The organism is Massilia sp. W12 (assembly GCF_037300705.1).
GTDB lineage: Bacteria > Pseudomonadota > Gammaproteobacteria > Burkholderiales > Burkholderiaceae_D > JACPVY01.
In genome coordinates, this window is the sequence record NZ_CP147776.1 from 5,531,101 (window position 1) to 5,992,473 (window position 461,373).

380 protein-coding genes, 3 tRNA genes and 2 pseudogenes (2 of these 385 cut by a window edge) are annotated in these 461,373 nt (G+C 57.1%); 186 read left to right on the top strand and 199 right to left on the bottom strand.

From position 1 onward, the window contains the following. On the top strand, nt 1-2,069 hold the end of the coding sequence (locus tag V8J88_RS22730) for a PAS domain S-box protein (protein WP_338846549.1). It extends 2,071 nt beyond the left edge of the window; the window shows 2,069 of its 4,140 coding nt (coding positions 2,072-4,140); its start codon lies beyond the left edge, outside the window; the stop codon is at nt 2,067-2,069. 398 nt (nt 2,070-2,467) lie between these two features. On the opposite strand, the gene V8J88_RS22735 is transcribed toward V8J88_RS22730, so the two are convergent. From V8J88_RS22735 to V8J88_RS22795, 13 genes are all read right to left on the bottom strand, one after another. Next, a complete protein-coding gene (locus V8J88_RS22735; protein ID WP_338846550.1) occupies nt 2,468-3,904 on the bottom strand; it encodes a radical SAM protein in 1,437 nt (478 codons plus the stop codon). A 64-nt stretch (nt 3,905-3,968) separates the two neighbouring features. Beyond that, nucleotides 3,969-4,130 (bottom strand): hypothetical protein, encoded by a 162-nt coding sequence (locus V8J88_RS22740; protein ID WP_338846551.1) that lies wholly within the window; start codon nt 4,128-4,130, stop codon nt 3,969-3,971. Nucleotides 4,131-4,321: 191 nt separating this feature from the next. Next, nucleotides 4,322-5,287: a hypothetical protein gene (locus tag V8J88_RS22745; RefSeq protein WP_338846552.1), complete on the bottom strand. Its 966-nt coding sequence runs from the start codon at nt 5,285-5,287 to the stop codon at nt 4,322-4,324. Continuing rightward, entirely contained in the window at nt 5,284-6,672 is a 1,389-nt protein-coding gene (locus V8J88_RS22750; RefSeq protein ID WP_338846553.1) for a radical SAM protein, read from the bottom strand. Before V8J88_RS22750 ends, V8J88_RS22745 begins: the two co-directional genes overlap by 4 nt. Nucleotides 6,673-6,788: 116 nt before the next feature. After that, entirely contained in the window at nt 6,789-6,950 is a 162-nt protein-coding gene (locus tag V8J88_RS22755) for a hypothetical protein (RefSeq protein WP_338846551.1), read from the bottom strand. A gap of 1,060 nt (nt 6,951-8,010) precedes the next feature. After that, entirely contained in the window at nt 8,011-8,796 is a 786-nt protein-coding gene (locus tag V8J88_RS22760) for a hypothetical protein (protein WP_338846554.1), read from the bottom strand. 8 nt (nt 8,797-8,804) lie between these two features. Continuing rightward, on the bottom strand, nt 8,805-9,158 hold the full coding sequence (locus V8J88_RS22765) for a response regulator (protein WP_338846555.1): 354 nt from the start codon (nt 9,156-9,158) through the stop codon (nt 8,805-8,807). Nucleotides 9,159-9,163: 5 nt separating this feature from the next. Beyond that, on the bottom strand, nt 9,164-9,763 hold the full coding sequence (locus tag V8J88_RS22770) for a response regulator (RefSeq protein WP_338846556.1): 600 nt from the start codon (nt 9,761-9,763) through the stop codon (nt 9,164-9,166). 51 nt (nt 9,764-9,814) lie between these two features. Next, the gene (locus tag V8J88_RS22775; RefSeq protein WP_338846557.1) at nt 9,815-11,797 is read right to left on the bottom strand and encodes a PAS domain S-box protein; all 1,983 of its coding nucleotides are present in this window, start codon (nt 11,795-11,797) and stop codon (nt 9,815-9,817) included. Nucleotides 11,798-11,925: 128 nt separating this feature from the next. Then, complete coding sequence (locus V8J88_RS22780; RefSeq protein ID WP_338846558.1) at nt 11,926-12,819, bottom strand: DUF2167 domain-containing protein; 894 nt, start codon at nt 12,817-12,819, stop codon at nt 11,926-11,928. A gap of 130 nt (nt 12,820-12,949) precedes the next feature. Beyond that, entirely contained in the window at nt 12,950-14,503 is a 1,554-nt protein-coding gene (locus V8J88_RS22785) for a DUF6600 domain-containing protein (RefSeq protein ID WP_338846559.1), read from the bottom strand. Between the two features lie 94 nt (nt 14,504-14,597). After that, nucleotides 14,598-16,154 (bottom strand): thioredoxin fold domain-containing protein, encoded by a 1,557-nt coding sequence (locus V8J88_RS22790; RefSeq protein WP_338846560.1) that lies wholly within the window; start codon nt 16,152-16,154, stop codon nt 14,598-14,600. A gap of 122 nt (nt 16,155-16,276) precedes the next feature. Further along, a complete protein-coding gene (locus tag V8J88_RS22795) occupies nt 16,277-17,608 on the bottom strand; it encodes an HlyD family efflux transporter periplasmic adaptor subunit (protein ID WP_338846561.1) in 1,332 nt (443 codons plus the stop codon). A gap of 227 nt (nt 17,609-17,835) precedes the next feature. Between V8J88_RS22795 and V8J88_RS22800 the strand changes: the two genes are divergently transcribed. Continuing rightward, complete coding sequence (locus V8J88_RS22800; protein ID WP_338846562.1) at nt 17,836-18,186, top strand: hypothetical protein; 351 nt, start codon at nt 17,836-17,838, stop codon at nt 18,184-18,186. A 216-nt stretch (nt 18,187-18,402) separates the two neighbouring features. After that, nucleotides 18,403-19,392, top strand: coding sequence for a phosphonate ABC transporter substrate-binding protein (gene phnD / locus V8J88_RS22805; RefSeq protein ID WP_338846563.1), 990 nt, complete (start codon nt 18,403-18,405; stop codon nt 19,390-19,392). A 47-nt stretch (nt 19,393-19,439) separates the two neighbouring features. Here the strand turns inward: phnD and V8J88_RS22810 are convergent, their stop codons facing one another. Further along, nucleotides 19,440-21,119, bottom strand: a complete 1,680-nt coding sequence (locus V8J88_RS22810; protein WP_338846564.1) for a M14 family zinc carboxypeptidase — start codon at nt 21,117-21,119, stop codon at nt 19,440-19,442. Between the two features lie 100 nt (nt 21,120-21,219). On the opposite strand from V8J88_RS22810, the gene V8J88_RS22815 reads away from it, so the two are divergent. From V8J88_RS22815 to V8J88_RS22825, 3 genes are read left to right on the top strand one after another with little or no spacing between them, the layout of a single operon-like run. Beyond that, nucleotides 21,220-21,879, top strand: a complete 660-nt coding sequence (locus V8J88_RS22815) for a hypothetical protein (protein WP_338846565.1) — start codon at nt 21,220-21,222, stop codon at nt 21,877-21,879. 12 nt (nt 21,880-21,891) lie between these two features. Then, nucleotides 21,892-23,013, top strand: coding sequence for an AAA family ATPase (locus V8J88_RS22820; protein ID WP_338846566.1), 1,122 nt, complete (start codon nt 21,892-21,894; stop codon nt 23,011-23,013). Nucleotides 23,014-23,016: 3 nt separating this feature from the next. Then, on the top strand, nt 23,017-23,568 hold the full coding sequence (locus V8J88_RS22825) for a hypothetical protein (protein ID WP_338846567.1): 552 nt from the start codon (nt 23,017-23,019) through the stop codon (nt 23,566-23,568). A gap of 3 nt (nt 23,569-23,571) precedes the next feature. Here the strand turns inward: V8J88_RS22825 and kdpE are convergent, their stop codons facing one another. Then, entirely contained in the window at nt 23,572-24,267 is a 696-nt protein-coding gene (gene kdpE / locus V8J88_RS22830) for a two-component system response regulator KdpE (protein ID WP_338846568.1), read from the bottom strand. Beyond that, nucleotides 24,227-26,734 (bottom strand): ATP-binding protein, encoded by a 2,508-nt coding sequence (locus tag V8J88_RS22835; RefSeq protein WP_338846569.1) that lies wholly within the window; start codon nt 26,732-26,734, stop codon nt 24,227-24,229. Before V8J88_RS22835 ends, kdpE begins: the two co-directional genes overlap by 41 nt. A 1,028-nt stretch (nt 26,735-27,762) precedes the next feature. Here V8J88_RS22835 and V8J88_RS22840 point away from each other — a divergent pair. Further along, a complete protein-coding gene (locus V8J88_RS22840; RefSeq protein ID WP_338846570.1) occupies nt 27,763-28,269 on the top strand; it encodes a hypothetical protein in 507 nt (168 codons plus the stop codon). Between the two features lie 56 nt (nt 28,270-28,325). Here the strand turns inward: V8J88_RS22840 and phhA are convergent, their stop codons facing one another. After that, a complete protein-coding gene (gene phhA / locus V8J88_RS22845) occupies nt 28,326-29,228 on the bottom strand; it encodes a phenylalanine 4-monooxygenase (RefSeq protein ID WP_338846571.1) in 903 nt (300 codons plus the stop codon). 99 nt (nt 29,229-29,327) lie between these two features. Next, the gene (gene hppD, locus V8J88_RS22850) at nt 29,328-30,443 is read right to left on the bottom strand and encodes a 4-hydroxyphenylpyruvate dioxygenase (protein ID WP_338846572.1); all 1,116 of its coding nucleotides are present in this window, start codon (nt 30,441-30,443) and stop codon (nt 29,328-29,330) included. A 126-nt stretch (nt 30,444-30,569) separates the two neighbouring features. Here hppD and V8J88_RS22855 point away from each other — a divergent pair, with 126 nt between their 5' ends. Beyond that, nucleotides 30,570-31,061 (top strand): Lrp/AsnC family transcriptional regulator, encoded by a 492-nt coding sequence (locus tag V8J88_RS22855; RefSeq protein WP_338846573.1) that lies wholly within the window; start codon nt 30,570-30,572, stop codon nt 31,059-31,061. A 3-nt stretch (nt 31,062-31,064) separates the two neighbouring features. Here the strand turns inward: V8J88_RS22855 and V8J88_RS22860 are convergent, their stop codons facing one another. Both V8J88_RS22860 and V8J88_RS22865 read right to left on the bottom strand, forming a co-directional pair. Then, complete coding sequence (locus tag V8J88_RS22860; protein WP_338846574.1) at nt 31,065-31,871, bottom strand: PPK2 family polyphosphate kinase; 807 nt, start codon at nt 31,869-31,871, stop codon at nt 31,065-31,067. Then, nucleotides 31,868-32,332 carry a CoA-binding protein gene (locus V8J88_RS22865; RefSeq protein WP_338846575.1) on the bottom strand — a complete coding sequence of 155 codons (465 nt, stop codon included), beginning with the start codon at nt 32,330-32,332 and terminating at the stop codon, nt 31,868-31,870. The genes V8J88_RS22860 and V8J88_RS22865 overlap by 4 nt, the downstream gene beginning before the upstream one ends. 408 nt (nt 32,333-32,740) lie before the next feature. Here V8J88_RS22865 and V8J88_RS22870 point away from each other — a divergent pair, with 408 nt between their 5' ends. The 7 genes from V8J88_RS22870 (at nt 32,741) to V8J88_RS22900 (ending at nt 46,308) form a co-directional block, all read left to right on the top strand. Further along, entirely contained in the window at nt 32,741-35,536 is a 2,796-nt protein-coding gene (locus tag V8J88_RS22870; protein WP_338846576.1) for a TonB-dependent receptor, read from the top strand. A gap of 235 nt (nt 35,537-35,771) precedes the next feature. Next, nucleotides 35,772-37,355, top strand: a complete 1,584-nt coding sequence (locus V8J88_RS22875; RefSeq protein ID WP_338846577.1) for a TolC family protein — start codon at nt 35,772-35,774, stop codon at nt 37,353-37,355. Beyond that, nucleotides 37,352-38,617, top strand: a complete 1,266-nt coding sequence (locus tag V8J88_RS22880) for an NHLP bacteriocin system secretion protein (RefSeq protein ID WP_338846578.1) — start codon at nt 37,352-37,354, stop codon at nt 38,615-38,617. Before V8J88_RS22875 ends, V8J88_RS22880 begins: the two co-directional genes overlap by 4 nt. Further along, nucleotides 38,614-40,815 carry an NHLP family bacteriocin export ABC transporter peptidase/permease/ATPase subunit gene (locus tag V8J88_RS22885; RefSeq protein ID WP_338846579.1) on the top strand — a complete coding sequence of 734 codons (2,202 nt, stop codon included), beginning with the start codon at nt 38,614-38,616 and terminating at the stop codon, nt 40,813-40,815. The genes V8J88_RS22880 and V8J88_RS22885 overlap by 4 nt, the downstream gene beginning before the upstream one ends. Beyond that, on the top strand, nt 40,808-43,690 hold the full coding sequence (locus V8J88_RS22890; RefSeq protein ID WP_338846580.1) for an NHLP bacteriocin export ABC transporter permease/ATPase subunit: 2,883 nt from the start codon (nt 40,808-40,810) through the stop codon (nt 43,688-43,690). The genes V8J88_RS22885 and V8J88_RS22890 overlap by 8 nt, the downstream gene beginning before the upstream one ends. A 26-nt stretch (nt 43,691-43,716) precedes the next feature. Next, complete coding sequence (locus V8J88_RS22895) at nt 43,717-44,958, top strand: ABC transporter substrate-binding protein (RefSeq protein WP_338846581.1); 1,242 nt, start codon at nt 43,717-43,719, stop codon at nt 44,956-44,958. 102 nt (nt 44,959-45,060) lie between these two features. Further along, a complete protein-coding gene (locus V8J88_RS22900) occupies nt 45,061-46,308 on the top strand; it encodes a rhomboid family intramembrane serine protease (RefSeq protein WP_338846582.1) in 1,248 nt (415 codons plus the stop codon). An 87-nt stretch (nt 46,309-46,395) separates the two neighbouring features. On the opposite strand, the gene V8J88_RS22905 is transcribed toward V8J88_RS22900, so the two are convergent. The 6 genes from V8J88_RS22905 to soxC all read right to left on the bottom strand — a co-directional run bounded on the left by V8J88_RS22905 (nt 46,396) and on the right by soxC (nt 50,765). Further along, a complete protein-coding gene (locus V8J88_RS22905; RefSeq protein ID WP_338846583.1) occupies nt 46,396-46,776 on the bottom strand; it encodes a DUF1801 domain-containing protein in 381 nt (126 codons plus the stop codon). Nucleotides 46,777-46,795: 19 nt separating this feature from the next. Further along, nucleotides 46,796-47,185 (bottom strand): DUF4280 domain-containing protein, encoded by a 390-nt coding sequence (locus V8J88_RS22910; protein ID WP_338846584.1) that lies wholly within the window; start codon nt 47,183-47,185, stop codon nt 46,796-46,798. 97 nt (nt 47,186-47,282) lie between these two features. Further along, nucleotides 47,283-47,990, bottom strand: a complete 708-nt coding sequence (locus V8J88_RS22915; RefSeq protein ID WP_338846585.1) for a Sir2 family NAD-dependent protein deacetylase — start codon at nt 47,988-47,990, stop codon at nt 47,283-47,285. 33 nt (nt 47,991-48,023) lie between these two features. Continuing rightward, the gene (locus tag V8J88_RS22920) at nt 48,024-48,413 is read right to left on the bottom strand and encodes a hypothetical protein (RefSeq protein WP_338846586.1); all 390 of its coding nucleotides are present in this window, start codon (nt 48,411-48,413) and stop codon (nt 48,024-48,026) included. Next, entirely contained in the window at nt 48,413-49,447 is a 1,035-nt protein-coding gene (locus tag V8J88_RS22925) for a c-type cytochrome (protein ID WP_338846587.1), read from the bottom strand. Before V8J88_RS22925 ends, V8J88_RS22920 begins: the two co-directional genes overlap by 1 nt. After that, nucleotides 49,428-50,765 carry a sulfite dehydrogenase gene (gene soxC, locus V8J88_RS22930; RefSeq protein WP_338846588.1) on the bottom strand — a complete coding sequence of 446 codons (1,338 nt, stop codon included), beginning with the start codon at nt 50,763-50,765 and terminating at the stop codon, nt 49,428-49,430. Before soxC ends, V8J88_RS22925 begins: the two co-directional genes overlap by 20 nt. A gap of 201 nt (nt 50,766-50,966) precedes the next feature. Here soxC and V8J88_RS22935 point away from each other — a divergent pair, with 201 nt between their 5' ends. The 3 genes from V8J88_RS22935 to V8J88_RS22945 all read left to right on the top strand — a co-directional run bounded on the left by V8J88_RS22935 (nt 50,967) and on the right by V8J88_RS22945 (nt 54,590). Continuing rightward, a complete protein-coding gene (locus V8J88_RS22935) occupies nt 50,967-51,293 on the top strand; it encodes a c-type cytochrome (RefSeq protein WP_338846589.1) in 327 nt (108 codons plus the stop codon). After that, nucleotides 51,290-52,555, top strand: a complete 1,266-nt coding sequence (locus V8J88_RS22940) for an NAD(P)/FAD-dependent oxidoreductase (RefSeq protein ID WP_338846590.1) — start codon at nt 51,290-51,292, stop codon at nt 52,553-52,555. Before V8J88_RS22935 ends, V8J88_RS22940 begins: the two co-directional genes overlap by 4 nt. A gap of 232 nt (nt 52,556-52,787) precedes the next feature. Then, entirely contained in the window at nt 52,788-54,590 is a 1,803-nt protein-coding gene (locus V8J88_RS22945) for a chorismate-binding protein (RefSeq protein WP_338846591.1), read from the top strand. Between the two features lie 62 nt (nt 54,591-54,652). On the opposite strand, the gene V8J88_RS22950 is transcribed toward V8J88_RS22945, so the two are convergent. From V8J88_RS22950 to gspG, 12 genes are read right to left on the bottom strand one after another with little or no spacing between them, the layout of a single operon-like run. After that, nucleotides 54,653-55,330: a hypothetical protein gene (locus V8J88_RS22950; RefSeq protein ID WP_338846592.1), complete on the bottom strand. Its 678-nt coding sequence runs from the start codon at nt 55,328-55,330 to the stop codon at nt 54,653-54,655. 27 nt (nt 55,331-55,357) lie between these two features. Continuing rightward, nucleotides 55,358-56,581: a type II secretion system inner membrane protein GspF gene (gspF, locus tag V8J88_RS22955; protein WP_338846593.1), complete on the bottom strand. Its 1,224-nt coding sequence runs from the start codon at nt 56,579-56,581 to the stop codon at nt 55,358-55,360. 2 nt (nt 56,582-56,583) lie between these two features. Then, nucleotides 56,584-58,011, bottom strand: a complete 1,428-nt coding sequence (gene gspE, locus V8J88_RS22960; protein WP_338846595.1) for a type II secretion system ATPase GspE — start codon at nt 58,009-58,011, stop codon at nt 56,584-56,586. 6 nt (nt 58,012-58,017) lie between these two features. Then, entirely contained in the window at nt 58,018-60,138 is a 2,121-nt protein-coding gene (gene gspD, locus V8J88_RS22965; protein WP_338846596.1) for a type II secretion system secretin GspD, read from the bottom strand. Continuing rightward, on the bottom strand, nt 60,138-60,920 hold the full coding sequence (gspN, locus tag V8J88_RS22970; protein ID WP_338846597.1) for a type II secretion system protein N: 783 nt from the start codon (nt 60,918-60,920) through the stop codon (nt 60,138-60,140). The genes gspD and gspN overlap by 1 nt, the downstream gene beginning before the upstream one ends. Continuing rightward, on the bottom strand, nt 60,917-61,405 hold the full coding sequence (gspM, locus tag V8J88_RS22975) for a type II secretion system protein GspM (RefSeq protein ID WP_338846599.1): 489 nt from the start codon (nt 61,403-61,405) through the stop codon (nt 60,917-60,919). The genes gspN and gspM overlap by 4 nt, the downstream gene beginning before the upstream one ends. A 10-nt stretch (nt 61,406-61,415) precedes the next feature. Further along, the gene (gene gspL / locus V8J88_RS22980; RefSeq protein ID WP_338846601.1) at nt 61,416-62,636 is read right to left on the bottom strand and encodes a type II secretion system protein GspL; all 1,221 of its coding nucleotides are present in this window, start codon (nt 62,634-62,636) and stop codon (nt 61,416-61,418) included. 8 nt (nt 62,637-62,644) lie between these two features. Further along, entirely contained in the window at nt 62,645-63,775 is a 1,131-nt protein-coding gene (gene gspK / locus V8J88_RS22985; protein WP_338846603.1) for a type II secretion system minor pseudopilin GspK, read from the bottom strand. Continuing rightward, nucleotides 63,772-64,428: a prepilin-type N-terminal cleavage/methylation domain-containing protein gene (locus tag V8J88_RS22990; RefSeq protein ID WP_338846604.1), complete on the bottom strand. Its 657-nt coding sequence runs from the start codon at nt 64,426-64,428 to the stop codon at nt 63,772-63,774. The genes gspK and V8J88_RS22990 overlap by 4 nt, the downstream gene beginning before the upstream one ends. Then, nucleotides 64,421-64,813 carry a type II secretion system minor pseudopilin GspI gene (gene gspI, locus V8J88_RS22995; protein ID WP_338846605.1) on the bottom strand — a complete coding sequence of 131 codons (393 nt, stop codon included), beginning with the start codon at nt 64,811-64,813 and terminating at the stop codon, nt 64,421-64,423. Before gspI ends, V8J88_RS22990 begins: the two co-directional genes overlap by 8 nt. Continuing rightward, nucleotides 64,810-65,274, bottom strand: a complete 465-nt coding sequence (locus tag V8J88_RS23000; RefSeq protein ID WP_338846606.1) for a GspH/FimT family pseudopilin — start codon at nt 65,272-65,274, stop codon at nt 64,810-64,812. Before V8J88_RS23000 ends, gspI begins: the two co-directional genes overlap by 4 nt. Nucleotides 65,275-65,303: 29 nt before the next feature. Beyond that, nucleotides 65,304-65,744, bottom strand: a complete 441-nt coding sequence (gene gspG, locus V8J88_RS23005) for a type II secretion system major pseudopilin GspG (RefSeq protein WP_338846608.1) — start codon at nt 65,742-65,744, stop codon at nt 65,304-65,306. Nucleotides 65,745-65,829: 85 nt separating this feature from the next. On the opposite strand from gspG, the gene V8J88_RS23010 reads away from it, so the two are divergent. Beyond that, nucleotides 65,830-66,264, top strand: a complete 435-nt coding sequence (locus tag V8J88_RS23010) for a hypothetical protein (RefSeq protein ID WP_338846609.1) — start codon at nt 65,830-65,832, stop codon at nt 66,262-66,264. 174 nt (nt 66,265-66,438) lie between these two features. On the opposite strand, the gene V8J88_RS23015 is transcribed toward V8J88_RS23010, so the two are convergent. Further along, complete coding sequence (locus V8J88_RS23015; protein WP_338846610.1) at nt 66,439-66,678, bottom strand: hypothetical protein; 240 nt, start codon at nt 66,676-66,678, stop codon at nt 66,439-66,441. Between the two features lie 140 nt (nt 66,679-66,818). Between V8J88_RS23015 and ald the strand changes: the two genes are divergently transcribed. Beyond that, complete coding sequence (gene ald / locus V8J88_RS23020; protein WP_338849959.1) at nt 66,819-67,934, top strand: alanine dehydrogenase; 1,116 nt, start codon at nt 66,819-66,821, stop codon at nt 67,932-67,934. Nucleotides 67,935-68,008: 74 nt separating this feature from the next. Here the strand turns inward: ald and V8J88_RS23025 are convergent, their stop codons facing one another. The 4 genes from V8J88_RS23025 to V8J88_RS23040 all read right to left on the bottom strand — a co-directional run bounded on the left by V8J88_RS23025 (nt 68,009) and on the right by V8J88_RS23040 (nt 72,804). Continuing rightward, nucleotides 68,009-68,707, bottom strand: a complete 699-nt coding sequence (locus V8J88_RS23025) for an HNH endonuclease (protein WP_338846611.1) — start codon at nt 68,705-68,707, stop codon at nt 68,009-68,011. Continuing rightward, complete coding sequence (locus tag V8J88_RS23030) at nt 68,704-70,065, bottom strand: AAA family ATPase (protein ID WP_338846612.1); 1,362 nt, start codon at nt 70,063-70,065, stop codon at nt 68,704-68,706. The genes V8J88_RS23025 and V8J88_RS23030 overlap by 4 nt, the downstream gene beginning before the upstream one ends. A 333-nt stretch (nt 70,066-70,398) precedes the next feature. After that, nucleotides 70,399-71,673, bottom strand: coding sequence for a hypothetical protein (locus V8J88_RS23035; RefSeq protein WP_338846613.1), 1,275 nt, complete (start codon nt 71,671-71,673; stop codon nt 70,399-70,401). Nucleotides 71,674-71,682: 9 nt separating this feature from the next. After that, complete coding sequence (locus V8J88_RS23040) at nt 71,683-72,804, bottom strand: beta-ketoacyl-ACP synthase III (RefSeq protein WP_338846614.1); 1,122 nt, start codon at nt 72,802-72,804, stop codon at nt 71,683-71,685. Nucleotides 72,805-72,931: 127 nt separating this feature from the next. On the opposite strand from V8J88_RS23040, the gene V8J88_RS23045 reads away from it, so the two are divergent. Then, complete coding sequence (locus tag V8J88_RS23045; protein WP_338846615.1) at nt 72,932-75,004, top strand: M13 family metallopeptidase; 2,073 nt, start codon at nt 72,932-72,934, stop codon at nt 75,002-75,004. Between the two features lie 139 nt (nt 75,005-75,143). Here V8J88_RS23045 and V8J88_RS23050 read toward each other — a convergent pair whose 3' ends face one another. Beyond that, on the bottom strand, nt 75,144-75,953 hold the full coding sequence (locus V8J88_RS23050) for a c-type cytochrome (RefSeq protein WP_338846617.1): 810 nt from the start codon (nt 75,951-75,953) through the stop codon (nt 75,144-75,146). A 209-nt stretch (nt 75,954-76,162) separates the two neighbouring features. On the opposite strand from V8J88_RS23050, the gene V8J88_RS23055 reads away from it, so the two are divergent. After that, nucleotides 76,163-76,238, top strand: a tRNA-Arg gene (locus V8J88_RS23055). A gap of 404 nt (nt 76,239-76,642) precedes the next feature. Here the strand turns inward: V8J88_RS23055 and V8J88_RS23060 are convergent. Beyond that, on the bottom strand, nt 76,643-77,053 hold the full coding sequence (locus V8J88_RS23060) for a hypothetical protein (RefSeq protein ID WP_338846619.1): 411 nt from the start codon (nt 77,051-77,053) through the stop codon (nt 76,643-76,645). A 373-nt stretch (nt 77,054-77,426) separates the two neighbouring features. Then, nucleotides 77,427-78,449: an MBL fold metallo-hydrolase gene (locus tag V8J88_RS23065; RefSeq protein ID WP_338846620.1), complete on the bottom strand. Its 1,023-nt coding sequence runs from the start codon at nt 78,447-78,449 to the stop codon at nt 77,427-77,429. Between the two features lie 294 nt (nt 78,450-78,743). On the opposite strand from V8J88_RS23065, the gene V8J88_RS23070 reads away from it, so the two are divergent. The 6 genes from V8J88_RS23070 (at nt 78,744) to V8J88_RS23095 (ending at nt 85,373) form a co-directional block, all read left to right on the top strand. Further along, the gene (locus V8J88_RS23070) at nt 78,744-79,163 is read left to right on the top strand and encodes a MerR family DNA-binding transcriptional regulator (RefSeq protein ID WP_338846621.1); all 420 of its coding nucleotides are present in this window, start codon (nt 78,744-78,746) and stop codon (nt 79,161-79,163) included. Between the two features lie 95 nt (nt 79,164-79,258). After that, entirely contained in the window at nt 79,259-80,443 is a 1,185-nt protein-coding gene (locus V8J88_RS23075) for an isovaleryl-CoA dehydrogenase (RefSeq protein ID WP_338846624.1), read from the top strand. Between the two features lie 37 nt (nt 80,444-80,480). Next, a complete protein-coding gene (gene aceK, locus V8J88_RS23080; RefSeq protein WP_338846627.1) occupies nt 80,481-82,316 on the top strand; it encodes a bifunctional isocitrate dehydrogenase kinase/phosphatase in 1,836 nt (611 codons plus the stop codon). Next, the gene (locus V8J88_RS23085; RefSeq protein WP_338846628.1) at nt 82,313-83,509 is read left to right on the top strand and encodes an acetyl-CoA C-acetyltransferase; all 1,197 of its coding nucleotides are present in this window, start codon (nt 82,313-82,315) and stop codon (nt 83,507-83,509) included. The genes aceK and V8J88_RS23085 overlap by 4 nt, the downstream gene beginning before the upstream one ends. Nucleotides 83,510-83,554: 45 nt before the next feature. Next, the gene (locus tag V8J88_RS23090) at nt 83,555-84,229 is read left to right on the top strand and encodes an SDR family oxidoreductase (RefSeq protein ID WP_338846629.1); all 675 of its coding nucleotides are present in this window, start codon (nt 83,555-83,557) and stop codon (nt 84,227-84,229) included. Nucleotides 84,230-84,245: 16 nt separating this feature from the next. Then, nucleotides 84,246-85,373, top strand: a complete 1,128-nt coding sequence (locus tag V8J88_RS23095; protein ID WP_338846630.1) for an acyl-CoA dehydrogenase family protein — start codon at nt 84,246-84,248, stop codon at nt 85,371-85,373. A 66-nt stretch (nt 85,374-85,439) separates the two neighbouring features. Here the strand turns inward: V8J88_RS23095 and V8J88_RS23100 are convergent, their stop codons facing one another. Then, nucleotides 85,440-85,823 (bottom strand): VOC family protein, encoded by a 384-nt coding sequence (locus tag V8J88_RS23100; RefSeq protein WP_338846632.1) that lies wholly within the window; start codon nt 85,821-85,823, stop codon nt 85,440-85,442. Nucleotides 85,824-86,239: 416 nt separating this feature from the next. Between V8J88_RS23100 and V8J88_RS23105 the strand changes: the two genes are divergently transcribed. Continuing rightward, complete coding sequence (locus V8J88_RS23105; RefSeq protein ID WP_338846633.1) at nt 86,240-86,581, top strand: hypothetical protein; 342 nt, start codon at nt 86,240-86,242, stop codon at nt 86,579-86,581. Nucleotides 86,582-86,587: 6 nt separating this feature from the next. On the opposite strand, the gene V8J88_RS23110 is transcribed toward V8J88_RS23105, so the two are convergent. Further along, a complete protein-coding gene (locus V8J88_RS23110; protein WP_338846634.1) occupies nt 86,588-89,380 on the bottom strand; it encodes a heavy metal translocating P-type ATPase in 2,793 nt (930 codons plus the stop codon). Between the two features lie 85 nt (nt 89,381-89,465). Between V8J88_RS23110 and V8J88_RS23115 the strand changes: the two genes are divergently transcribed. From V8J88_RS23115 to V8J88_RS23130, 4 genes are all read left to right on the top strand, one after another. Further along, the gene (locus V8J88_RS23115) at nt 89,466-89,939 is read left to right on the top strand and encodes a MerR family DNA-binding protein (protein ID WP_338846636.1); all 474 of its coding nucleotides are present in this window, start codon (nt 89,466-89,468) and stop codon (nt 89,937-89,939) included. Nucleotides 89,940-90,065: 126 nt separating this feature from the next. Further along, nucleotides 90,066-92,099, top strand: a complete 2,034-nt coding sequence (locus V8J88_RS23120; protein WP_338846637.1) for a Cache 3/Cache 2 fusion domain-containing protein — start codon at nt 90,066-90,068, stop codon at nt 92,097-92,099. 66 nt (nt 92,100-92,165) lie between these two features. Next, nucleotides 92,166-92,396: a hypothetical protein gene (locus V8J88_RS23125; protein WP_338846638.1), complete on the top strand. Its 231-nt coding sequence runs from the start codon at nt 92,166-92,168 to the stop codon at nt 92,394-92,396. A gap of 241 nt (nt 92,397-92,637) precedes the next feature. Continuing rightward, nucleotides 92,638-93,480, top strand: coding sequence for an MBL fold metallo-hydrolase (locus tag V8J88_RS23130; RefSeq protein WP_338846639.1), 843 nt, complete (start codon nt 92,638-92,640; stop codon nt 93,478-93,480). A 9-nt stretch (nt 93,481-93,489) separates the two neighbouring features. Here the strand turns inward: V8J88_RS23130 and V8J88_RS23135 are convergent, their stop codons facing one another. The 4 genes from V8J88_RS23135 to V8J88_RS23150 form a co-directional block, all read right to left on the bottom strand. Then, on the bottom strand, nt 93,490-99,357 hold the full coding sequence (locus V8J88_RS23135; protein ID WP_338846640.1) for an AAA family ATPase: 5,868 nt from the start codon (nt 99,355-99,357) through the stop codon (nt 93,490-93,492). A 244-nt stretch (nt 99,358-99,601) separates the two neighbouring features. Further along, a complete protein-coding gene (locus tag V8J88_RS23140; RefSeq protein ID WP_338846641.1) occupies nt 99,602-101,125 on the bottom strand; it encodes a methyl-accepting chemotaxis protein in 1,524 nt (507 codons plus the stop codon). 80 nt (nt 101,126-101,205) lie between these two features. Continuing rightward, nucleotides 101,206-102,312, bottom strand: coding sequence for a patatin-like phospholipase family protein (locus V8J88_RS23145; protein WP_338846642.1), 1,107 nt, complete (start codon nt 102,310-102,312; stop codon nt 101,206-101,208). Between the two features lie 67 nt (nt 102,313-102,379). After that, complete coding sequence (locus V8J88_RS23150) at nt 102,380-102,700, bottom strand: hypothetical protein (protein ID WP_338846643.1); 321 nt, start codon at nt 102,698-102,700, stop codon at nt 102,380-102,382. A gap of 99 nt (nt 102,701-102,799) precedes the next feature. Between V8J88_RS23150 and V8J88_RS23155 the strand changes: the two genes are divergently transcribed. The 4 genes from V8J88_RS23155 to V8J88_RS23170 all read left to right on the top strand — a co-directional run bounded on the left by V8J88_RS23155 (nt 102,800) and on the right by V8J88_RS23170 (nt 107,450). Next, complete coding sequence (locus V8J88_RS23155) at nt 102,800-103,876, top strand: branched-chain amino acid ABC transporter permease (protein WP_338846644.1); 1,077 nt, start codon at nt 102,800-102,802, stop codon at nt 103,874-103,876. A gap of 43 nt (nt 103,877-103,919) precedes the next feature. Next, nucleotides 103,920-105,218: an ABC transporter substrate-binding protein gene (locus V8J88_RS23160; RefSeq protein WP_338846645.1), complete on the top strand. Its 1,299-nt coding sequence runs from the start codon at nt 103,920-103,922 to the stop codon at nt 105,216-105,218. A gap of 66 nt (nt 105,219-105,284) precedes the next feature. Continuing rightward, on the top strand, nt 105,285-106,118 hold the full coding sequence (locus V8J88_RS23165) for an ABC transporter ATP-binding protein (RefSeq protein ID WP_338846646.1): 834 nt from the start codon (nt 105,285-105,287) through the stop codon (nt 106,116-106,118). 78 nt (nt 106,119-106,196) lie between these two features. Beyond that, nucleotides 106,197-107,450 carry an AMP-binding protein gene (locus tag V8J88_RS23170; protein WP_338846647.1) on the top strand — a complete coding sequence of 418 codons (1,254 nt, stop codon included), beginning with the start codon at nt 106,197-106,199 and terminating at the stop codon, nt 107,448-107,450. Nucleotides 107,451-107,453: 3 nt separating this feature from the next. On the opposite strand, the gene V8J88_RS23175 is transcribed toward V8J88_RS23170, so the two are convergent. Beyond that, a complete protein-coding gene (locus tag V8J88_RS23175) occupies nt 107,454-107,882 on the bottom strand; it encodes a VOC family protein (protein ID WP_338846648.1) in 429 nt (142 codons plus the stop codon). Nucleotides 107,883-108,405: 523 nt separating this feature from the next. Between V8J88_RS23175 and V8J88_RS23180 the strand changes: the two genes are divergently transcribed. Both V8J88_RS23180 and V8J88_RS23185 read left to right on the top strand, forming a co-directional pair. Then, on the top strand, nt 108,406-108,873 hold the full coding sequence (locus V8J88_RS23180) for a hypothetical protein (RefSeq protein WP_338846649.1): 468 nt from the start codon (nt 108,406-108,408) through the stop codon (nt 108,871-108,873). A 7-nt stretch (nt 108,874-108,880) separates the two neighbouring features. Continuing rightward, nucleotides 108,881-109,126: a hypothetical protein gene (locus tag V8J88_RS23185; RefSeq protein ID WP_338846650.1), complete on the top strand. Its 246-nt coding sequence runs from the start codon at nt 108,881-108,883 to the stop codon at nt 109,124-109,126. Nucleotides 109,127-109,555: 429 nt separating this feature from the next. Here the strand turns inward: V8J88_RS23185 and V8J88_RS23190 are convergent, their stop codons facing one another. Beyond that, the gene (locus V8J88_RS23190) at nt 109,556-109,978 is read right to left on the bottom strand and encodes a hypothetical protein (RefSeq protein ID WP_338846651.1); all 423 of its coding nucleotides are present in this window, start codon (nt 109,976-109,978) and stop codon (nt 109,556-109,558) included. Nucleotides 109,979-110,601: 623 nt separating this feature from the next. Between V8J88_RS23190 and V8J88_RS23195 the strand changes: the two genes are divergently transcribed. Continuing rightward, nucleotides 110,602-111,960 (top strand): IS4 family transposase, encoded by a 1,359-nt coding sequence (locus V8J88_RS23195; RefSeq protein WP_338844729.1) that lies wholly within the window; start codon nt 110,602-110,604, stop codon nt 111,958-111,960. 113 nt (nt 111,961-112,073) lie between these two features. Here V8J88_RS23195 and V8J88_RS23200 read toward each other — a convergent pair whose 3' ends face one another. The 6 genes from V8J88_RS23200 to V8J88_RS23225 all read right to left on the bottom strand — a co-directional run bounded on the left by V8J88_RS23200 (nt 112,074) and on the right by V8J88_RS23225 (nt 120,644). Beyond that, entirely contained in the window at nt 112,074-113,351 is a 1,278-nt protein-coding gene (locus V8J88_RS23200; RefSeq protein ID WP_338846652.1) for a hypothetical protein, read from the bottom strand. A gap of 338 nt (nt 113,352-113,689) precedes the next feature. Beyond that, complete coding sequence (locus tag V8J88_RS23205; protein WP_338846654.1) at nt 113,690-113,992, bottom strand: hypothetical protein; 303 nt, start codon at nt 113,990-113,992, stop codon at nt 113,690-113,692. Between the two features lie 285 nt (nt 113,993-114,277). Further along, complete coding sequence (locus V8J88_RS23210) at nt 114,278-115,495, bottom strand: ribonucleotide-diphosphate reductase subunit beta (protein ID WP_338849961.1); 1,218 nt, start codon at nt 115,493-115,495, stop codon at nt 114,278-114,280. A 196-nt stretch (nt 115,496-115,691) separates the two neighbouring features. Continuing rightward, nucleotides 115,692-118,547 carry a ribonucleoside-diphosphate reductase subunit alpha gene (locus V8J88_RS23215; RefSeq protein WP_338849962.1) on the bottom strand — a complete coding sequence of 952 codons (2,856 nt, stop codon included), beginning with the start codon at nt 118,545-118,547 and terminating at the stop codon, nt 115,692-115,694. 458 nt (nt 118,548-119,005) lie between these two features. Further along, a complete protein-coding gene (locus tag V8J88_RS23220; protein WP_338846655.1) occupies nt 119,006-119,644 on the bottom strand; it encodes a CCXG family PEP-CTERM protein in 639 nt (212 codons plus the stop codon). Between the two features lie 304 nt (nt 119,645-119,948). Then, nucleotides 119,949-120,644, bottom strand: coding sequence for a hypothetical protein (locus tag V8J88_RS23225; RefSeq protein ID WP_338846656.1), 696 nt, complete (start codon nt 120,642-120,644; stop codon nt 119,949-119,951). Between the two features lie 688 nt (nt 120,645-121,332). On the opposite strand from V8J88_RS23225, the gene V8J88_RS23230 reads away from it, so the two are divergent. Continuing rightward, nucleotides 121,333-122,766 carry a hypothetical protein gene (locus tag V8J88_RS23230; RefSeq protein ID WP_338846657.1) on the top strand — a complete coding sequence of 478 codons (1,434 nt, stop codon included), beginning with the start codon at nt 121,333-121,335 and terminating at the stop codon, nt 122,764-122,766. Between the two features lie 79 nt (nt 122,767-122,845). On the opposite strand, the gene gabD is transcribed toward V8J88_RS23230, so the two are convergent. Next, nucleotides 122,846-124,300, bottom strand: a complete 1,455-nt coding sequence (gene gabD / locus V8J88_RS23235; protein ID WP_338846658.1) for an NADP-dependent succinate-semialdehyde dehydrogenase — start codon at nt 124,298-124,300, stop codon at nt 122,846-122,848. Nucleotides 124,301-124,495: 195 nt separating this feature from the next. Between gabD and V8J88_RS23240 the strand changes: the two genes are divergently transcribed. From V8J88_RS23240 to V8J88_RS23260, 5 genes are all read left to right on the top strand, one after another. After that, nucleotides 124,496-126,001 (top strand): PLP-dependent aminotransferase family protein, encoded by a 1,506-nt coding sequence (locus V8J88_RS23240; protein ID WP_338846659.1) that lies wholly within the window; start codon nt 124,496-124,498, stop codon nt 125,999-126,001. A gap of 129 nt (nt 126,002-126,130) precedes the next feature. Beyond that, nucleotides 126,131-126,730, top strand: coding sequence for a hypothetical protein (locus V8J88_RS23245; protein WP_338846660.1), 600 nt, complete (start codon nt 126,131-126,133; stop codon nt 126,728-126,730). A gap of 413 nt (nt 126,731-127,143) precedes the next feature. Beyond that, nucleotides 127,144-127,635: a PEP-CTERM sorting domain-containing protein gene (locus V8J88_RS23250; protein WP_338846661.1), complete on the top strand. Its 492-nt coding sequence runs from the start codon at nt 127,144-127,146 to the stop codon at nt 127,633-127,635. Between the two features lie 29 nt (nt 127,636-127,664). Continuing rightward, nucleotides 127,665-128,456, top strand: coding sequence for a PEP-CTERM sorting domain-containing protein (locus tag V8J88_RS23255; RefSeq protein WP_338846662.1), 792 nt, complete (start codon nt 127,665-127,667; stop codon nt 128,454-128,456). Between the two features lie 67 nt (nt 128,457-128,523). Then, complete coding sequence (locus V8J88_RS23260; RefSeq protein ID WP_338846663.1) at nt 128,524-129,387, top strand: PhzF family phenazine biosynthesis protein; 864 nt, start codon at nt 128,524-128,526, stop codon at nt 129,385-129,387. 28 nt (nt 129,388-129,415) lie between these two features. Here V8J88_RS23260 and V8J88_RS23265 read toward each other — a convergent pair whose 3' ends face one another. From V8J88_RS23265 to V8J88_RS23285, 5 genes are all read right to left on the bottom strand, one after another. After that, on the bottom strand, nt 129,416-130,024 hold the full coding sequence (locus V8J88_RS23265) for a hypothetical protein (RefSeq protein WP_338846664.1): 609 nt from the start codon (nt 130,022-130,024) through the stop codon (nt 129,416-129,418). Next, entirely contained in the window at nt 130,021-131,376 is a 1,356-nt protein-coding gene (locus V8J88_RS23270) for an AAA family ATPase (protein ID WP_338846667.1), read from the bottom strand. The genes V8J88_RS23265 and V8J88_RS23270 overlap by 4 nt, the downstream gene beginning before the upstream one ends. Nucleotides 131,377-131,415: 39 nt before the next feature. After that, nucleotides 131,416-131,691, bottom strand: coding sequence for a DUF4404 family protein (locus V8J88_RS23275; RefSeq protein ID WP_338846668.1), 276 nt, complete (start codon nt 131,689-131,691; stop codon nt 131,416-131,418). Nucleotides 131,692-131,702: 11 nt separating this feature from the next. Then, nucleotides 131,703-133,775: a M3 family metallopeptidase gene (locus tag V8J88_RS23280; RefSeq protein WP_338846669.1), complete on the bottom strand. Its 2,073-nt coding sequence runs from the start codon at nt 133,773-133,775 to the stop codon at nt 131,703-131,705. A gap of 91 nt (nt 133,776-133,866) precedes the next feature. Then, nucleotides 133,867-134,205 carry a DUF2288 domain-containing protein gene (locus V8J88_RS23285; RefSeq protein WP_338846670.1) on the bottom strand — a complete coding sequence of 113 codons (339 nt, stop codon included), beginning with the start codon at nt 134,203-134,205 and terminating at the stop codon, nt 133,867-133,869. Between the two features lie 240 nt (nt 134,206-134,445). Here V8J88_RS23285 and V8J88_RS23290 point away from each other — a divergent pair, with 240 nt between their 5' ends. Continuing rightward, a complete protein-coding gene (locus tag V8J88_RS23290) occupies nt 134,446-135,210 on the top strand; it encodes a PEP-CTERM sorting domain-containing protein (RefSeq protein ID WP_338846671.1) in 765 nt (254 codons plus the stop codon). A 100-nt stretch (nt 135,211-135,310) separates the two neighbouring features. Here V8J88_RS23290 and V8J88_RS23295 read toward each other — a convergent pair whose 3' ends face one another. The 8 genes from V8J88_RS23295 to mpl all read right to left on the bottom strand — a co-directional run bounded on the left by V8J88_RS23295 (nt 135,311) and on the right by mpl (nt 142,884). Next, on the bottom strand, nt 135,311-135,748 hold the full coding sequence (locus V8J88_RS23295; RefSeq protein WP_338846672.1) for a DUF4124 domain-containing protein: 438 nt from the start codon (nt 135,746-135,748) through the stop codon (nt 135,311-135,313). A gap of 10 nt (nt 135,749-135,758) precedes the next feature. After that, nucleotides 135,759-136,490 carry a monofunctional biosynthetic peptidoglycan transglycosylase gene (mtgA, locus tag V8J88_RS23300; protein ID WP_338846673.1) on the bottom strand — a complete coding sequence of 244 codons (732 nt, stop codon included), beginning with the start codon at nt 136,488-136,490 and terminating at the stop codon, nt 135,759-135,761. 18 nt (nt 136,491-136,508) lie between these two features. Next, complete coding sequence (gene aroE / locus V8J88_RS23305; RefSeq protein ID WP_338846674.1) at nt 136,509-137,330, bottom strand: shikimate dehydrogenase; 822 nt, start codon at nt 137,328-137,330, stop codon at nt 136,509-136,511. 9 nt (nt 137,331-137,339) lie between these two features. Continuing rightward, on the bottom strand, nt 137,340-138,230 hold the full coding sequence (locus V8J88_RS23310; RefSeq protein ID WP_338846675.1) for a TonB family protein: 891 nt from the start codon (nt 138,228-138,230) through the stop codon (nt 137,340-137,342). A gap of 76 nt (nt 138,231-138,306) precedes the next feature. Next, nucleotides 138,307-140,349: an RNB domain-containing ribonuclease gene (locus V8J88_RS23315; protein ID WP_338846676.1), complete on the bottom strand. Its 2,043-nt coding sequence runs from the start codon at nt 140,347-140,349 to the stop codon at nt 138,307-138,309. A 5-nt stretch (nt 140,350-140,354) separates the two neighbouring features. After that, entirely contained in the window at nt 140,355-140,963 is a 609-nt protein-coding gene (locus tag V8J88_RS23320) for a chorismate lyase (RefSeq protein WP_338846677.1), read from the bottom strand. Beyond that, complete coding sequence (locus tag V8J88_RS23325) at nt 140,960-141,520, bottom strand: YqiA/YcfP family alpha/beta fold hydrolase (protein WP_338846678.1); 561 nt, start codon at nt 141,518-141,520, stop codon at nt 140,960-140,962. The genes V8J88_RS23320 and V8J88_RS23325 overlap by 4 nt, the downstream gene beginning before the upstream one ends. After that, complete coding sequence (gene mpl, locus V8J88_RS23330; RefSeq protein ID WP_338846679.1) at nt 141,517-142,884, bottom strand: UDP-N-acetylmuramate:L-alanyl-gamma-D-glutamyl-meso-diaminopimelate ligase; 1,368 nt, start codon at nt 142,882-142,884, stop codon at nt 141,517-141,519. Before mpl ends, V8J88_RS23325 begins: the two co-directional genes overlap by 4 nt. A gap of 121 nt (nt 142,885-143,005) precedes the next feature. Here mpl and V8J88_RS23335 point away from each other — a divergent pair, with 121 nt between their 5' ends. The 6 genes from V8J88_RS23335 (at nt 143,006) to V8J88_RS23360 (ending at nt 147,514) form a co-directional block, all read left to right on the top strand. Beyond that, nucleotides 143,006-143,395 carry a BPSL0067 family protein gene (locus V8J88_RS23335; RefSeq protein WP_338846680.1) on the top strand — a complete coding sequence of 130 codons (390 nt, stop codon included), beginning with the start codon at nt 143,006-143,008 and terminating at the stop codon, nt 143,393-143,395. Between the two features lie 37 nt (nt 143,396-143,432). Then, nucleotides 143,433-143,849, top strand: a complete 417-nt coding sequence (locus tag V8J88_RS23340; RefSeq protein WP_338846681.1) for an STY0301 family protein — start codon at nt 143,433-143,435, stop codon at nt 143,847-143,849. 83 nt (nt 143,850-143,932) lie between these two features. Next, complete coding sequence (locus tag V8J88_RS23345) at nt 143,933-145,159, top strand: AAA family ATPase (RefSeq protein WP_338846683.1); 1,227 nt, start codon at nt 143,933-143,935, stop codon at nt 145,157-145,159. 21 nt (nt 145,160-145,180) lie between these two features. Next, the gene (locus V8J88_RS23350; protein ID WP_338846684.1) at nt 145,181-146,050 is read left to right on the top strand and encodes a hypothetical protein; all 870 of its coding nucleotides are present in this window, start codon (nt 145,181-145,183) and stop codon (nt 146,048-146,050) included. 42 nt (nt 146,051-146,092) lie between these two features. Continuing rightward, a complete protein-coding gene (locus V8J88_RS23355; RefSeq protein WP_338846685.1) occupies nt 146,093-146,602 on the top strand; it encodes an O-acetyl-ADP-ribose deacetylase in 510 nt (169 codons plus the stop codon). A 195-nt stretch (nt 146,603-146,797) separates the two neighbouring features. Beyond that, nucleotides 146,798-147,514 carry a PEP-CTERM sorting domain-containing protein gene (locus V8J88_RS23360; protein ID WP_338846686.1) on the top strand — a complete coding sequence of 239 codons (717 nt, stop codon included), beginning with the start codon at nt 146,798-146,800 and terminating at the stop codon, nt 147,512-147,514. Nucleotides 147,515-147,536: 22 nt separating this feature from the next. Here V8J88_RS23360 and V8J88_RS23365 read toward each other — a convergent pair whose 3' ends face one another. Next, on the bottom strand, nt 147,537-148,028 hold the full coding sequence (locus V8J88_RS23365; RefSeq protein ID WP_338846688.1) for an Lrp/AsnC family transcriptional regulator: 492 nt from the start codon (nt 148,026-148,028) through the stop codon (nt 147,537-147,539). 139 nt (nt 148,029-148,167) lie between these two features. On the opposite strand from V8J88_RS23365, the gene glmS reads away from it, so the two are divergent. The 7 genes from glmS to V8J88_RS23400 all read left to right on the top strand — a co-directional run bounded on the left by glmS (nt 148,168) and on the right by V8J88_RS23400 (nt 155,368). Next, the gene (glmS, locus tag V8J88_RS23370) at nt 148,168-150,000 is read left to right on the top strand and encodes a glutamine--fructose-6-phosphate transaminase (isomerizing) (RefSeq protein WP_338846689.1); all 1,833 of its coding nucleotides are present in this window, start codon (nt 148,168-148,170) and stop codon (nt 149,998-150,000) included. A 452-nt stretch (nt 150,001-150,452) separates the two neighbouring features. Further along, the gene (locus tag V8J88_RS23375) at nt 150,453-151,400 is read left to right on the top strand and encodes an MlaD family protein (protein WP_338846690.1); all 948 of its coding nucleotides are present in this window, start codon (nt 150,453-150,455) and stop codon (nt 151,398-151,400) included. Then, nucleotides 151,397-151,990, top strand: coding sequence for an ABC-type transport auxiliary lipoprotein family protein (locus V8J88_RS23380; RefSeq protein WP_338846691.1), 594 nt, complete (start codon nt 151,397-151,399; stop codon nt 151,988-151,990). Before V8J88_RS23375 ends, V8J88_RS23380 begins: the two co-directional genes overlap by 4 nt. Before the next feature lie 6 nt (nt 151,991-151,996). Next, the gene (locus tag V8J88_RS23385; RefSeq protein ID WP_338846692.1) at nt 151,997-153,157 is read left to right on the top strand and encodes a VanZ family protein; all 1,161 of its coding nucleotides are present in this window, start codon (nt 151,997-151,999) and stop codon (nt 153,155-153,157) included. Between the two features lie 118 nt (nt 153,158-153,275). Next, nucleotides 153,276-153,593: an NAD(P)H-dependent oxidoreductase subunit E gene (locus tag V8J88_RS23390; protein WP_338846693.1), complete on the top strand. Its 318-nt coding sequence runs from the start codon at nt 153,276-153,278 to the stop codon at nt 153,591-153,593. A 3-nt stretch (nt 153,594-153,596) separates the two neighbouring features. Then, nucleotides 153,597-154,223 (top strand): alpha/beta hydrolase, encoded by a 627-nt coding sequence (locus V8J88_RS23395; RefSeq protein WP_338846694.1) that lies wholly within the window; start codon nt 153,597-153,599, stop codon nt 154,221-154,223. Nucleotides 154,224-154,231: 8 nt separating this feature from the next. Next, nucleotides 154,232-155,368, top strand: a complete 1,137-nt coding sequence (locus tag V8J88_RS23400; protein ID WP_338846695.1) for a D-alanyl-D-alanine carboxypeptidase family protein — start codon at nt 154,232-154,234, stop codon at nt 155,366-155,368. 29 nt (nt 155,369-155,397) lie between these two features. Here the strand turns inward: V8J88_RS23400 and V8J88_RS23405 are convergent, their stop codons facing one another. From V8J88_RS23405 to V8J88_RS23415, 3 genes are all read right to left on the bottom strand, one after another. Next, a complete protein-coding gene (locus V8J88_RS23405) occupies nt 155,398-156,153 on the bottom strand; it encodes a DUF2807 domain-containing protein (protein WP_338846696.1) in 756 nt (251 codons plus the stop codon). Between the two features lie 18 nt (nt 156,154-156,171). Then, entirely contained in the window at nt 156,172-156,369 is a 198-nt protein-coding gene (locus V8J88_RS23410) for a hypothetical protein (RefSeq protein ID WP_338846698.1), read from the bottom strand. 145 nt (nt 156,370-156,514) lie between these two features. Continuing rightward, a complete protein-coding gene (locus V8J88_RS23415; protein ID WP_338846699.1) occupies nt 156,515-158,764 on the bottom strand; it encodes an ATP-binding protein in 2,250 nt (749 codons plus the stop codon). A gap of 141 nt (nt 158,765-158,905) precedes the next feature. On the opposite strand from V8J88_RS23415, the gene V8J88_RS23420 reads away from it, so the two are divergent. The 6 genes from V8J88_RS23420 to V8J88_RS23445 are packed head-to-tail and all read left to right on the top strand — an operon-like array spanning nt 158,906 to nt 163,621. Then, the gene (locus V8J88_RS23420; protein ID WP_338846700.1) at nt 158,906-159,676 is read left to right on the top strand and encodes a 5'-methylthioadenosine/adenosylhomocysteine nucleosidase; all 771 of its coding nucleotides are present in this window, start codon (nt 158,906-158,908) and stop codon (nt 159,674-159,676) included. Further along, a complete protein-coding gene (locus tag V8J88_RS23425) occupies nt 159,673-160,308 on the top strand; it encodes a paraquat-inducible protein A (protein ID WP_338846701.1) in 636 nt (211 codons plus the stop codon). Before V8J88_RS23420 ends, V8J88_RS23425 begins: the two co-directional genes overlap by 4 nt. Next, nucleotides 160,296-160,904 (top strand): paraquat-inducible protein A, encoded by a 609-nt coding sequence (locus tag V8J88_RS23430; protein ID WP_338846703.1) that lies wholly within the window; start codon nt 160,296-160,298, stop codon nt 160,902-160,904. Before V8J88_RS23425 ends, V8J88_RS23430 begins: the two co-directional genes overlap by 13 nt. Then, complete coding sequence (locus tag V8J88_RS23435) at nt 160,897-162,633, top strand: MlaD family protein (RefSeq protein WP_338846705.1); 1,737 nt, start codon at nt 160,897-160,899, stop codon at nt 162,631-162,633. The genes V8J88_RS23430 and V8J88_RS23435 overlap by 8 nt, the downstream gene beginning before the upstream one ends. Continuing rightward, nucleotides 162,630-163,193, top strand: a complete 564-nt coding sequence (locus V8J88_RS23440) for a PqiC family protein (RefSeq protein WP_338846706.1) — start codon at nt 162,630-162,632, stop codon at nt 163,191-163,193. The genes V8J88_RS23435 and V8J88_RS23440 overlap by 4 nt, the downstream gene beginning before the upstream one ends. Beyond that, nucleotides 163,190-163,621: a GNAT family N-acetyltransferase gene (locus V8J88_RS23445; protein ID WP_338846707.1), complete on the top strand. Its 432-nt coding sequence runs from the start codon at nt 163,190-163,192 to the stop codon at nt 163,619-163,621. The genes V8J88_RS23440 and V8J88_RS23445 overlap by 4 nt, the downstream gene beginning before the upstream one ends. Here the strand turns inward: V8J88_RS23445 and V8J88_RS23450 are convergent, their stop codons facing one another. The 3 genes from V8J88_RS23450 to V8J88_RS23460 form a co-directional block, all read right to left on the bottom strand. After that, entirely contained in the window at nt 163,622-164,500 is an 879-nt protein-coding gene (locus V8J88_RS23450) for a methyltransferase (protein WP_338846708.1), read from the bottom strand. 114 nt (nt 164,501-164,614) lie between these two features. Then, nucleotides 164,615-166,096, bottom strand: coding sequence for a glycerol kinase GlpK (gene glpK / locus V8J88_RS23455; protein WP_338846710.1), 1,482 nt, complete (start codon nt 166,094-166,096; stop codon nt 164,615-164,617). A gap of 157 nt (nt 166,097-166,253) precedes the next feature. Further along, entirely contained in the window at nt 166,254-167,978 is a 1,725-nt protein-coding gene (locus V8J88_RS23460) for an OFA family MFS transporter (protein ID WP_338846711.1), read from the bottom strand. A gap of 1,321 nt (nt 167,979-169,299) precedes the next feature. On the opposite strand from V8J88_RS23460, the gene V8J88_RS23465 reads away from it, so the two are divergent. From V8J88_RS23465 to V8J88_RS23505, 9 genes are all read left to right on the top strand, one after another. Then, nucleotides 169,300-170,685: a hypothetical protein gene (locus tag V8J88_RS23465; protein ID WP_338846712.1), complete on the top strand. Its 1,386-nt coding sequence runs from the start codon at nt 169,300-169,302 to the stop codon at nt 170,683-170,685. Then, entirely contained in the window at nt 170,678-171,352 is a 675-nt protein-coding gene (locus tag V8J88_RS23470) for a hypothetical protein (protein ID WP_338846713.1), read from the top strand. Before V8J88_RS23465 ends, V8J88_RS23470 begins: the two co-directional genes overlap by 8 nt. Nucleotides 171,353-171,361: 9 nt before the next feature. Then, nucleotides 171,362-174,238, top strand: a complete 2,877-nt coding sequence (locus tag V8J88_RS23475) for an ATP-binding protein (RefSeq protein ID WP_338846715.1) — start codon at nt 171,362-171,364, stop codon at nt 174,236-174,238. 402 nt (nt 174,239-174,640) lie between these two features. Next, on the top strand, nt 174,641-175,810 hold the full coding sequence (locus V8J88_RS23480; protein WP_338846716.1) for an ABC transporter substrate-binding protein: 1,170 nt from the start codon (nt 174,641-174,643) through the stop codon (nt 175,808-175,810). Nucleotides 175,811-175,824: 14 nt separating this feature from the next. Beyond that, nucleotides 175,825-176,709 carry a branched-chain amino acid ABC transporter permease gene (locus V8J88_RS23485; protein WP_338846719.1) on the top strand — a complete coding sequence of 295 codons (885 nt, stop codon included), beginning with the start codon at nt 175,825-175,827 and terminating at the stop codon, nt 176,707-176,709. Next, nucleotides 176,706-177,752, top strand: coding sequence for a branched-chain amino acid ABC transporter permease (locus tag V8J88_RS23490; protein WP_338846720.1), 1,047 nt, complete (start codon nt 176,706-176,708; stop codon nt 177,750-177,752). Before V8J88_RS23485 ends, V8J88_RS23490 begins: the two co-directional genes overlap by 4 nt. Then, complete coding sequence (locus V8J88_RS23495; protein WP_338846722.1) at nt 177,749-178,498, top strand: ABC transporter ATP-binding protein; 750 nt, start codon at nt 177,749-177,751, stop codon at nt 178,496-178,498. Before V8J88_RS23490 ends, V8J88_RS23495 begins: the two co-directional genes overlap by 4 nt. Beyond that, nucleotides 178,495-179,205 (top strand): ABC transporter ATP-binding protein, encoded by a 711-nt coding sequence (locus V8J88_RS23500; RefSeq protein WP_338846723.1) that lies wholly within the window; start codon nt 178,495-178,497, stop codon nt 179,203-179,205. The genes V8J88_RS23495 and V8J88_RS23500 overlap by 4 nt, the downstream gene beginning before the upstream one ends. An 8-nt stretch (nt 179,206-179,213) precedes the next feature. Then, nucleotides 179,214-180,269, top strand: a complete 1,056-nt coding sequence (locus V8J88_RS23505; RefSeq protein ID WP_338846724.1) for a phenylacetaldoxime dehydratase family protein — start codon at nt 179,214-179,216, stop codon at nt 180,267-180,269. A gap of 49 nt (nt 180,270-180,318) precedes the next feature. Here V8J88_RS23505 and V8J88_RS23510 read toward each other — a convergent pair whose 3' ends face one another. Further along, on the bottom strand, nt 180,319-180,915 hold the full coding sequence (locus V8J88_RS23510) for a hypoxanthine-guanine phosphoribosyltransferase (RefSeq protein ID WP_338846725.1): 597 nt from the start codon (nt 180,913-180,915) through the stop codon (nt 180,319-180,321). A gap of 178 nt (nt 180,916-181,093) precedes the next feature. Between V8J88_RS23510 and V8J88_RS23515 the strand changes: the two genes are divergently transcribed. Next, nucleotides 181,094-181,867, top strand: coding sequence for a tetratricopeptide repeat protein (locus V8J88_RS23515; protein WP_338846726.1), 774 nt, complete (start codon nt 181,094-181,096; stop codon nt 181,865-181,867). A gap of 7 nt (nt 181,868-181,874) precedes the next feature. Here V8J88_RS23515 and V8J88_RS23520 read toward each other — a convergent pair whose 3' ends face one another. The 7 genes from V8J88_RS23520 to V8J88_RS23550 all read right to left on the bottom strand — a co-directional run bounded on the left by V8J88_RS23520 (nt 181,875) and on the right by V8J88_RS23550 (nt 190,480). Beyond that, nucleotides 181,875-182,369, bottom strand: coding sequence for a YbaK/EbsC family protein (locus V8J88_RS23520; protein ID WP_338846727.1), 495 nt, complete (start codon nt 182,367-182,369; stop codon nt 181,875-181,877). Nucleotides 182,370-182,378: 9 nt separating this feature from the next. Next, on the bottom strand, nt 182,379-182,861 hold the full coding sequence (locus V8J88_RS23525; RefSeq protein ID WP_338846728.1) for a hypothetical protein: 483 nt from the start codon (nt 182,859-182,861) through the stop codon (nt 182,379-182,381). Nucleotides 182,862-183,023: 162 nt separating this feature from the next. Beyond that, a complete protein-coding gene (locus V8J88_RS23530; RefSeq protein WP_338846729.1) occupies nt 183,024-185,855 on the bottom strand; it encodes an ATP-binding protein in 2,832 nt (943 codons plus the stop codon). Next, nucleotides 185,852-188,695, bottom strand: a complete 2,844-nt coding sequence (locus V8J88_RS23535; RefSeq protein ID WP_338846730.1) for an ATP-binding protein — start codon at nt 188,693-188,695, stop codon at nt 185,852-185,854. Before V8J88_RS23535 ends, V8J88_RS23530 begins: the two co-directional genes overlap by 4 nt. Before the next feature lie 144 nt (nt 188,696-188,839). Next, nucleotides 188,840-189,448, bottom strand: coding sequence for a PEP-CTERM sorting domain-containing protein (locus V8J88_RS23540; protein WP_338846731.1), 609 nt, complete (start codon nt 189,446-189,448; stop codon nt 188,840-188,842). A 273-nt stretch (nt 189,449-189,721) separates the two neighbouring features. Beyond that, nucleotides 189,722-189,901 (bottom strand): hypothetical protein, encoded by a 180-nt coding sequence (locus V8J88_RS23545; RefSeq protein WP_338846732.1) that lies wholly within the window; start codon nt 189,899-189,901, stop codon nt 189,722-189,724. A 420-nt stretch (nt 189,902-190,321) separates the two neighbouring features. Further along, nucleotides 190,322-190,480 (bottom strand): hypothetical protein, encoded by a 159-nt coding sequence (locus V8J88_RS23550; RefSeq protein ID WP_338846733.1) that lies wholly within the window; start codon nt 190,478-190,480, stop codon nt 190,322-190,324. A 227-nt stretch (nt 190,481-190,707) separates the two neighbouring features. Between V8J88_RS23550 and V8J88_RS23555 the strand changes: the two genes are divergently transcribed. After that, nucleotides 190,708-191,994, top strand: a complete 1,287-nt coding sequence (locus tag V8J88_RS23555) for an aminotransferase class I/II-fold pyridoxal phosphate-dependent enzyme (RefSeq protein WP_338849964.1) — start codon at nt 190,708-190,710, stop codon at nt 191,992-191,994. A 34-nt stretch (nt 191,995-192,028) separates the two neighbouring features. Here V8J88_RS23555 and V8J88_RS23560 read toward each other — a convergent pair whose 3' ends face one another. From V8J88_RS23560 to tyrS, 6 genes are all read right to left on the bottom strand, one after another. Further along, nucleotides 192,029-192,604 carry a putative adhesin gene (locus tag V8J88_RS23560; RefSeq protein WP_338846734.1) on the bottom strand — a complete coding sequence of 192 codons (576 nt, stop codon included), beginning with the start codon at nt 192,602-192,604 and terminating at the stop codon, nt 192,029-192,031. A gap of 77 nt (nt 192,605-192,681) precedes the next feature. After that, the gene (locus tag V8J88_RS23565; RefSeq protein WP_338846735.1) at nt 192,682-193,371 is read right to left on the bottom strand and encodes an aspartate/glutamate racemase family protein; all 690 of its coding nucleotides are present in this window, start codon (nt 193,369-193,371) and stop codon (nt 192,682-192,684) included. Then, nucleotides 193,368-194,054, bottom strand: coding sequence for a histidine phosphatase family protein (locus V8J88_RS23570; RefSeq protein ID WP_338846736.1), 687 nt, complete (start codon nt 194,052-194,054; stop codon nt 193,368-193,370). Before V8J88_RS23570 ends, V8J88_RS23565 begins: the two co-directional genes overlap by 4 nt. A 21-nt stretch (nt 194,055-194,075) precedes the next feature. Beyond that, entirely contained in the window at nt 194,076-194,729 is a 654-nt protein-coding gene (locus V8J88_RS23575) for a YbhB/YbcL family Raf kinase inhibitor-like protein (protein ID WP_338846737.1), read from the bottom strand. 15 nt (nt 194,730-194,744) lie between these two features. Further along, on the bottom strand, nt 194,745-195,200 hold the full coding sequence (gene dtd, locus V8J88_RS23580; RefSeq protein ID WP_338846738.1) for a D-aminoacyl-tRNA deacylase: 456 nt from the start codon (nt 195,198-195,200) through the stop codon (nt 194,745-194,747). 3 nt (nt 195,201-195,203) lie between these two features. Continuing rightward, on the bottom strand, nt 195,204-196,454 hold the full coding sequence (tyrS, locus tag V8J88_RS23585) for a tyrosine--tRNA ligase (protein ID WP_338846739.1): 1,251 nt from the start codon (nt 196,452-196,454) through the stop codon (nt 195,204-195,206). Nucleotides 196,455-196,601: 147 nt separating this feature from the next. Here tyrS and V8J88_RS23590 point away from each other — a divergent pair, with 147 nt between their 5' ends. From V8J88_RS23590 to V8J88_RS23620, 7 genes are all read left to right on the top strand, one after another. Then, nucleotides 196,602-197,984 (top strand): peptidoglycan DD-metalloendopeptidase family protein, encoded by a 1,383-nt coding sequence (locus tag V8J88_RS23590; RefSeq protein WP_338846740.1) that lies wholly within the window; start codon nt 196,602-196,604, stop codon nt 197,982-197,984. Nucleotides 197,985-198,178: 194 nt separating this feature from the next. Then, nucleotides 198,179-199,291 carry an anhydro-N-acetylmuramic acid kinase gene (locus V8J88_RS23595; protein WP_338846741.1) on the top strand — a complete coding sequence of 371 codons (1,113 nt, stop codon included), beginning with the start codon at nt 198,179-198,181 and terminating at the stop codon, nt 199,289-199,291. A 17-nt stretch (nt 199,292-199,308) separates the two neighbouring features. Beyond that, nucleotides 199,309-200,028, top strand: coding sequence for a hypothetical protein (locus V8J88_RS23600; RefSeq protein ID WP_338846742.1), 720 nt, complete (start codon nt 199,309-199,311; stop codon nt 200,026-200,028). Further along, on the top strand, nt 200,021-200,281 hold the full coding sequence (locus V8J88_RS23605) for a TfoX/Sxy family protein (protein WP_338846743.1): 261 nt from the start codon (nt 200,021-200,023) through the stop codon (nt 200,279-200,281). The genes V8J88_RS23600 and V8J88_RS23605 overlap by 8 nt, the downstream gene beginning before the upstream one ends. Before the next feature lie 93 nt (nt 200,282-200,374). Next, a complete protein-coding gene (locus tag V8J88_RS23610) occupies nt 200,375-200,524 on the top strand; it encodes a hypothetical protein (protein ID WP_338846744.1) in 150 nt (49 codons plus the stop codon). A 152-nt stretch (nt 200,525-200,676) separates the two neighbouring features. Beyond that, nucleotides 200,677-201,132 (top strand): hypothetical protein, encoded by a 456-nt coding sequence (locus tag V8J88_RS23615; protein ID WP_338846745.1) that lies wholly within the window; start codon nt 200,677-200,679, stop codon nt 201,130-201,132. 19 nt (nt 201,133-201,151) lie between these two features. Beyond that, entirely contained in the window at nt 201,152-201,406 is a 255-nt protein-coding gene (locus V8J88_RS23620) for a hypothetical protein (RefSeq protein ID WP_338846746.1), read from the top strand. Nucleotides 201,407-201,554: 148 nt separating this feature from the next. On the opposite strand, the gene V8J88_RS23625 is transcribed toward V8J88_RS23620, so the two are convergent. After that, nucleotides 201,555-204,374, bottom strand: coding sequence for a GAF domain-containing sensor histidine kinase (locus tag V8J88_RS23625; protein ID WP_338846747.1), 2,820 nt, complete (start codon nt 204,372-204,374; stop codon nt 201,555-201,557). 447 nt (nt 204,375-204,821) lie between these two features. On the opposite strand from V8J88_RS23625, the gene V8J88_RS23630 reads away from it, so the two are divergent. The 3 genes from V8J88_RS23630 (at nt 204,822) to V8J88_RS23640 (ending at nt 210,978) form a co-directional block, all read left to right on the top strand. Further along, nucleotides 204,822-208,565 carry a two-component regulator propeller domain-containing protein gene (locus tag V8J88_RS23630; protein WP_338846748.1) on the top strand — a complete coding sequence of 1,248 codons (3,744 nt, stop codon included), beginning with the start codon at nt 204,822-204,824 and terminating at the stop codon, nt 208,563-208,565. A gap of 83 nt (nt 208,566-208,648) precedes the next feature. Continuing rightward, on the top strand, nt 208,649-209,431 hold the full coding sequence (locus V8J88_RS23635) for a transporter substrate-binding domain-containing protein (protein ID WP_338846749.1): 783 nt from the start codon (nt 208,649-208,651) through the stop codon (nt 209,429-209,431). A 482-nt stretch (nt 209,432-209,913) separates the two neighbouring features. Beyond that, nucleotides 209,914-210,978, top strand: a complete 1,065-nt coding sequence (locus V8J88_RS23640) for a sulfotransferase (protein ID WP_338846750.1) — start codon at nt 209,914-209,916, stop codon at nt 210,976-210,978. A 32-nt stretch (nt 210,979-211,010) separates the two neighbouring features. Here the strand turns inward: V8J88_RS23640 and V8J88_RS23645 are convergent, their stop codons facing one another. Next, nucleotides 211,011-211,544, bottom strand: a complete 534-nt coding sequence (locus tag V8J88_RS23645) for a DinB family protein (RefSeq protein WP_338846751.1) — start codon at nt 211,542-211,544, stop codon at nt 211,011-211,013. A gap of 53 nt (nt 211,545-211,597) precedes the next feature. Between V8J88_RS23645 and V8J88_RS23650 the strand changes: the two genes are divergently transcribed. After that, nucleotides 211,598-211,843, top strand: a complete 246-nt coding sequence (locus V8J88_RS23650) for a hypothetical protein (protein WP_338846752.1) — start codon at nt 211,598-211,600, stop codon at nt 211,841-211,843. A gap of 136 nt (nt 211,844-211,979) precedes the next feature. Then, complete coding sequence (locus V8J88_RS23655) at nt 211,980-212,996, top strand: PDDEXK nuclease domain-containing protein (RefSeq protein WP_338846753.1); 1,017 nt, start codon at nt 211,980-211,982, stop codon at nt 212,994-212,996. A gap of 162 nt (nt 212,997-213,158) precedes the next feature. On the opposite strand, the gene V8J88_RS23660 is transcribed toward V8J88_RS23655, so the two are convergent. The 4 genes from V8J88_RS23660 to queC form a co-directional block, all read right to left on the bottom strand. Further along, nucleotides 213,159-215,183: a primosomal protein N' gene (locus V8J88_RS23660; protein WP_338846754.1), complete on the bottom strand. Its 2,025-nt coding sequence runs from the start codon at nt 215,181-215,183 to the stop codon at nt 213,159-213,161. Nucleotides 215,184-216,418: 1,235 nt separating this feature from the next. After that, nucleotides 216,419-217,504 carry a uroporphyrinogen decarboxylase gene (hemE, locus tag V8J88_RS23665; protein ID WP_338846755.1) on the bottom strand — a complete coding sequence of 362 codons (1,086 nt, stop codon included), beginning with the start codon at nt 217,502-217,504 and terminating at the stop codon, nt 216,419-216,421. 64 nt (nt 217,505-217,568) lie between these two features. Continuing rightward, a complete protein-coding gene (locus V8J88_RS23670; RefSeq protein WP_338846756.1) occupies nt 217,569-217,934 on the bottom strand; it encodes a hypothetical protein in 366 nt (121 codons plus the stop codon). Nucleotides 217,935-217,939: 5 nt separating this feature from the next. Next, the gene (queC, locus tag V8J88_RS23675; protein ID WP_338846757.1) at nt 217,940-218,680 is read right to left on the bottom strand and encodes a 7-cyano-7-deazaguanine synthase QueC; all 741 of its coding nucleotides are present in this window, start codon (nt 218,678-218,680) and stop codon (nt 217,940-217,942) included. Between the two features lie 264 nt (nt 218,681-218,944). Between queC and V8J88_RS23680 the strand changes: the two genes are divergently transcribed. Beyond that, nucleotides 218,945-220,723, top strand: coding sequence for a DUF885 domain-containing protein (locus tag V8J88_RS23680; protein WP_338846758.1), 1,779 nt, complete (start codon nt 218,945-218,947; stop codon nt 220,721-220,723). A gap of 183 nt (nt 220,724-220,906) precedes the next feature. Here V8J88_RS23680 and V8J88_RS23685 read toward each other — a convergent pair. The 6 genes and pseudogenes from V8J88_RS23685 to V8J88_RS23710 all read right to left on the bottom strand — a co-directional run bounded on the left by V8J88_RS23685 (nt 220,907) and on the right by V8J88_RS23710 (nt 229,408). Continuing rightward, nucleotides 220,907-221,976: pseudogene (locus V8J88_RS23685) on the bottom strand (PDDEXK nuclease domain-containing protein). Next, nucleotides 221,973-222,137, bottom strand: a complete 165-nt coding sequence (locus V8J88_RS23690; protein WP_338846759.1) for a hypothetical protein — start codon at nt 222,135-222,137, stop codon at nt 221,973-221,975. The pseudogene V8J88_RS23685 and the gene V8J88_RS23690 overlap by 4 nt, the downstream one beginning before the upstream one ends. 314 nt (nt 222,138-222,451) lie before the next feature. Beyond that, complete coding sequence (locus tag V8J88_RS23695) at nt 222,452-223,810, bottom strand: sigma 54-interacting transcriptional regulator (protein ID WP_338846760.1); 1,359 nt, start codon at nt 223,808-223,810, stop codon at nt 222,452-222,454. A 554-nt stretch (nt 223,811-224,364) separates the two neighbouring features. After that, entirely contained in the window at nt 224,365-225,516 is a 1,152-nt protein-coding gene (locus V8J88_RS23700; RefSeq protein ID WP_338846761.1) for an aminopeptidase, read from the bottom strand. Further along, complete coding sequence (locus V8J88_RS23705; RefSeq protein WP_338846762.1) at nt 225,488-227,215, bottom strand: hypothetical protein; 1,728 nt, start codon at nt 227,213-227,215, stop codon at nt 225,488-225,490. Before V8J88_RS23705 ends, V8J88_RS23700 begins: the two co-directional genes overlap by 29 nt. A gap of 87 nt (nt 227,216-227,302) precedes the next feature. Beyond that, nucleotides 227,303-229,408 (bottom strand): molybdopterin oxidoreductase family protein, encoded by a 2,106-nt coding sequence (locus tag V8J88_RS23710; protein ID WP_338846763.1) that lies wholly within the window; start codon nt 229,406-229,408, stop codon nt 227,303-227,305. Nucleotides 229,409-229,597: 189 nt separating this feature from the next. On the opposite strand from V8J88_RS23710, the gene V8J88_RS23715 reads away from it, so the two are divergent. From V8J88_RS23715 to V8J88_RS23735, 5 genes are all read left to right on the top strand, one after another. Further along, nucleotides 229,598-230,797 (top strand): M20 aminoacylase family protein, encoded by a 1,200-nt coding sequence (locus tag V8J88_RS23715; protein ID WP_338846764.1) that lies wholly within the window; start codon nt 229,598-229,600, stop codon nt 230,795-230,797. Beyond that, nucleotides 230,794-231,819 (top strand): DUF2891 domain-containing protein, encoded by a 1,026-nt coding sequence (locus V8J88_RS23720; RefSeq protein ID WP_338846765.1) that lies wholly within the window; start codon nt 230,794-230,796, stop codon nt 231,817-231,819. Before V8J88_RS23715 ends, V8J88_RS23720 begins: the two co-directional genes overlap by 4 nt. A 23-nt stretch (nt 231,820-231,842) precedes the next feature. After that, complete coding sequence (locus V8J88_RS23725) at nt 231,843-232,184, top strand: TfoX/Sxy family protein (protein ID WP_338846766.1); 342 nt, start codon at nt 231,843-231,845, stop codon at nt 232,182-232,184. A 1,052-nt stretch (nt 232,185-233,236) separates the two neighbouring features. Continuing rightward, entirely contained in the window at nt 233,237-238,969 is a 5,733-nt protein-coding gene (locus V8J88_RS23730; RefSeq protein WP_338846767.1) for a calcium-binding protein, read from the top strand. 462 nt (nt 238,970-239,431) lie between these two features. Then, the gene (locus V8J88_RS23735) at nt 239,432-239,803 is read left to right on the top strand and encodes a hypothetical protein (RefSeq protein ID WP_338846768.1); all 372 of its coding nucleotides are present in this window, start codon (nt 239,432-239,434) and stop codon (nt 239,801-239,803) included. Nucleotides 239,804-239,862: 59 nt separating this feature from the next. On the opposite strand, the gene V8J88_RS23740 is transcribed toward V8J88_RS23735, so the two are convergent. After that, the gene (locus tag V8J88_RS23740; RefSeq protein ID WP_338846769.1) at nt 239,863-240,756 is read right to left on the bottom strand and encodes an NAD(P)-dependent oxidoreductase; all 894 of its coding nucleotides are present in this window, start codon (nt 240,754-240,756) and stop codon (nt 239,863-239,865) included. Between the two features lie 64 nt (nt 240,757-240,820). Between V8J88_RS23740 and V8J88_RS23745 the strand changes: the two genes are divergently transcribed. Then, nucleotides 240,821-241,363, top strand: coding sequence for an acyloxyacyl hydrolase (locus V8J88_RS23745; protein ID WP_338846770.1), 543 nt, complete (start codon nt 240,821-240,823; stop codon nt 241,361-241,363). A gap of 5 nt (nt 241,364-241,368) precedes the next feature. On the opposite strand, the gene V8J88_RS23750 is transcribed toward V8J88_RS23745, so the two are convergent. Beyond that, nucleotides 241,369-241,992: a glutathione S-transferase family protein gene (locus V8J88_RS23750; protein WP_338846771.1), complete on the bottom strand. Its 624-nt coding sequence runs from the start codon at nt 241,990-241,992 to the stop codon at nt 241,369-241,371. A gap of 53 nt (nt 241,993-242,045) precedes the next feature. On the opposite strand from V8J88_RS23750, the gene V8J88_RS23755 reads away from it, so the two are divergent. Next, nucleotides 242,046-243,068, top strand: a complete 1,023-nt coding sequence (locus V8J88_RS23755) for a hypothetical protein (RefSeq protein ID WP_338846772.1) — start codon at nt 242,046-242,048, stop codon at nt 243,066-243,068. A 146-nt stretch (nt 243,069-243,214) separates the two neighbouring features. Continuing rightward, complete coding sequence (locus V8J88_RS23760; protein ID WP_338846773.1) at nt 243,215-245,029, top strand: protein kinase; 1,815 nt, start codon at nt 243,215-243,217, stop codon at nt 245,027-245,029. 21 nt (nt 245,030-245,050) lie between these two features. On the opposite strand, the gene V8J88_RS23765 is transcribed toward V8J88_RS23760, so the two are convergent. From V8J88_RS23765 to V8J88_RS23835, 15 genes are all read right to left on the bottom strand, one after another. Continuing rightward, complete coding sequence (locus V8J88_RS23765) at nt 245,051-246,637, bottom strand: VCBS repeat-containing protein (protein ID WP_338846774.1); 1,587 nt, start codon at nt 246,635-246,637, stop codon at nt 245,051-245,053. A 55-nt stretch (nt 246,638-246,692) separates the two neighbouring features. Beyond that, complete coding sequence (locus V8J88_RS23770; RefSeq protein ID WP_338846775.1) at nt 246,693-247,754, bottom strand: hypothetical protein; 1,062 nt, start codon at nt 247,752-247,754, stop codon at nt 246,693-246,695. 437 nt (nt 247,755-248,191) lie between these two features. Continuing rightward, a complete protein-coding gene (locus tag V8J88_RS23775; RefSeq protein ID WP_338846776.1) occupies nt 248,192-248,845 on the bottom strand; it encodes a hypothetical protein in 654 nt (217 codons plus the stop codon). A 262-nt stretch (nt 248,846-249,107) separates the two neighbouring features. Then, complete coding sequence (locus V8J88_RS23780) at nt 249,108-249,704, bottom strand: hypothetical protein (protein ID WP_338846777.1); 597 nt, start codon at nt 249,702-249,704, stop codon at nt 249,108-249,110. Between the two features lie 323 nt (nt 249,705-250,027). Continuing rightward, on the bottom strand, nt 250,028-252,748 hold the full coding sequence (tssH, locus tag V8J88_RS23785) for a type VI secretion system ATPase TssH (RefSeq protein WP_338846778.1): 2,721 nt from the start codon (nt 252,746-252,748) through the stop codon (nt 250,028-250,030). 30 nt (nt 252,749-252,778) lie between these two features. Further along, the gene (tssG, locus tag V8J88_RS23790) at nt 252,779-253,783 is read right to left on the bottom strand and encodes a type VI secretion system baseplate subunit TssG (protein ID WP_338846779.1); all 1,005 of its coding nucleotides are present in this window, start codon (nt 253,781-253,783) and stop codon (nt 252,779-252,781) included. Then, nucleotides 253,768-255,645 carry a type VI secretion system baseplate subunit TssF gene (gene tssF / locus V8J88_RS23795; RefSeq protein ID WP_338846780.1) on the bottom strand — a complete coding sequence of 626 codons (1,878 nt, stop codon included), beginning with the start codon at nt 255,643-255,645 and terminating at the stop codon, nt 253,768-253,770. The genes tssG and tssF overlap by 16 nt, the downstream gene beginning before the upstream one ends. A gap of 4 nt (nt 255,646-255,649) precedes the next feature. Continuing rightward, nucleotides 255,650-256,171 (bottom strand): type VI secretion system baseplate subunit TssE, encoded by a 522-nt coding sequence (tssE, locus tag V8J88_RS23800; protein ID WP_338846781.1) that lies wholly within the window; start codon nt 256,169-256,171, stop codon nt 255,650-255,652. Beyond that, complete coding sequence (locus V8J88_RS23805; RefSeq protein ID WP_338846782.1) at nt 256,164-257,015, bottom strand: type VI secretion system accessory protein TagJ; 852 nt, start codon at nt 257,013-257,015, stop codon at nt 256,164-256,166. The genes tssE and V8J88_RS23805 overlap by 8 nt, the downstream gene beginning before the upstream one ends. A 149-nt stretch (nt 257,016-257,164) precedes the next feature. Further along, nucleotides 257,165-257,656 carry a type VI secretion system tube protein Hcp gene (locus V8J88_RS23810; RefSeq protein ID WP_338846783.1) on the bottom strand — a complete coding sequence of 164 codons (492 nt, stop codon included), beginning with the start codon at nt 257,654-257,656 and terminating at the stop codon, nt 257,165-257,167. A gap of 133 nt (nt 257,657-257,789) precedes the next feature. After that, the gene (gene tssC / locus V8J88_RS23815) at nt 257,790-259,280 is read right to left on the bottom strand and encodes a type VI secretion system contractile sheath large subunit (protein WP_338846784.1); all 1,491 of its coding nucleotides are present in this window, start codon (nt 259,278-259,280) and stop codon (nt 257,790-257,792) included. Between the two features lie 22 nt (nt 259,281-259,302). Further along, nucleotides 259,303-259,803 carry a type VI secretion system contractile sheath small subunit gene (gene tssB / locus V8J88_RS23820; RefSeq protein ID WP_338846785.1) on the bottom strand — a complete coding sequence of 167 codons (501 nt, stop codon included), beginning with the start codon at nt 259,801-259,803 and terminating at the stop codon, nt 259,303-259,305. A gap of 335 nt (nt 259,804-260,138) precedes the next feature. After that, entirely contained in the window at nt 260,139-261,221 is a 1,083-nt protein-coding gene (tssA, locus tag V8J88_RS23825) for a type VI secretion system protein TssA (RefSeq protein ID WP_338846786.1), read from the bottom strand. A 335-nt stretch (nt 261,222-261,556) separates the two neighbouring features. Next, nucleotides 261,557-263,020: a type VI secretion system contractile sheath large subunit gene (locus tag V8J88_RS23830; protein ID WP_338846787.1), complete on the bottom strand. Its 1,464-nt coding sequence runs from the start codon at nt 263,018-263,020 to the stop codon at nt 261,557-261,559. Nucleotides 263,021-263,119: 99 nt separating this feature from the next. Continuing rightward, a complete protein-coding gene (locus V8J88_RS23835) occupies nt 263,120-265,015 on the bottom strand; it encodes a phosphoethanolamine transferase (protein WP_338846788.1) in 1,896 nt (631 codons plus the stop codon). A gap of 230 nt (nt 265,016-265,245) precedes the next feature. On the opposite strand from V8J88_RS23835, the gene V8J88_RS23840 reads away from it, so the two are divergent. From V8J88_RS23840 to V8J88_RS23930, 19 genes and pseudogenes are all read left to right on the top strand, one after another. Then, complete coding sequence (locus V8J88_RS23840) at nt 265,246-270,099, top strand: DUF6861 domain-containing protein (RefSeq protein WP_338846789.1); 4,854 nt, start codon at nt 265,246-265,248, stop codon at nt 270,097-270,099. Between the two features lie 34 nt (nt 270,100-270,133). Beyond that, nucleotides 270,134-270,490, top strand: coding sequence for a hypothetical protein (locus V8J88_RS23845; RefSeq protein ID WP_338846790.1), 357 nt, complete (start codon nt 270,134-270,136; stop codon nt 270,488-270,490). Nucleotides 270,491-270,709: 219 nt separating this feature from the next. Then, nucleotides 270,710-271,075, top strand: coding sequence for a hypothetical protein (locus V8J88_RS23850; protein ID WP_338846791.1), 366 nt, complete (start codon nt 270,710-270,712; stop codon nt 271,073-271,075). Beyond that, nucleotides 271,075-271,548 carry a hypothetical protein gene (locus V8J88_RS23855; protein ID WP_338846792.1) on the top strand — a complete coding sequence of 158 codons (474 nt, stop codon included), beginning with the start codon at nt 271,075-271,077 and terminating at the stop codon, nt 271,546-271,548. Before V8J88_RS23850 ends, V8J88_RS23855 begins: the two co-directional genes overlap by 1 nt. Before the next feature lie 247 nt (nt 271,549-271,795). Beyond that, nucleotides 271,796-272,482, top strand: coding sequence for an RHS repeat-associated core domain-containing protein (locus V8J88_RS23860; RefSeq protein WP_338846793.1), 687 nt, complete (start codon nt 271,796-271,798; stop codon nt 272,480-272,482). Continuing rightward, entirely contained in the window at nt 272,479-272,763 is a 285-nt protein-coding gene (locus V8J88_RS23865) for a colicin immunity domain-containing protein (RefSeq protein ID WP_338846794.1), read from the top strand. The genes V8J88_RS23860 and V8J88_RS23865 overlap by 4 nt, the downstream gene beginning before the upstream one ends. A 132-nt stretch (nt 272,764-272,895) precedes the next feature. Then, entirely contained in the window at nt 272,896-273,090 is a 195-nt protein-coding gene (locus tag V8J88_RS23870) for a hypothetical protein (RefSeq protein WP_338846795.1), read from the top strand. A 101-nt stretch (nt 273,091-273,191) separates the two neighbouring features. After that, nucleotides 273,192-273,401: a hypothetical protein gene (locus V8J88_RS23875; RefSeq protein WP_338846796.1), complete on the top strand. Its 210-nt coding sequence runs from the start codon at nt 273,192-273,194 to the stop codon at nt 273,399-273,401. A gap of 89 nt (nt 273,402-273,490) precedes the next feature. Beyond that, complete coding sequence (locus V8J88_RS23880; RefSeq protein ID WP_338846797.1) at nt 273,491-274,063, top strand: RHS repeat-associated core domain-containing protein; 573 nt, start codon at nt 273,491-273,493, stop codon at nt 274,061-274,063. Nucleotides 274,064-274,065: 2 nt separating this feature from the next. Beyond that, on the top strand, nt 274,066-274,479 hold the full coding sequence (locus tag V8J88_RS23885) for a hypothetical protein (RefSeq protein ID WP_338846798.1): 414 nt from the start codon (nt 274,066-274,068) through the stop codon (nt 274,477-274,479). A gap of 150 nt (nt 274,480-274,629) precedes the next feature. Next, the gene (locus tag V8J88_RS23890) at nt 274,630-274,878 is read left to right on the top strand and encodes a hypothetical protein (RefSeq protein ID WP_338846799.1); all 249 of its coding nucleotides are present in this window, start codon (nt 274,630-274,632) and stop codon (nt 274,876-274,878) included. A gap of 191 nt (nt 274,879-275,069) precedes the next feature. Continuing rightward, nucleotides 275,070-275,243, top strand: a complete 174-nt coding sequence (locus V8J88_RS23895; protein ID WP_338846800.1) for a hypothetical protein — start codon at nt 275,070-275,072, stop codon at nt 275,241-275,243. Nucleotides 275,244-275,760: 517 nt separating this feature from the next. Continuing rightward, the gene (locus V8J88_RS23900; RefSeq protein ID WP_338846790.1) at nt 275,761-276,117 is read left to right on the top strand and encodes a hypothetical protein; all 357 of its coding nucleotides are present in this window, start codon (nt 275,761-275,763) and stop codon (nt 276,115-276,117) included. A gap of 138 nt (nt 276,118-276,255) precedes the next feature. Then, a pseudogene (locus tag V8J88_RS23905) lies at nt 276,256-276,333 on the top strand (hypothetical protein); the annotation flags it as partial. Between the two features lie 3 nt (nt 276,334-276,336). Beyond that, on the top strand, nt 276,337-276,570 hold the full coding sequence (locus V8J88_RS23910; RefSeq protein ID WP_338846801.1) for a hypothetical protein: 234 nt from the start codon (nt 276,337-276,339) through the stop codon (nt 276,568-276,570). A gap of 61 nt (nt 276,571-276,631) precedes the next feature. Further along, a complete protein-coding gene (locus tag V8J88_RS23915; protein ID WP_338846802.1) occupies nt 276,632-277,177 on the top strand; it encodes a hypothetical protein in 546 nt (181 codons plus the stop codon). A 36-nt stretch (nt 277,178-277,213) separates the two neighbouring features. Continuing rightward, on the top strand, nt 277,214-277,498 hold the full coding sequence (locus V8J88_RS23920; protein ID WP_338846803.1) for a colicin immunity domain-containing protein: 285 nt from the start codon (nt 277,214-277,216) through the stop codon (nt 277,496-277,498). Nucleotides 277,499-277,556: 58 nt separating this feature from the next. Continuing rightward, nucleotides 277,557-278,042 (top strand): hypothetical protein, encoded by a 486-nt coding sequence (locus V8J88_RS23925; RefSeq protein ID WP_338846804.1) that lies wholly within the window; start codon nt 277,557-277,559, stop codon nt 278,040-278,042. Nucleotides 278,043-278,235: 193 nt separating this feature from the next. Next, on the top strand, nt 278,236-278,463 hold the full coding sequence (locus tag V8J88_RS23930; RefSeq protein ID WP_338846805.1) for a hypothetical protein: 228 nt from the start codon (nt 278,236-278,238) through the stop codon (nt 278,461-278,463). Nucleotides 278,464-278,572: 109 nt separating this feature from the next. Here the strand turns inward: V8J88_RS23930 and V8J88_RS23935 are convergent, their stop codons facing one another. Next, a complete protein-coding gene (locus V8J88_RS23935; RefSeq protein ID WP_338846806.1) occupies nt 278,573-278,962 on the bottom strand; it encodes a hypothetical protein in 390 nt (129 codons plus the stop codon). Nucleotides 278,963-279,507: 545 nt separating this feature from the next. On the opposite strand from V8J88_RS23935, the gene V8J88_RS23940 reads away from it, so the two are divergent. Continuing rightward, nucleotides 279,508-280,688 (top strand): IS3 family transposase gene (locus tag V8J88_RS23940; protein ID WP_338846235.1). Its coding sequence is split into 2 segments (ribosomal slippage): nt 279,508-279,760 and nt 279,760-280,688, totalling 1,182 coding nucleotides; the frame shifts between segments, so codons are not numbered across the junction. 60 nt (nt 280,689-280,748) lie between these two features. Here the strand turns inward: V8J88_RS23940 and V8J88_RS23945 are convergent. Both V8J88_RS23945 and V8J88_RS23950 read right to left on the bottom strand, forming a co-directional pair. Further along, a complete protein-coding gene (locus tag V8J88_RS23945; protein ID WP_338846807.1) occupies nt 280,749-285,227 on the bottom strand; it encodes a translocation/assembly module TamB domain-containing protein in 4,479 nt (1,492 codons plus the stop codon). Nucleotides 285,228-285,235: 8 nt separating this feature from the next. Continuing rightward, nucleotides 285,236-287,008, bottom strand: coding sequence for a BamA/TamA family outer membrane protein (locus V8J88_RS23950; RefSeq protein WP_338846808.1), 1,773 nt, complete (start codon nt 287,006-287,008; stop codon nt 285,236-285,238). A 253-nt stretch (nt 287,009-287,261) separates the two neighbouring features. Here V8J88_RS23950 and tssI (V8J88_RS23955) point away from each other — a divergent pair, with 253 nt between their 5' ends. The 4 genes from tssI (V8J88_RS23955) to V8J88_RS23970 all read left to right on the top strand — a co-directional run bounded on the left by tssI (V8J88_RS23955) (nt 287,262) and on the right by V8J88_RS23970 (nt 291,256). Further along, complete coding sequence (gene tssI / locus V8J88_RS23955; RefSeq protein WP_338846809.1) at nt 287,262-289,238, top strand: type VI secretion system tip protein TssI/VgrG; 1,977 nt, start codon at nt 287,262-287,264, stop codon at nt 289,236-289,238. Between the two features lie 10 nt (nt 289,239-289,248). Beyond that, a complete protein-coding gene (locus V8J88_RS23960) occupies nt 289,249-289,695 on the top strand; it encodes a hypothetical protein (RefSeq protein ID WP_338846810.1) in 447 nt (148 codons plus the stop codon). Further along, nucleotides 289,692-290,171 (top strand): GNAT family N-acetyltransferase, encoded by a 480-nt coding sequence (locus V8J88_RS23965; RefSeq protein WP_338846811.1) that lies wholly within the window; start codon nt 289,692-289,694, stop codon nt 290,169-290,171. The genes V8J88_RS23960 and V8J88_RS23965 overlap by 4 nt, the downstream gene beginning before the upstream one ends. A 191-nt stretch (nt 290,172-290,362) precedes the next feature. Then, complete coding sequence (locus tag V8J88_RS23970) at nt 290,363-291,256, top strand: peptidylprolyl isomerase (protein WP_338846812.1); 894 nt, start codon at nt 290,363-290,365, stop codon at nt 291,254-291,256. Between the two features lie 44 nt (nt 291,257-291,300). Here the strand turns inward: V8J88_RS23970 and V8J88_RS23975 are convergent, their stop codons facing one another. The 4 genes from V8J88_RS23975 to V8J88_RS23990 form a co-directional block, all read right to left on the bottom strand. Further along, entirely contained in the window at nt 291,301-294,525 is a 3,225-nt protein-coding gene (locus V8J88_RS23975) for a type I restriction endonuclease (RefSeq protein WP_338846813.1), read from the bottom strand. A gap of 116 nt (nt 294,526-294,641) precedes the next feature. Further along, nucleotides 294,642-295,868, bottom strand: a complete 1,227-nt coding sequence (locus V8J88_RS23980; RefSeq protein WP_338846814.1) for a restriction endonuclease subunit S — start codon at nt 295,866-295,868, stop codon at nt 294,642-294,644. After that, nucleotides 295,868-297,406: a type I restriction-modification system subunit M gene (locus V8J88_RS23985; RefSeq protein ID WP_338846815.1), complete on the bottom strand. Its 1,539-nt coding sequence runs from the start codon at nt 297,404-297,406 to the stop codon at nt 295,868-295,870. Before V8J88_RS23985 ends, V8J88_RS23980 begins: the two co-directional genes overlap by 1 nt. Before the next feature lie 14 nt (nt 297,407-297,420). After that, the gene (locus V8J88_RS23990) at nt 297,421-298,005 is read right to left on the bottom strand and encodes a restriction endonuclease subunit S (protein WP_338846816.1); all 585 of its coding nucleotides are present in this window, start codon (nt 298,003-298,005) and stop codon (nt 297,421-297,423) included. A gap of 475 nt (nt 298,006-298,480) precedes the next feature. Between V8J88_RS23990 and V8J88_RS23995 the strand changes: the two genes are divergently transcribed. The 5 genes from V8J88_RS23995 to V8J88_RS24015 all read left to right on the top strand — a co-directional run bounded on the left by V8J88_RS23995 (nt 298,481) and on the right by V8J88_RS24015 (nt 303,195). Next, nucleotides 298,481-300,208, top strand: coding sequence for a methyl-accepting chemotaxis protein (locus V8J88_RS23995; RefSeq protein WP_338846817.1), 1,728 nt, complete (start codon nt 298,481-298,483; stop codon nt 300,206-300,208). 49 nt (nt 300,209-300,257) lie between these two features. Further along, nucleotides 300,258-300,875 carry a 16S rRNA (guanine(966)-N(2))-methyltransferase RsmD gene (gene rsmD, locus V8J88_RS24000; protein ID WP_338846818.1) on the top strand — a complete coding sequence of 206 codons (618 nt, stop codon included), beginning with the start codon at nt 300,258-300,260 and terminating at the stop codon, nt 300,873-300,875. 85 nt (nt 300,876-300,960) lie between these two features. Next, complete coding sequence (coaD, locus tag V8J88_RS24005; protein WP_338846819.1) at nt 300,961-301,446, top strand: pantetheine-phosphate adenylyltransferase; 486 nt, start codon at nt 300,961-300,963, stop codon at nt 301,444-301,446. Nucleotides 301,447-301,449: 3 nt separating this feature from the next. Then, a complete protein-coding gene (locus V8J88_RS24010) occupies nt 301,450-301,707 on the top strand; it encodes a YfhL family 4Fe-4S dicluster ferredoxin (RefSeq protein ID WP_338846820.1) in 258 nt (85 codons plus the stop codon). A 753-nt stretch (nt 301,708-302,460) separates the two neighbouring features. Then, complete coding sequence (locus V8J88_RS24015) at nt 302,461-303,195, top strand: hypothetical protein (protein WP_338846821.1); 735 nt, start codon at nt 302,461-302,463, stop codon at nt 303,193-303,195. A 101-nt stretch (nt 303,196-303,296) separates the two neighbouring features. Here V8J88_RS24015 and uvrA read toward each other — a convergent pair whose 3' ends face one another. Continuing rightward, nucleotides 303,297-306,143 (bottom strand): excinuclease ABC subunit UvrA, encoded by a 2,847-nt coding sequence (gene uvrA / locus V8J88_RS24020; protein WP_338846822.1) that lies wholly within the window; start codon nt 306,141-306,143, stop codon nt 303,297-303,299. Between the two features lie 475 nt (nt 306,144-306,618). Beyond that, nucleotides 306,619-307,185: an RDD family protein gene (locus V8J88_RS24025; protein WP_338846823.1), complete on the bottom strand. Its 567-nt coding sequence runs from the start codon at nt 307,183-307,185 to the stop codon at nt 306,619-306,621. A 455-nt stretch (nt 307,186-307,640) separates the two neighbouring features. Between V8J88_RS24025 and pth the strand changes: the two genes are divergently transcribed. Together pth and V8J88_RS24035 are read left to right on the top strand one after the other, a co-directional pair. Next, entirely contained in the window at nt 307,641-308,225 is a 585-nt protein-coding gene (gene pth, locus V8J88_RS24030; protein ID WP_338846824.1) for an aminoacyl-tRNA hydrolase, read from the top strand. Then, nucleotides 308,222-309,313, top strand: coding sequence for a patatin-like phospholipase family protein (locus V8J88_RS24035; protein WP_338846825.1), 1,092 nt, complete (start codon nt 308,222-308,224; stop codon nt 309,311-309,313). Before pth ends, V8J88_RS24035 begins: the two co-directional genes overlap by 4 nt. 16 nt (nt 309,314-309,329) lie before the next feature. On the opposite strand, the gene V8J88_RS24040 is transcribed toward V8J88_RS24035, so the two are convergent. From V8J88_RS24040 to phaP, 11 genes are all read right to left on the bottom strand, one after another. Continuing rightward, nucleotides 309,330-310,049: a hypothetical protein gene (locus V8J88_RS24040; RefSeq protein WP_338846826.1), complete on the bottom strand. Its 720-nt coding sequence runs from the start codon at nt 310,047-310,049 to the stop codon at nt 309,330-309,332. 3 nt (nt 310,050-310,052) lie between these two features. Next, nucleotides 310,053-311,084: a bifunctional nicotinamide-nucleotide adenylyltransferase/Nudix hydroxylase gene (locus V8J88_RS24045; protein ID WP_338846827.1), complete on the bottom strand. Its 1,032-nt coding sequence runs from the start codon at nt 311,082-311,084 to the stop codon at nt 310,053-310,055. A gap of 12 nt (nt 311,085-311,096) precedes the next feature. Next, on the bottom strand, nt 311,097-312,794 hold the full coding sequence (locus V8J88_RS24050; RefSeq protein ID WP_338846828.1) for an NAD+ synthase: 1,698 nt from the start codon (nt 312,792-312,794) through the stop codon (nt 311,097-311,099). Nucleotides 312,795-312,804: 10 nt separating this feature from the next. Then, nucleotides 312,805-313,998 carry a nicotinate phosphoribosyltransferase gene (gene pncB, locus V8J88_RS24055; RefSeq protein WP_338846829.1) on the bottom strand — a complete coding sequence of 398 codons (1,194 nt, stop codon included), beginning with the start codon at nt 313,996-313,998 and terminating at the stop codon, nt 312,805-312,807. Nucleotides 313,999-314,017: 19 nt separating this feature from the next. Continuing rightward, the gene (locus V8J88_RS24060) at nt 314,018-314,851 is read right to left on the bottom strand and encodes a cysteine hydrolase (RefSeq protein ID WP_338846830.1); all 834 of its coding nucleotides are present in this window, start codon (nt 314,849-314,851) and stop codon (nt 314,018-314,020) included. 281 nt (nt 314,852-315,132) lie between these two features. Further along, on the bottom strand, nt 315,133-317,148 hold the full coding sequence (locus V8J88_RS24065) for a hypothetical protein (protein WP_338846831.1): 2,016 nt from the start codon (nt 317,146-317,148) through the stop codon (nt 315,133-315,135). Nucleotides 317,149-317,414: 266 nt separating this feature from the next. Next, on the bottom strand, nt 317,415-318,203 hold the full coding sequence (locus V8J88_RS24070; protein WP_338846832.1) for a CsgG/HfaB family protein: 789 nt from the start codon (nt 318,201-318,203) through the stop codon (nt 317,415-317,417). 169 nt (nt 318,204-318,372) lie between these two features. Then, complete coding sequence (locus V8J88_RS24075) at nt 318,373-320,604, bottom strand: PhoX family phosphatase (RefSeq protein WP_338846833.1); 2,232 nt, start codon at nt 320,602-320,604, stop codon at nt 318,373-318,375. Nucleotides 320,605-320,740: 136 nt separating this feature from the next. Continuing rightward, nucleotides 320,741-321,481 carry an acetoacetyl-CoA reductase gene (gene phbB, locus V8J88_RS24080; RefSeq protein WP_338846834.1) on the bottom strand — a complete coding sequence of 247 codons (741 nt, stop codon included), beginning with the start codon at nt 321,479-321,481 and terminating at the stop codon, nt 320,741-320,743. 109 nt (nt 321,482-321,590) lie between these two features. Further along, nucleotides 321,591-322,769: an acetyl-CoA C-acetyltransferase gene (locus tag V8J88_RS24085; RefSeq protein WP_338846835.1), complete on the bottom strand. Its 1,179-nt coding sequence runs from the start codon at nt 322,767-322,769 to the stop codon at nt 321,591-321,593. Nucleotides 322,770-322,877: 108 nt separating this feature from the next. Continuing rightward, nucleotides 322,878-323,462, bottom strand: coding sequence for a TIGR01841 family phasin (gene phaP, locus V8J88_RS24090; protein ID WP_338846836.1), 585 nt, complete (start codon nt 323,460-323,462; stop codon nt 322,878-322,880). Nucleotides 323,463-323,748: 286 nt separating this feature from the next. Here phaP and minC point away from each other — a divergent pair, with 286 nt between their 5' ends. From minC to minE, 3 genes are all read left to right on the top strand, one after another. Then, nucleotides 323,749-324,531 carry a septum site-determining protein MinC gene (gene minC / locus V8J88_RS24095; RefSeq protein ID WP_338846837.1) on the top strand — a complete coding sequence of 261 codons (783 nt, stop codon included), beginning with the start codon at nt 323,749-323,751 and terminating at the stop codon, nt 324,529-324,531. Between the two features lie 79 nt (nt 324,532-324,610). After that, the gene (gene minD / locus V8J88_RS24100; protein WP_338846838.1) at nt 324,611-325,429 is read left to right on the top strand and encodes a septum site-determining protein MinD; all 819 of its coding nucleotides are present in this window, start codon (nt 324,611-324,613) and stop codon (nt 325,427-325,429) included. Then, a complete protein-coding gene (gene minE, locus V8J88_RS24105) occupies nt 325,429-325,683 on the top strand; it encodes a cell division topological specificity factor MinE (RefSeq protein ID WP_338846839.1) in 255 nt (84 codons plus the stop codon). Before minD ends, minE begins: the two co-directional genes overlap by 1 nt. Before the next feature lie 9 nt (nt 325,684-325,692). Here minE and V8J88_RS24110 read toward each other — a convergent pair whose 3' ends face one another. Beyond that, nucleotides 325,693-326,211: a hypothetical protein gene (locus V8J88_RS24110; RefSeq protein ID WP_338846840.1), complete on the bottom strand. Its 519-nt coding sequence runs from the start codon at nt 326,209-326,211 to the stop codon at nt 325,693-325,695. 340 nt (nt 326,212-326,551) lie between these two features. On the opposite strand from V8J88_RS24110, the gene V8J88_RS24115 reads away from it, so the two are divergent. Beyond that, entirely contained in the window at nt 326,552-327,277 is a 726-nt protein-coding gene (locus V8J88_RS24115; RefSeq protein WP_338846841.1) for a response regulator transcription factor, read from the top strand. A 72-nt stretch (nt 327,278-327,349) separates the two neighbouring features. On the opposite strand, the gene V8J88_RS24120 is transcribed toward V8J88_RS24115, so the two are convergent. The 4 genes from V8J88_RS24120 to V8J88_RS24135 all read right to left on the bottom strand — a co-directional run bounded on the left by V8J88_RS24120 (nt 327,350) and on the right by V8J88_RS24135 (nt 333,008). After that, nucleotides 327,350-330,148 (bottom strand): pitrilysin family protein, encoded by a 2,799-nt coding sequence (locus tag V8J88_RS24120; protein ID WP_338846842.1) that lies wholly within the window; start codon nt 330,146-330,148, stop codon nt 327,350-327,352. A gap of 319 nt (nt 330,149-330,467) precedes the next feature. Continuing rightward, a tRNA-Met gene (locus tag V8J88_RS24125) sits at nt 330,468-330,544 on the bottom strand. A gap of 494 nt (nt 330,545-331,038) precedes the next feature. After that, the gene (locus V8J88_RS24130; protein ID WP_338846843.1) at nt 331,039-332,019 is read right to left on the bottom strand and encodes a DAHL domain-containing protein; all 981 of its coding nucleotides are present in this window, start codon (nt 332,017-332,019) and stop codon (nt 331,039-331,041) included. Beyond that, nucleotides 332,016-333,008: a cytochrome c peroxidase gene (locus V8J88_RS24135; protein ID WP_338846844.1), complete on the bottom strand. Its 993-nt coding sequence runs from the start codon at nt 333,006-333,008 to the stop codon at nt 332,016-332,018. The genes V8J88_RS24130 and V8J88_RS24135 overlap by 4 nt, the downstream gene beginning before the upstream one ends. A 1,638-nt stretch (nt 333,009-334,646) precedes the next feature. On the opposite strand from V8J88_RS24135, the gene V8J88_RS24140 reads away from it, so the two are divergent. Further along, nucleotides 334,647-334,772 (top strand): hypothetical protein, encoded by a 126-nt coding sequence (locus V8J88_RS24140; RefSeq protein WP_338846845.1) that lies wholly within the window; start codon nt 334,647-334,649, stop codon nt 334,770-334,772. Nucleotides 334,773-334,844: 72 nt separating this feature from the next. Here the strand turns inward: V8J88_RS24140 and V8J88_RS24145 are convergent, their stop codons facing one another. Together V8J88_RS24145 and V8J88_RS24150 are read right to left on the bottom strand one after the other, a co-directional pair. Next, complete coding sequence (locus tag V8J88_RS24145) at nt 334,845-335,093, bottom strand: hypothetical protein (protein WP_338846846.1); 249 nt, start codon at nt 335,091-335,093, stop codon at nt 334,845-334,847. Between the two features lie 300 nt (nt 335,094-335,393). Next, the gene (locus tag V8J88_RS24150) at nt 335,394-335,609 is read right to left on the bottom strand and encodes a SlyX family protein (RefSeq protein WP_338846847.1); all 216 of its coding nucleotides are present in this window, start codon (nt 335,607-335,609) and stop codon (nt 335,394-335,396) included. An 80-nt stretch (nt 335,610-335,689) separates the two neighbouring features. On the opposite strand from V8J88_RS24150, the gene V8J88_RS24155 reads away from it, so the two are divergent. Next, on the top strand, nt 335,690-337,315 hold the full coding sequence (locus V8J88_RS24155) for a SulP family inorganic anion transporter (RefSeq protein ID WP_338846848.1): 1,626 nt from the start codon (nt 335,690-335,692) through the stop codon (nt 337,313-337,315). 45 nt (nt 337,316-337,360) lie between these two features. Here V8J88_RS24155 and aspS read toward each other — a convergent pair whose 3' ends face one another. The 7 genes from aspS to V8J88_RS24190 all read right to left on the bottom strand — a co-directional run bounded on the left by aspS (nt 337,361) and on the right by V8J88_RS24190 (nt 342,396). Then, entirely contained in the window at nt 337,361-339,169 is a 1,809-nt protein-coding gene (gene aspS, locus V8J88_RS24160) for an aspartate--tRNA ligase (protein WP_338846849.1), read from the bottom strand. Nucleotides 339,170-339,213: 44 nt separating this feature from the next. Continuing rightward, nucleotides 339,214-339,813, bottom strand: a complete 600-nt coding sequence (locus tag V8J88_RS24165; RefSeq protein WP_338846850.1) for a DUF502 domain-containing protein — start codon at nt 339,811-339,813, stop codon at nt 339,214-339,216. 13 nt (nt 339,814-339,826) lie between these two features. Next, nucleotides 339,827-340,117 carry an FmdB family zinc ribbon protein gene (locus V8J88_RS24170; RefSeq protein ID WP_338846851.1) on the bottom strand — a complete coding sequence of 97 codons (291 nt, stop codon included), beginning with the start codon at nt 340,115-340,117 and terminating at the stop codon, nt 339,827-339,829. Nucleotides 340,118-340,385: 268 nt separating this feature from the next. Then, complete coding sequence (locus tag V8J88_RS24175) at nt 340,386-340,613, bottom strand: hypothetical protein (protein WP_338846852.1); 228 nt, start codon at nt 340,611-340,613, stop codon at nt 340,386-340,388. 15 nt (nt 340,614-340,628) lie between these two features. Beyond that, a complete protein-coding gene (locus tag V8J88_RS24180) occupies nt 340,629-341,081 on the bottom strand; it encodes a hypothetical protein (RefSeq protein ID WP_338846853.1) in 453 nt (150 codons plus the stop codon). Between the two features lie 65 nt (nt 341,082-341,146). Then, nucleotides 341,147-341,845 carry a 2OG-Fe(II) oxygenase gene (locus V8J88_RS24185; RefSeq protein WP_338846854.1) on the bottom strand — a complete coding sequence of 233 codons (699 nt, stop codon included), beginning with the start codon at nt 341,843-341,845 and terminating at the stop codon, nt 341,147-341,149. A 20-nt stretch (nt 341,846-341,865) separates the two neighbouring features. Next, nucleotides 341,866-342,396, bottom strand: coding sequence for an adenine phosphoribosyltransferase (locus V8J88_RS24190; protein WP_338846855.1), 531 nt, complete (start codon nt 342,394-342,396; stop codon nt 341,866-341,868). 242 nt (nt 342,397-342,638) lie between these two features. Here V8J88_RS24190 and V8J88_RS24195 point away from each other — a divergent pair, with 242 nt between their 5' ends. From V8J88_RS24195 to V8J88_RS24205, 3 genes are read left to right on the top strand one after another with little or no spacing between them, the layout of a single operon-like run. Beyond that, nucleotides 342,639-343,748 (top strand): carbohydrate kinase, encoded by a 1,110-nt coding sequence (locus V8J88_RS24195; RefSeq protein WP_338846856.1) that lies wholly within the window; start codon nt 342,639-342,641, stop codon nt 343,746-343,748. A 12-nt stretch (nt 343,749-343,760) separates the two neighbouring features. Beyond that, complete coding sequence (locus V8J88_RS24200) at nt 343,761-344,678, top strand: pseudouridine-5'-phosphate glycosidase (RefSeq protein ID WP_338846857.1); 918 nt, start codon at nt 343,761-343,763, stop codon at nt 344,676-344,678. An 18-nt stretch (nt 344,679-344,696) separates the two neighbouring features. Continuing rightward, nucleotides 344,697-345,695, top strand: coding sequence for a LacI family DNA-binding transcriptional regulator (locus V8J88_RS24205; RefSeq protein ID WP_338846858.1), 999 nt, complete (start codon nt 344,697-344,699; stop codon nt 345,693-345,695). A gap of 385 nt (nt 345,696-346,080) precedes the next feature. Here V8J88_RS24205 and V8J88_RS24210 read toward each other — a convergent pair whose 3' ends face one another. The 6 genes from V8J88_RS24210 to V8J88_RS24235 all read right to left on the bottom strand — a co-directional run bounded on the left by V8J88_RS24210 (nt 346,081) and on the right by V8J88_RS24235 (nt 351,651). Next, a complete protein-coding gene (locus V8J88_RS24210; protein WP_338846859.1) occupies nt 346,081-346,710 on the bottom strand; it encodes a 50S ribosomal protein L25/general stress protein Ctc in 630 nt (209 codons plus the stop codon). A gap of 96 nt (nt 346,711-346,806) precedes the next feature. Continuing rightward, on the bottom strand, nt 346,807-347,757 hold the full coding sequence (locus V8J88_RS24215) for a ribose-phosphate pyrophosphokinase (RefSeq protein ID WP_338846860.1): 951 nt from the start codon (nt 347,755-347,757) through the stop codon (nt 346,807-346,809). Between the two features lie 169 nt (nt 347,758-347,926). Next, nucleotides 347,927-348,003: transfer RNA gene (locus V8J88_RS24220), tRNA-Gln, on the bottom strand. 144 nt (nt 348,004-348,147) lie between these two features. Further along, nucleotides 348,148-349,014: a 4-(cytidine 5'-diphospho)-2-C-methyl-D-erythritol kinase gene (gene ispE / locus V8J88_RS24225; RefSeq protein ID WP_338846861.1), complete on the bottom strand. Its 867-nt coding sequence runs from the start codon at nt 349,012-349,014 to the stop codon at nt 348,148-348,150. Between the two features lie 196 nt (nt 349,015-349,210). Then, nucleotides 349,211-349,816, bottom strand: a complete 606-nt coding sequence (lolB, locus tag V8J88_RS24230) for a lipoprotein insertase outer membrane protein LolB (RefSeq protein WP_338846862.1) — start codon at nt 349,814-349,816, stop codon at nt 349,211-349,213. After that, nucleotides 349,813-351,651 (bottom strand): tetratricopeptide repeat protein, encoded by a 1,839-nt coding sequence (locus V8J88_RS24235; protein ID WP_338846863.1) that lies wholly within the window; start codon nt 351,649-351,651, stop codon nt 349,813-349,815. Before V8J88_RS24235 ends, lolB begins: the two co-directional genes overlap by 4 nt. Nucleotides 351,652-351,750: 99 nt before the next feature. Between V8J88_RS24235 and mutM the strand changes: the two genes are divergently transcribed. The 4 genes from mutM (at nt 351,751) to V8J88_RS24255 (ending at nt 356,511) form a co-directional block, all read left to right on the top strand. Next, complete coding sequence (gene mutM / locus V8J88_RS24240) at nt 351,751-352,587, top strand: bifunctional DNA-formamidopyrimidine glycosylase/DNA-(apurinic or apyrimidinic site) lyase (RefSeq protein WP_338846864.1); 837 nt, start codon at nt 351,751-351,753, stop codon at nt 352,585-352,587. Between the two features lie 224 nt (nt 352,588-352,811). Continuing rightward, nucleotides 352,812-354,743: a dynamin family protein gene (locus V8J88_RS24245; protein ID WP_338846865.1), complete on the top strand. Its 1,932-nt coding sequence runs from the start codon at nt 352,812-352,814 to the stop codon at nt 354,741-354,743. 41 nt (nt 354,744-354,784) lie between these two features. Next, on the top strand, nt 354,785-355,891 hold the full coding sequence (mutY, locus tag V8J88_RS24250) for an A/G-specific adenine glycosylase (RefSeq protein WP_338846866.1): 1,107 nt from the start codon (nt 354,785-354,787) through the stop codon (nt 355,889-355,891). Between the two features lie 86 nt (nt 355,892-355,977). Next, complete coding sequence (locus V8J88_RS24255) at nt 355,978-356,511, top strand: hypothetical protein (protein WP_338846867.1); 534 nt, start codon at nt 355,978-355,980, stop codon at nt 356,509-356,511. 17 nt (nt 356,512-356,528) lie between these two features. On the opposite strand, the gene rapZ is transcribed toward V8J88_RS24255, so the two are convergent. The 5 genes from rapZ to pyrE form a co-directional block, all read right to left on the bottom strand. After that, nucleotides 356,529-357,380 carry an RNase adapter RapZ gene (gene rapZ, locus V8J88_RS24260; protein WP_338846868.1) on the bottom strand — a complete coding sequence of 284 codons (852 nt, stop codon included), beginning with the start codon at nt 357,378-357,380 and terminating at the stop codon, nt 356,529-356,531. A gap of 4 nt (nt 357,381-357,384) precedes the next feature. Further along, the gene (gene hprK / locus V8J88_RS24265; RefSeq protein WP_338846869.1) at nt 357,385-358,320 is read right to left on the bottom strand and encodes an HPr(Ser) kinase/phosphatase; all 936 of its coding nucleotides are present in this window, start codon (nt 358,318-358,320) and stop codon (nt 357,385-357,387) included. Nucleotides 358,321-358,359: 39 nt separating this feature from the next. Then, nucleotides 358,360-358,839, bottom strand: coding sequence for a PTS sugar transporter subunit IIA (locus tag V8J88_RS24270; protein WP_338846870.1), 480 nt, complete (start codon nt 358,837-358,839; stop codon nt 358,360-358,362). 302 nt (nt 358,840-359,141) lie between these two features. After that, the gene (locus V8J88_RS24275; RefSeq protein ID WP_338846871.1) at nt 359,142-359,792 is read right to left on the bottom strand and encodes a DUF4124 domain-containing protein; all 651 of its coding nucleotides are present in this window, start codon (nt 359,790-359,792) and stop codon (nt 359,142-359,144) included. After that, nucleotides 359,785-360,462 (bottom strand): orotate phosphoribosyltransferase, encoded by a 678-nt coding sequence (pyrE, locus tag V8J88_RS24280; protein ID WP_338846872.1) that lies wholly within the window; start codon nt 360,460-360,462, stop codon nt 359,785-359,787. The genes V8J88_RS24275 and pyrE overlap by 8 nt, the downstream gene beginning before the upstream one ends. Before the next feature lie 156 nt (nt 360,463-360,618). On the opposite strand from pyrE, the gene V8J88_RS24285 reads away from it, so the two are divergent. Beyond that, the gene (locus V8J88_RS24285) at nt 360,619-361,398 is read left to right on the top strand and encodes an exodeoxyribonuclease III (protein ID WP_338846873.1); all 780 of its coding nucleotides are present in this window, start codon (nt 360,619-360,621) and stop codon (nt 361,396-361,398) included. Nucleotides 361,399-361,412: 14 nt separating this feature from the next. Here V8J88_RS24285 and V8J88_RS24290 read toward each other — a convergent pair whose 3' ends face one another. From V8J88_RS24290 to V8J88_RS24305, 4 genes are all read right to left on the bottom strand, one after another. Further along, entirely contained in the window at nt 361,413-361,664 is a 252-nt protein-coding gene (locus V8J88_RS24290; protein WP_338846874.1) for a hypothetical protein, read from the bottom strand. 12 nt (nt 361,665-361,676) lie between these two features. Continuing rightward, nucleotides 361,677-362,603, bottom strand: coding sequence for an alpha/beta hydrolase-fold protein (locus V8J88_RS24295; RefSeq protein WP_338846875.1), 927 nt, complete (start codon nt 362,601-362,603; stop codon nt 361,677-361,679). A 74-nt stretch (nt 362,604-362,677) separates the two neighbouring features. Next, complete coding sequence (locus V8J88_RS24300; protein WP_338846876.1) at nt 362,678-363,688, bottom strand: hypothetical protein; 1,011 nt, start codon at nt 363,686-363,688, stop codon at nt 362,678-362,680. Between the two features lie 106 nt (nt 363,689-363,794). Continuing rightward, nucleotides 363,795-366,521: an Ig-like domain-containing protein gene (locus tag V8J88_RS24305; protein WP_338846877.1), complete on the bottom strand. Its 2,727-nt coding sequence runs from the start codon at nt 366,519-366,521 to the stop codon at nt 363,795-363,797. Nucleotides 366,522-366,914: 393 nt separating this feature from the next. Here V8J88_RS24305 and V8J88_RS24310 point away from each other — a divergent pair, with 393 nt between their 5' ends. The 3 genes from V8J88_RS24310 (at nt 366,915) to V8J88_RS24320 (ending at nt 368,651) form a co-directional block, all read left to right on the top strand. After that, nucleotides 366,915-367,400, top strand: coding sequence for an aminoacyl-tRNA deacylase (locus V8J88_RS24310; protein WP_338846878.1), 486 nt, complete (start codon nt 366,915-366,917; stop codon nt 367,398-367,400). Between the two features lie 75 nt (nt 367,401-367,475). Next, nucleotides 367,476-368,123 (top strand): glycerol-3-phosphate 1-O-acyltransferase PlsY, encoded by a 648-nt coding sequence (gene plsY / locus V8J88_RS24315; RefSeq protein ID WP_338849965.1) that lies wholly within the window; start codon nt 367,476-367,478, stop codon nt 368,121-368,123. A 174-nt stretch (nt 368,124-368,297) separates the two neighbouring features. Continuing rightward, on the top strand, nt 368,298-368,651 hold the full coding sequence (locus V8J88_RS24320; protein WP_338846879.1) for a hypothetical protein: 354 nt from the start codon (nt 368,298-368,300) through the stop codon (nt 368,649-368,651). A gap of 39 nt (nt 368,652-368,690) precedes the next feature. Here the strand turns inward: V8J88_RS24320 and V8J88_RS24325 are convergent, their stop codons facing one another. Next, nucleotides 368,691-369,839: an ABC transporter substrate-binding protein gene (locus V8J88_RS24325; RefSeq protein WP_338846880.1), complete on the bottom strand. Its 1,149-nt coding sequence runs from the start codon at nt 369,837-369,839 to the stop codon at nt 368,691-368,693. Between the two features lie 360 nt (nt 369,840-370,199). On the opposite strand from V8J88_RS24325, the gene V8J88_RS24330 reads away from it, so the two are divergent. Beyond that, a complete protein-coding gene (locus V8J88_RS24330; RefSeq protein WP_338846881.1) occupies nt 370,200-370,349 on the top strand; it encodes a hypothetical protein in 150 nt (49 codons plus the stop codon). A gap of 45 nt (nt 370,350-370,394) precedes the next feature. On the opposite strand, the gene V8J88_RS24335 is transcribed toward V8J88_RS24330, so the two are convergent. After that, complete coding sequence (locus V8J88_RS24335) at nt 370,395-372,143, bottom strand: S8 family serine peptidase (protein ID WP_338846882.1); 1,749 nt, start codon at nt 372,141-372,143, stop codon at nt 370,395-370,397. A 601-nt stretch (nt 372,144-372,744) separates the two neighbouring features. Here V8J88_RS24335 and V8J88_RS24340 point away from each other — a divergent pair. The 10 genes from V8J88_RS24340 (at nt 372,745) to V8J88_RS24385 (ending at nt 382,935) form a co-directional block, all read left to right on the top strand. Next, nucleotides 372,745-373,977: a 3-methyl-2-oxobutanoate dehydrogenase (2-methylpropanoyl-transferring) subunit alpha gene (locus tag V8J88_RS24340; protein ID WP_338846883.1), complete on the top strand. Its 1,233-nt coding sequence runs from the start codon at nt 372,745-372,747 to the stop codon at nt 373,975-373,977. Nucleotides 373,978-373,980: 3 nt separating this feature from the next. Then, complete coding sequence (locus V8J88_RS24345; protein WP_338846884.1) at nt 373,981-375,009, top strand: alpha-ketoacid dehydrogenase subunit beta; 1,029 nt, start codon at nt 373,981-373,983, stop codon at nt 375,007-375,009. A 3-nt stretch (nt 375,010-375,012) separates the two neighbouring features. Beyond that, a complete protein-coding gene (locus V8J88_RS24350; protein WP_338846885.1) occupies nt 375,013-376,317 on the top strand; it encodes a dihydrolipoamide acetyltransferase family protein in 1,305 nt (434 codons plus the stop codon). Between the two features lie 3 nt (nt 376,318-376,320). Further along, nucleotides 376,321-377,724 carry a dihydrolipoyl dehydrogenase gene (lpdA, locus tag V8J88_RS24355; RefSeq protein ID WP_338846886.1) on the top strand — a complete coding sequence of 468 codons (1,404 nt, stop codon included), beginning with the start codon at nt 376,321-376,323 and terminating at the stop codon, nt 377,722-377,724. A 74-nt stretch (nt 377,725-377,798) separates the two neighbouring features. Continuing rightward, nucleotides 377,799-378,077: a hypothetical protein gene (locus V8J88_RS24360; RefSeq protein ID WP_338846887.1), complete on the top strand. Its 279-nt coding sequence runs from the start codon at nt 377,799-377,801 to the stop codon at nt 378,075-378,077. Beyond that, entirely contained in the window at nt 378,077-378,646 is a 570-nt protein-coding gene (locus V8J88_RS24365) for a PIN domain-containing protein (protein ID WP_338846888.1), read from the top strand. Before V8J88_RS24360 ends, V8J88_RS24365 begins: the two co-directional genes overlap by 1 nt. Before the next feature lie 334 nt (nt 378,647-378,980). Beyond that, nucleotides 378,981-379,160: a hypothetical protein gene (locus V8J88_RS24370; protein ID WP_338846889.1), complete on the top strand. Its 180-nt coding sequence runs from the start codon at nt 378,981-378,983 to the stop codon at nt 379,158-379,160. A 411-nt stretch (nt 379,161-379,571) separates the two neighbouring features. After that, nucleotides 379,572-380,918, top strand: a complete 1,347-nt coding sequence (locus V8J88_RS24375; protein ID WP_338846890.1) for an IS5 family transposase — start codon at nt 379,572-379,574, stop codon at nt 380,916-380,918. Nucleotides 380,919-380,961: 43 nt separating this feature from the next. Then, the gene (locus tag V8J88_RS24380) at nt 380,962-381,237 is read left to right on the top strand and encodes a hypothetical protein (RefSeq protein WP_338846891.1); all 276 of its coding nucleotides are present in this window, start codon (nt 380,962-380,964) and stop codon (nt 381,235-381,237) included. Nucleotides 381,238-381,327: 90 nt separating this feature from the next. Further along, complete coding sequence (locus V8J88_RS24385) at nt 381,328-382,935, top strand: AAA family ATPase (protein ID WP_338846892.1); 1,608 nt, start codon at nt 381,328-381,330, stop codon at nt 382,933-382,935. Between the two features lie 13 nt (nt 382,936-382,948). On the opposite strand, the gene V8J88_RS24390 is transcribed toward V8J88_RS24385, so the two are convergent. Genes V8J88_RS24390 through V8J88_RS24410 form a run of 5 tightly spaced genes read right to left on the bottom strand, consistent with a single transcriptional unit; the run spans nt 382,949 to nt 386,392 of the window. Beyond that, nucleotides 382,949-383,593 carry a hypothetical protein gene (locus V8J88_RS24390; protein WP_338846893.1) on the bottom strand — a complete coding sequence of 215 codons (645 nt, stop codon included), beginning with the start codon at nt 383,591-383,593 and terminating at the stop codon, nt 382,949-382,951. A 14-nt stretch (nt 383,594-383,607) separates the two neighbouring features. Then, complete coding sequence (locus V8J88_RS24395) at nt 383,608-384,300, bottom strand: hypothetical protein (RefSeq protein ID WP_338846894.1); 693 nt, start codon at nt 384,298-384,300, stop codon at nt 383,608-383,610. 18 nt (nt 384,301-384,318) lie between these two features. Then, a complete protein-coding gene (locus V8J88_RS24400) occupies nt 384,319-385,215 on the bottom strand; it encodes a PfkB family carbohydrate kinase (protein ID WP_338846895.1) in 897 nt (298 codons plus the stop codon). A 41-nt stretch (nt 385,216-385,256) separates the two neighbouring features. Then, complete coding sequence (locus tag V8J88_RS24405; protein WP_338849967.1) at nt 385,257-386,063, bottom strand: sulfite exporter TauE/SafE family protein; 807 nt, start codon at nt 386,061-386,063, stop codon at nt 385,257-385,259. After that, nucleotides 386,060-386,392: a metalloregulator ArsR/SmtB family transcription factor gene (locus tag V8J88_RS24410; protein ID WP_338846896.1), complete on the bottom strand. Its 333-nt coding sequence runs from the start codon at nt 386,390-386,392 to the stop codon at nt 386,060-386,062. Before V8J88_RS24410 ends, V8J88_RS24405 begins: the two co-directional genes overlap by 4 nt. 91 nt (nt 386,393-386,483) lie before the next feature. On the opposite strand from V8J88_RS24410, the gene V8J88_RS24415 reads away from it, so the two are divergent. The 4 genes from V8J88_RS24415 to V8J88_RS24430 all read left to right on the top strand — a co-directional run bounded on the left by V8J88_RS24415 (nt 386,484) and on the right by V8J88_RS24430 (nt 393,687). Continuing rightward, nucleotides 386,484-387,350 (top strand): MBL fold metallo-hydrolase, encoded by an 867-nt coding sequence (locus V8J88_RS24415; protein ID WP_338846897.1) that lies wholly within the window; start codon nt 386,484-386,486, stop codon nt 387,348-387,350. Nucleotides 387,351-387,361: 11 nt separating this feature from the next. Then, nucleotides 387,362-388,330 carry an efflux RND transporter periplasmic adaptor subunit gene (locus V8J88_RS24420; RefSeq protein WP_338846898.1) on the top strand — a complete coding sequence of 323 codons (969 nt, stop codon included), beginning with the start codon at nt 387,362-387,364 and terminating at the stop codon, nt 388,328-388,330. 11 nt (nt 388,331-388,341) lie between these two features. Next, the gene (locus V8J88_RS24425; RefSeq protein WP_338846899.1) at nt 388,342-391,530 is read left to right on the top strand and encodes an efflux RND transporter permease subunit; all 3,189 of its coding nucleotides are present in this window, start codon (nt 388,342-388,344) and stop codon (nt 391,528-391,530) included. Between the two features lie 384 nt (nt 391,531-391,914). Further along, a complete protein-coding gene (locus V8J88_RS24430; protein WP_338846900.1) occupies nt 391,915-393,687 on the top strand; it encodes a C10 family peptidase in 1,773 nt (590 codons plus the stop codon). Between the two features lie 139 nt (nt 393,688-393,826). Here V8J88_RS24430 and V8J88_RS24435 read toward each other — a convergent pair whose 3' ends face one another. Beyond that, nucleotides 393,827-398,743, bottom strand: coding sequence for a calcium-binding protein (locus V8J88_RS24435; RefSeq protein ID WP_338846901.1), 4,917 nt, complete (start codon nt 398,741-398,743; stop codon nt 393,827-393,829). Between the two features lie 286 nt (nt 398,744-399,029). Further along, entirely contained in the window at nt 399,030-403,589 is a 4,560-nt protein-coding gene (locus V8J88_RS24440) for a hypothetical protein (RefSeq protein WP_338846902.1), read from the bottom strand. A 1,085-nt stretch (nt 403,590-404,674) separates the two neighbouring features. Here V8J88_RS24440 and tssI (V8J88_RS24445) point away from each other — a divergent pair. The 6 genes from tssI (V8J88_RS24445) (at nt 404,675) to V8J88_RS24470 (ending at nt 409,807) form a co-directional block, all read left to right on the top strand. After that, nucleotides 404,675-406,564: a type VI secretion system tip protein TssI/VgrG gene (gene tssI / locus V8J88_RS24445; protein ID WP_338846904.1), complete on the top strand. Its 1,890-nt coding sequence runs from the start codon at nt 404,675-404,677 to the stop codon at nt 406,562-406,564. An 18-nt stretch (nt 406,565-406,582) separates the two neighbouring features. Further along, nucleotides 406,583-407,032 carry a DcrB-related protein gene (locus V8J88_RS24450; RefSeq protein ID WP_338846905.1) on the top strand — a complete coding sequence of 150 codons (450 nt, stop codon included), beginning with the start codon at nt 406,583-406,585 and terminating at the stop codon, nt 407,030-407,032. Beyond that, entirely contained in the window at nt 407,032-408,237 is a 1,206-nt protein-coding gene (locus tag V8J88_RS24455; protein ID WP_338846906.1) for a PAAR domain-containing protein, read from the top strand. The genes V8J88_RS24450 and V8J88_RS24455 overlap by 1 nt, the downstream gene beginning before the upstream one ends. Then, a complete protein-coding gene (locus V8J88_RS24460; protein WP_338846907.1) occupies nt 408,234-408,473 on the top strand; it encodes a hypothetical protein in 240 nt (79 codons plus the stop codon). Before V8J88_RS24455 ends, V8J88_RS24460 begins: the two co-directional genes overlap by 4 nt. Before the next feature lie 368 nt (nt 408,474-408,841). Further along, on the top strand, nt 408,842-409,252 hold the full coding sequence (locus V8J88_RS24465) for a hypothetical protein (protein ID WP_338846908.1): 411 nt from the start codon (nt 408,842-408,844) through the stop codon (nt 409,250-409,252). A gap of 234 nt (nt 409,253-409,486) precedes the next feature. Beyond that, the gene (locus V8J88_RS24470; RefSeq protein WP_338846909.1) at nt 409,487-409,807 is read left to right on the top strand and encodes a hypothetical protein; all 321 of its coding nucleotides are present in this window, start codon (nt 409,487-409,489) and stop codon (nt 409,805-409,807) included. Nucleotides 409,808-410,035: 228 nt separating this feature from the next. Here V8J88_RS24470 and murJ read toward each other — a convergent pair whose 3' ends face one another. The 8 genes from murJ to V8J88_RS24510 all read right to left on the bottom strand — a co-directional run bounded on the left by murJ (nt 410,036) and on the right by V8J88_RS24510 (nt 419,487). Beyond that, nucleotides 410,036-411,586, bottom strand: coding sequence for a murein biosynthesis integral membrane protein MurJ (gene murJ / locus V8J88_RS24475; protein WP_338846910.1), 1,551 nt, complete (start codon nt 411,584-411,586; stop codon nt 410,036-410,038). A 45-nt stretch (nt 411,587-411,631) separates the two neighbouring features. Then, entirely contained in the window at nt 411,632-413,500 is a 1,869-nt protein-coding gene (dxs, locus tag V8J88_RS24480; RefSeq protein ID WP_338846911.1) for a 1-deoxy-D-xylulose-5-phosphate synthase, read from the bottom strand. Continuing rightward, nucleotides 413,501-414,412 (bottom strand): polyprenyl synthetase family protein, encoded by a 912-nt coding sequence (locus V8J88_RS24485; RefSeq protein WP_338846912.1) that lies wholly within the window; start codon nt 414,410-414,412, stop codon nt 413,501-413,503. After that, complete coding sequence (locus tag V8J88_RS24490) at nt 414,409-414,648, bottom strand: exodeoxyribonuclease VII small subunit (protein WP_338846913.1); 240 nt, start codon at nt 414,646-414,648, stop codon at nt 414,409-414,411. The genes V8J88_RS24485 and V8J88_RS24490 overlap by 4 nt, the downstream gene beginning before the upstream one ends. Before the next feature lie 181 nt (nt 414,649-414,829). Next, on the bottom strand, nt 414,830-416,821 hold the full coding sequence (gene mrdA / locus V8J88_RS24495; RefSeq protein WP_338846914.1) for a penicillin-binding protein 2: 1,992 nt from the start codon (nt 416,819-416,821) through the stop codon (nt 414,830-414,832). 9 nt (nt 416,822-416,830) lie between these two features. Further along, on the bottom strand, nt 416,831-417,343 hold the full coding sequence (gene mreD, locus V8J88_RS24500) for a rod shape-determining protein MreD (RefSeq protein ID WP_338846915.1): 513 nt from the start codon (nt 417,341-417,343) through the stop codon (nt 416,831-416,833). Continuing rightward, complete coding sequence (gene mreC, locus V8J88_RS24505) at nt 417,340-418,359, bottom strand: rod shape-determining protein MreC (RefSeq protein WP_338846916.1); 1,020 nt, start codon at nt 418,357-418,359, stop codon at nt 417,340-417,342. Before mreC ends, mreD begins: the two co-directional genes overlap by 4 nt. Nucleotides 418,360-418,443: 84 nt before the next feature. Next, nucleotides 418,444-419,487: a rod shape-determining protein gene (locus V8J88_RS24510; RefSeq protein ID WP_338846917.1), complete on the bottom strand. Its 1,044-nt coding sequence runs from the start codon at nt 419,485-419,487 to the stop codon at nt 418,444-418,446. A gap of 310 nt (nt 419,488-419,797) precedes the next feature. Here V8J88_RS24510 and gatC point away from each other — a divergent pair, with 310 nt between their 5' ends. From gatC to V8J88_RS24585, 15 genes are all read left to right on the top strand, one after another. Continuing rightward, nucleotides 419,798-420,100 carry an Asp-tRNA(Asn)/Glu-tRNA(Gln) amidotransferase subunit GatC gene (gene gatC / locus V8J88_RS24515; RefSeq protein WP_338846918.1) on the top strand — a complete coding sequence of 101 codons (303 nt, stop codon included), beginning with the start codon at nt 419,798-419,800 and terminating at the stop codon, nt 420,098-420,100. 28 nt (nt 420,101-420,128) lie between these two features. Continuing rightward, nucleotides 420,129-421,583, top strand: coding sequence for an Asp-tRNA(Asn)/Glu-tRNA(Gln) amidotransferase subunit GatA (gatA, locus tag V8J88_RS24520; protein WP_338846919.1), 1,455 nt, complete (start codon nt 420,129-420,131; stop codon nt 421,581-421,583). After that, entirely contained in the window at nt 421,583-422,044 is a 462-nt protein-coding gene (locus tag V8J88_RS24525) for a hypothetical protein (RefSeq protein ID WP_338846920.1), read from the top strand. Before gatA ends, V8J88_RS24525 begins: the two co-directional genes overlap by 1 nt. Before the next feature lie 16 nt (nt 422,045-422,060). Next, nucleotides 422,061-423,524 carry an Asp-tRNA(Asn)/Glu-tRNA(Gln) amidotransferase subunit GatB gene (gatB, locus tag V8J88_RS24530; RefSeq protein WP_338846921.1) on the top strand — a complete coding sequence of 488 codons (1,464 nt, stop codon included), beginning with the start codon at nt 422,061-422,063 and terminating at the stop codon, nt 423,522-423,524. A 590-nt stretch (nt 423,525-424,114) separates the two neighbouring features. After that, the gene (locus tag V8J88_RS24535; protein WP_103524192.1) at nt 424,115-424,330 is read left to right on the top strand and encodes a helix-turn-helix domain-containing protein; all 216 of its coding nucleotides are present in this window, start codon (nt 424,115-424,117) and stop codon (nt 424,328-424,330) included. Then, nucleotides 424,323-426,365: an N-6 DNA methylase gene (locus tag V8J88_RS24540; protein ID WP_338846922.1), complete on the top strand. Its 2,043-nt coding sequence runs from the start codon at nt 424,323-424,325 to the stop codon at nt 426,363-426,365. Before V8J88_RS24535 ends, V8J88_RS24540 begins: the two co-directional genes overlap by 8 nt. Next, on the top strand, nt 426,362-427,699 hold the full coding sequence (locus V8J88_RS24545; RefSeq protein ID WP_338846923.1) for an AAA family ATPase: 1,338 nt from the start codon (nt 426,362-426,364) through the stop codon (nt 427,697-427,699). Before V8J88_RS24540 ends, V8J88_RS24545 begins: the two co-directional genes overlap by 4 nt. Continuing rightward, nucleotides 427,696-428,352: a hypothetical protein gene (locus V8J88_RS24550; RefSeq protein WP_338846924.1), complete on the top strand. Its 657-nt coding sequence runs from the start codon at nt 427,696-427,698 to the stop codon at nt 428,350-428,352. Before V8J88_RS24545 ends, V8J88_RS24550 begins: the two co-directional genes overlap by 4 nt. Further along, nucleotides 428,349-429,779 carry a hypothetical protein gene (locus V8J88_RS24555; protein ID WP_338846925.1) on the top strand — a complete coding sequence of 477 codons (1,431 nt, stop codon included), beginning with the start codon at nt 428,349-428,351 and terminating at the stop codon, nt 429,777-429,779. Before V8J88_RS24550 ends, V8J88_RS24555 begins: the two co-directional genes overlap by 4 nt. 1 nt (nt 429,780) lies before the next feature. Further along, on the top strand, nt 429,781-433,956 hold the full coding sequence (locus tag V8J88_RS24560; protein ID WP_338846926.1) for a protein kinase: 4,176 nt from the start codon (nt 429,781-429,783) through the stop codon (nt 433,954-433,956). Next, a complete protein-coding gene (locus tag V8J88_RS24565; protein WP_338846927.1) occupies nt 433,956-435,629 on the top strand; it encodes a hypothetical protein in 1,674 nt (557 codons plus the stop codon). Before V8J88_RS24560 ends, V8J88_RS24565 begins: the two co-directional genes overlap by 1 nt. Beyond that, the gene (locus tag V8J88_RS24570; RefSeq protein ID WP_338846928.1) at nt 435,626-439,294 is read left to right on the top strand and encodes a hypothetical protein; all 3,669 of its coding nucleotides are present in this window, start codon (nt 435,626-435,628) and stop codon (nt 439,292-439,294) included. Before V8J88_RS24565 ends, V8J88_RS24570 begins: the two co-directional genes overlap by 4 nt. A 64-nt stretch (nt 439,295-439,358) precedes the next feature. Continuing rightward, nucleotides 439,359-440,539 (top strand): IS3 family transposase gene (locus V8J88_RS24575; RefSeq protein ID WP_338846235.1). Its coding sequence is split into 2 segments (ribosomal slippage): nt 439,359-439,611 and nt 439,611-440,539, totalling 1,182 coding nucleotides; the frame shifts between segments, so codons are not numbered across the junction. A gap of 117 nt (nt 440,540-440,656) precedes the next feature. Further along, nucleotides 440,657-442,486, top strand: coding sequence for a hypothetical protein (locus V8J88_RS24580; RefSeq protein ID WP_338846929.1), 1,830 nt, complete (start codon nt 440,657-440,659; stop codon nt 442,484-442,486). 21 nt (nt 442,487-442,507) lie between these two features. Next, on the top strand, nt 442,508-442,708 hold the full coding sequence (locus V8J88_RS24585) for a hypothetical protein (RefSeq protein ID WP_338846930.1): 201 nt from the start codon (nt 442,508-442,510) through the stop codon (nt 442,706-442,708). Nucleotides 442,709-442,932: 224 nt separating this feature from the next. Here V8J88_RS24585 and V8J88_RS24590 read toward each other — a convergent pair whose 3' ends face one another. From V8J88_RS24590 to V8J88_RS24610, 5 genes are all read right to left on the bottom strand, one after another. Then, nucleotides 442,933-443,376 carry an SRPBCC family protein gene (locus tag V8J88_RS24590; RefSeq protein WP_338846931.1) on the bottom strand — a complete coding sequence of 148 codons (444 nt, stop codon included), beginning with the start codon at nt 443,374-443,376 and terminating at the stop codon, nt 442,933-442,935. A 118-nt stretch (nt 443,377-443,494) separates the two neighbouring features. Continuing rightward, nucleotides 443,495-444,040, bottom strand: a complete 546-nt coding sequence (locus tag V8J88_RS24595; protein WP_338846932.1) for a hypothetical protein — start codon at nt 444,038-444,040, stop codon at nt 443,495-443,497. A gap of 21 nt (nt 444,041-444,061) precedes the next feature. Further along, nucleotides 444,062-444,910: an NADPH-dependent 7-cyano-7-deazaguanine reductase QueF gene (gene queF, locus V8J88_RS24600; RefSeq protein ID WP_338846933.1), complete on the bottom strand. Its 849-nt coding sequence runs from the start codon at nt 444,908-444,910 to the stop codon at nt 444,062-444,064. Nucleotides 444,911-445,009: 99 nt separating this feature from the next. Beyond that, complete coding sequence (locus V8J88_RS24605; RefSeq protein WP_338846934.1) at nt 445,010-445,144, bottom strand: hypothetical protein; 135 nt, start codon at nt 445,142-445,144, stop codon at nt 445,010-445,012. 219 nt (nt 445,145-445,363) lie between these two features. Further along, on the bottom strand, nt 445,364-446,338 hold the full coding sequence (locus tag V8J88_RS24610) for a DUF4214 domain-containing protein (protein WP_338846935.1): 975 nt from the start codon (nt 446,336-446,338) through the stop codon (nt 445,364-445,366). Between the two features lie 588 nt (nt 446,339-446,926). Between V8J88_RS24610 and V8J88_RS24615 the strand changes: the two genes are divergently transcribed. Both V8J88_RS24615 and V8J88_RS24620 read left to right on the top strand, forming a co-directional pair. Continuing rightward, nucleotides 446,927-451,096 carry a two-component regulator propeller domain-containing protein gene (locus V8J88_RS24615; RefSeq protein ID WP_338846936.1) on the top strand — a complete coding sequence of 1,390 codons (4,170 nt, stop codon included), beginning with the start codon at nt 446,927-446,929 and terminating at the stop codon, nt 451,094-451,096. A 40-nt stretch (nt 451,097-451,136) separates the two neighbouring features. Next, nucleotides 451,137-455,141: a two-component regulator propeller domain-containing protein gene (locus V8J88_RS24620; RefSeq protein WP_338846937.1), complete on the top strand. Its 4,005-nt coding sequence runs from the start codon at nt 451,137-451,139 to the stop codon at nt 455,139-455,141. Between the two features lie 6 nt (nt 455,142-455,147). On the opposite strand, the gene V8J88_RS24625 is transcribed toward V8J88_RS24620, so the two are convergent. Then, entirely contained in the window at nt 455,148-455,456 is a 309-nt protein-coding gene (locus V8J88_RS24625; protein WP_338846938.1) for a hypothetical protein, read from the bottom strand. Between V8J88_RS24625 and V8J88_RS24630 the strand changes: the two genes are divergently transcribed. Continuing rightward, nucleotides 455,455-457,563 carry a M4 family metallopeptidase gene (locus V8J88_RS24630; RefSeq protein WP_338846939.1) on the top strand — a complete coding sequence of 703 codons (2,109 nt, stop codon included), beginning with the start codon at nt 455,455-455,457 and terminating at the stop codon, nt 457,561-457,563. The two genes, V8J88_RS24625 and V8J88_RS24630, sit on opposite strands and share 2 nt — an antisense overlap. Before the next feature lie 212 nt (nt 457,564-457,775). After that, entirely contained in the window at nt 457,776-458,366 is a 591-nt protein-coding gene (locus V8J88_RS24635) for a hypothetical protein (protein WP_338846940.1), read from the top strand. 477 nt (nt 458,367-458,843) lie between these two features. Here the strand turns inward: V8J88_RS24635 and V8J88_RS24640 are convergent, their stop codons facing one another. The 3 genes from V8J88_RS24640 to V8J88_RS24650 form a co-directional block, all read right to left on the bottom strand. Continuing rightward, entirely contained in the window at nt 458,844-459,827 is a 984-nt protein-coding gene (locus tag V8J88_RS24640) for a sulfite exporter TauE/SafE family protein (protein WP_338846941.1), read from the bottom strand. A gap of 153 nt (nt 459,828-459,980) precedes the next feature. After that, nucleotides 459,981-460,961 (bottom strand): PEP-CTERM sorting domain-containing protein, encoded by a 981-nt coding sequence (locus V8J88_RS24645; RefSeq protein ID WP_338846942.1) that lies wholly within the window; start codon nt 460,959-460,961, stop codon nt 459,981-459,983. A gap of 100 nt (nt 460,962-461,061) precedes the next feature. Beyond that, on the bottom strand, nt 461,062-461,373 hold the 3' portion of the coding sequence (locus V8J88_RS24650) for a GNAT family N-acetyltransferase (RefSeq protein WP_338846943.1). It continues 216 nt past the right edge of the window; the window shows 312 of its 528 coding nt (coding positions 217-528); its start codon lies beyond the right edge, outside the window — the gene reads right to left on this strand; it ends in the stop codon at nt 461,062-461,064.

Below are 461,373 nucleotides of genomic sequence, written 5' to 3' on the forward strand. Positions count from 1 at the left end.
TTGAAGTATCCTGGTCGAGTGCGATTTTTGCCGCTGACGACAGCCGTTATATTGTTGCGATTGCGCGCGATGTGACGCAAATCCGTAAGCAGGAGCAGGCCTTGCGCCATTCCCGGGAGCGCTTGGCGGCGATGTTCCGCGCCTTCCCGGAATTTCTCACCATTTCTCTGATGGAAGACGGACGCTTTTTGGAAGTGAATGACGGCTTTGAAGCGCTCACCGGCTGGCGCCGTGAGCAGGCGCTGGGCAAGACCTCGGTGCAGCTCGGCATCTGGGATGGCGATGCGCGCGACCGCATGCTGGCGGAAATGCGCAAGCAGGGCGGCGTGTTGCGCGGATTGGATGTGAATTTGCGGCGTTGCGATGGCAGCAGCGTGGCGGTGTCCTGGTCAAGCGCCATGTTTGACTTGAATGGCGAGGCGCATCTGATTTCGATGGCGCGCGATATGACCGGCATCCGCCAACAAGAGCAGGCCTTGCGCAATTCGCTGGCGCGGCAGCAGGCGGCGGAAGACGCCAACCAGATGAAGAATGAATTCCTGGCCATGATCAGCCATGAAGTGCGCACGCCGCTGGGCGGGGTGATCGGCATGTTGCGCTTTGCGCTGAAAGATGTGCGTCTGCTGGCCGATACCCGCGCCAAGCTGGAGATTGGTTTGCGCAATGCGGAAATTCTGCTGCAAATCATCAACGACATTCTGGATTATTCCAAGCTGGAAGCCGGCAAGATGGTGATCGAAAAAATTGATTTCGACTTGCCTGCTTTGGTGCGCGATGTGGAAGCGATTTTGATCGAAAGAGCCGAGGCCAAAAGCTTGCAGCTGCAGATTCAGATGCGTGCGCCGCTGGGGCGCTGGTGGCGCGGCGATCCAACCCGTGTGCGTCAGGTGCTGGTGAATCTGTTGGGGAATGCAATCAAATTCACGCATGAGGGCTGGGTCAGTTTGACGGTGCGGGAAGTGGTGGACGATGGGCTTGAATTTGTGGTGGAGGACAGCGGGATCGGCATTGATGCGGCGATTTTGCCGCGTTTGTTCCGCAAATTTGAGCAAGCCGATGTTTCCACCGCGCGCCGTTTCGGCGGCACCGGCCTGGGTCTGGCGATTTGCAAATTGATCGTTGACGCGATGGGCGGGCAGATCAATGTGGACAGTGAAGTGGGGCAGGGTACGCAATTTACCGTGTGGCTGCCGTTGTTGCATGGCAAAGAGGTGGCGCACATCAGTCAGCAGGATGGCGATGGCCGCCACCCTTGCCGCCTGCGCGTGCTGTGTGCGGAAGACGGGCCGACCAACCAAATCATCATCCGCGAACTGGTGCAGGGCATGGGGCATCAGATTGATGTGGTGGAAGATGGTTTATACGCTTTGCAGGCCTTGGCGGCGCAGGATTACGATCTGGTCTTGATGGACAGCCGCATGCCGCGCATGGATGGCTTGCAAGCGCTGCGCCATATCCGCAACGGTGAGCATGGCGTGCGCAAGCGCAAGATTCCGGTCATCGCGCTGACCGCGAATGTCGGCGCGGAAGAGCGTGCGCGTTTTATGAGCGCCGGCGCCAATGGTTTCCTCGGCAAGCCGGTGGATGAAGCCCTGTTGCATAGCGCTATCGGGCAGGAAATTGCGAATATGCTGGCGGCTGGCGTCAGCCTGTCGCCGGCTCCGCCGCCGCAGCTGGAAATTGCGGATCTGGATGCATTATTTGAAATCGACACCAGCGCGATCAGCGCTGACAGCGGTGACAATATCGCCGCCCCCGCCGTCCCGGCGGCGGATGGCTTCAGCCCGGCGGCGCGCATGCGCATGCGGCAGGCCTTTTTACAAGACGGCCCGCGCCAATTGCAACAGATGGAGCAGGCTTTGCAAGCGCAGGATTGGCCGCAATTAGCCTTGCATGCGCACAGCCTGAAAGGCAGTGCAGGCTATTTCGGCGCCCACGCATTGCAAGCGATTTGTAAAGAACTGGAAGCCGCCGCCGACGCTGGCAAGCAGGAGGCGGCGCAGGAATGGATGCAGCGTTTTGCGCCGGAACTCAGCATCGTCATACAGCGCATGCAGCAGGAAAATTGAGGCGCTTATCTTGTCTTGATTCCACAGATGTCAGGTAATCAAGTGAAGTGGAAGTGTGCAGGCGGGCCAAACAAGGATATGCCGCAGCTGTGCAACGGCGCTGCGCAGCCTTGAGCGGCGCGCTGCTGTGATCTCATTTCGCCAGAATAGTGCAGTGGAAAGGGGCAGTTGGCAGAATGATAGGCGGCGGGCATACAGCAAAAGATAAAAAATGCTCATGCGATGATCGGCGCCAAAGGAATCCGGGATTTGCTTGCATGCGCATCACGCGCTGGCCAATGTTATTGGACTTATGCAGGCGAGCAGTGAAATACATCACACATGCATAAACCCGCGTATGCACTTCTGGCGCAGGCTCGAGCTTGCATCGAGTCTGCGCCAGCGTTCAGCTGGTGCGCTTATGCGATCTCAGGCGCAAGCGTTTCAACCTTGGCGCTTGCTTTTTTAGCAGCCTCGCGCTTGTTTAAATAATCCAGAGCCAAACGATCAGTAATGTTAAGCTTGAATGAGGGGCAGGCAATACTGCCGCTATACCATTGTTTGGGACAACCGCCGCCGCATACCGGGAACAAGGGGCATTTCTTGCAGGGGCTGATGTCGGTTTTGACATCACTGTTCCAGTTGCGAGTAATTGCATTCGGATTTTGAATGGGGGGATTGGCATCCAGATGGCCCAGTTTGTAGTCTGCGCCTTCGTACTTGGGTGTATAAGGAAACTCGTAGCAGGGATAGATGTTGCCAAACGCATCATATACTTCAGCATTCGGATCAACCACCATGCAGGGTGCATAGTTGCGTTCAGGAATCATGCCGCCAAAGCGGAAGCCTTTTTCGTTGGCATACATATACCAGTCAATTTCCTGCTTGGCATACTCTTCGCGTGACAAACTTCCCTTTGATGCATCATTATCGCCCCAATCGACCACGCAGGCAAAGTCCAGAAAGACTTTCTTTTCATACAAACGATGTTGCGCCAACAGATCAATCAGTTTATAGATGCCACGCACAGTAGTTTGGTTGATATTGATCCGGATCGCGATTGAAACATCGCTGGCAATATACTCAGGCAGATTGGTGACATCGATCACATTGTCAAGAATAATATTGAAAGTCTTTTTACCTTCTTTCGTGATGCGCATCACATCATGGGTTTCTTGACCACCATCCAGAGTAATTTGGAAATGAGAGACTTGCTGCTGCAGCAGATTTAAAAAAACCGCAGGCTTGAAGCTTAAACCATTTGTGATCATATGCGAGCCATATTTAATATTGTGCTCAGCACAATATTCGCGCACTTCCTGACTGATGCGTAATATTTCGCTGTAAGCCATCAATGGCTCACCGCCATACCACTGTAATTTGAGTGATTTAAACGCGCCAGTGGAGAGTTTTTCCTTGATGCGGGCGACAATCTTATTGCTGATTTCCTGGCTGGCGTTGACTTTGGAATGTTTTTGTCCACAATAATTACAACCCAATTGACAGTTGGCGGTTGGTTGTATCACGATGGTCAGGCGGCGATAACCGGCAATAATTGCCAAGTTTTCTTCCAGTACAGTCTCAAATTCGTTCTCTTCTTGCGGCACAATGGCGTCAATCTGGATCAATTTGGCGAGTGTTTCATCACCTAACTTGTCGAAAGCGCCTTTTTTTAAGTTATCGCAAACTGACTTTTTCAATAAGAGTGAGTTTCCAGAGCGAGTCGCATACATGATGTGAAGCGCGTCATCCGATTGTTTATTTGCGACGGCAGGAGTAAAAATTAAATAATCAGATAATTTGTACATGATGCGGGTCCGATGGAAGAATGCAATAGGCAGGCGTAACGCAAGCATTACGCCTGCGGGTCATTAAGCCGGAACAGCCAAAGCTGCCGGCTTTGCCCCGGCATGAAGCTTATTAGACCTGCTTGACCGAGAAGCTGCTGCAGGACATGCTCCACCAGCAATCTTCTGCAGGCGGCTCTTCGCTCGATACGCCACCAGAGATTTGTTCCAGATCGCCGTCTTTCAGTTCTTCTTGGCTGTTTTCCAGTGCTTGGTTCAGTTTTTCATTGCTCATTGTAAATCCTCCTAAATATTAAAAGAAAATTTCTAGTTTATAGACTTCAAATTGCTCGGTCTTTGGGTAAAAACCCTTACCCGTGGGAATCGGTGTGCAGCTGCTGAATCAGGAAGTTTGCAGCTCAGGCTTATCGTGCAGGCATTTTTTGCTTCAGACCCGGCGCAACAAGGCCGGGTCTGAGCCGGAGTTCAGTGAGTGCTTGCCAGTTCAGGTTTGGGTAACCAATTTGCTTTATTCAGAATGCTGTCAATTTTGCGGAATTCCGGCAAGATGCCCAGATAGCCTTGCAGGCGTTGCCGGTTTTCACCGGCGTCAGCGCTGCGGCGCAGTATGATGCCCAGGGTGTAGGACTGCAGGCAGAAAGGCAGGGCCTTCAACTCGAAACCTGGCGGCGTCTTATCGCAGGATTCGCCATCAATCGCCTGCAACATCAAACTGAAACAGGCGCTTAAATGTGGCGCCAGACTGGCATCCTGGGCCAAGGTCTGCACGCATTCACGCAGCATCGTGGCGTTGCTGACCAGGCGATTGAAAATACAGCGGGTGAAATAATCGGCCACGCCGGCCCATTCATGTTGCGGCAGGATTTGCTGCAACATTTGATTGGGGAAGTATTGATTGCAGTCGCCGCCCAGGACATAGCTGATAATCGCGATTGCAAGCGAAGCCGCCTGGGCATGTTCACCTGCCGAGCAATACACCCGGAACAGATTCAAGCTTTGCTCCAATCTGGCGGCCAGCACATCTGACGGCGCGAGCGTGCGTAATTGATTGATGCAGGCCAGGGCTTGTTGTTGATAGTCACAGGCAGTCTGGTAGTCGCCCAGCATATAAGCCCGATTGCCCAGTAAAGGCAGATACAGCGTTTGCATCCCGAACTTGGCCTCTTCACTGTTCAGGCGTAATGGTTGGGCTTGGATTCTTTGCATCCAGTATTCGACTACCGGGCGGTTTTGACTGCGGATATGTCCAACACAGCGCTGGTACAGATTGAAATGACGCAACATATCCATTCTGCCCAACAACTCTTCATGCTGCTTGCCATACTCCAGGATCGCCATGAAAATATGTTCACGCTTAAAAGCTTGCATATGCGGCGTTTGTTCCGGCAGTTGTTGTGCAAGGATGTGCAACAAGGGTGAATTTTCCATCATGCGACCTCAATGACCTTAGTTTCGGAGTTGGTGGTGGCTTTTTTAGCTGCCTGCCGTTTGTTTAAATAATCCAGCGCCAGGCGATCAGCAATGTTCAGCTTCATTGATGGACAGGCAATTTTGCCGTTATACCATTGCTTTGGACAGCCGCCGCCGCAAACCGGGAACAAAGCACATTTCTTGCACGGACTGATATCAGTTTTGATATCACTGTTCCAGTTGCGTGTAATCGCATTCGGATTTTGAATAGGTGGATCAGCATCCAGATGGCCAAGCTTGTAGTCCGGGCTTTCGTACATCGGCGTATATGGAAACTCGTAGCAGGGATAGATGTTGCCAAACGCATCATATACTTCTGCATTCGGATTCACTACCATGCAGGGAGTATAGTGGCGCTCAGGAATCATGGCGCCAAAGTGGAAGCCTTTTTCGGTCGCGTACATATACCAGTCAATTTCCTGCTTGGCATATTCTTCGCGTGACAAACTGCCCTTTGAAGCATCATTATCGCCCCAATCAACCACGCAGGCAAAGTCCAGATAGACATTCTTCTCATGCAAACGATGTTGCGCCAGCAGATCAATCAGCTTATAGATGCCATGCACAGTGGTCTGGTTGATATTGATCCGGATCACGATAGAAACGCCGCTGGCAATATACTCAGGCAGATTGGTGACTTCGATCACATTATCAATAATGATCTTAAAGGTTTTTTTGCCTTCTTTCGTGATACGCATCAAGTCATGCGTTTCCTGACCGCCATCCAGAGTAATCTGAAAATGAGAAACATGCTGCTGCATCAAATTCAGGAACACAGAAGGCTTGAAACTTAGGCCATTTGTGATCATCTGTGACATATACTTAATATTGTGCCCGGCACAATAATCGCGCACTTCCTGACTGATACGTAAAATTTCGCTGTAAGCCATCAATGGCTCACCGCCATACCACTGCAATTTGATTGAATCGAATGCGCCAGTGGAGAGTTTTTGCTTGATGCGGGCAACGATTTTGTCGCTGATTTCCTGGCTGGCGTTGACTTTGGAATGTTTTTGACCACAGTAATTACAACCTAACTGACAGTTGGCGGTTGGTTGTATCACGATGGTCAGGCGGCGATAACCGGCGATAATCGCCAGATTCTCTTCAAGGACTGTCTCAAACTCGTTTTCTTCTTGCGGCACAATGGCGTCAAGCTGGATCAATTGGGCGAGTGTTTCATCACTTAACTTGTCGAACGCGCCTTTTTTTAAGTTCTCGCAAACTGAGTTTTTCAACAAGATGGAACTTCCAGAACGGGTCGCATACATAATACGCAGCGGATCATCCGATTGTTTATTTGCGACGGCGGAGGTAAAAACTAAATAATCAGATAATTTGTACATGATGCAGGCTCGAAGGAAGAGTGCAATTGGCAGGCGTAGCGCAAGCGTTACGCCTGCGGGTCTTAAGCAGGATCAGCCGCATGACGGCCCTCTGCTTTGCCCTGGCATGAAGCTTATTAGACCTGCTTGACCGAGAAGCTGCTGCAGGACATGCTCCACCAGCAATCTTCTGCCGGCGGCTCTTCGCTCGAAACGCCACCGGAGATTTGTTCCAGGTCGCCGTCTTTCAGTTCTTCTTGGCTGTTTTCCAGGGCCTGGTTCAGTTTTTCATTGCTCATTGTAAATCCTCCTGATATTAGAAAATAATTCCTAGTTTAAAGACTTCAAATTGTTCGGTCTTTGGGTAATACCCTTACCCGTGGGGAAACAATTAGATAATAGGAGTCCGCTCGACCGGACGGCAGTCGTCAGAAGTGTTTTAGTAATGGAAAGCCTGCTGTTAAGCTGTGAAGACAGCGAATTAACTCTGATTTCGATGTATTGAAGGCGAGTCAGTGCAGATATTTGAACTCTAACTGAGAAAAAAAAATATGTAAAGTGAGTGTGCAAAGAAAATCAAACGATTTAAGGTTTGCTTGGGAAAAATTGCAATGCGGCAATGTAGGCGATTGTAACATTATGCAAAGAGAAATTTTCTACCCATGGAGAATTGTTGCGCTGCAATGTAATGATCTCGAATGTTCTTATTGAGCAATTGCTTGATCTGGGGCAAGATTTCCGATGATAGCAATAGAGATATTAAAAATGCCATGTAAGCACTGTTAATGACAGATGTATCCCGGCATCAGTTTGTTGCTGTGCGGGAATTAAGTCAGGCGGTATGTTGAATTCAAGTTTTCTTTGATGGCAGTGGATGCGACGCTTCTTTGCTCAAATCCGGGGCAACTCTGCTCGGAGATGACGGTGCTGTTTGCGGGATGTTTTGCAAGATATCCTGCTGCAAGCCAGCTTGCCGCAAAAGCTTTAAAGATATGGGCGCAATTAACCGCAGGGTGACTATTCAACTTGATACGGTGCGCAAGGTGAGTTCTTTTACCTGTACATCATGCGCCGTCATTCCTGAATGTCTTAGTCGGGGATCCAGAAACCTCTGGGTTCCCGCTCGCGATGAAGACATTCGAGGGCAGGCTTTGCGCGGGCATGATGGTTCTCCCGTAGTGGCTCATTGTTCAGTTTCTGCACACTCAGGCTGAACAGAGAACCCCGCAGGCGCGTAGAGATTTTTTGCGCATATCAATGCAAACCCGCAGCTGTGTTTGATGAGACATGAGAATCTGTTTAGCACTCACCTGCCGTGGAGAAGCGCGTGCCGGGAAATGGCGGGATTAAGCTGCCTTGTCAAGTCGCGCTATCTGTTGGGACTGTGGCCGGTTTGCGCTTGCGCTTGATGGGCGTTTCAGGCGCGCGCGCTGGTGTTGTTTTACCTTGATTTGCTGGCGGCTGCGCTTCTGCTGCCGGCGTGCTCGCGCTTTTGCGTTTTCGCGGCGTGGCGGCTGGTTTTGCTGCGCTTTTTTGCGCCGGGCTGACCTCAGCGGGAACGGGCGCCTTGGCTTTTTTGCGACCGGCGCGCGCCACCGCCTGCGCCGCGCCAGCGGCCAGGCCGGCGGCAGAGGCGGCGCTTTGCACCACGCGCGACACTCTTTCATCCTGCGCTGCTTTGCTGATGATGGCGCCAGCGGCTTTGCTGACCGCCGCGCCAGCTTGCTGCGCCAGATCGGCCACCTGGCTGGCGCTATCGACGGCGCGTTTCACTTTGCGCGCCTTGTCTGCGGTTTGTTTGACCTTGCTCAGCAGACTGTCGTCCAGCTTGGGGTGCGGCGGCTTCTTTTCCGCGATTTGCTGCGCATGCCGTTGCGCCATGGCTTGCGCCACCAGACCGCCGGTCATCCCGATCAGGGACAGTCCGCCGATAAAATTCACGCCTGCGCCAACCGCATGCGTGACGGCTTGCTGTAATTCATTTTTGGCGCCTTCCGGATGCCCGCTTAACCAATCGCTGCCGGCGGCCTGCAGTTTTTTCAACACATCTTCAGATGCGATGATGGCGCCCAGCACCGGGGCTTTTTTGGCGAACGCTTTCGCCACCAGGGTGCGGGTGATCAGTTGCTTGATTTTGTCTTCCATGACTTGCCTCAGCTGTCCAGCAGACGGCGCACTTGTTGCACCAATTGCTGCGGGGTAAAAGGTTTTTTCAGAGTCAGCGTGACGATCGATTCGACCACGCGCAGATATTGTTCATAGCTGGAAATGGCGATGATGGGTATATTGAACTGCTGTCGCACGGCGAAAATGCCTTCCATGCCTTCGTGATCCGGCATCACCAGATCAGAAATCAGCAAAGCGGCGTTGTGGTCTTCCAGCAATTGCGGCAAATCCGCACTGTTGGCTGCCGCCACCACAATATAGCCGGCGGCTTCCAGCTCGGCGTGCAGCAATTCCCGCAGTAATTCGTCGTCGTCCAGCAAAACGATGGTTTTCTCGGCCATGGCGGTTACCGTGTGCGAAGCAGGCCGGCCAGCTCGACCGCGGTCTTGACCTGCATTTTGTCGAAAATATTGGCGCGGTGCACTTCCACCGTGCGCATGCTGATGCCGAGTTCATCGGCCACCACTTTGTTCATTTTGCCTTGCAAAATCAAATCCAGCACTTCCCGTTCACGCGGCGACAGACTGGCTAAACGCTCGGCCACCTGGGCTTCGCCGGCGGCGGCGCGGCTGGCGGCAAAAGCTTCCAGAACGCGCGCCATCAACTTATTGTCATTGAACGGTTTTTCAAAAAAATCAAAGGCGCCGCGCTTCAAGGCGTCCACCGCCATCGGCACATCGCCATGTCCGGTCAGGAAAATCACAGGGAAGCGGGTCAGCAGATTGCGCGCATTGAGGGTGTCAAACAGGCTTAAACCGCTCATGCCGGGCATACGCACATCCAGCAGCAGGCAATCGCCTTGCGCATCGAATTGCTGTTGCGGGCTGTCCAGCCAGCTCAGCCAGGCTTGCGCATTTTGATGTGCGCAGGCAGGAATGGCGCATGAGCGCGCCAGCCAGGATAAAGCATCCCTTACCTCTTCCTGATCATCGATGATATGCAGCATCAACATACTCCGCGAATTGCCGCCGGGTGCGGCCATGTACAGCGGTTTAGCTTATCCCGTTTGCGTGGCGAGCGGCAAGGAAAATCTGAAGATCGCGCCGCCTTCCGGATTGGGCAGATATTCCAGCGCGCCGCCATGAAATTCAATCGCGGTGCGGCAGATATTCAAGCCCATGCCCATGCCCTCGGCCTTGGTGGAAAAGAAGGGCGAGAACAGGCGTTCCGCCACTTCCGGTGTAATCCCGTGGCCATAATCGCAGACTGCGACGCTGATTTGCGGCGGCAGCGCATCGGCCAGCAATTGCGCCTGAATCACCAGAATCCGCCGTTCCGGCGGAGCCTCGCGCATGGCTTCGATGGCGTTGCGGGTCAGGTTCAGCAAGACTTGTTCCAGCATGGTCTTATCCGCGTGCAGCAAGGGCAGATCGCCGGGGATGCGGCATTGCACTTTGACGAAATAGCGCTGCGCTTGCAATTCGATCAGCGGCAAAATCGTATCCAGCAGGCTTTGCACGCCCACCGGGTGGCGCGCCGGTTCGCGTTTTTTGACAAATTCATGCACGCTGCGGATGATTTGCCCGGCCCGCTGCGCCTGTTGGCGCGCTTTTTCCAGCGCTTCCTTGAGCAAATCCAGATCGTGCAAATGACCTTGCTGCAAGATGTTCAAGGCCCCGGTGGCGTAGCTGGAAATCGCCGCCAGCGGCTGATTCAACTCATGCGCCAGAATCGAAGCCAGTTCGCCCATGGTCGCCAGGCGCGCGCTGGTTTGCAATTTTTCCTGCTGCTGCCGGTTTAATTCTTCGATTTGCTTACGTTCAGAAATATCGAGAATCGACCCCATCCAGCCGGTTTGCTTGCCGCTGGCGTCAAGCAAAGGCGATTCAAACACCAGCACCGGCACGCGTGCGCCGTCAGCGCGCTGGAAAATGGTTTCAAAGCCTTGCGGCGTGATGGTGCCGGCCAGCACTTGCGCAAAGCGGTCCTGATAATCTTGCATCGCTTCCGGCGCCCAGTAGGGCATGGGCGGCAATTTGCCGATCAACTCGTGTTCAGCGTAGCCGACGATTTGGCAAAACGCCGGATTGACATAGGTGACCCGGCCATCCAGATCGCGCGCGCGCATGCCTGTCACCAAAGAATTTTCCATCGCGGTGCGAAACGCCATTTGCGCGCGCAAGGCGCTTTCCGCCGCCAGCCGCCGTTCGACGTGGCGCCACAGCAGCCACAGGCTGAAAATCAGGCCAAGCGCGAGCACAATCACGCTGCCGACCAGAAAGCGCGGGGCCAGACTGGGCGCGGCGCGCAGGCTGTTGGTGTGCAGGCGCAGATTCAAGCCGGGCAATTCGACTTCGCGTTGATGGGTGTAAATGCCGCGCCCGGAGCCGAGTGCGGCGCGTTGCGCCAGCAGGGTATTGTGCTGGTCATACAGGCTGATTTGATTTTCCTGCGCAAACCACCAGGGCGTGGTGACTTCCAGTAATTTGTTCAAATCATAAATCGCCACCAGATGGCCGAGCCAGGTGGTGCCGTCATATACCGGCAAAAAGAATTCCACCAGCATCTGGCTTTCGCTTTTCAGCGCCGGATGCGGCGGCGCGAAGCGCGCCACGGTGGTGCGGCGCGCTTCCAGCGCCACTCTTTGCGCATCGGAAGACCAGGGGCTGATTTGCTCGTTGGTGGACAGCCGCATGCCATCCGCGCCCCACCACTGGACTTGCTCAAATTCATACACTCTGTGCTGCAGCTCATACAGGCGTTGCCCCAACGCCGCTTGATTATTCAGGGGCAGGGCGCCGCTGCTGATTTCCCCCGCCAGCAAGCGCATGCTGCCTTCGTTTTTCAGCAATTGAAATTGCAGACTTTGTTCCACCCAGAGCGTATCGGCAACCAATTGTTCTTGCCGCTCAACGGTTTCCAACTGCCGCAACTGCCATGGCAGCCAGACAATAATGCCCAGCACAGACAACACCAGCACCACCGGCAGCATCCAGCGCCAGCTGTTGCGTCTGAGGAAAGAGGGGAGCAGGGTTTTCATGCCGCCAGTGTAACGCGAATGGCCGGCGGCGGGCGGGTTTTAGCCGTGTGTGCAATGGGGGCGCTCAAGCTTGTTGCAGATCAGGTGCGGTGCGCGCTGTTTTCAAGCGGCGCACCGCCGGCAGATGCTTAATCCTGAGATTTGCGGCCAAACAATTTGGCAAGCCCTGCGATCAGCGCGATCAGCACACCGATTAAGACTTTCTTGAACGCCAGCACGAAGGCAAACAGCTTGCCGAACAAGCCCAATTTGCTGGCTACGCCGCCGGCCACCAGTGCGGCTAAACCATATTCCGCCACCTTATCGGTTTTTTCATTGAAATCAGCGTAACGCTGGCCTTCGATGAATTCAGAGAAAGCCAGCACTTTTTTCATTTCTTCTTTGACCGGGCCGATTTGCTTCATGCCGGCCACTGCGTTCAAGACCAGCACGCCATCACGGCCTAACACGCGCACATTGTAGTTCAGGGTGTGTTCGGGGGCTTCCGGTGAACTGAACTCTTGCGCCCAGTACATTTTGTGGGTGTTTTTGTCGTAGTAAGGATTTTCCGCCCAGCCGACCAGATTCAATTCTTGATAGCCGCTTTTCTTGCGCTCCTTGTTTTCTTCCTGTATGCCTTCCTGCATATCTTTGAGCAATTGGGCGTAATCGATTTTCTCTGCATCATCATCTTTGACATGGCCATCGTTCTGGTATGTGATCACCACGCCCCAGCTATTAGGGTCAAGCGGGCTGACATCCGCCGGGAAAATCATACCCAGCGTGGGATTGCCAGGCGGATTGCCCCAGGCTTGGGTCAGTACTTTTTCCGCATCCGCCGGACTTAGATAGCGAAATTCCGGTGGCAGATTCAAGCTTGCTTTGCCGCCTGGAAGATTGATTTTGCCGCTTTGAAATTGCAGGTTAGCGAGAAATGCTTCGGCGCTGATTTTCTTTTCCTCTTCAGCGCGCAGCGCACCGGCGCACAATAGAAGGAGGATCGCGAACAATGTGTGTAAGGGAGAAAACACAGATGGGGACATGAATGACTTCCTCAGGCAGGTATTTTTTGCTTAAAAAACAGGAAAAATTGTACCTGCAAATACCTTGATATCAAAGTATTTGTTTAGCTGAACTGAAAATCATCGCGGCCAAAAAGGACGCGCTTCAAACTCAGCGCAGCTGACTCTTGCTATCCGCTTTTTCTTCTTTTTCGTCGCGGTTGCGGCGCGGGCTGGGCGGGCTTTGCGGCGCCGGCGGATTGGCTTTGACTTCCAGCTTGGGCGCCGGCTTGGCTGTTGGTGCGGTTTGTATCGCCGGCGGCAGGGCGGCTGGCTGCGGCGTATGTTGCACCGGCGGCGCAGGCGGCGCAGCGCGGGGCGCAGCTTGCAGCGGCGCCATTTGCAGCGGCGCTGCCGGGGCCGTCACGGTATGGGCGGCGGCGGGCGGCAGGGATGCGGCGGGACTGGACAATTGCGGCGGCGCTGCCGGTGCGACAGGGGTGCTGATCACGCCGGGGTGGTGCGGCATGCGCAGCGGCGCGGGTTTGGCCGGGGCCGGCGTGGCGGCCGGCACGGCGACGGTGGCCAAGCGCGAATAATGTTGTTGCGCGCCCTGAATTTTGCGTTCGTGATGGTGGTAGCGTTCCGGCGCGCTGACTCTGCCGCGCCAGTTAGGCCCCAGCCATGCCTGATTGATGCGCTGTTGATAATTCGGGCTGGCGGCATACCAGGGCAGTAAAAATTCGCGCGGGGCCAGCGGGAACCAGGCCAAATCGCTGCCGGCCACCGGGGAGAATGTGACGCGGCCCTGATGCGTCCAGCCGACCAGGGCCGGCGACCAGGCCGGCGGCAAATGCGCCGGGCCGGGCGCCCACACCCAGCGCGCCTGATGCCAAGCCCAGCGCCCATAATGCGAGGTCACATAAGCCCAGGGCACATGATCCACCCAGACCCAGCCCCATGGCGCCATCTGTTGCCAATAACCGTCGCGGAAGGGCATGAAGTTGGCGTTATGCGGACGCCACACCGGGCCATATTCCTCGGTTTCCAGCCATTCGCCCTGGCCGGCCAAGTCTTGCTGCCCGGTCATTTCCGCCGCCACAAAGCGCAAGGGGGCCGGCGGGCGTTCCTGTTTATTGCGCAGGCGGCGCAAGATTTCATCGCTGATGGACTGGCTGTTCAGGTTGCCGCGATACAGTTCGACTTCCTGCCCCGGGCGTAACTGGCTTTGCCCGTTTTCATAGAGTAATTGCGCCTGGCCGCTGAAAACCCGCAGTTTTTGCGCGCCATCGCGCCGGTTGTAATTGAGTTGATAGTGGCCGGCTTGCAGCAGATGGAATTGCCCTTCCGGGTTTTCCAGCACCAGACCGGGCAGAATCTGCGGGTTGTGGATGTGCGCTTCCAGCCCGCCATGCAGCAGGCGCAAATGCAGCTGCACATCGTTGAGTTGCAGAATTTCCAGCTCGCTTTCGGCGTCCAGCGTAAAACTGCTGCTGCCGATTTGCAGCGTGCTGGCGGCAAAGCGGTCAGTCGCCACAATCCAGCCCGGCCCCAGACTCCAATTGCGTTCCAGCTTGACGCCGCCCATGCCGCTGCCAGCCGGGCGTAATTCAACTTCGCCATAGACCTGAGCCACGCGCAAAGCGCGCAAGGGGGGATCGCCCTCGGCCCGCGCCGCCGGCCAAACAGCCAGCAGCCACAGGCAGCAAAGTAGTAAGCGTGTCATGCCAATCTCCTGAAAAAGCAGCGCTGCGTTTGCAGCATATCAGGCAAATCCGGCGCCACGCGCAGTTTGTTTGCAATCCCTTACAAGCGCGGCCTCACATCTGCTCTTTGGCGGCGGGCAGGATCCCTTTGCAGGTGGCGCGTTCGGCGTCGTTTTTCGGCAGTTTGGCGCAAATCGCATCCACTTGCGCCTGTACTCTGGCGAAGCTTTGCGCATGTTTGCCATCCAGATTCCAGGCCAGCAGGCGGCGTCCGGTGCGCTCGATCTGGGCGCGGTTGCGGTCATAAAACGCATCAGGCATTTTGCTGAATTCGCTCAGTACGCTGGCGGCGACTTTTTCAATGCGCGCCTCATCGTCCGGGCTTAATTCCAGCAAGCCGTTGAGATAGGCGGCGCCCCATTGCAAGCGGGTGGCCGGGCCTTTGGCGGCTTGATACGCCTGCTCATACCAGCTGATGGCGGCGGCGCGATCGCCGCGTTTTTTGGCGTTGCCGGCCAGGCTCAGCATGAAGTAATACGGCGAATGCGAGCGTTTCAACTCGGCTTTGAGCAAATCATCCGATTCCTGTTGCAAGCCGGCGGCAAACAGGGTGTGCGCAGCGGCTGACACCACGGACTGGCGTTCAAAACTGTCGCTGGTGGAGGATTCGATCTGCTTCACTTTTTCTTTGATCAGGCTTTGCAGCGCGGGCGGCAAGGCGGCGTCTTTGCCAAGATCAGTTTTCACCAGTGTGCGCAGGCCATCCAGCATGCTGATGCGGTCGGCGCGCGACAGGCTGGCGTCGTCCAGCAGGGTGCGCAAGGCTTTATCGGCAGCTTGTTGCAGCGCTTGTTTTTCTTCTGCGGAAGCCTTGGCGCCAAGCAGGGCGTACAGTTCGCCGGCGCTGCTGACCAGATCCGCGTTCTCGCGCACCCAGCGCATATCCTGCAATTGTTTGAGCGTTTTGGCGCGATCCGCGCTGCTCAAAGGCAATTCTTCGCGTGCTTTTTCTTCCGTCGCCAGCCAGCCGCGCCATTGCAGGCGGAGCGCGCTGTCAGCATCGGTGCTGACTGTGGCCAGTTTCAACAGCGTGGCCGGAATGTCTTTGCCCGCCACCAGATGCTGCTCGTTGGCATACCAGGTGTAATAGCTGAGCAGCTTCCAATCATTGGCGCTCAATTTATCCGGCGTGCTGTGCGCCAGCTTTAATAAATCTTCCACAGTATGGTTGGAGCTGATGCCGGCGGTCAGCACTTGCAGATAACGGTTGGCGTCCACTTCGCCCGGCAGGCGCGTCACTTCGCTGCCATCGGGACGGAACAGAATCATGGTTGGATAGCCGCTGACCTTGAAGCGGGCGCCGATTTTTTGCGCGCTCGGGCTGTCGCCATCGACATACACCGGCACGAAAGAGCGGGTGCGCTCAATGAAATTCTGGCGGTTGAAAATCGTGGCTTTGACTTGATTGCAGGGCGGGCACCAGCTTGCGCCCCAATACAAGAACAAGGGTTTGTTGGCGGCTTTGGCGGCGGCGAAAGCGGCGTCCACATCGCCTTTGAACCAGGCAATCCCGGCTTCATGCTGTGTGCTTTGCGGCGCGGCGGCGGTGGCGGAAAAACTCAGGCTGGCGCAACCCAGCAAAACGGAGAAGGCAAGAGCGTGCAATTTCATGGCGATCCGGGCTGACAGATGAAAAGAGGAAAGAACAGATAAACCCGGCAAGCTTGTCGCAGGGGCGGCGCTTTGTCAACCTGCTAAATTTTATAAACATATGCGGCCGCCGCCGGCGGCGCTTATATGCCCAGCATGCGGCGCGCCGCCGCCAGCGGTTTGCGCAGCACATGGTAAATCAGCGGCGCATAGCCGCCATATACTTTGGCGGTGCCTTTCCAGCCTATGCGCGGCAGGGGCTGGCCCGGGGCCAGTTCGGCTTTCAGCAGATAACTCACCACGCCATCCGCCCCGCTCACCGCTTCATAACTGCTTTGCGTCAAGCGCGCGTGCAAGGTGTTGAGCGGTTGCACATTCAGGTACAGCTTGACTTCAGCGTCCGGGGCCAATTCCAGCGCGTCTTCCAGCGCCAGATGAATGCTGACTTGCACCTTGTTTGGATCGGCCAGCAATAAAATCCGCTCGCCGGTTTGCACCGGCTTGCCCAGCCAGTCATTCGGATCGGAAAACACCGCCACCCCGCCGGCGGGCGCTTGCACCTGGATGCGTTGCGCCAGCTCTTCGGCGAATGTCAGTTCCGCGCTGCGCTCATCCAGACGCGCTTTCAGGCTGGCCAGTTCGGCCTTGCTGGCCAGATCGGAAAATGATTTTTGCGTGGCGCGCAGATAATCGGCTTCCGCCACCGCACGCGCTTTTTGCGCCACCTGCTGGCGGTTGCGCACATTGGTGTCGTCCAGCGCAAACAGCGGCGCTTGCGGCGCCACCACTTGATTTGGCGTGATGAAAAATTGCGCCAGCACGCCATCCGAGGGCGCGGCGATCACCAGTGCGTCGCGTCCGGTGATTTCCGCCGGCGCCAGCGCGGACAGGCGCAGCGGCAGACAGGCGATGGCCAGCAAAACCAGGGCGCTGATCCGGCGTCGCCGGCTGATGCCGCTCAATGCGCGCCGCCACCAGGACGGCGCTTGGCGCCAGGCCCACAGCGCATGCCCATACAGTTGCGCCAGCCTTTGCAGCAAAGCCAGTTCAGCGTCATGCGGCGCGCGTTCGCAAGAAAGCCACAAGCCGCCTTGCACCTGTCCCTTGGCATTGGTCAGCGGCAGCCAGAGCGCATAGCCGGCCTGCCATTCGCGCCAGCCGTCTTGCAATTGCGGCGCCACATCGTCGATTTGCAGCACGCGCAATTCAGCTTGCGGCAAGCTGCGCCAGAGGTCGTGCAACCATTGGCGGTAGGGTGAATCCTGGCTGACATCGGCCAAGCCGGAGACCAGGCGCAAGTGCGCTGCGCCGCCCGGGCCGGGGCGCCACAGGCAAGCCTGACGATAGGGAAAAATGCGGAAACTGTCGTTCGTGATGATGAATTCCAGCGCGCTTTCAGATTCGGCTTGCCAGACATCCTGCTCGATTTGCAACAGATTGCCCAGCACTTGCAGATCGGGGTTTTGCTGCGACATCAGCTTCTCCATCCAGGGCGCGCGGCGGCGCCGACATGGGATTCTAACTGATGGCGCCGGTTTGTTTCAGAAAGCCGGGCAGGCATGCCCCTTTTCTGCTCTGAGATTTGTCCGGCGGCAAATGTTGCGCGCCTTGCAAGCTGTTACAAATCCCTTGTCAGCGCTTGCTTTTGTTTCGCGTTAAGCAGGCATGGCCTTGCCGCCAGACCGATAAATTAAGGAGACTGATGATGAAAAAGCTGTTTATTGCCGCCCTCTGCCCCTTCCTGTTCGCTTTTTCTGCACAGGCGCAAACCACCCCGCCGGCTTCCGCCAGCGCCACCCCGCATCTGGATGCGCGCCAGGCCAATCAGCAGCAACGTATCGCACAAGGCATACAAAGCGGTCAGCTGACTGCGCAGGAAGCGGCTAAACTGGAGCAGAACGCAGCCAGGCTGGAAGCCGATAAGCAGGCGGCTAAAGCCGACGGCAAGGTCAGCCGCAAGGAAAAAGCCAAATTGCATCGTGCGGCAGATCGCAACAGCCGTGCGATTTACCGTAAAAAGCACAATCGCAAGACCGCGCAATCCGCTGGTTAAGTTACAGAATAAATCACAAGAAGACCGGAATTGTCCCGCCAGCAGCAGTGTTGGCGGGATTTTTTTTGCACGGGGGAAACGGAGTGGGGGAAATACGTAACGAATGTTTCTAAAATGCAATAAAATGTCACCTCAAAAAGCGACAAAGCGCAATTGGCGTGCTAGTCTGGATAGAATAAGCCCGCCCCTCCCGGAAACTTAGATGAGGAATGAACGATGAACAAACCCCTGATGGCGATTGGCGCCTTACTGTTGGCCTCCACCATGCAATTGGCGCAAGCGGCAGATAAAATCACGATGGCATTGATTTCCACCCAACCGGCGGAAGAAACCCGGAAAGATTGGAAGCCTTTGCTGGAAGACATGGGCAAACAACTCGGCGTGCCGGTCGATGTGTTTGTTTCCACCAACTATGCGGATGTGGTGTCCGCCGTGCGCGACGGGCGCGCCCAGGTCGCCTGGTTGAGCGGCAAGCTGGCGCTGGAAGCGGTGGAAGGCGATCGCGCCCAGGTGTTCGCCCAGGTCGTCAAAAAAGACGGCTCGCAAGGCTATAAATCAGTCTTGATCACGCCCGCTTCGAGCAACCTGCGCACGCTCGATGATGTGGTGGCCAAGAAGGGTGAATACACCTTCATGAATGGCGATCCGAAATCCACTTCCGGTTTCCTGGTGCCTTCTTACTATGCGTTTTCACTGAAGAAAGTGAATCCGGACAGCCATTTCAAGAAAGTGCTCAGCGGCAATCATCAAAAGAACTTCGTCGCCGTGGCCAAAGGTGAAGTCGATCTGGCCACCAACAACACGGAAGACATGGAGCGCCTGGAAAAGGAAATGCCGGAAGATTTCAAAAAAGTGCGCGTGATCTGGACTTCGCCGCAGATTCCGAATGATCCTTTGATCTACCGCACCGACTTGCCGGAATCGATGAAAAACAAGGTGGAAAAATTCTTCCTCAGTTATGGAAAATCCGGCGCCGGCCAGCAAAAAGTGTTGGGCGAGATTCTGAAATTATCGGGTTTCCGCAAATCCAGCAATGCGCAATTGATCCCGATCGCGGATCTGGAATTGTTCTCACAGCTGCGCCGCAACCAGGACGATGAGAAAAAATCGCCGGCTGAAAAACAGAAAACCGCAGAAGCCCTGATGGCCCGCTTCGGCAGTCTGAGCGCGTTGCTGACCATGGACAGAATGCGCAGCGGCAAATAATCCGCTACATCTAAAGCCGGCGCCGCAGCGATGCGGCGCCGGTTTTTTTACGCCATCACACGCAATACCGGGTAGCGCCGCCATTCATCTTCGGCATAAGGCTGGCAGTGGTGATAAATAAAGTCCAGGGTTTGCTCCTGGCTGGCGCCGGGATGTTGCGCGCGCCAGGCTTGAAAGCGCGCCGCCAGATTCGCATCCTGCTGCAATAATTCCTGCGCCAGATCTTCAAACACATAGTCGGAATAGTGTTCTTTCTTTTCCAGAATGCTGTTGAAAAAGCCCCAGCGGAAAAAGCTGTCATGCGCCAGCGGTTCCAGGCTTTCCAGCGCGTAACGCGCGCCCGGCTGGTCCAGCGCCAGCCAATAATCGCCGGCGCGCGCCTGCATGCTGCGCGTTTCCACCGTCAGCTCCACTTCATCATGGAACATCTGTCCCTCATACGGGCCGCTGCGGCTGCTGGTGCGCACAATCCGCAACACCTCAGCCTGCACGGTTTGCGCTTGCGGCAGGCACTGCATGTGCAAGCCGTTCCATTCCAGGCGTTCAATCACGGCGCGCCATTGTTGTGGAATCAGATAGGCGCGCGGCAGGCGCACACTGTGCACGATGCGGGCGCGGTCAAAATGATCAATTTCAGCCGACCAGGCTTGCGTTCGGTCGTAGTACAGGCGTTGATAATCGCCCAGCGCGCTCGGTTTGCGGCAGGCGGCATAACCTTCAAACGGCAGGCGCGCCGGGTGTTCCATGTCGATTTGCCAAAATACCGGGCAGGGATCGGGCAGGGCGGCGCGCGCCTGCGCACGCATGGCGCGGATCTCCTCGCCATGCTCCAGCGCGATATGCAACACTTCTTCCAGCAAGATGCGGGTGGCGTCATAGCGTTGGGCAAAGCTCTTCAGCATATGCGTTTCCGGCATAAAGCCGATGCAGTGATGCAGCGCGGCGTAACCGGTCGAATAGCGCGGCGTTTCCAGGAAGTCGGCGATGCCCTGATCCGGGCTGTCCGCCACCGGGTTGACATAGGGACAGGATGGCCAGCCGCGTGCGCGCATCTGGCGGTAAATGCGCGGCAGCATGCGTTCGCGCAAAAACGCGCCCAGGGCGCCGCCGAGTTTGTCAGGCTGGCTTGGAATCAGCGTCATCACATAGGGATAATCGGCCCCGTTTGAGGTGTGGGTATCGACCATCAGATCCGGTTGCCATTGCGCAAAAAAGCGGTTGAAATGCGCCGCCGCAAGCGAGTCGCATTTCAGAAAATCGCGGTTCAAATCCAGGTGCAGGCTATTGCCGCGAAAGCCGAAGCTGTGCGGGCCATCCTGATTCACGCGGCTGCTGTTGTTGCGGTTGGCGCAGCCATCCACGTTGTAAACCGGAATGAACAAAAAGGCGGTGCGGCCGAGCAGCGCCAGCAAATCGGGACGGGTGCAGAAATCGCGCACCAGCGCCATGCAGACATCAATCCCTTCCGGCTCGCCCGGATGGATGCCATTGTTATTGAAGAAGATGGTGCGCCCGGCGGCTTGCAGCGTGGCTGCATCAAACACCCCGTCGGCGCTCACCAGTCCGGCATACATGGGCAGGCCGGCGTCACTTTCGCCGATTTGCCAAAAGCGCAGCAAGCGCGGGAAACGTTGCGCCAGCATCTGATAGAAGGCGATGCATTCTTCCAGGGTGGTGGTGTGGTTCCGGTCGCCGAGTTCATACGGCGTGCAAAGATCATGTTTCATAGGGTGGCAGGGGGCGATGATGTCCGCCGCATTCTAACATTCCACTGCGCCGGCTTGGCTTTTGTCCTACACTGACGCTTGCTTTGATGTGGGAGGACGCATGCAATCGCTATTTTGCCGTTTCTTATTGCCTGGTTTGCTGGCGCTGGCTGCGACGCCAATAAGCGCCACAGGGATAGAAGGCCAGTATCGCCTCAAGGGCGTGGATCCGGACGGTAAAAATTATCAAGCCAGAATCACCATTGCGCGCCAGGGGCAGGCCTGGCGCCTGGTGTATAACGATGGCAAACCGGTCAGCGGGGTCGGGATTGTGCGCGGCCCGCATTTGTTTGCCGCCTGGGGGCCGGGCGAAACCTGCATTCTGAGCGCGCTGGAAGTCTTGCCCAGCGGCGAGTTGAGCGGGGCCTGGGGTTATATGGACTCCACCAATTTCGGCCAGGAAAACTGGAAACGCACCGCCGGCCCCGGCCTGCCCGGCAATTACAGCGCAATGGGACGCGCCCCGGATGGCCTCAGTTACACCGGTCAGGGCAGCATTGAAGCGCGCGGCAATCTGTTTAAAACCTTTTTCCGCGATAACTCGAATGACACTTTCGACGGCGTCGGCCTGCGCCACGGCAACTTCCTGGCGATTGCCTGGGGCGGCGAAAAATGCAGCGTCTCCGCCTACAATCTGCGCCCGGATGGCGGCATGAGCGGGGTGTTTGCCGAGTATGGACACCAGACTTTCGGGCGCGAGGAGATTACGCCGGGGTGGTAATAAGGTACAGCTATGTTGAAAAAATTGGTGATAGAAAATTTTCGGGGTCTGGATCATCTTGCGTTTTGCCCTGAGCAGCCGTGCACTTTGCTGCTTGGCAAAAATGGCGCAGGCAAGAGCAGCCTGATTGCCGCCCTGGCGGTGCTGCAGGCGATTGGGCGTGGCGAAAGCCGCACCGGTGAATTGTTTGATAAATATGATTTGCCAGTGAATGATGCGGCGGCGCACATCGTGCTATTCCTGCAGTATGAGGCGCCACAGAATGGCGGCTTGCTGGAGTACTGCCTGAAGCTCAGTTTGCCGCCTTCTTTCAAGGAAGTGAAAGTTTGCCAGGAATACCTGCATATCAATGGCGCGCCTGTGTTCAATCGCAATGAGGACAGCATTGAATTGCACCAGGCTAAATTCACGTTTGATTGGCATCAAATCGCTTTGCTCTCGATTTCGCCGCGCCAAGCGCAGCCGGTGATTGAAAAATTCATCTCGTGGCTGGCGCATATGATCTTGCTGGCGCCTGCGCCGGCCTTGATCAAGAGTGAAGCGACGGAAAAGGGCAGCCGGGATAAATATCCACTGCTGGATGGCAGTAATCTGGCTGATTGGTATTCCGCACTGCAAATGGAATACAGTGAAGCGATGGAAACAATCCGGCCCTTCTTGAAACAGCGCATGCCTGACTATGACGGCATCATTGCCGAGAGAGCGGGACCGGATGTGCGTGAAATCAAGCTCAGATTCAAGGGTATGCAAGAAGCAATCAGCCTGGCCCGGCTGTCAGATGGGGAAAAATGCTTTGTTGCAGCTGCCTTGGTATTGGCGGCTTGCAAGCATTATGGGCCTTTGCTGTGTGTGTGGGACGAACCGGATAATTTCCTGGCTTATCCTGATGTGTCCCATTTTTTGCGCGCGCTGCGCGACATTTTCAATAACGGCGGCGGGCAATTTTTGGCCACAACCCATAATCTTGAGGCGATGCACCAATTCACATTAGATGAAATCCTGGTATTGCAACGGGAGTCGCACGCCTCCGGCCTGGCTTTGCGCAAGCTGGCCGATTTGGATGATGACGCCAAGCGTCTATACCGCTCTCTTCCCAGTGCTTTGAAATCAGGTTTGCTCGATGGCGAGGCTTAGGCGATGGGCGATAAATATGCACGCCGGAAGTTGATGGTTTTTGCCGAAGATGAGGCGACGGCGGATGTCTTCACCGGCTTTACCGATGCCTTAGGAAAAGGAATGAAGGTACATGCAGGTTGTCAGGACTTGCTCGAACTTGTGGTATGCCGGGGTTGGAAAGATGCCCGTGCGCAAGCTTTGGATTATGCCGGTAGCAGGCTGTTTCAAAACAGCGTGATTCATAAAAAATTCGAGTGGTATGTATTGTTGTGGATTGATGGCGATGGTTTTGCAGATCGCGGTGCGCAGATTCGGCAAGAATTCCCGCAACAGGTGCGTGAGCATGTCTTTGTGCTGTGTACGCTCAAAGAGGTGGAAGCGCTCTGCAATGAATTAGGGTTGGGACAAACCCAGGGAGCTAAAATCGGCGCCTTGCTGGCGCAAGAATGCGAGCATGCCACCCGGTTAGAGGACAGCCTGCTTTGGCGGCAGACGCAACTTGCTGCGCCTGCCGGCAACAATGAACAATTTCTCCGCTTGAATACGACTGTGCGCCCCTGGCTTTTCCCCTGACCCTCAGCCCGCCAACAACCTGTACCCCACCGCTGTTTCGGTAATCAAATACTTCGGCTGGGCTGGATCATCTTCCAGTTTTTGCCGCAAATGTCCCATATAAATGCGTAAATAATGCCCATCCTGGGCATGGCTTGGCCCCCAGACTTCGCGCAGTAATTGCGGATTGCTGACCACCCGCCCGGCATTCGCCACCAGCACTGACAGCAGGCGGTATTCGGTGCGCGTGAGGTGCACCGGCTGATTGTTTTTCATCACCAGGCGCGTGCTGGTGTTGACGCTGACATCGCCAAAGCGCACCAGCGCATCCGGGGTGTGCGCGCCGCTGCGCTGGCGGCGCAGCGTGGCGCGCACGCGCGCCAGCAATTCGCCGACGCCGAAGGGTTTGGGCAGATAATCATCGGCGCCGGCGTCCAGCGCGCCGATTTTGTCGGATTCATCGCGCCGCGCAGACAAGACGATGATGGGCACTTGCGACCATTGCCGCACATCGCGGATAAAGTCCACCCCATCGCCATCCGGCAGACCGAGATCGAGCACCACCAGATTCGGTTTGCGTGTGCCGCAGTCGATCAAGCCGCGCTTCATCAATTCGGCTTCATGCACCTGCCAGCCTTCGCCCTCCAGCGCCATGCGCACGAAACGGCGGATTTGCGGTTCATCCTCGATCAACAAGGCTATCGGCGCCGGGTCGCTCATGTTCATCCTCCTCAAAATCATCATCAGGTTCATCCGGCAGGGCCGGGGCCGGGGTCCAGGGCAGGTTGAAGACAAAGCAGGCGCCTTGCTCCACCGGCTCGGCCCAGATTCTGCCGCCATGCGCTTGCACCAGGGCGCGGCAAATCGACAAGCCCAAACCTACCCCCGGCTTGCCGGACTCTTTTTCACCACGCGCAAATTTCTCAAAAATCGCCTGTTCACGTCCGCGTGGAATGCCGGGGCCATTATCATGCACCCTGACCTCCACATGCTGCGCGCGCACTTGCGCACTGAGCCGGATGCTGCAGCCGGATGGGGTGTATTTTGCGGCGTTTTCCAGCAAATTGCACAATACACGTTCAATCAATACCGCGTCAAAACGCAAGAGCGGCAAATCAGGCGGCAGGGTGATTTGCACTTGATGTCTTTGCAATTGGCTGCGGCTGGCGCGCAGCGCCGTGCCGACGATTTCTTCCAGCGAATGCCATTCCCAATTCAAGCGGATCTGCCCCTGCTCAATGCGCGCCATATCCAGCAAATTGGAAACCAGGCTGCTCATGCGTAAAGCCTCATCGCGCAAGCCGGTCGCCAGCTCGGTTTGGTGACGGCTCATGGGCGCGCCCATCAACAGCGATTCGGACAGCCCGACCAGCGAAGTCAGCGGGGTGCGCAAATCATGCGACAAGGCCGACAACAGTGAATTGCGCAGCCGCTCGGACTCCATTTTGATCAAAGCATCCTGCGCCACTTCGCCGTAATGCACGCGCTCCAGCGCAATCGCCGCCATGGTGGCGAAGGTGTCGAGTTGATTGCGCTGATCCGGACTGAGACTATAGACTTGAATCGCGAGCACCCCGCGCGTGCGCATTTTGGCCACCAGCGGCAGATACAGCAGGCGCGCATCGCTGCTGCCATACCAGGCTGCACGCGCCTGGTCAAAGGCATGTTGTGCGGCGACGATATCTATCAGCGACAGCTGCGGCGCGCCGGCCACCGGCAGCGCCGGCAGTTGCAGCTTGCCGTCCAGATTCGGCACCAGCACGATGGCGCGCGCATGGATGCTGGTTTGAATATATTCCCGCGTGATTTCAAATACCTGTTCGTTTTGCAGCACGCTTGAGAGCGAGCGCGCATAAGCATACAGGGCGCGCATGCGCTCCTCGCGTTGCGCCGCGACCCCGGCCTGGTAGCGCAGGTCGGCAGTGAGTTTGCCGGTCAGCATGCCCACCCCCAGAATCATGCTGGTGGTCAGCACATGTTGCAAACCGGCCTGCTCTGTCGGCGGCGCCAGCCAGTACAGCGCAATCCCGCCGCTGATGCTGGCCAGGGCCGCCGGCTTGCGGCCGAAGCGCAGGGCGACGATGATCACCGTCAGCAGCAACAGCATTGAGATATTGATCAGCTCGCCATAGCGCGTAAACGGAATCGCCAGCAAGGCGCAAGCCGCCGTCAGCGCCAGCGCCAGCACATAACGGCGGGCGCGCGACATTTCACGCAACATGCCGCGCACGCGCTCCAGATTTTGCGATGTTGGCGGCGTCAGGCAGGCGCCGCCGGCTTGCAATTCGGTATCGCTGAATTCGCCGCGCCACAAAGCCCGTAGATAACAGCGCCAGGAATTGCCGGGTGTTTGCGCCAGGCCGACCAGATTGCAATTCGGCAGCAATTTGCTCAGTTTATGCAATAAGGAGCGTTGCCATGGCCAGTGGCGCCGGCTTTGCCCCAGCGCCAGATGGCTGCAACCCTGTTCCCGCGCATAACGCGCCAATGCGGTCGCCACATCGCCGGAATGCAATAAAACCGTTTGCGCGCCAGCCTGCTCCGCCACTTGCAGCCAATGCAGCGCGGCGCGCTGTTCCTGCTCGTTTTGATTCGGCCCCGCCACATGCACCGCTTGCCATGGCGTTTGCAGCTGCTGCGCCAATTTGATGCCCTGGGCAATCTGGGCTTCATTACTGTTGCTGCCCACGCATAAAATCATGCCCGCGCGCAGCCAGGCTGAGCCGCTGGAATGCAAGGCGATGCCGCGCTCAGCTGCGCGGCGTTGCGCCAATTCTTGCAAAGCCAGTAAATTCCCCGGATGCAGCCAGGGACTGTCCGCCGGCTGCCTGGCGCGTTCGCGTATGCGTTGCAACCAGGCGTCCACCGGCAAATCGACCAGCACCACCTGATAGGCTTGATCAAATAATTGATCCGGCACCTGCGCCGGCGCGGTTTGTCCGGTGATGCTGGAAACCACCTGATTCATACTCGCCAGATCTTGCACTTGCAGGCTGGCGTACACATCCAGGCCAGCCGCCAGCAACGGCGCCACCTGTTGCCAGCGCAGGCGCGGGCTGCCATCGGTGGCGGCTGCCGCCAGCGGGCCAAGCAGCACCAGATCAGCGTGTTCCGGCGCAAACGCCAGGGTATTGCCGGCCAGCGCCGCATTGCAACTGCGTGCGCCGCCCTGTACGCGCAGGCGCACGGCAGCTTGCAGCGCCGTGTTTTTGCCGAGATAAGGTCCGCCGCCAAAAAATAGATACAGCTGACCGTTTCGTTGATGGGCGCCTGGCATAGTGGGAGTGGTTGAAGTAAGTTGCTGCAAGTTTAGCCCTAAATCGCATGCAGCTGGGGAGTGTGTAAAAATCCGCCTGAGACAGCTTGTAAACAGGATGTAAACAAAATCCGCAACAGCGCTCCCGCAACAATTCCCCGCCGCAATCCCCGGTTTCCCTCTGCAGCGGAATTATTTTGCGTTTTTTCTGCCGCCAAAGCCGGTTCATTCACCCCGTTTATAGCGCGCCTGCGTTTACTTCTCATTTGCACAGCCTGAAAAAGTCTTTGCACAACTTTTATGGGCTTGGCTGATACGATTCAGTCATTGCAAATCAATGCAACTGCTTCAACAAATAAAAACAGGCGAAGCCTGAAACGGAGGAAAACATGGTGTTATTCCTGAATCAGGCAGCAAATGCGCCGCCGATACCACGGAAAAGTGGAGAAATATGGCGCCAGGCTGCAAGATACGTGACACAGATCACAAAAAAAACAGGCAGAATTCATATAAGATTTTTCTGCCCCGAGCGAGCCGCCAGCCTGTCCCGGTTGATGCGCGGGCAGCAGAGTGAGATGCCAGCTGCCGGTATCAATCTGCATGTGATCCGTATCAGTTGCTGAGACTTGATACCCCCGCCAAGGGGAACTGGCAGCCAGTGCCGCATAATTATCTTCCCGTGGCAAGCGCGGAAAACGGCCCGAAAGGGTGATATTCAACGCACACAGATCCTGCCACAATCGAAGCGGGTTGTTACAGCCCGGGTAAATAGAAGTAAATTAACTGACGATACAATTTACGACTATACCTCATTTGCGGGAATATCAGCCGGGCTTGCAGCAATCAATGCAAGTACTGCACAAAACAAATACAAGCATGCGAAATATATTTTGTGTGCATGTTATCAGCCGGAATTAAGTAATCTGGAATTCTGATAAACAGATTATGAGAGTATAAAAATGAATTATCTGTTCTACCCCTTATTGATGTTGAGTTCAGCCAGTCTGTTAATGACATTGGCATTGCATGTGATTATGTTGTTTGGCGGCCATCCCGCTGTGCCTTGGATGTCCTGGGGCTTGATGGGCAGTTTTTTGGCTGCCGGTTGTATTGTCACGCTGTGGAGCAATCCGCTGGTGCGCCATGCCCGCTTCCGCGAATATCTGACCCTGTGCCGGTTAACCTGTCCCTTGTGGGCACGCCGTGCGCTGGCCGGCCTGGCCGGCTACACCGTGTGCGCCAGTCTCTTGCATTTTTTGGCGAATGAGCAAATGGCCTGGGCCGCCACGATTGGCCCGGCCTTCCCGAGCGTGCTGGTGACATTGTTTTTCGCCACCACCAGCGTGATGTTTTACTCGGCGATTCGCCTGCCTTTGCTGTTGCGCCCGAAGCTGAAGCGTTGCCCGAATGGTCACCCGGTGTCGCCTGCCGCCAGCTTTTGCCCGCGTTGCGGGGCCGGCGTTTGATTGATTGACAGACGTAAAAAAACCCGCTGCGGCGGGTTTTTTTACGTGCTGTGGATTCACACCGGAATGTTTTGTTCGCCCGGCAGCAAGGTATTCGCCGGATGCGGCGTCAGTTTGCCGATGCGCTCATAGTAGGGAGTGAAATCCGGCGCGGTGTCATCGAACAACTGTTGGAAGCTGTCGATCACGAAATAGGTTTCCTGATACGAATCGATCTTGTACAGGGTTTGCAGCATACGTTGCACATTGAACGGCACGCGCAAAGGGGTTGGACTGTTGAGGCAGTATTCGACTTCGCCGCCGGAAGACAGGATGCCGGCGCCATAAATGCGCAAACCATCTTTGCCACGGATCAAACCGAATTCCACCGTGTACCAATACAGGCGCGCCAGCATATCCAGCCCGCCCAATTGCAAAGCTTTCAAGCCGCCCTTGCCATAGTCTTGCATGTGCTTGGCGAAAATCGGGTTGAGCAAGAGCGGCACATGGCCGAAGAAATCATGGAACACATCCGGCTCGACGATGTAATCAAACTCTTCCGGCGTGCGCAGCCAGACCGAGACCGGGAAGCGGCAGTTGGCCAGATGTTCAAAGAAAGCCTGTTCTGGAATCAAGCCCGGCACCGCCACTAATTGCCAGCCGGTGGCGGCAGCCAGTTTTTGATTGGCGATGGCAAAATCCGGGATGCCATCCGCCGCGTCCAGCTGTTTCAAGCCCTCGATGAATTCATCGCAGGCGCGGCCCGGCAGCAATTTTGCCTGGCGCTGATACAGCCGCCGCCACAATTCATGTTCCGCCTCGGTATAGGCGCTGCAATCCTGTTGCACCACGTACTGCGCATTCGCTTTGGAATAGTCGCCACGTAAAGCGCCGCTGTCGGATTTGGTCGCAACTTTGGCGAAAAAGTCATCTGTGTCGGGCGCAGCTTGCTGCGCAACATCGGTCAGGGCATCCATCATGTTCTCGTTCCAAGGGGTGTAGAAATGCGGCGCAAGCGGTCATGCCGCTTGCGCTCCTTATCATTTTATATGCGCAGGCCGGAAATGCCGACCTTAAAATCAGGCGGTGGCCGGCTCTTCTTTGAGCACGCCGCGCCGGATCTGATCGAGTTCGATCGATTCAAACAGGGCGCGGAAATTGCCTTCGCCAAAACCCTGGTCGCCCTTGCGCTGAATGATTTCAAAGAAAATCGGCCCGATCACGGTTTGCGTGAAGATTTGCAACAGCAGTTCGCGCGAGGTTTCGGTGCTCTTGCCGTCGATCAAAATGCGCAGGCGGCGCAGCTCTTCCAGATTTTCTTTGTGGCCGGGCAGGCGCTTGTCCACCAGATCGTAATAGGTGTCGATGGTGTCCTGGAACACCACGCCGGCTTTTTTCATCGATTCCACGGTGTGGTAAATGTTTTCCGTGGTCAGCGCAATGTGTTGAATGCCTTCGCCGTGGTACTGCTCCAGATATTCGGCGATTTGCGATTTGTCGTCGGAAGACTCATTGATCGGAATACGGATTTTGCCGCAAGGCGAGGTCATCGCTTTCGACTTCAAGCCGGTCATCTTGCCGTGGATGTCGAAGTAGCGGATCTCACGGAAATTGAACAGGTTTTCATAGAATTCCGCCCATTCCTTCATGCGGCCACGGTGCACATTGTGGGTCAGGTGATCAACCACGCCCAGGCCATGGCCGAGCGGCTTCGGATTGGCGCCGGGGATGGCGACGAAATCCACGTCATAAATCGAGATATCGCCAATCGCGCCTTCTGTATGGCCTTCCTTGCCGCGCCAGCGGTCCACCAGATACACCAGGGAATCGCCAACGCCCTTGATGGCGGGAATATTCAATTCCATCGGCCCGGTTTTATTATCAAAGCCCCAGGCGCCGAGTTCCAGCGCGCGTTTGTAGGCGAAGGCGGCGTCTTTCACGCGGATGCCGATGGCGCACACCGACGGCCCGTGCAGGCGGGCGAAACGTTGGGCAAATGAATCCGGTTCGGCATTGATAATGAAGTTGATATCGCCTTGGCGATACAGGGTCACATTCTTGTGGCGGTGGCGCGCAATCGCGGTGAAACCCATGGTTTCAAACAGCGTTGCAAGCGCTTGTGGATCGGGGGCGGCGTACTCGACGAATTCAAAACCGTCCGTACCCATCGGATTGTCCCAAGGTTGAAAGTCCATGTCAGGCTCCAAGTTATAGATCAGAACAGTATAGACCCTGGCGCGCAGCATATGATTGCCAATCATTCCCGAAGAACGCAATAATGCGCAATATAATTGCGTAAAATTGGCAGAAAAGGTGAAAAAATGGCGAAAGTGGAGTTGGACAAGACAGATCGCAAGATTTTGGCGATTTTGCAAATGGATGGGCGCCTGTCAAATCAGGAAATCGCCGAGCGCGTCAACCTCTCGCCCTCGCCCTGTTTGCGCCGCATCAAACGGCTGGAGGAGGCAGGCGTGATCCGCCAGTATGTGGCGCTGCTGGCGCCGGAAAAATTGGGCTTGGGTTTGCAGGCGTATATCAATGTGCGACTGGAAAAGCACAGTGATGGCGGCAGCCCGCGCCAAAACATCGGGCCGCGCGCCGCCTTTGCCGAGGCGGTTGAGCGCTGGCCGGAAGTGGTGGCCTGCTACGCCATGACCGGAGAAATGGATTATCTGCTGCGCGTGCATGTGGAAGATATGGAGCATTTTTCGCGCTTCATGATGTCCACCCTGCTCAAGCATCCGGCAGTGCTGGACGTGAAATCCAGCTTTGCCCTGCAGCGCATCAAAGACACCACCGCGCTGCCGCTGTGAGGCTTATTCCACCTTGATTTGCGCCAACTCGGGGCGGAATGCCGGCCAGGCCGGTTGCATATCGGCCAGGGTTTCGGCAATCAGGCAGCTGACCGCCAGATTGCGCTGCGGCTTATTGTCCGCCGGCACAATATGCCAGGGCGCATGTTCGGCATCGCTGGCGTGCAGCGCGTCGGCATAGGCCTGTTGATATAACTTCCATTGGCCGCGCTCGCGCAAATCGGAAGGATCAAATTTCCATTGTTTTTCCGGATCTTGCAGGCGTTCTTGCAGGCGGCGCGCCTGTTCGCGCTGGGAAATGTGGAGGAAGATTTTTAAAATCCGCGTGCCGCTCTCGGCCAGCAGCGATTCAAATGCGCGGATATGCGTATAACGCTGACGGCAGGCGGCGGCGTCCAGCTGACCATGCACACGCGGCACCAGCACATCTTCATAATGGCTGCGGTTGAAAATCCCGATCTGGCCGCAAGCCGGCGTTTCGGCATGCACGCGCCATAAAAAATCATGCGCCAATTCTTGCGGCGTGGGCGCTTTAAAGCTTTTGGCGCGCAAGCCCATCATATTGCAATAGGCAAACGAGGCGGCGATGCTGCGATCTTTGCCGGCCCCATCCATCCCTTGCAGGATCACCAGCAATTTTTGCTTTTGCTGGGCATATAACATTTGTTGCAGCTCGCCGATGCGGCGCGCCTGAGCTTCCAGCGCGGCTTTATCCTGTTGCTTGTCGCCGCTGCCGACCAGCAAACGCGCCGCATCATCATCGCAAGCTTCCCAATTCGCCGGCAGGCGTAACAGTGCGCAGGTTTTCATCGCAATCCTTTCGGCGTCAGCCGTTGTTGAGAACGCCAGTGCATATGGTCGATTTTGATACAGCGGTTCATCACTACCTGCATGCCCTGCGCCTGCGCCTGCTGCGCCGCCTGGGCATGGCTGATGCCGAGTTGCAGCCAAATACAGGGACAGGTGATGGCAATCGCCTGTTCTGTCACCGGCGGCACATCTTCGGAGCGGCGGAACACATTCACGATATCAATCCGCTGCCCCTGCGCGGCGAGCGCGCTGGCGGCGCTGGGCAGGTCGGGATAACAAGTCTCCCCCAGAATCTGCTGGCCGGCATAGGTCGGATTGACCGGAATGATGCGGTAGCCATGCTTTTGCATATAGCTGGCCACTTCATAACTGGTGCGGGTCGATTGCGCTGACAGACCGACCACCGCAATGGTGCGGCTGGCGCCCAGAATTGAAGCAATTTCAGGACTGTATTGGTTCATCGTCATGTCGGACAGGAAGCTGATCTTGCCATATTGTAAAACGGGAAGGGGCGCGGTGTCCTTGTGCCGCCGCTGCGCCACGCCAAGCCGGGCGCAGCGCCCCCTTATGCCAGTTTATGCAGGCCGTATGCGGCCTTTTCAAGCCTGTTTCACATCGCATGATTGGCGCGTTGCAAGACGGCAACTTATGCGGGTTTGCCGGTTGACAACCAGCGTGCATAATGTTCTGATGTGATTAAATATATTTAATAAATATCGTGAAAATATTCAGCCTCAAGCTGAATTGGGAGGGAGACGCGCGGCGACACGCCGCATATCTCCAGATCGCTTTGCGCCAGCAGGCGTCAGCCAGATCAGGCCGGCCTGTTCCCGTCACCACAAGCCCATGACTTTTTTTGGAACGAGAAGATGAAGAAAACGATGAACAAGACCGTGCTGGCGCAGTCGTTGGCCGCGTGTCTGGCGATGTATGGCGCCGCCTGGGCCCAGGACGCCCAAGTGCAGCGGGTTGAAGTGACAGGCTCCTCAATCAAGCGGATCGCCGGTGAAAAAGAAATTCCGGTGCTGCATTTGTCGCGCGCCGATATCGAGCGCAGCGGCGCCGCCAGCGTCGAAGGGTTGATCGCAGCGCTGCCGGCGATGCAAGGTTTCGCCACCGCCAACCAGACCATCAATGGCGGCGGCGGCGGGGTGCAGACCGCCTCGATTCACAATATCGGCGCCGCGTATACCCTGGTGTTGCTGGATGGCCACCGCTTAGCCTCATTCGGCTCGGGCAGCTCGGTGAATCTGGCCAGCATTCCCTTGTCCGCCGTTGAGCGGGTGGAAATTCTGACCGACGGCGCCTCCACCCTGTATGGCGCGGACGCGATTGCCGGCGTGGTCAACTTCATTCTGCGCAAAAACCAGACCGATGGCGCAATTGATTTTACTTACAATCAGCCGCAACACGCCGGCGGCGCCAGCCACACGATCGGCCTGTCGAAAGGCTTCGGCTCGCTCGAAAAAGACGGCTTCAATGTCTTGCTGTCCTACAGCCACGACGAGCAGAAAATGCTGAATGCGGATCAGCGCGAATTCGCCAATACCGGCGTGCGCCGTTTCAGCCATGACGGCAAAAATTACGCCACCTGGGCCTTGTCGGACAATTCCGCGCCAGCGATTGCCGAGCTGCGCTTGAAAGATGGCAGTGCGCCGGTGCTGTTTTCTCCCGCCTATCTGCAAGACAAAAAATGCGGCCCGAATACTTTCCTGGTCGGCCAGCGCTGCGCGTATGACTACGCCTCCACCGTGCAATTAATTCCGGAGTCGAAACGGGACAGCTTGTTTGCCTCGGGCCGCTTCAAACTGAATGCCGACACCACCTTGTATGCGCAAGGCGTGTTTTCCAATTTCACCCAGACCGGCCGCTATGCGCCGCCGGCGCAACCGCTGGCGCTGCCCTTGAATGGCGCGCTGTACAGCAAATATGTCGCGCCCTGGTTGACGCAACTGGGCGTGAATCCGGCGAATGTCGATTCGGCGCGCATGCGCTTGCGCATTTCTGACGCCGGGGGCCGCAATACCGCCTACAGCACCGATGCGCAGCATCTCGTGATCGGGGCTGAGGGACAGGCATTTGGCTGGGATTACAACACCAGCTGGACCCACTCAATCAGCAAGCGCAGCCGTGATTTTGCCGGCGGTTTTTTGAGCAAAGATAAGTTCTATCAAATCGTTGACAGCGGCAAATACGACCCCTTCCTGCCGCCCGGCTCCTCGCGCGAGGTGCTGGCCCCGGCGGTGTTGCATGAGAATTGGAGCCGCGCCAAAAACACCCTGGACGTGCTGGCCATCAGCGCTTCGCGTGAAGTGTTCAAACTCGGCGGCGGTGCGGCGCAACTCGGGGCCGGCCTTGATTACACCGTGCAAAAATACAATTACTACCCGACCCCGATCGGCATGGGGGCGAATGCGCTGCAGCCGAATTACACCGATTCACCGTTGGGCGACTCGCCGGGGGATTTGCCAACTGCCGCCAAGCGCCACAACTGGGGCGCGTTTGCTGAATTGCAAATGCCGCTCTCCAAGTCGCTCGACTTGACCGCTGCAATCCGCTACGACAATTACAGCGCGATCAAAAACAGCGCCAATTTTGATGAGCAGGGCAGGCCGGTCGCCGCCGCCACCCAGGGCAATAAATACGACAAATTCACCTATAAATTGTCCGGCGCCTGGCGTCCCACCAAAGCGCTGATGTTGCGCGCCTCCTGGGGCACGGGTTTCAAAGCGCCGGCCATGACCGACATCACCGCGCCGCTGCTGCACTCGGGCAATACCGGCGACACCTATGACTGCCCGGTCAAAGCGCCTGATCCGCGCGCCGTGTACTGTTCCGGCAATACGCAATACGATGTGCTGAGCGGCGGCAATCGCGACAGTGGCGCCACCGGCCTGAAACCGGAAGAGTCACGCCAGGCCAGCATCGGTTTGCGCTTCGAGCCGAATAGTATGATGTCGTTCGGCTTTGATCTGTGGGATGTGACGATGAAAAATCAAATCTCCACCCTGCCGGAAAGCACCTTGTTTGAAAATCCGCGCCAATACGACAGCCTGTTCCGCGTTTTCTATGAACCGGGACAGGGCGCCAACATCCTGGTGGGCGTGCTGCCGACCTTCAACCTGGCCAAATCGTACAACCGTGGTCTGGATTGGGATCACAGCTTCCGTTTTGACAGCGGGATCGGCAAATTGAATCTGAACTGGACCGGGACATATTTGCTGCGTTCGGATTATGAAGTGCCGGGCAGCCCGATGATTAAAAGCGTTGGCCGCTATGATGAAAACAATGCGGTCGGTTTCCGCCTGATCACGCGTCTGGCGGCTACGCTCAAAGTATCAGACCAATGGCAGCACAGCCTGAGCCTGAACTATAAGAGCGGCTACCATGACTCGGTGCAATCGGTGCGCGAAGTGAACCCGGATGGCAGTTTCGGCGCTTTCGTCAAACTGGCGCGCGAGGTCTCGCCCTACACCACGCTGGATTGGCAAACCCGCTTCAATTGGCAGAAAAATGTCATCCTGACCGCCGGTGTGCGCAATCTGTTTGACGCCAAGCCGCCGCTCTCGTTGAAAGTCGGCAATGGCGACCAGATTGGTTACGATGGCCGTTATGCCGATGCGATCGGGCGCAGCGTCTATTTGACTGCCAGCTATCGCTTCTAAGCAACCTTGCTGGAAAAAGCCTGCCGCTTGCTGCGGCAGGCTTTTTTATGTATGCGCAGCGCGATGAAAGCGGAGCGAAGCAGGGAGGGAAGATGTCGGGAATGCATTAAATGTTGCTTTTTGTAAAGAGTGTGATATTCTGTTCGCCCGGCAGAACTTGGTTTGCTGTTCACCATGCAAGCTGAAACATGTTCTTCAATTTTCCCGGTTTTCCCCTTTTCTTGGTTCGTAGCGCATGAATTGCACAATTACCAGCGCACCGCGCATGATTTGCGCATGCCTCGCATTTACTTTTCTGCCGTTGGCGCAGGCGCAGGAATTGCGTTTGGCCGAAGCCTTGCGCCTGGCTTTACAACAAAACGGCGATGTGCTGCTGCAAATTCAACAGGTCGAAAGTGCGCAGGGACAGCTTGAGCAGGCCAAGGGGGCGTTTGATTTGAGTCTGAGCGCCTCCGCGCGGCAAGAGCGCGCCGTGAATGTGAGCGCGCAAAACGGCGCCAACGGCAAGCCGCTGCAGACACGCAATCAAAGCGCCAATTTGCAGGCCGGCTTCAAAAAGCAATTAAAAAACGGCATGTCGCTTGACTACGGCATCAGCGCCAGCGCGCAGCAAAACACGGATACCGCTGGAATCACCGGACTGCAGCAAAACAAAACCACCGTCAGTTTTAATTTCAATATCCCACTGTGGCGCGGGCGGCATGAAAATGGCGACGCCTTGCGCCTGCAGTCCGCCGAGCGCGCCGCGCAAGCCAGTTTGCACACCATGCGCCAGCAGACCTCGCAGGTGTTGCAAAACGTGATGGCGGCGTATTGGGATTATCTGGCGCGCAATCAGCAATTGACGCTGGCGCAAGGCTCTGTGCAACGCGCCCGCCAATTACTCGATTCCACGCAGAAACTGGTGGATGCGAATGAGAAGCCGCGTGGCGATCTGGTGCTGTTGCAAGCGGATTTGGCCGATAAACAAAACAATTTGCTGCAAGCCGAGCTGGCATTGCAAGAGAGCAGCCGCAATCTGGCGCGTCTGCTGGGCAAAGACAGTGAAAGCGTGTTGGGCGCACCGCTGGAACGTTTTCCGCAGCCGCAAGAGCAGCTGGACAATATTCTGGAGCAGGGCGCGCGCCTGCAGCAATTGGCGCTGGCCCAGCGCCCAGATGTGCGCGCAGCGCAGGAACAATTAGAGCAGGCGCGCCTGAATGTGAAGCAAGCCGATGAGGCGCGCAAGCCGAAACTGGATTTGAATCTGGGCGTGAGCATGGCGCGCGCCTCGGAAGGCGGCTCGCGCCTGGGTTTTCCCTTTGCCGCCGGCAATACGCAAAGTGAACCGACCGTGTTTGCGCGCCTGAGTTATGAATTCGCGCCGGAAAATCATGCCGCCAGCGGCGCGGCGCGCGTGAATGCGGCGACGCTGGCGCAAAGCGAAGTGCGCTTGCGCGATTTGCGCAATCAGGCCATGTCCGCATTCAATTCCGCATTGCAAAAAACCAAAGTCACCGCGCGCCAGCTGCAGGCCGCCCGGCGCAGCCTGGAATTATATGAATTGGCGGTGCGCCAGGAAATCACCAAACAGCGCAATGGCATCGCCACCCTGATCGACGTGATTACGATTGAGGGACGCTATAACGGCGCGCAAGCGGCGCTGATCAATTTGCAAGCCGATTTCGCCAAAGCGCTGGGCAGTCTGTTGCATGAAAGCGCATGTCTGCTGCCGCCTCAAGATGCGGGGCGGGCCTATGAAATTGACCCGGTGGCGTTGTACTCGCTGCAAAACATTCAACGCCTGCTGGCGCAGTCTGCCCCTAATATGACGCCATGAAAAAAAATACGATTTTCCGTCAGGTCGCCATGGAGCGGCTGTCTTCTCCTGAACAACTCGACAGCTTGTTGCAGGTGGTCAGCCGGCGCGCCTGGCTCGCCCTCGCCGGCCTCGCTTTGTTGATCATCATGCTGCTGCTGTGGGCCTTGTTTGGCTCTGTCCCGACCAAAATCAACGCTCAGCAGTGCATTTTGGTGAAAAGCGGCGGGGTCAGCATAGTCGCCAGCGTGGCTGGCGGCAGATTGACCGATATGTCAGTCGAGCGTGGCGATATGGTGACGCGCGGGCAGATCATCGGTCGCATCGAGCAGTTAGACGCATTGCAAAAAATCAAGGGTATGGAAGCGCGCTTAAAAGAAGTGCAGGCGCAATATGCGCAAGCCTCGAAAATGGCCGCGACCGTGGTGCAACTGCGGGGAAACACCAATCGCCAGCAATTGCAAGGACTGCAGACCCGGCAACAGGCCAATGCCAATAAAATTAAATTGCTGCAAGAACGCCTGGAATCGCAAAACAATTTATTTGCCCAGGGCTTGCTGACCAAGCAAACCGTGATCGCCACCCAGCTTGATTTGAGCGCCGCGCAATTGGATGCGGAAAACATCAAGTCTGAGTTGAAACAATTGGAAGTGCGCCGTCTGGAAGAGCAAAAGCAAAGTGAAAACGAAGTCACCCAGGCCAAAAATCAACTGGAAGATGTGCAAAGGCAAATCAATCTGGCCCTGCGCGAAGCCAAAACCTCGTCCTTGGTGGTCAGCCAATACACCGGGCGCGTGCTCGAAGTGAAAGTCAGCGAAGGACAATTGGTGGATCGTGGCACGCAGCTGCTGTCGATTGAAGCCGCCGGTTCGAGTGTGAATGAGATTGAAGCCTATGTCTATTTGCCGGCGGCGGATGGCAAAAAGATCAAGCCCGGCATGCGGGTGGAAATCAGCCCCAGCACGGTCAAACGCGAAGAATACGGTTTCCTGCACGCCTTTATCGGCAGCGTGGCCGAATATCCCTCCACCGACCAGGGCTTGATGCGGATTTTCGGCAATGAAAGTCTGGTCAAACAATTGACCGGCTCCAACCCGCCGATTCAAATGGTGGCCAGCCTGAAACCATCGGCCAGCAATCCCGGCAATTATGAATGGTCAACCCGGCAAGGTCCGCCGTTTGCGATTCAAAGCGGCACTCTGTGCGCGGCTGACATTACCTTGAGCGAACAGCGCCCGATTGCGCTGGTGTTGCCGTTCTTGCGGAAAATGAGCGGGCAATGAAGGACGTCGTGAATAACTTGCTGGCGCGGTGGCAGGGACGCGACCAGGCCATGCCGCGCCCGGTGGATACCCCCACCACACTGCAAATGGATGCGTTGGAATGCGGCGCCGCCTCACTTAGCATGGTGCTGGCCTACTACGGCAAATATGTGCCGCTGGAAGAATTGCGCACCGCCTGCGGCGTGTCCCGCAACGGGAGCAAGGCGGCGAATGTGCTGATTGCGGCGCGCCAATACGGTTTGCAGGCGAAGGGCTTCAAAGTCGGTTTGGAAGCGGCCAAAAAGATGGCGGCGCCAGCGATTATTTTCTGGAACTTCAATCACTTCCTGGTGTATGAGGGGCAGACCAAAGATCATGTGCTGCTGAATGATCCGGCCAGCGGCAAGCGCCGCGTCAGCCATGATGAATTCGACAAATCCTTCACCGGCGTCTGGCTGGAAATGTCGCCGGGGCCGGATTTCAAGCCCAGCGGCCAGGCGCCCAGTTTGCGCCGCAGCCTGCAGCAAAAGCTGGCTGGTTCCGGCAACGCCTTAGCGTATCTGATTGTGCTGGGCCTGCTGCTGGTGTTGCCGGGCATGGTGATTCCGGCGTTTTCCAGCATCTTCATCGACAATATTCTGGTCAAAGAAATGACGGGTTGGCTATGGCCCTTGCTGACCGGTATGTTGTGCTGTGCGCTCTTGTTGGGCGTGCTGACCGCCATGCAACGCTATTACCTGCTCAAACTGGAAACCAAGGTCGATCTGGTCACCGCCAGCCGCTTTTTTGCGCATGTCCTGCAATTGCCGGTCGGCTTTTATTTTCAGCGCAGTGCGGGCGATATCAGTTCCCGCATCGGGATTGCAAACCGTATGGCGAAAGTGCTGTCAGAAGATATCGCCAGCGGTTTTTTGAGTTTGCTCACCGCCCTTTTTTTTGCGGCAGTCATGATGTTTTACGATTTGCGTATGACGCTGGTCACCATCATGATCGCCCTGGTGAATGTGGCGGTGTTGAAAGTATCGTCACGCCGGCGGCGTGAATTGAATCAGCGCCAGTCAATCGAAGCCGGCAAGCTGAGCGGCGCCTCGCTGAATGGTTTGACCGTGATCGAGACCTTAAAAGCCTCTGGTAATGAAAGCGATTTTTTCAGTCACTGGTCCGGCTATCACGCCAAATTGATGAATACGATGCAGGAAGTGCGCAGGCATAGCATTGTGTATGACCAGATGCCGGCCCTGTTGACGGCCTTGAATACCGCGCTGGTGCTGGGACTGGGCGGCAGCCGCGTGGTGGACGGCGATTTGACCATCGGCATGCTGGTCGGTTTTCAAAGCCTGGTGCTGAGTTTCACCGCCCCGGTGAATGCGCTGGTGGGTTTGAGCAACAAACTGCAAGCATTCCAGGGGGATATCAACCGGATCGAAGATGTAATGGGCAATCCGCGAGATCCGCTGTATGCGCCGGGCGCATACAGCGACAACGACGGCCCGGCCAAGCTGGAAGGGGCGCTCGAATTGCGCAATATCACCTTTGGCTACAGTCGGCTCGATCCGCCCTTGCTGGAAAATTTCAGTCTGAGCTTAAAGCCGGGGCAGAAAGTTGCCCTGGTTGGCGCATCCGGCTGCGGCAAATCAACGATATCCAAGCTGGTGTCCGGCTTGTATCAACCCTGGAGCGGCGAGATCCTGTTCGACGGTCAGCCACGCAGCGCATGGAGCCGGGCGCAGATATTGAATTCAGTGGCGATGGTGGATCAAGACATTTCCATGTTCTCCGGCTCCATCCGCGACAATCTTTCGATGTGGGATGACACCATTGCACTCGACACTCTGGTGCAAGCCGCGAAAGACGCCAGCATTCACGATGTGATTTCCAACCGCCCCGGCGGCTATGACAGCGAAGTCAGCGAAGGGGGGCGCAATTTTTCCGGCGGTCAGCGCCAGCGTCTGGAAATCGCGCGCGCGCTGGCGGCCAATCCACGGATTTTGATTTTGGACGAAGCCACCAGCGCACTTGATCCGCTTACCGAAAAAGAAGTGGACGCCAGTTTCCGCCGTCGCGGTTGCACCTGCCTGATTGTGGCGCACCGGCTGTCGGCGATCCGCGATTGTGATGAAATTCTGTTCCTCTCCAAAGGTCAGGTCTTGGAACGCGGCACACATGAGGAATTAGTGGCGCTGGATGGACATTATGCGAGGTTGATTGCGAATGAATAAGCCGACTCTGTTTCAAAGCTTGTTGGCGCAGGCGCAATCGATGCCAGCCAAATTGCATGTGGCTGATCTGGCGGCGCCGCAATTTCTGCTGCTGCAGTCCGGGCAAGTGGATATCTTTTTGAGCATGCTCAATGCGCAAGGCGAGGATGGCGCGCGCCACCATGTGTTGCGCATGGAAGCCGGCGACTTCATCTTGTTGCCGCAGGTCTTGCATGCGCCGGATTGGCGCATGTTGGCGGCCCCGGATGCCGGCGCGCAATGGGCTATTCTCAGCATGCAGGCCTGCCTGCCTTTGTTGCAACAAGCGCAGGATGAAGCGTGCGCCTTATTGCATAGCGCAGCGCGTTTGATTGGCGCCTGCAATCGCATCAGCCCGCCCAACGGGGCCAAGGCAATCGGGGTGGGAGAATGCAAGCCCGAACAGGATCAATATTTTTTCCCGGCGCAAGATGATCTTTGCCTGATTCTGCAGCAAGGCAATGCGCAATATCAGCATGGCGCCGGGCTGGCAGGCCCGCGCCATATGCTATTGCCGCATCCCTGCTGGATCAAACTCAGCGCAGCGGCGCAGGCCGAGGTCGTCAATCTGTCCCAACTCAGTTTGCCGCAAGTGCTGGATGGCGTGCAATTGCTGAGCGGGGAAATGCTGGAGCAGTGCGCGCAGCAGGTGCGCCGACAAGCTGCGCAGGAACAAAGCCGCTTGCAAAAAAAGCGCGCCAGTGAGCAGCAAGGCATGCAACATGCAATGAGCGAATTCGCCGGCCTGTTCGATGATCCGGCGCTGACCCGGCAGCGTTTGGGCAACGGCAATGCATTAGTGCAAACCTGCAATATGGTGGGGGCGCCGCTTGGTTTGGAATTCGTCGAACCACCCATACGTCAGCATTCGATTCGGCGCACTAATCCGGTACAGCAAATCGCCGAAGCCTCCGGCGTGCGTTTCCGTCAAGTCGCCTTGCGTGGCGCCTGGTGGGAAGGCAATTACGGGCCTTTACTGGGTTTTGACAATAAGGAAGAGGTCTGGGCCTTGATGCCGCACGCAGGCGGCTACCGCGCGCAGCACCCGGACGGGCGCGAGCACAAGGTGGATGAAGATTTCGCCGCAGAATTACGCTCTTTTGCTTTTATGTTTTACCGTGCATTGCCATGGCACAGTCTGCACTGGCGCGATCTGGTGAATTTTGTGTTGCGCGGCGTGAAGCATGATTTGTGGATGACCTTTATCGTCGGCATGTGCGCCGGTTTGCTGGGCATGGCGATTCCAATCGCTACCGGCCATTTATTCCAAAACGTCTTTCCCGCCGCCGACCGTGCGCAAATGTGGCAGGTGGTGATGATGCTGTTCATTACCAGCGCAGTCACATTGTTATTCAATATCACGCGCGCCTGGTCTTTGCTGCGCGTCGAAAGCAAGGCCGGCAGCGAGCTGCAAGCCGCAATCTGGGACAGAGTGTTGCGCTTGCCGGCGCCGTTTTTCCGTGATTATCAAGCGGGCGATCTGGCCTTGCGCATCAACAGCATTAATGAAATCCGGCGCATGTTGTCCGGTACGTTTATCGCCACGCTGTTGAGCAGCCTGTTTTCATTTTTCAATGTGTTTTTGCTGTTTTACTACAGTGTGGAGCTGGCCTGGGCCGCACTGGGCCTGGTGTTGTTTGCCACCGCAGTCAATTTCGGCATAGGCTGGAAGCAAATGCGGCATATGCGCCCGATGACAGAATTGAATGGCAAATTGGGCGCGATTACCTATGAGTTTTTGCATGGCATCGCCAAATTGCGCGTTACCGGCGCGGAATGGCGCGCCTTTGCGCGCTGGGCCAGTCGCTATGCTGAGCATAAGCGTTATGGTCTGCTGGCAGGCCGTCTGAACATTATCAGCAATGCCTTCAGCAGCGTGTTTCCGGTGTTGGCGAATATGCTGATTTTCAGCCTCATCATTTATCTGATGGAAAACAAAGTCGCAGGTGAGGAAGATTTCCGTACCGGCGATTTCATTGCCTTCAATGCCGCTTTTGCTGCATTTCTGGCTACCAGCCTGGCATTGTCGCGCAGCGTACTCGACTTGCTGGAAATGCTGCCCCTGTTTGAACGCACCAAACCCTTGCTGGAAGCCACGCCTGAAGGCGGCAGCAATAAGCCTGATCCGGGTGAATTGAATGGCGCCTTGGAAGTTTCCAATCTCAGTTTTGCTTATCGCAGCGATGGCCCGCTGATCCTGAATGATGTCTCGCTCTCGATCAAGGCCGGTGAATTTGTGGCCCTGGTCGGCTCCTCCGGCTCCGGCAAATCGACCCTGTTCCGGCTCTTGCTCGGTTTTGAAAAACCGATTTCCGGCGGTATTTATTATGATGGCCATAATCTGGATGAGGTCAATCTCGGCGCCTTGCGTCGCCAGCTCGGCGTGGTGTTGCAGGGCGGGCAATTGATGAGCGGCGATTTATTCAGCAATATCGTCGGCTCCTCCGGTTTGCGATTGGATGACGCCTGGGCTGCCGCGCGCGCCTGCGGCCTGGATAAAGATATCGAAGCGATGCCAATGGGCATGCACACCATGATAGACAGCGGCGGCGGTGCGCTGTCCGGCGGTCAGCGGCAGCGATTATTGATTGCGCGCGCCATCGTCAACCGCCCGCGCGTGATTTTCTTTGACGAAGCCACCAGCGCACTGGATAACCAAACCCAGGCCATCGTCAGTAAGAGTATTGAACAATTGCATGCGACCCGCATCGTGATTGCGCACCGCTTATCCACCATCATCAATGCTGACCGCATTTATGTTCTGGACAAAGGGCGCATCGTACAAAGCGGCAATTATGCCGAATTGATGCAGCAGGAAGGCTTGTTCGTGGAACTCGCCAAACGCCAGATCGCATGACAGCGAAAGCAGAGAAGGGGACAGAAATGAGAGGATTTTCAGGCAAACGCTGCTGGCAGTTGGGCTTTGCCCTGTGCGCAATCATGCTGCTTGGCGCTTGTGAAGAAAAATCGCCGGCGCAAACGCGCTCAGAGCAACTGGCCAGCAGCAACAATCAGGACGTGGTGTTGGGTTTGGCCTGGCCACTGAAATCGGCCAAAGGCACACTGTACAACGGCGCCCAGCTGGCGCTGGAAGAAATCAATAGCGGCAGCGGCGTATTGCAAGGTAAAAAATTGCGCATGCAGGCCAAAGACGATGAATCTTCGCTGATCCGGGGCCGGTTGGCGGCGCAGGAGTTTGCCAATGATCCGCAGATTTCCGCTGTCATCGGGCATTTGAACACCTATATCGCACAACCGGCGGCGCAAATCTATGAGCGCGCCGGCATCGTCATGCTCACCCCCGGCGCCAGCGGGCAAAAAATCACCGAGGGCGACAGCCGTCTGGTATTCCGCTCACTGCCCGGCAACCGTGACCAGGGCCGCCAGATTGGCGACTATGCCCAGGTGCAAGGTTATCGCAATGTGTTGATTTATTACATCAAGAATGATTACGGGGTCGATCTGGCCAACTTCTTTGAACAGCGCGCCAATGAACTCGGCTTACATGTCTTGGATCGCCGCTCATACAACAAAGAAGCCGACAACCACCGCGCCGTATTCAATGATTGGGCCACCTTCCTCAAATTTGACGCCATCTTTTTCGCCGGCTCGCTGCCGGAAGGCCCGCAAATCATCCAGGAAATGCGGCGCGCCGGCATCAAGGCGCCGATCTTTGCCGGGGTCGGCCTGGATTCGCCGGAATTGGTCAAGCTGGGCGGACGCGAACTCGAACGCACCGTCGTGTTTACCCTGTTCGACCCCGACAGCTTGCGGCCGGAAGTGCAAAGCTTTGTCGAACGCTACCGCAAGCGCTTCGGCGTCAAGCCGGACAGCCATGCGGCGCAAGGTTATGACGCGGTGCGTCTGTTGGCGCACGCCATCAATCAATCCGGCAGCCGTGACCCGCAACGCATCGCCCACGCCTTGCGCAGCACCCGCAACTGGCAGGGCGTGACCGGGCCGCACAGCTTCAGTGAAAAAGGCGATATGGTAGGCAAACGCCTGTTCTTGAGCGAAGTGCGCGACGGCGCTTTTGTGTTTGAAAGCCGCGCCAAAGACATTGGCCGCGCCCAGGCGCTCAGTCCGCGCCGTGACGACAGCGGCAGCGAAAACAGCCCGCTGTAAACCCGGGCAGGCGCAGGGCGGCCGTGTCCGTTTTTGCGCCCGCCGCTAAAGTGGCGCAGCGCATCAGGTACAATCGCCCTTCCCGCAACCCTGAGCGCAGCCATGAACCTCTTGCAATCGCTGTGGCGCAGAGCGCCGGTCAGCAGCAGCATCGCCCTGATTTGTATTCTGGTGTATCTGGCGATGCTGTATTCCGGCGCGCATTTCGCCAATCCCCATCATCAAGCCCTGATCGCCTGGGGCGCCAACTTCCGCCCCCTGACCGTCAGCGAACAAGGCTGGCGCTTATTCACCGCGCTGTTTGTGCACGGCGGGATTTTGCATTTGACGATGAACACGATTGCCCTGCTTGACGTGGGTTATCTGCTGGAGCGCAAAATTGGCCGGCGCATGTTGCTGGTGGTGTTTTTACTCAGCGGCCTGGGCGGCGGCTTGTGCAGCTTGAGTTTCAAGCCGCTCTCGGTCGGGGTTGGCATGTCCGGCGCCGTGATGGGCATGTCCGGCGCGCTGCTGGTCTGGCTCTTGATGCCCAAGCTGGAAAAAGATGAGGAAATTGAGCGCCTGACCCAGGTGCGCGTGTTGACCATGGGGCTGGGCTTGACCTTGCTGGTCGGCTTGTTGCTGGCGCGCATCGACAATGCCGCCCACGTCGGCGGTTTATTGATCGGCATGTTGCTGGGCCTGATGATTTATTTGCTGGATCGCCTGCAACCCGGCGCCCTGCAACGCTGGCTGGCGGCGCTGATTTTGTTCGGCGCCGGCCTGTTGCTGGTGTGGCAACAACTCAACACCCACCAAGCCGACGAATACCGCTTCCGCAAACCCTTGCCGGAAATCGCCGCCATCATTGACCACTTTTCCAATCCCGCCGTCTTATTCCGCCGCCTGGCGCAAGCGCAAGCCGCGCAAGCGGAGAGCGCAGCCGGCGCGCAGGATGCGGCCCGCGAAGAGGGACAGGAAGCCGGGGCCGGGGCGATGCCGGCCACGCCGCCGCAGCTGCGCATTCCGGCGCAGCAAATCGAGCAAGCGTTGCAAGAAGGCGTACACGCCTGGGACCGCTGCTACCAGCTGAGCCAGGGGTGGGACAAACTGCAGCTGCAGCCGGAACAAAGCAAATTGGGATCTTTGATTGTGGCTTACTGCGCCAACCGCAAACGCCAATATCAATTGCTGCGCCAGCAACTGCGCCAAGGCCAGGGCCACGAACGCGAATTGCAAGCGGTGCAAGCGCTGGCGGCGAAACAGGAACAGGAATTGCGCGGCAAACTGGGGCAGGAGTTGCAAACCGAGTGGTATATCCAGGAACAGCAAGGCATGAATATGCGCGGTCAGCGCAGGCCGGGTTTTTGAACGCGGTCTGCGAGTTCGTGCGGCGCCTGCCTGTCAGGCGGAGAAAAATGGGGAGCAGGGCCGCTATTTCGCTATTCTGCCAGGCGCTCAGGCTTGGCTTACGGCGCTATGCGCCATGCGCACAATCTCACGCAATACCGCCTGATCCACATCCGCCAGTTTTTTGATATACAAACAGCTCTTGCCCATGCTGTGTTTGCCCAGGCGCGTCAGCAAATCGTCGAGTTGCAGGGTGTGATGGCAATTTAAGTACACCACCAGGCCGCTTTTGCGCAGCGCGAAACCGATTTGGAAAATATCGCCTTCGCGCCCGCTGGCGTAGCGGTAGTGGTAATCGCCAAAACCCAGCATACTGCCCCACAGCTTGGGCGGGGCGGCGCTGATTTCCTGCATCATAAGCGCCAGCTGACGGCAATCGTCATGTGTGGCGGGCGGGCAGGCGCTCAAAAATTGTTCCAGATCGCTCATCGCAGCGCTCCTGATGGACTTACGGCACCATGGTCTTGGTGGTGGCCGGCATATTGATGGAAATCACCCCGCCCCAGTTGCACATGCACTTGGAAACATTATCCAGCGTCGGCATGCCGCCCAGCAGCACAGTGGGCGCGCCCGGAATCCAGGGCGAGGAAGTGGCGGGAATGCAGGGCATGGGGGTTAAGACGCCCATGGCGGCGGCGGTGGCGGCGGCCACCATCGGATTGGCCGGCGACTGACACATGCCGAACGGCAAAATATTCAGCATCGGAATATGGTCCATGATATTCGCGGCTGGCGGGCCTTCCGCCAATACGCGGTTTTTCGGCAGCACCATCAGAGTGGAAGGTGCGGCGCCGAACGTGCATTGCAAGGTGGCGGTGGCGGAAACCTGGGATGGCATGGCGACTCCTTTTTCTACGGCGTATGGCTTGGCGGCGGGGATGGAAATTGCTACAGATTATCGCTGATTTTTGGCGCAATGATGGCGTTCTGCTGATTCAGGCGCCTGCTTGCGCCAGCCAGGTTTGCGCCAGCGCCGGCACGATCTCACCGGCTTTGCCGCGCATAAAGGTGTAACCCCAGGGTTTTTCCATCTCATCCAGCGCCACCAGGATTTTTTGCGCATGATAGCGCGCATGTTTGACCAGGCCGGCGATGGGAAACACGGCCAGCGATGTGCCCACCACCAAGACCTTGGCGGCGCTCGCGATATGCGCTTGCGCTTCGGCATAATATTGCACTTCTTCGCCAAACCAGACGATATCCGGACGTAATTGCGTGCCATCTTCGCATAACTGCCCCAAGCTGATCGGCGCGCCGCCGATCAGGTAACGTTTCGCCTGGGCCGACTGGCCGCGCGCATACGCCAGCTCGCCATGCACATGCAAGACTTGCTTTGATCCTGCGCGTTCGTGCAAGTTATCGACATTTTGGGTGATGATCACGACTTCATACGCATCTTGCAAAGCGGCCAGCGCGAGATGCGCCGGATTCGGCTGCGCCTCCCAGGCTTGGCGCCGTCTTTCGTTATAAAACGCCAGCACCGCTTGCGGATTCTTGCGCCATCCCTCAGGACTGGCCAACTCTTGCCAGGCATGGCTTTGCCAGACCCCGTCGCTGGCGCGGAAGGTCGATAAGCCGCTTTCGGCGCTGATGCCGGCCCCGCTCAAGACCACGATTTTGTTGGGGTTGATTTCTGCTTTCATTTGCCGCTGTTGTGCGATGCCTCTGCGCTCAGCTCATATCGGCTTGCCGTTTGCATCAAATTTCCCGCTCAGCCTGCCATACACATCAAAATGCAATTGCATCCCGGCGTCGCCCGGCGGATGGGAGGTGATTTGCAAGACCCACAGCTGATCCTGACCGCCAGCGGCTTGCGGCGCCTGGCGTACGCTGATATTGCATTTGCGCGTCTGGCCATCGCATAGCGCCGCCGCATGTTGACGCGCCAATTGCATGATCTGCTGCTCGCCGAGTTTGATGGTGTGCGTCACCAGACCCGACATCATTTGGAAAATAAACGCCGTCGCGCAGGCGCCGAACAGCATGAACATCAGCACCACGCTGCGTTGCTTGGCTTGTTTGGGCTTGGCGCTGTTTGGCCCCGGCATGGCTTCTTGCAGTTCCATTATTTCGCTCCATTCAGTAACCAGTCAGCGATCTGTCCCAATTCCGCCTCGCTCAGCGTGCTTTGCGGCGGCATTGGAATCTCGCCCCAATTGCCCTGGCCGCCGCTGCGGATCTTGTCTGCAATCGCCTGCGCGGCTTGCGGCTGATTTTTCCACTTGGCGCCAATCGCGCGCCAGGCCGGCCCGACCAATTTTTGATCCAGGCTGTGGCAAGCGTTGCAATTGTGTTTTTGCAGCAGCGCCGGCGTGTCCAGTATAGCGGCTTTGGCCGCTGCCGCGCTGGCGCTGCTGGCGGCGGGCTGCGGGCGCGTGCCGATCAGCCTGTGCTGTTGCGCCAGATCGCCATGGCTGTTGGCGGCGTATTCCGGCAGACGTGAGCTGATCTTGACCTCGCGCGCGCAGTCGCGCATGCATGCCGTGTTTTTCACATCCGGCTTGCCATCGGTGCGCCACAAGCCGTGTGCGCGGCTCATGCCATTGCGGTTTGGCAATTGCACCTGGCGGATGCTGTCCTGATCCAGACTGGCGTTGGCCGGCAGGATATCGCCCAGATGCAAGATATACGCCGTCACCGCGTACACCTCGTCCACGCTCAGGCTTTTCGGCGCAGTCCATGGCATCGCGCGCCTGGTGTAGTCCCACAGCGTGGATAAGCTGGACAGCTTCATCAGCGTGGTGCGCTGCGGCTCTTTATTCGAGGCCAGCGCGGCCACCCGGCCACGCTCGATATCCTGCTTGCTTGTGCCGCCGACGATGGGCGGGAAAACTTGATTCGATTCGCCAAACACGCCATGGCAGGATGCGCATTTGGCGTCCCAGATATCCTGCCCCTGCGCCACGGTTCCGCGCCCGCGCGGCAAGCCTTGAAAATCGGGCCGCACATCAATATCCCAGGCCGCGATTTCCGCCGCGCGCGCAGGCCGCCCCAATTCGCGCCAGGGCGCATCGGCCTGGCCTGCAGCCAAGGCCGGCCAGCTCAATATGCCTGCCAGCGCGAGCACGGCGGCGCGCGTTTCAGCCATTAACTTGAACATTGCTGACCTCCCCATTTGGCGCCACCGCCCAGGATTGAATGGCGTTATTGTGATAAATCGAACGCGTCCCGCGCACCGCGCGCAATTGGGCGATCTGCGGTTGCACATAGCCGCTGGAGTCGATGGCGCGCGCTTGCAAAATCGCCGCCTGGCCGCGCCATTCCCAGGGCAGATTAAAGCGGGTCAGACATTTATCCAGCAGCGGCCCTTGCAGCTGCGCAGTTTGCCAATTGCGCCCGCCGTCAGTTGAGATATCGACGCGCTTGATTTTGCCGCGCCCCGACCAGGCCAGGCCGGTGATGCAGTGCCAGCCCTGCGCCAGCAAGCGCTGGCCGCCGGAAGGCGAGGTGATCACGGATTTGCATTCTTGCACCGAGGTGTATTGGCGGTGCGTGCCGTCCGGCATCAAATCCACATAATGCAGGGTTTCATCTTTGGCGCCGAAAGGCTGGTCGCCGACCTTGATGCGGCGCAGCCATTTGACCCAGGACACCCCCTGTACCCCGGGCACGACCAGACGCAAGGGATAGCCGTGTTCCGGGCGCAGCATTTCGCCATTCATGCCCCAGGCCACCAGCACATCATCCATGGCGCGCTCGATATCGATGGTGCGCGTCATGCTGGAGCCGTCCGCGCCTTCCGCCAGCACATAGCGCGCGCGTTTTTCGTCCAGGCCGCAGGCGCGCAGCAAGGCAGACAAGGGCACGCCGGTGAATTCGCAGCAAGACAGCATGCCGTGTGTGTATTGCACCGTCGGCACGGCCACATTGCCCCACTCGGTGGCGCTGTTGGCCCCGCATTCAATGAAATGGATGCGCGACACCGCCGGCATGCGCAGCAAATCATCCATCGTGAACACTTTTGCTTCGCGCAGCAAACCATGCAGCATCAGGCGGTGCTGGCGCGGGTCGATGTCGTGCCAGCCTTGATGGTGGCGCTCAAAATGCAAACCGCTCGGGGTGATGATGCCAAACAAGCCTTGCAGCGGCGTGAAAGAAACCGAGGCGGCGCTGACGCGGGTTAAACCGGGCGATTCGCGCCGCTGCAAATTCGCCTCATATTTGGATGGCTGGCCATATGGACGCGCCGCCACCGGCTGGCCCAGGCTGGTGCTGTGCGGCGGCAATTGCATGATGGCCGGATCATCTTGCGCCGCCGCCTGCGTGGCCCCGAGCGCCATGGCGGCGGCCAGACTGCGTTGCATCAAACGGCGGCGTTCCGGGTTGAGGCCCTCGCGCGTGATGTCCTGGCAAAGCGCGGGAGCAAGAAAGTTTTCCGGCGCGGCTTGCAGCGCGCCAAAGCGGGGATCAGGTTTCATGGTGGTTGTCAGCTCAGGCTTGAGATCAGGCGGCGGGCTTGACGATAGCACAGCGCAGCCGGCTTGCGCGGATTGTGCGCCTGCCAGTCTTGACAGGCTTGACGCATAAACAACAGTCTGAGTGCGCCGCTGACATAGAATGCAAAGCAGGTTTTGCCGAATTTCCCCCGGCCCGCCGCAGGGCTGTCATCAGGAGCGAGTATGTCAAAATGGTTTGTCCCCATCTGCGCCTGGCTGGCGCTGACACAGCTGCCGGCGGCAGCGCAATCGGGCGCGTATTTCACGCCGGGCAGCCGTCTGGCGGCGGCGTGTGCGAATTGTCATGGCACAGAAGGGCGCACCCAGGGCCAGCTGTTGCCGCGTCTGGCGGGGCAGCCGCGCAGCGATTTGGAGCGCGCCCTGCGTGAATATAAAGGCGGCCAGCGCAGCGGCACGGTGATGCCGCAAATCGCCAAGGGTTTGCAAGAAGAACAAATCATCTTGCTGGCGCAGTGGTACGCCAGCCTGCCAGCGGGAGCACAACCATGAAACGGCGTCAACTTTTACAAGCGCTGGGCGGCGCGGCCCTGCTTTCCGGTTGCGCCGGTTTCGGCCTGGGCGCGCCGGCCCCGCGTGTGGTGGTGGTTGGCGGCGGTTATGCCGGAGCGACTGCCGCGCGCTATTTGAAACACTGGGGCGGCGCGGGCGTGCATGTCAGCCTGATCGAACCCAATCCGCAGTTTATTTCCTGTCCCTTATCCAATCGCGTGCTGGGCGGCGAGATGCAGCTGGACGAGTTGCGCCGGGATTATCGCAATTTGCAGGCGCTCGGGGTGGAGTTGATCGCGGCGCGCGTAGCCGGGTTTGATCCGGCCAAGCGTCAGGTGCAATTGGAAGATGGCAGACAATTGCCGTATCAGCGCTTAATCGTCGCGCCCGGCATTGATTTGCTGTATGACAGCATCCAGGGCTTGAGCGATGGACTGCAACATGCGCACATCTTGCACGCCTGGAAAGCCGGGCCGCAAACCCTGCAGCTGCGCGCGCAACTGCAAGCCATGCGCGATGGCGGCGTGTATGTGCTGACGGTGCCGCTGGCGCCTTACCGCTGCCCGCCGGGGCCGTATGAACGGGCCTGTCAGGTGGCGCATTATTTCAAACAGCACAAACCGAAATCCAAGGTGTTGATTTTGGACGCCAACCCGGATGTCACCTCAAAAGCCGGCTTGTTCAAAAAAGTCTGGGCCACCCAATACGCCGGCATGGTGGAATATCAGCCCAAGTTCAACTTGACCGAAGTCGATGCGACGCAATTGCAAGTGCAATCGGAATTTGGCGACAAGCATAAGGCCGATGTGCTGAACGTGGTGCCGCCGCAAGCAGCTGGCAGTTTGCTGCGCAAAGCCGGTCTGGCGAATATGAACGGGCGCTGGTGTGAAGTCGATTTTCTGACGTATGAATCGAAAGTGGCGGCTGGGGTGCATGTGCTGGGCGATGCGATTCAAATCGCGCCCCTGATGCCGAAATCAGCGCATATGGCGAATCAGCACGCCAAAGTCTGCGCCGCCGCCGTGCTCGATTTGCTGGCGGAGCGCGCACCCAATCCGCAACCGCTGCTGACCAATACCTGTTACAGCTTTGTCGATGCGCAGAATGTGATTCATGTCGCCTCAGTGCATCAATACGACGCCGCCAAGAAAACCATGCTCACCGTGCCCGGTTCCGGCGGCTTGTCCACAGAGCCGAACTTGCTGGAAGGGCAATATGCGATGAACTGGGCCAATAATATCTGGGCTGACAGCCTGGGTTGACTTGCTGTGTGCGGCATGCGTGTTGCTGGCCGCCGCACCCGGCATACCGTCGCAGTGGCCCCGCCCAAAGCGCGCAGGAATGACGGCGCGCTGCTGCGGGGCGGCTGCCGCCAAGCCGGCAGGCAAGAAAGCAGCGTCCAGCGCTGGCGCAAAGCCGGGCGGCGATCATGTTACTATTCGGCATCTTCTTATCCACCCTTGGCCGGCGCCATGTTTTTAGGCTGGAATCGCTTTGTCTGCTTCGCCCTGTTTCGCCCTGCTTGATGACGCCCGCACCGGGCAGGCGCGTGTATATGACAAGCTGCACACGCAGCTGATCTGCCCGGACGCCGCCGCGCTGGGCGGCGTGCTTGACGCCATGCAAAGCCATCTGCGCCAGGGCCGTCATGCCGTGCTCTTGGCCAGCTATGAATCAGGCGCGGCGTTGCAAAATATCCCGCCCTGGCCGCAGACATCCTGCGCCGCAGCGCAAATCTTGATTTTCGACGATATGCAGCTGTTGGATGCGGCCCAATTGCAAACCTGGCTGGCGCAGGCCCCGGCAGCCCCGGCAGGCATCCTCGATTCCCATCTGCAGCCAGGTTATGAAGAATATGCCGCCAAGCTGGCGCAGATTCATGACTGGCTGGAACAGGGCCATAGCTATCAAATCAATTTCACCTGCCGCCTTGCCTGCCAGGCATATGGCGATGTGCGCCGCCTGTATGCGCGTTTGCGCGCGCGTCAGCCGGCCCCGTATGGCGCCTTGCTGGCGTTGCCGGATGGCCAGGCGCTGCTTTCACTCTCGCCGGAATTGTTTTTACGCAAACAGGGCCAGCGCTTGCTGGCGCAACCGATGAAGGGCACCGCGCCCGCCAGCGACGATGCGCAGCAGAATCAGGCGCGCGCCGCCGCCTTGGCGGCAGACCCGAAAAACCGCGCGGAAAATCTGATGATCGTCGATTTGCTGCGCAATGATCTGGGCGCGGTGGCGCGCACCGGCAGCGTATGTGTGCCGGCCCTGTTCGAGGTGGCGCGTTTTGGCGGTGTGTTGCAAATGACCTCGAATATCGAAGCCGAATTGCGGCCCGAGGTCGATTTGCGCCAACTCTTGCAAGCCCTGTTTCCCTGCGGCTCGATCACCGGCGCGCCAAAACGGCGCACCATGGAAATCATTCGCGCCCTGGAAACCGGCCCGCGCGGCTGGTACACCGGCGCGCTGGGCTGGTTTGCTCCGCATGCAGACGCGCACAAGATTGGCGATTTCTGCCTTTCAGTGCCGATCCGCACCCTGCATCTGCAAGCGCCGGATCAGCAGGGTTTGCGCGCCGGCGTGTTGGGCGTTGGTTCCGGCATCGTATATGACAGTCAGGCTGCGGATGAATATGAGGAAGTGGCCTTGAAAGCGCGCTTTTTGCAAGCCCTGCCACCTGAATTCAGCATTTTTGAAACCATGCGCGCAGGGCGCGACGGCATTCCGCTACTGGAAGCGCATCTGGCGCGCCTGCAGGCGTCTGCGCACAGCCTGGGCCTGGCGTGTGATTTGCCGGCCTTGCGCGCCGCACTGGCGGAATGCTGCGCCAGCTTCCCGGATGCGGCGTGGCGCCGTTTGAAGCTCAGTCTGGGGGCGAATGGCGTGCAGCTGGAACACGCCGTGCTGCCGCCCATGAGCAGTGCGCCCAAGCTCTTGGTCAGCGACGCGCGCTGCAGCACGCCGCATTGGCTGTTGCGCCACAAAAGCAGCGAACGCGCAGAATACGACGCCGCCTGGCGCGCCGCCGAGGCGCAAGGCGCATTTGATCAATTATTTTGCAATGCGGCCGGACATGTCACCGAAGGCGGGCGCAGCAATCTGTTTGTGCTGCTGGACGGCGTCTGGCTGACCCCGCCCCTCGCCGACGGCCTGCTGCCCGGCGTGATGCGCGCGCAACTGCTGCAAGAACTCGGCGCGCAGGAACGCAGCATTAGCCTGGCCGAGCTGCGCCGCGCAGAACAAGTCATGCTCTGCAACGCCTTGCGCGGCGCTTTTGTGGTCGGGTTGCAGTGGCTGGCGTGAGGCTGCGCGGAGAATAAAAAACGCGGGCTGCAAACCCGCGTTTTGGTGTTGGCGCTGCCGGCTTATTTACTCACCACCGGCCCATTCGGCTCAGACGGCTGGGCTGGTTTCGGGATGCTTTGCTGTGCTTCCACATTCGGCCCGCCAATCCCGCTGTTGACCATGATTTGCGGTTCGCCGATTTTCATGGTCGGCATGTTCAGGCCGGTGGCGCCGTGCATGCCTTGCAAGGGCTGGCCGTTATGCGCTTGCGGCGGTGGAGGAGGCGGTGGGGGCGGAGGCGCGCTGTTGCCGCTCATGGCTTGCACGGCCCCGGCCTGCGCCGGCAGATCCAGCCGTTTGCTGACCCCGCCTTCATTCAACATCACATATTGCGCATGCACTTCCTGCAAAACCACATGCTCGAGCGGCTTGCCGTCGGCGCTCAGCAGCGGTTTGCCGGCAGCCACCGCTTGCGGGATGCCGCCATCCGCCGACAACAGAGCATAGCCGCGCTGCGGATTGCTGGCGGCGACCACGCCTTTGAGCTGGTAATTGCTGGCGGCCTGGGCATGCACCGCTTTGCCGCCAAACAGCGTCATCGCCGCATCAATCGGCTGCTCCGCCTGCACGCTGGGGGCCGGGGCCGGCGCGGCGTCGCGCTGCTTGGGCTTGAACAGTTGCATGCCCCAGTAAGCGGCCGATGCGCATAAGGCCAGAAACAGCACAAAACTGGCCAGCAAGGGAAGGCGCTTATTCATGTCTTTCCTTTTTTCCGGTGCGCTGTTTCAGCGCACCAATTGATTGATTTCAATGATGGGCATCAGCACCGCCAACACAATCAGCAGCACCACAATGCCCATGCCCAGGATCAGGGCCGGCTCCAGCATGCCGGCAATGGTCAGCGTGCGCCGCTCCAGATCCTGTTCCTGCGCGCTGGCGGCGCGTTGCAACATCTGCGCCAGCTCGCCGGTGATTTCGCCGGCGCGGATCATGTGGATCAGCATCGGCGGGAAATGTTTTTGCGCCGACAGCGAACGCGCCAGACTCACGCCTTCGCGCACGCTGTTGGTGGCTTCGTCCACCAGATCGCGCATCGCCACATTCGAGAGCGTATCGCGGCTGGTTTGCAAGGCGCGCAAAATCGGCACCCCGGAACCGGTGGTGATCGCCAGCGTGCTGGCGAAGCGCGCGGTGTTCATGCTGCGTTCAAAACGGCCAATCAAGGGCGCGTTCAAGAGCCAGGTGTGCCAGCGCAATTTAATCGCCGGATCGCGCAGCGCCAGCCGCCAGGCGATGAAGGCCGCCACCAGCGCCAGACCGACATAAATGCCGTAATTGCGCACAAAATCAGACAAGGCCATCATGATTTGCGTCAGCAGCGGCAGCTTTTGCTTGCTGTTGGCGAACACCTGCACAATCTGCGGCACCACATAAGTCAACAGCACAATCACAATGCCGAGGGCGGCGACGGTGACGATGGCCGGATACATAAAGGCCAGCCGGACTTTATCCACCAGGGCATTGCGCCGCTCGATATAGTCAGCCAGACGCGACAGCACCCCGGCCAATTGGCCGATCTGCTCGCCGGAGCCGACCAGGGCGCGGTAAATGTCTTCAAAGTCGCGCGGGTGGCGTGACAGCGCGTTGGAGAGCGGCGAGCCGCCCACCACCTCGCCCCGGATCGAGCCGATCAGCTCGCGCACATAGGCGCGTTCGGCTTGCTCCAGCAGCGCGCTTAAAGCCTGTTCCAGCGGCAGGCCGGCTTCCAGCAGGCTGGCCAGCTGGCGGGTGAACATGGCCAGCTCGGTGCGTGAGAGTTTTTCGCCAAAACTGCTGCGCCGCACCGCCTGCCCGCTGTCATCGACTTGCGCCGCAATTTGCTCGACCGTCAGCAAGACCAGACCAAGATTGCGCAGCTCGGCGCGCGCCGCGCGTGCGCTGTCAGCGTTCAACACGCCTTTCTTGGTTTTGCCGTTGGCTTCCACGGCTTCATATCGGAAGGCCGGCATGATCAGTCCTTGGTTACGCGCAGCAATTCGGCTTCAGTGGTGATGCCGGATTCCAGCCAGCGCTGGCCGTCTTCACGCATGGTGAGCATGCCTTCGCGCTGCGCTTGCACACGGATTTCAGATTCCGGCGCGCGGTTGTGAATCATATTCCGCACTTCGTCGCTGGCGCTTAATAATTCATACACGCCGACGCGGCCAGTGTAGCCGGTGTGGTTGCAATGCTCGCAGCCGACCGCATGCCATTCGCCATGGCTGTCCTGACGCCGGCAATGGGTGCACAGCTGACGCACCAGACGTTGCGCCAACACCCCCAGCAATGAGGAGGAGAGCAGGAAGGGTTCGATGCCCATATCCAGCAAACGCGTGACCGCCGCCACCGAATCGTTGGTGTGCAAAGTCGCCAGCACCAAGTGGCCGGTGAGCGAGGCTTGCACCGCAATTTGCGCGGTTTCCAGATCGCGGATTTCACCGATCATGATCACGTCCGGGTCTTGCCGCAAAATCGAGCGCAAGGCTTTGGCGAAAGTCATGTCGATTTTGGCGTTGACCTGGGTTTGCCCGATGCCGGCCAGATCGTATTCAATCGGGTCTTCCACCGTCAGAATATTGGTGGTGCTTGAATTCAGGCGCGACAGTGCGGCATACAGCGTGGTGGTTTTACCGGAGCCGGTCGGGCCTGTCACCAGCACGATGCCGTGCGGCTGATTGATGGCGTGGTCAAAGCGCTGCATCATCGCTTCGCTCATGCCCAGATGGGCCAGGTCGAGGCGCTTGGCTTCTTTGTCCAGCAAACGCAGCACCGCGCGCTCGCCATGCCCGGTCGGCAGGGTGGAAACGCGCACATCGACCGGTTTGCCGCCCACGCGCAGGGTGATGCGGCCATCTTGCGGCAAGCGTTTTTCCGCAATGTCGAGCGCGGCCATGATCTTGATACGCGAAATCAGCGAAGCATGAATCGCTTTCTTGGGACGGATCACATCGCGCAGCGCGCCATCCACGCGAAAGCGCACCACCGAGGTTTGCTCAAACGGCTCGATATGGATATCGGAGGCGCCATCGCGCAGCGATTGGGTGAGCAGGGCGTTGATCATGCGGATCACCGGCGCGTCATCCGCCGATTCCAGCAAATCTTCAATCGCCGGCACGTCTTGCATGAGTTTGGTTAAATCCAGCTCAGCGTCGAATTCATCCGCCACTTGCGAGGCGTCGCCGCCGGACGCGGCATACGCGCGCGCAATCGCCGCATCCAACTCTTCGCGGCTGACCGCGTGCAGTTTCAGACGGCCATGGCGGCGCGCCACTTCGGCCAGCGCATGGCGTGGCGTATCCGGCGCATGCCAGACTTCGGTGACATGTTCGCCATCTTGTGCGCGCGCCAAAATGCCATGGTCGCGCGCAAAGGCGAAGGGAAGCAGGCGGGCATCCAGCATTGCGGCTTACTCCTTATCCAGGCGCGACGGGGCCGGCGGCACCGGCTTGGCCAGGTTGGCGCCTTGCGGCACGCCATCTTTTAATTCCTGCAACTGCGGTGCGCCAAAATTGGGCAGGGCGCGGTTTTGCGGTTGCGCATCGTGCTGGCGCGCGCGGATGTAGTCGTAGCGGTCATACGCCAGCGCATTGTTCTGGTCTTGCGTCTTCAGGATGATGGGGCGCAGGAATACCAGCAGATTGGTCTTATTGCGCTTGCGTTTTTGATACTTGAACAGATTGCCCAGCACCGGAATATCGCCCAGGCCCGGCACTTTCTCCATGTTTTCTGTGTTGGAGTCTTCGATCAGGCCGCCCAGCACCACGATTTGACCGTCATCGGCCAGCACATTGGTTTCAATCGAGCGTTTTTTGGTGATTACGCCGGCCTGGGTATTGTCCGCCAGCGAAGACGATTCCTGATAAATCGCCATGCGTACCGTGCCGCCTTCGGTGATTTGCGGTTTGACCTTCAGATTCAAGCCCACGTCTTTGCGGTCGATGGTCTGGAAGGGGTTGACGGTTGAGCCGCTGCTTTGGCCGTTATTGGTGTACTGGCCGGTGATGAAGGGCACATTCTGGCCGACGATCACCTTGGCTTCCTCATTGTCGAGCGTGATGACATTTGGCGTGGAGAGGATATTCACGCCGTCTTCGCTTTCCATGGCACGCGCCAGCGCGCCCAGGGTCAACTTGCCGCTGGCCGCATCTTGTTTGACGATGCCCAGCGCCAAGCCGGAACCTGTGACCGCATTCTTGCCGGCCAGCAAGGTGGTTAATGGCGTGCTGGAACTCATGCTGTTCGCCGCCCCAAGCACCCGGTAGTCGCTCTTGGAATTGCCGGACAGCGCGGCCCACTGAATGCCGAATTCGGCGGCGCGGTCGGATGTCACTTCGACAATCAGCGATTCGATATACACCTGGGCGCGGCGCTGGTCGAGCTGGTCGATCACCGCGCGCAGCGATTTATATTGCGCTTCGCTGGCGGTGATGATCAGGGTATTCGTGCTCGGGTCGGCCTGGATGAAGCCAGCCGGGCCGCCGCTGCTTAAACCGGCATTGGCGCTGCCGCTATTGGAAGATGGCGGCGGCGGCGGCGTGGAGCCGCCCACCTGGCCGGTATTCGGCTGATTCGGCGACAGACCGCTGCTGCTGGAATTGCTGCTGGCGGCAGCGGAGGTATCGCCGCTGATGATGCCGCGCAGGGTTTGCGCCAGCTTGGTGGCATCCGCATTTTTCAGATACACCACATGCACATTGTTCGGATTCTTGGTCGGCTGATCCAACTTGCCGATCAGGGTTTTGGCCATGTTCGCGCGCGCCGTGGAGGGGGCGCGCAAGAGCAGGGAATTGGTGCGCGGATCGGCCACCAGGCTGACCCGGCCCGAATCGGCGCCGGCGCCTGCCGGCTCCATCATGCGGTTGACCATGGTGGCGATATCCGCCGCCACCGCGTGCTTGACCGGGATGATGTCCACATCCACCGTGGCCGGCGCATCCAGCGCGGCGATGATCTTGCCCAAGCGGCTCAGATTGTCGGCGTAGTCGGTGATCACCAGGGTGTTATTGCCCGGGTTGGCGTTGATGGTGTTATTCGGCGAAATCAGGGGCCGCAAAATCGTCACCAGATTCATCGACGATTCGTAATTCAGGCGGAAAATCTGGGTCACGATCTGATCGCCCTTGGGCACATTGTGCGAAGGCGTGATGGTGGGCGAGTTTTGCAACTTGGCGTCGCCTTCCGGCAAAACCTTGGCGAAACCATCGCCCTGCACCACCGTCATGCCCTGCATGCGCAGGTGCGAAGCCAGCATCTGGAACAGCTGGCTTTTGCTGACCGGCTTTTCGGTGACCAGATTCATCGTGCCTTTGACGCGCGGATCGATGATAAAGGTGGTGTTGGTGAGCTGGCCCACGGTTTTGATCACGGTTTCCAGTTCGGCCCCGACCAGATTCACATTCAAATCGGCGGTTTCAGCGTGTGCCACGCCGGAACTGGCAAGCGCGGCGCACAGCAGCGCCGCAGCGGCGGTGGCGCGCCATGCCGGGCGCGAAGATTGCAGGATACGGTTTTTGGCTCTGTTTTTCATTATCTATACTCTAAAGCGATGTAATCTTTGCCGCCTTCTCTGCGGATTTGGCCAAGCAAGCGCAACAGGTTTGCCAGCTTCTCTTCTTTCCCATCCTCTGCCTGCGCCTTGCCGGAAAACTGCAAACGCGCCTGCTGTATCGCGCCCTGGCCGGACAGCAACAACGGCCCTTTCAAGGTGCGCAATTCCATTTGCGCCTGCTGGCCCTGCCAGTTGAAGCGCAAATTGTAATCGCCCAGGGGTTTGACGAATGACATGCGCGAAGCGACCTCGTTCAATGTCATTTGTATCTCACCATGCAGGTCGAGTTGCGCGCCCTGGCGCGCAAAACGCAATTCCTGCCAACGTAATTCCATGCGGCCCGACAGGCCGACGGTATTCAATGGCGCGCCCAGCGCGCTCAAACCGTCCGCCGGCAGCAGCAAATGTCCCGGCCCCAGGCGCCAGGCGTCAATCCCGCCCGTCATCTGCAGCGGCTGGCCCATGCACTCCGGGTTTTCCAGCTGCATCTCGATGCTGCCCCACAAAATCGAAGGCGACAAACGCCAGGAAAAGCGCCCCGGCAACAGCGGCGTCAGCGGATCATTCTTGCCCGGCGCGGCGCCGATATACGCGCTGCCGCGCCACAAACTGCCTTGCGGATCGCCTAAAGCCAGCTTGCCGCCACTCTGTTTTTCCAGCAACAAGCCGAGCCAGGAGGCCGGCAAAAACGCCAGCACCGTCACCCCCACTGTCAGCGCCGCCGCAGCGGCCCACAGCAGGCTTTGCTTGCCGCGCATCATTTCGGCTGATACAGACTGAGCGTGGCGACCACCATACCGGGAGCGCCCTGCGCCACGATATTTGCATCAATCACGCTGACATGCGCCGATTTTTGCAAACCGTCCAGCCACGCCACCACATTGCCGAATTGCGCTTCATTTAATTGCAGTTTGACCTGCTCGCCCAGCATGCCCACGGTTTTAGCCGACAAACCGGCTTGCGTCAGCGAGGCTTCAATCATTTCCTTGCTCAGCGGCGCGCTGCCGGCGGCGGCGCGCTGCTTGAGCGCCTGCGCTTCCTGCACCAGAGCCTGAATCTGCGCCGCCTGCATTTTGAGCTGCGGCAATTCTTTTTCCAGCTTCGGGCGGTTGCTCAGGGCCGGATCAATCGCCACCAGATACAGCAGGGCGAAGGCAGCGAAGGCGCCTAATCCTTTCAGCAGCTTTTGCTCTTGTTCGGTGCGCACCGACCAGAAATTGTCAAACGCCTGTTTCAATGCATTCATGCCCTTATCCTCATTTTTGCAACTGCACTTGCCAGCTGCGCCCGTTCGCCGTCAAATTCAAATGACGCGCCGCCAGCGCGGCTTTCATATCCGCTTCCGGCGCTTCGCCATCGTCTTTGAATTTGATGTGCAGACTGCGTTCCTTGTATTCGATGCTGGCGATGCCGGCCACCTTGCGCGAGGCGGCGACTGCGCTCAGCGCTTCGCCGAAAGCGGCGGACATGGTGGTGAAATCGTCCGGCGCGGCGATCCCGGCGGCGGCTTTGCCGGCGTCGATTTTCTTGCGCACCTGCAACACCGGGTCTTGAATCGGTTCGTTCGGGAAAGCGCTGCGGAAGGTTTGGTTGATGCTTTGGCGCAATTGCTGCGCTTCGCGCTTGGCGCGCAGATATTCGACATTCAAGCCGGCGATGTGCACCAGCGCCACCACGCCCAGCAAGGTCAGCGGCCAACGCCATTGCGCCCATTGCACCCCGGCCCCGCCGCCGCCGGCCACGCCGGCCATTAAATCGAGTTTGCAGGCGCGCGCGCCATCGATCCAGCGCTTCCAATCATCGCCCTGCACCTGCCAGCCGGCGTCACTGAGCGCGCCCTGCCAGTCTTGCAATAAACCGGACGGCAACACCACGCGCGCCTGTTGCGGCAAGAGCTGGCGCAGACTGTGTTGCACTTCTTCCAGCAGGCGCGCAGGCGAATCCGCCAGCACGCCAAAACCAAAGGCTGGCGCGCCAGCCGGAACCAGGGTCAGCTCAGCGCTGTTGGCGCCGCTGCTTTCCACCAGCGCGGCGTCAGCGCTCAAGCCGGCGCACAGTTGCGCCGGAAAAGCGCTGATGCGCTGTGCGCCGAGCGCGCGCAATTGTTGTTGCACTTGCGTCAGCCAGGTTTTATTCACCACCGCCACCAGATGCATGCCGTCAGCATCCGCCGGCCCGCTTTGCGCCAGCACGATTTGTTCTGACAAGGAGCCAAGCAATTGTTCTTCAACCAGATTCGGCAGCGCCAGCTTGAGCTTGGCCGCCGGCAGGGCCGGCAATTTGCAGCGCAGCAGGCTGACATCGGCGGCGGCTAACAGCAAAACGACGCGCTTGGCCGACTGCATCAAGCCGCCCAGATTGGCCAGTTTTTCGCTGCCCTCGCGCTGCACCGCGCCATTCTCATGCACCAGCGCAAAGGCGCAGGCGCTGTGTTCAGCATTGGCCCGGGCGGGATGGCGGATATACAGTGTAGTCATGTTCTTATTCAGAGTTCCCGAAACCAGATGATTCTGGCGCCATTCGGCAAGTGTTGCCCGCGTTCAATCAAGGTCAGGCTTTCCAGAGTGGCGCGCTGTTCCACGCTGACCTTGCCATAAACAATGAAAAAATTACTGGCCGTGGCCAATCCCGGTGTGTCCGGTATTTGAATATCCTGACGCCGCGCACGGAAGTCTGGAATATCCTTGAAATACACGCCGCGCTTCACATCTGCCGCCAGCGCTTTGGCCAACGACAAACCCAAACCCGGTATGCGCGCCGCCAACACTTCCGGCGTAGCGGTATTGACATTGATGGGGGTGATGCTATTGCCTATGCGAGGCAAAAATATCACATGTTCGCGCAATTTGGCCAAAATTTCCGGTGTATAACCCGGAATTGACAGCAAATCCTCAACGTAATTAAAGCTTACCGGCTCCTTTTCGCCCCGCTCCACGGCCTGCAAATCGCCTGCTTTCGGGCCTTTGCCATCGTCCACCCCCTTGCCTGGATCCGGCCCTTTGCCCGGCTCGGCGCCCTTGCCCGGCTCTGCGCCTTTGCCGGGGTCGCCGCCCTTGCCCGCATCCTGCCCCTTGCCGGGGTCGCCCGCCTGTTGCGGCTGGCGTTGGCTTTGCGCCACGGCTTGCGCAGTGGCGCGCGCTAAAGAGGGGTTGATTTGCAGATTTTCCAGCAGGCGCAAAAAGACTTGCAATTCGTCTTTACTGAGTTTGCCGTCAGTGGCCAGATTCGCCAGGTTGTAGCGCGCCTGGGCATCGGTCACGCGGCCTTGCAACACTGCTTCCGGCTCATCGTCGTGTTTGCTGTTTTTATCGCGCTCGTTGAAATTATTGATGCGGGTTTCCTGCAGCGTGGTGGCCCAGACTTCGCCATAGTGGTCGATGGTGGGCGAGGCTTTCAAATCCTCACGCAAAATCAGCTGCGTCCAATCCAGCGCGCCCAGCATGATCCACTTGGTTTGCAGGCGCAGACGCTGGTTTTCAATCGAGCGGATCTGCACCTGTTGTTGCCAGAACAGGCTGGAGACAATGGTGGTGGCCAGCGCCACCAGCAGCAGCGCGGTCAAAACCGCCACCCCGCGCCGTGCGCGCCGTTGTGACACAGCCTGGCGCGCGCTCATACCGCCCCCAGCATAAAATTCTTGATCATGCTGCCTTCCATGCCCTGCACCTGCAGCGCGACTTGCAAGCCGCTTGGCACATTCACCGGCGCCACCGGGCCAACGCCGCCGACCGGCGCGCCGGGATTGATCGAGATTTCGCCGCTGGTCACGCGCCAGCCGCCATCCTGATACCAGGTTTGCATCACCATCCCGCTCACGCCCTGCTGCAGCCTGACCGGTTGCGCCGGATCGGTGTCGCCGATGGTGGCGCGCCACATCATTTCCAGCTCGCGCAAATCGCGCGTGATATTCGATTCACGCCGGTACAGCACGCCATCCTTGACCCGGTAGGCCACCACTTGCAGCGCGGTGGCCTGATTATCGTATTGCACATTGCGCACCATAGTCAGGCGTTGCGGCTCAATCGCCAGCACAGCGCGCCCGCCCAGATCGTAATTCACCGCCGCATGTTCGCAATCGCTTTGCAGCTGGGCGAAACTGAGTTGCAGACCGCGTGTGATATCCAGCTCGCGAGTCAGGGTTTCGCGCGCGCGCGTGATGCCGTCCAGCGCGCGCCAGCCCAGCACCGCGATAATGCCCAGAACGGTGACGGCGACCAGCACTTCGAGCAGGGTAAAGCCAGCGGCGCGGCGCAAAGTGTGGTTAACCATTTGCCGCCACCAATTGCACCAGGGTGGTGATTTTTTGCTTCATGTCCGCGCCTTCATAAACGTGCACTTGCACTTTGCGGAAATTGGGGTTGGGCGTGAGTTCCACCTGTTCCTCACACACCAGTTTGAGTTCAGCCTGCGGGCAATCCATGCTGCGCTTGCCCACCGGCGGGTATTCATGCGCTAAGCGGATTTGCACCAGGCGGTTTTCTGCAGCCCAGGTGGCCAGCAGATTTGAGCGCAAATTCGAGCTGGTTTGCGCCAGCGAGGCAGTGGCGCGCAAGGCGCCGGCCAAGGCCACGCCGACAATAAACAAGGCCACCATCACTTCCAACAGGGTGAAGCCGGCGCGCTTGGCAGGAGAGGGTAAGGGGCGGCGCATCATTCCACCGTGAAATGGCCAATGCCATCGGCGCGGATGCTGGCCGAGACTTCGCCGGAAGCCAGCGTCAGCACAAAAGGTTTGTCCACCGGTTCGCGGCCAAAAATAATCCGGCTGCCGCCATCCGCCGGGGCCGGCTGCATACTCAGGCGGATGCCGGGGCGCTCGAATTCGCGGTCTTTCAACATATCGTCTTTGGGAATCGCCACCCACTGCCCATTTTCGCGCATGCGGAAATAATATTGCTGGCCATTCGCTTCAAACATGATTTGCCGGTTGCGCACAATCGCCTCATCGCGCGCGGTTTGCAATAACAGCGCAATGCGCTCAGCGTCGCGCTGCAAGAGCTGGCGATCGCTGGGCATGGCGTTAAACGAGACCACGCCCAGCATCAGCCCGATGATGGCCATCACGACCATCAGTTCGAGCAGTGTGAAAGCAGCTTGTTGGCGCAGGCGGGACATGGTGGCGGTGTGCTGAGGGGGCGGAGAAATTACAGATCCCAGTTGCCGATGTCGGCATCCGCGCCCGTGCCGCCCGGCTGGCCATCGCCGCCATAGGAAAACACATCGACTTCGCCCTTGGTGCCGGGCGCCAGATATTGATACGGATTGCCCCAGGGATCTTTCGGAAGACGTTCCAGATAGCCGCCTTCTTTATAGTTATTCGGGATCGGGCCGGTGGTGGGTTTGGTGATCAGCGCTTGCAAACCCTGCTCAGTGGTGGGATAGCGGCTGTTATTGAGCTTGTACATCTTTAACTGCTGCATGATGGTGGCGATTTCAGTCTTGGCGCTGGTGCGGCGCGCCTCCACCGCATTGTTTTGCAGTTTGGGCACCACCAGACCGGCCAGGATGCCAATGATGGCGATCACCACCATGATTTCAATCAGGGTGAAGGCGGCGCTGGATGCGCGTCGAATCTTGGTATTCATGGTTATTCTTTGTCTGGAATGGGAAAAAGGAAAAGTATAAGGGTGAAACCACAGATTGTTGTCAGCATTGCCAAGATTTTGTTCTTTGCAGCGCAACATCCAAAGCGTGACTGCTTTCCTATGGCAGGCGTTCAACATGCTCTGCCACAAGATTACCCTGGCAACTTGGAGACGGGCGCGGGCGCAAAGTTCCGGCCAGCTTATTGTCGCATGGCTGGCCCTGATCCGGGAGGCGCAATGGCGCTGCGGCGCGGGTTTTATCTCATGGCGGCAAGGACATAATAGGCGCGCCTTGTCGCCGCGCGCCAGCCACACAGCAGTTCAGCCCTTCGTTTTTTGCGCCATGCGCGCAGCAGCCGACAAAGCGGAGCAAGCCCGTTTGGCTGCAGCAGAGCAAGCCGAAGCGTTTGAAATAGCGAGATGGAAAGCCATTGCCCAAGCCGCAGCCAACGGCGCGAACAAGCACGCCCGCCTGTTGGCGATTGTCGAGCAGAACAAAGCCATATTGGATGCTTGGTAAGCGTTTGCGCCCGCACTTCCCGCCATTCATGAAAAGTACGGGCATCCCCGGGCGGCGGTGAATGGCGTGTTGCAGTATAAACAGCAATACAAGGCCAGCCAGGCCAAAGTCAAAACAGCAGCCTTGCGTACTGCCGGCGATGTCTGCTTGTGCAGGCAGAAAAGTTTGGCGTATTCAAATAGACGGTAAGGTCAATTCCTGCGCGACGAATGAAATTTTGCGGCTGATGTTTTCAGATTGATGCCGGGTGGACGCCATGACTGCGCCGCCATATTCCCTTCCTTTTTCTGGCTTTGCGGCAACAGCAAGCAGCTGCTTGTCGCATCGAATTTTGCCTTGATTTACAGCCGGCCAGCCGCTGCTATACCGGCTGTTTGTCCACACTTGCCAAATGTTTATGCCGGTTTTGCTCAAAAATTGTGCAAAACGGTGTTTTGGCTGCTGCGATGCACCATAAGAGGGCGCGACGCGTGAGCGGCAGATGGCTAGAATAGTCCGGTTTGGGTGCGCGCTGGCTGGCGCTGCCTGTGGTCATGTCTGTTCAGGAGAAGATGATGCTGGTAGGTTTGCCTAAGGAAATCAAGAATCATGAATATCGGGTCGGCTTGACCCCGGCCAGTGTGCGCGAATTGACAGCGCGCGGGCATCAGGTGCTGGTGCAAGCCGGAGCCGGCGCGGCGATTGGTTTGGACGATGCGCAATATCTGGCCGCTGGCGCCAGTCTGGCGGAGCATGCGTATGAAGTGTTCGCCAAGGCGGATATGATTGTCAAAGTCAAAGAGCCGCAAGCAGTGGAATGCGCGATGTTGCGCGAAAACCAGATTTTGTACACCTATTTGCATCTGGCCCCGGACCCGGAGCAAACCGCTGCGCTGGTGAAATCGGGCGCGATTTGCATCGCTTATGAAACCATTACCGGCGCCAATGGCGGTCTGCCGCTGCTGGCGCCGATGTCGGAAGTGGCGGGCCGCATGTCGATTCAAGCCGGCGCGACCTGGCTGGAAAAATCGCGCGGCGGCATGGGTTTGCTGCTGGGCGGGGTGCCGGGCGTGGCCCCGGGACATGTGGTGATTCTGGGCGCGGGCGTGGTCGGTACAAATGCCTTGCAAATGGCGGTCGGCCTGGGCGCGCGCGTGACGGTGCTGGATAAAAATGTTGATCGTCTGCGTCAACTCGATCTGGTGTACGGCAACCGCATCACCACCTTGTATTCGACTGCGCTTTCGGTGGAAGAGTCGGTATTGTCGGCGGATCTGGTGATCGGCGGCGTATTGCTGCCGGGTGCGGCGGCGCCGAAGCTGGTCACGCGCAGCATGATTTCGCGCATGAAAAAAGGCGCGGTGGTGGTGGACGTGGCGATCGACCAGGGCGGTTGCTTTGAAACCTCACGCGCCACCACTCACGCTGATCCGGTGTTTGTGGTGGATGATGTGATTCATTATTGCGTGGCGAATATGCCGGGCGCGGTGGCGCGCACCTCCACTTTCGCGCTGAATAACGCGACTATCGGCCATGCTGTGGCGCTGGCCGACTACGGCTGGCGCGATGCGCTGGCGGCGAATCCGCATTTGAAAAACGGCTTGAATGTGGCGCAAGGCAAGGTGACATACGAAGCCGTGGCGCGCGATTTGGGTTATCAATATGTGAGCGCGGACAGCTTGTTGGGCTGATTGGAATTGGCTTGTGCTGTAAAAAACCGCTGTCTGAGGGCAGCGGTTTTTTTTGCGCCCGTTTTGCGCGCTTTTCACAACAACAGCGGATCGCGTGGAATCAGTTTTACGCCATCAAAACAATTTTTTGCGCTTGATGGAAAGGCGTCAAGCAAACGTTGCTGCATGTCAGCGTCGTCGGCAAATGTGGCAAACCAAATTGAAAAACCACCTCTGGCAAGCGCAGTTTGGATAATTTGATCGCGCATGAAAGGGGAATCTGCATTGCGCAAATTTTGCCGCGAGCGCTCAGCAACACTGCGCACGATTTCACGGGTGCTCCAGCGCCGGTCTGCCTCCGTTGGCTGACGATTGGGATCAGGATTTCCTTCGTATTTGTCCAAGCCCAAAAGTTGAACTGTCTCTTCCGCCAGTGAAAATGCCGGGTGATCACGCGCCAAACCAACCTCCACCCATCCCCCAATGTATTTAAAAGCCAATAAAGTATTGTGCTCATCCGGCCAAAGGTGGGTATGCTTGGCGTGCGGCGGCCGCAGGACAGGCTTGCTGCCTTTGCTGGAGTTGCAGTTGACGCAGGCGAGCAAAAAATTGTCCCATTCCAGCGCCAAATCTTTGTGGCGGGATTTGGGCATCACATGCTCGACTGCCAAGTGGGTTTCAAGCAGACGTTCGCAAAAACTGCAGTAACGGCCAAGCCGCTGCTCCAATGGGGCGCAGGCATCCTGGTAATTTGTGAATTGCTGCGGCGCCGGCCCCTTGTCCACCGGCCTCATAATCCAGCCTCACCCAGCGCAGCCAAGCGTTCCATGCGCAAAAATGCCTGATAAGCAGGGTCGTCAGAAAACGGTTCTATTAATGCATCCAATTTTTGCTTGAGCGCAGCCAAGGTTTCAGCATCGCTTGGCCTTGCTGCACGCAACAAGGTGTAATACTGCTCTGCCGCTTTGGTCATCGCCATCCAGCGCTGGCTGCGTTGGGGCATTTCCACACCTTGAATCAATTCCACGATATCTTCGATACTGAGCTTTTCGTATTCTGTGCCGACAGCGTCCGTTTCCTCAAGCTTACCCAGCGGGATCAATTTCCCGCCATGCAAAGACTGAATCAAAAATGGTGAATGGGTGGTGCAAATAAATTGCATGCGCGGGAATATCTTGCGCAGCGAAGCAATGATTGCGCGCTGCCAGCGTGGATGCAAATGCAAATCCAGTTCATCAATCAAAACCACGCCCGGGGTCTGGGCGCAGGCATCGCCTGCCAAATGCGGGTTGAGAATGGCTGCGCGGCGCGCCAGATCGCAAAATAAGCCAAGCATGGTGCGCTGGCCATCGCTCAAATGTTCAAAGGGTACGCTGGGAGCGGCGCCATATTCCACCATCACCCGGCTGTCTTCAAAATCGAAACGCAGGCCCGTACAACCTTCCAAGGCGGCGCGGGCGGCATTCCGTATCGACTGCAAAACGGGGGTGTCGTGCTTTTTTTGCAGAGACGCCAATTCATGCTTCACCAACCATTCGCCCAAGGCGCGGTGATTGGCGCCGGTATGAAAACAATCGCGGTAGGCATCAAAACGCGAATAGCGCAGGGTTGCGCTTGTCTCTGGCGAGATTGACTCTTGCGCTTTCCAGATGCGGTCACATTCGTAAAACGCAAACAGTGGAAAAGTGAAATCATGGCCGCTGTCGATGTACTTGATTGCGTCACTTCCTAAGGTGGCGAAACTCAAGGGGTAGTTTTTGGGGAATTTTTCATAGACGATATTGGCCGCGATTTTGGTGCGTTCGCTTTCTTTGGCGCGGGAGCGTGTCCAACTGACAAAACCGTTTTTTTCTTCACCTTGCGGGTCGATAATGGATGCCTCGCCAGTCGCGGCGATCCTCACTGGCCAGACTTTTTCATAGCGTCCCTCGCGCGGCGATTCCCGCACTTCACTGTCAAGAATCTGGCGGTGATTGCGTTCATCGTCAATATATGCGTGCGCCCAGCCACCGAGCGCCACCGCCAGCGCTCGCAGCAGCGAAGTCTTGCCGCTGCCATTCGCCCCAACCACCAAATTGACATGAGGATCGAAATCAAATTCGGCTGCACTGAATAGTTGGAAATTTTCAATACGAATTGAATTGATCTTCATACACGAACTCAACAAAGGAGAACTCACAAGAAAACGCCCGCAAACAGCTTAGCGCGCAGTGACCTCATTATAACCCCCGCCCACGGTCTGCCAGCTCCCTCGGTCAGTACTGCATGCGGCCCCGGATTGATAGAACAGGCGCACTGGTGTTAGCAGGCTCAGGTGTATGGATAGGACTAATGCGTGGCGCAGGGCAAGGTGACTTACGAAGCCGTGGCGCGCGATTTGGGTTATCAATATGTGAGCGCGGACAGCTTGTTGGGCTGATTGGAATTGGCTGGTGCTGTAAAAAACCGCTGTCTGAGGGCAGCGGTTTTTTTATGCTTGCGGGAATCAAACGCCTGCCAGACGGCTATGCAGAACCAGCACGAGTTGGCGCGCTTGTTGCGGATTGCGGCGCAGCAGCGGCAATCCAACGCCTTGCACGCTGCTGTTGAGGGTGGTTTGCTCCATCCAGGCCAGAATTTGCTGTGTCCCATGCGGCAAGGTGAAGCCGCTTTGTACTGCATTGCTTTGCAAACGCCAGACTGTGCTGCCGTTGCGGGTGCTGAATTCATGAGTGGGCGCGCTGTATTCAAATTGCAGTTGCAGGCGGCTTTCTGTGTGACTGATGAATTGCGCCTGCGCTTGCACGCTCCAGCCAGCGTGCAATGTTTGATGCACACCCGCTGCGCTATCGCTGATGGTGCTGAGTTGATCGCCAAAGTGGATGCGTGCGCTTTGCTGTGCTTGCAGGCGCACTTGGCTGCGTTGCAATAAGCGGCTGTGCTGCAGGCTTTGCAGGGCTTGCAAACTCAGTTCAGGGGTTTGCAAGCGCAGCGCGCCGCTGCGCCAGTTGGGTGCGCCGGGCGTAATTTGCAGGCTGTTGGAGGCTTGCAGCCCCAGCGCAAACATGTGCGCCGCGCTCACCTCGTACAGCGCTAATTCGAGTTCAATCACCGCATCCGCTTGCTCCAGCAGATTGACGATATGTTGCGCGCTCTCCAGCGTGTCCGGGCTGGCGCGCAGGCGTAGCAGGTTGCTGCGCGCATCAAATACCGGCGCACTGCCCGGCAACAGGGTGTGCAGATGTTTGACCAGCGCCGCACCATCGCTGTGATTCACACTAAAGCTGCGCAGCAACAGCGGGACATAGCGTTTGAGCGCATCTGCGCTGGCGGGATACAGCAGCATCTCATTGGCGCTGGCGGCATGTCCCTGCAGGCCGGCGCTTTGCAAGAGCGGGGCCAGGATTTGTTCGACTGTGCTGTCGCGCACTTGCAGATACATAGGTTGGCGCGGATTGACTTCGGGTGCGAGGTGAAACCGCAGGCCGCTGGCGCGGCTGATTTGATCAAGCACGGCGCGCAAGCTTTGCCCGTCCGCCTGCAAACTCAGGCGGCTTTGCAGGCGTTCAGGCTGCAGGCGCGGCAACCACGTGTCATCCGCTTCCTGCGGCAGCGCTGGCGTGTCTGCTTGCAGGATGTGCTGTTGCGCCGGCAGCAGCCGCGCAGCGGCTTGCAATTGCGCGCGCCCGTGTTCGATGCTGATCTGGCTGCGCAAGGCGACAGGCGCACTGGCGCAAGCGCACAGCACACAGAGCAGGGCGGCGCTGCCGGCTGTGCGCATGACGGTGACTTACACCTTTTGCACCACCACGCAACCAATCGAGTACCCGGCGCCGAAGGAGCAGATCACGCCGTATTGGCCGGGTTGCAAATCCTGCTGGTATTTATGGAAGGCGATGATGGAGCCGGCGGAGGAAGTGTTGGCGTATTCGTCCAGAATCACCGGCGCTTCTTCTGCATGCGCATCGCGCCCGAGCAGAGTGCGCGCGATCAGCAGATTCATATTCAGATTGGCTTGATGCAGCCAGAAGCGGGAAATTTGTTCGACTTGCAAACCACAGTTTTGCACGGTTTCGCGGATCATTTCCGCCGCCATCGGGCACACTTCTTTGAAGACTTTGCGGCCTTGCTGGTAAAACAGTTTGTCGGCTTTGCCGATGCCGCTTTCATCCAAGCGGTTCATGAAGCCGAAGTTATTGCGGATATTGTTGGAAAAGCGGGTTTTGGCGCTTGTGCCAAGGATGGCGAAGCGGCGTGCGCCTTGCGCCAGATCTTCCGCTTCCAGCACCACGGCGGTGCAGGCGTCGCCGAAAATGAAGTGGCTGTCGCGGTCGCGCCAGTTCAGGTGCGCGCTGGTGATTTCCGGGTTCACCATCAGCACTGCGCGCGCCTGGCCGCTGGCGATCATGCTGGTGGCGGTGTGGATGCCGAAGGTGGCGGAGGAGCAGGCCACATTCATATCGTAGCCAAATCCTGCAATCCCGAGCGCGTTTTGCACTTCGACGGCAATCGCCGGGTAAGCCCGCTGCATATTGCTGGCGGCCACCAGCACGACATCAATGTCCGCTGCGCTTTTGCCGGATCTTTCCAGCGCATCGCGCGCCGCCGCCACTGAAATTTCACACATCAGCGACATTTCCTCATCGCTGCGCTCAGGAATGCGCGGCGTCATGCGCTGCGGGTCGAGAATGCCGCTTTTTTCCATCACATAGCGGGCTTTGATGCCGGAGGCTTTTTCGATGAAGCTGGTAGAGGATTCTTCCAACGCTTTGAGTTCGCCGGCGGCAATGGCGACGGCGTTTTCGCGGTTCCAGGCATTCGCCCAGGTGTTAAAACAGGCGATCAGCTCTTCATTGCTGATCGAATTTGACGGGGTAAATAAGCCGGTGCCGCTGATGACTGCTTTTTTCATAAAATCTTTATCAGGTTGGAGAGGTTGGGAACCTGCAGACTTGAATCAAGTCTGAACTGGGCACAATTTTACACAATAGGCTAACCGGCCGGTTTGCTTTTTCCTTTTTCCACATGACGGGATGCATATGAAGAAACGAGTACTTGGCGCCTTGATTTGCGCACTTTTCGCTACCCATGGCGCGCACGCTGCTGATGCGGCGCAATCAAGCCAGGCGGCAGCAGAGGCGGCTGGCGTCACCCAGCGCACCGGGATTGAATTTCATCACATGGATAAATCCGTGCGCGCGCAGGATGATTTTTTCCGCCATCTGAATGGCGCTTGGCTGCGCCACACAGAGATTCCGGCGGATCGCTCCAGCTGGGGCTCTTTCAATAAGCTGGCCGATGATGTGCAAGGCCATTTGCAAACCATTGTCGAAGGTTTGCAAAAGCAAAAAGAGTATGCGCCGGGTTCAGATGGGCAAAAATTGCTGGATTTCTACCAGAGTTATATGCAAGAGGCGCAGATCGAGCAGGCTGGTTTGAAGCCGCTCAGTCCGGTTCTGGCGCAGATCGAGGCGGCCAAGGACAAACGCGCGCTGGCCGCCGTGCTGACCAATTTGCAGCGGCAGGGGCTGGCCACCCCTTTCACACTGAATATTGAGCAGGATTTGCGCAACTCCAGCCGCTATCTGCCAAATTTGAATCAAGCCCGCCTCTCGCTGCCGGAGCGCGAGTTTTATTTGAATCAGAAAGATGAAAACATGGCGCAGATCCGCGCCAAATATCTGAGCCATATTGAGCGCATGCTGACCCTGGCCGGCATTGATGACGCCGCAGCCAAGGCCGGCCGCATCCTGGCGCTGGAAACCGCGCTGGCGCAAGGGCATTGGAGCGCAGTCGCTTTGCGCGACCCGCAAACCCAATATAACAAAATGGATCTGGCCGGTTTGCGCAAACTGGTTCCGGAATTCGATTGGGAATATTTCTGGCAGGAAGCCGGTGTGCAGGCGCACAGCGCGGAATTGAATGTCGGCCAACCTTCTTTCATGCAGCATTTCGGCAAACTGTACGCCAGCCACAGCCTGCCGGATTGGAAATTATTATTGCAATGGCAAGCGCTCAGCAGCATGGCGCCGTATCTGCCGAAAGCCCTGGCGGATGAACATTTTGCCTTCCATTCCGGGGTGATCAGCGGAGTGACGCAGCAGTTGCCGCGTTGGAAGCGCGGTATGGCGTTGTTGAACCGCCATCTGGGCGAATTGCTCGGTAAACAATATGTGGCGCAATATTTCCCGCCGGAGAGCAAGCAGCGCGCGCAAAAAATGGTGGATAACTTTATGCGCGCCTTTGCTCAGGGCATTGACCAGCTGGATTGGATGAGCGAAGCCACACGCAAGGAAGCGCACACCAAGCTGTCGAAGATGAAAACCAAGATCGGCTATCCCGACAAATGGCGCGATTACGGCCCGCTGCAAGTGCGCGCCGGCGATCTGATCGGCAATTTGCAACGCAGTGCGGCATATCGCTACAACTATGATTTGCAGCGCCTGGGCAAGCCGATTGACCGTTCCGAGTGGTATATGCCGCCGCAAACGGTGAATGCGTATTTCAATCCGACCATGAATGAAATCGTGTTCCCTGCGGCGATTTTGCAGCCGCCGTTTTTCTACGCCAAGGCGGATGAGGCGGTGAATTATGGCGCGATTGGCGCGGTGATCGGGCATGAAATCAGCCACGCTTTTGATGATGAGGGCAGCAAGTTTGACGGCGATGGCAATTTGCGCAATTGGTTTTCCGAGCAGGATTTAAAACGCTTCCATGAACGCGCCAACCGTCTGGTGGCGCAGTATGAGGCGTTCAGCCCGATTCCAGGCTATCACGTGAATGGCAAGCTGACGCTGGGGGAAAATATCGCCGACAATTCCGGTTTGGCGGTGGCGTACAAAGCCTATCAGTTATCGCTTGGCGGCAAGCCGGCCCCGGTGATTGACGGCATGAGCGGCGAGCAACGTTTTTATCTCGGCTTTGGCCAGATCTGGCGCAGCAAGATGCGGGATAAGGCGATGATGGCGTATTTGAAAACCAATTCGCATGCGCCGGGGGAAATCCGGGCCAATGGCACGCTGCGCAATCAGCACGGTTTTTATCAAGCGTTTGGCGTCAAGGAGGGCGACAAGATGTATCTGGCGCCGGAACAGCGCGTCAGTATCTGGTAAAACCTTGCCGCCGCCGCATTCGGCTGGCGGCGGCAAGCGTGAAGCATTGTTGCAGGTGAAGTTGTGTATTTGCAACATTTAGCTTGCAGGCAATAAAAAACCCGCTGCATGCAGCGGGTTTTTTGCGTGCCCGGCGGGCTTATTTGACGGCTGCAGTCATGTAATCCACTGCCGCTTTGATTTCATCATCGCTGGCGCTGGAACCGCCTTTGGCCGGCATCATGCCTGCCTTGCCTTGGAAACCTTTGATAGCGTGTTCATACAGGGCCGGGTTGCCTTGCTTGATGCGATCAGTCCAGGCGGCTTTGTCGCCAAACTTCGGCGCGCCAGCCACGCCGGCGCCATGACAGGCGACGCAGGCGGCGTCATAGACCTTCTTGCCGGCGTCAGCACTGAGCGCGGCGGCAGAGGCGCTGCCGGCTGCTGCTGCTGCGGCGGGAGCGGCGGCTTCAGGTTCTTTGAATTTGGCGCCGGATTGGTTCGCCATGAAGACAATCGCGCGGCCGATTTCAACATCATCCAGATCCGCATTGCCGCCCTTGGCCGGCATGCCATTCAAACCGGCGATTGCGGTTTTCATCAACCCTTCATAACCTTTGGCGATCCGGGCCGACCAGGCTGCAGCATCGCCCACCTTGGGAGCGCCTGCCGCGCCGCTGCCGTGACAAGCCTGGCAGCTGGCTTTATAAACTTCTTCGCCGCTTTGCAATACTTTCGGGCCGCTTGCGCCAGCCAGTTTGAAGCCTTCGTCAGCCACCGGCTGGATGCGGGATTCGACTGCGCCCGGTTCCTGGCTGTTGCTGCCGGCGCCGGTAAGTTTGTCCGAGGTCACATATTGCACCAGCAGCATGATGCCCAGGATGGGAATTAAAAAGGCAAGAATCACTACCGTGATCAGTTGTTTGGGTGTCTTGATCGCTGATTCGTGCTCGTTGTGTGCTTCGCTCATGGTTTCCTCTGTACGGTTTTTTGAAGCCGGTCGGCGGGCTGCGCCCCGGGGCCGCGCGGCGCGCGTTGAATCAATCCCCTGCCAAACCCGCGATTATAGACGGAAAGCCCCCTGTTTGGAATCAAGATTGCTGTTGTTTTCATGGACGGGATGCATAAAATTCTGTATCCTTCGTGTCTCGCGCACTTTTACGCGCAAAAACGCACTATGCGGCTGTAGCTCAGTGGATAGAGTATTGGCCTCCGAAGCCAAGGGTCGTGGGTTCGATCCCCGCCAGCCGCGCCACTTTCCTGCCCTTGCTGTGTCTTTTTACGCCCATGACGGGCTGTCCCTGCTTTGAATTGATATCGCGTCGCCCGCCCGGCTTACTGCTGAACGGGGTTCCGCAAGCGCTTTGGCGCGCGCAATGCGTTGCGCGCGCGGGGTGTGAATGATGCAAAACTGATGATGCGGCCTGAAACGGCGGGAGGGTGATCTGCCGGCCAAGCCGGCAGATCGGGCAATGTTACCGCTGAGGAAGCTCGCAGGCTGGGGGATGACGGCCGTTATGGCCGGCCGGACCAAAGTGTCAACCTGCACGTCTGCCTGTACTGCTCACGGCGCTGATTATCCAACTTGTAGCGGCACAGTACCTGGCGTTACGGTGCTGCGGACAAGCTGCTCATGCCGTGCGGGCAGCAGGCAGCGCTTTATTTCTGGTGATTCAAACGCACCAGCATACGGATGAATTCACGCGCAATATTGCGGTGCTGTTCATCCAGACGTTGCAAGTCCGCCACCAATTTCACATCGGCGGATTCAAAACGCGCAGCCGGAGTTTGACCGGTTTCGCCATTGGCGCCGCCGAGTTCGCTGCCGCCGAAGCGCAGCCAGTCAGCCGGGACACCCAGCCATTGCGCCAGCGTGCGCAATTTTTCCTGGGTTGGAATCGCTTCGCCAACGATCCACTTGCGTGCTGCATGCACGGTGATCGGGCGGCCTTCAAAACGGATGTTGAATTCCCGTGCCAGCCGGGTCGGGCTGTCCGGGGAGTAATGGGCGTTTTTCAGCGCTTGTTGCAGGCGCTCGCTGAAGCTTTCACGTTCGGTATTTGAGTTCATTGCATCACTATTCACGTTATGTCAAAAATCCAGCCATCGCATGGCGGGAGCTTCCTGTGACAATTTCCATGGGAAAATGTAACAATTGCCGTCATGAAGATTATGCCAAAATTGACTCAAAGACAAGCAAAATTCAACAAATTTTCTTGCCCATTTAAGTCAGACATAATTTTACAGGTGCGGCATGAAACGGGGCCTGTTTCGGGATTAAACATCATGCCGGACTATGCATACTTTACTCTGAAGTGTCGCCATATGTCCGTCCCTTTTATACATCCAGGCGCGGTGCAGTGTTGCTGCATGGCAATACTTGACTCTTGCGCCATTGGCATATTTTCAGACCGAAGGAATGCAGCAAAGTTCCTCTGAAAAATTACAAGGCCTGATACCGGATTATAAGGTCAGACCCATGGGTTATGGCAAGCTTTGCGTCAACATTCAGTTTGTTCAGATGCGCAATTGCTTCACCATAAGCGAAAACCAGTTGATGCACATCAAGCGCGCGCTTAAACATCAGCGGCACAATTTCCGCTGCGCTGCAGGGTTTCTCGCGGCAAGCTTGCAGCACTTCTTCCAGGCGTGACTCATGGTGGGTATGCAGCTCTGCGATGCGCGCATGCAGACCACGGAAGGGGCTGCCGTGCGAAGGCAGCACCAGGGTGTCCGCCGGCAATTGCGCCAGGCATTGCAAACCGTCCAGGTACTGCTGCAAGGGATTGCCGTGCGGCTCCAGGGCAAACACCGAGACATTGGTGGAAATACGCGGCAACACCATATCGCCGGCAATCAGCACCCCCATTTCCGCCTGATACAGGCAAACATGTTCCGGCGAATGGCCGGCGCAGCAAATAATGCGCCAGTCGTTGCCGCCGATGCGCAGTATTTGCCCATGCATTAAGCGGCGGTAACTGTGCGGCAATGCCGGGACCAGCTTGGGGTAATGACTCTTGCGTTGCTGCATTTGCTGCGCCAGTTGCGGCGGCATGCCGTGGCGGATGAAATGGGCGATCAGATCTTCATTGCTGACGCCCGCCGCATCCAGCGACAGCAGGCGCGCATACGCATATTCGGCGGCGCTGGCATGCAGTGGAACCCCGGCTTGTGCGCACAGCCAGTGAGCCAGGCCGATGTGGTCGGGGTGGCTGTGTGTGGCCAGCACGCCGCACAAGCGATGTTGCTGCATGATGCGGCTCCAATGGGTGCGCGTGTCCGGGCTGTCGATGCCGCTGTCTATCGCCAGCCATGCATCGCCATCGGCCAACAGCCACAGATTGATGTGATCCAGCGCAAACGGCAGCGGCATGCGCAACCAGTGCAGTCCGGGACGAATTGGAAGCGTGTCTCCCGCTTCGGGCAGTTGGGCGCCAAACAGATATTCCGGCGCTGAATTGTGCATGCTGGTTTTCATTTTGGCCGGCTCGTCCTAAAATGCTGGATTGACGTTAACGTAAACGTAATAAGGCCATCCTGCAAGTTTGCGGGCCGGCCATTTGGATTGTATAGGGAATCCCGGATTCCTCAGTTAAGCGCTTTGTTACTTCGATAACCGAATGATTTTATTAAAATTTTCAGCAAATTACAGCTTCTCTCCTTGGCTGAGAGCGCTGCAGGCGCGATTACTTGTTTCCCGTCCAGCCAAGAGGGCGGAAAACGGTGTGCTCCCGCCTGCCCAACTGAGGAACCCAGGATAATGCCGACATACACAATCAGCGAATTGGCGCGCGAGTTTGACATCACCGCGCGCGCCATCCGCTTTTATGAAGATCAGGGTTTGCTCAGTCCCAGCCGGGAAGGCAATGGCGGGCGCAACCGGGTCTATAGCGCGCGCGACCGCACCCGCTTAAAACTGACTTTGCGCGGCAAACGCCTCGGCCTTACACTGGCGGAAATCAAGAGTCTGGTGGATATGTATGAATCGCCCAAGGACACTGAGGCGCAAATGCGCAGCTTTATGGCGGTGCTGGCGCGCCATAAGCAAAAATTGCAGCAGCAGCGCGCTGACATCGACAGCGCTTTGCAGGAAATCGATATCTATGAAACAGAAGGAAGACGGGTGCTGGCCAGCGGCGATTATGGCGCGGCGCCCGGTCTGTTGGAGAAGGCGGATTGACGTTTACGTAAACGTCAATTCATCGTATGATGGCAGCGCATACCGAGCCACACCAGTGGCGAAACACTTCATCTCTGAAAAACAGTGAGGACAGCATGTTGCATCTCCCCGGCTTGAATTTTGATCATGGCGAAGATATCGCCGCTTTGCGTGAAGCTGTGCAGCAATTTGCGGCAGCTGAAATTGCGCCGCGCGCAGCCGAAATCGACCGCAGCGACCAGTTTCCGATGGATTTGTGGCGCAAAATGGGCGAACTGGGCGTGCTGGGCATCACCGTCAGCGAGGAATACGGCGGCGCGAATATGGGCTATCTGGCGCACATCGTGGCGATGGAAGAAATCTCGCGCGCCTCGGCTTCGGTCGGCCTGTCCTATGGCGCGCATTCCAATCTGTGCGTCAATCAAATCAAGCGCAATGGTTCGGAAGAGCAAAAACGCAAATACCTGCCGAAACTGATTTCCGGCGAATACATCGGCGCGCTGGCGATGTCCGAGCCGAACGCCGGTTCCGACGTGGTCAGCATGAAACTGCGCGCGGATTTCAAAGGCGACCGCTGGGTTTTGAACGGCACAAAAATGTGGATCACCAACGGCCCGGATGCGGATGTGATGGTGGTGTATGCCAAAAATGATCTGGAAGCCGGCCCGCGCGGCATGACTGCGTTTTTGATCGAAAAAGGCTTTAAAGGCTTTTCCGTGGCGCAAAAGCTGGACAAACTGGGCATGCGCGGCTCGCACACCGGCGAACTGGTGTTTGAAGATTGCGAAGTGCCGGTGGAAAACGTGCTGGGCGGTTTGGGCCGTGGCGTGAATGTGTTGATGTCCGGTCTGGATTTTGAACGCGCAGTGTTGTCCGGCGGCCCGCTGGGCATTATGGCGGCCTGTATGGATGTGGTGGTGCCTTATGTGCACGAGCGCAAGCAATTCGGTCAGCCTATCGGCCAATTCCAATTGATGCAAGGCAAGCTGGCGGATATGTATTCGACCATGATGGCTTGCCGTGCTTATGTGTATGCGGTGGGGCAGGCCTGCGACCGCGCACAAACCCCGGAAGCGGTGCGCGCCTTGCGCAAAGACGCCGCCAGCGCGATTTTGTACGCAGCGGAAAAAGCCACCTGGATGGCGGGCGAAGCGCTGCAAGCCTTGGGCGGCAACGGCTATATCAATGAATACCCGACCGGCCGTCTGTGGCGCGACGCCAAGCTGTACGAAATCGGCGCCGGCACCAGCGAGATCCGTCGCATGCTGATCGGACGTGAATTGTTTGACGAAACCAAATAAAGGGGTGCATGCTGTCGGCTGCACAACAGGAGGGGGTATGACACAGGTTGCATTTCCCAAGCTGCTGCGCTCGCAGATAGCATTCGATATCGCGCGCACCATTTTGGATGGCTTTGACAAGCACTATCGCGTGTTCCGTCATGCCTGCCGCGACGCCAAACGGTTTTTTGAGACGGCGGCCTGGGCGCAAGCCCAAGCCGCCGCGCGCGAGCGCATCGGCTTTTATGACAAGCGCGTGGCCGAATGTGTGGCCGCGCTGGAAGAGGAATACGAGCCGCAGGAATTGACCGATGAGGTGTGGAAAGAGCTGAAGCTGCACTACATCGGCATGCTGACCGATCATAAGCAACCGGAATTGGCGGAAACCTTTTTCAATTCGGTTTGCTGCAAGGTCTTGCACCGCGAGTATTACCACAATGATTTCATCTTTGTGCGCCCGGCGGTCTCGACCGAATACATCGAAAACGCGGAGCCGACGCCCACTTTCCGCGTGTACTACCCGAATCAGGATGGTTTGCGTTTTTCTTTAAAGCGCATCGTCACCAATTTCCAGCTGGAACGCCCGTTTGCCGATCTGGAGCGCGATATCCGCCATGTGGCGGCGCGCATGGGGCAGCTGTTTGGCGGCAACAAGGTCGAGGCGAATCATCAGATTCAAGTGCTGACCAGCCTGTTTTACCGCAACAAAGGCGCCTACATCGTCGGCAAAGGCATCAATGGGAATAATGAATACCCCTTTGTGGTGCCGATTTTGCATGATAAGCAGGGGAAGCTCTATCTGGACACGGTGATTTTCGCGCCGGAGCAGATTGCCGTGCTGTTTTCCTTCACCCGCGCTTACTTCCTGGTGGATATGGAGGTGCCGTCGGCCTATGTGCAGTTTTTGCGCAGCCTGTTGCCGAACAAGCCGCGCAGTGAGATTTACACCATTCTCGGCTTGCAAAAGCAGGGTAAGACACTGTTTTACCGCGATTATTTACACCACCTGCGCCATTCATCCGACTGTTTCCAGATTTCTCCCGGCATCAAGGGCCTGGTGATGCTGGTGTTCGATTTGCCATCCTTTCCCTATGTGTTCAAGGTGATCAAGGATGTGATTCCACCGCCCAAGGAAACCTCGCGCGAGCTGATCAAGGAAAAGTATCAGCTGGTGAAAAATCATGATCGCGTCGGGCGCATGGCCGACACGCTGGAATATTCGCAAGTGGCGTTTCCGCGCGAGCGCTTTTCCGATGAATTGCTGCAGGAAATCCGCAGTTTTGCGCCTTCGCTGCTGGAAGAGGGACGTGACAGCATTGTGCTGCGGCATTTGTATATTGAACGGCGCATGGTTCCGCTGAATATCTGGCTTTCAAACGCCGAGCAAAGCGGCCAGCATGCCCTGGTGGAGCATGGCGTGCGCGAATACGGGAATGCGATTCGCGAGCTGGTGGCGGCGAATATTTTCCCCGGCGATATGCTGTATAAAAACTTCGGCGTGACGCGTAACAATCGCGTGGTGTTCTATGACTACGATGAAATCGAATACCTCACCGATTGCAATTTCCGCAAAATTCCCGAGCCGCGCAATGAAGAGGAAGAGATGGCGGCGGAACCCTGGTACGCAATCGCCAAAAACGATGTCTTCCCGGAATCTTTCGCCACCTTTTTGCTGGGCAATCCGAATATCCGCAAATACTTTTTGCAACATCATGCAGCGCTGCTGGAGGCCTCTTTCTGGCAGCAAAAGAAAGCCAACATCCTGGCGGGACAGGTGGAAGATGTGTTTCCCTACCCGCAGGAAATCCGTTTCTGCAACCTGTACCCGGACGGCGGCAACCCCCCCGCCGCCGAACCCACGATCAACCCGGTAACTTTAGGAGAATCCAAATGAATGATCCAGTCGTCATTGTCGGCGCAGCGCGCACCCCGATGGGCGCTTTCCAGGGCGATTTCGCCAGTCTGAATGCGAGCGACCTGGGCGGCGTGGCGATCAAGGCAGCAATTGAACGCGCCGGCCTTGATCCCAAGCTGGTCGAACATGTGTATTTCGGCAACTGCCTGATGGCGGGCCAGGGCCAGGCCCCGGCGCGCCAGGCTTTGCTCAAAGCCGGCCTGCCGATGTCCACCGGCGCGGTGACGCTGTCGAAAATGTGCGGCTCGGCGATGCAAGCTGCGATTTATGCGTATGACGCCTTGATGGCCGGCAGCGCGGAAATCATCGTCGCCGGCGGCATGGAATCGATGACCAATGCGCCGTATCTGATTCCGAAGGCGCGCGGCGGTTATCGCATCGGCCATGGCATGATGTTTGACCACATGATGTATGACGGTCTGGAAGACGCTTACAGCCGCGAACCGAACGGCGGCGGGCGTTCCATGGGCACCTTTGGCGAAGATTGCGCCGCCAAATACGGCTTCACCCGCACCGAGCAGGATGCGTTTGCGATGGAATCGGTGAAACGCGCCCAGACGGCCACGAATGGCGGCCAGTTCCAATGGGAAATCGCGCCGGTCACCGTATCCGGCCGTGGCGGCGACACCGTGATCGACAAAGACGAAGGCCCGCTCAAAGCGCGTCTGGACAAAATTCCTTCGCTCAAATCCGCCTTCAAGAAAGACGGCACGATTACCGCCGCCTCCTCTTCTTCCATCAATGACGGCGCGGCTGCGCTGGTGATGATGCGCGAATCGAGCGCCAAAAAACTCGGCTTGCAACCGATTGCCCGCGTGCTGGGGCACGCCACCCACGCCCAGGAGCCGGGCTGGTTCACCACCGCGCCGATCGGCTCGATTGAAAAGCTGTACAAAAAAGTGGGCTGGAGCACCGCTGACGTGGATTTGTTTGAAATCAATGAAGCGTTTGCCGTGGTGCCGATGGCGGCCATGAAAGATTTGGCGATTCCGCATGAAAAAGTGAATGTGCATGGCGGCGCCTGCGCGCTCGGCCACCCGATCGGCGCTTCCGGCGCGCGCATCATGGTGACCCTGCTGGGTGCGCTCAAGCAACGCGGCGGCAAACGCGGCGTGGCCTCCCTGTGCATCGGCGGCGGCGAAGCCACTGCTATCGCACTGGAACTCTGCTGATCAATCCGGCGCGCCGCTCCCGGCGCGCATTCTTGAGGAGAGCATATGTCAACCGCATTGATCATCGGCGCTTCACGCGGCATCGGGCGCGAATTGGCGCGCCAATATCTGGACAAGGGCTGGCGCGTGCTGGCCACCGCGCGTAAAGAAGAAGATTTGGCCGCTTTGCGCGAGCTTGGCGCGCAGGCGTTGTCGCTGGATGTGAGCAACGCAGAATCCTGCGCCGCGCTGGCCTGGCGCCTGGATGGCGAAAGATTGGACGTGGCGATTTTGAACGCTGGCGTGGCCGGCCCCTATAGCAATGATCTGCAAACCCCGGATCAAAGCCAGTTTGACCAGGTGATGCACACCAATGTGCTGGCGGCGATGCGTTTGCTGCCGCTGCTGGCGCCGATGGTGGGCGAGGCAAAAGGCCGCTTGGTGGCGATCTCCTCAATCATGGCTTCGCTGGCTGCGCGTGACAGCAATATGATGTGGCTGTATCGCGCCAGCAAAGCGGCGCTGAATTCTGTGCTGGTGGATGTGGCGCGCGCCTATCCTGAGCACAAAGCGCTGTGCATCAGCATGCACCCGGGCTGGGTGAAAACCGATATGGGCGGGCCGGATGCGCATCTGGATGTGGCAACCAGTGTGCGCGGCATCATCGACACGCTGGCCAACACCACTGAGCAAGACAATGGCGCGTTTCTGGCCTGGGATGGCGCGCGCCTGCCCTGGTAAGGCGAGAAGGAAAATCATGATATTGACTGAAGAACAACAAATGATCCGCGACGCCTTGCGCAGTTTTGCGCAAGAGCGTCTGGCCCCGCAAGCGGCGCGCTGGGACAAGGAACACCATTTCCCGGCGGCGGAATTGAAAGAACTGGCTGCGCTGGGTGCGTATGGCGTGGCGGTGCCGGAAGAATACGGCGGCGCTGGCCTGGATTATGTGTCACTCTCGCTGGTGCTGGAAGAAATCGCCGCCGGCGATGGCGGCACGTCCACCGTGATCTCGGTGAATAACTGCCCGGTGTGCTCAATTGCCATGATGTATGCGAATGAGCAGCAAAAGCAGCAATGGCTGACGCCGCTGGCCAAGGGCGAGATGCTGGGCGCATTTTGCCTGACCGAGCCGCACACCGGCAGCGACGCCGCCGCGCTGCGCACGACTGCCGTGCGCGATGGCGACGAGTGGGTGTTGAACGGCGTCAAGCAATTCATCACCAGCGGCAAACATGCCGATGTGGCGATTGTGATGGCGGTGACAGACAAAGAAGCGGGCAAAAAAGGCATCAGCGCATTTTGGGTATCAACCAAGACGCCGGGCTATATCGTGGCGCGGCTGGAAGAAAAAATGGGCCAGCATTCTTCCGACACGGCGCAAATCCTGTTGGAAAACTGCCGCATTCCGGCCGCCAATCTGATCGGCGCCGAGGGCATGGGCTACAAGATTGCGCTCTCCGGGCTGGAAGGCGGGCGCATCGGCATCGCTTCGCAATCGGTCGGCATGGCGCGCGCCGCTTACGAAGCCGCCTTGCTGTATGCGCGCGAACGGGAAACCTTTGGCAAGCCGATTTTTGAACACCAGGCGGTGCAATTCAAGCTGGCCGATATGGCCACGCAAATCGAAGCGGCGCGCCATTTGATTCACCACGCGGCGGCAATGAAAGACGCCGGCCTGCCCTGTCTGAAAGAAGCGGCCATGGCCAAATTGTTCGCTTCAGAAATGGCGGAACGGGTGTGTTCGGATGCGATTCAAATCCACGGCGGATATGGCTATGTCAGCGATTTCCCGGTGGAGCGCATCTACCGCGATGTGCGCGTCTGCCAAATCTATGAAGGCAGCAGCGATATTCAAAAGATTTTGATTGCGCGCGGCCTGTGATGCGATGCGGGCGGTTTGCGCCGCCCGCGTTTTCAACTCAGTCAGCCCTGCCAACTCTGCACAGGCTCACTTGCCGGCTGGCGGCTGCCACAATTCGACTTTATTGCCCTCGGGATCGGTGACCCAGCCGAATTTGCCATATTCCGAATCTTCCACCTTCTCATCCACCGCACAATCGGCGGCGCGCAACTGCGCCAGCATCGCATCCAGATCCGCGACCCGGAAATTGATCATGAATTGCTTATCTTGCGGATAGTAATTGCTGTCGGCGGCAAACGGACTCCAGATGGTTGTGCCCGCGCCTTGCGGATTGGCCGGGGTCTGCCATTCAAATGCCGCCCCGCCCCAGGGTTCCAGCGGCACGCCTAAATGCTGTTGATACCATTGCCCCAATGCCTGCGGGTCACGCGCGCGGAAAAAAATACCGCCGATTCCTGTCACAGCTTGCATGCTTTTCCCTTTCTTTGAATTTGCCTGAGCCGGATCTGGCCGGGGTGCGCTTCATCATGCCTGAATGCCGGCGGCGTGGCATTGTAACCACAAGCATTTGTCCGTGTTTTTCTGACCAAGTGTTGTTTATCCGCGAAGACAATGTTCCGAAAATGCAACATTGTAGAAATTGTTCAAATTGCAGCAAAGTAAAGCTGTTAAAGGCTGGTAAATTGCTGATTGCTTCAACGGCAACCGCGAGGCAGCCAGAGATTGATGTATTGCAGATGTTGCATAAAATCCAAGGAAGAGGCCATGCGTATCCGATACGCGCGCCATCTTTCCGAGAACATGAGAGCCGCTTGACCGAGGAGTGAGACACCATGAGTCTGAAGCAGAGAAGAGAGGAAATGCGGGCAGCGATGGAACGTGCGCGAATGGCTGAGCCACCCACTTTCATACCGCATAAATTGCTCGATACCCTGATTGAGGAAATGGGTTTGCGCAACGACGCCGAATTAAGCCGCGCGCTGGGCGTGCCGCCGCCGGTAATCAGTCAAATCCGCCATCGCAAATTGGGCGTCGGCGCCACCATGCTGCTGCGCATGCATGAAGAATCGAATGTCAGCATCGCCATTCTGAAAGATTTATTGAAAGCCTCGGAAAAACTGGAAGCGCCGATTCCGCGCCGGCCGCAAAACCGTAAAGGACACGAAGAAGATGACACGCCGCCTCCCGCCGTGAATGGCGCAGCGGAAGGCCAGCGCGACAGCCTGTAAGCAGGCTTACAACTTCAAGCGCGACAAGCGCAATGCATTCATCAACACCGACAAGCTGCTTGCGCTCATTGCTGCCGAAGCCAGCATGGGCGAAAGCAGCCAGCCGGTAAAGGGATATAACAAGCCGGCGGCCAGCAGCACGCCCAACAGGTTATAGCCAAACGCAAACGCCAGATTTTGCCGGATGTTTTCCCGCATCGCAGCCGCCAGCGCGCGCGCCTGCAGCAAACCATGCAAATCGCCCCGCATTAAAACCATCTGCGCGCTGTGCAAAGCCAGCGCATTGCCTTGCGCCCCGCTGCCCAGCGGCATCCCCAGCGCGATACCCAGATCTGCGCGCGCCAAGGCCGGCGCATCATTTACCCCATCCCCGGCCATCGCCACACAATGCCCTTGCTGCTGTAATTTCTCAATCAGCGCCAATTTATCTTGCGGCAGCATGCCGCCGTGTGCTTCATCAATCCCGAGCTGTTGCGCCACCCGCTGCGCATGATGCGGCTGGTCGCCGCTGGCCAAGACAATCCGCAAGCCTTGCGCGCGCAAAGCGTCCAGACTGGCTTTGGCATTCGCCTTGAGCGCATCGGCCAGGCCGAACACCGCGCGCACACGTCCTTCCGCCGCCAGCAAGATCAGGCTGCAACCCTCATCCTGCCAGGCCGCGCATTGCGGCGGTAAGGCCGCTTGCACCCCATGTTGCTGCAATAAAGCCGCATTCCCCAGCAACCAATCGCGACCGTTGCAATGCCCGCCTATGCCCATGCCCGGATAGTGTTGAAAGGCGCTGACCGGCAAGTTTTGCAAACCCTGCTCGCGCATCGCTTGCAACAAAGCATGCGCCAGCGGATGTTCCGACCAGCCTTCCAGACTGGCGGCGATTTGCAACATCTGCGCGCTGTCCTCATCCGCATCCTGCCAGCGCTGGCGCAAGCTGGGGCGGCCTTCGGTCAGCGTGCCGGTTTTATCCAGCACCAGGGTATCGGCGCGCAACAGCGTATCCAGGCTGGCGGCCTGTTTCAGCAAAATGCCGGCGCGCGCAGCGCGTCCGATGCCGACCGTCACTGCCACCGGCGTGGCCAAACCCAGGGCGCAGGGACAGGCGATGATCAAGACGGAAATTGCGCTCAATAAAGCATGCGCATAAGCCGGGGCCGGGCCGAACAGCAGCCAAAGCACAGCGGATAAGATCGCCGTCGCCACCACCACAGGCACAAAACAGGCCGCGATTTTATCCACCAATTGCTGCACCGGCAGGCGCGAACGGCTGGCTTGATTCACCAGCGCAATAATGCCGGCCAGCACGGTTTGCGCACCGCTGTGCTGCACCTGCATCAGAAAACTGCCTTGCAGATTAATGCTGCCCGCCAGCACCTTGCCGCCCTGCTCGCGCGCCAGCGGAATCGCTTCCCCGGTCAGCATCGACTCATCCAACAAGCCTGCGCCCTGCATGATCACGCCGTCCGCCGCCAGACGCGCGCCGGGTTTGACGCGCAGTTGATCGCCGCTCTTGAGCTGCGCCAGCGGAACCTCTTCTTCCACGCCATCCGCGCGCACCCGGATCGCCTGCGCCGGCGCGGCTTGCATCAAGCTGTGCAAGGCATGCTGGGTTTTTTTATGCGCCCGCATTTCCAGGGTTTGCCCCAGCAACACCAGCGTGATGATGGTGGCGGCGGCTTCAAAATACAGGGGAACCATGCCATGTTGCATAAACGCAGCGGGAATCGCCTGCGGCGCCAGCAGTGCGAACAGGCTGAAGCCTAAGGCCGCCCATACCCCCAAACCGATCAGGCTGAACATATTCAATTGCATACTGCGCCAGGAACGCCAGGCGCGCTGCTGCAAAGGCGCGCCGGCCCACAGCGCCACCGGCAAGGTCAGGAGCGCTTGCAGCCAGCCAAAACCGGCCCCCAGGCTTTGCCGCAAACTGTGATGCAGGGCTGGCCAGAGATCGCTCATGGCCAACAGCATCAAGGGCAAGGTGAAGGCCGCCGCCCACAAGGTGCGGCTTTGCATATCGCGCAAAGCGCTGTCATCGCTGCTGGGCTGCATCGGCTCTAAAGCCATACCGCATTTGGCGCAATCGCCCGGCCCGATTTGCTCCATACCCTCGCACATCGGGCAGTAATACATGGCGTCAGGATCTTGCGCCTGTTGTTTGTGCGCGCCGCTCAGATAGTGCGCCGGATCAGCCTCGAATTTATGCAAACACACTTCCGCGCAAAAGAAATATTCCTGACCCTGATGCCGGGTATGCCAAGGCGCATCAGCCTCAACCTTCATACCGCACACCGGATCGCGCAAGCCGGATGCCGCCGCTTCAGGGTGTGCGCCCGCACAACATGAGGAGGCTTTCGGCGCCGGGGCCGGACTGCAGCAACTTTCCGCCTTCGCCGCCGCCGGGGCAGGGCTGCAGCAGCTTTCCGCCTTCACCACAGCCGGGGCAGGGCTGCAGCAGCTTTCCGCCTTCACCGCCGCCGGGGCCGGGCTGCAACAGCTTTCCGTCTTCAGCGCCGCCGCTGGACTGTCCGGGGCGGCAACCGCAAGCGCATCGCCGCAGCAAGACGCATCCGGCCCCTGCTGCAAATATTTCTGTGGATCAGCGCTGAATTTTTGCAAACAGCCATCACAGCAAAAATAAAAATTTCTTTCCTGCCAGGTAAAGCGGCGCGTGGTGTTTGGCGCCACTTGCATACCGCAAACCGGATCAATTTCGGATGGCGCCACCGTTTCTTGATGAATCTTGATGCCAAGCGGCTTGCCACGCGGGGGCGTGCGCGCTGGGATCGGCTGGTTCTGTTTCATTTGCCTTCCTTTCATGGGAGCTTGCAAACAGGATACACTCCGTAGCTTAGTACGGAGTCAAGCACAATCTGCAAGGAGATCGAATATGGAACAGGGTTTATTGATCGGGCAACTCGCGCGCGCATCCGGGGTTGGCGTGGAAACCATCCGTTATTACCAAAAACGCGGCCTGCTGCCGGAGGGCGATGAGCAACAGGGCGCAGCCTTCCGCCGCTATCCGGCGGCCTTGGCTGGACGCATCGGCTTTATCCGGCGCGCTCAAGGTTTGGGCTTCACCCTGGAAGAAATCAGCAGTCTGTTGCGTTTGCATGACGGTGGCGAACGCCGCGCGATACATGCTTTGGCGCAGGAAAAGTTGATAACCATCGAGCAAAAAATCAATGATTTACAGCAAATTGCCGCCGCATTACGTCCCTTGCTGACGGCCTGCGCCGACCTGCAACACTACCCCGAATGCCCGATTATTGCGACGCTGTACACGAATCCCGGTGAACAGCAAAAAATGGCGGATGGCAAAGATAGTGCTGTAAATTCCACTCAATGCACAAGCTGCGCCTGAATATTGCATCACCGCGCTGTTTACCGCCCCGCCAGGCTGCGGGGTATGATTTCCCTACAAGCCAATCGGCCAGGACTGCCCGTCCGCTGTGACACACGGCAGCCTGCCAGCATTCAGGAGCGACAGGTGAAGAATACGTTTTCTTTTGCATCAGATTGGAGTGTCGAAGCGAAATTGTCGGCGCTGAGTTTTACCCTGACTGCGGCAGTGTTTGCCGCTTTCACCTTCTTCATCGGCTTTTCCATCACCAATATGGTGGAACAGCAGGCGCGCGATGAGGTGAAAATCAAAATTCAGACGATCAGCGACATGCTGGAAGTGTTTGATGACAGTTTGCGCCTGGAAGCCAGCAGTTTCGCGCGTTTATTTGCCGGCGCCTTCCCGAATGGCATCACGCTGGACGCGCAAACCATGGATGTGGGCGGGCGCCAGGTTCCCACCTTAAAGCATGGCGAGGCCGTGCTCAATCTTGACTTTTCAATCCCCGACCGTTTTCTGGCGCAAAGCAATGTGGTGGCCACGGTGTTCGTGCGCGATGGCGAAGAATTTGTACGGGTCAGCACTTCGGTCAAAAAACAGGATGGGCAACGCGCCGTCGGCACCTTGCTTGACCGCAAAAGCCCGGCCTGGGCGCGCTTGAACGCCGGCGAAGCCTATCTCGGCAGCACCGAGCTGTTTGGCAAGCAATACATGACGCGTTACGACCCGCTTAAAGACAGCAGCGGAAAACTTATCGGCGCGCTCTTCATCGGTCTGGACTTCAATCAGCAAAGCCAGAAAGTGCGCGACAAAATCCGTGAAATGAAAATCGGCAAAACCGGCTATTTCTTTGTGCTCAACGCCAAAGAGGGCAAAGACTACGGCGTGGCGCTGGTGCATCCCGGCAAGCAAGGCAGCAGTCTGCTGGCGGCGAAAGATGCCTCGGGACGCGAATTCATCCGCAGCATGCTGGAGCAAAAGCAAGGCGTCATGGAGTACGAATGGCAAAACCAGGAGCTTGGCGAAACCATGCCGCGCAGCAAAATCGCGGTCTTCAACACATTCAAAGCATGGGATTGGCTGATTGGCGGCGGAACCTATATTGATGAATTGACCGAAGAAGCGCGCGCAGTGCGCAACCGCTATAGCGTAATCGGACTGCTGTTTGTGTTTTTGATGGCTGGCGTGCTGTATCCGGTGATTCACTATGTGGTCAGCCTGCCCTTGCGCACGGCGCGCGCGGCGGCGGAACAATTGGCCACCGGCGATTTGAGCGGGAATATCGACAGCGCGCGCAAAGATGAAATCGGCGACGTGATTCACGCCATCAATGGCATAGGCAAGGGCCTGGGCGGGGTGGTGGCCAAGGTGCGCAACAGCGCAGAGGCGATCAGCAGCGCCGCCTCGGAAATCGCGGCCGGCAATTCCGACTTGTCCGAACGCACCGAATCGCAAGCCAGTTCGCTGGAGCAAACCAGCTCATCCATGGAGCAGCTCACCGAAACCGTGAAACAAAACGCCGCGCACGCCGACCAAGCCAATAATATGGTGTTAATCGCCGCCTCGGTAGCGCAAAAAGGCGGGGCCACGGTGGCCCAGGTCAAAGAAATGATGGATGAAATTAAAGACAGTTCGCGCAAAGTGGTGGACATCATCGGCGTGATTGACGGCATCGCATTTCAGACCAATATCCTGGCCTTGAATGCGGCAGTGGAAGCCGCGCGCGCCGGCGAACAGGGGCGCGGCTTCGCCGTGGTGGCCAGTGAAGTGCGCAGCCTGGCCCAGCGCAGCGCCGCCGCCGCCAAGGAAATCAAGGTCTTGATCGGCGCCTCAGTGGCGCGGATTGACACCGGCAGCAAGATGACCGATGAAGCCGGGCAAACCATGGAAGAAATCGTCACATCGGTCGAGCGCGTCACCGCCATCATGCGCGACATCGCCGACGCCAGCCGCGAACAAAGCAATGGCATTGAGCAAGTCAATCAGGCGATACAACAAATGGATGAAATGACGCAGCAAAACGCCGCCCTGGTGGAGCAGGCCATGGCCGCCGCCGCCAGTCTGCAAGATCAATCTGAACAATTGGCCCAGACGATTCAGCAATTCAAACTGAGTGCGGAAATGTTGCAGCAACACGGGCACAGCGCGCAGCGGCCGGCGCCAGCGCGCTTATCCCGCTGAAGCTTGCGCTTTGGCGCGGCTGGCATATATTGCAAGAGGGGGAGTTTGACAGCAAAGGAGCGCATCATGAGGAAGGTATGCATAGCGGGAGCGGCAGTGTTGGCCCTGACGGTCTTGAGCGGTTGCGGCACAACCGGCGCCGGGGTGGCGGGCGCAGAAGCAGGGTATGACAGCAATGTCGATAAGGCGCAAGTAGCGGCGCTGGAAACAGTGGCAAAGCAACGCGGGGTGCGCATTTACTGGATGCAATACCCGACCAAGCCGGCCACAGCTGCGCCGGCGGCGACTACACAATAAAGCGCCAATCCGGCTGCTTGCAAGCGCTATCCAGGCTGTGGGCCGAATCCGGCCACAGCCGTCGTTTTGCTGTGTGCATGACAAGCGGGCTGCGCCTGTTTGCCACATCTCGCCCTCTCAGCAACGCGCTGCGTAAAAAACGCAATCACCCTTCCCGTCCGCGTCCGGTTTATCATGTGCCGCACAGCGGCGCAGCAAGCCGCAAGATCCAAAGCGCTGCCCATCATCACAAAGGAAGAATATGCAGGCAGGGAAAGGGCCGCCAGCCGGCGCACACTTGCGCATCCGGGTGTTAACTGAAAACCAGGCCATGTATCCGGGTTTTATCGCTGAAAAAGGACTATCGATCTTGCTTGACGATGGCGTCTCAAAGGTCTTGTTTGACACCGGGCAGGGCGGGGCGTTATTGGAAAATGCGGCGGCGTTCGGCGAAGATTTGCAGGATTTAACCCATATTGTGCTATCGCATGGTCATGCAGATCACGTTGGCGGTCTGCAGCGACTGGCGCAAAGCTTGCACGCCACACCGTATCCGCAACGCCCGTTGTTGGTGACGCATCCTGACAGTATTGCAGAACAGGCCCCGGATGCGCCCGCACAAATCTTGCCACGCAGCGCCGTACAAGCCGCATTCCCCTGCCAATTCACGCGCGCCCCATTCTGGTTGCATCCGCGCCTGCTGTTCCTGGGAGAAATTCCACGCGCGCCGCATGGCCCGCAAGCGCCACAAGGGATGCGGCATGCTGCGCACCACGCTGATGCGCCGCTGCTGGACGATTCAGCGCTGGCGTATTGCACACCGCAAGGACTGGTGGTGTTGGCCGGCTGCGCGCATTCCGGCATTTGCAATATCCTGGCGTATGCAATGCAAGTCAGCGGTGAATCAAGAGTACTGGCCGTGTTGGGCGGCTTCCACTTACGCAACGCCGGCAAAGCCGTGCTGCAGCGCGTCGCGCAATACTTCAATGATTTGCAAATCACCGCCGTGCATGCCTGCCACTGCAGCGGGGAGCGCGCCGCCAAACTGCTGCCGCAGCAAAGCGCGATTCATGCCGGCAGCGAATTAGTGTTTGCGCTGAGCTGAGCTTGAGCGTCAGGCCTTACTTTCTTTGCTGCTTTCAATCACTTGCAAGGGTAATTCAAGCTTAAAGGTGGTGCCGGCCCCCATCCTGCTTTCCACCGTAATTTCCCCTTTGAGCAAAGACGTGACAATATTAAAGCTGACAGACAGCCCCAGGCCGTTGCCGCCTTGCCCCAGCTTGGTGGTGAAGAAGGGGTCGAAAATCCGCTTCAGATGCGCTTCCGGAATCCCGCGCCCGTCGTCGGAAAACTCAATCCGCACCCGGCCATTTTGCGGCGGCCAGGCGCGCAACAGCATTTTGCCGCTCTTGATATCTTCAAAACCGTGCAGCAAAGCATTGTTGATGAAGTTGCTGATCACCTGACCATAAGGGCCGGGATAGCTGTTCAGGGAAATGCCTTCCGGGATATCCATGTGCAAGCTGTGACTGGTCTTTTTGACGCGCACCATCAGATTGTCGATGATTTCCTGACTGGTCTTGCGCAAATCGAAAACCCGTTTTTGCTCTGTGGTTTGATCCACCGCCACCTGCTTGAAGCTCGACACCAGATTCGCCGCACTGGTCAAACCCCGGTGAATAATGGTGGAGCAGTTTTGCGCCGAAGCCAGATAAGCGCGCAAATCGGTTTTTTGAATCGCGCCTGCGGCCATTTTGGCGTTAATCCCCTCGGTCGCCTCCAGCAACACCGAAGAAGACAGCAGGCAATTGCCGATAGGCGTGTTCAATTCGTGCGCCACGCCAGCCACCAGCGAACCCAAACCGGCCATTTTTTCCTGCGCCACCAATTGCTTTTGCGCCTCTTGCAAGCGCTGATACGCTTGCGCATTGTCGAGCGCCACAGCGGCATACGCCGCCAGGGTTTGCATCACATTCAAATGATGCGGTTGATATGCGTTCACGGCGTGACTTTGCACGCTGATCAAACCCAGCACCCGGTCTTTCAGCAGCAAAGGCACATACAAAACCGACGCCGGCAAAGGCCAATGGCCCACCGCATCGGCTGCATCAGGCAGCATCGGGGCTTCATGTTCGCCCAGCCATTGCGGCAACTCCGTCGCCACATCATTGAGCACGATCTCGCACTTTTGCAGCACACAGCACCACGCCAGCTGCTGCACTTCACGCAGCATTTGTTCGCCCCTGAGCGCCAGCCTGACTTCGTCCAGCACCGCATAGGGATAATCTATGCATTGCTTGTCTTCATCATAAAAGCCGATCGCCAGCATGGCCGCATCCATCAATTGGCCGATGTGGTCGCATAAAGCGCTGATGATATCGTCGCGCCGCAGACTGGCGGTCATTTTGCGCCCGATCTCACTCACCACCAGAATATTATTGTGAGCCAGTTCCAGATCGGTTTTTTGCTGCTCCACTTCATGATTTTTGCGCACCAGTTCCGCCGTGCGCTCCGCCACCTTGACTTCCAATTGGTCGCGATGTTGTTGCAGCGCGGCTTCAGCGCGCTTGCGCTCGACGTTTTCCTGTTGCAAGTGCGCCAGCAAATTCGCGCTGGCCAGGGAAATCGCGGCTTGTGAAGCCAGCACTTCCAACACCGCAATCCGGGCCGGCGTGAAGACCCCCGGCGTCAGGCGGTTTTCCAGATACAGCATACCGTCCAGATGCCCCTGCTTGAGCAAGGGCAGGCACAGCACGGAACGTGGCTTGGTGTGGCTCAGATACACATCGCCGGAATACGGGTTTTCGCCGGCGGCGTCGTCCAGCAACACTTTTTCATGCGTGCGCAAAACATATTGCAACAGCATTTCCGGCAAATCCTGATTGCTCACCGGGGTTTGCACAAAACTGACCTCCATGCCATCGCTGGAAGTTTGCGCGCACGCCTTGATTTGATAGCCGCCATTTTCCTCGTCCGGCAAAATCAGCAGACCGCGCTCGGCGCCGGCGTTTTCCACCACGATTTGCAGCAGGGTTTCTATCATGCCGTTCAATTCCAGCACGCTGGAAACGGCTTGCGAAGCCTTGATCACGCTGTTGACATCCAGCTGCCCGACGCTTTGTATATTGCGCTTATCCGCATTGCTGACGCGCGCAGCCAGACCCGGATGGCATTTTTCCAACTGCCGCTGCTTGGCGCTGGCGCCCCATTCGCCATACAAGCGATGCGCATCCAGCAAATATGTGCGGCCAACCCGTTCCAGGCCACGGCTTAAATAAAATTGCGCCGCCAATTCATGCGTCAGGGCTTCGAGTTGCACGAAATTATTGCGATAAGACAGATCAATCGCCTGCTCATAGTGACGCATCGCCTGCTCATAGCGCTGATGGATGCGGTCAATTTCAGCGCGCACCAATTGATAGCGGTTGGCGAAATTTTCCGGGCAGGACTGCGCCCATTGCGACAACTTGCGCAACTGGCGCTGCAGCAACTGATCATATTGCAGGCGCACATCCTCTTCCGCCTCGCCATAATCGGCGCAAATCGCCAAGGCGTAGAAGAAATGATGATTGGCCTCAATCAATGAAGACTTCACCGCATGCAAACGCTCTGCCGCCAATTGCGCGCTGGCCAGCGAACCCTTGATATCGCCAAACAAAAAGGAATTGATTTGCTTGATGATGTGATAGCGCGTGATGCCGGTGCCGAAATTGGCCTGCGTCAGCAAACTCAAGCCCTGGTGTTCGGAATAATGATCGTCATCAAAACCGCCGACTTCCCAGGTTAAGCCCTGCAGACAATAGGCAAATTGCTGATACAGGCGCAGCATTTGCATCACCACCGCGTTTTGACACTGGGCGACAAACGGCAGATATTGTTTGATCGCTTCCAGCACCTGTTCCAGCGTGTCGCCGTTTTCTATCCGGTTCCAGATTCCGATATGCGCACAATAGCAGGCGAACACCAGGTCGCCGGCTTCCTCGCAGGCGACAAAGCCCTGTTGCAAGATATCGACCCCGCCAGCCATCGGCTTGCGCCAGACATGCACATAATTGCCATGATTGAACAGTAAACGGCCACGCCGCTTACTGTCTTCAAAGCGCTGATTGAGGCGGATCGCCAATTCGGAAAATTCAAACGCGGTGTTGATATCCCCCTGCGACACCAGCAAAATCGCGTAGTAGGAATAGGCGTAGCAAGAGGTTTCGCTATTGCCATGCGCAAGGGAGTAATTCAGCGCCTTCAAGGCGTTCAGCGGGAATAACTGTGGCCGCGCCAGGTACAAGGTGACGGCGGATTGCGACAGCAATTCCAGCACAATCCGCACGCCGGTATCGGATTCTTCCGGCAAGTGCTGCAAATCACTGATGTTGCGCCCGGCCAGGGCCTGCTGCACAGCATGCTGTTCATGCTGTATCGCCTGGGCCAGCAGATCCGGTTCTTGCGGAAATTCAAAGCCGAACAGCTTCAAGGTCTGCAGCAAGGCCGCCACGGCTGCTTCCAGGCGGCCGGAAATCTGATACAGGGCGGCGCGCAAAATCGTGGTTTTGGCTTGATCCAGATCAGAATCCGCATGGGATTGAATCAGATTGAACGATTGATCCGCCGCGCCATAATTGCCCAGCAGGTATTCGCATTCAGCCAGCGCCAGGAATAAGCCGAAGCTCTCCTGGTAACATTCCTGCCAATGATTCTCCGGCAGCAGCGTGATGGCCTGGGAAAAATAGTTATGGGCTGAAGCATACGCCACCGCCAGCTTGGCTTTTTTACCGGCCAGCATATTCAACTGGCGCAGCCAGTTGCGCTCAGCCTGATCGGTAATCAGCTCGATTCCGCGATCAAAGTGATTCACCAGCGAGAACGGTTCTTCTTCAATCGCGCTTTCGGTCATGCGCGTGAGCAGGGTGCGGCCAATTTGCAGATGCAGCGCCGGGCGCGAATCTTCCGGCGTCAACATATAGGCAGCCTCCTGCACCCGGTCATGCTGGAAGCGGTAATTATTCCCCTGCCGCAACACCAGGCCGAGGCGCACCGCCGGCCATAAGTGCTCATGCGTGGCGCCGACCGCATGGCCATGCACCAGGGCCAGGGTGGCGACATCGCTTTGATTGCCCAGATAGGCGAACACTTTGAGCGCATCCAAGGTGTCCGGCGGCAAGCTTTGCAGCTTGTCTATCATCAGATCAACCACGTTTTCAGTGAAGCCCTTGGCGCGGATGCCGCTCAAATCCCAGCGCCAACGATTTGCGCTGACATCAAATGAAAGCAGTTTTTCATCCGCCAGGCGGGTCAAAAACTGAATCGTGAAAAAGGGATTGCCTGCGGTTTTGTCATACACCAATTGCGCCAGCGCCGGCAATTCCGCATCATCCTGCTGCACCGTATCGCGCAGCAAACTCACCACATCCTCTTCGGCCAGCGGATCGAGGCGTAAATTGGTCATCGGCACATGGGCGCTGCGCACTGCGCTCAAGGCCGCCAGCAAGGGATGGGCGGGCGTGATTTCATTATCGCGCCAAGCCCCGATCAAGAGGAAATACTGCAAGCTGCCATGGCTCATGATGTGCTGCAACAATTGCAGCGAAGCCGCATCTATCCACTGCATATCATCCAAAAACAGGATCAGCGGATGTTTCGGTGTGGCGCACACCCCGAGGAATTGGCGGAACACCATTTGAAAACGGTTTTGCGCCTCAATCGGCGCCAGATCGACCGGGGCCGGCTGCGGCCCGATGATGAATTTCAATTCCGGAATAATATCCAGCATCAACTTGCCATTGGCCCCCAGCGCCTGCATCAAGACGCTGCGCCATTGCGTCAACTCCTCTTCGCTTTGCGCCAAAATCTGGCGCACCAGGGTTTGGAATGCCGCCGCCAGCGTGGCATACGGAATATTGCGCTTGAATTGATCAAATTTGCCGGCGACAAAAATGGCGCGCGGTTGAATGATGGCTTTATGCAGTTCATTCACCAAGGCAGATTTACCGATGCCGGAATAACCGGAAACGCTGACCATCTCCAGGCTGCCGTTCACCACCCGCTCAACCGCTTGCAGCAGCTGGCTGCGCTGCTCCGCGCGGCCATACAATTTTTCCGGAATCAGCAGACGGCCCGACACATCATGCGTGCCGATTGCAAAATCATGAATCGCGCCATGGTTGGCAAGTTGCAGCTGACATTCGAGTAAATCGGCTTCAATCCCGGCGGCGCTCTGGTAGCGCTCTTCTGCGGTTTTCGCCAGTAATTTGGCCAGCATGGCCGCCAGCGGAGGCGGCAAATCGGGACGGAAACGGGTCGCCGGCGTCGGCTGGCGCGCAATATGGCAGTGCACCCATTCCATCACATCCTGCGCCACAAAGGGCAATTGCCCGGTCAGCATTTGATAAAAGCTCACGCCCAGGGAATATAAATCGCTGCGCGCATCGATAGAGCGGTTCATGCGCCCGGTTTGCTCCGGCGCCATATACGGCAGACTGGATGAGGCTGTTTCCAGCGTCAGCGGCGCTTGCTGTTCACGCGGAATCAACGAGGCCACGCCCAAACCGATCAACTTGGCTTCGCCGCTGTGCGGATCAATCAGAATATTCGCCGGTTTGATGTCTTTGTGCACAATGTCCTGCCGGTGCAAGTGCATCACGGCGCGCACCATGCCCAGCGCATAGTTCAGAAACACTGGAATGGCCAGGGGCATTTCTATCAGTTGATCAAGCGGTGTGCCGCCTGTGTCGGACAACACCAGGGCGGCATGATCCTCATGCTGGATCAGCGCCAAAGCTTGGGCATGGCCTGCGGAATTCAATTCTTGCCTCAACGCATATTCATGTTCCAGGCGCGCCACACTGGCCGCACTTGGCTTGTGGTTGGTGGAAATGGTCAATACCGGCTGTTTGTCACTGTTTCGATGCCCACGCCGGATGATGTACTCATCCGTTTCACGCAGGGTATGGGTCAGAGTAAATTCTTCGAGCACCGCTGTTCTCATTATGAAATCCGCCAACTCAATTGGCGATGAGTATGGGCCGAAGAACCCGGGCCCTGCCTGACCCATGCCTGCGCACAGCTTGCAAAGCGCCTGACAGCCGGCGCCACCAATGCGACCAACCCTGGCGCCGGGAAATGCAATATTGCGCATCCCCTGCAGCACAAGGCCTATCGTCCACTTTATACCGATCTTTTCCTGAATGCAATTTCAGTCCACCTGAAAAACGCCGCATGCCTGCGTCAGCTCATTGCAACAAGGCTTGATGCTGCAAGCCAAACATAAAGCCGCCCCAGTGCCGCCCATTCACATACACCGGCTTGGACACCAGCACAAAAATATCGCCGATATCGCGCACATAGGCTTGAAACAGAAATTCATTGGTATCCGTGCCGCAGCGCACCAGCATGGCGTTGCCGTTATGGAAGCGTTTATCGCGCGCATTCGCCGTGTTGTAGGCCACATCCCCGGTTTGCGGCTTGCAATATTTGCTGACATGGGTGGGCGGATAGGTTTCGCCCTCTGTCACCATGACCGCCAAATCACAGCCAGAGATGCTGGCGGCGACTTCATCAAACCAGGCTTGAAACAGCTTTTCATACGCCATGTCATAGCTGGTGTGATATTGCTGCGGATTGGTGCCCGGAATCGGCACATAATTTTTATCAAACACGTCATAGCCGGCTTTCACCAGCTGCTGCAGCCGTTTTTCGCACTCCTGCGTGCATTCCTGCAAGCGCACAATGATGTGGTCAAACGCTTCTTTACCGAGGCGGTACTCGCCCAGTTCGCGCATCGCGTCTTCAGCCGCTGCGGTCAATTGTTTCGAGGTCGAAATACAGGTCTGCATCATGCCCGACATTTCCAGCGACAATTTGCGCATCTGCCCGACATCGCCGTGAATTGCATGGTTATTCGTGGACAGCACATCGACCACGCTGCGGATGGAGTCAATTTCAGAGGAAACGCGCTCGCTGCCGCTGGTGAATTCGGCCAATTGGGTGGTGGCGCCGGCCATCACGCTGCAAGTTTTGCCGATGCTGTCTGCAATATTCGCCGCAACGCTGGTGGTGTGCTGAGAATGCGCCTGGATTTCCTGCACCTGTTCCGTCACGGCCACCGCCAGTGCGCGCGTGCGCTCCGCCAATTTGCGCACTTCCGCCGCCACCACGGCAAAACCGCGCCCGGCCTGCCCTGCGCGCGCCGCCTCAATCGAGGCATTGATCGACAGCAAATTGGTTTGCGCGGAAATTTCCTGGATTTCGCTCATGACTTCCAGGGTTTTTTGGGTGCCGGCCACCAGTTTGCCCATATTCGCATTGAAGCTTTGCATCACATCCGCCGCATGTCTGGCGTTGTCGTTGGCGCTGGAAATTTCCGCGCGCGTGGTTGACATGCCGTGCGCCAGATCATTGGCGAAGCCGGCGATCATATTGATTGAGGATTGCACCTCATTCACTTCCACGCTGGAGCGCTCGGTCAAATGGTAAATATCTTGCGTCAGTTTTTCCTGTTGCGTGGCGCGCTCGGTCGCATCCTTGATTTGCTTGCCGATTTGCGCCGCCTCCACTGACATGGAAATATTGTGGCGCCGCGTGACCCGCAGCAATGGCAGGGTGTGATGTTCTTTCCGGCTGAGCGCCAGCAGCCCCAGCCCGGCGCTGGCTGCCAGCAAATAGGCCAGCGCCCACCATGGGGCGCCATAGAAAAACATAATCAAGCTGCCGGCCAGGGCGAACAGCCAGAGCATTGCGAGCAGGCGCTTTTCCATCTTTCGTCATTCCCAAACGAAGGCTTGGACAGGCGCCGCAAAGCGCCCCCCAGGCCGGCCACCGCAGTGGCCGGATGCAATCAGGCTTCTTCCATTTCCGGCGAAGGCTTCAGATTCAGCCCCAGCTCCGCCTTATGCTTTTCACAGAATTCCAGCCCCGCCTCATAACCCAGCTTGTACAGCAATTCGACGTTGGAATTAGACCAATCCAACACATGTTTCCAATGCTGTTCCGGGATGTCTTTCATCAGCGGCACTTTGAGCAGTTTGCGCTTGGGCTTGCCGGTGACAGGATCCCGGTTATGCACCAGTTCAAACAGCTTGATATCGTCCTTGGTGTTTTGCACCAGCGGCGTGATGATGGAATTGACCCAGGCATCGTACAGATAGTCCGGCTTCTGGATCAATTTCTTATTGCCAAGGATTTCAAAAATCACAATGCTTTCGATATCGCGTTCGATACCTGGCGTTTTTTCATCGTCCGACACCAGCGCCTCAAAATTGAGCGAATCGACCGCCGCGCCTTCAATGTAGTCATTGCCGTTCATGTGATACGGCGGATAAATGAAGGGGAAGGCGAAGGCGGCTTTGACATGATCCGCAGTGATCTGGCCTTTATCCCAGATCTCCATGGCTTCTTTGTCCAGATTGTAAGAGCTGATATAAAACTGCTCTTTCATCTTTTTGACCTGGGCGAAATCCACTGCTTCATTGATGAAGGGCAGATGGGCGCACATGCCAAGTGAGAACGGCGTCAGATACATCGGGCTGAAGGTGCTGAGCCAGAAATTGACGATATCCGGCCACAGCCCGAATTGCGCATTCGGCGCAAACATATCGACATAGGGACGGGTGAAAGGATTGGCCAGCAACATATTGCGGTAGAGTTCCGCCCCCAGGCCCGGTTTTTGGAACACTTTATAGTCAATCGGGAACCAGCGGTAGATGGCGTCGGAAACGCCGGCCTTGGCCCAGGCTTGCAGCGATTTTTTCGCATCGCCGTTGCGCGGCGCTTTGTACAGCAGGCCCATCAAGGTACCGGCGCCAGAGGTGGAGATCACATCAAAGTGGACTTTCTTTTCCAAAAAAGCCACCAATGCGCCAGCGATCAGGCTGGAATTCGGCGCCCCGCCGCCGATCAACAAGGCGCGTTTGCCGCCCGGTTTTTTTTTCAACGATGTTGCCATAACTACCCCTTTTCATTGACATGATGAATCGTGGCGCAACTGTCTGTTTGCTGCGCACGGCGCATGTTCAGGCAGTTGTTACAGGCATTGCCGCCGCCGGTTTGCACTCTGCAAGCGAGTGAAACAGCGGCCCGTGGCGGTGCATCGAAACCGCCTCCGTTTGTAATATTAACCCAGTCTTTTCCATTTCTTGCCGGCATGTGTTGCGAAACTCGGGCGTTTTTGCGCGGAAATGGAATTGACGCAAGCGACCTTGGCAAGTCATGGTAAAACAGGCGATGCTTTTGTGCAAACCCTTGTCAGAATGGATATTTTTCGCGCGCAAGTTGTGGCTGGATGGCGGTTTTTCGCAACAAGCGTGCTTCACCCTTGCAACAAATGCCGCCATCCAGCTATTTCTTGATACTATGCAAAACGCTGGCGCGACAGCTGGGGCTGGGCGTCGCCGGCAAGATTCTTTGTGTGAAACCAGCGAACGGAGCGGCGCATGTTTTATCGGGAGTCCGGACAGTTTAAGACCAGTTATCAGGCGGACAGCCAGATTTTCCCTATCCGCCAGGATCGATACGGGATCACGCTGTTACTGCTGCTGGCGCTGGCGATCGGGGTGGCAGGCATGTTTGCGCCGCAAAGCGTGACGCCTTACCTGTTTTCAGCGATTCTGATCCCTTTTCTGATTTTTTCCCTGGCGGCGCTGGGGCTGAATATCCTGACCGGCTATTGCGGCCAGATTTCGCTCGGCAGCGCGGCCTTTATGGCGGTCGGCGCCTTTGCCTCGTATAACTTTGTGCTGCGTCTGCCCGGCATACCACTCCTGCTGGCCTTTGTGCTGGGCGGCTTGTGCGCCGCCGCTGTCGGCATCGTGTTCGGCCTGCCCTCCCTGCGCATACGCGGCTTTTATCTGGCGGCGGCGACCTTGGCGACACAATTCTTTGTGGTCTGGTGTCTGACCAAAGTGCCATATTTCACCAACAACTCCACCTCCGGCGTGATCACAGCGCAAAAAATGGAAATCGCCGGCTTCGTCTTTGAAACGCCGGCGGCCAAATATCTGCTGGTGCTGTTCATCGTGTCCCTGCTGGCGCTGGCGGCGAAAAATATGGTGCGCTCCAATACCGGGCGCAGCTGGATGGCGGTGCGCGATATGGACGTGGCGGCGGAAGTGATCGGGATCCGCCCGATGCCGACCAAGCTGCTGGCGTTTGCTGTCAGCTCCTTCTATTGCGGGGTGGCCGGCGCGCTCTACGCGTATGCCTATTTGGGCACAGTGGAGCCGGAAGCTTACAATCTCGACCTCTCCTTCCGCGTGCTGTTCATGATCATTATCGGTGGCGTCGGCTCCATCCTCGGCTCCTTCTTTGGCGCTGCATTTATTGTGCTGCTGCCGATCGGCTTGAATATGCTGGCCCACTTTTTCGGCCTGCCGAATAATGTCGCCTCGAATCTCGAATTGATGGTGTTTGGCGGGTTGATTATTTTCTTTTTGATCGTCGAACCGCATGGTCTGGCCCGCTTATGGCAGATCGGCAAGGAAAAATTACGTTTGTGGCCATTCCCGCATTAAGGTGCGCCACATCAAGCTGTCTGATTCAACCAGGAGAATACGTATGAAACGCAATCTACGCCTGCTGGGCGCCGGTCTGGCCCTGGCTGCCGCCTGTCTGCCGGTCGCGGCACAGCAATTTGTCCCCATCCTGTCCTACCGTGTCGGCCCGTATGCCGCCGGCGGCTCCGGCTTTTTTGGCGGTGCGATTGACTACTTCAATCTGGTCAATGCCTCGGGCGGCATCAATGGCGTCAAGCTGATGTGGGAAGAATGCGAAACGGAATACAACGCCTCGCGCGGGGTCGAATGCTATGAGCGCCTGAAAACCAAAAACGGCGGCGCCTCGCTGGCCGAGCCGCTCTCCACCGGCATCGCCTATGGCGTGCTCGATCGCGTGGGACAGGACAAAATCCCCCTCACCACCCTGGGCTATGGCCGCTCCGATGCGGCCAACGGCAAAGTGTTCCCCTATGTGTTCCCGCTGATCACCAGCTATTGGAACCAGGCGGCAGCGATGATCCGCTATCTGGGCGATAAAGAAGGCGGCATGGACAAGCTCAAGGGCAAGAAAATCGTCCATCTGTACCACGATTCCGCCTTTGGTAAAGAGCCGATGCCGGTGCTCGAAGCGCTCTCCAAACAACATGGTTTTGAATTGATCAAGATCCCGGTCGCCCATCCGGGCAATGATCAGGCTTCGCAATGGCTGCAAATCCGCCAGGCGAAACCGGATCATGTGATTCTGTGGGGTTGGGGCGTGATGAATGCGGTTGCGCTGAAAACCGCGCAGCGCAATGGTTTCCCGCGTGAAAAAATGCTCGGCGTATGGTGGGCCGGTTCGGAAGAAGACACGATTCCGGCAGGCGACTCCGCCAAGGGCTATACCTCGATGACCTTCAATACCCCGGGCAACTATCCGGTGCTGGATGAGATCCGCAAAAAAGTCTATGCCGCCGGCAAGGGCAATCTGGACGATAAGAGCCGCATCGGCTCGGTGTATCACATGCGCGGCGTGACGGCGGCGATTATGTGGACCGAAGCAATGCGCAAGGCGCAGGAAAAATTCGGCAAAGGCAAAGTCATGACCGGCGAGCAGGTGCGCTGGGGCTTGGAAAATCTGAATATCGACGAAGCGCGCCAAAAAGCGCTCGGCGCGTTTGGCATGTTCCCGACGGTGAAAACCTCCTGCGACGACCATGAAGGCTCGGGCGCGGTCAAAGTACAGCAGTGGAATGGCAGCAAATGGGTCGCGATCACCCCGAACTGGGTGGTGGGCGACAAAGCGCTGACACGCCGCCTGCTGGAGGAATCCTCCGCCAAATATGCGGCGGAAAAGAAGATCACTCCGGCCTGCCTGTAAGCCGGTTCCGGCTGGCCGCCGCTTGACTGCGGCGGCCTGTGCTCAACTTCTGTTCAGGATTTTGCGATGACATCGGCAAGCACATCCGTCAATGCCCCCGGCGAATATCTGGTCGTGAATAATGTGGAAGTGATTTACGACCATGTGATTCTGGTGCTCAAAGGGGTTTCGCTGCAGGTGCCGCAAGGCAAGATTGTGGCGTTGCTCGGCGCCAACGGCGCCGGCAAATCGACCACCCTGAAAACCATTTCCACCCTGCTGCGCGGCGAGCGCGGCGAAGTCACCAAGGGCGAAGTGCGCTTTTGCGGCGAGCGCGTGGATCAATTGACGCCGAGCGAGCTGGTGAAACGCGGTCTGTCACAAGTGATGGAAGGGCGGCATTGCTTCGGCCATTTGTCGATTGAGGAAAATCTGATGACCGGGGCGTATACCCGCACACTGTCGCGCGCCGCGATGCGGCAGGAATTGGAAAAGGTGTACGCCTATTTTCCGCGCCTCAAAGAGCGCCGCAACAGTCAGGCCGGATATACCTCGGGCGGTGAACAGCAGATGTGTGCAATCGGACGCGCGTTGATGGCCAAACCTTCCATGATTTTGCTCGACGAGCCATCGATGGGCATCGCGCCGCAGATTGTGGAAGAAATTTTTGACATCGTGCGCGACCTGAATCAAAAAGAGAAAGTTTCTTTCCTGCTGGCAGAGCAAAACACCATGGTCGCGCTGCGCTATGCGGATTTTGGCTACATCCTGGAAAACGGACGGATTGTGATGGAAGGCGCCGCCAGCGACCTGGCCAGCAATGAGGACGTGAAAGAATTTTATCTGGGCATGGCGGGCGAAGGGCGCAAGAGCTTCCGTGAAATGAAGTTTTATCGTCGCCGCAAGCGCTGGCTGGCCTGAGGCGTTTTGCAACCGGCGGTATGGTAAAGTGCTGAAAATTCTATCAATAAATTCAGCGCACACTGAGAGCAAAAACTGATGTCCGACTACTTGGATTCCCTGGAAACCCGGGACCCGCAACAACGCGAAGCGGAACTGATGGCGCGCCTGCCCGGTTTGATCGCGAAAGCGCAAAGCGTTCCGGGCTGGGCCCGTCTGCTGCAGGGCGTGGACGCGGCGCAAATCAATCACCGCAGCGCACTGGCGCAATTGCCGGTGACGCATAAATCTGATTTAGTGCGCTTGCAGCAACAGGCGCAGCCATTCGGCGGACTGAATGTCACGCCTTCACATGCGATGCGGCGCTTATTCATGTCGCCCGGCCCGATTTTTGATCCACAGGGACAGGGCGAAGACTGGTGGCGCTTTGCGCGCCCGCTGCATGCGCTGGGTTTGCGCGCCGGCCATGTGATTCAAAACTGTTTTTCCTACCATTTCACGCCCGCCGCTTTCATGATGGAAGAAGCGGCGCGCAAACTGGGCTGCGCCGTGATTCCCGCCGGCAGCGGCCAGACTGAGCAGCAGGTGCAAGCGATTGCCGCCTTGCGCCCGGACGCCTGGGTCGGCCCGCCCTCCTTTTTGCGCATCATCGTTGAGCGCGCGCGCGAACTCGGGGCCGATATTTCCAGCATCAAAATGGCCTTGTGCAGCGCAGAAGCCCTGCCGCCGCGCCTGCGGCGCTGGTTTTACGAACAGGGCATTACGCGGGTGATGCAAACGTATGGCACGGCGGATATCGGCAATATCGCGTATGAAACCGCAGTCGGTGATGAAGTCAACGAAGGCATGGTGCTGGATGAGGATTTGATTCTGGAAATCGTGCAACCCGGCGGCTCGCAGCCGGTGGCTGAAGGCGAGGTCGGCGAAGTGGTGATCACCTCGTTTAACCCGGATTACCCGATGATACGTTTCGGCACTGGCGACTTATCGCGCGTGCTGCCGGGGCCATCCGCCTGTGGCCGCAGCAATGTGCGGATTGCCGGCTGGCTGGGGCGCGCGGATCAGGCCACCAAGGTGCGCGGCATGTTTATTCACCCCTTGCAAGTGCAGGAAATCATGCGTCGCCACCCGCAAGTGCAGCGTGCGCGCATGGTGGTATCCGGCGCCATGTCGAATGACCGCATGGTCTTGCATTGCGAAGTGGCGGAAGCGCCGCCGTCGGCGGATTTGACGGCAACACTGATCAGCGCCATGCGCGACATCACCAAACTGCGCGGCGAAGTGCAATTCTGCACGCCCGGCAGCCTGCCGGATGACGGGCGCTTGATTGAGGATGTGCGCAGTTACGACTGAGCCTTATTCCGGCTGCGCCTCCAGATTCACCATCCAGGGCACGCCGAACTGGTCATTCACCACGCCAAAGCGCTCGGCCCAGAAAGTCTTTTCCAAAGGCATCACCACCGTGCCCTGCTGCGCCAGGGCATTGAAAACCCGTTCCGCCTCGGCCAACGATGACACGCTCAGATTCAAGGTGACGCCCTCAATTTTTTGCGCCGCCGGGTAATTCGGCGTGGTGTCGGACGCCATTAACACCTGGCCATTCTCCAGCGTCAGCATAGCGTGCATGACGCGTTCGTGATATTCCGGCGGCACATCGGCGGCCATGGGCGAACCGCCAAAGCGATGAAATTCAGTGATTTTGCCGCCCAGATGTTCAGCATAAAAATGCATTGCAGCTTCGGCTTGACCATCAAACGTCAGATACGGATTCATACTCAGCGCCATGGTGTTTCCCCAGAAAAGTAAGCGGCCCGCGCCGCAAAGGAAGACCAGTGTAAGCCGGTTTGCCGCATCTCCTGCATGCATTCTTACCGGAGCGCGGCGGATGCAGGGAAAAAACAACATTTCATTGCGGCATAGGAATTCGGGCGGCGGATTGATGGTAAGCGCCCAGATACATCGTTATTTTTGTTGAACCGGGTAAAGTTAGCATGGCTAAGATTGTCTCAGTGGTGAGATATGGCGGCAGAAAGTTAAAAAATTTCAAATCAATCGAGTCTGACCCCATTGATCCCATTGATCGACCCCATTGATCCAAAAAATGTTTATCTTATAATTTTTAAACTGACAACATTGACAGGACAGCCTTTTCAATGGATGGGGTAAAATCAACAATCAGGTTGCCATTGTACGATAATCTACTTTTACATCATGCATTTTATCTACTTCTCCACACCCAGCACAAGCATCTGAGCAAGATTTATTCATGCCAGTTGCCAATTCAACCAACATCGCTTCAGGATCAGCTATGACAGACGAACTTAAAAAGGTATATGAAAGTCATAAACTATTGCACAGATATTTTGACAAAGAAGTGCCAAAAGATTTATTTCGCGGCCAGCAGCCAAAAGAAGCAAAACTTGGTTTGCCAATTATTTACCCGAATCCCGGCTTCAAAAAGGCAGACGGCTCAATCAGGCCTCCAGATGTATTGATCGAAGAGCGTGATGGCATTAAATTCGTTGCCGGTTGCAGGACCATCCGTGGAAAATACCGAGGGATTTCTGTTTTTGATAAAGCCAATCCTGCACTACGCAGCTTTAAATGGTACAAGTTGCCTGCAGGCGTCAAGATTCCGGAAGCACTTGCCATTACGCAAGAAGACGATTATTCTGACCAGCCAAATCATTTCACCATTGCGCCGAAAGATGATATGCCATTGGAATTGTTTGAATCCTGGCTTAAAATCTTATGCGATCAACTTATTCCACTTTGAGGAAATAATGGTATTAACAATCACCACGCTCATGCTTGCAGTAAAAGCCATGCAACGCGATATCGCACGCAATGAAGCCTTGGCATCTGACGCCACACTTGACGACAATGATCTTGAATATTATGGGCAAATGGTCATGGACCAACTGCCGGCTTTTGCTGAATTACGTCAAGCATATGAAGAGGAACAAGCGAATAATCCGGAATTTCCTCCTTTGGATGAGTTACTTTTTCCTGAGAAGTATCAGATATAAATCTTTCCTTATGGCAGCAATGATTAATTTGCTTTTTATTGATCTATGCGCCATAACTCATTAATTCTGTATGCGCAGGCCGCCAATTCAGGGGAGCCATAGGAATGTCATTGGGGCTCCGACAAAACACTGGGGGATTAATAACTATCCCGTCTCTGTCAAGATTAATTTACCCAAGCTTCCGCCAACAACGGACAATGACATGTAATTGAACATTATACAAATTCCCAAAACAGGTGCGCAATAGTTAGCACATGAGTGCAGTGTCACGCGAGCTGGGTGATCAAACCGAGTTTAGCGCCAGCTTTGGCACAACATCCAGTCCCTCAGGATTGATCTATGCGCCAGAGTATGCAGGCATCCACTCTTTGACCCCAATCAAAGTCCATTCACAGGCAGAAAAGCCAAAGCATATCACTTTTTTAGTTGTTATTTTTTCTTTTCAAGAACTGTTCGCGTCTCCAGATCAATTTCAAATTTTTTATCCAACTCATTTTCAATAAGTATTGCATTTCCATTCTTTATTAATTTCATCTTGGTAAAAAATATCTCTTGCACATCCGTCTCTTTTGAATTATCAATATTTATTTCATATAAACGAATATTCCATAATATTTCACCAGTGCTCTTATTAGTAGCAATTAAAAATCCTCCTTTTTGCGGATATCCCAATTTATTTCCCTGGCGTAATTCTTTATAAATCACATCCCCCACAGTGATTGCAGGAAGCTCTGGTGGTAAACGGCGGCGGCGGTTGCCAATGTTGTTCATAGTGTTTTTCTCCACAGAATTGAATTCAGGTTTGTTTTGCAACTTATTCTGATCATTAATCTCCGCACTGGCGGCAGCCAAGATTGGGCACATCAGAATTATGCTTACATAAAATTTAAACATTTCTCAAATATCATCCAATGATATAATATTATGGCTCGACCAATATGCTTGATATTTTTCCTTGTATTAGCTCACCGTTAACATGGGCTGCGTAAAACCCCCAACTATCAGCATTCTCAATAGCCCGTGCAGATGGGAAACTTGCCACATTTGGCTTTAACCCTGATTCACTGTAAAAATGATCTACCGTATTTATCTCATGGTGGGAAAGCTCATGAATAATTGTGATAGTCCATTCCAATTTCGTTCCCGATCGCCCGAGCAATACTTTCTCAATATAAATAACGCTTAACTTTTCATTTCTAACCAGAGCATAAGTGTTTTCCCAGAGATTTGGCTGGGTATTTCTATCTATAATATCATCCGATAAAATAAACTTATTTGAGTTACAGACATGTAGAATTTTCCCGAAACTTGATATCAATTTATCAATAACTACATCCAGTTTGCCTCATTCCATTACACACATCTCCGCAGGACGCCCTGAACGCGGCCAGAAATCCGTTTACATTCAATGAGTTGCACGCCCGCTTGTAAACTTACCGGATTTCGCGTTTACTCACATCTTTTGGGCGGCGCACGTGAGCAGAAAGCAAGCAGCACAGAGTTGGACCGACGATGAGTTTGGCGGACTCGATCTTGGCGATGCCCGCCTTAACAACAGGGCGAGAAAATTGATGGAAACATTCGCGACCAAACCGAAGGCCAGCATTCCCGAAGCATGCGACAACTGGACGGAGACGCAAGCGGCCTACCGCTTTATGGCCAATCCGGAGGTGACATGGGATGGCATTCTGGCGCCACATTGGGCGCGCACCATGGAACGCATGGCGACGCAGAAGGTTATTCTGTGCATTCAGGACACCACCGAACTGGACTTCAGCGGCCAAAACATCGACGGCCTCGGCCCGCTCAACTACGAAGCGCGGCGCGGCATGTATGTGCATCCGACCTACGCGGTGTCGCCAGAGCGTGAGCCGCTGGGCCTGCTCGATGGCTGGATGTGGGCGCGTGAAGAGCGTGGCGCTGACGGCAAGCGCCCCGCCAGCGTAAAAGAGAGTGAACGCTGGATAGAGGGCTACGAGCGGGTCGCCGAGCAGGCGACCCAGTTGCCCAATACCCGTCTGGTGTATGTGGCTGACCGCGAAGCGGACATGATGGGAATGCTGCGGCGCGCAGCCGAATTGGGCACGCCTGCCGATTGGCTGGTGCGCGCCAAGCATGATCGCTGTCTGGCTGACGGCGAAAGCAAACGCCTGTGGCCTGAAACCACGGCCGGTATGCCGCTGGGCGAGATCAGCTTCATCATGGCCGGGCGCGGCAAGCAAAGGGCGCGCCAGGTACGTCAGCAGGTGTGGGCCAAGCGCGTTCTGCTGCGTGATGGCAAGCGCGGCAAGATCGAGGCGACCTGCATCGTAGCATCCGAAGTGCAGCCGCCGACGGGCATCAAACCGGTGGAATGGCGCTTGCTGACCAACCGCCGCGCGGAAACCTTGGCCGACGCCAGCGAACTGATCGACTGGTATCGCGCGCGCTGGGAAATTGAGATCTTTTTCAATGTGCTCAAGAATGGCTGTGAAGTCGAAGAACTGCAACTGTCCACCATGGCCCGGCTGGAGCGGGCGCTGGCGCTGTTTATGGTGGTGGCCTGGCGTATCGCGTACCTGATGCGTAAGGGACGTACCTGTCCGGATCTCGACGCCACTTTGTTCTTCGATCCCGACGAAATCCGAGCGGCTTATCTGCTCAATAAAAAGAAGGCGCCCGCTATGCCGGGCTTGAACGAGGTGTTGCGCATGGTAGCCCGTGTCGGCGGTTTTCTCGCACGAAAACATGACGGGGAGCCTGGCGTGAAAACAATCTGGCGAGGTCTACAGGATGTTCAAGTTTCGGCTCAGACAATCAGGACTCTACGCGAGATGGGCGCATTGCAAGACTGAGTTGTGTGTAATGGAATGAGTTTGCCTTCATCAGTGTTTTCATCTGCAAACCATTGGCGCACTTGATCGCGGATTTTTTAGGTCTTGTGATTTCAACATGAAAACATATGCACTCAATACATCGCTTCCATAGAATTGCGATGTAGCTCCGAAATCACCTTGATCAATCTATTGATCGGTTCCGCCAGCCTTTTCGGCAATACACGGTGGGTTGAATAAATTTGCTGCTCGGATATCCAGCGACGCGCAACCCATACGTCTTCTTCGGGATCATCGTTGTCCACACCGTTGCAATATTTATATCCAACCAGCGCATCAGTATGCGACATCAGGATGCGCGCCATCGTCAAGTGAAAACGGTGAGCCTGCAGATCGGCAGGGCCTTTTGGGCGTGGTAGGGTCAGCCGTAGACATCGCTGGTCGTTGTAATCACGCCAGTCCGGACCAACTACCTCTCCTGCGCGTTCTAACATCTTGCGAGATTGCTCACTTTTGCCATTGACTATGGCAGCAGCAACCGTACCTTTCGGATATTTCAGCGTTTCTGCGAGCAAGTTTATCCACCGGACCAATTTGTTCAGTGCCTCATCGCTGGCAAACACAAGAAACTGATGACGCTTCTCTTTATCCAAAAATTCTGGTAATTGAGCATACAAGGGGTATAACAGATCATGAAGATAGAAATAGGTCTGGCGGCGACCTTGTTCGTGATTTTTCGTGGTAGCAGTCAGTACTTTTTGCGCCCAACTTGGTGTGAGTTCTGCCATCGCCATCTCAGAGATATCAATTGAAATGAGCGGAAATCCGAGTGACTTCCCAATCAGAGCCTTGCGGCCATCGAAGACATGGCCAAGCTCTATTTCTACCCCCCCGAGCACCATTGGTTCGTCCTTAACCGGAGCCCCGAGCACGGCAACGTCTAGCCGGAATTTACTACCAAAGGGTGTTTCCAAAGGATATTCGGTTACCACTTGATTTGCTCCGAGCAGCAAATTGCCCTCGAGCGGATAGTCTGAAGCAGACTCATCTTTGAATGCCCAAGGCATTGCAAGTCCAGCATTCAAACGTCGGGATAGTTCAGTTGCAATAAGTTCTTTTGCAAATCGATGCTCTGGGCTTTCTTGCGCAACACGCCATCTGTTGGTTTCTTCATCATCGAAATGCGCTTTGGGATTATAGATGCGTTGTGTATGGAGTAAGCGGAAATGGGATCGGCGGCGCAACTGCCCATTCTCAAAGGAGGGGCTGACCCAAGTCACCATTTGACTTTTGGAGTCAGGGGCTACCATGGGCCAAAGCTTGCGAGCATGTTCCCGGCTGCGAATATCACGCGCAGCGACAGTGGTCTTGAAAATCCCTTTTCGAGAAAACACAATGATCGCCTCGTCCATTTTTCGCTTCCTATTTCGATACGATCATCGATTAATCCACTTTGTTTGAAGAAACCGGCTAGTCAGCAAATAGGAATAAATGCAATCCTCCTTTTGGTTATTGCATTTCCCTCTTTTATTGCAATCAATATTCATCACAAACTATAAAGGGCGACACACTACAAATTGTATGCCGCCCAGAGGAGGATACTTCGCAAATGCAAAATTATCTGGTGCAAGACAGAATATTCCCACCTCAAGCTGCAAGGTGTTCTGGCGTGGTGCTGTTGCTCGCGCGTACTCTGTGCAATTGGCTTCGACAGGTATTACAGCATTGCACATTGCGATACAGATTTGCATTATGGCAACAACGTCTCAGCCGCATCACGCGCGAGGTCGATCAGTTCCTCCTGAATAGCTTTGATTTGGGCTTGAGAAACTGTTTTACTTGGAGGCGCCACATCGATCATAGTCCCCAGAACCCCTGTCACGTCATAGTGCGCGGCGTTCTCCTGACGTATTTCTTCCGTTGCTGCGCGAATGGCCTCCATACGCTCCATCTTGTGGAGAGCAACCGGCATTGCCGCGCGTCCTGCGATCTCAACCGCGCAACGTTCTAAATATTCTTCGTTAGCATAGCATAGCGATATATCACTACCCATTTTCTATAGCCTCAAAGTTAACCAACAATTGTCGAAATAGTGAGTCAAGTCCCGAATGTCTTTCCTCACAACGCTTTTCCATCATCAGGCAAGCATTCAACATTTGGCGCAAGATTAGTTGGAATTTCTCCTTCATCTTTACTGCAAACTTATTGATATCTGTTTGCCAAATAATGTTTTCATGATCCAGGCAGAACACAAAAGGAGAATTATGCGTCGCCGAGTGAAAGAGTAAGCGTCGTAAATGAAAATGATCTGTCGTCCGACGCTTACTCCCTCACTCCCTCACTCCCAACTCAACGTCCCGCCCGTCTGATATTCAATCACCCGGGTTTCAAAGAAGTTGCGTTCTTTTTTCAGGTCGATCATTTCGCTCATCCAGGGGAAGGGGTTTTCTTCCTGGTCGAACAGGGTGTCCAGCCCGATTTGCTGGGCGCGGCGGTTGGCGATGAAGCGCAGGTAGCCTTTGAACATCGGCGCGTTCAAACCCAGCACGCCGCGCGGCATGGTGTCTTCGGCGTAGCGGTATTCCAATTCCACGGCGCGGGTGAACAGTTCTTTCAGCTCTTCGCGGAAGGCGGCGGTCCACAGTTGCGGGTTTTCCATCTTGATCGAGTTGATCAGGTCGATGCCGAAATTGCAGTGCATGGACTCGTCGCGCAAGATGTATTGATATTGCTCAGCCGCGCCCACCATCTTGTTTTGCCGGCCCAGCGCCAGGATTTGCGCGAAGCCGACGTAGAAGAACAAGCCTTCCATCAGGCAGGCGAAGACGATCAGCGATTTCAACAGCTTTTGATCGTTTTCCAGCGTGCCGGTGGTGAAGGCCGGGTCGGTCAGGGTGTCGATGAACGGAATCAGGAATTCATCTTTGTCGCGGATCGATGGAATTTCATGATACGCATTGAAGATTTCGCCTTCATCCAGGCCCAGCGATTCCACAATGTATTGATAGGCGTGGGTGTGAATCGCTTCTTCAAACGCTTGACGCAGCAAATATTGGCGGCATTCCGGCGCGGTGATGTGGCGGTAGGTGCCGAGCACGATATTGTTGGCCGCCAGCGAATCGGCGGTAACGAAAAAGCCCAGGTTGCGGCGCACGATGCGGCGCTCGTCTTCGGTCAGGCCAGCCGGGTTTTTCCACAGCTCGATATCGCGCTGCATATTGATTTCCTGCGGCATCCAGTGGTTGGCGCAGCCGGCCAGGTATTTGTCCCAGGCCCATTTGTATTTGAACGGCACCAATTGATTCACGTCGGTTTTGCCGTTGATGATGCGCTTGTCGTCCACATTCACGCGGCGTTCGCTGGCGTCGCCGGCGCTGTGTGCGGCGGCGGGCATGGCCGGGCGCGCGGCGGGGGCGGCGGTGTGCGCGGCGTTGAAGCTGCTGGCCACTGCCAGCGGGGCGACGGCGATCGGGGCCGCCGGCGCTGCGCTTTGCAAGGTGGCGGCGCTTTGTTGCGCCGGGTTCAACGCTTGCAAATCAAATTCCGGGCGCGGCATGCTCAAAGGCGGCGGCGGCGGGTTGTTTTTGGCGACAGCTTTCGGCGCCGCCACGACTTCGGGTTCGTCATCCCAGGTCAACATGATTTCTTCCTTTATTTCTGATGCAGCATGACGCTGTGTGCAGTCTACGCTTGCGCGGCGGCGCTTGCCGGCGCCGCCATAAGCTGGCCTGCGCAGGCAGGCCGCAAGATGGTTATTGGCAGGCTTCGCATTCTTCAAAGCCGGGGTCGCCCGGGCGCAGCATGCAGGCCGGGCCTTCCGGTTCCGGCATCGCCGCTGCGGCATTCGCCGGCGCCGAGAACATGCCGCCGCCGCCGTCCACCGAAACGGCATTCAAGGCGCCGATTTTAGCGGTGGATTTTTCGGTGTGGGTGGCGGCAATCGTGCGCAGATAATAGGTGGTCTTCAAACCGCGCACCCAGGCCAGCTTGTATGTTTCGTCCAGTTTTTTGCCGGACGCGCCCGCCATATAAATATTCAGCGATTGCGCCTGATCAATCCATTTCTGACGGCGTGCCGCAGCTTCCACCAGCCAGCTCGGCGAGATTTCAAAGGCGGTGGCGTACAATTCGCGCAGGTCTTGCGGAATGCGGTCGATCTTGGCCAGGCTGCCGTCAAAATATTTCAGGTCGGCCACCATCACTTCATCCCACAGGCCGCGCGCTTTCAGGTCGCGCACCAGGTATTCATTGATTTCGGTGAATTCGCCGGACAGATTCGATTTCACATACAGATTCTGGAAGGTCGGCTCAATACAGGCCGAAACGCCGATGATGTTGGAAATCGTGGCGGTCGGCGCAATCGCGATACAGTTCGAGTTGCGCATACCGTGTTCTGCGATGCGGGCGCGCAGGGCGTCCCAGTCCAGACGGCTGCTGGTGTCGGTTTCCAGATAGCCGCCGCGTTCCTGGCCCAGCAGTTGCAGCGAGTCTTGCGGCAGGATGCCGCGATCCCACAGCGAACCCGGGTAGCTGCTGTAGCGGCCACGTTCCTGCGCCAGCTCGGTCGAGGCCCAATAGGCGTAGTAGCACACGGCTTCCATCGATTGGTCGGCGAATTCCACCGCTTCTTGCGAGGCGTAAGGCAGGCGCATCATGTGCAGGCAGTCCTGGAAGCCCATGATGCCCATGCCGACCGGGCGGTGGCGCAGATTCGAGTCGCGCGCTTTTTTCACGGCGTAGTAATTGATGTCGATCACATTGTCCAGCATGCGCATGGCGATGCTGACGGTGCGGCGCAGTTTTTCCAGATTCAGCACGCCGTTTTGCATGTGCGCAGCCAGATTCACCGAACCCAGATTACACACCGCGATTTCGCTGTCATTCGTGTTCAGGGTGATTTCCGTGCACAGATTCGAGCTGTGCACCACGCCGACGTGCTGCTGCGGGCTGCGGATATTGCAAGGATCTTTGAAGGTGATCCAGGGATGGCCGGTTTCAAACAGCATCGACAGCATTTTGCGCCACAGATCGAGCGCCTGCACTTTTTTGAACAGCTTGATTTCGCCGCGTGCGGCGCGCGCTTCGTAGCCGGTATAGGCTTCTTCAAATGCGCGGCCGAATTTGTCGTGCAAGTCCGGCGCGTCGGACGGCGAAAACAGCGTCCATTCGCCTTTTTCCATCACGCGCTTCATGAACAGATCGGGAATCCAGTTCGCGGTGTTCATGTCGTGGGTGCGGCGGCGGTCGTCGCCGGTGTTTTTGCGCAGGTCGAGGAATTCCTCGATGTCCATATGCCAGGTTTCCAGATAGGCGCATACCGCGCCCTTGCGCTTGCCGCCCTGGTTGACCGCGACGGCGGTGTCATTCACCACTTTCAGGAACGGCACCACGCCTTGCGATTTGCCGTTGGTGCCCTTGATGTGCGAGCCGAGCGCGCGCACCGGGGTCCAGTCATTGCCCAGGCCGCCGGCGTATTTCGCCAGCAGGGCGTTTTCTTTGATCGCCTCATAAATGCCATCCAGATCGTCGGAGACCGTGGTCAGGTAGCAGGATGAGAGTTGCGAGCGCCGCGTGCCGGAATTGAACAGGGTCGGCGTCGAACTCATAAAGTCGAACGACGACAGCAGGTGGTAAAACTCGATGGCGCGCGCTTCGCGGTCGATTTCATTTAAGGCCAGGCCCATCGCCACGCGCATGAAAAAGGCTTGCGGCATTTCGATGCGCACTTGGTTGACGTGCAGGAAATAGCGGTCGTACAGGGTTTGCAGGCCGAGATAGCCGAATTGCAAATCGCGCTCGGCCACAATCGCTTGCGCCAGACGCTGCAGATCAAATTCGCCCAGACGCGGGTCGAGCAGTTCAGCGGAAATGCCTTTGCGGATGAAGGCCGGGAAGTATTCGCGATACGCCGCCGGCGTGTCTTTTTGCGCCACTTCCTGTGCAAACACTTCTTTACGGATGGTGTGCAACAGCAGGCGCGCGGTGACCAGACTGTAAGCCGGGTCTTTTTCCATCAGCGCGCGTGCGGCCAGGATGGCGGATTTGTGCAGCTCTTCAACCGGAATGCCGTCGTACAGGTTTTTCAGGGTTTCGCCCAGGATGGCTTGCGCATCCACATGCTTTTCCAGGCCGATACAGGCGGCGGAAATCAATTCGCGCACGCGCTCGCGGTCGAGCACGCGCATTTCGCCGTTTTCCAGCACATGCAATTTCGGCTCGCCTTCGCCGCGCGCTTCTTTCTGCTGGCGCCGTTCTTCCATATGCTTGGCGCGGTACAGCACGTAGGCGCGCGCCACGTCGTGTTCGCCGGAGCGCATCAAAGACAGTTCGACTTGATCTTGAATGTCTTCAATATGGAAGGTGCCGCCGGTCGGCTGGCGGCGCTGCAGCGCGCTGACCACGTTCTCGGTCAGCTGTTCCACCAGCTCGCGCACACGGGCCGAGGCCGCACCCTGTCCGCCATTCACCGCCAAAAACGCCTTGGTCATCGCAATTGCGATTTTGGCCGGCTCAAAGCCGACCACGGCGCCATTGCGGCGGATCACGCGGTACTCGGCGCGTGCGAGTTGCGGCGTATCCAGGCCCGGCGTGGCGCCGGCCAGGGGCATGGCTTGGCCGGTTGGCAACAGGGATGTGTCTTGCGTCGTGTGCATTGAAGCTCCTGAATCTGGCTGGTGGGGCGGCGGCCCCGTTGATCATGCGCACCCCGGTTCTGCGGCGCTCAGCGCCTGGCAAGTTCCGGTATGCGGGCTGCGTGACGGGAAGCTTACGATGTAAGCCGCTTGCAAGATACGGCAGAATCTGTTAAGCCCTCTCAACACTATATATAGTAGTCGAAATCACGCGAGGCACAAATTGTAGTGCCCATCCGGAGGCCACGCAATCGTTTTTGACAACATAAAAAGAGATTTTTCGCTTGAATTCGGCGATGAAATATGGCAGAGGCATGACAGATCGGCGTATCAAAATCAGCAAAAAAGCCATGCATCAATGTTGCCGCGTTAACAAGGAAAAGCCCGCAAGCGCAAGGCCTGCGGGCTTTTCTGCGGCGCTTTTGGCGCTGTGATCAGGCCAGTTTTTGTTGGCGGCGGCGGCTTAACATGCCAACTGCGCCCAGACCTGCCAGCAGCAGGGCGTAGGTTTCGGGTTCCGGCACCGGGTTCAGGGTCTGGTTGTTGAAGCTTTGGAAGCCCTGGCCGAAGTTGTATTGAATTTGCTGACCGCCATCACAGCAGTTTTCCAGGCCGTACACCGTCAGGGTGTGGTTGCCGGCGGCGATATTGCCGGAGAATTGGAAGTACTGGCTGGGGTTGTTGTAATTACCGGCCCACCACATATCGGTGTTGCGGAAAGCGACGGCCTGGCCGTCCAGGAAGATCGCGCCGCCACGGCCAAAATCCACCCCGGCGCGAATCGTCCATGTGCCGGCCTGGTTGCCTTGCACGCCGAATTGAATGGTGGATTTAAACGCCACATTGGTATAGCTGCCGCCAAAAATGGACTGGTTGGAAATATTGTTATAGCTGGCGATATTTGTCACGCCATAACCGGCGCCGGGCGCGGCAACCGCAGCTTCCACCACATCGCGGTAAGCTTCAGCAGTGGCTTGCGGGCCGGCGGCAGAATAGCCGGTTTGGAACGAAATCAGGCTGGCATTCGCGTGCGCTGCGGCAAACAAAGCGATCAGTGCGGCAATCTTTTTCATCAGTATTCCTTTGTGTGGTAGCGGGGCCTTGCAGGACTTTTTTCATTCATCTGTGAATATTTATCCACATGTTTTTATGGCAATCCTGAGTACGGCATTGTAATGATGCCTGGCGGCAATGTAAACGCCGGATATTGATTTATTGATAAATTAGAGGGGTATTTCTTTTCCCAGCGTCAGCAGGCAGACTTTAGCTGCTATGCGGCGGCAATCTATGCGCTTGAGGGAATGCGAACAAGCCGGGTTCCCGCCTGTGCGGAAAAAATGGCGGCAGCCATGGGCCGCAATTTTTGCGACAAACGCATCAGCCCGGGCAGTTGGTGGCTTCCATTTTCCCGCTGAAGCCGCCATTCACGGCGGAGGGCCGGTTTGGCAGATGCATGCAATAACTGTTCTTGCCATGGCGGATGCGGTAAAACTCTTGCCCGCCGACAGAAATACGTTCAATAGTGGCTTCGCGCGGGATGCCGGCGGCGCGTATGGCTTCTTCAAAACGGTCGCCATGCCCCATGGCGCTGGCGCGCGCCAGCGGCGAATCGCCAGCGCGCAAGCCGCGCTCGGTTTTGCCGGCGGCGCGCAGGGCGTTTTGCGCGAATTCGCTGTCATATTGGCGCGCAAAGGGATCGCTTGGCGTTGCCGGGGCGGGTTTGTCCAGATTGACGGGCGCGGGCGGCAGCAAGATGGCGGCGGGCGGCGCGGCAGTTTCTGTGGGCGGCAGTGGCCGTGGGACTGGGGTGGGCGCTGCCGGCGGCGCAGTTTGCCGCAGCGTGCGCGGCTGAGGATTGCTTTGCTGGATTGCTTGCGCTTGTGCCGGCCTGTGCGGCGCCGGCGGTGGCAGGAAAACGATTTGCAAGTCCTGGCGCTTGAGTTGGCTGGCAGGCGCTGTACGCTGAGCGGGCGCGGGCTTGCGCCATTGCCAGCTAAACAGCAAGCCTAAGTGCAGCGCAATGCTGCACAGTATAGCCAGGCGATAGGATGGGCTTGCAGTGGCGAAATTCATGAGGCTCAAGAGCTGGGGGGCAAAACGGCATTGTATGATGCAGCTTATTCTGTCCCTGAGGCTGAACGGCTTCAGCCGCCCTGGTAGCATCAGATGGCGGTCTGGGCAGCATATGCTGACACTCTGGCAAGCGTTTGCTGAATATGTCAACGCATTTCACTGCGGATTTAACAAAGTAATATTTAAATAGCGATTTTTTTTCTTTAAAAACCTTGCATGCGCAAGAAGGAATGACTAAATTGCATCTATTCCGCGCCACGTATCAACAGCGTTTCCGGGTGTTGCGGTAAAAAACGGGAGCGTTGCCATAGAAAAGAGGCTGGCAGGGTGCTGCAGTTTGGCGCGCTGAATCCCGGTCTCCACCAAAAAGCATCGAGCAAGATGCCACAACAAAGCAGATCGCACCTGCACAGGCTGGCGGGTGTGTTGGTTTGAATAAAAACGGGAGAATGTCATGTCAGATGCATACCTAATGCCGATCCGGCGCAGTTTGTTGCGCCCTGTTGTTGTGTCCCTCTGTGCAATGCTGAGCGCGTGCGCAGGCAGTCCGATTGTGAAGTGGGATCATACCCAATCCGCAGGATGCCAAAACAAAGAATGGGCGCAAGATTGCGGGCGCGAATACGCCGACCGCGCCGGCAATGCCTACCGCAATGCCCTGTATGGTCAGGTGGATCAACAAAGCAATATGCGCAATGGCTTGATTGTCGCAGGCGCGGCGATCTTGGGTATGTCATATGGCAAGGCGCACAAAGACGCTATCACCGGCGCCTCGCTCCTGAGCGGAACGGCTTATACCTTGGGCACTTACGAGTTTGATAAGCGGCGCTGGGATATTTATAACAAGGGCATTGAAGCGGTGAATTGCGCCAAGACGGCGGTGCTGCCGTTGAATTTGACAATGGAAGATGTTAAAGATCTGGATAAGCAATTGAATGGTTTGGAAAAGCACATGGGCCAATTGCAGGGCCGCTTGCAGGTGGTTGAAGGGGTTCTCGCATATTTAAAAGCGAAATACCCTGATGCCGATGCGCTTGATCCATACAAAGCGATTGTGAAAGAAGCGCAAAGCGATGTCCGCAGCTTGCAAAAAATTCACAAAGCGGGACGTAAGCTGCACGGCGGGGTGATCATGTCTGACAACCGCTTAAAATCCAGTGTGGATCAGATTGATCAACGTTTGAACGATGCGCTGAAAGACACGGTGCCTGATTTGAGCGCCATCCCCAAGATTGTGGGCGGCCTGGGCGCAATGTCGGCACAATTTGCACCAAGTCAGGACATCAAAGATATTTTATTGGGTAGCAATAAGGAGGAGAGCAAAGCCTCTTCTGGCGCCGACAATAAGGAAGAAAGTAAGGGAGAAACAGCTGCCTCTGCCAAGGAAAAAGCGGAAAGTAAAAAAAACCAGAATAAATCAATCAGTGAGAAGTTGAAAAAAGTTGATGATGCCAGTGAACCGGGCAAAGAAAATGGCTTAGGCAGCGGCACAACCGAACGTATGTTAATCAAAGCTTTGGAGTCCCTGAAACAACCGCTGGAAGATAGCTTTCAAGCCGCTCTCAAAGTACACGGCATATTGATCGCTTTTGATAAGAAGGTTGCGGCCAATGCTTTGGATGCCTGTGGCGATGCCAGCAAAATCGTACTGGATATGACGCTGACGACGAAGAGCATCAGCTTCACCAAAGGCGTGGAAGACAGCAAATCTGTCTTCATCAATGGCGGTACCAAACCCTACCATGTGGAAATTGACGGCAATAATGAGACCGGTCTTACCGTGCGCGGCCCGCGTATTGATGAAAGCCGGATCATGATTAATGTCAGCGAAAAGAGCAAAGACATCAAGAAAAAAGAAGTGCAAGTGCTGGTCAGTGACGCATCAAACCCTGTCAAAAGTGCGGTTTTGACAATCAAGCTGGAAGCGCCGAAAGCGGATGAAACGCCAGCTGCGGAAAAACCCAAGCAAAAAGGAAAGCAAAAAGCCTCGGGCGCGAAACCGGCTAATGCCACGAATGCTGGCGCAGCTGCCGGCGCAGCCACAGTGGCGCCACAGGCTGCGGCTGACAATTCTCCATGCATGGGGGGCAAAAAGAAGGACGCCAGCGGTAATTGCGTATAAAGTCAGGGAGTACAACAGCCGCCGCAACCAGATAACGGCGGCGGCTGTTTTGAGAAAAGCAGGCCGTAGCCTGCATTCATCAAATCCCACCCAAGCAAACGTACTTAATCTCCAAATAATCCTCAATCCCATACTTCGAGCCTTCACGCCCCAGGCCCGATTGCTTAATCCCGCCGAATGGCGCGATTTCATTCGAGATCAGGCCGGTGTTGACGCCCACCATGCCGGATTCCAGACCTTCCGCCACGCGCCAGATGCGGCCAATGTCGCGCGAGTAGAAATAGCTGGCCAGGCCGAATTCGGTGTCGTTCGCCATCTGCAACACTTCCTCATCGGTCTTGAAGCGGAACAAGGGAGCCAGCGGGCCGAAGGTTTCTTCTTTCGCCACCCGCATGTCCGAGGTCACATCCGCCACCACGGTCGGTTCAAAAAAGCTGTGGCCCAGCGCATGGCGTTTGCCGCCGGTCAGCAGGCGGCCGCCTTTGGCCAGCGCGTCAGCGATGTGCTCTTCCACTTTTTGCACCGCTTTTTGATCGATCAGCGGGCCTTGCGTCACGCCCGGCTCCACGCCATTGCCCACCTTCAGCTTTTGCACGGCAGCGGCGAATTTTTCCGCGAACGCGTCATACACGCCATCTTGCACATAGATGCGGTTGGCGCAGACGCAGGTTTGGCCGGCGTTGCGGTATTTGGAAATCAAAGCGCCTTCCACTGCCGCATCCAGATCGGCATCGTCAAATACGATGAAGGGCGCATTGCCGCCCAATTCGAGCGAGAGTTTTTTAATGGTCGGCGCGCATTGTTGCATCAGCACGCGGCCCACTTCGGTGGAGCCGGTGAAAGTCAGCTTGCGCACAATCGGGTTGGACGTCATTTCGCCGCCGATGGCGCGCGATTGGCCGGTAATCACGCTGAATACGCCAGGCGGCACGCCGGCGCGCTCAGCTAACACCGCCATCGCCAGCGCGGAATACGGGGTCAGATCGGCCGGGCGCACCACAATCGTGCAGCCCGCCGCCAGCGCCGGGCCGACTTTGCGCGTGATCATCGCCGCCGGGAAATTCCACGGGGTGATGGCGGCGCACACGCCGATAGGCTCTTTCAAGACCACGGTGCGCTTATCGTTCCAGGGCGATTGCATGACATCGCCGCAGATGCGCTTGGCTTCTTCGCCAAACCATTCCAGGAAGGAGGCGGCAAAGGCGATTTCACCGCGCGATTCGGTCATCGGCTTGCCCTGTTCGGAAGTCATGATCAAGGCCAGATCTTCCTGATTGGCCATCATCAGATCGTGCCATTTGCGCAAAATCGCGGCGCGCTCTTTGGCGTTCTTCTTGCGCCAGGCCGGCAGCGCAGCATCCGCCGCTTCAATCGCGCGGCGCGCTTCCGTCGCGCCCATATACGCCATGACGCCGATTTGCTCACCGGTGGCCGGATTGCTGACGGCCAGGGTTTTGCCATCGTCGGCATCGCACCAGACGCCATTGATATAGGCTTGTTGGCGCAAGAGGCTGGGGTCTTTCAATTGCAACATGTGTACTCCTGGTGATGTGGTTCGCAAAGGGAGATGCCGGCATGCTCTGATGCCGCTTACCGCATATGCGATGCGTAAGCAGACACAAGAGGCACATAAACTGCAAAAAACAGGCGAGACAGCGATCTTCTTAATATATTAAGCAGATCTGGCACTATAATGTAGTACCAATTCTTTTTTTTTGATGGGGCCACTTTGAAAAACAGCACCCTGAGCGACTTCTTGCAACAAAAACTGGAACGGGAGCACCCATTGCCCATGAATCGCCAATTGTATCAGCTGATACGCGAGGCGATTTTGCAGCAATACCTGCCGGTGGGCTTGCAGCTGCCCAGCTCGCGCGAATTGGCGCGCGAATTGGGGATTGCGCGCAATACGGTGATGTTCGCCTATGAGCAATTAATCGCCGAAGGTTTTTTGCAGACCCGGCCCGGGGCCGGCAGTTTTATCGCTGACACCACGCCGCAATTGCCGCCTGAGCATGCCGCCAGCGGTGCGCCTTTGGCGAGTCAGGATGCGCCGCTGTTTTCGCGTCGCGCCCGCACCTTGCTGGCGCATAGCGGGGTCAGCGAACAGCAATCCGGCGCTTTCATGCCGGGGCTGCCGGATGTGGCGCACTTTCCGTACAAAGTCTGGACCCGCTTGCATAACAAAGTCTGGCGCCGCGCCCGGCTGGATATGTTGAGTTACAGCCAAAGCGGCGGCTACATGCCGCTGCGGGCGGCGATTGCCGATTATCTGCGCTTGGCGCGCTCGGTGAATTGCAGCGCGGAAAATGTCTTGATCACACATGGCATTCATCAATCGCTGGACTTGATCGCCAAGCTTTTATGCGACGCCGGCGATACCGCCTGGGTCGAAGAGCCTGGTTACTGGGGCATTAAAAGCGTCTTGCATGCGCTCGATGTGACCCCTGTGCCGATGGCGGTGGATGAGGAAGGCATGCGTTTGCATAATCCGGCAGAGGGGACATGTGCAGGGCCAAAGCCGAAGCTGATTTGCGTCACCCCGTCACACCAATATCCGACCGGCGCGCTGATGAGTCTGGCGCGCCGCCGCCAACTGCTGGAATACGCGCAAAGCCATCAAGCCTGGGTGGTGGAAGACGACTATGACAGCGAATTCCGTTTTATGGGGCGGCCGCTGGCCAGTCTGCAAGGCATGGATGCGCAAGGGCGCGTGTTATACACCGGCACCTTCAGCAAGACTTTATTCCCGGGTTTGCGCATCGGCTTTCTGGTCGTGCCGCCGGCGCTGGCGCCGGGCTTCGCCACCGCCTTGTCCGAGTTATACCGGGGCGGACATATTTTTACCCAGGCAGTCTTGACCGATTTCATTAACGAAGGCCATTTTGCCGCGCATGTGCGGCGCATGCGCCAGCTGTACGCCGAGCGCCGCCTGTGTTTGCAGCAGGCGATTGCGCGCGAATTGCCCAAGGCCACTTTGTACAGCGGCGGCGAAGCCGGCTTGCATCTGACCTTGCGCTTGCCGGATGAATGTGATGACGTGGCTTTATGCGCGGCGGCGCGCGCCGCCGGCATTATCGCGCGCCCGCTCTCGGCCTATCATTTGCAAACCGGGCCGGCCTGCGCGCGCGGTCTGGTGTTGGGCTACGCCCATGTGCCGCCGGCGCAAATCGATAGCGCGTTTGCGCAACTGGCGCGGCTGATTTTGCAATATTCTCCGACGCTGAAGATTTGATTGAAATTTTTCCACTGCGCAATAGAATGACATTACAGCTCCCCCACGCCTGCAGCTGTGTGCATTACCTCAACCGGGCGCCATATCCCTGCTCCCTTCTGTCTTGCTGAATCAGATAGAAAGTCAATCATGAAAGCATTCAAGTATGCGCCTTTGTGCCTGGCGCTGGGATCTACTATGGCGCAAGCCGCTCTCAATCCTTTGCCGGCCGCGCCGGATACGCTCAGCTTTGTGATGAGCGTCTCCAATCGCGCTGGTTTCCCCAGTCAGCCGATGGGACTGTTGACCTTGCAGCAGCAAGGCGCGGATACGCGCTGGACGCTGACTGCGAATTGGGCCAGCCAATACGATGTCAGCAATCCCTTCGTGATGTCGCTCGGCTTTGCGCTGCGTGATGGCGCGCTGCATCAGAGCAGTCTGCCATTGCAAAATCTGGCCGGACAAGTGGGTTTGAAAAGCTTCGATCAGAGCGGCGTTTTCTTTACTTCCGCCAACAGCAGCGCGCGCTTCACCAATGGCGAGCAAGTCAGCTGGGTGTTTAACAATACCCGGCTGGATCAATTTCTGATTAAAGACTTGCATATCAACTCGCTGTATAACGGCCAATCGGTGAAATTTACGCCAAGCGCCACGCCTGATGCGCCGGTTTGGGCGGCGCTGTTGGGCGGCCTGGGTTTGCTCGGCCTGCGCCGGCGCCGTAAAAACGCCGCGCAAACACTGCAAGCCTGATGATGCGAGCTTGCGCGCATCGGCATGCAAGCCGGTGCGCGCGCTGACTGTTTTTAGCCAACTCTGCAGAGACCATAGAGCAGAAAGCCAATGTATGACTTAAGTTGCTGCATAGCACAAAATAATGGTCATACTGTAAAACTTGACACTTTACGGAGCCTGCATATGGTATTTTTGCTGCGCCGCAGTAAACTCATTTTCCGTTGCCCATGCAACGTTTTGACCCTTCAGAAACACCATACCGGGCGCCTCAACCCTGCTCCCTTCTTTCTTATAACGTAATAAACAATAGAAAGCAGATCATGAAAAAACTGATGTTTGCAGTTTTTGGTGTGGCAGTTTGTGTTTCCTCTGCGCACGCAGCTGTGCAAGTGCTGCCAGGAGAGGCCAGTCTCCTGAGCAGCCGCAGCTTTGTGCTTGGAGCATCGAATATCGCCGGCTTCCCAAGCCAGGAAATGGGACGGTTGACGATTCTGCAAGACGGCGCTGACACCAAGTGGACTTTGTCGGCAAACTGGGCCGATGCCTATAACGCCAGCAATCCTTATGTGATGGGGCTGGAGTTCAGCATGCTATCCGGCAATCTGAATCAAGCCAGCCTGCCCTTGTTTGATGTGGCAGGCCAGGTTGGCGTGAAAAGCTTTGGCCGGAATGGCGTGGTCTTCACCAGCGCCAATAACAGCAACCGTTTTACCGATGGCGAACAGGCGAGTTGGATCTTCCGCAATACCAATGTGGAGCAATTTCTGATTCAAAACATGCACGTCAACGCTATCTATAACGGGCAATCAGTGAAATTTGCGCCGCTGAGTGTGCCGGAGCCGGAAACATGGGGCATTATGCTGGCCGGTTTGGCGCTGCTGGGTTTGCGCCGTTATCAGCGCAAACAGACGCTGCAAGCTTAAGCTGAAAACGGGCAGAGGGGGAAAAGGCGTTGCGGCGTCTTTTTCCTTTCTTTATGGAAACAAAATATTGTCATAATTATTCTCTTTTGGTGTCGATTGGGCAGCGCTTTTTAATATTCAGCTTGCTTTTTTATGGCGATTCTATACACTCCTGTTCCGAGCAGATGTTCTGCAACAAAATCTGCTATCTGCTATCCTGCATAAAAACGATCAAAGAAAGCTCCCTGATGAACAAATTGACGCACTTTGCTGCGCTTGCCCTCGCCCTTTCGGCTGGCGCCGCTCAAGCTGGAACGCTGAATCTTCCCTCCGGGTCGCTCAGCGAATACATCTTCAATGTCTCCAACAACGCCGGATTCCCGAACCAGGAAATGGGTCGTTTGAGCATTCTGCAAGTCGGCTCCGACACCAAATGGACTTTGTCGGCCAACTGGGATAACCGCCTGAACAGCTCCAACCCATTCGTATTTGGCCTGGATTACGCAATGACTTCGGGCCGTATCAGCCAAAGCAATCTGTCGCTGTTTGACGTGACCGGTCAAGTTGGTTTGAAGAGCTTTGGCGATCGCGGCGTGTTCTTCAATCCGTCCAACAACGCCAACCGTTTCACCGATGGCGAAAAAGTCAGCTGGATTTTCAAAAACACCAATATCGCCAACTTCCTGATCAAGGATTTGCATGTGAACGCGGTGTATAACGGTCAATCGATCAAATTCACCCCGACCCGCCCGGTGCCGGAAGCGGAAACCTGGGCCATGATGCTGGCCGGTCTGGCCGGTTTTGGTCTGATGCGCTATCGCAAGCAGTCGAAGCTGGCATAATTTGGCTTCACGCCAACTCAAAAAAGGGGTTCTGCGGAACCTCTTTTTTTATGCCTGGAAGGACGTCATGCAATATCACTATCGTTTGTTGAATGTGTTTGCCGAAAGCACCTTCGGCGGCAATCCGCTGTGTGTGTTTGAAAATGGCAGCGGCTTGAGCGATGCGCAAATGCAGCTCATCGCGCGCCAGTTCAATTTATCGGAAACGGTGTTTCTCTTGCCCGCCGATACGCCTGATGCGGACATGCGCTATCGCATCTTCACACCCGGCTATGAAATGCCATTCGCCGGCCATCCGACCCTGGGCAGCGCGCATGTCTTGCGCAGCTTGCTGGGGCGCGCCGGCGAAGCGCAATGCAGCGTGCGCATGGTATGTCAGGCCGGTTTGGTGCCGGTGCATGCGAATGGCGCGGTGTGGCGATTCCGCGCCCCCAGCCAAGGCTTGCCGCCCTGCCGTCCCGAACCATTGGCGCTGCCGCAATTATTGGCTTTGCTCGGCCTGCAAGAACAGGATCTGGCCGGCCCGCCGCAGCGCGTAAATACCGGCAAAGAGCAATTGCTGCTTCCCTTGCGCAGCAAAGAAGCTTTGCAGCGCGCCACCCCCGGCAATTTCAAAGACTGGCCGGATTGTCCGGTGGCAGAGCGCAATGCGTACTTGTTTGTGCTGGATGGGGAACATGAAGTGGCGGCGCGCTTTTTCTGGATGGCGGCTGACGGCTCGGTGGGGGAAGACCCCGGCACCGGCTCAGCCTGCGCCAATCTGGGCGGCTGGTTAATGCACCAGGGCGCCGCGCTGCCCTTGCGCAAACATGTGACCCAAGGCGAGAAAATTGAACGCTTGAATCATTTATATCTGGAAGTGGATGCAGAGCAGGGCATCCATGTCGGCGGCAGCGTGATTGAGCTGGGGCGCGGGTATTTGGAGTTGTGAGGCAGTGGAACAAAGATGGCGCTGACGCTCAATACTCCAGCAGATGCTTTAAATACAGCGTCTCGCCATCTTTGACTGCAATTTTACAGGCGTCATCCGGGGCGGATTTTCCGGCAGCAGCCAAACCGGTGTTTTGTTTGCGCAAATTCATGCCGCCGCACAGCAGTATGAAACGTTCACGTCCGATTTTGAGCTGCGGCTTCTCGCTGCGGTAAAAATTCTGCTGCAAACTCAAGGCGTAGTGTACGAAGGCGCGCGTGCTTTTGAATTGCCCGGCGTACCCTCCCTTGCCATCGCCCGATTTCAAATCCAGATAAACAATCTCCAGCCCACCGGCTTTTGCACCCTGCGCTTTGGTATACACAATCACGCAATCACAAACCCGATGTGGGCTGCAACCTTCCACATTATCTTGCAACAGGGGCGAGACCAGGGCCGCGCCGGGTTTGAGCATGGCATGGGTTTTACTGGCGCGATCCGGCGAAAAGGCAAACCAATTGCCGCCGCGTGCCTCGATATGAATTTTGCGTAAGGTGGCGCCGGGATCATCTTCTTGCACTGAAATGAGCGCATCTTGATCGCTGCGCGCGGAGACGCCGTGCAGAATCTGGCATAACTGCGTCAAATCAGGATTCACAACTCGCCCCCAAACAGAATTTCTTCCTGTATCCGGTTTAAATCGTCGATTTCGCTGTCAAACGATGAAACCGCAATCCCGCGCGCAGGATCAACCGGGGCCAAGGTCAAGGTGTTGATGCGCTTGCGCCGTCCCTTGACTTTGCCGGGGCCGGCGACATACAGATGCACGCTGTCGGGTTGCAATAATTCCTGCTCTGCATAGCCGAATTTTTCCCGCATCTGACGCGCATGCGGGGTGTCTTGCGCCAGCATGATCAAGGTGTTGACTTCCTTCACCAGATAATCGCTGTGCGTGCTCAACATTACGCGCACGCCGGCGTTCACCAGCCGCGCCAGGAGGCGGGCGAAGCGGCGCTGATTGCGCGGGTGCAGATTGAGTTCGGGTTCGTCTATCATCAGCAGGTCGCCGGGACGGGCGAAAGACTTCAGATAGATATCGAAATCCGCCAATGCGCGCACCGCGCTGGACGCCTCGGCCAAACTCATATCTTGGCGCACGCCTTGCGGCGTGTAGCGTATGCCTTGTTCTGCACTGGATTGATAGGCGCCGCCGGCAATCTGGACAAAGCATTGCAGCAATGCCGGATCAGATTTCACCAATTCGCCCTGTATTTTTATTGGCGGGGCCATGCGCACAAAATTGATTTCATCCGTCACCGCTTGCGGATAGCGCGCCTGCATAATTGGCGAGGACAGCTCAGCTTGCGGGTCTGCTTGCAAGCGGCTGATGAATTTGCTGCGCGCATAGTCCAGTTCGCGGTAAAACTGCATGATGCCGCTGCGCTCGGAGCTGAAGAGTCGAACCGTTATTTGCAGCACATGCCAAATTAAAACCCATGCCAAAACTTTTGCTGCTTCGGAAGAAGTTGCAAGCGGGTCACCAAAAGACTTGAGTCCCAACACGGCAAATGGCCTTGGCTCGTAACGAAAATGAACGTTGATTTCCGTCATAAACACGGTTTCCAATCCGGCCATTCGTATCGCCAAATCTGGGGCCTCCGCGATTTTTGCTCGAAACACCACTTTTTCAAAACGTTGTGCATCGCACGCAAACACCGCCGGTAAATCTTGCACAAACATGACGCTGGCGCGCGCCAACCATTCATCTAAACGATCAATGAACAATTCCTGTAAGCCGATTTCTATTGGCTGACCCGCCGGCCAGTGTTGTGCTTTGAAATAATCTTCAAAAATTCGCGTCAGGTAATCCGGCAGTCTGCGCAAAAACCCATACACCGCATACATCACATATGTCTTACCGGTGTTATTCTCCCCGCAAATCATGGTCAGACCTGCCAAGTCCAGCTCGGCATAGTCGATCTTCCCTAAATTTTCGATTGTGAATTTCAATCCGTTCTCCGGTTTTGTCGCGGCGGCGGGCATCGCCCCTCAAATCCCCATATTCGACAACAACCTGCTCAACTCGCGCAACACCGGTTCCAGCTTGGGATGCTGGGCGGCGAATTGGGCCGTCAATTCCTGCGAGCGGCGGGTTAAGCCGAAGCTGTTTTCATCCGCTTCGCGCTCTTCTTCCCGCTCTAATAATTCCTCGATATCGTCATTCAGCACACCCAGCAGGCGCTGTAATTCGCCATCCAGCTGTTCGGTCTGCGAGAGCTGTTGATGCAACTCGCGCAGGGTTTGTTTCAATTGTTCTTCTTGCATGTTTTTCTCCCTTAATCAGCCGCCGCCGGGGACAGCAGCGCATCCAAACCCCGGCGTTCCAGCAGCGGCGCCAGTTGCGCATCGCGGCCACGGAATTCACGATAGACTTGCAGCGGGTCGGCGCTGTTGCCGCGCGCCAGCACCATCTGGCGAAAGCGCTCGCCATTGGCGCGCGTCAGGCCGCCGTTTTGCACAAACCATGCTTCTGTGTCCGCATCCAATTTTTCACTCCACAGATAGGCATAATACCCGGCAGCGTAGCCGCCGCCAAAACTGTGCGAAAAATAGGCGCTGCGATAACGCGGCGGCGCCAGTTCAAACGCGATGCCGGCTTGCTGCAAGGCTTGTGCTTCAAACGCTTGCACATCGTCAGGAATTTGATCCGGGCGCAGGCTGTTCCAGGCCAGATCCAACAGCGCGGCGGCCAGATATTCCGTTGTCGCGTAGCCCTGATTGAATTTTTTCGAGGCTTGCAATTTATCCACCAGCGCTTGCGGCATCGCCGCCCCGGTCTGCCAGTGGCGCGCATAATTTGTCAGCACTTGCGGCCACAACATCCACATTTCGTTGATTTGCGACGGGAATTCGACGAAATCGCGCGGCACATTGGTGCCGGCGAACATCGGATAGCGCACCGCCGAAAACATGCCGTGCAGCGCGTGTCCGAATTCGTGAAACATGGTGCCGACCTCATCATAGCTGAGCAGGGTCGGCTCGCCCGTGGCCGGGGCTGGAATATTCATATGATTGCCAATCACCGGCTTCTGTCCCAGTAATTGGGACTGACTCACATATTCATTCATCCAGGCCCCGCCGCGTTTGCCTTTGCGCGCGTAAAAATCGCCCAAAAACAGCGCCAGCGGCGTACCGTCCGCGTTTTTCACTTCCCAGACTTTAACGTCCGGGTGATACACCGGCAGATCCGGGCGCGGCGTGAAGCTGATGCCGTACAACTGTTGCGCAGCGTAAAACACACCGTTTTGCAGCACATTGTTCAATTCAAAATACGGCTTCAATTCGCTTTCGTCGAAGGCGTATTCGGCTTGGCGGCGCTGTTCTGCATAAATATCCCAATCCCAGCTGGCCAGCGGCGTGGCGGCGCCGGCCAGATCTTGCAAGGCCGCCGCTTCGCGCTTGGCGTTGGCCAGCGCCGCCGGGGCCAATTCATGCAAGAGCTTGCGCACCGCCTGCGGCGTGTGCGCGGTTTCATCCTCCATGCTGTAGCTGGCGTAATCGGCATAACCCAGCAATTGCGCGCGCTCGGCGCGCAGCCGCGCTATGTCCCGCATCACTTGTTGATTATCGTAGGCGCTGCCATGCAGGCCGCGTTGCAGCGAGGCTTGCATCAGACGCTGGCGCAGGGCGCGGTTGTGCAATTGCGTATTCAAGGGCTGCGTGCTGGTGTTGCTGAGTGCGATCAGATATTTGCCGGCATGTCCGCGTTCTTGCGCAGCTTGCGCCAGCGCTGCAATTTGGGACGGACTCAAACCCGCCAGCTCGCTTTCATGCTCGACCAGCACGGCATCCGCCTGCGCCTCGGCCAACACATTCTGGCTGAAACGCGCATGCAATACCGCCAGCCCGGTATTCAATTCACGCAAACGGGCTTGTTGCGGCGGCGCCAGGCGCGCACCTTCGCGCACAAAATTATTCCAGGTCTTTTCCAGCAGACGCAGGGTTTCCGCATCTGCCTGCAAAGCGGCGCGCTGCTGATACACGGCATCAATGCGCGCAAACAGGGTGTGATTGAGAAAAATTTCGTCCCTGTGCTGCGCTAACTGCGGCGCCAGGGTGTTTTCAATCGCTTGCATCTGCGTATCGCTGATGACGCTGTTGAGATTGAAAAACAGTTTTTCCAGGGCCGCCAGGCGCAAACCGGAGCGTTCCAGCGCGATCACGGTGTTTTCCAGCGCAGGCGGGGCCGGATTGGCGGCAATCTGCGCTACTTCCTGCAAGTGCTCGCGCATGGCTTGCGCAAACGCCGGCAGATAATGCGCATGCCGCACGCGGTCAAAATGCGGCATCTGATATGGCAGGCTGCTGTCTTGCAGCAGGGGATTGGCGGCGGAATCGATAGCGTTCATAGCGGCTGGCTGAATGTGTGAAATAGGCGGCAGGCTGGCGCAACCAAACAGGCTGCACAACAAGATGCCACAAACGGGGAAACGCAGCATCTCATTGCAAGGTATGGCCGAGATGCGCCGGCTTTTCTTCCTGCACCAAAACCCAGGGCGACACCACCACCGCCCATAATGCGGCATCCTGCGCTTGCCAGCGCGCGCCGTCCGCATCGCTGGCGCGTTGCACTTGCCCGGCTTGCATCCAGGCGGCGACCTGTTCTTTTTTATCCAGCGCAAACTGGACCGCAACATCCACCAAATCAAGCTGATTGGCGACTTTGATCACACTGCCGGCGGCGTAATAGCGCAATAACTCGGCAAAGGGGAGACGCGCTGTCTCTTGATTCAGGCGTGCTTTAAGCGCCTGGGCGGGGTCAATTTTATAATCATGCATAAAATCAAGCTGCAATATTTGAAAACAACATCATACACCTCAGTATGGACAAAGCGCAGCAGGGCGCAAGATGCAAAAAATTTGTTGGCAAAGTGGCAAAGGGGATGTTTACTTGCTTGCCGCAAGGCACTACAATGTGCACATTCTCCTGTTAGCAGTAATTCACAGCTGATTGAAGTCCCCGCACAGGAGTGAAGCCGGCAGCACCCCACAGTTAAAACAACTCTTCAGGAAAGCACAATGAAAATGAAAATCGCAGCAGTTGCAGCAGGTTTGGCCCTCTCCGCCAGCGCTTTCGCAGGTCCGGTGATGTGGATTGGCGATAGCAGCGGTAAGCTGGGCAAAGTGGATGTGGCCACCGGCCAGGTGCAAGTGATCGGCAGCATGGGTCAAGCCATGACCGATATCGCCTTTGATCCGCAAGGCAATCTGTACGGCATCAATTTCGGCCAGCTGTTCCGCATCAACAAAACCAATGCCCAACTCACACTGGTTGGCAATACCGGCGTTGGCATGAATTCTCTGGTGTTTGACTACCAGGGCAATCTGTACGGCGCGAACAATTCCCTGTATCGCATCAACACCAACACCGGCGCAGCCCAGCTGATCGGCAATGGCGGCGCGCAATACGCTTCCTCCGGCGACCTGGCCTTTGTTGGCAGCCAGCTGTATCTGAGCAATGTTTATGGCGGCGACACCCTGACCCGCTTGGATGTGAACACCGGCGCCGGTACGAATGTCGGCAACATCGGTTTCAGCGCAGTGTATGGTCTGGCCACGAATGACAATGTGCATCTGTATGGCATGAGCAACACCACCATCCTGAATATCGACACCCTGACCGGCCAGGGCACTGCACTGGTGAACTACGGCGGCCAAGGTCTGGGCGCCGCCTGGGGCACCGCCTTCATCGGCGAAGCTGTGCCGGAACCGGAAACCTATGCCATGATGCTGTTGGGCCTGGGTGCAGTCGGCCTGTACGCCAAGCGTCGTAAAGCCGCTTAATTAAGTTTCATCCCCAATAAAAAACGCGCCGCCGGGCAACCGGTGGCGCGTTTTTTATTGTCATGCTGTCGCCGCGTACAAGCTGCGGGCGGCGCAGTGGTCAGCGGGTGGCGCGCTCAATCGCCGCATCCGTCGCATTCATCGGCTTGGCTGGCGGCGGTTCTTCTTTTTTTGGCGCATCCACCACTTGCAGCGAAGGCAGTTTGGCGTTTTCGCCCTTGCCGCAGGCGGTGTCGGAATACACGGTCTTGCCATCGATCACGCATTTTTGCAGGCGGCCTTCCATTTTCGGCGGCGCATCCTTGCCGGTGGCGGCGCTCTTGGCCTGCTGCATGGCCTCCTTGGTTTTATCCATCGCTTCAGCGGTTTTCTTATCCCCGGTGAATTTGGCGATGGCGTCAAAAAACACATTCCGTTCATAACGCATCGAAAACAGCGTGCCGACCACCAGCGCTGCGATCACCATAGAACCCACGGCTGTCCACAACAGACTGAGGCCGGCGCGGCAGCGTTTTTGTTGCAAGCTCTGCATTGTCATCTCATTCCCCTTACTTAGTGTTGGATGGTAAATCAGCGGAACCCATGCGGCGCAAAATCAAGCCGGTGCGAGACTGCAAATAAGACGAATTGCGGTGTTTGTCGTAATAGCGCGGATTGGGCAACATCACCGCCAGCTTGGCCGCCTGCGCCGCACTGAGCTGGGCGGCGGAAACGCCGTAATAGTGTCGCGCGGCGGCTTCCGCGCCAAACACGCCGACACCCCATTCCACCGAGTTCAGATAGATTTCAAAAATTCTTTCCTTCTCCATCACCGCTTCCAGCATGCCGGCGATGATGAATTCCTGGCCTTTGCGAAAGTAATTGCGGCCACCTGAGAGAAACAGATTTTTCGCCAGTTGCTGAGTGATGGTTGAGCCGCCGGCCACCACCTTGCCTTTTTTCATATTCTTTTCAAAGGCTTTTTGCAGCGCTTCCCAATCCACCCCTTCATGGTCGGAAAAATTGGCGTCTTCAGAAGCGATAATGGCGCGCTTTAAATTGGTGGAGATTTTTTTATACGGAACCCAGCTGTGCTTGAGCTGCGCATTTGGATTTTTTTCCTGCAAAATCGCCAGCTGTTCGCGCATAAAGCTGGTGGATTCGGGGTTGTAGTGCACCCACCAGCAAATGCAGAGGAAAAAATACAGCTGCGCCAATAAAAATAAAGTCGCGGGCAATATCAAGAGCCAGAAATACCAGCGCTTGAGCAAAAGCCGCCAAAAAGAGTGATCTGCCGCCATTTCTGTCCTATTGCGGAATCAACGCAAAGCCGCATACACCGGCCCGGTATCCGGCAGCACCCCGCGCCACCAGGCAAACGCCAGCGCAGCTTGCTGCACCAGCATGCCCAGGCCATCGCGCACCGCCACCCCTTGCGCCTGCGCCTGCTGTAAAAAAGGCGTCAGCGCACTGCCATACACCATGTCATACGCCAGCATCGTATGCGCAAACAGGGCGTCGGGCAAGTCCATGCCTTGCTCTTGCAAGCTGCTGGAGGTGGCGTTGATGATCAGATCCCACGGTTGTTGCGCCAAGGCAGAAGCTGCGTGCAAAGCGCTGGCGTCGAGTTGGCCGGGCTGCGCCAGACTGGCGAAATCCTGCGCCAGCGCCTGCGCCCGGGGCAGGCTGCGATTGGCGATATGCACCAGCGCCGGCCCTTCCTGCAACAAAGGCAGCAGTGCGCCGCGCGCCGCGCCGCCGGCGCCAAGCAGCAAGATGCGCTTGCCCTGCAAAGTCTGACCTGCCTGTTTTAAATCGCGCACCAGACCGGCCCCGTCGGTGTTGTCTGCTTCGATTCCGTGCGCGGTAAAGCGCAGCGTGTTGACCGCGCGCGCGCATTGCGCCGCCTGGCTCAGATGCTGCGCCAGCGCGAAGGCTTGCTCTTTGAACGGCACGGTCACATTCGCGCCGCGCCCGCCTTCGGCGATAAAGGCTTGGATGCTGGCGGCAAAACCATCCAGCGGCGCCAGCCGTTTTTGATAGTCGATATCCTGGCCGCATTGGGCCGCGAACATGGCGTGAATCTGCGGTGATTTGCTGTGTGCGATCGGATTGCCGAATACTGCGTACAGATCACTCATCGCCTCTCCTCAATTTGCGCGCAATTCCGCTTCCAGTTTTTGTTCGCGCGTGAAGGTGAAGCGGGTCACCACCACCCACACATCATCGCGGTCTTTTGAGCGCATATTCGGCGGAAATATGCCAAACGGCGCGGAACGTTGCACAATTCGCAGCGCCGCCTTGTCCAGATCAGGATTGCCGGAACTGCGGTCCACCGTCACCCCGCCTTCCTTGGTGTAAATACTGCCATCCTGAAAAATCGGAATCGACAAGGTCAGCTGACCATACAGCTTCTTGCCTTCCTTTTGCGGAAAGTGCAGCGTGCCGAAATCCTCGATCTTCTTTTGCATTTCTTTGTAATAGCGCGCATAACCCTCGGCGCGGGTGGAGGGCGTGATATAGAACTTGCGCGGGCGCTTGTTTTGGTCTTGGATCGTATTGGCGATTTCCGCCACCGAGCGCGCAATCACTTTCTGGCTTTCCTGCGCATCCATGCCGTCTTGCGGCGTGCTGCGCTTGCTCTGTTGCGCCGCATCCGGGGCCGCCACGATCGGCGCGCCGGCGCGCGACAGAATTTCCGCCTGGGCGCGCTCCAATTCCTCAATCTTGGCCTGGGTTAATTGAATCGCATCGCCATCGCTGACTTTTTGCAAATCCGGCAGCGGCGATTTGGCATGGCCCTCATCGGCATTGCCGCCGCCTTCCAGATTGGCCTGGGCGATGGCGTCGGCTTTTTTCGGTGCTTTATCGTGCTTGGCGTTCACCAGAATCACTTCCAGACCGCTGTCAGCCGGGCGGAATTGAAAGGTTTCCGGCGCCACAAAGCGGATCGCCAGCAACATCGCATGGAAAGCGAAAGAAATGCCGAGCGCAAGCGGCAGGAAGCGGTTTTCCGGATTCATGGACGATAACAGACGCATAATGCAGCAGGATAATCAGATGGGCACGGCATTCTACCACCGGCGCCTGTGAAACCGGGATGCCATATTGATAACATCATGCCAGCGCCTGTTCGTTGGCGTTGCCGGCATCGTCTTGCGCGGCCTGCTCCGGGCTGGCGGCTGGCGCCGCCTCTGGCGCCGCGTCTGCAGCGACCTGCTCCGGGGCCGCGCTTTCGACTTCCTCTTCCTCCTCGCCCAGATCTTCGCTGACGCCATGCACTTCCAGCAAACGCGCCTGCACGCTCAAATCCAATTCATCCCAATCAATCACATCCAGCCGCACTTGTGCGCCGCGCGCCAATTGCGGCATGCCGGGCAGGCGCAGAATCAGCGGAATCTCGACCAAGCGCAACACCTCATCTTTCAACACCACCGCCTCGACCTGGCGCGCCTGCTGTTGCGCCAGCCAGCGCAAGCACCAATAGCGCTCCATGGTTTGCTGATATTCAGCATACGCGGCATACGCGGCGTCAAAGGCGGACACAATCGCGAACAGATTCGCATCGCGCTGCTTGAAGGGCGCAGCCAGCGGCGCGGCCACGCCATGTTGCAAACACGCCAGAATCTGCCATTGATTCACCAGATCGGTATAGCGGCGCAGCGGCGAGGTGCTCCAGGCGTATTGATCCACCCCCAAACCCTGATGCGGCGCAGCGTGGGTCAGCATGCGCACCTGCATCTTGCCGCCCCAGCCGGCTTGCTGGCAGCGGTAAATCCCCGGCACGCCATGTTCCGCCATCAACTTGCCCCAGGTGGAATTGGCGAAAATCATCAATTCCGCCACGATCTTGTCGAGCGGCGCGCCACGCTTGCGGCGCACAATGCTGACCACCCCGTCTTCCACATAAAAATTGAAATCGACCCGGTTATTCGACTCCGGGCGCAGACCGAAAGCGGCGCGCTTGGCCATGCGCTGCGCTTCCAATTGCTGCGCCCAACGCCACAGCACATCGAATTCGCGGCGGAAAGGAAAGTCGCCGCTGCCCTCATTCAAGGCTTGTTCCGAGACCAGCTCATCCAAATCCTGATGGCGTAAATTCGCCGCCATTGGCACCCGTTCGGCGCGGCTGAAGCAATTTTCCAACTGGCCTTGCGCATCCAGCACCGCATACAGCGAAAGCGCGGCGCGCGCCTGGCCTTCGCCCAGGGTGTATTCCTGCACCACCGCATCCGGCAGCATGGTGATTTTGTCGCCCGGCATATACACCGTGGACAAGCGCTGACGCGCCACCACATCAATCGGATCGCCGGGACGGATGCACAAACCGGGCGCAGCGATATGAATCCCGACCTGCCAGCGCCCATCCTCCAGCGCGGTGACCGAAAACGCATCGTCAATTTCCGTGGTGGTGGCGTCGTCAATCGAAAACGCCTGCACCTCAGCCAAGGGCAATTGCGCCGGCGGCGGCGGCAATTCCAGCGCCGGGAACCCGGCCCCCTTGGGGAAATGGTCGAGCATAAAACGCGCATCGTGCAAACTCTTGGCGTCGGCCAGACCGCCCAAGCGCAACATCAGGCGCGCCGGCGCGGTTTGCAATTGCGCGCAAGCCTGCTCCAGCGCCTTGTATTCCATGCTGTTCTTGTCCGGCTTGCACAGCAGATATTTGACCAGGGGGCGGAAATTGTCCGGCAATACGCCCTGCGCCATCTGCTCGACCCACTGCGCCTGTTGCGCCGCCTGCTGTTTTTTCTTTTCGATGCCGGCCAGCGCCGCTTGCAAAGCCGCTTCCGGGGCCGGCTTATACACCCCGCGCCCCTTGCGGTAAAAATACATCGGCGCGCCATGCAAACGCAGCAACAGCGCGCCAAGCTGCACCGCACTGAGCGGCTCGCCGAAATATTCCTTGGCCAAATCGGCGAAATTGAATTCTTCCGCGCCCGCCACTTCCCACACAAAATCGAGGTCGATTTCTTCGCTCAACTGCTGCGCCTGCTGCAACATTTCCGCCGGGGCCGGGCTGGCGTATTGCAACAGCACATCGCGCGCCTTGACCTTGCTGCGCTTGCCGCTGGCCAATTCCACTTGATACGACTCACCCGCTTGCGACAATACGACGCCGACTTTGAAATCGCCCGATTCTTCAAAAAAAACATTCATCACGCTCACCCCATGCGGCCCTGTGGCCGGGTTGGTCGCGGCTGCGGCAATTGCAGCAGCCACGGAAAAAAGACTTCAGTCACCAGCAATACGCCATGTTTGCGGCGGTACAGACAGCGGCGCGCATACAGTTGCGCGCCAGCCAATTGCGCCGCCAAGTGCGGCGCATGCAAGCGCAGCGCGGCCAGCGCACGTTGCGCCAGCGGATGTTGCGGGGCCAGTCTGGCCAGTTGCAAAGCACCCTGGCGCACCAGCGGATCGCCAAACAAAATACTGCCCAGACTGCGTTCGCCCAGAGTGGAAAATTGCGGCCAATCGTCGGCATTCGCTTCCAGCGGCGTCACGGTATGCGCAAACACCACCGGCGCGCCATCGCATTCCAGCAAGACCTCGCGTTCCCAGGCATGGCGCCGGCGCGGCAAACCGAGCGCGCCGGCCTCATCGGCCAGACAGGGCGCGCGCCACTGGTGCAGGCAGCGCACGCGAAAAACCTGACAGCGCGCGCGCAATTTCAGCGTCAGCGAAGCCTGATCCATCAGCCAGATGCGCATCGCCGGCGCCGCATTCACATGCGCGCGCCAGTGCGCCCGCGCATGCGCGCGCGCCGGCTTCACCGGCCCTCCCGCGCAAACGCCAGCACTTGCGGCAGATACGCGGCAAATTCACTGATGCCGTGATCGCTGCCCTGAATGATGTGCTGACGCGCGCCGGCGTAATGCTGCGCCATCTCGCGCCAGTCCAACACTTCATCCCCCGTCGCCGCGAGTAAAAAATAACGCTCCGGGCGGCTGATCTGCGCCACTTCCAGCGCTTCCAACTGCGCCACATATTCCGGCAAAAAGACAAACGGCTCGGCAGAATGGTATTGCGTACCGGTTCCGACCTGATCGTGCAATAAGCGCGCCGGGCGCACCGCCGGATTCAGCAACACGCAGCGGCAGCCATAACGCTGCGCCAGCCAGGTGGCGTAAAACCCGCCCAGCGAGGAGCCGATCAGACACAATTCTTGCGGCGCCGCAGCTTCAATCAAGCCCGCCGCCAAGGCCACGGCTTGCGCCGGCGACGGCGGCAATTGCGGGCAGAGCCATTCCGCCGCCGGCACATGCTGCGCCAACAGGCGCGCCTTGAATGAAGCCGGGGAAGAACGGAAGCCGTGCAAATACAAAATCATTGCGCCAGTCCATCCAGAATCTTTTGATGCACGCCGCCAAAACCGCCATTACTCATCACCAGCACGCAATCGCCTTCCTGCGCGGCGCGGCAAATGGCCTGGGTTAATTCGTTCAAATCAGAAAAACTGCGTGCTTTATCGCCCAACGGCGCCAAAGTCGCCGCCAAATCCCAGGACAGCGCATCTTTGCCGCTCAAGGCGCCATAGCCGAACACCAGCTCGGCCCCGGCCAGACTGCCCGGCAGCGCATCCTTCACCGCACCCTGTTTCATGGTATTGCTGCGCGGCTCCAGCACCGCCAGAATGCGCTGCTGCGGCTGCAAACGCGCGCGCAGACCGGCGATGGTGGTGGCGATGGCCGTTGGATGGTGGGCGAAATCGTCATACACCACCACCCCGCGCACCGTACCGCGCACTTCCATGCGCCGCTTGACGCTGGCGAAGCGGGTCAGCGCATCAATCCCTGCCGCCGGCTGCACGCCGACATGGCGCGCCGCCGCCAGCGCCGCCAGGGCATTCGCGCGGTTGTGCGCGCCTTGCGCGGCAAATTGCAAGCGGCCTTGCAGCTGCCCCTGCAAGAGCACATCAAAACTGCCGTCATCATGTGCAATCGCCTGCCAATGTGCATCATCTGCGCCGAAATACTCCACTTCACTCCAGCAGCCGCGCGCCAGCACGCGCGCCAAGGCCGCCTCTTCGCGATTCACAATCAGCCGGCCAATGCCGGGGATAGTGCGCACTAAATGATGGAATTGGGTTTCAATCGCTGCAAGATCAGGGAAAATGTCAGCATGATCGTACTCAAGATTATTCAGCACAGCGGTTTTCGGGCGATAGTGCAAAAATTTGCTGCGCTTATCGAAAAACGCCGTGTCATATTCATCGGCTTCGATCACAAAGAAGGGAGTAGAAGTGGTGTTGCGTGCAGATATGCCGAAATTGCAGGGAATGCCGCCAATCAAAAAGCCCGGCTCATAACCGCAATCCTGCAAAATCCAGGCCAGCATCGACGCGGTGGTGGTTTTGCCATGCGTGCCGGCCACCGCCAGCACCCATTTATCGCGCAGAAAATGTTCGCCCAGCCATTGCGGCCCGGAGACATAGGGCAGACCGCGATTCAAAATTTCTTCCATCAGCGGATTGCCGCGCGACACCACATTGCCGACCACGAATAAATCCGGCTGCAAATCGAGCTGCTCCACGCCAAAGCCGGCAGTCAGGGCGATGCCCTGCTGTTCGAGCTGAGTGCTCATCGGCGGATACACATTCGCATCGCAACCGGTAACGCGGTGCCCGGCCTGCTGCGCCAAGACCGCCAAACCGCCCATAAAAGTGCCACAAATTCCCAGAATATGAATATGCATCGTGATCCGCCGCCAAAATCGTCAAGCAAGAGCGGGATTTTACCGCATACGGCGCCACGCGCGCGCTGTGTCAAGCATGCGAAGCCATTACAATGCAGACAAAACCGCCAAAGGAGACGCCATGCCGTATATCTATGCCGATGTGGATAATTTGCAAAACACCGATAAAGTGGGTTCCAAACACTGCGTCGCCTTAATCCAGCACTATACCGATGCGCCGAATACCCGCGACTGGAGCGAAGGCCAGGTGGTGATGGGCAGCAGCGGCCTGGCGAAAGGCACAGCCATCGCCACCTTTGTCGCCGGGCGCTACCCCAACCACAGCAGCGGCAACCACGCCGCGTTTTTGCTCTCGGTGGAGTCAAACGGCATCTGGGTGATGGATCAATGGAAAGATGACGCCTCCAAGCCCAAAGTCAGCAAGCGTTTTTTGCGCAAGAAAGGCAAGGATAAGAACGGCAAATTCATTGACCCCAGCAATAACGCCGACGCCTATTCCGTCATCAATTAACGCCGCTTTTACCACGCGCTACAAGTCCGGGATCATCATGAATCTGAGCCGATTTTTCTGTGCGCTGAGCAGCGCCCTGTGCCTGAGCGCCCCGGCGCTGGCGCAAACGCTGCAATGCCCGCCGACTGTGCAGACCAAGGCAGGCAGCTTGCAACTGCAGCAAACCCCGGCCGGCTTTGCGCCATATTTTGAAGGCGGCCAGCTGCCCTTGAGCGGCGCCAGCATCTTCGACGGCCCGCCCGAACAGGGCGCGCAATTACAGCCTGCGGGCGGCAAAGGCGTATTGCGCTGGTCTTTGTCAGACGCCCAGGCCGGCGTCTGGCTCTCTTGCGACTATGCTCAAGGCTTGTTCCGCCTGGTGCAAAAACTGCCGCATACGCCGCGCAGTTGCAGCGCGAAGCTGTATAAAGAGGGCAAATCGCCGCTGTTGCAGGCAGTGTTTTCGTGTGAGTGAGAGGCGTAACCAGACAAATTCCCGTCTGCTGCCGAATGCTTGCAAAACCCCGTAAAATCCACGCATCAAGCCTGGAGCCGCCCATGTACGCCAAATCTTTATCCATCAGCAATTTCAAATGCTTTTCGCAAGCACAAATGGACTGCCAATATCCGGGAAGGCCGGATGGAGCGGCATTGGCATTGCCGAATGTGAATTTGGTGCTGGGGGATAATGGTGGCGGCAAGTCATCGGTGTTGCGGGCGTTGGCGATTGCGGTGTTGGGGCAATTTCTGAATCAGAGTGGGTTTGTGCCATGGCGCTTGGTGCGGCGCACTATGCAAGTCAATCCAATCCAAGCTGAGTTAGCGCTTGCGGTAAGCGAAAACCAAGCTGCTGGCGAATTCATTTCGCACGAAATATTCGACTTTGTTGAAGGCGCGGAACGATTGTTGGAAACCAGATTACAACGTGATATCAGTAATGGTCTTGACATACTGCATTCACATAGCAGATTCAATCCCGCAACAAGCGAAGGCAGCTATTTTGTCATCGGCTACGGCGCCACGCGGCGCCTGGAAATCGGCGACTACAGCGAAAGCCAGGCGCGCCGCACCCGTGGCGTCCATTATGGGCGCGTCGCCAGCCTGTTTGAAGACCATCTCGCCCTGCGTCCCATGCAAGCCTGGGCGCCACGCCTGCGCAACAAGGCGCCGGAAACCTTCACCCAGGTGGTGGCCAAACTCAATCAAGTGCTGCCACAAAATGTGCGCTTCGCCGGCGAATTTGAAGATGAGGATGGGCCGCCCATCTTTTTGTTTAACAACAATCCCACACCCCTGGCCGCATTGTCCGACGGCTATAAATCATTTATCGGCTGGGTTGCGGATTTAATCGGTCAGTTGGCCGAAGTTGCGGATGGGGCGCAGCTTGACAGCGTGTCCGGCATCGTTTTACTGGATGAAATCGACTTGCATTTGCACCCGGCATGGCAACGTGTGGTTGTGCCGAATCTGGCGCAAGCCTTCCCCAAGCTGCAATTTTTCTTCACCAGCCACAGCCCGCTGGTGGCGGCGACGGTGCAGCATCAAAACATCTTTGTCACGCAAATCGGGCCGGATGGCGGCGCCACGCTTGCCCAACTTGGCGAGCATGTGCATGGACGCAGTGTGGAAGATTTATTGCTGTCCTCGTATTTCGGCCTCGACACCACGCGCCCGGAGGCGTTTGCGCGAGAAAGCCAGAGTTTGTTTGAGCGCGCGGCGCAAGGCGATGCGCAAGCCGCCCTGGATTTTCTGCAAAAACTCACTGGCAAAGCGCCAAATCCTTAAAACTGGAAGGTTGGAGGCGGGATGATTCGTTATCCATTTGACGAGCAGCAAGTTCGTACTGAAATCGCGGCAATTGATCCGAATTGGGCGCAAAAAGCTGCAGAAAGAACCCGCAAATTCCTGGAACTTGGCCGTTACGATGAGGCTTCTTCAATCTGGAGTACTGTCAAACCTGTGTATATGCGTTTGCAGCACTACAAATGCATCTATTGTGAGCGTCAGTTCGAGGACGAGGAAGTCGGCACAATTGAGCATGATTTGGAGCATTTCCGCCCAAAAGGCGCTGTGGATGTGTGGCCAGATCCGCAACGCCATACCTTCCATTACGATTTTCCAACCGGGAGCGCATCTGCGGCCGGCTATTATTGGCTGGCGTATGATTTACTCAATTATTGCGCCGCCTGCAAAGTCTGCAACTCCATCTACAAATTAAACTGGTTTCCAATCGCCGCTCAGCGTTTGGCGGCGCCAAGCGACATAGGGCAATTGCAGGCAGAACAAGCGCTGCTGTGCTATCCACTCGGTAATCTGGATGATGACCCGGAAGATTTGATCAGTTTCAGCGCCACCACTGCAATTCCAGTGCACACAAGCGGACGCAAACACCAGCGCGCAAAAGCCATCATTGATTTTTTCGGCTTGAATACGCGCCAACAATTACACATCCAGCGCGCGCAGTTCATCTGCCTGTTTGGCTATGCATTTGAAAAGCGGCACAAAGGCGAGGCCGATGCCAGGGACTTGGCTTTATTGGCGCAAATCCGCTCGCCCGAGCTGCCGCACAGCGCATGTTTGCGCGCATTTGCCCGCACTTGGGATGAAAAACCGGCGCTGGCCAAGGAAATCTTTGCCCAATGCAAAGCTTTCATCTCCAGCCGGCTGCATAGCTGAATGTGAACCCGGCATTCCGTATCGCCAAAAAGGAAAACCAATATGTTCAGCGTCATCCAAAGCGACATCACCAAGCTCGCGCTTGACGCTATCGTCAACGCCGCCAATTCCAGCCTCCTGGGCGGCGGCGGGGTGGATGGGGCGATACATCGCGCCGCCGGGCCGGATTTGCTGCATGCCTGCCGCTTATTGCATGGCTGTCAAACCGGCCAGGCCAAGGCCACGCCCGGTTTCAAATTGCCGGCCAAATATGTGATTCACACCGTCGGCCCGGTCTGGCGTGGCGGGCAAAACGGCGAAGCGGAAATGCTGGCCGATTGTTACCGCAACAGCCTGCTGCTGGCGCACAGCCTGGGTTGCCGCAGCATCGCTTTTCCCTGCATCAGCACCGGCATTTACGGCTATCCGCAAGAAGCGGCGGCGCAAGTCGCGCTGGCGAGTTTGAAAAACTGTTTGACGGATTTGTCAGATGACTGGAAAAGCATCGTGTTTTGCTGTTTTTCTGCGCAAGATGCTGCGATTTATCAAACATTATTGAACCCGCGCGCCTGATGCGGAGCCGCATTGCAGCAAACGGCGATAAAAGCGTTGAAATGCCGCCACTTCAATGTATTTGCATTATTGGATATTCAAATAAAGTGATTGCATTATCTTCCTTGTGTTCTTTAATAAACACGTTCAATATCATAAAATTGTGCTGAAAAATTCAAAAAGCACATACCTCTTAACGACTTCACACACATCATCATGAAATACGCACTCCCTCTTATGCTGGCGCTGTGCGCCGGCGCCGCACACGCAAGCACCGATGGCCTGGTTTACGGCGGCCTGAGCAATCTGCATTTTGAAGTGATTGACTTGACTCCTGACGACGGCGTCGCCGCTTCGCTCAGCACCGCATCAAACAGCGCGATGTTTATCTACTCCGCCATCAGCAGCGACCAGGTGACTTATGAGTACATTCAAAGCAACTGGCGTTCCTGGAATGCTCAGCCGATTTCGCACAATTATGGCAGTGCTCTCGGCCGCGTAAGCACCTATGCCGATGACCAGAACTTCACCTTCTCCGCCATGAATACCGGCGCGTATTTATCCTATGCCGTGAGCCAAGCCCAGTATTACGGCACGCTGTCGGCAAATACTGCAGTGCGTCTGACCGGCATGCTCTATTTAGATGGCAATGCCGGCAATGTTTTCTCCAATTACAATTCTTTTTACATGTATGCGAGCAGTGGCCAGTATGAACGGATGTTCCAGGACGCGAACGGGACTTATCAATCGCAAACAGTGGACATACTCGTGAGCAATAATTCGGCCAACTCCATGAATTTCATGTTCTCCTACTATGGCAATGCCAGTGTACAAGTTGCTCCGGCAGTACCCGAAGCCGACACCTGGGCCATGCTGGGCGCTGGCCTGCTGGGCTTGGGCGCGCTTGCACGGCGTCGCAAGCAGGCTGCATAAAGTCTGAAAAAACCGCCTTGCCTCACAAGGGCAGCGCAGTTTCAAATTTGGCGCGATTGACCGAAAAATAGGTTTTCACATTGCGCACATTGGCGTGCGTGGCGAACAGGCGGTGCGCCAGCGCGTGGTAGGCCGGCATATCCGCCACTTGCAACACAAGCACAAAATCCGGCCCGGGCGAAACGCGGTAACACTGCATCACCTCCGGCGCCGCCGCCGCCACTTCCTCAAATTTATCCAGATATTCCGCGCCCTGGTGGTCGAGCGAGATTTCGACAATCGCACACAGACCGCGCGCCGCCAAGCCGGGCGCCAGCAAGGCAACCTGGCGCGCAATCACCCCGCTCTCTGTCAAACGCTTGACCCGACGCAAACAGGTGGGCGGCGAGGCGTGCACTTTTTGCGCCAATTCCAGATTGGTTTGCGCCGCATTCTGTTGTAATTCACGCAAAATGCGGCGATCCAGCTCATCCAATTCCATGCCATCTTCGGTGGTTTTGATATTTTCATTCATAAAAATCTTCCTGGTGAATTTTTATTTCATGCTTATGCAATGATGAAATTTTATGCCAAAAGTGAAGAAAATGAGCATACAAATTTCAAGCATTTAGGCATAGCATGGCGTCATTCCACACCTCAACAGGAGAACCCCCATGTGCGGCATCGTCGGCGCGGTAGCGCAAAGAAACATCACCCCGATTTTGTTGGAAGGCTTAAAGCGCCTGGAATATCGCGGTTACGATTCCTGTGGCGTGGCGCTGCACATGAATGGCCGCCTGCACCGCTCGCGCTCGACCTCGCGCGTAGCCGATTTGCAAGCCCAGGCCGGCGAATTGGATGGCTTCACCGGCATTGCGCACACCCGCTGGGCCACGCATGGCGCGCCGGCCTCGCACAATGCGCACCCGCATTTCTCGCCGAACGAAAACACCCCGGACAGCGCGCGCATTGCCCTGGTGCACAACGGCATTATTGAAAACCACGAACAATTGCGCGACGAATTAAAAGGCTTAGGCTATGTGTTCCAAAGCCAAACTGACTCCGAAGTGATTGCGCATCTGGTGGAACATTATTACCAGGGCGATTTGTTTGAAGCGGTGCAGCAGGCGGTGAAACGTCTGCATGGCGCGTTTGCGATTGCCGTGTTTTGCCGCGACGAACCGCACCGCGTGATCGGCGCGCGCCAAGGCTCGCCGCTGATCGTCGGCGTTGGCCAGGGTGAAAACTTCCTCGCTTCCGATGCCATGGCCTTAGCCGGCATCACCGACCAGATTATTTATCTGGAAGAGGGCGATGTGGTCGATTTGCAATTGCAAAAATGCTGGATCGTCGATCACGCCGGCCGCCGCGTTGAGCGCGAAGTGAAAACCGTGCATGCGCACACCGGCGCCGCCGAACTCGGCCCGTATCGTCACTTCATGCAAAAAGAAATCTTCGAGCAACCGCGCGCCATCGGCGACACGCTGGAAGGCGTGGTGGGGCTGACTCCGGAATTATTCGGCGACAAGGCCGAAGCCTGTTTCAAAGAAATTGATTCGCTCTTGATTTTGGCCTGCGGCACCAGCTATTACGCCGGGCTGACCGCCAAATACTGGATTGAATCCATCGCCAAAATCCCGGTGGCGGTGGAAATCGCCAGCGAATACCGCTACCGCGACAGCGTGCCGAACCCGCGCAGCCTGGTGGTGACCATTTCGCAAAGCGGCGAAACCGCCGACACCTTAGCCGCCTTGCGCCATGCGCGTGGGCAAGGCATGCCGCACACCCTGACCATTTGCAATGTCTCCACCAGCGCCATGGTGCGCGAATGCGTGCACGCCTACATCACGCGCGCCGGCGTGGAAGTCGGCGTGGCCTCGACCAAGGCCTTCACTACCCAATTAGCCGCGCTGTTCCTGCTGGCCCTGTCCCTGGCCAAGGTGCGTGGTCGCCTGAGCGCGGAGGAAGAGGCCGAACATATGCGCGCCATGCGCCACCTGCCGCTGGCGATTTCCGCCGTGCTGGCCTTGGAGCCGCAAATCATCGCCTGGGCCGAAGAATTTGCGCGCAAAGAAAACGCGCTGTTCCTGGGCCGTGGCCTGCACTACCCGATCGCGCTGGAAGGCGCGCTCAAGCTGAAGGAAATCTCCTACATCCACGCCGAAGCCTACCCGGCCGGCGAACTGAAACACGGCCCGCTGGCCCTGGTGACGGAAGAAATGCCGGTGGTGACGATTGCGCCGAACGACCAATTGCTGGAAAAACTGAAATCGAATATGCAAGAAGTGCGCGCGCGCGGCGGCCAGTTGTATGTGTTCGCCGACGTCGATTCCCACATCAGCTCCGGCGAAGGCCTGCATGTGATCCGCATGCCGGAACACTATGGCGCACTATCGCCGATTTTGCATACCGTTTCGCTGCAATTGCTGGCATATCACACCGCCCTGGCGCGCGGGACGGATGTGGATAAGCCGAGGAATTTGGCGAAGTCGGTGACGGTGGAGTGAGCTGAGATATATGGCGATGGCGGCAGTTGCTTGTCAAAAATTCTTTGATGGCGCAACAGAGTTCAGAGCGAGTAGCTGCTCTTTGCTGTCTTGAATAAGGGCTCCCCATTGCCTCTCTGCGGTTTTGCATGCCGGTCAAGCAGTAAGCGGCAAATCCAAGTCGGGCGCAGGCGCGGAATAGTGCCGGTAAGTTACGAGGATTCAGTTTGGCAGCCAACCGCAGCTCCCCTGCGACGATGGCAATGCATGCAAGGGGCTTGCAGAGGCCCGCCGAATTGGCAAGATGCTGTGCTGCGGGACGCAGCATCTCGGTTCAACCAAGACGCGATTCCACTCGCATGGCTGATTTGCGCCATCCCGCCAAAAAACACCTTCCCCCAAACATATCCCCCGGCTTTTAAGGCGCAGTGCAGGTACAATGCGGCTACCACATTCGCTTCAATCTTGCTTTCATGGAAAACAAATCTCATGCGCTGATCACGGGTTTATTCACCCTGATCCTGCTCGCTGCCGCTGTGGCGGGCGGGGTTTGGTTTAATCGCGACCGCAGCGAGCGCATTCCTTATCTGCTGGCCTCGAACCAGGCGCTGTCGGGCTTGAATCCGCAAGCGCCGGTGCGTTATCGCGGTTTGATGGTGGGACGGGTGAAACAGATCCGCTTTGATCCCGACAAAGCCGGCCAGCTCTTGATTGAAATCGGTGTCAATCCTGACACCCCGATCACCGCTTCCACCTTCGCCACCCTGGGCTATCAGGGCGTGACCGGGCTGGCTTTTATCCAGCTCGATGACGATGGCAGCAAGCCGCAGCGTTTAAGCAGCAGCGTCGCACAGATGACGCGCCTGCCGCTGCGCCCCGGCACGTTCCAGATGCTGGAGCTGCATGCAAAACAGATTTTGTTGCAAAGCGAAGAATTGGTGCGCCGCTCAAATATGCTGCTGGCGCAGGAAAATCAGCAAAAAATCATCGGCACAATCGAGAAATTCGGCCGCGTCGCCGAGCGCCTGGAAGCAGTGCCGGGCCAATTGCAACCTACCCTGGAGCGCCTGCCGCCGCTGGCCGATAGCGCGCGCGCCAGCTTGCAATCGGTGCAGGCGCTGGCGCAGGATGCGCGCGCGCTGACGCAAAATCTCAACCGCGTGGCCGCCCAGGCCCAGGGTGAAAATGGTTTGATGCAACAGGCCGGCCAGGGCTTACAGCAAATCAAAAGCATCGGCGCCGAGCTGGAAACGGAAACCCTGCCGCGTCTGCATGCGGTAGGCGATGAGTCGCGCCACACGCTGCGCCAACTCAATAAGAGCGTGCAACAATTCAATGAGCGCCCGCAAAGCCTGCTGTTCGGCCCGGCGCCAATTCCGCCCGGCCCTGGCGAAGCCGGCTTCATTCCGCCCAAACCATGATTCTTTCCCACTTTTTTACCCGCTTCGCGCTGTGCTGCTGTGTCTTGCTGACAGCCTGCGCCGCACCGCGCCCGCAGCCTGCGGCCTATGATTTCGGCGCGCTGCCGGCCACTGCGCCGCTGACTTTGCCCGGAGTCTGGAAAATCGCTGAGGTCAGCGCCCCGCCCGCCCTCGATACGCCATATCTGTTTTACCGCCTGTCCTACGCCGAGCGCTTGCAGGCCAAACCGTATGCGGAAAGCCGCTGGAGTATGACGCCGGCGCAATTATTGAGCCAGCGCGTGCGCGCGCAATTGGCCGCCGCCGGGGTGAAAATCGCCACTGAAGGGGTGCAAACTGATTTGAGCCTGCGCCTGGAGCTGGAAGAATTTGTGCAAGACTTCAGCAGCCCGCAAGCCAGCACCGCCCGCCTGCGCTGGCGCGCCAGCATTGTGCAAGGGCGGCAGCTGCTGGCGCAACGCGTGTTCAGTCACGAAGTCGCCGCCGGCGCGCAAGCGCAGGATGGCGCGCGCGCCCTGGCGCAGACGGCGGATCTGGCGATTGCCGCGCTGCAAAGCTGGTTGCAACAACACGCCCCGGCGCAGAGGTAAACGCAGATGCAGGCAGTGCAGCGCCACCGTCCGCCGCCGCAGGCTTCGCCGATGGCGCGCATCTATCTCTTGCTGTATCTGGCCTTGATTGTGTACGCCAGCCTGTATCCCTGGAGCGCCTGGCGCGAGCCGAATGCGCCCTTGCTGTCCTGGCTGGTGTGGCGCATGCCGCGCTATTGGACCTGGTTTGATTTGCTGGCGAATATCATCGCGTATATGCCCCTGGGCACACTCGGCGTGTTTGCGCTGTATCCGCGAGTGCAGCGCTGGCCCGCCCTGCTCCTGGCGCTGGCCCTCGGCGCGCTCTTGTCGGGCGGGATTGAAAGCGCGCAATCCTGGCTGCCGACGCGCGTACCCTCGATTTTGGATTGGTGGGCGAATCTGGCCGGCAGCCTGCTCGGGGCCGCGCTGGGCTGGTGGCAAACCCGCGCTTTTCTCGACCACGGCTACTTGCATCTGATGCGCAAACGCTGGTTTATTCCCAGCGCCAGCCGGGGTTTGCTGGCCGCCGGCTTGTGGCCGCTGGCGCAGTTGCAGCCGCAAGCCTATCTGTTCGGCCACGGCCAATTCATGCCGGTGCTGTCTGATTTGCTGTCCGATCTGCTGGATATGCCGATTGATTTGCTGTCTTTCACGCCGTATGGCGGCCAATTTGACATCGCGCAATATTGGCTGGCGGAAACTGTCATGTGCGCCTGCGGCCTGGCCGGCGCGGTGCTGAGCATGAGCTGGCTGATGCGCCCGGCAGCGCCGCGCTGGCGTTTGCTGGCGCTGTTGCTGGCGGCCTGCCTGGGTGTGAAAACCTTTTCCAGCGCGCTGGTGTTCACGCCGGAACACGCGCTGCTGTGGCTGACGCCGGGGGCGCAAGGCGGCTTATTGCTGGGCGGTTTGATGCTGGCCGGTCTCTTACAGACGCCGCCCGGGGTGCAACGCCGTTTGGCCGCGCTGTGTCTGTTATTGGCGCTGGCGACGGCCAATCTGACCCCGCTCAACCCCTATTTCAGCGCCAGCTTGCAAACCTGGGCCAAGGGCCAGTTCATTAATTTCAATGGCGCAGCGCAAATTCTGGCGCTGAGCTGGCCGCTGCTGGCGGTATGGTGTGTCTGGCATCCCTCGCACGATGCGCCGCCGGCGCCATCCACTGCGCCGCAGGATGGCGCGCACTGAAAGCGCGTCTGTGCGGCATCAGGCCAAGTCCGCTATCATTTCGCTTTTATTCAGGAAGCAGGAAGCCCGCTGGCCTCCGTTTGCTTCCTTTTACACATTAACCGGGCAGGATGCGCAAATGAGCGACACTTCTTATTATCAAAAGCATGTATTTTTTTGCATGAACAAGCGCGAAGACGGGCGCGAATGCTGCATGGACAAGGGGGCGCAAGCAGCGCAGCAACATGCCAAAAAGCGCATCAAGGAAATGAATTTGAATGGCGAGGGCAAGATCCGCATCAATCAAGCCGGCTGCCTCGACCGTTGCGAACTCGGCCCGGTGCTGGTGGTGTATCCGGAAGCCACCTGGTACACCTATGTGGACAATAGCGATATTGATGAAATCATCGACAGCCATCTGGTCGGCGGCCAGGTGGTGGAGCGCTTGAAAGTGTAAGCCATGAGCACGCAAAAATTCATGCTGGCAGGCGGCGCGGGGCAACTCGAATGCGCGCTGAATCTGCCTAAAAACCCGCCGCGCGGCATCGCCCTGATCGCGCACCCGCATCCGCTGTACGGCGGCACCATGGATAACAAGGTGATTTACACCTTATCGCGCACTTTTCTGGCGCTGGATTATATTGCGGTGCGCATGAATTTCCGTGGCGTCGGCGCTTCTGAAGGCGAGCATGACCATGCGCGCGGCGAGACCGACGATATGTACACGCTGATGCTGCATATGCGCGAACAATACCCGGATTTGCCGCTGGCGCTGGCCGGATTTTCGTTTGGCACGGTGGTGCAGGCGGAACTCCATAAGCGTCTGCTGGCCGAAGGCCGTGCGGTGCAGCGCATGGTGTTTGTCGGCACGGCGGCGATCAAATGGCACATCCCCGAAGTGCCGCAAAACACCATCGTGATCCACGGCGAGCACGATGAAACAATTCCGCTGACCGATGTGTTTGACTGGGCCAGGCCGCAAGAGCTGCCGGTCTGGGTGATTCCCGGCGCGGATCATTTTTTCCACCGCAAATTGCAATTTATTCGCAGTCTGGTTACGCAAATGTGGGACGGTCCCATTCTTTAAGAGGATTTATGAAACGTTTTTTTGCAATACTCATCAGCGTGTTTACGCTGGGTGCGCAGGCGCAAAGCCTGCCGCCGCCGACCCTGGCAGCCAAATCCTGGATTTTGTATGACGCCAGCAGCCAGCAGGTGATCGCCAGCCAGGAAGCGGAAATGCGGATTGAACCGGCGTCACTGACCAAGATCATGACCGCCTATCTGACATTTTCCGCTTTGAAAGACAAAAAGCTGGATTTGCATCAAAAGGTGAATGTCTCGCTGAACGCCTGGCGCGTTGACCCCAGCAGCTCGAAGATGTTTATCGACCCCAAGGTGCCGGTGTCAATCAATGATTTGCTGCACGGTCTGATGATTCAATCAGGCAATGACGCCGCAGTCGCGCTGGCGGAAGCGGTGGCCGGCGATGAAGCCAGTTTTGTGGTGTTGATGAATAAGGAAGCTGAGCGCATGGGTTTGAAGGCGACCCATTTCGCCAATCCGCACGGCTTGCCGCACCGCGATAATTATTCCACCGCCAGCGATCTGGCGCGTCTGGCGTATCGTGTGATTCATGATTATCCCGATTTCTACAAAATCGACTCGATCAAGAGCTTCACCTATAACAAAATCACCCAACCCAACCGCAACCGCCTGTTGTGGCTGGACCCCAGCGTGGACGGCATGAAAACCGGCCATACCGAAGCGGCAGGTTATTGCATGATCGCCTCGGCCAAACGCAAGAGCGGCGAAAACGAGCGGCGTTTGATTTCGGTGGTGCTGGGCACAAGCTCGGATGCGGTGCGCACCCAGGAGAGCCAAAAACTGTTGAACTGGGGCTTCCAGAATTTTGAAACCCTGCGCCTGTACAGCAAGGGTCAATCGGTGCAGGAACCGGACATCTGGAAAGGGGAAAAGAACAAAATCAAAATCGGCTTCGCCAACGATGTCATGGTGACGGTGCCCAAGGGCATGAATAAAATGACCCCGGTACTGGAACGCAAAGACCCGCTGGTGGCGCCAATCGCCAACGGCGCCAAAGTCGGCGTCATGAAGATGATGGTGGACGGCAAGCCCATGATGGAATTGCCGGTGGTGGCGCTGGAAGGCGTCAACCAGGCCGGCATCATGGGCCGGGCCTGGGATTCGATGCGTTTGTGGTTTAAATAATCAGATAAGAGGCGCGGAAATTCCGCGCCTCACTTCCAACTGAGCTTACCCGCGCCGCTCACCGCGCTGGAACGGGTGGCCGGTTCGCCATAAATCACGGCGGAGCCAACCCCGGAAACCGCCACGCTGGCGCTTTGTTTGGCGGTTACGCTGGCTTTGCTGGTTCCGGATAATTTCAGCTTCAGGTTTTGCGCCTCAAGCTGCTGCGCATCCAGTGCGCCGACGCCGCTTAATTCCACTTCCAGATCGCGGCTCTTGCCCTTCATGTCGGTGGAACCGGCGCCGCTCATTTTGACTTCGGTGTGCTCCGCCTCTTTCACATCCAGATTGACTTTGCTGACCCCGGACAGCATCAGTTTGACATGCTTGTACGCGCCATTGAAACTCACATTGCCGGCCCCGCTGACATCAAGCTTGATTTTCTCGCCGCTGAAACCGCTCGCATTGGTTGAGCCTATGCCCCGGTTTTTCAAAACGTCCAAATGCGGTAAGACCAATTCGGCGCGCATCTCAGGGCCCTTGCCGATATGCACGGTGCTGCGGTTTTTGATTTTCAATGAATCGCCATCCTGCTGCACCACAAAATCCGCCATGTATTTCTGATCTGCATACAGCGTCAAACCGGGTGTGGCGCCCTGTTTCAAGGTCAAAGCGATCACGCCATCCACCTCAACTTGCCGCACTTTGGCCTCGACCTGACGCTTTTCACTGACCTCCTGCGCCTGCGCCGTCAATCCGGTGCAGCACAGGGAAACACTGACAGCCGTGGCGAAAATCTTTTTCATGCTTTTTCCTTTTCAGAATCAGGGTTGGCGGCGGCCCACGATGACAACGGTTTGCACCGGCGCATCACTGAGCACTGCGGTATTGGCAGACGCGCTTTCTGTACGGGAGGCGATGCCAGGTTCGGTCACGCCTTGCTCCGGTTTGGCCCAGGCCAGCGAGCAGCAGACCAGCGCAGCGCTGAGAAACACAGCTTCCATATGTTTGGCGAAATTCATGACAGCCTCCATCAGGACAGAAAAGTTTGCGATGGAGTCACTGTAGCCACAGGCCGGCGCAGGCGCCGCCGGAATGCGATAAAGCGCAATAATGCCGGGACGAATTGCAATTTCGCCGCCTCAAATGGCGCCGCAACAGCCAGCCTCAACGCGCCCGCGCCTCGGCTGGCGCCAGGGCCGGCGCGCACAAGGGCAGGCGCAGCACAAAGCGTGCGCCCTGCCCCGGCTCGCTGTGCAAAACGATGCTGCCGCCCAGCACTTCAGTCACCAGGTTGTACACCACATGCATGCCCAGACCGATGCCGCCCTGGCCGATACGGGTGCTGAAAAACGGCTCGAACACGCGCGCCTGATATTCCGGCGGAATGCCGCAGCCATTGTCAGCAAACACGATTTCCACCGTTTCACTATCCAATTTACGGCAACTCAAGCGCATCTCGCCGCTGGCGCGCCCTTCAAACGCATGCTGCAAAGCGTTTGCGATGAAATGGCTGATGGCTTGCGAAATCGGGCCGGGATAACTGTACATATGGATGTTTTCCTGCAAGTCGAGCTGCATCGCGATTTCTCTTTCGCGGTATTGCGGCGCATTGGTGGTGACAATTTCCTCCAGCACCTGGCGCAAATCAAATTCGCGCGCCTGATTGCTGGCCTGATCCACCGCCACCTGCTTGAAACTGGCCACCAATTGCCCGGCCCGGCCCAGGCTTTGCAATAAAACCCCGGCTTGTTGCGCGCTGTTGAGCAAAAAACCTTCCAACTCGCTTTTGCGGATGCGGCGCTGGCCGATGTCTGCGCTGAATTCACGCGTTTCACTGGCGATGCCTGCCGCCATTTGCATGCCCAGCTCAATCGGTTGCGCCAATTCCTGCGCCACCGCCGCCACCAGGGAGCCCAGCGCCGCCATTTTTTCCGCTTGCACCAGATCTCTTTGCATGCCGGTCAAACTTTGCAGAGTATGTCCCAATTCAAGATTGGTTTGCTCCAGGCGCTGGGTGCGCATTCTGACGCGCATTTCCAATTGCTGATTCAATTCGCGGATTTCTTCTTCAATCTGATATTGGCGCGTGACATCGCGCGGCGAAAACAGCACCATGCGCCGCCCATCAGCCTCCAGCAGGCGCGAAGAAAGCAGGCAGCGCAATGGCTGTCCGCTCTTGTGCAGCAACAGGGCGTCCATTCTGTCCACCACCCATTCGCGGTGCAAGATGTCAAGGTAATGCTGGCGCTCGGCCTGGCTTTGCCAGAACGCCAGCGGCGTATTGCCCAGCAAATCCTGACGCTGATAGCCGAATTGCTCCAAAAACACTTGATTGATTTCGACAAACTGGTCATTTTCCAGATTCAGCAAAGCCAGCGGCAGAGGAGAACGCTGGAATAATTGAATGAATTTATCTTCGCTTTCCCGCAAATTGCGCTGATTCCGTTGCAAACGCCGCACATGCCAGCGCAAATACCAGGTCAGCGCGCCGAGCAGGCAGGCAATCACGCCGGCGAACAAAATGCGGTCGCGGCTGCGCGTCTGCCACGGCGCCAGAATTTTTTCCAAATCACGCCCATACACCATGGTGATGGGAAAATCCGGCGCTTTGCGCCAGGTGTAGAGACGGGCTTTTTCATCATCGAGAAAATCCGGATCGGAAAAAATGCCTTCCTGCGCCTCGCCTTCAAACTGGGCCAGCGCCGGCGCGCCGCGCAAATCGCGATCCACATAGCGCGCTTCAAACGGCGAGCGGACGATGATAAAACCCTGATTCGCAATCAAGGCCACTGCCGCATCATTGTTTTTCGCAGCGCGCGCATACACCGCGCCAAAGTAGGCGATGCGCACATCGGCGCTGATGATGCCCAGCCATTTGCCATTCAAATCAAACAAATGGCGCGACAAGGGCGTCACCCACTGGCTGTCATAACGGCTGGGATAAGGATGGCCGATCACACTGTCTTGAAAATCGGGACGCAAGAGCAGAAATTTGATATCCGGGCGCTGACTGACGTCATTGCTGTGCGCCGGATAGTCCAGCGAAGTAACCCAGGCCTGCCCCTGCCGGTCAATGAATTGCAAAGCCTTGATCGCGCCATGATCCAGCAAGCGCTTGTGCGCCAGGCGGCGCAAAAAATCCTCGTCCTGGCTGGCCCCCGGCGGGGCCTGTTGCGCCATTTGCGCCAGCGACAGCAATTTGCGTTCAGCTTCCTGCAGGGTTTGGGTGGCGTGCTCTTGCAACAGGCGCACTGCAACCAGGCCATTGCCGCGCTCGGTTTCCAGGGTCAACTTGCGATCCTGCGCAATCGCCCACCAGGTTTGCAACACAATCGCAGCCAGCGTCAGGCAAAAGAACAAGCCCAGATAAAGTCCGGCATTGCGGTGCAGCGGGGAGGAGCTGTCTGAAGCCATGTCGATTCCATTTGCGGCGCATGTAATCGATTATAAAGGCCCTTGCGCGGCAAGCAAGCGGGGGCGACATTGAATATGGAATTGCCCGCAATCTGCCTGCCCGATAGAATAAGCCCCTGGCCTGCTTTCCCCTGCGAAAATATGAATTCACCTGTCCGCCTCGGCATCATCAGCGCTCTGCATGAAGAGCAAGACGGCTTGTTAGCCGCTATGCAAGACCGTCAATCACGCCAAATCGCCGGCCGAACCTATACTGCAGGCCGCTTATGGGACGTGGACAGCGTGTGTGTGCTGTCGCGCATCGGCAAAGTCGGCGCCAGCGCCACTGCCTGTATGCTGGTGGCGCACTACAATGTCAGCCATATTCTGTTTACCGGCGTGGCCGGCGGCGCAGATCCGGCTTTGCATGTCGGCGATATCGTGCTGGCGCAGGAATTGGTGCAACACGATATGAACGCCGAACCGCTGTTTCCGCGCTACCAAATCCCGCTCACCGGCATCACGCGCTTTGCCGCCGACGCCGCCTTCAGTGAAATATTGCAACAAGCCTGCAGCGATTTTTTGCGTGAAGATTTCCTGCAGATGGTGAGCGCGCAAACCCGCGATTGTTTTCAACTGCGGCAAGTGCAATGCGTGCGCGGCCTGATCGCCAGCGGCGATGAATTCATCAACAGCAGCACGCGCCTGGCGCAGCTCAAACAAGCCTTCCCGGATTTGCTGGCAGTTGAAATGGAAGGCGCCGCGCTGGCCCAGGTATGTCACGAATTCGGGATTCCGCTGGCGGTCATGCGCAGCCTGTCGGATGGCGCGAATGAATCGGCGGCGCATGATTTCACCCGCTTCACCAATGAAGTGGCGGCGCGTTATGCGCAAGGCGTGGTGCGCCGTCTGTGCCAGCGTTTGGCCGCATGAACCCTCACGCCGAGACAGATTTGCTGGCCTGCCCGGAGTGCGACTTGCTGCAGCAACGCATCAAGTTGCCGCCCGGGGCCACGGCGCGCTGCGCGCGCTGCAATGCATTTTTGTATCGCCATCTGCCATATGCGCTGGAAGCCACCCTGGCATGCGCCATCTGCAGCCTGATTTTCTTTTTGCTGGCCAATTTTTTTCCCTTGATCGGGCTGGAAGTGCAAAAAGTGCAAAACGCCGCCACCATCGCCAGCACAGTGCAATTTCTGCTGCAACAACATCTGTTTGCCGCCGCCGCGCTGGTGTTTGTCTGCATGATGCTGGCCCCGGCGCTGGAAATCGCCGCGCTGCTGTATCTGCTCTTGCCGCTGCGCCTGGGCAAACGGGTTCCCGGCTTCGCTTTCATGTTCCGCCTGGCGCAATGGATACGGCCCTGGAATATGGTGGAAGTGTTTTTGCTGGGGGTGCTGGTGTCGGCCATCCGCATTTCCGCGTTTGCCGACATCATGCCCGGCATTGCCGCCTTCAGCATGGTCGCGCTGATGCTGTCTATTATGTTGTCGGCCTATTTTTTCAACCCCGAAGATTTATGGCAATGCGTCGCCGCGCATGAGGAACACGCATGGGCAAAGTGAGCGCCGCCGCCGCCGGGCTGCATGCCTGTCCCGCCTGCCGGCAATTGGCGGCGGCGGATTGTCACACTTGCGCGCGCTGCGGCGCCGCGCTGCACCGCCGCAAACCGGACAGCATACGCAAAACCTGGGCCTGGTTGCTGGCCGCCGCCGCCTTGTATGTGCCGGCCAACACCCTGCCTATCATGGAAGCGCGCTCGATTCAGGAAGCGCAGATCGACACCATTATGAGCGGCGTCGAATACCTGTGGAAAGCCGGCTCCTGGGGGCTGGCGCTGATCGTATTTACCGCCTCGATTGTGGTGCCCTGCTTCAAATTAGCCGGCCTGGCCTGGCTGAACTGGACGGTGCAACGCAAGAGCGCGTTTGCGCCGCTGGCGCGCGCCCGCTTGTACCGCTTGATTGATTTCATTGGCCGCTGGTCAATGTTGGATGTGTTTGTAGTGGGTTTGTTGGTGACCCTGGTGCAATTGCGCATCATCGCCGAAGTGCGCGCCGGGCCGGCCATCGCCGCGTTTGGCGCGGTGGTGGTGCTGACCATGTTCGCCGCCCACAGTTTTGAGCCGCGTTTGATATGGGATTATTGCCAGGATGAGTGAGACAGAACAGCCAGGGCCGCACAGCGCCGCAGAAGCGCAGGCCGAACCCGCCGCCAAGATGCCAAGCCCGGCTGCGCCGGACTTGCCCGCAGTCACAGTGCGCACCCGCCATTGGCAATGGTCGCCCTGGATTATCTGGCTGATCCCGGTGAGCGCCGCCGTGATTGCGCTGTGGCTGGTGATTCATGCGGCGCTTGATCGTGGAACCATTATCACCATCGCCTTCAAGAGCGCAGAAGGCTTGGAAGCCGGCAAAACCAAGATCAAATTCAAAGATGTCGATATCGGCGATGTGAAAAGCATCACGCTCTCGCGCGACCGCACGCAAGTCATTGTGCGCGCGCAATTGGCCAAGGGCGCCTCGAATATCGCGCGTGACGATACCGTATTCTGGGTGGTCAAACCGCGTGTCGGCGCAGGCGGCATTTCCGGCCTCTCGACCCTGTTTTCCGGCTCGTATATCGCAGCCGACATAGGCAAATCGGAAGTCGAGCGCGAAGAATTCACCGGCCTGGACGCCCCGCCGCCGCTCACCAATGGTCTGGCCGGGCGCCATTTTCTGCTGCACAGCGAGCAAATCGGCTCGCTCGATGTCGGCGCACCGCTTTACTACCGCCGCCTGCAAGTCGGCCAGGTGGTCAGCTATGAGCTGGATAAAAACGGGCGCGGCTTCACCTTTAATGTGTTTGTGCATGCGCCGTATGACCAGTATGTGCGGCAAAACACCCTGTTTTCGCACGCCAGCGGGGTCGAACTGTCACTCGATGCGAACGGCGTGAAATTGCAAACCGAGGCGCTGGCGGCGATTCTGGCCGGCGGCATCAGTTTTGAAACGCCCAACAGCGAAAGCAGCGAAGCCATGCCGCAAGCCGCAGCAAATACCGAATTCACCCTGTTCGCGAGCCGGCAAAAAGCCTTGCAGCGGCCGGATTTTGTGGTCAAACCGGGCTTGCTGTACTTTCAGGAATCGGTGCGCGGCCTGCAAGCCGGCGCGCCGCTGGATTTCCGTGGCATCGTGATTGGCGATGTGAAAGCGGTCAAACTCGAATACGACAAAGCGGGACAGAGCTGGCGCGTACCGGTGGAAATCAATCTGTACCCGCAACGTTTGCACAGTCATTTGCAAGCCGGGGCCAGCTTGAGCAGCGAAGAATTATTGCAGCAATTGCAGCGCGCCGGCCTGCATGCGCGCTTGAAAACCGGGAATTTGCTGACCGGCGCGCTGTATGTGGCCTTAGACGTGCGCCAGCCGGGCAGCGATGCCGCAGAACTGCGCAACGCGGAACAGGAAGCGCGCAAAATCGCCGCCAGCCTGCCCAAGCGCAGCGATGCGCCGCTGGTGATCGCCACCCTGCCCGGCGGCCTGGAGCAATTGCAAGCCGCGTTTATGCGGATTGCCGGCAAAATCGAAAAACTGCCGCTGCAGGAAACCACGCAAGATGTGCGCACCGCCCTGGCCAGCTTGAACAGCGGTTTGCAAAGCGCAGACAAATTGATGCGCCAGCTGGATAAAGAAGTCGCGCCGGAAGCGCAAAAAACCCTGCAGCAAGTGCGCCAAAGCCTGGGCCGGCTGGATCACACCCTGGCTGAAGACGGCAATCTGCAACTCGATTTGCGCGACAGCCTGCGCGAACTCAAGCGCGCCGCGCAAGCGCTGCAGCAATTGGCCGAACAATTGGAGCGCCGCCCGGACGGGGTGTTGCGCGGCAAACAGGAAGATAAGAAATGAAGCGATTTTTGATTGCCGCCGCGCTGGCGGCCAGCTTGAGCGCCTGCGGCAGCACGCCGCGTGAACAGTTTTATGCGTTCGAGCCGCCGCATGCGCCAGGGGCGGCGGATGGCCCGCTGCTGGTTTTGAAGCAAGTCAGCGTGCCGGAATTATTGCAGCGTCCGCAATTGGTGCTGCGCGAGGGCACGCGCGTCACCTTGCTGGAGCAGCAGCGTTGGGCCGAACCGCTGGCCAGCGGCGTCGCGCAATACCTGCGCGCGCGTCTGCAACAATTGCTGCCGGGCTGGCGCGTGATCAGCCGCGAACAACAATTGCGCAGCGCGCCGGGCTGGGAAGCGCAAATCGACTTGCACAGCATGGATCTGCTGGCCGCGCGCGGCGTGCAATTATCGGCGATGGTGCAATTGCAGCCGCCGCAAGGCGCGCGCCAGAGTCAACAACACAGCCTGGCGCAAACCTGCGCCGGCTGTGAACCGGCGCAATTGGTGGCGGCGCAGCAGCAATTATTAGATCAACTGGCGCAGCAAATCGCCGCCCGCGTGCAAGGCAAAGCGCCATGATGCGGCAGGCCGCCGCCCATGACGCCGAGCGTCTGGCGCAGTTGGCGCAACAACTCGGCTATGCCGTGAGCGCAGAGGATGTGCGCCGCTATTTGGTGGAACTGGGAGACGGGCATGCGGTTTGGGTGGCGCTGGATGCGGCGGCATGCGTGCAAGCCTGGATGCATCTGCGTTTGCAGCGCCAATTGCATCAGGCGCCGTATGTGGAAATCGTTGCGCTGGTGGTGGATCAGGCCGCGCGCAGCCAGGGCTTGGGACAGGCTCTGTTGCAACAGGCGCAGACCTGGGCGCATAGCGTGGGGGCGCCGGAATTGCGCCTGTATTCCAATCTCAAGCGCGAACGCGCCCACCGGTTTTATGTGCGCGCCGGTTTTGCGCAGGAAAAGCAGAGCGCGCATTTTGTCAGGCGCGCTCCGCATGCAGCCTGATTACTTGTCGTACACCGGCTTGATAAAGCGCAGCGTGAAGCGGTCGCTTTCGCCGATTTCCGCATACTTGGCGCGGTCTTTGTCGCCTTCGCCAAAGCTCGGCGGCAGCGTCCAGACGCCGCCAGGATAGTCTTTACTGTCTTTCGGATTGGCGTTGACCTCGCTGCTGGCGTCGAGTTTGAAGCCGGCTTTGGCAGCCAGCTCAATCACGTACTCGGTCGGCAGATAGCCGCTCTTCTTGACTTCTTCCAGGCTCTTGCCCTTGGCGGCGCGGTGATCCACCACACCCAGCACGCCGCCCGGCTTCAAGACCTCAAAGGCGGCTTTGAACATCGCTTGATCTGTCCCGGCCATCGTCCAGTTATGCACATTGCGGAAGGTCAGCACAAAATCAGCCGAGTTTTGCGGGCCGAAATTCGGTTTCTTTTGCTCGAACTCCAGGCTGGCGGCGCGCCCAAACACCGCCGGATTGGCGGCCATTTTTTGCTTCAATTCTTCATTGCTTTTTTTGTAGTAAGCCGCAGCGCGCTCGCTCAAACCGGCCGGGCTCATATTCGCGGCGATATACACGCCCTGATCTTTTAACAGCGGGGCCAGGATTTCCGCATACCAGGCGCCGCCGCCCGGGGTGATTTCAATCACTTGCGCTTTCGGGTGCACGCCAAAAAACGCCAGGGTTTGCGCCGGATGGCGGTATTGATCGCGCGCCTTGTTTTTATCGCTGCGCCAGGAACCGGCCAGCACCGGCTTCAAAGCGGCTTCCAGATTCGCCGCCGGCGCACTGGCGGGCGCGCTGCTGTTGGCGTAAGCCGGATTCAAACACAAGCCGGCAGCCGCCAGCAAAACCAAACGGCGCAACGGGGTTTGCAGCTTTTGCATCGTATTCCCTTTCTGAGTGTGTGAAAGCCGGCCAGGATCAGCCACAGCCGGCTTGAAGTGAATCAGGCGCTTGACTGCCGTGCGGGCAAAAAGTTCGATCCGCAGTTGCACAGATTATTGCGTCACCACCTGCCGCACCGCTTTTTCCCAGGCCGCCATTTTTTCCGCCGCCTGCGCGCGCGAAATTTGCGGCTCGAAGCTGCGCTCAATTGCGTGCAGGGCCGGCATGCTGTTTTGATCCGGCCAGAGGCCCGCCGTCAAACCGGCTAAGAGCGCCGCGCCTAAGGCTGTGCTTTCAGTGATTTGCGGGCGGATCACCGGAATACCCAGCAAATCGGCCTGGAATTGCATCAATAAATCATTGCGCGCGGCGCCGCCATCCACGCGCAAGGCTTGCAGCGGACTGGCGGCGTCCGCCGCCATCGCCTGCAGCAGCGCAGCGCTTTGCAAGGCAATCGACTCCAAAGCGGCGCGCGCGATATGCGCCATGCTCGTACCGCGCGAGAGGCCGAGAATCGCACCCTGCGCCTGCGGCTGCCAATACGGCGCGCCCAGCCCGGTGAAGGCCGGCACCAGCACCACGCCGCCGGCGTCCGGCACGCTCTCCGCCAGCACTTGCACTTCGGAAGAGGATTTAATCGCATGCAAACCATCACGCAGCCATTGCACCACCGCGCCGCCGATGAAGACGCTGCCCTCCAGCGCATATTGCGCTTGCGCGCCGACCTGTGCGGCAGCGGTGGCGAGCAGGCCGTGGCGCGAGGTTTGGCGCTGCGTCCCGGTGTGCATCAACATAAAGCAGCCAGTGCCATAGGTGTTTTTCGCCATGCCTGGCTGAATGCAGCCTTGGCCAAACAAAGCGGCTTGCTGATCGCCGGCGATGCCGCCGATCAAGACCGGTGCGCCGAGCAGGGCGGCGCTGGTTTGACCATACGCATGCGCAGACGGATGCACTTGCGGCAGCAGGCTGGCCGGAATATCCAGCCATTCCAGCAACTCAGCGTCCCAGCATTGCTGCTCCAGATTCCACAACATGGTGCGCGAGGCGTTGCTGACATCGGTGACATGCAAGGCGCCGCCGGATAAATGCCAGGCCAGCCAGGCATCTATGGTGCCGAAAGCCAGTTCGCCGCGCTCTGCGCGTTCGCGCGCGCCGGGCACATGATCCAACATCCAGGCCAGTTTTGTGCCGGAAAAATAGGCGTCCAGCACCAAGCCGGTTTTGGCGCGAATCGCGTCTTCCAGCCCGCGCGCGCGCAGCGCATCGCAAGCGGCGGCGGTGCGCCGGTCTTGCCAGACGATGGCGTTGCACAAAGGACGGCCGCTGGCGCGCTCCCACAAAACTGTGGTTTCACGCTGATTGGTGATGCCCAGCGCCGCCACATCCTGCGCGCTGACGCCAGCTTGCTGCAAGACTTGGCGGCAAGTGGCGAGCTGGCTTTGCCAGATTTCTTCGGCATCATGCTCAACCCAGCCCGGCTGCGGGAAAATCTGGCGGAATTCCTGCTGCGCACAGGCGACTTGACGCCCTTCTCGGTCGAATAAAATACTGCGGGAACTGGAAGTGCCCTGATCCAGGGCCAGAAGATAAGACATGGCGCGCCTCACACAAAAGTCAGTCGGCGCATTGTAGGCGATTTTGACGTCTTCACGCGCCGCTGATTTGGTGGAAACGGGCAAAGGTTCCCGAGTTCGGCAAAAAAACGGCGGCATCGCTGCCGCCGGTTTTTTGCTGAAACACTGCTGTATATAATCAGCGCAAGAACTTCATCGCCTTTTCCAGCGTTACGGTCAAGCCCCAGACCATCGGGATGCCGACGGCGCACCAGGCCAGCAGCACCAGGGCGAACGGGGTTTTTTCGTCGCTTTGGCGGGCGCCGGCGAGTTCTGCTTCGGCGCGGGCGGCGCGTTCAGAGGCCAGCTTGCGCTCTTGCGCCAACTCTTCTTCGCTCATGAAATGTTTGGGATCAACCGGGCGGATCAGGGCGTTGCAAATCAAGCCCACAATCAACATGCCAGCCAGCACATACATGGTGACGTTGTAAGCGTCGGCCTTGGCCACGCCTTGCGACAATTGATAATCGCGCAGGTAGTTCACCGCAATCGGGCCGATAATCCCGGCGGTGGCCCAGGCGGTCAGCAGACGGCCATGAATCGCGCCCACCATCTGGGTGCCGAATAAATCCGCCAGATAGGCCGGAATGGTGGCGAAACCGCCGCCGTACATCGACAGAATCACGCAGAATGCCAGCACGAACAGGCCCAGATTGCCAGCCTGACCAAAGGTCGGGATCGCCGCGTACAACACAAAGCCCAGCACCAGGAATACAAAATAGGTGTTCTTGCGGCCAATATGGTCAGAACAGGAAGCCCAGAAGAAGCGGCCAATAATATTGAACAGCGACAGCAGGCCGGTAAAGCCGGCGGCCAGCGCGGCCACGGTTTTGAGCTGATCTGCAGTCAGCTGATTAAAGCTGGCCGAAACACCGATCAATTTGCCCGCGAACACTTCCTGCAACAGCGGCGAGGCCATACCCAGAATGCCGATGCCTGCCGAAACATTGCACATCAACACCATCCACACCAGCCAGAATTGCGGAATGCCCCATACTTTCTTGGCGTGCACATGGCCTTGCGTGATCATGGCATTTTTTGCCTGCGACGGCGGCGGCGTCCAGCCGGCCGGTTTCCAGCCGGTCGGCGGCACCCGGTAGCCAAACGCGCCGGCCATCATGAAGACAAAATAAATCGCCGCCATCACCAGGAAGGTTTCCGCCACGCCGGTGGTGGTCGGGGTTTTGAATTTATCCATCAGCATCACGGCCAGGGGCGAGCCAATCATCGCGCCGCCGCCAAAACCCATGATCGCCATCCCGGTCGCCATGCCGCGCTTATCCGGGAACCATTTGATCAAGGTCGAGACCGGGGAAATATAGCCCAGGCCCAGACCAATGCCGCCGATCACACCCGAACCCAGCACCATTAACCAGAATTGGTGGGTTTGGATGCCGATGGCGGACAGCACCAGGCCGCCGCACCAGCACATGGCCGAGACCACGCCGGCCTTGCGCGGGCCGGCATGTTCCAGCCAGCCGCCCCACAGGGACGCGGACAGGCCGAGGAAAACGAAGAACAGCGAATACATCCAGCCTAAGGTGGCCACGCTCCAGTCGCAGCCGGTGGCGAATAATTGGTACATGAAATCAGCAAATGGCGAGCCTTGCGCCGCACATTTGAGCGAATCTTTCATGCCCTGGGCGCGGCCCAGCATTTGCGAGAGCGGCAGCCAGAATACGGAAAAACCGTAGGCCATGCCGATGCAGAGGTGAATCGCCAGTGCGGCGGGGGGAACCAGCCAGCGGTTAAAGCCTGGGCCGGCGATGGTGCGTTCTTTATCCAGTAGTCCAGGGCCGCTGGTCTGTTGTGTTTCGCCAACATTATTGGCGCCCCTGTTATCCAAAATTCCCGGTGTTGTCATGATTTAGTGAGTTTTGCGACGTTGACATTGTGCTGCAGACATCTTTCTCTATGGAAAAATTATCTGCGCCTCCCCAATCGCCCTTCCAATGGAAAAAGCAAAGGCCACAACACCCGTACAGAGGGAACACAGCAAACCCGTAGAAGCACAAGAGAGAGGAACAGCGCGATTGCCAGAAGGAGAGGGCGGATTGTGCCCGGCGTCCAAAGCTTGCCAAAACCGAATGCACGCGTCGCGTGCTTGCCGTTGTAAGTAAGGAGAACGGGGGCGTTGTCTTGCGTTTGGATGTTGCCGTTACACAATGTTGCAATCATCTTCCTAACTTCCGTTTGCGTCAACCGCTTTAGTGCAAATTCTCGGAAATCACTCTTGCGGCGCACAACTGGTCTTATATGTATAAAACTTTTATAGGCCATTCACAAAACGAATATCAAGCTTCTCCGTCTCAAGATGGGGCGGGTATGCACCAAAAGATTGCAATAAAGCAAAAGAAATCCCTCAAAAAGTGCATACCACTTTGTCTATACAATTGTTACAGTTATGAAACATGCGAATGTCATTCATGAAATTTATAACTTGTATTGGAAAATGAAATTGGTTGCGCCGCACAAAAATCCCTAAGATTCGTCCTGTCGCCACAAGCGATACGACAAACAACCACGCTGATACAAGGAAAGCAAAATGATCACTTCCATCCTCCTGATCCAACTTCTGGGCGCCGCCACCCTGGTTTCTCTGGAATTCTCTGACCGCGCTGAATAAGCCGCCATCCCGATTCACTGACAAAGGAATACAACATGATCACTTCTATCATCCTGATCCAATTGCTGGGCGCCGCCACCCTGGTTTCGCTGCACTTCTCCGACCGCGCTGAATAAGCCGTCACACTCTGAAAAACAAAGGAAAAATCATGGTCACCACCATTTTACTGATTCAAGTTTTGGGCTTTATCACCTTGCTGTCTTTGCAATTCGGCGATAGCACGGACTGATCTCAGCGCCTGATTGCAAAACAGTAAGCAGAAACAGCAGCACCAACTTCACCGCCACACTGCAGCTCCCGCAAGTTATCGCCGCCTTTGCGCGCTTGCCGCAGCTTGCAATGCATGCGCCGTCTGATCCCAGGCCGGATCCGGCGCCAGGCCAGGCCGCCAGCGCTGACGCTGTGCCGGCAATAGCGTTTTTGCAGTGCAGCAAAACTGCCCCGAACGCTAACGATTTCGCAAAAAACGCAATTTCCCCTATACTGGCGGGCCGCGCGCCCGGGGCCGTCTGTTTGGCCGCTTGCGCCGCTGCCGCTGATAGTGGAGAACAATCGCAGAATGACAGGAATACAACCCGCGCCAGGCTTGCCGGCGGAGGCCGCGCCGGCAATTGAGGGCGATGCTTTACAGCAACATTTTCAAACAGGCGTCGCCGCTGACGATATTGAGCAGATTTTCCTGCTCAAGCGCGCGCAGCCGGTCTTACAAGCATTTTCTGCGCTGTTCCACGGCGGTTTTGAACACGTCTTATTGCGCTTGAGCGTCTTGCGCGAATTGGCTGCAGAAACCGAAAGCGCCTGCTTCACGCGCGCCGATATCAATCTCCGCTTGGCTTTTCTCTTGCCTGACAGTCTGGAAACGGTGCTGTCGCGCCTGCGCTCGCATCAATTGCTGGCCTGGGATGCGGCGCAAAGCGTGTATCGCGTCACGCCGATGGCGCGCAATGTGCTGGCCGCGCTGGATGGCTTGCTGCGCGTGGAGCAGGGCGATGATCAGGCCGAAGTCGGCTTTCTATTATCGCAAGTGGCCGGCGCGCAAGTCATGGGCGGGGTCAGCGTTGAACAATTACAGCATTTGTTGGCGCGTCTGGTCGATTTGACCGAAGAATTCCGCGATGCGATTGCCTCAGGTTCCGAATTCCGCCTGCGCTCAGCGCAAGTCAAATGGCATATGGCCTGCGACTGGGTGGAAAAAGGTTCGCAAGTGATCCAGGCGATTACCGGCGACCCGCAAGCCGATAGCGCCACCCACCGCGCGGCGCAGGCGATCGGGCGCGCCCAAAGCGCGCTGTTGAATATGCAGGGCATGTTTTCGCGCGCGCTCAATCAGATTGAGCGCCAGCGCGTACATTTGGGCCAATCCGGCCTGTCCACCACCGATATTAAACTATGGTTGTTGCAACACGATGATTTGGCAGGGTTGGCCGATGGCGCCCTGTCATGCGCGGTTGCGCCGCTGTTCATGACACCGGCTGAAATGATTGACGTAGCAGAAACCGAACTCCTTTCCGATAAACACGATGATGGCGCCAGACTCGGCTTGCCGGATGGCATGGACGCCCCGGTCACGCTGGCCGAGCAAGATCCGATGGCGCGCGAACTCGACGACTGGCTGGGCAAGCTGGCCAGCTTCACCGACATGGCGGGCAATGCGCCGGCCCCGGTGGAGCAGGCCTTATTGCCGGCCAATTTCGCGCTCGCCTCTTATCGCGCCTCGCTCCTGCCCTTGCTGGGCGACCCTAACGAAGCCAGTTTGCAAGGGCCGACTGCGCGCCTGGCGCGTCTGCCGCTGGACTTGCATTTGCAAGATGAGTTGCAGCCGCTGGCGCAAGGCGAAGTGGCGGCTATGACCCGCGCCACCTTAAGTCCGGCGGCGCGCCTGAGCGCACTGGCGGCGGAGTTGGAAACCATCTTGGCCAGCCCACAGGAAGTCAGCGATGAATAATGATGCCCAATTATTGATAGCGCGTCTGCTGACGCAGCAAACCTTGCGGCGCGATGAGCGCTTAGTCAAACGCGTGCTGTCAGACGATGTGTTCCGCGCCGAAGTCGATGGCCACCTGGCGGCCTGCGGCATGAAACTGCTCGACAATGTGTACGCCGATCATGTGACGCTGGCGTTGAGGCGCGAAATCGAACCGAAGATTTTCGGCGCGCGCGAAAGCTGGCAAAACAATAATTTCGGCCTTGCGCGCGATGGCGTGGCGCTGCTGGTGGTGCTGTGGGCGCTGATTATTTTGCCCAAGCGCGAGCGGCAGGAAGCGCATCAACATGCGCAGCAAGACCAGGAAGATATGTTCGGCAAAGAAAAACCGCTGCCGCGCGCCGAAGAAACCTCACTCGGGATTTCTTACAAAGCGCTGCTGGCCGATTTTGGCGAAAAACTGGGTAAGAAAACCCGCCTGGATATGAATCTGGGGATTTTGACCCGTTTGGGTTTTATTGAGCGGCGCGGCGATGAATTGCATGAAGGGCCGCTGCTGGACTTGATGATGGATACCGATGTGCTCAAAGAGCGCATTATCAATGGCGCGTTGGCCGATGTGTTCAAAAACCGCCCGCTGCCCCCGCCCGCCGCAAGCGAAGCAGGGGCGGACGGACAAACTCTGTAAGGGTCAGCCATGTTTCACATCAAATCGCTGGAAATGGTGCATTGGGATTACTGGCAGCGTATCAAAAACATTCCGCTGGACGCCAAAATCATCACGATTGCCGGCCAGAACGGCTCCGGCAAAACCACCTTGCTGGACGCTTTGCGCACCCTGTTCGGGCTGGACTGTTCCATGGGCCGCTCGTATAAACACTATGCGCGCCACTCCGGCCAGCACACCTCCTGGCTGCGCGCGGTGGTGGATAACCGCGCCACAGGACGCCAGTTGTCAAACCGGCCATTCCGCAGCTCCGGCTTCTTCGCCGAAGATGAAGTCACCCTGTTTTGCCAGATTCAGAAAAACGGCGGCGATTGGAAGCGCCAATATCTGATGCGCGCCGGCAATGTGCAAATTGAAGCCGTGACCGAAGCCAATGACTGGCTCGGGGTGGAAACCTATCGCAAACGTCTGGCCGCCGCCGGCTTGTCGCCGGCCATGGCCAAAGTGCTGGCGCTGGAACAGGGCGAAACGGATAAATTATGCGAATACGCGCCGCGCCAATTGCTCGACCTGGTGTTTCAGGTATTCGGCGACAAGGAAGTGTTGGATGCGTATGACGAAGCCAAGCGCCACCAGCGCGACACCGAAGCCGAATTGCAGCGCTTTGAAACCGAGTTGGAGCTTTCCAAGACGAATCTGGAAGGCTTGCGCCTGCGCGTCACCAATTATCACCAATGGCAGCGCTTAAGCGAAGAGCGCCGCATGTTGCAAGCCGAAGCGCTGCCGATTTTGCAATACGCCGAGGAACGCGACAAACTCAAGGCCCACAGCAAATCCCTGCAAGACAGCCGGCGCCACGCCAGCCAGCAACAGCAAATGCTGTCGCAACGCCGGGGGCAACTGGTTCAGCATGCGCAATTTCACACCCAATCGCAGCAACAGGAAAGCGAGCTGGAAAAAGAAAACGCGCAACTGGCGCATGATTTGCAGCAAATCAATGCCCGCATCAAACCGCTGGAAAATCTGCTGGAGCAGAAAAAACGGCTGGAAAAATTGGCGGGACAGACTGGCGACGACTTGAGCGGACTGGCGGCGGATTTGGAGCAATGGGAAGCGCGCCACCAGCATGAACGCAATCAGCGCAAAGAAATCAGCGCGCAAGTGCAAGAGCACCGCAATTTAATCGCCGCGCTGGAAGGCAAAAGCGCTTTGCCGGAGCCGGAGCAGGTGCGGCAAATGCGGCGCGCGCTGGACGCCGCCGGCATCGGCCATCATTTGTTGCCCGACTTGATTGAAGTGACAGACGGCCAATGGCAGGCCGCAGTCGAAGGCGTGTTGCGCGGCTATGCTTCGGTGATTTTGCTGGAGCGCGAAAGCGACGCCGCCGCCGCTTATGCGCTGGGGCAGCAATTGCGTTATCCGCATTTCATCGTTTCCGAACTGGTGCAGCCGCACAGCGTGCGCGATGACAGCTTATTATCGGTCTTGAGTTTTGCCGGCAAGGTTCCGGCCTGGCTGCTGGAGCAACTGGCGCGCATCCGCCGCGTCGATAGCGTGGAGCAGGGTTTGCGCTGCGGCGCGCATCAGGAATGGATTACGCGCGAAGCGTATCACCACGAAAAACGCGGCGCCCGTTCTTTATATGTGGAAGCGGCGCGTTACCGCTTTGGCGACGGAGGCCGGCGGCAACGTTTGCAGGCGCTGCAAAACCGTTTGCAAACGCTGGAAACGCAAGAAGACAAGCTCACCCTCTCGATCAGCGAACTGGCGCAGCAAATCGCCGCCGCCAAGAGCCGCATCGCCGGCGTGGACGCGCTGAAAGAATTGAGCGCGCGCCAAAGCGAATTCGCCGATGCGCTGGAGCAAATTGAACCCTTGAAAGCCGAACGCAGCAAAATCGGCGCACGTTTAGGCGAATTGCAAACCCTGTCGAAAGCTGCGACTGAAACCCGCACCCGCGCTGAAGCCGCCTGGCATGGCGCGAAACAGGCTTTGCGCGACTTGGAGCAGCAATTAAGCGGGCAGAGCGGGCAGCATGTGCAAGCGCGACAAAACCATGCGCAGGAATTGTGGCAGGCGCGCCGCCGCTGGCGCCAACTGCCGCACAGCTGGCGCCGTCCGGCGCGCTGCGCCGCGCTGATCGACGAACACCAAAACGCGCACCAGGTCGAATTGCGCCTCAACAGCCTGAATACCTCACTGGCGCGCGAGAGCTGGGAAACGGATGGCGCGGTGGTCGATCAATATCAACGCCTGTCTGATCAATTATCCAACCGCCAGGCAGAAACCGATGAGCGGCGCTATCAAAACAACCGCGCCATCGAAGCCACCGCAAACGCGCGCGGCGCGTATATTGAACGCCTGCGCTACACCATCAAAACCTATGGCCGCAATATCCGTGAGCTGGGCGAGCTGGCCGGGATTGAAGTGCATGCCGATCCGGTGAAACTGGAAAATGATGATTTGCAACTGTCCCAGGCCGGCTTGCATGTGCGCTTCAAGTTTGACGGCAAAGGCCCGATCGGCATGAATGACGGCGAGGCTTCCGGCGGGCAGCAGGTGATGAAATCGCTGATTCTCTTGATCGGTTTGCTGAAGTCGGATGAAGGCTCGGGCGGTTTCGTCTTTATTGACGAACCGTTCGCCCACTTGGATATCCGGAATATTCAATTGGTCGGCGAGTTCCTCAAAAACACTGACGCCCAATATCTGATGACCACGCCGCTGACCCATAACACCGACGTGTACGACCCTTCTGAGCTGACCCTGATCACCAGCAAGAAAAAGAAGGAGCAAACCTGGGCCCAGCCGATTTTTGTGCTGCAACGGCGCAAAACAGATCCGCTGGATGAGTTTGCCGGCCAGAGCGCAGGACGCCACCATTCGACACGTAAGCACAGTGTTTGATGCAGATTGCCTTGAATTCACAGCAAACAGCTGAAGTAAGCTGCGGTTAGCTGCATCAAAGGATAAATTCCAAGCAAGGCAAGTAAAATTTTTGCAATAAAAAAGTTGGCTTAAGGAAATTTTTTTTGCCTGAGGCCAATTTTTGATACACAAAATGGTGAATTTGGTTCAATATAGGTGTGCGATGCATGCGCTTATACGGCCTAGATGCTGCTGTTCGGCGTAGCTGTTCAGATCTGTTTTTCTGCGCAGAAAAGCATTGATCGGCCACTGGCTGCATATTGGCTGAGCGGTTTCAGCTTTTTTCCTTACTTGAAGTATGGAGGTTAAGCGATGAATTCCAGCGACCACAATCCACCCTATGCAGCCCGGCGCAGGTTGCTGCATTTCGTTTCCGGCCTGATGGCTGCGTTATCACTGGCTCCGGCAGTGGCGCAGGAAAAAATCCGCATCGGCGTCCCTTTGCCGCTTTCCGGCACCTCAGCGCAGTTTTGCGAACCCATGCTCAAAGGCGTGCAAATGTACGCCGAAGAATTGAACGCCAAAGGCGGTTTGCTGGGGAAAAAAATTGAGATCGTCGCGCGCGACTCCAAAGCCAAACCGGAGGAAGCCGTGCGTGTGGCGCGCGAATTGATCGTGCGTGAACGTGTCAATTTCCTGGTCGGCACCTTTACTTCAGCTGAAGGCCCGGCAGTATCCGAAATTGCGAAAGAAAACAAAACAGTGTTGATGGCGCTGGGGCCGAAAACAGACCGCCTGACCGCACCTGAAGCTTTGCATCCCTACGTCTTCCGCGTTTCCGCGAATACCACCACTGAAGGACGCGCTGCGGCCGCCCTGATGGCGCGTTGGAAAGTGACGCGTGTGGCTACTATTGCGCCTGATTTTGCGTATGGTCAGGATGGGGTCAAAGTGTTTGTCGCGCATCTGAAAAAGCTGCGTCCCGATATCCAGATCGTGGATCAGCAATGGCCCAAGATCACGGAAAGCGACTACACCCCCTTTATCACCGCGCAAAAAGCGGCCAAGCCGGAGGCGGTGTTTTCGATTATTTGCTGCGGCCAGTTCACTCCTTTCGCAAAACAGGCAAATGGCCTGGGTTACTTCAAGGCGCTCAATAACAATTTTATTGCTGTCGCTGAAGGTGGCTCGATTGAAAGCTTGCGTTCGCTGGGAGCCGAATATCCAGTCGGCATCTGGGGCAACTCATACGATGCCTTCAATTACAAGCCGCAAGATCCTGCAGTGGCCAAGGCGCACAGCGATTTCCTGGCCAAGGTGCGCACCTTCACCAAGGAGCAGTACCCTGCCTCCTGGGTGGTGTCAGGTTATCTCGGCATGCAATATCTGAGCGAGGCAGTGAAAAAAGCCAATTCGCTGGATTCAAGCAAAGTTTCGGCTGCGCTCAAAGGATTGACCTTGGATACGCCGATGGGCAAGCTGACGATGCGCGCCAAAGATCAGCAATTGACCAGGGGTATGGTATGGGGACAGGCAAAAATAGTGAAAGATGTCCCATTCCCGGTACTCGATCCGATTGAATATATTGATGCTGCACCACTGATGGATTGAAACGGGAGCGTGACATGGATGCCGCGCTCTTGATCAACCAGACTTTCAGTGGCTTGTCCACTGCCATGCTGTCTTTTATAGCGGCTGCCGGCTTGTCTTTGGTGTTTGGCGTGATGCGTTTGCTGAATTTTGCGCATGGCTCAATGTTCATGGCTGGCGCCTATCTGGCATGGCAGTATTCGACTTGGTTAGGGGGCGGCGAAGGCGCATTCTGGCTTGCAGTGTTATTGTCCGCACTGACAGTTGGCGTGATTGCCGCCGTCATTGAAGTGCTGTTTTTCAAGCGCTTGTATGGGCAGCCGGAATTGATTCAGTTGTTATTCACATATGCTCTGGTCTTAATTACCGGCGATGTGGTCAAATTCATCTGGGGGTCGCAGCAACTGAGTTTGGCCCGTCCGCCGTCGCTGGCGGATTCCCTCAGCATAGGCTCTGTCACACTGCCGCATTACAATTTATTTTTATTGTTGGCGGGCTTGTTGGTGGCAGGCGGCTTGTGGTGGTTGATGCAGCGTACCCGTGTCGGCATGGTGGTGCGCGCATCATCGCAAGACCGTGAAATGATGAGTTTGCTTGGTTCACGCGTGCAGCTGGTGTTTTTATCAGTTTTCAGCGGCAGTGCAGTTTTGGCTGGACTGGCAGGCGCCTTGATTGCGCCTACCACAGCCATCGTGCCCGGTATGGACACTGAAATCATTATTCCCTTATTCATTATTGTTGTGATTGGCGGCTTGGGATCGATCTGGGGCGCCTTTCTTGGTTCGGTGATTTATGGCGTTACGCTGTCCTTTGGCATCTTGCTTGCGCCGCGCTTTTCGCTGTTTGCAGTGGCCAGCCTGATGGTGGTGATCTTGATAATCCGGCCACAGGGTTTGGCCGGGGAGGCCGCGACACGATGAAACGCATATTCAACACAGCGGCAGTATGGCAACTGCCGCTTTTTCTGTTATTGATTTTATTGCCGTTGCAAGCCAGTCCTGCCTGGCTGTTTTTTGCGACTGACGCCTTGATTGCCGCCTTACTTGCAATCAGCTTGAATTTGCTGGTTGGCTATGGCGGCATGGTCTCATTCGGACATGCCGCCTATTACGGCGTGGGGGCATATGCCTGCGCCCTGCTGATGAAAAGCCTGGGCTGGCCGCTGCCGCTGGCTTTACTGGGCGGGGTGGCGCTGTCGGTGATGATTGCTGCATTTGCCGGCTTCTTTTGTGTGCGTTTGACCGCTGTCTATTTTTCTATGTTAACCCTGGCCTTTTCTCAAATTGTCTGGGCGGTGTGTTTTCGCTGGAATGAAGTGACAGGCGGCGATCAAGGCTTATCGGGCGTGCCGATGCCCGATTTCAGCTGGATCAAGCAAGTGGCGGGGCAACCGGATTTCGATGATGGCAAATTGTTCTATTGGCTCGCTTTGGTGATTGTCGCGCTATGTACGGGTTTGGCTTGGATGTTGGTGCATTCTCCATTTGGCCGGGTCTTGATTGCCACCCGCGAAAATCCGCAGCGCTGTACTTTCATCGGACTGAATGTGCGACATATTCAACTGGCCGCTTTTTGTATTGCGGCGGCCCTGGCTGCTGTGGCGGGCGGCTTGTTTGGCGTCTTCAATCGCGGCGTTTATCCCGACTTCGTGGTCTATTCAAAAGGCGCTGAAATCCTGATCATGGTGCTGCTTGGCGGCAGCCGCAGCTTTTGGGGGCCTGCGCTGGGGGCGGTCGCGCTTTTGCTGTTGCATCAGGAGTCGCCGCGCATTCTGGAGTATGTGCTGGAAAAGAGTGCGGCGCTGGGTGTCAAAATTGATTTGGGCAGCGCCTCTGCATCGGAGTATTGGGGCATTGTGCTGGGTTTGGTGGTCGCCAGTTTGACGCTCATGTTTCCGGCCGGCATCAGTGGTTTGCTGAATTGGTTGCGTGCGCGTTTTAAGCCCGGCGGAGGCGCAGCATGAGCGCCATCTTGCAGGTGGAAAATCTGTCGGTTTCCTTTGCCGGTTTTCAGGCAATCCGGGATGTTTCTTTCACCATGGATCAAGGCGCGATTTATTCTGTGATCGGGCCGAATGGGGCTGGCAAGTCAACCTTGTTTAACTTGATAACCGGCTTGAACAAGCCGGATCAAGGCCGCGTGTTATATATGGGGAAAGATATTGGCGGCGTGACGCCGGAGCGTCGCTGTCACATGGGGATGGGGCGCAGTTTTCAGCGCAGCAATATCTTTTCAGCGCTTAGTGTGTTTGAAAATGTGCAGACTGCGATTGTGGCGCGCCAGCGGGAAAATTGGCGCATGTTTTTTCCATTGGGCCAGCGCCACCGGGAAGAGGCGGAAAAGATTTTACGCGAAGTCGGCTTGGCCGAAAAAATTGATCATCCTGTCACTGCGCTTTCCCATGGCGACTGCCGGCAGCTCGAATTGGCGCTTGCGCTTGCCTTAAAGCCTCAATTATTGCTGCTTGACGAGCCGACCGCCGGCATGTCGGTGGTGGAAACGCGGCGTTGCGTTGAATTGTTGCAAAACATCGTCAGTGTGTTTGGCGTCAAACTGCTGTTGACAGAGCATGATATGAGCGTGGTGTTTGCAATATCCGACCGTATCATGGTTTTATCTCAGGGACAGAATATCGCCTTTGGCACGCCTGATGAAATCCGTAACAGCAGCGTGGTGCGCAGCACTTATCTGGGACATGGGCCGCTATGAGTACACCGCTTTGCCAATTGCAGGATGTGAGCGCAGGCTACGGTTTATCCAGCGTATTGTTTGGCGTTTCGCTGGAAATCCAGGCCGGGGAGTGCGTGGGTTTGCTGGGGCGCAATGGCGTTGGCAAAACCACCACCATGCGCGTGATCTGCGGTTTGAATCGGGCTGAATCCGGCCGCGTGCTGTATCAAGGACAGGAAATCAGCAAATTGCAGCCGGATCAGCGCGCCCGTCTTGGCATAGGGCTGGTGCCGGAAGACCGCCGCATTTTCTCTGATTTGACGGTGCTGGAAAACCTCAAAGTCGCCGAGCGCGCCGGCCCTGCTGGCAAAGATTGGAATGTGGAGCGGGTGTTTGAATTATTTCCCGACTTGAAACCGCATGCGGCGCGACGCGGCGGTTATTTGTCCGGCGGCCAGCAGCAGATGCTGACCATAGGCCGCACCCTGGTCAGCAATCCCCGCCTTTTACTATTGGATGAACCTTCCGAGGGGTTAGCTCCGATCATTGTGGAAAATCTGCGTGCGCAGATTGCCCGCTTAAAGCAAAGCGGCTTAACGATTTTGCTGGCTGAGCAAAGCATCCATTTTTCACTCGCGTTGTCAGATCGCATTTATGTGCTGGAAAAAGGACAAGTGCGGTTTAGCGGTACGCCGGCGGAATTTTCAGCCAATCCCGAAATTCAGGAAAAATACCTGTTCGTCTAGGAGGCGCTATGAGCGCACTGTATCCGCAGCGGGTTTTGCCGATGCGCAAACCGGAGGGCCATGTGCCGCCGGTGCAGCGCTGGAGCGCAGTGTTCGGCGCGCATATCCCGCATTACCGCGTGGCCTATTACGGCGTGCAGAGCTGGGATGAACATGACATCGCCGCATCCGCCTTCATGCGCTGGATTGAGCGCGCCGCCAACGGCCCGAACCGCCCCGGCGCATGCGACCATCTGCGCTATGTTGACCATAACGGCTTCATCAACCATGTGTATGTCGGCTACTGGACAGACGAGGCGCGTTTTGCACGCTGGCGCAGCGATCAGCACTACCAGCAGTTTTGGCAGGATCCGGCGCGCCTGCATGACGCCTGCGGTGTTTGGCGCGAAGAAATGCTGACCCCGATCGCGCGCCAGGAAACTGTGTTTTTCCTCGACTTTATCGCCGGCGTCGGGCGGCTGGAATGCGCCACGCTGGAAAAAACCTTCGAGACCGGATATTTCGGCTCAATGCGCGACCGCATTCCACAAGCCGCGCATGATTTGCTGGCTTCACCCAAAGGGACGCAACTGCCCGCGCCGCAAGAGCGCGTCAGCCAGTATGCGCGCTGGCAGGTATTCGTGCCGGAAAACCTGGCGGTCATCCGTTCCGGCCAATACTGGGGCCGCTGTCAGAGTGAGCAATTACAAGACTATCAGCAGAATTTAAAACCTGCGCTGGACGCCGGCATGCAGTTTTTACAGGACCAGGCGCAAGACAGCGGTTGCTGCACCATGCGCTATATGCGCCATTGTGAATATGATGGACGGGAATTGCCGGAAACCTCGGTGCAGGCTTACTTTCTCAGTCTGGCGCATTTGGAAGCCTGGTCAGAACATCATCCGACCCACCATTCGATTTATGGTCAGGCCATGGCGGCAGCCATGAAATACCAGGACAAGCGCGAATTCCGCACCTGGCACGAAGTGTTTGTGCTGCCGGGCGACAGCCAGTTTTTTGAATATTGCAACTGTCATCAGGGCACGGGTTTATTGCCCTGGTTTGATGCTTTGCAGACGGGTTGAACAGACCTTGCGCGGCGCCATGCGCTGCGCAAGCGGCGAATGGCCCGTCTTAGCCCGGCAGCGGCAAGTCTTGCAAGGCTTCCGGTTTGACTGCCCAGATGCCGGGCAGATTGCGCAGATAGCCGAAGGCGTCCATGCCAAAGCCGACCACAAACTTATCCGGCACGCTCAAGCCGACATAATCGGCATATACCGGCTTGGCGCGGCCATGGGCTTTATCGGCGAAAACCGCCAACAACACTTCGGCCGCGCCTTTTTCCAGTAAATGGTGTTTCACTTCGGCCAGGGTGGCGCCTTCATCCAGAATATCGTCCAGCACGATTACGCTGCGGCCCTTGACTTCAGCGCGCGGCGTGACTTTCCAGCGCAATTTGCCTCCCTCGGTCGCATCGCCGTAACGGCTGACGTGCATATAATCGAATTCGAGCGGGAATTCGAGCAGGGGCAGCAATTGCCCGGCAAACACGACTGCGCCGCCCATCACCCCCAGCACCAGGGGAAATTGTTCGCCGCCGGCGGCAAAGCGCTGGTTCAGCGCATCCGCCATCGCGTGCACCGCCTGCTGCACACTGTGTTCGTCATGAATTTGTTCCGCGCTGGCCAGTAATGCTTGCGCGCGTTGGTAGTGAGAAGCCTGAATGCTCATGGAATCGGGGCCATGGACTGGCCGTTGTATTTGTCAGGGTGAGTATGATTACACAAATTGGCCTTTCTGCAATAGAGATTGCGCTCTTGTGGCTGCGCGCTTTGTGTGGCGCCGACTTTCGCCCAAGTATCATAAGCAGTAAAATTGCAGGCTTGTGTTGACTATTTTTGGAGCGGGCATGCCGTTTCTTATGCTGATGATAGATCTGGCCCTGGCTTCGTATTGCGCAGTGCACGCATTACGCAATCGCCAGCCTATGTATTGGGTGTTTGTTTTGTTTGGACTTCCTTTTATTGGCAGCCTGCTGTATTTTTTGGTGGTTTTGCTGCCCGGTTCGCGTTTGCAGCACAAGGCTGGCAAAGTGGCGCAGGAAATGGCGCGGCGTTCGGATCCGGGGCGCGCGGTGCGTGAAGCGCAAGCGGCGTTTGACTATGCGCCGACCGCGCAAAACCAGATGCGGCTGGCGCAAGCGTTGCTGGAGCAGGGCGATACAGAGGCGGCGATCCGTCATTATGAGCAGTGCCTGAACGGGCCTTACAGCGATGATCTGGAAATCCGTTTAGGCGCGGCGCGCGCCAATTTGCAAGGCGGGCACGCCGGGGCCGCACTGGCGCATTTGCAATTTATCCGGAATAAAGATCCCAAATTCCGCAGCGAGGAATGCGGTTTGCTGTTGGCGCGCGCCTACAGTGAAAATGGCGAAGCCTTGCAGGCGCAAGCCGAGTTTGAAGCCACCCTGGCGCGGCATGGCAGCTTTAATTGTCTGGGCGAATTTTTGATTTGGGCCTTGCAGCGCGGCAATCTGGCATTGATTGAGCGCTTGCAGGCAGAAGTTGAACAAGCCAGCAGTCAATGGAGTGGCTATCAGCGTCAGATGCATGCGCCCTTGCTGGCGCGTTTGCAGGCAGCCGAAGATGGTTACCGCGCACAGCGCGCCGCCAGCTTAGCCTGAGCGCGCTTCAGACTTGCGCCACATCCACCAGCTCAGCCCCTGTCATGTGTTGCAATTGCTGTGGACTGGCCGCAAACACCGCGTGCGGATGACCGGCGGCGGCCCACACTTCTTGCCACACCAGCAAGGAGCGGTCGAGCAGGATGATGGCTGGCTGCGGATGGCCGAGCGGGCAGACGCCGCCGATTGCATATCCGGTTTTTTCGCGCACAAAGGCGGCGTCCGCGCGCCCGATCGGGCCGCAATGGCTGGCCACCTTGTTTTCATCGATGCGCACGGCGCCTGAGGCCAGCACCAGCACTGCGCAATCATCTTGCTGACGGCGGAAAATAATCGACTTGGCGATGGCGCCCACGGCACAACCCAATGCCGCCGCCGCTTCGGCGGAGGTGCGGCCACTGGCCGGCAGCATCCGCACCGGCTGCGGATGGCCCAGCGTTTGCAATACATCCGCCACGCGTTGCGCGCTGGCCGGCAGAGAGCTTGCTTCAGGATTGTTCATGGTTTCACCTTATTGCGGGGCGGATGCGTCGAGCGTGTCGAGACAGGCGCAGATCGCCGCCGCACTTAAAAACATCATGCCGGCATAAGCCCGGTTGCTGTGCCCGGCCAGATGCGCTTGCAGCAGATTGCAGCACAAGGCGAGCAAGCCGCCTTGCCTGCTTTGCATGCAGTTTTGCAGCAAACCGCCCAGATCGCCATCTTCCATGCATTGCTCGCTCAGGCGCGCCTGTTGTTCCATCAAGGCGCTGATCGGCAACGGCGGCCAGTGCTGGCCGCTGGCGCGCATGGCCAGATGCACCAACAAAGCCAGCCGCCCCATGATGGCGGCGCAGGCCGGCGGCATGCCATCCAGCTCGCCCAGGCGGGCAAACACCAGCAGCATGGGTTGTTCCTGTTCCAGTTCTTGTAACATCTGCAGCAATTGCGCATCGTCCGCGCTTTGCAGTTGCTCGTAAGCCGTATCCAAATTGTTTTGACTGATGATATGCATAATCCCAGGCTGTGACTATTCAGGGGCGTCTCTGTTTCAGTGGTGTTGAACGACTGCCGCCCCTCTTGCTGATCGCCCGCTCCAATTCCTTTGTTGATTCCGCGCTATCGGACGCCGGCTTAGCGTTGCCTGCCAACCCGCCTGCACTGGCGGCGCCCGGCTTTAATTTTCTGCCGCCACAAACAGCGGTAATTCCAGAATGAAGCGGGCGCCGCGCCCGACTTCACTTTCGACCCGGATTTTACCTTGCAGGATCTGGGTCGCCAGGTTGTAGCAGATGCTCATGCCCAGGCCCGAACCGCCTTGCCCCATCTTGGTGGTGAAAAAAGGATCGAAAATGCGTTTCAAATGCCCGGGCGGAATGCCCACGCCATCATCTTCAAACACAATTTCCACCCAATCCTGTTGCCTTTGCTGGCAGCGCTGCGCGCGCAACAGCATATTGCCGCCGCTGCGCCCATCGTCAAACGCGTGCAGCAAGGCGTTGTTCACCAGATTGTTGATGATCTGGCCATAGGGGCCGGGATAGCTGGTGAGTTCGATATCATCCGGCATCTCCAGCTGGATCTGGCGCCCGGCGTGGCGGATCTGGCTGGCCAGGGTGGCCAGAATGTCGCGGCTGGTTTGCAGCAGATTGAAGACCCGCCTTTGCGCCGTGCTGCGGTCGAGCGCCACTTGTTTAAAGCTGTTGATCAATTCGGTGGCGGAACTTAAACCGCGCATGATCACGGCGGTGGCTTCGCCATGTTCCGCCAGAAATGTGTCGAGATCGGCGCGGCGGATGCCGGGCGCGTCCATCTGTCCCAGCATGTTTTGATTCATCCCCTGCAGCGCGCTGGTGATCATGAGGCAATTGCCGAGCGGGGTGTTGAGTTCATGCGCCACCCCGGCCACCAGACTGCCGAGCGCCGCCAGCTTTTCCTGATTCACCAAATGTTCGCGCGCATCGTGCAGCTGGCGGTAGGCGTTTGCATTGTCCAAGGCAATCGAGGCATATGCGCACAGGGTGCGGAAGACCAGCCGTTCACGCTCGCCAAACGCATGGCGGCGCAGCGCTTGTACGCAGCACAGCCCGAATACGCGTTCGCCGACCGCCAGCGGCGCCAGCAGCGCGCTGCCGGGTTGCACATGGCGCGCCAGCAAATCGGCGGCGCGGTCTTGCAGGACTTCGGCGCGATGCTGCAGGCAATGCAGCATATCAGGCTCCAATTGATTGAGCGGACGGCGCAACCCGGCTTGCCGTTCACCCTGCTCCAAGGCAAACATTAATTGCACATGCTGGCCGTCGGCGTCTTTCAGCCACAGGCTGAAGCTGTGCGGATTGAGCAAGTCTTGCACATGGCGCGCCAGCGCTTCATACAGCACATCCAATTCGAGTTTGGACGCCAGTTCGCCGCCGATCTGGCACAGGCGCTCCAGGGTGTCGCTGGTTTGCTGCAGCACGGCGGCGCGCTTGGCCTCGGTCAGCGCGAGGCGGCGGTGATGCTCGCTTTCCGCCATTGCGCTGGCGGTCTGATGCTGTACGCGCATGGCCACGGCGCGGTTGGTGACTTCCTGCCGGTGCGCTTTGTCGCGGTCTTGGTTGGCCTGGCAAATGGTCTGGTAGGCGCGCAGATATTGGCCACGGCGCGCATATTCCTGCGCCAGCGCTTGCGGCAAACTGTCGCCGACCAGGTAGCCGGCGATGCCATGCGCCAGATTTTGCGCCTGTTCCAGATAATGCAGGCTGAGGTCATTCTGGCCGACTCCGGCGGGGCCGGCCAGGCGGTGGGTGGCGTGGATTTGCGCCAGCACTTTGAGCGCGGCGATTTCGCTGTACGCGTCCTGGCGTTGCAGCGCCAATTGCTGCGCCCGCAAAGCGCTTTGCAAGGCGGCCGGCGCCTGTCCCAGCGCCAGCAAGGCTTGCGCAATGCCGCGCTCCGCCACTTGCACCAGATCCTGGTGTCCCAGGGTTTGCGCCCGTTCGCGCGCGCGCTGGAAAAAGTCGAGCGCGCCCGCCGGGTCGCCACGGTCTTGCGCCAATTCGCCCTGGTAAGTCAGGGCCAGCGCATAATTGCGTGAATCCGGGGTGCGCGCCAGACCCAGTTCAGCCTCATCCAGCAATGGCGCAGCGGGATCGAGGTGTCCCTGGTGTCGCATGGTTTCGGCGGTTTGCAGCAAGCCGAGCGAAATAAAGGTGGGCCAGCGGTTGCGGCGCGCATGTTCGAGCGCGCTTTCAATCCATTCCATCGCCGCATGGTGTTCATTCAAGCTGTTGAACGCCACCCCGACATTGCTGGCGGAACTGATGGCGATGCGGTGTTGGCCGCTGCGCATCGCCAGATCATGCGCGCTGATCCAATGTGAAATCGAGGCCGCCAGATCGCTTTTCAGACCACGGCAATAGCCGTAGAAATGATGAATTGCGGCGGCGGCGATCGGGCCGGCCTGCTCCACCCGCAAAATGTGCTGCCAGCGTTCCAGCGCGGCGTCAGGGTCGCGCAGGGCGTCGGCGATGCCGAGCGCGGCTTGCGCCAATTGCAGACGCACCGGATCCTGCGCCGATTCAGCTTGCGCAATCGCCTGCTGCAATAATTCTTCGTTTTGACGCGCGTCGCCGGCGTCGGTGGCCAGCAGAGCCAGGGTGCGCAAGACATCGCTGCAGCCGGCGTGCAATTGAATCGCATCAAAATCCTGCAGCGCCAGGCGCAGCAATTGCCGGCTTTCTGCCGCTTCGCCGAGCAAAAAGCGCGCTTCGCCGCGCAACGCCGCCAGCCAGGCGCGCAGCGCCACTTGTTGCGTGAGTTGCGGCTGGGCGGAAAAATTGGCGTCTTGCGGCAGGTGGCGATTCAGCAATTGTTCCGCCTGGCTGGCCAGTTGCAGCGCTTGCAGCGAATCACGTTGCCGCAAGTGCCAGGCCACTTCCACCAGCAAGGGCAGGCGCTCATCCGGGTTGACGCCCAGCAACTGGGCTTGCAGCGCGCTGAAGTCTTCATTGTGAATAAACACTTTCATCGCGCATGCTCCTGCGCTTGCCCGGACACATCGCGCGCCAGCGTGATGCTGAACGCGCACCCCTTGCCGGGACTGCTGCTGACGCTGATGCCGCCGCCCAGCAGCGAGCTGATGATGGTGTGGCAGATATGCAGCCCAAGGCCGCAGCCTGTCTGTCCCGCATGTTGGGAGTTGCCGCTGCCGGTGCTGTAAAACGCTTCAAACACATGCGGCAGCACGGTGGGTGAAATGCCGCGCCCATTGTCAGAAAACACCAGGCGCACCATATGCTCATTGATTTCCTCAACCGCCAGCCGCATCACGCCGCCGCCATGTTCATCCAGGCCATGCGCGATGGCGTTATGAATCAAATGTGCAATCACCTGGCCGAGCGGGCCGGGATAACTGTCCATCCAGATATGCGGCGGGATCTCGATCTCAATCTGGTGCCCGGCGATGCGGATCTGATTCATCATGGTCGCCACGGTTTCCTGGCAGGTCTGGCGCAAATCAAAGCGGCGCTGTTGCGCGCTGGCGCGATCCACCGCCACTTGTTTGAAACTGGCCACCAGTCCGGCGGCGGCGCTCAGACCGCGCAGCAGAATATCGCCGGCTTGCGCCGTATCTTGCAAAAATTGCTGCAAATCCTGGCGCTGCAATTGGCTGGCGTCGATTTTTTGCTGCAGGCGGTAAGCCTTGTCTTGCAGCGCGCTGGTGATCATCAGGCAATTGCCGATCGGGGTGTTCAATTCATGCGCCACGCCCGCCACCAAGCCCCCCAGCGCCGCCAGTTTTTCTTGCGCCACCAGGGCTTGTTGCGCATGCTGCAGCTGGCGGTAAGTGAGCGCATTGTCGAGCGCAATCGCGCCGAATGCGCACAGGGTGCGGAAGATCAGGCGCTCATGGTCGCCAAAGGCGTTGACCAGCAGCGATTGCACGCTCATCACGCCCAACACGCGTTCGCCCAGCATCAGCGGCGCGAATAAAGAGGTTTGCGTCAGCAGGCTGCCGGGAATATGGTTGGGCGGGTTTTCCACGCCGCTCCAGTCGCGCAGGATTTCGCACTTTTCGCGTGCGCAGCGTGCTGAATCGGCTTGCGGATCATCCAGCGGAATATCGCGCGCCGGCATATTCCTGCCCTCTTCATACAGCAGGGCGCGGGTCAGCACGCGCCGCTCGGCGTCCAGTAAAAAGATCAGCAGGGCATGCGGCTCAAGCGAGGCTTGCACATGTTGCGCCAGGCTGGTCAAGACATCTTCAAATTCAAGCTGGGAGGTGATGTCCTGGCCGATGTCGCATAGCCGGCTTAAGGTTGCGCTGGTTTGTTGCAGTACTTGGGCGCGGCGCGCTTCCGCTTCCGCCAACTGCGCCTGCTGCGCACGCAAAGCCATGGCGCGTTCGGTTTGCAATTGCACTTGCAAGGCGATGGCGCGCTTGGTCGCCTCATTGCTTTGGGTTTTATCGCGCGCCTTGCAGGCCGCCAGCGCGCTTTGCCAGGCTCTTTGTTCATCGCCGGCGCGCAACCAGGCTTCGCCCATGGCGTCGTACACATCGCTGGAAATGGTGTAGCCGGCGATGCTTTCGCCCAGGCGGCAGGCTTGCTGCAGATAATGCAGGCTGGCGTTAGGCGCCGCCATGCCGGACGGGGCTGGCAGCTCATGCCGCGCGTGGATATCGGCCAGCACTTTGAGCACGTCGATTTCGCGGTTGGCGTCGTGGGTTTGCTGCGCCAGTTGCAGCGCTTCGTGCGCGCTCGACAAGGCCAGTTGCGGTTGGCCCAGCGCCATCAAGGCATGCGCCCGCCCGCGCCGCGCCGCGATTTGCAAATCGGTATGGCGCAAAATGTCCGAGCGCTGCAGCAATTCATTAAAACTGTCCAGCGCGTTTTCAAACTCCTTGCGATCCAGGGCCAGATCCGCCAGATAGGCGAAGCCGCTCGCATACACCCGGGTGGCGGAGGATTTGCTTTGGATTTTCAGCGCCTCATGCAGCATTTCGCTGGCCATTTCCAGCCGTCCCAGGCGGCGCAGCGTTTCGCCGCATTGGCACATGGCCAACCCGACCGCTGACGGCCAGCCGCGCGGGCGCGCCAGATCCAGGCCGCGTTGCATCCACTCCAGCGCGGCTTGATGTTCATTCAGATAATTGAAAGAGTCGCCGATGTTGCAGGCGGTGATGATGGCCTGGCGGATCTGTCCCGCACCGACGGCGGCATGATACGACTTGATCCAATTGGTAATCGCTTGCGTATAGTCGCCGCTCAGGGAAGCGTGAAACGCCGGCACATGGTAGGCCAGGGCTTGCACCGGCAGCGGCAAATGGCTCAGATCCTGTGGGAAACGGCGTTGCCAGCGCTGCATCGCGCTGTTTTTGTCTTGCAGCATCAGCCACACCACTTGCACGTTTTCGCACACATCCGCGCGCACCGGATCGGGAATGGTGAGCGCGATTTTCTGCGCCTCCTCACGCCATTCCCAGCGTTCTTTGATGCGGCCTGCGTCATTCGCCAGCATGCTGTGCATAATCGCGGCGTCGCAGATGCCGGCGGCATCCTGAATGCCATTGAAGATTGTCCAGGCGCGCTGCGCCAATTGTTCCGCACTTTCCGGTTCGCCGCGCAAATGATGGATTTCCGCTTGCGTCAAGGCGATTCTGGCTTGCGCTTGCTGGCGCAACGCCGGCTCGGGAAGATGCGGCGCCCATTGCTGCACCAGTTTGCAGAAGTCGAGCGCGCGCGTGCAGTCGCGTTGGCGCAAATGCCAAGCCAGCTGCAAACGCAGCGCCGCCAATTCCGCGCCGGCAGCGCGCGGCAGCGCAGCTTCCAGCCGGGCGACTTCGTGATCCGTGACAAACAACTCCATGCAGGGCGCTTCCAGTACCCGGGCGTTCCGGTGTGATCTTGTGTGAATCCGGCTAGGGTAAGGCAGTGCGCGTTTTACAGCAAGCGCCAGTATTGAAATCTTGCGTTTTTCCTGCCGGCGCATGCGCGCCGGCAGTCACGCCGCTTAGGCGCGGCGGCGGCGGCGCGCGGCGAGCGCCAGCAGGCCCAGACCGCTGCCCAGCATGGCCCAGGTTTCGGCTTCCGGCACAACGCCGGCGAAACGCACTTCGTCAATGAAGGTCCAGGGGCCATTCGCGCGTGCGCTCAGGCGTAAATCCTGGCTGTGGATTTGCAAATTGCTGAAAGTGAAAAAGCCATGCGGCGCGCTGCTGTAGGGATCCACATTGTTAGCGCTGCTGGGCGGATTTTCCAGGCTGGCTTTCCATACCCATTGCCCGTTTTCCTTGGCGTACAGATCGAAGGAAGGCAGGGCCACATCATCCAGCCGGTCTTGGGTCGAGCCGACCGACACGCTGTTGAAGGTATTCGCTTGTGAGAAATGGAAGTCGATATGCACGACGCTTTGTCCGACCCAGCCGGCCCATTCCTGGCCCTGGCGATAGGCCCAGCCGGCATTGCCGACCACGCCATCGGTCAATTTCGTCATATCGGGATCGTGATAGCACCAAGTGCCGCAGGCGGTGGGGGCGCTGAAAGCATAATTTTGCGGCTGCAGATCAAGGGCAAAGGCGGGAGTGGACAGGCTCAGGGCCAGCAAAAGCAAATGACGCATAAATCATTCTCCAAAAATGTGCAGAACAGGAAGGATCGCGCGCAGCGCGGGAAGAGATGCCGGGTGAGTTTTCCGGATGGGAGGATTGATATTGTGCTCAGTCCACAGGCAGGGCCAGTGTAGTGGCAGGGTGGAATGTTGTCAAATGTTCTATTGAATCATGTTGTGCATGATCAACAGTGTAAGTGGGGATTTTTTACAGCACGGGGCGCCGGGAGCGCAGCGGGAAAAACGGCAGCGGGTGTGGAGCTTACACCCGCTGCTGGCGGGAAATCATGCAGCGCTCCGGCGGCCGGTGATCACCACGGTTTGCACCGGGGTTTGACTGGCGGCGGCCTGTTCGACTTTGACGACCGGGGCAGCATCGACTTTCGCCGGAGCTTCCCAGGTGGCGGCGCAGAACAGAGCAGCGCTGGCGATGAAGATGATTTCCATATTTTTGATGACGTTCATGATATTTCCTTTCGTTTTCAGGGATGCAGCGCGGTGCTGCGATGGTGTCACTTTACCCATTCCCGCCGACCCCGGCGCGCACTGTGCGACGAACTGCGCCAAACGCGGGATGAATTGCAAAAAAGCAGGATCGGAGGCGGGAATCAGATAAAAATTTTGCGTCGCAACAAATGTATTTTTGCAAATTTTATCGCTTACTGCTGTTACGGATTGTATGCAAATGCTACGGCTTGAGGTTATTGCGAGGGAACTGTGCTGGCATGCCTGGCGCACGCACTGCGGCTTTGCTGCAGAACACAGGAAAAGTGGAAATCAGCGACAGGAAAAACAGAAGATAGAGAGAGAATGCGAGGAGCGGGGAGGAAAAAACGGCTCAGGCGCGTACTGCAAAAGCGCGCCTGAGTTGCGCTGCGGGGCGCATCATGCAGCGTCCCGATGGCCGACGATAACGACTGTCTGTACATTTTGGCTCATCGCGACTTCAGCCGTCGGCAAGCTGGCCGGGGCTTCGTATGCTGCGGCGCAAAACAATGCTGCGCTGGCCAGGAACAGGGCTTCCATATGTTTGATGACTTGCATGATGCTCTCCTTTTCAGTGGTTTGCGACCTCGTGTGATGTCGCCATGTGCACACTGTAAGACTTGCCCCCGGACAATGCATGCGGGATGCGACGAAGTGAAAAAAATGCGTGCCGAAATGCAGAAAAACGCGATGAAGTTGCAGCGTAAATCCGGGCGCAGCTGTGCGCTGCTGCGATAATCAGACTTTTCCACTTTGCCAAAGGATGGTGTATGAGCGTGCAGAATCTGAAGTTGGAAACGCTGGCGGTGCATGCCGGCTACAGCCCTGATCCGACCACCCATGCGGTGGCGGTGCCGGTGTACCAAACCGTGGCCTACTCGTTTGATAATGCCCAGCATGGCGCGGATTTGTTTGATTTGAAAGTGCAGGGCAATATTTACACCCGCATCATGAATCCGACCCAGGACGTGTTGGAAAAGCGCGTTGCGGCGCTGGAAGGCGGCATCGCCGCGCTGGCGCTGGCGTCCGGCATGGCGGCTATCACATATGCTATTCAAACCATCGCCGAAGCGGGCGACAATATCATTTCCGCCAGCCAATTATATGGCGGCACATACAATCTGTTTGCGCACACCTTCCCGCAACTGGGCATCAATGTGCGTTTTGCCAACGCGCGCGAGCCGGACAGCTTTGCGCCGCTGATTGATGCGCGCACCAAGGCGATTTTCTGCGAGTCGATTGGCAATCCGCTGGGCAATGTCACAGATTTTGCGCGTCTGGCCGAAATCGCCCATGCGCACGGGATTCCGCTGATTGTTGACAATACTGTACCTTCCCCCTATCTGTGCCGGCCAATTGAGCATGGCGCCGACATCGTGGTGCATTCGCTCACCAAATACATGGGCGGGCATGGCAACAGCGTGGCCGGGGCGATTGTTGATAGCGGGCGCTTTCCCTGGGCGGAGCACAAAGAGCGTTTCCGCCGCTTGAACGAACCGGATGTGTCCTACCATGGCGTGGTGTACACCGAAGCGCTGGGGCCGGCGGCGTATATCGGGCGCGCGCGCGTGGTGCCGCTGCGCAATATGGGTGCGGCGATTTCGCCCATGAACGCCTTCCTGGTCTTGCAAGGCATCGAAACCCTGGCCTTGCGCATGGACCGCATTTGCAGCAACACCCTGGCGATTGCGCAATATCTGGAAAAACATCCGAAAGTGGCCTGGGTGAATTACGCCGGTCTGGCGGAGCACCCGGAACACCATCTGGTGCAGAAATACATGGGCGGACGCGCTTCCGGCATCCTCAGTTTTGGCATTAAATATGAGGAATTTGAAGACCCGCGCAAAGCCGGCGCGCGCGTGCTGGACGCCTTGCAACTCTTCACCCGCCTGGTGAACATCGGCGACGCCAAATCACTCGCCACCCACCCGGCCTCCACCACCCACCGTCAATTGAATGCGGAAGAGCTGGGCAAAGCCGGTGTCAGCGAAGACATGCTGCGCCTGTCAGTCGGCATCGAGCATATCGATGATTTGATTGCGGATCTGGAGCAGGCGCTGAAGGCGGCTTGAGGTTGATGCGACAGGGCCGCAGCCGGCCCTGTCTTCAAATCCGCGCCAAGGTGGAAAGCAGGCGTTTGTCCTCATGCTCACCCCGGCAGGTGGCTACATAGATTTCATCAATGCCCAGGCCATTTTGCTGTGAATAGGCTTGGATTTGCGCCACCGCCTCACTGAGTGGAATCAGGCGGCCCATGCAGCGGAAGCGCCGTCGCACCACCACGATATGAGGGCACCAATCTGCATGCACTCCGACTTGCGCCTCCATCTTTTCGCTGATCTGCTCATAGCTGATCGTATTGGTTGACCAGTGTCTGCCGACGCCTTTGCCCAGCGAATACTCGTTTACCCGCATACCGCCATGCAAGGTTTGCAGTATATTAGCTCGCGGCTTGCCCAAGAGAAACATCGCATTCCAGGGATTGGTCTCAATCGCCACCCCGTGCTGAGATTGCATGAAATGCAGGGTCAATGCAGGGTCAAGAGCGAAGTTCGCTGCATCGCCCCATAAATGCCCGCCATGGGCAAAAATCAGGCATTTATTTTCATTCGGCAGAGCACTATGGAAGATATACAGCTTTTCGCCAATCGGGTGTTGATTGGCGCCATGGTTCATTGGCATGATGTACTCCTGTCATGATGGGCGGAAGTACATTATGTCACAGCGGAAATGAACAGTGCATCAGACTTGGCGGGAAATTAATCCGCCAACGCCATCTCCAACCCCGCCTCCACATGCAGGCGCATGCTGTCAAACAGCGGCACAGGTGCGCTTTGCAAGACCAGGCCGATTTCGGTGCAGCCCAGAATGGCCCCTTGCGCGCCTTCTTCTTGCACTAAGCGTGCGATCACATCCTGGAAATGGGTGCGCGCGGCGGCGGTCAGCACGCCTAAGCACAGTTCTTTGTAAATGATGTCGTGGATGCGCTGGCGTTCGGCCTCGTTGGGCAGCAAGACTTGCAAACCCTGCTGCGCCAGGCGATCACGGTAAAACCTTTCTTCCATGGTGAAACGGGTGCCCAGCAAGATCACTTTTTGCAAGCCGCGCGTGCGGATGGCGGCGGCCACCGGGTCGGCGATGTGCAAGAGCGGGGCGCGCAAACCCTGTTCAATCTGCGGCGCCACTTTGTGCATGGTGTTGGTGCACAACAGCAGAAAATCAGCGCCCGCGTTTTGCAATTGCTGCGCCGCATGGGCCAACAGGCGCGCCGCGCCATCCCAGTCGCCGGCATGCTGCAAGGCGGAAATCTCGGCGAAATCCACGCTGTACAGCAATAATTTGGCGGAATGCAAACCGCCCAGGCGCTGCTTGACGCCTTCGTTTAACAATTTGTAGTACGGCAGCGTCGATTCCCAACTCATGCCGCCAATCAAGCCTATGGTTTTCATGCTGCTGCTAAATGCTCGGTTTCCTTGATCTCATCCAGCGTGCATTCCAGATGCGCGCAATCGCCCCATTGCAGCACGCTCAAGCCGCCATCCTGCCAGCGGAAACGGTTCACGCTGGCGTTGAAAATATCGAAATCGCGCGGTGTGTTCAGCGGCATGCCGTGCGCCGCACGGTAGGCGCATTCCAATACGCCGCCATGCGCCACCACCGCAATTTTCTGGCCGGTGAAACGCATCGCCCAGCGCGACAGCGCTTGCAAAACGCGTTGGTAAAAATCGGCAAACGCCTCCGCCGGGCGCACCCCATCCGGCAAGGGCACGGCGGGATCGCGCGCTTTGTAAGCGGCGAATTCGCGTGGATACAGTTGCGCCAATTGCTGATGCGACAAACCTTCAAAGCCGCCAAAGCAGCGCTCGCGCAAATCGGGGTCAATGCGCAAGCTGAGCTGGCCGGCGTCGCTGCGCGACTGCAGCAGAGCTTGCGCAGTTTGGCGCGCGCGCAGCAAATCGCTGGCGATAATCGCGTCAATTTTTTCATGCTGCAGCGCTTGTCCCAGCAACTGCGCCTGCTGCTCACCGGCCTGATTTAATGGAATGTCGATATGACCTTGCAGACGGCGTTCCGCATTCCAGGCGGTTTCACCGTGCCGGATCAATAAAATTTGGGTGGATGGGGTTGGCATAGAGGTGTGTGCGGTGCTTGTTTATACGCTTTGTTGTCGCAAAGCGGGGTTCAGGGTATAAGTCACGCAAAGACTGGCTTGATCCAGAATATGGCCTTCCATGGCGGCGCGCACTGCGCGCGCATCGAAAGCGCCTTCCAGTGGCAAACGGGCGATATCCAGGGCATACACAGTAAAGATATAGCGGTGTACGCGCGCATCATTCCACGGCGGGCAGGGGCCATCATAACCGAAATATTGGCCGCGCATATTATCATCAGCGGCAAACCAATTGGTGTAATCATTCAAACCATGGCGCAGCGCATCAGGAAAACGCGGATGCGCGGCTTGCGGGCCGCTCTTGCCGCGCGCCGTCACGCCATCGCTCATCTCGCCGCTGTCCAGCCAGGCCAGCGCGGGCGGAATATCAACCACGCACCAGTGATAAAAATCCGCGCGCGGGAAATCCGCCGGAATCGTCTTGCCTTCCTGATTCACATCGGTGGCCACGCTGGGCGCATCCGGATCGACGCAAATCACGACCAGGGATTGCGTGGCCTGCGGAATTTCATACCAGGCCAGGTGCGGATTGCGGTTCGGCGCCAGATTGATGCGTTGCGCCGCATCCGGCTGGCAAAATGCGAATTCTTCAGCGATGGCTTGGCCATCCGTCATGACATTGCTGACCAGCTTCATAGCAGACTCCTTGGGTTAAGAGGACTGTTTCGGTTTGACTTGCAGCCAGAACGTGACCGGGCCGTCATTCGTCAGGCTGATTTGCATATCCGCGCCAAAGATGCCGGTTTGCACATCGGCATGCAGGCGGCGCGCTTGTTGCACTGCATATTCAAATAGACGCCGCCCGTCTTCCGGCGCGGCGGCGGGGGTAAAGGAGGGGCGCGTGCCGGAATTGGTGTCCGCCGCCAGCGTGAATTGCGGCGCCAGCAGCAGGCCGCCGCCGGTTTGCGCCATGCTCAGATTCATTTTGCCGTTTTCATCGGAAAACACACGGTAGCCGAGCAATTTTTTGAGCAGGGCGTCGGCTTGCTCTTCGGTGTCGCCGCGCTCCGCGCACAGCAACACCAGCAAGCCGCGCCCGATTTGCGCGCGCACAATCTGATCAACTTCCAGCTTGGCCTGGCTGACTCTTTGCAAGAGCGCGATCATGGTTTATGCGCTCAAATGCACACGGGCGAATTTGCGCTTGCCGACTTGCAGCACAAAGCTGCCGGCTTCGACTTTCAGCGCCTTGTCCGACACAGTCGCGCCGTCGATCTTGACGCCGCCCTGTTCCACCATGCGCAGAGCTTCCGAAGTGGAAGCGCAGAGGCCGGCGGATTTCAGCAAATTGCCAATCGCCAGCGGCGCGCCGTTCAAAGACACTTCCGGAATATCGTCTGGAATCCCGCCTTTGGAGCGGTTCTCGAAATCCGCCAGCGCATCCTGCGCCGCCTGCGCTGAATGGAAGCGGGTCACGATTTCCTGCGCCAGTGCGACTTTCACATTACGCGGATTCTTACCCTGCGCCACCGCCTGTTTTTCCGCCGCGATGTGCTCGATGCTGGTGAACGACAGCAAATCGTAATAGCGCCACATCATTTCATCGGAAATACTCATCACCTTGGCGAACATGGTGTTGCCCGGCTCGGTGATGCCGATGTAATTATTTTTCGACTTGGACATTTTCTCCACCCCGTCCAAGCCTTCCAGCAGCGGCATGGTCAGAATGCATTGCGGCTCCTGGCCCCAGTCTTTTTGCAGCTCGCGGCCCACCAGCAGATTGAATTTCTGATCAGTGCCGCCCAGCTCCAAATCGGATTCCAGCGCCACCGAGTCGTAGCCCTGCATCAGCGGGTAGAGGAATTCGTGCACTGAAATCGGGGTGCCGGCTTTGAAGCGCTTGGTGAAATCGTCGCGCTCCATCATGCGCGCCACGGTGTAGCGCGAAGCGAGTTTAATCATGCCGCGCACGCCCAGCGCATCCGACCATTCCGAGTTGTAGCGGATTTCAGTTTTGGACGCATCCAGCACCAGCGAGGCCTGGGAGAAATAGGTTTTTGCGTTTTCTTCGATTTGCTCGCGCGTCAGCTGCGGGCGGGTGGCGTTGCGGCCAGAGGGGTCGCCGATCATCGAGGTGAAATCGCCGATCAGGAAAATCACGGTATGGCCAAGGTCTTGCAACTGGCGCATCTTGTTCAAGACCACGGTATGGCCAAGATGCAGGTCGGGCGCGGTCGGGTCCAGGCCCAGCTTGATGCGCAGCGGCTTGCCGGTCTTTTCTGAACGCGCAAGCTTTTGTGCGAATTCTTGTTCGATTAGTAATTCATCAACGCCGCGCTTGGTGACGGCCAGGGCGTGCTGCACGGCATCGCTCAAAGGCAATGCAGCCTCAGCCGCGTTTTCCTGCTGGGATTTATCCATAATGGTCATGCCGGTGAAATGAAAATCTGCCAAAAAAAGAGGCGGAATTGTCTTGCTTTGCTATAATCCCAGATTCTATCAATGCCTCCGCAAGCAAGCTCAAGAAAAACACAAGAATCTGGCGAGCGGTCAATTTTAGCTGATTGCATGAATCCGTTACACAAATTCCTGCGTGCGCGCACCGGAAGCGCGCCACAGTTTTTCTCTGCCGAAGGGCGCAAGACGCGCATCGTCGCCGGCAGTGCGCTGGGGTTGACGCTGCTCGCCTTTGGCGCCGCCGGCGTTGCGCCGCTGGCGCCGGACGCGGCAAATCTGCCGGTCAAAACCGTGGCCCAGGAACTGGCGCTGCCCGACCTCTCCAGCCAATTGGCTGCGCTGGAGCAGGATGATCAACGTTATATCCAAGAACAGAAAATCCGCTCCGGCGATACGCTTGGCACGCTGTTGACGCGGCTGGGCGTGGATGATCAGGCCGCCAGCAGTTTTATCAAAAGCGATAAAACCGCGCGCACCCTGATGCAAATGCGCGCTGGCCGCCACGTACAGGCGGAAGTCGATAGCGATGGCCAGTTGCTTTCTCTGCGCGCCAGTCTGGATGTGCGCGACGGCCCGGCCAAGACCTTGCGCATCAGCCGGGTTGGCGAAGAAAGTTTCAAGGCGGAAGAAATCGTCAGCCAGCTGGAACGCCGGGTGGAAATGAAAGTCGGCGAAATCCGCTCATCCCTGTTTGCCGCGACTGACTCGGCGCAAGTGCCGGACGCGGTGGCGCAGCAATTGGCGGAAATGTTCCGTTCCAGCATTGACTTCGCTTCCGATCTGCGGCGCGGCGACCGTTTCATGCTGGTATATGAAACTTTTTGGCAGGATGGCGAGCCGGTGCGCAGCGGGCGCATTCTGGCGGCGGAATTCCACAATGCCGGCAAGCTGCATCAAGCGGTCTGGTTTGATGACCCCTCCGCCAGCCAGGGCGGCGGCTATTATGATTTTGACGGCAAATCGCTGAAAAAAGCCTTCCTCAAATCGCCCGTCGCCTTCACCCGTATTTCCTCCGGTTTTTCGATGCGCGTGCATCCGATTTCCGGCCAGTGGAAAGCGCATAAAGGGGTGGACATGGCTGCAGCCATGGGCACGCCGATTCTGGCCGCCGGCGACGGTGTGGTCGAAACAGTTGGATCGCAAAGCGGCTACGGCAATATGATCATCCTGAAGCACTGGGATAAATATTCCACCGTGTATGCCCACATGAGCCGCTTTGCAGACGGCATGCGTAAAGGACGCAAAGTCAGCCAGGGCGAGGTGATCGGCTACGTCGGCATGACCGGCTGGGCCACCGGGCCGCATCTGCACTATGAATTCCGGGTGAATAATGAACCGCGCAATCCGCTGGCCCTGGACATGCCAAATGCGCAACCGCTGAACGCTACCGAAATGGCGCGCTTTAAAGCGGTGGCGGGTGAAATGAGCCATCGCTTCGCCCTGCTGCTGCCGGAAGCCGGCAGCGGCAGCCCGCTCAAGCTGGCGCAGAAATAAGGCTTGCGCCACACACAAACGGCCCGCGATGCGGGCCGTTTTGTTTTGCAGCCTGCTGTGTGGCCGCTTTCCCGTCTTGGGTTTGCCTGAAGCGAGAACGAAAGCCATGAACAGGCGCGCCATCCCCATCCATTTCCACCCCGTCAATCCGCGCCAAATCTGCTAGTCTGCACGCTGAATCAATGAGGCAGCTTATGCAGAGCAAAAAATTTCTGATCGGCATCATGTCCGGCACCAGTATGGATGCGGTGGATGCGGTCTTGGCTTACTTTCCCGATACATTTCCAGCGGCCCCCTGTCAGGTGGCCGGCTTTGTCAGCCTGCCGTTTGCGCAGGAGGTGCGCGCCGCCTTGTTTGCTTTGCAAAGCAGCGGGCCGGATGAGTTGGCGCGCGCGGCGCAGTCGGCCCGGGCTTTGGCGCAGATGTATGCGCAAGCGGCGCAGCAGCTGTGCGCGCAAGCCGGGATTGCGCCGGCGCAGGTCGCGGCCATCGGCGCGCATGGGCAGACCGTGCGCCATCAACCGCAAGCCGGCTATACCTGCCAATTATTGAATGGGGCGTTGTTGGCGGAATTGAGCGGCATTGATGTGGTGTGCGATTTCCGCAGCCGCGATGTGGCGGCGGGCGGGCAGGGCGCGCCCCTGGTGCCGGCGTTTCACGCCGCATTATTTGGCGCGGCGCAAGGCGCACGCGTAGTCTTGAATCTGGGCGGCATCGCCAATATCAGTATTTTGCGGGCAGAACAGGTGCTGGGTTTTGACACCGGGCCGGCGAATGTTTTGCTGGATTTGTGGTGCAGCCGGCATACCGGCCAGCCTTTTGATGCGAATGGGGCCTGGGCCGCCAGCGCCAGTCCGCACCCGGAATTGTTGGCGCAAATGCTGAGCGAGCCATTTTTTCAGCTGGCGCCGCCGAAAAGCACAGGGCGCGATTTATTTGATCAAGCCTGGCTGGCGCGACATTTGCAAGCCTGGCCGCAATTGCCGCCGGCCCGGGTGCAAGCCACCTTGGCGCAATTAAGCGCAGAAAGCGTGGCGCAAGCCGTGCGCAAGTATGCGCCGGATGCGCAAGAAGTATTATTGTGCGGCGGTGGTGCGGAAAATGCCGATTTGTGCGCCCGCCTGGCCGCCGCGCTGCCCGCAGTGGCCTTGCGCAGCACGGCGCAGGCCGGGATTGCGCCGCAACAAGTGGAGGCGCTGGCCTTCGCCTGGCTGGCCGGGCGTCATTTGCAGCGTGCAAGCGGCAATTTGCCGCAAGTCACAGGGGCGCGCGGCTTACGCGTGCTGGGTTGTCATTATCCGGCTTGAGCCGGGCGGAGGCAGAGATGAAAAGCACGATCATGTGGCTTGTAGTGTTGCTCAGCGCATGTGGCGGTGGCGGCAGCTCAGGCGGCAGCGCTGGCAGTTCAGGAACGCCGCCGCCAGTGGCCGGCAGCTCTACGCTGCCGCGCCTGTTCGCCGGCTTGACGGCGGCAGATGCCAGCGCCTCGCCTTATTTGAAAGCCTGTTATTTTCAGCAGCAAAAAATCGGCGCCAAAGGTCAACGCGGCCTGGATTTTCTGGAAAGCCTGGTGATTGAAGTGCTGCCTGCTTATACCGCACCGCTGTATGACGCCAGCAATGGCTATATTGTCGGCAAAACCAACCGTGCTTACAAAGGCACGGATGGCAAGATGGGCGCGCCGCCGGCCTTATGGACCGGGGTGGTCAGCGTGAATGCGGATGGCAGTGCGCAGGGCTTTGGAGCGCCTTGCGCCAATCCCGGCAGCATGACCAGCAAGCCGCCTTTGCCCTGCTATTGGCTGGTGGATAATTTGAACGGGCGTATGGCGGCCTTGAATTATTACGAGATCGTCAGCGATGGTTCGCCCATGACCTCAAGCGGCGGCGTTGCGCTCGGCAATCCAGGCTGGGGCACAGCGCCTGCATATCATTACTGGTATGAAATGAGCGTGGGGCCGACTTGTTCCGCGCCGGAATCCACCACGCTATGGCGCTCCATGGTGCGTTGCAAAGATTTGAGTTTGCCGGAATGTAATGTCTGAGATCAGCGCTTTGCCCGGCCTGGGGCCGAAATCACAACAGATGCTGGCGCAAGCCGGCATCCACAGTGTGGCGCAACTGCAGACCTTGGGCGCGGTGCGCGCCTGGTTGCAAGTCCAGACCAGCGGACAAAAACCGGGCCTGAATCTGCTCTGGGCGCTGGAGGGCGCCTTGCTTGGCCAGGATTGGCGTCTGGTGGCGCGTGAGCAGCGCACCAGACTCTTATTGGAACTGGATCGCTTGCGCCAGGCATGAGCAGGCATCCGGACTTGCGTTTTATATAGCTTTGCTAAACTAAAGATAAGCGCGGCGCATGCCGACAAAGGAGACAAAAGCAGGGAGGAAATCATGAAAAAATTATGCAAGCTGTTGCTCATGATCTGGGCCGCTACTCTGGTTGCGGCCTGTGAAAAAGCCGATTACGAAGTGAAGGCGGAAAAATCGGCGCAAGAGAGAGCCGAGCGCAACCGGGCCGACCACGAGCGCCGCACACAATAATCTTGTCAGCACATGCAACCGGGCCGCGCCCGGTTTTTAATGCACTTTAAATTATAAAAAACACTATATTATTATCAATCCAATGAATTTTAGCACCACTTTTGTGATAGAATCACAGGCGTATTCTTAATTAAAAATTCAATGGGGTATATATGTCAGAAACCTTGGTTAATCTTTATCGATCATTGCGTGTTGAGGCGTTTCCGCATGGCGCCATCATCGAAGCACAACCGGCTCCTGAAATTTTGTATCCGGATTTTGAGGAGAAGGTATTGCCAAATGGAAATATTCGCAAAGCCGACGTTCAATTTGCCAACCCGTCACCTGATAGTGATGATTGGGTGTTGGCTGGTGGTGGAACATCATTGTTTGATAGAGCGAATGTCTTTAAAGGAAAAAGTTGGATATCTTTCGAAATTCCGGAGGGAACTGTGATTCCAGAATCGTTAGTTGTCCGAAATACAGGATTCAATGATCGGTTTCAGGCAACACATTATCAAATTGAGGTTAAGGCGCGAATGATGACAGTAGGTGCATATAAAGGGGCATTGGATAACTTGGCGCGCAATGCGATTGCACGAAGTGTCGAATTAGGCAGATTGAAATAACTAATAATAGGAAATTATTGTGAACCACAATATTGATACCCATCAGCTTTGCTTGATAGTGCAAGCAGTTGATCATGAAATCGGCAGGATTGAGCAAGATTTATCCACGCTGAGCGAAGACGAGTCTGATTATGCTGATCTCGAATTGAGTTTAATGGACTATACCAATTTGGCTGGGACACTGAAGAAGTTATATCGCGATGCGGAAGCCGGTGTCGCCAATTTGCCAGCATATGACAAAATCGCCCGCTTTTATCCAGGAACGTCCAGCTGAAGGTAAGCAGAGTATGGTTTTTGCCTGGTAAGACCAGTTAGATTGCCATCGCACCTTCAATTAAGGCGCTTGCAGGGCCGGAATGTGGGGTATTGCACAAGGGGTGTGGCTGCCGCATCTGCCGCAGCCGGCTTGGCTTGCCCCATTTTCATGGCAAGGCTTCATCGCCGCCCAGCGCGCATAAAGGCAGATCCAGCACAAAGCTGCTGCCGCCGCCGGGTTTGCTTTGCACGCTGATTTGTCCGCTTAACACCGCCGTCATCAGATTATGCGCAATGCTCAAGCCCAGTCCGTTGCCGCCCTGGCCTAAGCGGGTGGTGAAAAACGGCTCAAAAATCCGCTTCAGATTGGCTTCTGAAATACCGCGCCCATTATCGGCAACGCACACCCGCACCCGGCGCGGCAGGCCGGGCAGCAATTCCGCGCTCATGCGCAACAATCCATGCTGGCCTTCATCAAATGCATGCAGCAGCGCATTACTGATGCAAATGCTCAACACTTCTTCCAGCGCTTCCTGATAACTGTCGAGCATGATGCCGGGCGTAATGTTTTGCTCCAGCCGGTGCCCATGTTGCGCAATCAAAAAGGCGTAACGGTTTTCAACTTTATGCGCGCATTCATGCAGATCAAAAATCGTGCGCCGCGCATTATTCCGATTCGCCGCCACCTGCTTGAAGTTGTGCACCAGATCGGCGGCGGAATTCAAGCCGCGCAGCAAAATCGCGCTCGCTTTTTCACTATGTTCACAATAGCGCAACAAGTCTGAGCGGCGCAGAGTTTGTTCTTTAACGCGGCGCACAAAATGTTGCGTGTCTTCATGCAAACCGCTGGCGGCGATCAGACAATTGCCAATCGGCGTATTCAATTCATGCGCGACGCCCGCCACCAGCGAACCGAGCGCGGCCAATTTGTCTTGCGCCGCCAATTTCGATTGCGCGTCTTGCAGCTGTTGATACGCGTGCGCATTGTCAAGCGCAATCGCGCCGTAAGAACAGAGGGTGCGGAAAATCAGCAATTCCCGTTCGCCGTAAGCAAACTGGCGTTCAGATTGAATCGTCATCACCCCCAATACCCGTTCGCTCACCAGCAGCGGCGCGAACAGGGCTGACAGCGTGACCAGGGTGCCGGGGATTTGTCCGGGGTCTTCCTGATCGGGCGGGAAATTGTGAATCGCCTCGGTGCGCTCATGCAGGCAGCGGCAGGCGTAGCTGTCCGGATCATCCAGCGCAATACGCGAAGGCGGCAGGCGCACCCCGGCTTCGACATCAAACGCCGCCAGCAGATTTTGCCCGTCCGCATCCAAGAGATAAATGGCGAAACAGGTGGCGTCGAGCAAGCGGTGCACATGGCGGTCGAGCGCAGCGAAAATCGCTTCCTGCTCCAGCTTGGCGGTGATTTCCTGACCAATCGCGCCCAGGCGCTCCAGGGTTTCATTGGTTTGCTGCAAGACTTCGGCGCGGCGCGCTTCCAGCGCCGCCAATTGGCGATGGTGTTCGCCCTCATTGCGCGCGCGCTCAGTTTGAAAATGGACTTGCATCGCAATCGCCCGGTTGGCCGCTTCGGCAGTGTGGGTGCGCTGGTGCGCGGTGCGCGCCTGCAAGGCCAGCTGGTAGGCTTGCGCATGATCGCCCACCTGGGCATATTCCTGCGCCATGGCGTAATACAAATCAGAAGGCAGGGTGTAGCCTTCGATTTGCTGCGCAATTTCCTCGGCCTGATGCAAAAAATACAGGCGCGCGCTGGGATAAGTATTGTGCGGCGGACTCAGGGTGTTGCAGGCATCGCTTGAGGCAATGACTTGCAGCGCCTGGATCTGGTGAAACGGATCATCCTGGCTTTGCGCCAGACGCCAGGCTTGCTGCGCCGCTTCCAGCGCCTGTTGCGTGCGGCCCAATTGCAACAAAGCTTGCGCCTGGCCGCACAGCGCATCCATCTGAAACACATTTTGCGCCAGCGCCTGCGCTCTTTGCTCCAGCCGCAAAAAGGTGGAATAGGCGGAATGCGATTCGCCCAGATCCAGCCACAGGCAGCCCAGATAATTCAGGGCGATTGCATAATTGCGCGAAGCGCTCAAGCCGGCCAGCACTTTGCAGGCTTCCAGCAAAATGTCTTGCGCCGCCGGTAATCGTTGCAATTGGCGCAGGGTTTCCCCGGTCTGGATCAGGGCGGCGCCGATGCTGGCCGGCCAGCCGGTCGGACGCGCCAATTGCAAGCCGCGTTGCTTCCATTCCAGCGCCGCCGGATGATCATTCAAACGCGCAAAGGCATAGCCGACATTCACCGCCGCCAGAATCGCCAGATGCAGCTGGCCGCTTTGCATCGCTTCGGCATGGGTTTGCATAAACAGGCTGGCGGCCTTGCCCAGTTCGGCGGCTTGAAAAGCTTGCATCGCGTGGAAATTACTGATGCCGGCTTGCGCTTTGGCCGGCGCATCATGCAGGCTCAGGGTTTGGCTCCAGCGCGCGCGTCCTTTCGGTAAATCCGCCAACACCGCCCAACTCGCGATTTCTGATTGCAGATGCAAAACCCGCACCGCATCCTGCGCCTGTTCTGCAGCGGCGACGCCGGCGCTTAATTCCTGATCACATACGCCGAAATTGCCATGGTCGCTGGCGATGCGTGAGAGTAAGAAATGGCAATCAGCGATGCCGCCCGGGTCGGCGCAGCTGCGAAAGCCATCCAGCGCTTCCTGCGCCAGTTCCCAGGCGCTGTCCAGATCGGCATACAGGCGTTTGGCTTCTGCTTCAAGCAAGGTGAGCCGGGGGCGCCAGGCGGCTGGCGCGTCGGCAGTGGCGCATTCGCTGACTTGGCTGCGCAGACTGTGCGCAAAGCGCAACGCCGCCTGGGTATCGCGCTCGCGTTTATGCCAGGCAAGTTGCAATAACAAACACAGGCGCGCTGCGCCACTGGCCTGTTGCAAGCGTTCTTCCCAAGCAGCAATCTCGTCATCGAAAGCAAACAGATCCATATTGTGCGCCTGCAAAACGGGGCCGGCGCAAGTCCGGCCCCTGCGCAACGCCGCAGCGCCGGATTTGGCGCTATCCAGGCTGGCGGGTTGCCATATTGTTCATGGGCATCTCCTGCAGATACATGTTAGCGCAATGTCTGCTGAAAAAGCAGGCAGGCATCCGTAAAAAGCTGCAGTCTTCAGTTACAAGTAAAGATGGATCAGTAGTGGGCGAGGCTGCATTCGCGCCGCATTTCCCGCATAATCCCACACAGCCGCACAGCTTGCGGGGCCATTTTTCACCGCTGGGAGAGTTGCATGCAGCGTTTTTGTCTGTCACGCATTGCCGGCGCCATTTTGTTATGGTGTTGCCTGCTTGCGTCAGCATTGGCCTCCCATGCTGCGCCAGCAGCGAACTGGGCATACTCTGGTGACCAGATATTCCAGCAATTCGGACTGGAACGCGGCTTGCCGCATCCGATTGTCACCGCCTTGAGCGAAGATGCCGAGGGCTTTATCTGGGTCGGCACCCAGGGCGGCCTGGCGCGCTGGGACGGTTACCGCTTCCGCAGCTATCAACCGCAGGCGCAAAGCAGCGTTGGGCTGCCGGATAATTTCATTCAATCTTTATTTACTGACCGCAAAGGCCGGCTGTGGATCGGCTCCAGCGGCGGCGGCCTGGCGCGCTATCTGCCGCAGCAGGATGGTTTTCAAAGCTGGGGCAAGGCCGCGCCCGGCCGGCCCGGATTGTCCCATGTCTCAGTCAGCGCCTTGCAGGACGATGCGCAAGACGGTTTGTGGATAGGCACCAATGACGGACTGGACTATCTGCAAGTCGAAAGCGGGATCTTCCATCATATCGGCAAAGCAGGGCCGGGACGGCGCGGACTGCCTGACAGCCAGGTGCATGCCTTGCTGTTGCAAAAAGATGGCAGCTTGCTGGTGGGCAGCGCGAAAGGCTTGAGTCTGCTGCGCCCGCGTCTGCAGCAAGGCGTGTTGTCGTATGACATCAGCGTCTTGAAATTTCCCGTACCGCAAGGGCAAAGCGTATCCGTGCACAGCTTGATGCAAGCCGATGATGGTGCGATCTGGATCGGCAGCAGCCGGCACGGCGTGTTCTTGCTGCAAAGCGGACAGATTGAGGCCTTGCACCAATTGATTCCGGAAGCCGTCAGCGTGGCCCAGGATTTTATTTTGTCCATGGTGCAGGCCCGGTCCGGCATCGTCTGGCTTGGCACTTACGGCCAGGGAGTCGTCAGCGTTGATCTGGAGCACCGCGCAGTGCGCCGCATCAAACGCGATCCCCTGCTTACCCGCAGCTTGGCCGACGACACCATCTGGAGCATGTTGCGCAGCAAAGCCGGTTTTTTATGGCTGGGCAACCAACGCGGCTTACAGCTGCATGATGCCGGCCAGCGCGCTTTTTTAACCATGTTCGGCGTCAGTCAACGTTTGGACGGCATCAGCGATCCCGATGTGTTTTCCATGCTGACCATGCCGGATGGCAAAATCTGGCTGGGGCTGGGCGGGAATGGCATCGATATTCTTGATCCGCATGAAGAAAAAATCCATGGCGTGCGCCCAAATCCCGGCGGCGGCAAGCATGGCCTGCCGAATTATCGCGTGCTGTCCCTGCAGCAGCAGGCGCCATGGGTGTACGCCGGCACTGCGCAGGGCTTGTTCCGGGTGCATCAAAACAGTCTGGAAGTGGAGCGCGTCAGCGCGAATGATGAGGGCGGCGCCATCGATGTGCGCGCCATGCTGAATTATGGTGGGCGCTTGTGGCTGGGCGGCTATCAAAGCGGACTCTGGATGCGTGCGCTGGACGCGGCGCCGGAAACGCCGGCGCAACGACCGCCGGGCAGCCAGCAATTGAGCGACCACCGTATTACCGTGCTGGTTCCCGGCGGCCCCGGCAAAATCTGGATCGGCACACGCAATGGCTTGAATTTGTACGACATCGCCAGCGGCAGTTCACAACGCTTCATGCCGGAGGCCGGCAATCCGCAAACGCTGGCCAGCGGCATGATTTTATGTGTGCACCCGGCAGCCGATGGCCGCATCTGGGTCGGCTCGATGGGCGGCGGCATCAGCATTCTGACGCCGCACGGCAACAGCTATCGCATCCGCAATCTGGGCCTGGATGCCGGCTTGCCGAATTTGAATGTGGCCAGAATCGAGGCGGACCAGTTCGGCAAACTGTGGGCCAGCACGGATAACGGCCTGGCCATGATTGACCAGCAAACCTTGCAAGTGCGCAGCATGCAAGCGGCGGAAGGGGTGCCGATTCCAGCCTACTGGGTCAATTCCGGCACGCGCAGCAGCACCGGCGAATTACTCTTCGGCGGCACTGGCGGCCTGTTGATTGTGCGTCCTCAGCTCTACACCGACTGGCAATACCAGGCCCCGATCGTCATCACTGAAATCCGCGTGATGAACAAGCCGGTTCCGGCGCTTGGCCATAACCAGGCCCTGCGCCCGGGCATTCTGCAGGAACTGGTGCTGCATCCGGGCCAGCGGCACTTGGCAATAGAATTCGCGGCCCTGGATTACAGCGCGCCGGAACGGCTGCGTTATATGTACCGCATGGAAGGATTTGATTCCGGCTGGCTGGAAACCGATTCGGCGCGCCGTCTGGCCAGTTATTCCAATCTGGCCCCGGGCGAATATAAATTGCATCTGCGCGGCTCCAACCGGAATGGCCAATTTTCTGAACAGGAATTGATATTGCCGGTGCGGGTCTTGCCGGCCTGGTATCAAAGCTGGTGGTTCCGCAGCATCGAAGCCGGGGCCGCCGCGCTCTTGCTGTTGAGCGCATTCCGCTTTTTCACACGCTACCTGCGCGCCCGTGCGCGTGAGCTGGAAAAACAGGTCAGTTTGCGCACCGCCCAGCTGCAGGAAAAGCAGGATCTGTTGCAAGCCGCGAATCATGATTTGAATCAAGCCAATCAGGAACTCGCGCAATCCGCCGAAACGCTGCGCCAGCTTGGCGAAATGGGACGCGACATCACCGCCAACCTGGATGCGCAGCAAGTGTTTGAAGCCTTGCATGAGCATGTGCGGCACTTGCTCGACGCCACCACGCTGGTGATTTACAACTGCGATGCGGGCGGCCAATATTTGCGGCGCTGCTATGGCCGCGAAGCCGGCGCGGTGCTGCCGCAAATCGATATTCCGCTTGATTCGCCCACTTCCAACACCGCGCGCGCAGTGCGCGAGCGGCGCGAGATTTTACTCGAACGCAATGTGGTGGACAGCCAGCCCGGAAGCGGCAAGCGGCTGGCCATGTTGACCTCCTTGTTTGCGCCTTTGATTATTGATGATGTGGTGTTGGGCGTGATGGCGATTCAAAGCGAGACCCCGCAAGCCTATGGCGAGCGGGAGCGCATGATTTTCCGCACACTGTGCAGCTATGGCGCGATTGCGCTGGCGAATGCGCAAACCATCAGCGCCTTGCATGCCGCACAAGCGCAACTGGTGCAACAGGAAAAAATGGCGGCGCTGGGCGGTTTGGTGAACGGCGTCGCGCATGAGCTGAATACGCCGCTGGGCGTGGTGATTCTGGCCTTGAGCGGCGTGCAGGAAGCCTGGCGCGAAGCGGCCCCGCAATTGCCGCCATCATCCAGCGTGCTGGCGGATGGCCAGTCCTACCTCAATCTGGCGCTGCACAATGCACAGCGCGCGGCGGCCCTGGTGGCCAGCTTCAAAGCGATTACCGCAGATGCCGAAAGCGATCGCCCGGACTGGCTTGATTTGTCCCTGTATTTGGCGGAAGCGGCGGTTTTGCTGCAGTCTGAAATACAAGAGCGCGGGCATACGCTGCAGATCAAAGTGGAGGCCGGTTTGCAAATCGAAACAGTGGCGGCGGCGCTTACTGAAGTGTTGCAGCATTTGCTCAGGAATGTGCTGGATCATGCCTTCCCGCAGCGGCGCGGCGGCCGCGTCCTGCTCAGTGCGCAAGCGGCCCCTGCAGACATGGTGGAAATCAGAGTCGTTGACAATGGCTGCGGCATTGCGCCGGAATGGCAGGCCAAAGTGTTTGATCCGTTTTTCACCAGCGGCGGCGCGGAACACGCCGGGCTTGGTTTGCACATTGCGTACAACCATGTTTTGCAGCGCTTGCGGGGACGCATCCGCATCATCAGTCAGCCGGATGTGGAAGGATGTTGTGTGATTTTATTATTGCCGCGCAAATTTGATAGAACGCGCTGAGCGCTTGCCAAAAGCGCAGCTGCGCGGCACACTGTGTCTAACCATTGAGCAATCTTTTGTCATATGCGCCAGGGGGGAAGCAGATGCGCAAAGCGGTCATCAGTCTGTTGTGTGCGCTGGCGCTGTTGCCATGCAAAAGCGGGCAGGCGCAGGATAAACAGATGCGTATTGCCAGCCTGGAATGGCTGCCCTATGTCGGCTCCAGCCTGCCGGCGCAAGGCCTGTCCACCTTCATCGTGGCGCAGGCGGCGGCGCGCTTTGGCCACAGCGTCAAGATTGATTATTTCCCCTGGAAGCGCGCCATGCAATTGGGCGGGCGCGATCCGCTCTACGCCGGTTACTTCCCGGCCTACTACACTGCCGAACGGGCGGCGGAATGTCATTTTTCACAACCCATCGGCAGCTCCAATGTCGGCTTCGCCTATTTGCGCGAAACCCCCTTTGACTGGGACAGCCTGGAAGATTTGATTGTGCCGGCCAAACTCGGCATCGGCGTGGTGTACGGCTATTCCAATGGCGAAAAATTTGACGTCCTCATGAAACAGGGACGGATCAAAGTCGAAAGCTCGTCCAGTGACGGGCAAAACATCCGCAAACTGGCGCTTGGGCGGGTGCGTGCGGCGGTGGTGGACGAAGCGGTTTTGCGTTACCTGTTGAAAACCGATCCGATGCTGGCCAGCCAGGCGCGCAATATTGTGTTTCATCCCAAATTGCTGGCGGAATTGAAAATCTACATCTGCTTCCAGCAAACCGCACCCGGCCTGGAAATGAAACAGGCGTTTGACCGTGCTTTACAAGACTTGAATGTGCGTAAATTGGAAGAAGAGTATTTCCAAAAGCTGGATCAACACAAAGCCCAGCCTTAACGCCCGGCCAGGATGGGCGCAGCATGCGGCTTGATGTGAGGCGCAGCCTTGTGGCAAAGCGCGATGGCGCAAACTTGATGCGCTGCAATGCAACAATGCATTCCCGACTTATAACATTTAACTTCTCTTTACCGGTACAAGCATGTGGAATTACTCAGGCTTTTGCTGGGGATAGACGGACTTGGCGCGGCCTCTGCTGACTGCCTGTTGCAGGCATTTTCCGGGTGCGCCAGGGAAACGCGGCAAAGCAATGAATATTTCCGCAGGGAAATGATGCTGTGCGGCAAAAAAACTGCCGCAAAACTGCTGCTTTTGCGCAGGCAATGCGGTTAGAATAAAGTTCACGCCGCACACTGGCTGTGCGGCGCGTACCGGGCAACCCGTATCAGGAGCAGGCATGATGCAGCGAACCGATTCTGACGCGATCAATCGCAGCGAGGCTGGCGCAAGCCGTCTGACTGTTGACGCCGGGAGGCGCCGCCATGCCTGATATCCGCAGCCCGGCTCCGGTGTTTGTGGTCAGCGCAGGCCGTTCCGGCTCCGCCATGCTGTCCAGCGTGCTCAACACCAATCCCAATGTGCTCAGCATTTCCGAATATTTCCGTATCGCCAGCGATTTTGGCGCGGCCATCGCGGCCTGTTTCCCGGAAGGGCAGATGAGCGGCGCGCAATTTGCCGAATTCCTGCAAACCCCGCCGCCGCGCGCGCGTCTGTTGCTGCAACATGGTTTGCCAGTGGAAGAAGGGCAGTTCCAGCCCGGCGCCAATTCGCGCTGGGGCCGCCACAGTGGCGTGCCGCCCTTGTTGCTGTGCGCCTTGCCGCACCTGACCACTGAGGCCGAGACCCTGTTCAATGATTTGCTCGAACATATGCAAGCACAGCCGGTCATGAGCGCCGCCGCGCACCATGCCCATATGTTTGATTGGCTGCGCCAGCGCTTCGGGCGCAAATTGTGGCTGGAGCGTTCCGGCGGCAGTTTGCGCATGGTGAGCGAATTGTATAAAGCGTTTCCGAATGCGCGCTTCATCCACCTGGTGCGCGATGGCCGCAATGTGGCGATTTCCATGAGCCAGAATTATGGCTACCGCATGCTGATGCTGGGCATGCAATTGCGCCATGAGTTTGGGGCCGATCCGTTTGCCGCCGGCGCCGCGCCGATAGACCGCTTCATCCCGGACAAATGGCGCGGTCTCACGCCGCAGGATTTCGACGCCGCCGCCTTCCGTCAATTTCAAGTGCCGGTGGCGCATTGCGGGCAATTCTGGTCGAATGAAATCCGGGTCGGCCTGCGCCAGCTCGAAGCCGTGCCGGCCAGCCAGAAATGCACCATGCGCTACGAAGATTTCCTCAGTGCGCCCGAGCAAACCGTAGCCAAATTTGCGTTCTGGCTGGATAAAGATATCGTCTCGGTGGACTGGATACGCAAAGCCGCGCTGAAAATCCGCTCGCCGCGCTCCAGCTGGACCAATCTCGATTCGCGCCAGCGCGCCGAGCTGGACAACGCAGTGCGCGGCGGCGGCGTCGCCTTGGGCGATTTATACCGCTGACGTGCGCCGCTTCCAGCTGCGCCGGACGTGCTTCACACCACCGGAATAATCGCATTCAAATCGGTCACCCCGATATCCACGCCGGCTTGGAATAAGAGGGTGGAGGCTTGTCCCCGGTGGTGGGTCTGGTGATTGAAAAAATGCGCGCACAGGCTGTACATATTTTTGCGCAGCGGCTGCCCGTCCAGCGTGTGGTAATCCAAGGCGGCCTCGCAATCTTCTTCCCGCAGCGCGGCGACCCACTGCACAATCAGCGCATCCAGTTCCGCGCGCATGTTCTGCCAGCCGGCAAAATCGGCGCAGGGTTGGGCGCGCAAATCTTTGGAATACGGAAAACGGGACAAGTCCAACACAGCTGAAGCTGGCGCCGACAACTGGGAAAAGCGCTGCAGCCAGATCAAATCCGCCGTCACCAAATGATTCAGCGTGCCGAAAATCGAGGAAAAAAACGCGCCGCGTTCTTGCAGCAAAGCAGCGGCATCAAGCTGGGCGGCGGCTTGCGCCAGATTTTGATTCATCCAGCGATTGTATTCAGCCATCAGGGCGAGGTGGGCTTGTTTGGACATGGCGGCTCCGGGCGTGAAAAAGCTTGATGATAGCGTGGCGCCGGAAGAAATCCATGCCGGCCTTGAAAATCAAACAGCCGCGCACATTGGCGCTGGCCGTTGATGATGGAAGTCCAAAGCTGTCCGCCTCACCCCCCATTCTTGCCGCCCGCATTCCCTCGCAGTTCCTGTGCTTTTTTGCTGATGTCCAGCAATTTATCCAGCGTTTCCAGCGGCGCTTTCTCTGTCATAAGTCACTGTGTAGAGCCTGTGGGGGGAATAATTTAATTGATGCTTATTCAGCCAATGTGAAGACATGAAATGATCTCTACTGTGCTGAGGCGTATGCGCTGTTTGGTGTGATGCGGTAAGCTGTGCGCTTTGTGGGCTGGGTGACTCGTAAGGGCGCCAGCATTTTCCCAGCCTTGTGCAGCCTCTTCGTTTCAGGATTTTGGCATGACGCAATTGAGTGACAACAGCCAGTATGACAGCCTGCTGGCAAGAATCGATGCCGTTGCCACGCGGGGCCGCGTGCAGGCGGTGCAGGCGGTGAATCGGGAATTGCTGGCAACGTATTGGCAAATCGGCCAGCATATTGTCGAATTTGAGCAAGCAGGGCAGCAGCGCGCTGACTATGGCAAAGCCTTAATCACGCAACTGGCGCGGGACTTGCGCTTGCGACATGGTAAGGGGTTTAGCCGCAGTAACCTGATTTACATGCGTCAACTTTACTTGCAGTACCCAATAAGTCAGATGCCGTCTGACTTTTTGAGTTGGTCGCATTTTGTTGAGTTGTTGAAGATAGACGATGCCTTGGAACGCAGCTTTTACGAAAAACAAGCGATTGCCGAGCGCTGGTCGGTGGCCGAGCTGAAACGGCAAAAATCCACTTCCCTGTTCTTACGTTTAGCCAGCAGCCGTGACAAAGAAGGCGTGCTGCAACTCGCCGCGCAAGGGCAAATCGTCGCCAACCCGCAAGATTTGCTGCGCGAACCTTATGTTTTTGAATTTTTGAAAATCCCGGAACCTGCGCACCTTTCCGAAACCGATCTCGAAACGGCGCTATGCAATCATTTGCAGCAATTTTTGCTGGAATTGGGTAAGGGCTTTACCTTTGTTGGCCGGCAATACCGCATCACGCTCAATAACCACCACTACAAAGTCGATCTGGTGTTTTACCACCGCATTTTGCGCTGCTTTGTGCTGGTGGATTTGAAATTGGGCGAGGTGCAACACCACGATATTGGGCAAATGAATATGTATCTTGGCTATTTCGCCAATGAAGAAAATATCGAGGGCGACAACCCGCCGATAGGCATCATCATGAGTCGCGGCAAAGATGAATTATTGGTTGAATACGCCATGTACAATATGAGCAGCCAAGTGTTTGTGCAGAAATACCAGCTTTACTTGCCCGAGCGCGAAGAACTGCGGCGGGAGTTTGAATTGACGTTGCGGGATGTGGCGAGGTAGGCGGGCACGCTTGCGTCCAGCCCACACATCACGCTGTCACACTTGCGCGTGGGGGGCAAAAGCGAGTCCCTGCTTGGCTGCTACAGCCCCAACCTCCCCCGCAACTCCTCCGGCGCATGGGTGTACAACAATCACAGGTCTTAGGCAGTATCTCACCGCCATTCACACATCCATCGGGTCCACTTCCAAGCCCCATTTCACCCGGCTTTTCAAGCCGCGCAGCGCTGTCATCCAGGGCGTGAGGAAGGCTTGCAAATCGCTCCTGCGTTGCGCTTCCAGCAGCATTTGCGCGCGCTCCACATGGGCCACGCGTGTCACCGTCATCGGGATCGGGTCGAGGATTTCCACGCCGGGCGCGGGCAGCAGGCTGCGCGCTTGCTGCAAAAAGTCGAGCGCGCTTTGCAGTTCGCGCGCTTCGGCGCGCAGCAGCGCTTGATAGCTGTAGGGCGGCATGCAGGCTTGCGCGCGCTCTTCCAGCAATTGGGCGGCGAATTTTTCATAGTCGTGCGCCATCAGCGCGCTGTACAAAGGGTGTTGCGGATAGCGGCTTTGCAACAGCACTTCACTCACGCTGCCTTCGCCCAGGTCGGCGCGCCCGGCGCGCCCGGCGACTTGCATCAATTGCGCAAACAAGCGTTCGCTGGCGCGGTAGTCATGCGAAAACAGCGCAGTGTCCGGGTTCAAAATTCCCACCAGCGAGAGGCGTTTAAAGTCATGTCCCTTGGCCACCATCTGGGTGCCGACCAGAATATCCACTTCGCCGCTGTGCACGCTGGCGAAGGCGGCTTGTGCGCTGCCTTTGCGGCGGGTCGAATCGGCGTCGATGCGCAGCACGCGCGCTTCGGGAAAGATGCGTTGCAAGACTTCTTCAATGCGCTGGGTGCCGCGCCCCAGGGCTTGCAAGTCGATATTGCCGCAGGTCGGGCAGTGGCGCGGAATCGCCAGTTCCAGGCTGCAATGATGGCAGCGCAAGCGGTGTTCCGGTTTGTGCAAGACCATGTGCGCGGTGCAGCGCAGACAGCCGCTGATCCAGCCGCAGGCTTCGCAACACAGCACCGGGGCATAGCCGCGCCGGTTTAAAAACAGCAGACTTTGTTCGCCGCGCTCTAAGCGGCGGCGGATGGCGGCGATCAAGGCCCCGGAAAAACCTTCCTGCGCACGGTCGCGCGAAAGGTCGATCACGCCGACTTGCGGCAGGCGCGCCGCATGCGAGGCGCGCTGGCGCAGGCGCAGCAGGCGGTAGCGTCCGTTTTGCGCGTGTTGCCAGCTTTCCAGCGAAGGCGTGGCCGAACCCAAGACTACTGGAATTTGCAATTGGCGCGCACGCCACACCGCCAAATCGCGCGCCGAATAGCGCAAGCCTTCCTGCTGTTTGTAAGAGGGGTCGTGCTCTTCATCAATAATGATCAGGGCCAGTTGCGGCAGACTGGCCAGCAGCGACATGCGGGTACCCAGCAAAATGCGGGCCTGGCCCAGATGCGCCGCCAGCCAGTTGCGCAGGCGCTCGCCTTCCGCCAATTCCGAGTGCAGCGTGGCCAGCGCCAGGCCGGGAAAGCGGGCGCGAATATTCGCTTCAAATTGCGGGGTGAGATTGATTTCAGGGACCAGGATCAAGACTTGCGCCTCAGGCTGGCGCGCCAGCAGCGCGGCGGCGGTTTGCAAATACACCTCAGTCTTGCCGCTGCCGGTGACGCCATACAGCAAGAAGGGGGCGAAGCCTTGCGCCGCTAAAATCGCCTGGCTGGCTTCGGCCTGTTCTGCATTCAACGCTGGCGCGCCGTGCGGGCTGGCGTCGTTGGCTTGCGGCTTGGCCAGTTTTTTGAGCGCCTTGTCCAGAGCCAGGGCTTTGCCGGCGCGCAGATTTTTGGGCAGGGCCGGCAAGGCCACTTCGCCCAGGGGCCGTTGGTAATAGGCGGCGGCGAAGCGGCACATATCCAGCCATTGCGGGCCGAGCGGCGGCACTTGCGCGCGCACCGCCAGCACCGGCTTGAGTTTCTCCAGCGCGTAGCTGCTGTGCGTGCTGCTGCTGATGATCAACCCGGCGATTTCGCGCCGGCCAAATTCCACCTGCACCACTTGGCCTGGCTGCGGCGCGCCGCACTCGGCTTGCAGCGCTGCCGGCCAGAGGTAGTCGAAACAGCTGTCAAGCGGCGTATCCAGCACCACTTGCACAATGCCATGGCCCATCTTGCTCCCTGTTTAAAAACATCCAAGCCCCGGATTTTCCACGATTTTTCAGCTATCCACAAAGCCTGTGGATAATTTTGTGAACAATCTGCCGCAGCGCTGCCGGCAGCAGGCGCCAAGGCTTTCTCAGTCTCCTGGAAGCGAATTCTTCAGGAAATTTTTTTCCCTTTGTTTTCAAATACTTACATATTCGTGTCATAGAGATGAAAAATACCTGCCGGGTTTGTCTGCAAGCCGGGGCGCTTGCCTGGCGCTGTGCATAATTGGCGTATGGCGTCCAGATTGCAGGGTGCTGCCGGGAAAAATGTCAAGCGTGTGAAATAAAACTTTTAGTGGCAAAAATCGGGAAAAAATCCGCGTTTCGCCTTTAAGCTACGGATTTACAAGCCTTTTTTGGAAATGTCCACAGCTTCTGTGGATAAGTTTGTGAACAAAACACGCTTGACAAGTCTGGCCCGGCCCGTTAGGGGTCTTGTCAGGCCTTGCGCCGACTTGGTGCGAAGCTAAAATATTTATATAAATCAAATACTTATAAATGTATTGCAGTGCAGCGCAGTTTTTCCGCCAAGCCGCTCATGGCAGTTTGGCGGCAGTGGATAATTGTGAATTTCTTCAAATCTTTTTTGAAGAAATCGCCTAAACCATGGATTCTGCTGGACTTTTTCACTATCCACAGCGCCTGTGGATAAGTTTGTGCACAAAGCTTGGCGTAAACCCTCTAAAGACTCCCGGTAGCTTTATTAAACTTCTTGCACTGTCCCTTAGAAATTTTAAAAATCCCTTTTGAATCAATTGCTTATAAATATACCGGGAAGTATTTGCAGTCCGCTCAGGGACTCTGCAAACGTGGCTGCCGGATTGTGCATAAGCTGGCCGCAAACGGGAAAAACTTCCCGCTGCGGCTTGCGCTGAAGAAACCCGGCCCGGCGCGTAAACCCGGAGAAAAGTCAAGGATCATACGCGTTACCGGTGGTCATAAGAAGGGTGGCATAAAAGCCTGCTGATGGCGGCAGAATACAGCCAGATGGCGGATTTTCAAGATGTCCACAGCGCCTGTGGATAATTTTGTGCACAACTTGCGGCGCATGCCGCAATACCGCTTGCCTGCGGTAGCTTTGGCCCCTGCGTCAGCCTTATTTAAATAGAAAAAGCCCTTTTATATCAAGGGCTTATGAAATTCATGCAAAATCGTGCCGGGTTTCCCTGCGGCCCCGGGGAATTGTGAATAAGTATCGTCAGACGGCGCCGGAAACGCGGTGGTATGCAGGACTGAGTTCCCGCACCGCCTGCACCAGCGCAGTCACGGCTTCCGGCGGCGTGTGTTGGGAAATGCCGTGACCCAGATTGAACACATGGCCGCTGTGCGCATCGTGTTGGCCGAAGCTGGCCAGGATGTGCGCGACTTCATTGCGGATAGCAGCGTCGCCAGCCATTAAAATCGCCGGATCCAGATTGCCTTGCAGCGCCACTTTATGGCCGACGCGCGCGCGCGCCTGGCCGGGGTCGCAAGTCCAATCCAGGCCGAGCGCATCGGCGCCGCTGTCGGCCATGGCTTCCAGCCATTGCCCGCCGCCCTTGGTGAAAACGATCACCGGCACACGGCCTTCCGGGCCGGGCTGCAATTGTTGGATGATGGCGCGCATATAGTCGAGCGAAAAAGCTTGATACATATTCGCCGCCAACGCGCCGCCCCAGGAATCAAACAGCATCACGGCTTGTGCGCCGGCCTGGATTTGCTGGTTCAGATAGGCCGCCACAGCATCCGCATTCACTTGCAAAATATGGCGCAGCAAGTCGGGGCGGCGGTACATCATGGCCTTGATGGTATGGAATTCTTTCGAGCTGCCGCCTTCCACCATATAGCAAGCCAGGGTCCAGGGGCTGCCGGCGAAGCCGATCAGCGGTACGCGCCCTGCCAGCGCTTTGCGGATCGAGGTCACAGCGTCAAACACATAGCGCAGCTTGTCCATATCCGGCACGCGCAGCGCCAGCACGGCGGCTTCGTCTTGCAGCGGGTGCGCGAATTGCGGCCCTTCGCCTTCGACGAAAGTCAGGCCTAAGCCCATGGCGTCGGGCACGGTGAGAATATCGGAAAACAGAATCGCGGCGTCCAGACCGTAGCGGTCGATGGGTTGCAGCGTGACATCAGTGCAGAAATCGGGATTGGTGGCCAGGCCCATGAAGGAACCGGCTTGCTGGCGAACGGCGCGGTATTCCGGCAGATAGCGCCCGGCTTGGCGCATCAGCCACAGCGGGGTGGCATCAGTCGGTTGACGGCGCAGGGCGCGCAAAAAGCGGTCATTCTGTAGCGGAGCAAACATGGCTGGCCTTGGCGAACGCGAAAACCGTAAACTATAGCACAGTTCCAGGCAGGCGCCGGGCGCCTCAAACCGCTTGTTGCCGCGCAAATTTGCGCAAGCCCTGGAAGGCGTCGATATAACAATACAGCAGCAATAAGCCGAGCGGCAGGTGCAAGGGATGTTCTTGCAAAATCAGGCAAATGATTTGATCCAGCACCAGCACGGCGGCGGCCAGCAGCAGGCACACCGGGCTGCGCAGGCGGATACACCAGCTCAAGCCGCCAAATAAAATCAATTCGGCGAAAAACAGCTCGACATCTTCGGCATGCAAGCCATACACCGCGATAAACAGCAGCAGTTTGGCGAAGGGATAGGCCAGCCCGGCCCAGATGGCGTGACGCAGCGCGCGCTCGCTCGGGGCCGGCAATTCGCCTTGAACGGGGGCCAGCATCTGCATTAACCGCCAAACGCCGCCGGCGCCTGCAGCGCGCTTTGATATTCCTGCCAGCCGCGCGCGCGCAGTTCGCAGGCCGGGCAGGCGCCGCAGCCATGGCCCCAGGCGTGCAAGTCGCCGCGTTCGCCCAGGTAACAGGTGTGGGTGTCCTGGCGGATCAATTCCAGCAGCGCGTCGCCGCCGCATTCCTGCGCTAAGCGCCAGGTAGCGGCTTTGGACAGCCACATCAGCGGCGTTTCCAGCGTCAGGCGGGTATCCATGCCCAGATTCAGCGCGACTTGCAATGCTTTGATGGTGTCGTCGCGGCAATCCGGGTAGCCGGAATAATCGGTCTCGCACATGCCGCCCACCAGCACCGTCAGACCGCGCCGGTAAGCCAGGGTCGCCGCCAGGGTTAAAAACAGCAGATTGCGCCCCGGCACAAAGGTATTCGGCAAACCGTTTTCCTGGAATTTGATGGCGCATTCCGAGGTCAGCGCGGTATCGGAAATCTGCCCCAGCAAACCCAGGTCGAGCAAATGATCCTGCCCCAGCTTGGCGTCCCAGGCGCTGGACATGGCGCGCATGCGCTGTAACAGCAGCGGTCTTTGCTGCAGTTCAATCACATGCCGCTGGCCATAATCAAAACCCAGCGTTTCCACATGGGCGTAACGTTGCAAGGCCCAGGCTAAGCAAGTGGTGGAATCCTGGCCCCCGCTGAACAATACCAGCGCGCGCCCGGGGTGCGAAGTCAGATCGGACATGGTTGTAAGCTCGTTGATTGGAATGCCGGCATTATCGCGCATTTGGCGCGCAGTCTGGATATGTCTGTCGGCATGAGAGGCATGGCGCTGCCGTATTTTGGCGGCGCAAAACAAGCATCGCCCAGGCGCGCGCAAACCGGATTTTGTGCAGTCAAATTTGTTCTGCGCTGCATAAAATCAAAATCTTGCGCGATCCTGCGCTGTGCGGCGTTTCTGCTGCGATGATGTGGCTTTCTCTGTTTGATTTGTCTGCCATTTTCCGCCATGAAAAATCTGTTCCGTCTGGGCGCTTTGTGCGTCGCTCTCGCTTTTCCTGTCTCTTCTGTGCTGGCGCAAACCGCTGCGGCGCCGGCGTCAAAGAGTCAACATGCCGCCAGCCGGCAGATGCAACAACTGCAAAAGGATTATCTCGATGCGCTGTGGCGGGCGCAGCCGGATACGGCAATCTGGGCCGGGAAATTTGACCACGCCGCGCAGCAGATGATTCCGGATGCGGCGCAGCGCAAGCGCGATCTGGCGTTTGCGCGCAGCTGGCTGGCGCGCTTTGATCAGGTGAATGCGGCGGCTTTGCCGGCGGCGGCGCAGGTTGATCTGGCTTTGATCCAAAACCAGCTGCACAGCGAAATCTGGCATTTGCAAGAAAACGATGAGTACCGCTGGAATCCATCCGATTACAACCTCGGCTGGAGTCTGGATAAGATGTTGAACACGCCCTATGCGCCGCTGGAAAAGCGCTTGCAGGATATCAGCCTGCGCTTGGCCAAGGCGCCGGCGTATTACCGCGCGGCGCGCGCCAATCTGCACAATCCGACCCCGGAACATACTGAGCTGGCGATTCAGCAAAGCAGCGGCGTATTGCAGGTGTTTGCGGAAATCGGCAAGCAGGCCAAGACAGCCAAATTGGATGCTGCTGCGTCGAGCCTGTTGCAACAACGTTTAGCCGCAGCGCGCGATGCGCTGCAAGACTACACCCTGTCCTTGCGCGTGCTGCTGGCCAGGGGCGAGGCCAAGCGCAGTTTCCGGATTGGCAAAGAGGTGTATGAAAAACGCTTTGTGCGCCAGATTCAATCCGGCTTGACGGGGGAGGAAACCTATCAGCGCGCATTGGCGGCGAAAGAGCAGATGCTGACGCGCATGGAAAAAATCAGCGATGAGCTGTGGCCGAAATACATGGCCGGGCGCGACAAACCGGCGCAGCGTGAGGCGAAAATCGGTTTGTTGATTGATGAGCTGTCGAAACGCCACAGCAAGCCGGAAAATTTTGTTGAGGATGTGCGCGCCCAGTTGCCGGAATTGACGCGCTGGGTGTTGGAAAAAAATCTGCTGGGGGCGGATGCCAGCAAGCCTTTGCAAGTGCGCGAAACTCCTTTGTATCAGCGCGGCGTGACCACCGCCAGCATTGAAGCGCCCGGCCCGTTCCGCCCGCAGGACCCGACTTACTACAATGTGTCGCCCCTGACCGATCTGCCGCCAGAGCAAGCCGAGAGCTGGCTGCGCGAATATAACTACTGGATTTTGCAGATTCTGAATATCCACGAAGCGATTCCGGGACACTACACCCAACTCGTGTATGCGAATAAATCGCCTTCGCTGATCAAGACCCTGTTTGGCAATGGAACCATGATTGAAGGCTGGGCGGTGTATGGCGAGCTGATGATGATGGAATCCGGTTATGGCGGGAATACGCCGGAAATGTGGTTGATGTATTCCAAGTGGAATTTACGCGCGATCTGCAACACTATTTTGGATTACAGCGTGCATGTGCTGGGCATGACGCGCGAGCAGGCGCTGGATTTATTGCAGCGTCAGGCGTTTCAGAGCGAAGCCGAAGCGCTCGGCAAATGGCGCCGCGTGCAGCTGACTTCAGTGCAGCTGGCCAGTTATTACAGCGGTTTTTCAGCGATTCACGCACTGCGCGAAGAGCGCCGCAAAAGCTTGGGCGAGCGCTTTGATTTGAAACAATTCCATGAGGAATTTTTGTCTTATGGCAGCGCGCCGGTGCCGATGATTGCGCGCCTGATGCGGGAGAAAGCGGTGAAATAGTGCGGCATAGCGCACACGTTTGGCTGGCCCAGGCATATCGGGAGTGCCGCAGCGGCAGGATGTGCGGAACGGTTGATTGGACTTGGCTGAAACTGACAGGTGCTTAAGCACTCCAGTCTTTGCCGCTTCCGCCCAGCGCTGCCAGGTCTTGAGGGCAGGGGTGTTTGCGTTCGGCATCCTCACTCATTCGTCCTCATCTGCCTGCGCCGGGCCGGCCAATTCCTGCTCAATCTGCTCAATGCTGGGCAGACTGGTGCGCAGTTCAGCAGGCATGGATTCCAGCAATTTGAATTCGGCGATGCCCATGGGCTGGGATTTATCGCCGAGTGCATATTCTGCCACCACCCTGTTTTTGCTCTTGCACAGCAGCAGGCCTATCGTTGGATTATCCTGCTCATGCTTGACTTGTCGATCCACTGCTGTCAGGTAAAAACCCAACTGCCCCAAGTGTTCAGGCTTGAATTTGCCGGCTTTCAACTCGATTACCACATAGCAGCGCAGCTTCAGGTGGTAGAACAATAAGTCAATGAAGAAGTCCTCGTCGCCCACATTCAGCAGCACCTGCCTGCCGACAAAGGCGAAGCCTGCACCCAATTCCAGCAGAAATCCGGTGACATGTTTGACCAGGGCGTGTTCGATCTCGCGTTCCTGCGCTGCTTCGCTCAGGCCGAGAAAATCGAAACGGTAGGGATCTTTCAAGGATTCCTGCGCCAGATCTGATAAGGGTTTGGGCAGGCGCGTCTCGAAGTTGGTGATGGCTTGCGCTGAGCGGGTGTGCAATTGGGTTTCAATTTGCATTTCAAGCACGTTGCGCGACCATTGGTGTGCAATGGCCTGCGCCAAATACCAGTCGCGCAGCTCGCGGGTTTTGAGTTTGTCCAGCAAGGTGCATAGATGAAACCACGGCAATTGTGCAGCAGCCTGCTGCACAAATTCAGGCTCAGGCCATGCTTCGGCAAAGGCGCGCATGTATTTGAGGTTGCGCGAAGAAAAACCCTTCATATCCGGAAAGGACGTGCGCAAGTCGTGCGCAAGTCGTGCGCCAGCCGTTCGATCACCTTGGCGCCCCAGCCTTGCTCAGCCTGCCGGGTCAGAATATCGCGTCCGATCTGCCAGTACAGTCCCACCAGTTCGCGGTTGAGCGTCAGCGTCGCCCGCAGCTGGGCGTTGTGGATGCGGTTTTTTAAATCCGCCAGCCATTTGGCGTAGCCCTCCGGGGGCGGGATCAATGAAGGTGGTTTTTCCCGGCTCATTGGATCTGCTCCCTTGCATCAAATATCCAACCCGGTGTTTCCTCATCGTTCCGGATGGTGGCGTGCTGAGCGGGATGCATTATGCGCGCCAGGCATTGGCGAACAGGCGCTCGCAGGGTATCCAATATTTTCAGGCTGGAAGGCAGGTGAATCTCGACCATGGGATGTATTCCTTGTACTCGCTGGCAGCCATCCCCAGCCGTGTGTGGCAGGCTGACTGCGCTACGCTGTGCGCAAGTCTTGCTTGTCTGCAAGCCAGGCCTCAAGAACGTGTGTTCAGCTGATGTGGCGCGGCAAAAGATTTTGGATCAAGAGAAAAGCGTCAGCCATTGTATCAGCCCGGCGCCAGACAGATGAAAAGCCGGCGCCCAGCGAGGCGCGGAAATGATGCCTCAATGCGCCCGATGCCGGCGGCGTGACAAAGGAATGGGCGCGGGCCGCTCCACCACAGCGGCTCATCAAAGGAATTGCCCCCTCAACACACCTGCCGCCGGTTCGCCTTGCGCATTTGCAAGGCGCGGTCTGTCACGCCCAAGCGCTTGGCCGCGCGTTGCAGATTGCCGCCTTCCTGCTCCAGGCCAACTTGCATCGCCACATCCGCCGCCGCCTGGCTGATTTCTTTCAAGCCTATGCCCATGTCCACCGCCTGCCGCACGGCTTGCATAAAGCCGGCATGCGGCCACATATTGTCCGGGGCCTGATATTGCGCCCGCTCTTCTATCGGCACATCGCCGATGGTGATCGGGCTGCCGCCGGTGTGGCGGTACCAGATGCGTGAGACCAATTGGCGCAGCTCGCGCACATTGCCGGGGTAGTCGCGGCTTTGCAAAAACTGGCGCACCGCCGGGTCAAATTCAAAGTTTGAGGCGCGGCGGTCGAGCTGGCTCAAAAAATGATGCGCCAGCGGCAGGATGTCTTCTTTGCGCTCGCGCAGCGATGGGGTGCGGCAGCGCCAGGCGGCGATGCGGTAAAACAGGTCGGCGCGGAAATTGCCTTTCGCCACTTCCGCTTCCAAATCGCGGTTGGTGGCGCACACCAGGCGGAATTCGGTGTGCTGCCAATGATTGCTGCCCAGGCGCTTGTATTTGTGTTCTTGAATCACGCGCAGCAATTGCGCTTGCAGCGGCAGCGGCAATTCGCCGATTTCATCCAAAAACAGCACGCCGCCATCGGCCAGCGCAAAGGCGCCGTCGCGCGCGCCTTGTGCGCCGGTGTAGGCGCCGCGTTCGTGGCCGAAAAATTCAGAGCCGGATAATTCACGCGAAATCGTGCTGCAATCCAAAATCACCAATTCGCCCTTGTCCGGGCGCGGGTCAAGTTGGTGAATCAGGCGCGCCACCAATTCCTTGCCGGTGCCGGTTTCACCTGTCACCAATACCGGGGCCTGGGTGAAGGCGGCGACTTCGACCAGCGAATGCAGGAGCTGACGCCAGGCGCAGCTCTGTCCCACCAACTGGGACTGCACGGTATCAGATTCAGCCAGCTGCTGCACTGCGCACCAGCGCTGCATGCGTGCGCGGATCGGTGCGGCGTCGCGCGGCATGCCGCTCCAGCACCAGACATCCGCCGCGCCGGTTTGCAGCACCGTCCACATTTGCGCCGGACTTAAGCTGTCTTGCTGCAGGCACAGCGCCAGCACGCTGGCTTGCTGCGATAAGAGGCGCAAGTCTTCCAGCAGATTGTCGTCGATGTGCTGGAACAGGCAGACGCCAAAACGCAAGTCTGCGCGCTGCGGCAAGACTTCCACGCCGGCTTGCTGCAACAGCTGCTGCAGCGCTTGTTTAGCCGATGCGGCGATTTCGGCGCCGCTGTGTATCCAGGTTTGCAACTTCATCGCCCACACTCCATCTCAGAGTAAGCCTGCAAACAGGCGTGCCGAGCCATACCGCAGGCTCAAAGCGCGCTGTGTTTCAAGGTGAAAGCCGCCGCAGACGCCAGCTGTTTTGCTGGTGCGGCATCGAAGGCCGGCTTGCAGCGACGCGAATTGGCGTTGCAGGCCGACATGCAAAACGAGCGCTGATCTTACCCAAAAAAAGCGATGTCGCATTGCAGCAATTTTGCCTGCTGTCGCCGCAATTGCGCCGCCGGAAAAGCGTTGTGGCGCAAATCTGACGCGAAATAAACTGCTGGTGGCGGCGCCGTCATTAACCGGATTGCGCTGAAAAGCGTGCCATCCTTCCCTCTGATGCGCCGGGCAAGATGCCTGGATGAAAAACGGGCGCAAGCAAATACATAAATTAACTGGCACGGTATGTTTGCAAAAAAATCACTTTCCGGAAGGAAAATTGTAACAGTGCTGATTATGTCGCGTTGAGGCGACAATTGTTTGCTATGTCATGTCATCAATTCAAATCTGTGCTGCATTGCAGGGTGCTGTGTTGCCGGATTTTATCGGCTGTCCTGCCGCGCCGCCATCGGATCGGCGCAGTCCGCGCTTAAAAAGCCGGGCATGTCGTTGACATCGGCGGCGCGCGCCTGCAGCGCTTGCAGGGCTTGGGCGCGTTCTGCCGGCGCTTGCCGCGTCAACTCGCGTGCGGCTTGATAAAACGCCGGGAAGCTGCCGGTTTCGCGCAGCAATTGCAGCCAGGCCGGGGTTTGCTGGTGGTAGGTGGCGACTGCGGCCAGATGCGCATTGCCGGGCAGGTCGGCAAACCAGCGGTCATAGCCGGCATAGCCGTCCCAGCTGTGCTTCAGGTCTTGATATTGCTGCTGCATACGGGCCAGGATGCGGTTTTTGGCGGCGCGTTTTTGCGCCTCATCGTGCGGCTGGGCGTAGGCGGTTTGCAAGGCGGTGCGGGTGTTTTGCAGCAGCGCCAGATAGTCCAGCTGGCGTTGGCGCTGCACCCGCCATTGCTGGCGCAGCTGCGGCAGGCGGCGGCAGTGCAGCCACCGTTCCAGCGCCGCCAATTCGACGGCGGTGGCGAAAGATTCATTCATGCCGCTGTCATTCTGCACATACAAGACCTGATGCGCCAATTCGTGAAACATCAGGCGCGCCAATTCCGCTTCCGGGTAATGCAGGAAGGAAGACAGCAGCGGGTCGGCAAACCAGCCCAGCGTGGAATACGCCGGCACGCCGTAAAAATGCACGTCATATCCCTGGCTGCGCAAGCTGGCGGCGAAGGCTTCGCCTTCTTGCTGGTCGTAATAGCCGCGATAACTGACGCACCCGGCCACCGGGTAGCACCAGTGCAGCGGCGTGAGTGAAAATTCAGGCGTCGCCACCACATTCCACAAAGGATAGGGGCGCGGCAATTGCACATAGCGGCGGAAGCTTTGATTGTCGGGCAGGCCGATTTCACTGACGGAGAAATGGCGTATCTGTTGCGCCAATTGCAGGCGCGCGCGCAGTTCCGGTTTGCTGTCCGGGTCGTCCAGCACGGCTTGCAGCGGGCGCGCGGACAGCGCCAGCGTCAATTGCCCTTGCGCCGCCTGGCTGTAATATTGCAGGGCGCCGCAGCCGCTCAAGAACAGCGGCGGCAGCAGGGCGCAGGCGGCGCGCAGCGCGCGCTTACAGATTGAATTCAATATGGAGTTCATCTTCATCCATCTGGGCGCGGGTGCGCGCCAAATCAAGCAGGAACATCAGCTCGCGGTATTCATCCAGATCAAAACCGTGCCGCTCGCCGGCGCGGTCGTCACGCAACATGTCTTGTAAAAACGGAATCGCCTGGCTGGTGCCCCACAGCAGGCTGATGCGCTGGCACAGCTCGGGACGTTGCGCCAGCAGGCCGGGGCCGGCGGGCGGCGCGGCATTCCATTCGGGAATGTGGACATTGCAATATTGCATGAATTGGCGGCGGCAGCGCTGAAAATCCGGCTCGCGGCCCAAGGCGCGATACAGATCGAGCAAATACATCCAGACCAGCGGCGCCACGGCGGCCGGTTCAGGCGCGATGGTGTGCTCCAGCAATGCCGCCGCCTTGTCGTTCTGGCCCAGCGAAACCCAGAATTCGGCTTCGTGCAAGATGTCGGTGACTTCGCCGACCTGCGGTAAATCCTGTTGCCGCACGGGCGGGGCGTCATCTTCTTCATGTTGCGCGGGGGCCGGCGGCTGGCGCAGATTGCCGACAAAGGCCAGCGCTGCTTCCGGTTCCGGCGTATGCGAGGGTTGCGGCGGCGCAGGTGTGGACGCGGGCGCTGCGGTCTGCGGCGCTGGCGCGCTGCTTGCCGGCGCCGGCGTGCTGGCGGGTTTGCCGGCGCGCCCACGCGGCGCCGGGGTGGCGGGCGGGGCGGTCGCGGGCGCCATGCTGTTTTGCCATGTGCTTTGATCCGCCAGACTGCGCCACAGGCCGGCTTGCTGACGCAGGCCGCGCACGCGCCACAGCAGCCAGCCAATCGCCAGCATGGCCAGACTGAGCAGGGCGCCCAGCCCGGCCAGCCATGGCGCGCCGCTGGCGTTGGCGGGGCCGCTCAATTGCCGCTCTTGTTGTGCGCTCAGGCGCTGCAGGCGCTCGGCTTCGGCTTCCAGCATGCGGATTTTTTGTTGCAGCGCAGTCAGTTCCAGCGGCGCCGTGCTTGTTTCAGTTTTGGCGGCGGGGCTTGTCGCGCGCTGCAGTTTTTGCAGGCTCTCGGGCGACAGGCCAAAGGCTTTGGCCAACACCAATTCTTCGATTTCGGCGTGCATCGCGCTGTCTTGCGCGGCGCTCAGGCGCAATACCGGGCGTGGCGCATCGGCTGGCGGCGGCGGTATTTTGCGCGCGCTGGATTGACGCATGTGCGCTGACGCAGCGGCGGCGGTTGCCGCAGGCGCGCCCGGCGCTGCCGGCTCGCTGTGCACTTCAGCATGCGCCGGTTTGCGCTTGCTGCGCGTGTGTGGCGTGGCGGACGGTATGGCTTGCGGGGTGGAAGCTTGCGCCGGCAAGTCCAGCAGCAGATCCCAGTTGCGCGACACGATCTGGCCGCAGGACATCTGCACTTGCAAGGTGAATGCCGGTTCGTGCAGCGGGTTGGCGCTGCTGATGACTAAGCGTTGACGCTCTGTTTGCAGGCGCACTTGCGCTTGTTGCAGCAAGACTCCTTCCAGATTCAGCAGATTGGCGCGGATGCAGGAGGGATGCAGGTTTTCCAGGTCATTGCCCAGCAGGCTGACTTGGGCCGCCAGCGGCTGGCCGAAGTGCGAATGCAATTGCGCCTCTCCCAGGCCGAGCGCCTGCGCCGGCCAGGAGCATGCCGCCAACAGCGCAGCAACGATGTTGCGCCGGGCGCGTTTGCCTCCCGCATCCTCCTTACCTGCCATCCCCAATATCCATTTCTTATTGATAGTTGGAGAATTATATGGCCCGCAGGGACGCTTGCCGCTTTTTTCAGCAAAAAATATTGCAAATTATTTTACTTTTTCGACTTCCACCAAAACATCGTAAAAAGTCGGGCCTTCGCCCATATCGGTCACGCGCTGGCTGGTCAATTCGTTCACATTTTTGCCGTCACGCGCGTATTTTTTCCACCAGATCGACAAGCCCACCAGCAAACCGGGCCGCACTTTATCGGTGACGCGCAAGACGGCTTGCATGCTGCCGCGATCATTGAAGGCGCGCACCAGATCGCCATGTTGCAAGCCGCGTTTGGCCGCTTCATCGGGATGCAATTCGAGATGCGGCTCGCCTTCGGTGTCGCGCAGGCTTTTCACATTCACAAAGGTGGAATTGAGAAAATTGCGCTGCGGCGGCGAAATCATGGCCAGCGGATAGCGCGCCGCCAGTTCCGGCGTGGTGGCTGCCGATTCATGCGGGCCGATATATGCCGGCAGCGGATCTAAACCATGTTTGGCCATGGTTTCAGAATAAAACTCACATTTGCCGGACGGGGTTTTAAAACCGCCTTTGGCGAACGGCGCGGCGGGCATATTCAGCTTTTGCCAGCCTTCGCGCTTCATCACTTCCCAGTCGAAATGGCTGCTGCGCGCATCCTCGCGCTTAAATGCGTGTGCGGCCAGGGTTTCATCGCTGTCGGCAAAGCAGTCTTCGTGAAAGCCCATGGCGCGCGCCAGCAGGCGGAAAATCTCGCTGTTCGGCTTGGCCTCGCCGAGCGGCGCGATGGCTTGATTATTCGCCATCATATACGTGTGGCCATAGGTGGCGTGCACGTCCACATGCTCCAACTGGGTGGTGGCCGGCAGAATGATGTCGGCATAGTCGCAGGTATCGGTTTGGAAGTGTTCCAACACCACGGTGAACAAATCTTCGCGCGCAAAGCCTTGCGCCACCTTGGCCGATTCCGGCGCCACCGCCACCGGATTGCTGTTGTACACAATCAGGGCTTCGATTTGCGGTCCGAATTCGGGCGAAGCGGGTTTGAGCAAATCATCGCCGATGGTGCTCATATTGATATGGCGCTGCTTTTTGCCGGCGGGGAATAAATCCGGGCGCTGCAGCCAGGCTTGATTTTTGGCGAAGGAATCAGAGGCGGATAATTGGATGCCGCCGGCGGCGTGACGCCAGGCCCCGACCAGCGCCGGCAGACAGGCGATATTGCGCACCGCCATACCGCCGCCATGGGTGCGCTGCAAGCCATAGTTGACGCGGATCGCGACCGCCTGGCCGTCTTTCGCCGCGCTGCCATACAGGCGCGCCAGCTGCACGATTTGCACCGGCTCCAGGCCGCAAACTTCAGCGGTGCGCTCCGGCGTCCACTCGCGCACACGCTCGCGCAAGGCTTCAAAGCCCAGCGTGTATTGGGCAATGTAATCGTGGTCGAGCCAGTCTTCTTCAATCAGCAGATGCATCAGACCGAGCGCCAGCGCGGAATCCGTGCCCGGCAGCGGGGCCAGATGCATATGGCATTTTTCCGCAGTGAGCGAGCGGTAAGGGTCAATCGCCACCAGGGTGGCGCCATTGCGTTTGGCTTCCTGCGCGCGCATCCAGAAATGCAGATTCGAGGCGATCGGATTGCCGCCCCAGATCAGGATCACGCTGGACTTGGAAAAAGCTTCCAGCTCCGTGCCGATGCGGGCCCCGATGGTGTATTTATAGCCGGTGGCGCCGGCGGCGGAGCAAATGGTGCGCTTTAATTCCGAGGCGCCCAGGCGGTTTAAAAAGCGCGTGGCCATCGATTCGCCCTGCACCACGCCCATGGTGCCGGCATAGCTGTAAGGCACAATCGCCTGCGCGTCGCGTGCAGCGATTTCCTGTAGGCGGCTGGCGATGGTGTGCAGCGCTTCATCCCAGCTGATGCGGGCAAATTTACCTTCTCCTTTGGCGCCAATCCGGCGCATCGGGTACAACAGACGTTCCGGGTGGTAGGTGCGTTCAGCATAGCGCGAGACCTTGGTGCACAGCACGCCGGCGGTGGTGGGATGATCGGGATTGCCCTTAACTTCAGTGGCGATCCCGTCTTCAACCGTCACCAACAAGGCGCAGGTATCGGGGCAATCATGCGGGCAGGCGGCGCGCACCACATGCTTGGCGGCGGCGGTTTCGGCGGAGGTGGACATGGCTGGTATCCGGCTGGAAGTGGCTGCAGAAAAGCAGATAATGTACACGATTCACCGCCGCAGCGCAGGGCGCCGTCCCGGCACGCTATGTTGCGGCGCGCCTGACGTAAAAACCGGAAGCCGGGTAAGATGGCCGCACTGTGAACAATCAGGCTGCCGCACGACGGCGGCCAAACGAGGAAAACAAACATGAATCTGATTGCACCCATCGTCGGCTACAGCGCCGAAATGGCACAGATCAGGCGCACTATCCACGCCCATCCCGAACTGTGCTACGAAGAAGTCATGACCGCCGAACTGGTGGCGCAACAATTGGCGTCCTGGGGCATTCCCATGCTGCGCGGCTTAGCCAAAACCGGCGTGATCGGCATCATCAAAAAAGGCAGCAGCGCGCGCGCCATCGGTTTGCGCGCCGATATGGATGCGCTGCCGATGCAAGAGCTGAACACTTTTGCGCACGCCTCCAAACATGCGGGCAAGATGCACGCCTGCGGCCACGACGGCCATACCGCGATGTTGCTGACCGCCGCCCGCTATTTGCAGCAGGAAGCGCAATTTGACGGCACGGTGTACCTGATTTTCCAGCCGGCGGAAGAGGGCGGCGGCGGCGCGCGTGAGATGATCGCCGAAGGCTTGTTTGAAAAATGCCCGATGGACGCGGTGTACGGCATGCACAACTGGCCCGGCATCGCAGTCGGCGCGTTTGGCGTCACGCCGGGGCCGATGATGGCTTCCAGCAATGAATTCGACCTCACCATTCGCGGCAAAGGCGGCCATGCCGCGCTGCCGCACAAGAGCGTTGATCCGGTGATGTGTGCGGTGCAAATCGCGCAAGCCTGGCAAACCATCATCACGCGCAATAAAAACCCGCTCGACACCGCTGTGATTTCCCTGACCCAGATCAACGCCGGCACCACCACCAATGTGATTCCGGATGATGCGCGCATGCAAGGCACGGTGCGCGCCTTCCGGAATGAAGTGCTGGATTTGATCGAAAAACGCATGGGCGACATCGCGCAACATATCGGCGCCGCGTTTGATGTGGAGATTGATTTCCGCTTCCGCCGCAATTACCCGCCGGTGATCAACCACGAAAAAGAAACCGCGTTTGCGGTGCAAATTTTGCAAGGCCTGGTGGGCGCGGCGAATGTCGATGCGCGCACTGAGCCGAGCATGGGGGCGGAAGATTTTGCCTATTTCCTGCAGCACAAACCGGGTTGTTATGTCTTCATCGGCAATGGCGAGGGCAGCCACCGCGACGCCGGGCATGGCCTTGGCCCCTGCAATTTGCATAACGCGAGTTACGATTTCAACGACGCCTTGCTGCCCATCGGCGCCAGTTTCTGGGTGCGCTTGACCGAAGCCGCACTGGCGCCGGAGGCGGCATGAGCGCCTTGCCTGCGCTGGACTTGGCGCTGGCGCAGCATCTGGCCGACATCGCCTTGCAAAACGTGGCGCAGGAATATCCCAACAAGCTTGATCATGTGATGCAGGGCGAGGCCGATGTGCAAAGTCCGCGCGCCCTGCATCCGGTGTTTTACGGCAGCCTGGATTGGCATTCCTGCGTGCACATGTTTTGGAGCATGGCGCGCCTGCTGCGTCTGCAGCCGCAACTTGCGCAAGCGGGGCAGATTACGGCCTGGTTTGAGGCGCATCTGAGGCCTGAGAAAATCGGCGCGGAATGCGCGTATTTGCAGCAGCCCTTGCGCCAGAGTTTTGAGCGCACCTATGGCTGGGCCTGGTTGCTCAAGCTGCAAGTCGAATTCGACTTGCTGGCGGCGCAACTGCCCGCCGCGCGCGCCTGGCGTGATGCTTTGCAGCCCTTGACGCATGCGTTTGTCGAGCGCTATTTGCATTTCCTGCCGCTGGCGCATTTCCCGATTCGCGCCGGCACGCATGCGAATAGCGCATTCGGCCTCTTGTTTGCGCTGGAATATGCGCAGCATGCGCAACATCCTGCCCTGCGCCGCCTGATTCATGAAAAAGCGCATGCCTGGTTTGGCCGCGATTACGCCTATCCGGCGCGCATGGAGCCAAGCAGCGATGACTTTTTATCCGGCGGTTTGATGGAAGCGGTGTTGATGCACAAAGTCGTGCCGGATTGCGATTTCGTCGATTGGTGGCAGCAATTCAGCCCGCCGCAGCAAGAGCTTGGCCACTGGCTGAGCCCGGTTGGCGTAAGCGACCGCAGCGACCCCAAACTGGCCCATCTGGATGGCTTAAACCTGTCACGCGCCTGGTGCTGGCGCGTGTTGCTGCCAGCCCTGCCAAGCGAATTGCAGCCTGTGGCGCAACAGGCGCTGCAAGCGCATTTGCAAGCTTCCCAGGCGCACGCCCTGGCCGGCGACTATGCGGGCACGCATTGGCTGGGCAGTTTTGTCTTGCTGGCCTTGACGGAAGGCGCGGCTTGACGCTTTTTTATCCGGGAGCGTGCATGGCCTATGATGAGAATTTGGCGGCGCGCGTGCGCAGCCTGCTGCAAGCCGGCAACCTTGATTTCGACGAGAAAAAGATGTTCGGCGGCTTGGCGTTTTTATTGCACGGCAATATGTTCGCCGGCGTCAACCAGGGCGTGATGATGGCGCGCGTTGGCCCCGCCGCCTGGGCTGAAGCCTTGCAGCAAGCCGGCGCGCGCGAAATGGATTTCACCGGCAAATCCTTGCGCGGCTATGTCTGGGTGGACGCCAAGGTTTTGCACAGCGATGAAGCCTTGCAAAGCTGGTTGCAGCGCTGTTTGCGCTTTGTTTCCAGCTTGCCGGCTAAGCCGCTGCGCTGAAGGCTACTGCGTCTTTATCTTAACTGGAAAGAACCCGGTTTGGCGTGAAAAAAGCTTTGACGGATTGCTGTCGGATAATCGTATGAAGCTGAGTGAGCTTGCCGATATGAAGATAAGCCAGCCCTTGCTGTTGCCTTAAAAGATAGACAGTTTAATTTGCATGATATAGATGGTATTGTGTTAAAATATACTGGTTGCGAACAAGGTTTTCCCAGTTTTTCGCGTTTGATTGAGTACATTCTTTTATATCCCAGCAAACCGGAAGCCTTGAGGCGAGTCACCCTGTTAGTCAGCCCGACTGTTTATACTGCACTTCCCTTCTTGACTGCTTCAGTTCTGATGTTGAGTTCCATCTTCCCCATTATTCGGCTGGCAGTCTTAAAAAATCAATTGCTTAAACTACTCAAGCGTTAGGCAGGCGTAATGTGCCTCCATATGTTTCTTAATTATTGCTAAAATATTACGTTCAAAAAGATTACATGAACAGCACAAGCACCTTCAATAATTAGAATAAATGCATGGATTTTTCTGGGGGAAATCAACGCCACATAAAGTGCTAAATTTTTATGGAATTTTCACTGCCAAAAATTAGATTTTCTATAGCATAAACACATGGCATTATGATATTATTCTTATAATTTCTAACGATGGATGGAGCATAGCTTTCTGCACTCTTGACAATCATCTTTTCTTCTCTGCTTATCGGCGCTGTGCGCTGCATAAGGATGTATCAAGACTGTTCTCGTCGGTCAGGTACATGCAGTCCCATATTCCCAGCACTCGCTTTGTACGGCGGGGAGCCTTGTTTCAGCGCAAAAGTGTGGTGAGAGATAGTTTCTCTTGGATGCCGAGTGCAGCTGAAAAACTCGGAAGTCTAAGCGAATTTGTAAATTGAAAGCTTACTTGCTTTGGACAGCGCTTAATTAGTTCAGTTAAAAAATTACAGTTAATGTTTTTTGAATGACTGATTTAAGCACTTCAAACCAGACACTACCCCCATAAATTTGCCGTATAGAGGCGGAAAATCTTTGTTAATACATTTGGAGAAATATATGTCAAGTTACTACTTTAACCTTGGTTCAGGCAGCAGTATCGTTTCCAACAATCAGGGGTACGATACTTTCGTGCTTGGCAGTGGTATCGCCAGCAATTTTGTAAAACTTACGCGCATCGACAGCAACCTCATCATAAAAATTACAGATTCACTCGACATATTAACCATTGATGGTTACTACTCCATGGAAGGGGCTGTGAATTATGCCCCGGCTCAGATCACATTCACTGACAACGCGTTGACTTGGACTATCACGGAAATTAATGGGCTGGTCACTTTAGGAAATGACTGGGCGCAAGCAGCCCAGCCCGCCCCGAGCATCCAAGCGGCAGATGCCATTTCTGGCGGGGACGAAAATGACACGATTTATGGTGGTATTGGCAATGACAGCCTGAGTGGCGGTGCGGGGCGCGATCGGTTGGAGGGGCGGGATGGCGATGATATCCTGATTGGCGGTTCGGGTATTGATGATCTCATTGGTGATATTGGTAAAGATACATTGTCAGGGGGGGCGGACGATGACTACTTGTTTGGTGGTATAGGCAACGATTCACTGATCGGTGGGCAAGGCAATGATGTCTTGGACGGCGGCGATGGTGATGACACGGTGGATGGTGGCAGCGGAAATGACAGGATAAATGGTAGTCCAGGCAGCGATACCTATATGTTTTCCCACGGTTCTGGCAACGACACAGTTTCTTACATCGGAAATTTCAATCACAACAATAAACTTGAAGTGCAATTTGCGGCCGATATCCTCCCCTCAGACGTTCTGGTGACCCGCGATGGTAACGCCTATTTGAGCATTCATCTCAAAACCAGCCCTGATACTTTAGGTATTGAGGATTACTTCCATGCGGATCCCACGAAACACAGTTTGCAATCTCTGAAATTTTCCAATGGCGTAGTGTGGAGTAGTGCCGATCTTTTGAGCAAAGTATTGCAAACTGGAATCGGCAATGACTCGATCACTGGTCACGCTGGAAATGACAATTTACAAGGCTATGAAGGCAAGGATACCTTGTTCGGCGGCGACGGCGATGACTTTCTGGATGGCGGAGCTGACAAGGATCTAGTGAACGGCCAAAGTGGTAATGATACCCTGCATGGTGGTCGTGATAACGACACGGTTGACGGTGGTTTTGGCGATGATAAGTTGTACGGCGATGAGCATAACGACAGCCTGTCGGGTAGCTATGGCAATGATACCCTGGATGGGGGGAGCGGGAATGATACCCTTTTTGGTAGTGTGGGTGACGATGTTTTAATTTTTAACAAAGGCTCTGGTCAAGATGTTATATCGCAAACGTATATCCCGCCAACAATCGAAAACGACGCCATCAAACTGGGTTTCAGCACGGGAGAAGTGAAGTTTGCACGAAAAGGTGTAGATCTGTATCTGATTGATGCTAATTCTCAAGACTATCTGAAAGTTGAGAACTACTTCTCAAATCTGAATACGGTTACGAGTGTCCATTTCAATGATGGTAATGTGCTTGACCATAAATATTTTGATGTTAATTTAAAGACTGATACAAATGTAAGTGATATTCCTGGTTACAACAATTACCATGGAGCTTATAGGAAATTGGTTGTTTATCAAAATAATAGTTTTGGTTCAAATGAGGCGGATTTAATTACGGTTGCAATTGGCGCCAGTGTTAGCGAAATTGATGCCGGAGCTGGCGATGATCATGTAACTGGCAGTTCCGGACATCATGCAAGTACCGACTATGTGGTGCAGCAACTCCTGTTTGGCAATGCTGGAAATGATCTCATGTCTGGCGGCACAGGTAATGATGTGCTGCAAGGGGGGTACCGGACTAAGATTTTTAATAAGGATGGCGTCATTCAGCCTGTTGGCAATGTCGTGGAATTTGATGATGGAGGATATGTTCTTTTTGATGGTGATGACGATTTGAAAGGTGGCCCGGGTAATGACATATTAATCGGAGGAAGTGGTCGCGACACCCTGGACGGTGGCCCTGGCTCTGATACTTTCTTATTTGGCAAAGGATCGGGTGAGGACCAAATTACCTTGGTAACGGGTGAGTCAGTCGGCAGTGATGTGGTGAAACTTTTGGAGGGTGTGAGTCCTGCTGATGTGGTTCTGACACGCTCAACTCAAGATTTGTACCTAACGATCAAAGGCACTCGAGATAAGCTGACCATTACCTCGTATTTCAGCAGTGGAACCATCAGTGAAATCAAGTTTGCCAACAATACTACTTGGAGTAAATATGATATTGATAGTAAAATATTGATTGGAACAGATGATGTTGATACTTTGTATGCGGTCACGGGTAGTTCGATTGATGGATTAGGCGGTGCAGATTCGATTGCCGGAAGTACATTTAACGACGTGTTGAGTGGTGGTAGTGGTGAAGATTCGATTAATGGCGGTGAAGGCAACGATATTTTGAGCGGTGGCACAGATACGGATCAACTGTCTGGCCAAGAAGGTGCGGATACCTTGGATGGTGGAAGTGGTAGTGATACATTGGATGGCGGAGTTGGCAATGATTCCTTGAGTGGCGGAACCGGTTTTGACACGCTTTCAGGGGGGGCGGGTGACGACATCCTGAATGGAGGCGAAGGTAGTGATGTCTATAGAATCAATCTGAGTGATGGCAATGATCGCATCATCGAAAGCGATAGTATCGGTAACAGTACTGATGAGGTAATTTTTAATTTCTATAATGTAAACATAATAAAAGCTGTGGAGCGCTCTGGTTTTGACTTGGTGTTGCGTTATGGCGATACCGGTAAAGACCAACTGACCGTGGTTGATTATTTCGACCCGAGTCAGCCTGGCAGTAGAGTTGAGACTTTCAAGTTTGGGGAATATGGCACAACCAAATGGAGCGAAACCGATATCAATGGCCGCTTTAATTACATGGGCGATGCCGGCAATAACAATCTGATTGGCAGTGATACCTTGAAAAACCGTATCTTTGGCCTGGATGGCGACGATACTTTGACCGGTGGCCAATCTGCAGATTCCTTGAATGGCGGCAATGGCAACGACGTCTTGATCGGCAAAGCCGGTAATGACACGCTGGATGGCGGGGCCGGCATTGATACGGCGGACTACAGCGCACAAACCAGCGTGTTGAACCTGGATTTGGCAAAAGGAGAGGCACGACCGGATGGCAGTGTGGCTGTTGACATTCTCTCCGGGATTGAAAACGCCCGTGGCGGTAGCGCTGTCGATACGATGATTGGCGACATCAATGCCAATAAGCTCGAAGGAATGGCTGGCAATGACATTTTGGTTGGCGGCGGCGGAGCCGATACGCTGGATGGCGGTACAGGCGTTGATCTGGTGGACTACAGCGCAGTTGGGAATGCGGTCAAAGTGGCGTTGTGGAATAACCGTGCTCCGGATATCGGCGGCGGCGTCACTAACACCCTGCTGAATATTGAAAACGTGCGCGCCACAAACTTCAGTGATTTCCTGGTAGGGAATACTGGCGCCAATTACATTGAAGGCATGGGGGGTAACGACACCTTGATTGGCGAAGGCGGTGCGGATACCTTGGATGGCGGAGCTGGCATTGATCTGGTGGATTACAGTGCGGTGAAAAATGCGGTTAAGGTGGCGTTGTGGAATAACCGTGCGCCGGATATCGGTGGCGGGGTTATTAATACGCTTTTGAATATTGAAAACGCGCGCGGCACTGCATATAACGACACCCTGGTTGGCAGCTCGGTCGCCAATCTGCTCGAAGGCATGGGCGGCAATGACACCCTGGTTGCAGAAGGCGGCGCTGACACGCTGGATGGTGGCGATGGAGTGGATACGGCGGATTACAGTTCACTTACCGCTTCGGTCGATATTGATCTTTCCAATAAGATCGCGAGCAATAATGGCGCTGGCGTCAGCAATGTCTTGCTGGGTATTGAAAATGTTTTGGGCGGTAAGGCTGATGACACCATCGCGGGCGATGCCGCAAGTAATCTGTTGTTTGGCAATGCCGGCAACGATAAGTTGATCGCCAGCATCGGCACAGATACTCTGGATGGCGGCGATGGCATTGATCTGGTGGATTTCAGCGCGATGCAGACTGGCGTGAAAGTGCGTTTATGGATGGGTACCGACGCTCAGATAATTACTACCGGTGTTTCACAATCGTTCAAAAATATTGAAGCTTTGCGCGGCTCAGGATATGACGACACACTGGCAGGCAATATCGGCGCCAATACAATTGAAGGGCTGGGCGGTAATGACATGCTGATCAGCGCTGGCGGCGCGGATAAGCTGGATGGCGGCGACGGTATGGATACGGTGAACTATGCCGGCACCGATGAGGCATTGCAAATCAACCTCTCGACTGGCACGGCTTTGTATATCGATCAAAAAGTTAGCAATACTTTGTTGAGTCTTGAAAATGTGGTGGGCGGCAATAGCAATGACTTGATTATCGGTGATGCAGGGGCGAATAAGCTGGATGGCGGCAATGGCAATGACAGCTTGGCTGGCGCCGGTGGCGCTGATACATTGGATGGCGGCGCTGGTATTGATACGGCTGACTATAGCAGCGCAAGCGGTGGTGTGGACATCAATCTGGCAATCAACTCTGCAGCAAACAATGGCGCGAATTTCGCCAATACGGTGTTGAATATGGAGAATGTGCGTGGCGGCGCCTTCAATGACATCATCGCCGGAAATGCCTTGGCAAATATGTTGGAAGGCGGCGATGGCGATGATATTTTGCAAGGTGCGGGCGGGGCAGATACATTGAATGGCGGCGCTGGGATTGATACAGCTGACTTCCGCAGCACAAGCGGGGGCGTTAATGTCAATTTGGAATTGAACCTGGCATCTAATAATGGTGAAAATGTCGCGAACACTTTGCTGAACATCGAAAATGTGGTGGGCGGCATCGGCAATGACACGCTGGTGGGCAGCGCTGGCGATAACCGTTTGGATGGCGGCGTCGGCAATGATGCTCTGCAAGGCGGCGCAGGCAACGATGTGCTGGTTGTCAGCATAGGCGCGGATACTTTGGATGGCGGGGCTGGCATTGACCAGGCTGATTTCAGCAGCATGACAGCGGCGGTCGCGGTGCGTTTGTGGAAGGGTAGTGCGGCGCAGGATATCGGCGCCGGAACATTGCAGTCGTTTGTGAATATCGAAAACTTGGCTGGTTCGGCCTATCACGACATTCTTGCTGGCAATAACGGCGCCAATAAGATTGAGGGACAAGCTGGCAATGATGTCCTGATCAGCGATGGCGGCGCGGACACCCTCGATGGCGGCAGTGGCGTTGATACCGTGAACTATGCAGGCACCAATGAAGCCCTGAACATCAATCTGGGCGCTGGTACGGCTTTATACACCACCAAAAATGTCAGTAACACACTGTTGAATCTGGAGAATGTGGTCGGTGGCAATGGTAATGACGTCATCATTGGCGACGCTGCGGTGAATAAGCTCGAAGGCGGCGCTGGCAATGACAATTTGACCGGCGGCAATGCGGGCGATCTGTTTGTCTTTAATGCGGCTTCGGGTCAGGATGTGGTAGTTGATTTCAGCAGCCTGCAAGGCGATAAAATCTGGCTCAAGAGCGGGTTGAATGGCAGCAATATCACTAGCGCCGTGAATGCGCTGACGCATATCAGCAGCAGTGTCAATGGCGCTGTGATTGACCTGGGCGGTGGGCATACCATCACCTTGACCGGTGTGGCTGCCAATACCTTGACGGTGAATGATTTTGTGATCTTCTGATGTCGTACGTGACGCAACGCAGCTTTCCGGTTTTCGTTGCGTCAACGCTGCATGAAACAAAGCTGGCTTCGCGCCGGCTTTGTTTCATGCAGCCAGCGTCTTGCTTGCAGAAATGCAGCTAACCTGAAAGCTCTTTTACATCATAGAATGTAAGCGTTAGTGGTACTTTGTGGCAGAGCACAAGCTGTTAATAGTCAATGAGATAAGCATGATTGTTCGTTGGTAAGTGTTTTACAATTTCCCTGTCCCTCGAATTGCTATGCTTGTGTGCTATGCGATAATTTGCATGTATCACAAGTGCATGTGAGTCTTTGGCTATTTATTAAAAATATTATTGAGCATATGAGAATATTTTCACAAAGCCGGGCTGATTGCTTTGTTGTTTTCAGCATGCTGAGCACATGTTTATTGCTGGCTTGCACTCCTTCGGATCGAACCGTTTCCAATGCGCCGCACGTTTCCGTGGCAGATTTAAAGCCCGCTCAATTCAAGCTGGCCGATTTTCCGATAGACCCGGATAAGCAAAGCCTGCTCTTGCTGCGTCAGGCGGATGGCAAATTACAGGCATGGCATTTGGGTAAAAAAGACGGGCTGGCCATGCTGCCGCAGGATCATTGGTGGAAAAACGATGGTTTAGCGTGCAAAGAATTGAAAGTGGATTTTGCAGGCGACCGGATTTACTGTGGCGACGCCGGTTTGGCGGCTGAGCGGCAGCAGTATTTTTCCTGGCGTTTGAACGGCGCGCCCTTGCGCCAGGGCGGTATGCCGCTGGAGGCTGCGGCAGGGAGGGAAGCGGACGGCGATTTCGTCTTTAACGCGCCGGCCAAGGGCTGATGCGCCGCCTTCTCAAGCCGGTCTGCAACAAACCAGCGTGAGAAGCGCTAAGGCTGGCGCTAAGGCAGGCGATCCGGGCTGGCGCCCAGCCGCACGCCCGGATTGTCGCGCTCCAGACCCAACAGCGCCGCGCTTTGGTCAGCATGCGCCCAATGGCCCAGCAGCGCATGAAAGCGTTGCCCCACCAATTCAGTCAGCGGTAATTTCATACCGGCCTGACGCGCCGCCGCCAGCACATTATCCAAATCCTTGCTTTGACTCTTGATTTGCCCGCCCGGCATGAAGTTGCGCTCCAGCATGCGCGCGCCGTGCACTTCCAGAATCCGGCTTTCGGCAAAGCCGCCGCGTATCGCCTGCCGCACCGCCGCCGGATCGGCGCCGCCGGCTTGCGCCAGCAACAGCGCTTCCGCCACCAGCTCCAGGGTGCCGCCGACGATTAATTGATTGCACAGTTTGGCCAGTTGGCCGCAACCGGGGCCGCCGACCAGGCTGGGCTGGCCAAAGCAGCGCAATACCGGCAGCGCTTGCGCATATGCGGCTTCGACGCCGCCGGCCATGATCGCCAGCCGCCCATGTTCCGCCCCCAGCACGCCGCCTGAAACCGGGGCGTCCAGCATCAAGACCTCAAATTGCGCCAGCCAGGCATGCATCTGCTGCGCTTCGTCTTGCCGGGTGGAACTCATGTCCACCCACAATTGGCCGGGGCGTAAAGCGCTTTGCACGCCTTGCATCACGCTGCGCACCGCCGGCCCGTCTGAGAGCATGGATAAAATCACATCGCTGCCGCTTACCGCGCTGACGGCGTCCGGCGCCACTTGCGCGCCTTGCTGGCCCAGCAGCTGTGCTTTCACCGGGCTGCGGTTCCACACCGTTAAACTGTGTCCTGCCTGCAGCAGGCGGATCGCCATCGGCTTGCCCATCAAGCCGGTGCCAAGCAAACAGATTTTACTCATCCCGTCTCCCCGTTGTGTTATCGTTTCCGCCGCGCTGGTGCGCAAATCGTGACAAGGAAATCAGATGAAAGTAAAACATACTTTGGCGGCATTGTTATGCTTTGCTGCAAGCTTGAATGCATTCGCGGCTGGCGAGATCCAGTCCGCTTCACTTGAATTTGCCACAGGTAATAAAACCCAGATGCTGCGTTTTGGTGTGCAGTCGGATTGGGATGTGCGCTGGCTTTCCGGCAATGGGACACATGTCGGCGGTTATTGGGAAGGCACATTGGCGGCATGGCGCGGCAACCAGCATCAAAACGTGCCTGGCAAGCGGCAGAATTTCACCGATTTCGGCTTCACTCCGGTATTCCGCTGGCAGGCAGATAACAAGCGCGGTTTTTATGCTGAGGGCGGAATCGGCTTCCATTATTTGTCAGATTTATACGACAATGACGGCCGCCGCCTCTCAACCCACTTCCAATTCGGCGACCATATCGGCGTCGGTTATGTGTTTGATAATAACTGGGAAGTGGCCGCCAAGATCCAGCACTTTTCCAACGGCGGTTACAAGAAGCCTAACAGCGGCGTCAACTTTTTTGTGTTGAAAGCCGCGTACCGCTTCTGAGCGCATCAGGCCGTTTGTTCCGTCAGATAGGCGGCAATGGTCTTGTGGCCCGGCTGCTGTGCAATCCGCAGCAGCCAGGCTTGCAAAGCCGGATAGCCGGAAAGATCAAACCCGCCCTCATGCGCGACATGGGTGTAGGCGTACAAAGAAATGTCGGCGATGCTGTAATCCGCGCCGCATAAATAAGGTGTTTGGCGCAACTGCGTTTCCATCACGGCCAGGGCTTGATGACCCGGCCCCTGTTTGGCTTCATAATCGGCGCGCCGCTCTGCCGGCAAACCAAGGTAGAGATTGATAAAGCGCGCCACCGCGATATACGGCTCATGACTGTATTGCTCAAAAAACTGCCATTGCAACACCCTTGCCTGCAGCAAAGCATCTTGCGGCCAGAAACGGGAGCCTTGCGCCAGCAGATACAAAATGGCGTTGGACTCGGCCAGCGTGGCGCCGTCTTCCAATTGCAGCAAAGGCACTTTGCCATTCGGATTCAGGGCCAGAAATTCCGCTGTGCGGGCGCCGCCGGCCAGCACATCCACATGACGCCAGGCATATTCACGCCCCAGCAGATCCAGCAAGAGACGGATTTTGTAGCAATTGCCGGAGCGGATATCGCCATATACAGTCAACATATGTTTTCCCCTTTACACGCGCGGCCCGGTGCGGCGCTTCAGGATTGTAAGCGATGAAGCGGCTGACGCTGGATGCGATGCGCCGCGCATACGCCATACCGCTTGATGGCGGCCTGGGCGAGTGCGCCATCATCATCGTCGCAGCGGCTTGGATGCTGGGGCTGCGCGGCCTGTTTGCCCTGAACCCGGCCTGGAGTCCGCTCGCCATGTCATGCGGATTTTTGGTGCTGTCCCCCTTGGCGCTTGGTTTTGTGCATGTGACGCTGGCTTGGCGCAGGCGTCCGCACACTTGGCGCTATGCGCTCTTGGCGCCCTTGCTTCCGATGTTGCTGACGCTGATGCTGAGTGCGTGTTTTGGTTTGGAAGGCCCGCTTTGCCTGACATTTGTGACCCCATTGTTGCTGCTGTTTGCCAGCGCTGGCGGGGCGCTGAGCTGGATCTGGCATCGGCGCCGCGATGCGCACGCCACCCGCTGCTATATTGTGCTGCTGCCGCCTTTGCTGGCGATGGCCCTGCTGCCGCCTGTGCGCACGGTGCAGGAATTGCATGTGACACACGAGTTTGCCGCCACGCCAGAGCAACTGTGGCGCCAGTTGATTGAACCGGGACAGATAGCGGTTCACGAAAGCGGCCCCGGCCTGATCTGGCGCATTGGCGCGCCGCGTCCCCTTTCCACGGTTTTGCTGGCGCGCAGCGATCACCAGGCGCATGGCATCGGCAGTGTGCGGCGCAACGCCTGGCAGCGCGGGGTCAGTTTTGATGAAGTGGTGGACAGTTGGCGGCCAGGGCAGGAAATCGGTTGGACTTACCGTTTTTATCCTTCTTCATTTCCGCGCGGTTCGATGGATTTGCATGCCGCGCCGAACAGCCGCAGCATGCAATTTCTGCACACCCGCTACCGCATTTTTCCGCTGGACGGGGGCCGCGTGCGCCTGGAAATGCGCTTGCGTTACCGGCTTGAATCCGGCGTGAATTGGTATGTGCGCCCGCTTTCCAATTGGCTGTTGGCGGATGGCGCGCAGGAATTGCTGGGCTTGTTTGAGCGGCGCGTGCAGCAGGCAGCTGCGCGCAAGTAACCAAACGACGCTGGCGTTTAAACGGATTGCGCGCTTGCCGCTCCTGCGGCGTCGGGCTGTCATTTTTTGCGGCATGGTTGCAGCGCAACAACATAGTGACAGGCAGAGCCGCTTATCATGCTGAGACTCTGTTTTTTTTCTGGCGCATGATGACTCCAATTCCTCCTCATTTCGGCGAATATCAAACCATCAAACCACTTGGCGAAGGCGGCATGGGTCAAGTGTATTTGGCGTTTGACAGTAAATTGCAGCGGTATGTGGCGATCAAAACATTGCACCAGCATGTTTTGGCGGAGCTTTCCACGGAATATGCGCAACGCTTCGATCTGGAGGCGCGCGCCATCGCGAAACTCAAGCATCCGCACATTGTCAGCCTTTACCATTTTGGCGAGGAACAAGGTTTGGCCTATATGGTGATGGAATTCGTCGAAGGTCATGACCTGAAATACTATTTCGACAAAAATATTACATTTACATTGCCGGAAGTCATGCGCTTAATGAGCGGCTTGCTGGATGCCCTGGCGCATGCACATGATAAAAATGTCTGGCATCGCGATATCAAGCCGGCGAATGTGATGATTGATATTGACGGTGAAGTCAAGCTGACAGACTTTGGCGTTTCGCGGATGGCGGATCAGAATGAACACTCACGGGTTGGCACCATGGTCGGCACGCTGCAATATATGTCGCCTGAACAAATTCAAGCCTTGCCGGTGTCGCAGCGCAGTGATATTTTTGCCGCCGGTTTGATCCTGTATCAGTTTCTGTGTGGCGTGCGGGCCTTTCAAGGCTCGGATTATGAAATCAGGCAGCAGATCGTGAACCAGATGCCGGCGCCGCCATCCAGTATTCAGCCCGGGTTGCCTGCCGCGCTGGACGGGGTAATCGCACGCGCTTTGGCCAAGCAGCCGGAACAGCGTTTTGCAACTGCGCGCGAATTCTTGCTGGCATTGCGCCAGGCTATCGGGGAACGGCAGGAACCTGTGCTGGACATGGACGCCACCCGCATGTTTTACGCCTCGCATGGCAGCAAAACCAAGCTGGAGCGGGAAATCCAGATGCCGTCCAAGGGGCAGCGCAGCGCCGCCTCTGAAAGTGCTGAAATTGCATTTTGGGAATCGATCAAAAACAGTCAGGATGCGGAAGAATTCACTTTATATCTGAGCCGCTTTCCGCAGGGGATTTATGCCTCGCTGGCGCATAAGCGGATTGAGCGCTTGCAGGGCGCCACGTCTGCAGCGTCACTGCCGGCCAACTCCGGCGTTCAGGGCGCGCGGCGGATCGAGCCTTCATTCAGTGCAGCACATGAAGCGATGCCGGTCCCGCCTGCGCCTGCCATGCCTGCGCCGGCGCCGCGCAAATGGATGTTGCCGGCGGGCGCGGCGGGCGCCGTTTTGCTCTTGCTTGGCGCCTGGTTTTTGCGCGCGCCGGAGCCTACCGGCAATCCGCAAGCCAATGGCGGGATTGCCGCCGCACCGCGCGCCAGCGCACCCCTTGCGCAGATGGCCCAAAGCAGCGTGAGCGCGCCTCTTGCGCCAGCAGCCAGCAGCACGCTGCCTGGGCCGCCGCCTGCGCTGTTGGCGGAACTCAATATGGCGCAGACACATAAGGCGGCAGTGGAAAAGCATAGCCAGCAGGTGGCGGAAAAACTGAATAAAGATGCGCGCGAAAACGAGGCGGAACGCATCGCCAAGCACAACATTGAACAGGCCAAGCTAAAAACAGGCAATAGTTTATGCCTGGTAACGGACAGCAAAATGCCAGTTAAGCAGGACGGCAAGACTGAAGCCGAGACATGCACTGCCGCCAGGCAGCGCGCGCAAACATGGATCGCCGGCTGGAATACGCCGGCGGGTCAAGCCAAGGGGCACGACAAATTCCGCGATGGGCACATTGGCGAGTGTCAATGCAATGGCGGGGAGTGCGCGGTGGAAATTTCCTATCAAGCGCCATGCCTCTGACGCACGCTCCCCGCCCAGACATCAATTGACGCTGCAGACCGGTTGCGGCGCTTGCGGGCAGCGCCACAATTTGCTGGAGCCGAGATTGCGGTAGCTCAACACATGCACCTGGCGCGCTTCGTATGCCGGAATATAGATTTCCGCATAGCCGTAAGCATCATAGCGCCAGCCAATGCCGCCGATGGTGGAGCGGGTGCGTCCCTGTGCCGGGCCGTCGGCCATGGGCGTCTGGGTCGCATTCGCGCCATAGGTCGCGTTCAGGTCAAACACCAGCGCCGTGTCATACGTCCAGTTGGTGCTGAATGAGCTTTGCGCGCGCAAAATCCAGACTTTGCCGGCTTCATCGCCGCCCACCACAATTTGCGGTTTGCTGGTGCTTTGCTGGGATTTGGTCGGCCAGAATACTTGCGCCTTGCCCGGGGCTAAACGGCCACTGCCGGTGGTTCCGGCCAGGCTGGGATTGGGACGGATGTTGTCCAGCAAAATACGGGTGCGCCATGGGCTGACAAACACATTCCGGTCGGTCGGCATTTCCAGCGCATAGACGCGGCCCGGGATTGCCGAGCTGGTGGCGCTGGTGCAATTGTCCGGCGCGTGGTTGGAGGCCAGAATATCCGGGCGGCCATCGCGGTTCAAGTCCGCGATTTGCACGCCAAACGGAAAGCCCTGATCGCTGCTGATGGTTTTCACGCGCGGCAAGACGCCGCTCGCCAGATTCACATCTTTCCACTTGCCGCCCTTCGGCGCGCCATACAGCACAATCTTGCCGCCGCTCGGCGGGCCGCCCGCGCTGGCGTTGGAGAAGAAATGGGTGGCGACGATTTCCGGCACGCCGTCGCCTTCAAAATCCGCCATATCCAGGCTGATGTCCGGCCCCAGGAATTGCGCTGCAGCGCCGCCCCACAATACCGTTTCGCGCCAGGGCTGATCGGCTTTGATGGCCGCGCCCGGATTTTTAAACCACACCAGTTCGCCATACGGCGGGTAAGTCGTGGCCCCGACTTTAAAACCGGAGCGCACGGTGACGATATCTTTCAAGCCGTCGCCATCCATGTCGATAAACAGCGCTTTGTGGTACGCGCGCGGTGAATTCGCCGGGTCTTGCGGGCTGCCAGTGCTTTGGGTGCTTTGGTGCACCAGATACTCGGTGTTTTTGCCATCATCCAGATTAATCAGGGACAGACGGCCCGGTTTCGGCGCGCTGATGAAACCTTGTGGCGCAATCAGGGCGTTGAACGGCAGCATGCCGCTGGGCAGTTTTTCCACTTCATTCGGCCACACCATGCTGGCGCCGGACAAGACCGGGGCCTGGCGCGTCGGGTCAAAAGTCGAATAGTTCAGGCTTTCCAGACCCGGAATGCGCGCCACCAGATCCGGCGCGAAAAACAGATAAGGCGGGCCTTGATTAGGATTGCGCGCGGCGTTCAAAAAGCTGGCGATGCTCAAACCATCGCCTTCGCTGAATTTATCGACATGCACAAAGCCGGGCATCCAGGGCAGGCTGAGTGCGCCTTTGTTGTATAAAACCGGGCAGAAATTTGCCGCCTGCGCCAGCGGCGCGAGGCAGGCGGCGGCCAGCAGGCCGCCCAGGAGGGTGTAGTTTTTCATATTTGGAATCGGCGTTAGAGAAGGGGACGGAATGAACCCGTCCCCAAGAAGGAAATCAGAAGCTTTGGCCCATCAATTGGTGTTGCATCACTTTGCCGTCCGAGGCTATGCCGCCGTGCAGCAGTGCGGCCCCGCTCAGATGGGAAGCGGCGTCCGCCGAATTGGTCGAGAGCGGCATGCCGGCGGCGGCTTTCCACACCATATACCAGTCAAGCGCATTGTTTTTAGCGGCGCCGCCGATACCCAGCGGTGCGCCGCCGCCGGTCAGCGGCGTGTTGTGATTCGCTTCCAGGCCATAGCTGCCCAGGGTTTTGCCTTTCACGCGCACCCATTGACGTTGCGCCGACGGCAGTTTGTTATACAGCGCTTGCGCATAGTTTTTCGCCGGCCCGGCGATGCTGTCATCTTCAAATTCAAAAATCATGGCGCGCACCTGGCTGCCGACTTTCACTGCATAACCCAGCGCCGGATCATTCAAATTGCCTGGATTGCTGGGGCCATTGCTGTTGTCATAGGCCATCAGCAACATGCCTTTCGGATCGACAAAAGCGTTTGCCGTGTCCAGCGTGGTGGCGCGCGCAGCGGCGATCACCGCCACTTGTGAACCCAGGCTGTGGCCGGCATACCAGACTTGCGCCGGATCAGCTTGCGTCACGCGGGCCAGGGTTTGTTTCACTGCATTATTGAACCAGCCGGCGAATTTGACGAAATCGGTATCCAGGAAGCTGCCTTCAAATTGGATATTCGCCACCACCATGCCTTTTTTCGCAGCATGCTCAAACATGGCCTGGTAGTTGGTGGCGTTGGACAGCGATTTGCCCGGACCGAAGGCGAGTAAGGGCAGTTTGCCGCTGGCCCCGTTGGGGATCCACAGGCGCACGTTTTTACCATCCGTGGTTTTGAAATCCTGCACCGTGAAACTGGCGTAGGGGTACACATTCGAGCCGGGATTTTTCGGGTCAGTGTTGGCGCCGGGGGCGGTCGCCAGGATTTGCAGTGAGTCATACGCGGCTTTGCTCCATGCGCCTTCTGCGGCAAAGCGGGCATCAGCTTGCGCAAATTGGGAAAAACTCAGGGCAGCCGTGATCAGGCTCAGGGTGTATAGATTTTTTTTCATAGTCTCCTCACTTTTTGTGATGTTGCACGCAAGATTGCGCTGCAACGGGGGAGGATTGTGCACAGAAAAAAGATGGCGGAATCGTTTTTGAAATTAGAGCGAACGCTCGGTCGTTACATGCTGTGTACACTCATCATTCGCGTATAGAAATTTTGGCAATATATCTAGACAATTGCTTTTTTGCACCAAAACTGTGCAGAAGCATAAGAAATTAGAAAAAAATCACTCTTTTCAAATGGATGTTTGGAGCATGTGCTTTGCTGCTGAGAAAGTTTCAAACAGCAGTTACAAAGCGCTGTTGTGTTTTCAGGAAAAAAAATTTCTGGACAGCAAGCAGAAAAAGCGCGCTTTCTGCGTTTTTGCGCACACGTTCAGCACAAAGCCGCATAAAAAAACGCCCGACAATGCGGGCGTTGCAAGCGATGAAGCGGGGCGCCTCAGGCAGTTTTGCGACGGCGCAGACGCCAGCCCAGTAAAGCAATCCCGCCTGCCATCATCAAATACTGCTCTGTTTCAGGCACAGGAGCGCTGCTGAATTGGCTGTTGACGCTATCCGCCGGGTTGTACATCCATTCGCCCACACTCCAGAACTGGCGCATGTGGACATGTGAATTCAGGCGCAACACACCATCCTGATCCAGGGTTTCGCGGCCCAGATTGATCCAGCTGAAGTCATAGTTGTCCCAGTTCCAGGTGGTGAATTGCATCGCGCCATTGCGCGCGCCTTGCTCCACCCGCCCATCGAGCCAAATCGGCGCGTTCCACAGCTGTGAGATGGAGACATTGCGGCGCGGGTTGTAGTCAAGCTCTGACATCAGGTAGCGCTTGTCGCCAAACAGAATGTTGACTGATTTGACATGTGCGGCGCTGTAGCCATACCAGTCGGTCTCAGTGCGGATATATGGCGTATGTTGCCCGGCGGCGAGTTTCACCGGTTCAGCCGCACTGCTATCCAGTGTGACCTCAAACTGATAAGGAACCGCATCGCCAGACACGCCATGAATCGTCTGGCCATAGGTATTCAGCGTGCCGCTGAAATGCAAGTTGTAGAGTGCCGCTTGTGCGCTGCCTGCAGCGCTCAGTATGACCAAGCCTGCCAGCAATGGGAGATTTTTTTTCATTGGGAAGAGGTGTGAATTGAGATGTGTTTGCAATCTGCCGGCAGCGTGCATGCAGACTTGCATTATAAATGATGAGAGGCTGAATTTACTAATTTAATACAGTAAATTCAGTTTCAATTTAACACATGGAATGAGATGTTTTCTTGCATAGCGCTTCTCCGGCAAGATCATGCCTGTGCAGAATACAAAAAAGCCCGGACCAGCCGGGCTTTTTGTTTGGTGCGGGTAAGACTCAGGCTGCTTTGCGGCGACGCAGGCGCAGGCCCAGGGCCATCAAGCCGCCAGCCATCAACAGATATTGTTCAGCTTCTGGGATCGGGGAAGGCACCGGAACCGGGTTGAAGTTGAAGCTGTTGGAGTGAGCGGAGACAGAAATATTGTTTTCCAAATCGATCGTTTCGCTGATGTAGCTGGAATTCAACAGTGTGGTGCTGCCATTTACCGTTCTCAGTTCGCCAATACGCAGTAACACGGGTTGCGAATTCGGGGAATAAGACGGCAGGAGGATGTATGCGCTGCTCGGATTTTGATCCGCTTGCTTATTCAGCCACAATGCGGCGAAATCATAGATTCCAGCTTCTTCCAGCGGTGACGATTCGCGCAGATTGCTCACATCCCAGGTTTGCGTCCCGAAGCTGATATTGGTGGAGACGATTGCGTCGCTGGAGTAACCGTACCAATCATGCGGCGTGGCGCTGCCAGCGGCAATGTGCACCGGGTCACCAGCCAGGGCGGTATCAAGACGCAGTGAGTAGCTGAACGGCACAGCGGCTCCCTGCAAGCCCATAATGGTTTGACCTTGAGTGTCATATGTGCCGCTGAAATTCAAATCAATGATTGCTGCGTGTGCGGATGCGCCACCAAGCAGCATAACTGCAGCCGCTGCCAGCGAGGTCAGGGAAAATTTCATATTGTTATCCTAATAGAATGAAGAAACAGAGTGCTGCTGCGTGCCTGGTGAAAATATTTCCAGATGGGAAGATTTTAACATTGCAGAGGCTTTGCCGTCCAGTGCCATGTATGCTTTTTAGATTGAAAAATCAAATACTTGCGTGTGAAAGAGTGGCGTGACAGGGAGTCGATCGGTGGTGTCGAAAAGATAAAAAAAGCCCCGGGCCTGGCGGCCCGGGGCGCTTGCAAGAGGAGGTTGCTTCAGCTGAATTGATAGCTGAATTCGCCGTTATTCACCGCCACTTCAACCCCCTTGATTTCACGCCCGTCAATCATGGCCGTGAGGAAGGCGCGTGACACATCAGGTAGCATGGTGTTGGTTAAGATGGCGTCAATCATGCGCCCGCCAGACTCACTTTCGGTGCAACGTGAGACTACCAGTTTCACCACTTCATCGGTGTAGGTGAATGGAATCTTGTAGCGCGCTTCCACCCGTTTCTTGATGCGGTTCAATTGCAGGCGCACGATCTGGCCCAGCATTTCATCCGACAGCGGGTAGTAGGGAATCGTCACCAGACGGCCCAGCAGCGCCGGCGGGAACACTTTCAGGAGCGGTTCGCGCAGGGCTTTGGCCATACCTTCCGGGTCAGGCATCAAATCCGGGTCTTTGCACAGGCCGGCGATCAAATCGGTGCCGGCGTTGGTGGTCAGAATGATCAGGGTGTTTTTAAAGTCGATGAAGCGGCCTTCGCCGTCTTCCATAAAGCCCTTGTCAAACACCTGGAAGAAGATTTCATGCACATCCGGGTGGGCTTTTTCAACTTCATCCAGCAAGACCACAGAATACGGTTTGCGCCGCACCGCTTCGGTCAGCACGCCGCCTTCGCCATAGCCGACATAGCCGGGGGGCGCGCCTTTGAGCGTGGAAACGGTGTGCGATTCCTGGTATTCACTCATATTGATGGTGATCAGGTTTTGTTCGCCGCCATACAGCGATTCGGCCAGCGCCAGCGCGGTTTCGGTTTTACCCACGCCCGAGGTGCCGGCCAGCATGAAGACGCCGATGGGTTTGCTTGGATTATCCAGACCGGCGCGCGAGGTTTGCACGCGCTTGGCGATCATTTCCATCGCATGATCCTGACCGATGACGCGCTCGGCCAGAATCTTGGCGATATTCATGATGGTTTCCATCTCATTCTTGGCCATGCGGCCAACCGGAATCCCGGTCCAGTCGGCCACCACGGCGGCAATCGCCTGGTAATCGACGGTCGGCAGAATCAGCGGGTTTTCGCCTTGCAGGGCGCTCAATTCTTGTTGCACTTGCTGCAATTGCACGCGCAAATCTTCGCGCTCGCCTTCGCTCAACGACGGTTGCGGTTCGGCTTGCGGGCTGGCGGCGGCTTCCAATTGCGAGCCGGTGCCTTCCACCGGCAAGGCGCCGGCGCGCAGGCGGCTGCGCAAGTCGAGCAGACGGTCAACCAGGGCGCGCTCGGCGTTCCAACGCTCTTCCAACCCTTGCAGGCGGCTTTGTTCGGCGCTCAGTTGTGCGCTGACATCGTCTTCGCGCTTGCCGATGTCGATGCCAATCGCTTTTTCACGCGCGATAATCGCCAGCTCGGTTTGCAGCGCTTCGATGCGTTTGCGGCTGTCATCCACTTCCGCCGGGGTGGCGTGCAGGCTGACCGCCACGCGGGCGCAGGCGGTGTCGAGCAGGCTGACGGATTTATCCGGCAACTGACGCGCCGGAATGTAGCGGTGCGAGAGTTTGACGGCGGCTTCCAGCGCTTCATCCAGAATTTGCACTTTGTGATGTTTTTCCATCATCGAGGCCACGCCGCGCATCATCAGGGTGGCGCGCGCTTCGTCCGGCTCATCGACTTGCACGGTCTGGAAACGGCGGGTCAGGGCCGGATCTTTTTCAATGTGCTTTTTGTATTCGGCAAAGGTGGTGGCGCCGATGGTGCGCAGGGTGCCGCGCGCCAGCGCCGGTTTCAACAGATTCGCGGCGTCGCCAGTGCCGGCGGCGCCGCCGGCGCCGACCAGGGTATGGGTTTCGTCGATGAACAGAATGATCGGTTTTTCGCTGGCTTGCACTTCATCAATCACCGAGCGCAGGCGCTGTTCAAATTCGCCTTTCATGCTGGCGCCGGCTTGCAACAGGCCGACGTCGAGCACGCGCAATTCCACATCTTTCAAGCTGGGCGGCACGTCGCCGCGCGCGATGCGCTGGGCGAAACCTTCCACCACGGCGGTTTTACCGACCCCGGCTTCACCCACCAGGATCGGGTTGTTTTGGCGGCGTCGCATCAAGATGTCCACCACCTGGCGGATTTCATCATCGCGGCCGACAATCGGATCCATCTTGCCGCCGCGCGCCTGTTCAGTCAGATCGACGGTGAATTTGGCCAAGGCTTCTTTCTTACCCATCGCCGCCGGCGCGATTGCGCCGCTGGCTTCGCCTGGCGCGCCGCCGATTTGCGCGCCATCGCTGGATTTCATATGTGCTTCCGGCGAATCTTTCAACACTTTGTCGAATTCATCGCTGACCGTATCCGGCTTGAATTTTTCGAATTGCTTGGAGATCGCCAGCAATTTGCGCTGCAGGCTGTCGTCCTTCAAAATCGCCACAATAATATGGCCGGAACGCACCTGGCTTTCGCCATACATCAGGGTGGCGGTGCTCCACGCTTGCTGTCCGGCCAGCACCAATTGGTGGGACAGATCAACGCCGGAAGTCGAGCCGCGCGGCAGGCGGTCGAGCGCGGCGGTCAAATCGCGCGCCAGTCCGGCGGCATCGAGCGCATAATGTTTGATCAGGCGCAGGATGTCGGAATCCTGCAGTTGCAACACTTGATGCAAAAAGTGCTCGATTTCGACATAGGGGTTGCCGCGCAATTTGCAAAACACGGTGCTGCTTTCCACTGCCCGAAAACAGAGGGGATTGAATTTGCCAAATATGGCTGCACGACTGATTCCTGCCATCTTATCCTCGTCTTGGTTGTGCGCGCCGGATCAGCTCAGGCGCGCGGTCGGTGAATAGGTTAATTCGTCGCCGTCATGCGGCAGCGGGCGGCTGCACAGCCAGGTTGAAAAGCCCAACCTGACATCGCTGCCCAGCGCTAACGGCGGCGTCTCTTCTTTTTTCAAAATCAATTGCACATCCCATTCCAGCGCATCGCCGCAATAATTGCGGATCCAGGCGATTAAGCGCTTAATGCTTTCGCCGCCCGGCAACATGCGGCGGTATTCAGCATAGTCAAGCGGGCCGATAATCAGCCGGAATTTATTCTGGCAATCCCATACGCGCTCACCCAGCACGGCGGAGACGCCCAGCTGCGCGCCCTCGGCATCGCCCAGACGTGAGCGCACTTCGCGCGGCAGATACATCCAATGGCCGACAAATTGCTGCAATTTGATCGGCAAATGAAAGTAATCGCGCAAAATCGTCACCAGCCCGGAGGCGGGACGGGTCTTGCCCGCCATCAAACCGGTGAAATGGAGTTTGGCGAAATCCGACACCGCATCGCGTTCGCGCAGCGCCGGACTGCCGATGCCAAACAGCGCGCCCAGATAATTTGAGAAACGGTCGTTATCGTTGCGGTCCAGGCTGATGACCGGCTCGGCCATCGCGCGCGAGCGGTAAAACAGCTGCAAAAAGCGATGGTGGAAGATATCCAGGAAGCGGCTCAAGGTCGCATCATCGCCATTGCGCAGACGGTCGCGCGTGTATTCGGTGAAGTGAATCGGCATCGGCGCGTTGGGGCCGGTCAAGCCGAAGAAATTCACGTTCAGGCGCGCCGGTTCCGCGCCTGCCGGCACATAATTGCCGACAGCAGTGGCGTGGAACATCAGCTCGGGCAACTGGGCGAAACGCACCGCGTCGTCGCGCGGGCGCAGCGATTCGCCGATGCGCGGCAAATTGCTGTAAGCGTTTTCCAGCAAGCGGCAGAGTTGATAAAAATCAACTTCATGCGCATGTTGCTCCAGCCAGGCGCTCAGTTCTACAGGATCGCGCATAAACCCGCCTTGCTCGGCCAGCGCATGATTTCACCGCGCCCTATGGTTTTGATGACGGTTTCGGTGAAAGAATTCACGGAAACATATTGCGCAAAGAAACGATCCAGCACTGCTCCCAGCAGGAAGGGGCCGGAGCCTTCAAACGCATTGTCGTCCATGGTCAGCGTCAGTTGCAGTCCACGGCCATAGGTGATCGGGCCGGGCGAGGGCATGCGGCGCGTGATGCGGTCGCATTGCACGTTGCGCACCCCTTCCACCTGGCGGTGGCTGGCGTCATCGTTTTCATGCGAATACAGATACAGCAATTCACGCAGGGCGACGGCGCCTTGCTGCGGGTCGCTGTCCATCAGGGACAGGTAATTGAGCGAAAGATGATTTAAGAAACGCCAGATCATGGCGCCTTCGGCAAAGGAGGCGTAAGGCTGGCTGGGGCCGGCCACCACGCGCACCGATTCCGCCGGCGCTTCGCCCATAATCAAAAAGTCGGTGCGGCCAATGCCGAGCGACATGGTGAGCGGCAAATCGCGATTGGTGCACAGCGTGCCTAAGCCGAGTTGCATCAAATCGGGCGGGTAGGGCGTGTTTTTCGCATCCACAATCGAGACAAACACTTCACTCCCTATGTAGGACGAACGCGGGCCGACATTGCGCTGACGCTCGGACAGCAAACGCCGTTCGCGGCGCATGGTGTAATACGATTTTTCCTGCGACTCGCGATTCAAATCTTTGGCGCAGTAAAACGATTCAAAACCCTGCATTGATTCCGGCCCGTTGCCATAGCCGATCACATCGGTGATATGGAAGACTTCAAAGTCCAGCGGATGGCTGCGATTCGGCACCACATGGTATTCCAATTGCTTGGAAGTGATTTCGATGCGGTCGCCGCGATGCGGGAACAGATTGATCGCCGGGACACAGTTGAGCGCAAAATAACTGTGGTCGAGGGTTTGCTCCAGCACGGCATCGCCGCGTGACAGCAAAATCGTGATGTCGAGTGCGCGCTCATCGCAGTTTTGCACCGCCGCGCGCAAGCCCTCAACTTCAAAAAACATATAGCGCTGCGGGAAGGCGAAATATTCCTGCAGCAAGCGATAACCCTGAAAACTCTGCCGGTGACTGGGGATCAGCGCATCCGCTTCATCAAAGCCCACGGTTTTCAGCGCGCTCTTTGGCAGCAATTTATAGCCGCTGCGCGCGCCGCTGGCCGGCGTCACCAGCACGCCTTCGATGTGGCTGAAGATTTTTTCATAAATCCGCATCGGAATGTCGTCACTGCCACGGATGAAAAAGCACAGCTTGTCCATGGCCAGATTGCGGAACACGAAATCATTGCAAACTGAAATGCGCAGGCGCAGCCCGGCTTTGACATTTTGCGGCAACTGGAATTCGATCCCGGCCTGTTGTCCGCCATAGGTGAAGAATTTGGCTTCGTCCAGCTTCACCGGCCACAGCCGCACTTCATGCCCGGTGCGGTAAATACAGGGGATGAAATCGGTCGAGGGCACCAGGCTGTTCAAGGTGGTTTGACGCGGCACCACAAAACCCGCGCCAAGCGTCGGGTTGGTCATATCCGGGTTGAATTGCACCACCGTCATCGAGGGCGTCGGCGCCAATAAATGGGGATACACCAATTCCGCCAGATGCTGGGTAAAGCGCGGATATTCGGCATCCACTTTCATCTGAATGCGTGCGGCTAAAAAGCTGAATGATTCCAGCAGCCGCTCGACATAGGGGTCTGCGCATTCAAACCCTTCCAGGCCCAGGCGACCGGCGATTTTCGGGAAGGCCTTGGCGAATTCGCCGCCGACTTCGCGCAAATGTTGCAGTTCCTGATTGTAGTAACGCAGAAATTTCGGATTCATTTCTTCAACTCGGGCCGCCGACTTCAGTTAATTTGAAGGCAGCCCCTTCCATGTCCAATTCGGTTTTCAGATACAGTCGTTCCGGGTAAGGCTGGGCCCACATATCGCCTTCGATCTCGAACATGATCTTGTTGTAATTCACCCCGCCATGCGCGGTGGAAACCGCGCGCACCTTGACCGTGTCAGGAATCAAGCGCGGTTCAAAATCCAAAATCGCTTGCTCGATATTTTTTTCGAGCTGGGTCAAATCCATGCCGACCAGGGTCATGCCGGAAATGTCCGGCATGCCGTAATTGAGCACCGAATTGGCGACATAGGGATAGGCCTTATTCATATGCTCATCCATCCGCGTAAACAGGCGGGTGGTGTTCAAGAGCCATGCCAGATCGCGCAATACGCCTTCGCGCAAAGTGCGGATTGAGAGCACGCGGCGATCACGCGACTCGACCGACTTTTCCGGCTCCAGGTCGGTCAGGCGGTCGAGCAGGGAAGGCTGCAGGCGCTCACGCGGGGCCAGTTCAGCCATGCTGCGGCGCCTCCGCGCCGTCGTCCTGCGCTTCTTCGCCCTCATCCAGCGCGACGCTGTCCAAGGTGATCTTGCGCAAATCCAGCAGGGCGTAATCGTCTTCGTCGGTGATCAGCATGCGCTGGCCGATGCCGCGCGGTGTTTCGCTGCCGGCGACTGTGCGCCATTCAGTGCGGCGGCCCAGCAGCAGCGCTGAATCTTCGCTGCTTTCCGTGCCTTCATAGCGTGAGGGGATCAGGCCCGGCGATTGGCCGCCATTGACCCAGGTGAAGACGGCGGGGGTCCAGACTTTGTCGCGCAAATCGACCGGCGCTTCAAATTCGATTTCAGCAATGCAGTTGAACGGAATCCAGTAGTAACGGCCATTCACGATGGCTTCCAGCACCGGGCCCATGCGGGTGTCGGCGTCGGCCAGCCAGGCGAACGGTTTGTCATTCGCCACGCCGGAGGTGGCGGGGGCTTGTTCCAGCGCCTGGGCGCGCAATTGATCAGCTTGCGCATACTGGCCGGCGCCATCCAGGCGCAGGGCTTCCAGCAGCATCACAGTCCAGGATTGCGGCTGGCCGAAAATCAGTGGCGGGCGTTTGCCCTCAAAAATCTGTTTGCGCAGCGCTTCACATTGCAGCGCTTCGCGATAGGTCTGCACCATGGGGAGGGTGGCGGCGTCAAGTTCAGCGGAGACCCCGAGTTGGGTCAGCGCGCGCGCCCAGTTGCCCTGCACGGCCAGTAATTGGAAGAGGAAAACGCGGTATTTCGCGTTGGATGGATCTTTGCGGACAAACTCTTGCAGCGATTTCAACGCTGCCGGGAGATCGCCTTCCTTGATTAGCTGTTCTGCAAGCATGCAAGCACTCCCTGCCGTGTCTTCCGCGCTTCTGCTTGCACGCAGAAACTGCGGGTATTGCAAACAAGTTTGGCATTGGACAGGTCGCCCCGCCCAATGCCATGCAACATGATGGAATGCCACGCCTGTGGCATTCCTGGCTGCTGTGATTACAGCGCCACGTTTTCGGCGATGCTCCAGCCGAACACTGCATCCGCGCCAATGCCGCCTTTGGAATCTTGCTTGGCGTACACGAACTTCACTTTCGCGAAGTTCAGGGTCACGTTTTCGGTCAGACGGTCTTCGCCGCCGGAACCACCGGTGGAGACGGAAGTGACCAGCACTTCTTCCATGGTGATTTCGACATAACGTTGTTGGCCTTCACCAGCCTTGCGCACCAGCAGCACAACTTTGTCGATGTGCGAACCTTTGGCCAGAGCGGTCATCAGTGCGTTGGTCGAGTTGTCGATGTACTTGGTGAAGGACAGGTCTTGGAAGTTGGCTTTGCCTGCGCCGCCGCCACCGCCCATGTGGGTGGTGCCGGATTGGGACATGCCCCAGCTCCAAGCCAGAACGTCGATGTCGCCCTTCGGACCTTGTACTTTGTCGCGGGATTCACCTTTGATCTTGGCGCCCATGTTGATGAACATATCTAATGCCATTTTTTTTCTCCTGATTAAGCCGGTCTACAATTTTTCCGGCAATGTTGCAAAGTGTGGCGGGCCGCTGTACGGGGTGGCCCGCCTTACCAAAATGAAAGTCAGCTTCAAGCAACCGCAGCAGCGCTGTCGGTCATCAGCCACCTTTCGCTGAAGGCAGCTTGGAGACCAAACGTAAAGACACCGTCAGTCCTTCAAGCTGATAATGCGGCCGCAGGAAGAACTTCGAGCTGTAATAACCCGGGTTCCCTTCGACTTCTTCAACCACAACCTCGGCGGCTGCGAGCGGTTTGCGCGCCTTGGTGGCTTCGCTCGAATTCGCCGGGTCTCCATCCACATACTGCGTAATCCATTTGTTCAGCCAGCGCTCCATATCGTCGCGCTCTTTGAACGAACCCACTTTGTCGCGCACGATGCACTTGAGGAAGTGCGCAAAGCGGCAGGTGGCGAACAGATACGGCAGACGCGCCGCCAGATTGGCGTTCGCGGTCGCATCCGGATCATCATACTGCGCCGGCTGGTGCAAAGACTGGGCGCCGATGAATGCCGCAAAGTCAGTATTCTTTTTGTGCACCAGCGGCATAAAGCCATTACCCGCCAACTCTGCTTCGCGCCGGTCGGAAATCGCGATTTCGGTCGGGCATTGCATCGCCACGCCGCCATCGTCGGTGGGGAAGGTGTGCACCGGCAAACCTTCGACCGCGCCGCCGGACTCAATGCCGCGAATGCGCGAGCACCAGCCGTATTCTTTGAAGCTGCGGTTGATATTCACCGCCATCGCGTAGGCCGAGTTAGCCCAGGTATAGCTCTTGCTGCCCGGTTCGTCGGTGTTTTCTTCAAAATTGAATTCTTCCACCGGATTGCTCTTCGCGCCATACGGTTGACGCGCCAGGAAACGCGGCATCGCCAGACCGACATAACGCGAATCTTCAGACTCGCGGAAGCTGCGCCATGCGGCATGTTCCGGGGTTTGGAAGATCTTGGTCAGATCGCGCGGATTGGCCAATTCATTCCACGATTCCATCAACATCACAGCCGGGCTGGCGGCAGAGATGAACGGCGCGTGGGAAGCGGCGCTGATCTTGGCCATGCCGGTCAGCAATTCCACGTCCGGCGCGCTGTTGTCGAAATAATAGTCAGCCACGATGCAGCCGAAAGGCTCGCCGCCGAACTGGCCATATTCCTCTTCATACATTTTCTTGAACATCGGGCTTTGATCCCATGCCGTACCCTTGTATTTTTTCAGGGTCTTGGCCAGATCGTTTTTCGAGATGTTCATCACGCGGATTTTCAGCGTCTCATCAGTCTCGGTGTTATTCACCAGATAGTGCAGACCGCGCCATGCGCTTTCCAGCGCCTGGAATTTGTCCGAGTGGATGATCTGATTAATCTGATCAGTCAGTTTTTTGTCCAACTGGGCGATCAAACCTTCAATCGTCGCGATCACATCGCTGGAAATCAGGTTGGCGCCGGCCAGCGCTTGCTCGGCCAGGGTGCGCACAGCGGTTTCGACCGATTCTTTGGCCTTGTCCGATTGCGGCTTGAATTCTTTTTGCAGCAGGCTGGCGAAATCACTGGCTTCCAGGGTTACGCCAGCGGCGGATTGTTGGGCTTCTGCGCTCGTCATTGCATATTCCTCCGGATGCTGATTATTCGGTTGGCTTCGGAGCCGAAGACAGGGCTTGCATCAGCGCCGGCTCAGCCAGCAGCTTGGCAATCAATTCTTCCGCACCGGTCTTGCCGTCCATATAAGTCAACAGATTCGACAATTGATTGCGCGCTTCCAGCAATTGATTCAGCGCGCCCACCTTGCGCGCAATCGCGCCCGGTGAAAAGTCGTCCATGCTTTCAAACGTGATGTCCACCGCCAGATTGCCTTCGCCGGTCAGGGTGTTTGGCACCTGCACTGCGACGCGCGGTTTCATCGCTTTCAGACGTTCGTCGAAGTTATCGACATCGATTTCCAGGAATTTGCGGTCAGCCACTGACGGCAATGCTTCCGTGGGTTGGCCCGACAGATCGGACAGCACACCCATCACGAAGGGCAACTGGATCTTCTTTTCCGCGCCATAGACTTCGACGTCGTATTCGATCTGTACGCGCGGCGCGCGGTTGCGCGCTATAAATTTCTGGCTACTTTCCTTGGCCATGCGACTTCCCTCCTTGTTCAATTTTCAAAATCCATCCACCGCGCCACGCTTCCCGGGTCAGCAGCGCTTGCTGGCGGATAAAGCATGCTCCGGAATCCGCAATACTACGCCTGATCTTCCCGTTTAGCCGGAAATTCTGCGATTTCCAGCCCCTCATTTCATCAGGGAAATCACAACTGCCGCCTTGCTGCTGTCCCGATGAAAAGCATTGTGCGCTTTAAAAGTGGATGAATTATGGACTCTGTTCCCGTTTTTGCGCGATTACGCGCCATAACTCTACATTACAAAACGGCGCCAGGATGTTGTTGTTGCATCAATCCGGCGCCGCCCCTGCATTAATAGCCGTCGTCGTCCTCTTCCTGCTTGGGTTGAATGCCGGTCACCACCGTCACCTGATTGATGCCATCCGGCGCCAGATCTTCCATGATCTCGAAGAAGTTTTTGTGAATCAAGCGTTTGGCGCGCTGCATCACGAGCGGCACCGGGCTGGACGGCTCGAAGCGTTCGTAATACGTGCAAATCTTGTCAATCATGCGCGCCACATCTTCGCGGCTGCAGATTTCACCGCTGATCGCTTGCATGCGCACCGCGCCGCCGGCTGCCGCTGCCACGCCGCCGCCTTCGCTGCTGGCGCCGTCCTGGCTTTCCTGTGCGCCGCTGTCGGCGCCGCCGCCGCGCCGGTTCACGCGCTCCTGCATGAAATCGTAGGCGCGTTTCAAATTCTTTACCAGCACGCTCATGTTCAGCGCCTGCGAATTGCCGACTTTTTCACCCAGGCTGCGCTCAATGTCGCGCGCGCTTTCCCAGGCCAGCTGGGCGGCCTGCAGCGCCATTTGCACTCTTTCCTCATCCGCGTCCAGCACAGCGGCGTCGATTGAGGTCATGCTCAGCTTGGGATGATCTTCCGGCACGCTCAATTCGCCATTCGCGATTTCCAGCCCTTTGATGGTCAAAGGCCCGAGTCCCGGCAAGATGATAATCGGCGTGTCTTTCAACTCGCGGATGGTGGTGGGCTGATCAATCAGCGCGGTCAGGGAATTGATACGGAAGATCGGATCGTTGTCGTCATCCACATCCAGCATAGGATGCAGCGTGTCCCAGCGCTCATCAATGTAACGGCGGATCAAATGCAGACCATCGGCGAAGCCGGGCATGCCATTCAAGGCCATCAGAGAACGCGTCAGCAAAACCGCAATGCGCAAATCATGGGTGCGTCCGAGCAAGTCGAGCGCCATTTTTTTGACCACTTTCCATTCCGGCGGCACCGCCGGTTGAATCGTGTCGCCATATTGCACTTCAGGCTTGCCCTCGGCTTGCCGCTCCAGCTCTTGAAAGTCCGGGTCATATTCATGATCCGGCCCGCTCGGCTCAGACTCGCTGATGTCGTGCAGGTAATCGTCAATGTTGATGACACTCATACGTTCGTAATTGGTGAAAAAGGCTGAAAGGCTTAAGCAAGGAATGCAGGTGTTGCGGGCGCGGCTGGAAACCGCACAAGAACTCTATCGCACTGAGAACCGGCATGCAATGCATGAAATATATCGTTGCAGAACATGGGAAAATTTACATGCGGGTCTATTTTCCATTCTGCCGGCGTGACTTCCCGCCAGGATTTAAATCTGCACTGTTGCAAGAATCATAGCATAGAGTTTCTGTGTTTGACGATAAAATCTTGGCAGTTTTTACCATTGACATCATGGTTTTTTGGCAAGTATCGGCAAACACCCTGTTCAGCCCCGCATTCCTCCCCTGTTTACGCGCCCCAGCGCCCGCGCAATGCGCAGGCTGGCGACGCCATGGACTGCAGACGCAACAGCCGCACTGCATTCCGGTTTTTATAACTGTGCAAAGGCATCACGCCGGCTTGCAGCATGCGATCCGCCGCCTGTTCGCTCAAGCATGCTTCGGCAGCCGGCAGCAAACGCGCTTCGCCCTCTTCGCGCCAAGTGTAGGCCGGCAAATCGCCGATTTCCAGCTGGGTCGGGGTTTGCATCTCCCAGCCATCCTCCAACCAGGCCTGGGCCAGCAACAACGCCGGCGCGAAAGCGCCGCTGCCCCATAAAAATTCCTGATGTTGCATGACATTTTCTTCAAACGTGAAACGGCTCACAGGATCGCTCGCTTTGCCATACGGCAGCCGTTGCAGCAGGCGCGGCAGACACAAACCGATCCAGGCCGCTTGCGGCGCGCTGCGCAGTGCCTGCCAGCGCGCTGCGCTCTCGGCATCCAGTGCGCCCCAGTCACGCCCATCGGCCTGCTGCGCCAGCGATTGCGCGCCCAGCAATTCCGGCTTGGCGGCGGCTAACAGCGGCGCGCCGGCGGCGGCGGCGATGGCGCCGAAAGCCGCCAGATGGTGCACATCCAGCGCATCCGGGCCGAAGCGCCAATCAGACAACAAGAGCGCCCACGGCGTACCGTCCGCACCCTGGCGCGGCGCCTCCACCAGCGTGCGATACAGCGCGGCGCGGCTCAATTCTGTGCCGGCGTTACGCAAATCCGCCGCCGTTTCTTCCTGCCCGGCCTGCAACAAATGCAGTTGCAAGCCATCGTCCAGATTCAAATTGGTGATCAGGAAATGCACCCCGCGCCACAGCGCTTCGAGCGCCTGGAACTGCGGATGATGCAAAATCGCCCGCATTAAGCTGGCGGCGGCGTCATCCACTGCCGCCAGATACATGGAAGGATCGTGCGCTTGCACAATATGCGGCGCGACCGCATTGCGGATCAGTGCGTCGAGCTGACCCAGGCTGCCGGCAGCGGCCTGTGGCGGGGCCGCACTGCGTCCCAGCAGCGCGGCAAAATCGCTGACCGGCTGCGCCTGCCCGGCGGGGGCCGGCGCAGCAGATGGCGGCGGCGCGCCCAATTCCGTCGCAGCGGCGGCGAATGTGGCCGGATTCAGCAAGCGTGCGCGGGTGGCGCGCAAATTCGCAAACAGGGGCAGATTGTCGTACAGATTATCGGGGTGAAAATCGTCGAATGAGGAGAAATTGATCTGCAGCGCGCCGCCGAATTGGGCCAGCTCCAGTTCCAGGCAGGGCGCAAAATGCGCCAGCACCGCATCCAGATTATCGATATCGACCTTGCGCGGGCGGCGTTCCGCGAGCGCGGCAACATCCTGGCGTGCGCCGCCGAAATTGCCCAGCAGTAAAAGCTTCATCGGCTGCTCCGGCGCCAGGCGTTGCGCCTGGCCGGCGCGGAATTGGAAGGAAAACTCCATCGTGCTCCCCTGCGGTCAAAAACTGCATTCTGACAGCGCCGGCGCGAGTGCGCAAACGGCGCCGGATCAAAGGCGCAAAACAGCCGACCAGGGCGCGTTTTATTTCTCCTGAGGCAAGGGTTTGTCCTTATCTATCACTTCGCGGCAAGCGCCTTTGATAATCGAATTGTCATAATTGGTCCAGCCATAGCTGTCCACATAGCGCGTATGGGTCTTGAACTTTTTATTCGCGAAACTCCACTCCAGCTTCTCATCCGGGTAGCTGATATCGCCCAGATCGAGCAGGGTGTGAAAAATGTTTTCGGTGGACAGCTTGGCCTTGCGGTTTTTTTGCACACGCTTCACTTTTTCCGCGTACTGCGCCTGATATTGGTCGGAATACCAGAACAGCGCCGGAATGTGGAACTCAAATTGCGTGTTGTGACCATGGAAAGCCAGATTGCAACTGCCGTCATACAAAGTCTGACCATGATCCGCCACATACAGCATCGCCGCCAGACGCGGCTGACTGTTTAACTGTGTAATGACTTGCGACAAAAACCAATCAGTGTACAAAATCGCGTTGTCAAAACTGTTATTCAGCCTTGGCTTGTTTTTCAAATCGGTGTAGGCCGGTTTATCGACCCCGAACAGGGAAGGCTGCCACTTATCAAACTCCTTCGGATGGCGGTGGCTGTAATTCCAGTGGCTGCCCAGGGTATGCAGCACAATCAGCTTTTTCGGGGCCGGATCAGCCAGCGCAGCCTGATAAGGATGAAGCAAGACCTGATCGTAATTTGACTCATTGGTGAAACCGCCCAGATTGACAAACTGAATCACATCCGCCTCTTTGGCGAATACCGAAATCGGCGTGTCGTAGTGGCCAAACGAAATCTGATTCGACAGCCACCAGGTCTTAAAACCGGCCTCCTTGAATGCAGTCAGGAAAGATTTTTCCGTAAACCCATCCTTCAAGCTTTGCATCGCTTTTTTGCGCGAAAGGATCACCGGAACCGACAAACGGGTGGCGGAAACCGAGGTGATCATGTCCTGCATACTGATCAGATTCGGCGTTTTTTTCAGCAGCGGCGTGGTGTCGCGTTCATAGCCATTGATGCTCCAGCGGTCAAAACGCGAAGATTCGCCGATCACCACCACCAGGGTTTGCGGTTCCGCCGGCGCGGTGTTTTGCCTGGCGTTGAAGCGGAAATTGCGGTTTTTCTCAGACAAAGCCAAGAGATTCTGACGCTCGGCAATAAAATCCTCGGCCCGCGCCATTAAGCCGAACGGCCAGCTGCGCGTCAAAATGCCAAAATCAAAAGGCACTTTGGCCCAGTAAGGCAGCTTTGGCCATTTGCCGCTTGCGCTGGCCGGGGCCTCGGCGGAAGCGCTGGATTCTTCCGCCACTTCTTCTTCCTCCTCCTCTTCCTCTTCCTCTTCTGCCGCGCTGCCATCGCCAAAACCGGATGCCGCCGCGCTCGACAGCGAGACAGAAGCGGAAGCCGATGGCGGAGCTTTTTCCACCCCGTTGGCATAGCCATACCACCACAGCGCGCCCAGCAAAATCAGCAAGGCCATGATCACCCAGCGCGACACATCGCCCCAATCCAGCGCGCGCGTGCGCAAAGCGCAACGCCAGCTCAGTACAAACCAGGCCAGCACCGCCAGCGCCACAAATAACAACAACCAGACCTTGTGCCCCAAAAACTCAATCGACTCGCGCGGACTGGTCTCCGCAATGATGCCTAAATGATGGGTGGAAATGCCCTGGCCATAAAACATCTGCAGATAAATCTCAATCGGCAGCGCGATAAAAGCCGGCAGCAACAGCCAATGAAAATACGCCGGGCGCTTGAACACCGACCACACCGCCAGCCATAGCACCACCTCCAGGCCCATCACCTGCCACCACAAAGGCACAGGTTTGCCCCACAACACAGCAGCGAACGGCGCAGCTGACAGCAGCAGATAAGTGAAGATGACAAACAGCGGAGCTGGTCGGAAAACGTCGCGCATGGGCTGGTAAAAGAAAGGGAAAAAACGCGCTATTATCCGCTAAACAGCGCGTTGACGCATACGCTTGCCCCGCCCGCAGACTAAATTCAGCGACACAGGCGCATACCCTGCTTTTGTTGTTAAAAATAACAATTTTTCGTCGCAATCATGTCATTTCCTGCAGGCTTAGCCATTCCCCTGGCGCAGCCATGCTAAGATTGCGCGCTCCCTGTCCGCATTCCCCCGCTCCCATGGATTTCAGTCAATACACCCCCAGCGCCATCTGGCGCCGCCTGGAAGAAACCGAGCGCCAACTGGCGTATGGGTTTTCCAGCCGCGCCCAATTCGACAGCTTTGGCCGGCCCCTGTCCGGGGCCTGGCGCGCGCCGGATGTGTGCAGCAGCGGGGTGATCGGACGTGTGATGCGGGTGCGTCAGGCGCTCGACGATTCGCAGGAAATTGCGCTGCGCCTGCTGCAACAGGACTTTGGTCAACTCAGCCTGGATATGATCTGGCCCATGCTCAAAGCCATCGCGCACGATGTCGCGCTGTATGTGGGCGGCGGCGCGCTGGCGGGCGGCGCGATTGGCGGCGGCCTGGGCGCCCTGGCCGGCGGCGTCGGCGCGGCGCCGGGCGCGATTGCCGGCTCCGCACTCGGCATGCAAGTCGGCAATCTGGTTTTGCAATTCATCGGCATCAAAGAATTGGCGCAGATGGTGATCAAATATGTGCCGGAAATTCTGTCCTGCTATTTAAGCGGCCTGCAACACGCCTGGGGCCCGCTGCCGGGCAGCCGCAGTTGCAACAGCGGCCAGCAAATCGAAAGCTATTACCAGCCCGGCTACGCCGCCGCCGAAATCGCACGCGGCCACAAACTGGTGACATATGCCCTGCTGATGGGCATGGTGGCGTATATGCTGCGCTCCGGCGGCACAGCGCAAAAGCTGATGGCCGAAATCGCACAAAACAGCCGGCTCGGGCCGAAAGTCGCCGCCTGGCTGGAAAAAAACCATAAGGCCCTGATGGCCGAAGGCCGCTTGCGTCCGGCGCATAACCGCGCCGGCGGCGCGGCAGCGGAAGGCGGCGCCGCCAAGGGCGGCAATAGCGCGGCGGGCAGCGGCGCCAAAAGCGAGTCCGGCGCCGGCGCAGGCAAATCCGGCGCCAGCGCAAGCAGCACAGCGGGGGCCGGCAGCAGCGGCAGCGGCGGCAGCAAAGCCGGCAACAGCACAGCCGCGCCAGCCGAACGCAAACCGGCAGACGGCAAACCGGCCAAAGACTGCGCCTGCACCCTGGTCGGGCACCCGGTGGACGCATTGAGCGGGGCCAAAGTCTTGCTGGGCGAAAGCGAATTGGACTTCGTTTTGCCCGGCATCGTAACGCTGGCCTGGCAGCGCAGCTACACCTCAGACAATCCACACATCAGCTGGCTGGGCCAGGGCTGGAGCCTGCCGCTGACCCTGGCGCTCTCCTTTTCCAGTCACAGCATCACCCTGCTCGACGCGCAGCACCGGGGCATCCGTTTCCCGCGCCTGGATATCGGCGAAGAATTTTATTCGCGTCACACACAAATGACCCTGGCGCGCGTCAGCCATGATGAATTCACCCTGCAAGACAAAGACGGCTGGCATTACCGCTTCCGCCTGTTTTCCGTCAATGCGCGCATCGCGCAACTGATTGAGCACAGCGACGCCTACGGCAACGCGATCACGCTCGACTACCCGCCCATCAGCAGCCAGCAGGCGCAACATGTGCCGCAGCAGATCCGCGACAGCGCAGGCCGCCTGCTGCGGCTGGAATTCGCCCACAGCCAAAGCGGGCCGGGCGGGCAGGGCGGACGCAGCCGCCTGCTGGCGGTCTGGCTGCAGCAAGACGACAGCGCCGAACAAGCCCTGGTGCGCTATGAATACGACGAACAGGGCGACTTGATCCGCGTGCTGGATCGCAGCGGCCAGATTCAACGCGAATTCGCCTGGCGCAATCACATCATGATCCGCCACAGCCAACCGGGCGGCTTGAGCGCGGAATATGAATACACTGAATACGCGCCGCACGGCAAAGTCACGCGCAGCAGCGCCAACAGCGGACAAAGCTGGCGCTTTGAATACGCCAAACAACAAACCCGCGTGGTGGACAATCTGGGGCGCAGCCAGCGCTTTCACTTCGACGCCGACAAACGCTTCATCGGCGCCACCGACCCGCAGGGCGGCAAACGCCAGCGCAAACTCGACCCCTGGGGCAATCTGCTGGAAGAAAGCGACCAGGCCGGCCATACAGAACGCCACAGCTATGACATGCGCAGCCGGCTGCTGCAAAGCGAAAGCGCAGACGGCGCCATCACGCGCTATGAATACAGCGGCCAATTCAGCCGCCTGCCGAGCGCCATCACCGACGCGCTGGGACATACCACCCGCATCAAACGCGACCAGGCCGGCCAGCCGTTGCACATCAGCGACGCCTTGGGCCACCACACCGTATTTGAACGCGATGCGCGCGGCTTGGTCAGCGCGATTGTGGATGGCAACGGCAAACGCAAACAGCTGGAATACAACGCCGCCGGGCAATTGACGCGCTACACCGATTGTTCCGGCCAGCTCAGTCAATGGGAATACGACGCGCAAGGCCGCTTGCTGCACAGCACAGACGCGCTGGGCCAGATGACACGCTATGAATGGGACGCCGCCGGCCGCCTGCGCCGGGTGAGCTACCCGGACGGCACAAGCGAAAGCTATGAATACGACGCCATAGGCCGCCTGCGCAGTCAGCTCGACGCACAAGGTCAGCGCACCAGCTACAGCCTGGATGCGCTGGGGCGCGTGCTGGAGCGCCGCAACGCGCTCGGCGGGCGTCTGGCCTATCGCTACGACGACGCGCAGCGCCTGGCGCAATTGATCAATGAAAACGGCGCGGTGTGGCAATTTCAATGGGATGTGCTGGACCGCCTGATCAGCGAAACCGGCTTCGATGGCCGCCACACCGAATACCGGCATGACGCCGCCGGCCAGGTGTTGGAAAAAATCGAACATGGGGTACCCGCCGCCGATCCTGAAATTGCCGCCGCAAACCGCATTCACACCCATTTCCAACGCGACGCCCTGGGCCGCCTGCTGCACAAGCGCGTGCAACGCGGGGCCGAAACGGCGCAGGAAACCCGCTACCGCTACGACCTGCTGGGCCGTTTATGCGGCGCGGCGAATGCGCACAGCCAGGTGGAAATGGAATATGACGCGCTGGGCCAATTACTGGCCGAACGCAGCCAGCTGCTGGGCGCAGACGGCCAAGCCGGGCCGGCGCGCGAACTGCGCCATGTCTATGACGCGCTGGGCAACCGCATCCAAAGCATCTTGCCGGATCAGCGCAAGCTGAATTTCCTGTATTACGGCTCCGGCCATTTGCACCAAATCAATCTGGACGGGCAGCTGATCAGCGATATCGAACGCGACGTGCTGCACCGCAGCATCAAACGCAGCCAGGGCGAATTGGAGAGCCACTTCCGCTACGACCCGGCAGGCCGCCTGCGCCAGCAGCGCGTGCAATACGCCGGCTGGCAAGGCGAGGCTGGCGGGCCAAACCCGGCCAGCGCACAAGCCGGACAGGCTGGTCAGACCGGCCAGACCGGCGCGCCCGTCATCGCGCGCGACTACCATTACGACGCCTTGGGCAATCTGCAGCGTCTGTACGATTTGCGCAGCGGGCAGAGTGATTACGTCTATGACGTGCTGGGCCGCATCACCGGCGCCAGCCTGCCCGGCCTGCAAGAGCGCTTCGCCTTCGACCCGGCGCACAATCTGCTGCCGGCGCAGGAGGCCCCGCCGGTGCAGGACAACCGCCTGCAGCGCTATGGCGACAAACGTTACGCCTACGACGCGCACGGCAATTTGCGGCGCAAGCAAAACGGCGCCGACAGCCTGCTGGAACTGGAATGGGACGCCCAGCACCAGCTGCGCACCAGCAGCAACACGCGCAAACCGGGCCAGGCCGACGCTCTGACCCAGCAGACGGAATACGGCTACGACCCGTTTGGCCGCCGCATCTTCAAGCGCGACCGTTTTGGCGTCACGCACTTCCATTGGGACGGCAACCGGCTCTTAATGGAAGGGCGCGGTTATCAAAAACGTTTATGGGTTTACGATGGCCCCGGCTTTGTGCCGCTGGCGCAAGTGGACGATGGCATGCCGCTGTTCGCCGACCAGGCCGGCCAAGCCGCCGCAGCGCGCCTGGCGGCGCAAACAGGCGCGCCAGACGAAGCCGACCCGGACGCCACCATTGTGCTGCGCCGCAAGCCAGCCGCCAGCGCTGCGGCAGAAGCCAGCGCGCCAGCCGCGCCGCAGGTTGCACAAGGGCAGGTGCTGTACTTCCACACCGACCACCTCGGCACGCCGCGCGAACTGAGCGACGCCCAAGGCCGGCTGCGCTGGCAAGCCAGTTATCAAAGCTGGGGCAATTTACTGCAAGTCGCCTACAGCGAAATCAGCGCCCCCTGCTGGCTGCCGCAACTGCAACCCTTGCGTTTCCAGGGCCAGTATTACGACGCCGAAACCGGATTGCATTACAATCGTTTCCGCTACTACGACCCGGACATCGGCCGCTTCATCAGCCAAGACCCGATTGGACTGGCGGGCGGGAATAATATTTATCAGTATGCGGCGAATCCGATTAGTTGGATTGATCCGTTGGGGTTGAGTGGAATTCCATATGGTTTCTCATCATACGGCCAATTTAAACAATTTGGTGAAGCAGCACAGGCTGGATTAACGAAAGCAGGCTACCCTAATACGCAGTTTTATATGCAAGGGAGCGCGGCTACTGGTGTTTCATTTGAAACAAAAGCGCCGTTTGATCTTGGCCGCGTGAGTGATTTTGATGTTGCTATAGTAAATTCTGATTTATTGGCAAAAGCTGATTCACTTGGACTATCAAAAGGAAATTGGAGTGAACCAATAAAAATGGGAAGCGATAACGCAAAAAATCTGGGTATTAATGATACCTTGGAAAAATTGTCGCGAATGTCCGGCGGACGTGAAGTTAATGGCATGATTTTCAAAGATGCCACAAACGCAAAAGGAAAAGCAACTAGCATTTCAATTCCCGTTAAATGCAGATGCTAATTTAATTATATATTTTATTATGCCCGAGGAAAAAATGAAGAAAAGCTACCATTGCAAATATGGCGCAAATATCACAACGGATGAAGTCATCAAGATTTTTCAAAAATTGTTTGACATGGAATTTGAATTGCATGAAAGCAGTTATGTTGGTATGTATTTCAAGTACACAGGATTATTTGCAGACAAAGTCACAATTAATCCAAAAGAATCTGCGTCACCAGATTGCCTTGATGACAAAGATTATGAAAAATATTCTTGTCTGATTTTTATTGATAATAACAGTGGAAAAAATGCAGACAAATTATCCAAAACAAAATATTTAAAATTTCACCTTGCAAAAATTTCTGATATTGTTTTTCTGCATGAAAAAATCATTGAGGAGAAAGCATAGTTGAGATTATTCATATATTTTTACATACCCAAGCTTTGTTGTAAAATCTAGCCGAATCGCGCTAAAATCGAAGTATGGCAACAGGGTGTTGATAAATGTAGATATTCAGAAATTTGACCACTATACATCGGCCGCTTCATCAGCCAAGACCCGATTGGACTGGCGGGCGGGAATAATATTTATCAGTATGCGGCGAATCCGATCAGTTGGATTGATCCGTTGGGGTTGACCGCCTGCACATGTTCATGGGGATTGTCAATAAGTGACACCAAAACTGTGCTTACCAGTGCGCAAACACCATATAAGGGTACAACTGTAATCGGCCATGCATTAGCAAAGCATGCTGGTAGGCCCGCAACATTTAGCAATCCCAATATTTCAGGCGAACAAGTATGGGGGAAAATAAAAGGAAATATGGCATCCTACAATGAAAAAGGGATGGAGCATTTAAGGGATATTTTACGTGCACCAGGAGCCTTCCAACCAACGACAAACCCAGGTGCAATCTTCTTAGAAAAACGCCTTCCGGATGGACGCGGCATACGATTAAATCAAGATATGACTTTCAAAGGATTTGTTGACTAATGGACGGATTAATTGAAATAGTTTTCGAATCGATATCCATTGAGAATGCAAATGCATTCCTCCCTGGATTTATTCTGAAAACTGAAAATATCATAAGCGCAAGCATCATTGGAGAATCTGATCAAAATGTTAACGTAACGACATTGCCTCAATTTATTAGAGCAACAATTGAGAGTCGCGGCGATTGCATTATTATGCTAAATATTTACAATGCATCAATATGCAACAGGATAGTGGAAAACGCAAGCATTCAGATAATTTCCTATTCAAAAAATCTTGATCTTGTTTTGATTTTCTCGACAATTGATTTACGAAGTAGCGGCATTAAATATTCGAATGAAATATTTAAATGGGCGATATCGATAAATCAAACCTTGAATGCAAAAAAAATCTTTGGCGGATTAGAACCCGCACAAGATAAAGAAACACAAATATTTTCAAATGCACATGTCGGACCAATTATGGAAATATAAATATCATTTGGTGCTATATTAGTATAATGCGGTTTTGCGCATGATGTGCCGCTGTATGTCGGCGGCGGCGCGCTGGTTGGCGGCGGCATTTGCGCATTGGCTGGCGGTGTCGGCGCAGTGCCGGGCTGTATGGCCGGCTCCGCGCTCGGGATGCAGGTCGGCAATCTGTTGCTGCAATTCATCGGCATCAAAGAGCTGGCGCAGATGGTGATCAAATACATTCCGGAAATTCTGTCCTGCTATTTAAGTGGTTTGCAACACGCCTGGGGCCCGCTGCCCGGCAGCCGCAGCTGCAACAGCGGCCACCTGGACACCCCCGCGCGAACTGAGCGACGCCCAAGGCCGCCTGCGCTGGCAAGCCAGTTATCAAAGCTGGGGCAATTTACTGCAAGTCGCCTACAGCGAAGTCAGCGCCCCCTGCTGGCTGCCGCAATTGCAACCCTTGCGTTTCCAGGGCCAGTATTACGACGCCGAAACCGGATTGCATTACAATCGTTTCCGCTACTACGACCCGGACATCGGCCGCTTCATCAGCCAAGACCCGATTGGACTGGCGGGCGGGAATAATATTTATCAGTATGCGGCGAATCCGATTAGTTGGATTGATCCGTTGGGGTTGTGCTGTAATGCAACTTTTACTAGTCAACAGTTAGATAAGAAATTCAAACACGCCCCAGATTTTGGTATTAATACAACAAAAAAAAATCCAGCAACCTTAGCTGAATATCAAGCAGCACTGGAGAATCATTTGAAAGACCCCCTTACATATCAACACGGCACATATTCTTATGCTCCAGGTTCAAATGTGTACTTTAATCCCGCAACTAACAATGTCGTAATATTGGATGGTTCCAATGCTTTTCTTTCAGGATGGAAGTTGCAGCCCGGCACTCCTCAATTCACCAACTACATACAAAACGGACTACTTAGATGAGTAAAGAACTGGTACTAATTACGAATAAATTTCTAATTGGAGAAATTTCAGCAATTGATTTCGTAGAAATTTATATTGAAAAATGGCGATCTGAAAGAAATGCAGGTCTATTATTGAAAGACGAGCCAAATCTCAGCGAAACACTATCGACTATATTTTGTTACGCTGATTTATTCAATCCTGAAAATGATCGCGAACCCTATGAATATGATGAGTGCACACTGAAAAACAACATCAAAAAATTAATTGCAGAAAAGAAATTATTTTTTTACCAGGATTGATCCCAGCAACATCATTAACAGGGTATTGATAAAGAAAAAGGAGACAGAAGACTAACTTCATTCTCAGAAGTTTTAAAAGGAAGTAATGGGACACGGGGTGCGACATTTTTTGGTTCTCCTGTCAAAGTCTCATTGTCAGATCTACAAACACTCGAAGCTGAAGGAAAAATAAAAATATATACCTCCGAGCAAGTAAAAGAGATATTGAAAGCAGATAAAAAGTTGGCAAAAAAATCAGGAGATGCAGTTCAGATAATGAGAAAAAATAATGAAGTACTTGTACATGGTGAAATACCATCAAGTAGTATTGGTTGTTGTAAAAAATAGCCTTAGGAGAAAAAATGCCGCTCGGTTCAAATGGAAATGTTAGGAATACATGTTTACGAATACTACGTTCACGTGGATTCAAATTATCTGTTGAAGGAGAGATGAATGGTGATGAGTATCCAGTTGATGCAATTTGGATAGCTGAGCTAAATGGGTTTAAATTTATGGCAGACAATCCTATAGAGTTATTAGGGCTTGTTGCTATATATGATCACAAAAAACCAGAAAGCGATTCCAATTACTGGTGGCACGTTGAAGGCGAAGACATATGGACTGAACTAATGGAAGATGCCTTTCCCGATTCTGAATAGAAAAATTTATCTTTTAAAGCCATCAAAATTGCATAATCAGCAGAAAAGATAGATTATCCACCCCATAAAATCTGGGGGCAAGAGGTGTTTTGCTGAAAATCGCCTACAGCGAAGTCAGCGCTCCCTGCTGGCTGCCGCAACTGCAACCCTTGCGTTTCCAGGGTCAGTATTACGATGCCGAAACCGGATTGCATTATAATCGTTTCCGCTACTACGACCCGGACATCGGCCGCTTCATCAGCCAAGACCCGATTGGACTGGCGAGCGGGAATAATATTTATCAGTATACGGCGAATCCGATTAATTGGATTGATCCGTTGGGGTTGACTGCATGTAATTGTGAAAGTGGTGGACATTTTTCAGGAAAAGACAAACCTAAAGCAACAGGTGTACCAGATTCGATTTATACTAAAACCGATGGCACTGGCAGTGTTGCAGTTCAAAATACAATCTATGACTCACAGGGAAATGCGATTGGTCAGGTAGATTTTAAAAACCATGGAGGTGGTGCAGTTTCTGGTCATGGACATGTATTAACTCCACCAGGAAATTTTGCGAGTGCGCATGGTCCGTCAGCAGTACATTTACCACCAAATCAAGTACCAGCAGGCTGGGGGGCAATTCCTACTGGAATGACACCTGCTACACCAATAGGCCAGTGAAAATGACTAATTCAGAAAAAAAAGACTTTACAGAGATTTTAAATAAATACCATCATTTCGATGATGGATTATTTCTTGAGTTTGGCTTTTATTATTTAGCGGGAACAAACCTCTGCGCCAAAGCAACATTTTATGCCCGGGATTACTCTCAATCTTTAAATATTTGGAGGAAAGTCACATTTATTTTAGAGGACGTATCTGATTTCAAATCCAGAGTGATTGGTGGTGAATCAAATGTTATTTTATCTGGAGTCACCATCTTTCAGGAAGAGGAATTTGTATGTCTTGATGTTGATGGTACATATAGTGGTTCAAATAGACCAAGTAATATATTAGAAGTTAAAGAAAATGGGGTATGTTACATTATTGCAAAGAGGATTTCATTTTCTGAAAGTGAGGAAAATCCGCATCTCTAACATGTAACAGGGTGTTGATAAATGAAGGTGATCAGAATTTTGATCACTATATCTAGCGGAAAATCCAGAAAATCAACTAGATATAGCATGGATAATCGCCAAGTGTTAATTTTTTCAACACCCGGTTAACCTCATTTTTTGAAGTGTTAAATGGGAAAAATGGAACTCGTGGAGCATCATTTTTTGGGATACAATCAAAATTCAAAGGCAGAGATAACTTCTTTGACTGCCAATAGAAATATTCAAGTTGTTGCTATTGAAGATGCCCTTAAAATTCTACAGGCAGATGAGAAATATGCTGGCAAAGTAAGAGATGTTGCCACCATCATGAAGAAAAATAACGAGATTTTAATTAAAGGGGAAATACCATCATCTGCAATTAAGAAATGTAAATGTTAAATAAATATTATATTACAAATAAAAATAGAGAAATTAAGATGGCATTAGGGTCACACTCAAATACATATGATTCATGCATATTGCTGCTTAGAGAGAAAGGCTACACAGTTAAGGTCTAAGGGGAAGTTGATGAACCAGGATTTTATCCAACAGATGTTCTTTGGATTGCTGAAAAGGCGGATTTCAAATTTATGGGAGATAATCCAATTGAACTTCTTGACTTAATTTCACTTTATGAAAAGATTAAACCAGAAACTGATTACCCATATTGGTGGAAAATTACCGAAGCAGATCTTTGGGATGAAGTTTTTTCACAATCATTTCCAGATGTAAATGAGTTCAATCGTAAGAAATTTAATCCATAATTTAACAAGGTGGTGATAAATAGATGTGTTCAGAAATTTGACTTCAATATCTGATTGAAGACATTAAAACTCAAGTAAAGTTAGTTCGGAAAATTTCTATACAAATAAATGATTTACGTTGGCGATATTTCCAGGTGAAGTCATTTTTTAAATGGAGAAATGGTTGATATTTCTCGGGAAAAATCGTAGCCCATTGATTTATATGGATTTCTTAAATTTTCTTGCTAAGCATCAGTGATTTGCAACCCTTTGATTTTAAAGGGTAAATTTACGCCTCCGTAGGGTCTGAATAGACGCAGGAAATTGAAGTAAATCAATAAAAATGGGAAGCGATAACACAAAAAATCAGGGTATTAGTGATATCTTGGGAATAATTGTCGAGAATGTCTGGTGGGCGTGAAGTTAATGGCATGATTTTCAAAGATGCCACAAACGCAAAAGGAAAACAACTGGCATTTCAATTCCTGTTAAATGCAGATGCTATTTTAATTATATATTTATTATGTCCGAGGAGAAAATGAAGAAAAGCTACCATTGCAAATATGGCGCGAATATCACAACGGATGAAGTCATCAAGATTTTTCAAAAATTGTTCGACATGGAATTTGAATTGCATGAAAGCAGTTATGTTGGTATGTATTTCAAGTACACAGGATTATTTGCAGACAAAGTCACAATTAATCCAAAAGAATCTGCGTCACCAGATTGCCTTGATGACAAAGATTATGAAAAATATTCTTGTCTGATTTTTATTGATAATAACAGTGGAAAAAATGCAGATAAATTATCCAAAACAAAATATTTAAAATTTCACCTTGCAAAAATTTCTGATATTGTTTTTCTGCATGAAAAAATCATTGAGGAGAAAGCATAGTTGAGATTATTCATATATTTTTACATACCCAAGCTTTGTTGTAAAATCTAGCCGAATCGCGCTAAAATCGAAGTATGGCAACAGGGTGTTGATAAATGTAGATATTCAGAAATTTGACCACTATACATCGGTCGCTTCATCAGCCAAGACCCGATTGGACTGGCGGGCGGGAATAATATTTACCAGTATGCGGCGAATCCGATTAGTTGGATTGATCCGTTGGGGTTGGTAAACATTAATGTGGGCAATGAAGGAAGTGTTGTGGTGAATGCATATGCCAGTCCAGCTGTTGGGGGAAGTGAGCATGCTCCGTTACGTGTTCATGTGGAAGATGGTAAAACTGTATCACGTGTATTGATGGAAGACTATTATAAGAAGGGAAAATTAGTCGGACAAGCAGGTGATGCGTACCCCGGTGATCCTGATCTAAAAAAAGGGATAAAAAAGATCTGAAAGAAAATTTAAAGGAATATCAAAAGAAGATTGAACAAGTTTTCACAACCGGAAAATGCAAATGCTTATAAAAACCGATACAAACATCGCAAATCTAATGCACATTGTAAAAAAACCTGGCGAATTAACCAGATTGTGCACTTTAGATGACTCACTTTCCGAAGAGCAATTAATTTCCTGGGTGGAAAAATTCTATCACTCCCCTTTTTTTGGGGAACTATCGGAATTAATTCTCTGGCATCCTCAAGCAAAAGAAAAAGTATTCTTTGAAATTTATAAAAAAATAAACGGCAGAATTAATGTGGCTAATGCATTGGCTACATTGCAAAAGTGCCCAATTGAAATATTAACTGCCTTATTAAATTTTAATTCCAATCACGTCAAGGAGCATGCTCAAATAAATTTGTATTTGAAGAATATCTCAAAATATACCTTGTTAGATTTTAATAATTTATTAAATATTCATACAGGGGAAAGTAGCTTAGACATTGCATTTAGATCAATTTTGACGGCATCAGATTATACTCCCAAAGAAATATTACTCAAACTTTCAAATGATGATTACGAGCACATTGCAAGCAAAGCAAAAGAAAAATTAGGGCAATGATACAAATGTCAATCACATACAAATTGGACTGCTTAGATGAGTAAAGAACTATTAATAATTGCAAATAAATTTCTAATTGGAGAAATTTCAGCAATTGATTTCGTAGAAGTTTATATTGAAAAGTGGCGATCTGAAAGGAATGCAAGCTTGTTACTGAAAGACGACCCAAATCTCAGTGAAATACTATCGACTATTTTTTGCTACGCTGATTTATTCAATCCTGAAAATGATCGCAAACCCTATGAATATGATGAGCTCACACTGAAAAACAACATCAAACAACTAATCACAGAAAAGAAATTAATTTTTCTCAAGAATTGATCCCAACAACATCATTAAATTTGATGTTTAAAGCAGATCCTGGTCGAGCATAAGGAAAATGATGAAGTCAATAATTGAAATATCGCGAATTAACTGGGAAAACCTTCGCGTAGCTCCTGGCTCGGCTGTAATCATACCCAATGCACTTATCCGCTTACTGAAAACACAGAGTGCTGAAGACGCCAATGAGATTTATTGGCAATTGGAAAATCATATCGTGATCCAAGGGCAAGTATTCCAATGCGCTGAATTTGCAATTCCTGTCTTACTGTTGGCTCTGGCAGATGACTGTAGCAGGCCAACAAAGGTAGCGTGTATGGAGCTTTTATTCCAAATTCTTGCTGGCACTCCTCATCAGTCTGAAATTGATGCTGAAAACAATGAGTTGATGGACAGGTGTCATAAAAAAGCAAGAGAAGGTTTATGGCTCCTCTATAAAGAACTGCAAGATGGTGTAACTGATGCGGCATATGAAATACTAGATTTAATTGATGACGACAAAGAACGATTAAATTTTTACGCAAATAATAAAAAACATGACTAACGTTTTCACAATCATCAATTACAGGTAAATCAAAAAACTGGGGCCATTTACTGTAAGTCGCCTACAGCGAAATCAGCGCTCCCAGCTGGCTGCCGCAATTGCAACCGCAGCATTCCAGGATCAGCATTACGACGACGAAACAAGTTTGCATTAAAATTTTTTCGACTACTGCTAATTTTACAGAGGAGAAAGTATGGATATAAATTCAAAAATTAAATTTAATCATCCAATTATTCAAGAAAACTGGAAAAATTACAAAATCCCACATTTTCCTGGAATAACTATTGGAAATGGTGAGATTGTACCCATGAATGAATTATCTTCGTATTCATCTGACGGATCGACGCACATACATGTTGATCCAATATGCAAGTCCACAATTGAAAGTTTCATTGAATTCTCAGGGCGTGCAACTCATTGAATGTAAACGGATTTCTGGCCGCATTCAGGGCGCGCTGCGGAGATGTGTGTAATGGAATGAATTATGGTGAGTGTAATCAGCAAGTTTTTTTGACGCATACTCAAATTTCTCAAATTTTGAAAATCTCAATCGAAGGTGCTTCTCCAGAAAGAATGCTTATGCAGCTATTTTGACTTGCGATGAAGTACTCGCAAATACCCAAGTTTTTATCACGCATAAAACCTGGTCGAGATGCTTCGTGGTCAAACCAGCCATTTTGACTAATTCGAAAAATCCAACCTTTGTCACTTGAACAAGTCGGCCAAAATTCCAATAAGTCTCCTTCATCAAGTAATCGAATGCCAATAGTATCGCTAAATTTGACTATTGCACCTTTCATGTCGCCACGAGAGGTGAGTGTGATAACTAAATCACCCCACTCCAATCCTACATGAGTAATATCAACTGGTGATTGAAATTTAAACGAAGTCTCTACAACATCGGCTATAACGCACTTCATATTACATTCCCTTTTTCTTATAAGAGTGGGTCTTGAGATCAGTGGGGTCATGGGATCAATAGGGGAAGACTCAATTGATCTCAGAAAGGCTGTTGCCTTATCATTCAACGCACTCTTCATTCCACGGTGCGCCTCAGACACACACTGAAATCACATCTTAGGCGCAAAAATTCCTGACATCTCAGCGCGAATAGTTGAAGAAAGTTGGAATGTTAGGGCGACCCCATCACGCAGACGCCTGATTTCAGCACCGTCAGTCGCCAGCAAAAGTCTCTGACGGTAACAATCAACACGCAGGGCAGGCGATAAGCCCCGGTCTTTACTTGCTGATCGACCGGCAGGTCTTCGAGTGGCAAGTATGCGCTGCCATCCTCAATCGCTCCACCCGCTTGGGCGCGTCCAGCAAGGTGGCCATGCCCTGAATCCGTTTCGGATGGGCTTTTGTGCACTGAATTTATTTATCCAGCAAAGCCCACATTGAGCTTCCCCTGAAATTTAGTCTGCCACAGGTGACGTAAAATAACGTTACTTGAGAAAGACAGGAAATGAAAAAAATACCGAAACAAGCATACACGACCGAGTTCAAAGAACTGGCGGTCAAACGCGTCCAAGATGGTGAATCGGTGGCGGTCGTGGTTAGGGAGCTGGGGCTGGGCGACCAGACGCTGCGAAATTGGATCAAGGCGGCAGCAGAAGGAAAACTCAAAGGCGCTGGCGGCAAAGTGGTGACGCCGGAAGCGATGGAACTTTCCAGACTGCGCGCAGAAAACGTCCGGTTGAAGCGGGAGAATGAAATCATAAAAAAAGCAGCGGCGTACTTCGCGAAGGATGTCCTGTGAAGTACGCCTGGATGGATGGACAAATCAAGAGCTATGCGCTGACAGAAATGTGCGCCGTTCTCGACGTCAGCATCAGCGGCTATCGGGCGTGGAAGCGTGGCGGCACGCCTGAGCGTAAGCGCTTGAAGGATGCACAAATGCTTGCAGTGATACGCGCCATTCATGCCGAACTCAAAGGGGCTTACGGCAGCCCGCGCATCGTGCGAGAACTGCGCAAACGAGGCTTCAGCGCTGGCAAAGAACGCGTCGAACGTCTCATGCGAAACAATGGTATCCGTGCCCGCCATAAGCGGCGCTACAAGGTCACCACGGATTCCAGGCATAGTTTGCCGGTTGCTGCCAACCTGTTGGCTCGCAATTTCACTCCGGCAGCCCCTAACCAGGTCTGGACGTCGGACATCACCTATTTGTGGACTGACGAAGGCTGGCTGTATCTGGCGATTGTGCTGGATCTGTTCAATCGGGAGGTGATCGGCTGGTCGCTCAAGCCGCGCATGACCAGCGACATTGTGACTGACGCTTTGACGATGGCGTGGTTTCGCCGTCGACCGGACGCGGGCGTTATGCATCATTCTGATCGCGGCAGCCAATACGCCAGCCAAGCCTTTCAGGACAAACTCAAGGAATACGGCATGACGTGCTCGATGAGTCGCAAAGGAAACTGCTGGGACAACGCACCGACCGAGAGCTGGTTTAACAGTTTCAAGAATGAGCGATACCATGGCGTGCGTTATGCCAGCCATGCTGAAATGAAGGCTGCCAGCTTTGAATATATTGAAGTCTTTTATAATCGAACCCGTCAGCATTCAACTCTGGGCTATCAATCGCCGTTTCAGTATCTTGACCGCTGGCAGCGTGAGCAAAATCAGGAAAAGCTGGCTGCATAAAATTCATCTGATGGCAGACGAAATATCGAGGGAACGTCACATCAAATGATTTCAACAATCTCAATCAAAGCGCCACGTATAAAACGCATCCAGCGCATTATTATTCCCCGTCTGCAATTGCAGCGACAGGCGCGGGTTCAAGGTGTAGCGCAGTTTGAGCAGGGTGCTGGCGCTGCCCATGCCTTGTTCCAGCGTCACAAACAGCTTGTTCGAGAGGCGTTTGCCGACGGTCAGTACGGCGCTTTCGGCGCCGTGGGCGCGGCTGAGGTTGATTTCGTCCAGCGCCAGGGCGGAGACCAGTTTGCTGTTTTGCGCGCCGCCAAACAGGCCATTGATGGCCAAGGCCAGCAAGGGGTTGTCGCCTTCACTGCCGCCTTCGCTGCCGCGCCCTAAAATCAGCCACATCAGCTTTTCACTGTCCGGCACCGAGGGTTCCGACACCAGGCGTGCTTGCGGCGCTTGCAGGCTGCCGCGCAATTCGATGCCGGCTTCCACTCCGGTGTCCGGGTTCATGCCCTTGCGCACCGCCAGCAAATTCAAATTCGGATTGTCATAGGCGCCGGTGAAGTTGAGCGCGCCTTCGCGAATCTCCAGATTTTGCCCGTAAGCCTGGTACACCCCTTCGCGGATCGCCACATTGCCGACCACGCGCGGGCCGCGCCGGTCGAAGGCGCGCACCGACAGCGCGCCATCCAGACGCGCTTGCAGGCCGGCGGCGCGCAGCGTGAAGGCGTCGCCGAAATCGAAATCCAGATGCAAATGCACGGCCTGCCCGGCTTCGCGTTTGAGCGGCGCCGCCTGTTTGATCACCACATCCTCGCTCAAGACTGCGCTGTTTTGCGGCGCAAAGTTGAATTCGGCGCGCTCGGCGCGCAGCTTGCCTTGCACCTCCACCAGCTTGGGCTTGAGCTGCAGGGTGCTTTTGCCGCTTAACACTAATTGCCGATCCGGTGCGGACAGCAGCTGCAGCGATTGCGCTTCCAGCTCCAGCCGTGCGCTTGGTTCTTGCCCCTGCAGACGCGCTTCTCCCCTGGCCTGCAAACTGCCAGCGCCGCCGCGCCAGCGCATACTCTGTAAATTGAGTTTTTCCCCGTCCAGCTGAATATCCATGCTGCCTTGCTCCAGTTTGATGCCGGGGCCGGGCCATTGCAAACTCAGTTCGCGTCCCTGCAGCGTGCCGCGTGCGCGCGGTGCTGCCAGGCTGCCGTCCAGTTGCAGATTGCTGTGCAAGCGGCCATCCACATCCAGATCTGGCAGCGGCAATAGCGGCGCGAGCCAGGCCAGGGTGCGCAAGTCGGTTTGCGCCTGTGCTTGCAAGGGGGTGGCGCTGCTCCAGCGCCAATTGCCTTCGCTGGGGGTGAGGCGGGTTTGCGCTTCCAGTTTCAAGCTGCCGAGCTGGCTGCCGGCGGCTTGCAGGCGTGCGTTCAGTGCGCCTTGGCGGATCTGCACGGCGGCTTGCAAATCATGCAGGCCAAGCGCCGGAGCGCCGGGGCGGCCCGGGCGCAGGTCGCCGCTGCTGCGCGCGATATTCAGCGCGCCTTGCAATTGCTGCGGCGTGGCTTGCAGCGACCATTGTCCTTGCAGCCGTAAGTCGCTGCGCCATTCGTTTTGATATTGCGGCAATAACCAGTTCAAACTCACTTGCCGGGCTTCGCCTTCGGTTTCCCATTGCTGCGGCTGCCAGCGCAGGCGCGTCAAGTGAATGCTGCCTTGCGCGGCGTCCATGTTTTTAGCGTTTTTGTCTTCTTCGCGCGCGCTGCGCAAGCGGTTGTTTTCGAGTAAATCCAGAATGATGTGCTGCGCCTCAAATTGGCGCAGGCCCTGCGCTTCCAGTTGGAATTGCAGCGGCGCGGCCTGGCGCAGATTGAAATGATGGCGCGCGCGGTTTTCCAGTTGCTTTAATTGGCCGCGCCATTCCCAGCGCAGCGGGGCGATTGCCTGCGCGCCGCCTTGCATGGCCAGGGTGGCGCGCAGCGGGCGGCTGTCGGCCCCGTCGTGCAGACGGCCACGCACTTGCAGCTTGAGTTGATGCGCGCTGCGCTTGCCGTCCAGTTCCAGCTGGATTTGCTCCCATTGCTGATCGGGCAGCAGCAAATTGTCCAATTTGATTTGGGCGCGCAGCGGGCCATCTTCTTGCAACCCCGGCCAGTCAAATTTGAATTCGGCTTGCGGCAGTTGGAAATGTTGACCCCAGCTCAATTTTTGCGCCTTGCCCTGGGCTTGCGCCAGCCAGGCCGGCCATTGCAACCACCATTGCGGCGGGCTGTGCGGCGGCAGCGCCAGACTGCCTTGGGCGTGCAGTGCGCCGCCGGCCTGGCTGCCGAGTTGCGCCACTTGCGGCAGTTCAGCGCGCCAGCGCAGCTGTGCGCCGGGGGCGCCCAGTCCGCCTTGCGCGCTGATGCGGTTGGCGCCGGCTTGCGCTTCCAGTTCCAGCACGGCCAATTGGCGCGCGCGCCAGTCCACTTTGCCCTGCAGGCGCAGGGCTTGTTTATTCCATTCGCTGCCGGGCAGGCTGTGCGCTTCGATTTGCCATGTTTCACTTTGCAGCGCGGCCTGGGCCTGCCATTGCAGATTGAGTTGCGCCGGCGGCGCGCCGGCCAGGCCCCAGGCTTGCAAGCCTTGCGCCTCGCCTTTGGCTTGCAGCGCATACGGCGCTTGCAAGCCGAGTTGCGCTTCCAGTTTCAGTTGGGCGGCTCCCTTGGCTTGGGTGGGGCGGATATCCTGTCCCTGTGCTTGGATGATGAGCTGGCTTTGTTGTAATGAGCCGCGCAATTCGCCTTGCGCTTGCAGATTGCCGCTCCATTTTTCCAGCGGCGGCAGGGTTTGCAGTTGGTTTAAGGCCAGTTCCCAGCGCAGGCGGTGTTCTTGCCCGGCGCTGCTGGCTAACTGGCCCTGGGCGTGCAGGCGGTGCGCGCCGAGTTCCAGATTGGCGTCGAGCTGCAGCGGGCTGCCGGCCTTGGCTTGCGCCTGGATCGCGCCGCGCAATTCCTGCTTCCATAACTGGCCCGGCAGCAATTGCAGTTTCGCCTGTCCCTGCCATGCGGCGCCGGAGGGGGCGCTGCCTTGCGCGTCCCAGCGCGCGTTGACATCCGCCGCCGGAAAATCGCCCCAGCGCGCCGGGTTCCAGTGTTGCAATTCGCCTTGCAATTGGAAGGCGCGTGCGCCTTGCAGGCCGAGTTTGCCTTGTGCTTGCAGATTGCCGCCCGGGGCTTGCAGGCGCAGTTGCTGCAGTTCCAGCGCTTGCCGGCTGGCCTTGCCGCGCGCTTGCAGGCTGGCGCCGCGCAATACCGTGTCGTCGCGTAATTCGGTGCGCCAGGCTGCTTCCTGCCAGCTGTTTGCGCTGTCGGCTTCCAGCCAGCCGTGAATGCGGGTCGGCCGCATTTTGCTGTGCAAGCCTTGCAAGTCCAGCCCTTGCGCATCAAAGCGCGCTTGCATGCCGGCGGCGTTGCCTTGCGCCTGGCCGTGCAGGCTGCCGCCGCGCAGGAAGCTGAATTGGGCCTGACTGAGTTTCCAATCGGCCTGCAGGCGTTGTTGCGCATCGCGTTTCAGGCTGGCTTGCACGGCGGCCTGCAGCTGTTGCAGCGGCAGGCCGTGTGCTTCCAGCCCTTGCGCTTTGTGATTGTGCAATTGCAGGCGGCCTTGATAATGGCGCTGGCCGGCTTGTCCGGCGCTGTCTTGTAGAGCGAGGTCGAGGCTGAGTTCGGCTTGCGGCCAGGCCGGGTCAATCTGCGCCGGATTCAAGCCGGCGGCTTTGATGTGCAGTGATTGCAGCGGCAGCGTGGCAAAGCTTTGCAGGCTGGCGCTCACTTCGGCCTGGGTCTGGCGGCTGGCGGCCTGGCTGAGCTTGGCGCGCCAGCGCATTTCGCCCAGATTGCCGTCGCCGTCTGCCTGCAGGCGCAAGGCCGGGTTGGCCAGTTCCAGCCCGCTGCGCAGGGCGAACGGGGCTTTGGCTGCCAATTCGAGCTGGCCGCCGAGTTGCCAGCTTTGCCCATGCAGATGGGCCTGGGCGGAAAATTGCTGCAGCCTGATCGCGCTGTCATCGGCTTGCAGGCGTGCGGCGATGGGGCCGGCTTCCAGTCGTTTGCCGTGATCGAGCCAGACCAGGCGCGCCAATTTGAGTTGCGCCAGATTGAGCGGCAGCGGACTTTGCAAGCTGGCCGGCATGCGCGCCGGGCTGTGGTCAGGCAGCAGCGCTTCGAGGTCGAGCTGGCTGGCTTGCAGCGCATCAATTTCCAGGCGCGCGCGCAGCAGGTCGGCGGGGCGCCAGTCGAGTTCCAGATTGTGCAGCGTGACGCGCCAATGCCGGTTGCTCCAGCTTATGCGGCCAATTTTCAGGGGGCCGTATAAAGAACCCTGGATCTGTTGCGCTTGCACGCCGTGTTCTTGCAGCAGGCGCGGCAGCAGCCAGGCGGCGCTGGCCGGGCGGCCCAGCCACCACAGGGCAAAGGCCAGCAGGCTCGCCAGGGTCAGGCTGCCAAGCAGCAAGATGCGCGGCCAGCGCGCGCGCGCTGGCGGGGCTTGGTGTGGTGTGCTTTCCATGTGCTGTCTCAAAACGCCAGGCCAAGAGAAAAATGCAGGCGCGCTTTACGCACGTCGCGGCCATAAGCCCAATCCAGATTCACCGGGCCGACCGGGGAATTCCAGCGCGCGCCCACGCCATAGCCCATGGCCGGGCGCAGCTGGTGGATTTGATTGCCGGCGTTGCCGCCGTCGATAAAGGCGGCGCCGCCCCAGCTTTTATTGATCCAATGTTGATATTCGATGCTGCCGGTGAGCTGATAGCGTCCGCCGGTCAGCGCGGCGCCTTCGCGCACGCCCAGTTCCTGCCAGCCGTAGCCGCGCACCGATTGGTCGCCGCCGGCGCGGAATAAGAAGCTGGCCGGCACTTGTTCGGTATTGCGTGACAGCACGGCGCCGGCTTCGGCGCGTCCCAGCAACAAGTCGCGCGGGCTGAGCGGCCAATAAGTTTGCAGGCGCAAGTTGGCGCGCGCAAACGGCACGCTGCCGCGCAATGGCAGCAGGGACAGTGTGCTGGCGGCTTGCAACAGATAACCTTTGCGCGGTTGCAGGAAGCTGTCCAGTTTGCGCCAGGTGACTTGGTAGGAGAGCGGCAGCGAGAGGGTGGATTGCGGCGCCAGTCCTTCGGTTTCGCGCCGCTCGGCCAGCAGTTCCAGGCCGAATTCGCGTTGCAATGCCTGTGCGCCCCAGGTGCGGGCGACGCCGATGCGGCTGGTGTGGGTGCGTTCGCCGTCGAGTTTGGTGTGAATGCTGGCGGCGCTGATGCTGTCATGATAGCCCTCGCGCGTGGTCGGCCATTGCAAGCGGCCTTGCCATTGCTGTTTGCGGCTTTCCAGCAGCAGGGCGGTTTTGGCTTGCTTGCCAAAAAACATCAAATCTTCCAGCGTCAGTTGCACCCGCTTGCCGGTATTGGTGGAGTAGCCCAGGCCGGCATCGACTTTGCGCCGTTTGTATTCGTTCAGGCGCACCAGCACCGGCACCACGGCGCGCTCTTGAAAATCCATTTCCTGGACAAAATCGGCTAACACCACTACCGAGCTGTAGTAATTGCTGTCTTGCAATTTTTGTTGCAGGTCGAGCAAGGCTTGTTCGTTGTATTCGGCGCGCGTGACAATCGAGGTGTTGAGTTGATCGACCATGCTTTCAGGGTAGCGTTGCGCGCCTTCGGCATGGATCACGCCGAACACCACTTCCGGCCCGGTTTCCAAAATCAGGGTCAGCTTCACGCTGTTGCTTTCCAGGTCAACCTGGGCTTCGCTTTCTTTGAGCAAAATGCGCGGATAGCGCCGCATGCCGGCTTTGCGCACCAGGGCGCGTTTGGCGGCTTCCCAATCGGCATGGCGAAACGCCGAGCCGGGCAATAAATCCCAGTGCTGGCGGAATTCATTGGCTTCTTCCAGTATCTCGCTTTCCGGGCCGCCGGCGGGTTTGCTGCGCAACACATTCACTTGCGACACCATGAATTGCGGCCCTGTTTCGATTTCAAAGCGGATTTGCCAGGGGCTTTGTTCGCGTTGAATGCCGGGCGTGACTTTGGCGGCGTAATAGCCTTCAGTTTGTAACAATTTTTGGATTTGTGCGCTCGCCTGGCGGTATAGGCGCATGGTTTGCGCATTGTCCAGCTGCGGGTGGCCGCGCCAGCGCAGCAATTCCAGATTGTCTTGCAAGAGGCTGCGCAAATCGCCGGCGCCGCTGAATTCCACCGTGAAATCCGGCCCTTGCGCCTGTGCCTGCAGGGCGCAACAGGTGAGCGCCGCCAGTGCGAGGCGGCGCCAGGCTGGAAAGTGAGAAAAGGCAGGCATGCTGTGCGTGGGTGAAAGAAAAATGCAAGTGTGCCATGAATGCGCAGGCGGGATGCAACGGATTGTGACAGGCGCGGCGCGCTGTGCCTGGCGCATCAAGCGCTGGCGCAGCTCTGGCCGGGTGTGTGGATTTGTGTTTATCCGCAATCGCTCCACACTTCTGTTTTACAATACCCCATCCCAGATAAGTCAGGGCGCGCATGCGGCGCGGCAACCCGGCATCACTCACATTACTCACCCAGGAAGACAGCAAATGAGCGGCTATACCCAGAAGAACCGGCAACTTACCGTCACCACGCCCTTGGGCGATGATGTTTTGTTTATCAGCCGTATGACGGGCAAGGAGGCGCTGGGCCGCTTGTTTGAATACCGGGTTGAGATGTTCAGCGAGAAAAAAGATATCGATTTTGCCAAAATGCTCGGCAAAAAACTCACCGTCAAGCTGGAATTGCCGGACAAGAGCAAGCGCGAGTTCAATGGCATTGTGACGCGCTTTTCCTGCAGCGGCGGGTTTGGCGAATTCACCCATTATGTGGCGGAAGTGCGGCCCTGGTTCTGGCTGCTGACGCGCACTGCCGATTGCTTTATCTTCCAGGATATGACGGTGATCGAGATTTTCAAAAAAGTGTGTCAGAAAGCCGCTTACGGCGGCATGGCCACGCTGGAAGTCAAGACCGAGCTGACCTATGAAAAAATCCCGTATTGCGTGCAGTACCGCGAAACCGATTTCGTGTTTCTGTCGCGCCTGATGGAAAAATACGGCATCTATTATTACTTCAAACATGAGGGCGGCAAGCATACGCTGGTGTTGTGCGATTCGTATGGCCCGCATGTGAAGACGCCGAAGTATGAAAAAGTCAAATTCGCCACAGATGAAACGCGCGACCGCGCTGGCGATGAGCGCATGTATTCATTGGTGGCAAGCGGCGAAGTCCAGTCTTCCAGCGTTTCTTTGAACGATTTTGACTTTGAAAAAGTGATGGCTTCGACCAGCGGCAGTCTGCGCGTGAAAGAGACCATCGCCGCCGCGTTTTCCCAGCCGGCCTATGAAATGTATGACTATCCGGGCGGCTATATCACCGCAGACAGCGGCAAGCAGATCGCCAAGGGCGGCATCGAAGCGCTGCACGGGCAGTGCGAAGCGATTATGGCGGACAGCAATGCGCGCGGCTTGAGTTGCGGCGCGATGGTCAGCCTGATCGAACATCCGCGCAGCGATTTGAATAAGGAATATCTGATCACGGATATTTTCTACACCATGGAAACTGATGATTTCCGCGCCGGCCACAGCGGCGGTGCGCCGCTGGTGTTTGGCGCGCATCTGATCATGTTGGGCAAGGAGCATCGTTACCGCCCGCTGCCCAGCACGCCGCGCCCGCGCGTGTACGGGCCGCAGACCGCGATTGTGGTCGGCAAATCCGGCGAAGAGGTGTGGACGGATAAGTATGGCCGCGTCAAGGTGCAGTTCCATTGGGATCGCGAAGGCAAGAATGATGAAAAGAGTTCTTGCTTTGTGCGGGTGGCGCAAAGCTGGGCCGGCAAGCGCTGGGGCACGATGTTTATCCCGCGCGTCGGTATGGAAGTGGTGGTCGAGTTCCTGGAAGGGGACCCCGACCGCCCGCTGATCACCGGCTGCGTGTACAACTCAGACAATATGCCGCCTTACGATTTGCCGGCCAATCAAACCCGCTCCACCATGAAGACCAATTCGTCCAAGGGCGGCGGCGGCTTTAATGAATTGCGCTTTGAAGACAAAAAAGACGCGGAAGAAATTTTTGTCCAGGCCCAGCTGGATATGAACACCATCATCAAACGTCACGAAACGCGCAAGGTCGGTTTCGAGGCGAAAGATCCGGGCAATCAGACCATCGAAATCAAAAACGATCAAAAGCTGGAAGTCGGCAATGATCAAACCGTGCACATCGTCAAAAATCAAACCGTGAATGTGGATGCGGATCAAACCACGCATGTCAAAAAGAATCAGTCGCTGACGGTGGACATGAACCAGAATGTGAAGGTGAATCAGGCCAGCACGACCGAGGCGATCAAATCGCTGGAGTTGAAAGTGGGGGCCAGCTCGATCAAGCTGGAGCCGGCCAAGATCACCATCAAAGCGCCGCAAATCTCGATTTCAGCTGACGCCACCGCTGAATTCAAGGCCGGCGCGAAAATGGATATCAATGGCGGCGCCATGCTGACGGTGCAGGGCGGTTTGGTGAAAATCAATTAAGGGGAACCCAGTGCGCATCCTGCCTTTGTGTTTATTCTTAGCCGCCTGCGCACCGCCGGCCGACGCCGGGGCCGGCGCCTCTGCTGCGCCGGGCGCCGCAGCGGCGCCAGCCGGCCCGCCGCCCGGTGCGCGCGGCAAGCGCGCCGCGCCGCCCGAGGTGGCGCCAGTGCAATTGAATGGCGTGACATACCGGGTTTTGCATTGGGGCCGCGCGGAAGGCTTGCCGCAAAATGGCGGTTATCTGGAAGCGCTGGATGGCAAGGGACAGCGCTTGTGGCTGGCGCAAGTGTTCGCCGGCGCGCGCAATCCGGCGCTGGAAGGCGATGTGCAAGACGTGTTTTTCACCGAACTCAAGCTGGCCAAGGATGGGCGGCGCTTGTGGTTGCGTGATGAACAAGGGCGTGAATTTTTGTTTGATCCGGCCACGCGCAAAGGCGCGCCGGCCCCGGCCCCATGAGTACGCAGGATCTGGCGGCGATCCGCTGGGAATGGCTGGCGTTTGACCAGTTCAGCCCGCACAGCCTGTATCACACCCTGGCCCTGCGCAGTCAGGTGTTTGTAGTGGAGCAGGCTTGCCCCTATCTCGACCCGGATGGTCTGGACTTGCAGGCCATGCACTTACTGGCCTGGGATGAGCGCGCGCAGCCGCAATTGGCGGCCTGCTTGCGCGTCTTGCCGGCGGGAGTGAAATACCCGGAAGCGGCGATTGGCCGGGTGGTGTGCGCGCCGGCCTGGCGCGGCTGCGGCCTGGGGCGCGCATTGATGCAAGAAGCCTTGACGCGCTTAAGCCCCGGCGGGCGCAGCCCGGCGCTGCGGCTGGCGGCGCAACATTATCTGCAAGCGTTTTACGCCGGATTTGGCTTTGCACCCTGTTCCGGGGTGTATGACGAAGACGGGATTGCGCATGTGGACATGTTGCGCCCGGCGCGGTAAACCTTGCCGGCAGGAAAATGTAAGGCGGCGCCGGGTCTGATCCAGGCCGGCATGGCCGCGTTGCAGGCTGGACATTGCGCTACAATTCCCGTTTTACTGTCTTGTTGTGGCGTCGCTGTGGCTGCTGTTTGCGCCGCCTTCCCGTATCCCTTTCCGCGCTGTGTCCGGCGCGGCTTTTCGATGGAGATCTCATGAAGAACGTATTGACTGCAACCGGCCTGACGCTGGCCGTTTTGTTGTCCGCTTGCGGTGGCGGCGGTTCCAGCACCCCGACGCCGACGCCGACTCCCACGCCGACGCCGACTCCGACGCCAACCCCGACGCCGACGCCGGGCGGCACGTCGATTTCCAGCGTGACGCCGGACAAACTGATGTATGGCGCGAGCGTGAAATTCACCGTCAGCGGCGCCAATCTGGGCGACAGCCTGAGCGCAGCCTCCACTTCCTGCAGCGGCATGACCAAGGTGGCCGGCGGCAGCGCCACGCAGCAAGTCTTTACCTGCACCCCGACCGCAACCGGCGGCATTACCCTGAATTTCAGCAATGGCGGTTTAAGCTCGACCTTCGCTTCGGCGCAAACTGTGCCCTTGCCGCAAGTCACCATGAAGACCAGCCTGGGCGATATGGTGTTGGAACTGTATCCGGCGAATGCGCCGATTTCGGTTGATAACTTCCTGAAATACACCAAAGATGGTTTCTACACCAATCTGATTTTCCATCGTGTGATCAGCACCTTTGTGATTCAGGGCGGCGGCTTTGACAGCAATATGACGGCCAAGTCCACCACTTATGCGCCGATCAAGCTGGAATCCAAAAATGGCTTGAGCAATGTGCGCGGCACGCTGGCGATGGCGCGCACCAGTGATCCGAATTCCGCCACCTCGCAGTTCTACATCAATGTGGTGGACAATCTTTCGCTCGACGGCAGCACTGCCGGCGTGAATGGCTATGCGGTGTTTGGCAAAGTGTTGACCGGCTTGGATGTGGTGGACAAGATCAAGGTCGTGCCGACCTCAACCAAGAATGGCTTTACCGATGTGCCGGTGGCGCCGGTGCTGATCACCAGCGCCACTCAGACCCAGTAAATCTTGCTGTGCTGAAAACGCCCCGCTTGCCAGCGGGGCGTTTTTCATTCCGCGCGCAGATTTTTGCCGCGCACCAGGGCGATGCGCACAATTTGATTGCAGACGGTGCGCGCATGCTCCATTCCCAGCATTAAAAACAGACGCGGCAGCAGCCGGCTCTTGATAATGCTTTCCACCTGCTCCGGATTGAGCGTGTTTTCACGCAAGGCCGGTTGCACCACATCATCAATCGCCAGCGCTTGATCAACATAAGCGCTTTGCTGCGCCGCATTGGCGGCGGCGAAATGCGCTTCGCCCAGGCACAGGCGGAACAAACCGTAGTAGGCGGCAGCGCTGCGGCGGCGCTGGAAAATTTCCGGCAGGGTGTCAATCTGCCGGCTTTGCCATTGCTGCTCAAGTTGCCGCCACAAGGCATGCTGTTGCTGCCAGTCCTGTCCCGCTTGCGCAGCGCGCTGCAGCGCTTGGGCATAACGTTGCTGGAACAGCTGGCGCGCATAGGGGTCGTCATCCAACTCCTGTTCCAAGGCCAGGCGCAAACGCTGCTTGCTCAGTTCCGCCTCGTTTTGCCAGCGCTCCGGGCTCCAACTGTGGTCTTCCTGCACATTTTCTTGCGCGCTCATGCCATGTCTTTGCAAACAGGTGGCGCATAACTGCAGCAGGCGCGGATCCGGGCTTTGATTCGCATCTTGCAGCGCGCGCCGGTACAGCAGACTGAAAAAACGCAGGCTTTGCAAATGTGAATCGAGTTCGGCGGCCCCGGCTTCCTGCTGCGGCAGGCGGCTGCTGAGTACGCTTTGCAAGGCCCAGGCGTAGTTGGCGAAGGCTTGGCAGAAAGCCTGACGCAATTTGTGCGATTGATCTTGCAGCACTTGCGAGCTGTATTGCGGCAGCAGGCGGCAGCGCAAGTGTTCGCGCAATTTATCCGTCAGCAAGGGATGCGTCGCTTCCAATGAAAACAGGGCGAATAATTGTTGCTGCAAAGGGGCCAGTTGTTGCCACAGCTGGCGCGTGGAATGCAGCAGGCCCTCCAGATCCTGGCGCGGATAGCCGGACAGCAATTGGGTTTGCCAGCCGCGCGGCGCGCGCGCGCTGTCGATTTGCGCCAGCTGGCCGCGATAATCAATCAGCAGCCCGTATTGTTTTTGCGCATGACGCCGGTTACAGCGATGCAGCACATCCAGCAGCATATATTCCGGCAGAACGCCATCCAGATACTGCACCGCAAGCGCGGCCCCGGGCGCGCTTTTTTCCACCACCACCAGCAAATCAGGCCCATGCGCAGCATGGAATTCCTGCAGGGTTTGCCGCTCATACTGTTCAAAATTGTCGAAATGGCTTTCGATTTGCGCCTGCCATGCCTGCAACAGGGCCGGATCTTCCGCGCCGTCGCCTTCCGCGATTTCCGGCGCCGCCAGCAACAGCGCGCTGTGCGCCAGGCCGCTGGCTTGCAGCAAATGCGCCAGCCGGATCGCCGCGCTTTTATTGCGGCACAAGACCATGCCTTTCAAGCCCGGCGCGGCGGGACGCACATGGCGGCTGAAATGCAGGGCGATATCCAGCGCCAGCACGGCGTCGCGCGCATCTGCCGCCATCTGCTGCAGGCGCGTGAGCAGGGCCAGATTCAATTCCCGCTCCGCCGTTTGCATATCGTGCATGCTGGCGGCCAGCCATTGCGCCCCATTCACCGGTTGTGGCGGCAAGGGTCTTTCTTCATATTGCAGCGGTGCGATTAAGCCGTCCTGCAATGCTTGTTGCATGCTGTAGCGGTGCAAGAGCGGGCCTAAAGCGTGCTGATCGTATTCGCGTTGCAGCAGGGCGCTGCCGGAAAACGCCAGGAAGGCGGCGCGCGGCAAGGCTTTTTTCATGCGCGCGTACAGTTCGGCGTGCGGGCCGCGCAAGCCTTCATCCAACAGCACCACCAATTGGTGGCTGGGGTTGTAGCACAAGTCGAGCGCGGCGGCGGCGGCGAAGCGCTGCACCTGGGTAAACACAATCCGTTCATTGCCGGAACTGATGCGGCGCGCCAATTCATGCCCGGAGCGGCTTTTGCCGCGTTCGCTTTTGCCGCCGCCCAAACCGCAATGCTGGAACTGCAGCGCCATTTGCGCTTCCACTTCGCTGCGTTCGCTGATGATCAGAATACGGCAATCTTTCAAGCCTTCATGCAGCAGCATGGCGCGCGCCAAAAACGCCATGCACATGGTTTTCCCGGCTCCGGCGGCATGCCATAGCAAACCGCCGAGGCGTGCGCCGCGCTCATTGCGCTGGCTGATGCGCTCCAGGCAGGAGCGCACCGCAAAAAATTGCTGGCTGTGCGCCGCCAGCCGGCCTTGCCGCTTGTCGTGCAACATATACGAGGCGAGAAACTCCAGCAGGCGCGCCGGTTGCAGCAAGCCCAGCACCAGGGTGTGCGCCTGATCCAGTTGCTGCTCTTCCTGCCATAAGCGTTTGAGTTGATTGCGCTGCGCCAGACTCAGCTCGTTTTGCAATTGGTTGCGCACTTCCATGCTCAACGGGGTGTTCAAGAGGCGCTGTAAATATTCTTCGCTGTATTGCTCTTCATGCCAGCAAGACCAGTGCGGCGCGCCGCTGCAGGCGTAGCGGCCACTGTGCGCGCCGAGCGCAAACAAAAGCTGGGCGTGGCCATACAAATGGGCCAGTTCATGCGCTTCTTGCAATTGCTGATGCTGCGCCATGGCTTGCTCCAGCTGTTGCGCATCGCTGGGCGCGGCGGCGTCGCCGGTTTCAATCAAGGCCAGCGGAATCCCGTTGACGAAACACACCAAACCGGCTTGCCGCACATGCTTGCCCTGCGCTGCGCACATCTCAAACATATCGCACACTTCATAGCGATTCGCTTTGCGGTTGTGCCAGTCGATAATCGGCACCGTGGGCTGATGTTTTTTGCCATCCGGCAGAAATTCAGTGATTGTCACGCCCAGCCGCAATTTGTCATACAGCTGCGCGCTCATGCCGGCTACGCCCTGTTGCAGGGACAGGCTGCTGACTTCACGCACGATTTGCTCAATCCCGTTCGGGGTCAGCAAATGCGCTTGGCCATTGTGTTGATAGCGCCGGCTTTGCAATACTTCCACCAGACTGCTGTGCAACAGCGCCTGGCGGCGGTTGCCGCGTTTCGCCAGCGCCTGTTGCGGCGACAGATAATGCCAGCCGAGTGCGCACAGCAGATTCAAGGTGCGCAGATGGCGCGTGCTTTGGTTGCCGTCGGTATGCATGGCGGCAGGTTGGGAATCGATTGCGTTGGACATGCTGTCTCCCCTCAGATGAAGTGCAGATAAGCATGTTAGCCAGCGCAATCCGCGCCAACAATGCAAGAAATCTCATGGTTTTTGCCGGCGCACACGGACACTGGAAGCGGCTGGATTCAGATCTCTGTGCGTTGAAACGGCAGGGCGCCGGCGATAAAGCGCTCAATCAATTCCATTTTTTGCTGCAGCAAGGCGGCGCGCGCCGCGTGTTCCAATTGCAGTCTGTGCGCCGCTTGATTCAGGCTGGCGCTGATCTCCGTTTGCGCTGGCGGCGGCGGCAGCCAGATCTGTAAATCATGCAATTGCTTGCTGCTGAGCTGCGGATAGCTGGAGCCGGCCACCAGGCTGGCGATTTGCTGCTGCAAAGCGGCCCCGAACAGGCTGTGATACAGGAAATCGGTGCTGATCTGCGCTCCCGGCGTGAGCACCGCCATGCCGCTGGAGGCGATGCAGCCCTCATGTTCCGGCAGGGCGCGCGCCAGCCCCTGCAGATCAGGCCGCACCAGCGATAACAAAACATCGCCGGCATGCACCACGCGCCGCGCGCGCGCCGGCGCATCGGCTAAGCTGTGCAGATCCGGCGCACGCCAGATGTCGCCTTGCTTTAAGTGTTCAATCCGCAAATAACGGATCGGCTCTTGCGGCGGCCATTTGCTGCGCACCAGCGATTCGGCGTCGATTCGCACCGCATCGCCGAGGCGGACTTGGCGCCAGCCCTGATCGCTGCGCGGGCGCAGCAAAAAGTGTTGCAGATTGGCTTGTTGCTGGCGGCTGTTGGCGATCAATTCATCACTGGTCTGCAGCGCCGCATCCCAGCACTGCAAGGCGTCCACCATCACTTGCTGCTGCGCCATAGGCGGCAGCAAGACCGGGAATTGGCGTAATTGACTGATGCTGATCGAGGCTAAGCTGGTGCTGCGCTTGCCATAGCGCAAAAAGAAGCGCCGGCCATGGCTGGAGGCGGTCAGCGCGCTGAGAAAGTGCGGCAGCAATTGGCTGCGCTCGGTTTTCACCACAAACACATGATTTTGATGCACGCAGGGCGCAATCTGTCCCTGCCAGACATCGCCGCGCCCGAGCATGTCGAAATTTCCGCCCTCGGTCAGCAGCACATCGCCGACCGCCAGCGCATAGCGCGCGATTTGCCTGGGATCTAAGCGCATATGCTTGATGTCTTGCAAATCGAGATAACCGTCCTGCACATTGGCGACCCGGATATACGGCACCTCCTGCGCCGCCGGCGGAGTGTGCCGGCTCAGCGCCAGACCGGTGCGCACGCATGCTACCTGCTCCAGCGGCGCCATGCGCCAGCCGGGCGGCAAGGCCGGACAATCTGCCTGCATCAGCCGCCCACCACTTTCAATTCCTGCGGCAGAATGCCGAGTGCGCGCAAATGTTGATCCATTTCTTCTTCCAGAGTATGCAATTGGCGCTGCAATAAGGCGCGTTCTGCGCGCAGACTCAGGAAATCAGTCTCAGTCTGGTCTTTTTGCGACAGCACATAGCGCGAAATATTCAGATTGTATTCATTGCGCGCCAGTTCTTCCTCATCCGCCAGCCAGGCGTACCCCGGCACGCTCTGGCGCGCTTGCACCGTGTGCAAAATCTTTTCAATGTCGCAGGGCCGCAATTGGTTTTGATTTTTGCCATCCTGATAGGCGTTGCTGGCGTCGATAAACAGCACATCGCGCCGCTGCCGCTGGCGTTTGAAGAGCAAAATCGCGGCTGGAATGCCGGTGCCGTAAAACAGCTTTTCCGGCAGCCCGATCACCGCATCGAGCAGGTTTTCCTGCACCAGCTGGCGGCGGATCAAGCCTTCCGCCGCACCCCGGAACAAGACCCCGTTCGGGGCCACCACCGCCATTCTGCCAGTGTCTTGGCGCATGCTTTCAATCATATGCAAAATAAAGGCGTAATCGCCCTTGGTGCGCGGCGGCAGACCGCGTCCGAAACGGTTCCAGGGATCTTCCAACAGGCTTTCATGGCCCCATTTTTCCAGCGAGAACGGGGGATTCGCCACCACCACATCAAAGCGCATCAATTGCCCATCGCGCTCCAGCAGCTTGGGTGTGCGCAGCGTGTCGCCCCATTCGATGCGGTGATTGTTTTCGCCGTGCAAAAACATATTCATCTTGGCCAGCGCCCAGGTCGAATTAATCGCTTCCTGGCCGTACAGCTCATATTCGCGGCTTTGTTCGCGCTGGCGGATCAGTTGCCCGCATTTCATCAACAGCGAACCGGAGCCACAGGTCGGATCGTAAATTTTCTCGCCGCGTTTGGGATCGACCAGCAACGCCATTAATTGCGAGATTTCCGGCGGGGTGTAAAACTCGCCCGCTTTTTTGCCGCTGCTGGCGGCGAAATGCTTGACCAGAAATTCGTAAGCATTGCCGATCACATCCAGCGCGCCAACCCGGCTCGGACGCAGATTCAAAACCGGCTTGGCGAAATCTTCCAGCAGATGGCGCAGGATATCGTTTTTCACCGCCTCCTCGCCCAGCCGGGTGGAATTGAAGCTGATATCGCGGAACACTTCGCGCAATTTGCCGGCGTTTTGCTCGGCGATCAGATGCAGCGCGCGGTCGATCCGCTCGCCATTGCCGGGCTGATGGCGCTTTGCGTGCAGACTGTGGAAATTCGCTTCCGGGGCCAGCACAAAATTTTCCGCCTGCATCAATTCTTCAATCAGCTCGGGATGTTCGCCGAACATTTTTTGATGCCCTTCATAATGGTCTTGCCACACATCCGAGATGTATTTCAAGAACAGCATGCTGAGCACATAATCTTTATAGACATTGGAATCGACCACGCCGCGAAAGGTGTCACAGGCCTCCCACACTGCGCGGTTGATCACATCTTGTTCAATCGCTTGCTGGTTCATGCTTTTCTCCCGGTTTAAGCTTGCGCCAACAGCAGCCGGCGCACGATGCCTTGCATCTCGCGTTCACGGTTTTTGCGCAGTTCTTCCAATAAGCCCTGTTCGCGCTTGTGAGCGGCGGCCAGAGCCAGAATTTGTTGTTGCCGCTCCAGCGGCGGCACGCTCAGCGGCAGCGCTTCCAAAATCCCGCGCCGGATCGAGAGCTGGTCGCTGCCCTCGGCATTGCGGTGCAAATACTCTTGCGCAGGTTCCTGATTGATTTGCCAGGCCAGAAAACCCGGCAGCAATTGCATGCTGCAATGCGGCAGCAGGCGGATCAGGAAAAAATATTGCGAACAGACCGCAGGCCCCGGCACATGCTCCAGATGCACCGCGAAATTGCGCGCGCCGCGCGCCAAAAACAAAATATCGCCATCGCGCAGCCAATCCGGTTTTTTACGTCCGCCCGGATTGGTGCGCGCCACCTGCGCCCAGGCCACTCCGTGCAAAGGGTTGACATCGCGCATTTGCACGGTCAACGCGCAGCCATCGGCAATTTCCGGCACACTGCCGCGAAACGGATGACCGGCGCGCACTTCAGCATACTCACTCAAAATATCCATATTGCGCCACCAATCGAAAATCTGCTCTGCAGCGGCAGAGCTGGGTAGGAAGTGCTTCGCTCAGGCCTGCGGCATTCTATTGCATCATTGAAGATGATGCAAACTGCGACGCGGCGTTTTTCTGGAAAAATCCATCACGCTCCTGACTGTTTTGCGCACGCGCCGGGACGCACAGGCAAGCCAACTATATGCCTTTTTCACCATCCGCCATGATTTTGCAGCCATGAGAAATCACACGATTTGTCAATTCCGCCTTGTGTTTTTTGGCGCGCTGCGTGGCTTTTACATCAGGCATGCAGTGATGCCTTGACAAGCACTGCTCCTGCTAGTGAAATGCAAGATGCCTTGCGCATTGCGCGCAGTATGCGGATCGCAATGCAAGCCCGGGTCTGGCCCCGGCGGCAATAATCGTGATCAACCGACGCAGCCTCTGCCGGCGCTGCGCCACAAGCGGGGGATGAAGATGCTGTCGAATATGAATATCGGTATTCGCCTGACCATCGTGTTTTCGGTCATGCTGACTTTGTTGGCATCGGTTACCGGACTGAGTTTATGGCGCATGCACGACTTGCACAACGATCTGGAGCAGTTGTCCAAAGTCGAATGGGAAAAAAGCAAACTGGCCATGACGGCGCTCGACAATGCGCGCGGCAGCATAGGCCGGGTGTTCCAGCAAGTGGCGCCGGGCGAATCCGGCGATAAAACCAAGGGTGTGGAGCGCTTGCGCGAGAATACCGCAAAATTCCAGGACGCCTTGAGCAAACTGGAAAAAGCGATGAGCGAGGCGGCGGGCCGCGCCAAGGTCGATAAAGCCAAAGCCAGCGGCGCCGCCTACATCACTTCCTACGGCAAGGCCTTGCAAGCCGCGACTGAGGGGCGCAGCGAGCAGGCCGGTTTTATCGCTTATGGCGAAAGCTATGCGGCCTTGCAAGCTTTCGCCAACGATTTGCGCGAACTCAATGAATACCAGCAAAAAGTGTTCGATCAGACCGCCCGCACCAGCGATGAAAACCTGGCGCGAACCAGCAAGATGGTGCTGGCTTTAAGCGCGCTGGCGCTGGTGGTCGGCGTGTTGGCGGCGCGCCGCGTCACTGTTTCCATCGTCAGCCCTTTGAACGAAGCAATCAATGTGGCCGAGCGCGTGGCGCAGGGTGATTTGAGCGTGGAAGTGCGTTCCAGCAACAAGAGCCAGTTGGGCAATCTGATCAACGCGATTGGCCATATGAGCAGCAGTTTGGCCACCCTGGTGGCCAAGGTGCGCACTTCCAGCGATGTGATTCAGCATACCGCGCACCAGATCGCGGCGGACAGCAGCGATTTGTCCGCCCGCACCGAGCAGCAAGCCAGTTCGCTGGAAGAATCAGCGGCTTCGATTGAAGAGCTGACTTCCACTGTGCGCCAAAGCGGCGACAATGCGGATGAGGCCAACCGTCTCGCGCTGTCGGCCTCGGAAGTGGCCGGCAAAGGCGGCGCGGTGGTGGCTGAAGTGGTGCAGACCATGGGATCGATCAATGAATCTTCCAAGAAAATCGTGGACATCATCGGCGTGATTGACGGGATTGCCTTCCAAACCAATATCCTGGCCCTGAACGCTGCGGTGGAAGCGGCGCGCGCCGGCGAACAGGGGCGCGGTTTCGCCGTGGTGGCGTCTGAGGTGCGCAGTCTGGCGCAGCGCAGCGCCAGCGCCGCCAAGGAAATCAAACATCTGATCACCGCCTCGGTGGAAAAAGTCGAAGTCGGCGCCAAGCTGGTGGATCAGGCCGGCGCCACCATGGAGGAAATCGTGACCTCGGTGCGGCGCGTCACCGACATCATGGGCGAAATCGCCAACGCCACACGCGAACAGGTCAGCGGGATTGAGCAAATCAATCAAGCCGTCAGCCATATGGACGAAGTGACGCAGCAAAACGCCGGTCTGGTGGATGACGCCGCCTCGCAATCCGCCGCGCTGGAACAACAGGCGATGCAATTGCATGATGTGGTGGCAGTGTTCAAGCTTTCAGCCGAACGGGAGCGCGAGAGCGCCGCCGCGCAACATGCGGCGCATGGCGCAGGCGGACATAAGCCGGCCCGGCTGGCGCCGCCGCGCCCGACCTTGAAGCGGCCTGCGCCAGCCCCAAGGCCCGCCCCGGCGCCAGCGGCGCGGCCGGCGCCGGCGCCGTCTTCCAGCTCGACCCAACACGACGGCTGGGAGGAATTCTGATGTCGGCAGGCGGGTGGCCTGTTACAATCCGGCTTTTTAAGCCCAGGCCGTGAAAACCAAAACCACCCGCCCGACTTCCGCCGCTGCGCGCCGTCCGCAACAAGTGCGCATTATTGGCGGCGCATGGAAGCGCACCCCTTTGCCGGTGCATGACGCAGAGGGCTTGCGCCCGACCCCTGACCGGGTGCGCGAAACCCTGTTTAACTGGCTCAATTTCTTATGGGAGCTGGAGTGGGAGCACAAGCGCGTGCTGGATCTGTTCGCCGGCAGCGGTGCGCTCGGTTTTGAAGCCGCCAGCCGGGGCGCCGCCCAGGTGGTGCTGTGTGAAAACCAGGCGGCGGCATGCCGCCAGTTGCGCGCCAATCAGGAAAAATTGCAGGCCACGCAAATACAAATTCTGCAAGGCGACGCTTTTCTCAGCAGTGCGCGTCTGCCGGGCGCATTTGATTTGATTTTTATCGACCCGCCGTATCAATTGGCGCTGTGGCCGCGCGCGCTGGAGAGTGCTTCCAAATTGCTGGCGCAAGATGGCCTGGTGTATCTTGAATTGCCTAAAACACAAGAAATTCCGCCATTTCTGGCTGATTGGACTATTGTGCGCAGCATGCAAGCCGGGATGGTGGCGTGTTACTTGCTGTGCCGCAATAATTGCAGCAGATTTGCCTGATTTTCGTGCATAATCGGTGTCGTTGCATGTCGTAGTTGTCCCATCATGCAGCATTCCCATCATTCCGTTTTGCAAAGGATACAGGATGGTCATCGCCGTCTATCCCGGTACATTTGATCCATTAACCCGTGGTCATGAAGATTTGGTGCGTCGCGCCTCCGGCCTGTTTGACACCCTGGTGGTCGGGGTTGCAGACAGCCGCAATAAAAAGCCGTTTTTCAGCATGGAAGAGCGCTTGAATATTGCACAAGAGGTGCTGGGACACTATAAAAACGTGCGGGTGGAAGGTTTTTCCGGCTTGCTCAAAGATTTCATCCGCCGCCATGACGCGCGCGTCATCGTGCGCGGTTTGCGCGCGGTGTCCGATTTTGAATATGAATTTCAAATGGCCGGCATGAACCGTTATCTTTTGCCTGATGTGGAAACCCTGTTTTTGACGCCATCCGACCAATACCAATTCATTTCCGGCACGATTGTGCGCGAGATTGCGGTATTGGGCGGCGATGTCTCAAAATTTGTGTTCCCCTCGGTCGAGCGCTGGCTGAAAAACAAGGTCGCTCAGGCGGAGTAAAGCATGGCCTTGATGATTACCGATGATTGCATTAATTGCGACGTCTGCGAACCGGAATGCCCGAATGAAGCGATTTTCATGGGGCCGGAAATTTACCAGATTGATCCCAATAAATGCACCGAATGCGTCGGCCACTTTGCCGAGCCGCAGTGTCAGCAGGTGTGCCCGGTTTCCTGCATCCCCTTCAACCCGGAATGGCGCGAAAGCCAGGAGCAGTTGATGGAAAAATATCATCAACTGCAAGCGGGCAAAGCAGTCTGATCTTGTGCCGCTTCAGGCGAATCCAGCCCGCAAGGCCGGCTTGCGTGAAGCGAAAATCCTGCGTCTGAAATTGCGTTGAACGGAATTTCTGGCGCACGGCATGCCATTTGCGCGGCCTGCGGCTGAGATTGCGCCAAGGTTTCGCCTGTCCACAAGCCGAAACGCTGCGAAGGCCCGGCGCTTGAAAAGGCATCACCGCAAGCCGGCAAATCCACTTGCTTTATTTCTTTATGGCAATTCCCGTTGCGCATAAGAAATTTTGCGCTATTATATGAACAGGCGGCGTTTTATTTCATTGCCGCCGCTGAAAAGCGCCAGCCGTATCGCGTTTTTCACAGCCTTCCCGTGCAGCCCTTCTCAATGCTGCGCATGTATGGATCGCCTGCTTGCGATCACAGTCGTAAACGGCCTTGAATCCGCCGGCATTTTTTCTTTGCAGCAAAGCGTAACAAGTCCCACAGCCAGAATATTGCGGTTGTTGGCTTTTCGTCTGAACAACAAGGGAGAAGCGCCATGAATCATGCAGTCATCAATCTTGCTGTTACAGCTGTAGCCCATCGGCGCGCGCCGACAGTTGGCATCGCGCGTCAACGGATGGAAGCCCGTTCCCGGGTATTGCCGGTGCGTCACGCCACGCATGCACGTTGGCGCGGCGCCTCACGCAGCAGTGAGGCTTGCATTGGCATCTTTTTATTGCGTCCAAAGCCAAGAAGGCCGGGGCCGCGCCGTTTTTAAGCAGGGAAGGAGAGCATCATGCGTGGCGATATCAAACGCATGTTGGCTTTGCCCCTGGCGACATTGTTCAGTTTCTGGCTGTTGGCTGGTTTGTGCATGGAGCGCCTGGGGGTATTGCAACAACAGGGCAGCGCACAAACCCGTGGTATTGCGCTGAAGGTGGATTTGCTGCAGCAGTTACTCAGCAGCAGCGATGCGGAAGAACAGGCTTGGCGCAGCTTGCACAGCGCCACCGGCATCCGTGCGCAGCTTGAAGCACGGCAGGAATTGGAACGGCAGGCTGGCTTGATCAAACGCATGATAGGTCAGTTGCACACGCAGCCGGGACAGGATGGCGATTTATTGCAAAGTCTGCAGGATACGCGCACAGAATATCTGCGTGCGTTGGCCGGTGGCGTTGCGCTGTCCCCGTTGCAAATGCACGCTGTCAGGCAGTCTTATTTCAACAGCATGCATGCGCTGTTGGATGTGTGCACCCGCCAATTGCAAAGGGCGGATGGAGTGTTGCAGCTGGAGTTTTGGCGCGCCTGCCAGTATGTCATGGGCGCCGGGCTGTTCTTGAGTATGGCCTTGATCGGGCTGAATGTCTGGCGCTGGCGCCAGGCGCAACGCGAAAAAACAGTTTGCGTTGAAAGTGGTTTGATGGATGCCGCGCAGCTGGCGCATCTGGCGATCGAAAAAGCCAGGCAGGGCGCGCGTCTGTGGTCGCAACAGCCGGGTTGGTCGAAACGCGGCGAAGTAGGGGGAATTTGACGGTTTCAGTCACAGGGGGCTGCCGTCTGTACATTCCCACCACGGGCGGCAGGTGACATCGGGGGGCGCAGGTCGCCCCCCTTTTTTTATTTCAACAGTATTTATTTCAACAGCGGGGCCAGGTATTTGCCGGTCACGCTGTCGGCATGCGCCGCCACCTGTTCCGGCGTGCCGCTGGCGATGATGCGGCCACCGCCGGCCCCGCCTTCCGGCCCGAGGTCGATCAGCCAGTCGGCAGTTTTGATCACGTCCAGATTGTGCTCAATCACCACTACCGTGTTGCCATGGTCGCGCAGACGGTGGATCACGGTCAGCAATAAGTCGATATCGTGGAAATGCAAGCCGGTGGTCGGTTCGTCCAGAATGTACAGGGTGCGTCCGGTGTCGCGCTTGGATAATTCCAGCGCCAGTTTCACGCGTTGCGCTTCGCCGCCCGACAAGGTGGTGGCGCTCTGTCCCAGGCGGATATAGCCGAGGCCGACATCGAGCAGGGTTTGCAGTTTGCGCGCGATTGCCGGCACTGCGCTGAAAAAGGCGTGGCTGTCTTCCACCGTCATTTCCAGCACTTCATGAATATTCTTGCCCTTGTATTGCACTTCCAGGGTTTCGCGGTTGTAGCGTTTGCCGTGACAGACATCGCATGGCACATACACGTCCGGCAAAAAGTGCATTTCCACTTTCAGCACGCCATCGCCCTGGCAGGCTTCACAGCGCCCGCCTTTGACATTGAATGAAAAACGTCCGGGGCCGTAGCCGCGTTCCTTGGCCGCCGGCACGCTGGCGAACAAATCGCGGATCGGCGTGAACAGGCCGGTGTAAGTCGCCGGATTGGAGCGCGGAGTGCGCCCGATCGGCGCTTGATCGACCGAAATCACTTTGTCAAAATGCTCGCCGCCCTGCACGCTGTCATACGGCGCCGGATCAGTCGAGGAGCCATACAGCTGACGCGCCATCAGCGGGTACAGGGTGTCATTGATCAAGGTCGATTTGCCGGAGCCGGAGACCCCGGTGACACAGGTCAGCAAGCCGACCGGCAGATTCAGGGTGACTTTTTTCAGATTATTGCCGCGTGCGCCTTTGATGGTCAGCATGCGCTCAGGGTCCGGCTTGGTGCGCTGGGCCGGCACTGCGATTTTCTTTTTGCCGCTCAGATATTGTGCAGTCAGCGACGCTTCATTTTGCATGATTTGCGGCAATGTCCCTTGCGCAATCACGGCCCCGCCATGCACCCCGGCGCCCAAGCCCATATCGACGATATAGTCAGCGGTGCGGATCGCATCTTCATCATGCTCCACCACCAGCACGCTGTTGCCGATATCGCGCAGATGTCGCAGGGTGGCGATTAAGCGGTCATTGTCGCGCTGGTGCAAGCCAATCGAGGGTTCATCCAGCACATACATCACGCCGGTCAAACCGGAACCGATTTGCGAGGCTAAGCGGATGCGCTGCGATTCGCCGCCGGAGAGCGTGTCAGCGCTCCGCTCAAGGGACAGATAATCAAGGCCGACATTATTCAAAAACTGCAGGCGGGCGACGATTTCTTTGATGATGCGTTCGGCGATTTCCTTTTTTGCGCCCTGCAATTCCAGGCGCTGGAAATAAGCCAGGCATTCGCGCAGCGGTTGCACCGAGATTTGATGAATATTGCTTTCCTGCGCAGCTATGCCGACTTTGACAAAGCGCGCTTCAATCCGCAGCCGCGCGCCGTGGCAGCTGGGACATTCTTTGCGGTTGATGTATTTGGCCAGCTCTTCGCGCACCGCCATCGAATCGGTTTCGCGGTAGCGCCGCTGCAAATTATTGGCGATGCCTTCAAACGGATGGTTGCGCACAATGCTGCGCCCGCGCTCATCCTGGTACACAAAGGGAATATTTTCCTTGCCCGAACCATGCAGCACAATGTCTTGCATGTCGACCGGCAGTTGTTCCCATGGCAGATCGAGGGCAAAGCCGTAATGCTGCGCCAGCGCTTCCAGGGTTTGGAAATAATACGGGTTGCGTCTGTCCCAACCTTTGATGGCGCCCGAGGCCAGTGACAGATTGGGGAAGGCGACGATGCGTTTCGGGTCGAAAAATTCAATATGTCCCAGACCATCGCATTCGGGGCAGGCGCCCATCGGGTTGTTGAAGGAAAACAGGCGCGGCTCCAATTCCTGCAGCGAATAGCCGCACACCGGGCAGGCGAATTTATTCGAGAATAAATGCTCTTTGCCGCTATCCATTTCCAGCGCCAGCGCGCGCCCGTCTGCCAGACGCAGCGCGGTTTCAAAGCTTTCCGCCAGACGCTGTTTAACATCCGGGCTGGTTTTCAGGCGGTCCACCACCACGTCAATCGTGTGTTTTTCCGTCTTTTTCAGCTTGGGCAAATCATCCACTTCATAGATGCGCGCCTCTTGCGTGCCGCTTTGCACGCGAAAGCGGATAAAGCCCTGCGCTTGCATATTCGCAAACAAATCGGCGTGCTCGCCTTTGCGATTCGCCACAACCGGGGCCAACACCATCAGCTTGGTTCCATCCGGCAGGGCGAGTGCGGCGTCCACCATTTGCGAGACCGACTGCGCGGCCAGCGGTTTTTCCGGGTGATCCGGGCAATACGGGGTGCCGACGCGGGCAAACAGCAGGCGCAGATAATCATGGATTTCTGTCACCGTGCCGACAGTGGAGCGCGGATTGTGCGAGGTGGATTTTTGTTCGATGGAAATGGCGGGCGATAAGCCTTCGATCAAATCGACTTCCGGCTTATCCATCATTTGCAGGAATTGGCGCGCATAAGCCGAGAGTGATTCGACATAGCGCCGCTGTCCTTCCGCATACAGGGTGTCAAAGGCCAGCGAGGATTTACCGGAGCCGGATAAGCCGGTGATCACAATCAATTGATTGCGCGGCAAATCCAGGTTGATATTCTTCAGGTTATGCGTGCGTGCGCCGCGAATCCGTATCGTATCCATCGCTGTCCATCCCAAGTGGCAAGGGCCGGTTGGCCCGGCAAAGCGGGTATTCTACTGTATTTTTAATCAGTGGGTTGGACTGGGCAACTGCCTTCAGGGCAATCGCATCAAACTGAGCGGTTTACTATGTCACAAAATGAATTCGTGTTACAGGTGTCAAAATTGGCGGACGTGCATCGTGTGCGTTTGCGCAGACGCCAATGCGAAGGGGCGAGTGGCGCCCGTTCGCTGCCTGTGCATACTGGCGGCCGTGTTTTGGCGTAAGCTAAGCCGCAAGAAAGACAATGCGCATGCGTGGCGCCATCTGACGGGCCAACACGGTTTTACGTGCGCGACGTTTGCGGGCGACCTGCCGGTGCGCCCCTGCGCTGCAGACGCCGCGGCCCAAATCACGCATTTGGATGCGTTCCAATTGAGCGGGATGGGGCAATGTAACGCGCAGCTTGGTTGAGATATTAAAACGGCTGGCGGCAAATTAAAGCTCGGCCCGAACAACAATAGTGCCAGCAGCCATGTCGCCAAGACGCATACGCTGTCGCCCAAACGCAAACAATGCATCAATGACGAAGAGAACATGCGAGAAATTACGCCAAAAGGAATTGGTCCAAGTGCACGACAGGCCGGATTTTATTTGCACCACGCGAATCCCAAGAAGACGTTTGCCGACACTCTGCCCAGGGATGGAGTCCCGGAGTAAGAAGTAGGCGAGCCAAAGAATGATATACCCGATGGCGTAAAATTCATTCGAAAAGAATCGAAGTGGCGCCAGGACAAGGGACAAAGCAATGCCAACTCCCACGGTGTCGATTGCGAACGCGACAAGGCGCGCTGCCAGCGGGGCGAGGCGCTTGTCTGCTTCTGATTGCGCTGCTTTGGCCTGCACAGCACGGGCGCGCGCAGTTCTGGCATGGTCTGCAGAAACTCCGCGCTTTGCCAGAACTTCATGCAAGACGAGGCGCGCCTCATCTGTAAGATCCTCGCGCGCTATTTCCAGCAGCACATCAGTATGTTGGCGTTCGTAGTGTTCTCGTAGTGGCTGCATGATTCAAAGGAAAAAAATCCAACTGTTTGTATTCAGAGTATGGCCTGACGCTCAAAGTCAAGGGCGATGTGCAACATAATCGGGCTCGCTCTGAAACTAATTAAAAAATCATGATAGATTGTAAAGTTAGGCGATGGAAATGGCTAGGGGCGACAACCCACTGAGTGGGTAGCCGCCTCCGTGAATTAGCCGTTAGTCCAGCAGGCAGAAAAAGATTTTAAAGAGATGCTTAGGGAGCGGGAGTTGGTGGTAATGGCGCTTGCTTAAGCGCTTCGCGCGTTGTGGGCGCCGAAGGCGAACCGATGCAACGATAATTAGGCAGCTTGATGAATCAGCAATTTAAAAAATGATTGATGATTTTAAAGGCGCGGAATGAAAACAGCAACAAGCCCACCATGGACGCGCGCCGCCGGCTGCGGGATAATGCCGGCTTTGCCCTCTGCTTCCTGTTTATTATGTCCATCCGTCTCATCGTTGGCCTCGGCAATCCCGGCCCGGAATATGCATTGACCCGGCATAACGCCGGTTTTTGGCTGGTCGATAATCTGGCCAACAGCCTGCCCGGCTGCCGCTTGCAGCGCGAAAGCCGCTTTAACGCGCTGGCCGCCAAAACCCGCATCGCCGGCGAAGAAGTCTGGCTGCTGCAGCCGCAAACGTATATGAATCGCAGCGGCCAGAGTGTGGGCGCGCTGGCGCGCTTTTTCAAACTGACGCCGGAACAGGTGCTGGTAGTGCATGACGAGCTTGACATGCTGCCCGGCGTGGCCAAATTGAAAAAAGGCGGCAGCTCGGGCGGCCATAATGGTTTGAAAGACATCACGGCGGCGCTCGGCAGCCAGGATTATTGGCGTATGCGGATCGGCATCGGTCATCCGCGCGTGTTCAATTTACAGCAGCCGGTGGCGGATTTTGTCTTGCAGCGCCCGCGTCCCGAGCAGTTGACGGATATTGAAAAAGCGCTGGAAAAATGCCTGTCCGTGATTCCGCAACTGGTGGAAGGGCGCTTTGAGCAGGCGCAAATGCAATTACACACAGCATGAGCGATTTATTGATACTGGCCGGGCCGCGCGCGCGGGCGCTGATTGCGCGCGATGGCTTGCAGGCGGCGCAGATTGCCGCCATTCCCGCTGCCGCCGGCGGCCCCAAGGGTTTGATTTTGTCTGCGCTGGATCGCTGGCTGTTTTCCACTTGGCTGCCCGGCGCGCCGCGTGAGCGCAGCCTGATCGGCGCTTCGATCGGCGCATGGCGCATGGCCGCCGCCTGTTTTCCTGATGCCGACGCCGGCTTGGCCGAATTGGCGCAGCACTATTGCGCGCAACATTATTCCGCCAAACCGGATCAGCAGGAAGTCACGCACAAGGTTAAGCAATTGTTGACGGATTGGGTTGGCCCGCAGGCGCAGGCGATTTGCCAGCATCCGCATTACCGCTTGCATATTCTGGCGGTGCGCGGCTTGCGCGCTTTGCAGTACGCGCAGGAACGCAGCGCGCAACGCGGCGCTTTCGGCGCTGCCGCGCTGGCCAATCTGGGTTCGCGCCGGGCGCTGGCGCGGCATTTGGAGCGGGTTTTGATCAGCGATGCGCGCGATGATTTGTCCTGGCTGGGCTGGCAGCGCGGCTTTGATGCTTTCCACAATCAGCGCGTTACGCTCACGCCGGAAAATTTGCGCCAAGCCCTGCTGGCTTCCGGCACGCTGCCGCTGATCATGCAAGCCGTGCCGGACATCGCCGGCGCTGCGCCCGGCCTGTATTGGGATGGCGGCATGATCGATTATCACTTAGCCTGGCCCTGGCAGGGTTTGGGCGCGGATGAGCTGGTGTTGTATCCCCATTTCACCACCCAGGTGACGCCCGGCTGGTTTGACAAGATATTGCCGTGGCGGCGCCATCTGCCGGCGGCGCAGCGCGCCTGGCTGGAAAATATGGTGTTGCTGGCGCCCGGCCCGGATTTTGTGCGCCGCCTGCCGCGCCGCAAGCTGCCCGACCGCAAAGACTTTCAATTCCATGGGCAAAACCATCTGGCCCGCGCGCGCGATTGGCAGCGCGCAATTGATGAAGCGCAGGCTTTGCGCGACGCCTTGATGGAATTTATCGCCAGACCTGACCCGAAACGTTTATTGCCTTTGTGAGGTGTTGCGCCAGGTCTCACGGCGCCGGATGGAGCGGGTTTTGTGCATGGGCGCAGATGCGGCCATGCGCGCGTGCGCAAGCTGCGCGCATGCAGGATGGGCCATTGGCGGCGCGCGCTAACCAGGGCGCGCGCGCGGCGGCGGGTAATTCCATCAGCCAGGCGCAAAAACAGCCGGCTAACAGCGGATCAGCGCTTTCAATGCAAACTTGCAAACGCTGCTCCAGGCTCACCGCTCCGGCTTGCGCCGCCAACCATAACCATTCGCGCCGCGCGGCCGCATCGGCTTGCGGCTGCAAAGCGCGGGTGCGCAGCAGATCCGGCGCTTGCAATAATAATTGCTCCACTTCCCATACTGCGAAACGGTGTTGTTCGCGCTGGCAATGATGCAGGGCGCGCAGGCGCGGCCATTGCGCCAGCCAATCCGCCGCATAGCGCGTCTGCAAATGCGCCCGTAAAGCAATCCGCGCCGCCAGCCGCACTTCCGGGGCCCAATCATTCAAGCGCCCGCATACGCCGGGAATGAAGCGGGCGTCGGGACAGGCTGCGCTGGCCGCCAGCGCAGCCTCGCGCACCCAGCCGTTGACATCTTCCAGCAGTGGCAAGAGTTGGGCCGGATTGCGACAGGCGCGGATGGTGGCGCACAGATGCGCCAATTGCGGCGTATCCGGGGCCGGCAATTGCGCAGGGCGCAAACAGGGCGCGCCCCGCGCACGCCAGCGCGCAAACCAGCCCACGGCTTACTCCACCAGCCGCAAAAACGAATTCAGCATATGGAAATGGTCTTCAAAGAATTCCGTCTCCAGCGCCGCCAGATCCTGTTCCGGCATCCAGCACACATGGGCCGCATCATCCGACGCCGTCACATCCGGCAATTGCGCCGTGCCCAATTCAAACAGATGCAGGTGGCTGATGGTGCGCCCGCGTTGTGAGCGCTCAGGGTGATCAAATACGCGCACTGCGCGGCAGGCGTCTTGCAATGAAGTCGGCAAAACGCCGATCCCGGTTTCTTCATGCAGTTCGCGGATCGCCGCCTGCAACAGATTTTCATGCGGGTCCAAAAAGCCGCCCGGCAAGGCCCACTGTCCCTTACCGGGGAAGCCGCCGCGTTTGATCAGCAGCACATGGCCGGCGGTGCGCACCAGCGCATCCACGGTGACAAACACTGGCGCATACGGGGCATGCCGCCAGGCTGCTTTGTAACGCATTACTTGCGCATGCTCTTGCGCCAGCGTGGCGTAATACGGCAAGCGGCTCCAGGCGCGCAAAAATTGCTGCACCGGCAGCGGAATCAGGTTTTGCAAGACCGCCAGTGAGATATCCAAATCCTCCGCCTCAAAATAAATCTGGCGGATGCGGGTGGCGTCAATATCCGCCTGGCGCGGCAGGGCTTGCAAATCCCAGCGTGGAAAATGGCGCAAATAATAGCTCGACTCATCTTTGAAATGGCCGAACAGCAAGACCTGTTGCGCATCCGGGTAATGTTGCGCCAGCGCCGCCTGCACCGAAGCGGCCCAGCGCTGATCATCGTAATAGTCGCGCAGCGGCGCAAAGGCTACCCGCGCGCGCTGCTCCACTGTGAGGCAAGCGTTGATCATGGCGGCGCGCTCTTCCCAGGTGAAAGGGTTTTTCGCATTGCGCGCCTGATGCGCCGTGCCCAGCGCCAGCAAGACATGCGGCGCGGCGCGCAAAGCATGTTGCAACAGCGCTAAGTGGCCACTGTGGAATGGTTGAAAGCGCCCGATCAACACGGCGACCGTATTTTGATTCATGTGCTGTCCCTTTCAATATTTTGCCGCAATCGGCATTTGCCGCCCGCTGCCGAAAGCGCGCGGGCGCACGCGGATAATCGGCGGCGCCTGGCGCCGTTTATATTCATTGCGCGCCACCATCGCCAGCACTTTGGCAATCAGCTGTTTGCCTTCATCCGTGCGCGCCAATTGCTGCACCGCCTGGCTGGCTTGCCGCCCCTCGTCTTGCGGCAGGCGGCGGCCTTCGATATGCCATTTCAAAATCTCATCCAGCACTTCATACGGCGGCAGACTGTCACTGTCTTTTTGATCCGGCGCCAGTTCCGCCGAAGGCGCTTTATCCAATACCGCCTGCGGGATGATTTCCTGGCCGGCCTGTTGATTGATCCAGCGCGACAGCGCATACACCTCGGTTTTATACAAATCGCCGATCAAACCCAAGCCGCCATTCGTGTCCCCATACAAAGTGCAATAGCCGACGCTGATTTCACTCTTATTGCCGGTGGTCAGCAGGAGCGCGCCAAAGGCATTGGAAAATTCCATCAAAATCGTGCCGCGCACCCGCGCTTGCAGATTTTCCAGGGGCAGACCGCGCAGCGGCGCATCAAACGCTGCCTGAAAACCGGCATCATATGCCTGCACCAGTCCGGCAATCGGGTGGTGATATAACTTCACGCCTAAGCGCTGACACAGCAAAACCGAATCATCCACACTGCCGCTGCTGGAAAAACGCGAGGGCATGGTGATCGCGTACACATTTTCCGGCCCCAAGGCTTGCACCGCCAGCGCCAGCGTCAAGGCCGAATCAATCCCGCCCGAGCTGCCCACCAAGACGCGCTGAAAACCGCAACGCCGCGCATAATCGCGCAAGCCGAGAATGATTTGCTGGCGCATGAATTCTTCGCGCGCCAAACCCTCCACCGCCGGGCTTGTCAGCGCGCCGCCATCGGCGCGCATAAAGTGTCCCTTATCAAAGGCCAGTACTTGAAAATCTTCGGCGAAACGCGCCGCCTCAAACACAATCCCCTCTTTTGGCGTGACTGCAAACGAGGCGCCGTCAAACACCAATTGATCCTGGCCGCCGACCTGATTCACCCACAGCAGCGGCAAACGGGTATGGCGCGAAGCGGCGGCGAACAGACTGTGGCGCAAGGCGCGCTTGCCGATGTCTGAAGGGCTGGCGTTGATGCTGATAATCAAATCCGGATGCGCCGCGCGCAAGGCGTTGAAAGGATTCACTTTGTAATCCGCACCCTGATCATTCCAACCGTCTTCGCAAATCAAAAAGCCGACCCGGTGCGTGCCGATTTGCATCACGCTGGCGATTTCCGGGCCAGGTTCAAAATGGCGGCGCTCATCGAAAATTCCGTAAGTGGGCAGCAATTGCTTATCGTATTCCAGCACGATATTGCCGCCCTGAATCGCCAGCAGGCTGTTATGCAAAGGCTTACCCGGCCCGCGCGACTTGCGCACTGTCCCCAGCACAATTGTCAGCTTGGGCAGTTTTTTGGAAGCGCGGCGGATTTTTTCGAGGGCGCGCTCCATGCGGTGTAAAAAGCCGATATCTTCCAGCAAGTCGCCCGGATAATAGCCGCACAAACTCAGCTCAGAAAACACCATCACATCGGCCCCGGCCTGCGCTGCGCGCAATAACTGCGCCAGCATCATTTGCACATTGCCGTCAAAATCGCCCACTGTGAAATTCAACTGGGCCATTGCAATCTTCAACATCACATTCTCCTCATGCGCTGTGGCCAAACACCTGGCGCAAATAAGCCAAAAAGGTGTGGTCCTGGCACAGCGTTTTACCTTGCGCATCGGACAGCTTGGCTACCGGCTGGCCATTGCAGGCGGTCAGCTTCATCACCACATTCAAGGGCGTCAAGCCGACATCATTACTTAAATTGGTGCCGATGCCGAAACCGGTTTGCACCCGGTCGGCGAAGTGGCGATACAGCCGCAAAGCGCCGGGCAAGTCCAGGCCATCGGAAAACACCAGACGCTTGCTGTTGGCGTCGATGCGCAGCGCGGCGTAATGCGCCAGCGCTTTTTCACCCCATACCAGCGGGTCGCCGGAATCATGGCGCAAGCCGTCAAACAGCTTGGCGAAATACAAATCAAAGTCGGCGATAAATGCATCCATGCCGACCACATCAGTCAGCGCCACGCCCAAATCGCCGCGATATTCCTGCACCCAGGCTTCCAGCGCGGCTTTTTGAAAATCGCGCAAACGCACGCCGAATGATTGAAACGCTTGCAGATATTCATGCGCCATCGTGCCAATCGGGGTCAGACCATGTTTGTGCGCCAAATGCACATTCGAGGTGCCTTTGAAATACTGCGGCACAGCTTGCGCCAGCGTGGTCACGACTTCCTCCTGCCAGGGGCCGGAAAAACGCCGCCGCACGCCAAAATCAAAAAACTCAAATGGATGTTTGTGCGTCCCTTGTTGCGGCAATTCCTGCAGCAGCGCGATTTTGGCCTGCAAGCGGCGGCGTCCTTCGGCCAAAGCGGGAGCTTGATCAAAACGGCGGAAATACACGCCGTTGACGATGTACAGCACAAAAATCTCAAAACCCATCACATGCACCAGCGGCCCGCGTGCGACGATTTGCAAACGCTCGCCATCGCTGCTGACTTGGATGAATTTACGCTGGAAATGGAAGATTTCGAGAAAATCGACAAAATCGCTTTTCATAAAGCGCAGGCTGCGCAGATAAGCCAGTTCCGCATCGCTGAAACGCAAGCTGCACAAATGATCCAGCTCGCGCTCGACCTCGGCGCGCAAATCGCTCAGCGGAAATTGCGGCTGGTTGCGGCAGACGAAGGCATATTCCGCCTGCGCTCCGGGGTGGCTGTGCAATAAAGCCTGCCACATGGTGAATTTATATAAATCGGTTTCCAGCAGGCTGGTGACGATGGGCGGATACAGCATGATGCGCTCCTTGCTTGATTTATGCGGCGGCCAGACTGGCGCGCAGGCTGTCGCAAGTGGCGATGCGCACCCCTTGCGCTGCGCAGCGCTGTAAAAATTCCGCATACTGCGCCTCAAACCCGGCCACCGCGCTGATCGCATCGCGCAGCAGGGTCAGCCTGGGCGCCAGTTGCGGCGCATATTGCAGCAAATGTTCCACGCTGGCTTTCACGCAATGGCTGCCGGCCTCGCCGGCCACAATCAGATGCTCTGCTTGCGCTAATGCTTGCAGCAAGGCGTGGTTCAAGCCGGTTTCCGGCGCATCTTCCACGGGCACTTCAGCGCACAGCGCGGAATAGTGTTCGGTCAAGGGATGCGCGCCTTTGTGAATCAATTGAATGCTGCGCGCGTGTCTATCTTCCCAGTCATTGCAGGCGTGCAGCAAATCGCTGTGAATCGCCTGTCCCCATGTGCCGATTTGGCAGTGCACCGGCCAAATCATTAATTGATAACGGCCTTGCGCATCGAGCTGGCGCAAATAACGCGCGACCCACTCCGCCTGTTGCGGCTGGCGCGGCCGCCAGCGGCCCTGTTGCAGATCGCTCAGGCTGATTTGGGTGAAGGGAGGCGGGTTGTGGCCGGCGGCGTCTTGCCAAAAACCGGGGTGGGCGATATCGATGCGGTGATGGGAATCGAGGGTGATGCTGATGGCCGCGAAGGCGTTGCCGCTGCTGTGCAGCAATTGCGCCAGGCGCTGCATATCGGCGTGTGCGCCGGGCACCGGCAAGGCCGGCTGCGTTTGCGGCGGCAAACTGGCGGCGGGCAGATCGCAGAAATCGTTTTGCGGATCAATGATCAATAAATGCGTGCGCATGATATTCCTCTTTTCATGAAGCGCTAAGCGCCCTTGCGCTTGCAAGGATCTTAGCCTGTTTGCAAGCAGTTTGAAAATCAAACTGGCATGAGGGCAGTCTAGCTTACTTAGTTTAATTTTGCAACTAAGTGATTTCATGAATCCTTCCCATCGCAGCGGTATGACGCAGCTCTGCCTGCAGCGGCCAGGGCGGGCCGCCTTGCAAGCTTGAGACAGGGCGTTGGAGGTCAGGTTTTGCGTTGATGGCAGTGAAATGGCAAAACCTTGCAGCGGGATGCGCGTTAATTCATGCCGCGCTGCGCCAGCCAGGCGGCAAAATCAGCATGTTTGCGCAAATTCTGGAACTGCGCTTCATGCAACAGCGCTTGCACTTGTTCACCCTGGCCGTTTTGCAAAGCTTGCTCCAAGGCGCGCATGCAGCTGTCAGCCTCGCCGCTCTGCGCGTATAGACGCGCCAGCGTCAGGCTGGCGCTGCCGCTTTGAATTTGTTCCGCCAGCTCGGCGGCTGCAATCGCGGTCGCACGCAATTCTGCGCTGCGCGCCGGCTCCCAGTTCGCTTGCCGCAATAAACTGGCCATTAATTCCTGGAACGAGGCCTCATGCAATAATGCTTGCACTTGGCCATCCTGGCCGCTCTGTTCGGCCTGCTCCAGGGCGCGCAAGCAGGAATTCAACTCCCCATCCTGGGCGTATAAACGCGCCAGCGCCAGGCTGGCGCTGCCGCGCTTGATTTGCTCGGCTTGTTCGCCTGCCGCGCGCGCCGCTGCGCGCAATTCCGCGCTGTGCGCCGGCGCCAGTCCGGCTTGCTGCAATAAGCTGTGCATCAAGGCCAGCGCTGCCGGTGCAAAATCCGGCGCGCTGTTGAGCGCTTGACGGAATTTGTCTTGCGCCAACTGCCATTTTTGCAAAGCCTGCGGCGCCGCAGTTGCGGCTAAAGCCTGTCCCTGTGCTTGAAGCGCATAACCCCAGCGCTGTAACACCAGATGGTTGTCGGGCATGATTTCGTGTGCGCTGGCGAATTTTTCATGGGCCAATTCCCATTTCGCCTGCGCCGCTGCAGGATCGCTGGCGGCCAGGGCCTGGGCCGCATGCGCCAAGTCTTCGCCCCAGTGACTCAAAGCCTCGTACATATCCGGCTTGATGTGCAGGGCGGCGCCGTATTTTTGCGCCGCCTGAGTCCATTTCAATTGCGCCTGATTGCTGTCGCTGTGCGCCAGCTGGCTCGCTTCATCTTCCAGTAATCTGCCTTGGCGCAGCAATGCCCAGGCCGCCACTGTCCGCTGGCGCTCCGTCGGGTGGGACAGTCCTGCGAATTCGCGCAGCAATTGTTCAAGCTTGCCGGCCATCAGCAGCGCCATCAAGTCCACGCTTTGATCATCATGGCGCGCGCGGCTGTCGGCGATTTGCCGGCGCAGTTCGGCATGTGCAGTGCGTCCCTCATCGCCGCCAGTGTCAAAGTCGATATGGGCGATGATTTTTTCAATATGCTCAAAAGGACGGCTTAGCAGCGGGGGCGGAAAGCAGTCCAGTTTTTGCGCCAGACCTTTTAAAAAATCGTCGGCATGCAGTCCGCCATGGAAATACGCTTGCTTTTCCGGGTTGCTCAATAATTTGTCGATCACAATTTGCGAAGGTTGCGCGCGGCTGCCGATCCAGTACAAACCATTGTCAAACACCGGCACTTCAGCCAGCACATCCAACAGCGGATCCGCCGCGCCGCTATAACCCAGCACCACCCAGATGCGGTGGGTGCCGGTGTTGGCCACAATTTGCTGCAAGCGCTGGCGGTGCGCCTGCAGTTCCGCATCTGCATTCAAGATGGTGAAACCGGTGTGTTGTCCGTTCAAATAAAACACCGAGCGCGGTGCGATGCGCGCCGGCTTGAATTCCTGCGCCACCGCCAAATCATACACCGCAGGAAATTCACCCACCATGGAGCAGGCGCGCATGATCAGCGGATCAAAGTTGACGGTCAGAATGCGGTCGATTTTGCGCAAGTGAAACATTTGCGCCAAGGCCAGATGCGCCCAATTCACTTTGGCCTGTTCCATATGGCGCGATAACAGTTTGCTGCGTTGTGCGCTGGTCAACTCCGCCATCACACTGTTATAACTTTTGTCGCGCGCGCGCGCATATGCGCGGGGAAAATCGCGTTCAATTTCCGCCAGCAGGCCGTTGGCCAGCGGAATCCCGGCGCTTTTCGAGGCGCCGGCCCCGATCAGGAAAACACATTCGCCATCGGCATGGCGGATCACTTCGGCAATATCGTCCAATGTGCGGCTGGCGTAAGCGCTCATGCGGTCTCCAAAGGATGGGAATCAGCTGGTGGATATTGTCCCATTGTAGGGGATCGGGCGCAGTTTGGCGTGTTTGATGCAGAGAAATGGAAGACTGTGTTGGTTGGATGAGGCGCAGATTTTTGCCGCCTGCAACGTGTTGTGAATCAGGCGGCTTGATGCATCGATGCGCGCTTACATGGCCATCAACAGGATGTGCAGCGGGCGCCCCCGCCAGTGCGCAAAAAACCGCCGGGGGGCCGGCGGTTTTTCAGCGCGGCGCATGCTTAACGTTTGGTCGCCACCGCCGGCGGCATTTCCTTGGCCAGCAATTGGCGCACTTGCGGCACCAGTTTGTTGTGGGCGTCCAGGAAGGCGGCGACAATCACCTTGGCTTCGTTGGTGTTGCTCCAACCCGCGCCGACCCCGCTCACGCCGCCCAGCGAAAAGCCGCCTATGCCCAGATCGGTGGCTTTGGCGGCGCCGGTGGCGGCGGCGATTTGTTCGGTGGTTTCATTGTCGGTCAGCAAGAGCGCGACTTGCGCTTCTTTAAATGTCACTTTTTCCGCCGCGCCGCTGAAATTCTGCAAAACCGGAATATGCGCCATCAGCGCGCCGATGCCGCCGCCGGCTTTGTTTTCCGAAAAGGTCAGGCTGGGGGTGAGCGTGTATTGCGCTTCGTAACCTTTGCCTTTATGTACGGTGGAATCTTTGCGGATGATGCCTTGCGCCTTTAATTCCTGTTCCTGAATCGTGGCTTTCAAGCCGGCGGCGCGATCGACCACGCGGAAGCAGCCGCTTTGTTGCGCTAACAGACGGATTAAGGGAATCGGCGAGGTCGGCAGATTGTAATGGCTCGATACGGTATAGCCATTTGCGTTTTCCACCAGCGCCAGGGTGGCGACCGGCGCATCGCATTTCACTAATTGCGGGCTGGCGGCAGTCGCGCCGGCAGGCCCGGCAGCCCCGGTGACGACCGAGCCGCCTTCGCCGAGTTCGGTTTTCTTTTGACCGCATGCAGCCAGCACAAGGCAGGCCAGGATGGCGCCAAGGCGCAGGAATGAAGGGGAAGTCATAAAGATTTGATGAAAAAAATTAAGAAAACTGCATCACGATACCATGCTTCTCTGGTTTTTTTCGCAGCTGTGTTCTTTATTTTTGAGAAAAAGCAATCTGTGTTGTTTTTCCCTGCGAATGAAAAAAAACCGCAGCATGGCGCTGCGGTTTTGGCAGGCGAGGGGAGCCTCAGGAGCCGATTTTGCCGCCGTCGTTTTTGGTGATGACGATGGTGGCTGAGCGCGGGCGTTTGCCGGGGCCATAGCCGACATTCGATGGCCATTGGCTGGTGTACTTAGTCGGATCGGCGATATTCGCCATCTTGGTGCTTTCGCCCGGGTGCTGGATGTTGACAAACAGCGCCTTACCGTCCGGGGTTTCGGCGATGCCGGTCAGCTCGCAATCCACCGGGCCGACCAGGAAGCGCTTCAAGGTGTCTGCGCTGGCGGCTTTGCCGACATAGGTGGTGACATCCAGTGTGCCGCCGGCGGCTTTCGGATAGCTCAACACTTTTTTGCCGCCATCGCCGACCTGACCCGGCAAGGCGGCCAGCATCATGCAGTTGGTGACATCGGTATAGGCGCCGTCGTCGGTTTGGATCCAGCAGATGCCGGTGGCGCGGCTGAAGGCCAGGCCGTCCGGGCTGGACATGTCCTGGTCGCTGGTGAGTGCGGACAGATTGACCTTGCCGGCATCGGCCCCGGCTTCTGCTGCGAACAGATAAATATCCCAGGTGAAGCTGGTGCCATTTGAGCCGCCATTTTCACGCATGCGCAGCAGGTGGCCGTTCGGGTTGCCTTGTTGCGTGCTTGTGCCTTTCATATCGGTGTAAGCACGCGGGTTGGCGGAGTCCGGCGCCAGTTGCGAGCCGCCCGAGGGTTCCACCCGGCGGTTGCTGTTATTCGTCAGCGCATAATAGATTTCGCCGTTGGCCGGATTCACCGAGCACCATTCCGGGCGATCCATCTTGGTCGCGCCCACAGCGTCCGCCGCCAGACGCGCATTCACCAGCACGTCGGCCTGATCGGCGAAGGCGTAGCTGGCGTAGGCCGCGATTTGCGGATTGCTGATGCTCAGCTCAACCCAGTCGCCAGTGCCGTCTTCTTTGAATTTGGCGACGTACAGCTTGCCATCATCCAGATATTTGTCGCCCATCGCCAGCGCGTCGCCGTTGGCGTCGGCGGCGTCCCAGTTTTTGTTCGACACATATTTGTAGATGTATTCATTGCGCGAATCGTCGCCCATATACACCGCCAGCGGTTTGCCGGCGGCGGGCAGGCCGAAGGCTGCGCTTTCGTGGGCGAAGCGGCCCAGGCCGGTGCGTTTTTTGCCCAGACGGGTTTTGTTATACGGGTCGAATTCGACGATATAGCCCATCGCGTTCATTTCATTGCGATAGTCTTCGCTGGCGGCGGCGCCGCTCTTGCTGATATTCCAGCGTGCGTATTTGTCATCGCTGCCGCCGCTTTCCCAGCCGTGGCGTGAGGCGGCGCCCTGGCTGCGGCCATAGCGTTTGAGCGAGGCGACGCTCTTGTCATTGGCGCGCGCCGTGTCGTCAGTGGCGCTGCGGGTGAAATAGCCGGCCCAGTTTTCTTCGCCGGTGAGGAAGCTGTTCCACGGCGTGCGCCCGGTGCCGCAGTTGTTCAGGGTGCCGCGCGTTTTGACGCCGGTGGGTGAGTATTTGGTGACCATCAGCGCATTGCCGCGCGCCGGGCCGGACAGTTCGATATCGGATAAGCAGGTGACGCGCGCGTTGAAGCTGGAGTCTTTCACATATTCCCATTTGCCGCCGTTTTTGCGCACTTCGACAATTGCGATACCGTGTGCGGCGGTTTCTTTGTCGATTTCTGCAGCCGGGCGCGGCAGGGTGGATGTGCCGCCGTTTTCGTGCATGAAGAAAGAACTCAGTTTTTCATCGGTGGTGGCTTCGTGGTTGATCGCCAGCAGGCCGCGCTCGTTTGCGCTCAAAGATGCTTTGCCGTCAGCGGACAGGCCAAACCATTCCATGCCGTCGTGGTGATCGCCGCTGCGGTTTTCAAAGCCTGTGTCCGTGCCATCGTTTTTATAGGCCGGGGTGGCGGCGTTGAGCGGATCGCCCAGGGCCAGCAGGACGCTGGCGGTGTAGCCTTCCGGCACTTTGACCATATCGGCCAGGCTCTTGGCCACGGCAGTAAAGCCGAGCAGCTTCGGTTCCGGCGCCGGCGGCGTCGGTGCGGTGACTGTGCTGGAGCTGCCGCCGCAGGCAGACAGACCGAGTGTGCCCAGAACCATGCCGGCGCTGCTGGCGATGCCGCCGCGCAAAAGATTGCGGCGGCTGATGCGGGCTTGCAAAACAGAGGAAAATTCCGGATTGGCGCTGTTGTTAAAGCCAATATCGTCGGGATCTACGCCAAGGGTGCGGGAATCGGAAGAGTTTTTCACGGCAGAGTCCTGTTGCAGGTGGGTAATAAAAACAGACCTGCATGCTATGGCGTTTCAGTGACAGGAAGATGACATCTGCAAAAAACAAGCCGCAAGGCGCGTGAGCGGCTTGCGGCTGTTGCGGCTGGCCTGCGGATCAGGACATGTGCTGGCCGCCGTTAATCGCGATATTGGCGCCGGTCAGGAAGGCGGCTTCTTCTGACGCCAGATAGGCGACCAGGCCGGCCACTTCTTCCGGTTTGCCCAGGCGCGCCATCGGGATTTGCGGAATGATTTTGGAATCCAGCACTTCTTGCGGAATCGCCATCACCATCTTGGTGCCGATATAACCCGGCGAAATGGTGTTGACCGTGACGCCTTTGCGCGCCACTTCCAGCGCCAGCGCTTTGGTGAAACCGTGCATGCCGGCTTTGGCGGCGGAGTAATTGGTCTGGCCGAACGCGCCTTTTTGCCCGTTGACCGAGGAAATATTGATGATGCGGCCCCAGTTGCGCTCCACCATGCCGTCGCACACCGGCTTGGTCATATTGAACACTGAGTCCAGATTGGTTTTCATCACATCATCCCAGGCCGCCTTGTCCATTTTCTTGAAGGTCATGTCGCGTGTGATGCCGGCGTTATTCACCAGCACATCGACCGGGCCGATTTCTTTGGTGATGCGGGCGATGCATTCCTGCGCCGAATCATAACTTGCCACATCGCATGGGTAAGCATGGAATTCGTGGCCCTGTTCTTTCATCGTCGCCAGCCATTCTTCCCATTTTTTATTGCCCGGGGAGTAGGTGGTGACAACGGTGTAACCGAGCGCCGCCATTTTGATGCAGATTGCTTCCCCCAAACCACCCATACCACCAGTTACCAATGCGATTCTAGACATTTGTTCCTCTGCCATGTTTTCAATGTTCACCTGTGCTTGTCACAGGGCCGTGCGCGGCAGGCCAGGGGAGGCCTGCCTTGGCGCAGCCGGCGGGTGGCCGGCTGCGCTGTTAATCCCGTTCCACGGCCAGCGCCACGCCCATGCCGCCGCCGATGCACAGCGAAGCCAGACCGCGCTTGGCGTCGCGCCGCCGCATTTCATGCAGCAGCGTCACCAGCACGCGGCAGCCCGAGGCGCCGATCGGATGTCCCAGCGCAATCGCGCCGCCGTTGACATTGATCTTGGACGTGTCCCAGCCCATCTCTTTATTCACCGCCAGCGCCTGGGCGGCGAAGGCTTCGTTGATTTCCATCAAATCCAGATCAGCATGCGTCCAGCCGGCTTTTTGCAAGCACAGACGGCTGGCCGGTGCCGGCCCCATGCCCATGATCGAAGGCTCCAGACCGGCGGAAGCGTAAGCTTTGATGCGCGCCAGCGGCTGCAAGCCGAGTTCGCGCGCGGTCGAAGCCGCCATCATCATAACTGCCGCTGCGCCATCATTGATGCCGGAAGCGTTGCCGGCAGTCACCGTGCCATTTTTGTCAAAGGCCGGGCGCAAGCCGGACAGCGATTCCAGCGAGCTGTCGGTTTTGATGTACTCATCCGTATCAAAGATAATACTGCCTTTTTTCTGCGGAATTTCAAATGGCAGGATTTCATCTTTAAATTTACCTGCCGCTTGTGCTGCTGTGGCCTTCTGTTGTGAGGCAAGCGCGAAGGCGTCCTGCTCTGCGCGCGAGATGTCGTATTTTTTCGCCACATTTTCCGCCGTGATGCCCATGTGGTATTGGTTGTACACATCCCACAGACCATCGACGATCATGCTGTCTGTCAATTTGGCGTCGCCCATGCGGAAGCCGTCGCGCGAATTGTTTAACAGATGCGGCGCTGCGCTCATATTTTCCTGGCCGCCGGCGATCACGATCCGCGCATCGCCGCACTTGATGGCTTGCGCCGCCAGATGTGTGGCTTTCAAGCCACTGCCGCACACTTTGCCGACCACAAACGCCGGGGTCATATCGGCCAGACCGGCTTTGATCACGGCCTGACGCGCCGGATTTTGCCCGCAGCCGGCGGTCAGCACCTGGCCCATAATGACTTCGCTGATTTGATCAGTAGCCACGCCGGTTTGCGCCAGCAGGCCGCGAATCACATGCGCGCCCAGATCGGCGGCGGCGATTTTCGACAGCGCGCCGCCGAATTTGCCGACCGCAGTGCGTGCGGCGGCCACAATGACTACATCTTCCATGTTTGGATTCTCCCTGAATGAATACAGATGGCGCGGGGGCGGCGCCGGGTGAAAAATGGTGTGTGCAAAAAAGAGCGGGCCGGCTGTAGCCGGCCCGGGGTGCGGGGATCAGTACTTGGCGCCTTTGCTGCCTTGCTTGCCTTTGGCGATATTTTCTTCAATCGATTTTTCCACCTGACCGGCGGCGGAGATCAGATTGGCTTCAAACGCTTCCACCGTTTCCTGGGTGGCTTTGGCCAGCTGGCTGACGCCGCTGTTGGCGGTGTCAATCAAAGACTTGATGAAGGCCACGCTTTGCGGCGTGCTGCCGGGGGCGTGTTTAACAGCGTCTTCCACCAGCTCTTTCACTTTCTTGCCGTTCAGGTGCAATTCTTTTTCCAGCACTTCAGCGTAAGCGTGCAGGGTGGAGGCCCAGATTTTGGCGGCCTGGCGCGAAAATTCCAGCGTGCGCACGGTGTTGACCTGGCTCAGTGCGGTGTAATACTCAATCCAGTCGTGCAGGTTTTTGACATCGCTGATTTTTTTCGAGGCGATGGCGATTTCAGCCATGGTGCCGCGCGTGGTGTGCAATTCGAGTTCGAGGAATTTGGCGGTGCCGCTGAAGGTGATTTCTGTCAGCGCAGTCGCCAGCGCCAATTGCGATTCCAGGTAGGATTTGCTGGCGTGGGAAAACAGATCGGTGCTAGAGAACATGGGAAACTCCTTGGTCGTGTTTGGATATCCATACTGCACGGTGGCTGCCCTGCCGCTGTTTCTGCCGCGCGCCGCGTGGACAGTCAGAGCGATTAGATTATAGCCTCCAATTTACGCGGATTGTGCAAAGCATCAAAATTTTCGCTGCAGCACCCGCTTGTACGCATTTCCCATTCGCAGGCCGGGTTTTGGCAGTGCGCAAAATACGCTTGCGGCGGGCTTTCAAGTAAAATGTCTGTTTTCGCTCTTTGCCTGCCAGGCGGACCACAGAAAACCGGGAAGTACGATGCAAAAAAGCCTTATGCCGCTCGAAATCAAGATCGCCACCGTGGTCGCGGTCACCGTCATATTGCGCGATTGCGCTATGGAAACGATCCATCAGGCGCTGGAGGAGATGAGCGGCGGCGCCAGCGATTTCTTTGACGATGAATTGGCCGTGATCGATTTGGCGCATATTGCCGACATGCAAGCGCAAATCGACTGGGTGAGCTTGAAGAACTTGCTAAAATCGTATGGTCTGAATGCTGTTGCAGTGCGCAATTGTCATCCTGAAATCCTGCCTGCGGCGCAAGCCGCCGGGCTGTCGCTGGATGCCAATAATGGCAAACCGCATGAGGTGGCGCATGTGACCCCGAGCGAGACGCCGCCAGCGCCGGAGCCGCTGCGCATCGAAGTGCCGGTGCCGGTGCCAGTGCCGGTTCCAGCGCCGGCCCCGGTGTGTGAGACGCTGATTATTGATACGCCGGTGCGCGCCGGGCAACGCATTTATGCGCGCGGCGCCGATCTGATCATCACTGCCGTGGTGAATAACGGCGCTGAGATTATCGCCGACGGCAGTATTCATGTGTATGCGCCGATGCGCGGACGGGCGCTGGCTGGCGCCAGCGGCAATAAGAGCGCAAGAATTTTTGCCTTTGCGCTGGAGCCTGAATTGGTTTCCATCGCTGGCATGTATCGCACGTTTGAAGATGGATTCCCGGGTAAATTGTCGCAGCAGCCGGTAGTGGTCAAACTGCTCGGGGAAAAGATTGATATTTCACCCGTGCCCATGCCGGGTGCGCGGAACTGAGCAACGCGGGGCGGCTGCACAGATCGCGCCTGCACAGGCGGGCCGGCAGCAGATATCCTATTTTTAAAGGAAGACTTTTGTGGCAAGAATCATCGTTGTGACATCGGGTAAGGGCGGAGTGGGTAAAACCACTTCCAGCGCCAGCTTTTCCTCCGGGCTGGCTTTGCGTGGACATAAAACCGTCGTGATCGACTTTGACGTCGGCCTGCGCAATCTGGATTTGATCATGGGCTGTGAACGCCGCGTGGTGTATGACTTGATCAATGTGATCAATAAAGAAGCCACCCTCACGCAAGCGCTGATCAAGGATAAGCATTGCGATAACCTGCATATCCTGCCGGCGTCGCAAACCCGCGACAAAGATGCGCTTTCTGAGGAAGGCGTGGAAGCCGTGTTGCACGAGTTGATACAAATGGGCTTTGAATACATCGTCTGCGATTCGCCGGCAGGTATTGAGCACGGCGCGTTGATGGCGTTGACCTTCGCCGATGAAGCCCTGATCGTCACCAATCCCGAAGTGTCATCGGTGCGCGACTCCGACCGTATTTTGGGGATTTTGCAAGCCAAATCGCGCCGCGCCCAATCTGGCGGCGAACCGGTGAAAGAGCATTTGCTGATTACCCGTTATGCGCCAAAACGGGTCGATGCCGGCGAAATGCTGTCCTACACTGACGTGGAAGAAATTCTGCGCATCCCGCTGCTTGGCATCATTCCCGAATCGGAATCGGTGTTGCACGCATCGAATCAGGGGAATCCCGCGATTCATATGAAAGGCACTGATGTGGCGCAAGCCTATGAAGACGTGGTCGCGCGTTTTCTCGGCGAAACGCGCCCGATGCGCTTTACGACCTGGGAAAAGCCCGGTCTGTTTCAGCGCATTTTTGGAGGTAAGCACTGATGGCTTTGTTATCCTTTTTGTTTCCCAGCAAGCCCAAGACCGCTGTTGCGGCCAAGGAGCGTTTGCAAATCATCATCGCACGCGAGCGCAATGGGCGCACCGGCCCCGATTTTTTGCCGGCCTTGCACAAGGAATTGATCGAAGTCATTTCCAAATACACCAAGGTGAATCCGGAAGACATCAAGATTTCCCTCGACCGTCAGGGCAATCTCGAAGTGCTGGATGTGAATGTGATTTTGCCGGACGCCCAATAAACCTTTGTCTCACAGGTCTTTCAGCGGCCATTTCAAGGCATCCTGCGCCAGCGCGGCGCAAGCTTGCACATGTTGCATGCCAAGCCGGTGCAGCATGGCGTAGCCCAGCGCGCCGGCGATCAGCGAACCTGCCAGCGGCGCCCATTTGCTGCTGTGGCGCAACAGCAGCTTTCCGCTGTGGCGTTGCAGCCACTGCATCAGCAATTCCCTTGTCAGCAATTTTCCGGCCAGGATGCCGCTGGCGGCGATGCCGGCCTGCAGCAGTTGCGCCTGTTGACCCGGCAGGCGCGCGATTTGTTCCGGGGTTAACCCAAACAGGTGGTTGATTTCAGTTAACATTTGGGCAAAGATGTTGAAATCGGCGAGTATATCGATGCCCGGCGCCGGCAGCAGAGAGATGGCTGCCGCCATGCCGGCGCGCTGTTTGACGCGGCGTCGCGCCAGCTCGCTGACATGCCTGATTTCCTCCTGTGTCGCTGGTATTAATACCCAGTCTGCTTGTCTTGATGACAGTTTCGTGGTCTTCATGGCGTTGTTGGTGTGAATTGGCAGGGCGGTTCTGCTGTTTATCTTAGCAGGCTGCTGGCGTGGAGTTTGTGTTGCGGTATGTAAGCCAGTATTTTGAATAGCATATTATTCAATTTTTCAACCTACTTTCGATGCTTCAAAGAAATCCAAGCAGCAGTTTTTAAGCGTTCATGGATGATACTTGTATCAGCTCTGGAAAATCGCTGCAGGCACTGTATATTGATAACAGGTGATGTTGCTGCAAAGAAATAAACGGGTGTCGAGAGCCTGCTGTCTGCATTGCCGTTTAAGCCGGCAACGCGGGCGGTGGAGATGAAATAATTTATTTGCACTGCGGATCATGAAGATAGCCGTCCTGGATAGCGACTTACAGCAGACCGGTCAGATCAGTCAGATTCTGGGCTCAACTGGTCACGAATGCCTGGTGTTTCAAGAACCTCAGGAATTGTTGCAGCAAATCAGAAAAGATGCATGTGATATGCTGATTCTGGACTGGCAGACAGCAGAGCCGGGCGCAGGTTTGATGCACGAGGCGCGCGCACTGCTGGGGGCGCAGTTGCCGGTGCTGATGTTGACCAACTACGTCACGGAAGACGATATTGTCGCCGGGATGGATGCCGGCGCGAATGATTGCATGGTCAAGCCTATCCGTCGCACTGAATTGATTGCGCGTGTGCAGGCCTTGCTGCGGCGCGCCTATCCGGATGCCTGCAGCTCGGAACAAATCCACTTTGGGCCCTATCAATTTGAGGTTCGCTCAGGCCGCTTGCTGGTGCATGGCAAGCCGGTGGATGTCACCCACAAAGAGTTTGATTTAGCGCTGCTGTTTTTCCGCCATATCGGACGCCCTTTGTCGCGGGCGTTTATCCACGAATCGGTATGGTCGCGCGAAGCTGAGATGGTCTCGCGCACCATGGACACCCATGTCTCGCGGGTGCGCAACAAGCTTTCCTTGCGACCTGAGAATGGCTACCGTCTGGCGCCGGTGTATTCCTACGGCTATCGGCTGGAAAAAGTGGGCGCGGGCGGCAAAGCATCTGAACGCGAATGCGCGCCGCGCAATTAAAGTGAGGGCGCGCACGCCCTCAGATTGTGCGAAGAGCGGCGGCGGCCTGGCGCAGGCCGCCGGGAAGCCGGCTTATTTGCCGGTTTTGGAAAAATCCCCGCCCTTGACCCAGACCAGATTGGCCGGTTTGAGCCAGCTGCGCAAAGCCTGATTCACTTGCGCCACCGTCAGGCTCTCCAGCTTGGCTTCCAGCGCCTTGGTGTGAGCCATGGTGCGGTCCACCCGCAAATCGTAGCTCAACAGCTGCGCCAGCGATTCATCCTGGGTGCGCTCCACCTGAGCGGCTTGCAGCAAGCCTTTTTTGGCTTCCTTTAATTCATCCACGCTAAAGCCTTTGTCCAGTGCGGCTTGTAATTCCTCCTGCATGGCGGCTTCCACTTTAGCGACATTTTCCGGGGCGCTGATGGCAAACGCCATCCAGGAACCAACCTCATACAGCTGATTGGCATTGAACATGGAACCCACGCCATAAGACAAGCCTTCTTTTTGCCGGATGCGATCGGCTAAGCGGCTGCGCAGTGCGCCGCCGCCCAGCATATGGTTGGCCAGCACCAGTGCGGGATAATCCGGATGCGAATCTGAGATCGCCAGCGGTAAGCCGAGCAAGAGCACGCTATTGGCTTTGTCAGGCGTATTCACGGTCAGTTTTTCAGGTTTGATGGCGGCTAACAGGGGAGCTATTCTTTCACGCTTTTGTTTGGACTTCCATGCGCCAAACAATTTTGTCAACTGCTCTTGCAGTGCTTTGGCGTCAAAATCACCCACTGCTGACACCAGGGCGGCGTCACTGCCATAAAACTCGCTATGGAATTGCTTGACGCTGGCTAACTCTATCGCCTTGCTTTCCGCCAGGCTTTCCTGCAGCGATAACACATGGCGCACATGGCCGGGCGGTGCGCCATCCATGCGTTGCTGATAGATGTTTTGCGCCTGGGCCATTGGCTCCGGTATGTTCTGTTCCAATTTATTGATACGGGACAGGCGGTATTTTTGGAATTCGCTCTCAGGGAAGGTCGGTTTTTGCAGAATCTCGGCGATTAAATCCAAGGCTTTCGGCAAATTCGCGCGCACGGTGCTCAGCGTGACATCGACATCATACGCGCTGCCGCCAACGCTTAATTGCGCCTTGAGTTTGGCCAACTCATCTTGCAGCTGTTCGCGGTTGTAGTTGGCGCTGCCGCTCATCAAGAGTTCGGCGGTAAATTGACCAACGCCGGCTTTATTGCGCAGACTGGCTTCACTGCCCATCCGTAAGTTAAGCGTCAGCGCAACCGTTTCGCCCTTGTTCTTTTTCGGCAACAAGGCCAGCTTCATCCCGTTTGGCAGTGTGCTTCTTTGCACCCGCTTTTCAATGCCGTCCGGGCTGCTGTCGAAAATTTCACCCTGCGCCTGCACCGGGCGGCCTTTGTAATGTTGCAGCGCGGCTTGCAAATCCGGCTTGGCCGGGATTTGTGTGCGATCGGCTTTTTCTGTGGGATAAAACAGGCCGACTGTGCGGTTATCCACCTTCAGATATTTCTCCGCAGCCGCCTGCACGGCCGGCAGATCGAGCTGTTCCAGTTGATCGCGCTGCAGGAAAAACAGGCGCCAATCGCCAGTCGCCAAGGCTTCAGTCAAGCCGATTGTCAGCTTGGTGGTGTCGGCCATGGTCAAATCAATGTCGCGCAATAATCTTTGTCTGGCGCGCTGCAATTCTTCCTGGGTGACAGGTTCTGTTTTAAAGCTTGCCAGCACCTTGTCCATGATCTGGCGCACGGTCTCCAGATTGCCATCCTTGGGCACGACCGCATTAAATATGCCATAGCCAGACTCCAGGTTGGCTGAGTTCTCGACCTCCACCTTCGACGCCAGCTTGCTGTCAACCAGTGCTTTATACAGGCGGCCACTGGGCGCATCGGTCAAAACGCCCATCAATACGCCCAGCGCCACAGAATCAATATGCGAGCCAGGGGCGAGGTGATAACCCATGCCCACATATTGGGTTCCGCCATTGCGGCGCACCGTCACACTGCGCTCGCCATTTTGCACCGGTTCGACGGTCCAGGTGTTGGACAGTTTGCGCTTGGGTTTGGCGATCTTGCCGAAGAGTTGATTGATTTGCTGCAGGACTTTGGCTTCGTCAAACTTGCCCGCCACCATCAGCATGGCATTGTCCGGCTGATAGTAGTTTTTATAAAACGCCCGCAAATTGGCGATATCGACCTTCTCAATATCAGAGCGCGCGCCGATGGTGTCCTTGCCGTAATTGTGCCAGTCATATGCGACCGAGCGGATTTGCTGATTGGTGATGCGGATCGGGTCATTTTCACCCATCTCAAATTCATTACGCACCACGGTCATCTCACCCTTTTGGGTTTCGTGGTTCCACAAATCGTTTTGCGCGATGGGAGAGTTCACCATGCGGTCAGCTTCCAGCGCCAGCATGGTGGAGAGATTTTCGGCATTGGCCGGGAACACCGCATAATAGTTGGTGCGGTCCAGCCAGGTGGTGCCATTGAATTGGGCGCCAATCGCATTCAGCACTTCGACAGGCGTGCGAGTGCCTTTTTTCAAGCCGAAGTTGGCGGTGGGCTTAAACAATAAATGTTCGAGTAAGTGCGCCATCCCGGTTTCGCCATAATTCTCATGGCGCGAACCGACCATATACACGATATTGGTGGTGATGGTGGGTTTGCTGGCGTCCGGGAACAGCAAGACCCGCAAGCCATTCGTCAAGCGATACTCGGTCAGTCCCTCGACAGAAGTCACCTTGAGCGGCGCCGCGTTTTGTTTGACAGCTGCAGCGCTGGTGGCGTCTGCCGCCAGCGCGGGCGCAAACAGGGTAGGGGACAGTAAGCTGCAGGCGAGCATCAAGATGGTCAGTTTTTTCATATGGTATTTTTACGCGGTGTTGGAAGGTATCAATGCAGGGCATTGGAAGCGAAGCATAGCGTAAAAATTCGCGATAGGGAGGCGCAAGCAAGCAAGAATTTACGGAATATTGATTTTCAGAGATTGAACTGAATTGCGCGATGTCAAATTGAGGCGCAGGTAAGTGTTTGCGGGATATGTTCTTTTCAAACACTCAAGCTATGCCGGCTAGCGCCTTGCTTGGATGTGGTATGAAAGCAGTCATTCGAGCGGGAGCAAGAGCAAAACAAAAAGCCCGCTTGCAGCGGGCTTTTTGTTTTGGCTTTAAGCCAGAAAATTCTGGTTGCGGGGGCAGGATTTGAACCTACGACCTTCGGGTTATGAGCCCGACGAGCTGCCAGACTGCTCCACCCCGCGTCTGTCGAAGAACAACACTATAGCACACTCACAAAAAAAGTAAAGACTATTGCATGAATTTTTTGTGGTGCGCTCAGCGTGCAGCTGTTGCACTGCCACTTTGTTCCGTGACAGCTTCTTTCAGCTTGCATTTATTGCAGGTGGCGAAATGCCATACAGCTTTCGTCTGCAATTTGTAGCCATATTTCCTGGCGCAAACCAGGCATACCCAGGGGCTGGTTCCGATTGCCATGATTCATCACATTGATCAAGAGAAGCTCTTGCACATCCAGGCGATAAGGACTGAATGCCAAGTGCAAGGAATCACAAAAGTTGACGCCACTTATTATAGTCAAATCCGGCAAAAAATGTTGCCGCAAGCCAATGTTCAGAAGTTGCCAGTTTTACCACGCCCTGACTGTTGCATGAAAGACATGTAAAAAAATTATGTTTTGATCGCGTTGCACAAATAAAAAAGGCATGCCGCAGCATGCCTTTTTTGAAAAAATGCGCGCTTAACTTGGCGCCATTGAGGTCTTGGCGGGGTCTTTCGGGACGCTTTTCTCTGCCAGCTTGCGCTCCAGTTGCACCAGGCGGGTGCGCGCATTGCGAGTCATTTCTTTGAGTTTCACGATGCGTTGTGTGGTAATCACGCCGATCAGGATAAAAATCGCCAGCATGGCCACGCCATACATGAGCAGAATATTGCGCTGCTCACCGGCCCCATTCACTTGCGTCACACCGGCTTTATTGATTTCAGCGCTCAAGGCGTCCAGGCGTTCTGCGATTGGCACTTCATTAATTTTTTGCACCAGCATCGCCAGGCCGATGCGCTCGCTCAAAATCACATCAACGTGGCGCACCAGATTGCGCGCCCGTTCCAGCAGCGCCGGACTCATGCTGCCAAAAGACAGGCGCAAACTTTCATTTTGCAACTGTACGCTGGCGGCCAGACGCTCTTCCGGGAACAGGTTGTATTGCAATACCAGGGACACCAGTTGATCCACTGCTTCTTTTTGATCATTTCCGCGTGCTTTGGGATCAGCGCCTTTTTCCTGCATCAACTGGGCCGCAATTTCCATTTGCACTGTGGGCAGATAGCGCAGGGAATTTTTTAACACGGCGTTGTGACGCTTGAATTTTTCAATCAGATTGGATTTGTCTTTGATCAGGCGCTCCAGATCCTGGCTGGTTTGCTGCGCTTCATGGCCGGGAAAGCCGCCCAGCGCCAGGCCGAGCTGATTCAGGGTTTGCGGCAATTCCTTGCCGGTGGCGCCCAGCGTGTCGTAGTCTTTTGACAGGCCGACATAGGCTTTCAGCACATCGGCGGTCCAGCTGGCGTCAGCTTGCTTCATGTTGTAAATCGTGCCCAGGATGTGCTCCTGTTTATTATCATTGTTGCCGCTGTTTTGCTTATACAGATATGCAAAACCGGCTAATGCCGCCAGCATGAAGAGCAGGACTGCGAGTCCTTTGCCATAAGTTTGCGCCTTCATTTTCCACCTCTTGCCATTGCTTCAATACGTTTCAGTTGTTCAGGATCCGCAGACAGGGTTTTGAGGAATTTGACAATCAATTCCTTGTCTTCAGCGGGAGCGGTGCGACCCAATTGATACTTGAACATCACATCCACGGCTTCTTGCAGGGTCTTCGCGGTGCCGTCGTGGAAATAGGGGGCGGTGTATTCGACATTGCGCAGGCTGGGAACCTTGAATACATGCTTGTCGGAGGGATCGCTGGTGACATTGAAGCGGCCAAAGTCCGGTTTGGCGACGTTGCCGCGATCTTTAAAGTAGTTACCCAGCACACCGAATTGCTGGAACATATTGCCGCCCACGCCCATGCCTTGGTGGCAGGCGACGCAGCCGTAAGTTTTGAATTTCTCGTAGCCCTTCTTTTCGTCCGCCGTGATGGCGCTGTTATCGCCGCGCAAATAGCGGTCAAAGCGGGACGGGGTGATCAGGCTGCGCTCAAACGTGGCGATGGCGTCGGAGACGGTTCTTTCGGTCATACCTTCTTTATACAGGCTGCTGAAGCTGCTGCGGTAATACTCATCCTGCTGCAATTTACCCAGCACCTCGCCCCAGCTGGAATTGAACACCACCGGATTTTTCACCACGCGCCCGACTTGTTCTTCGAGCGAAGGCGAGGCGCCGCTCCAGAGCTGGGCGATATTCAAGTCTGAATTCAATACTGTGGGCGAATTCACCGGGCCGACTGCACCGCCGGCGCCAAGCGAACGCGGACGCGGATCAGCGCCGCCGGCTTTGGTGAAATCATGGCAGGACATGCAAGAGACGTCATTGTTTTTCGAGAAACGCTTCTCGGCAAACAGGCGGGCGCCAAGGGCGACTTTTTTGGGATCCAGCTTGACTTCAAGCGGCAATGGTTTGATTGGCTCGGTGGATTGCGCCAGGGCCGGGCCGGACGCGGCAAAGCAAGCGGAAAAGACTGTCAGCAGGGAAAGGAACTGCTTTTTCTTCATCAGATACTCCAAAAAAGGCCGCGCATTGCGGCAGTGCCGGGGGCGATGCCAGACCCGGATGTCATGCCTGAATCTAATGCTTCGCTTTATGCCAATTATTAAAATTGACAGTTTGTAAAATCTGCTTGCGCGAAACGCCTGGGCGCCTGCCATGGGAACAAGGAAAAACCGGTTCTCTGCAGGCTGTCTGTAGTGCTTTTAGTGGTTTGGGAATGCTGCCGAAAAACTGCCGGCTCAGGCCAGGAAATGATTGACCGCTGCCAAGCTACGGCGTGTTTGGATGGTAAACGATTTTTTAGCTGCTATCGTGACAAATATGAAATGCTGTGGAAATTCTTGCATCTGCTCCCCCAAATGTAGCTTTCAGCACACGCACTGGAACCGTGCGGGCCAAATTATTATTGCTTGCAATATATCTTGTCGAAAAAAATTTTGGCTGTCAATTGCTTTTGGGAAATATTGTTTGCTGCGCTGCGTCAGCTGCTGTTTCCCGGATTGTGTGGTTTTGATGCAAAAAAAGCCATCGCATCAACACGGTATGCGCATTCTATATTTCCATAAGGAAACATTCAAGTAGCAGTTTGATGTTTTTTTGTGCAGCACAGTCAGGAATTCGGCGGCACTGTTCTGCAATCATGCGCCATGGCGGATCGATCCGCTTGCAGCTGGCGTGACCCGGGTATAGCGATATGCAAACGCTGCCATCAAATCTGGCGGCAAGGAGTGTGGATTTTGCACGGGCAAAAAAAACAGGGTTATCAATCGTTTTCATTGTCAGAAATCAGCAGACAGTGAAAACCTTTGACAACCCTGAAAACATCCTGTTGCTGGAATCAACAAGATGACCGGAACTGGAAAAAAGGGGCAAGCGCACAAGGCGGAGGCCTGGCCAGACTTTCTTACTTCTCTTGATCGCTGGCATGTGAAACAGTGTAGGTCTTCAGGCCGGGAAAAAATAGACGCAATTCATGTTTTTCTTATGCGACACAGTAAGCGTAAGCGGGAACTGTGTTGCAGCAAAAAGGCTTGAATTGTTATGGCGTAAAAGACAATATTTATAATATGATTAAACTGTACTGGTTATACTATCAAATTTAATCAAATTATGCAAGAACAGTTCTTATTTTTGATAAGTACAATCTGCTGAAGATGTGCACTGTAATGGTTGTTGCATTTTGGAAATAAATCAGGTGGTGTGAATTTTGCCATATAAATGCACTGTAAAAAAGTTCGCTGCTGTTGTTTTTTTGCATCAATGTTATACATGCTTGCAGAATTTACCGTTGTCGGATATTGATTTGGCGTGGATGGCGCCTGCGGCATGAGGAGGGTGGAAAGTAAGCGCAAATGCTTGATGTGGCAAAAATGAAAACATTAGTGTATTTTGAAATCTGTACTGGTTATATGCCTTTTATAACGTCAAAAATAATCATTCAGTTTGAAATTTAATGCAGTACAGTCCAAATATTTTTTGATCTGTATCAACTGGTGGTAAATTTTTGTGTGTTCTTGCACGATAATCTGCATCCAGTAAAGTAGAGTCAAACAGGGATGTTTGCAGTGATGCCCGCCTCAATCGGCTTGGCGGCATACGCAATGACCTGAAAATATCCTGCCCATATAAATCAGGAAACCAAGATGATCGGAAAGTTGAGCGGCGTACCGTCCAGTGGCGGTACGCCGCTTGCTTTTATGGCGCGGACTTGTCGCAAGCGTTTTCCCATCTGCCATGCAGTCTCGCTGTGGCTGGCGGCGCGCCTGTGACCTGTTTCCAGGAGCGGTAAGATTTGGCGAATAATTCGCAGCTCGCGCGTCTGGCTGCCTCGTGGTTTGCCGTCAGCCCTGATCCTGATGAGGCGCTTTGTGTGGATGCGCTTGCTGCGCTGCAATATTGTTCCCGCCGAAATGTGGAATTTGGCCGATGAACGGCAACAACGGCGGGGCTGTGGGAAAAGTGCAAAAAAAAACGGGGTCATCGGGGTATGTTTTGTTCAAAACATACTCTGATAACCCCGCAAACATCTTGCCGCTGGAAACAACAAGATGACCGGAACCTTGGGCCACGCTGACATGGCTGGCGCGCAATGTGCTGCGCCTTTTGTCTGCACAGTTTTTGCTGATTTGTTTGTGTGCCGACAGAAGACAGTGTAGGCAAAAGGCGGGGAAAGAAACAGATACAATTCCAGGCTTTCTTTACAAATACAGTTGCAGGCTGTGCAGACTGTCATGGTGTGGAAAGGAGGGAATTGAATCCAAGTGCGCTTATTAAAATGCTGATTTTGGCAGCTGTACTGCTTTTCCCGGCTTTTCCTGCAATTTTCAGGCATACAGTTGCGCATGCCGGCCGCATGTTTGCATGCGCCGGCGCAATACAGCCGCTCAGGTTTAATAGTGCGGCGGGCGTTCATCCGCCAGACTGCGGCCCTGGCCATCCTGTTTTTGCAGCATTTCCCGCATTTGCCGCGTCAAATCCTGCACCAGGGTATGCAGTGAGGCCAATTCTTTTTGCTGCCGGTAAACTGTCTGGTTCAAGGCATCCAGCAAATCCTCCTGGCGGGTGAGTTTGATTTCAATTTCTATCATTCTGTCTTCGTCTTGCATCGCTTGCTCCTTTTACTGCCCGCTGGCACACTGCCGGATCATACCGGGCCATCTTCCTGCCCGCCATTCTGCCGGAAAAAATGCCCAATCCTGTTTCCAATGCCTTTCGCGCCGACCTGATCGCCAGTCTTGCTCTGGCCGGGCTTTTATTGCCGGAAGCGGTTGCGTATGCCGGCATTGCCGGTTTGCCGCCGCAAGCAGGGATTTTGGCTTTGCTTGCAGGTTTATTGGCATATGGCCTGTTCGGCGCATCGCGCTTTGCCATTGTTTCGCCCACCTCTTCGGCGGCGGCGGTGCTGGCGGCTGCTTGCGCGGGCATCAGCGATCCCGCCATGCGGGCCGGCTTTGCCACTGCCATTGTGCTGGCGTGCGGGGCCCTGTTTATTCTGGCCGGCCTGGCGCGCCTGGGGCGGTTGACGGATTTCATTGCGCGGCCTGTGTTGCAAGGTTTTGGTTTTGGTTTGGCGTTGGTGATCGTCTGCCGGCAATGGGCTGACGTGGTGGGTTTGCATTTGCCTGCCGGGAATGCTTTGCAGTCCGGGGTGTATTTATTACAGCATTTGCTGGAATGGAATGTTGCCGCCGTGTTGATGGCGCTTGCCGCATGGTGTTTGATTGTCGCGGCGCAGGCGCGCGGCTGGCCTGGCGCTTTGCTGGCCAGCATTGGCGGCATTGTCTGCAGTTTTGCGCCGGATTTTGCCGCATCGCAGATTCCGCTTGTTGGCCGGATTGAATTGGCCTTGCCGCAACTGAGCTGGCCGGATTTGTCGCCGCAGGCATGGGGCAGCGCCTTTGAATTGGCGCTGGCGATGCTGCTGATTTTGTACGCGGAATCGTATGCGGCGATCCGTCAGGCAGCGATCTTGCATGGCGACAGGGTGCAGGCCAATCGCGATTTGCTGGCCTTGGGCGCGGCTAATCTGTGTGCAGGTCTGGCGCATGGTCTGGCGGTCGGCGCCGGTTTTTCCGCCACTGCCGCCAACCAGAGCGCTGGCGCGCAAAGCCGGCGCGCCGGTTTGCTCTCGGCTGCGTGGCTCTTGTTGCTGCTGTTGCTGTGCCTGCCCTTGCTGGCGCGTCTGCCTAAGCCGGTGCTGGCGGCGATTGTCATGCATGCGGTCACGCGCAATCTGAGTTTGCGCCAATTCGCTCCGTATTTCGCCTGGAAGCGCGATCGCTTGATTGCGGTGGCGGCGGTGTTGGCGGTCTTATTGCTGGGTGTATTGCATGGTTTGCTGTTGGCGCTGGGCTTGAGCATGCTGCTTTTGTTGCAGCAAATCGCCAAATCCACAGTGGTGGAATTGGGGCGGCTGGCGCATGGTCATGATTTTGTCGAATTGCATCAATTTCCGCTGGCGCAGGCGGAGCCGGGATTTTTGATTTTGCGCCCGGAAGAACCGCTGTTTTTCGCCAATGCCGAGCGGATTATGCATGAGGCGCGGGCGCGTGTGCGCGCCGCCGGCGCAACGCTGCATACGGTTGTGCTGTCATTGGAGGAGGCCCCGGATTTGGACGCCAGCAGCGTGCAGGCCTTGCACGAATTTGCCCATTTTCTGACGCAACGCGGTCAGCGGCTGGCCTTTGCCCGCTTGAAAGAACATGCCTGGCATGTGCTGGCGCGCAGTCGTCCTTTGCAGCAGGATTTACCGCGCTGGGCCAGTCTGTCTGTGGATCAGGCCTTGAGTCAATTAAAACAGGATGCGCCATAAAAAAACCGCACCGCTTGGGTGCGGTTTTCTGGCAAATCCGGCAGATTATGCCGGTTGGGCGTTGCGCAGACGGATATGCAATTCGCGCAATTGCTTTTCATCCACCGGCGACGGCGCTTGCGTGAGCATACATTGGGCGCGCTGGGTTTTCGGGAAGGCGATCACATCGCGGATCGATTCCGAGCCGGACAGCATGGTCACGATGCGATCCAGACCGAAGGCGATGCCGCCATGCGGCGGTGCGCCGTATTGCAGGGCGTCGAGCAGGAAGCCGAATTTCAGCTTGGCTTCTTCGGCGCCGATGTTCAGCGCTGAGAACACCTTGCTCTGTACGTCGGCGCGGTGGATACGCACCGAGCCGCCGCCCATTTCCCAGCCATTCAAGACCATGTCGTAAGCCTTGGCGATGCACGCGCCCGGATTGCTTTCCATCATTTCCTCGTGGCCATCTTTCGGCGCGGTGAACGGATGGTGCACCGCGCTCCAGCGCTGGTTTTCCTCGTCGTATTCAAACATCGGGAAGTCGATCACCCACAGCGGTTTCCAGGCGTCTTCAAACAGGCCGTTGTTGCGGCCATACTCGCTGTGGCCGATCTTTAAGCGCAGCGCGCCCATGGCGTCGTTGACCACCTTGGCCTTGTCGGCGCCGAAGAAAATCAAGTCGCCGTCTTGTGCGCCGGTCAATTCGATGATGCGCGCTAACACTTCATCGCTCAGATTTTTGACGATAGGCGATTGCAAGCCGTCGCGCCCTTTTGCCTTGTCGTTCACCTTGATGTAAGCCAGACCCTTGGCGCCGTAGATGCCGACAAATTGGCCGTAAGCGTCAATTTCTGAACGCGGCATGCCGCCGCCTTCGCGCGCCGCGCCCGGCACGCGCAGGCCGACCACGCGCCCGCCCACCATATTTGCGGCGGCGGCGAAAACCTTGAATTCAGCGTCTTTGACTGCTTCGGTCAGCTCGGTGAATTCCAGCTTGACGCGCATATCCGGTTTGTCGGAGCCGTATTTGCCCATGGCGGTGGCGTAATCCATCACCGGGAATTTGGCGTCTAAATCAATGCCCTTGGTGTTTTTGAACACGGTGCGCATCATGTTTTCAAAGATGTCGCGGATTTCCTCTTCCGACAGGAAAGAGGTTTCGCAGTCGATCTGGGTGAATTCCGGCTGACGGTCGGCGCGCAAATCTTCGTCACGGAAGCATTTCACGATTTGATAGTAGCGGTCGAAGTTGGCCACCATCAGCAATTGCTTGAACAGCTGCGGCGATTGCGGCAGCGCGAAGAATTGGCCGTCATGCACGCGCGAAGGCACCAGGTAGTCGCGCGCGCCTTCCGGCGTGGACTTGGTCAGCATCGGCGTTTCGATGTCGATAAAGCCGAGTGCGTCCAGATATTTGCGCACTTCCATCGTGACTTTGTAGCGCAGGCGCAGATTGTTTTGCATTTGCGGGCGGCGCAGGTCCAGCACGCGATGGGTCAAGCGCGTGGTTTCCGACAGATTTTCATCATCCAGCAGGAAGGGCGGGGTGACGGATGGATTCAGCACCTCGAGCTGGCTGCAAATCACTTCGATTTCACCGGAAGCCAGATTGGCGTTGACTGCGCCTTCGAGGCGGCGCGTGACTTTGCCGACCACGCGCAGACAGAATTCATTGCGCACCGATTCTGCGATCTTGAACATATCCGCCTGATCCGGATTGCAGACGATTTGCACCAGGCCTTCGCGGTCGCGCAGGTCGATGAAAATCACACCGCCATGGTCACGACGGCGATGCACCCAGCCGCACAGGCTGACAGTTTGGCCCTCTTGGGCAAGTGTGGTGAGACCGCAATAATGGGTTCGCAGAGACATATTTATTTACCAATCAGTGTCAATAGGTTGAAGTGCCGGTATGTTTATTTGCTGGTTTGCGTTGTTTCGGGGGCGACCACCCCCATCGAGATGATGTATTTGAGCGCGGTATCGACGCTCATATTCAATTCCACCACATCGGTTTTCGGGAACATCAGAAAAAAGCCGGAAGTCGGATTGGGCGTGGTGGGTACATACACGCTGACATATTCCTGATCCAAATGCTCAGCCAGTTCACCGCCGGGTGCGCCGGTGAGAAAGGCGATGGTGCGCGCGCCGGGATGCGGGTAGGGCACCAGTACGACTTGACGGAAAGCATTGCCGGATGGGCTGAGCAGGGTGTCGGAAACCTGTTTCACGCTGCTGTAGATGGAGCGCACCACCGGGATGCGCTGCAACAGGCTGTCCCACCACTGCACCAGATAGCGGCCAAAGTAATTGTGCGCCAGCAAGCCTGTGAAGAAAATCAGGCTCAGCACCAGGAGCGCGCTCAAGCCGGTGAAAGCATATTTGGTGCGCCACTCGACAGGCAGAAGCAAAACCAGAAACGGTTGGTCGAGCGTGGTGAAGATCGAATACAGCACCCAGACTGTGATCGTGATCGGCGCCAGGATCAACAGTCCGGTGGCGAAATATTTCCGCATACGGCCCCTTGTCTTACGCACTGGCGCTTTCAGCCGGCGGCGAGGCGTGTGAACAGGCCCCGCTGCAACTGTGTCCGGCATCGCCGCTGCCCGCGCTGCTGGCGGGCGTTGCGGATTTGCCGCTGTCGCGGAAATCGGTGGCATACCAGCCGCTGCCCTTTAATTGGAAGCCGGCGGCGGTCAATTGTTTTTTGAATGCGGGTTTGCTGCAAGCCGGGCATTCCGTCAGGGGCGCATCCGAGATTTTTTGCAGTACGTCTTTGGCAAATCCGCACGCTTCGCAACGATAAGCGTAAATTGGCATGGCTGAACTCCGAAAAAGCATCCAAAACAGCAAAGTATAGAGGATTTTGCTGAAATATGATGCGGACTGAATGCTTTTTCAAGGGCAGTCGCTTGAAGCTGAATGGAATGACGTATCGAGGCTGCAATCTGTGTGCGGCAGCAGCATGAGCCTTGCCCGGTAACAGGGCTTCCCGTATGTCGGAGTTTGTGTGCGCTCACTCCTCATGAGCCATGCAATTTATGCACTGATTCACATGGGGACAAATGTCAACCTGCCCAACGCAAACTTAGTCAGCGACCAGTCGCTCGTATGGTGGAAAATTCGATGCAGTTTTCAACTCTTCTTCGTATGCTATTTTCAGTTTCATTGCCGCTTTTTCATAGCTCAGCAGCAGCGCCTCCAACTCGCCAGCCTGTGGGCTGTCGTTGTTTTCAAGTTCCTCAATCAGGGTAGTGATTTTTGCATCAACAGCCTGTATTGCCATCATCAAAGCCATTCCATCCACATTTGCCATTGTGATTACCTTTACTTAACTTACCCGGCCTAATTCCACTGCGCGTGCAATAGCGCTGCGCGCCAGATTATCGAGCGCCCCTTGCATTGCCACCTTGGTCATCATCCTTGCGCGCGATTCAATTTGATAGTGAGTAGCTTTAAAGCGCTTGTTGTATCCAGTGTTGAGAATGACTAATGAGTCTGGGATGGGGGTGCCCAGCGGGATTTCAAACGAAAGCCAACCCGGTTTAGTGAATATCCCCTTTTTGTCAAAAAGTGAAGTTCCTCCACCAGATCGCACCCATTCCACCCCATCGATGGACTCTGTTTTAACATCGGGGGCCCGCTCTCCGCCACCTTCAAGCGGTTTTGGGTAAAAATCCGGGTAAAGAACTCCAGGCGAGGGTTCTAAATCTTGCATTACGCCATCCGGAAATTGCTCAATTCTGCATGAGCGATACAGGTCAACTGTTGTCATGTCTGGCATGATTGCTTCCGGTCTGTGAATTATCTTGCGTTTGAGAAAATGTAGCCGCAGGCGTATTGCACCGCTTAACGTCCGCCGTACAGGTGTTCCGCACGCTGCAGCAAAACCCAGCTGGTGACGATGTATTTGTCTTCCGATTCGGGCACGCAGCCGCGATGGGTGTGGGTGAAATAGGCGGGGGCGATCACCATGCGCCCGGTTTGCGGCGCAATCGCTTTGTGCTGATAAAAGAATTCGGTCTGACCGCCGCGCGCCACATCGTTCAGGTAAAACATGAATAAGAGGGTGCGGTGCAATTGCTCATTATGCGGGGCCATGGGATAGACTTCGCAGTGCCAATAATTGTAATTGCCACTGCCCTTGTCATATTTTTGCATCTGAATTTTGCCCAGGCGATACAGGCTTTTCATCAGATCTTCGGTTTTGCCGCCGGCCAGCTCATCATAATTATCATAGGTGAGCGGGGTGGGCGCGCCGGTTTGCGGATGGGCCAGCGTCAGGGCCAGCGGCGCAATCAGGGCAAAACGGTATTTTTCCATGTACTGACGCAAGTAGCCGGTGGTGACTTGCGCCAGATGCTGCAACAGCTGGCGGTATTCCTCGTGATCATTTAAATACAGATCCGTGGACATTTTTTTACTGGTGTCCAGCAGTCCGCCGGCTTTGCCTGGTACGCGGTGCGGACTGGCTTCAAAACTGGCGATCAACTGGCGGCAAAAAGCCGGCTCCAGCGCACCGTCATAGATTTCAATGAAGTCTTGCATGTCCGCTCCGCTGTGTTGGCTCAGTCTTCGCCTTCAAAAGTGCACATGGCGTACACTTTGTGGCCCATCTTTTCCAGCTTGGCGCGGCCGCCCAGGAAGGGCAGATCAATCGCGAATGCGCATTCAACGATCTGGCCGCCCATTTTTTCAATCAGCATGCAACCGGCTTCTGCCGTGCCGCCGGTGGCGATCAAATCATCCAGCAACAACACTTTTTCGCCGGCGGCGATGGCGTCCACATGCAATTCGATGCGGTCCACGCCGTACTCCAGGGTGTAATCCTGGCCAATCGTGGCGGCCGGCAGCTTGCCCTTTTTGCGCATCGGCACAAAACCGATTCCCAGCGCATAGGCGAGCGGGGCGCCGATGATGAAACCGCGCGATTCAATACCGATAACTTTGGTGATGCCGGCATCGCGATAGCGTTCCACCAGCGCATCCACCAGCTCGCGGAAACCGTCTGCATCTTTCAGCAGGGTGGTGATATCGCGAAACATAATGCCCGGTTTCGGGTAATTCGGCACATTGCGGATTTTGGATTTGATAGACATGAGAAGAGATAGATAAACAAAAATTATCCTCGCGGCTTTGCCCGGAACACGGGCGCGCGGCCAGATCCGGCCTCAGACGCCGGCACAGCGCGATTGTGACAGAAAGCGCGCCCGGGATGTGAAAAAACTGCATTTCAGGCGCCGCTGGCGGGCTGCTTGTGGCCGGATTGCAGCGGGATTTGACAAGCTGATGAACAAATGTTTATCATGCAAACAAAAGTTTGTTGCCGCTTGCCAATCTCATGGTCTCTGATACTTCACGCAAAGAGCAGGTCTTGCAATGGATCTGCGAAAACCCTTTTATCTCCCAGCAAGAGCTGGCGCAGCGTTGCGGCCTGTCGCGCTCGGCGGTGGCCGGGCATATCGCGAGCCTGATCCGGGAAGGGCGCTTGCTCGGGCGCGCCTATTTATTGCCGCAAAACAGCGGGCAGATTGTGTGCATAGGCGGCTCGAATCTGGATCGCAAAATGCGCTTATGCGGCCCCTTGTGCATGGGGGCCTCGAATCCCGTTACGCAAAGCGAGAGCGCGGGCGGGGTGGCGCGCAACATCGCGGAAAACCTGGCGCGCCTGGGGTGCGCCACCGCTTTGTTGAGCGCGTTTGGCGATGATCCTGCCGGCCAGGCTTTGCGCGCGCAGCTGCAAAGTCTTGGGGTGGAGTTGGAAGCCTCGCTGGTCTTGCCCGGCGCCAGCAGTGACAGTTATTGCGCGGTGCTCGACGCCAGCGGCGAAATGCAATTGGCGTTGGCGCACATGCATCTGGTTGAACAAATCAGCGCCGCATGGCTGCAAGAAAAACTGGCGCGTTACCAGCGCAGCGCCATGCTGTGTGCGGATATGAATGTGCCGCCCGCCAGCCTGGAATATCTGCTGCAACTGGGGCGGCAAGGGGCCACGCTGTGTCTGGTGGCGGTGTCGGCGCCAAAGATGGCGCGCTTGCCGCAAGATTTGCACGGACTGGATTTGCTGATTTTGAATCAAGGCGAGTTGGCCGCAGCCCCCGGTTGCGATGCCGCCGCCGCACCGCAGCAAAACTGGGCCAAACTGCAAGCGCGCGGCCTGCGCCGCCTGATTTTGACGCGCGGTGCGCAAGGCCTCAGCTTTGCCGAAGGCCAGACCTGGCAGGAGGTGGCCGCGCCGCCCGTGGCGCAGGTGGTGGACGTGACCGGCGCCGGCGATGCGCTGGCGGCGGCAGTCTGCGCCAGCCTGCTGCGCGCGCCGCAAGATTTAGCGCAAGCCTGCCGTATTGGCATGCAGGCCGCGCAAATGACTATACAATGCGCATCCACAGTCTGCCCGGACTTGGGCGCGCAGCTTTTGCAACCGGCGTCGCACTCCGACGCCTCCATTTGAAACGAATCGCATATGCAGTCTTATCTGGAATTTTCTGAAGAAGTGCAACAGGCCCGGCAGCAGGGCCGTCCGGTGGTCGCGCTGGAATCGACCATTATTTCGCATGGCATGCCGTATCCGCAAAATGTGCAAACCGCGCGCGAAGTCGAAGCTGTGGTGCGCGCGCATGGCGCAACGCCGGCCACGATTGCGATCCTGAATGGCAAAATCAAAATCGGCTTATCCGGGGCGGAATTGGAATTATTGGGGCGCACCGGGCAGGATGCGCATAAAGTCAGCCGGCGCGATATGCCCTATGTGCTGACGCAAGGCAAAGTCGGCGCGACGACGGTGGCGGCGACCATGATTTGCGCGCGCATGGCCGGCATCGAGGTGTTTGTCACCGGCGGCATTGGCGGCGTGCATCGCGGCGCGGCGCAGAGTTTTGATATTTCCGCCGATTTGCAGGAATTGGCGCGCACCCCGGTGGCGGTGGTCTGCGCCGGCGCCAAATCGATTTTGGATTTGGGCCTGACGCTGGAATATCTGGAAACCCACGGGGTGCCGGTGTTGACCATAGGCCAGGAAGAATTTCCCGCCTTTTTCTCACGCGAAAGCGGCTTCAAGGGCGATTTCCGGCTGGATGCGGCGGAGCAGCAAGCCGCCTTCATCCGCTGCCAATGGCAATTGGGCATGCCCGCCGGCGTCGTGCTGGCCAACCCCGTACCGCAGGAATATGCATTGGCGCGCGAGCAGATTGAAGGCGTGATCGCCCAGGCGCTGCAGGAAGCCGATGCGGCCGGCGTGAGCGGCAAGCAAGTCACCCCTTTCCTGCTGGCGAAAATCGAGCAGCTCAGCGGCGGGCGCAGCCTGGAAACCAATATCGCCCTGGTCAAAGCCAATGCGCAAGCCGGCGCGCGCCTGGCTTGCGCCTTGGCGGCGCAAAGTTAAGGGGCGGCGATGGCGACCATGAAGCAAGTGGCGGACCGCGCCGGCGTCTCCACCAGTACGGTTTCACATGTCTTGAACAATACCCGCATCGTCAGCCAGGAGGCGCGCGAACGGGTGCAGCAGGCGATTGCGGACTTGCGCTACATCCCCAGCGCGGTGGCGCGCAGCTTGAAAAATGATCGCACCAAGACCTTGGGGATTTTGATTCCGAATAATTCCAACCCCTATTTCGCGGAAGTGATTCAGGGCGTGGAAGATGCTTCATTTGAACAGGGCTATAACCTGATTCTTTGCAATTCCTACGATGATGTGGAAAAGCAGGTTGCCTATATCCGTGTGTTGCTGGAAAAAAGGATTGATGGCCTGATCTTAGTCGCCAGCGGCCATGATGAGGAATTGATTCATTTACTGGCGGCGGAAGAGTTGCCGGTGGTGGTGGTTGACCGCGAAGTGCCGGGCGTGAACGCCGATTTCATTCAGGCCGATCACGAACAGGGTGCGTATCAGGCCGTGCGTTATCTGCTGGAATTGGGCCACCGCCGCATCGCCTGCGTGGCCGGGCCGCAAGACTTGCTGGCTTCCAGCGACCGCGTGGCCGGCTATATGCGTGCGCTGCAGGAAGCCGGCGCAGCGTTTCACAGTGAATGGCTGATCAACAGCGACTTCACCAGCGAAGGCGGATTTCGCGCCTTCCAGCAATTACTGGCCTTACCGCAACGTCCCAGCGCCATCTTTGTCAGCAATGATTTGATGGCGATAGGCGGCCTGTGCGCCGCTGCCGCCAGCGGCGTGCAAATTCCACAGCAATTATCGGTGGTGGGCTATGACGACATTGCCTTAGCCAGCTTCGCCAATCCGCCGCTGACCACCGTGGCCCAGCCTAAACATGAAATTGGTTATTTGACTGCGCAAACCTTGATTGAGCGATTGAAACAGCCGACCCATGTGGCGACCCGCGAAAAGCTGCCAACCCGGCTGGTGCTGCGCGGCTCCAGCTGCGCCTGGATGGGCGAATAAACACAGCGGCAGCGCCAAGGCTTGTCTGTGTGGATCTGTGGACGGTGTTTTTCTATTGATGGAAATTGCTTGCAAGAAGGGGGCGCTTGAAAAGCAGGCGATGCAATTTTTATTAGATCGTATCTATTCAGCCGCTGCGCTAACAATTCGGTCTTGTATGCCAAGCGGGGTGCAGCTTCATTGTGTGGCGCTTGTTGAACCAGGGTTTTGGTTTTGCCGTTCGTGGTGAGCTTGTCGAACCAGAGTTTTCCATGACCAACCATGCCCTTCTACAGGCTCAGGGCGAACGGAATCTGCTTCGACCATCTTTGTGAAGGCTGAACAATCACATCAGATCAAAAAAAACGCCGGCATGCGCCGGCGTTTTTCATCCTGCAGGCAAAAATTACTTCTTGCCTTTTTTCTTGGTGTCGGCAGCCGGAGCAGCTTCGACTTGCTTCGGCGGCACGGTGACGAAAGCCACGGTTTGCTTGGAACCGCCATGGCCCGGAGCAGCGGCCACGCCTTCCGGCAATACCAGGTCGGACACGTGCATGATGGAGCCGGCGTCCATTTTGGACAGATCGACTTCGACGAATTCCGGCAGATCCTTCGGCAGGCAGATCACTTCCAGTTCGTTCATCACGTGGGTGATCTTGCCGCTGTGCAGTTTGACAGCCGGGGAGATTTCAGCGTTCTTGAAGTGCAGCGCAATCTTCATGTGGATCTTGCGGGCCGGGTCAACGCGTTGGAAGTCAACGTGCAGCACCAGCGGCTTGAATGCGTGCATCTGGAAGTCGCGCAGCAGCACTTGCTCGCTCTTGCCGTCCAGATCCAGTTCCAGTACGGAGGAGTGGAAACGCTCTTTTTTCAGGGCGTGGAACAGTTCATTGTGATCCAGGGTCAGGTACACAGCCTGATCGCAACCGGCTTGGCCGTTGCTGCCGTATACGATGCCCGGGGTAACGCCGGCGTGGCGCAGGCGGCGGCTCGCACCAGTGCCCTGTACGTCACGTTTTTTTGCAGAAATTTTCATGAGAAACTCCAAAGTTGAATGAAGGAAATCCCCGCGACCAGGGATATCCAAAAGACAGGGGCCAGGCTGTGCGCCTGGCCCCTGGTGTACAGCAAATCAGTCCACAAACAGCGAAATCACCGAATCGCCGCGCGTGATGCGACGGAAGGTTTCCGCCAGCAGCGGCGCGCATGTCAATTGGCGGATTTTGTTGCAGGCGGTGGCGGCAGCGGTCAGCGGAATGGTGTCCGTCACCACCAACTCGTCCAGCGGGGAGTTGGCGATGCGCTCAATTGCCGGGCCGGACAGCACCGGATGCGTGCAGTACGCCACCACTTTCTTGGCGCCGCGCTCTTTCAGCACTTCCGCCGCTTTGGTCAGGGTGCCGGCGGTGTCCACCATATCGTCCATGATGACGCAGTTACGGCCATCCACTTCGCCAATAATATTCATGACTTCCGCCACATTGGCTTTCGGGCGGCGTTTGTCGATGATGGCCAGATCGCAATTCAGGCGCTTGGCCAGCGCGCGCGCGCGCACCACGCCGCCCACGTCAGGCGACACCACCAGCAAGTCTTCGTAATTTTTCTTTTGCAAATCGCCCAGCAAAATCGGCGAGGCGTAGATATTGTCCACCGGGATGTCGAAGAAGCCCTGAATCTGGTCTGCGTGCAAATCCATGATCAGCACACGTTCCACACCGGCTTCTTCCAGCATATTCGCGACCACTTTGGCGGAAATCGCCACACGCGCGGAACGCGGGCGGCGATCCTGGCGGGCGTAACCAAAGTAAGGGATTGCAGCAGTGATGCGGCCAGCCGATGCGCGCTTTAATGCATCGACCATCAACATGATTTCCATCAGGTTGTCATTGGTCGGGGCGCAAGTTGATTGCAGCACAATCACATCTTTGCCGCGCACATTCTCGTTGATCTCGACCATCACTTCGCCATCCGAGAACTTGGAGACGACTGCTTTACCGAGGGAAATACCGAGTTGGCTGGCAACTCCGACAGCCAGCGCGGGGTTCGCGTTACCTGTAAAAACCATCAGGTTTTCATATGCCATGGGAGCTCCAACAGAAAAAACAAGCTTAAAAAAAGCTGCCAAGGGGTGAGGCCATTGGCAGCTTGCGTAGGTGGGGTCATCTGCGCAGAACGCGGCCCTGACCACCGGAATTCGATGTGGGATCTGAAAACAAAAACGGGCGCCACTTGAGTGGCGCCCGTTGCATTACTGGCAGGGGAAGAAGGATTCGAACCTTCGCATGCTGGAATCAAAATCCAGTGCCTTAACCAACTTGGCGATTCCCCTACACAACCTGTTCAAGAACTAAACCGTATGCAGTTTTGCATGCTGTCGTTTATTTCTTGTTTTATGTTCGATGCCACAAGACCAAGATTATAGCTTGAATTTGCATCGAACACAAAGAAATTTTAAAAATTTTTTTGTTTCGCTTCAGAGCAGCTTGACCAGGGGATGTTCACTCAAGGTCTGCGTTGCATACGCCTGCCATTGCGGTGGAACCTGTTTGACTATTTCCTGCGCCTGCGCCATATCGGCAACACGGCAGAAAATGCAAGAACCGGAACCAGTCATTCTGGCGTCGCCAAAACGCGACAACCAAGTGAGCGCTTCGGCGATTGGCGGAAACAAGCGGGTCGCTACTTTCTGCAAATCATTTTTCCCAAATTCGCGTTCTTCAGAAAGTTCGCTACTGGAAAAGTCCGCTATTGTGCAGATATCCGAATTACGTGTCAAGTCTTTTGCAGAAAAAATTTGTGGCGTCGGCACATGCACCCCTGGCGCCAGCAGCACCACTGCGCTGGCGCGGGTGTGTACTGCTTGCATGCGTTCGCCTATGCCCTCGACAAAAGCATTGCGCCCAAACAGGAAAAACGGCACATCCGCGCCCAGTCGCACAGCCATCTGCATCAATTCTTCACGTTGCAGGCCGCCTTGCCACAAATGGTTGGCGCCGAGCAGCATGCTGGCGGCGTCGGAAGAGCCGCCGCCCAGCCCGCCGCCCATCGGGATGCGTTTGTGCAGGCGGTAGCACAGCCCCTGGCGCGGCTGGCCGCGTGCGGCCAATTCATCTTGCAGCAAGCGCGCGGCGCGCAGGCATAAATCCTGTTCCGGCGGCACCTCGTCCAGACCGCTGATGCGGCTGATGTGCGCATCCGGCGCTTTTTCAATTTCCAGCGTGTCGCTCAGGTCTATCAATTGGAATACGCTTTGCAGCAAGTGATAGCCGTCCTCGCGCCGGCCCACCACATGCAAAAACAGATTCAATTTGGCCGGGCAGGTCAGGTGTAATGCGGTCATTATCCTGGGTTCCTCAGTTGGATTGGCATGAGTGCGCAGTTTACCGGCTTCCTGGCCGGGCGGAGTAACAAGGCCTGGGGCGCGAAACAAGTCATCGCGCCTGCAGTGCTTTCCGCCGAGGGAGGAAGCTGTAATTTGCGGGAAATTTCAATAAAGCCATGCGTTATCGAAGCAACAAAGCGCTTAACTGAGGAACTCAGGATCTTGCGTCCAGCAGAATGCGCAGGAAGACATCGGCTTCCTGCTGATTGATTCTGCGCTCCAGGTCAATCCGTTTCGGTTGCCCGTTGTCATGCCAGGAAGCGTAGCGGATGCGCCAGCCGTCGGCGCTGTAAAAACTGTCTGCGCCTTGCGGATGGGCTTGAAACAAGTTGCCGTCAGCCAGGCGGCCGCAGCCGCGCAACCAGTCACGCAATCCAGCCACTGGCAGCGGCCAGCCCAACAGTTTTTCGCTTAAAGCATCCACATCGGCGGCGACATGCTGCGCGCCTTGCATATCGGTGAATTGCGCGCCCCCGGCGGTGACGCTGACTTGCGCCATGCCCTGACCCAAGGGATTGCTGAGCAGAATCTGCAATTCCTGCGCCTGTTGACGCCAGGTGAAATTGGCTTGCATGCTCTGCTGCTTGCCTTCTCCGTGCTCATAGCGCACTGAGAGCCGGCCTTGCAATTCCAGTTGGCTGACAGCGGCGCATGTTTGCCGTGCCTCAGTTTGCGCCGCCGCGCTGAGCGGCAGGGCGGGCGCACTGGCGCAGCCGCTGCAGGCCAGCAGCAGCGGCAGATAGCAAAGCCGGAGCATCATAATTTGAGTTGCAGCCGGTTGAGCGTGGTTTTCAGCGTGTCATTGGAAGGGTCTTTGACGGCGGCTTCGCGCAAAACCTTTTCCGCCGCTTCTTTCTGGCCGGCCTGCCACAGCACTTCGGCCAGATGGGCGCCGATTTCCGCGTCCGGGCGCAGGCTGTAAGCGCGCCGCAAAGTGATTTCCGCTTCTTTCAATTTGCCTTGGCGGAATTGCACCCAGCCCAGGCTGTCAAGAATGAAAGGATCGTCCGGCGCCAATTGCAGTGCTTTTTCAATCAGCGTTTGCGCTTCCGCCAGGCGGATATTGCGTTCAGCCAGCGAATAGCCCAGTGCGTTATAGGCATGGTGGTTGTCCGGCGCCAGTTTGATCACTTTGCGCAGACTGCTTTCCATCACCGCATAGCGCTGCAGTTTTTCGGCCAGCATCGCATGTTCATACAGCAAATCGGTATTCGACGGGGCCAATTGCAAACCCTGCTCCAGGCGCGCATAGGCTTCCAGCATGCGATTGGCTTCGCGCAGCAAGGCGACTTCCATTTGCAGGACTTGCACTTTTTCGGCTTCGTTTTGCGGCGTTTGCTGTTGCAATAATTGGCGCGCCTCCTCCAGCTTGCCATCTTTGGCCAGCAGCTGGGCGCGGCGCAGGGTGGCGTTCAGATATTGCGAAGAATCGCTGTCGTTGATTTTTTCCAGCCAGTCCAAGGCTTCTTTGCGTTGCCCCAGCTCTTCGGCAATCTGCGACAGCATCAAGCGCACCCGGTTCGGGTCGCGCCCGTCATCACGCCCGTGGCCCGGGGTGTTAAGCCAGCGTTGCAAATATTCCTGCGCCGATTTGTAATCTTTTAATTGCAGATTGATCACACCCAGCGCATACAGGCAGGTCAGCTCTTGATACTTGGCCCCGAGCAGCACCTCGAACTGGCTGCGCGCAGCGGTGTATTGCTTGCGCTCGATCAGCATGCGGGCCCAGGACAGGCGCGCCTCATGCGCTTGCGGATGTTTCGTCAGAAAATCTTCGGCCAGCTTTTGCGATTGCGCCAGATTGTCTGTGACATAAATCAGCGTCATCAGGGCCAGTTCGGAGTCCGGTTTGATGGCCAGCGCCGCATTCGCTTCCTGCTGCGCGCGCGCGCTGTCGCCCTTGGCCAGCGCAGCTTGCGCCAGCACCAGACGTGCTTCCAGGAATGATTGATGCGGGGCCAATAACTGTTCCAGCTGGCTGAACAGCAGTTTTTTATCCTTGGCTTGATTCAGGTAACGCTGATACAGCATGCTGATCACCGCGCCGCGCGCGGGAAGCGGGCTGTCCTGAATCCGTTTTTGGAACAGCGGCAGCACTTCGCCCAATTTATCCTGCATCACCGCCAGCGCCATATGGTATTGCGCGGCTTCGTCTGATGTCGGACTCAATTCGCGCCATAAACGCACCGCATTCATGCCCTCGTTCATCTGTTTGGCGCTAAGCGCGACCTCCATGGCGCGTCGCGCCAGACGCGGGTCGCGCGTTTGCTGCGCCAGCGACAACAAGGTGACATAGGAAGATTGCCATTGGCCGCGCTGGGCTGCGATTTCCGAGGCCAGGGTGCGGTACAGCAGATCCGGCGATAAATTGAGCAACGGCAGATTGGGATCGGGTTGTTTCGGTTTGTCCTCGTCTTCGTCCTCATCCTCTTTAGCGGCTTCTTTGGCTGCAGGCGTGGACGCGCCATCTGACGCTGGTGTGGCTGGCGCGGCTTGCGCCAGCATGGGCGCAGCGCTGGATGGCAAGGCAGCGGCCTGGGCCGAGAGCAGGCTGCCCAGGCTGAGGAGTACGGCATTGGCGAGAGCGTTTTTCAAGGTGTTTCCCGACGGTTCTGGCAAAATCCCATTGTACGCCCATGCAGTTTTCTGTGCAGGCGCGAACGTGCGCGGCTGTCAGTTTTTCAGGAAATCAATATGCCAGAATTGCCCGAAGTTGAAGTCACCCGGCGCGGTATTGCGCCTTATCTTGAGCAGGAAACCGTAAGCGGCCTGGTGTTGCGGCGCGAAGGCTTGCGCTGGCCGTTTGCGCCAGATCTGGCGCAGCAATTGATGGGCCGCAAAATCGAGGCATGCGAGCGGCGCGGCAAATATCTGATTTTGCAATTCGCCCATGGCGTTTTGATTCTGCACCTGGGCATGTCGGGCCATTTGCGCATTTTGCCGCCGGGGATTGCGCCGGAAAAACATGATCATGTCGATCTGCAAATGGGGCAGGGCGCAGCCGCGCGCGTATTGCGTTTCACCGATCCGCGCCGTTTTGGCGCTGTGCTGTGGCATGCGCATGCCGACGGCCCTTGGCAGGCCCATCCGCTGTTGGCGCATCTGGGCGTCGAGCCATTGCAAGAGGGCTTTGACGGCGCGGTTTTACACCAGGGCTGCCGCAAGCGCAGCGCCGCCATCAAGCAAGTGTTGCTGGCAGGCGACATTGTGGTCGGGGTTGGCAATATCTATTGCTCGGAAGCGCTGTTCATGGCGCGCATTCATCCGAAAACCCCGGCCAACCGCTTGAGCCGGGCGCGATGCGATAAGCTGGCCGGGGCGATCCGGCAGATTTTGGCGGCGGCGATTGAAAAAGGCGGCAGCACCCTGCGCGATTTTCTGCAAGTCAACGGCCAGAGCGGCTATTTTCAGCAGGATTATTTTGTGTATGCGCGCAGCGGGCAGCCGTGCCGCGTTTGCCAGCATCCGGTGCGCCAATTGCAACAGGGACAGCGCTCGACTTTTTATTGCGCCCATTGCCAGCACTGGTAGGCTGCGGCGCCATTTTGTACTCGCTATCAGAACAAAAATTGGGCACAATCTGAGACAGGCTGTGGGCAAAGGCAGCCAGCCTTGCTATTTGCATAATGCTCGTGGCGCACTTTGTTGCCCTATATAATGAAGGCATACAGGCGGCGCAAGACGGGTGACACAGCGCCGTATAAGATGAATCAAACAATGGAACCGGCTGCGGTTCCGCAACGTGTGGGGGCAATGTGAGTACTCTGGTGCAGGATTTCAAGGAATACAGCGCATGGCGGCAAGGCGTCGTGACGACATTGCAGAAGTATCGCGAATTTGTCGGGCAGGCTGAGCTGTCCGATCCCGCCAGCGAACAGCGCTTCAACCGCGTGTTGTCACGCTTGGCGGATGATAAATTGTCGATTGCGTTCGTCGCTGAATTTTCGCGCGGCAAGTCGGAATTGATCAATTCCATTTTCTTTGCAGATTACGGGCAGCGCATTCTGCCTTCCTCCGCCGGTCGCACCACCATGTGTCCGACCGAGCTGATGTACGATGCGGCGATTCCACCCTGCATCCGTTTGTTGCCGATTGAAACCCGGGCCGAATCCAAATCCACCAGCGAATACAAGAGCCAGCCGGAGCAATGGACGGTGTTGCCGCTGGATATCAATTCCGGCGACGGCATGTTGGAAGCGTTCAAGCAAGTCAGCCTGACCAAATACGTTTCCACCGAGGAAGCCAAGCGCTTCGGCCTGTACGATGAATCCGACCCGGATTCCAGCCTGACCGTCAATGAAGACGGACAGGTTGAAATCTCCCTGTGGCGCCATGCCATCATCAATTTCCCGCATCCTTTGCTCAAGCAAGGTTTGGTGATTCTGGATACGCCTGGTTTGAACGCCATCGGCACCGAACCTGAACTGACCTTGAACCTGATTCCGAATGCGCACGCGGTGCTGTTCATTCTGGCGGCGGATACCGGCGTCACCAAGAGCGATATCGACGTGTGGCGCAATCACATCGGCGCCGGCGCCGGGCGCATGGTGGTGTTGAACAAAATCGACAGCATGTGGGATGAGTTGCGCTCTGCCGCAGAAATCGAAACCCAGATTGACAAGCAGGTTGGCAGCGTGGCGCATATGCTGGCGCTGGAAAAGAAATATGTGTTCCCGGTGTCGGCGCAAAAAGGCCTGGTCGGCAAAATCAACCGCGACCGCGAAATGTTGCAAAAGAGCCGCCTGCCGGCCTTGGAAAATGCGCTGTCAAACGAGCTGATTCCATCCAAGCGCGACATTATTTGCCGCCAATTGCAAGCCGATATCGATGCGCTGCTGTTGGCGCAAAACACCATGTTGTCTTCGCGCACGCGCAGCGTGGTCGAGCAATTATTCGAGTTTAAAGCCCTGCGCGGCAAGAACAAGAATGTGGTCGAACACATGATGAAGCGGATCGATGCGGAAAAGAAAGACTTTGATTCCAGTCTGCTCAAGCTGCAAGGCACGCGCACCGTTTTCACCCGCCTGTCCACCGAGGTGTACACCAGCCTGGGCATGGATATTCTGAAAGAAGACATCGAAAAAACCCGTGAAGCGATGAAAAACAGCAAGCTGTCCGGCGGTTTGCGCGACGCGGTGAAGAATTTCTTTGATCAAATCAAGCGCAATCTCGATTCCTCCGACAAAAAGACAGAGGAAATCACCGAGATGATGACCGTGATGTATCGCAAATTCTCAACCGAGCACGGCTTGGCGCTGTCTTTGCCGATGCCGTTCTCGCTGGAAAAATACCGCAAAGAAATCACCATGATCGAAGGCGTGTACCAGAAGCAATTCGGGGTGGCGACCATGATGACCACATCGCGCGCGATTTTGATGCAAAAATTCTTTGATTCGATTGCTTCGCGCGTGAAACAAAGTTTTGTGCAGGCCAACCGCGATGTCGAAGCCTGGCTGAAAGTGATCATGGCCCCGCTCGAATCGCAGATCCGCGAGCATAAAGAGCAGCTGAAAAACCGCATGGTCTCGATCCAGCGCATTCACACCGCAACCGACAGCCTGGAAGAGAAAATCAAGTCGTTTGAAGAAATGCAGGCGGAATTGGACAAAGAAAAAGCGGCCTTCCAGGAACTGGAAAATGAGTTGCGCACCGCGCTGGCGGCTGAAGTGAAGTTATCTGAAGAGTGAAAGCTGCATCCTCCACCATTGCGCCGCCTGCGGGCGGCGCAATGACGTATACCGATCCCACCTTTTCGGCTGACCTGATCGCCTGGCAGAGCCGGCATGGGCGGCACAGCCTGCCATGGCAAAACACGCGCGACGCCTATCGCATCTGGCTGTCAGAAATCATGCTGCAGCAGACCCAGGTCAGCGCGGTGATTCCCTACTATGAGAAATTTTTAACGCGCTTCCCTGATTTGGCCACGCTGGCGGCGGCTGATCAAGCCGACGTGATGGCGTATTGGAGCGGTCTGGGCTACTACAGCCGGGCGCGCAATTTGCACGCCTGCGCACAAGCGGTGATGCGAGGGCATGGCGGCGTGTTTCCGGCAGATCCGGCCAAGTTGGCCGATTTGCCCGGCATAGGCCGTTCCACCGCCGCCGCGATTGCCGCCTTTTCCTACGGCGTGCGGGCGGCGATTTTGGATGGCAATGTCAAACGCGTGTTTGCGCGCGTGTTTGGCGTTGATGTCTGGCCGGGCGAAAAGAAAACTGAACAGCAGTTGTGGTTGCGCGCCGAAGCGCTCTTGCCGGTGCAGGGGATCGAAGCCTACACCCAGGGTTTGATGGATTTGGGCGCCACCCTGTGCACGCGCAGCAAGCCGGATTGCGCGCGTTGCCCTTTCCAGGCGCGCTGTGTGGCGCATGCCACAGGGCGCACCGCCGAATTGCCGGTCAAAAAACCGGCGCGCGAAATCCCGGAAAAATACGCGCATTTGCTGATTTTGCAGGCTGAAGGGCATATTTTGTTGGAACAAAGGCCGCAGCTTGGCATCTGGGGCGGCTTACTCTCCTTGCCAGAGCTGGCCGGCCACGTCAGCCAGGATGATGAATATGATGCGGACTGGATTGCGCAGGAAGCCGCGCAGCGTTTCGGAGCCAGAGATGCAGCCTGCCGCGCTTTGCCGCCACTGAGTCACCAATTCACCCATTTCCGCTTGCATATTCAGCCGTGGCTGCTGGATCTGGCGCAGATGCCGCAGATGCTGGCGAATCAAGATTGGACGTGGCGCTTGTGCAGCACATTGCAAGACCTTGGCTTGCCGGCCCCGGTGAAAAAATTGCTGACCGGCTTGTATGAGCAGCCTGCTTTATGGCGGCAGGATGGCGTTTGATTCAGTGTTTGAGGTCTTTCCCGGGGGATATGGTTGCTATAAGGAAACCATTTTCCCTATAATAGCCGCTCATTCAGGAGTATGGCATGGGGAATTGGAAACACATCAGTCTGGCAATCTGTCTGCTTTGTTCAAATTGGACAGTGCAGGCGCAAGCAAAAAACGATCCGGCGCAGATCAGTAAATACATCGAGCCTTTGCGCAGTTTGATCGCCACCGAATCCGCGTTGGAAACCGGGCAAAAAATGTGTGCTGCGCTGGGCAGCGCAAGCGAACAGGGTTTTCAAGCTGCTTTAAAAGATTGGAAAAAGCGTAACGCCGACTATTTGAAAGTCTTGCCGTTCTGGGAGCGCTATTTCAGAAAAGCGATGCGTCAGGCCAGCTACAGCGAAGATGAGATTGAAGCGGAAATCGCCAAGCTCAACAGCGGCGCGGCCAAGAGCGGCAGTAAAAATGTGCAAGACAGTTTTCCCGGCAAAAAAGCCAATCCTGAAGCCTGTTCACGGGTGGTCAAAGCGCTCGATGCCGGCAACCATGAAGTGAATAAAAACCCGAAAAATGCGGCGGCGCTGCGTGAATTGGCGCAAAAACAGCGCGAAGATGAAATCGGCATGCGCTGAGCTTGCCGCCCGCAGCTTTACAGTTCCCGGTGCCGCACCACCACTTGCAAGCCATCCTGCTGGCGCGTGCGGAAGTGCGCGGCCAGACTTTCCGCGATGAATACTGAACGGTGCTGGCCGCCGGTGCAACCCAGCGCCACTGTCAGATAACTGCGGTTGTCTTTCTGAAAGGCGGGCAGCCATTTTTGCAGAAAGGTTTGGATATCTTCCTGCATCGCTTGCACCGGCGCCTGGGCGCGCAGCCAGTCGGCGACCGGGGCGTCACGTCCGCTCAGCGGGCGCAAAGGCAGCTCATAAAATGGATTCGGCAGGGCGCGCACATCAAATACAAAATCCGCCGCCAGCGGCACGCCGTTTTTAAACGCGAAGGATTCAAAAATCAGATTCAGCGCGGCATGTTCCAGCGCAATGAATTCCTTGACCCACAAACGCAATTTATTCGCCGCCAGATGCGAAGTGTCCAGCACTTGCGCCAGCATTTCCACCGGGGCCAGGGCTTCGCGCTCTTTTTCAATACATTCAATCAGGGAATATTCCGCCGCGCGGTGGCTTAGCGGATGACTGCGCCGGGTTTCAGAAAAGCGCGCCACCAGCGTGGGCGTATTCGCAGTCAGATACAGGATTTTGATGTCATGCGTGCTGGCGCGCAGCGCTTGGATGCTGGCCGGCAAATTGCTCAGTGAGGAAGCGCTGCGCACATCCATCGCCACCGCCAGTTCGCGCACGCCATCCGCCGCCAGGGTTTCCGCCAGCGCCTGCAACAGGGCCGGCGGCATATTGTCCACGCAGTAATAACCGGCATCCTCCAGCACATTCAGCGCTACCGATTTGCCTGAGCCTGACATACCGGTGATGATGACGATGCGCATTGCTTCAGTCTCCGCTCATGGCCTGGCGCTGCCGTTCGACGAATTCGGCCAGGGTGTCAATGCCGCGCAATTGCATGATTGTGTTGCGCACAGCGGCTTCCAGCAGCACCGCAATATTGCGCCCGGCGGCCACCGGGATAATCACTTTGCGGATTGGCAGGCCCAGCACGTCTTCAGTCGGGTTCATAAAGGGCAGACGATCCGGCTCTTCTTCCAGCGTGCGGCGGCGCACCAGATGCACAATCAGCTTTAAGCGCATTTTGCGCCGCACTGCGGTTTCGCCAAAAATCGCCTTGATATCGAGCAGCCCCAGGCCGCGCACTTCCAGCAGATTTTGCAACAGCGCAGGGCAGCGTCCTTCGATCATATTCGGCGCAATGCGGGCGAATTCGACCGCATCATCCGCCACCAGGCCATGGTTGCGTGAAATCAATTCCAGCCCGAGTTCGCTTTTGCCCAGGCCGGAGTCGCCGGTGATCAGCACACCCACCCCCAGCACATCCATGAACACGCCGTGCATGATGATGCGCGGCGCCAGTTTTTTGGACAGATACACGCGCAGATAGTCGATCACCTGCGCCGCCGGCAGTGGTGTGGAAAACAGGGGGATGTTTCTTTCGTCGCAGATGGAGAGAATATCGGGCGGGGTTTCCAGGCCCTGCGCAATCACCAGCGCGGGCGGGCCGCCGGAGATCAGTTCTTCAATCTGATAGGCGCGCGACTCGGGCTTCAAGCGCTGGTAGTAATTGATTTCCTGATGGCCGAAAACCTGGATGCGGCCAGGGTGGATCAAATTCAAGTGGCCGACTTGATCAGCGGCAGAGGCCATATCGCCGGAAATCAGCCGCTCGCCACCCGGAAAGCCGGCGAACCAGCCCAACTGCAAAGATTCACGATTCTCATCGTACAGCTGCTGGATGGTCAGGGGTGTGGGCATCATAGGCTAAAACCTGGCGAAAAAAATCGCAAAAAGCTTGCGTTAAACAATGCTTTGCAAACTGGATTGCCAATTCACAATGTTTTGGTGCACCACCGCAGCCGACGTTTCTTGCGTCAGCATATTACGGAAGTTGTCATCGGAACACATTTCTGCAATTTCCGACAGAATTTCCAGATGCATCTCTGTAACGTTATCAGGAATGAGGAGGAAGAACAACAGATTGACCGGCGCCCCATCCGGCGATTCAAATGGAATCGGGTCGGCCAGACGCACAAATGCGGCCAGCGGCGTTTTCAATTTCACGCCTTTCATGCGGCCATGCGGCACTGCAATGCCGCTGCCAATCCCGGTCGAACCCAGGCATTCGCGAGCAAACAGGCTTTCTGAAACCGTGGCGCGGGCAATCCCGCAATTATTTTCAAAGATCAGCCCGGCTTGCTCAAACACCCGTTTTTTGCTGGATACCGTCAAATCCAGCACAACATTCTCAGGCGGTAAAATTCTACTCAGCTTGGTCATAGCGCCACACAAAGAAAAAGCCACAGGGCTGTTGAACCCCGAAAAACTGCCGCCACACAGATGCACCCGTGGGCGCTGCGCCTGAAGCAAACCATGCCCGCAAGGGCCTCAGATTGCATGTGACAGCAGTGCGGCGTCCCTGACAGTGTTGGCCGCCATCGCAGGAAATACTGTATCTGCCATGCAACAAAGCTTGCATTTTGCATCCCCGCTTCCTGCCATCCGGGGCGCAGCCGCATGTTGGCGGCTGCGTATTGTAGTGGATAAGCGCCGGGTATGCGTAAATCCTTCGTGCATGCCTGTCAACGTTTTGGTTTCTCGTTTGTCTGTCCATTAAGTTCTTTGAAGCGGCTCATGGCCTCATCAAAGTACTGTTTATGGCCGATCAAATCTGCTTCCAGTTTTTCCGCCCGTTTGCGCTCGCCCTGTTCGGAAGTATTGGCGTCATCAAAGCGGGTTTGCATTTCCTGCGAGATTTTTGCTTTCGGGTTGACGCTCTTGATCTTGTCAATTTCTTTCTGTACTGACTTGCGCTTTTGTGCGTAGGCGTCAGCGGCGTTATTCGCTTCGATGATTTCGTTGCGGATCTGGGTGATCTTACGCTCGCGCGCTGCTTCAATTTCTTTTTCGCTGCGATACATCGAGAGCAGCAACATATCGCGTTTTTTCTGTTCGGCCAGTGCGGCTTGTTCAGCCTTTTTCTTTTCTTCCTCGGCCTTCATCGCGGCTTTTTGCTCAGCGGTGGGCGGCGGCCCAATTTCTTTGCGCACCGTGCCATCTTTGCCCAGCAGCTTGGTGCTGCGGTCGGCGCATTCGGGAATCGGGCGGTCGGAAGTCAGCGTGCGGCCACTGGCGTCCTTGCATTGGTAGATTTGTTGCGCATGAGCGGGGGCGGACAGACTCAGAGACAGGCTGGCCGCCACGCAAGCGCACAGTATCGCGCGTTTATTCATGGGTTCTCGCTATGCCGTAACGTTGCCGATATGCCGCCACCGCCTGCTGATACTGGCTCAGTCTGGGATCGGCTGCGGCGCTGTTTAAATAGTCGAACAAATCATCCAGATTCGCAATCGAAATCACTGGAATGTCATATTGCTGCTGGACTTCCTGCACGGCTGATAATTCCGAAATCACGCCATCCTTGCCGCCGCGCTCCATGCGGTCGAGCGCGATTAATACTGCGCAAGGCTGCGCGCCGGCGGCTTTGATCAATTGCACCGATTCGCGCACCGAGGTGCCGGCGGAAATCACGTCGTCAATAATCACCACCTTGCCTTGCAGGCGCGCGCCGACCAGGCTGCCGCCTTCGCCATGGTCTTTGGCTTCTTTGCGGTTGTATGCGAAAGAAGTGTTGCGGCCATGGCCGGCCAGCGCCACCGCAGTCGCGCTGGCCAGGGTGATGCCCTTGTAGGCCGGGCCGAACAGCATATCGAATTCAAGGCCGGAAGCGAGCAGGGTTTGCGCATAGAACTGCGCCAGACGGCCCAGATTGGCGCCATCATTGAACAGCCCGGCGTTGAAGAAATAAGGAGAGGGGCGGCCTGCCTTGGTGATAAATTCGCCAAACGACAGCACACCGGCTTGCACGGAAAATGCAATAAATTCCTGACGTAAATTGCTCAAGTTGACCTCTGGGAAAGAATGGATGGCCGGACAGCGGCGCTGGCGGCGCTCAAGTCCCTCATTTTAGCTTCAATCATGCCCTCTGACAGCTTGCGGCGGCGAGGTGCGCGGCAGGAAATCGGGTATGCTGGCGTTTTTTTTGCGCGAAAACCAGTCATGCCCAAAATCATCTCAGCCAATTTGAATGGCATCCGCTCCGCCGCCAGCAAGGGTTTTTTTGAATGGATGCAAGCGCAGCAAGCCGATGTGGTTTGCGTGCAGGAATTGAAGGCGCAGGCCGCCGATATGACGCCCGCTTTTTTACAGCCGGATGGCTGGCATGGGCACTTCCAATACGCTGAAAAGAAAGGTTACTCCGGCGTTGGCGTGTACAGCCGGGCGCAGCCGGACAAGGTGCAAATCGGCTTTGGCAGCGCGGAATTCGACCCTGAAGGGCGCTATGTGCGGGTGGATCTGGGGCCGCTCACCGTGATTTCCCTGTATTGCCCGTCCGGCTCCTCATCGGAAGAGCGGCAGCAAGCCAAATTCCGTTTCATGGCGGAATTTTTCCCGCATTTGCAGGCTTTGCAGCAGGAAATGAAAGACAGCGGGCGTGAGTTGGTGATTTGCGGCGATTGGAATATCGCACACCAGGAAATCGACCTGAAAAACTGGAAGGGCAATTTGAAGAATTCCGGTTTTTTACCGGAAGAGCGCGCCTGGTTTGGCCGCGTGCTGGAGCAAGCCGGTTATTGCGATGTGCACCGCCAGCTCTTGCCCGGGGTGGCGCAATACACCTGGTGGAGCAATCGCGGCCAGGCTTGGGCCAAGGATGTCGGCTGGCGTATTGATTACCAATTGGCCAGCGCCGGTCTTGCGGCGCGCGCGCGTTCGGTCTCGGTCTATAAAGAGCAGCGTTTTTCCGATCACGCGCCTTTAATCATTGAATACGATTGAAGCCGGGCCGGGCTTTATTCCTCATCGACCCAAATGATCAATTGCACGGCCTCGCCCGCCACCTGAAAAATACTGCCGGGCTGGACATCGCGTATTTTCAATACCAGATCAGGATCTTGCAAAGCGCGGCCGTCCAGCCAAACCTGGCCGGACTGCACCAGGGCGCGCGCGGCTTGCTCATCGGCGGCGAATTGCAATGAGCGCAACATATCCAGCAAGGGTTTGCCGACATACAGGGAATATTCCGCCACGGCCCAGGTTTTCATCAATCTTTCCTTTCATTTTTGTGCTTGCGGCGCAAACACGCTGCGTAAAGCGCGCGTGAGCCAGACCGGATTCACGCTCAAATGATCTTCGTCCGGAATGATCGCAATATGCTGCCGCAGGCCGGGATACTTGCGCGCCGCCAGCCGCGCGTGCATGGCTTGCACATCGGCCACGATATCATCGTCCTGGGAATAACGGGGATCGCCTTTTTTTACCGCTTCCAGCGCTCCGGCATACCAATACACCTCGGTCTTCATATCCTGGTTTTTGGCGGCATAGTTTTTTTCGGTGTCAAACAGCATTTTATTATTGAACCACAGCGATGGGCTGCCCAAGAGCCAGACATCGAATAATTCCGGCGTGTGCAACAGCGCATCCACCCCCAGCACAGCGCCATAGGAATGACCGGCAAACACCTTGCGCTTGGGATCAATCCGGTAGCGTGAGAGTACAAAAGGCAGAATTTCCTGCGCCAGATACTGGCGATAGGCCGCACTTTGCCCGTACACGCCCTGGCTGTAGTGTTTGTTGTCCGATTTCACCTGGGCCGGGGTGTAATCGCGGTTGCGGCTCTGGGTCGGCGTATCGCCTTGCGCATAAGAGAGGCCGACCAGGATGAAATCCTGTAATTTGCGGCCATGATCAGACAGCCGGCGCGACAGCGCGCGCGTGACGGGGAAGGCGTAATTGGCGTCCGCCACAAATAACACCGGATACTTTTGCTTGCTCTGCGCATACGCGGCAGGCAGGGAGACGAAAACCTGATAACTGCGCCCCTGCAGCTGGCGCGGCAGATTCAGCACCTCAGTATCCTCAAGTTGATACAGCGGGGCCGGGGCGGCGTCAGCGGCGCACGCCTCTATGCTCAGAAGCGGGGGGATAAGTACAAGCAGGCTGGCGCAGGTGCGCACAAAGCGGCGGAAAAACATCTTCATCATGAATGGGATCTGCAAACCGCCTATTCTGCCATAGTGCGCGAAAGAATCCGGCCCGGTCTTTGCCCCGCTGCAGCTTAACGGTAACTCGAATAGCGCAGCAAAATCTCGGTGCGCTTTTTCAGCATTTCATCACCCTTATCGCGCTGCCCGGCCTTGAAATAGGCGCGCAGCAAAATATCGATGCTGGCCAGATCCCAGGGATTGTTTTTTTCCAGATTCAGATTCAACACTTCAATCGCGCGTAAAGGCTCCTCGCGATCCATATACACAGACGCCAATTCGCGCGCCAGGCCGTCATAGGGTTTGTCAGTCATGCCTTTTTGCAGCCAGGCCAGACGGCTGTCGAAATCCTGTTTTTCCTTGGCCGCCTGGGCTTCCTGGTGACAGTAACGCGACTCCAGGCCGGCGAGTAATTCGGGGGCCAGTTTGCGCGCTTGCATCTGATTGATGAAGTCGCGCATGAGTTGAAACGAGCCGCCTTCGGGCGGGTAAAGCGTGGCGAAATAAGCAAACACCGTGGCCGGCAATTGCGGATCAAGCGCAATCGCTTTTTCAAACAGGGCGCGGCTTTGTTCCGCCGGCTTGCCCAGCGCGCGGTTGAGGTTGATTTGCTCAGCCAGGCACAGTGCGCAAGGATCAATCGCCTTTTGCGCCGCCTGCAGATCCGCCGCCGCCAAATCCATCAAGCGCATAAATTCGGCCTGGCGGCGCGCTTCATCCACCCCTTCCTCATCATTGCGGCGCCAGGCTTCCACCTGAAAATACATGCCGCGCAATAAATACGCATAGCCGCTGTTGGTTTGCGTCACCCATTCATTAAAGCGGCGCGTGGCCCCGCCCAGATTCACATTCGCAATCGCATACCAGCGTTTTTGCCACAGTTCCGCACTGATTGTTTTTTGCCCGTATTGCTGATTTGTTTCATCCAGCGCTGTTTCCAGCGCCGCATAGCGCTCATGCGCAAACAGGCCGATCAGGGTGTTGCGTTCGTGTTCTTCATCTTCAAATTTTTGGCAGCCGGAAAGCAGGGCCAGCGCCAGAAACAGGCGGGCAGAGGCCGACAACAGAATGCGCAAAACAGTCATGGCGGGCGGCTGGAGTGGAGGTGTTGACATGATAGCGCTGTTGTTTGCGCATTGTCACCTGCCGCAAGGGACAGCCAGGGCGCACGGCCCTGGCCGGGGAGGCGGATTACTTGACGGTCAGACTGGCGTCATCGATCAGGAAGGAGGTTTGTTTGCTGCTGTTTTCCACCCCTTCAAAATGAATTTGCACAGATTGGCCTTTCCATTGGCTCAAGTCGTAGCTCAATTTCTTGTAGCTGCTCTTGTCCAGATTCGACCAGGCGCCAAGCGTCGCCAACACCTTGCCGCTGCTGTTGCGCACGGTCAGGGTGAGGGTGTCTTTTTTCAGCGTGGTGACGGTTTCTTCGGTGCTGATTTTCAGCCAGAAGCTCAGTTGCGCGCTGCTCAAGCTGGCCGGCAGACTCACGCTTTGCGCCAGGCTGTCAGTATGTGCTTCGCCATAGCCGTTCAACCAGGCTTTGTACTGTCCGCCGTGGGCGGCTTCGTTGGCGTCGTTATTGATCACGCCGCTGGTGGTTTTCCAGCCGCTGGTCTTTTTCTCAAAATCGCCATTCACCAGCAATTCCTGCGTCTGGCCGGAGTTGTTGACCGTAAAATCAGCCGCCGCGCTGGCCTTGTTGCCGGCCGCGTCAAACGCCGTGGCTTGCAGCTTGTGCGCGCCATTCGCCAGCGTGGTCGAGTCCAGCGCCAATTGCCAGGGCGCGCTGCTGAGGCTGCCACGGCTCACGCCATCCACCGCAAACTCCACCTTGACCACGCCCACATTGTCGCTCGCGTTCGCGCTCAGTTGCAGCATACCGCTGCTGCCGCTGACCTTGGCGCTGACTTGCGGCGGGGTGCTGTCTTTTTGCACATTGCTGACCGTGAAGCTGACAGCAGCGGACATGGCGCAATTCGCGGCGGCGTCGCAAGCTCTGGCTTGCAGGCTGTGCGCGCCATTGCTCAGCTTAGTGCTGTCAAACGCCAGCGTGAACGGCTCTTGCGTGAGCGTGCCTTGCAAGGCGCCATCGACATAAAATTCCAGCTTGCTCACGCCGACATTGTCGCTCGCCTTGGCGCTGAATTGCAGCGTGCCGCTGGAGCCGGACACGGCGGCGCTGACGTTAGGCGCCTGGGTGTCGCCGCCGCCATCGCCTTCCTGCGTGACCCAGATCGGCGCCGACCACATGATCTTGCCATCATCCTGGGTCAGTTTGGCGTAATAAAAATGCGCACCGGCCTTGGGCGTGATGCTTTGCTGCGCGCCTTCGCCCAGCAGCGCCGTGCTGCCGGCGACGCCCGGCACGCCTTCAATAATTTGCACGCTGGCGACTTGTTTGCCATTGCTGTTGGCGTGGCTGACCGTGAAATTCAAGGGGCCGCGATTGGTGAAACGTTCGCCCATCATGCGGCCATTTGCCTGCAGCACGATTTGCGCATTCTTATCCATGGTGGCGAAGACGCGGCGCGCCTTCAAGGCCGCCAGGAAGTTTTCCTGATTCAGCGTGCTGCCGGCAGGCAGCAAGACGCCGGTGCGGTTTGGCGCCGAGGCGCCCCAGTTGGCGCAATGATTATCCTGATTGCTGGAGAAGGCGATGTGATAGCCATTTTCCAGCAATTTATTACAGGCCGATTCAAAAGAAGATAAATCGCCGTCGGATTCATCGGTGACATTGGAAAACGCCGAAGAATTCATCACTTCGCACAGCACCATCACCTGATCGCCATCAGCGTGATAGCCCAGCGCTTTGCCGTTCACCAGAAATTGTCCGCTTTTTTCCGGGTGATTGAATTGGCCGATCCAATTCTTTTGCTTCATTAATGTGTAGAGCGCCGCGTAATCATTGCGCGCAATAAAGGTGTCGCCAATCAATTGCTGGCTGTTATTGTATTCCCAGCCCAATAATTCCTGCGCGCCCATGATATTCAAATGGCCGCCATTTGAAATCACACCCCATTCCATGCCATATAAACCGAGGAAATCTTTATTTTTGGCATTGTAATCCGCCGCGCTTTTCAAACCGGATTGATAACGCGCACGCGCCACCGCCGCATCAGCATTTGCATTGGCGCTGTTGGCCGAGCCGTCAAATAAATGGTTATGCTCCGAAGTCAGCAGAAAATCCAGGCCATGTTTGTGCGCAAAAGCATAGGCGTCGGTCGGGCCATAAGCGCCGCGTTGCGGGGCCACCGCATGGCTGCAGGAAGCGTTTTCCCCGCCGCCGTCGCTGTGATTGGTCTGGCTGTGCAGATTGCCGTAGTACACGCTGTAAGGCAGGCCAGCCGTGGCCGGGGCCAGACGCTGCGCGCCACGCTTGCCGGCCAGCGGCTGGAACAGCGGCATGCGCTGCGGCGTGACCATGCCGACTTGCATCGGCCAGCTTTGTTGAATCCAATCCAGACCGCTTTTCTTTTGCAGGGCGGCGAATAATTGTGCGGCGTCGGTTTGCGGGATCGAGCGTTGCATATCAATCGCCACCGCCTCCATTTGCACCGTGTAAATACCGTCCGGCAGCGCGTTTTTGGCATTGCGGCCCTGCCATTGAATATTTTTGCGCAATTTTTTATTGACCGGCAAAGCATCTGCGCCATACCAGGTTTGTATCACATTTTGTTTTTTATCCAGCAATTGCACACGCCATACTGCAGCTTGTGCGGTATCCGCATGCGGATATTCAAAATGCAGGGTGAATTGACGGGCTTGATTGCCAGCCGGATTTAATGCGCGGAATGGGGCTTGCAAACTGGCGGAAAATTCCGCGTGATCCAATGCATGCGCATACAGATTTTGCGCCGGCAGCAGCGCGCTGCACAGACTGAGAGCCAAGAGAGTAGGGCGGATCATTTTTTTCATTATCGTCTCACATAATCATTGGATATGAAGCGGCCTGCGGCAACAGAGCGCATCTTTACCAATTCCGGAAATAAAGCCGGAGCGTGCGCATCACGCACCACTCCGGCGCAGACTTATACGCCAGCCAAAGGCCGGCTATGCAGGACAGTTTGCTGCCTCTTCTTTTTCAGGGGTGTGCGCAAGCACCCTCGCTTCGGGGGAAGGGGATAACGCTTGCAGCGCTGCGCATCTTAGGGCAGGCGGCAGGCTTTGCCTAGAGACATGCCGCAAATTGCATAATTTCTGTCGCGATTGTGAAAAAAACGCCAATTTTCTGAAATTGATTGCAAGGGGGCCGGATTTATAGCGTCTATAGCCCGGCTATAATGAATCTTTTGTTCCACTTGCACCGTCATGGCCAAACACGTCTCCGAAACGCCCGCCACCCAAATGTTGAAACGCGCCGGCGTGATGTTCACTGAGCATCCCTATGAATATGAAGAGCATGGCGGCACGGCGGTCTCTTCGCGTGAGCTGGGCGTAGCCGAGCACAGCGTGGTGAAAACCCTCATCATGCAAGACGAAGCGGCGCGCCCCTTGGTGGTCTTGATGCATGGCGATTGCAAAGTTTCGACCAAAAACCTGGCGCGCCAGGCCGGCAAGAAAAGCATTGCCCCCTGCACCCCGGAAGTGGCCAACCGCCACAGCGGTTATCTGGTCGGCGGCACCTCGCCCTTCGGCTTGAGAAAGGCGATGCCGGTGTATTGCGAGCGCAGCATTTTTGCGCTGGACAAAATCTACATCAATGGCGGACGGCGCGGCTATCTGCTCGGCCTCGCCCCGCAGGTCTTGCGCGACGTGCTGCAAGTGATTGAAGTCGATTGCGCCTTGCAGGAATAAGCCGCCTTGCGCCCGGTCTGCCCCTCGCATATACTCGCGCATCGCTTGAACTGAGATTTCCCGGACTGCTCCATGATCACCACCTTGCTTTTTGTGCTTGCCGCCTATCTGATCGGCTCTATTTCCTTCGCTGTCGTCGTCAGCCGTGGTTTTGGCCTGGCCGATCCGCGCACCTATGGTTCAAAAAATCCGGGCGCGACCAATGTTTTGCGCAGCGGAAATAAAAAAGCCGCGATTCTCACCTTGTTGGGCGACAGTTTGAAAGGCTGGTTTGCCGTCTTCGCCGCCAAACAATGGGGCCCGCAATTGCAGCTCGATGAGAGCGGCGTGGCGCTGGTGGCGCTGGCCGTGTTTCTGGGGCATTTGTGGCCGCTGTTCTCGCGCTTTGTCGGCGGCAAGGGCGTGGCCACCGCGCTCGGCGTGTTGCTGGCGCTCAATCTCTGGCTGGGTCTGGCCACCCTGATCACCTGGCTGGCGGTGGCCTACGCCTTCCGCTATTCCTCGCTGGCGGCGATTGTGGCGGCGATTTTCGCGGTGTTTTATCAGGGTTTGCTGTTTGGTCTGGCGCCAGAGCTGTTTGCGGTCGGCGCCATGAGCTTGCTGCTGGTGTATCGCCACGGCGCGAATATCAGCAATTTGCTGGCCGGTAAAGAAAGCAAGATCGGCAGCAAGAGCAAGCCGCAAGCCGGGTCTGACGATAAGCCTAAGCACAAAGCCTCGTAAGCGCCAGTCAGGCGAAGAAAGCGGGCCGGCATCATCCGCCGCTTGACGCCAGGCAGCAGACTGGATCGCCCGGCAGCGCAAACCTGCGTTTGCATGCATAAAATCACGGAACCGCGAGCCTGGCGCCGGTTCCAAGCCGCATTACCCATCCTTGCCGCCATCACCGGAGAATGTATGCGCGTCATCTTACTCAGCTTGCTTTTACTCAATGCGGCGCATGTATTTGCCGCCTGCCCGCCGCCGCTCAAACCCGTCAGCAACCCGCGCCAGGCACAGGAAGTCGCGCAAAGCGCGATTCAGGAATGCCGCTTAAGCCGGCTGCCGCCCGCCTGTGTGCGTTTATTTGTGCAAAGCGCACCGGCGTTTTGGCTGGTGGATGTGCGCGAACAACATGACGCCCAATGCGGCGGCGATCCTGATACGGCGCCGCGTTTGTTCAGCTTGCAGATTTGGCGCGATGGCCGGGTGTTGAGCGACGCCGCCAGCATGGATGGCAGTTTTCTGCCCTTGACCCGGGCGGCGTCCTGAGGAGAGGGGGGGCGCCAAAACTTGGCGCCGGGGATTGGCTTAACGCAGGAATTTACCGTCTTTGGAAATCACTGTCAGCTCAACATATTCCGATGCCTGACGGCGGTTTTTTGACAGATTGATCAGAAAACCGCCGAATTCCACCCGGTTCATGCCTTCCAGCGCGGTAATCAGCTTGGCGCGGCTGGGATCGCGGCCGGTGCGGCGCAGCGCTTCCACCATCAGCTTGGCGTTCAAAAAACCTTCCATGCTCATGAAGGAGCGGGTGCTGATTTTGGCTTCTTCCATCACCTGCTTGTATTCCTGCACGATTTCGCTGACCACCGAAAACGGGAACGGCACCACCTGCGACACCACCACCCCGACGCCGTGTTTGCCGAGCGCATTCACAGAAGTCTGGGTGCCCATTACCGACAGGGTGAAATACGGAATCCCGGTTTCCAGCAGGTTATAGGCTTTGATGAATTCCACCGAAGGTTTGCCGGCGGTGATCATGACCACCGCTTGCGGTTTGCTCTGCGCCAATTCCTTGGCGGCTTTGGCGGCGTCGCTGGCGTCGTTTTCCACCGTGGCCTTGGCGGTCGGCTTCAATTTGCGTTTTTCCAGCGCAGCTTCGACGCCCGCCAGACCATCTTTGCCAAAGCCATTGTTTTGATACACCACCGCCACCCGTTCCAGACCGCGCATGGTGATGTGATCAACAATTTTTTCCAATTCCTCGGCATAGCCGGCGCGCAGATTGAACACCAGACGGTTGATGGGTTTGCGCAACGCCGTGGCCCCGGAGAATGGCGCAATACTGGGAATCTCGTATTCATTCAAGAGCGGCATGATGGCCGTATTGGCCCCGGTGCCCATCACATTGAACAAGGCGAACACCTTCTTTTCTGTGATCAGACTTTTGACATTCGCCACCCCTTTATTGGTGTCGTAAGCATCATCCAGGCTGATCAACTCGATTTTGCGGCCATGCACGCCGCCGCGCGCATTCACATAATCGAAATAGGCGCGCGCCGCATTCGCCGTATCCTGGCCCAACTCGGCCAAGGGGCCGGTCAGCGCTACCGATTGCCCGAGCACAATCGTGTTGGAACTGACGCCGTTTTCAGCGGATGCTGCGGCGCACAAAACTGTGAGTGAAAGCGTGGCGAGAACGCGCCGCCAAAGGCGCAACAAGGGCTTTGCCATAGGAAACTCCGGTATCAATTGTTATGTGTGGAAACTTGTGGGGCAAACCAGGCACAAACCATCGCATCAAGCTCACTGCACGAATCGGGATGATGCAGAGAAGACGGTGGAAACTGGGAATGGCTGCACGGGAAAAACGGCGTGCCCCGGGAAGAGAAAGCGTGAAACAACGCCCACAGTATGCGGCGTTGCAAAATGATTTGCAATCAACCTGTGTCTGGCATGTTGCAGTTGCTACAAATCACGAAATATTTTGATACTTGCAAAAAATCTGCTCGCACCACACCAAGGACGTGAACTCTGACGCTATCCCATAGTCAAAACTGCATGCATACATTGCATATACAATCAGGAGGAAGCATGTGCAGGAAATTGGCGATTTATTATTTTTGGCTGAGTTTTCCCTTGAGCCTGGCGCTGGCGGTGATGGGAATTTTGCCGGGCAGAATGATCGGCATCTTCATTGTACTCAGCCTGATTCCTTACGCCTGGTGTTGCCGTAAAGATTGAGCGCACAGCCGGAGTGCGATCCGGCTGTGCGCAAGGGGCTACAGATTAACGGTAGTTGCGATAGATATGACAGGCGATGCCTTCTTTATGCCAGCCATCGCGGCCTTCACCAAGTTCATTGTAATCCTGGGTGTAGAAATGCAATTCCTTTTGCCCATGATAGTAACGATACAACGGCGTGGTTTTCGGCCCTGGCGTTTGGCTGCAATAGCCGGTAATGCCGTGGTATTCATAATCGCCATTGCCGCCGCCTAATTCATTCCAATCGGTGGTGTAGAAATTATTCCCGCTGGCGCTGCGATGATAATGATACAGCGGCACATTATCCGCATCCTGCGAACGTTTCAGAAAACCTGGCAGGCCTTCGTAATACCATACAGCCGACGATTCATTCATATTTTCAAAACCCAGGCTGATTTGCGTCCAATAAAAATGCCGGGAAGTATTATCTCGATTAACAAACCGATAGAGCGGCGCAAAATCAGATCGCTTCACACCTGCAACGGTGTGCGAGGCGCCATTCAAATAATCCAAGCGATAAAACGGTTGATCTTCATCATAGGTGGAGAAGGCCGCGCCAATCCGACCATTTTGCTCCAAAACATTGCGCACTTCCTGCGGGGTGGCGTTCGGATGGGTTTCCAGATATTGCGCCACCAAACCGCTGACATGCGCTGCTGCTTGTGAAGTGCCATCTTTGAGCACAGAATCCGTATCATTGAGATGACTGGCGGAACGGATCCGAACGCCCGGCGCCCATATATCAATACTGGAATGCGCGGCAATCGAATGGACGATACGATCATTTTCATCCGTCGCCCCCACGCTGATCACTTTCGGCTCACGCGCCGGCGAAACAAGATAACCTTCATCGATCGCGCTGGTGACCAATTTCCGATTGCCGGCGGCAGTCACCACAGTCAAGCCGGCATCCACCGTGCGCGCTACCGCCGCATCCAAAGCGCTATGCGGCGGGGTGGTCAGGCTGATGTTCAGCACGGCGGGGCGCTGCGCATTTGTCATGACCCACTCCAGGCCGGCAATCAAAATCGACGCCGTGCCCTTGCCCTCACAATCCAACACTTTCACACTGTGCATGCGAACTTGCTTGGCGACACCCCAGATTTGCCCGCCCAGCACGCCGGCGATATGCGTGCCATGTCCATTGCAATCCGAGAGACCTGCGGCATCCGTCACCACGGACATATCCAAAGTCACACGACCGGCAAAATCGCTGTGCGTATGGCGCACCCCGCTGTCCAGTAAATAGGCATGCACGCCGGCCCCGGTATATTCATATTCATATTTTTTATCATAATCCGGCAAAACCTGATCAAGCCGATCCAAATTCCAGGGGGCATTATCTTGCACCGCACTGGCTTCGGTCATGCTGTTTTGAATCACATAATCCACCAGCGCATCATTCGCCAATTGATCAGCCCCGGCCTCACTCATGTTTTTCACGCTGAACCCATATAAGGTTTTGCCATATACAAATTCGAGCTGTGCGCCATAGGTTTGCGCCATATTCTCTGCAATCTGTTGCAGATTCAGCGCCATCTTATTTTTCTTTAATACAACGATATATTCACCCGGCACTGCCGCCCCGGTCTTTTGCGCAGTTTTTGTCGGCAAAGGGTCGCGATTATCTACTGGATCTGTAATCACCACGCCACCACCTTCATCAGTAAGGTCGGTGGAAATACCTGAAACCTGGGCATGTGCGGCAAAACTGCCAGCTAATAACATCGCCAATGCCAGTGATTTATATTGCGGGGTCGTATTTTTCTTCATAACGCAATCCAAAAAGTGAACAGGGTAAGGAAATTGAAAAAAGGGAGTTGGCCTGTCATGCGCGGCCGACAGCGTCCCTGCAGCAAACATCGCTGCATTTTTCAATTTGACAACTATCACATTGAAAACAGATGGCGCGCAGACGCCGCCCTGCCACCTTGCAAAGGCAGGACTGGATTGTATGTGTGGGGAAACTGGCTGCTTCGCACTTATCTGTATTCAATGACAGTCATTCTACGGGAAGTGTTTTGGAGAATAAATATTTTCTTTGCAGAAACTTTGAATTACGATCAGAGTATTAAATTCATGCTGTGCTGCGTATCACCTGCCAATCTGTTCAGCGCCCTCCCACCCGGTCCCAATCCACCTGCCGCCGCCCGCGCGCGCGAATGAAAACAGGCCCCGGTTTTTCACAATTCCGCCCGCGCTTGCCTCATAATTGCGGCTTGTGATTTTCCACAAACCACGCGGCGCGGCCTAACCGGCCAAACCGTAATAACCACAACCAGCATGAGACCCATGTTGCAGCGATGGTGAAAAGTTACAAGCCGGACACCCCGTTGCAAATATAAGCACGACATGATCGAGCATAAGGAAGCCCATGAGCCAGTATGAACCGCTACGGTTGCACGTCCCCGAGCCTACAGGCCGCCCAGGATGCGCCACCGATTTCTCCTATCTGCGCACCTCGCCCGCCGGCGAAGTCCGCCGCCCACCCATCCACGTCAGTCCGGTCGATACCCGTGATATCGCCTACTCCCTGATCCGCGTTCTCGATGAGAACGGGCAGGCGGTCGGCCCCTGGGTTCCCGAGATTCCGCTGGAAGTCATCAAACGCGGCATGCGCGTGATGATGAAGACCCGCATTTTCGACGCGCGCATGCTGATTGCGCAGCGCCAAAAGAAAATGTCGTTCTACATGCAAAGCCTGGGCGAAGAAGCGATTGGCACAGCGCAATCCATGGCGCTGATGAAGGGCGATATGTGTTTCCCGACCTACCGTCAGCAAAGCATTTTGCTGGCGCGCGATGTTTCCATGGTCGATATGATGTGTCAGCTGCTCTCGAATGAGCGCGACCCGCTCAAGGGCCGTCAGCTGCCCGTGATGTATTCGGTCAAGGAATCGGGCTTTTTCTCGATTTCCGGCAATCTCGCCACCCAATATATTCAAGCTGTGGGCTGGGCCATGGCCTCGGCCATCAAGGGCGACACCAAAATTGCTTCGGCCTGGATTGGCGACGGCGCCACCGCTGAAGCCGATTTTGACACCGCGCTCACCTTCGCCCACGTCTATCGCGCTCCAGTGATTTTGAACGTGGTGAATAATCAATGGGCGATTTCGACCTTCCAAGCCATCGCCGGCGGTGAAGGCACCACCTTCGCCGCGCGCGGCGTCGGCGCCGGCATCGCTTCTCTGCGGGTGGACGGCAACGATTTCCTGGCGGTATACGCCGCTTCGCAATGGGCAGCAGAACGCGCGCGCCGCAATTTCGGCCCGACCCTGATCGAATGGGTGACCTATCGCGCCGGCCCGCACTCGACTTCTGACGATCCTTCCAAATACCGTCCGGCGGACGACGCGCAGCGCTTCCCGCTGGGCGACCCGATTGCGCGCTTGAAGCAATACCTGATCAACCAGGGCGCCTGGTCGGAAGAAGAGCACGAAACCGTGCACAAAGAATTGGAAGCCGAAGTGATTGCCGCCCAGCGCGAAGCCGAACAATACGGCAGCCTGGCCAATGGCCACGTCTTCAGCCCGGCGCAAATGTTTGAAGACATTTACGAAACCATGCCGGAGCATCTGCGCCGTCAACGTCAGGAACTCGGGGTGTAAAGCATGAGCGAGCAAAATAAAACATCGATGACCATGATCCAGGCCCTGCGTTCGGCCATGGATGTGATGTTGGAGCGCGATGACAATGTGGTGATCTACGGTCAGGACGTGGGCTATTTCGGCGGCGTATTCCGCTGCACCGAAGGGCTGCAAAAGAAATATGGCCGGACCCGCGTATTCGACGCGCCGATCTCTGAATCCGGCATCGTCGGTTCCGCCATCGGCATGGGCGCGTATGGCTTGCGCCCGGTGATCGAGATCCAATTCGCCGATTACATCTACCCCGCGTATGACCAGATCGTCTCGGAAGCGGCGCGCCTGCGTTACCGCTCGGCTTGCGATTTCACCGCTCCGCTGACCATCCGCACCCCTTGCGGCGGCGGCATTTACGGCGGCCAGACGCACAGCCAAAGCCCGGAGGCGGTGTTCGCCCACGTCTGCGGCTTGCGCACCGTGATGCCATCCAATCCATACGACGCCAAGGGCTTGCTGATCTCCTCGATTGAAAATAACGACCCGGTTATTTTCCTGGAGCCGAAGCGCCTCTACAACGGCCCGTTTGACGGCCATCACGACCGTCCCTCGGTGCCGTGGTCGCAACACGCCAGCGGCCAGGTGCCGGAAGGCTATTACAACGTGCCGCTCGATAAAGCAGCGATTTTCCGTCCCGGCGAGGAAGTCACGATTCTGGCCTACGGCACCATGGTGTGGGTGTCGGAAGCAGCGGTCAAAGAAGCCGGCGTGGACGCTGAAATCATCGACCTGCGCAGCTTGTGGCCGCTGGACTTGGATGCGATTGTGAATTCAGTCAAGAAAACCGGCCGCTGCGTGGTGGTGCATGAAGCCACCCGCACCTGCGGTTATGGCGCCGAACTGGTGTCGCTGGTGCAGGAGCATTGTTTCCATCATTTGGAAGCGCCTGTGATGCGTGTTACGGGTTGGGACACTCCCTACCCGCATGCGCAGGAATGGGACTACTTCCCCGGCCCGAAACGGGTCGCGGAAGCCTTGAAAAAAGTGATGGAGGCATAAGCGATGGGTATTCATGTAATCAAAGTGCCGGACATCGGTGAAGGCATTGTTGAAGTCGAATTGGTGGCCTGGAATGTGCAGGTCGGCGACATGGTCAAGGAAGATCAAAACCTGGCTGATGTGATGACCGACAAGGCCACGGTGGAAATTCCTTCCGCCGTCAGCGGCAAAGTGGTGGCGCTGGGCGGCGCCGCCGGCCAGATCGTGCGCGTCGGCGCGGAATTGATCCGCATCGAAGTTGAAGGCGCCGGCAATCTGGACGCCAACGCCGCCGCAGCACCGGCGCCGGCAGCAGCGCCGGCCCCTGCTCCGGCCCCGGCGCCGGCCCCAGTCGCAGCCGCGCCCGCGCCTGCACCGGCTGCAGCCCCGGCGCCTGCGCCGGCGGCGAAAGCCAGCCCGGCCCCGAGCGTGGGACAAACCCGCGCCTTTGGTGAAAAGCCATTGGCCTCGCCGGCAGTGCGCAAACGCGCCTGGGACATGGGCGTGGAACTGCGTTTTGTGCAGGGCAGCGGCCCGGCTGGCCGTATTCTGCATGAAGATCTGGATGCGTATATGGCCAAAGGCGGCGGTGCGCCGGCGGGCAATCTGGACAACCGCTACCGCGAGCTGAACGACGAACATCCGCAAGCCGTGATCGGGCTGCGCCGCAAGATTGCGCAGAAAATGCAAGACGCCAAGCGCCGCATTCCGCATTTCACCTATGTGGAAGAAGTCGATGTCACCGAGCTGGAAAATCTGCGCGCCACGCTCAACCATCAACACGGCAAAACCCGTGGCAAGCTGACCATGCTGCCCTTCCTGATGCGCGCCGTGGTGCTGGCGGTGCGCCGCTTCCCGCAGGTGAATGCGCGCTTCGATGACGAAGCGAATATCAACACCCGCTATGACGCCGTGCATTTGGGCATCGCTACGCAAACCGATGGCGGCCTGATGGTGCCGGTGGTGCGGCATGCGGAAACGCGCGATTTGTGGAACAGCGCGACTGAGCTGACCCGCCTGGCCGACGCTGCCCGCAGCGGCAAAGCCACGCGCGATGAGCTGTCCGGCTCGACCATCACCATCACCAGCTTGGGCGCTTTGGGCGGCATCGTCTCGACCCCGGTGATCAATCACCCGGAAGTGGCGATTGTCGGCGTCAACAAAATGGTGGAGCGTCCCGTCATCAAGCATGGCATGGTGGTGGCGCGCAAAATGATGAACCTGTCCTCGTCGTTTGACCACCGCGTGGTGGACGGCATGGACGCTGCCGAATTCGTCCAGGCCGTGCGCGGCTATCTGGAATGCCCGGCAACCCTGTTCGTGGAGTAAACAGTGAGCACAAGCAATCTGACAAGCAAGCTGCTGATTATTGGCGGCGGCCCCGGCGGTTATGTGGCAGGCATCCGCGCCGGCCAACTCGGCATCGACACCATTTTGGTGGAAGGCGGCAATCTGGGCGGCACCTGCCTGAACATCGGCTGCATTCCATCCAAAGCCCTGATCCATGTGGCGGAAGAGTTCCATAAAGCGGAACAACATGCGCACGGCTCAGCCCTGGGCATTTCGCACAGCGCGCCGCAACTCGATCTGGCCAAAGCGGTCAGCTGGAAAGACGGCATCGTCGGCAAACTGACCGGCGGCGTTGGCGCCCTGCTGAAAAAGAATGGCGTGAAAGTGGTCAAAGGCCAGGCTCATATCGTCGATGGCAAGCATGTGCGCGTCACGCAAGCCGATGGCGCCGTGGTGGACATCGCCTGCGAGCACCTGTTGCTGGCCACCGGCTCGCTGCCGGTTGAGCTGCCGTTCATGCCGTTTGGCGGCGCGGTGATTTCTTCCACCGAAGCCCTGTCCCCGACCACTTTGCCGCAAAAGCTGGTGGTGGTGGGCGGCGGTTATATCGGTCTGGAGCTGGGCATCGCCTATCGCAAGCTGGGCGTGCAAGTCGCGGTGGTGGAATCGTTGCCGCGCATTTTGCCGGCGTATGACGAAGAGCTGAGTAAAGTGGTGGCGAATTCGCTCAAGAAATTGGGCATTGAGCTGCACCTGGGCTGCCGCGTGGAAGGCATGAACAGCGCCGGCACGGCAGTGCGCGTGCTGGATGCTGAACATAAAGAGTTTGAGCTGAGCGCCGACCGCGTGCTGGTGGCGGTGGGACGCAAGCCCAACACCCAGGGTTATGGTCTGGAAAGTCTGATGCTGGACATGTCCGGCCGCAGCATCAAGATCGACGACCAGTGCCGCACCTCGATGCGCAATGTATGGGCGATTGGCGACGTGACCGGCGAACCGATGCTGGCGCACCGCGCCATGGCGCAAGGTGAGATGGTGGCGGAAATCATTTCCGGCAAGAAGCGCCATTTCCAACCGGCAGCGATTCCGGCGGTGTGCTTCACCGATCCGGAATTGGTGGTGGCGGGTTTGAGTCCGCAGGAGGCGCAAGCCGCCGGCATCGACATCATCACCGCCAATTTCCCCTTCGCCGCAAATGGCCGCGCGATGAGCATCGAATCCACCGACGGCTTTGTGCGCGTGGTGGCGCGACGCGACAACCGCTTGATCATCGGCTGGCAAGCGGTCGGCGCCGGCGTCTCCGAACTGGCGACCGCTTTCGGCCAATCGCTGGAAATGGGCGCCACCCTGGACGACATCGGCTCCACCATCCACGCCCATCCGACCCTGGGTGAAACAGTGCAGGAAGCTGCGCTGCGCGCCTTGGGGCATGCTTTGCATATTTGATGTGGTTTTCCCCCCTGCCTTTGCGGGCAGGGGGCGCTTCCTGTTTCTCCTCTGTAAAATCTACGAGGCATCTCATGACAATGAAAGAATGCTATGTGGAAATCATTGATCAAACAATGACGATTCCTGCTGAAGTTTTGGAGGTTTTGCCGCAAAACAAGAAACTGTATCTGTATACCGATTCAGAGCGGGGCACGGTTACTATTTATGCGAAAGATCCCACAGATTTGCCAAATAAATGGTTTTTTGAGGAAATGGCTCAGATCCATGCAGGTGAAGATTGGGAAACATATAGCGAACCAGTTCCACCTGAATTACTGCGCCGGCCGCGAAAAGAAGAAGGGAATGAATAATGACAAAGCAGCGCGTTATTCTTGACGCCAATATTTTATATGGCAGTTTTTCACGCGACTTACTCTTATCATTATTTGCCGCCGGAATGTATGAAGCCAAATGGACTGAGAAAATCACGCAAGAATGGGTCGGACATCTTTTGGAAAACAATAAAAATACCACCCAAGAAAAATTGACCCGAACAATCAGGCTTATGAATGCAATTCCACCAGCGGCCCTGGTCTCGCATTACGAGCAATTCATTGAGCAAGTCACCATACCGGACAAGGATGACAGACATGTCGTTGCCGCTGCAATCGCCTGTGGCGCACAAAAAATTCTGACTTGGAATTTAGGCGATTTCCCGAATAAAATCTTAAAAATATTTGGCGTACAAGCAGAGTCGCCTGATGCTTTCATTTATGAATTACTTTTAGCGTCGCCAGTGGAAGTCATTAAAATTTTCAAAGATTTACGCATGGGATTCAAAGCGCCGCCCGTTTCAGTCGATGGATTCTTTGAGAGATTGAATAAGAATAATTTCAAGTTAACTGCAAAGTTCTTGGAACGATACAAGGAATTGCTTTAATGTTTTTTCCGGGAAAATTGCTTCACTGAAGAGCTTCTTGAAAAGTGCGATGATTTTTAACAGGTCGTTGAAAAAGGGAAAAAAGCCTGATTTCAAGCTGACAAAAATCAAAATTCCAACCAATATTGAAATGAGAGCCTCAAAAAATTACTCTATTTCAGTTAAATTCAGGTTGATGAAAATGCCCCACATGGGACGCACAAGATAGTTTTTCAACACCCAGTTAAAGTAAACAGGACAAGGACTGTGAAAGAATTTCTTTGCTCGCTTTGGCGTCATTCAGGAAAAGCCAACTTGATTTGCATGCACCCATTTAACTTTACAGGCGTACGATATGACTATCAAAACCATTGAAATGAGCAACAAAGAAATTACCTATACTCTCATCGCACTCAAGAAATACGAGAAAGAATTATTATCTCAGGATGGCGAGTTAGCTGAAGATGCTGGTAATGATATTATCTTCATACAAGCAATTATTGAGCGCCTTTCCCAAGCCAAGAAAAAAGAATAACGCTCCGCAAAGATGGGGTATGCCAGAAATTGGAGGCCGTTTATGCTGAGATAAGCCGCCTCCGCAAGACGCCTGAAGAGCAAGGGTGCTTAGTTGACTTTTGAAATTTATTGGAGGAGCTGCATGCTCGCATATACAAGCGGAGAAAAATTGATTGCATTTGAGAGCCACTTATCGCACGCCAACCTTTACCCTGTTTGAAAATGCGATATTTCTTTACTTCCAAACAGGAAGTTAATCCCAACCCATGCCAACTATCCAAAAAAGCAGATATGCTTTTCTTTTTAATGAGTCTCCCCTGAACAATTCCCAACCTCCTGATTTTATTGAAAAAAATTGAGGAATGGAGACCGCAGAATTGCAAGAAATGATTAAAATAGAATTCATTTCCGGCAAAAAGCGGAGGGGCAAATGGGGCCAAAACCGACGGGGACAGTAAGCGCGGATATGTTCCGACAAAGGCTTGATGAGTTGGTCAACCCCAAACATCCATTGGTGAAGTTGGCCGATTTGATGGATTGGAGCGTGTTCGAGAGGGAATGGGCAACGCATTTCCCGTCATCACGAGGCAGACCAGCAACTTCTACGCGCCTGATCGCAGGCCTTTTGTATCTGCAACACACATTTGCGTTATCTGACGAAGATGTTGTGTGGGGATGGGTTGAGAATCCATATTGGCAATTGTTTTGCGGGGAAATTTGGTTTCAACATCACCCGCCAATTGACCCCAGTTCGCTGACGCGTTGGCGCAAACGGATTGGAGAAAAAGGTCTGGAATGGATGCTGACGCAGACAATCAAAGCAGCAGAAAAAGCCAAGGTGGTGGAACAAAAAAGCTTTGAGAAGGTGATCGTTGATAGCACAGTGCAAGAAAAAGCGATTACGTGGCCAACCGACGCAAAATTGCTGGAGCGCGCCAGGCAGCATCTGGTCAAATTTGCCATTGAGGAAAAGTTGGATTTGCGGCAAAACTATAACCGTGAGGCGCCAAAATTAGCCGGGCAAGTAGCGCGTTATGCTCACGCCAAGCAGTTCAAACGCATGCGCGGCAGTTTAAAGAAGCTCAAGACGCTGGTGGGGCGCGTTTATCGGGATGTGGAGCGCAAGCTCGCCAACAAGTCTGAGAGCGTGAAGCAGAAAGCCAGCGACTTGCTGGCCAAAGCGAAGCGCCTGCTGACGCAACAAAAAAATGACAAGAATAAACTTTATAGCCTGCATGCGCCGGAAGTTGAATGCATCTCCAAAGGAAAGGCCCGGCAGCCATATGAATTCGGTGTGAAGGTTTCGATTACGGTGACACACAAAGAAGGCTTGGTGGTGGGGATGCGCAGTATGCCCGGCAACCCATACGATGGCCATACTTTATACGAAGCATTGGAACAAGCGGCCATCCTGACAGATACCCTTCCAAAAGAGGCATTTACAGATTTGGGCTATCGCGGCGGCACAGCGCCAAGCGGCGTTAAAGTCTTCCATCGACGTTTAAAGCGCAACATCACAGCGCGACTTCGGCGGGATATCCGACGGCGAAGCGCAATTGAACCGGTGATTGGACATATGAAAAATGACGGAAGATTGAGCAGAAATTGGTTGAAAGGCGCTGATGGTGATGCCTTTCATGCTTTGTTATGCGGCTGCGGCCACAATCTGCGCATGATCCTCCGAAAGCTCCGGCTTTTTTTGGCCTTCCTTGCGTTTTTTTGCAGCTTCAGATTTCCTGAGGGAAAACCTTGTCTGACCGCAGATTGCATTTGTTGACCTTAATTTGAATTGTTCAGGGCCGACTAATGAGAATTGGATAATGAATTTCAAAAAATGTTATGCCAAGATTGAAAATGGTATCATGCAAATGCCAGCGGAAGTTCTGGAGATTTTGCCGCAAGGTGTGCAGCTATTCATTCGCACCGATATCGAAAAAGGGCGCATAACCATTCACGCAAAAAATCCAACTGATTTACCCAATAAATGGTTTTTTGAAGAATTGGATGCCATGGCGCAAGATGAAGATTGGGAAACATACAGCGAACCCGTGCCGCCAGAATTATTGCGCCGCCCGCGTAAAACCGAAGCCAAATAAGACGCCCATTGCAATGCATGTGACTTTACCACCTTCACACTGCTCATCGGCGCCACTCCAGGTATACTAAGCCCCAACCCAGGAGCCGCCATGCCCGCACAGCCCCCCATTGATGCCACATTCGCCAACCGCTTCGCACAAGCAGCGCCGGGCGATACACCGGCCTTACCTTTGGGCATACAGAATTTTGCCGAAATCCGCCAAGGCGGCTACCTCTATGCAGACAAAACCGCCTTGCTGGCGCGTATGTTCCGCAGCGGCAAGTATTTTTTCCTGTCGCGCCCGCGCCGCTTTGGCAAAAGCCTCTTGCTCGATACCTGTAAAGAATTATTGGAAGGCAATCAAACCCTGTTTCAAGGTCTGGCGGTGGAGCATGATTGGGAATGGCGCGCGCGCATCCCGGTGCTGAAATTGGATATGGGCGATTTTTTGCCCGGTTTGGATGGTTTGCAAGCCGGGCTGCTGCAAAAATTAGGGGAAAACGCTGAGCGTCTGGGGCTGTCCTGGCAGGCGCCGCAAAACCCCGCCACCGGTTTGCGCGAACTGATCTTGCAAACCCGGCGCAAATTCGGCCAGCGCGTGGCCGTGCTGGTGGATGAATACGATAAGCCAATGCTGGACACCCTGCAGGACAAGGCGCAATGCACAGCGATACGCGATTGGTTAAGCGGTTTTTATGCCGTCATCAAATCGGCTGACGCCGAAGTCGGTTTCGCCCTGATCAGCGGCGTCTCGCGCTTTGCCAAAGTCAGCCTGTTTTCCGGTTTAAACAATTTGCGCGATATCACGCTTGACCCCGACTACGCCAGTTTGTGCGGCTACACCGAAGCCGAGCTTGACCGTGTATTTGCCCCCTGGCTGCAGGGTTTGTCGCGGGAACAAATCAAGCGCTGGTACAACGGTTATCACTGGCTGGGCGAGCGCGTGTACAACCCGTATGCGATTCTGTGCCTGCTGCAGCAACGCAAATTCAAACCGCACTGGTATGAAACCGGCAGCCCGGGATTTTTGCTCAAGGAACTGGCGCAACGCACGCCATGGTTGCCGGATTTGCAGCAAATCCACGCTGACGCCGACTTGTTATCCAACTTCGATATTGAAACGATTTCCATTCCGGCGCTGATGTTCCAAACCGGCTATCTGACCATCGCCGACGAATATGCGATTGGCGACAATTATTATTACCGCCTGCGCTTGCCGAATCGCGATGTCGAACTGGGTTTGTTCAACCGCCTGCTGCCTGATCTGGTGGGGGATGACGCCAGAATCGGCGCACAACGCAATCGCCTGCATCAATTATTGAGCGCGGGCGATATCGCCGCCTTGCGGGAACTGTTCCAGTCCATCTACGCCGCCATTCCTTACAACTGGCACAGCAACACGCCGCTGGCGCAATATGAGGCATATTACGCCAGCGTGTTTTACGTGTACTTCATGGCCAGCGGTTTTCCAGACGTGCGCCTGGAAGACGCCACCAGCGTGGGCCGGATTGATATGAGCGTGATCTTGCCGCAGTGTGTCTGTATTTTTGAATTCAAAGTCGTGGCAGAAACAGCCGACGGCTCTGCGCTGGCGCAGATCGAAGCGCGCAATTACGCCCAAAAATACAAGGCGCTTGGACGGCCTGTGTTTTTAATCGGCATTGAATTCAGCAGCGCTCACAGAAATATTGCCGGTTTTGACTGGAAGCAAGTCTGACACTCGCCGCTCCTCAATCCTTTTTGCGCAAACGCGGCGGCCTGTCCGGCAGCAAGATATGCCATTCCCTGACCTCAGCGCGCCAGACTTGCAAATAACCATTGCTGCACACATAGCGCCAGCCATTGCTGATGCCCAGTTTTTGGTCCAGGCCAAACAAGGCCGGCAGGCGCGCCGGCTGGCGCCAGTCCAAGCCTTCTTGCAGACAGGCCATTTGCCAGCACAATAATAAATTTTGCTGCATGGCTTGCGGGTCGTACTCGCGCGCATCAAGCGGGCGGTAGTCGGCGATGTGTTCGGCTTGTCCGGTGAATTCGGCATACGCTTTGCCGCATAAAATCACACCTTGCCAAAAATGTTGCAAGGCAAAGGAAGGTATCGCCAGCGTGGCCGATTCCGCTTGCAGATTGCACATAAAAAATTGGCGCAAGAGATTTTCCATCATGTCCAGATGCGGCGTCTGACAATTCGGCCACAGCTTTTGCACATATTGCCTGGCCAGCGCCGGCGCGCGCCATTGTTTGATCGCGCTCTCCTGCCTTAAATAGGTTTTGATGCGCGTCTGCCTGTCCCGGTAAGCGCGGGCGCCAGGCAGATAAGGCATGAGAAAAAACGCCAAGGCAAAAAAAACCAATGCAGCCAGTACGATCCAAAGCATAGCCGCTCCTTGATTCAAGCCGGCAGCGCATCAGCGCTGAACACACTGTCATATACCTGTCCCTGGAATTGGCTGCGCAAACTGCCATTTTCCATTTTGTGGCGCCAACCGCTGTCCATTCCGATTTTTTGATCGAGTGCAAACAGCAGCGGCATGCCATCCGCCATGGGGGGGCCGAAATCGCGGATCTGGGCGGCTGCACGCCAGCAATGTTGAAACTGGCGTTGCCGCGCGGCGCTCAGCACCGGGGTGAATTCTTCCTCCAAGTCATAATGCAGCGGGCTGAACATCACGGTTTGGCAAAATTCGCGATAGTCGGCGGTGCGCAAGACAAACTCACGCCACAGCAAGCGCACCGCCTGCGAGGGCAGCACGATGCTGCTGTCCTGCTCCTGCTGGTCATAGCGCAATAAAAGATAGATGCGCAAGGCTTGGCATGCCAGGGTGTAATCCTGCCGGCTTAATTGCGGAATATGCTGGCGTAATTTGGCCTCCAATATCGGTGGAAAGTGATAGGCCTGCAGCCTTGGAATGACCCGCATGCGCCAGCCGGCGTGTCCCAGAAAATAGCCCTGGCGCCACAAGCGGTACAGCACATAGGCGCACAGCACGATGGGAATGAGATACATCAGCGGGCCGCTGGGCGGGTGCTTTTTAAGCAGCGCCCCCAGCCAAAAAATAAATACCAGCAGGAAAAAAGTATCCATCTCTGCCCTTTGTTTGCCTCATTCTGCGGCAAGCCATGGATTGAGGAAAGCCTCATGCGTCCCCGCCCGGGTGCAGGCATATGCGCCGGCGCGCGCGCCGATGCGCATGCAGTCGCTCAGGGCCAGACCGCGCAAGCGCGCCGCGATAAATGCGGCGACATAGGAATCGCCTGCGCCATTGCTGTCAATCACCGCGCCGGGCGGCGGCAGGGCGGCTTGGCGCAGCGGCGCATGCGCTTGCTCACGCAGCCAGGCGCGGCTGCCGTGCGCGCCATCCATCACAATCAGCCATTGCGCCTGACCATGCTGGAAAATCTGCGCCGCCAGAGCGGCTTCATTGGCGCCCAGCCGTGTCCCGCTGACAAACACGCCATCGGCTTGCAAGGCAAAATCCCAATGATGTTGCGCCACGCCATCCCAATCATGCAAATCGGTGCTGATGAAAACTTCGGCCGCGCGCGCTGCCGGCAAGACGTGGCGCGCCCAATCCATGATCGACACATGCACATGGTGCGCATGCGGTAAGGCGGCTTGCAAAAGCGCATCGGGCAAACGCTGACCCGGCGTTTCGCGTCCGTCATACAAAGATTGCCGCCGGCCCTGCTTATCGACCAGATTCACACTGCGCCGGGTGCCAGCCGGGGCCAGCGCATATTCCGCATCCAGTCCGCAAGCCGCATGGCGCGCTCGTATCATGGCGCCGGCCTGATCGGCCCCGATCAAATCCAGGAATTTGACGCGCAAGCCCGCCGCCAGCGCGCCCAGCGCAACCCCATTGCCGGTATGGGCGACGTAATCGAGAATCGGCTCGACATGCGTGGAATCGGCCAGCGCCAGCGGCAGCGCCGGCAGCGGCACAATGGTGTCAATGCCAGCCCCGCCTATTACTAAGAGATCGAATGTTTTGCCAGGCATGATGTACAGTGCAAAGTGGGTGTAGCGCACATCATGCCACTTCAGGCGGCAATATGCGCCAAGGCGCGCCACAACATTTGTCCCGCCACCACAATCAATAAGCAGGCAAACGCCAGTTGCACCCGGGCCGCCGGCAGCCGCGCCGCCAGATGCCGCCCAAGCAGCATGCCGGCCATGGCGGCAATCACAAAGGCCCAGGCGGCGCGGCTTTGATCCGGATTGAGGTGCGGCCAGTGCATGGCCACGCTGAATAGGCCGACCAGCGCGATCACCGACAGCGAGGTGGCGACAATGCCGTGCATGCGCACATTGGAAAAGCGGCGCAACAGCGGAACCATGACAAAGCCGCCGCCCACACCCAGCAGACCGGTGAGCAAACCGCTGACAGCGCCAATTGCCGCGATCAGGGCAAAGGTGGGCGCATTCCACTGAAAACGCCCGGTTTTTTCGCACACGCGGGCAATCCGTCCCAAATCGGCTTCGTTTTCTTCGCTACGCCCGGCCCCGGCGCGTAATTGGCGCAGCGCAGCGGCCAGCATCGCCAGCGCAAACAAGACTTGCAACAGTGCTTGCGGACTGCGCAGCGCCAGCCAGCCGCCCAGTGCGGACGCGGGAATCCCGGCAGTCGCCATCAACAGCGCGGCGCGCCAGCGCAGCAAGCGTTTGCGCAAACCATCCAAGGCGCCCAGACTGGCGGCGGCCACCACCGCCAGCAGGGCGACCGGGCCGGCTTGCGCCAGATTCCACTGCATGGCCCACATCAGCGCCGGCGCGCCCAACATGCCGCCGCCAGCCCCGGTCAAACCCAGCACCACGCCGACCAGCGCCCCCAGCACAAGCAGCATCATGCCGCCGGCGGCTGGCAAGCCGGTTGCGGGCAATACATTTCATATAGCAAGGACATCAGCTTTAAGACGCGCGGTTCAGCCAGGGCGTAAATCATGCGCTTGCCATCGCGCCGCACACTGACCAGACCTTCATTGCGCAGCACCCCCAGCTGTTGCGACAGAGTGGGCTGATGGATATCCAGCAAAGATTCCAACTCACTCACGCTGCGCTCGCCCTGGCTGAGCTGGCATAAGAGCATGAGGCGGTCGGCGTGGCTTAGCAGGCGCAAATGGCTGCACGCCAATTCCGCCGCAGTGCGCATGCCATCAATATCACGTAAGGCTTCCATCGTCTTCTCCAACATTATGCTTTTCAATATTATATTCTGCGATATAATGTAATACAAGAAGGCGCATGCGCCAGCAATACAGGAGAAGATCATGCAAACCGCAATACCACAGGTTCAGGCATTCTATGAAAGCATCAGCGGCAGCTACACCTATTGCGTACACGATGGGCGGCATGCGGCGGTGATCGACCCGGTGCTTGATTATGATCCCAAATCAGGGCGCACAGCGCATACTTCCGCACAAGCGGTGCTGACGTATCTGCAACACAACAATTTGCAGCTGGATTGGATTCTGGAAACCCATGCGCACGCCGACCATTTATCGGCGGCGCAGTTTTTACGCGCCGCCAGCGGCGCCAAAGTCGCCATCTCGCGCCGCATTCTGGGCGTGCAGCGCACCTTCCGCCAGCTTTTGAATTTGCAAGACTTTGCCGCCGACGGCGCTGATTTTGATCAGCTGTTGGATGATGACGCGGAATTTGCAATTGGCAGCCTGCGCGCGCAGGTGCTGAGCGCACCCGGCCACACGCAAGCCGACAGCGTATTTCTGATTGGCGATGCGGCCTTTATTGGCGACACGCTGTTTATGCCGGATGTGGGCAGCGCGCGCTGCGATTTTCCCGGCGGCGATGCGCGCCGCCTGTATGCCTCGGTGCAGCAAATCTATGCCTTGCCGCCCGCTACGCGTTTATTTGTCTGTCACGATTACCCGCCGGCAGGGCGCGCGCCGCGCTGCCAGACCAGTATTGCCGAGCAACGCGCGCACAACATCCATTTGCATGCCGGCGTGAGCGAGGCGGAATTCGTCGCGATGCGCGAGCAGCGCGATAAAAATCTCGCCGCCCCGGTTTTGCTGTGGCCCTCGGTGCAGGTGAATATTCGCGCCGGACACTTACCGGCGCCGGAAGCCAACGGGCGCGCTTATTTGAAAATCCCGCTGAATCTGTTTCACGCATAAAGGAGTGCGCCATGCTGCCATATTTCTTCACCTTGTTCAGCATTCTGTCCCTCGGCCTGGCTGCTTGCCAGGCTGCGGCAGGCGAGCTGCCGCGCCAATTTGAAGCGCGCCTGGAAGCCGGCAAAAGCGCGCGCCTGAGCGCGCAAGCCGGAGGCCGTGTGCAAGCGCTGCCGGTGCAGGCCGGCCAATATGTCCAGGCCGGACAATTATTACTGCAACTCGAAGCCATCGACGCGCAGCAGGAAACGCGGGCTGCGCAAGCGCAAGCCGCCGCCGCACGCGAACGCTTGTTGCAAGCCCAGGCCAGCTTGACGCGCCAGCAAAAATTGCAGGCGCAAGGCTTTCTCTCCAGCGCTGCGCTGGAGCAGGCCCAGCATGCGCAACGCGCCGCGCAAGCAGAGTTGAACGCGCTGCAGGCGCAGCAAGAGGCCAGCGCAGCGCGCCAATCGTGGCGGCAGGTGCGCGCGCCCTTTGCCGGCGTGTTGGCGGCGGTGCAGGTGGAAGCCGGCGATATTGTGCAAGCCGGCCAGCCCCTGTTCAGCATGTACGACCCGGCCAGCTTGCGCGCGGTGGCGCATGTGCCGCAAGGATTGGCGGGACACAGCGGCTGGCTCTTGGAATTGGACGGCAAAAGCATCAGCCCGGCGCGTTTGCAATGGTTGCCCGCGACAGATCCCGCCAGCCAGACGCGCGAATTGCGCGCCGAACTGCCGCCCTTGCCGCCCAGCCAATCTGGCGCGCTGTCGCCTGGCCGCTTGTTACGTCTGCAGGCCCCGCTCAGTGCGGGCGACAGCGGCACGCGCTGGCTGGCGCGCAATCTGCTCGCGCCGCGCGCGCAAATGCTGGGCGTATATGTGGCGGATGCGCAAGGCAAACCGATCTGGCGCGTGCTGCGCATCGGGCGGCAGCGCGCGGATGCGGTGGAGGTTCTGGCCGGGCTTGATCCGCACGACAAGCCAATCGCGCCGCCGCTCCGCTAAAGGGGACAATCATGAATCTGCAAAACAATGCTGCGCATGGCCTGATTGCGCGTCTGGTGGATTATTTTCAGCAAGCCCGCATCACCCCGCTGCTGGCTCTGGTGTTGGCTTTGCTGGGCGTGTTTGCAATGCTGGTCACGCCACGCGAAGAAGAGCCGCAAATTGATGTGACGATGGCGAATGTGTTAATCGCCTTTCCCGCCGCTTCCGTCGAGGAAGTGGAACACAAGGTGGCCGGCCCGGCGGAGCAAATGTTGATGCAAATCGCCGGCGTTGAACATGTGATGTCAGCATCCTATCCCGGCATGGCGGTGCTGACCGTGCAATTCAAAGTCGGCGTGGCGCGCGAGCAGGCCTTAGTGCGCCTGCATGATGCTGTCAGCGCGAATGCTGACTTGTGGCCGCCGGCGCTGGGCGTGCAAACGCCCTTGATCAAACCCAAGGGGATTGATGATGTGCCGGTGCTGGCGTTGACCCTGTATGCGCAGCGCGCCGATACCGGGGTGCTGGAATTGGAACAGATTGCGCACAGCCTGGAAGCGGAATTGCAACGTGTCCCTGGTGTGCGCGAAGTGAAAGCCCTGGGCGCGCCTGGCGCCGGGCTGCAGATCGAACTTGATACGCTGCGCTTAAACGCCAGCGGTTTGAGCGTGGCGGAGGTGGCGCAGGCTTTGCGTGCGGCGCATGGCGCCGCGCCTGTCGGCGAATTGCTGCGCAATAATCAAAGCGTGCGCCTGGAAACCTCGGCCTGGTTGCAATCTGCGCAGGAAGTGGAAGAACTGGTGCTGAGCGTGCGCCAGGGCAAACCGGTATTTTTGCGCGATGTCGCCACGGTGCGGCAAGGCGCGCCGCTGGCTGCGCCGATTGTGCAACACTTCCAGCGCGAAGCCGGCGGCGTGCGGCAATATCCTGCGCTGACCTTGGCCATCAGCAAAAAGCCCGGCGCCAACGCCAGCAGCGTGGCGCTGGCTTTGCAAGAACGCGTCAGCAGTCTGCGCAATATTCTGTTGCCGGCAGGCGTCGAATACGCCATCACGCGCGACTACGGCGCCAGCGCCAGCGCCAAGGCGAATAAGCTGTTGCAAAAACTGGCTTTCGCCACCCTGTCTGTGGTGGCGCTGGTGTGGCTGACACTGGGCTGGCGCGCCGCCGCGATTGTCGGCAGCGCGGTGCTGCTGACCCTGACCGCTACCCTGTTTGCCTCCTGGGCCTGGGGCTTCACCTTAAACCGCGTGTCCCTGTTTGCGTTGATCTTCTCAATCGGCATCCTGGTGGATGACGCGATTGTGGTGGTCGAAAACATCCATCGCCATCAGCAGCTGCAGCCTGAAGCCAGCTTGCTGTCCCTGATTCCGGGCGCGGTGGCGGAAGTCGGCGGCCCCACCATCCTGGCCACTTTCACCGTAATCGCCGCACTGTTGCCGATGGCGTTTGTCAGCGGTCTGATGGGGCCGTATATGTCGCCGATTCCGATCAATGCCAGCCTCGGCATGCTGCTCTCGCTGTTAATCGCCTTCATCATTTCCCCCTGGCTGGCGCGGCTGTGGCTGGGGCGTGCGCACAGTCAGGAAAGCCGGCTGGAAGCGCGTTTGCATCGCGGCGCGCGCAGCCTGTTTGCGCCGCTGCTGGCCGAGTCGGGCGGGCGCAGCCGCCGCCGTCTGCTGTGGCTGGGTCTGGCCGGCTTGATCGCCCTGGCGCTGTCCTTACCCCTGCTCGGCGCTGTCACCCTGAAGATGCTGCCGTTTGACAATAAATCTGAATTTCAGGCGGTGCTCGACATGCCGCCCGATACGCCGGTGGAAAAAACCAATGCCGTGCTGCAGGAAATGGCGATGTCCCTGCTGCAAGATCCTGTGGTGACACAGGTGCAGAGCTATGCCGGCAGCGCCAGCCCGATTAATTTCAATGGCCTGGTGCGGCAATATTATTTGCGCAACAGCCAGCAATTGGGCGACTTGCAAGTAATGTTGCGCAGCGAAGCCAGAAAAGAACAAAGCCATGCCATCGCAGCACGCTTGCGCCCGCAATTACAAGCGATTGCGGCGCGCCATGGCGGGCGTTTGAAAGTGGCGGAAACCCCGCCCGGGCCGCCGGTGCAAGCGCCGATTGTGGCGGAAATCTATGGCCCCGATCTGGCCAGCCGGCGCCAATTTGCGGCCCAGGTGGCGCAAGTATTTCAGCAAACCCCCGGCGTGGTGGATGTGGACTGGAGCATGCCGGCAGAAGGCAAGCGCAAGATATTGATTTTGCAGCGTGCGCGCGCGCAACAACTCGGCCTCACTCCGGCCACAGTTTTGCAGACCCTGCAAACTCTGCTGCAGGGACAGGATGTGGCCTGGCTGGCGGACGCCAGCCGGCATCCGCACGCCATGCGCTTGCAACTGGATGCGGCGGCGCAAGGCGATTTGGCTGCGCTCTTGCAATTGCAGGTGCGCAGCGAAAGCGGGCGCATGATCGCGCTCTCTGAAGTGTTGCAGGTGCAGGATGCGGCGCGCGAATTGCCGCGCTATCACAAAGACTTGCTGCCGTATGAATTTGTGCTGGGCGATGTCAGCGGCGGCAATGACAGCCCGCTGTACAGCATGTTTGCGATGCGCGGCAAAATCGCCGCATTGCGCGACGCGGCGGGCGCCTCGCCGCAGGAATATTTCATCAGCCAGCCCTCTCACAGCTGGCAGGGTTTGGCCTTGAAATGGGATGGCGAAGCGCAAATCACCTATGAAACTTTCCGCGATATGGGGGCCGCGTATGCGGTCGGTTTGATCTTGATTTATCTGCTGGTGGTGGCGCATTTCGGCTCCTATTCGCTGCCGCTGATCATCATGGCCCCGATTCCGCTGACGATTGTGGGCGTATTGCCGGGACATGCTTTGCTCGGCGCGCAATTCACCGCGACCAGCATGATAGGCATGATTGCGCTGGCCGGCATCATTGTGCGCAATTCGATTTTGCTGGTGGATTTCATCCGCCTGCAAACCGCCCAGGGTATGCCGTTGGCGCAAGCGATTCCCGCCGCCGCCAGCACGCGCGCCCAGCCCATCATGCTGACCGCACTGGCCGCCATGCTGGGTGCGTTTTTCATTCTGGATGATCCGATTTTCAATGGACTGGCGATTGCGCTGATTTTCGGCATTCTGGTGTCCACCTTGCTGACTTTGCTGGTGATTCCGCTTTTGTATTTCATTGCATATCGGGAGTGAGGCGCGCGCAGGCTTTTTTGATGGGGGGGGTGTTGGATGAGGCGCGCGCAGGCTTTTTTGATGCGCTGCCGGTGTCGGACGCCGGGTATGCGCTTCGCTTTACTGAGCCTGCATACCGTCCCCCGGCTTGCGACGCTGGCGGCGGAATCTGTGCATACCACTTATTATTTTTTCACTAATCTTTGATCTCTTTTAAGAAAAACAACTGTGCAGTATTCGGCATTTGAATACGCTTTTGCCGTCTATTCACATCCAGCCGCAGCTTGCAATAATTGCCGCAATGCAAACCGCACAGCCGCCCCATGCCACACAAGCCATGCGGGATTGCATCAATACCAGCTGCAAAACGCTCTGCTCTCTCGATTCTTCAATACAGGAAAAACAATGAAAAAAACTGTCCGCACGCTGCTGCTGTGCGCCCTCATGTCCCACGCTTGCGCGCATGCCGGCGAATTGCCGCCGGCGGTGGCGCAAGGCTTGCAACAGGCTTTGCAACAGCACTGGCCACAACAAAACGCGCAAGTCAGCGCGCAGCGTCAGCAACGCAGGGCCGACGGCGGCATCGTCTGGCTGCTGCAAATCAATCGGCAAGGCTTTGTCATGCTGGCCGAGGAAAACGGTGCGGCGCGCTTGTTGGCGTATGGCCAGCAGGGCGGCGCCGATTTGTTTGATGAGGATGCGCATGACCCGCTGTGGCTGGGCGGCAGCCCGCGCGCCGACGCGGCCAAGCCCAAGGCCGCACAAGCCCTGCCAAAAGCGGCCCCGCAACTGGCCCCCGCCGCAGTGGTGGCGCCGCTCACGCGCAGCAATTGGGGACAAAGCGGTTACTACAATGACAGCACGCCGCCGGATGGCAACACCGTCCCCACCGGTTGCGTCGCCACCGCAATGGCGCAAGTGATGCGTCATTTTGAACACCCGCTGCGCCCCAAGCCGATCAGCATCAGCTATCAACACCAAACCACCACCGCCGACGGCCAGCCTTTGTCATATGGCACATTGAGCGCCGATCTGTCCCAGGTTGAGTATCAATGGCAGAACATGCCGGATGTTTTGAGCGCGCCGCATAAACCGCTGGCGGATTTGATGTATCAGCTTGGCGTCAGCCTGAAAATGCGCTACCGCCCCGGCTTCAGCTCAAATGCCTATTTCGATGAAATTCCGCGCAGCCTGCGCAATCATTTCGGCTATCAAAGCTCGGATGCCTTATTCCGTTCCAATTACAGCGCGCAAGCCTGGCAGGATTTATTGGCGAATGAATTGCGCCAGCAACGCGTGATCTTGATGTGCGGCTATGACTACAAAGCCGGGGCCGGCCATTGCTGGGTGGTGGACGGTATGGATGAGCGCGGCTTTGTGCATATCAATTGGGGCTGGGACGGACGTTACAACGGTTATTTCGCCGCCGATGCGCCGCTGGTGCGCAGCTATGATTTCAGCGGCTACCATCATGTGTACACAGTGCAGCCCGGCTGCTATCAGACGCCAAGCCACAATCTGCAAACAGGCGGCCAGGCGGAATTGAAAAACAGCGGCTTTGCGCTGGAAAACACCTTTTATTGGCGACGCAGCGGCGATCCGGACTGGATTGTCCAGCGCAGCACGGGCGCGAGCTTGAATCTGTCCGGCCTGCAGGCGGATACGCCATATGAATACAAGATTGAAAGCGTGTGCTCACGCCTGGGCCGCAGCATGTCTGAGGTGCTAAGCTTCCGCACACCGGTTGCGCCGCGTCAATACTGTCAGGCGCGCGGCGCCAGCAGCAGTTATGAATGGATCAATTTGCTCGCCAGCGGGACACAGCAAGTGCAATCCGGAAATAATCAGGGTTATGCCGATTTTTCGCATATTGCGCTGAGCGCCAAGAGTGGGCAGGCCTTGCCCTTGCGCTTGCAAGCCGGCTACAACGGCCAGCCCTGGCCGCTGTATTGGAATGTCTGGCTGGATGCGGATAACGACGGCGCGTTTGCCGCAGCGGAATTACTGTGGCAGGGACGCGCAAGCGGCGAACAGAATATTGCGCCGCTCTTGCCCGCCGGCTTGCAGCAGGGCAGTTACCGCCTGCGCGTGATGATGTCGTATTACCCCATCGGCAGCGCTTGCGCCACGCTGCAATATGGTGAAGTGGAGGATTACAGCGTGCAGATCGCGCCCTGATGGCGCGCTTAGCGCTTGCTGCGCTGGCGCCATTGAAAAACGGCCTGCAGGTTTTGCTTGCAGGCCGTTTTTTTTGCACTCTCAGCACAGCAGGCCTTTGCAGCATTGTCCCCCAAATTTTGCAAAAGGCCGCTTTGGCTTACAGCAATAAAGGCAAATTGCCTTGCGCCGTGCCAGTCAGATGAATGGTTTGCGCTGCGCTGCCAAAGCCGCTTTCCGCCAGCACTGCTTGCGCGCTGCTGTAATTCAAAGCCGACAAATTGCCATTGCGCGCCGCCTGCCAGGACAAATCGCCGCCGATGATGGCGCTATCGCTGCCGCCATTCGAGGCCGCCGCCAGGCTGCCGGCCAGCGCCCATTCACTGATGGCCGGATTGGCCGCGCGCGCCGCATCGAATGCCGACACCAGGGACAGGAAGTTGAATTGCTCGACTTTATTGTTATTGATCGCGCTGCCGCCAGCCTGGTAATCCGCGCTGCCATCCACCACCACTTGCAAGGTATTGATGCTGCGCAAATCGCTGCCGCCGCTCAGATACCAATCTTTGAAACTGAGCTGTTCATTGTTGCCGGTCAACAGCTGCAAATCATTGCCGCTCTTGCGCAGGGCCAGATTGCTGTAGCCGATGTTATTGCCCAGCACCAGGGTGTCATCCAGGCCGCTGCTTTGCAGCACGTCCTGACCACCGCCGCGCCGGAACACAAACACATCTGTGCCGCCGCCGCTGTTGATCACATCATTGCCGGCTCCGCCGAAGAACAGGTCAGCGCCAGCGCCGCCGCTCAGGCTGTCCGCGCCGGCGCCGCCGTCGAGACAGGAGTTGCCACTGCTGTCTTGCAGCGTGTCATTGCCAGCCGCGCCTTGCAAAATATCGTTGCCAAGCGCGCCATTGATCTGATTCGCGCCGGAATTGCCCTGAATCAGATTATGGCTGGCGTTGCCATTCGCCGTCAGATTAGTGGCCTCGCGCAGAATCAGGAATTCAACCTCATTGCTCATATTCCAGCTCAGTCTGGAATACACCAGGTCAATCCCCTGTCCCGGATTTTCCAAGACCTGGTCGCCACGGTTTTCGATCAAATACGTATCATTGCCGCCGCCGCCTTGCAGGGTGTCTGCGCCGGCGCCGCCATCCAGCAAATTATTGGCGCTATTGCCCTGAATATTGTTGGCCAGCGTATTGCCATAAGCGATCAAGGGAAGGCTGCCTTGCATTTGCAGATTTTCGATGTGTTGCGGCATGGTGTAATGCGCATGCGTCAACAAGGTGTCTGTGCCGGCTCCGCTATTTTCCTGCGCCACATCCTGCGTGCTGTCGATCACATACACATCATCGCCCAGCCCGCCTTGCATGGTGTCGGCGCCGGCTTTGCCGTCCAGCAGATTATTGCCGGCATTGCCTTGCAGCAGATTGTTGGCCGCATTACCCGTCCCTTGCAGGGCGCCGCTTAACAGACTGAGGTTTTCGACATGCTCAGGCAAGCTGAAATTGACGCTGGCTTGCACCGCATCCATACCGCTGTTGGCGGATTCCTGCACCACATCCTGCGCATTGTCCACCACATACACATCATCCCCTTGCGCGCCCCACATGATGTCGGCGCCGGCTTTGCCATCCAGCAGATTATTGCCGGCATTGCCGCCCAGCACATTGTCCGCACTATTGCCGATGGCCTGCAGCGCGTAGCCGCTCAAGTGCAGGTTTTCAACATGCTCCGGCAAAGTGAAACTGACGGAGCTGAGCAGTATATCCGTCCCTTCCCCCGGATTTTCCTGCACCTGATCCAGCACATCGTCGATCATATAAGTGTCATCGCCCAAGCCGCCACGCATGGTGTCGGCGCCAACGCCGCCATCCAGGCTGTTATTTGCGGCATTGCCTTGCAATACATTCGGCAGGCTGTTGCCGAAGCCAAACAGGGCAGCGCCTTGCAACTCTAATTGTTCAACGTGCTCCGGCAGGGAAAAATTATTGGAAGTGATGACTTTATCGTTGCCTTCATCGGCCAGCTCCCGCACCAAATCCATCGCGTCAGCAATATACACGTCATCGCCAGCGCCGCCATGCATCATGTCCTGTTGCAAACCGCCATCCAGGGTATCGTTACCGCCAGCGCCATCCATAAAATCGCTGTTGGCAGAGCCAAAAATTTTGTCATTGCCCAAATAGCCTTGCGGCACATACGGCAGATTGTGCTGCTCATCCAGATAGATGACTTGATCCATCCATCTGTCGCTTTGCCAAATCACCTGCTCGCCCAGCATGGCGCGCAGATTGAAGACTTGGCCTGATTGCTGAAAATTGCGGACTTCCAGCACATCGGTCGAATTTTTGAGATGGAACAGGAAAGTATTGGCGCCCGGATCATAGCGGAAGCTGATATCTTGGAGTTCAATCCCTGCTTGGAATTGGATGGTGTAGTTCGATATTGGGGACAGTGCTTCAATCTGGTCGCGGCCACCGCCGCGTTCCATAATGAAAGTGTCATCGCCGCCGCTGCTGCGCATACTGTCATCACCGGCGCCGCCGCGCAAGGTGTCATTGCCGCCCTCGCTTATCAATAAGTCGTTGCCGGCGCCGCCATCCAAAACGTCATTGCCATCGCCATCGGACAAGGCATCGTTGCCTTCTTCACCGTATACAACATCATCGCCGCGATTGCCTGATATGTAATCCATGCCTTGACCGCCATGCAAGCTGTCGTTGCCGTCAAGACCATCCAGGTGATTATCTTTCTCATTCCCGCTGATCAGATTATTTTCATCATTGCCAACCCCAATGCGGGCGTCAGCCAGCAGCGTCAGCTTTTCCACGCCGGGCGACAGATTCTTGACGTCAGCATAAGCATGTACGGTATCGTAGCCTGCGCCGGAATTTTCATAGATCGCATCATATTCATTGTCCAGGAGATAAAGGTCGTCCCCCATGCCGCCGGCCATTGTGTCGATACCGCTGCCGCCATCCAGCGTATCAGCGCCGTCCAGCCCGATTAATTGATCATTACCGCCCATGCCTTGCAACAGTTCGGCTGAATTGCTGCCGATGATCTGATTGTCTGCGTCGTCGCCCTTCATGCTGAATTTGCCCAGCACGGTTTGATCCCACACCGTGCCATCGTCAAAATGAATTTCATCGATCGAATACGCTGGTTCTTCGCGCCAGCCGGGCAAACTGATGCTGCCGCCGCCGGCTAAACGCAAGGTGAACTGGCCATCCTGTTCCACATACGGGTACACACTCTGCGGCGTGATGTCAGGCGCAAACGAGATGATATTGCGGCCATCCGCTGTCGCTGCATTCAAAATTCTCACCATGCCATAGTGGGCATCAATCCGCACCACATTATCGCCAGCATCCAGCTGAACTGTATCCATGCCGCCGCCTGTGATCAGCACGTCATTACCGGCGCCGCCGCTCAGGAAATCATCGTAACTGCCGCCTGCCAGGGTGTCATTCCCGCCGCCGCCCTCAAGCCGCCCATGGCCACGGATGTAATCCGCCATCTCAGTCGGGCTGTAGCTGCGCGCCGCTTCATGCAAAATCCGTTCAGCATTCCACACCAGGCCATCGCCAAATGTGATGCTTTCCAAATGCGTATTCCGTCCCTGATTTTCTTGCAGCAGCGCAGGAATTTCCAGGCTGGCGCCAGACGAACCCAAGCTCATCCGCAAGCTGCCATCTGTCAGCCGATAAATCGCCACATTTTGCTGCGTCATCTGCGGCGCCAATTGCAGATGCAATTTTGCCGCCTGGGTCGGGTCGATCAATTCGATGCGTTGATGACCGGCATCGCCATGCAGACGAATCAAGTCTTTACCGCCCTGGCCCAGCATAAACACATCATCGCCGCTGCCGCCATCCAGCAAATCATCGCCAGCCCCGCCGCGCAAGGTGTCATTGCCGGCGCCGCCGGCAAGCGCGCTGCCATCGGCGCCAGCTTGCAGCACATCATCCCCGGCGCCGCCGGATTGCATCGGGCGCGGGTTTTGCAGCAGCGCCTGCATTTTCTGCGGATTCAAAATTTCACCATCCGCCAGGCGTAAGCTGAACATCCCGGCTTGCGCGCGCCAGCCATGGATGATCATGCTGTCATTGCTGTCTTGCAAACTGATCTTGAGCGCGCCATCGTTTTCTTCCTGCAGTTGCAGGATGGCGCTTTGAATTCCTTCGCCAAGATGAATCCGGGTGCTTTGGTAGTTTTCTGAATACACATGATCCAGCTCGCTGCCATAGCCGAAATGGATAATATTTGTGATGGAAGCCAGACGTATCACGTCATTTCCGCTGCCGCCCTCGAAAGCAGTGAAGCCATTTTCTTGCGCGCCGATTAATTCATCATTGCCCGCGCCCCCATGCAACAACACGCTGGCCGGGCCGGCCTGCAACACATCATCGCCGTCCAGGCCGGCTAACACCGCACTGCTTATGCCTTGCAAGAAATCATTATTGTTGCTGCCTGCATTCAACGGCGCAGCCGGCTGTTCAAGCATCAAATTGAGCAATTTCTGGCCGCGCAACTGCACGCCATCAGCCAATTCGATGTGATCCAACACATTCAAGGAATAGCCGTGCTTGCCCGCATTCTGCAGCATGAACTTGCTGGCCGGCAGATGCATGCCGTCCGCGCTGAACGTTGCGTTATTCAATTCAAGCGGCCAGCTTAGACGCAGCTTGAGATGATGTTCCAAGGTATTTATGTCTGCAGAAAGTTGCAAGGTGTCGGTGCTGGCATAATACAAATTGCTGTGTTGAATAATGCTCTCTGCAGCCTGCGTTTCGGGACGGAAAATCATGGTTTGATTGCCCGTGCCGCCATGCATCCAGACATCGCCGGCGCCGAAATACATGGTGTCATCGTCCGCGCCGCCGGACAACAAGGTCTTGCCCCGGCCAGCCGACAAAACATCATTCCCCTCCCCGCCAAACAGGCTGTCCTGACCGCTGTAACTGATCAGAGCATCATCTCCTTGCAAGCCCTGTATCAAATCATCGCCAGTTGTGTCATACAAAATGTCTGAATAATCCGTACCGCGAATAATGTTGTGAGATGTCATATGCCGTTAAAAGTGGGAAATGGAAGAGTGCGCAGATGCTACAGGGAAACATATAAAATTTCCGTAAAGAAATTATTCAATCCGCATTTTCAGTGGCTTTCCTCGAATTTTGCTTTGAAAGCTGTGCTGCAGCATCAAGCTTGCACCCCTGCCGCTTTACAGCAGGGGAGCGCAGAGGTAAGCCTTGGCGCATACACGGCGCCAAGGGATGCGACTCACCACCCAATCCTGTGCAAAGGAATGCTGGCAGCCGCAATCAGATAAGCAGGTTGAGCGCTCGCTTTGCTTACAGCAATAAAGGCAAATTGCCCTGCGCCGTGCCAGTCAGATGAATGGTTTGCGCTGCGCTGCCAAAGCCGCTTTCCGCCAGCACTGCTTGCGCGCTGCTGTAATTCAAGGCCGACAAATTGCCATTGCGCGCCGCCTGCCAGGACAAATCGCCGCCGATGATGGCGCTATCGCTGCCGCCATTCGAGGCCGCCGCCAGGCTGCCGGCCAGCGCCCATTCACTGATGGCCGGATTGGCTGCGCGCGCCGCATCGAATGCCGACACCAGGGACAGGAAGTTGAATTGCTCGACTTTATTGTTATTGATCGCGCTGCCGCCAGCCTGGTAATCCGCGCTGCCATCCACCACCACTTGCAAGGTATTGATGCTGCGCAAATCGCTGCCGCCGCTCAGATACCAATCTTTGAAACTGAGCTGTTCATTGTTGCCGGTCAACAGCTGCAAATCATTGCCGCTCTTGCGCAGGGCCAGATTGCTGTAGCCGATGTTATTGCCCAGCACCAGGGTGTCATCCAGGCCGCTGCTTTGCAGCACGTCCTGACCACCGCCGCGCCGGAACACAAACACATCAGTCCCGCCGCCGCTGTTGATCACATCATTGCCGGCTCCGCCGAAGAACAGGTCAGCGCCAGCGCCGCCGCTCAGGCTGTCCGCGCCGGCGCCGCCGTCGAGGCAGGAGCTGCCACTGCTGTCTTGCAGCGTGTCATCGCCAGCTGCGCCTTGCAAAATATCGTTGCCAAGCGCGCCATTGATCTGATTCGCGCCGGAATTGCCCTGAATCAGATTATGGCTGGCGTTGCCATTCGCCGTCAGATTAGTGGCGTCGCGCAGAATCAGGAATTCAACTTCATTGCTCATATTCCAGCTCAGTCTGGAATACACCAGATCAATCCCCTGTCCCGGATTTTCCAAGACCTGGTCGCCACGGTTTTCGATCAAATACGTATCATTGCCGCCGCCGCCTTGCAGGGTGTCTGCGCCGGCGCCGCCATCCAGCAAATTATTGGCGCTATTGCCCTGAATATTGTTGGCCAGGGTATTGCCATAAGCGATCAAGGGAAGGCTGCCTTGCATTTGCAGATTTTCGATGTGTTGCGGCATGGTGTAATGCGCATGCGTCAACAAGGTGTCTGTGCCGGCTCCGCTATTTTCCTGCGCCACATCCTGCGTGCTGTCGATCACATACACATCATCGCCCAGCCCGCCTTGCATGGTGTCGGCGCCGGCTTTGCCGTCCAGCAGATTATTGCCATCATTGCCTTGCAGCAGATTGTTGGCCGCATTACCCGTCCCTTGCAGGGCGCCGCTTAACAGACTGAGGTTTTCGACATGCTCAGGCAAGCTGAAATTGAGGCTGGCTTGCACCGCATCCATACCGCTGTTGGCGGATTCCTGCACCACATCCTGCGCATTGTCGATCACATACACATCATCGCCCAAGCCGCCTTGCATGGTGTCGGCGCCGGCTTTGCCATCCAGCAGATTATTGCCATCATTGCCTTGCAGCAGATTGTTGGCCGCATTACCCGTCCCTTGCAGAGCGCCGCTTAACAGGCTGAGGTTTTCGACATGCTCAGGCAAGCTGAAATTGACGCTGGCTTGCAGCGCATCCATACCGCTGTTGGCGGATTCCTGCACCACATCCTGTGCATTGTCGATCAGATACACATCATCGCCCAAGCCTCCTTGCATGGTGTCGGCGCCGGCTTTGCCGTCCAGCAGATTATTGCCTTCATTGCCTTGCAGCAGGTTGTTGCCGTCATTGCCAATACCTTGCAGATTTTCTGTCCCCGACAACGTCAGGTTTTCCACGTTCACGGGCAAAGTGAAGCTGATGCTGGACAACACACTATCGCTGCCTTCATTGGCAAGCTCTGTCACGGCATCCAGATCTTGAATGTGGTACACATCATCGCCTTGGCCGCCGAACAGGCTGTCCAGCCCTGCAGCGCCCATCAGGGTGTCATTGCCGCCCATGCCATACAATTTATCGTCGCCGGCGCCGCCTTTGAGCAGATTGTTCAACGCATCGCCTGTCAAAACCTTGGAAACAATCGCCCGGGGTTGAATTTGCCCATCTGCGAGCACAATCGTAAAGTCGCGTTGTACATCGTTTTGCAAATAATTTTCGACCGAGATCCGATCCTCGACGCCGGGCAATTGGATCTGCATACTGTTGCTGCTCTCGTCATAGCTGTAAGTCAACTGAGATTTGAGAACGCCGCCGCCGATAAACAGTGTATCTTTTGCCCCGGATGGCGCACTGGCAATGCGGTCCTGGCCATCGCCCGGGTTGAAGTAAAACGCATTGACGCCGGCGCCGCCATCCAATACATCATTGCCCAAACCACCGTTTAAACTATCATTTCCGCTGCCGCCCCACAGCCAATCATTGTGCTCTCCGCCAGAAAGCGAATCATTGCCGTCTCCGCCATATAAATAATCATCGCTGCTCATGCCAAGCAAGGTGTCATCGCCAGCCATGCCATGGAAGTAGTCGTGAAAATCGCTGCCGCTGAATAAATTACTGCTTTCATCGCCATGTGGCAGCGCTGTTGCAAAATCATCGGCATGCCACACTGTGCCATCGGCAAAGCGCACCTCGTCAAACCAGGCATAAATATTTTTGGCGAATCCAGGAAAAGACAGGCTTGAATCAGCCCCCCAGCTCAACGTCAAACTGTGATATGGCATCTTCATATCGGTATTTTCCGGGTAGATGCCACTGCCCAACTCCAATACATTCAAGCTTGCCGAATCGCCCTCGTAAATTGTGTCCTGTCCGCCTTTCAGTGAATAACGCACGACATTATTTCCCGGCCCCATACTGATCGTGCCATTCCCGGCGCCTGAAATCAGCACATCATCACCCGCACCGCCAACCATAGACAGATCAGTCGCGCCGCCAATAATCGTGTCATTACCGGCGCCGCCATCGATATACCCATTCGTACCGGCTTGTATGTAATCATCCATGGCAGTGCCGACAGTGCTGCGCGCTGCTTCATGCCAGATTTTTTCAGCATCCCACACCCGCCCATCGGCAAAGGTGATGCTCTCTAAATGTGTATGGCGGCCTTCGCTGGCGCTTGCTAGCGCTGGCAGCGTCAGACTCGCACTGCTGTTTTGCAGCGTCAACATCAGGCTGCCATCGGCTTGACGCAAAATTTGCAATGAATGCCCCTCGCTATCCTGCAGCAGACGCACATTCAGCTTGGCCGCTTGCGACGGATCAAGCACAGATACACGGTCAGTCCCGCTGTTCGTACCAAAATACAAGGTGTCATGTCCGCCCTGAGCGCTAATAATGAGATCATTGCCCGCGCCAGCGTCAAACACATCATCGCCGCCACTCCCGGTCAGCGTGTCATTGCCATTGCCACCCGATAAATATGTCCCTTGTGGCGCAGCTGACAATTGATCATGGCCATCGCCACCCTCCAACAAGCCATCCGCAAGCCCTGCCGCCAGAATGTCATCAGCGGCGCCTCCCGCCTGACTTGTCTGATGCGATTGAATAAATGCGTTGATTTCAGCCTCGCGCCAGATCACACCATTGGCAAATTTCAAGCTCGTGTTGTACTTCCGTTCATGCCAATACTCAAGACTGATTTTGTCATTGCTGCCGATCAGGGAAATTTCCAGCACCTGCCAGTAGTCTGGAAATTGCGCAGGGTCCATCGCTTTGATTTGCATGCGCAGTGCGCTGGGGTTGATGTCCGCGCCAAACTGTATTTGCACGTTCTGATAGGCGCCATAATCAAGTGGAATCCGGTCTTCACCGCTGCCATGGCCAAACAGAATGAAATTGCGCTCGCTCTCAGGCTGAAAAGTATCATTGCCATCACCTCCATTGAACACCGTGGCTGCGCCTCTCCCTTTCAACACATCATTCCCGGCTCCGCCTTGCAGATGGCTGGAATAGCGCCCCTCAGCCTCTAAATAATCGTCGCCTTCGCCGCCATCCAGCAGATTGCGTTCTTCCCGGCCAAACAAACGGTCATTTCCCTTGCCGCCTGCGAGATAGTGTTGCGAGTAGTTGCTGTGCAATACATCATCCCCCTCGCTGCCTTTCAATGGCGCACTCAGATTTTGACTGGTAATCAACTGCGCCAGATGCGCGCCTTGCAATATTTCACCATCTGGCAGGCGGATATGTTCAAACGCAAACAAGCCAGCTGCCGGGACGAACACGCCATATGTATCGTTTGAGCGCTCATCGAATCTGGCCTGCACGCTATCTGCAGAAAACAAGAGACTGTCAGCCCGGACTGCGCCTTGCAAATCCAGATACACATGCGGCAAATCAAGGTGCAGCGGCGTTTCAAATTTCACCATGTCGTTCTGCTCACCCTGCTGATACACCACATGAATATGTGTCTGAGCGGGAGCCGTGATAGATAAAAAATCATAACCATCGCCACCATGCAAAGTATCATTTCCACTATTGCTTGCAATGTGGTCATTGCCTCTGTTGCCGTACATGATGTCAGCGCCGTCTGTGTCTTTAAGAATGTCATTGTCCCAGCTGCCCAGGATGATATTGGGGTGTGTCATGGTGGTTTTTGGAGAAGGTGGTGAAGGGATGTGCGCATGATACGGATAAGTCCGAAAAATTGCAATGAGGTATTTTTAGTGCTGTATAAAATAACAGCAATGAAATGATCTGACGTCAAAAGTATCTTTAAGCGATACTTGGATTATTGGATGCCTACCATAATTAACATGCATCTTGCATGAATTATTGCGCTGAAGGGACAGCCAAACCACCACTTCATACTGGGATTGATGCATTCCAGAAAGCATCGGTATGTCACCGCAATCAAGGTCTTCAGGATCGCGATACAGGCTTGTAAACTGCATTCAGCATGTCTTGCCGCCGGGCTGATGAAAGTCTGACGATTGGTGAATGAGCGCCGCCATGCGCTACAAGCGCCGACGCTTTAGTCAGAAAGCTGCGCAGCAGCACGCAACGCTTTGACGCCGCCTTGCAAGGCATGCAGGACGGCATCACGCAAACCAACAGCATCAGCCGCACCTCCACCGCTTACGTTGTGCGCCGCCAGCGTCATTTAGGCCTTGAGGATGTGTCGGCCAATCCACAATCCGCGCACCCTGGCCGGCCTGTATGCGCAAGTTAATGACGGGCCACTGGGTTTGCCCAAGCACTGACGCTCATCACCCAGCAAAGCCAGATCAATGCATGCCAGGGCAGCGCCTTAGCCGGGCAAAGTCAGGCGTGATATGCGGCCTTGGGCAGCAAAAAACGCAGCTTTTACAGCACAGCGCGCCGGCGCCACAGGGGGGGCAATGGAGGGGCACTGGGGACAGTTATAACATTCCAATAAATCTCTCGGAATGTTTGATTGTTATAACCGCCCCCCCGTGCCGCAACTGCCCCCGCTCCTCTGACCCTGTTCCTTGCTGCCTAAGCGCATGAACAGATTCTGATTTCCATTAGGAAAGGTTGCCTTATGGAATTATTGGTTATTTCACGCTTGGTCCAGAAGGTGTTCTCTGTTAAAATATTGATCTTTCATTATTTCTTTGTGGAAATAATGGCGTAAAAGACACTATTGCGCGCAACTTGCATCACTTCCTGCATAGCCGGGCGCCCATCTCCACTCAAACCAAAAAATACCATGCGTGATCTCAGTCTTGTTCAAAGTCAACGCGAATTGCAATTCCACTCCCCCTTGGGGCCGGATCTATTATTGCCGATCGCCATGTTTGGCGAAGAAAGCCTGGGCCAGCCGTATTGCTATCGCTTGCAACTGGTTTCATCCAAACGCGATTTGCAGCCGCAAGCGCTGCTGGGTAAAACGGTGTCGCTGCAGATCCAGCACCATCGCAAAGTCGAGCGGGAATTTAATGGCGTGGCGACGCGCTTGCGCCGGGTTGGCGCCTGGGACAATGTGCAGCGCTATGAGCTGGAGCTGCGGCCCTGGTTTTGGCTGTTGTCAAAGAGCCGCGATTGCCGCATTTTCCAAAAGAAAAGCGTGATCGAGATCATCAAAGACGTATGCGGCAAACCGGTGTATGGCGGTTTGGGCAATCTGGACATGAGCGCGCTGAAGCGGAATTACCCCAAACTGGAATACTGTGTGCAATATCGCGAAAGCGATATGCATTTTCTGCTGCGCTTGATGCAACGTTTTGGCATCTATTTTTATTTCAAACACGCCGACAAGCAGCACAAAATGTGTTTGATTGACTCCCCCGCCAGCCATACGCCCAGCCCAGGCTGGGAGTGCATCGCCTATGCCGCCGATGACAGCCGCAACCGTTATGGCGACACTCGCATCACGGCCTGGGATGACGCTGGCGAAATTCAAAGTGCAGCGTATGAGCATACCGACTACGATTTCACTACCAGCTTTAATAGCCTGCATGGGGTATTGCGTAAAAAAGATGTGCAAGCCAGCCATCAGCAAGCGCAATATGAGGTGTATGACTTCCCGGGGGGGTATGCGCTGGAAGATGGCGAGCTGGGTTGCCATCTGGCTGGTGTGGCGATGCACAGTCTGGCCGGGCAGGCGCGCTTGTGGCAGGGCCAAAGCAATGCACATGGTTTGGCGGTAGGGCATGCCTTCACTCTGAGCGGACATCCGCAAGATGCGCAAAATGCGCAATATCTGATTGTTGCGCAGCAAGTCGAGCTGCATGCGGAAGATTTGAGCAGCGGCAATGGCGAGAGTGAAGAGCGGTTCCGCTGCGATGTGCAGGCGATCCGCAGCGATGCAGTCTGGCTGCCGCCGCAAAGTTTGAAAAAGCCATTGATTGCAGGCCCGCAAACCGCGATCGTGGTTGGCCCCAAGGGTCGGGAAATCTGGACCGACAAATATGGCCGCGTCAAATTGCAATTCCACTGGGACAGGTTGGGCAAATTCAATGAGGAAAGTTCGTGCTGGGTGCGGGTTTCGCAAAACTGGGCTGGTCGGCGCTGGGGCGCGATGTTTTTACCGCGCATCGGCATGGAAGTGATTGTCGAATTTTTAGAAGGCGATCCGGACCGTCCCATCATCACCGGTTGCGTGTACAACAGTGAAACCATGCCGCCCTATGCCTTGCCGCAACACCACACCCGCAGTGGCATCAAGACCCAATCCGCCGAACATGCACAAGGTTTTAATGAGTTGCGTTTTGAAGACAAAGGCGGCGCTGAACAAATCTTCATCCACGCCCAGCGCGATATGGACAGCGTGGTGTTGCACAACGACAGCCAAAGCGTGGGCGCAAACCGCAGCATTTCTGTCAAAGGCCAGCACCAGGAAACCGTGCACAAAGACATGAGCGTGACGGTGAAAGAGGGACATGCCAGTTTGACCGTGGAAAAAGGCAATCACAGTATCAAGGTGGATGCCGGCGCGCAGGAAAACACCGTGAAAGGCGATATCAAAGTCACATCAGTGGCAGGTGAAATCCATCTGACTTCGCCCCAAAAGATCGTGCTGACGGTGGGCGGCAGCAGCATCACGATTGAGCCGGGCAATATCACCTTGAAGAGCGCCATGATTGATTTGAATCCCTAAGGAAATGCAGACATGAGATTGTTTCAAATCAACGAAGGCACATTGTGCGTGCCTGAGCAATGGCTGGATAAAAGTTTGAATATTTTTCAAATTCCGGCGCAAGGACAAGCCAAGGCAGCCAGCTTTATCATCAGCCGCGATGAAACACAAGGGCAGCGCAGCTTTGCGCATTACATCGCGGATCAGGTCCGGCAATGTGAAGAGCAATTGCCAGGATTTCAATTATTACAGCGGCATATCTTGTCAGATCCGTGTTCGTATGCATGGTTGGATTACACTTGGCAATCACCGGAAACAAAAGTATTGATGCGCCAATTGTATTTCGAGCGTCGTCCGGCAATCGTCATCATGAGTTTAACCACCACGCCGGAGGATGCACACACGCATGAAGCAACTTGGCGTGAAGTCATTCGCAGCACGCAATTAACAGAATTGAGTCAGCCGGATCCAGCGGCAAGGGTGTTGTAATGGACCTGCAAGCAGCAGCCCGTTTGGGCGATGAGGTTGCGCACGGTTTTGGTTTAATGTCCATGGTGGCAGGCGCCGTTGTGGGCGCGGTGGTCGGCGCGGCGCTGGTCGGGGCCACTGTAGCGACAGGTGGCGCCGCGATTGCGATTGTGGCTGGTTCGGTGGCTGCCGGTGGCCTGGGTTTGGCGCAGTTAGTCAAAGGCATATGCACAGCAGCCAGTTTGCCTGAACCCGCGTCCGGCGTGTTGAGCATGGGCAGTGGCAATATTCGCATCAATGGCCGCCCGGCAATGCGCGCCAGCCTTGACATGGCGGCAGTATGCAGTGGTCTGCCAATGAATCATTATCCCTGGCCGGCGCCATTGATTGCCGAAGGCAGCGCCAGTGTGCGTTTTAACGGTCAGCCAGCAGCCAGGCTTTCCTCAAAAATGATCTGCGGCGCGCATATCAAGAGCGGCAGCGGAAATGTACGTATAGGCGGCGTCAGCATACGCACTGAATTTGTATGGGATGGCGAGCAATGGGCAGAGTGGACGTTAACCGGTTTGGGCTTGTTTGCGCTGGGCTTTGCAGGAAGGGCGGTGTGGTTGGCGGGAGGACGTTTAGGCTTAGCCAAGTTTTTTGGCGCCCTCGGCTTGGGGGTTGCCGGATTTGAAGGCTTGGGGCAGTTGGGCGATAGGCTGGGGCCGGGGTATCGTGATATTCTGCAGGGAGCTGCGGGGCTGGTGTTGTTGGGGGTTAGCAAAAGGCTGAGCCTGAATAAAAAGGCAGAGGTGAAGAGTAAATCTTACCAAGCATATGGTGGAAAAGGAGCACTAAGCGGCAGGCAGTTTGATCCCGCGAAAGCAGGAGGGCCAATAAGAAATTTAAACACAAATCGAGTTAGGGTGACAAATAGAGGGGTGGATGTGGTGAAAAAACACTTGTCAAGATTTCAAAAAGATGAGGCAAATGACTTTATGATTAATCGGCTGGAAAAAATTGCAAAAGGAGATATGGAAGCTGAACAAGTCGACTTAAATTTTTATACGCACGAGTTAAGGGAATATGTTCGGTACAGGCGCCTAGGATGGCCAGAGGGGACACCAGCTTCGGAGGAAGAAGCATATTCCCTTTGGAATAATACACACACTGCAACCCTGGAAGATTATAGATTAAATGAAAAAACCATCCCCCACCCTCTTTATCATAAGGATGCGCCATGAGTAATGATGAAATAACTAGGGTTGCATTGAAATATATTAATGGGCGAGACGATGGTGCAAGCTGGTACAATCTGGAAATTGCCTTATCCAGAAAAGGGTATGGAGGAGATTGTAATACTGTGACTTTACTTCATGAGTTAATGAGTAAAGGACTGATTTATATTTGCGGAGGAGGAAGGACTGAAGCTCCGCTATATAAAATTAGTGAATTTGGAAAAAAATTTCTAAGAGATTGAGGTTCTTGCAAAACTATTCACATGGAAAAACTTCACACAGTTTTTCCATGAAGATATTTCATTCTGGATTTAAGTTCTTTATATGTAACATTAATCCATACAGCGCAGCTTTGCGCATTACATCGCGGATCAGGTCCGGTAATGTGAAGAGCAATTGCCAGGATTTCAATTATTACAGCGGCGGATGCAATTTTGAATCTTTTATCAAAAATAATATATTGGTTAAAATCCCAATGAAAAAATTTTCCGTTCACAATTTCCTCCTGAATGTGGGCATGAGAATTTCAACATCCTGTTAATATTATGGTATTTTATGATACTATTGACACTTTGCATTTATTCTGTAAGGTGTGTTTATAGGAGGGGGGATGAAAAAAACTGTTATCGCAATATTGCTTATGGCGCCTCTAATTGTGGCGGGATGGTTTCATCTACATCCTGATAAACCTGTAGCAGAAGCTGTTGCTGTCATGGATCCATGTAATACATTTACAGCAGAGTTTGCCCCATATGCAACTCCTTTGCTGAGGAAAAATGGTTTGGAAATGGAATTGCTGGTTTCGTTTCATGATTTTAATCTGGAAGAGGCTTTGCGAGTTCAAGAAGCGGTCAAGTCGGGAACCAAAATCATCAATGTTTTGCAATCCAAATATTTGCTCAAAGCGAAGAGACTTGAGAAAATGAGATTAGTGTTGCAAGTAGACACTGCTCAAGAGGTAGAAGTAGCATTGATGGCTTTATGCCTGGAAAAGCATAAGTTACATAAGGAAGGTGTTTAAAATATAAGCCATGAAGAGTGCGCGCACTTGTGCCTACGCGGAGTTGTACCTAACAGCCCGGTAGGGGGAACAAGCTCAGGCATGGGAAAGACTGAAAAATGGAAATTATAAAAAAGAGGATGTGATATGGATGAAACATGAGTTGGCAGAGAGGTGGTATGAACTGAAGCATGGTTACGGTTAGGCCCATAATGCGGCTGAATCAAAATGGAAAGGTTTTCCCTGGGAATAATCATGAAAGTATTTCATCAAGATAATTTATACAAAATAGCCCGCATTACCGGGCCTCAACATAATTTTCTTGGGGTTCGCATAGGAGTGAAGCCAGGTAGTATAATATACACTTGCTTACCAGAGGAAAATGTTGTTTCGGCTAGAGTTAATGAGGAATATGTTAGCAAGCAGATTGATGCTGCATTGGGTGTCGCGGCCGAAGTATACGGAATTCCTTTTTATGTTTCTGAAGTTCAATTTTTGGCTTCGGATTCGCAATCGAAAGACGCGTATAAAATAATGATGCTTGAGATTTGTAAGTTTATTGCAAATTCTCGATAAAGATTTGTTTCTGGGCGATATGAAAATTGGAAAAGTTTGGGAAATTAATAATTGAAACTGGCGAACGAAGTCGAGGCATATCCCCATTGGAATAATCGGCGCGGCCAGCTTTGCCAAATTGCCTGCTCCGATTATTCCGTGCCGCAGATGCTGGCGCGGCTCAGTTATCCAAAAATCGCCAGCTGATGTTTGTTACCCCCCGCCAGATGTTCCGCACGGGGGACGTACTCAATTCACTACCCGCTTGAAGTCTTTCACGCGGAAACCCAGCGCAAACAAAACCCCGAAATACAGCACGATGCAAGCGCCCACCACCACGCCCAGCATGCCGGCGCGCAGCCAGGGCTTGGCGCCCCAGGCGATCCAGGGCAGGCTTTGTGCAGCCCACCAGCTCAAAGCGCCCATCGCGCACAGCGCAATCAGCAGTTTGCCGGCGAACAGCCACCAGCCGGGGCGCGGTTGGTATTGGCCGTTTTTGCGCAAAAACCAGTACAGGAAGGCGGCATTGCCGCAGGCCCCCAGGCCGACCGACAGCGCCAATCCGGCGGTGCCCAGGAAGGGGACAAACAGGGCGTTCATGAGCTGGGTCAGGATCATCACGCCAATCGCGATTTTGACCGGGGTTTTGATGTTTTGCTGGGCGTAAAAGGCCGGGGCCAGAATTTTCACCAGAATAAAGCCGATCAGGCCGGCGGCATACGCGATCAGTGGCGCTTGCGCCATCGCCACCGCTTGCGCATTGAAGCGGCCATAGTGGAATAAGGTGGCGATCAGGGGCACCGCCAGCGTGGCCAGGCCGACCGCTGCCGGCAGCGTCAGCAGGCAGGCCAGGCGCAGACCCCAGTCCAGCAGGCCGTTGAATTCCTGTTCCTGCTTTTTCTGAATCGCGGCGGATAAACCCGGCAGCAAAATCGTGCCCAGCGCCACACCCAGCAAGGCGGTGGGGAATTCCATTAAGCGGTCGGCGTAAAACAGCGCAGAGATGCTGCCTTCGCCCAGGGTGGAGGCGATGGCGGTATTGATCATGATCGAAAGCTGGGTGGCGGACACCGCAAACACCGCCGGCCCCATGCGGGTCAAGACCCGGCGCACGGCAGGATCGCGAAACGGCGCCAGTGGCGACAGACTGAGGCGCGGCAGCATGCCGATGCGGCGCAGCGCCGGCAATTGGATGGCGACTTGCAGCAGGCCGCCGATGCATACCGCAATCGCCATGGCGTACACCGGCTCTTGCAGATGCGGGGCCAGCCAGAGCGCGCAGCCGATGAAGGACAGGTTTAATAAAACCGGCGAGAAGGCGGGAATACGGAATTCGCGCCAGGTATTCAAGACGCCGCCAGCCAGGGCGACGAAGGACATACAGCAGATGTAGGGAAACATCAGGCGCGTCATGAAGACGGAAGCCTCGAATGCTTCGCGCTTGTCCTGCAAACCATGCGCCATGCCCCACAGTAAGACCGGGGCCCCGATGATGCCCAGCAAGGCAGTGATCAGGGTGGCCCACAGCAGTGCGCTGGCGACTTGATCGACCAGGCTTTTGGCTTCTTCCGGTGTTTTGGTGTTTTTATATTCCGACAGCATGGGCACGAAAGCTTGCGCAAACGCGCCTTCGGCAAACAGGCGGCGCAGCAAATTCGGGATGCGGAAGGCGACGTTAAAGGCGTCGGTCATGGCCGAAACGCCGAAGGCGCTGGCGAACAGGGAATCGCGCAGCAATCCGGTGACGCGCGATAACAGGGTCAGGCCGGAAATCGTGCCCAGGGTTTTCAGCAGATTCATGGAATGCGCCGCGCGCGCTTTGGGCGCGCGCGGTGAGATGGAGGATTAATTATTGTTGACCACCAGGCGCGGCTCGCCCAGCGCAAAACGCTGTTTGATCGAGGCCGCAATGCCGGCGGCATCGAGACCTGCGCGCGCCAGCAGGAATTGCTGTTCGCCATGGTCGATGAATTGATCCGGCAAGCCCAGCATCAACAGCGGTTTGACGATGCCGGCGGCGGCCAGGGCTTCTGCCACTGCCGCGCCGGCGCCGCCCATGACGCAGCCTTCTTCGACTGTGACAAGCGCGTCATGGCTGGCGGCCAGCTGTTTCACCAATTCCACATCGAGCGGTTTGACGAAGCGCATATTCGCCACGCTGGCGTTGAGTTCTTGCGCCGCGCCGAGCGCTGCCGTCAGCATCGTACCGAATGAGAGGATGGCGATATTCTGTCCCTCGCGCCGGATCTCACCGCGTCCCCATGGCCAGGCTTGCATCTCTTTTTGCACCGCCACGCCGGGGCCGGAGCCGCGCGGATAGCGCACCGCCGCCGGGCCGTCGTATTTCCACGCGGTGTACAGCGCCTGGCGGCATTCGTTTTCATCCGCCGGGGCCAGCACCATCATATTCGGGATGCAGCGCAGATAGGCGATGTCGTAATTGCCGGCGTGGGTGGCGCCATCGGCCCCCACCAGGCCGGCGCGATCGAGTGCAAACGTGACATCCAGATTTTGCAACGCCACATCGTGAATCAATTGGTCGTAGCCGCGTTGCAGGAAGGTGGAATAAATCGCCAGCACCGGCTTCAAGCCTTCCGCCGCCAAACCTGCGGCAAAGGTGACAGAGTGCTGTTCAGCGATGCCGACATCGTAATAGCGTTCCGGGTACAGCTGTTCAAAGCGCACCATGCCGGAACCTTCGCGCATCGCGGGGGTGATGCCGACCACCCGTTTATCCTGCGCCGCCATATCGCACAGCCAGTCGCCGAACACCTGGGTGTAAGTGAGTTTGCCGCCGCTGCTCGGTTTGATGCCTTCCGGCGGGTGGAATTTGCCGGTGCCGTGATACAGCACCGGGTCGGCTTCGGCGAGTTTGTAGCCTTGTCCCTTTTTTGTGACCACATGCAGAAATTGCGGGCCTTTCAATTGGCGCAGGTTTTGCAGGGTGGGGATCAGGGAATTCAAATCATGGCCGTCAATCGGGCCGATGTAGTTAAAGCCGAATTCTTCAAACATGGTGGCCGGCACCACCATGCCCTTGGCGTGTTCTTCCAGTTTTTTCGCCAGTTCGCGCATGGGGCCGGGCAATACGGTCTTGCCAACGTTTTTGGCGGCGGCGTAAAACTGGCCGGACATCAGGCGCGCCAGATAGCGGTTTAAGGCGCCGACCGGCGGTGAGATCGACATATCGTTGTCGTTCAAGACCACCAGCAAATTCAAATCTTCATGCACGCCGGCGTTATTCAAGGCTTCAAACGCCATGCCGGCGCTCATCGAGCCGTCGCCAATCACGGCAATCGCGTGGCGCTGCTCGCCTTTTTGACGCGCCGCCAGGGCCATGCCGAGCGCAGCGGAAATCGAGGTCGAGGAATGCGCGGTGCCGAAGGTGTCGTATTCGCTTTCGCTGCGCTTGGGGAAGCCGGAAATGCCGCCGAATTGGCGCAGGCCGGACATTTGTTCGCGCCGCCCGGTCAAAATCTTGTGCGGGTAAGTCTGGTGGCCCACGTCCCACACGATGCGGTCATGCGGGGTGTGAAACACATAGTGCAGGGCGATTGTGAGTTCCACCGTGCCCAGGTTGGAGGACAGATGGCCGCCGGTTTTAGACACCGAGTCGAGAACAAATTGGCGCAGTTCAGTCGCCAGTTGCGGCAGTTGGTGCCGCCCCAGCCGGCGCAGATCAGCCGGGCTGTTGATTGTGTGCAGAATATCCATTTACGCCTTCCGTTGCACAATCAAGTCTGCCAGTTGATGCAGCCGTTGTGCTTTTTCACCAAAGGGCAGCAAGGCGTCGTGCGCGCTTTGCTGCAATTCTTGCGCCAGGGCGCGCGAGGCGTCCAGGCCGAGTATCGTGACATAAGTCGGTTTATTGTCCGCCGCATCTTTGCCGGCGGTTTTGCCCAGTTGGGCGGAATCTTCCGTGGCGTCCAGGACATCATCCACCACTTGAAAGGCGAGGCCGATGGCTTGCGCATAGTCTTTCAGCGCGGCCAATTCCTGCGCCTGCGGCTGACGCCCGGCCCAGGCGCCGAGCAAAATCGAGACTTCCAGCATGGCCCCGGTTTTTAAGCGGTGCATGGTTTCCAGCTCAGGCCGGTTCAGCCGTTTGCCGACGCTTTCCAGGTCAATCGCCTGGCCGCCGCACATGCCGCGCGAACCGGCGGCGGCGGCTAACAGGCGCATGCTGTGCAGCGCGCGCGCCGGCGCTTGCTGCGCCAGCTCGCCCTCGCTCAAGACCGCAAACGCCTGCGCCTGCAGCGCATCGCCGACCAGCAGCGCAGTCGCTTCGTCATAAGCTTTGTGCACGGTCGGCTTGCCGCGCCGCAGCGCGTCATCGTCCATGCAGGGCATATCGTCGTGCACCAGGGAATAGGCGTGAATCATTTCCACCGCGCAGGCGGCGCGCAAGGTGGCGTCCGGCCCGGCGTCGAATAATTCGCCGGCGGCATACGCCAGCAGCGGGCGCACCCGTTTGCCGCCATCCAACACGGCGTAGCGCATGGCCTGGTGCAGGCGCGCCGGGTGTTCTTGTTCAGGGGGGAGAAAAGTATGCAGGCCGTTTTCCACCTGTTCCGCAATGGCGCGGCTCCAGGCGCTGAAATCGGCGTTGGGCCAGTGCGCGTTCATGAATCCGCTCCGCTTTCAGCCAGGGGCTGCAGCATCTGGCCTTCCAACACCTTGACGCGTGCTTCAATCCGTTCCAGTTGCGCAGCGCAAAAGCGCACCAGCTCTGTGCCGCGCTGATAGGCGTCCAGACTGGCTTCGAGCGGCAGGTTGCCGCCTTCCATATTGGCGACTAATTGCTCCAGCTCGCCTATTGCCTGCTCGAAGCTGGCGGGTTCAGTGTTTTGTTTTTTTGACATAATCATCGGGTCACACAGCCTTGCCTTGCATTTGCATGTGCCGGTTCAGCAGATGCAAACCAGTGCGGGTTGCCAAGTTTAACCCGTTATTTTAGAACAAACCCACTGATGCCGGCGGCGCCATGCAAAATGCGCCGGCGCCATACGGGTTGCGCCGCGCTTACCCTGGGCAAAAGCCGGCTTATTCCTTATTCCCGACTGTCTCGGCGCCTGGTTTCGGGCCGCCGTCGGATTCATCGTCGGCTTTCAATTCCGCCGCCGAGCGCAGCGCCGCGCTGTCTTCCCGCAGCAGCGGGGCGTGTTTCTTTTCGGCGTTTTCCACCGGGCGCTTGCCCAGCAGGTAAAAATCCAAAGCCTTGCGCACGATAGGCGCGGCGGCTTGCGCGCCGAAGCCGCCGTTTTCCACCACAATCGAAACCGCAATGCGAGGCTTGTCGGCCGGCGCGAAAGCAATGTACAGCGCATTGTCGCGCAAGCGTTCGGCAATCAGCTTGGCGTTGTATTTTTCATTTTGCTTGATGCCGATCACCTGCGCAGTGCCGGTTTTGCCGGCGGAAACATATTCCGCGCCGGCAAACACCTTGGCCGAGGTGCCTTCCCTGGTGACGCCGACCATGGTTTGTTTGATGATGTCCAGATTTTCCTGCTTGAGCGGGATGCGGTAGCTTTCCTTGGGCACGGTCAGCTTGCGCTCGCGCGTCACTGAATTTTCAATCACCTTCACCAGGTGCGGCTTCATCACCACCCCGTTATTCGCCAAAATCGCCGTTGCGTAGGCCAGTTGCAGCGGGGTGAAATGGTTGTAACCCTGGCCGATGCCCAGCGAAATGGTTTCGCCGGCATACCATTTCTTTTGCTGCGGCGATTTATAGGCATTGCGCTTCCATTCGGTGGAAGGGAGCAGGCCGCGCTTTTCATGTTCCAGATCGATGCCGGTGAGCTGGCCAAAACCGAAGGGCTTCATGAAATCATGAATGCCATCCACCCCCATCTCATTCGCCAGAATGTAGTAATACGTGTCGCAGGAGTGCACCACCGAGCGGTACAGATCGACAAACCCATGGCCGCCTTCTTTATCGTCGCGGAATTTGTGATTGCCGAAATAAAAATAGCCGGGATCGGAAATGCCCTGCTGCGGGGTGCGCTTGCCCAGCTCCAGCGCAGCCAGCGCCATAAACGGCTTATAGGTTGAGCCGGGCGGATAGGTGCCGCTGATCGGGCGGTTTAACAAAGGGCGGTCAAGCGAGTTGTTCAACTCATCCCAGCTTTGCTGGTCAATCCCTTCAACAAACAGATTCGGGTCAAAACTCGGGCGCGAAACCCAGGCCAGCACGTCGCCGGTGGATGGTTCAATCGCCACCAGCGCGCCGCGCTGATTGCCAAACGCCTGTTCCACCACTTTTTGCAGTTCGATATCAATCGAGAGAATCAGATTATTGCCGGGCGTGGCCCCGGTGCGCGAGAGCGTGCGCACGGCGCGCCCGCCGGCTGAGACTTCCACTTCCTCATAGCCGGTCTGGCCGTGCAATTCTTTTTCATAACTCTTTTCCAGACCTTCTTTGCCAATGTAGTCCGTGCCGTTGTAATTGGCGCTGTCTTCCATCTCTTCGATGCGTTTGGCGTCTCTTTGATTGATGCGGCCGATAAAGCCGATCACATGCGCCGCCACATCGCCCAGCGGATATTGGCGGAATAAACGGGCCTGGATTTCCACGCCGGGAAAACGGAAGCGCTGCACCGTGAAGCGCGCCACCTCTTCATCGGTCAAACGGGTGCGGATCGGAATGCTTTCAAAATTCTTGGATTCCTCCATCAGTTTTTTGAATTTTTTGCGGTCGCGCGGCGCGATTTCGATCAAGCCCGATAATTCTTCGATCAGGCTGTCCAGATCCGTGCGGATCTTGGACGGCGTGATTTCCAGCGTGTAGGCGGAATAATTGCTGGCCAGCACCACGCCATTGCGGTCATAAATCAAGCCGCGATTGGGCACAATCGGCACGATCGAGACGCGGTTTTCCTCAGCTTGCGCAACATAATCCGCATGTTTATACACTTGCAGCCAGACCACGCGCGCCAGCAGGCCGCCAAAGCAGGCCAGCACCAGCAGCGCAACGATGATCAGGCGCCAGCGGAACAGGCTCAGTTCGCGTTCAGCATTTTTAAATTCAGTCATCGGGCAAACTCAAAGTGGCCGGTTTTCATCACGATCCACCGCACGCCGCTGCGGCGCCAGCAGTAAAGCCGAGGCCAGCGGCCATAACAGCGCGGCCACCAGACTGCCGAGGAAATAATCCCAGCCGGGAAAACGGCCACTGTGGATCAAATGCACCAGAGCGTGCGCTAATTGCGCCAGCAAAAGCAAGAGCAGAATGTGGAGCGCCTGGGTGGGCAATTGAAACCACAGCACGCGCCGGTGCAACATGATGGCGACATACGAAAGCAGGGTGTAAGCCAGCGCATTTTCACCCAGCAAAGTGGCGTTATGCACATCCATTAACAAACCCATGAAAAACGCGATGCCGATGCCGACTTTGCGCGGCTGGTGAATACTCCAAAACACCAGCACCAGGGCGACAAAATCCGGAATCGCCGCCAGGCCGCCCTTGGGCAGCAGATTCAAAATAAAGGCGGCGATCAGGCTGAAGGCGACAAACCAGTTATTCGCCGGCAGCAAAATATAGTGCGGTTGGTTCATGGCTGTTTCCTGTCCTGCGCGGCGGCGCGCTGTGGCGCCGGCGTGGCCTGCGGCGCCGGCGTTGCGCCAGGGCCGGGGGCCGGCGTTGGCGTTGGCGTTGCCGTCGGCGTTGGCGTGCTGGCCGCCGGTTTGCTGTGTTTTTTGCCTGCCTTGTGATCTTCCAGCGGCGGACGGGGCGGAATATCCAGCGGATTGGTCAGCAAAATCAGCAATTGGCGCTGGCGCTCAATTCCGGCCAGCGGTTCGCACACAATCCGGCCAAAGGCATTATTCGTATGGGTTTCCACTTTCAAAACCCGCGCCACATTCAAGCCGGCGGGATAGACCCCGTCAATCCCGGAGGTCATCAAAATATCGCCGGCCTTGATGTCGGCATTCGCCGCCATGAAATGCAAGTCCAGCATGCCGCCGCCCCGGCCATAAGCAATCGAGCGCAAGCCATTGCGCGCCACCTGCACCGGAATCGCCTGGTTTTTATCGGTCAGCAGGGTCACTTCCGAGGTCAGCGGAAACACCCGCGTGACCTGGCCGATCACGCCATGCGCATCAATCACCGGCTGCCCCACCGTCACCCCCACCAATTGGCCACGGTCGAGCACGATTTTGCGGGTGAAGGCGTCCGGCGTGTCGTACAGAATTTCGCCCACCACCGATTTCACCGGCAGACTGGCTTGTGCGCCCAGCAATTGGCGCAGATGGGCGTTTTCCGATTCCAGAAAACGCACTTTCTGCGCCGCTTGCGCTGACAGAATTTGCTGTTGCTTCAAATCGCGCACATCTTTTTGCAAGGTGGCGACGGTGGAGAAATAGGCGCCGGAACTGTTCACCGCGTCGCGCGGGGCCAGCGCCACCATTTGCAGAGGATAGAGTAAGGTGCCCAGGGTTTGCCGCAGCATGGTCAGCGCGTGCAGGCGCGCATCAGCCAGCAGCAAACCGCAAGAAAGCAGGGCGAAGAAAATCGCCTTGGCGCGCGCCGATGCGCCCTGCTTGAAAAGTGGCGGTGGAGTGTATTCCATAGCCTGTCAGTAATGCCTTCAATACAAAAGCCAAGCCCATGCCCGCACGCAAGTGGGGGCATGGGCTGGCGCGCGCGTCGGGGTTTATTCGTTGGAGAAGATCGAACCCAGTTTATCCATGCGCTCCAGCGCCATGCCGGAGCCGCGCACCACGCAGGTCAGCGGCTCTTCCGCCACCAACACCGGCAGGCCGGTTTCTTCCATCAACAAGCGGTCGAGGTCGCGCAACAGCGCGCCGCCGCCGGTCAGCATCATACCCTTTTCCGCGATATCCGCACCGAGTTCCGGCGGGGTTTGTTCGAGCGCGTTTTTAACCGCCGACACGATATTGTTCAGCGGGTCGGTCAGGGCTTCCAGAATTTCATTGGAGGAAATCGTGAAAGAACGCGGAATGCCTTCGGACAGATTGCGGCCCTTGACTTCCATTTCCTTGACTTCCGAGCCGGGGAAGGCCGAGCCGATGGCTTTTTTGATTGCTTCCGCAGTCTGTTCGCCGATCAGCATGCCGTAATTGCGGCGGATGTAATTGACGATGGCTTCATCAAATTTATCGCCGCCCACCCGCACCGAGCCTTTGTACACCATGCCGCCGAGCGAAATGATGCCGACTTCGGTGGTGCCGCCGCCGATATCCACCACCATCGAGCCGGTCGCTTCCGACACCGGCAGACCGGCGCCGACTGCCGCCGCCATCGGTTCTTCAATCAAATACACCTGTGAAGCGCCGGCCCCGATGGCCGATTCGCGAATCGCGCGCCGCTCCACCTGGGTCGAGCCGCAAGGCACGCAAATAATGATGCGCGGCGAGGGTTTGAGGAATTTGGAATCGTGCACCATCTTGATGAACTGCTTGAGCATCTGTTCGGTGACGGTGAAGTCAGCAATCACGCCGTCTTTCATCGGGCGGATGGCTTCGATATTGCCGGGCACTTTGCCCAGCATCTGCTTTGCTTCTTTGCCAACGGCTTGAATCGTGCGCTTGCCATTCGGGCCGCCTTCCTGGCGGATCGCAACCACTGAAGGCTCGTCCAGCACAATGCCTTCGCCACGCACATAGATCAGGGTGTTTGCGGTGCCCAGATCAATCGCCAGATCATTTGAGAAATAACTGCGTAAAAAGCCAAACATGGGTGTCCTGATGCGCGTTCGCGCGCCTAGTTCTTGAATAAAGTGGAAGCGTCAGCCAAGCGCCAGTCATTGCAAACCACTGGGCCGGCGAGCCGCTCCCGGATGCCGGAAAACCTTGTTGCAGCGCAAAGCCGGCTTGCCTTGGACAAACGCCGCCGCGCGCGCAATAACCCGACATTCTACCTTATAATTTGACGGCGCCTTCGCGTCAGTGCGCGTCACAATTCGCATCTGCTGCTGTGCAACAGGAATTCAGCGCCGCTGATTTAGAAGCTTTCTTCAACAATTGCCTTGCCCGGATCAACCCGCCATGTCACTTACCTTGCAAGATGTACAAAGGATCGCCAATCTGGCGCGTCTGGAATTGAATCAGGAACAACAAGCCGCCAGCCTGAACGATCTGAATAATATATTTGGCCTGGTGGAAGCAATGCGCGCAGTCGATACCACCGGCGTGGCTCCGCTGGCGCACCCGGTGGCGGCGATTTTGCCGCAACTCGCGCTGCGCCTGCGCGCCGATGAGGTGACAGAAAGCGATCAGCGCGCCGCATTTCAAGCCGTGGCCCCGGCCACCGAAGACGGCCTGTACCTGGTGCCGCGCGTCGTCGAATAAGCCGCAGCCCACCTGAATGAGTCAAGACATGCATACCAAAACCTTGAAGGAATTGTCCGGCCTGCTGCAGCAGCGTGAGATTTCCGCCCTGGAACTTGCCCAATCGTATTTACAGCGCATACAAAACAGCGACTTGAACGCCTTTTTGCATGTGGATGCCGACGCCACCCTGGCGCAAGCGCGCGCCGCCGATGCGCGCTTAGCCGCCGGCGGCGCCCCGCTGCTGTGCGGCGTGCCGCTGGCGCACAAAGACATCTTTGTCACGCGCCACTGGCGCTCCACCGCCGGCTCGAAAATGCTGGAAAACTATAGCAGCCCGTTTGACGCCACCGTGGTCGAAAAACTGGCCGCGCATGGCATGGTGCATCTGGGCAAAACCAATTGCGATGAATTCGCCATGGGTTCCGCAAATGAAAACTCAGCCTTTGGCGCGGTCAAAAATCCCTGGGACAAACAAGCCACCCCGGGCGGCTCTTCCGGCGGTTCGGCGGCAGCCGTGGCCGCCGGCCTGACCCCTGCCGCCACCGGCACCGACACCGGCGGCTCAATCCGCCAGCCCGCCGCATTCTGCGGCATCAGCGGCATCAAGCCCACCTATGGCCGGGTGTCGCGCTATGGCATGATCGCCTTCGCCTCCTCGCTCGACCAGGGCGGCGCGATGGCGCGCACAGCCGAAGACTGCGCCCTGCTGTTAAATGGCATGGCCGGCTTCGATGCGCGCGACTCGACCAGCCTGGAAATGGCGGATGAAGACTACACGCGCGACTTAAACCAGCCGTTGCAAGGCTTGCGCATCGGCCTGCCGCGCGAATATTTCGCCGAGGGCTTGAGCGCGGATGTCGAACAGGCGGTGCGCGCGGCCCTGCGCGAATATGAAAAACTGGGCGCCACCCTGGTCGATATCTCACTGCCGCGCACCGCGCTCTCGATTCCCGCTTACTACGTGATCGCGCCGGCGGAAGCTTCCTCAAATCTGAGCCGCTTTGATGGCGTGCGCTACGGCCACCGCGCCGCCCAGTACGAGAAACTGGACGAGATGTATAAAAAATCGCGCGCCGAAGGCTTCGGCCCCGAAGTGCAGCGCCGCATCCTGGTCGGCGCCTACGTGCTGTGCCATGGCTATTACGACGCCTACTATCTGCAAGCGCAAAAAATCCGCCGCATCATCGCCGACGATTTCAAACAGGCGTTCACGCAATGCGACGTGATCATGGGGCCGGTGGCGCCGAGCGTGGCCTGGGATCTGGGCGCGATCACGAATGACCCGGTGGCCAATTACATGGCGGATATTTTCACCCTCTCGACCAGCCTGGCCGGCCTGCCCGGCATGTCGATTCCGGCAGGGTTTGGCCAGGGTGAGAAAAACAGCCGGCGTCCGGTGGGCCTGCAATTGATCGGCAATTATTTCAGCGAAAGCCGCCTGCTCGGCATTGCCCACCAATTCCAGCAAGCCACCGACTGGCATATGCGCCGCCCGGACTGATGCGCGCCTGGGCCTGGCTCCTGCTCTTGACATGCGGTGTGGCGCAGGGCGCCGCATTGGATCTGCGCTTTTCCTGCAGCCACAGCGAAGGCGAGGGAGAAAACCGGGTGATTTACAGCGATGTCGGCGAATTCAAACTCGATGGCGACAAGCTGCAAGCCTTGCAATGGGAATCCGCCCTGCACCGGCGCACCCACGGTTTTGACTGCAGCATCAGCCAGGAAGACGGCGTACAGGCGGAAGAAATTGAAGGCGGCTGGCGCCTGCGCTTAGCAGACCCCGCCGGCGCGCGCAGCGCGCGCGGCTACGACACCGGGCGCGGGCGCCAGTGCAGCATCCGCCTGCTGCGTGAAAACGACTATCTGAAAATTGTGCCGACCTGCGCCGTGCTGTGCGGTTCGCGCGCGAACTTTTCGGCCATCAGCGTGCATCTGCCCAGCCGCACATGCCGCTACGATTGAACAAAGGGACAGAAATATGGAATGGGAAGTAGTGATCGGCTTGGAAACGCATGTGCAGTTGACCACAGCCTCCAAAATTTTCAGCGGCGCCTCGACTGCATTCGGGGCCAGCCCGAACACCCAGGCCTGCGCGGTGGACCTGGCCTTGCCCGGCGTGCTGCCGGTGATGAATCGCGGCGCGGTGGAACGCGCGATTGCGTTTGGTCTGGCGATTGGCGCACAAGTCGCGCCGCTCTCGGTGTTTGCGCGCAAAAATTATTTCTACCCCGACCTGCCCAAGGGTTACCAGATCAGCCAATATGAATTGCCGGTGGTGGTGGGCGGCGCGCTCAGCTTTTTTTATCAGCAAGACGGCAAGCAGCAGGAAATGACAGTGAATTTGACGCGCGCCCATCTGGAAGAAGACGCCGGCAAATCGCTGCATGAAGACTACCACGGCATGAGCGGCATCGACCTGAATCGCGCCGGCACCCCGCTGCTGGAAATCGTCACCGAACCGGAAATGCGCAGCGCGGCGCAAGCGGTCGGCTATGCGCGCGCGCTGCATGCGCTGGTAACCTGGCTCGGCATTTGCGACGGCAATATGCAAGAAGGCAGCTTCCGCTGCGACGCAAATGTCTCAGTCCGTCCCAAGGGACAGAAAGAATTCGGCACCCGCTGCGAAATCAAAAATCTGAACTCCTTCCGCTTCATGGAAGACGCCATCAATTATGAAGTGCGGCGCCAGATTGAACTGATTGAAGACGGCGGCAAAGTGGTGCAAGCGACCCGCTTATACGACCCGGACAAACGCGAAACGCGCGAAATGCGCACCAAGGAAGATGCGCAAGACTACCGCTACTTCCCCGACCCCGATTTGCCGCCCTTGGTGATCACGCCTGACATGATGGCGCGCGTGCAAGCCGGCATGCCGGAACTGCCATCCGCCATCCGCGCCCGCCTGTGCCAGGACTATGGCTTGCCGGCCTATGACGCCAGCGTGCTGACGCAAAGCCGCGCCATGGCCAACTACTTCGGCGCCGTGGTCGAAGCCGCCGGCCCCGCCCACGCCAAAGCGGCGGCGAATTGGCTGATGGGCGAAGTCTCTTCCAGCTTAAACCGCGCCGGCATCGACATCGACGCGATGCCGGTGCGTCCCGCCCAACTGGCGCAAATGCTGCTGCGCATCGCCGACGGCACAATCAACCAGAAAATCGCCAAAGAATTATTCGCCGCACTGTGGGAGGCGAATCGTGAAGAGGCCAATCTGGCGGATCACATCATCGCCGAACGCGGCTGGAAACAGATTTCCGACAGCGGCGCGCTGGAAGCGATTGTGGACAGCGTGCTGGCGGCCAATCCCAAATCCATCGAGCAATACAAAGCCGGCAAAGAACAAGCCATCAACGCCTTGATCGGCCAAGCCATGAAAGCCAGCAAGGGCCAGGCCAATCCGGCGCAGTTGACGGAGATGTTTAAGAGCAGGATTGCGGGGATGTGAGGGGGACTGAGGTCGAGTACGCCGATGAGGCGCACCCACACCTCCACTTCTATGCCGTCAATCCTGACGGTGGCAACGTCAAGCACTTGCACCCCGGCTTCCGCACGGCAAAGGGCGCTCAAATACCCAAGGAACAGCGCCTTGCGTACAACACTGTGATGCGCGCATTTCAGGGCCGATTCTGGGGGGGGGCACGTTGCCGGTTCGTCTGGTCTCGCTCGTTTGGGGCCGGATCGCCAGCGCATGAGTCGTGCGCAGTGGACGCGGGTGAAGTTCGGGCTGCCGGCGCAGGCCGCGCTGCTTCAGCGTGGGTGTGAGATCACGCGTGGGACGGGTGAGCTTGACCGTCAGCTTCGCTCATTCGCGCACAAGACGATGCTTGAGCGCAGTTATTGATCGGGGAGCTGCAAGCGCGTGAGGCTAGAGTTCTGGCTAGGTTGGGATTGAGGCTGCCGGCGCCCGACTCAAACGATCCTGACAAGGACTAACCCGATCAAAACAGGCTTAAACCCAATTGAACTGGCTGAAAGTGGTGTAGACTGTGTTCAGTTGCCGCCATTTTGGCGGCGCATTTCTGTTTGGATGCAGACATGGACGATCGCTGGCTCTCTGTCGATGAAATCGCCGACTACCTCGGCGTAGCCAAAGACACCATCTACACCTGGGTGACCTCCAAGGGTATGCCGGGGCACAAGGTTGGGCGCTTCTGGAAGTTCAAAAAAGAAGACGTGGACGCCTGGGTGCGCGAGGGCGGCGCCGCTGCTAGCAGTGATGACTTTGACGACAAGGAGCCGCGCAATGCCTAAGCAGCGCTCCGCACAGGACAACAACGATATGAGCGACCTTGATCAAGAAGCCCAAGCGCCCGGGAGCGCGCACGAAGAGGGCAAGGTCTTTGACTACATCACCGGCAAACCGGTGAAGGACAGCGACAAAGAGCAAGTCCGCCAGCGCATCGCCCGCGCCATCATTCATGAGTACGGCATTGCCGCCGAAGACATGGAGCCTGACTTCAAGATCAAGGTGCTGGGTAAGAACCGCAAGCTCGACATCGCCATCTTCAAGCCTGGCCAAGCACACACGGTGGACAATCTCTACCGCGCTGTAGTGGTGGAGAAAGAGCCCAAGCTCGGCACTAAAGGCGCCTATCGCATGCGTGACCCGGAAGAGGCGCGCAAAGAGTTCGAGGTGCTGGAAACCGTGATGGCCGAAGTCGAAAGCTGCGACTACAGCCTGTGGACCAACGGCCTGGAGTTCTTCTTCTTCAAGAAAGAAATCACCCGTTTCGACACCAAATTCAAGCCCATCGGCGACTGGCCTCTGGGTGACGACACCTTCAGTGTTGAAGGACGTTCCATGGGACGCCTGCGCCGCGCCGATCCGGCCATGCTGCGCACAGCCTTCCGCCGCTGCCACAACTATATCCATGGCAACGAAGGCATGCCCAAGGATGCGGCTTTCTGGCAATTTCTGTATCTTATCTTTTGCAAAATGTACGATGAGCAATTGCCGAACGATGTCCGTCGCTTCTGGGTGGGGCCGTTCGAGCCATTTGAAGCTGATGGCAGAGAGCAAATCCGTCGGCGTATCAAGCCGCTTTTTGAGTCGGTGAAGGAGAAATACTACGGCTTATTCAAAGGCAATGAAGAGATCACTTTATCTGACCGCGCCTTAGCCTTTATCGTTTCAGAGCTGGCGCGTTACGACTTTGGCCGCACCGATGTAGACGCCAAAGGCGCCGCCTACCAGGAAATTGTCGGCGCCAACCTGCGTGGCGATCGCGGCCAATACTTCACCCCGCGCGGCGCTATCAGCCTTGTGGTCAAGATGCTGGCGCCCAAGGAGCATGAACGCGTGTTTGACTCATCCTGCGGCACCGGCGGCTTCCTGGTCGAAACCTTGAACTACCTGAACAAGGTCTTTCACGAAGAGAAGCGCATCAAGGCAGGCGACGAAAACACGGAAGAGTTCATCTCCATCCGAGATCGGCTGGCCCACTTCGCGGCCAACAACCTGTTCGGCGCCGACTTCGACCCCTTCCTGGTTCGCGCAGCACAAATGAACGTGATGATGGCAGGCAATTCGCTGGGGCGTCTCTATCATATGAATTCATTAGAGTTCCCTGCAGGCCACCTGCCTGGCGTACCTGACGCCAAAATCGACATTCCGCTTGGCACGATTGATGTCTTGATGACCAACCCGCCATTCGGCTCTGATATCCCAATCACAGAAAAAACCATCCTGACGCAATACGAGCTGGCCCGCCGCTGGGAGCGGCAAGGCGATGGCTTCGTGATGACCAACGCCATCAAGCCTGCCGTGTCGCCTGAGGTGCTGTTCATCGAACGATGCGTCAAGTGGCTCAAGCCGGGCGGTCGTGCTGGCATCGTCTTGCCGGATGGCATCCTGGGCAACCCCGGCGATGAGTACATCCGCTACTGGATTCTGCGCCACTGCTGGGTGCTGGCCAGCATCGACCTGCCCGTGGAGTCTTTCATCGTCGAGGCCAACGTCAACATCCTGACCAGCCTACTCTTCCTGAAACGCAAGCCTGAAGAGGTGATCAAGGCAGAAGACATGGGTCAAAAGAAGGACTACCCCGTCTTCATGGCTGTCGCCGAGAAGGTGGGCTTCGACCGCCGTGGCAACACGCTTTACAAGCGCCACCCTGACGGCGAAGAAATCCTGGTGGATGTCAGACATGAGGAGAAGATCCGCATCGGCGGCGGCCTGCAAGTGCGCACCCTGCATCGCAAGGAGCGCATCCTCGACGACGACCTGCCCGAGATCGCCAAGGCGTATGCCGAGTTCCGTGCCCAACATCCGGAGCCCAGCAAATGATCACGCGACTTGAAGCCACACGCTATCGCTGCTTCGAACGCCTGGGCGTCGATGTCGGCGACTTTCGCGTTCTGGTCGGGGCCAATGGCTCTGGCAAAACCACCTTGCTGGACCTGCCCGTTCTCTTGGGTGACTTGCTGCGTGCCAACAATGTCTCTGCGCCGTTCATGGAGCGTCGGCCCGAATTACCGCCGCGTGCTGGCAGCCTGAACGAACTGGTGTTCGCCGGGCGTGGCAGCGACTTCTCGCTGGCTGTCGAAGCCCGCCTGCCTGAGGCAGTGCAATCAAAGGTGCTTGAAGGCTTGTTTGCCAGCAAACGCACGGAGCGTTCGCGCCAAGCCTTGCAGGAAGAGCGCCGTCAATGGCCGACCCACATCCGCTACGAGATCGGCTTGCGCATCGGTGCAGATCAATCGCTGCTGGTGGCCTACGAGTACCTCTTCCTCTTCCCCGAAGCTGATGGACCAGACCGCCGACAAGCGGGCTTTCACGGGGCAACGGCAGTGAGCAAGAAGCTGTGGCGCCTCACACTCAAGCGCGAGATTGGCTACGAGTCGGAATTCAAGCCAGAAACACCGCACGCCAAAGCCGTCAAGGTCGGTCTACCCGAGACGCTGCTGGCCATGCCGCGCGTACTGTTCGAGTCCGAGGCGGGCTATCCCGCTGCGCGGTGGCTGCACACCTTGCTGACTACCGACGCGGTGTTCCTTGAGCCCAACTGGTCGGCCATGCGTCAAGCCAGCCCACCGGGCCAGCCCAAGGTCATCACCGCCAACGGCCGCAACATCCCTTGGCTCGCACTGGAGCTGAAGCGCGAGGGTGCTCCCGATGGTGCGCCTGCTGACTACCGCAGCGAGCGCTATGCCGACTGGATTGCCCACGTGCAAACCGCGTTGCCGCAAGTCGCGGACATCGAAGTGCGCGAGCGTGAGGACGACCACCATGCCTACTTCGTGGTCAGCTACAAGGGCGACTTCAAAGTGCCGTCGCCCGGCCTCTCGGATGGCACCCTGCGCATCCTCACGCTGACGCTGCTGCCTTACCTCGATAAGCAACCGGCCATCCTGGTGACGGAGGAGCCAGAGAACGGCATCCATCCGCGCGCCATCGAAGCGGTCCTGCAATCGCTCTCGTCCATGTATGACAGCCAAGTCTGGGTGTCTTCGCATTCGCCCGTGGTGCTGGCTCGCGCCAAGCTGGATCAGTTGCTGTGCGCACGCCTGGCCAGCGAAGGTGGCGTGGAGATGGTCGCCGGGACGGACCATCCTCGCCTGCAAGAGTGGCGAGGTGGCATCGATCTTGGCAGCCTGTTCGCAGCGGGAGTGCTCGGATGATGAACAAGCGCCCCTGCGTCATCTTGGTGGCCGACAGCAATATGGCAGCCACCTTCCGTGGGTACTTCAAACGCGATCGTTGGCACCTGAGTCTCGGCTGCGCGCCCTTCGAGATCAATACGGATGTCGGTGCCGACCTCCTGGTGGATGAAGGCGGCAACGACCCCGGCGTCTACACCAAGGGCCACGAGTTGCTGCGCCCTTACCAGAGCAGCCACCATCGCGCCCTCGTGGTGCTGGATTGCGAATGGGAAGGTTCGCCTGGCAAAGACGCGATCGTCGCCCACATCACGGCCAATCTGGTTACTAGTGGCTGGGCCGAGGATGCGGTCAAAGTGATCGCCATCGAGCCCGAGTTGGAAAACTGGCTGTGGCAGGACAAGCCGCAGGTGGCTGATGCTCTTGGCTACCAAGGGACGAAGCCGCTGCGTCAACACCTTGCCGACAGTGGCAAGTGGCCTATTGACGTGGCTAAGCCGCCTCGGCCGAAAGAGACCGCCGAGTGGGTTCTGAAACAAGCAAAGAAGCCGCGTTCGTCAGCGATCTACCAGAAGCTGGCGGAGCACATCTCGATCCGGGGATGTACTGACGCAGCTTTCGCCGAGATGCACGCTGCATTCCTTGCGTGGTTCCCCATGGAGGTCGCAGCATGACCTTCATGAGTTTCAAGAATGCACGAATTGTTCGGTCAGGATGGCTCGATGAAGGCGGTCGTCGGCTGGACTGCAACCCTTACATGTCTGGTGCGCTGGAAGCGCGCGACACCCTTCAAAAGTTGAAGGCTCGAAAGGATGCCCTATGTACCCTCACGAGCGGCTATTCAGGAGGCATCTACAACGGCCCCGTATTTGCGCGCGCCTGGGTTGATGACCCACGATTTGGCGTTCCATTCCTGAGCAACAGTGAAATGCTCAGTGCTGACCTTACAACTTTGCCACTGCTGCAACGACGATATGCAGAGTCCAAGAAGCTGGCTCACCTGAAGCTAATGCGTGGCACCACTCTTATTACCTGCTCAGGGACGATTGGGCGCATGACGTTGGTTCGCCCTGACATGGAGGGCATGTGGTCTTCGCAGCACATCATGAAGGTCGTACCGGATCCTGAGCGAGTTCCACCAGGATATCTGTATGCGTTCTTGTCGAGCCGCTACGGCGTGCCTCTAGTGGTTTCAGGTACCTATGGCGCAATTATTCAGCATATCGAGCCTAAGCACATTGAGGGCTTGCCGGTGCCAAGACTCTCTCCTTCGCTAGAAGCCGAAGTGCATGCATTGATTGTTGAAGCCGCAGATCGAAGAGCTGCGGCTGCGGCCGATCTTAAGCGCGCCCAGAGTCTGTTATTGGATGCGATCGGACAACCAAGCGGCCCACCTGGCAATAATTCGGTTCAGGCCAGACAAACCCGAATTGTTGCTCTATCCGACATTCAGCGATCCATGCGCATGGAGGGTAATTTCTATAACCCCACGGCGACGCACGTGGAAAAGTGGGCAAGATCATCCCCGAACTGCATTGAGCTTGGGGTGGTTGCAGATGTGTATGACGTTCCACCCTTTAAGCATATCTATGTCGATGAGGGGCATGGGATCCCCTTCTTTACAAGTGGCGAGCTATTTGACATTGATCGGGTTGCAAACAAGTTTCTCGCCAAAGGAAGGACAGTCAATTTGCACAAATATGTCCTCCAGCGTGACTGGGTTCTGCTCGCTCGGTCGGGGCAATTGGGAGGGATTATTGGACGACCTCAATATGCAGATTCTGCGCTCGATGGTGCAGCAACGTCCGATCATGTAATTAGATTGGTGCCCAAAGGAATTCCCGGCGGATATTTGTTTGCCTATCTATATAGTTCATCCATTGGCTATCCATTGCTTACTCGTTGCGCCACAGGACATTCAATCCCTGCCCTATGGCCGTCGCAGTTAAACTCGCTTCCGGTTGTTTTGGCGGCGCCAGAGGTAATGAAAACAATATCTCGCGTGGTTGTTGATGCGTTCGAGAATCGAGTGCAAGCGACAGCACTTGAACATAAAGCGCGCCAGGTATTGGAACAGGCAATCGAGAAAATGGGGGGGTAATGTGGCCAAAGTGAATCCAGTAGGCCAACCGGTCAACGATGCAGAGCGCAGTGCCATCGCTTACCTGCGGGATCGCTTGCCAGACAGTTTCGTTCTGATTCACAACTTCGAGATCGAGCGGCAGGGCGAGCGCTTCGAGATCGACATTGCATTGCTGACGCCGCACGCCCTGTATCTGATCGACGTGAAGGGCACGCGCGGCGCCATCGATGTGTACGGCAACAAGTGGTACCCCGAGGGGCGCGCGCCGTTTCCATCGCCGCTTGGCAAACTGCGCGGCCATGCGCGCACGGTGAAGGGCTTGGTGACTCAGGCCAACCCGGGGCGGCATGAGCTGGAGGACATCTATGTGGATGCCGCCATCCTGCTCACCGCACCCGATGCACACCTGAACGACCGCGCTGATGTCGATCAGAAGCAGGTCGTGAAGTTGAAGGATGCTGAACGCTATTTCAAGGATGCCACGCGCATCCCGGTGCGCTTCTCCAAGAACATCCTGCAGCAGCAGGGATTGATCCTGCATGCCTTGAAGGTGGTGAAGCCCGCTTCCGCCGTGCAGTGCTTTGGGCACTGGCAGGTGAAAGAGAAGCTCGGGGCGGCGGAGGCCTACACCGAGTTCCGAGCCGAGAACGCGTTTGCAGGTGGCACAGCCCGCCTGCGGGTGTACCAGGCAGACCCTTACCAGCCTGAGGATGTGCGCAAGGCGCAGGTCAACCGCATTGCCAACGCCTACCGGGCGCTGTCCAAGCTGCCGCTGCATCCCAACATCGTCGCAGCGCGGGATTTTTTCCCGACCGATGACGACAAGTCTTTCATTCTGATCCTGGACGATGCACCGGGCCAGGCGCTGACGGTGCACATGGCTCGCCCCCAGTTGGCGCTGACCTTGGACCAGAAGTGGCGTGTGGCCAAAGATCTGTTGGCGGCATTGGCCCACGCCCACCATCACGGTGTGGTGCATCGCAACCTGACACCGGGCGCGATCTTGATTGGCCAGGACGGCACAACGCGCATCACCGATTTCGATTTCGCCAAGCCCGGTGTGGAGCGCAGCCTGACGATCGCGGCGGAAATTGTTGATCTGGTGGAGAAAGCCTATGTGGCGCCCGAAGCGTTCCGGGAGCCGGGCGCCGCGTCGAGCGCATCAGACATCTTCTCCGCAGGCGTCATCCTCTACGAACTCTTCACCGGCGAGCGCCCCTTTGCGGGCGAGCCCACCACGGTGTGGGATCGGGTTGGCGAGTTCCTCAACAAGCCCTCGGCATTGCGGCCGGAGCTGAACGAGGCCTTTGATGCTTGGCTGCAGAGCTTGTGCGCTTTTGATGAGCACCAGCGGTTGACCGCATCGGCCGCGCTGGCCGCTTTGAATGCTTTGCTGCAACCCGTGGCGCAAGCAGCCAGCCCAGCTGCAGAGGCGCCGAAGCCCGAGGTCGTTGAAGTCGATGATGCCCAGACCGACTACCTGAACTTGGCGGCAGGCCATCGCCTGACCCACAAGTTCATCGTGGAGAAGAAGCTCGGGCGCGGCAGCTTCGGTGTGGTCTACAAGGTGATCGACACCCTGGGTGATGTGGCGCGCACGGTGAAGCTCATCGTCAGTGACCGGCACTCGACCCTGGAGCGCCTGAAGAAGGAGTACCGCCACCTGGCGCACATCCCCGAGCACCCTCACGTGGTGCGTGTGTTGGATGCGGATGTGATTCCAGGGCGTGACATTCCCTTCCTGGTGTTTGAGTACGTGGAAGGGGCCGATGTCGGCGACATGATCCACGACCGCCTGCTATCCCCCGAGGATGCGCTGGAACTGAGCAAGCAGGTGATGGAGGGGCTGGTGCATCTGCATGCGCAAGGCTTCCATCACTGCGACATCAAGCCGCGCAATCTGTTATGGACGCAGAAGGGCGCCAAGATCATCGACTTCAATGTGTCGGTGCGAGCCGACGACAAGGAGTCGCGCGGCGGGGGCTCGCGGCGCTATTTGCCGCCGGACTTTGATCCTGAAGTCATTCCCCACAACGGCGAGCGCGCTGACCGCGATCTGTATGCGCTGGGCCTTACCTTGTATGAGGCATTGACGGCTCGCTACCCGTGGGACACCACGGAGCCTCCCATTAACAAGCCCGCGCCCGACCCGCGCGAACTCTCGGGCTTTGCCGACTTGGCGCCAGAGTTGGTGAATGTGGTGCTCAAGGCCATTGCGCCGCGCAGGGCGGAGCGCTTCCACACGGCCGTGGATTTTCGCGATGCGCTGGCCGAGGTACGCCATGCACGGCGTATTCAGACCGTCAGCCTGACGGCTATGACAGCGGCGGTTAGCAGCGGTCAAGCCGTCTTGGCTGAGTCGGCGCCCAACTCCAACACATTCGTTTCGCACCTGCTGACGCTCTACAGTCAAAGCCGCCGCAGTAATGCCGGTACGCGGGGCATGGACGCGCTTGGGTTCTCTGCCTATGTGGACACCGCGCTGGACCGTGCCTTGTTGCCTGCTGTGCTGCAGGGGGAGTTCCGGCTTGTGCTGATCTCGGGCAACGCTGGTGATGGCAAGACCGCCTTCTTGCAACGCCTGGAGAAAGAGGTGGAAGCGCGCGGCGGGTCCGTCAATCGTGGCTTGGCAAACGGCAGCGAGCTGAGCTTGCACGGCACGCGCTACCTGATCAACTACGACGGCAGCCAAGACGAGGGCAACAAAGACAACAACCAGGTGTTGCTGGACTTCCTGGACCCGTTCAAGGGCAACGATACAGCGTCCTGGAGGCCCCAGGAGACACGACTGATTGCGATCAACGAGGGCCGCTTGGTGGATTTCCTCGCTGCGCATGAACGGGATTTCCCGGCGCTCACGGCCCTGGTTCGGCGTGCATTCGCCACCGGGGAAGCGGAGTCTGGCGTGGTGGTGGTGAATCTGAATTTGCGCAGCGTTGTGGCCGATGACGCCAGCAATGCTGAGGGCGGCTCGATTCTGGAGCGCACGCTGCGAAGCATCGTCCGCCCGCAGAACTGGGCTGCTTGTGAGCAGTGTGATTTGAAAGACAGTTGCTACGCCTTGCACAACGCGCGCAGTTTCCAGGATGAGATCGCCGGGCCGCGCTTGCTGGAACGCCTCAAGACGCTGTACACGATGGCGCACTTGCGCGGGCGCTTGCATATCACGATGCGCGATCTGCGTTCAGCGCTGTCGTTCATGCTGATTGGCAACCGCGACTGTGGCGAGATTCATGCGCTCTACGCTTCAGGCAAGCACGATGAGGTGGCGCACAGCTTCTACTTCAACAGCTGGATGGGCGGCGGGCAAGCCACCTCGGACCGGCTGCTGATACTGCTGAGCGATCTGGATGTTGGCAAGCAGGAGGACCCCCGCTTCGATCGAGGCCTGGACTTTGTTCAGCCGGATGACCGCGCCCTGTTCCGCTTCGAGCGCCGAGGGCAGTTTGACTTCGAGGTGTTGAAGCGCCTGTTTGGCGATCTGCCGCGTGACGTGTCTGACTCCTCAGTTCGCCACCGGGCGCGCAAGCATCGCGAGTACGTGGCCATGGCGCGCCGCAAGCACTTCTTTGAGCGGCGTGACGCCAGCTGGGAAAAGATGCTGCCCTATCGTTCCGCCAAACGCATGGTGGAGATCGTTCGCGGCGAAATGCCCATCGACGAACTCACGAGCGAAATCCTGCATGCCATCAACCGAGGCGAGGGGCTACAGCGCCCGGAGCGCCTTGGAGCCAGCCTGGCCTTGCAGTTGCGGCAGGTCGAACACGGTACGGTTCGCAGCTACCGGCTCTTCCCCGTGGAGGGCTTTGGGCTGCAGGTGCAAGACTTTGCGGCCAAGGCGCGCTTCGTTGAGCACCTGCCGACCGGTCTGCTGCTGAAGTACCAAGGCCAAGGCGCAGGGGCCATCAGCAGCGAGCTGATCATCAACCTCGACGTGTTCGAGATGCTGGTGCGGCTGAATGAAGGCTATCGGCCAAGCGTTGAAGAGATGCAGGGTTTCTATCTCTGCCTTGGCGTGTTCAAGAACAGCCTCAACGCTCAGCCTTACCGCGAAATCCTGCTGACCACCACGGGGCACGATTTCTACCGCTTGGCCCGCCATGACGATGGTCGGGTGGAGATGCGTTTGCTGCACGGCCCGGTGAAGGGCGCTCGCCAAGAAGAAGCCGCAGAGAGCGGCGACAGGGGGAACTGATGGCATTGCAGAAGAAGGACAGGGAGTTCCGACTCCCAAAAATCAGCTATCTCGACTTCAAGACCATCGAGATGGATCGGGTGCTCACCGGCTTGTTCGAGCGGCTGGAGCATGGTGGCTATCCGAGCGTTTTCCGCGACAAGCGCGAGCTGACCGTGGACAAGTTCGTTGATGACATTCTCGATGCAAGCGACAAGTTCTTGGGCTTTACACAGCACCGGGACATAGTGGAGCGTTGGGTGGAAACCCACCTGATGGACATCGTGAACCGAGGCAAGAAAAACGCCGTTGTGGCAGGGCCACGACCGTTGCACGGCTATACCTATCGCTTTCGCAACCCGAAGCACTCGCGTGACTACGGAGCTGCGCAGCAGCTTTACCAGATGCTGCACCACGCACGCCACCTTGCCGGCCACAAGGCGATCGAGCATCTCAAGGGCTTCTTTTTCGACGGGTTCGACAAGCTCACAAGAGAGCTGAACGATAAGGCGCTGACAGACATTGAGACGGCGACGCTGCTGCACTTTCTGTCGCAGAGGAAGGACACGGCGGACACGCGCGCTGGCGGAGATCGGTTCGCGCCTGTGTGCATCGGCTCAGCAGATCTGATGGCCGAGGACATTCAGCGACTGCTGTTCTACAAGCCCTTCATGCCGCGCTCGGTGATGGTGGAGTACCTGAAGGTGCTGTTGTCGTTCCACTTGGCGCTGTATCACCTTCGCTTGCTGAAGCTGCTGCCTGCCTGGCAGAAGCTGGCGGGCGCCAACTCGCTGTGCGCTGAATCGGCATGCCCTATGAAGCCGCGCGAGCAACGCGAGCCTCAGGGTGACTGTCCCTACAAACTCGGTCTATTCGTAGATCTGTCGGGTAGCGCAGAGTCTTCAACCGCAGCGCTGGCAGAGCGCAGCGCAGATGGCTACTACCGGCGCATTCCCAGTTTTGTGCGAGCGTACTTCGTCGCTAAGAAGCTGGATGAGTTTTCTGAGCACCTCGTTCGGAGAGGGAAGCTGATCCGGCCTTTGAATGCCGTGTTCTCGGTCGGCGAACTCTACGGTCTACAAGGAGCGCCGTTCGCGGAAGAGCGGGATAAGTTCTTTGGTGAGCGGCTGGCTGGGCTGCTGGAATCCTTGTCTGAGGGTGATGCGGGGCTTGACGCAGAGGTCGAGGCCATCACAAAGATGGGGCTCTCGGACTTTGAGACCTACATCGAGATTTTGGTGGCTCTGCGTGGGGCCTTCCAGCGGAAGTACATCATCGAGTCTTTGGACTCGACGATGTTGAAGAACAAGTCGGGGGCGCTGCTTGCGCAGACCCGCACGCGGAACGCACCTCGGCGATTTGCGCTGGAGAGTCGCCTGCTGGAAGTGTTGCTGCAGATCGCGGTGTTGCGACCCGGTGGGGACCAGGGCTACTTCACCGGCGAGATGCGAATCGACGACTTGTTGTCGTTCTTGCGTGAACGCTATGGACTCTACATTGATCAGCTTCCGCCCGGCGAGGGGTTCAGCGCTCCGACCATCGACGAACGGAAGGCCCTGCGCAGCAATGTGCAAGCATTTACCGGACGCCTGCGCGAGATTGGCTTCTATCGAGATTTGTCTGATGCCTACGTGACCCAGACTGTGGTGCCGCGCTACACGATTGCAGAACGAAACGAAGGAGCGCGCGCATGAGTCAGGGACTGCGTGAACTCACCAATCAAGAACTGAACGCCGCGCTGGAATCGGTCCTGCTTCCAAAGCTATCCCAGTTGCTTGCCGCTCGCGAGCTTGGGCATTGCATGCGGGTTACTGACTTGGATCGAGAGCTGATGATTCGATTGGCTGGCGGCCTGCGGGCTGCCGTGCCGTCAGCGAATGTCGTGGTGCTGGCCGACGAAGGCTTGCGAGCGATGGCGCCGGACATGGCTGTCAGCAGCACCAAGCTGGTTGAGCTGCGGAATCCGCTACCGAACGATGAGCTTCGGCCCCCCTTGCTGGTCTTCGTGCCGAATGACCTGCGTGCTTCAGCGGAAGATTCTTTTGGCGTCGCGACATTCGAAGAGGTCTCGATCGATGGCGCGTATGCGGAGCTGAATGGGCAGTTGCTGGCTCAAGTTCCTGTCAACTTGCGGATGGCCGTAGAGGCCTGCTTGAGCGAGTTGCAACGGCCTGACAGCCGGTGGCGGTATGCCGATGACGCTGCTGTCGCTCGTTACCTGCTCACCTGCCAGATCAATGAGTTTGATCCGGACGCGATGGGGGCAGCGCTGTTTGAGCTTGCTCTGGCGCCGGACTTTGAGTTGTTCCAACAGGCCGAGCGCGCACCTGCACGGGTGGCGCGCAACCGAGAGTGCGTTGAGCGCGTGACCTGGTCTACCAAGACGGAGCGCGTTCGCGCGCTTGAGTTGGGCTTGCTGGACCCTGTGTTTTGCAAGCAGCTTGGCGAGTTCTTCTCCCGTATCGGCGTCTCCAATCCCAAGGAGTGGACGCAAGCCATCGTTCGTGACCGTGTGAATTGGCCACTTGCGTTCAACAAATGGTTGTTCGAGGATGGCGGAGTCAACCCCGACGCCATCTACATCGGCGATGTCGCACTGCCTGACTTGCACCTGGTGAAGGATGACAACGAAGACTCCCGGTTGGCTGAGTTTATCGGGCGCAAGGTGCTCCCCATCTCAAAAACCGGGCTCAAAAAGTTCAGTGTCTCTTTCCGTGTTGACCCGGTACCGTCCAAGGTCGAAGGGTTGTCGCGGTTTGTGGCAGAGGTTGTATCGCGCGACAACGGGCCGACAGGCCTGCGTAGGCGAAAAGCCGCCTGGGCCAAAGGAGTCGACTCTGGCGTGATTGCTTTTTCGTCGATTGGCAAGATAGACTGGGAGGAGGGCTGGCACTACGTGCGAGTGTATGCAGAGACCGAGGACGGTGATCGCATCCCTCTCGTGGACGGAGAAGGCAATCCCATCCGCTTCAACACTGATGCAGCGGAGACGCATGCCAGCCCCAACGAAAGTGACGTCTTTTACGTGATCACCGACGACGAGGTGGAGGTGGAACCACCGCAGCGTGCGGTCCCGCGTGAGGCAAGCTTGATGCATGCGTTGCTGCGTGCACGTTTTGCGGCGGTGACTCAGGATCGTGATCCTGGAACCGTTACTGTGACCGGCTGCGGTTGGGTGGGGCGCAGTAGCAAGGCCGTAGCCAGCGGCGAAACCTTGGAGATTCGCCTGGGCAAAGAGGGTAAGGCGAACGTCTTGGTGTCCAGCCATTTGGCCAACCTGGAGCGCGCGTTTCTTGAAGACCCAGAAGGGCTTAACCGCTTGAGACTTTCGATCAGCGCTGCGGGTGTTGCCACCCGATCTACGACGTCATTCAAGTGGCCAGTCTCGGACGAGGTAACTCGATTCCGAGAGGCGCGGCAGTCGTTCTTCGCCGCAGTGCTCAAGGGAGAGCAACGGCTGATCATGCAGGCCAGCGATCTTCTGTCCCTTCAGGAGCCGGCGCAGAACTACGCCTCCGCCTACTTGGCTTGGATCGACACAGCGCTTGCACGCGCCAGCTCGACAGAGACGGCCGTTGCGCGGCAAGCGATGGATGAGCTTCGCTACGCGCTCACCATCGATTCAGTGGCCCTCGTGCTGGAAGACTACCAAGGCAGGCGACGAGATGCTGTGCTGTTGGGGCCAACGCATCCTTTGCGTGCCAACTGGCATGTTGCATGGAGCCATCTCGGCCAGGCCTGGATGGAGCAGAGCCGGGCTAGCAATAAAGAATTTGTGATCCCAACACGTGACGCAGTGATCAAGCAGCTTGCGCCAGCGGCATTTCCGCCGGTTGTCCCCTTCGGTGAGGAGCTGGGGCGGACAGCGCTGGCTGTGGACAACATCAACCCGTTCTGGTCTTTGTACGCAGCGACCGATGAAAAGGACCCTCGTGGCCTGATTGGGGAGGTTTGTGCTGCCTTGGGCTTGCCAGAGCCAGCCATAGGCGGGGCAACGATCGATAGTGCTTATCTTGCCGCGCGCGTGCAGCGTTATCTGGTCCAGCATCCGTATGTGGAGACGCTGACGATCAATGCTTTCAACGCGGGGCGCGCAGGCGCAATGGCCGAGGTGCTGCTGGCACTCCAGCGACATCCTGATTTCGCCGATCTGCGTTACGACATCCGGCTCTTCGTGCTTGACCCTGCAGCTCCTTCGACCGGGGAAGCGTTGCTGGAACTCTTGTCGCCAGATTCGGGAACGAGCGCCAAGGAGGCAGACGCGTTTTCGACGCCGACCAACAGTCATTTGCACCCCAAGCTGCGACTGGCCATTCGTGCGATCAAGGAATTCCGTGAGGATCCGGATTTGCATGCGGCGCACCTGTCCTTCTTATTTGACTTGTTCCCTGCTGAGGAAATTCGAGCAGTTGATGTTCAGGATAGTGACGACTCCTCGTTTGTCCATGGTCTGGTTCAGCCCTTCGAAGTGGACTATCTGGAAGACGAGCAGTCCATCACTTGGCTGCGTCGTCCGCTTCATGGCGCGGCGCAGCCGCTGGAGGGAGCAGAGGCGTTATCTGACCTCATGGGTGGCGTTTCCCGTGCTGTCTCGGTCGCAGTGGCGACAGTTGCTCGCAGTCAATACCTGCCGCATGCACGCCCTGTTGTTGCGTTGAGCCTGTCGGCAGATGAGCGTGCCATACTCCATCAGGTTCACGAGGTCAGTGATTGGGTGCTTACGATTGATCGGAACTTGGGGATCGAGTTCTTCGACCATCGTCGCCATGCCACGCGGCCAGACTATCTGATCGACCACTCGCCCGACATGGCGAGCGCGATGAGCCATCGGTTGGCGATCACCTCGCGCTCCGTTGCTGAGCTTGAGTCGCTGCTGATTCCCATCTTGGGGGATTACGGGCTGCCCAATACGGGCCGACATGCCTTGGTGATGTTGGATCAGCTTCGATCGTTGTCCGGCCGGTTGGCCATGAAACTACTGTCCTCTTCATCTCAGCGGGCCGAGGCGATGGGCTTGGCGCTCTCGCGCTTGTTCCTCGAACACCAAGGCGTTTTCCAGAACCAGGTCGTCGTGCCGTTGGACGCGCACTTGGAGTTGTACAAGGCGTTGAAGCAAAGTGCTGAGGAAATCGGCGATGAAGTCAGCTTCCGTCGCACTGACCTTGCCTTGTTCGACCTCGACCCGGCAAGCCGTGTGGTGACATGCCGGCTGGTCGAAGTGAAGTGCTACAGCCAATTAGGTGATGTGGCTGCCTACGCGCAGTTGAAGGCGTCCATCGCTGACCAGATCGCTCAGTCCGAGCACGTCCTGGCCTATCACTTCGACCCCGGGATGGCAGAAGTAGATCGGCCTGACTGAGCTTCCCCTGAAATTTAGTCTGCCACAGGTGACGTAAAATAACGTTACTTGAGAAAGACAGGAAATGAAAAAAATACCGAAACAAGCATACACGACCGAGTTCAAAGAACTGGCGGTCAAACGCGTCCAAGATGGTGAATCGGTGGCGGTCGTGGTTAGGGAGCTGGGGCTGGGCGACCAGACGCTGCGAAATTGGATCAAGGCGGCAGCAGAAGGAAAACTCAAAGGCGCTGGCGGCAAAGTGGTGACGCCGGAAGCGATGGAACTTTCCAGACTGCGCGCAGAAAACGTCCGGTTGAAGCGGGAGAATGAAATCATAAAAAAAGCAGCGGCGTACTTCGCGAAGGATGTCCTGTGAAGTACGCCTGGATGGATGGACAAATCAAGAGCTATGCGCTGACAGAAATGTGCGCCGTTCTCGACGTCAGCATCAGCGGCTATCGGGCGTGGAAGCGTGGCGGCACGCCTGAGCGTAAGCGCTTGAAGGATGCACAAATGCTTGCAGTGATACGCGCCATTCATGCCGAACTCAAAGGGGCTTACGGCAGCCCGCGCATCGTGCGAGAACTGCGCAAACGAGGCTTCAGCGCTGGCAAAGAACGCGTCGAACGTCTCATGCGAAACAATGGTATCCGTGCCCGCCATAAGCGGCGCTACAAGGTCACCACGGATTCCAGGCATAGTTTGCCGGTTGCTGCCAACCTGTTGGCTCGCAATTTCACTCCGGCAGCCCCTAACCAGGTCTGGACGTCGGACATCACCTATTTGTGGACTGACGAAGGCTGGCTGTATCTGGCGATTGTGCTGGATCTGTTCAATCGGGAGGTGATCGGCTGGTCGCTCAAGCCGCGCATGACCAGCGACATTGTGACTGACGCTTTGACGATGGCGTGGTTTCGCCGTCGACCGGACGCGGGCGTTATGCATCATTCTGATCGCGGCAGCCAATACGCCAGCCAAGCCTTTCAGGACAAACTCAAGGAATACGGCATGACGTGCTCGATGAGTCGCAAAGGAAACTGCTGGGACAACGCACCGACCGAGAGCTGGTTTAACAGTTTCAAGAATGAGCGATACCATGGCGTGCGTTATGCCAGCCATGCTGAAATGAAGGCTGCCAGCTTTGAATATATTGAAGTCTTTTATAATCGAACCCGTCAGCATTCAACTCTGGGCTATCAATCGCCGTTTCAGTATCTTGACCGCTGGCAGCGTGAGCAAAATCAGGAAAAGCTGGCTGCATAAAATTCATCTGATGGCAGACGAAATATCGAGGGAACGTCAGACCGCCCCATCAAGAATCGCGATCTTGCTGCACTGCTGGGCTTCTACCTAGACCGATCCGAACGCTATGGCGTGGTCTTGCCAGAAGCTGCCGAAGAGGCGCACTACTTCCTGCGACGCCTTGATGAGCCGCCTTACACCCTGCAGTTCACACGAAGTGCTGTGGTGTTTGACTTCAGCAAGCCAGGTACTGAGCCCGCCGAGTATGAAAACGGCATCGAGTTCTATCGGATCGGTAGTGATTTGATCCGGCAGTTGGTGGAGTCGGCAGTGACTGACACCGAAACGGTGGCTAGCGTCCAGTACGCGCACCCTGCCGACACAGCGCGTGAGGTCACGCGAGAACTGCTCCGTCGCAGGGAGTTGGCGCCAGCCGTTCCTACCTTTGAAACGGCGGCCTTCCTCAGCCCGCCACGGGATCGAACACTCGCGTGGGACGACAGTCCGAGGGGCAGATACACGCAGCAAGAGGTGGTTTCCAGCGTGCCCGTGTGGGAGCCGGAATCTGCCGCCTTGGTGCAGGTGGCTCCTGCGCCAGTTGGCGCCATGCAGGCTACAAGCACTGACACGCCACAACTGCCAGTAGACAAGCTAGATGAGACTGCGGAACAGGCGCCCGGATCGGTTCTTGTTGGGGGGGCGGAGGCGCCACAGCGTGCGTCCCTTACACAGCCGCAGTCTCAAGCTGGTGAGACTAGCGATAGCCGCGTGGCTTACGACATTATGCTCGGCGCCACAGGAGCAACACCGCAGTACGGCCTGATTGGCGAGGTGTCTGGGCGCAAGGTGGCGCTTGACCTCAATCAGACCCACACCATCAGCCTGTTCGGCGTTCAGGGCGGCGGCAAGAGCTACACCTTGGGCAGCGTGGCAGAGATGGCTTCGCTGCAGATCCCCGGTATCAACTACCTTCCTGAGCCGCTGTCCACGGTGATCTTCCACTATAGCCCGACGATGGACTACAAGCCCGAGTTCACGTCGATGGTGGTGGCTAACTCGGTGGAAGATCAGGTTCGTGCGCTGAAGGAGGTGTATGGGGCGGAGCCGAAGGCGCTCGCGGATGTCTTGCTTCTCGTACCAGCCGACAAGATCGAAGAGCGTCAGGCCGAGTACCCCGACATCGAAGTGCGGCCTTTGCAGTTCTCGGCTTCAGAGCTGAAGGCTTCGCACTGGAAATTTTTGATGGGAGCCGTGGGTAATCAAGCCACGTACATCCGTCAGATCATGCGCATCATGAAAGCGATGCGCGACGACATCACTCTTGACGGCTTGCGTGCAGGCATCGATGCATCGTCGATTCCCGATCACCTCAAGGAGCTGGCTCGGATGCGCCTTGACCTGGCAGCCGAGTACATCAACGACGGCGCCTCGCTCACTGAGGTGGTGAGGCCAGGCCGATTGATCATCGTGGACCTGCGCGACGAATTCATCGAGAAGGACGAAGCCCTCGGACTGTTCGTCGTGCTCTTGCAGTTGTTCGCTGATGCGCGCATCGATGGGCGCAGCTTCAACAAGCTGGTGGTGTTCGATGAGGCCCACAAATACATCGAGAGTCCCGACCTGGTTGCCGGGCTCATCGAAGTGGTCCGAGAGATGCGGCACAAGGGTGTCAGCATCATGGTCGCAAGCCAAGACCCGCCATCTGTGCCTGTCAGCCTGATCGAGCTGTCCAGCCAGATCATCATGCATAAGTTCAACTCGCCTGCTTGGTTGAAGCACATTCAGAAGGCCAATGCTGCTCTCGGCAACCTTACACCGGAACGCATGGCCCAGCTGAAAGCTGGAGAGGCCTACGTGTGGTCAAGCAAGGCGACGGATGAGTCGTTTTCCAAGGGGGCCGTCAAGCTTCGGTGCAGACCCAGGGTTACGCAGCACGGCGGGGCAACTCGTGTGGCGGTGAGGGATTGAGAAGACTTCAGGGAGAGACAGATGATCCAGACCAATAACGAGACCAAGGTCGATCTACTCAACAACGAGGCAATTGCCTCAGCGATCATTGGGCTACTTCGCGCGAAGCCAGACCACCCGGTGACTATCGGTGTGCACGGCGTCTGGGGGGGGCTGGAAAGTCCAGCGTGCTCGAAATTATCGAAGCTGGTTTTTCCGATCAGGGCGATGTCCTGTGCCTGAAGTCCAATGGATGGCGCTATCAAGGCTTCGAGGACGCGGAGATCGCCTTGATCGAAGGGAACGTCACAGGCTTGGTCGAGAAACGTCAGGCATTGAAGACGGCGGCAGTGGTCGCCAAGGATGTTTTTTCGGCGCATCGACTGGTTGAAGGTTGCCAAGCGAGCCGGCGGTCTGGCTCGCTGGAAACAGCGCAAGCCCTACATCCGCCCCACCCACAACAAGCATCACCCCGGAATCTCCGGCTCCACCAGCAGCGCCAATTGCGCCAGCGATTCCTGCCAGCCCAGATAACACATCTCAGTCGGAATCAGATCCGGAATGCCTTCCTGCACGATATGGATTTCCGTACCGCACAGCACAGCCTTGAGCTGCACCGTGACTTGCAATTCGCCGGGCAGATTCGGATCATCAAAGCGGTCGGTGTAGCGCAGCAGGGTGTCGGGCACAAGCTCCAGATATTCACCGCCGAAAGAATGGCTGTGGCCGCTGCTGAAATTGGTGAAGGACATCTTGAAACTGCCGCCGGCCACGCCGTTAAATTCATGCACGGTGCAGGTGAAACCATACGGCGGCAGCCATTTGGCTAAAGCTTGCGGGTCGAGAAAGGCGCGATAGACGCGCGCCGGCGGGGCTTTGAAAACACGGTGCAGGCGGACGGTTCCGGGCATGGCGGCAGCTCCTGAAAAAGTGGCAAGGCGAAATGTTGGCTTCGGTGCAAACTTTCGCCAGTATATCGCCGCCGCCTGCGCGCGCTGCATCTCGTGTGGCGTCGCGCCATCACGGCGCTTACAAATCCGCCAAGTTCATTTTTTGCAGCACCTCGGGCGTATTCAGGCGTTTGATGGAGTCCGTCACTATCGCATATTCAGAATCGGGAATCGTAATCGCCCAGTAGCGCATAGACGGGAAGGCGGCCGGCATTTTTTGCATGCTGTCCAGATACATCGCATGCAGGGCCAGCATGAAGGCTTCGCCTTGCAGCGTGAAGCTGCAGTCCTCGAATAAGTCGTACTCCTGGCGGCAGGCCTGATACATCTCATCATATCGCTGGGCGTAGCCAAGAAAGTGTTTGTGATGCCAATCCGGCCACTCCATGGGATCGCAATTGCGCGGTACGGCATCCGGTTTGTGCTGTGCGGCGGGATGCGGGCAGGTGATGGCGATGGGCGACGCCAGTTCCAGGTCTTCGCCGATACTGATGGCATAGCCCATGGCATTGAAATCCTGGATGCAGCACGCTATCGAGGCGCGCAATTCTGTTTCCAGCTGGGCTTGCATGCCGCCCAGTTTTTGCGCAAACAGGGTTTGCCAGTGTTGCAGTTGCCCGCTCATTTCAGGCTCCTTGTGCATGGATTATTGCCGCGCATTGCGCAGATTTTGCGGCCCCGGGCCGGCGGAAAAATTCGCGCGCCAGGGGTTGATGTCCAAGCCACCACGCCGGGTGTAGCGCGCATACACCGCAAGTTTGTGCGGTTTGCATTGGCGCAGAATGTCGCAAAAAATCCGCTCCACGCATTGTTCGTGAAATTCATTGTGCTGGCGGAAACCGATCAGATAGCGCAACAGGCTTTCCTGATCTATCTGCGGGCCGTAATAATGAATCTGCACGCTGCCCCAATCCGGCTGACCTGTCACCAGGCAGTTTGATTTGAGCAGGTGTGAAAGCAATTTTTCTTCCACCGGCTGTTCGTCAAGCGCTGCGCGCAGCAGGGCCGGGTCGGGTTGGTAGTTGTCGATTTCAATATCCAGGCGATCCAGCAACTCACCTTCCAGCTCGCCCATTTGCACACGGCCAAACTGTTCCGGCAACATCAATTCGACTTGCACCGCTGCGCCTGCGGCCTCGGATAAATCCTGGCGCAGCAGGCTCAATAAGGCGTCGGTATTGGCCAGTTTGGTTTGGTTGAAGGAATTCAGATACAGCTTGAAGGATTTGGATTCGATCAAGTTGGGCGAGTCGGCCGGAATGCGGAATACCGCCAGCGCGATTTGCGGCTTGCCGCGCAGATTCAGCCACGACAGTTCATAGCCATTCCAGATGTCCACGCCGAAAAAAGGCAGGCTGGCGCTGATGCCCAATTCTTCCCGTTTGCCCACGCGCGGGATGGGGTAGAGCAGTTGCGGCGCGTAAGTTTCGATATAGGCGCTGCGCTGGCCCAAGGGGGAGTCCTCGGCGCTGTGGTTCGATTCGGCATGCGACATGCGGCACTCTGCTGGCGATAAAAGGGGAAATGATTATAGCTAATCCGGGCGGATTGCGGCGCCGGCTTTGCAGCGGCTGAGGTGTTGTATGGTTTGTGTTTACGCTTGTTGGCGTTGGGTGTTTTTATTTTCTGTTTTGCTTTTGCGGCGGAAGGCGCCGTCTATCCAGCAATAACCGCCCAGCATGGCGCCGGCCAGTCCTAATAAAATCAAACACATCCAGTCGATTTGCATCTGTATTCTCCCGCGCAGCGTGTGGCTGAATTCGGCTTTTGCCGCAAGGATTACAGCATACTCTGGGCGGCCCGTTGCCACGCGGAATTATTGTTGTGATGCCTGTATATCTTGCAACTGCTTGCAACAATCTGTTGCCCTGGCGCAGGGTGGCTGCGCCGGTAAAACAAAGCCCATGCGCAAGCGCATGGGCTGGATGCTGCAGAGTGTGCTGCCGGATTAGCCGATCAGCGTGCCGCCGGCGTCCGGGCTGCTGCCGATCAAGACGATTTGCATGCCGTCCGGCGTGCTGACGAAGTGCGCCACATTGTCGTCGCCCGGGGTGCTCAGTTTTTGTGAATCAGGATGCGGCTCGCCGACGGCGATGCCTTGCGCCGGCTTGTTGCCGATCACGATTTGAATGCCGTCCGGTGTGTTGACAAAGCGCACCACATTGTCAGTGCTGGCGCCATTGTTGCCCAGGTTTTGCGAACCCGGATGCGGTTCACCGATGGCGATGCCCTGGCCCGGATGCGGTTCACCGACGGCGACCCCTTGGCCCGGATGCGGTTCGCCAACGGCGATGCCTTGCACCGGCTTGTTGCCGACGATGATTTGAATTCCGTCCTGGGTGCTGACAAAGCGCACCAGATTATCGTTTTGTGCATCGGGATGCGGTTCGCCGACAGCGATGCCTTGCAATTTCAACAGGGCCTGGTCTGCCAGACCGCCTTTGCCGAAGGCGGTTTGCAGGTCTTTTTCGCTGACCACGGTTTCCAGAATTTGACGCGCAAGCTTGCTGTCGTACATGTCTTTGCCGAGCAGCTCCAGGGCGCTGGTGAAGGTTTCGGCGGCTTTCAGTTTGGCGGCGAAGGCGCTGGCGTCGCTGCCCTGTGCGCCGGCGGCGATCTGGGTCACCATATTCGCCACTGAAATCGCTTTGTTTTCCAGCAATTGGCCCCAGTATTGCACGCCGCCTTGTTCGGCGTGGCGGCCAAACAGGTGCACATACACCTCATCTACCATCTGGGCTGTGCTCTTGCCTTGCATTTGCGCCTGATATTCCGGCGATTCGGCAAAAGCTTGCGCCAACTTGGTCAGCGCTGCCGGATTTTTCTGGGCTTGCGCTTCCCAGAACGCTAAGCCGCCGGCATCTGCCGGGCGGGAAAAATAGCTGACATACAGTTTTTGGATAGCAGAGGTGTACGTCCCCATGTCGGTCTCCTGTTGATTTTGATCTGTTGATTGTTGGAACAAGGTTCCAGAGAAGCGGCATTGCGCTGTGTGGCGGCGCGGCGCGGCGAAATGAATGCAGGACCGCGATGTCAATATGTTATCAGCAGCGCCGGATTGCGCTAATAGATTTCCGGTAGAAAGTGTGTGCAAATGTAGCAAATTGCATGTGCGCCTGCTTTTGCTTGCGGGGGCGCGGCGGTTTACCGCAGTGATGCGCTGTTTCAGGAAGCGGTGGCGGGGGCGGGCGGGGTGTGGGGTTTGCGTTGCGGCGAGCGGAAAAACAATTGGAAGTTACTGATCATGGTGCGTTCTCCAGGCGGGAAAAACAGGCGGCGGGGGAAAGGCTAAAGCAAGTGTGCATTATAAAAAAAGCGGTTCAAATAAAACAGGCGCAGTTTGCCTGTTTTTTTATGATGACAGTTGCCTGGCCGGAGATGCTGATCTGTTCATTTTCAGGCGTACAGCATTGCCTTTGCGCATGTCCTCACGCTTGCCGCCTGCGCCACATTGCATGCTGTGGCCGGACTTGTTGCGCCGGGGTTTCGCCGCAGCAAGCTTGCCGTTACAATGGGTCGTCTTGCTGCGGAATATGGCGCGGACGCTGGCCGCTTCAGCGTTACGCATTGCGCCTGCCGCTATCTGTTTGCCCCAGTCCACCTGTGTTCTGCCATGACGCTGATGCGCCGTGCAGATTTTGATTTGATGGAAGAGGAGCCGGTTTTGCATGCGCCAAGCGACACCTGGATAGGCAAGGCGATACGCCATCTGCGTCTTGCGTTATGCTGCCTGTGCGGCCTGCTCTGCAGTTCGCAGGCGCTGGCGCAAGCCATGCCTTTGCCGGCCCTGCCGCCGCCCAGCGGGTTCGACTTCCTGCAAGCCTATTTTGAAAATGTCAGCAAACCGGATGCGATTCCAAATGGCATCGTGAGCGCCTTGAGCCAGGATGCGCAGGGCTGGTTGTGGGTCGCCACGCAAAACGGTTTATTGCGCTACGACGGTTACCGTTTTGAGCGCTTTGTCTCGCGTGAGGGCGATGCCGCCAGTCTGCCGGGAAATTATGTGCGCAGTTTGTGGCCGGCCCCGGATGGCAGTTTGTGGGTGGGTACGGATAACCATGGGGTGGCGCGCTTTAATCCGGCCAGCGGCGGTTTTGAGCGTTTGAATCTGGATGACGGTGTGGCGCGCGGGGCCGGTATGTTGCATATCGAAGCCTTGCGCGGCGACGCCAGGGGCGGGGTGTGGATAGGCAGCGGCCAGGGGCTGGCCTATCTGGCGCCGGGCGGGCAGCAGCTCAGTTGGCTGCGGCGCGAACAGGGTTTGCTGGATGAGCAGGTGCGCAGCCTCTTGATTGATAAACAGGGCGTGTTGTGGATAGGCAGCCAGCGCGGTTTGCAGCGCTGGCGCCAGGGCAAGCTGGAAACCATCGCTATGCCGGATCGCAATGGCCGTGCGCAAGAGGTGGATGTGTTGGCGCTGTTTCAGGCGGCGGATGGAAAAATCTGGGGCGGCACGCGCAAACATGGCGCGTTCTGGCTCGATCCGGCGCAGGCGCAGGCCAATTGGCCGGCAGCCGGCGCAGCGGCGGCGGTGTTGAGCATTGCGCAACCGCAACATGATCAAATCTGGCTGGGCACGCGCGGCCAGGGCATTCTGGTGCTGACGGCGGATGGCCGCAGCGTGCGCCAGATCCGCCATGATCCGTCCCTGGCGGGGGCCTTGGCGCACAATGAGATTTCCAGCATGTTGATTGATCGCGATGGCGGCTTGTGGCTGGGCAGCTGGGGCGGCGGCCTGCAACGCCATCCTGCCGGCAACAGCGGTCTGCGGCTGTTGCGTCACAGTCTGGTGCAAGCGGACAGTCTGAGCGCCTCGAATGTGCGCAGTCTGCTTGCGCTGCAAGATGGCCGCCTGTTGCTGGGCATCAGTTCGCAAGGGGTGGATGTGTTTGAGCGCATGCGCGGGCGCATCGACAACCGCCAATTTTCCCAATTCTTTGCGCAAGACACGATTTACGCCATGCTGCAAGATCGCCAGAACAATCTTTGGCTGGGCAGCGGGCAAAGCGGAATCTGGCAATGGCAGGAGCGCAATGCGCGCTGGCAAAACATGCCGGGTTTGCAGGAAACCCCGGTGCAGCATATCTGGCAAGACCGGCGCGACAATTTGTGGGTCGCCACCGCGCGCGGTCTGGCGTATTGGGATGCGTTGCAGGGCCGTTTTGAGTTTTGCCGCACCAGCGCGGGCCAGCCCATGCAAGCGTATGTCACCAGTCTGGCGGAGGAGCCGAACGGGCGCTTGTGGGTCGGCAGTCTGGCCGGATTGTGGCGCATCGAGCCGGAAACCCGGGTCATGATTCCGATGCACAGCGCGCCGAATGACAAGGCGGCCTTGATTTCTTCTGATATCCGGGGCGCTTTATGGGACAGTCGCGGCAATTTATGGCTGGCCACCGAGCGCGGTCTGGAGCGCATGCTGTCCTGGAGCGGCGGCACGGCCCGCTTTGAGCATGTGAATCAAGTCTATGGGCGCAGCCAGCAGGAGCTGGGCAATAATCTGCAACAGGATCAGCGTGGCCGCATTTGGACTGAAAAAGTCATGCTCGATCCGGTGCGTCAGCGTTTATACGAATTGGCGCGTGCGGATGGCATGGATATCGGCACGCCCTGGGTTGGATCGTTCAGCCAAACCAAAGACGGTTTATTGCTGTTCGCCGGCAGCAAGGGCGTGGCCTTGATTGACCCGGAAAATTTTCAGCCTGATTTGAGCGGCGCGCCGTTGGTGATCAGCGATTTGAAAGTGAACGGTCAGGCGCACAGCCAGCGCCGCCAATTGCGTCTGGAGCCGGATGTGCGCCATTTTTCAGTCGAATTCGCTGCGCTCGATTTTGCCGTTTCCGAGCGCATCCGCTACCGCTACTTTTTGCAAGGCTATGAAGATAGCTGGATCGAGACCGACGCCAGCCACCGGCTGGCGGCATATGGCCAGTTATGGCCGGGCAATTATGTCTTGCGGGTGCAGTCGCAAGACCGCTTTGGCGAATGGAATGAAGAACAGGAATTGCGCCTGCCGGTGCAAGTCTTGCCGGCGTTTTGGCAAACCTGGTGGTTTGGCGCGCTGCTGATGTTGCTGTTGTCGGCCAGTTTGTGGGCGGCGGCGCGCTGGCGCACCCTGCGTTTGCAACGTGAAGCGCAGCGCTTGCAGCAAAACATCCAGCAGCGCACTGCGGATATCTTGAAATTGGGCCGCATCGGGCAGGAATTGACCGCCACGCTTGATCTGGAGCAAAGTCTGGCCCGCCTGCATCAGCAAATCACGGCGCGCCTGGATGCGCATGCCTTCAAGGTCGGCCTGTATGACGCGGAACACGAAAGCATCCGCTTTGTGTATGAGATTGAAAACGGCGAACGGCTGCCGCAGATTGAAGTGCCGATGCGCGAAATGGCGCGTCCGGCAGTGTGGTGTGTGCGCGAGCGGCGTGAAATGATCATCAACCGGCGCGAACAGATGCTTGATTATGTGCCGAACATCCTGCCGCCCTCACAGGGCGCGCCAATGCAAACCGTGGTGTATCTGCCGCTGTTGGCGGAAAACCGCACCCTGGGTTGTTTGAGTGTGCAAAGTCCGCTGCCATATGCGTATGACAGCGATCAGCTGGAATTTTTGCGCGTGCTGGCCAGCTATACCGCGATTGCGATTTCCAATTCGCTGGCGCATGGCGAGCTGGCCGGCGCGCATCGCCATTTGCAGGAAACCCAGGCGCAATTGGTGCATGCGGAAAAAATGGCCTCGCTCGGTCAATTGGTGGCGAATGTGGCGCATGAGGTGAATACGCCGCTGGGCGCGATCAAGGCCAGCGGCGGCAACATCGCCAGCGATTTGCAAGCCTTGCTGGAAGAGGCCCCGGCCCTCTTCAAATTGCTGGATGACAGCTGCGAACAATTGCTGATGAGCCTGATTCACCATGCGCGCCAGGCGCATGAACTGCGCTCCAGCCGCAGCGAACGCCAGTTGCGGCGCGAATTGCAACGCAGTCTGGATGAAGAGGGCTTGCAACAATCCGGCCTGCTGGCCGATTTGCTGGTGCATATGCAGGCTGAGACGCGCTGGCGTGAGTTGCTGCCTTTGCTGCAGCATCCGCAGGCCGCTTTTATTTTGAGAAATGCCCAGCGTATCGCTGAATTGGCCTTGAGCGTGGTGAATATCAATCAAGCCGTGTCGCGCATTTCCAAAATCGTGTTTGCCCTGAAAACCTTTTCCCAGCCGGGCCAATCGGGCAAGGCGATGCCGGTCGATTTGCGCGCCAGCCTGGAAAATGTGCTGACCCTGTACCAGCATCAATTGCGGCAAATTGAGCTGCAGCGCGACTATCAGGCCATTCCGCATGTGCCGGGCTGGCCGGAAGCGCTGGCCCAGGTGTGGACGAATTTACTGCAAAACGCGCTGCAGGCGATGCAAGGACGCGGGCGCTTGCGCCTGATCATCCGGCGCCAGGGGCATGAGGCGGTGGTGGCGCTGTCAGACAGCGGCTGCGGCATTCCAGCTGAGATCCGCGAGCGTATTTTCGAGCCATTCTTCACCACCCGCGCGGAAGGCGAGGGCAGCGGGCTGGGTTTGGACATTGTCAAAAAAATCATTGACAAACATCAGGGTCGGATAGAATTTGTTACTGAGGTCGGGGCCGGCGCCACGTTTTATGTGTATCTGCCGTTCCAAACCGAGGCCTGGCCGCCAAACTGAGGCAGCGCCGGCAAGCTAACAGTAACAGGCAGGGGGAGGCATGCTTTTAACGCCGGTTGGCCTGCGCTTGATGCGCATCCTGGTTTGTTGCTTTCTGCTCGCGCTGGCGGGCGCGCTGCGTGCGCAAAATCTGTTCGTGCACGATTCCCCTTATTTTCAAAATATCGGCAACGCCGATCAAATCCCTTTTGGCGTGGTGACCGCGCTGGCGCAGGATGCGCACGGCGTGCTGTGGGTCGGCACGCAAGACGGCCTGGTGGCGCATGACGGCTACCGCTTCCGCAAATATCAACAACGCGAACACGATGCCCTGAGCCTGCCGGGAAATTATATTTCCGGCCTGTGGCCGCAAGCCGATGGCGGTCTGTGGCTGGCCACCCTGCATGACGGGGTGGCGCACTTGAGCGCAGATCGCGCCACGCTGCAAGGCCTGCCGCCCGCGCTGGCGCAGGAGTTGGCCGGCAAGCGCATCGAAGCGCTGCAAGGCGGGGCCGATGGCGGCGTGTGGCTGGGCACCAATCAGGGACTGGCCTGGTACGCCCCCGGGGCCACCCGTCTGCAATGGTGGCGCAAGAACGAAGGTTTGCTGGATGACAGAGTCAACACACTGTTATCAGACCGGCGCGGCGCCTTGTGGATCGGCAGCGCAGGCGGCCTGCAACGCTTGTGGCAGGGCCGTTTGCAACACATGGCGCGCGGCGATGGCAATACAGCTGCGGCGCAAGATGTGACCGCCTTGCTACTGGCGGCGGATGGCAAGATCTGGGGCGGCACGCGCAAGCAAGGCGGCTTTTGGCTGCAGGGCGCGGAATATGCGCTGCACTGGCTGCAGCGCACCGAGGGCAGCGCCAGCATCACCGCGATTGCGCAGGCGCAGGCGGAAACGATCTGGTTCGCCAGTCGCGGCGATGGGATTGTGCAAGTCGATGCGCGCGATGGCCGCTGGTTGCGCGATTTGCGGCATGACGCATCGCAACAGCACAGCCTGGCGATGAATGATATCAGCGCCTTGCTGCGCGATCGCGACGGCGCGATCTGGGTCGGCAGCAAGGGCGGCGGTCTGCAGCGTTATCACGGCGGCCAGGCGATTCAGCTGTTGCGCGCCAGCTTGTTGCAGGGACACAGCCTGCCGGACACGAATATCAGCAGCGTGCTGGAATTGGCCGATGGCCGGATTTTGCTGGGCAGTCCGGCGCACGGTTTGCAATTGTTTTCGCGCAGCAAGGGGCGTTTGGAAGATCCCTTGATCAGCGCTCAGTTTCAACGCAATCCGGTGCGCGCTCTGCTGCAGACGCGCGATGGCGGCATCTATGTCGGCACAGATTTGAGCGGGGTCTGGCAATTGGCCCCGGGCGCGCGCGCCTGGCGTCAATTGCCCGGCTTGCAAGACGCCCCGGTGCGTCGCCTGCTGCAAGACCGCCAGGGCAATTTATGGCTTGGCAATACGCGCGGCCTGGCGCGCTGGGATGCGCAGGCGCAGCGCTTTGTCAGCTGTCCTGATGTGCAAGGCAATAGCGTGTCCCCCTGGATCACCAGCATGGTGGAAGACAATACCGGCGCGCTGTGGCTGGGCAGCATCAATGGCCTGTGGCGCATGGAGGCCGGCAGTTGCCGCTTGCAGCAAATGCAGCATACTGCGGGCGCGCCGGATGCCTTGCAATCGCTCGAAGTGCGCGGCCTGCTATGGGACAGCCGGGGCCGCTTATGGGTCAGCACGGCGCGCAGCCTGGAGCGTTTGCGTGAGCGCAACGGCGCCCGGGTGCGTTTCGAGCATGTCAGCGCGCGTCTCGGGCATGCCGGCGAAGACATCGGCAGCAATTTGCTGGAAGATCGGCAGGGACGCATCTGGAGTGGCCGCTTTTTGCTGGATCCGGTATTGCAGCATATGTATGAATTGGGCAAGGGCGACGGCTGGGATATCGGCACCGGCTGGATCGGCTCCTATACGCGCTGTGCGGATGGGGTGCTGCTGTATGGCGGCACGCGCGGTTTGGCGATTATTGACGCGGCCCGCTTTCATCCGCAAACCGAGCCGGCCCCTTTGCGCTTTGTCGAATTCAAGCAAAATGGACAGCTCAGCGCCTTGCCGGCGGAGCGCGTGCAATTGGGGCCGCAAGTGGCCCATTTTTCACTCGAATTCGCCAGCCTCGACTTTTCCCTGCCGGACAAAGTGCGTTACCGTTACCGCTTACTGGGACATGATGCGGGCTGGATCGAAACCGATGCGAGCCAGCGCCAGATCAGCTATGGCCGCCTGTGGCCGGGTGAATACCGGCTGCGCGTGCAGGCGCAAGACCGCTTCGGGCAATGGGACAAACAGGAACTCAGATTGGAGTTGAAGGTGCTGCCGGCCTGGTGGCAAACCTGGTGGTGTGCGCTGTTGAGTCTGCTGCTGTTGCTGGGCAGTATCTGGGGTGTGTCACGCTGGCGGCTGGCCTGGATGCAGCGCAAGGCGCAGATCCTGCAGCAAACTATCAGCCAGCGCACGGCGGATATCTTGAATTTGGCGAACATCGGGCGCGAGCTGACCGCCACGCTGGATCTGGAGCAAGCCTTGGCGCGTTTGCATCAGCAAATCAATACCCGCTTAGACGCGCATGTGTTTCTGGTCGCTTTATATGATGAGGCGCAACAGCAATTGCGCTATGTGTATGACATTGAAGGCGGGCACAGACAGCCGCAACATGTGCTGGACATGCAAGCCGGGCCGCGTGCGGCGATCTGGTGTGTGCGCGAGCGGCGCGAATTGCGCACCCGCCAACGCGCCGATCTGCATCAATATCTGGGACAGATTCCCGCCCCCATGTCGGGCCAGCCGATGCAAAGCATTTTGTATTTACCCTTATGCGCCGGGGAGCAGGTGTTGGGCTGCCTGAGTGTGCAAAGTCCGCAGCGCGACGCCTGGCGCGATGATGAGCTGGAGTTTTTGCGCGTGCTGGTCAGCTATACCGCGATTGCGGTTTCCAATTCGCAAGCGCATGGCGCATTGAGCCGGGCGCATCAGGATCTGGCGCAGGCGCACCAATATTTGCAAGACACCCAGGCGCAATTGGTGCAACAGGAAAAAATGGCCTCGCTCGGGCAATTGGTGGCGAATGTGGCGCATGAAATCAATACGCCCCTGGGCGCAGTCAAAGCCAGCGGCGGCAATATCGCCGATGCGGCGCAATTTTTGATCCAGCAGGCCCCGCCGATTTTGCATTTACTGCAAGAACATGAGATGCAGCTGTTTCAGCAATTGGTGCTGCACGCCTGCGACACCGTGCAAGTGCTGGACAGCCGCGCTGAGCGCCATGCGCGGCGTGAATTGCAGCGCGACATCGAGCGCGGCGGGGTTGGCGATGCCGCCATTGTCGCTGCGCTGCTGGTGCAATTGCAGGCGCAAGAGGCTTGGCGCGATTACCTGCCGCTGCTGCAGCACGCGCAGGCGGACAGCATTCTGGCTTGCGCCGAGCGGCTGGTGGAAGTGGTGAAAAACGCCGGCAATATCAATTTGGCGGTGGCGCGCGTGTCGAAAATCGTCTTCGCATTGAAAGCCTTTTCCCACCACAGCAGCGATGGCGAAATGCTGGCGGTGGATTTGCAGCGCAATCTCGAAACCGTGCTCACGCTTTATCAACACCAGCTGCGCGGGGTGCAATTGCTGCGTGAATATGAGGCTGAGGCGGTGGTGCTGGCGCAGCCCGATGAATTAAGCCAGGTGTGGACGAATTTGATTCAAAACGCTTTGCAAGCGATGCAATTCAAAGGGCGCCTGGTGTTATCGCTGCGCCGTATCGGCAATGAAGCGCAGGTTGCCTTGGCCGACAGCGGCGGCGGCATTCCGGCCGCGATTCAGGAGCGCATTTTTGAACCCTTCTTCACCACCAAGGCGATTGGCGAGGGCAGCGGGCTGGGGTTGGACATTGTGCGCAAAATTGTCGAACGACATCGGGGCCGGATTGAATTCATCAGCGAAAGCGGCGTCGGCGCGACTTTCTTTGTGTATTTGCCGCTGCTGGAAAACGAAGCCGCGCATGCTGTTTTGGAAACTATGCACGCTTGATTGGTGTCAGAAAAATACAAGGCCATGGACTTTTTTTGAATTTGTTCCAGGCTTGAAATGTTGCAATGCATAAACCGTTTTCTCCATGCGAAAAAAGCGCCGGCGCAAGCGCGCACAAAGCGCGCGCCGGCATGTTGATATTGCATAGCAACATGGTTTATCGGCTTGACACCGCATTGCAATTGCAGAAACATGCCCAGCACTGCCTTTGTAAAAAAGCCAGTGTGCGGCCGCACCGTCATGCCCGACATGGCGGGCGAGCCAAATCAAGACGCGCAAAAGCGTCATCACAATAATTACGGAGACGAGAACCATGAAAACCTTCCGCCTGTCGCTGGTGGCAGCGACGCTTTGCTTTGCATTTTCCCACGCCCAAGCCGCTTCCCAGTCTGTGGACAGCTTGAGCGTATTTTCAAATGTCAAAGCAGGCAGCCCGCAGCAAGTGCTGCAGCAATATGTGGGACAGTCCGCCGCCGGCCTGACGCTGGTGCGCAGCAATGAGTCCCTGCTCGGCAAGCACTACTACTACCAGCAAATGTTGCACGGTTTGCCGATTGATCAAGCTGATGTCGCGGTGTCGATTGGCCACAATGGGCAATTGCTGAAAGTGCACAATCAAGCCAGGCAGGTCAGCGCGGAAGACGCCGCCAAGGCCTTCAAACAATTGCACTCCCTGAGCAAAATCGGCAATGAAGCCGCACTCGACCGCGCCTGGGCGAATATGAAGGTGCAGCATGCTTTGTTGAAAGCGCCGCAAGCCGATATGGTGTGGGTGGTTGGCAAAGATGGCGTGCAACTGGCCTACAAAGTGCAAATCGCGGCAGAAATGCCGACCGGCGGCTTTGTGCAATATTTAAGCGCACAAGACGGCAGCCTGTTGAAATCGTATTCCACTTCCCTGCCGCGTCACGCCAAAAATGGCGAACGCAGCCTCGAAGCGCGCGCCACTCTGCTTGGCGGCACGCTCGACCGCGCCGCCGCCACACAAGCGGTAGCCAAGCGTCAGGCGCAACAATTGAGCAGCGGCGCGCTGGCCACGCCGTCCGGCATCAATGGCACGGGTTTCGTGTTTGATCCCGATCCGCGCACCACCTTGAACAATGACAGCATTACCGACACCTCGGCGGCTTCAGTGTTTGAACCGGCGTATTTCAACAAACCATTGCGTGATCTGACTGTCACCAATGGCGTGTACAGCCTGTCCGGCCCGTTTGTGAATATCAAAAACATCGAATCCCCGGCCACCGCGCCATCCACCACCACCAATGGCGCATGGACAGCCAAGCGCGGCAATAACGCATTCGATGATACCAATGTGTATTTCCATCTGGATCAAAACCAGCGCTATATCCAGTCGCTCGGCTTCACCGGCACAAAATCCATCATCAACCGTCCGCTGGATGTGGATACCGACGGCCTGAATGGCGATGACAATTCGCACTACAGCTACGGCGGCGCCACTGATTACCTGGCGTTTGGCCATGGTTGCGTGAATGATTCGGAAGATGCGGACGTGATTTTGCATGAATACGGCCACGCTATTCACCGCAATATCAACAGCAATTGGAGCGGCGGCGACACCGGCGCCATGGGCGAAGGTTTTGGCGATTACTGGGCCGGTTCGTATTCCTACAGCACCGCCAACGGCAAGACTTACCACCCGGAATGGGCGTTCAGCTGGGATGGTCATAACTCCTGCTGGGGCGGGCGCATGATGAACCGCACCGACGCCAAGTACAACAGCAGCAAGACCTATGGCGCGCATTCATCTGTCACTGAAAACGGCGTCACCTTTGTTTCGGATGAGCTGTGGTCCACGCCGCTGTTCCAGTCTCTGACCGCGCTGGTGGCGGCGGGCAAATCGCGTGATAACGTCGATAAAATCATTTTGGAAGCGCACTTCGGCTTAGGTTCCGGCGTAACCATGCGCCAGATGGCGACATCGATTGTGAATGCGGCGAAAAACCTGTTCCCGAATGATTTGACCTACGCCAACACCTTCCAGGCCAAGTTTGAAGCGCAAAACATCCTTGGCGCGGTGGTGCCGCCCGGCCCGAGCATGAATGAAACGGAAAGCAATAACACCGCCGCCACCGCCAACACCGTCAGCACCACGAATACCACGGTGAATGGCACGATGAGCGCCAATTCGGATCTGGATTTCTTCAAAGTCTCGCTCAATCCGGGCCTGACCCTGAGCGCCACCCTGACCCCGAACAGCACCTCAGACTATGACTTGCATCTGTTTGACAGCAATGGCACGACCCAACTCGCCTCCAGCGTGAAGGGCACCGGCCAGGTCGATACGGTGAGCTACAAAAACACCGGCACCAGCCCGAAAACCCTGTATGTGCGCGTGAAGTACTACAGCGGCGGCACTGGCGCCACCAACGGCAAATACACCTTGAATCTGAAGTGGTAAGCCGGACTGTGTTCCAGATCTGAACAGGTGTCAGATCTTTTCCAAGCGCAAGCCGATTGGGGTCGGCTTGCGTTTTTTTATTGGCGGCAGCACTGAGGCGGCACAGTCAGGTAAACAGCCGTAATCGGCAAAATGGTCTTGCACTGCTATATTTTCTGCACCTGCCGGGCGATCTGGCAGCCTGGCAATGCAGTGTTAGACAAGGAGGCAAGATGAGCATTCACAACACAGAATTTTTACGGGATCCGGTCGGGTTTTTAGGCTCGAAAGCGATTGCCTTTTCCAGCGTTGGCGCCCAGTCGGGCTTGAATCGCTGGGTGCTTGAGGCTGAGGGCGATATTCCTCCAATCATGTTGCGGATCGCCAAGGAGTCAGATAAAGATACCTTCCCCGCGTATTACCTGCCTTATCAAACCAATTCCTCATGCCAGATCCAGCTTGGCGATCAGGCCAGCTTCATGTTCACCCCGCCACTGACCGGCTGTACTTTTGTGATTGATAAAAAATGGTTCACCCCCATGGTCGCGCACTACAACTACCAAACCGAAAAAGGCGACATTGATCAAGATCAGATCAATCAAAATGTGAGAAGCGATTTTGGCCCGGCCACCTCCGGCAAGATTTTTGTCAGCGCCAACTATTACCCGGTGACCAAGAGCGACTATGTGCCAGAGGATGAAGACGCGCAAAACCATCGTTTATATGTGGTCGGCGTGCGCGGTAAAACCGGTTGGACAATGTACCGCATGAAACATGATCCGTTTAGCGGCGAGATCAAAGAGGCGCCCAGCAAGATTAATTGAGGGCAGCTATTCAGCCGAATTCAGGCCAAAAAACGCAGGCTGGGTTGAGCGCAGCGACAACCCGGCGTCCGACAGCAGTGGATCAACAAAGGAATTTGCGGGAGGGATAAGCAATATGGGCCGCAAACGTTCAAATACCGTGACTGTTCAGCCTTCATAAGGATGGACGAAGCAGATTCCGTTCGCCCTGAGCCTGTCGAAGGGCATGGTTGGTCATGGTTCGACAAGCTCAACACGAACGGCAAAACCGTGGTTCGACAAGCTCACCACGAACGGCAAAACCGTGGTTCGACAAGCTCACCACGAACGGCAAAACCGTGGCTCGACAAGCTCACCACGAACGGCAAAACCGTGGCTCGACAAGCCCGGCACAATGAAGCTGCAACCCGATATAAACCGACTTGTTAGTGCAGTGGCTGAATAGATGCCAAATACCTTGAAAAAATCCCCTGAATAGCTGCGTAAGAGGCTGAATAGTTAGGTCAACGCCTTGTAAAGATTAAAAATACTCACCACAGAAATCAATGAGCCAACCAGGATCAGCAGTGTTTTGGTTTGGAATTTACTGCATAAATAAGCAGCGAAAGGCGCGGCAAACAAGCCGCCGATCACCAGACCGGCCACCACCATCCAGGGGCCAAAGCCAACCAGCGCAGTGAACGTGATGGCGCTGACCAGGGTCAGGAAAAACTCAGCAAAATTCACGGTGCCAATCGTGGTGCGCGGATCTTGCCCGGTGCCCACCAGAGTGGTGGTGACAACCGGCCCCCAGCCGCCGCCGCCGGTAGCATCCACAAATCCGCCAAACAAAGCCAACTTGGCGATATGTTTGGGTTCTTTTTTTGCGGCGACCACTTTTTTGAACACCTTGCTCAGAATATACAAGCCCATGCAAAGCAAATAAGCGGCAATGAAAGGCTTGATCGCGGCCCCATCAATGCTGGTCAAAATGTAGGCTCCAAGAATGACGCCTGTCATCCCGGGCAGCAATAATTTCAAGAACAGCTTCTTATTCACATTGCCAAACTTGGCATGGGAGATGCCGGATACCCCGGTGGTGAATACTTCCGCCACATGCACGCTGGCGCTCGCCACGGCGGGGCTGACGCCGCTGGCCATTAAAAAGCTGGTCGAGGTGATGCCATACGCCATGCCTAAAGCGCCATCCACCACCTGGGCCAGCAAGCCGACCGCAAGCGCGCTCCAAAACACCGGGCTGTGCAGGGCTTCGCTCAGCATGGCTTTTGCTGCATGCACGCCATTGTCAAACAACAGCACCAGCGCATAGCCGCACAGCAAGAGCAACGATGCAGTGGCCAGCCAGACCGCGACTTTGATGGTGCGGCTTGAGGCATCTGCCAGGGCAATATTTTCGACCGCCCGCTCCAGTGGCGGCAGGCCAAGCTTTTGATGTTCCGCATTCAGCGCGTTTTCGCTGTAATCCCAATCCCGCAATTTCATCTGGACTCCTCGCATAGTGAAGCCACATTAGAAAAGAATTCGTCCAGATTGGAAAATAATATTAGTGCAGTTGTAAATTACTTATTGGCATATGGGGCATGCAGGCGGGCGCAATCTCCAAAGGGTGGGACGGACTGTCCCACCCTCAGATCATCAAGCCTGCTGACGGCGGCGGCGCGCCAAGGCGATCAGACCTGACAAGCCGGCGCCCAGCATGGCCCAGGTTTCTGCTTCCGGCACCGGGGTTTGCACAAACGCCAAATGGTAAGGACTGTCACGGTAGGAGAGGCTGTGACGCTGCACCAGCTCCAAGTTTGAATTCAGCAATGAAATATTGCTGGAGCGGTCAGCAATCGCCAGCATGCCTTGGTCATTCACATCAATATCGGTCATGAAACCGCCGAAATTGATCTGTTTCTTGAGCGCGCCTTGCGCATCATATTGCGCCAAACCGCCATACATATCGACCGCAAATAAATTCCCGCTGCGATCCACTGCCACGCCGCGCGCATCGTAATTGCCGGACAGATTGATGGTTTTCAGCAAGCGCAGGCTGTTCGGGTCATACACATCGACATTTCCATTCAGCGCATACAGCAAGCCATTGCGGCCAACTGTCAGGTCGGTGTAGGAGCGGTTGGTGGCGAAGCGGCTGCTTTCGCCATTTTTCAGATTGAACATCACGATGCCGGAAGCTTCGCCGCCGCTATAGGTGAACATATCGCTGACGAAAACAGAATTGCCATATACGCCGATGCCGCCATAGCTGATATTGTTGACGGTGCTCCAGCCATTCATGCCCAGATTGGATTTGATGCTGCCATTATTGCTGTCAAGGCTGGTCATGCGCGGCGTGAATGTGCCATTGAACATGTGCACCACACCTTTTTCACCCATCGCCACGCCACGCAAACTGTGGAAACCATCAGCAAAATCCGGCGTATCAAAGACTTGCACAGTGCGCCCATCTTGGCCCATTTCACGTAATTTTCCGTTGGATAAATCAGATACCAGCAGATTCCCGTTTTGCACTGCTGCCGCGTGGCTTGCAAGCGCGCTGACAGCAAGCGCTGCGCCGAGTGCGTATTTGAACAGAGAAGAGGAAATTTTTTGGAAGTGAAAAGGCTTAGTCATCAAAGCTCCTGAGGTGGGTGGTGAAGGGATGTGCTAAGCCGTTATTATACTTTTAGTGGATTTTTAATGATAGTTTTTAAATGTATTTAATGAATGTATTCTATTCTGATGCCTTCAGCGTGGCACACAGTACTTTTTGCATTACCCGGTTTTCATGCCGTCCATCTTCCATTTCAAACCAGGTTTGCCCGACGTCCTGCCAGCCATGGCGTGCATAAAAACGCAAAGCGCCATGGTTGCCGGCCCAGGCGCGCAGCCAGATCAGATCGGCGCCCATGGCGCGTGCACACTCTTCGCTCGCCTGCAACAGCGCCGCGCCCAAGCCCTGGCCGGTGAAGCAGCGCAGAAAATACAGACGTTCCAATTCGCAGCGTTGCCCTCCATCTTGCTGCTGCAAGGGGCTGAGTTGGGC

Bases quoted from the DNA above. Each gene is read 5' to 3' on its own strand.
- mutM (WP_338846864.1), top strand. From the start codon at position 351,751: ATGCCAGAATTGCCCGAAGTTGAAGTCACCCGGCGCGGTATTGCGCCT.
- V8J88_RS23490 (WP_338846720.1), top strand. From the start codon at position 176,706: ATGAAACGCATATTCAACACAGCGGCAGTATGGCAACTGCCGCTTTTT.
- rapZ (WP_338846868.1), bottom strand. From the start codon at position 357,380: ATGCGCATCGTCATCATCACCGGTATGTCAGGCTCAGGCAAATCGGTA.
- V8J88_RS23045 (WP_338846615.1), top strand. From the start codon at position 72,932: ATGAAGAAACGAGTACTTGGCGCCTTGATTTGCGCACTTTTCGCTACC.
- V8J88_RS22815 (WP_338846565.1), top strand. From the start codon at position 21,220: ATGCAATCGCTATTTTGCCGTTTCTTATTGCCTGGTTTGCTGGCGCTG.
- V8J88_RS24085 (WP_338846835.1), bottom strand. From the start codon at position 322,769: ATGGAAGATGTAGTCATTGTGGCCGCCGCACGCACTGCGGTCGGCAAA.
- V8J88_RS23035 (WP_338846613.1), bottom strand. From the start codon at position 71,673: ATGCGCACAGCCGGCAGCGCCGCCCTGCTCTGTGTGCTGTGCGCTTGC.
- V8J88_RS23100 (WP_338846632.1), bottom strand. From the start codon at position 85,823: ATGCAAGCTGTGACAGGAATCGGCGGTATTTTTTTCCGCGCGCGTGAC.
- V8J88_RS24325 (WP_338846880.1), bottom strand. From the start codon at position 369,839: ATGGCAAAGCCCTTGTTGCGCCTTTGGCGGCGCGTTCTCGCCACGCTT.
- V8J88_RS22790 (WP_338846560.1), bottom strand. From the start codon at position 16,154: ATGAAATTGCACGCTCTTGCCTTCTCCGTTTTGCTGGGTTGCGCCAGC.
- V8J88_RS23890 (WP_338846799.1), top strand. From the start codon at position 274,630: ATGGGAAAAATGGAACTCGTGGAGCATCATTTTTTGGGATACAATCAA.
- V8J88_RS23805 (WP_338846782.1), bottom strand. From the start codon at position 257,015: ATGCTTGCAGAACAGCTAATCAAGGAAGGCGATCTCCCGGCAGCGTTG.
- V8J88_RS23520 (WP_338846727.1), bottom strand. From the start codon at position 182,369: ATGAACAATCCTGAAGCAAGCTCTCTGCCGGCCAGCGCGCAACGCGTG.
- V8J88_RS23575 (WP_338846737.1), bottom strand. From the start codon at position 194,729: ATGAAGCTGGTCAGCAATGTCATGACGGATGGCCAAGCCATCGCTGAA.
- V8J88_RS22740 (WP_338846551.1), bottom strand. From the start codon at position 4,130: ATGAGCAATGAAAAACTGAACCAAGCACTGGAAAACAGCCAAGAAGAA.
- V8J88_RS24360 (WP_338846887.1), top strand. From the start codon at position 377,799: ATGACAATGAAAGAATGCTATGTGGAAATCATTGATCAAACAATGACG.
- V8J88_RS24390 (WP_338846893.1), bottom strand. From the start codon at position 383,593: ATGCTTTGGATCGTACTGGCTGCATTGGTTTTTTTTGCCTTGGCGTTT.
- phhA (WP_338846571.1), bottom strand. From the start codon at position 29,228: ATGATGGATGCCCTGACCGATGTTGCGCAGCAAGCTGCGCCCGACACA.
- V8J88_RS23535 (WP_338846730.1), bottom strand. From the start codon at position 188,695: ATGGAGTTGTTTGTCACGGATCACGAAGTCGCCCGGCTGGAAGCTGCG.
- tyrS (WP_338846739.1), bottom strand. From the start codon at position 196,454: ATGGATAAATCCCAGCAGGAAAACGCGGCTGAGGCTGCATTGCCTTTG.
- V8J88_RS23340 (WP_338846681.1), top strand. From the start codon at position 143,433: ATGAATCTGAGCCGATTTTTCTGTGCGCTGAGCAGCGCCCTGTGCCTG.
- V8J88_RS24545 (WP_338846923.1), top strand. From the start codon at position 426,362: ATGATCACGCGACTTGAAGCCACACGCTATCGCTGCTTCGAACGCCTG.
- V8J88_RS23180 (WP_338846649.1), top strand. From the start codon at position 108,406: ATGACAGACGAACTTAAAAAGGTATATGAAAGTCATAAACTATTGCAC.
- V8J88_RS24635 (WP_338846940.1), top strand. From the start codon at position 457,776: ATGAGCATTCACAACACAGAATTTTTACGGGATCCGGTCGGGTTTTTA.
- V8J88_RS22785 (WP_338846559.1), bottom strand. From the start codon at position 14,503: ATGACACGCTTACTACTTTGCTGCCTGTGGCTGCTGGCTGTTTGGCCG.
- gspK (WP_338846603.1), bottom strand. From the start codon at position 63,775: ATGAGCGCGCGCCAGGCTGTGTCACAACGGCGCGCACGGCGCGGGGTG.
- V8J88_RS22745 (WP_338846552.1), bottom strand. From the start codon at position 5,287: ATGATGGAAAATTCACCCTTGTTGCACATCCTTGCACAACAACTGCCG.
- V8J88_RS23150 (WP_338846643.1), bottom strand. From the start codon at position 102,700: ATGGCGGCATTTGTTGCAAGGGTGAAGCACGCTTGTTGCGAAAAACCG.
- V8J88_RS24310 (WP_338846878.1), top strand. From the start codon at position 366,915: ATGGCCAAACACGTCTCCGAAACGCCCGCCACCCAAATGTTGAAACGC.
- V8J88_RS24375 (WP_338846890.1), top strand. From the start codon at position 379,572: ATGGGGCCAAAACCGACGGGGACAGTAAGCGCGGATATGTTCCGACAA.
- V8J88_RS23365 (WP_338846688.1), bottom strand. From the start codon at position 148,028: ATGAATGAAAATATCAAAACCACCGAAGATGGCATGGAATTGGATGAG.
- V8J88_RS23450 (WP_338846708.1), bottom strand. From the start codon at position 164,500: ATGCAAAAGCTGCAAACCCCGTTGCGCCGTTTGGTTTTGCTGGCGGCT.
- V8J88_RS22750 (WP_338846553.1), bottom strand. From the start codon at position 6,672: ATGTACAAATTATCTGATTATTTAGTTTTTACCTCCGCCGTCGCAAAT.
- V8J88_RS23980 (WP_338846814.1), bottom strand. From the start codon at position 295,868: ATGCAGGCAGATTGTCCGGCCTTGCCGCCCGGCTGGCGCATGGCGCCG.
- V8J88_RS23875 (WP_338846796.1), top strand. From the start codon at position 273,192: ATGAATGGTGATGAGTATCCAGTTGATGCAATTTGGATAGCTGAGCTA.
- V8J88_RS24025 (WP_338846823.1), bottom strand. From the start codon at position 307,185: ATGCAGCCACTACGAGAACACTACGAACGCCAACATACTGATGTGCTG.
- V8J88_RS23495 (WP_338846722.1), top strand. From the start codon at position 177,749: ATGAGCGCCATCTTGCAGGTGGAAAATCTGTCGGTTTCCTTTGCCGGT.
- V8J88_RS24585 (WP_338846930.1), top strand. From the start codon at position 442,508: ATGATCCAGACCAATAACGAGACCAAGGTCGATCTACTCAACAACGAG.
- V8J88_RS24555 (WP_338846925.1), top strand. From the start codon at position 428,349: ATGACCTTCATGAGTTTCAAGAATGCACGAATTGTTCGGTCAGGATGG.
- V8J88_RS22840 (WP_338846570.1), top strand. From the start codon at position 27,763: ATGAATTATCTGTTCTACCCCTTATTGATGTTGAGTTCAGCCAGTCTG.
- V8J88_RS23810 (WP_338846783.1), bottom strand. From the start codon at position 257,656: ATGGCATTAGATATGTTCATCAACATGGGCGCCAAGATCAAAGGTGAA.
- V8J88_RS23260 (WP_338846663.1), top strand. From the start codon at position 128,524: ATGCAATATCACTATCGTTTGTTGAATGTGTTTGCCGAAAGCACCTTC.
- V8J88_RS24460 (WP_338846907.1), top strand. From the start codon at position 408,234: ATGAGTAATGATGAAATAACTAGGGTTGCATTGAAATATATTAATGGG.
- V8J88_RS24535 (WP_103524192.1), top strand. From the start codon at position 424,115: ATGGACGATCGCTGGCTCTCTGTCGATGAAATCGCCGACTACCTCGGC.
- V8J88_RS23830 (WP_338846787.1), bottom strand. From the start codon at position 263,020: ATGGAGTTTTCCTTCCAATTCCGCGCCGGCCAGGCGCAACGCCTGGCG.
- mrdA (WP_338846914.1), bottom strand. From the start codon at position 416,821: ATGACTGAATTTAAAAATGCTGAACGCGAACTGAGCCTGTTCCGCTGG.
- V8J88_RS24275 (WP_338846871.1), bottom strand. From the start codon at position 359,792: ATGAATAAACGCGCGATACTGTGCGCTTGCGTGGCGGCCAGCCTGTCT.
- V8J88_RS24615 (WP_338846936.1), top strand. From the start codon at position 446,927: ATGGGTCGTCTTGCTGCGGAATATGGCGCGGACGCTGGCCGCTTCAGC.
- V8J88_RS23075 (WP_338846624.1), top strand. From the start codon at position 79,259: ATGTTGCATCTCCCCGGCTTGAATTTTGATCATGGCGAAGATATCGCC.
- V8J88_RS23375 (WP_338846690.1), top strand. From the start codon at position 150,453: ATGGAAAACAAATCTCATGCGCTGATCACGGGTTTATTCACCCTGATC.
- V8J88_RS23640 (WP_338846750.1), top strand. From the start codon at position 209,914: ATGCCTGATATCCGCAGCCCGGCTCCGGTGTTTGTGGTCAGCGCAGGC.
- V8J88_RS23170 (WP_338846647.1), top strand. From the start codon at position 106,197: ATGTCCGACTACTTGGATTCCCTGGAAACCCGGGACCCGCAACAACGC.
- V8J88_RS24305 (WP_338846877.1), bottom strand. From the start codon at position 366,521: ATGAAAAAAATGATCCGCCCTACTCTCTTGGCTCTCAGTCTGTGCAGC.
- tssI (WP_338846809.1), top strand. From the start codon at position 287,262: ATGAGCGGCTATACCCAGAAGAACCGGCAACTTACCGTCACCACGCCC.
- V8J88_RS23510 (WP_338846725.1), bottom strand. From the start codon at position 180,915: ATGAGCATTCAGGCTTCTCACTACCAACGCGCGCAAGCATTACTGGCC.
- V8J88_RS22820 (WP_338846566.1), top strand. From the start codon at position 21,892: ATGTTGAAAAAATTGGTGATAGAAAATTTTCGGGGTCTGGATCATCTT.
- V8J88_RS23395 (WP_338846694.1), top strand. From the start codon at position 153,597: ATGAGCACGCAAAAATTCATGCTGGCAGGCGGCGCGGGGCAACTCGAA.
- V8J88_RS24320 (WP_338846879.1), top strand. From the start codon at position 368,298: ATGCGCGTCATCTTACTCAGCTTGCTTTTACTCAATGCGGCGCATGTA.
- tssF (WP_338846780.1), bottom strand. From the start codon at position 255,645: ATGAATCCGAAATTTCTGCGTTACTACAATCAGGAACTGCAACATTTG.
- V8J88_RS23695 (WP_338846760.1), bottom strand. From the start codon at position 223,810: ATGAAGTTGCAAACCTGGATACACAGCGGCGCCGAAATCGCCGCATCG.
- V8J88_RS23465 (WP_338846712.1), top strand. From the start codon at position 169,300: ATGACAGGAATACAACCCGCGCCAGGCTTGCCGGCGGAGGCCGCGCCG.
- kdpE (WP_338846568.1), bottom strand. From the start codon at position 24,267: ATGAGCGACCCGGCGCCGATAGCCTTGTTGATCGAGGATGAACCGCAA.
- V8J88_RS23085 (WP_338846628.1), top strand. From the start codon at position 82,313: ATGAATGATCCAGTCGTCATTGTCGGCGCAGCGCGCACCCCGATGGGC.
- V8J88_RS24295 (WP_338846875.1), bottom strand. From the start codon at position 362,603: ATGATGAAGATGTTTTTCCGCCGCTTTGTGCGCACCTGCGCCAGCCTG.
- V8J88_RS23935 (WP_338846806.1), bottom strand. From the start codon at position 278,962: ATGAAGTGCGTTATAGCCGATGTTGTAGAGACTTCGTTTAAATTTCAA.
- V8J88_RS23130 (WP_338846639.1), top strand. From the start codon at position 92,638: ATGCAGGCAGGGAAAGGGCCGCCAGCCGGCGCACACTTGCGCATCCGG.
- V8J88_RS22865 (WP_338846575.1), bottom strand. From the start codon at position 32,332: ATGAACCAATACAGTCCTGAAATTGCTTCAATTCTGGGCGCCAGCCGC.
- murJ (WP_338846910.1), bottom strand. From the start codon at position 411,586: ATGAATCTGCTGAAAACCCTGGGCACGATTTCCGGCCTGACCCTGTTA.
- V8J88_RS24255 (WP_338846867.1), top strand. From the start codon at position 355,978: ATGGGGAATTGGAAACACATCAGTCTGGCAATCTGTCTGCTTTGTTCA.
- pth (WP_338846824.1), top strand. From the start codon at position 307,641: ATGTCCATCCGTCTCATCGTTGGCCTCGGCAATCCCGGCCCGGAATAT.
- V8J88_RS23380 (WP_338846691.1), top strand. From the start codon at position 151,397: ATGATTCTTTCCCACTTTTTTACCCGCTTCGCGCTGTGCTGCTGTGTC.
- V8J88_RS23770 (WP_338846775.1), bottom strand. From the start codon at position 247,754: ATGAAAAAAAATCTATACACCCTGAGCCTGATCACGGCTGCCCTGAGT.
- V8J88_RS23720 (WP_338846765.1), top strand. From the start codon at position 230,794: ATGAGCGCCTTGCCTGCGCTGGACTTGGCGCTGGCGCAGCATCTGGCC.
- V8J88_RS23480 (WP_338846716.1), top strand. From the start codon at position 174,641: ATGGCTGCGTTATCACTGGCTCCGGCAGTGGCGCAGGAAAAAATCCGC.
- V8J88_RS23425 (WP_338846701.1), top strand. From the start codon at position 159,673: ATGAACCCTCACGCCGAGACAGATTTGCTGGCCTGCCCGGAGTGCGAC.
- V8J88_RS22770 (WP_338846556.1), bottom strand. From the start codon at position 9,763: ATGCTGCATATCATCGATGATCAGGAAGAGGTAAGGGATGCTTTATCC.
- V8J88_RS23460 (WP_338846711.1), bottom strand. From the start codon at position 167,978: ATGACAACACCGGGAATTTTGGATAACAGGGGCGCCAATAATGTTGGC.
- gatC (WP_338846918.1), top strand. From the start codon at position 419,798: ATGTCACTTACCTTGCAAGATGTACAAAGGATCGCCAATCTGGCGCGT.
- V8J88_RS23090 (WP_338846629.1), top strand. From the start codon at position 83,555: ATGTCAACCGCATTGATCATCGGCGCTTCACGCGGCATCGGGCGCGAA.
- V8J88_RS22860 (WP_338846574.1), bottom strand. From the start codon at position 31,871: ATGAAAACCTGCGCACTGTTACGCCTGCCGGCGAATTGGGAAGCTTGC.
- V8J88_RS22765 (WP_338846555.1), bottom strand. From the start codon at position 9,158: ATGGCCGAGAAAACCATCGTTTTGCTGGACGACGACGAATTACTGCGG.
- V8J88_RS24400 (WP_338846895.1), bottom strand. From the start codon at position 385,215: ATGCCTGGCAAAACATTCGATCTCTTAGTAATAGGCGGGGCTGGCATT.
- V8J88_RS23745 (WP_338846770.1), top strand. From the start codon at position 240,821: ATGAAAGTAAAACATACTTTGGCGGCATTGTTATGCTTTGCTGCAAGC.
- V8J88_RS22780 (WP_338846558.1), bottom strand. From the start codon at position 12,819: ATGTCCCCATCTGTGTTTTCTCCCTTACACACATTGTTCGCGATCCTC.
- V8J88_RS23925 (WP_338846804.1), top strand. From the start codon at position 277,557: ATGATGAAGTCAATAATTGAAATATCGCGAATTAACTGGGAAAACCTT.
- V8J88_RS23755 (WP_338846772.1), top strand. From the start codon at position 242,046: ATGAAGCGGCTGACGCTGGATGCGATGCGCCGCGCATACGCCATACCG.
- V8J88_RS23325 (WP_338846678.1), bottom strand. From the start codon at position 141,520: ATGATTTTGTATTTGCACGGCTTCCGTTCTTCCCCGGCTTCATTCAAG.
- V8J88_RS22870 (WP_338846576.1), top strand. From the start codon at position 32,741: ATGAAGAAAACGATGAACAAGACCGTGCTGGCGCAGTCGTTGGCCGCG.
- glmS (WP_338846689.1), top strand. From the start codon at position 148,168: ATGTGCGGCATCGTCGGCGCGGTAGCGCAAAGAAACATCACCCCGATT.
- V8J88_RS24610 (WP_338846935.1), bottom strand. From the start codon at position 446,338: ATGGGGACGTACACCTCTGCTATCCAAAAACTGTATGTCAGCTATTTT.
- V8J88_RS24405 (WP_338849967.1), bottom strand. From the start codon at position 386,063: ATGATGCTGCTTGTGCTGGGGGCGCTGGTCGGCGTGGTGCTGGGTTTG.
- V8J88_RS24190 (WP_338846855.1), bottom strand. From the start codon at position 342,396: ATGTCTATCAAATCCAAAATCCGCAATGTGCCGAATTACCCGAAACCG.
- V8J88_RS23690 (WP_338846759.1), bottom strand. From the start codon at position 222,137: ATGGTCGAGATTCACCTGCCTTCCAGCCTGAAAATATTGGATACCCTG.
- V8J88_RS23310 (WP_338846675.1), bottom strand. From the start codon at position 138,230: ATGCGTCTGTTATCGTCCATGAATCCGGAAAACCGCTTCCTGCCGCTT.
- V8J88_RS22895 (WP_338846581.1), top strand. From the start codon at position 43,717: ATGAGAGGATTTTCAGGCAAACGCTGCTGGCAGTTGGGCTTTGCCCTG.
- V8J88_RS24200 (WP_338846857.1), top strand. From the start codon at position 343,761: ATGCAGTCTTATCTGGAATTTTCTGAAGAAGTGCAACAGGCCCGGCAG.
- V8J88_RS24010 (WP_338846820.1), top strand. From the start codon at position 301,450: ATGGCCTTGATGATTACCGATGATTGCATTAATTGCGACGTCTGCGAA.
- V8J88_RS23135 (WP_338846640.1), bottom strand. From the start codon at position 99,357: ATGAGAACAGCGGTGCTCGAAGAATTTACTCTGACCCATACCCTGCGT.
- V8J88_RS23950 (WP_338846808.1), bottom strand. From the start codon at position 287,008: ATGCCTGCCTTTTCTCACTTTCCAGCCTGGCGCCGCCTCGCACTGGCG.
- V8J88_RS24465 (WP_338846908.1), top strand. From the start codon at position 408,842: ATGAAAAAAACTGTTATCGCAATATTGCTTATGGCGCCTCTAATTGTG.
- V8J88_RS23635 (WP_338846749.1), top strand. From the start codon at position 208,649: ATGCGCAAAGCGGTCATCAGTCTGTTGTGTGCGCTGGCGCTGTTGCCA.
- V8J88_RS23660 (WP_338846754.1), bottom strand. From the start codon at position 215,183: ATGGGCCATGGCATTGTGCAAGTGGTGCTGGATACGCCGCTTGACAGC.
- V8J88_RS23975 (WP_338846813.1), bottom strand. From the start codon at position 294,525: ATGTCCAACGCAATCGATTCCCAACCTGCCGCCATGCATACCGACGGC.
- soxC (WP_338846588.1), bottom strand. From the start codon at position 50,765: ATGAAACCTGATCCCCGCTTTGGCGCGCTGCAAGCCGCGCCGGAAAAC.
- V8J88_RS23625 (WP_338846747.1), bottom strand. From the start codon at position 204,374: ATGGATCTGTTTGCTTTCGATGACGAGATTGCTGCTTGGGAAGAACGC.
- V8J88_RS24435 (WP_338846901.1), bottom strand. From the start codon at position 398,743: ATGACATCTCACAACATTATTCGCGGTACGGATTATTCAGACATTTTG.
- V8J88_RS23280 (WP_338846669.1), bottom strand. From the start codon at position 133,775: ATGAACGCTATCGATTCCGCCGCCAATCCCCTGCTGCAAGACAGCAGC.
- V8J88_RS23700 (WP_338846761.1), bottom strand. From the start codon at position 225,516: ATGAACTCCATATTGAATTCAATCTGTAAGCGCGCGCTGCGCGCCGCC.
- V8J88_RS23110 (WP_338846634.1), bottom strand. From the start codon at position 89,380: ATGAAACAGAACCAGCCGATCCCAGCGCGCACGCCCCCGCGTGGCAAG.
- V8J88_RS23025 (WP_338846611.1), bottom strand. From the start codon at position 68,707: ATGAGGCCGGTGGACAAGGGGCCGGCGCCGCAGCAATTCACAAATTAC.
- V8J88_RS24130 (WP_338846843.1), bottom strand. From the start codon at position 332,019: ATGAAGGCGCAAACTTATGGCAAAGGACTCGCAGTCCTGCTCTTCATG.
- V8J88_RS23070 (WP_338846621.1), top strand. From the start codon at position 78,744: ATGCCGACATACACAATCAGCGAATTGGCGCGCGAGTTTGACATCACC.
- V8J88_RS23185 (WP_338846650.1), top strand. From the start codon at position 108,881: ATGGTATTAACAATCACCACGCTCATGCTTGCAGTAAAAGCCATGCAA.
- V8J88_RS24205 (WP_338846858.1), top strand. From the start codon at position 344,697: ATGAAGCAAGTGGCGGACCGCGCCGGCGTCTCCACCAGTACGGTTTCA.
- V8J88_RS23145 (WP_338846642.1), bottom strand. From the start codon at position 102,312: ATGGCAACATCGTTGAAAAAAAAACCGGGCGGCAAACGCGCCTTGTTG.
- V8J88_RS23410 (WP_338846698.1), bottom strand. From the start codon at position 156,369: ATGAATTTCGCCAAACATATGGAAGCTGTGTTTCTCAGCGCTGCGCTG.
- V8J88_RS22905 (WP_338846583.1), bottom strand. From the start codon at position 46,776: ATGAGCGATCTGGAACAATTTTTGAGCGCCTGCCCGCCCGCCACACAT.
- V8J88_RS23030 (WP_338846612.1), bottom strand. From the start codon at position 70,065: ATGAAGATCAATTCAATTCGTATTGAAAATTTCCAACTATTCAGTGCA.
- mpl (WP_338846679.1), bottom strand. From the start codon at position 142,884: ATGCATATTCATATTCTGGGAATTTGTGGCACTTTTATGGGCGGTTTG.
- V8J88_RS23985 (WP_338846815.1), bottom strand. From the start codon at position 297,406: ATGAACCAGCAAGCGATTGAACAAGATGTGATCAACCGCGCAGTGTGG.
- V8J88_RS23140 (WP_338846641.1), bottom strand. From the start codon at position 101,125: ATGGAAAAGCGCCTGCTCGCAATGCTCTGGCTGTTCGCCCTGGCCGGC.
- V8J88_RS23295 (WP_338846672.1), bottom strand. From the start codon at position 135,748: ATGACAATGCAGAGCTTGCAACAAAAACGCTGCCGCGCCGGCCTCAGT.
- V8J88_RS24215 (WP_338846860.1), bottom strand. From the start codon at position 347,757: ATGGCATATGAAAACCTGATGGTTTTTACAGGTAACGCGAACCCCGCG.
- gspE (WP_338846595.1), bottom strand. From the start codon at position 58,011: ATGCTGGATGCCCGCCTGCTTCCCTTCGCCTTTGCGCGCGACCATGGC.
- V8J88_RS22775 (WP_338846557.1), bottom strand. From the start codon at position 11,797: ATGAAAACCCTGCTCCCCTCTTTCCTCAGACGCAACAGCTGGCGCTGG.
- uvrA (WP_338846822.1), bottom strand. From the start codon at position 306,143: ATGGATACGATACGGATTCGCGGCGCACGCACGCATAACCTGAAGAAT.
- gabD (WP_338846658.1), bottom strand. From the start codon at position 124,300: ATGTTGCAATTGAAAGACCCCAGCCTCTTGCGCCAACAAGCCTATATC.
- V8J88_RS23385 (WP_338846692.1), top strand. From the start codon at position 151,997: ATGCAGGCAGTGCAGCGCCACCGTCCGCCGCCGCAGGCTTCGCCGATG.
- V8J88_RS23865 (WP_338846794.1), top strand. From the start codon at position 272,479: ATGAGTAAAGAACTGGTACTAATTACGAATAAATTTCTAATTGGAGAA.
- V8J88_RS23050 (WP_338846617.1), bottom strand. From the start codon at position 75,953: ATGAGCGAAGCACACAACGAGCACGAATCAGCGATCAAGACACCCAAA.
- minC (WP_338846837.1), top strand. From the start codon at position 323,749: ATGCAAAAAAGCCTTATGCCGCTCGAAATCAAGATCGCCACCGTGGTC.
- V8J88_RS23065 (WP_338846620.1), bottom strand. From the start codon at position 78,449: ATGCACAATTCAGCGCCGGAATATCTGTTTGGCGCCCAACTGCCCGAA.
- aceK (WP_338846627.1), top strand. From the start codon at position 80,481: ATGACACAGGTTGCATTTCCCAAGCTGCTGCGCTCGCAGATAGCATTC.
- V8J88_RS22810 (WP_338846564.1), bottom strand. From the start codon at position 21,119: ATGAAACATGATCTTTGCACGCCGTATGAACTCGGCGACCGGAACCAC.
- phaP (WP_338846836.1), bottom strand. From the start codon at position 323,462: ATGTTCTCTAGCACCGATCTGTTTTCCCACGCCAGCAAATCCTACCTG.
- V8J88_RS23360 (WP_338846686.1), top strand. From the start codon at position 146,798: ATGAAATACGCACTCCCTCTTATGCTGGCGCTGTGCGCCGGCGCCGCA.
- V8J88_RS23315 (WP_338846676.1), bottom strand. From the start codon at position 140,349: ATGAATGTTTTTTTTGAAGAATCGGGCGATTTCAAAGTCGGCGTCGTA.
- V8J88_RS23500 (WP_338846723.1), top strand. From the start codon at position 178,495: ATGAGTACACCGCTTTGCCAATTGCAGGATGTGAGCGCAGGCTACGGT.
- mreD (WP_338846915.1), bottom strand. From the start codon at position 417,343: ATGAACCAACCGCACTATATTTTGCTGCCGGCGAATAACTGGTTTGTC.
- V8J88_RS23525 (WP_338846728.1), bottom strand. From the start codon at position 182,861: ATGCATATCATCAGTCAAAACAATTTGGATACGGCTTACGAGCAACTG.
- V8J88_RS23560 (WP_338846734.1), bottom strand. From the start codon at position 192,604: ATGCCAATGAACCATGGCGCCAATCAACACCCGATTGGCGAAAAGCTG.
- gspI (WP_338846605.1), bottom strand. From the start codon at position 64,813: ATGATGCGCCGCCCCTTACCCTCTCCTGCCAAGCGCGCCGGCTTCACC.
- V8J88_RS24485 (WP_338846912.1), bottom strand. From the start codon at position 414,412: ATGAACGCGCACTGGCCCAACGCCGATTTCAGCGCCTGGAGCCGCGCC.
- V8J88_RS24285 (WP_338846873.1), top strand. From the start codon at position 360,619: ATGCCCAAAATCATCTCAGCCAATTTGAATGGCATCCGCTCCGCCGCC.
- V8J88_RS22915 (WP_338846585.1), bottom strand. From the start codon at position 47,990: ATGAAAGCAGAAATCAACCCCAACAAAATCGTGGTCTTGAGCGGGGCC.
- hemE (WP_338846755.1), bottom strand. From the start codon at position 217,504: ATGTTTGCTCCGCTACAGAATGACCGCTTTTTGCGCGCCCTGCGCCGT.
- V8J88_RS23610 (WP_338846744.1), top strand. From the start codon at position 200,375: ATGAAAAAATTATGCAAGCTGTTGCTCATGATCTGGGCCGCTACTCTG.
- V8J88_RS24140 (WP_338846845.1), top strand. From the start codon at position 334,647: ATGATCGGAAAGTTGAGCGGCGTACCGTCCAGTGGCGGTACGCCGCTT.
- V8J88_RS23750 (WP_338846771.1), bottom strand. From the start codon at position 241,992: ATGTTGACTGTATATGGCGATATCCGCTCCGGCAATTGCTACAAAATC.
- V8J88_RS23740 (WP_338846769.1), bottom strand. From the start codon at position 240,756: ATGAGTAAAATCTGTTTGCTTGGCACCGGCTTGATGGGCAAGCCGATG.
- V8J88_RS24015 (WP_338846821.1), top strand. From the start codon at position 302,461: ATGCGTGGCGATATCAAACGCATGTTGGCTTTGCCCCTGGCGACATTG.
- V8J88_RS23440 (WP_338846706.1), top strand. From the start codon at position 162,630: ATGAAGCGATTTTTGATTGCCGCCGCGCTGGCGGCCAGCTTGAGCGCC.
- queF (WP_338846933.1), bottom strand. From the start codon at position 444,910: ATGTCGCATGCCGAATCGAACCACAGCGCCGAGGACTCCCCCTTGGGC.
- V8J88_RS23945 (WP_338846807.1), bottom strand. From the start codon at position 285,227: ATGGAAAGCACACCACACCAAGCCCCGCCAGCGCGCGCGCGCTGGCCG.
- V8J88_RS23215 (WP_338849962.1), bottom strand. From the start codon at position 118,547: ATGCCCCTGGCCGGCGCCACGCCGGGCCTGGATACGCCGCAACTCGCA.
- V8J88_RS23355 (WP_338846685.1), top strand. From the start codon at position 146,093: ATGTTCAGCGTCATCCAAAGCGACATCACCAAGCTCGCGCTTGACGCT.
- V8J88_RS23485 (WP_338846719.1), top strand. From the start codon at position 175,825: ATGGATGCCGCGCTCTTGATCAACCAGACTTTCAGTGGCTTGTCCACT.
- V8J88_RS22735 (WP_338846550.1), bottom strand. From the start codon at position 3,904: ATGCTTGCGTTACGCCTGCCTATTGCATTCTTCCATCGGACCCGCATC.
- V8J88_RS23710 (WP_338846763.1), bottom strand. From the start codon at position 229,408: ATGTCCACCTCCGCCGAAACCGCCGCCGCCAAGCATGTGGTGCGCGCC.
- V8J88_RS23400 (WP_338846695.1), top strand. From the start codon at position 154,232: ATGAAACGTTTTTTTGCAATACTCATCAGCGTGTTTACGCTGGGTGCG.
- V8J88_RS24170 (WP_338846851.1), bottom strand. From the start codon at position 340,117: ATGCCAATTTACGCTTATCGTTGCGAAGCGTGCGGATTTGCCAAAGAC.
- V8J88_RS24050 (WP_338846828.1), bottom strand. From the start codon at position 312,794: ATGTTGAAGATTGCAATGGCCCAGTTGAATTTCACAGTGGGCGATTTT.
- phnD (WP_338846563.1), top strand. From the start codon at position 18,403: ATGAACAAACCCCTGATGGCGATTGGCGCCTTACTGTTGGCCTCCACC.
- tssE (WP_338846781.1), bottom strand. From the start codon at position 256,171: ATGGCTGAACTGGCCCCGCGTGAGCGCCTGCAGCCTTCCCTGCTCGAC.
- V8J88_RS23590 (WP_338846740.1), top strand. From the start codon at position 196,602: ATGAATCCGTTACACAAATTCCTGCGTGCGCGCACCGGAAGCGCGCCA.
- V8J88_RS23470 (WP_338846713.1), top strand. From the start codon at position 170,678: ATGAATAATGATGCCCAATTATTGATAGCGCGTCTGCTGACGCAGCAA.
- V8J88_RS23600 (WP_338846742.1), top strand. From the start codon at position 199,309: ATGAAAAGCACGATCATGTGGCTTGTAGTGTTGCTCAGCGCATGTGGC.
- V8J88_RS22755 (WP_338846551.1), bottom strand. From the start codon at position 6,950: ATGAGCAATGAAAAACTGAACCAGGCCCTGGAAAACAGCCAAGAAGAA.
- V8J88_RS22885 (WP_338846579.1), top strand. From the start codon at position 38,614: ATGAAGGACGTCGTGAATAACTTGCTGGCGCGGTGGCAGGGACGCGAC.
- V8J88_RS24330 (WP_338846881.1), top strand. From the start codon at position 370,200: ATGTGCAGGAAATTGGCGATTTATTATTTTTGGCTGAGTTTTCCCTTG.
- V8J88_RS24070 (WP_338846832.1), bottom strand. From the start codon at position 318,203: ATGACTTCCCCTTCATTCCTGCGCCTTGGCGCCATCCTGGCCTGCCTT.
- glpK (WP_338846710.1), bottom strand. From the start codon at position 166,096: ATGTCTTATCTTCTGGCCCTGGATCAGGGCACTTCCAGTTCCCGCAGT.
- V8J88_RS23345 (WP_338846683.1), top strand. From the start codon at position 143,933: ATGTACGCCAAATCTTTATCCATCAGCAATTTCAAATGCTTTTCGCAA.
- V8J88_RS23760 (WP_338846773.1), top strand. From the start codon at position 243,215: ATGATGACTCCAATTCCTCCTCATTTCGGCGAATATCAAACCATCAAA.
- V8J88_RS22935 (WP_338846589.1), top strand. From the start codon at position 50,967: ATGTCAAAATGGTTTGTCCCCATCTGCGCCTGGCTGGCGCTGACACAG.
- V8J88_RS23125 (WP_338846638.1), top strand. From the start codon at position 92,166: ATGAGGAAGGTATGCATAGCGGGAGCGGCAGTGTTGGCCCTGACGGTC.
- V8J88_RS24620 (WP_338846937.1), top strand. From the start codon at position 451,137: ATGCTTTTAACGCCGGTTGGCCTGCGCTTGATGCGCATCCTGGTTTGT.
- V8J88_RS23900 (WP_338846790.1), top strand. From the start codon at position 275,761: ATGAAGAAAAGCTACCATTGCAAATATGGCGCGAATATCACAACGGAT.
- V8J88_RS24410 (WP_338846896.1), bottom strand. From the start codon at position 386,392: ATGGAAGCCTTACGTGATATTGATGGCATGCGCACTGCGGCGGAATTG.
- V8J88_RS23725 (WP_338846766.1), top strand. From the start codon at position 231,843: ATGGCCTATGATGAGAATTTGGCGGCGCGCGTGCGCAGCCTGCTGCAA.
- mreC (WP_338846916.1), bottom strand. From the start codon at position 418,359: ATGGAATACACTCCACCGCCACTTTTCAAGCAGGGCGCATCGGCGCGC.
- gspD (WP_338846596.1), bottom strand. From the start codon at position 60,138: ATGAAAAACAGAGCCAAAAACCGTATCCTGCAATCTTCGCGCCCGGCA.
- gspF (WP_338846593.1), bottom strand. From the start codon at position 56,581: ATGCCGGCCTTCCGATATGAAGCCGTGGAAGCCAACGGCAAAACCAAG.
- V8J88_RS24115 (WP_338846841.1), top strand. From the start codon at position 326,552: ATGAAGATAGCCGTCCTGGATAGCGACTTACAGCAGACCGGTCAGATC.
- V8J88_RS23670 (WP_338846756.1), bottom strand. From the start codon at position 217,934: ATGCTGGCCCCCGTTCAAGGCGAATTGCCGGCCCCGAGCGAGCGCGCG.
- V8J88_RS24195 (WP_338846856.1), top strand. From the start codon at position 342,639: ATGGTCTCTGATACTTCACGCAAAGAGCAGGTCTTGCAATGGATCTGC.
- V8J88_RS23655 (WP_338846753.1), top strand. From the start codon at position 211,980: ATGACGCAATTGAGTGACAACAGCCAGTATGACAGCCTGCTGGCAAGA.
- V8J88_RS22855 (WP_338846573.1), top strand. From the start codon at position 30,570: ATGGCGAAAGTGGAGTTGGACAAGACAGATCGCAAGATTTTGGCGATT.
- V8J88_RS24270 (WP_338846870.1), bottom strand. From the start codon at position 358,839: ATGACCAAGCTGAGTAGAATTTTACCGCCTGAGAATGTTGTGCTGGAT.
- V8J88_RS24565 (WP_338846927.1), top strand. From the start codon at position 433,956: ATGGCATTGCAGAAGAAGGACAGGGAGTTCCGACTCCCAAAAATCAGC.
- V8J88_RS22880 (WP_338846578.1), top strand. From the start codon at position 37,352: ATGAAAAAAAATACGATTTTCCGTCAGGTCGCCATGGAGCGGCTGTCT.
- V8J88_RS23540 (WP_338846731.1), bottom strand. From the start codon at position 189,448: ATGCGTCATTTGCTTTTGCTGGCCCTGAGCCTGTCCACTCCCGCCTTT.
- V8J88_RS23095 (WP_338846630.1), top strand. From the start codon at position 84,246: ATGATATTGACTGAAGAACAACAAATGATCCGCGACGCCTTGCGCAGT.
- V8J88_RS23000 (WP_338846606.1), bottom strand. From the start codon at position 65,274: ATGTCCCGCCTGCGCCAACAAGCTGCTTTCACACTGCTCGAACTGATG.
- tssA (WP_338846786.1), bottom strand. From the start codon at position 261,221: ATGAGTGTCATCAACATTGACGATTACCTGCACGACATCAGCGAGTCT.
- V8J88_RS23200 (WP_338846652.1), bottom strand. From the start codon at position 113,351: ATGGACGAGGCGATCATTGTGTTTTCTCGAAAAGGGATTTTCAAGACC.
- V8J88_RS24180 (WP_338846853.1), bottom strand. From the start codon at position 341,081: ATGCCAGACATGACAACAGTTGACCTGTATCGCTCATGCAGAATTGAG.
- V8J88_RS22950 (WP_338846592.1), bottom strand. From the start codon at position 55,330: ATGAATAAGCGCCTTCCCTTGCTGGCCAGTTTTGTGCTGTTTCTGGCC.
- V8J88_RS22760 (WP_338846554.1), bottom strand. From the start codon at position 8,796: ATGGAAGACAAAATCAAGCAACTGATCACCCGCACCCTGGTGGCGAAA.
- V8J88_RS22990 (WP_338846604.1), bottom strand. From the start codon at position 64,428: ATGGTTAACCACACTTTGCGCCGCGCCGCTGGCTTTACCCTGCTCGAA.
- V8J88_RS23915 (WP_338846802.1), top strand. From the start codon at position 276,632: ATGCTTATAAAAACCGATACAAACATCGCAAATCTAATGCACATTGTA.
- V8J88_RS23430 (WP_338846703.1), top strand. From the start codon at position 160,296: ATGGGCAAAGTGAGCGCCGCCGCCGCCGGGCTGCATGCCTGTCCCGCC.
- tssH (WP_338846778.1), bottom strand. From the start codon at position 252,748: ATGGCAGGAATCAGTCGTGCAGCCATATTTGGCAAATTCAATCCCCTC.
- V8J88_RS23115 (WP_338846636.1), top strand. From the start codon at position 89,466: ATGGAACAGGGTTTATTGATCGGGCAACTCGCGCGCGCATCCGGGGTT.
- V8J88_RS23920 (WP_338846803.1), top strand. From the start codon at position 277,214: ATGAGTAAAGAACTATTAATAATTGCAAATAAATTTCTAATTGGAGAA.
- V8J88_RS23435 (WP_338846705.1), top strand. From the start codon at position 160,897: ATGAGTGAGACAGAACAGCCAGGGCCGCACAGCGCCGCAGAAGCGCAG.
- mtgA (WP_338846673.1), bottom strand. From the start codon at position 136,490: ATGGCGGCAGATCACTCTTTTTGGCGGCTTTTGCTCAAGCGCTGGTAT.
- V8J88_RS23680 (WP_338846758.1), top strand. From the start codon at position 218,945: ATGAAAAATCTGTTCCGTCTGGGCGCTTTGTGCGTCGCTCTCGCTTTT.
- V8J88_RS23445 (WP_338846707.1), top strand. From the start codon at position 163,190: ATGATGCGGCAGGCCGCCGCCCATGACGCCGAGCGTCTGGCGCAGTTG.
- gspM (WP_338846599.1), bottom strand. From the start codon at position 61,405: ATGAATGCATTGAAACAGGCGTTTGACAATTTCTGGTCGGTGCGCACC.
- V8J88_RS23415 (WP_338846699.1), bottom strand. From the start codon at position 158,764: ATGGCTTCAGACAGCTCCTCCCCGCTGCACCGCAATGCCGGACTTTAT.
- V8J88_RS24300 (WP_338846876.1), bottom strand. From the start codon at position 363,688: ATGACTGTTTTGCGCATTCTGTTGTCGGCCTCTGCCCGCCTGTTTCTG.
- V8J88_RS23895 (WP_338846800.1), top strand. From the start codon at position 275,070: ATGGGAGATAATCCAATTGAACTTCTTGACTTAATTTCACTTTATGAA.
- V8J88_RS23230 (WP_338846657.1), top strand. From the start codon at position 121,333: ATGCGCAATGGCTTGATTGTCGCAGGCGCGGCGATCTTGGGTATGTCA.
- V8J88_RS24120 (WP_338846842.1), bottom strand. From the start codon at position 330,148: ATGAAAAAACTGACCATCTTGATGCTCGCCTGCAGCTTACTGTCCCCT.
- V8J88_RS23705 (WP_338846762.1), bottom strand. From the start codon at position 227,215: ATGGCAGGTAAGGAGGATGCGGGAGGCAAACGCGCCCGGCGCAACATC.
- V8J88_RS24590 (WP_338846931.1), bottom strand. From the start codon at position 443,376: ATGCCCGGAACCGTCCGCCTGCACCGTGTTTTCAAAGCCCCGCCGGCG.
- ald (WP_338849959.1), top strand. From the start codon at position 66,819: ATGCTGGTAGGTTTGCCTAAGGAAATCAAGAATCATGAATATCGGGTC.
- V8J88_RS24430 (WP_338846900.1), top strand. From the start codon at position 391,915: ATGAAAAAAACTGTCCGCACGCTGCTGCTGTGCGCCCTCATGTCCCAC.
- V8J88_RS24370 (WP_338846889.1), top strand. From the start codon at position 378,981: ATGACTATCAAAACCATTGAAATGAGCAACAAAGAAATTACCTATACT.
- aroE (WP_338846674.1), bottom strand. From the start codon at position 137,330: ATGAGTGATCTGTACGCAGTATTCGGCAATCCGATCGCACACAGCAAA.
- phbB (WP_338846834.1), bottom strand. From the start codon at position 321,481: ATGTCTAGAATCGCATTGGTAACTGGTGGTATGGGTGGTTTGGGGGAA.
- V8J88_RS23245 (WP_338846660.1), top strand. From the start codon at position 126,131: ATGAAAGCATTCAAGTATGCGCCTTTGTGCCTGGCGCTGGGATCTACT.
- V8J88_RS24165 (WP_338846850.1), bottom strand. From the start codon at position 339,813: ATGCGGAAATATTTCGCCACCGGACTGTTGATCCTGGCGCCGATCACG.
- V8J88_RS24605 (WP_338846934.1), bottom strand. From the start codon at position 445,144: ATGCAAATCGACTGGATGTGTTTGATTTTATTAGGACTGGCCGGCGCC.
- V8J88_RS23290 (WP_338846671.1), top strand. From the start codon at position 134,446: ATGAAAATGAAAATCGCAGCAGTTGCAGCAGGTTTGGCCCTCTCCGCC.
- V8J88_RS23160 (WP_338846645.1), top strand. From the start codon at position 103,920: ATGAAACGCAATCTACGCCTGCTGGGCGCCGGTCTGGCCCTGGCTGCC.
- V8J88_RS23175 (WP_338846648.1), bottom strand. From the start codon at position 107,882: ATGGCGCTGAGTATGAATCCGTATCTGACGTTTGATGGTCAAGCCGAA.
- V8J88_RS24185 (WP_338846854.1), bottom strand. From the start codon at position 341,845: ATGCAAGACTTCATTGAAATCTATGACGGTGCGCTGGAGCCGGCTTTT.
- V8J88_RS23970 (WP_338846812.1), top strand. From the start codon at position 290,363: ATGAAGAACGTATTGACTGCAACCGGCCTGACGCTGGCCGTTTTGTTG.
- pncB (WP_338846829.1), bottom strand. From the start codon at position 313,998: ATGCTGTATCCGCCCATCGTCACCAGCCTGCTGGAAACCGATTTATAT.
- V8J88_RS24630 (WP_338846939.1), top strand. From the start codon at position 455,455: ATGAAAACCTTCCGCCTGTCGCTGGTGGCAGCGACGCTTTGCTTTGCA.
- V8J88_RS23405 (WP_338846696.1), bottom strand. From the start codon at position 156,153: ATGAAAAAGATTTTCGCCACGGCTGTCAGTGTTTCCCTGTGCTGCACC.
- V8J88_RS22925 (WP_338846587.1), bottom strand. From the start codon at position 49,447: ATGTTCAAGTTAATGGCTGAAACGCGCGCCGCCGTGCTCGCGCTGGCA.
- V8J88_RS22910 (WP_338846584.1), bottom strand. From the start codon at position 47,185: ATGCCATCCCAGGTTTCCGCCACCGCCACCTTGCAATGCACGTTCGGC.
- V8J88_RS23225 (WP_338846656.1), bottom strand. From the start codon at position 120,644: ATGAATTTCGCCACTGCAAGCCCATCCTATCGCCTGGCTATACTGTGC.
- V8J88_RS24440 (WP_338846902.1), bottom strand. From the start codon at position 403,589: ATGACACACCCCAATATCATCCTGGGCAGCTGGGACAATGACATTCTT.
- V8J88_RS24550 (WP_338846924.1), top strand. From the start codon at position 427,696: ATGATGAACAAGCGCCCCTGCGTCATCTTGGTGGCCGACAGCAATATG.
- V8J88_RS24395 (WP_338846894.1), bottom strand. From the start codon at position 384,300: ATGGATACTTTTTTCCTGCTGGTATTTATTTTTTGGCTGGGGGCGCTG.
- tssI (WP_338846904.1), top strand. From the start codon at position 404,675: ATGCGTGATCTCAGTCTTGTTCAAAGTCAACGCGAATTGCAATTCCAC.
- dxs (WP_338846911.1), bottom strand. From the start codon at position 413,500: ATGGATATTCTGCACACAATCAACAGCCCGGCTGATCTGCGCCGGCTG.
- lolB (WP_338846862.1), bottom strand. From the start codon at position 349,816: ATGATGCTCCGGCTTTGCTATCTGCCGCTGCTGCTGGCCTGCAGCGGC.
- gspG (WP_338846608.1), bottom strand. From the start codon at position 65,744: ATGAATACCAAGATTCGACGCGCATCCAGCGCCGCCTTCACCCTGATT.
- V8J88_RS22875 (WP_338846577.1), top strand. From the start codon at position 35,772: ATGAATTGCACAATTACCAGCGCACCGCGCATGATTTGCGCATGCCTC.
- gatA (WP_338846919.1), top strand. From the start codon at position 420,129: ATGCATACCAAAACCTTGAAGGAATTGTCCGGCCTGCTGCAGCAGCGT.
- dtd (WP_338846738.1), bottom strand. From the start codon at position 195,200: ATGATCGCGCTCTTGCAAAGAGTCAGCCAGGCCAAGCTGGAAGTTGAT.
- V8J88_RS23550 (WP_338846733.1), bottom strand. From the start codon at position 190,480: ATGCAAGTCATCAAACATATGGAAGCCCTGTTCCTGGCCAGCGCAGCA.
- V8J88_RS24640 (WP_338846941.1), bottom strand. From the start codon at position 459,827: ATGAAATTGCGGGATTGGGATTACAGCGAAAACGCGCTGAATGCGGAA.
- V8J88_RS23930 (WP_338846805.1), top strand. From the start codon at position 278,236: ATGGATATAAATTCAAAAATTAAATTTAATCATCCAATTATTCAAGAA.
- V8J88_RS23570 (WP_338846736.1), bottom strand. From the start codon at position 194,054: ATGCCAACCCCATCCACCCAAATTTTATTGATCCGGCACGGTGAAACC.
- V8J88_RS22825 (WP_338846567.1), top strand. From the start codon at position 23,017: ATGGGCGATAAATATGCACGCCGGAAGTTGATGGTTTTTGCCGAAGAT.
- V8J88_RS23995 (WP_338846817.1), top strand. From the start codon at position 298,481: ATGAATATCGGTATTCGCCTGACCATCGTGTTTTCGGTCATGCTGACT.
- V8J88_RS24110 (WP_338846840.1), bottom strand. From the start codon at position 326,211: ATGAAGACCACGAAACTGTCATCAAGACAAGCAGACTGGGTATTAATA.
- hppD (WP_338846572.1), bottom strand. From the start codon at position 30,443: ATGGACTTTCAACCTTGGGACAATCCGATGGGTACGGACGGTTTTGAA.
- V8J88_RS23165 (WP_338846646.1), top strand. From the start codon at position 105,285: ATGACATCGGCAAGCACATCCGTCAATGCCCCCGGCGAATATCTGGTC.
- V8J88_RS23275 (WP_338846668.1), bottom strand. From the start codon at position 131,691: ATGCAAGAAGAACAATTGAAACAAACCCTGCGCGAGTTGCATCAACAG.
- V8J88_RS23335 (WP_338846680.1), top strand. From the start codon at position 143,006: ATGCCGTATATCTATGCCGATGTGGATAATTTGCAAAACACCGATAAA.
- V8J88_RS23595 (WP_338846741.1), top strand. From the start codon at position 198,179: ATGCAGAGCAAAAAATTTCTGATCGGCATCATGTCCGGCACCAGTATG.
- V8J88_RS24345 (WP_338846884.1), top strand. From the start codon at position 373,981: ATGAGCGAGCAAAATAAAACATCGATGACCATGATCCAGGCCCTGCGT.
- V8J88_RS23105 (WP_338846633.1), top strand. From the start codon at position 86,240: ATGGCTGAGCCACCCACTTTCATACCGCATAAATTGCTCGATACCCTG.
- V8J88_RS23505 (WP_338846724.1), top strand. From the start codon at position 179,214: ATGAGCGCACTGTATCCGCAGCGGGTTTTGCCGATGCGCAAACCGGAG.
- V8J88_RS23155 (WP_338846644.1), top strand. From the start codon at position 102,800: ATGTTTTATCGGGAGTCCGGACAGTTTAAGACCAGTTATCAGGCGGAC.
- V8J88_RS23210 (WP_338849961.1), bottom strand. From the start codon at position 115,495: ATGCCGCGCCCGGAATTTGATTTGCAAGCGTTGAACCCGGCGCAACAA.
- tssC (WP_338846784.1), bottom strand. From the start codon at position 259,280: ATGACGAGCGCAGAAGCCCAACAATCCGCCGCTGGCGTAACCCTGGAA.
- V8J88_RS24045 (WP_338846827.1), bottom strand. From the start codon at position 311,084: ATGAATCAAAATACGGTCGCCGTGTTGATCGGGCGCTTTCAACCATTC.
- V8J88_RS23845 (WP_338846790.1), top strand. From the start codon at position 270,134: ATGAAGAAAAGCTACCATTGCAAATATGGCGCAAATATCACAACGGAT.
- V8J88_RS23855 (WP_338846792.1), top strand. From the start codon at position 271,075: ATGGACGGATTAATTGAAATAGTTTTCGAATCGATATCCATTGAGAAT.
- ispE (WP_338846861.1), bottom strand. From the start codon at position 349,014: ATGACCGCATTACACCTGACCTGCCCGGCCAAATTGAATCTGTTTTTG.
- V8J88_RS23350 (WP_338846684.1), top strand. From the start codon at position 145,181: ATGATTCGTTATCCATTTGACGAGCAGCAAGTTCGTACTGAAATCGCG.
- V8J88_RS24290 (WP_338846874.1), bottom strand. From the start codon at position 361,664: ATGAAAACCTGGGCCGTGGCGGAATATTCCCTGTATGTCGGCAAACCC.
- V8J88_RS24510 (WP_338846917.1), bottom strand. From the start codon at position 419,487: ATGTTTGGCTTTTTACGCAGTTATTTCTCAAATGATCTGGCGATTGAT.
- tssG (WP_338846779.1), bottom strand. From the start codon at position 253,783: ATGCGCGATCCTGTAGAACTGAGCGCCTGGCTGGAGCAACATGCGCAT.
- V8J88_RS23885 (WP_338846798.1), top strand. From the start codon at position 274,066: ATGACTAATTCAGAAAAAAAAGACTTTACAGAGATTTTAAATAAATAC.
- V8J88_RS23615 (WP_338846745.1), top strand. From the start codon at position 200,677: ATGTCAGAAACCTTGGTTAATCTTTATCGATCATTGCGTGTTGAGGCG.
- V8J88_RS24335 (WP_338846882.1), bottom strand. From the start codon at position 372,143: ATGAAGAAAAATACGACCCCGCAATATAAATCACTGGCATTGGCGATG.
- V8J88_RS22900 (WP_338846582.1), top strand. From the start codon at position 45,061: ATGAACCTCTTGCAATCGCTGTGGCGCAGAGCGCCGGTCAGCAGCAGC.
- V8J88_RS24175 (WP_338846852.1), bottom strand. From the start codon at position 340,613: ATGGCAAATGTGGATGGAATGGCTTTGATGATGGCAATACAGGCTGTT.
- tssB (WP_338846785.1), bottom strand. From the start codon at position 259,803: ATGGCCAAGGAAAGTAGCCAGAAATTTATAGCGCGCAACCGCGCGCCG.
- V8J88_RS22920 (WP_338846586.1), bottom strand. From the start codon at position 48,413: ATGGAACTGCAAGAAGCCATGCCGGGGCCAAACAGCGCCAAGCCCAAA.
- V8J88_RS24455 (WP_338846906.1), top strand. From the start codon at position 407,032: ATGGACCTGCAAGCAGCAGCCCGTTTGGGCGATGAGGTTGCGCACGGT.
- V8J88_RS23765 (WP_338846774.1), bottom strand. From the start codon at position 246,637: ATGAAAAACTACACCCTCCTGGGCGGCCTGCTGGCCGCCGCCTGCCTC.
- V8J88_RS23530 (WP_338846729.1), bottom strand. From the start codon at position 185,855: ATGAAAGTGTTTATTCACAATGAAGACTTCAGCGCGCTGCAAGCCCAG.
- V8J88_RS24570 (WP_338846928.1), top strand. From the start codon at position 435,626: ATGAGTCAGGGACTGCGTGAACTCACCAATCAAGAACTGAACGCCGCG.
- V8J88_RS24150 (WP_338846847.1), bottom strand. From the start codon at position 335,609: ATGCAAGACGAAGACAGAATGATAGAAATTGAAATCAAACTCACCCGC.
- V8J88_RS23965 (WP_338846811.1), top strand. From the start codon at position 289,692: ATGAGTACGCAGGATCTGGCGGCGATCCGCTGGGAATGGCTGGCGTTT.
- V8J88_RS23205 (WP_338846654.1), bottom strand. From the start codon at position 113,992: ATGGGTAGTGATATATCGCTATGCTATGCTAACGAAGAATATTTAGAA.
- V8J88_RS23545 (WP_338846732.1), bottom strand. From the start codon at position 189,901: ATGAACGTCATCAAAAATATGGAAATCATCTTCATCGCCAGCGCTGCT.
- V8J88_RS24365 (WP_338846888.1), top strand. From the start codon at position 378,077: ATGACAAAGCAGCGCGTTATTCTTGACGCCAATATTTTATATGGCAGT.
- V8J88_RS23515 (WP_338846726.1), top strand. From the start codon at position 181,094: ATGCCGTTTCTTATGCTGATGATAGATCTGGCCCTGGCTTCGTATTGC.
- aspS (WP_338846849.1), bottom strand. From the start codon at position 339,169: ATGTCTCTGCGAACCCATTATTGCGGTCTCACCACACTTGCCCAAGAG.
- V8J88_RS23390 (WP_338846693.1), top strand. From the start codon at position 153,276: ATGAGCGACACTTCTTATTATCAAAAGCATGTATTTTTTTGCATGAAC.
- V8J88_RS23835 (WP_338846788.1), bottom strand. From the start codon at position 265,015: ATGCGCGACGTTTTCCGACCAGCTCCGCTGTTTGTCATCTTCACTTAT.
- V8J88_RS24035 (WP_338846825.1), top strand. From the start codon at position 308,222: ATGAGCGATTTATTGATACTGGCCGGGCCGCGCGCGCGGGCGCTGATT.
- V8J88_RS24490 (WP_338846913.1), bottom strand. From the start codon at position 414,648: ATGTCAAAAAAACAAAACACTGAACCCGCCAGCTTCGAGCAGGCAATA.
- V8J88_RS23645 (WP_338846751.1), bottom strand. From the start codon at position 211,544: ATGTCCAAACAAGCCCACCTCGCCCTGATGGCTGAATACAATCGCTGG.
- V8J88_RS24135 (WP_338846844.1), bottom strand. From the start codon at position 333,008: ATGAAGAAAAAGCAGTTCCTTTCCCTGCTGACAGTCTTTTCCGCTTGC.
- gatB (WP_338846921.1), top strand. From the start codon at position 422,061: ATGGAATGGGAAGTAGTGATCGGCTTGGAAACGCATGTGCAGTTGACC.
- coaD (WP_338846819.1), top strand. From the start codon at position 300,961: ATGGTCATCGCCGTCTATCCCGGTACATTTGATCCATTAACCCGTGGT.
- gspN (WP_338846597.1), bottom strand. From the start codon at position 60,920: ATGATGCGCGGCAAGCAAAGCCTGCTGTGGGCCGCTGCGGCGGCGCTG.
- V8J88_RS22800 (WP_338846562.1), top strand. From the start codon at position 17,836: ATGATGAAAAAGCTGTTTATTGCCGCCCTCTGCCCCTTCCTGTTCGCT.
- V8J88_RS24385 (WP_338846892.1), top strand. From the start codon at position 381,328: ATGCCCGCACAGCCCCCCATTGATGCCACATTCGCCAACCGCTTCGCA.
- V8J88_RS22940 (WP_338846590.1), top strand. From the start codon at position 51,290: ATGAAACGGCGTCAACTTTTACAAGCGCTGGGCGGCGCGGCCCTGCTT.
- V8J88_RS24420 (WP_338846898.1), top strand. From the start codon at position 387,362: ATGCTGCCATATTTCTTCACCTTGTTCAGCATTCTGTCCCTCGGCCTG.
- V8J88_RS24595 (WP_338846932.1), bottom strand. From the start codon at position 444,040: ATGAGCGGGCAACTGCAACACTGGCAAACCCTGTTTGCGCAAAAACTG.
- V8J88_RS24425 (WP_338846899.1), top strand. From the start codon at position 388,342: ATGAATCTGCAAAACAATGCTGCGCATGGCCTGATTGCGCGTCTGGTG.
- V8J88_RS24525 (WP_338846920.1), top strand. From the start codon at position 421,583: ATGCGCGCCTGGGCCTGGCTCCTGCTCTTGACATGCGGTGTGGCGCAG.
- gspL (WP_338846601.1), bottom strand. From the start codon at position 62,636: ATGACTACACTGTATATCCGCCATCCCGCCCGGGCCAATGCTGAACAC.
- V8J88_RS23040 (WP_338846614.1), bottom strand. From the start codon at position 72,804: ATGAAAAAAGCAGTCATCAGCGGCACCGGCTTATTTACCCCGTCAAAT.
- V8J88_RS24350 (WP_338846885.1), top strand. From the start codon at position 375,013: ATGGGTATTCATGTAATCAAAGTGCCGGACATCGGTGAAGGCATTGTT.
- V8J88_RS24210 (WP_338846859.1), bottom strand. From the start codon at position 346,710: ATGAAAATTTCTGCAAAAAAACGTGACGTACAGGGCACTGGTGCGAGC.
- V8J88_RS22890 (WP_338846580.1), top strand. From the start codon at position 40,808: ATGAATAAGCCGACTCTGTTTCAAAGCTTGTTGGCGCAGGCGCAATCG.
- V8J88_RS22795 (WP_338846561.1), bottom strand. From the start codon at position 17,608: ATGTCGCAGCAAAACCCCGATCTGCAAGTGCTGGGCAATCTGTTGCAA.
- hprK (WP_338846869.1), bottom strand. From the start codon at position 358,320: ATGATGCCCACACCCCTGACCATCCAGCAGCTGTACGATGAGAATCGT.
- V8J88_RS23060 (WP_338846619.1), bottom strand. From the start codon at position 77,053: ATGAACTCAAATACCGAACGTGAAAGCTTCAGCGAGCGCCTGCAACAA.
- V8J88_RS23220 (WP_338846655.1), bottom strand. From the start codon at position 119,644: ATGAAAAAGATTGCCGCACTGATCGCTTTGTTTGCCGCAGCGCACGCG.
- V8J88_RS24060 (WP_338846830.1), bottom strand. From the start codon at position 314,851: ATGCGCACGCATTTATTGATCATTGATCCGCAAAACGATTTCTGCGAT.
- V8J88_RS24065 (WP_338846831.1), bottom strand. From the start codon at position 317,148: ATGAGCGCTTACGCCAGCCGCACATTGGACGATATTGCCGAAGTGATC.
- V8J88_RS24540 (WP_338846922.1), top strand. From the start codon at position 424,323: ATGCCTAAGCAGCGCTCCGCACAGGACAACAACGATATGAGCGACCTT.
- mutY (WP_338846866.1), top strand. From the start codon at position 354,785: ATGACGTATACCGATCCCACCTTTTCGGCTGACCTGATCGCCTGGCAG.
- V8J88_RS23420 (WP_338846700.1), top strand. From the start codon at position 158,906: ATGAATTCACCTGTCCGCCTCGGCATCATCAGCGCTCTGCATGAAGAG.
- V8J88_RS23840 (WP_338846789.1), top strand. From the start codon at position 265,246: ATGGATTTCAGTCAATACACCCCCAGCGCCATCTGGCGCCGCCTGGAA.
- V8J88_RS23285 (WP_338846670.1), bottom strand. From the start codon at position 134,205: ATGCATGATTATAAAATTGACCCCGCCCAGGCGCTTAAAGCACGCCTG.
- V8J88_RS24625 (WP_338846938.1), bottom strand. From the start codon at position 455,456: ATGGTTCTCGTCTCCGTAATTATTGTGATGACGCTTTTGCGCGTCTTG.
- V8J88_RS23475 (WP_338846715.1), top strand. From the start codon at position 171,362: ATGTTTCACATCAAATCGCTGGAAATGGTGCATTGGGATTACTGGCAG.
- V8J88_RS24380 (WP_338846891.1), top strand. From the start codon at position 380,962: ATGAATTTCAAAAAATGTTATGCCAAGATTGAAAATGGTATCATGCAA.
- V8J88_RS24415 (WP_338846897.1), top strand. From the start codon at position 386,484: ATGCAAACCGCAATACCACAGGTTCAGGCATTCTATGAAAGCATCAGC.
- V8J88_RS23715 (WP_338846764.1), top strand. From the start codon at position 229,598: ATGAATCTGATTGCACCCATCGTCGGCTACAGCGCCGAAATGGCACAG.
- V8J88_RS23990 (WP_338846816.1), bottom strand. From the start codon at position 298,005: ATGGATATTTTGAGTGAGTATGCTGAAGTGCGCGCCGGTCATCCGTTT.
- V8J88_RS23565 (WP_338846735.1), bottom strand. From the start codon at position 193,371: ATGAAAACCATAGGCTTGATTGGCGGCATGAGTTGGGAATCGACGCTG.
- V8J88_RS24470 (WP_338846909.1), top strand. From the start codon at position 409,487: ATGAAAGTATTTCATCAAGATAATTTATACAAAATAGCCCGCATTACC.
- V8J88_RS23650 (WP_338846752.1), top strand. From the start codon at position 211,598: ATGCCGGCCTTGAAAATCAAACAGCCGCGCACATTGGCGCTGGCCGTT.
- V8J88_RS24645 (WP_338846942.1), bottom strand. From the start codon at position 460,961: ATGACTAAGCCTTTTCACTTCCAAAAAATTTCCTCTTCTCTGTTCAAA.
- V8J88_RS24340 (WP_338846883.1), top strand. From the start codon at position 372,745: ATGAGCCAGTATGAACCGCTACGGTTGCACGTCCCCGAGCCTACAGGC.
- queC (WP_338846757.1), bottom strand. From the start codon at position 218,680: ATGTCCGATCTGACTTCGCACCCCGGGCGCGCGCTGGTATTGTTCAGC.
- V8J88_RS23730 (WP_338846767.1), top strand. From the start codon at position 233,237: ATGTCAAGTTACTACTTTAACCTTGGTTCAGGCAGCAGTATCGTTTCC.
- V8J88_RS24155 (WP_338846848.1), top strand. From the start codon at position 335,690: ATGCCCAATCCTGTTTCCAATGCCTTTCGCGCCGACCTGATCGCCAGT.
- minE (WP_338846839.1), top strand. From the start codon at position 325,429: ATGGCTTTGTTATCCTTTTTGTTTCCCAGCAAGCCCAAGACCGCTGTT.
- V8J88_RS23605 (WP_338846743.1), top strand. From the start codon at position 200,021: ATGTCTGAGATCAGCGCTTTGCCCGGCCTGGGGCCGAAATCACAACAG.